This window comes from Roseobacter fucihabitans (assembly GCF_014337925.2).
GTDB classification, from domain to species: domain Bacteria; phylum Pseudomonadota; class Alphaproteobacteria; order Rhodobacterales; family Rhodobacteraceae; genus Roseobacter; species Roseobacter fucihabitans.
The window spans coordinates 3,467,988-3,929,360 of the sequence record NZ_CP143423.1; the positions used below are offsets into that span (position 1 = coordinate 3,467,988).

Annotated in this window: 419 protein-coding genes, 3 tRNA genes, 1 other RNA gene, 18 pseudogenes and 1 riboswitch (2 of these 442 running past the window's edge); of the genes and pseudogenes, 175 read left to right on the forward strand and 266 right to left on the reverse strand. The window is 57.7% G+C overall.

Annotated features, from left to right (window positions below; genetic code table 11):
• The 4 genes from ROLI_RS17075 to ROLI_RS17090 all read left to right on the forward strand — a co-directional run.
• A protein-coding gene (locus ROLI_RS17075; RefSeq protein ID WP_187431112.1) for an ABC transporter permease crosses the window boundary here: on the forward strand, nt 1-447 show its final stretch. 498 nt of this gene lie to the left of the window's left edge; only the last 447 of its 945 coding nucleotides appear in the window; its start codon lies beyond the left edge, outside the window; its stop codon occupies nt 445-447.
• Nucleotides 447-1,721 (forward strand): amidohydrolase family protein, encoded by a 1,275-nt coding sequence (locus ROLI_RS17080; protein WP_187431113.1) that lies wholly within the window; start codon nt 447-449, stop codon nt 1,719-1,721. The genes ROLI_RS17075 and ROLI_RS17080 overlap by 1 nt, the downstream gene beginning before the upstream one ends.
• A gap of 185 nt (nt 1,722-1,906) precedes the next feature.
• Entirely contained in the window at nt 1,907-2,446 is a 540-nt protein-coding gene (locus ROLI_RS17085) for a flavodoxin domain-containing protein (RefSeq protein WP_187431114.1), read from the forward strand.
• A gap of 354 nt (nt 2,447-2,800) precedes the next feature.
• Nucleotides 2,801-5,755 (forward strand): EAL domain-containing protein, encoded by a 2,955-nt coding sequence (locus ROLI_RS17090; protein WP_187431115.1) that lies wholly within the window; start codon nt 2,801-2,803, stop codon nt 5,753-5,755.
• A 52-nt stretch (nt 5,756-5,807) separates the two neighbouring features.
• Here ROLI_RS17090 and ROLI_RS17095 read toward each other — a convergent pair whose 3' ends face one another.
• The 6 genes from ROLI_RS17095 to ROLI_RS17120 are packed head-to-tail and all read right to left on the reverse strand — an operon-like array spanning nt 5,808 to nt 12,107.
• Nucleotides 5,808-6,548, reverse strand: coding sequence for an ABC transporter ATP-binding protein (locus tag ROLI_RS17095; protein ID WP_187431116.1), 741 nt, complete (start codon nt 6,546-6,548; stop codon nt 5,808-5,810).
• Nucleotides 6,545-7,402 carry an ABC transporter ATP-binding protein gene (locus ROLI_RS17100; protein WP_187431146.1) on the reverse strand — a complete coding sequence of 286 codons (858 nt, stop codon included), beginning with the start codon at nt 7,400-7,402 and terminating at the stop codon, nt 6,545-6,547. The genes ROLI_RS17095 and ROLI_RS17100 overlap by 4 nt, the downstream gene beginning before the upstream one ends.
• Nucleotides 7,402-8,310 (reverse strand): ABC transporter permease, encoded by a 909-nt coding sequence (locus ROLI_RS17105; RefSeq protein WP_187431117.1) that lies wholly within the window; start codon nt 8,308-8,310, stop codon nt 7,402-7,404. Before ROLI_RS17105 ends, ROLI_RS17100 begins: the two co-directional genes overlap by 1 nt.
• Nucleotides 8,310-9,368 carry an ABC transporter permease gene (locus ROLI_RS17110; RefSeq protein ID WP_187431118.1) on the reverse strand — a complete coding sequence of 353 codons (1,059 nt, stop codon included), beginning with the start codon at nt 9,366-9,368 and terminating at the stop codon, nt 8,310-8,312. The genes ROLI_RS17105 and ROLI_RS17110 overlap by 1 nt, the downstream gene beginning before the upstream one ends.
• A complete protein-coding gene (locus ROLI_RS17115) occupies nt 9,369-10,964 on the reverse strand; it encodes an ABC transporter substrate-binding protein (RefSeq protein ID WP_187431119.1) in 1,596 nt (531 codons plus the stop codon). It abuts the gene before it with no gap.
• 54 nt (nt 10,965-11,018) lie between these two features.
• On the reverse strand, nt 11,019-12,107 hold the full coding sequence (locus tag ROLI_RS17120; protein WP_187431120.1) for a dipeptidase: 1,089 nt from the start codon (nt 12,105-12,107) through the stop codon (nt 11,019-11,021).
• Between the two features lie 85 nt (nt 12,108-12,192).
• Here ROLI_RS17120 and ROLI_RS17125 point away from each other — a divergent pair, with 85 nt between their 5' ends.
• Together ROLI_RS17125 and ROLI_RS17130 are read left to right on the forward strand one after the other, a co-directional pair.
• Nucleotides 12,193-13,101 carry a LysR family transcriptional regulator gene (locus ROLI_RS17125; RefSeq protein WP_187431121.1) on the forward strand — a complete coding sequence of 303 codons (909 nt, stop codon included), beginning with the start codon at nt 12,193-12,195 and terminating at the stop codon, nt 13,099-13,101.
• Between the two features lie 109 nt (nt 13,102-13,210).
• Nucleotides 13,211-15,424, forward strand: a complete 2,214-nt coding sequence (locus ROLI_RS17130) for an NADP-dependent isocitrate dehydrogenase (protein WP_187431122.1) — start codon at nt 13,211-13,213, stop codon at nt 15,422-15,424.
• A gap of 269 nt (nt 15,425-15,693) precedes the next feature.
• Here ROLI_RS17130 and ROLI_RS17135 read toward each other — a convergent pair whose 3' ends face one another.
• From ROLI_RS17135 to ROLI_RS17150, 4 genes are all read right to left on the reverse strand, one after another.
• Nucleotides 15,694-16,527 (reverse strand): B12-binding domain-containing protein, encoded by an 834-nt coding sequence (locus ROLI_RS17135; RefSeq protein ID WP_187431123.1) that lies wholly within the window; start codon nt 16,525-16,527, stop codon nt 15,694-15,696.
• A gap of 420 nt (nt 16,528-16,947) precedes the next feature.
• The gene (locus ROLI_RS17140) at nt 16,948-18,336 is read right to left on the reverse strand and encodes a PepSY domain-containing protein (protein WP_187431124.1); all 1,389 of its coding nucleotides are present in this window, start codon (nt 18,334-18,336) and stop codon (nt 16,948-16,950) included.
• A 66-nt stretch (nt 18,337-18,402) separates the two neighbouring features.
• Nucleotides 18,403-18,726 carry a hypothetical protein gene (locus ROLI_RS17145; protein ID WP_187431125.1) on the reverse strand — a complete coding sequence of 108 codons (324 nt, stop codon included), beginning with the start codon at nt 18,724-18,726 and terminating at the stop codon, nt 18,403-18,405.
• A 403-nt stretch (nt 18,727-19,129) separates the two neighbouring features.
• Nucleotides 19,130-20,509: an endonuclease/exonuclease/phosphatase family protein gene (locus ROLI_RS17150; protein WP_187431126.1), complete on the reverse strand. Its 1,380-nt coding sequence runs from the start codon at nt 20,507-20,509 to the stop codon at nt 19,130-19,132.
• A 155-nt stretch (nt 20,510-20,664) separates the two neighbouring features.
• Between ROLI_RS17150 and ROLI_RS17155 the strand changes: the two genes are divergently transcribed.
• Nucleotides 20,665-21,081: a heme-binding protein gene (locus ROLI_RS17155; protein ID WP_187431127.1), complete on the forward strand. Its 417-nt coding sequence runs from the start codon at nt 20,665-20,667 to the stop codon at nt 21,079-21,081.
• On the opposite strand, the gene ROLI_RS17160 is transcribed toward ROLI_RS17155, so the two are convergent.
• The 5 genes from ROLI_RS17160 to ROLI_RS17180 all read right to left on the reverse strand — a co-directional run bounded on the left by ROLI_RS17160 (nt 21,082) and on the right by ROLI_RS17180 (nt 26,156).
• Entirely contained in the window at nt 21,082-21,789 is a 708-nt protein-coding gene (locus ROLI_RS17160; protein ID WP_187431128.1) for a cytochrome b561 domain-containing protein, read from the reverse strand. It abuts the gene before it with no gap.
• The gene (locus ROLI_RS17165) at nt 21,789-22,661 is read right to left on the reverse strand and encodes a carbohydrate ABC transporter permease (protein ID WP_187431129.1); all 873 of its coding nucleotides are present in this window, start codon (nt 22,659-22,661) and stop codon (nt 21,789-21,791) included. The genes ROLI_RS17160 and ROLI_RS17165 overlap by 1 nt, the downstream gene beginning before the upstream one ends.
• 1 nt (nt 22,662) lies before the next feature.
• The gene (locus tag ROLI_RS17170) at nt 22,663-23,580 is read right to left on the reverse strand and encodes a carbohydrate ABC transporter permease (RefSeq protein WP_187431130.1); all 918 of its coding nucleotides are present in this window, start codon (nt 23,578-23,580) and stop codon (nt 22,663-22,665) included.
• Nucleotides 23,581-23,714: 134 nt separating this feature from the next.
• On the reverse strand, nt 23,715-25,040 hold the full coding sequence (locus ROLI_RS17175) for an extracellular solute-binding protein (protein WP_187431131.1): 1,326 nt from the start codon (nt 25,038-25,040) through the stop codon (nt 23,715-23,717).
• 33 nt (nt 25,041-25,073) lie between these two features.
• Nucleotides 25,074-26,156 carry an ATP-binding cassette domain-containing protein gene (locus tag ROLI_RS17180; protein WP_316247473.1) on the reverse strand — a complete coding sequence of 361 codons (1,083 nt, stop codon included), beginning with the start codon at nt 26,154-26,156 and terminating at the stop codon, nt 25,074-25,076.
• 195 nt (nt 26,157-26,351) lie between these two features.
• Here ROLI_RS17180 and ROLI_RS17185 point away from each other — a divergent pair, with 195 nt between their 5' ends.
• On the forward strand, nt 26,352-27,422 hold the full coding sequence (locus ROLI_RS17185) for a LacI family DNA-binding transcriptional regulator (RefSeq protein ID WP_187431133.1): 1,071 nt from the start codon (nt 26,352-26,354) through the stop codon (nt 27,420-27,422).
• A 31-nt stretch (nt 27,423-27,453) separates the two neighbouring features.
• On the opposite strand, the gene ROLI_RS17190 is transcribed toward ROLI_RS17185, so the two are convergent.
• Complete coding sequence (locus ROLI_RS17190; RefSeq protein WP_187431134.1) at nt 27,454-27,855, reverse strand: rhodanese-like domain-containing protein; 402 nt, start codon at nt 27,853-27,855, stop codon at nt 27,454-27,456.
• A 125-nt stretch (nt 27,856-27,980) separates the two neighbouring features.
• On the opposite strand from ROLI_RS17190, the gene ROLI_RS17195 reads away from it, so the two are divergent.
• Entirely contained in the window at nt 27,981-28,730 is a 750-nt protein-coding gene (locus tag ROLI_RS17195; RefSeq protein ID WP_187431135.1) for a sulfite exporter TauE/SafE family protein, read from the forward strand.
• 331 nt (nt 28,731-29,061) lie between these two features.
• On the opposite strand, the gene rplP is transcribed toward ROLI_RS17195, so the two are convergent.
• The 29 genes from rplP to ROLI_RS17340 all read right to left on the reverse strand — a co-directional run bounded on the left by rplP (nt 29,062) and on the right by ROLI_RS17340 (nt 59,035).
• Nucleotides 29,062-29,475 carry a 50S ribosomal protein L16 gene (gene rplP, locus ROLI_RS17200; RefSeq protein WP_187431136.1) on the reverse strand — a complete coding sequence of 138 codons (414 nt, stop codon included), beginning with the start codon at nt 29,473-29,475 and terminating at the stop codon, nt 29,062-29,064.
• Nucleotides 29,476-29,488: 13 nt separating this feature from the next.
• Complete coding sequence (gene rpsC / locus ROLI_RS17205; protein WP_187431137.1) at nt 29,489-30,196, reverse strand: 30S ribosomal protein S3; 708 nt, start codon at nt 30,194-30,196, stop codon at nt 29,489-29,491.
• A complete protein-coding gene (gene rplV / locus ROLI_RS17210; RefSeq protein ID WP_187431138.1) occupies nt 30,196-30,576 on the reverse strand; it encodes a 50S ribosomal protein L22 in 381 nt (126 codons plus the stop codon). Before rplV ends, rpsC begins: the two co-directional genes overlap by 1 nt.
• A complete protein-coding gene (gene rpsS, locus ROLI_RS17215) occupies nt 30,573-30,851 on the reverse strand; it encodes a 30S ribosomal protein S19 (RefSeq protein WP_187431139.1) in 279 nt (92 codons plus the stop codon). The genes rplV and rpsS overlap by 4 nt, the downstream gene beginning before the upstream one ends.
• Nucleotides 30,852-30,854: 3 nt before the next feature.
• Nucleotides 30,855-31,697 (reverse strand): 50S ribosomal protein L2, encoded by an 843-nt coding sequence (rplB, locus tag ROLI_RS17220; protein WP_187431140.1) that lies wholly within the window; start codon nt 31,695-31,697, stop codon nt 30,855-30,857.
• A 296-nt stretch (nt 31,698-31,993) separates the two neighbouring features.
• Nucleotides 31,994-32,809, reverse strand: a complete 816-nt coding sequence (locus ROLI_RS17225) for a hypothetical protein (RefSeq protein WP_187431141.1) — start codon at nt 32,807-32,809, stop codon at nt 31,994-31,996.
• 77 nt (nt 32,810-32,886) lie between these two features.
• Nucleotides 32,887-33,183 (reverse strand): 50S ribosomal protein L23, encoded by a 297-nt coding sequence (locus tag ROLI_RS17230; protein ID WP_187431142.1) that lies wholly within the window; start codon nt 33,181-33,183, stop codon nt 32,887-32,889.
• Nucleotides 33,180-33,797 (reverse strand): 50S ribosomal protein L4, encoded by a 618-nt coding sequence (gene rplD / locus ROLI_RS17235; protein WP_187431143.1) that lies wholly within the window; start codon nt 33,795-33,797, stop codon nt 33,180-33,182. The genes ROLI_RS17230 and rplD overlap by 4 nt, the downstream gene beginning before the upstream one ends.
• Nucleotides 33,794-34,654 carry a 50S ribosomal protein L3 gene (gene rplC / locus ROLI_RS17240; RefSeq protein ID WP_187431144.1) on the reverse strand — a complete coding sequence of 287 codons (861 nt, stop codon included), beginning with the start codon at nt 34,652-34,654 and terminating at the stop codon, nt 33,794-33,796. The genes rplD and rplC overlap by 4 nt, the downstream gene beginning before the upstream one ends.
• Nucleotides 34,655-34,672: 18 nt before the next feature.
• Nucleotides 34,673-34,993: a 30S ribosomal protein S10 gene (gene rpsJ / locus ROLI_RS17245; protein WP_169639408.1), complete on the reverse strand. Its 321-nt coding sequence runs from the start codon at nt 34,991-34,993 to the stop codon at nt 34,673-34,675.
• Nucleotides 34,994-35,148: 155 nt separating this feature from the next.
• Entirely contained in the window at nt 35,149-36,324 is a 1,176-nt protein-coding gene (tuf, locus tag ROLI_RS17250; RefSeq protein WP_187429016.1) for an elongation factor Tu, read from the reverse strand.
• 101 nt (nt 36,325-36,425) lie between these two features.
• A complete protein-coding gene (fusA, locus tag ROLI_RS17255) occupies nt 36,426-38,552 on the reverse strand; it encodes an elongation factor G (protein ID WP_187429015.1) in 2,127 nt (708 codons plus the stop codon).
• A gap of 79 nt (nt 38,553-38,631) precedes the next feature.
• A complete protein-coding gene (gene rpsG, locus ROLI_RS17260) occupies nt 38,632-39,102 on the reverse strand; it encodes a 30S ribosomal protein S7 (RefSeq protein ID WP_187429014.1) in 471 nt (156 codons plus the stop codon).
• 12 nt (nt 39,103-39,114) lie between these two features.
• Nucleotides 39,115-39,486: a 30S ribosomal protein S12 gene (rpsL, locus tag ROLI_RS17265; protein ID WP_011570072.1), complete on the reverse strand. Its 372-nt coding sequence runs from the start codon at nt 39,484-39,486 to the stop codon at nt 39,115-39,117.
• 344 nt (nt 39,487-39,830) lie between these two features.
• Nucleotides 39,831-40,727, reverse strand: coding sequence for a DMT family transporter (locus ROLI_RS17270; RefSeq protein WP_316247407.1), 897 nt, complete (start codon nt 40,725-40,727; stop codon nt 39,831-39,833).
• Nucleotides 40,728-40,772: 45 nt separating this feature from the next.
• Entirely contained in the window at nt 40,773-42,005 is a 1,233-nt protein-coding gene (locus tag ROLI_RS17275) for an HlyD family secretion protein (RefSeq protein WP_187429013.1), read from the reverse strand.
• A 3-nt stretch (nt 42,006-42,008) separates the two neighbouring features.
• On the reverse strand, nt 42,009-42,359 hold the full coding sequence (locus ROLI_RS17280) for a hypothetical protein (RefSeq protein WP_187429012.1): 351 nt from the start codon (nt 42,357-42,359) through the stop codon (nt 42,009-42,011).
• Between the two features lie 249 nt (nt 42,360-42,608).
• On the reverse strand, nt 42,609-46,856 hold the full coding sequence (gene rpoC, locus ROLI_RS17285) for a DNA-directed RNA polymerase subunit beta' (RefSeq protein WP_187429011.1): 4,248 nt from the start codon (nt 46,854-46,856) through the stop codon (nt 42,609-42,611).
• Nucleotides 46,857-46,945: 89 nt separating this feature from the next.
• Nucleotides 46,946-51,082 (reverse strand): DNA-directed RNA polymerase subunit beta, encoded by a 4,137-nt coding sequence (gene rpoB / locus ROLI_RS17290; protein WP_187429010.1) that lies wholly within the window; start codon nt 51,080-51,082, stop codon nt 46,946-46,948.
• 274 nt (nt 51,083-51,356) lie between these two features.
• On the reverse strand, nt 51,357-51,728 hold the full coding sequence (gene rplL / locus ROLI_RS17295; protein WP_187429009.1) for a 50S ribosomal protein L7/L12: 372 nt from the start codon (nt 51,726-51,728) through the stop codon (nt 51,357-51,359).
• Between the two features lie 74 nt (nt 51,729-51,802).
• Nucleotides 51,803-52,318 carry a 50S ribosomal protein L10 gene (gene rplJ, locus ROLI_RS17300; protein ID WP_187429008.1) on the reverse strand — a complete coding sequence of 172 codons (516 nt, stop codon included), beginning with the start codon at nt 52,316-52,318 and terminating at the stop codon, nt 51,803-51,805.
• A gap of 277 nt (nt 52,319-52,595) precedes the next feature.
• Nucleotides 52,596-53,294: a 50S ribosomal protein L1 gene (rplA, locus tag ROLI_RS17305; RefSeq protein ID WP_187429007.1), complete on the reverse strand. Its 699-nt coding sequence runs from the start codon at nt 53,292-53,294 to the stop codon at nt 52,596-52,598.
• A 1-nt stretch (nt 53,295) separates the two neighbouring features.
• Nucleotides 53,296-53,721, reverse strand: coding sequence for a 50S ribosomal protein L11 (gene rplK / locus ROLI_RS17310; protein ID WP_187429006.1), 426 nt, complete (start codon nt 53,719-53,721; stop codon nt 53,296-53,298).
• Between the two features lie 133 nt (nt 53,722-53,854).
• On the reverse strand, nt 53,855-54,388 hold the full coding sequence (gene nusG, locus ROLI_RS17315) for a transcription termination/antitermination protein NusG (protein ID WP_187429005.1): 534 nt from the start codon (nt 54,386-54,388) through the stop codon (nt 53,855-53,857).
• A 207-nt stretch (nt 54,389-54,595) separates the two neighbouring features.
• Complete coding sequence (gene secE, locus ROLI_RS17320) at nt 54,596-54,793, reverse strand: preprotein translocase subunit SecE (RefSeq protein ID WP_187429004.1); 198 nt, start codon at nt 54,791-54,793, stop codon at nt 54,596-54,598.
• 201 nt (nt 54,794-54,994) lie between these two features.
• Nucleotides 54,995-55,070, reverse strand: a tRNA-Trp gene (locus tag ROLI_RS17325).
• A 240-nt stretch (nt 55,071-55,310) separates the two neighbouring features.
• The gene (locus ROLI_RS17330; protein ID WP_187429003.1) at nt 55,311-57,239 is read right to left on the reverse strand and encodes a peptidoglycan -binding protein; all 1,929 of its coding nucleotides are present in this window, start codon (nt 57,237-57,239) and stop codon (nt 55,311-55,313) included.
• A gap of 2 nt (nt 57,240-57,241) precedes the next feature.
• The gene (locus tag ROLI_RS17335; RefSeq protein ID WP_187429002.1) at nt 57,242-58,429 is read right to left on the reverse strand and encodes a biopolymer transporter ExbB; all 1,188 of its coding nucleotides are present in this window, start codon (nt 58,427-58,429) and stop codon (nt 57,242-57,244) included.
• Nucleotides 58,430-58,504: 75 nt separating this feature from the next.
• A complete protein-coding gene (locus ROLI_RS17340) occupies nt 58,505-59,035 on the reverse strand; it encodes a gamma-glutamylcyclotransferase (RefSeq protein ID WP_187429001.1) in 531 nt (176 codons plus the stop codon).
• A 65-nt stretch (nt 59,036-59,100) separates the two neighbouring features.
• Here ROLI_RS17340 and ROLI_RS17345 point away from each other — a divergent pair, with 65 nt between their 5' ends.
• Nucleotides 59,101-59,319 (forward strand): hypothetical protein, encoded by a 219-nt coding sequence (locus tag ROLI_RS17345; RefSeq protein WP_187429000.1) that lies wholly within the window; start codon nt 59,101-59,103, stop codon nt 59,317-59,319.
• Nucleotides 59,320-59,326: 7 nt separating this feature from the next.
• On the opposite strand, the gene ROLI_RS17350 is transcribed toward ROLI_RS17345, so the two are convergent.
• From ROLI_RS17350 to ROLI_RS17365, 4 genes are all read right to left on the reverse strand, one after another.
• Nucleotides 59,327-60,127: an extensin family protein gene (locus tag ROLI_RS17350; protein WP_187428999.1), complete on the reverse strand. Its 801-nt coding sequence runs from the start codon at nt 60,125-60,127 to the stop codon at nt 59,327-59,329.
• Nucleotides 60,124-61,044 carry a prephenate/arogenate dehydrogenase family protein gene (locus ROLI_RS17355; RefSeq protein WP_187428998.1) on the reverse strand — a complete coding sequence of 307 codons (921 nt, stop codon included), beginning with the start codon at nt 61,042-61,044 and terminating at the stop codon, nt 60,124-60,126. Before ROLI_RS17355 ends, ROLI_RS17350 begins: the two co-directional genes overlap by 4 nt.
• Nucleotides 61,041-62,126 (reverse strand): histidinol-phosphate transaminase, encoded by a 1,086-nt coding sequence (hisC, locus tag ROLI_RS17360; protein ID WP_187428997.1) that lies wholly within the window; start codon nt 62,124-62,126, stop codon nt 61,041-61,043. The genes ROLI_RS17355 and hisC overlap by 4 nt, the downstream gene beginning before the upstream one ends.
• 454 nt (nt 62,127-62,580) lie before the next feature.
• On the reverse strand, nt 62,581-63,258 hold the full coding sequence (locus ROLI_RS17365) for a VPLPA-CTERM sorting domain-containing protein (protein WP_338469199.1): 678 nt from the start codon (nt 63,256-63,258) through the stop codon (nt 62,581-62,583).
• 980 nt (nt 63,259-64,238) lie between these two features.
• On the opposite strand from ROLI_RS17365, the gene ROLI_RS17370 reads away from it, so the two are divergent.
• On the forward strand, nt 64,239-64,445 hold the full coding sequence (locus tag ROLI_RS17370; RefSeq protein WP_007117950.1) for a cold-shock protein: 207 nt from the start codon (nt 64,239-64,241) through the stop codon (nt 64,443-64,445).
• A 678-nt stretch (nt 64,446-65,123) separates the two neighbouring features.
• Here ROLI_RS17370 and ROLI_RS17375 read toward each other — a convergent pair.
• The 9 genes from ROLI_RS17375 to ROLI_RS17415 form a co-directional block, all read right to left on the reverse strand.
• Nucleotides 65,124-65,438, reverse strand: coding sequence for a hypothetical protein (locus ROLI_RS17375; protein ID WP_262386415.1), 315 nt, complete (start codon nt 65,436-65,438; stop codon nt 65,124-65,126).
• A 71-nt stretch (nt 65,439-65,509) separates the two neighbouring features.
• Nucleotides 65,510-66,499: an ABC transporter substrate-binding protein gene (locus tag ROLI_RS17380; protein ID WP_187429037.1), complete on the reverse strand. Its 990-nt coding sequence runs from the start codon at nt 66,497-66,499 to the stop codon at nt 65,510-65,512.
• A gap of 31 nt (nt 66,500-66,530) precedes the next feature.
• Entirely contained in the window at nt 66,531-67,370 is an 840-nt protein-coding gene (locus tag ROLI_RS17385) for an ABC transporter permease (RefSeq protein WP_187428994.1), read from the reverse strand.
• Nucleotides 67,367-68,230 carry an ABC transporter permease gene (locus ROLI_RS17390; RefSeq protein ID WP_187428993.1) on the reverse strand — a complete coding sequence of 288 codons (864 nt, stop codon included), beginning with the start codon at nt 68,228-68,230 and terminating at the stop codon, nt 67,367-67,369. The genes ROLI_RS17385 and ROLI_RS17390 overlap by 4 nt, the downstream gene beginning before the upstream one ends.
• A gap of 237 nt (nt 68,231-68,467) precedes the next feature.
• Nucleotides 68,468-69,241: an ABC transporter ATP-binding protein gene (locus tag ROLI_RS17395; protein ID WP_187428992.1), complete on the reverse strand. Its 774-nt coding sequence runs from the start codon at nt 69,239-69,241 to the stop codon at nt 68,468-68,470.
• On the reverse strand, nt 69,241-69,885 hold the full coding sequence (locus ROLI_RS17400) for a hypothetical protein (RefSeq protein WP_338469200.1): 645 nt from the start codon (nt 69,883-69,885) through the stop codon (nt 69,241-69,243). The genes ROLI_RS17395 and ROLI_RS17400 overlap by 1 nt, the downstream gene beginning before the upstream one ends.
• Entirely contained in the window at nt 69,885-71,345 is a 1,461-nt protein-coding gene (gene hydA / locus ROLI_RS17405; RefSeq protein ID WP_187428990.1) for a dihydropyrimidinase, read from the reverse strand. The genes ROLI_RS17400 and hydA overlap by 1 nt, the downstream gene beginning before the upstream one ends.
• Before the next feature lie 14 nt (nt 71,346-71,359).
• Nucleotides 71,360-71,581: a hypothetical protein gene (locus ROLI_RS17410; protein WP_222869408.1), complete on the reverse strand. Its 222-nt coding sequence runs from the start codon at nt 71,579-71,581 to the stop codon at nt 71,360-71,362.
• Between the two features lie 142 nt (nt 71,582-71,723).
• Nucleotides 71,724-72,974 (reverse strand): Zn-dependent hydrolase, encoded by a 1,251-nt coding sequence (locus ROLI_RS17415; protein WP_187428988.1) that lies wholly within the window; start codon nt 72,972-72,974, stop codon nt 71,724-71,726.
• Nucleotides 72,975-73,155: 181 nt separating this feature from the next.
• Here ROLI_RS17415 and ROLI_RS17420 point away from each other — a divergent pair, with 181 nt between their 5' ends.
• Together ROLI_RS17420 and ROLI_RS17425 are read left to right on the forward strand one after the other, a co-directional pair.
• On the forward strand, nt 73,156-73,773 hold the full coding sequence (locus ROLI_RS17420) for a TetR family transcriptional regulator C-terminal domain-containing protein (RefSeq protein ID WP_187429036.1): 618 nt from the start codon (nt 73,156-73,158) through the stop codon (nt 73,771-73,773).
• A 125-nt stretch (nt 73,774-73,898) separates the two neighbouring features.
• Nucleotides 73,899-74,372, forward strand: coding sequence for a hypothetical protein (locus ROLI_RS17425; protein WP_187428987.1), 474 nt, complete (start codon nt 73,899-73,901; stop codon nt 74,370-74,372).
• 2 nt (nt 74,373-74,374) lie between these two features.
• On the opposite strand, the gene preA is transcribed toward ROLI_RS17425, so the two are convergent.
• Together preA and ROLI_RS17435 are read right to left on the reverse strand one after the other, a co-directional pair.
• The gene (gene preA, locus ROLI_RS17430; protein ID WP_187428986.1) at nt 74,375-75,676 is read right to left on the reverse strand and encodes an NAD-dependent dihydropyrimidine dehydrogenase subunit PreA; all 1,302 of its coding nucleotides are present in this window, start codon (nt 75,674-75,676) and stop codon (nt 74,375-74,377) included.
• 25 nt (nt 75,677-75,701) lie between these two features.
• On the reverse strand, nt 75,702-77,033 hold the full coding sequence (locus tag ROLI_RS17435; RefSeq protein WP_187428985.1) for an NAD(P)-dependent oxidoreductase: 1,332 nt from the start codon (nt 77,031-77,033) through the stop codon (nt 75,702-75,704).
• A gap of 326 nt (nt 77,034-77,359) precedes the next feature.
• Between ROLI_RS17435 and ROLI_RS17440 the strand changes: the two genes are divergently transcribed.
• A complete protein-coding gene (locus ROLI_RS17440; protein WP_187428984.1) occupies nt 77,360-77,566 on the forward strand; it encodes a cold-shock protein in 207 nt (68 codons plus the stop codon).
• Between the two features lie 166 nt (nt 77,567-77,732).
• Here ROLI_RS17440 and ROLI_RS17445 read toward each other — a convergent pair whose 3' ends face one another.
• The gene (locus ROLI_RS17445; protein WP_187428983.1) at nt 77,733-78,365 is read right to left on the reverse strand and encodes an arylesterase; all 633 of its coding nucleotides are present in this window, start codon (nt 78,363-78,365) and stop codon (nt 77,733-77,735) included.
• A 52-nt stretch (nt 78,366-78,417) separates the two neighbouring features.
• On the opposite strand from ROLI_RS17445, the gene ROLI_RS17450 reads away from it, so the two are divergent.
• Both ROLI_RS17450 and ROLI_RS17455 read left to right on the forward strand, forming a co-directional pair.
• Nucleotides 78,418-79,107 carry an ABC transporter ATP-binding protein gene (locus ROLI_RS17450; RefSeq protein ID WP_187428982.1) on the forward strand — a complete coding sequence of 230 codons (690 nt, stop codon included), beginning with the start codon at nt 78,418-78,420 and terminating at the stop codon, nt 79,105-79,107.
• On the forward strand, nt 79,104-81,632 hold the full coding sequence (locus ROLI_RS17455; RefSeq protein ID WP_187428981.1) for an ABC transporter permease: 2,529 nt from the start codon (nt 79,104-79,106) through the stop codon (nt 81,630-81,632). The genes ROLI_RS17450 and ROLI_RS17455 overlap by 4 nt, the downstream gene beginning before the upstream one ends.
• 237 nt (nt 81,633-81,869) lie before the next feature.
• Here the strand turns inward: ROLI_RS17455 and gcvP are convergent, their stop codons facing one another.
• The 3 genes from gcvP to gcvT are packed head-to-tail and all read right to left on the reverse strand — an operon-like array spanning nt 81,870 to nt 86,268.
• The gene (gene gcvP / locus ROLI_RS17460; RefSeq protein WP_187428980.1) at nt 81,870-84,713 is read right to left on the reverse strand and encodes an aminomethyl-transferring glycine dehydrogenase; all 2,844 of its coding nucleotides are present in this window, start codon (nt 84,711-84,713) and stop codon (nt 81,870-81,872) included.
• A gap of 56 nt (nt 84,714-84,769) precedes the next feature.
• Nucleotides 84,770-85,129: a glycine cleavage system protein GcvH gene (gene gcvH / locus ROLI_RS17465; RefSeq protein WP_187428979.1), complete on the reverse strand. Its 360-nt coding sequence runs from the start codon at nt 85,127-85,129 to the stop codon at nt 84,770-84,772.
• A 17-nt stretch (nt 85,130-85,146) separates the two neighbouring features.
• Nucleotides 85,147-86,268, reverse strand: a complete 1,122-nt coding sequence (gcvT, locus tag ROLI_RS17470) for a glycine cleavage system aminomethyltransferase GcvT (protein ID WP_187428978.1) — start codon at nt 86,266-86,268, stop codon at nt 85,147-85,149.
• 147 nt (nt 86,269-86,415) lie between these two features.
• A riboswitch (glycine riboswitch) is annotated at nt 86,416-86,504 on the reverse strand.
• A gap of 96 nt (nt 86,505-86,600) precedes the next feature.
• Between gcvT and ROLI_RS17475 the strand changes: the two genes are divergently transcribed.
• Both ROLI_RS17475 and aqpZ read left to right on the forward strand, forming a co-directional pair.
• Nucleotides 86,601-87,191 (forward strand): gamma-glutamylcyclotransferase family protein, encoded by a 591-nt coding sequence (locus ROLI_RS17475; RefSeq protein WP_187429035.1) that lies wholly within the window; start codon nt 86,601-86,603, stop codon nt 87,189-87,191.
• Nucleotides 87,192-87,500: 309 nt separating this feature from the next.
• Nucleotides 87,501-88,184: an aquaporin Z gene (gene aqpZ, locus ROLI_RS17480; protein WP_187428977.1), complete on the forward strand. Its 684-nt coding sequence runs from the start codon at nt 87,501-87,503 to the stop codon at nt 88,182-88,184.
• A 240-nt stretch (nt 88,185-88,424) separates the two neighbouring features.
• Here aqpZ and gltX read toward each other — a convergent pair whose 3' ends face one another.
• Both gltX and ROLI_RS17490 read right to left on the reverse strand, forming a co-directional pair.
• Nucleotides 88,425-89,750 (reverse strand): glutamate--tRNA ligase, encoded by a 1,326-nt coding sequence (gene gltX / locus ROLI_RS17485; RefSeq protein WP_187428976.1) that lies wholly within the window; start codon nt 89,748-89,750, stop codon nt 88,425-88,427.
• Nucleotides 89,751-89,810: 60 nt separating this feature from the next.
• Complete coding sequence (locus tag ROLI_RS17490) at nt 89,811-90,221, reverse strand: DUF1801 domain-containing protein (protein WP_187428975.1); 411 nt, start codon at nt 90,219-90,221, stop codon at nt 89,811-89,813.
• Between the two features lie 106 nt (nt 90,222-90,327).
• Between ROLI_RS17490 and ROLI_RS17495 the strand changes: the two genes are divergently transcribed.
• A complete protein-coding gene (locus ROLI_RS17495) occupies nt 90,328-91,257 on the forward strand; it encodes an MBL fold metallo-hydrolase (RefSeq protein WP_187428974.1) in 930 nt (309 codons plus the stop codon).
• Between the two features lie 1,083 nt (nt 91,258-92,340).
• Here the strand turns inward: ROLI_RS17495 and ROLI_RS17500 are convergent.
• From ROLI_RS17500 to ROLI_RS17510, 3 genes are all read right to left on the reverse strand, one after another.
• Complete coding sequence (locus tag ROLI_RS17500; protein ID WP_316247406.1) at nt 92,341-93,147, reverse strand: polyhydroxybutyrate depolymerase; 807 nt, start codon at nt 93,145-93,147, stop codon at nt 92,341-92,343.
• A 142-nt stretch (nt 93,148-93,289) separates the two neighbouring features.
• On the reverse strand, nt 93,290-94,948 hold the full coding sequence (locus tag ROLI_RS17505; RefSeq protein WP_187428973.1) for an NAD+ synthase: 1,659 nt from the start codon (nt 94,946-94,948) through the stop codon (nt 93,290-93,292).
• Nucleotides 94,949-94,988: 40 nt separating this feature from the next.
• Nucleotides 94,989-95,213: a hypothetical protein gene (locus ROLI_RS17510; protein ID WP_187428972.1), complete on the reverse strand. Its 225-nt coding sequence runs from the start codon at nt 95,211-95,213 to the stop codon at nt 94,989-94,991.
• Between the two features lie 56 nt (nt 95,214-95,269).
• Here ROLI_RS17510 and ROLI_RS17515 point away from each other — a divergent pair, with 56 nt between their 5' ends.
• Nucleotides 95,270-96,658: an MORN repeat-containing protein gene (locus ROLI_RS17515; protein WP_187428971.1), complete on the forward strand. Its 1,389-nt coding sequence runs from the start codon at nt 95,270-95,272 to the stop codon at nt 96,656-96,658.
• Nucleotides 96,659-96,833: 175 nt separating this feature from the next.
• On the opposite strand, the gene ROLI_RS17520 is transcribed toward ROLI_RS17515, so the two are convergent.
• From ROLI_RS17520 to ROLI_RS17540, 5 genes are all read right to left on the reverse strand, one after another.
• The gene (locus tag ROLI_RS17520; RefSeq protein ID WP_187428970.1) at nt 96,834-97,544 is read right to left on the reverse strand and encodes a VPLPA-CTERM sorting domain-containing protein; all 711 of its coding nucleotides are present in this window, start codon (nt 97,542-97,544) and stop codon (nt 96,834-96,836) included.
• 196 nt (nt 97,545-97,740) lie between these two features.
• Complete coding sequence (locus ROLI_RS17525) at nt 97,741-100,872, reverse strand: efflux RND transporter permease subunit (protein ID WP_187428969.1); 3,132 nt, start codon at nt 100,870-100,872, stop codon at nt 97,741-97,743.
• A gap of 3 nt (nt 100,873-100,875) precedes the next feature.
• On the reverse strand, nt 100,876-102,021 hold the full coding sequence (locus ROLI_RS17530) for an efflux RND transporter periplasmic adaptor subunit (RefSeq protein ID WP_187428968.1): 1,146 nt from the start codon (nt 102,019-102,021) through the stop codon (nt 100,876-100,878).
• A gap of 260 nt (nt 102,022-102,281) precedes the next feature.
• Complete coding sequence (locus tag ROLI_RS17535; RefSeq protein ID WP_187428967.1) at nt 102,282-103,808, reverse strand: cryptochrome/photolyase family protein; 1,527 nt, start codon at nt 103,806-103,808, stop codon at nt 102,282-102,284.
• On the reverse strand, nt 103,805-104,470 hold the full coding sequence (locus ROLI_RS17540) for an SDR family NAD(P)-dependent oxidoreductase (protein ID WP_187428966.1): 666 nt from the start codon (nt 104,468-104,470) through the stop codon (nt 103,805-103,807). Before ROLI_RS17540 ends, ROLI_RS17535 begins: the two co-directional genes overlap by 4 nt.
• A gap of 258 nt (nt 104,471-104,728) precedes the next feature.
• Between ROLI_RS17540 and ROLI_RS17545 the strand changes: the two genes are divergently transcribed.
• From ROLI_RS17545 to ROLI_RS17580, 8 genes are all read left to right on the forward strand, one after another.
• Complete coding sequence (locus tag ROLI_RS17545; protein WP_187428965.1) at nt 104,729-106,297, forward strand: 2-isopropylmalate synthase; 1,569 nt, start codon at nt 104,729-104,731, stop codon at nt 106,295-106,297.
• Between the two features lie 142 nt (nt 106,298-106,439).
• Complete coding sequence (locus tag ROLI_RS17550; protein WP_187428964.1) at nt 106,440-107,279, forward strand: amino acid ABC transporter substrate-binding protein; 840 nt, start codon at nt 106,440-106,442, stop codon at nt 107,277-107,279.
• A 181-nt stretch (nt 107,280-107,460) separates the two neighbouring features.
• Nucleotides 107,461-108,504: a rod shape-determining protein gene (locus tag ROLI_RS17555; RefSeq protein WP_187428963.1), complete on the forward strand. Its 1,044-nt coding sequence runs from the start codon at nt 107,461-107,463 to the stop codon at nt 108,502-108,504.
• A 72-nt stretch (nt 108,505-108,576) separates the two neighbouring features.
• Complete coding sequence (mreC, locus tag ROLI_RS17560; RefSeq protein ID WP_187428962.1) at nt 108,577-109,476, forward strand: rod shape-determining protein MreC; 900 nt, start codon at nt 108,577-108,579, stop codon at nt 109,474-109,476.
• Nucleotides 109,473-110,012, forward strand: a complete 540-nt coding sequence (locus ROLI_RS17565; RefSeq protein ID WP_187428961.1) for a rod shape-determining protein MreD — start codon at nt 109,473-109,475, stop codon at nt 110,010-110,012. The genes mreC and ROLI_RS17565 overlap by 4 nt, the downstream gene beginning before the upstream one ends.
• A 31-nt stretch (nt 110,013-110,043) precedes the next feature.
• Nucleotides 110,044-111,987, forward strand: a complete 1,944-nt coding sequence (mrdA, locus tag ROLI_RS17570) for a penicillin-binding protein 2 (protein WP_187428960.1) — start codon at nt 110,044-110,046, stop codon at nt 111,985-111,987.
• A complete protein-coding gene (gene rodA, locus ROLI_RS17575; RefSeq protein WP_187428959.1) occupies nt 111,984-113,123 on the forward strand; it encodes a rod shape-determining protein RodA in 1,140 nt (379 codons plus the stop codon). Before mrdA ends, rodA begins: the two co-directional genes overlap by 4 nt.
• Nucleotides 113,124-113,128: 5 nt before the next feature.
• Complete coding sequence (locus ROLI_RS17580; RefSeq protein ID WP_187428958.1) at nt 113,129-114,061, forward strand: glyoxylate/hydroxypyruvate reductase A; 933 nt, start codon at nt 113,129-113,131, stop codon at nt 114,059-114,061.
• Nucleotide 114,062: 1 nt separating this feature from the next.
• Here ROLI_RS17580 and ROLI_RS17585 read toward each other — a convergent pair whose 3' ends face one another.
• From ROLI_RS17585 to ROLI_RS17610, 6 genes are all read right to left on the reverse strand, one after another.
• Entirely contained in the window at nt 114,063-116,078 is a 2,016-nt protein-coding gene (locus ROLI_RS17585) for a M3 family metallopeptidase (RefSeq protein ID WP_187428957.1), read from the reverse strand.
• 86 nt (nt 116,079-116,164) lie between these two features.
• Nucleotides 116,165-117,226 (reverse strand): HesA/MoeB/ThiF family protein, encoded by a 1,062-nt coding sequence (locus ROLI_RS17590; protein WP_187428956.1) that lies wholly within the window; start codon nt 117,224-117,226, stop codon nt 116,165-116,167.
• On the reverse strand, nt 117,226-117,699 hold the full coding sequence (gene dut, locus ROLI_RS17595) for a dUTP diphosphatase (RefSeq protein WP_405048973.1): 474 nt from the start codon (nt 117,697-117,699) through the stop codon (nt 117,226-117,228). Before dut ends, ROLI_RS17590 begins: the two co-directional genes overlap by 1 nt.
• Nucleotides 117,700-117,702: 3 nt before the next feature.
• Nucleotides 117,703-118,896, reverse strand: a complete 1,194-nt coding sequence (gene coaBC, locus ROLI_RS17600; RefSeq protein ID WP_222869407.1) for a bifunctional phosphopantothenoylcysteine decarboxylase/phosphopantothenate--cysteine ligase CoaBC — start codon at nt 118,894-118,896, stop codon at nt 117,703-117,705.
• A gap of 72 nt (nt 118,897-118,968) precedes the next feature.
• The gene (locus ROLI_RS17605) at nt 118,969-119,733 is read right to left on the reverse strand and encodes a ChaN family lipoprotein (protein ID WP_262386414.1); all 765 of its coding nucleotides are present in this window, start codon (nt 119,731-119,733) and stop codon (nt 118,969-118,971) included.
• A 44-nt stretch (nt 119,734-119,777) separates the two neighbouring features.
• Nucleotides 119,778-120,656: an RNA polymerase factor sigma-32 gene (locus tag ROLI_RS17610; RefSeq protein ID WP_187428955.1), complete on the reverse strand. Its 879-nt coding sequence runs from the start codon at nt 120,654-120,656 to the stop codon at nt 119,778-119,780.
• A gap of 96 nt (nt 120,657-120,752) precedes the next feature.
• On the opposite strand from ROLI_RS17610, the gene cobU reads away from it, so the two are divergent.
• The 4 genes from cobU (at nt 120,753) to ROLI_RS17630 (ending at nt 124,189) form a co-directional block, all read left to right on the forward strand.
• On the forward strand, nt 120,753-121,274 hold the full coding sequence (gene cobU, locus ROLI_RS17615) for a bifunctional adenosylcobinamide kinase/adenosylcobinamide-phosphate guanylyltransferase (RefSeq protein WP_187428954.1): 522 nt from the start codon (nt 120,753-120,755) through the stop codon (nt 121,272-121,274).
• Nucleotides 121,271-121,852, forward strand: a complete 582-nt coding sequence (locus ROLI_RS17620) for a histidine phosphatase family protein (RefSeq protein ID WP_187428953.1) — start codon at nt 121,271-121,273, stop codon at nt 121,850-121,852. The genes cobU and ROLI_RS17620 overlap by 4 nt, the downstream gene beginning before the upstream one ends.
• Nucleotides 121,853-121,911: 59 nt before the next feature.
• Entirely contained in the window at nt 121,912-122,592 is a 681-nt protein-coding gene (locus ROLI_RS17625) for a glutathione S-transferase (protein ID WP_187428952.1), read from the forward strand.
• Between the two features lie 85 nt (nt 122,593-122,677).
• Nucleotides 122,678-124,189, forward strand: coding sequence for a YifB family Mg chelatase-like AAA ATPase (locus tag ROLI_RS17630; RefSeq protein ID WP_405049030.1), 1,512 nt, complete (start codon nt 122,678-122,680; stop codon nt 124,187-124,189).
• Here the strand turns inward: ROLI_RS17630 and gshB are convergent.
• The 3 genes from gshB to rsmI form a co-directional block, all read right to left on the reverse strand.
• Entirely contained in the window at nt 124,186-125,121 is a 936-nt protein-coding gene (gene gshB, locus ROLI_RS17635) for a glutathione synthase (RefSeq protein ID WP_187428950.1), read from the reverse strand. The genes ROLI_RS17630 and gshB overlap by 4 nt on opposite strands.
• 173 nt (nt 125,122-125,294) lie before the next feature.
• Nucleotides 125,295-125,675 carry a YraN family protein gene (locus ROLI_RS17640; RefSeq protein WP_187428949.1) on the reverse strand — a complete coding sequence of 127 codons (381 nt, stop codon included), beginning with the start codon at nt 125,673-125,675 and terminating at the stop codon, nt 125,295-125,297.
• A 4-nt stretch (nt 125,676-125,679) separates the two neighbouring features.
• Nucleotides 125,680-126,537, reverse strand: a complete 858-nt coding sequence (gene rsmI, locus ROLI_RS17645; protein ID WP_187428948.1) for a 16S rRNA (cytidine(1402)-2'-O)-methyltransferase — start codon at nt 126,535-126,537, stop codon at nt 125,680-125,682.
• 84 nt (nt 126,538-126,621) lie between these two features.
• Here rsmI and ROLI_RS17650 point away from each other — a divergent pair, with 84 nt between their 5' ends.
• The 3 genes from ROLI_RS17650 to murJ are packed head-to-tail and all read left to right on the forward strand — an operon-like array spanning nt 126,622 to nt 132,130.
• On the forward strand, nt 126,622-127,803 hold the full coding sequence (locus ROLI_RS17650; RefSeq protein ID WP_187428947.1) for a penicillin-binding protein activator: 1,182 nt from the start codon (nt 126,622-126,624) through the stop codon (nt 127,801-127,803).
• A gap of 8 nt (nt 127,804-127,811) precedes the next feature.
• The gene (locus ROLI_RS17655) at nt 127,812-130,589 is read left to right on the forward strand and encodes a [protein-PII] uridylyltransferase (protein ID WP_262386413.1); all 2,778 of its coding nucleotides are present in this window, start codon (nt 127,812-127,814) and stop codon (nt 130,587-130,589) included.
• Nucleotides 130,586-132,130 (forward strand): murein biosynthesis integral membrane protein MurJ, encoded by a 1,545-nt coding sequence (murJ, locus tag ROLI_RS17660; RefSeq protein WP_187428946.1) that lies wholly within the window; start codon nt 130,586-130,588, stop codon nt 132,128-132,130. The genes ROLI_RS17655 and murJ overlap by 4 nt, the downstream gene beginning before the upstream one ends.
• Before the next feature lie 4 nt (nt 132,131-132,134).
• On the opposite strand, the gene ROLI_RS17665 is transcribed toward murJ, so the two are convergent.
• Complete coding sequence (locus ROLI_RS17665) at nt 132,135-132,821, reverse strand: rhomboid family intramembrane serine protease (RefSeq protein WP_187428945.1); 687 nt, start codon at nt 132,819-132,821, stop codon at nt 132,135-132,137.
• A 77-nt stretch (nt 132,822-132,898) separates the two neighbouring features.
• Here ROLI_RS17665 and trpS point away from each other — a divergent pair, with 77 nt between their 5' ends.
• The 4 genes from trpS to ROLI_RS17685 all read left to right on the forward strand — a co-directional run bounded on the left by trpS (nt 132,899) and on the right by ROLI_RS17685 (nt 136,617).
• The gene (gene trpS / locus ROLI_RS17670; RefSeq protein ID WP_187428944.1) at nt 132,899-133,915 is read left to right on the forward strand and encodes a tryptophan--tRNA ligase; all 1,017 of its coding nucleotides are present in this window, start codon (nt 132,899-132,901) and stop codon (nt 133,913-133,915) included.
• A 288-nt stretch (nt 133,916-134,203) separates the two neighbouring features.
• Nucleotides 134,204-135,304 (forward strand): class II histone deacetylase, encoded by a 1,101-nt coding sequence (locus ROLI_RS17675; RefSeq protein WP_187428943.1) that lies wholly within the window; start codon nt 134,204-134,206, stop codon nt 135,302-135,304.
• 18 nt (nt 135,305-135,322) lie between these two features.
• Nucleotides 135,323-135,901, forward strand: a complete 579-nt coding sequence (locus tag ROLI_RS17680) for a nitroreductase (RefSeq protein ID WP_187428942.1) — start codon at nt 135,323-135,325, stop codon at nt 135,899-135,901.
• Nucleotides 135,898-136,617, forward strand: coding sequence for an EI24 domain-containing protein (locus ROLI_RS17685; RefSeq protein ID WP_187428941.1), 720 nt, complete (start codon nt 135,898-135,900; stop codon nt 136,615-136,617). Before ROLI_RS17680 ends, ROLI_RS17685 begins: the two co-directional genes overlap by 4 nt.
• Here the strand turns inward: ROLI_RS17685 and ROLI_RS17690 are convergent.
• Both ROLI_RS17690 and mce read right to left on the reverse strand, forming a co-directional pair.
• Entirely contained in the window at nt 136,571-136,867 is a 297-nt protein-coding gene (locus ROLI_RS17690; protein WP_187428940.1) for a DUF1467 family protein, read from the reverse strand. The two genes, ROLI_RS17685 and ROLI_RS17690, sit on opposite strands and share 47 nt — an antisense overlap.
• Before the next feature lie 14 nt (nt 136,868-136,881).
• The gene (gene mce / locus ROLI_RS17695; RefSeq protein WP_187428939.1) at nt 136,882-137,286 is read right to left on the reverse strand and encodes a methylmalonyl-CoA epimerase; all 405 of its coding nucleotides are present in this window, start codon (nt 137,284-137,286) and stop codon (nt 136,882-136,884) included.
• A 158-nt stretch (nt 137,287-137,444) separates the two neighbouring features.
• Here mce and ROLI_RS17700 point away from each other — a divergent pair, with 158 nt between their 5' ends.
• Complete coding sequence (locus tag ROLI_RS17700) at nt 137,445-138,164, forward strand: response regulator (RefSeq protein ID WP_187428938.1); 720 nt, start codon at nt 137,445-137,447, stop codon at nt 138,162-138,164.
• Here ROLI_RS17700 and ROLI_RS17705 read toward each other — a convergent pair.
• The 7 genes from ROLI_RS17705 to ROLI_RS17735 all read right to left on the reverse strand — a co-directional run bounded on the left by ROLI_RS17705 (nt 138,161) and on the right by ROLI_RS17735 (nt 146,332).
• Nucleotides 138,161-138,871 (reverse strand): GNAT family N-acetyltransferase, encoded by a 711-nt coding sequence (locus ROLI_RS17705; protein WP_187428937.1) that lies wholly within the window; start codon nt 138,869-138,871, stop codon nt 138,161-138,163. The genes ROLI_RS17700 and ROLI_RS17705 overlap by 4 nt on opposite strands.
• 30 nt (nt 138,872-138,901) lie before the next feature.
• Nucleotides 138,902-140,677, reverse strand: coding sequence for an aspartate--tRNA ligase (gene aspS, locus ROLI_RS17710; RefSeq protein WP_187428936.1), 1,776 nt, complete (start codon nt 140,675-140,677; stop codon nt 138,902-138,904).
• A 167-nt stretch (nt 140,678-140,844) separates the two neighbouring features.
• Nucleotides 140,845-141,708, reverse strand: coding sequence for a glycosyltransferase family 2 protein (locus ROLI_RS17715; RefSeq protein ID WP_187428935.1), 864 nt, complete (start codon nt 141,706-141,708; stop codon nt 140,845-140,847).
• A gap of 113 nt (nt 141,709-141,821) precedes the next feature.
• Nucleotides 141,822-142,499, reverse strand: coding sequence for a GntR family transcriptional regulator (locus ROLI_RS17720; protein ID WP_262386411.1), 678 nt, complete (start codon nt 142,497-142,499; stop codon nt 141,822-141,824).
• 125 nt (nt 142,500-142,624) lie between these two features.
• Nucleotides 142,625-144,040 carry a tetratricopeptide repeat protein gene (locus ROLI_RS17725; RefSeq protein WP_222869406.1) on the reverse strand — a complete coding sequence of 472 codons (1,416 nt, stop codon included), beginning with the start codon at nt 144,038-144,040 and terminating at the stop codon, nt 142,625-142,627.
• Nucleotides 144,041-144,160: 120 nt separating this feature from the next.
• On the reverse strand, nt 144,161-145,387 hold the full coding sequence (acdA, locus tag ROLI_RS17730) for a 3-sulfinopropanoyl-CoA desulfinase (RefSeq protein WP_262386410.1): 1,227 nt from the start codon (nt 145,385-145,387) through the stop codon (nt 144,161-144,163).
• Between the two features lie 96 nt (nt 145,388-145,483).
• On the reverse strand, nt 145,484-146,332 hold the full coding sequence (locus ROLI_RS17735; protein ID WP_187428933.1) for a LysR family transcriptional regulator: 849 nt from the start codon (nt 146,330-146,332) through the stop codon (nt 145,484-145,486).
• Nucleotides 146,333-146,508: 176 nt separating this feature from the next.
• Between ROLI_RS17735 and ROLI_RS17740 the strand changes: the two genes are divergently transcribed.
• The 4 genes from ROLI_RS17740 to ROLI_RS17755 all read left to right on the forward strand — a co-directional run bounded on the left by ROLI_RS17740 (nt 146,509) and on the right by ROLI_RS17755 (nt 150,410).
• A complete protein-coding gene (locus ROLI_RS17740; protein ID WP_187428932.1) occupies nt 146,509-147,723 on the forward strand; it encodes a YcaO-like family protein in 1,215 nt (404 codons plus the stop codon).
• A complete protein-coding gene (locus ROLI_RS17745) occupies nt 147,720-148,511 on the forward strand; it encodes a TfuA-like protein (RefSeq protein ID WP_187428931.1) in 792 nt (263 codons plus the stop codon). The genes ROLI_RS17740 and ROLI_RS17745 overlap by 4 nt, the downstream gene beginning before the upstream one ends.
• A gap of 62 nt (nt 148,512-148,573) precedes the next feature.
• Nucleotides 148,574-149,830: a hypothetical protein gene (locus ROLI_RS17750; protein WP_187428930.1), complete on the forward strand. Its 1,257-nt coding sequence runs from the start codon at nt 148,574-148,576 to the stop codon at nt 149,828-149,830.
• Nucleotides 149,831-149,906: 76 nt separating this feature from the next.
• A complete protein-coding gene (locus tag ROLI_RS17755; protein WP_187428929.1) occupies nt 149,907-150,410 on the forward strand; it encodes a hypothetical protein in 504 nt (167 codons plus the stop codon).
• A gap of 101 nt (nt 150,411-150,511) precedes the next feature.
• Here ROLI_RS17755 and ROLI_RS17760 read toward each other — a convergent pair whose 3' ends face one another.
• Complete coding sequence (locus ROLI_RS17760) at nt 150,512-152,248, reverse strand: adenylate/guanylate cyclase domain-containing protein (protein WP_262386409.1); 1,737 nt, start codon at nt 152,246-152,248, stop codon at nt 150,512-150,514.
• A 46-nt stretch (nt 152,249-152,294) separates the two neighbouring features.
• Nucleotides 152,295-152,915 (reverse strand): GNAT family protein, encoded by a 621-nt coding sequence (locus tag ROLI_RS17765; RefSeq protein ID WP_338469201.1) that lies wholly within the window; start codon nt 152,913-152,915, stop codon nt 152,295-152,297.
• Between ROLI_RS17765 and ROLI_RS17770 the strand changes: the two genes are divergently transcribed.
• The 4 genes from ROLI_RS17770 to ROLI_RS17785 all read left to right on the forward strand — a co-directional run bounded on the left by ROLI_RS17770 (nt 152,887) and on the right by ROLI_RS17785 (nt 157,287).
• A complete protein-coding gene (locus ROLI_RS17770; protein WP_187428927.1) occupies nt 152,887-155,865 on the forward strand; it encodes a bifunctional diguanylate cyclase/phosphodiesterase in 2,979 nt (992 codons plus the stop codon). The genes ROLI_RS17765 and ROLI_RS17770 overlap by 29 nt on opposite strands.
• A gap of 32 nt (nt 155,866-155,897) precedes the next feature.
• Nucleotides 155,898-156,116, forward strand: a complete 219-nt coding sequence (locus tag ROLI_RS17775; protein ID WP_187428926.1) for a hypothetical protein — start codon at nt 155,898-155,900, stop codon at nt 156,114-156,116.
• Nucleotides 156,117-156,201: 85 nt separating this feature from the next.
• A complete protein-coding gene (locus tag ROLI_RS17780; RefSeq protein ID WP_187428925.1) occupies nt 156,202-156,594 on the forward strand; it encodes a hypothetical protein in 393 nt (130 codons plus the stop codon).
• A gap of 315 nt (nt 156,595-156,909) precedes the next feature.
• Entirely contained in the window at nt 156,910-157,287 is a 378-nt protein-coding gene (locus ROLI_RS17785) for a hypothetical protein (RefSeq protein ID WP_187428924.1), read from the forward strand.
• Between the two features lie 2 nt (nt 157,288-157,289).
• Here the strand turns inward: ROLI_RS17785 and ROLI_RS17790 are convergent, their stop codons facing one another.
• The 8 genes from ROLI_RS17790 to ROLI_RS17825 all read right to left on the reverse strand — a co-directional run bounded on the left by ROLI_RS17790 (nt 157,290) and on the right by ROLI_RS17825 (nt 162,719).
• Nucleotides 157,290-158,321, reverse strand: a complete 1,032-nt coding sequence (locus ROLI_RS17790; RefSeq protein ID WP_187428280.1) for an IS110 family transposase — start codon at nt 158,319-158,321, stop codon at nt 157,290-157,292.
• A gap of 155 nt (nt 158,322-158,476) precedes the next feature.
• On the reverse strand, nt 158,477-158,857 hold the full coding sequence (gene tnpA / locus ROLI_RS17795) for an IS200/IS605 family transposase (protein WP_405048974.1): 381 nt from the start codon (nt 158,855-158,857) through the stop codon (nt 158,477-158,479).
• Between the two features lie 200 nt (nt 158,858-159,057).
• Entirely contained in the window at nt 159,058-159,624 is a 567-nt protein-coding gene (locus ROLI_RS17800) for a F0F1 ATP synthase subunit B (RefSeq protein WP_262386538.1), read from the reverse strand.
• Nucleotides 159,625-159,629: 5 nt separating this feature from the next.
• Nucleotides 159,630-160,157: a F0F1 ATP synthase subunit B' gene (locus ROLI_RS17805; protein WP_187430522.1), complete on the reverse strand. Its 528-nt coding sequence runs from the start codon at nt 160,155-160,157 to the stop codon at nt 159,630-159,632.
• 83 nt (nt 160,158-160,240) lie between these two features.
• A complete protein-coding gene (locus tag ROLI_RS17810; RefSeq protein WP_011567586.1) occupies nt 160,241-160,465 on the reverse strand; it encodes a F0F1 ATP synthase subunit C in 225 nt (74 codons plus the stop codon).
• A gap of 64 nt (nt 160,466-160,529) precedes the next feature.
• A complete protein-coding gene (locus tag ROLI_RS17815) occupies nt 160,530-161,282 on the reverse strand; it encodes a F0F1 ATP synthase subunit A (RefSeq protein ID WP_187430523.1) in 753 nt (250 codons plus the stop codon).
• Between the two features lie 2 nt (nt 161,283-161,284).
• Nucleotides 161,285-161,647 (reverse strand): AtpZ/AtpI family protein, encoded by a 363-nt coding sequence (locus ROLI_RS17820; protein WP_222869557.1) that lies wholly within the window; start codon nt 161,645-161,647, stop codon nt 161,285-161,287.
• A 175-nt stretch (nt 161,648-161,822) separates the two neighbouring features.
• Nucleotides 161,823-162,719 carry a LysR substrate-binding domain-containing protein gene (locus ROLI_RS17825; RefSeq protein ID WP_187430524.1) on the reverse strand — a complete coding sequence of 299 codons (897 nt, stop codon included), beginning with the start codon at nt 162,717-162,719 and terminating at the stop codon, nt 161,823-161,825.
• A 149-nt stretch (nt 162,720-162,868) separates the two neighbouring features.
• On the opposite strand from ROLI_RS17825, the gene ROLI_RS17830 reads away from it, so the two are divergent.
• Both ROLI_RS17830 and ROLI_RS17835 read left to right on the forward strand, forming a co-directional pair.
• Nucleotides 162,869-163,045 (forward strand): hypothetical protein, encoded by a 177-nt coding sequence (locus ROLI_RS17830; RefSeq protein ID WP_187430525.1) that lies wholly within the window; start codon nt 162,869-162,871, stop codon nt 163,043-163,045.
• A 39-nt stretch (nt 163,046-163,084) separates the two neighbouring features.
• Complete coding sequence (locus tag ROLI_RS17835; RefSeq protein WP_187430526.1) at nt 163,085-163,417, forward strand: helix-turn-helix transcriptional regulator; 333 nt, start codon at nt 163,085-163,087, stop codon at nt 163,415-163,417.
• 112 nt (nt 163,418-163,529) lie between these two features.
• On the opposite strand, the gene ROLI_RS17840 is transcribed toward ROLI_RS17835, so the two are convergent.
• On the reverse strand, nt 163,530-164,417 hold the full coding sequence (locus ROLI_RS17840; protein WP_187430598.1) for a DMT family transporter: 888 nt from the start codon (nt 164,415-164,417) through the stop codon (nt 163,530-163,532).
• A gap of 26 nt (nt 164,418-164,443) precedes the next feature.
• Nucleotides 164,444-165,322, reverse strand: coding sequence for a LysR family transcriptional regulator (locus ROLI_RS17845; RefSeq protein ID WP_187430527.1), 879 nt, complete (start codon nt 165,320-165,322; stop codon nt 164,444-164,446).
• A 127-nt stretch (nt 165,323-165,449) separates the two neighbouring features.
• On the opposite strand from ROLI_RS17845, the gene ROLI_RS17850 reads away from it, so the two are divergent.
• Nucleotides 165,450-165,671, forward strand: a complete 222-nt coding sequence (locus ROLI_RS17850) for a hypothetical protein (RefSeq protein ID WP_187430528.1) — start codon at nt 165,450-165,452, stop codon at nt 165,669-165,671.
• Between the two features lie 58 nt (nt 165,672-165,729).
• Here ROLI_RS17850 and ROLI_RS17855 read toward each other — a convergent pair whose 3' ends face one another.
• The gene (locus tag ROLI_RS17855; protein WP_187430529.1) at nt 165,730-166,278 is read right to left on the reverse strand and encodes a hypothetical protein; all 549 of its coding nucleotides are present in this window, start codon (nt 166,276-166,278) and stop codon (nt 165,730-165,732) included.
• Nucleotides 166,279-166,430: 152 nt separating this feature from the next.
• Here ROLI_RS17855 and ROLI_RS17860 point away from each other — a divergent pair, with 152 nt between their 5' ends.
• The 11 genes from ROLI_RS17860 (at nt 166,431) to trmD (ending at nt 172,725) form a co-directional block, all read left to right on the forward strand.
• Nucleotides 166,431-166,679, forward strand: a complete 249-nt coding sequence (locus tag ROLI_RS17860; protein WP_187430530.1) for a hypothetical protein — start codon at nt 166,431-166,433, stop codon at nt 166,677-166,679.
• A 205-nt stretch (nt 166,680-166,884) separates the two neighbouring features.
• The gene (ffh, locus tag ROLI_RS17865) at nt 166,885-168,387 is read left to right on the forward strand and encodes a signal recognition particle protein (protein ID WP_187430531.1); all 1,503 of its coding nucleotides are present in this window, start codon (nt 166,885-166,887) and stop codon (nt 168,385-168,387) included.
• A gap of 59 nt (nt 168,388-168,446) precedes the next feature.
• The gene (locus ROLI_RS17870; RefSeq protein ID WP_262386539.1) at nt 168,447-168,923 is read left to right on the forward strand and encodes a GNAT family N-acetyltransferase; all 477 of its coding nucleotides are present in this window, start codon (nt 168,447-168,449) and stop codon (nt 168,921-168,923) included.
• Nucleotides 168,920-169,255: an NIPSNAP family protein gene (locus ROLI_RS17875; protein ID WP_187430532.1), complete on the forward strand. Its 336-nt coding sequence runs from the start codon at nt 168,920-168,922 to the stop codon at nt 169,253-169,255. Before ROLI_RS17870 ends, ROLI_RS17875 begins: the two co-directional genes overlap by 4 nt.
• Before the next feature lies 1 nt (nt 169,256).
• Nucleotides 169,257-169,487 carry a hypothetical protein gene (locus ROLI_RS17880; protein WP_187430533.1) on the forward strand — a complete coding sequence of 77 codons (231 nt, stop codon included), beginning with the start codon at nt 169,257-169,259 and terminating at the stop codon, nt 169,485-169,487.
• A gap of 76 nt (nt 169,488-169,563) precedes the next feature.
• On the forward strand, nt 169,564-170,163 hold the full coding sequence (locus ROLI_RS17885) for a GNAT family N-acetyltransferase (protein WP_187430534.1): 600 nt from the start codon (nt 169,564-169,566) through the stop codon (nt 170,161-170,163).
• A gap of 96 nt (nt 170,164-170,259) precedes the next feature.
• Nucleotides 170,260-170,556, forward strand: a complete 297-nt coding sequence (locus ROLI_RS17890) for a chorismate mutase (protein ID WP_187430535.1) — start codon at nt 170,260-170,262, stop codon at nt 170,554-170,556.
• A 49-nt stretch (nt 170,557-170,605) separates the two neighbouring features.
• Nucleotides 170,606-170,974 carry a 30S ribosomal protein S16 gene (gene rpsP, locus ROLI_RS17895; protein WP_187430536.1) on the forward strand — a complete coding sequence of 123 codons (369 nt, stop codon included), beginning with the start codon at nt 170,606-170,608 and terminating at the stop codon, nt 170,972-170,974.
• Nucleotides 170,975-171,075: 101 nt separating this feature from the next.
• Entirely contained in the window at nt 171,076-171,219 is a 144-nt protein-coding gene (locus tag ROLI_RS17900) for a hypothetical protein (RefSeq protein WP_187430537.1), read from the forward strand.
• A complete protein-coding gene (rimM, locus tag ROLI_RS17905; protein WP_187430538.1) occupies nt 171,216-171,722 on the forward strand; it encodes a ribosome maturation factor RimM in 507 nt (168 codons plus the stop codon). The genes ROLI_RS17900 and rimM overlap by 4 nt, the downstream gene beginning before the upstream one ends.
• 211 nt (nt 171,723-171,933) lie before the next feature.
• Entirely contained in the window at nt 171,934-172,725 is a 792-nt protein-coding gene (gene trmD / locus ROLI_RS17910) for a tRNA (guanosine(37)-N1)-methyltransferase TrmD (RefSeq protein ID WP_187430539.1), read from the forward strand.
• A 114-nt stretch (nt 172,726-172,839) separates the two neighbouring features.
• Here trmD and ROLI_RS17915 read toward each other — a convergent pair whose 3' ends face one another.
• Nucleotides 172,840-173,301, reverse strand: coding sequence for a GNAT family N-acetyltransferase (locus ROLI_RS17915; protein WP_187430540.1), 462 nt, complete (start codon nt 173,299-173,301; stop codon nt 172,840-172,842).
• A gap of 566 nt (nt 173,302-173,867) precedes the next feature.
• Here ROLI_RS17915 and rplS point away from each other — a divergent pair.
• Together rplS and rpmE are read left to right on the forward strand one after the other, a co-directional pair.
• Nucleotides 173,868-174,251 (forward strand): 50S ribosomal protein L19, encoded by a 384-nt coding sequence (gene rplS / locus ROLI_RS17920; protein ID WP_187430541.1) that lies wholly within the window; start codon nt 173,868-173,870, stop codon nt 174,249-174,251.
• 11 nt (nt 174,252-174,262) lie between these two features.
• Complete coding sequence (gene rpmE, locus ROLI_RS17925; RefSeq protein WP_187430542.1) at nt 174,263-174,484, forward strand: 50S ribosomal protein L31; 222 nt, start codon at nt 174,263-174,265, stop codon at nt 174,482-174,484.
• Between the two features lie 85 nt (nt 174,485-174,569).
• Here the strand turns inward: rpmE and ROLI_RS17930 are convergent, their stop codons facing one another.
• Nucleotides 174,570-175,646 (reverse strand): helix-turn-helix transcriptional regulator, encoded by a 1,077-nt coding sequence (locus ROLI_RS17930; RefSeq protein WP_187430543.1) that lies wholly within the window; start codon nt 175,644-175,646, stop codon nt 174,570-174,572.
• Nucleotides 175,647-175,792: 146 nt separating this feature from the next.
• On the opposite strand from ROLI_RS17930, the gene ROLI_RS17935 reads away from it, so the two are divergent.
• The 6 genes from ROLI_RS17935 (at nt 175,793) to ROLI_RS17960 (ending at nt 179,550) form a co-directional block, all read left to right on the forward strand.
• Nucleotides 175,793-176,179, forward strand: coding sequence for a hypothetical protein (locus ROLI_RS17935; RefSeq protein WP_187430544.1), 387 nt, complete (start codon nt 175,793-175,795; stop codon nt 176,177-176,179).
• Nucleotides 176,180-176,431: 252 nt separating this feature from the next.
• Entirely contained in the window at nt 176,432-177,241 is an 810-nt protein-coding gene (locus tag ROLI_RS17940; protein ID WP_187430545.1) for a division plane positioning ATPase MipZ, read from the forward strand.
• Between the two features lie 145 nt (nt 177,242-177,386).
• The gene (locus tag ROLI_RS17945; RefSeq protein ID WP_187430546.1) at nt 177,387-178,214 is read left to right on the forward strand and encodes a spondin domain-containing protein; all 828 of its coding nucleotides are present in this window, start codon (nt 177,387-177,389) and stop codon (nt 178,212-178,214) included.
• A 432-nt stretch (nt 178,215-178,646) separates the two neighbouring features.
• Nucleotides 178,647-178,823 (forward strand): hypothetical protein, encoded by a 177-nt coding sequence (locus ROLI_RS17950; protein WP_187430547.1) that lies wholly within the window; start codon nt 178,647-178,649, stop codon nt 178,821-178,823.
• Nucleotides 178,823-179,338 carry a DinB family protein gene (locus tag ROLI_RS17955; RefSeq protein ID WP_338469202.1) on the forward strand — a complete coding sequence of 172 codons (516 nt, stop codon included), beginning with the start codon at nt 178,823-178,825 and terminating at the stop codon, nt 179,336-179,338. Before ROLI_RS17950 ends, ROLI_RS17955 begins: the two co-directional genes overlap by 1 nt.
• Nucleotides 179,335-179,550 carry a hypothetical protein gene (locus ROLI_RS17960; RefSeq protein WP_187430548.1) on the forward strand — a complete coding sequence of 72 codons (216 nt, stop codon included), beginning with the start codon at nt 179,335-179,337 and terminating at the stop codon, nt 179,548-179,550. The genes ROLI_RS17955 and ROLI_RS17960 overlap by 4 nt, the downstream gene beginning before the upstream one ends.
• Here ROLI_RS17960 and ROLI_RS17965 read toward each other — a convergent pair.
• Complete coding sequence (locus ROLI_RS17965; RefSeq protein WP_187430549.1) at nt 179,547-179,939, reverse strand: RidA family protein; 393 nt, start codon at nt 179,937-179,939, stop codon at nt 179,547-179,549. The genes ROLI_RS17960 and ROLI_RS17965 overlap by 4 nt on opposite strands.
• A gap of 447 nt (nt 179,940-180,386) precedes the next feature.
• On the opposite strand from ROLI_RS17965, the gene ROLI_RS17970 reads away from it, so the two are divergent.
• Nucleotides 180,387-182,051 (forward strand): ABC transporter substrate-binding protein, encoded by a 1,665-nt coding sequence (locus ROLI_RS17970; RefSeq protein ID WP_187430550.1) that lies wholly within the window; start codon nt 180,387-180,389, stop codon nt 182,049-182,051.
• 199 nt (nt 182,052-182,250) lie between these two features.
• Here ROLI_RS17970 and ROLI_RS17975 read toward each other — a convergent pair whose 3' ends face one another.
• The 12 genes from ROLI_RS17975 to hemE all read right to left on the reverse strand — a co-directional run bounded on the left by ROLI_RS17975 (nt 182,251) and on the right by hemE (nt 195,313).
• The gene (locus tag ROLI_RS17975) at nt 182,251-183,141 is read right to left on the reverse strand and encodes a helix-turn-helix transcriptional regulator (protein ID WP_187430551.1); all 891 of its coding nucleotides are present in this window, start codon (nt 183,139-183,141) and stop codon (nt 182,251-182,253) included.
• Between the two features lie 111 nt (nt 183,142-183,252).
• Nucleotides 183,253-184,449 carry a benzoyl-CoA 2,3-epoxidase subunit BoxA gene (boxA, locus tag ROLI_RS17980; protein WP_187430552.1) on the reverse strand — a complete coding sequence of 399 codons (1,197 nt, stop codon included), beginning with the start codon at nt 184,447-184,449 and terminating at the stop codon, nt 183,253-183,255.
• Between the two features lie 226 nt (nt 184,450-184,675).
• Nucleotides 184,676-186,127, reverse strand: a complete 1,452-nt coding sequence (gene boxB, locus ROLI_RS17985) for a benzoyl-CoA 2,3-epoxidase subunit BoxB (RefSeq protein WP_187430553.1) — start codon at nt 186,125-186,127, stop codon at nt 184,676-184,678.
• A gap of 96 nt (nt 186,128-186,223) precedes the next feature.
• Complete coding sequence (gene boxC, locus ROLI_RS17990) at nt 186,224-187,882, reverse strand: 2,3-epoxybenzoyl-CoA dihydrolase (RefSeq protein ID WP_316247457.1); 1,659 nt, start codon at nt 187,880-187,882, stop codon at nt 186,224-186,226.
• A 116-nt stretch (nt 187,883-187,998) separates the two neighbouring features.
• Nucleotides 187,999-188,457, reverse strand: coding sequence for a DUF309 domain-containing protein (locus tag ROLI_RS17995; RefSeq protein WP_187430555.1), 459 nt, complete (start codon nt 188,455-188,457; stop codon nt 187,999-188,001).
• Nucleotides 188,444-189,262 carry an alpha/beta fold hydrolase gene (locus ROLI_RS18000; protein WP_187430556.1) on the reverse strand — a complete coding sequence of 273 codons (819 nt, stop codon included), beginning with the start codon at nt 189,260-189,262 and terminating at the stop codon, nt 188,444-188,446. The genes ROLI_RS17995 and ROLI_RS18000 overlap by 14 nt, the downstream gene beginning before the upstream one ends.
• Complete coding sequence (locus ROLI_RS18005) at nt 189,262-190,803, reverse strand: benzoate-CoA ligase family protein (RefSeq protein ID WP_187430557.1); 1,542 nt, start codon at nt 190,801-190,803, stop codon at nt 189,262-189,264. The genes ROLI_RS18000 and ROLI_RS18005 overlap by 1 nt, the downstream gene beginning before the upstream one ends.
• A 121-nt stretch (nt 190,804-190,924) precedes the next feature.
• Nucleotides 190,925-192,244, reverse strand: a complete 1,320-nt coding sequence (locus tag ROLI_RS18010) for a TRAP transporter large permease (RefSeq protein WP_187430558.1) — start codon at nt 192,242-192,244, stop codon at nt 190,925-190,927.
• A gap of 10 nt (nt 192,245-192,254) precedes the next feature.
• A complete protein-coding gene (locus ROLI_RS18015) occupies nt 192,255-192,827 on the reverse strand; it encodes a TRAP transporter small permease (RefSeq protein WP_187430559.1) in 573 nt (190 codons plus the stop codon).
• Nucleotides 192,828-192,902: 75 nt separating this feature from the next.
• Nucleotides 192,903-193,943, reverse strand: coding sequence for a TRAP transporter substrate-binding protein (locus ROLI_RS18020; RefSeq protein ID WP_187430560.1), 1,041 nt, complete (start codon nt 193,941-193,943; stop codon nt 192,903-192,905).
• A gap of 207 nt (nt 193,944-194,150) precedes the next feature.
• Nucleotides 194,151-194,227, reverse strand: a tRNA-Met gene (locus ROLI_RS18025).
• Nucleotides 194,228-194,281: 54 nt separating this feature from the next.
• Nucleotides 194,282-195,313, reverse strand: a complete 1,032-nt coding sequence (gene hemE / locus ROLI_RS18030) for a uroporphyrinogen decarboxylase (protein WP_187430561.1) — start codon at nt 195,311-195,313, stop codon at nt 194,282-194,284.
• 102 nt (nt 195,314-195,415) lie between these two features.
• Here hemE and hemC point away from each other — a divergent pair, with 102 nt between their 5' ends.
• Complete coding sequence (gene hemC / locus ROLI_RS18035; protein ID WP_187430562.1) at nt 195,416-196,366, forward strand: hydroxymethylbilane synthase; 951 nt, start codon at nt 195,416-195,418, stop codon at nt 196,364-196,366.
• 32 nt (nt 196,367-196,398) lie between these two features.
• Here the strand turns inward: hemC and hemF are convergent, their stop codons facing one another.
• The 4 genes from hemF to clpS all read right to left on the reverse strand — a co-directional run bounded on the left by hemF (nt 196,399) and on the right by clpS (nt 199,648).
• The gene (gene hemF / locus ROLI_RS18040) at nt 196,399-197,292 is read right to left on the reverse strand and encodes an oxygen-dependent coproporphyrinogen oxidase (RefSeq protein WP_187430563.1); all 894 of its coding nucleotides are present in this window, start codon (nt 197,290-197,292) and stop codon (nt 196,399-196,401) included.
• 178 nt (nt 197,293-197,470) lie between these two features.
• On the reverse strand, nt 197,471-198,271 hold the full coding sequence (locus ROLI_RS18045) for an SDR family NAD(P)-dependent oxidoreductase (RefSeq protein ID WP_187430564.1): 801 nt from the start codon (nt 198,269-198,271) through the stop codon (nt 197,471-197,473).
• 23 nt (nt 198,272-198,294) lie between these two features.
• Nucleotides 198,295-199,302, reverse strand: coding sequence for a class I SAM-dependent methyltransferase (locus ROLI_RS18050; RefSeq protein WP_187430565.1), 1,008 nt, complete (start codon nt 199,300-199,302; stop codon nt 198,295-198,297).
• A 4-nt stretch (nt 199,303-199,306) separates the two neighbouring features.
• A complete protein-coding gene (gene clpS, locus ROLI_RS18055) occupies nt 199,307-199,648 on the reverse strand; it encodes an ATP-dependent Clp protease adapter ClpS (RefSeq protein ID WP_187430566.1) in 342 nt (113 codons plus the stop codon).
• 88 nt (nt 199,649-199,736) lie between these two features.
• Between clpS and ROLI_RS18060 the strand changes: the two genes are divergently transcribed.
• Both ROLI_RS18060 and ROLI_RS18065 read left to right on the forward strand, forming a co-directional pair.
• On the forward strand, nt 199,737-200,444 hold the full coding sequence (locus ROLI_RS18060) for an HAD family hydrolase (RefSeq protein ID WP_187430567.1): 708 nt from the start codon (nt 199,737-199,739) through the stop codon (nt 200,442-200,444).
• Nucleotides 200,445-200,664: 220 nt separating this feature from the next.
• Nucleotides 200,665-202,125 carry a D-alanyl-D-alanine carboxypeptidase family protein gene (locus tag ROLI_RS18065; protein ID WP_187430568.1) on the forward strand — a complete coding sequence of 487 codons (1,461 nt, stop codon included), beginning with the start codon at nt 200,665-200,667 and terminating at the stop codon, nt 202,123-202,125.
• A gap of 8 nt (nt 202,126-202,133) precedes the next feature.
• Here ROLI_RS18065 and ccoS read toward each other — a convergent pair whose 3' ends face one another.
• From ccoS to ccoN, 8 genes are all read right to left on the reverse strand, one after another.
• The gene (gene ccoS, locus ROLI_RS18070; RefSeq protein WP_187430569.1) at nt 202,134-202,292 is read right to left on the reverse strand and encodes a cbb3-type cytochrome oxidase assembly protein CcoS; all 159 of its coding nucleotides are present in this window, start codon (nt 202,290-202,292) and stop codon (nt 202,134-202,136) included.
• On the reverse strand, nt 202,289-204,478 hold the full coding sequence (locus ROLI_RS18075; protein WP_405048975.1) for a heavy metal translocating P-type ATPase: 2,190 nt from the start codon (nt 204,476-204,478) through the stop codon (nt 202,289-202,291). Before ROLI_RS18075 ends, ccoS begins: the two co-directional genes overlap by 4 nt.
• Nucleotides 204,475-204,954, reverse strand: a complete 480-nt coding sequence (locus ROLI_RS18080) for a FixH family protein (protein WP_187430570.1) — start codon at nt 204,952-204,954, stop codon at nt 204,475-204,477. The genes ROLI_RS18075 and ROLI_RS18080 overlap by 4 nt, the downstream gene beginning before the upstream one ends.
• Nucleotides 204,951-206,378, reverse strand: coding sequence for a cytochrome c oxidase accessory protein CcoG (gene ccoG, locus ROLI_RS18085; RefSeq protein WP_187430571.1), 1,428 nt, complete (start codon nt 206,376-206,378; stop codon nt 204,951-204,953). The genes ROLI_RS18080 and ccoG overlap by 4 nt, the downstream gene beginning before the upstream one ends.
• Before the next feature lie 78 nt (nt 206,379-206,456).
• Nucleotides 206,457-207,320, reverse strand: coding sequence for a cytochrome-c oxidase, cbb3-type subunit III (gene ccoP / locus ROLI_RS18090; protein WP_187430572.1), 864 nt, complete (start codon nt 207,318-207,320; stop codon nt 206,457-206,459).
• Nucleotides 207,317-207,502, reverse strand: coding sequence for a cbb3-type cytochrome c oxidase subunit 3 (locus tag ROLI_RS18095; protein ID WP_187430573.1), 186 nt, complete (start codon nt 207,500-207,502; stop codon nt 207,317-207,319). The genes ccoP and ROLI_RS18095 overlap by 4 nt, the downstream gene beginning before the upstream one ends.
• A 10-nt stretch (nt 207,503-207,512) precedes the next feature.
• Complete coding sequence (ccoO, locus tag ROLI_RS18100; protein ID WP_187430574.1) at nt 207,513-208,238, reverse strand: cytochrome-c oxidase, cbb3-type subunit II; 726 nt, start codon at nt 208,236-208,238, stop codon at nt 207,513-207,515.
• Nucleotides 208,239-208,249: 11 nt separating this feature from the next.
• Nucleotides 208,250-209,863 (reverse strand): cytochrome-c oxidase, cbb3-type subunit I, encoded by a 1,614-nt coding sequence (ccoN, locus tag ROLI_RS18105; RefSeq protein WP_187430575.1) that lies wholly within the window; start codon nt 209,861-209,863, stop codon nt 208,250-208,252.
• Nucleotides 209,864-210,058: 195 nt separating this feature from the next.
• Here ccoN and ROLI_RS18110 point away from each other — a divergent pair, with 195 nt between their 5' ends.
• On the forward strand, nt 210,059-210,895 hold the full coding sequence (locus ROLI_RS18110) for a universal stress protein (RefSeq protein ID WP_187430576.1): 837 nt from the start codon (nt 210,059-210,061) through the stop codon (nt 210,893-210,895).
• 37 nt (nt 210,896-210,932) lie between these two features.
• Here the strand turns inward: ROLI_RS18110 and fnrL are convergent, their stop codons facing one another.
• On the reverse strand, nt 210,933-211,667 hold the full coding sequence (gene fnrL / locus ROLI_RS18115; protein ID WP_187430577.1) for a transcriptional regulator FnrL: 735 nt from the start codon (nt 211,665-211,667) through the stop codon (nt 210,933-210,935).
• A gap of 72 nt (nt 211,668-211,739) precedes the next feature.
• On the opposite strand from fnrL, the gene hemN (ROLI_RS18120) reads away from it, so the two are divergent.
• The gene (gene hemN, locus ROLI_RS18120) at nt 211,740-213,095 is read left to right on the forward strand and encodes an oxygen-independent coproporphyrinogen III oxidase (protein WP_187430602.1); all 1,356 of its coding nucleotides are present in this window, start codon (nt 211,740-211,742) and stop codon (nt 213,093-213,095) included.
• Nucleotides 213,096-213,107: 12 nt separating this feature from the next.
• Here hemN (ROLI_RS18120) and ROLI_RS18125 read toward each other — a convergent pair whose 3' ends face one another.
• The 5 genes from ROLI_RS18125 to ROLI_RS18145 all read right to left on the reverse strand — a co-directional run bounded on the left by ROLI_RS18125 (nt 213,108) and on the right by ROLI_RS18145 (nt 219,521).
• Nucleotides 213,108-214,688: an ABC transporter ATP-binding protein gene (locus ROLI_RS18125; protein WP_187430578.1), complete on the reverse strand. Its 1,581-nt coding sequence runs from the start codon at nt 214,686-214,688 to the stop codon at nt 213,108-213,110.
• A complete protein-coding gene (locus tag ROLI_RS18130; RefSeq protein ID WP_187430579.1) occupies nt 214,685-215,791 on the reverse strand; it encodes an ABC transporter permease in 1,107 nt (368 codons plus the stop codon). The genes ROLI_RS18125 and ROLI_RS18130 overlap by 4 nt, the downstream gene beginning before the upstream one ends.
• The gene (locus tag ROLI_RS18135) at nt 215,791-216,879 is read right to left on the reverse strand and encodes a microcin C ABC transporter permease YejB (RefSeq protein WP_187430580.1); all 1,089 of its coding nucleotides are present in this window, start codon (nt 216,877-216,879) and stop codon (nt 215,791-215,793) included. The genes ROLI_RS18130 and ROLI_RS18135 overlap by 1 nt, the downstream gene beginning before the upstream one ends.
• 4 nt (nt 216,880-216,883) lie before the next feature.
• On the reverse strand, nt 216,884-218,746 hold the full coding sequence (locus ROLI_RS18140; protein ID WP_405049031.1) for an extracellular solute-binding protein: 1,863 nt from the start codon (nt 218,744-218,746) through the stop codon (nt 216,884-216,886).
• 271 nt (nt 218,747-219,017) lie between these two features.
• The gene (locus ROLI_RS18145; protein WP_187430582.1) at nt 219,018-219,521 is read right to left on the reverse strand and encodes a cytochrome c family protein; all 504 of its coding nucleotides are present in this window, start codon (nt 219,519-219,521) and stop codon (nt 219,018-219,020) included.
• 118 nt (nt 219,522-219,639) lie between these two features.
• Between ROLI_RS18145 and ROLI_RS18150 the strand changes: the two genes are divergently transcribed.
• On the forward strand, nt 219,640-220,485 hold the full coding sequence (locus ROLI_RS18150) for a prephenate dehydratase (protein ID WP_187430583.1): 846 nt from the start codon (nt 219,640-219,642) through the stop codon (nt 220,483-220,485).
• A 78-nt stretch (nt 220,486-220,563) separates the two neighbouring features.
• Here the strand turns inward: ROLI_RS18150 and ROLI_RS18155 are convergent, their stop codons facing one another.
• Both ROLI_RS18155 and nudC read right to left on the reverse strand, forming a co-directional pair.
• Nucleotides 220,564-221,034 carry an SRPBCC family protein gene (locus ROLI_RS18155; protein ID WP_187430584.1) on the reverse strand — a complete coding sequence of 157 codons (471 nt, stop codon included), beginning with the start codon at nt 221,032-221,034 and terminating at the stop codon, nt 220,564-220,566.
• Between the two features lie 37 nt (nt 221,035-221,071).
• Nucleotides 221,072-222,040 carry an NAD(+) diphosphatase gene (gene nudC, locus ROLI_RS18160; protein ID WP_187430585.1) on the reverse strand — a complete coding sequence of 323 codons (969 nt, stop codon included), beginning with the start codon at nt 222,038-222,040 and terminating at the stop codon, nt 221,072-221,074.
• Between the two features lie 146 nt (nt 222,041-222,186).
• Between nudC and ROLI_RS18165 the strand changes: the two genes are divergently transcribed.
• From ROLI_RS18165 to recR, 6 genes are all read left to right on the forward strand, one after another.
• Nucleotides 222,187-224,058: a 5'-nucleotidase C-terminal domain-containing protein gene (locus ROLI_RS18165; RefSeq protein ID WP_187430586.1), complete on the forward strand. Its 1,872-nt coding sequence runs from the start codon at nt 222,187-222,189 to the stop codon at nt 224,056-224,058.
• 44 nt (nt 224,059-224,102) lie between these two features.
• Nucleotides 224,103-224,201, forward strand: an RNA gene (gene ffs / locus ROLI_RS18170) — signal recognition particle sRNA small type.
• A 449-nt stretch (nt 224,202-224,650) separates the two neighbouring features.
• Nucleotides 224,651-224,995, forward strand: a complete 345-nt coding sequence (locus ROLI_RS18175) for a YidH family protein (RefSeq protein WP_262386541.1) — start codon at nt 224,651-224,653, stop codon at nt 224,993-224,995.
• Nucleotides 224,996-225,063: 68 nt separating this feature from the next.
• Nucleotides 225,064-226,830, forward strand: a complete 1,767-nt coding sequence (locus tag ROLI_RS18180; RefSeq protein ID WP_187430588.1) for a DNA polymerase III subunit gamma/tau — start codon at nt 225,064-225,066, stop codon at nt 226,828-226,830.
• Between the two features lie 81 nt (nt 226,831-226,911).
• Nucleotides 226,912-227,256 carry a YbaB/EbfC family nucleoid-associated protein gene (locus tag ROLI_RS18185; protein ID WP_187430589.1) on the forward strand — a complete coding sequence of 115 codons (345 nt, stop codon included), beginning with the start codon at nt 226,912-226,914 and terminating at the stop codon, nt 227,254-227,256.
• Between the two features lie 49 nt (nt 227,257-227,305).
• Complete coding sequence (gene recR, locus ROLI_RS18190) at nt 227,306-227,899, forward strand: recombination mediator RecR (protein ID WP_187430590.1); 594 nt, start codon at nt 227,306-227,308, stop codon at nt 227,897-227,899.
• Nucleotides 227,900-227,905: 6 nt separating this feature from the next.
• Here recR and ROLI_RS18195 read toward each other — a convergent pair whose 3' ends face one another.
• From ROLI_RS18195 to ROLI_RS18205, 3 genes and pseudogenes are all read right to left on the reverse strand, one after another.
• Nucleotides 227,906-228,247, reverse strand: coding sequence for a RidA family protein (locus ROLI_RS18195; protein ID WP_187430591.1), 342 nt, complete (start codon nt 228,245-228,247; stop codon nt 227,906-227,908).
• A 145-nt stretch (nt 228,248-228,392) separates the two neighbouring features.
• On the reverse strand, nt 228,393-229,571 hold the full coding sequence (locus tag ROLI_RS18200) for a type III PLP-dependent enzyme (RefSeq protein ID WP_187430592.1): 1,179 nt from the start codon (nt 229,569-229,571) through the stop codon (nt 228,393-228,395).
• A 597-nt stretch (nt 229,572-230,168) separates the two neighbouring features.
• Nucleotides 230,169-230,323 (reverse strand): annotated as a pseudogene (locus ROLI_RS18205) (ATP-binding protein); the annotation flags it as partial.
• Nucleotides 230,324-231,241: 918 nt separating this feature from the next.
• Here ROLI_RS18205 and ROLI_RS18210 point away from each other — a divergent pair.
• Nucleotides 231,242-231,343: a hypothetical protein gene (locus ROLI_RS18210; protein WP_405049032.1), complete on the forward strand. Its 102-nt coding sequence runs from the start codon at nt 231,242-231,244 to the stop codon at nt 231,341-231,343.
• Between the two features lie 33 nt (nt 231,344-231,376).
• On the opposite strand, the gene ROLI_RS18215 is transcribed toward ROLI_RS18210, so the two are convergent.
• The 3 genes from ROLI_RS18215 to tnpA (ROLI_RS18225) all read right to left on the reverse strand — a co-directional run bounded on the left by ROLI_RS18215 (nt 231,377) and on the right by tnpA (ROLI_RS18225) (nt 233,439).
• The gene (locus tag ROLI_RS18215; protein ID WP_187430595.1) at nt 231,377-231,544 is read right to left on the reverse strand and encodes a hypothetical protein; all 168 of its coding nucleotides are present in this window, start codon (nt 231,542-231,544) and stop codon (nt 231,377-231,379) included.
• 327 nt (nt 231,545-231,871) lie between these two features.
• The gene (locus ROLI_RS18220) at nt 231,872-232,903 is read right to left on the reverse strand and encodes an IS110 family transposase (RefSeq protein WP_187428280.1); all 1,032 of its coding nucleotides are present in this window, start codon (nt 232,901-232,903) and stop codon (nt 231,872-231,874) included.
• Nucleotides 232,904-233,058: 155 nt separating this feature from the next.
• Nucleotides 233,059-233,439, reverse strand: coding sequence for an IS200/IS605 family transposase (gene tnpA, locus ROLI_RS18225; protein ID WP_405048974.1), 381 nt, complete (start codon nt 233,437-233,439; stop codon nt 233,059-233,061).
• 254 nt (nt 233,440-233,693) lie between these two features.
• Here tnpA (ROLI_RS18225) and ROLI_RS18230 point away from each other — a divergent pair, with 254 nt between their 5' ends.
• On the forward strand, nt 233,694-234,281 hold the full coding sequence (locus ROLI_RS18230) for a lytic transglycosylase (protein ID WP_187431793.1): 588 nt from the start codon (nt 233,694-233,696) through the stop codon (nt 234,279-234,281).
• Nucleotides 234,282-234,285: 4 nt separating this feature from the next.
• On the opposite strand, the gene ROLI_RS18235 is transcribed toward ROLI_RS18230, so the two are convergent.
• The 4 genes from ROLI_RS18235 to ROLI_RS18250 form a co-directional block, all read right to left on the reverse strand.
• A complete protein-coding gene (locus ROLI_RS18235) occupies nt 234,286-234,891 on the reverse strand; it encodes an outer membrane lipoprotein carrier protein LolA (protein ID WP_187431790.1) in 606 nt (201 codons plus the stop codon).
• Between the two features lie 106 nt (nt 234,892-234,997).
• Nucleotides 234,998-237,820, reverse strand: a complete 2,823-nt coding sequence (locus ROLI_RS18240; RefSeq protein WP_187431789.1) for a DNA translocase FtsK — start codon at nt 237,818-237,820, stop codon at nt 234,998-235,000.
• Between the two features lie 18 nt (nt 237,821-237,838).
• Nucleotides 237,839-239,023: an aminotransferase class I/II-fold pyridoxal phosphate-dependent enzyme gene (locus ROLI_RS18245; protein WP_187431788.1), complete on the reverse strand. Its 1,185-nt coding sequence runs from the start codon at nt 239,021-239,023 to the stop codon at nt 237,839-237,841.
• A gap of 106 nt (nt 239,024-239,129) precedes the next feature.
• Nucleotides 239,130-240,458 carry an amidase gene (locus tag ROLI_RS18250; RefSeq protein WP_187431787.1) on the reverse strand — a complete coding sequence of 443 codons (1,329 nt, stop codon included), beginning with the start codon at nt 240,456-240,458 and terminating at the stop codon, nt 239,130-239,132.
• 46 nt (nt 240,459-240,504) lie between these two features.
• Between ROLI_RS18250 and ROLI_RS18255 the strand changes: the two genes are divergently transcribed.
• A complete protein-coding gene (locus ROLI_RS18255; protein ID WP_187431786.1) occupies nt 240,505-241,767 on the forward strand; it encodes an FAD-dependent monooxygenase in 1,263 nt (420 codons plus the stop codon).
• On the opposite strand, the gene ROLI_RS18260 is transcribed toward ROLI_RS18255, so the two are convergent.
• The 5 genes from ROLI_RS18260 to ROLI_RS18280 all read right to left on the reverse strand — a co-directional run bounded on the left by ROLI_RS18260 (nt 241,764) and on the right by ROLI_RS18280 (nt 245,338).
• Nucleotides 241,764-241,949, reverse strand: a complete 186-nt coding sequence (locus ROLI_RS18260; protein WP_316247494.1) for a Trm112 family protein — start codon at nt 241,947-241,949, stop codon at nt 241,764-241,766. The two genes, ROLI_RS18255 and ROLI_RS18260, sit on opposite strands and share 4 nt — an antisense overlap.
• Nucleotides 241,946-242,590 carry an LON peptidase substrate-binding domain-containing protein gene (locus tag ROLI_RS18265; RefSeq protein ID WP_187431785.1) on the reverse strand — a complete coding sequence of 215 codons (645 nt, stop codon included), beginning with the start codon at nt 242,588-242,590 and terminating at the stop codon, nt 241,946-241,948. The genes ROLI_RS18260 and ROLI_RS18265 overlap by 4 nt, the downstream gene beginning before the upstream one ends.
• Nucleotides 242,591-242,617: 27 nt before the next feature.
• Complete coding sequence (trxA, locus tag ROLI_RS18270; protein ID WP_187431784.1) at nt 242,618-243,535, reverse strand: thioredoxin; 918 nt, start codon at nt 243,533-243,535, stop codon at nt 242,618-242,620.
• Nucleotides 243,536-243,587: 52 nt separating this feature from the next.
• Nucleotides 243,588-244,376: an exodeoxyribonuclease III gene (locus tag ROLI_RS18275; protein ID WP_187431783.1), complete on the reverse strand. Its 789-nt coding sequence runs from the start codon at nt 244,374-244,376 to the stop codon at nt 243,588-243,590.
• Between the two features lie 275 nt (nt 244,377-244,651).
• A complete protein-coding gene (locus ROLI_RS18280; RefSeq protein ID WP_187431782.1) occupies nt 244,652-245,338 on the reverse strand; it encodes a response regulator transcription factor in 687 nt (228 codons plus the stop codon).
• A gap of 161 nt (nt 245,339-245,499) precedes the next feature.
• On the opposite strand from ROLI_RS18280, the gene ribA reads away from it, so the two are divergent.
• Complete coding sequence (gene ribA / locus ROLI_RS18285) at nt 245,500-246,588, forward strand: GTP cyclohydrolase II (RefSeq protein WP_187431781.1); 1,089 nt, start codon at nt 245,500-245,502, stop codon at nt 246,586-246,588.
• The gene (locus ROLI_RS18290) at nt 246,585-247,094 is read left to right on the forward strand and encodes a L,D-transpeptidase (protein ID WP_187431780.1); all 510 of its coding nucleotides are present in this window, start codon (nt 246,585-246,587) and stop codon (nt 247,092-247,094) included. The genes ribA and ROLI_RS18290 overlap by 4 nt, the downstream gene beginning before the upstream one ends.
• Nucleotides 247,095-247,102: 8 nt before the next feature.
• Here ROLI_RS18290 and ROLI_RS18295 read toward each other — a convergent pair whose 3' ends face one another.
• Both ROLI_RS18295 and ROLI_RS18300 read right to left on the reverse strand, forming a co-directional pair.
• Complete coding sequence (locus tag ROLI_RS18295; RefSeq protein WP_187431779.1) at nt 247,103-247,756, reverse strand: YggS family pyridoxal phosphate-dependent enzyme; 654 nt, start codon at nt 247,754-247,756, stop codon at nt 247,103-247,105.
• A gap of 103 nt (nt 247,757-247,859) precedes the next feature.
• The gene (locus ROLI_RS18300) at nt 247,860-248,879 is read right to left on the reverse strand and encodes a porin (protein WP_187431778.1); all 1,020 of its coding nucleotides are present in this window, start codon (nt 248,877-248,879) and stop codon (nt 247,860-247,862) included.
• Nucleotides 248,880-249,163: 284 nt separating this feature from the next.
• Here ROLI_RS18300 and ROLI_RS18305 point away from each other — a divergent pair, with 284 nt between their 5' ends.
• The 4 genes from ROLI_RS18305 (at nt 249,164) to holA (ending at nt 253,818) form a co-directional block, all read left to right on the forward strand.
• Entirely contained in the window at nt 249,164-249,670 is a 507-nt protein-coding gene (locus ROLI_RS18305) for a DUF3576 domain-containing protein (protein WP_187431777.1), read from the forward strand.
• A 92-nt stretch (nt 249,671-249,762) separates the two neighbouring features.
• On the forward strand, nt 249,763-252,354 hold the full coding sequence (leuS, locus tag ROLI_RS18310) for a leucine--tRNA ligase (RefSeq protein WP_187431776.1): 2,592 nt from the start codon (nt 249,763-249,765) through the stop codon (nt 252,352-252,354).
• Nucleotides 252,341-252,820 (forward strand): LPS assembly lipoprotein LptE, encoded by a 480-nt coding sequence (gene lptE / locus ROLI_RS18315; protein ID WP_187431775.1) that lies wholly within the window; start codon nt 252,341-252,343, stop codon nt 252,818-252,820. The genes leuS and lptE overlap by 14 nt, the downstream gene beginning before the upstream one ends.
• Nucleotides 252,817-253,818, forward strand: coding sequence for a DNA polymerase III subunit delta (gene holA / locus ROLI_RS18320; protein ID WP_187431774.1), 1,002 nt, complete (start codon nt 252,817-252,819; stop codon nt 253,816-253,818). The genes lptE and holA overlap by 4 nt, the downstream gene beginning before the upstream one ends.
• Here holA and ROLI_RS18325 read toward each other — a convergent pair.
• Nucleotides 253,815-254,249: a GFA family protein gene (locus tag ROLI_RS18325; RefSeq protein WP_187431773.1), complete on the reverse strand. Its 435-nt coding sequence runs from the start codon at nt 254,247-254,249 to the stop codon at nt 253,815-253,817. The genes holA and ROLI_RS18325 overlap by 4 nt on opposite strands.
• Before the next feature lie 132 nt (nt 254,250-254,381).
• On the opposite strand from ROLI_RS18325, the gene ROLI_RS18330 reads away from it, so the two are divergent.
• Nucleotides 254,382-254,966: a glutathione S-transferase family protein gene (locus tag ROLI_RS18330; protein WP_187431772.1), complete on the forward strand. Its 585-nt coding sequence runs from the start codon at nt 254,382-254,384 to the stop codon at nt 254,964-254,966.
• Here the strand turns inward: ROLI_RS18330 and ROLI_RS18335 are convergent.
• From ROLI_RS18335 to ROLI_RS18355, 5 genes and pseudogenes are all read right to left on the reverse strand, one after another.
• Nucleotides 254,945-256,086, reverse strand: a pseudogene (locus ROLI_RS18335) (TIGR03862 family flavoprotein). The gene ROLI_RS18330 and the pseudogene ROLI_RS18335 sit on opposite strands and share 22 nt — an antisense overlap.
• 38 nt (nt 256,087-256,124) lie before the next feature.
• Complete coding sequence (locus ROLI_RS18340) at nt 256,125-257,459, reverse strand: mechanosensitive ion channel family protein (RefSeq protein ID WP_187431770.1); 1,335 nt, start codon at nt 257,457-257,459, stop codon at nt 256,125-256,127.
• A gap of 472 nt (nt 257,460-257,931) precedes the next feature.
• On the reverse strand, nt 257,932-258,963 hold the full coding sequence (locus ROLI_RS18345) for an IS110 family transposase (protein WP_187428280.1): 1,032 nt from the start codon (nt 258,961-258,963) through the stop codon (nt 257,932-257,934).
• Nucleotides 258,964-259,154: 191 nt separating this feature from the next.
• On the reverse strand, nt 259,155-259,772 hold the full coding sequence (locus ROLI_RS18350; protein ID WP_187431946.1) for an enoyl-CoA hydratase/isomerase family protein: 618 nt from the start codon (nt 259,770-259,772) through the stop codon (nt 259,155-259,157).
• Nucleotides 259,769-260,518 (reverse strand): SDR family oxidoreductase, encoded by a 750-nt coding sequence (locus tag ROLI_RS18355; protein ID WP_187431945.1) that lies wholly within the window; start codon nt 260,516-260,518, stop codon nt 259,769-259,771. The genes ROLI_RS18350 and ROLI_RS18355 overlap by 4 nt, the downstream gene beginning before the upstream one ends.
• Before the next feature lie 132 nt (nt 260,519-260,650).
• Between ROLI_RS18355 and ROLI_RS18360 the strand changes: the two genes are divergently transcribed.
• The 6 genes from ROLI_RS18360 (at nt 260,651) to lpxK (ending at nt 266,931) form a co-directional block, all read left to right on the forward strand.
• Nucleotides 260,651-262,162, forward strand: a complete 1,512-nt coding sequence (locus tag ROLI_RS18360) for a DUF2125 domain-containing protein (protein ID WP_187431944.1) — start codon at nt 260,651-260,653, stop codon at nt 262,160-262,162.
• Between the two features lie 119 nt (nt 262,163-262,281).
• On the forward strand, nt 262,282-263,628 hold the full coding sequence (locus ROLI_RS18365; RefSeq protein ID WP_187431943.1) for a TldD/PmbA family protein: 1,347 nt from the start codon (nt 262,282-262,284) through the stop codon (nt 263,626-263,628).
• Nucleotides 263,615-264,403, forward strand: a complete 789-nt coding sequence (locus tag ROLI_RS18370) for a 3'(2'),5'-bisphosphate nucleotidase CysQ (RefSeq protein ID WP_187431942.1) — start codon at nt 263,615-263,617, stop codon at nt 264,401-264,403. The genes ROLI_RS18365 and ROLI_RS18370 overlap by 14 nt, the downstream gene beginning before the upstream one ends.
• 58 nt (nt 264,404-264,461) lie before the next feature.
• Nucleotides 264,462-264,704, forward strand: coding sequence for a DUF4170 domain-containing protein (locus ROLI_RS18375; RefSeq protein WP_187431941.1), 243 nt, complete (start codon nt 264,462-264,464; stop codon nt 264,702-264,704).
• Nucleotides 264,705-264,710: 6 nt separating this feature from the next.
• Nucleotides 264,711-265,958, forward strand: a complete 1,248-nt coding sequence (locus ROLI_RS18380; RefSeq protein WP_187431940.1) for a 3-deoxy-D-manno-octulosonic acid transferase — start codon at nt 264,711-264,713, stop codon at nt 265,956-265,958.
• Nucleotides 265,945-266,931 carry a tetraacyldisaccharide 4'-kinase gene (gene lpxK / locus ROLI_RS18385; protein ID WP_187431939.1) on the forward strand — a complete coding sequence of 329 codons (987 nt, stop codon included), beginning with the start codon at nt 265,945-265,947 and terminating at the stop codon, nt 266,929-266,931. Before ROLI_RS18380 ends, lpxK begins: the two co-directional genes overlap by 14 nt.
• On the opposite strand, the gene ROLI_RS18390 is transcribed toward lpxK, so the two are convergent.
• The 3 genes from ROLI_RS18390 to ROLI_RS18400 are packed head-to-tail and all read right to left on the reverse strand — an operon-like array spanning nt 266,932 to nt 269,241.
• Complete coding sequence (locus ROLI_RS18390; RefSeq protein ID WP_187431938.1) at nt 266,932-268,047, reverse strand: CaiB/BaiF CoA-transferase family protein; 1,116 nt, start codon at nt 268,045-268,047, stop codon at nt 266,932-266,934.
• Complete coding sequence (locus ROLI_RS18395; protein WP_187431937.1) at nt 268,047-268,718, reverse strand: DsbA family protein; 672 nt, start codon at nt 268,716-268,718, stop codon at nt 268,047-268,049. Before ROLI_RS18395 ends, ROLI_RS18390 begins: the two co-directional genes overlap by 1 nt.
• A 13-nt stretch (nt 268,719-268,731) precedes the next feature.
• Nucleotides 268,732-269,241 (reverse strand): DUF721 domain-containing protein, encoded by a 510-nt coding sequence (locus tag ROLI_RS18400; RefSeq protein WP_187431936.1) that lies wholly within the window; start codon nt 269,239-269,241, stop codon nt 268,732-268,734.
• A gap of 84 nt (nt 269,242-269,325) precedes the next feature.
• Between ROLI_RS18400 and mutY the strand changes: the two genes are divergently transcribed.
• From mutY to ROLI_RS18415, 3 genes are all read left to right on the forward strand, one after another.
• Nucleotides 269,326-270,402 carry an A/G-specific adenine glycosylase gene (gene mutY / locus ROLI_RS18405; RefSeq protein WP_187431935.1) on the forward strand — a complete coding sequence of 359 codons (1,077 nt, stop codon included), beginning with the start codon at nt 269,326-269,328 and terminating at the stop codon, nt 270,400-270,402.
• A gap of 60 nt (nt 270,403-270,462) precedes the next feature.
• A complete protein-coding gene (locus ROLI_RS18410) occupies nt 270,463-271,608 on the forward strand; it encodes an alkane 1-monooxygenase (protein ID WP_187431934.1) in 1,146 nt (381 codons plus the stop codon).
• 70 nt (nt 271,609-271,678) lie between these two features.
• Nucleotides 271,679-272,104, forward strand: coding sequence for a response regulator (locus ROLI_RS18415; protein WP_187431933.1), 426 nt, complete (start codon nt 271,679-271,681; stop codon nt 272,102-272,104).
• 719 nt (nt 272,105-272,823) lie between these two features.
• On the opposite strand, the gene ROLI_RS18420 is transcribed toward ROLI_RS18415, so the two are convergent.
• Nucleotides 272,824-273,921, reverse strand: a complete 1,098-nt coding sequence (locus ROLI_RS18420) for a site-specific DNA-methyltransferase (protein WP_405048976.1) — start codon at nt 273,919-273,921, stop codon at nt 272,824-272,826.
• 87 nt (nt 273,922-274,008) lie between these two features.
• Nucleotides 274,009-274,638, reverse strand: coding sequence for a ribonuclease HII (locus ROLI_RS18425; protein ID WP_187431932.1), 630 nt, complete (start codon nt 274,636-274,638; stop codon nt 274,009-274,011).
• 37 nt (nt 274,639-274,675) lie between these two features.
• Here ROLI_RS18425 and ROLI_RS18430 point away from each other — a divergent pair, with 37 nt between their 5' ends.
• Nucleotides 274,676-274,900: a hypothetical protein gene (locus ROLI_RS18430; protein ID WP_222869695.1), complete on the forward strand. Its 225-nt coding sequence runs from the start codon at nt 274,676-274,678 to the stop codon at nt 274,898-274,900.
• 181 nt (nt 274,901-275,081) lie between these two features.
• Here the strand turns inward: ROLI_RS18430 and ROLI_RS18435 are convergent, their stop codons facing one another.
• The 8 genes and pseudogenes from ROLI_RS18435 to ROLI_RS18470 form a co-directional block, all read right to left on the reverse strand.
• Nucleotides 275,082-275,459, reverse strand: coding sequence for an OB-fold nucleic acid binding domain-containing protein (locus tag ROLI_RS18435; protein ID WP_262386676.1), 378 nt, complete (start codon nt 275,457-275,459; stop codon nt 275,082-275,084).
• A 193-nt stretch (nt 275,460-275,652) separates the two neighbouring features.
• A complete protein-coding gene (locus tag ROLI_RS18440) occupies nt 275,653-275,937 on the reverse strand; it encodes a hypothetical protein (protein WP_262386675.1) in 285 nt (94 codons plus the stop codon).
• A gap of 164 nt (nt 275,938-276,101) precedes the next feature.
• Nucleotides 276,102-276,344 carry a hypothetical protein gene (locus tag ROLI_RS18445; protein WP_187431931.1) on the reverse strand — a complete coding sequence of 81 codons (243 nt, stop codon included), beginning with the start codon at nt 276,342-276,344 and terminating at the stop codon, nt 276,102-276,104.
• Nucleotides 276,345-276,489: 145 nt separating this feature from the next.
• Nucleotides 276,490-276,681: a hypothetical protein gene (locus tag ROLI_RS18450; RefSeq protein ID WP_187431930.1), complete on the reverse strand. Its 192-nt coding sequence runs from the start codon at nt 276,679-276,681 to the stop codon at nt 276,490-276,492.
• Nucleotides 276,674-278,354, reverse strand: a pseudogene (locus ROLI_RS18455) (hydantoinase B/oxoprolinase family protein). The gene ROLI_RS18450 and the pseudogene ROLI_RS18455 overlap by 8 nt, the downstream one beginning before the upstream one ends.
• A 63-nt stretch (nt 278,355-278,417) precedes the next feature.
• Complete coding sequence (locus ROLI_RS18460) at nt 278,418-278,978, reverse strand: hypothetical protein (RefSeq protein ID WP_187431929.1); 561 nt, start codon at nt 278,976-278,978, stop codon at nt 278,418-278,420.
• A 696-nt stretch (nt 278,979-279,674) separates the two neighbouring features.
• Nucleotides 279,675-280,271, reverse strand: coding sequence for a uracil-DNA glycosylase family protein (locus tag ROLI_RS18465; RefSeq protein WP_187431928.1), 597 nt, complete (start codon nt 280,269-280,271; stop codon nt 279,675-279,677).
• A gap of 142 nt (nt 280,272-280,413) precedes the next feature.
• Nucleotides 280,414-280,755: a hypothetical protein gene (locus tag ROLI_RS18470; RefSeq protein ID WP_187431927.1), complete on the reverse strand. Its 342-nt coding sequence runs from the start codon at nt 280,753-280,755 to the stop codon at nt 280,414-280,416.
• Between the two features lie 238 nt (nt 280,756-280,993).
• Between ROLI_RS18470 and ROLI_RS18475 the strand changes: the two genes are divergently transcribed.
• Nucleotides 280,994-281,206, forward strand: coding sequence for a transposase (locus tag ROLI_RS18475; protein WP_187431548.1), 213 nt, complete (start codon nt 280,994-280,996; stop codon nt 281,204-281,206).
• Nucleotides 281,207-281,718: 512 nt separating this feature from the next.
• On the opposite strand, the pseudogene ROLI_RS18480 reads toward ROLI_RS18475, so the two are convergent.
• From ROLI_RS18480 to ROLI_RS18520, 9 genes and pseudogenes are all read right to left on the reverse strand, one after another.
• A pseudogene (locus ROLI_RS18480) lies at nt 281,719-282,412 on the reverse strand (IS3 family transposase); the annotation flags it as partial.
• Between the two features lie 33 nt (nt 282,413-282,445).
• On the reverse strand, nt 282,446-282,745 hold the full coding sequence (locus ROLI_RS18485) for a uracil-DNA glycosylase family protein (RefSeq protein ID WP_187431646.1): 300 nt from the start codon (nt 282,743-282,745) through the stop codon (nt 282,446-282,448).
• 263 nt (nt 282,746-283,008) lie between these two features.
• Entirely contained in the window at nt 283,009-284,661 is a 1,653-nt protein-coding gene (locus ROLI_RS18490) for a Na/Pi cotransporter family protein (protein WP_187431647.1), read from the reverse strand.
• A gap of 28 nt (nt 284,662-284,689) precedes the next feature.
• Nucleotides 284,690-285,481: a phosphodiesterase gene (locus ROLI_RS18495; RefSeq protein WP_187431648.1), complete on the reverse strand. Its 792-nt coding sequence runs from the start codon at nt 285,479-285,481 to the stop codon at nt 284,690-284,692.
• Complete coding sequence (locus ROLI_RS18500) at nt 285,478-286,287, reverse strand: carbohydrate ABC transporter permease (RefSeq protein ID WP_187431649.1); 810 nt, start codon at nt 286,285-286,287, stop codon at nt 285,478-285,480. The genes ROLI_RS18495 and ROLI_RS18500 overlap by 4 nt, the downstream gene beginning before the upstream one ends.
• Entirely contained in the window at nt 286,284-287,177 is an 894-nt protein-coding gene (locus ROLI_RS18505; RefSeq protein ID WP_187431650.1) for a carbohydrate ABC transporter permease, read from the reverse strand. Before ROLI_RS18505 ends, ROLI_RS18500 begins: the two co-directional genes overlap by 4 nt.
• Before the next feature lie 63 nt (nt 287,178-287,240).
• Nucleotides 287,241-288,509, reverse strand: a complete 1,269-nt coding sequence (locus ROLI_RS18510; RefSeq protein ID WP_187431651.1) for an ABC transporter substrate-binding protein — start codon at nt 288,507-288,509, stop codon at nt 287,241-287,243.
• 49 nt (nt 288,510-288,558) lie between these two features.
• The gene (locus ROLI_RS18515; protein ID WP_187431652.1) at nt 288,559-289,584 is read right to left on the reverse strand and encodes an ABC transporter ATP-binding protein; all 1,026 of its coding nucleotides are present in this window, start codon (nt 289,582-289,584) and stop codon (nt 288,559-288,561) included.
• On the reverse strand, nt 289,581-290,360 hold the full coding sequence (locus ROLI_RS18520) for a DeoR/GlpR family DNA-binding transcription regulator (protein WP_187431653.1): 780 nt from the start codon (nt 290,358-290,360) through the stop codon (nt 289,581-289,583). Before ROLI_RS18520 ends, ROLI_RS18515 begins: the two co-directional genes overlap by 4 nt.
• A 244-nt stretch (nt 290,361-290,604) precedes the next feature.
• Between ROLI_RS18520 and ROLI_RS18525 the strand changes: the two genes are divergently transcribed.
• Complete coding sequence (locus ROLI_RS18525) at nt 290,605-291,489, forward strand: HAD-IIA family hydrolase (RefSeq protein WP_187431654.1); 885 nt, start codon at nt 290,605-290,607, stop codon at nt 291,487-291,489.
• 26 nt (nt 291,490-291,515) lie between these two features.
• On the opposite strand, the gene ROLI_RS18530 is transcribed toward ROLI_RS18525, so the two are convergent.
• Nucleotides 291,516-293,825: a DUF6851 domain-containing protein gene (locus ROLI_RS18530; protein ID WP_187431655.1), complete on the reverse strand. Its 2,310-nt coding sequence runs from the start codon at nt 293,823-293,825 to the stop codon at nt 291,516-291,518.
• 364 nt (nt 293,826-294,189) lie between these two features.
• Entirely contained in the window at nt 294,190-294,777 is a 588-nt protein-coding gene (locus ROLI_RS18535) for a YceI family protein (protein WP_187431656.1), read from the reverse strand.
• A gap of 98 nt (nt 294,778-294,875) precedes the next feature.
• Here ROLI_RS18535 and ROLI_RS18540 point away from each other — a divergent pair, with 98 nt between their 5' ends.
• From ROLI_RS18540 to ROLI_RS18575, 8 genes are read left to right on the forward strand one after another with little or no spacing between them, the layout of a single operon-like run.
• Nucleotides 294,876-295,631 (forward strand): endonuclease/exonuclease/phosphatase family protein, encoded by a 756-nt coding sequence (locus ROLI_RS18540; RefSeq protein WP_316247490.1) that lies wholly within the window; start codon nt 294,876-294,878, stop codon nt 295,629-295,631.
• On the forward strand, nt 295,628-296,338 hold the full coding sequence (locus ROLI_RS18545) for a CDP-alcohol phosphatidyltransferase family protein (RefSeq protein WP_187431657.1): 711 nt from the start codon (nt 295,628-295,630) through the stop codon (nt 296,336-296,338). The genes ROLI_RS18540 and ROLI_RS18545 overlap by 4 nt, the downstream gene beginning before the upstream one ends.
• Nucleotides 296,335-297,945 carry a sulfatase-like protein gene (locus ROLI_RS18550; RefSeq protein ID WP_187431658.1) on the forward strand — a complete coding sequence of 537 codons (1,611 nt, stop codon included), beginning with the start codon at nt 296,335-296,337 and terminating at the stop codon, nt 297,943-297,945. The genes ROLI_RS18545 and ROLI_RS18550 overlap by 4 nt, the downstream gene beginning before the upstream one ends.
• Complete coding sequence (locus tag ROLI_RS18555; protein ID WP_262386638.1) at nt 297,946-298,851, forward strand: lysylphosphatidylglycerol synthase transmembrane domain-containing protein; 906 nt, start codon at nt 297,946-297,948, stop codon at nt 298,849-298,851.
• 13 nt (nt 298,852-298,864) lie between these two features.
• Entirely contained in the window at nt 298,865-299,857 is a 993-nt protein-coding gene (locus tag ROLI_RS18560; protein WP_187431659.1) for an ABC transporter substrate-binding protein, read from the forward strand.
• Nucleotides 299,850-300,602, forward strand: a complete 753-nt coding sequence (locus tag ROLI_RS18565) for an ABC transporter ATP-binding protein (RefSeq protein ID WP_262386639.1) — start codon at nt 299,850-299,852, stop codon at nt 300,600-300,602. Before ROLI_RS18560 ends, ROLI_RS18565 begins: the two co-directional genes overlap by 8 nt.
• A complete protein-coding gene (locus tag ROLI_RS18570) occupies nt 300,599-302,137 on the forward strand; it encodes an ABC transporter permease subunit (RefSeq protein ID WP_316247491.1) in 1,539 nt (512 codons plus the stop codon). Before ROLI_RS18565 ends, ROLI_RS18570 begins: the two co-directional genes overlap by 4 nt.
• Nucleotides 302,134-303,171, forward strand: coding sequence for a glycosyltransferase family 4 protein (locus ROLI_RS18575; protein ID WP_187431660.1), 1,038 nt, complete (start codon nt 302,134-302,136; stop codon nt 303,169-303,171). The genes ROLI_RS18570 and ROLI_RS18575 overlap by 4 nt, the downstream gene beginning before the upstream one ends.
• A 164-nt stretch (nt 303,172-303,335) precedes the next feature.
• On the opposite strand, the gene ROLI_RS18580 is transcribed toward ROLI_RS18575, so the two are convergent.
• A complete protein-coding gene (locus ROLI_RS18580) occupies nt 303,336-304,703 on the reverse strand; it encodes a FliI/YscN family ATPase (RefSeq protein WP_187431661.1) in 1,368 nt (455 codons plus the stop codon).
• A gap of 81 nt (nt 304,704-304,784) precedes the next feature.
• Here ROLI_RS18580 and ROLI_RS18585 point away from each other — a divergent pair, with 81 nt between their 5' ends.
• The 9 genes from ROLI_RS18585 to ROLI_RS18625 are packed head-to-tail and all read left to right on the forward strand — an operon-like array spanning nt 304,785 to nt 309,453.
• Nucleotides 304,785-305,183, forward strand: a complete 399-nt coding sequence (locus ROLI_RS18585) for a FlgB family protein (protein ID WP_187431662.1) — start codon at nt 304,785-304,787, stop codon at nt 305,181-305,183.
• A 15-nt stretch (nt 305,184-305,198) separates the two neighbouring features.
• Complete coding sequence (gene flgC, locus ROLI_RS18590; protein WP_187431663.1) at nt 305,199-305,591, forward strand: flagellar basal body rod protein FlgC; 393 nt, start codon at nt 305,199-305,201, stop codon at nt 305,589-305,591.
• A gap of 49 nt (nt 305,592-305,640) precedes the next feature.
• The gene (gene fliE / locus ROLI_RS18595; protein ID WP_187431664.1) at nt 305,641-305,967 is read left to right on the forward strand and encodes a flagellar hook-basal body complex protein FliE; all 327 of its coding nucleotides are present in this window, start codon (nt 305,641-305,643) and stop codon (nt 305,965-305,967) included.
• Nucleotide 305,968: 1 nt separating this feature from the next.
• Nucleotides 305,969-306,238: a flagellar biosynthetic protein FliQ gene (locus ROLI_RS18600; protein WP_187431665.1), complete on the forward strand. Its 270-nt coding sequence runs from the start codon at nt 305,969-305,971 to the stop codon at nt 306,236-306,238.
• 1 nt (nt 306,239) lies between these two features.
• On the forward strand, nt 306,240-306,953 hold the full coding sequence (locus ROLI_RS18605; protein WP_187431666.1) for a flagellar hook-basal body complex protein: 714 nt from the start codon (nt 306,240-306,242) through the stop codon (nt 306,951-306,953).
• Nucleotides 306,954-306,974: 21 nt separating this feature from the next.
• A complete protein-coding gene (gene flgG, locus ROLI_RS18610; protein ID WP_187431667.1) occupies nt 306,975-307,760 on the forward strand; it encodes a flagellar basal-body rod protein FlgG in 786 nt (261 codons plus the stop codon).
• Nucleotides 307,757-308,179: a flagellar basal body P-ring formation chaperone FlgA gene (gene flgA, locus ROLI_RS18615; protein WP_405048977.1), complete on the forward strand. Its 423-nt coding sequence runs from the start codon at nt 307,757-307,759 to the stop codon at nt 308,177-308,179. The genes flgG and flgA overlap by 4 nt, the downstream gene beginning before the upstream one ends.
• A 9-nt stretch (nt 308,180-308,188) precedes the next feature.
• A complete protein-coding gene (gene flgH / locus ROLI_RS18620; protein WP_187431668.1) occupies nt 308,189-308,920 on the forward strand; it encodes a flagellar basal body L-ring protein FlgH in 732 nt (243 codons plus the stop codon).
• A gap of 11 nt (nt 308,921-308,931) precedes the next feature.
• Nucleotides 308,932-309,453, forward strand: coding sequence for a flagellar basal body-associated FliL family protein (locus ROLI_RS18625; protein WP_187431669.1), 522 nt, complete (start codon nt 308,932-308,934; stop codon nt 309,451-309,453).
• Nucleotides 309,454-309,589: 136 nt separating this feature from the next.
• Here the strand turns inward: ROLI_RS18625 and ROLI_RS18630 are convergent, their stop codons facing one another.
• Nucleotides 309,590-309,769, reverse strand: a complete 180-nt coding sequence (locus ROLI_RS18630) for a hypothetical protein (protein ID WP_187431670.1) — start codon at nt 309,767-309,769, stop codon at nt 309,590-309,592.
• A gap of 155 nt (nt 309,770-309,924) precedes the next feature.
• On the opposite strand from ROLI_RS18630, the pseudogene ROLI_RS18635 reads away from it, so the two are divergent.
• Together ROLI_RS18635 and ROLI_RS18640 are read left to right on the forward strand one after the other, a co-directional pair.
• Nucleotides 309,925-311,025: pseudogene (locus ROLI_RS18635) on the forward strand (IS3 family transposase); the annotation flags it as partial.
• Between the two features lie 259 nt (nt 311,026-311,284).
• A tRNA-Met gene (locus ROLI_RS18640) sits at nt 311,285-311,361 on the forward strand.
• On the opposite strand, the gene ROLI_RS18645 is transcribed toward ROLI_RS18640, so the two are convergent.
• The 12 genes from ROLI_RS18645 to trbB form a co-directional block, all read right to left on the reverse strand.
• Nucleotides 311,318-313,027 carry a recombinase family protein gene (locus tag ROLI_RS18645; RefSeq protein WP_222869716.1) on the reverse strand — a complete coding sequence of 570 codons (1,710 nt, stop codon included), beginning with the start codon at nt 313,025-313,027 and terminating at the stop codon, nt 311,318-311,320. The genes ROLI_RS18640 and ROLI_RS18645 overlap by 44 nt on opposite strands.
• A gap of 402 nt (nt 313,028-313,429) precedes the next feature.
• Nucleotides 313,430-313,690, reverse strand: a complete 261-nt coding sequence (locus ROLI_RS18650) for a DUF2274 domain-containing protein (protein ID WP_187432169.1) — start codon at nt 313,688-313,690, stop codon at nt 313,430-313,432.
• Nucleotides 313,690-314,868, reverse strand: a complete 1,179-nt coding sequence (locus ROLI_RS18655) for a TrbI/VirB10 family protein (RefSeq protein WP_187432170.1) — start codon at nt 314,866-314,868, stop codon at nt 313,690-313,692. The genes ROLI_RS18650 and ROLI_RS18655 overlap by 1 nt, the downstream gene beginning before the upstream one ends.
• Nucleotides 314,865-315,821, reverse strand: a complete 957-nt coding sequence (gene trbG / locus ROLI_RS18660) for a P-type conjugative transfer protein TrbG (protein WP_187432171.1) — start codon at nt 315,819-315,821, stop codon at nt 314,865-314,867. The genes ROLI_RS18655 and trbG overlap by 4 nt, the downstream gene beginning before the upstream one ends.
• Nucleotides 315,818-316,501: a conjugal transfer protein TrbF gene (trbF, locus tag ROLI_RS18665; protein WP_187432172.1), complete on the reverse strand. Its 684-nt coding sequence runs from the start codon at nt 316,499-316,501 to the stop codon at nt 315,818-315,820. The genes trbG and trbF overlap by 4 nt, the downstream gene beginning before the upstream one ends.
• The gene (trbL, locus tag ROLI_RS18670) at nt 316,501-317,814 is read right to left on the reverse strand and encodes a P-type conjugative transfer protein TrbL (protein ID WP_187432173.1); all 1,314 of its coding nucleotides are present in this window, start codon (nt 317,812-317,814) and stop codon (nt 316,501-316,503) included. The genes trbF and trbL overlap by 1 nt, the downstream gene beginning before the upstream one ends.
• A gap of 4 nt (nt 317,815-317,818) precedes the next feature.
• Nucleotides 317,819-318,088, reverse strand: coding sequence for a putative entry exclusion protein TrbK-alt (gene trbK-alt / locus ROLI_RS18675; RefSeq protein WP_187432174.1), 270 nt, complete (start codon nt 318,086-318,088; stop codon nt 317,819-317,821).
• Nucleotides 318,089-318,096: 8 nt separating this feature from the next.
• Complete coding sequence (gene trbJ / locus ROLI_RS18680) at nt 318,097-318,864, reverse strand: P-type conjugative transfer protein TrbJ (protein WP_187432175.1); 768 nt, start codon at nt 318,862-318,864, stop codon at nt 318,097-318,099.
• Entirely contained in the window at nt 318,861-321,383 is a 2,523-nt protein-coding gene (gene trbE, locus ROLI_RS18685) for a conjugal transfer protein TrbE (protein ID WP_187432176.1), read from the reverse strand. Before trbE ends, trbJ begins: the two co-directional genes overlap by 4 nt.
• A 3-nt stretch (nt 321,384-321,386) precedes the next feature.
• The gene (locus ROLI_RS18690; RefSeq protein ID WP_187432177.1) at nt 321,387-321,656 is read right to left on the reverse strand and encodes a VirB3 family type IV secretion system protein; all 270 of its coding nucleotides are present in this window, start codon (nt 321,654-321,656) and stop codon (nt 321,387-321,389) included.
• Nucleotides 321,656-321,988, reverse strand: coding sequence for a TrbC/VirB2 family protein (locus ROLI_RS18695; protein ID WP_187432178.1), 333 nt, complete (start codon nt 321,986-321,988; stop codon nt 321,656-321,658). The genes ROLI_RS18690 and ROLI_RS18695 overlap by 1 nt, the downstream gene beginning before the upstream one ends.
• On the reverse strand, nt 321,988-322,968 hold the full coding sequence (gene trbB / locus ROLI_RS18700) for a P-type conjugative transfer ATPase TrbB (RefSeq protein ID WP_187432179.1): 981 nt from the start codon (nt 322,966-322,968) through the stop codon (nt 321,988-321,990). The genes ROLI_RS18695 and trbB overlap by 1 nt, the downstream gene beginning before the upstream one ends.
• A 699-nt stretch (nt 322,969-323,667) precedes the next feature.
• Between trbB and tnpA (ROLI_RS18705) the strand changes: the two genes are divergently transcribed.
• From tnpA (ROLI_RS18705) to tnpC (ROLI_RS18730), 6 genes are all read left to right on the forward strand, one after another.
• A complete protein-coding gene (gene tnpA, locus ROLI_RS18705; RefSeq protein WP_187432183.1) occupies nt 323,668-324,036 on the forward strand; it encodes an IS66-like element accessory protein TnpA in 369 nt (122 codons plus the stop codon).
• A complete protein-coding gene (gene tnpB / locus ROLI_RS18710) occupies nt 324,033-324,380 on the forward strand; it encodes an IS66 family insertion sequence element accessory protein TnpB (protein WP_316247510.1) in 348 nt (115 codons plus the stop codon). Before tnpA (ROLI_RS18705) ends, tnpB (ROLI_RS18710) begins: the two co-directional genes overlap by 4 nt.
• Nucleotides 324,381-324,442: 62 nt before the next feature.
• Entirely contained in the window at nt 324,443-326,041 is a 1,599-nt protein-coding gene (gene tnpC / locus ROLI_RS18715; RefSeq protein WP_187432181.1) for an IS66 family transposase, read from the forward strand.
• A 59-nt stretch (nt 326,042-326,100) separates the two neighbouring features.
• The gene (gene tnpA, locus ROLI_RS18720) at nt 326,101-326,493 is read left to right on the forward strand and encodes an IS66-like element accessory protein TnpA (protein ID WP_187431418.1); all 393 of its coding nucleotides are present in this window, start codon (nt 326,101-326,103) and stop codon (nt 326,491-326,493) included.
• Nucleotides 326,490-326,837, forward strand: a complete 348-nt coding sequence (gene tnpB / locus ROLI_RS18725; protein ID WP_085828814.1) for an IS66 family insertion sequence element accessory protein TnpB — start codon at nt 326,490-326,492, stop codon at nt 326,835-326,837. Before tnpA (ROLI_RS18720) ends, tnpB (ROLI_RS18725) begins: the two co-directional genes overlap by 4 nt.
• Nucleotides 326,838-326,886: 49 nt before the next feature.
• Nucleotides 326,887-328,386 (forward strand): IS66 family transposase, encoded by a 1,500-nt coding sequence (gene tnpC, locus ROLI_RS18730; protein WP_187431419.1) that lies wholly within the window; start codon nt 326,887-326,889, stop codon nt 328,384-328,386.
• Nucleotides 328,387-328,529: 143 nt separating this feature from the next.
• Here tnpC (ROLI_RS18730) and ROLI_RS18735 read toward each other — a convergent pair whose 3' ends face one another.
• The 11 genes and pseudogenes from ROLI_RS18735 to ROLI_RS18785 form a co-directional block, all read right to left on the reverse strand.
• Entirely contained in the window at nt 328,530-329,150 is a 621-nt protein-coding gene (locus ROLI_RS18735) for a hypothetical protein (protein WP_187431486.1), read from the reverse strand.
• A 35-nt stretch (nt 329,151-329,185) separates the two neighbouring features.
• Nucleotides 329,186-330,733, reverse strand: a complete 1,548-nt coding sequence (locus tag ROLI_RS18740) for an ATP-binding protein (protein WP_187431485.1) — start codon at nt 330,731-330,733, stop codon at nt 329,186-329,188.
• Nucleotides 330,734-330,752: 19 nt separating this feature from the next.
• Nucleotides 330,753-332,381 (reverse strand): radical SAM protein, encoded by a 1,629-nt coding sequence (locus ROLI_RS18745; RefSeq protein ID WP_187431484.1) that lies wholly within the window; start codon nt 332,379-332,381, stop codon nt 330,753-330,755.
• Nucleotides 332,382-332,534: 153 nt separating this feature from the next.
• Complete coding sequence (locus tag ROLI_RS18750; RefSeq protein ID WP_187431483.1) at nt 332,535-333,530, reverse strand: ParB N-terminal domain-containing protein; 996 nt, start codon at nt 333,528-333,530, stop codon at nt 332,535-332,537.
• Nucleotides 333,527-335,005, reverse strand: coding sequence for a DEAD/DEAH box helicase (locus ROLI_RS18755; protein ID WP_187431482.1), 1,479 nt, complete (start codon nt 335,003-335,005; stop codon nt 333,527-333,529). The genes ROLI_RS18750 and ROLI_RS18755 overlap by 4 nt, the downstream gene beginning before the upstream one ends.
• A gap of 1 nt (nt 335,006) precedes the next feature.
• Nucleotides 335,007-335,414, reverse strand: a complete 408-nt coding sequence (locus ROLI_RS18760) for a hypothetical protein (RefSeq protein ID WP_187431481.1) — start codon at nt 335,412-335,414, stop codon at nt 335,007-335,009.
• Nucleotides 335,414-336,430, reverse strand: coding sequence for a ParB N-terminal domain-containing protein (locus ROLI_RS18765; protein ID WP_187431480.1), 1,017 nt, complete (start codon nt 336,428-336,430; stop codon nt 335,414-335,416). Before ROLI_RS18765 ends, ROLI_RS18760 begins: the two co-directional genes overlap by 1 nt.
• Before the next feature lie 176 nt (nt 336,431-336,606).
• Nucleotides 336,607-337,176 (reverse strand): PIN domain-containing protein, encoded by a 570-nt coding sequence (locus ROLI_RS18770; RefSeq protein ID WP_187431479.1) that lies wholly within the window; start codon nt 337,174-337,176, stop codon nt 336,607-336,609.
• Nucleotides 337,173-337,637, reverse strand: a complete 465-nt coding sequence (locus ROLI_RS18775; protein ID WP_187431478.1) for a helix-turn-helix domain-containing protein — start codon at nt 337,635-337,637, stop codon at nt 337,173-337,175. The genes ROLI_RS18770 and ROLI_RS18775 overlap by 4 nt, the downstream gene beginning before the upstream one ends.
• A 238-nt stretch (nt 337,638-337,875) precedes the next feature.
• Complete coding sequence (locus ROLI_RS18780; protein WP_338469269.1) at nt 337,876-338,751, reverse strand: zinc ribbon domain-containing protein; 876 nt, start codon at nt 338,749-338,751, stop codon at nt 337,876-337,878.
• Nucleotides 338,752-338,784: 33 nt separating this feature from the next.
• Nucleotides 338,785-339,468 (reverse strand): annotated as a pseudogene (locus tag ROLI_RS18785) (recombinase family protein); the annotation flags it as partial.
• Between the two features lie 333 nt (nt 339,469-339,801).
• On the opposite strand from ROLI_RS18785, the gene tnpA (ROLI_RS18790) reads away from it, so the two are divergent.
• Nucleotides 339,802-340,218, forward strand: a complete 417-nt coding sequence (tnpA, locus tag ROLI_RS18790; protein WP_187431476.1) for an IS200/IS605 family transposase — start codon at nt 339,802-339,804, stop codon at nt 340,216-340,218.
• A 61-nt stretch (nt 340,219-340,279) separates the two neighbouring features.
• On the opposite strand, the gene ROLI_RS18795 is transcribed toward tnpA (ROLI_RS18790), so the two are convergent.
• The 4 genes and pseudogenes from ROLI_RS18795 to ROLI_RS18810 form a co-directional block, all read right to left on the reverse strand.
• The gene (locus tag ROLI_RS18795; protein WP_187431475.1) at nt 340,280-340,576 is read right to left on the reverse strand and encodes a type II toxin-antitoxin system RelE/ParE family toxin; all 297 of its coding nucleotides are present in this window, start codon (nt 340,574-340,576) and stop codon (nt 340,280-340,282) included.
• A complete protein-coding gene (locus ROLI_RS18800) occupies nt 340,573-340,824 on the reverse strand; it encodes a type II toxin-antitoxin system ParD family antitoxin (protein WP_222869645.1) in 252 nt (83 codons plus the stop codon). The genes ROLI_RS18795 and ROLI_RS18800 overlap by 4 nt, the downstream gene beginning before the upstream one ends.
• 168 nt (nt 340,825-340,992) lie before the next feature.
• A complete protein-coding gene (locus ROLI_RS18805) occupies nt 340,993-342,285 on the reverse strand; it encodes a DUF3320 domain-containing protein (RefSeq protein WP_187431474.1) in 1,293 nt (430 codons plus the stop codon).
• 47 nt (nt 342,286-342,332) lie between these two features.
• Nucleotides 342,333-342,443, reverse strand: a pseudogene (locus tag ROLI_RS18810) (type 1 glutamine amidotransferase domain-containing protein); the annotation flags it as partial.
• A gap of 416 nt (nt 342,444-342,859) precedes the next feature.
• Here ROLI_RS18810 and ROLI_RS18815 point away from each other — a divergent pair.
• Nucleotides 342,860-344,191, forward strand: a complete 1,332-nt coding sequence (locus ROLI_RS18815) for a c-type cytochrome (RefSeq protein ID WP_316247488.1) — start codon at nt 342,860-342,862, stop codon at nt 344,189-344,191.
• 10 nt (nt 344,192-344,201) lie between these two features.
• Here the strand turns inward: ROLI_RS18815 and ROLI_RS18820 are convergent, their stop codons facing one another.
• The 7 genes from ROLI_RS18820 to ROLI_RS18850 form a co-directional block, all read right to left on the reverse strand.
• The gene (locus ROLI_RS18820) at nt 344,202-344,972 is read right to left on the reverse strand and encodes a LamB/YcsF family protein (protein WP_187431472.1); all 771 of its coding nucleotides are present in this window, start codon (nt 344,970-344,972) and stop codon (nt 344,202-344,204) included.
• Nucleotides 344,973-344,984: 12 nt separating this feature from the next.
• Nucleotides 344,985-346,007, reverse strand: coding sequence for a biotin-dependent carboxyltransferase family protein (locus tag ROLI_RS18825; protein WP_187431471.1), 1,023 nt, complete (start codon nt 346,005-346,007; stop codon nt 344,985-344,987).
• Nucleotides 346,004-346,735: an allophanate hydrolase subunit 1 gene (locus ROLI_RS18830; RefSeq protein ID WP_187431470.1), complete on the reverse strand. Its 732-nt coding sequence runs from the start codon at nt 346,733-346,735 to the stop codon at nt 346,004-346,006. The genes ROLI_RS18825 and ROLI_RS18830 overlap by 4 nt, the downstream gene beginning before the upstream one ends.
• Nucleotides 346,728-347,663 carry a hypothetical protein gene (locus tag ROLI_RS18835; RefSeq protein ID WP_316247487.1) on the reverse strand — a complete coding sequence of 312 codons (936 nt, stop codon included), beginning with the start codon at nt 347,661-347,663 and terminating at the stop codon, nt 346,728-346,730. The genes ROLI_RS18830 and ROLI_RS18835 overlap by 8 nt, the downstream gene beginning before the upstream one ends.
• A gap of 5 nt (nt 347,664-347,668) precedes the next feature.
• A complete protein-coding gene (locus ROLI_RS18840) occupies nt 347,669-348,979 on the reverse strand; it encodes a TRAP transporter large permease (protein WP_187431468.1) in 1,311 nt (436 codons plus the stop codon).
• A 4-nt stretch (nt 348,980-348,983) separates the two neighbouring features.
• Nucleotides 348,984-349,508, reverse strand: a complete 525-nt coding sequence (locus tag ROLI_RS18845) for a TRAP transporter small permease (protein WP_187431489.1) — start codon at nt 349,506-349,508, stop codon at nt 348,984-348,986.
• 65 nt (nt 349,509-349,573) lie between these two features.
• Nucleotides 349,574-350,563, reverse strand: a complete 990-nt coding sequence (locus ROLI_RS18850; protein ID WP_187431467.1) for a TRAP transporter substrate-binding protein — start codon at nt 350,561-350,563, stop codon at nt 349,574-349,576.
• Between the two features lie 194 nt (nt 350,564-350,757).
• Between ROLI_RS18850 and ROLI_RS18855 the strand changes: the two genes are divergently transcribed.
• Nucleotides 350,758-351,273 carry a winged helix DNA-binding protein gene (locus ROLI_RS18855; protein ID WP_187431466.1) on the forward strand — a complete coding sequence of 172 codons (516 nt, stop codon included), beginning with the start codon at nt 350,758-350,760 and terminating at the stop codon, nt 351,271-351,273.
• Here the strand turns inward: ROLI_RS18855 and ROLI_RS18860 are convergent.
• Nucleotides 351,267-352,484, reverse strand: a complete 1,218-nt coding sequence (locus ROLI_RS18860; RefSeq protein WP_187431465.1) for a winged helix-turn-helix domain-containing protein — start codon at nt 352,482-352,484, stop codon at nt 351,267-351,269. The two genes, ROLI_RS18855 and ROLI_RS18860, sit on opposite strands and share 7 nt — an antisense overlap.
• Nucleotides 352,481-353,584, reverse strand: coding sequence for a LacI family DNA-binding transcriptional regulator (locus tag ROLI_RS18865; RefSeq protein WP_222869642.1), 1,104 nt, complete (start codon nt 353,582-353,584; stop codon nt 352,481-352,483). Before ROLI_RS18865 ends, ROLI_RS18860 begins: the two co-directional genes overlap by 4 nt.
• 243 nt (nt 353,585-353,827) lie before the next feature.
• Between ROLI_RS18865 and ROLI_RS18870 the strand changes: the two are divergent.
• Nucleotides 353,828-354,082: pseudogene (locus ROLI_RS18870) on the forward strand (IS110 family transposase); the annotation flags it as partial.
• Between the two features lie 63 nt (nt 354,083-354,145).
• Nucleotides 354,146-354,319: pseudogene (locus ROLI_RS18875) on the forward strand (integrase core domain-containing protein); the annotation flags it as partial.
• 265 nt (nt 354,320-354,584) lie between these two features.
• Here ROLI_RS18875 and fliP read toward each other — a convergent pair.
• The 4 genes from fliP to fliF are packed head-to-tail and all read right to left on the reverse strand — an operon-like array spanning nt 354,585 to nt 357,836.
• On the reverse strand, nt 354,585-355,319 hold the full coding sequence (gene fliP / locus ROLI_RS18880) for a flagellar type III secretion system pore protein FliP (RefSeq protein ID WP_187431461.1): 735 nt from the start codon (nt 355,317-355,319) through the stop codon (nt 354,585-354,587).
• Nucleotides 355,320-355,325: 6 nt separating this feature from the next.
• Nucleotides 355,326-355,619, reverse strand: a complete 294-nt coding sequence (locus ROLI_RS18885; protein ID WP_187431460.1) for a FliM/FliN family flagellar motor C-terminal domain-containing protein — start codon at nt 355,617-355,619, stop codon at nt 355,326-355,328.
• On the reverse strand, nt 355,612-356,211 hold the full coding sequence (locus ROLI_RS18890; RefSeq protein WP_187431459.1) for an ABC transporter ATP-binding protein: 600 nt from the start codon (nt 356,209-356,211) through the stop codon (nt 355,612-355,614). The genes ROLI_RS18885 and ROLI_RS18890 overlap by 8 nt, the downstream gene beginning before the upstream one ends.
• A complete protein-coding gene (gene fliF, locus ROLI_RS18895; protein ID WP_187431488.1) occupies nt 356,211-357,836 on the reverse strand; it encodes a flagellar basal-body MS-ring/collar protein FliF in 1,626 nt (541 codons plus the stop codon). The genes ROLI_RS18890 and fliF overlap by 1 nt, the downstream gene beginning before the upstream one ends.
• A gap of 122 nt (nt 357,837-357,958) precedes the next feature.
• On the opposite strand from fliF, the gene fliL reads away from it, so the two are divergent.
• From fliL to ROLI_RS18935, 8 genes and pseudogenes are all read left to right on the forward strand, one after another.
• Complete coding sequence (fliL, locus tag ROLI_RS18900; RefSeq protein ID WP_187431458.1) at nt 357,959-358,444, forward strand: flagellar basal body-associated protein FliL; 486 nt, start codon at nt 357,959-357,961, stop codon at nt 358,442-358,444.
• 9 nt (nt 358,445-358,453) lie between these two features.
• Nucleotides 358,454-358,840: a hypothetical protein gene (locus ROLI_RS18905; protein ID WP_187431457.1), complete on the forward strand. Its 387-nt coding sequence runs from the start codon at nt 358,454-358,456 to the stop codon at nt 358,838-358,840.
• Complete coding sequence (locus ROLI_RS18910; RefSeq protein WP_187431456.1) at nt 358,840-359,454, forward strand: MotE family protein; 615 nt, start codon at nt 358,840-358,842, stop codon at nt 359,452-359,454. The genes ROLI_RS18905 and ROLI_RS18910 overlap by 1 nt, the downstream gene beginning before the upstream one ends.
• A gap of 65 nt (nt 359,455-359,519) precedes the next feature.
• Complete coding sequence (gene motA / locus ROLI_RS18915; RefSeq protein WP_187431455.1) at nt 359,520-360,389, forward strand: flagellar motor stator protein MotA; 870 nt, start codon at nt 359,520-359,522, stop codon at nt 360,387-360,389.
• Nucleotides 360,386-362,635, forward strand: a complete 2,250-nt coding sequence (locus ROLI_RS18920; RefSeq protein WP_187431454.1) for a heme biosynthesis protein HemY — start codon at nt 360,386-360,388, stop codon at nt 362,633-362,635. Before motA ends, ROLI_RS18920 begins: the two co-directional genes overlap by 4 nt.
• A 116-nt stretch (nt 362,636-362,751) precedes the next feature.
• A pseudogene (locus ROLI_RS18925) lies at nt 362,752-363,279 on the forward strand (transposase); the annotation flags it as partial.
• 3 nt (nt 363,280-363,282) lie between these two features.
• Nucleotides 363,283-363,970, forward strand: a pseudogene (locus ROLI_RS18930) (Mu transposase domain-containing protein); the annotation flags it as partial.
• Between the two features lie 100 nt (nt 363,971-364,070).
• Nucleotides 364,071-364,981, forward strand: a pseudogene (locus tag ROLI_RS18935) (ATP-binding protein).
• Between the two features lie 80 nt (nt 364,982-365,061).
• Here the strand turns inward: ROLI_RS18935 and ROLI_RS18940 are convergent.
• From ROLI_RS18940 to ROLI_RS18950, 3 genes and pseudogenes are all read right to left on the reverse strand, one after another.
• Nucleotides 365,062-365,169, reverse strand: a pseudogene (locus tag ROLI_RS18940) (IS1595 family transposase); the annotation flags it as partial.
• 208 nt (nt 365,170-365,377) lie between these two features.
• On the reverse strand, nt 365,378-369,400 hold the full coding sequence (locus ROLI_RS18945) for a Calx-beta domain-containing protein (protein ID WP_187428407.1): 4,023 nt from the start codon (nt 369,398-369,400) through the stop codon (nt 365,378-365,380).
• 630 nt (nt 369,401-370,030) lie between these two features.
• Nucleotides 370,031-372,139 carry a PAS domain S-box protein gene (locus ROLI_RS18950; protein WP_187428406.1) on the reverse strand — a complete coding sequence of 703 codons (2,109 nt, stop codon included), beginning with the start codon at nt 372,137-372,139 and terminating at the stop codon, nt 370,031-370,033.
• A gap of 416 nt (nt 372,140-372,555) precedes the next feature.
• Between ROLI_RS18950 and ROLI_RS18955 the strand changes: the two genes are divergently transcribed.
• On the forward strand, nt 372,556-372,807 hold the full coding sequence (locus tag ROLI_RS18955) for an ATP-binding protein (RefSeq protein ID WP_338469270.1): 252 nt from the start codon (nt 372,556-372,558) through the stop codon (nt 372,805-372,807).
• Between the two features lie 23 nt (nt 372,808-372,830).
• Nucleotides 372,831-373,196 carry an ATP-binding protein gene (locus tag ROLI_RS18960; protein WP_338469271.1) on the forward strand — a complete coding sequence of 122 codons (366 nt, stop codon included), beginning with the start codon at nt 372,831-372,833 and terminating at the stop codon, nt 373,194-373,196.
• A gap of 312 nt (nt 373,197-373,508) precedes the next feature.
• Here the strand turns inward: ROLI_RS18960 and ROLI_RS23990 are convergent.
• Nucleotides 373,509-373,808: pseudogene (locus tag ROLI_RS23990) on the reverse strand (transposase); the annotation flags it as partial.
• 863 nt (nt 373,809-374,671) lie between these two features.
• Between ROLI_RS23990 and ROLI_RS18970 the strand changes: the two are divergent.
• Nucleotides 374,672-374,848: a hypothetical protein gene (locus ROLI_RS18970; protein WP_187428404.1), complete on the forward strand. Its 177-nt coding sequence runs from the start codon at nt 374,672-374,674 to the stop codon at nt 374,846-374,848.
• 396 nt (nt 374,849-375,244) lie between these two features.
• Here ROLI_RS18970 and ROLI_RS18975 read toward each other — a convergent pair whose 3' ends face one another.
• The 9 genes from ROLI_RS18975 to pncA all read right to left on the reverse strand — a co-directional run bounded on the left by ROLI_RS18975 (nt 375,245) and on the right by pncA (nt 403,276).
• Nucleotides 375,245-394,537: an Ig-like domain-containing protein gene (locus ROLI_RS18975; RefSeq protein WP_262386371.1), complete on the reverse strand. Its 19,293-nt coding sequence runs from the start codon at nt 394,535-394,537 to the stop codon at nt 375,245-375,247.
• 545 nt (nt 394,538-395,082) lie between these two features.
• The gene (locus ROLI_RS18980) at nt 395,083-395,472 is read right to left on the reverse strand and encodes a Na+/H+ antiporter subunit G (protein WP_187428403.1); all 390 of its coding nucleotides are present in this window, start codon (nt 395,470-395,472) and stop codon (nt 395,083-395,085) included.
• Nucleotides 395,469-395,756 (reverse strand): K+/H+ antiporter subunit F, encoded by a 288-nt coding sequence (locus ROLI_RS18985; protein WP_187428402.1) that lies wholly within the window; start codon nt 395,754-395,756, stop codon nt 395,469-395,471. Before ROLI_RS18985 ends, ROLI_RS18980 begins: the two co-directional genes overlap by 4 nt.
• Nucleotides 395,753-396,253: a Na+/H+ antiporter subunit E gene (locus ROLI_RS18990; protein ID WP_187428401.1), complete on the reverse strand. Its 501-nt coding sequence runs from the start codon at nt 396,251-396,253 to the stop codon at nt 395,753-395,755. The genes ROLI_RS18985 and ROLI_RS18990 overlap by 4 nt, the downstream gene beginning before the upstream one ends.
• A 1-nt stretch (nt 396,254) precedes the next feature.
• Complete coding sequence (locus ROLI_RS18995; RefSeq protein WP_187428400.1) at nt 396,255-397,799, reverse strand: monovalent cation/H+ antiporter subunit D; 1,545 nt, start codon at nt 397,797-397,799, stop codon at nt 396,255-396,257.
• Nucleotides 397,796-398,134 (reverse strand): Na+/H+ antiporter subunit C, encoded by a 339-nt coding sequence (locus ROLI_RS19000; RefSeq protein WP_187428399.1) that lies wholly within the window; start codon nt 398,132-398,134, stop codon nt 397,796-397,798. The genes ROLI_RS18995 and ROLI_RS19000 overlap by 4 nt, the downstream gene beginning before the upstream one ends.
• Before the next feature lies 1 nt (nt 398,135).
• A complete protein-coding gene (locus ROLI_RS19005) occupies nt 398,136-401,015 on the reverse strand; it encodes a monovalent cation/H+ antiporter subunit A (protein WP_187428398.1) in 2,880 nt (959 codons plus the stop codon).
• 367 nt (nt 401,016-401,382) lie between these two features.
• A complete protein-coding gene (gene pncB / locus ROLI_RS19010; RefSeq protein ID WP_187428397.1) occupies nt 401,383-402,675 on the reverse strand; it encodes a nicotinate phosphoribosyltransferase in 1,293 nt (430 codons plus the stop codon).
• Nucleotides 402,668-403,276, reverse strand: coding sequence for a bifunctional nicotinamidase/pyrazinamidase (gene pncA / locus ROLI_RS19015; RefSeq protein ID WP_187428396.1), 609 nt, complete (start codon nt 403,274-403,276; stop codon nt 402,668-402,670). The genes pncB and pncA overlap by 8 nt, the downstream gene beginning before the upstream one ends.
• Nucleotides 403,277-403,400: 124 nt before the next feature.
• On the opposite strand from pncA, the gene ROLI_RS19020 reads away from it, so the two are divergent.
• On the forward strand, nt 403,401-404,291 hold the full coding sequence (locus ROLI_RS19020) for a rhodanese-related sulfurtransferase (RefSeq protein WP_187428395.1): 891 nt from the start codon (nt 403,401-403,403) through the stop codon (nt 404,289-404,291).
• Nucleotides 404,292-404,293: 2 nt separating this feature from the next.
• Here ROLI_RS19020 and ROLI_RS19025 read toward each other — a convergent pair whose 3' ends face one another.
• Nucleotides 404,294-405,514 carry a CynX/NimT family MFS transporter gene (locus tag ROLI_RS19025; RefSeq protein WP_187428394.1) on the reverse strand — a complete coding sequence of 407 codons (1,221 nt, stop codon included), beginning with the start codon at nt 405,512-405,514 and terminating at the stop codon, nt 404,294-404,296.
• A 132-nt stretch (nt 405,515-405,646) separates the two neighbouring features.
• Between ROLI_RS19025 and ROLI_RS19030 the strand changes: the two genes are divergently transcribed.
• From ROLI_RS19030 to ROLI_RS19050, 5 genes are all read left to right on the forward strand, one after another.
• Nucleotides 405,647-406,480 (forward strand): flagellar motor protein MotB, encoded by an 834-nt coding sequence (locus tag ROLI_RS19030; RefSeq protein ID WP_187428546.1) that lies wholly within the window; start codon nt 405,647-405,649, stop codon nt 406,478-406,480.
• Nucleotides 406,481-406,580: 100 nt separating this feature from the next.
• Nucleotides 406,581-407,921, forward strand: a complete 1,341-nt coding sequence (locus ROLI_RS19035; RefSeq protein ID WP_187428393.1) for a flagellar hook protein FlgE — start codon at nt 406,581-406,583, stop codon at nt 407,919-407,921.
• Between the two features lie 41 nt (nt 407,922-407,962).
• The gene (gene flgK / locus ROLI_RS19040; protein ID WP_187428392.1) at nt 407,963-409,408 is read left to right on the forward strand and encodes a flagellar hook-associated protein FlgK; all 1,446 of its coding nucleotides are present in this window, start codon (nt 407,963-407,965) and stop codon (nt 409,406-409,408) included.
• 3 nt (nt 409,409-409,411) lie between these two features.
• Complete coding sequence (locus tag ROLI_RS19045) at nt 409,412-410,416, forward strand: flagellin (protein ID WP_187428391.1); 1,005 nt, start codon at nt 409,412-409,414, stop codon at nt 410,414-410,416.
• Nucleotides 410,413-411,516, forward strand: coding sequence for a flagellar basal body P-ring protein FlgI (locus ROLI_RS19050; RefSeq protein ID WP_187428390.1), 1,104 nt, complete (start codon nt 410,413-410,415; stop codon nt 411,514-411,516). Before ROLI_RS19045 ends, ROLI_RS19050 begins: the two co-directional genes overlap by 4 nt.
• 469 nt (nt 411,517-411,985) lie before the next feature.
• On the opposite strand, the pseudogene ROLI_RS19055 reads toward ROLI_RS19050, so the two are convergent.
• Nucleotides 411,986-413,342 (reverse strand): annotated as a pseudogene (locus ROLI_RS19055) (integrase core domain-containing protein).
• Between the two features lie 68 nt (nt 413,343-413,410).
• Here ROLI_RS19055 and ROLI_RS19060 point away from each other — a divergent pair.
• From ROLI_RS19060 to ROLI_RS19070, 3 genes and pseudogenes are all read left to right on the forward strand, one after another.
• A pseudogene (locus ROLI_RS19060) lies at nt 413,411-413,736 on the forward strand (hypothetical protein); the annotation flags it as partial.
• Nucleotides 413,737-413,956: 220 nt separating this feature from the next.
• Nucleotides 413,957-415,984 (forward strand): NADPH-dependent 2,4-dienoyl-CoA reductase, encoded by a 2,028-nt coding sequence (locus ROLI_RS19065; RefSeq protein ID WP_187428389.1) that lies wholly within the window; start codon nt 413,957-413,959, stop codon nt 415,982-415,984.
• Between the two features lie 467 nt (nt 415,985-416,451).
• Nucleotides 416,452-417,357 carry a LysR family transcriptional regulator gene (locus ROLI_RS19070; RefSeq protein WP_187428387.1) on the forward strand — a complete coding sequence of 302 codons (906 nt, stop codon included), beginning with the start codon at nt 416,452-416,454 and terminating at the stop codon, nt 417,355-417,357.
• A 64-nt stretch (nt 417,358-417,421) separates the two neighbouring features.
• On the opposite strand, the gene ROLI_RS19075 is transcribed toward ROLI_RS19070, so the two are convergent.
• The 6 genes from ROLI_RS19075 to ROLI_RS19100 form a co-directional block, all read right to left on the reverse strand.
• Nucleotides 417,422-418,372, reverse strand: coding sequence for an OmpA family protein (locus tag ROLI_RS19075; RefSeq protein WP_262386370.1), 951 nt, complete (start codon nt 418,370-418,372; stop codon nt 417,422-417,424).
• Entirely contained in the window at nt 418,369-418,941 is a 573-nt protein-coding gene (locus tag ROLI_RS19080) for a peroxidase-related enzyme (protein ID WP_187428386.1), read from the reverse strand. Before ROLI_RS19080 ends, ROLI_RS19075 begins: the two co-directional genes overlap by 4 nt.
• A 3-nt stretch (nt 418,942-418,944) precedes the next feature.
• Entirely contained in the window at nt 418,945-419,667 is a 723-nt protein-coding gene (locus tag ROLI_RS19085; protein WP_187428385.1) for a GNAT family N-acetyltransferase, read from the reverse strand.
• Complete coding sequence (locus ROLI_RS19090; RefSeq protein WP_187428384.1) at nt 419,664-420,389, reverse strand: molybdopterin-binding protein; 726 nt, start codon at nt 420,387-420,389, stop codon at nt 419,664-419,666. Before ROLI_RS19090 ends, ROLI_RS19085 begins: the two co-directional genes overlap by 4 nt.
• A 220-nt stretch (nt 420,390-420,609) precedes the next feature.
• On the reverse strand, nt 420,610-422,079 hold the full coding sequence (locus ROLI_RS19095; protein WP_187428383.1) for a DUF6880 family protein: 1,470 nt from the start codon (nt 422,077-422,079) through the stop codon (nt 420,610-420,612).
• Nucleotides 422,080-422,269: 190 nt separating this feature from the next.
• Nucleotides 422,270-422,560: a hypothetical protein gene (locus ROLI_RS19100; protein ID WP_187428382.1), complete on the reverse strand. Its 291-nt coding sequence runs from the start codon at nt 422,558-422,560 to the stop codon at nt 422,270-422,272.
• Nucleotides 422,561-422,984: 424 nt separating this feature from the next.
• Here ROLI_RS19100 and pcaF point away from each other — a divergent pair, with 424 nt between their 5' ends.
• The 7 genes from pcaF to ROLI_RS19135 are packed head-to-tail and all read left to right on the forward strand — an operon-like array spanning nt 422,985 to nt 428,600.
• The gene (gene pcaF, locus ROLI_RS19105; RefSeq protein ID WP_187428381.1) at nt 422,985-424,187 is read left to right on the forward strand and encodes a 3-oxoadipyl-CoA thiolase; all 1,203 of its coding nucleotides are present in this window, start codon (nt 422,985-422,987) and stop codon (nt 424,185-424,187) included.
• A gap of 17 nt (nt 424,188-424,204) precedes the next feature.
• Nucleotides 424,205-425,182 carry a 1,2-phenylacetyl-CoA epoxidase subunit PaaA gene (gene paaA, locus ROLI_RS19110; RefSeq protein WP_187428380.1) on the forward strand — a complete coding sequence of 326 codons (978 nt, stop codon included), beginning with the start codon at nt 424,205-424,207 and terminating at the stop codon, nt 425,180-425,182.
• Nucleotides 425,179-425,517: a 1,2-phenylacetyl-CoA epoxidase subunit PaaB gene (paaB, locus tag ROLI_RS19115; RefSeq protein WP_187428379.1), complete on the forward strand. Its 339-nt coding sequence runs from the start codon at nt 425,179-425,181 to the stop codon at nt 425,515-425,517. Before paaA ends, paaB begins: the two co-directional genes overlap by 4 nt.
• On the forward strand, nt 425,517-426,284 hold the full coding sequence (gene paaC / locus ROLI_RS19120; protein WP_187428378.1) for a 1,2-phenylacetyl-CoA epoxidase subunit PaaC: 768 nt from the start codon (nt 425,517-425,519) through the stop codon (nt 426,282-426,284). Before paaB ends, paaC begins: the two co-directional genes overlap by 1 nt.
• Before the next feature lies 1 nt (nt 426,285).
• Nucleotides 426,286-426,744, forward strand: coding sequence for a 1,2-phenylacetyl-CoA epoxidase subunit PaaD (gene paaD / locus ROLI_RS19125; protein ID WP_187428377.1), 459 nt, complete (start codon nt 426,286-426,288; stop codon nt 426,742-426,744).
• A 12-nt stretch (nt 426,745-426,756) separates the two neighbouring features.
• Complete coding sequence (locus ROLI_RS19130) at nt 426,757-427,824, forward strand: 2Fe-2S iron-sulfur cluster-binding protein (RefSeq protein ID WP_187428376.1); 1,068 nt, start codon at nt 426,757-426,759, stop codon at nt 427,822-427,824.
• A gap of 11 nt (nt 427,825-427,835) precedes the next feature.
• Nucleotides 427,836-428,600, forward strand: a complete 765-nt coding sequence (locus tag ROLI_RS19135) for a Phenylacetic acid catabolic protein (RefSeq protein ID WP_187428375.1) — start codon at nt 427,836-427,838, stop codon at nt 428,598-428,600.
• A gap of 506 nt (nt 428,601-429,106) precedes the next feature.
• On the opposite strand, the gene paaK is transcribed toward ROLI_RS19135, so the two are convergent.
• Together paaK and paaI are read right to left on the reverse strand one after the other, a co-directional pair.
• Nucleotides 429,107-430,417 (reverse strand): phenylacetate--CoA ligase PaaK, encoded by a 1,311-nt coding sequence (gene paaK, locus ROLI_RS19140; RefSeq protein ID WP_187428374.1) that lies wholly within the window; start codon nt 430,415-430,417, stop codon nt 429,107-429,109.
• Nucleotides 430,418-430,439: 22 nt separating this feature from the next.
• A complete protein-coding gene (paaI, locus tag ROLI_RS19145) occupies nt 430,440-430,865 on the reverse strand; it encodes a hydroxyphenylacetyl-CoA thioesterase PaaI (RefSeq protein WP_187428373.1) in 426 nt (141 codons plus the stop codon).
• 484 nt (nt 430,866-431,349) lie between these two features.
• Here paaI and ROLI_RS23870 point away from each other — a divergent pair, with 484 nt between their 5' ends.
• From ROLI_RS23870 to ROLI_RS19155, 3 genes are read left to right on the forward strand one after another with little or no spacing between them, the layout of a single operon-like run.
• On the forward strand, nt 431,350-431,811 hold the full coding sequence (locus ROLI_RS23870; RefSeq protein ID WP_350340406.1) for a hypothetical protein: 462 nt from the start codon (nt 431,350-431,352) through the stop codon (nt 431,809-431,811).
• The gene (gene paaZ / locus ROLI_RS19150; RefSeq protein WP_187428371.1) at nt 431,696-433,732 is read left to right on the forward strand and encodes a phenylacetic acid degradation bifunctional protein PaaZ; all 2,037 of its coding nucleotides are present in this window, start codon (nt 431,696-431,698) and stop codon (nt 433,730-433,732) included. Before ROLI_RS23870 ends, paaZ begins: the two co-directional genes overlap by 116 nt.
• Nucleotides 433,733-433,769: 37 nt before the next feature.
• Complete coding sequence (locus ROLI_RS19155; RefSeq protein WP_187428370.1) at nt 433,770-434,552, forward strand: PaaX family transcriptional regulator C-terminal domain-containing protein; 783 nt, start codon at nt 433,770-433,772, stop codon at nt 434,550-434,552.
• Between the two features lie 207 nt (nt 434,553-434,759).
• Here the strand turns inward: ROLI_RS19155 and ROLI_RS19160 are convergent, their stop codons facing one another.
• Complete coding sequence (locus ROLI_RS19160) at nt 434,760-436,274, reverse strand: right-handed parallel beta-helix repeat-containing protein (protein WP_187428369.1); 1,515 nt, start codon at nt 436,272-436,274, stop codon at nt 434,760-434,762.
• Between the two features lie 150 nt (nt 436,275-436,424).
• The gene (locus ROLI_RS19165; protein ID WP_187428368.1) at nt 436,425-438,398 is read right to left on the reverse strand and encodes an acyltransferase family protein; all 1,974 of its coding nucleotides are present in this window, start codon (nt 438,396-438,398) and stop codon (nt 436,425-436,427) included.
• A gap of 399 nt (nt 438,399-438,797) precedes the next feature.
• On the opposite strand from ROLI_RS19165, the pseudogene ROLI_RS19170 reads away from it, so the two are divergent.
• The 3 genes and pseudogenes from ROLI_RS19170 to ROLI_RS19180 all read left to right on the forward strand — a co-directional run bounded on the left by ROLI_RS19170 (nt 438,798) and on the right by ROLI_RS19180 (nt 442,895).
• A pseudogene (locus tag ROLI_RS19170) lies at nt 438,798-439,166 on the forward strand (D-lyxose/D-mannose family sugar isomerase).
• A gap of 658 nt (nt 439,167-439,824) precedes the next feature.
• A complete protein-coding gene (locus tag ROLI_RS19175; protein WP_187428367.1) occupies nt 439,825-441,591 on the forward strand; it encodes a type I secretion system permease/ATPase in 1,767 nt (588 codons plus the stop codon).
• Nucleotides 441,588-442,895, forward strand: coding sequence for an HlyD family type I secretion periplasmic adaptor subunit (locus tag ROLI_RS19180; RefSeq protein ID WP_187428366.1), 1,308 nt, complete (start codon nt 441,588-441,590; stop codon nt 442,893-442,895). Before ROLI_RS19175 ends, ROLI_RS19180 begins: the two co-directional genes overlap by 4 nt.
• A gap of 173 nt (nt 442,896-443,068) precedes the next feature.
• On the opposite strand, the gene ROLI_RS19185 is transcribed toward ROLI_RS19180, so the two are convergent.
• Nucleotides 443,069-443,485: a hypothetical protein gene (locus ROLI_RS19185; RefSeq protein ID WP_187428365.1), complete on the reverse strand. Its 417-nt coding sequence runs from the start codon at nt 443,483-443,485 to the stop codon at nt 443,069-443,071.
• Between the two features lie 885 nt (nt 443,486-444,370).
• Nucleotides 444,371-444,919, reverse strand: a complete 549-nt coding sequence (locus ROLI_RS19190; RefSeq protein WP_187429379.1) for a hypothetical protein — start codon at nt 444,917-444,919, stop codon at nt 444,371-444,373.
• A gap of 224 nt (nt 444,920-445,143) precedes the next feature.
• Between ROLI_RS19190 and ROLI_RS19195 the strand changes: the two genes are divergently transcribed.
• From ROLI_RS19195 to ROLI_RS19205, 3 genes and pseudogenes are all read left to right on the forward strand, one after another.
• The gene (locus tag ROLI_RS19195) at nt 445,144-445,530 is read left to right on the forward strand and encodes a hypothetical protein (RefSeq protein WP_187429378.1); all 387 of its coding nucleotides are present in this window, start codon (nt 445,144-445,146) and stop codon (nt 445,528-445,530) included.
• 130 nt (nt 445,531-445,660) lie between these two features.
• Entirely contained in the window at nt 445,661-446,896 is a 1,236-nt protein-coding gene (locus tag ROLI_RS19200; RefSeq protein ID WP_187429377.1) for a putative DNA modification/repair radical SAM protein, read from the forward strand.
• Nucleotides 446,893-447,711, forward strand: a pseudogene (locus tag ROLI_RS19205) (TIGR03915 family putative DNA repair protein); the annotation flags it as partial. The gene ROLI_RS19200 and the pseudogene ROLI_RS19205, both read left to right, overlap by 4 nt.
• Before the next feature lie 105 nt (nt 447,712-447,816).
• Here the strand turns inward: ROLI_RS19205 and ROLI_RS19210 are convergent.
• The 6 genes from ROLI_RS19210 to ROLI_RS19235 form a co-directional block, all read right to left on the reverse strand.
• A complete protein-coding gene (locus tag ROLI_RS19210; RefSeq protein ID WP_187429376.1) occupies nt 447,817-448,149 on the reverse strand; it encodes a cytochrome c in 333 nt (110 codons plus the stop codon).
• Between the two features lie 50 nt (nt 448,150-448,199).
• Entirely contained in the window at nt 448,200-449,438 is a 1,239-nt protein-coding gene (locus tag ROLI_RS19215; RefSeq protein WP_187429375.1) for a sorbosone dehydrogenase family protein, read from the reverse strand.
• Nucleotides 449,439-449,511: 73 nt separating this feature from the next.
• A complete protein-coding gene (locus tag ROLI_RS19220; RefSeq protein WP_187429374.1) occupies nt 449,512-451,083 on the reverse strand; it encodes a GMC family oxidoreductase in 1,572 nt (523 codons plus the stop codon).
• A 15-nt stretch (nt 451,084-451,098) separates the two neighbouring features.
• On the reverse strand, nt 451,099-451,617 hold the full coding sequence (locus ROLI_RS19225; protein WP_187429373.1) for a Twin-arginine translocation pathway signal: 519 nt from the start codon (nt 451,615-451,617) through the stop codon (nt 451,099-451,101).
• A 30-nt stretch (nt 451,618-451,647) separates the two neighbouring features.
• Nucleotides 451,648-452,043: a VOC family protein gene (locus ROLI_RS19230; RefSeq protein WP_187429372.1), complete on the reverse strand. Its 396-nt coding sequence runs from the start codon at nt 452,041-452,043 to the stop codon at nt 451,648-451,650.
• Nucleotides 452,044-452,131: 88 nt separating this feature from the next.
• Nucleotides 452,132-452,422: a ribbon-helix-helix domain-containing protein gene (locus ROLI_RS19235; RefSeq protein ID WP_187429371.1), complete on the reverse strand. Its 291-nt coding sequence runs from the start codon at nt 452,420-452,422 to the stop codon at nt 452,132-452,134.
• A 237-nt stretch (nt 452,423-452,659) separates the two neighbouring features.
• Between ROLI_RS19235 and ROLI_RS19240 the strand changes: the two genes are divergently transcribed.
• Nucleotides 452,660-453,343 (forward strand): fumarylacetoacetate hydrolase family protein, encoded by a 684-nt coding sequence (locus ROLI_RS19240; RefSeq protein WP_187429370.1) that lies wholly within the window; start codon nt 452,660-452,662, stop codon nt 453,341-453,343.
• A gap of 87 nt (nt 453,344-453,430) precedes the next feature.
• Here ROLI_RS19240 and hemN (ROLI_RS19245) read toward each other — a convergent pair whose 3' ends face one another.
• From hemN (ROLI_RS19245) to bchE, 3 genes are read right to left on the reverse strand one after another with little or no spacing between them, the layout of a single operon-like run.
• Nucleotides 453,431-454,780: an oxygen-independent coproporphyrinogen III oxidase gene (gene hemN, locus ROLI_RS19245; RefSeq protein WP_187429369.1), complete on the reverse strand. Its 1,350-nt coding sequence runs from the start codon at nt 454,778-454,780 to the stop codon at nt 453,431-453,433.
• 11 nt (nt 454,781-454,791) lie between these two features.
• The gene (gene bchJ / locus ROLI_RS19250) at nt 454,792-455,400 is read right to left on the reverse strand and encodes a bacteriochlorophyll 4-vinyl reductase (RefSeq protein WP_187429368.1); all 609 of its coding nucleotides are present in this window, start codon (nt 455,398-455,400) and stop codon (nt 454,792-454,794) included.
• Entirely contained in the window at nt 455,400-457,100 is a 1,701-nt protein-coding gene (gene bchE, locus ROLI_RS19255) for a magnesium-protoporphyrin IX monomethyl ester anaerobic oxidative cyclase (protein ID WP_187429367.1), read from the reverse strand. Before bchE ends, bchJ begins: the two co-directional genes overlap by 1 nt.
• Nucleotides 457,101-457,798: 698 nt before the next feature.
• Here bchE and ROLI_RS19260 point away from each other — a divergent pair.
• The 3 genes from ROLI_RS19260 to pta form a co-directional block, all read left to right on the forward strand.
• Nucleotides 457,799-459,295, forward strand: coding sequence for a PLP-dependent aminotransferase family protein (locus tag ROLI_RS19260; protein WP_187429366.1), 1,497 nt, complete (start codon nt 457,799-457,801; stop codon nt 459,293-459,295).
• A 70-nt stretch (nt 459,296-459,365) separates the two neighbouring features.
• Nucleotides 459,366-461,144, forward strand: a complete 1,779-nt coding sequence (gene xsc / locus ROLI_RS19265; RefSeq protein ID WP_187429365.1) for a sulfoacetaldehyde acetyltransferase — start codon at nt 459,366-459,368, stop codon at nt 461,142-461,144.
• 43 nt (nt 461,145-461,187) lie between these two features.
• A protein-coding gene (gene pta, locus ROLI_RS19270) for a phosphate acetyltransferase (protein WP_187429364.1) crosses the window boundary here: on the forward strand, nt 461,188-461,373 show its 5' end (the start). It continues 813 nt past the right edge of the window; the window shows 186 of its 999 coding nt (coding positions 1-186); the start codon lies at nt 461,188-461,190; its stop codon lies beyond the right edge, outside the window.

The window sequence follows — 461,373 nt, forward strand, 5'->3', positions numbered from 1 at the left end:
CTCTATCGTACGCCCCTTGGCCTCGCGGTACGCGCAGCGGGTGAAAACCCCTCTGCCGTCGCCGCTCAAGGCCTCTCCGTCACCGCGATCCGCATCGGCGCGGTCATTGTCGGCAGCGGTTTCATGGCCGTAGGCGGGGCGTTCCTGACCATGTCCGCCTTTGACAGCTTCTTCTTTGAAATGGTCAATGGGCGTGGCTGGATCTGCATCGCTCTGGTGGTTTTCGGGGCCTGGCGACCGGGCAAGGCGCTCCTCGGCGCGGTGCTCTTTGCGGCCTTTGACGCGTTGCAAATCCGCGTGCAACAGACCAGCCTCGGCACTGCTGTCCCCTATCAAATTTTCCTGATGGCCCCCTATGTCCTCTCCATTTTGGCCCTGGTTCTGGTGTCGCGCCGCGCCGAGGTTCCCGCCGCCCTGATGGTGCCGTTCAACAAAGGAGAACGCTGATGTTCGATCTGATCATCAAGGGGGGCACGCTGACCACCGGTGCACGTACCGATATCGGCATCAAGCGTGATAAGATCGCCGCCATCGACAACCTCTCCGAGGCCGAAGCCGGGCAGGTCATCGACGCCACCGACGATCTGGTCAGCCCCCCCTTTGTCGATCCGCATTTCCACATGGATGCGACGCTCTCTTATGGCCTGCCGCGCATCAACGCGTCGGGCACCCTGCTCGAAGGGATCGGCCTTTGGGGCGAGTTGAAACAGGTCATGACCCATGAAGACGTCGTCGCGCGCGCGCTCGAGTATTGCGATTGGGCGGCCAGCATGGGTCTGCTGGCGATCCGCAGCCATGTGGACACCTGCGATGATCGTCTGCTGGGCGTCGAGGCGCTCTTGGAGGTGCGCGAAAAGGTCAAGGGTTACATTGACCTACAACTTGTTGCCTTCCCGCAGGACGGGTTTTACCGCGACCCGACCGCGCGCGACAATACCATCCGCGCGCTGGATAGGGGCGTCGATGTGGTTGGTGGCATCCCGCATTTCGAACGCACCATGGCGGATGGCGCGGCATCGGTGCGCGAGCTTTGCGAAATCGCCGCCACGCGCGGCCTTCAGGTCGATATGCATTGCGACGAAACCGATGATCCCATGTCGCGCCACATCGAAACGCTGGCCTATGAGACGCAACGGCTTGGTTTGCAGGGCCGCGTGACTGGCTCGCACCTGACCTCCATGCATTCGATGGATAATTATTATGTCTCCAAACTGCTGCCGCTGATCGCGGAGGCCGGGATTAACGCCATCCCAAACCCGTTGATCAATATCATGCTTCAGGGGCGTCATGACACCTTTCCCAAGCGCCGCGGTCTGACGCGTGTAAAAGAAATGCAGGCCCTGGGCATCAACGTCGGCTGGGGGCAGGATTGCGTGCTCGATCCCTGGTATTCGCTTGGGACCGGCGACATGCTGGATGTGGCCTTCATGGGATTGCACGTGGCGCAGATGACCAGCCCCGAAGAGATGCGCCGTTGCTTTGACATGGTGACGATCAATAACGCCAAGACAATGGGCTTGCAGGGTTATGGGCTGCATGTGGGCGCGCAGGCGTCACTGGTGGTTCTGGACGCACAGGACCCGATCCAAGCGCTGCGATTGCGGGCAAACCGCCTGTGCGTGATCGCCAAAGGCAAGGTGATCAGCCAGACGCCAAGAGGGGACGCCACCCTTTGTCTGCCCGGACGCCCGGCGCAGATGCGCAGGCGGCTTGCAAGATGATCCCGACCCGGCACGTGTTTGCGCATGACCCAAATGCTCCCTCCCAAACCTGCCCATCTTTGATCTAAGACAAGGCGCGCGCGCTGCCATACCGCTAGTTTTGTGCCCATCAGAGCGACCGGTTGGGCGCGGCATTCGACAGGGTTTTCCCGCCTAAACACGCTCCCGACAAACAGGAGACAGCCATGTCCGTTCTACTAGTCTATGCCACCGTCGAAGGCCAAACCGGGAAAATCGCGCAGGTCATCGAAACGCAACTCCGCGACGCTTCCTGTGATGTCACACTTGCCGACACGGAACAAAGAACCGCGCAGGTCTCTTTTGACGGTATCAAAAAGGTGATCCTGGCGGCCCCCGTGCATGAGCGCAGACACCCGGAGACGTTTGAGGTTTTTCTTGCGGCCCACCGCGCGGAATTGAATGACTGCGATACCTTGCTGCTTTCGGTCAGCTTGAGCGCAGCGTTCAAGGAGTGTCTGGCTGAGGCTGGTGAATACGTCACTGAATTGAAAATGCGCACGAAATTCACGCCAAACGCAGAAATGCTGGTGGCCGGGGCTGTGAGATCGCACCACTATGATTACTATGCGATGCAGGTGCTCAGACATGTCGTGCTGCGCGGCAAGGATTATGACCCATCCGTGGACGAACAGGAGTTTACCGACTGGGCGGCCTTGACGAAAGAGGTGGCGCGTTTTGTCCAGATTGATGTGCCTGTGCAATAAGCCCTGCGCCATCTGCAACCCCACGTGCCAACCGACGGCAGTGCCTCAGGATCACTTGCGCCAAAATCGGTTTATCGGGCCGACAGAATGGCGGAAAATGTGATCCGGGCCTTGATGCATCTGCCATTGTAATGACGCCGGACGATCCCAGAACCCTGATTGGCGATGACAGGTGCCTCTGCGCGTTCGTGCTGCCCCCAGGCAAGCTGCTCCCGACAGATCCCGAACACGGTGTGCCAGGTGTGAGAAAATCGCGGCATTACGACCACCGGTTCACTCTTTGTTCAATCCCAAGCTGTAACTACGACGCACCAATCACACTTAGACTGGGGTGACCAAACCGAAGGCGGACGGATGCAACTCTCTGAAATCTTACAAGATTTCTTAGCGCTAACGCAGGATGCGGTGTGTATCGGCTTTCGGAGACCCGACGAGCCGACAGCTGAGTTGGTGTATGTAAACGACGGATTTTGCGAGCTTTTCGGCTACAGCCGGGAAGACCTGATCGGGAAACCCGTTAATATCATACATGATCCGGATCAATGGGATGAATACGTCGCAAGCATTGCGCCGAAATTCGCATCCGGTGCGAAGCATTTTCGTCAAAATGCACGCTGCCTACACAGCGAAGGACACACATTCTGGACCACCATGTCGTTTTTCGTCGTCGAGGATGAGGACAAGGGAGGGCGGTACAGCTGCGCGGTCTTCCACAACATCAGCGACCTTGTGGACCGCGAACGGGAAGCCGAACGCGCCCTGGCCGAACGCAGCCAATTGCTTGTAGAAAAAGACCGCACTTACAGTGAGTTGCTGGACACACAGACCCGGCTGCTATCAGCGATGAATGCCTATCCGTCACCCTTCGTCATCTACGACAAGGATATGAGACTGGTGGTTTGCAACACCGCCTACCAGCAATCAATGTCAACGCGACCTGATGCCATCAAGCCCGGTATGCATGTGCGCGACGCTATGAATGAGGCTTTCGACAGTGGCCGCATGATTATTCCACCTGAGGGACGCGAAAAATTTCTGGACAAATTGCTAAGCTCTAACCGCGTTGTACTTTTGAACGAACAGCTCGAACTTGCCGGTGACATCCATCACAAAGTGTTGCGCAGCAAGGCAAAAAACGGCGACTGGGTCATCATTCGCCTCGATATCACCGAACTTGTGCGCCAAAAGCGCCACGCCGAGGAGACCCAGGCGCGCCTCTTGTCAGCGATCGGTGCCTACCCCGCACCCTTCTGCATTTATGACGATAAACTGAACCTTGTCGTTTGGAACGCGGAATACGCCGCCGCGCTGACGGAGGATCCCCACGACTTACAGGCCGGGATGTCCCTGACAGATACGATGCGGGTCGGGCTTTCCAACGACCGCTTCCCGGAAGCCCGGGGCCGAGAGGAGGCGTGGCTGGCGCAATTCGTGAAATCGCGCGAGGACACCCTGCTTGTTGAGGATATGGAACTTGACGGCGATCGCCATCATAGGGTCTTGCGTTCCTATTCCTCCAATGGTGACCTCGTTGTGGTGCGTCTTGATACAACCGAATTGGTGCGTCAGCGCCGTGATCTGGAAATGACACAAAGCCGTCTGGTATCGGCGATCAACGCCTTCCCGGACCCCTTTGCCATTTACGACCGCGATTTGAACCTGCTGACCTGGAACCCTGCTTTCGTGTCGACATTGACCGATAATCCAGCCGACGTTTGGGTCGGAATGAACGTTGATGATGTCCTGCGCCTGGCGGTGAACAACGGACATATTCCTGCGGCAAAGGGTCGGGAAAATGACTGGATAAGTGAATATAACACCCCTGAAATGCCATCTAAAAAGATGGAAGAACTCGAATTTGACAACGACATGCATTATCGCATCATCCGATCTCGCTCCGAAAATGGCGAAGTCGTCGTGCTGCGGCTGAACATTACCGAATCCGTGCGCCAGCGACGCGCTCTTGAAAAATATGCAAAGCGTCTCGAAGAGGCAAACCAGCAGATCACACATAAGGCCTTGCATGATCAATTGACCGGACTGGGCAACCGGCGTTTCTTGTCGGAAAAATTCGAGGAGCTCTCGCGCAGGCGTAAAATCGAAGGCGGCGAACTTGCCGCGTTACATATCGATCTGGATCGTTTCAAACAAATCAATGATACCATCGGTCATGCGGCTGGCGACCACGTCTTGATTGATGTGGCGGACCGCATTCGTGCCAATGTCGGGCCACAGGACGTCGTGGCGCGGATCGGTGGCGATGAATTCGTAATCCTGCTATGGTTGCCGGGTGAAAGCGACCGGCCGCAAAAAATGGCGGACGCGCTGCTGGAGGATCTGTTCCAACCCTCCTTTTTTCGCGACCGCAAATGCCGCTTTGGCGCGTCCATCGGGATATCGCAAACCCCCCTTGCCGAGGAATCCGATCTGCTGACGAATTCCGATGTGGCGCTCTATAAGGCAAAGCGCGCCGGACGCGGTCAGGTCGCGGTTTTCAGCCAATCCGATATCGAAGAAATGCGACGCACGAAGGCTTTGGCGGATGATATCATGCGCGCGCTCGAAGATTCTGAATTCCTGCCTTATTACCAACCACAGATCGCGGCGAATACGGGCGAGGTTGTTGGCATCGAAGCCCTGGCCCGTTGGAAACACCCCACGAAGGGCATATTGGCACCGGATCATTTCCTTCCGGTTGCCTCAGATTTGAACGTGGTGGCAGACATTGACCAGGTGATATTTGAAAAGGCCATTGCGGAATGTGAGGGGGCCTTCTCAGATCTAAAACACCTGCCAAGCCTTTCTTTCAACGTCAGCGCAAAGCGCATTCAATTCGAAGAAATTACCAAAATCGGACGTATTGCGGCCTCTTATTCCGGTGAAGTTGCCTTTGAATTGCTGGAAACGATCTTTCTTGAAGAGGAAAGCGATGCCTTCATGATGCAGTTGGATTTGCTGCGCGATATGGGCATTACACTTGAAGTCGATGACTTCGGCAGCGGGCGCGCCTCCATTGTCGCGCTTCAGAAAATCGCACCGGACCGGCTCAAGATCGACCGCCGTCTGATCGTCCCGATCGAGGAGGGCAACAGTGCCGCGCGTCTTGTCAAATCTATCATCGAAATTGGCGTTGCCCTGGGCATCGATATTACGGCCGAAGGTGTGGAAACCAAAGAGCAGGCGCGTATTCTGACTGAACTGGGGGCGGAAAGACTACAGGGGTATTATTTTTCACGCCCCCTCAATTTGCCGGACCTATGTACCTATCTGCAAGAGGGGCTCGATTTGCGTGTGATCGGATGGAAATAGGCAGGCACATATCGGCCGACCCCTCAGCACGATCCGGGCGCATGCCCAAAGGTCAGAGCGATGCCTTCAGGAGCTGCTGGGAATAGGCATGTTTGGCCTCCATTTGCCGCAGTGCTTCCACGTCCATGATCTCGACAATCCTGCCGTCTTTCATGACGGCCAGCCGGTCACACATATGCCCGATCACAGACAGATCATGGGACACCATCAGATACGTCAGCCCCCGATCCGCGCGCAAATCCGCCAGCAGGTTGAGGATCTCGGCCTGCACCGACACATCCAGCGCCGAGGTGGGTTCATCCAGCAAGAGCAGTTCAGGTTCAGGTGCCAGAGCGCGCGCAATCGCGACACGTTGGCGTTGGCCACCGGAGAGCTGATGCGGGTATCGAAAGCGGAACTTCTGCCCCAGACCCACATCCTCCAGGAGTTTCACGACGCGCGCGTCGATGTCGCGAAACCCGTGCAGATAAAGCGTTTCACCCAGAACCTGGTCGACCGAGTGGCGCGGGTGCAGCGAGGCGTAGGGGTCCTGAAACACCATCTGTACGGTTTTGAAAAACGACTTTGGGCGTTTTTTGCCGATGGCCGCCGCCTCAACCACGATGTCGCCCGACCAATCCGGCGCAAGGCCGGTAATGGCGCGCAGGATTGTCGATTTGCCCGACCCACTTTCGCCGACCAACCCAAAACTCTCACCCTGCCCTACCTCAAAGCTGGCGTCTTTTACGGCGTCCACACGATCCCGCTGGGTTCCGAACCAGACGTTCAACCCCTTCACTTCGAGCATCTTCATATACGCCCACTCACGCTTGGGGCCACCGACCATTCGGGATCGCGCTCCAAAACCTCAAGGCGCGCGCGCGGCGCATCAAGGCGGGGCAAGGAATTCAGCAACCCACGGGTATAGGGGTGTTTTGCGTCATGCAGCTTATCCGCATCGCAAACCTCGACGACGCGCCCTGCATACATGATCAGCACCCTATCACAGAAATCAGCCACCAGATTCAAATCATGGCTGATGAAAATCAGACCCATCCCGCGGTCTTTGACCAGCTTGTCCATAATATCCAGAACCTGCCGTTGCACAGACACATCCAGCGCCGATGTGGGTTCATCCGCAATCAGGATTTCGGGGTTCGGGATCAACATCATCGCGATCATGATCCGCTGCCCCATTCCGCCTGACATTTCATGCGGATAGGCGCGCATCACCCGTTCCGGGTCACGGATGGAGACCGCTTCCAGCATGTCCAGCGACTTTTGGTAGGCGTCGGATTTGGACGCAGCATTATGCAAACGGTAAGCCTCAATGATCTGATCCCCGATGGTCATCACCGGGTTCAGCGAGAATTTCGGGTCCTGCATGACCATGCTGATCCGCTGGCCACGCACGGCGCGCATGTCCCTTTCCGATTTTTTCAACAAATTGACACCCTCGAGATTGATGTGATCCGCCTGCACAATTCCCGGTGGACGGATCAGGCGCAGGATCGCGCGCCCGGTCATGGATTTTCCGGAACCGCTTTCGCCGACAATGCCCAAGCGTTCGCGGCCCAGCGTGAATGACACACCGCGCACCGCATCAAAAACGCCCTGACGGGAGGGAAATTTCACCCAGAGGTTTTCAACGTCCAACAAGGGGCTCATCATTCACCTGCCTTTGGATCAAGCACGTCGCGCAGCCCGTCGCCGAGCAGGTTGAACGCCAGAGAAACGGTGAAAATCGCAAGACCCGGCACGGTGGCCACCCACCAGTAGTCGAGGATAAAGCGTCGCCCCTCAGAGATCATCGCGCCCCATTCCGGGCTCGGGGGTTGCGCGCCCAGGCCGAGGAACCCAAGGCCGGCCGCCGCCAGAATGATGCCCGCCATGTCCAGCGTCACACGCACAATCAGCGACGAAATACACAGCGGCCAGATATGTTTGGTGATGATGCGCAGGGCACCCGCGCCCTGTAACTGAATTGCGCTGATGTAATCGGACGAACGAATGGTCAGAGTTTCCGCCCGCGAAATCCGCGCATAAGGCGGCCAGGCGGTCAGGGAGATCGCCAGCACCGCATTTTCGATCCCCGCCCCCAGCGCCGCCACGAAAGCCAGCGCCAGAACCAGACGCGGGAAGGCCAGAAAAATATCGGTGATCCGCATCAATATGGTGTCGGTCCAACCGCCCACATAACCCGACACCGTCCCCACCAACAGCCCCGCGACAGGCGCGATCAAGGCCACCAAAGCGACGATATAGAGCGTGATACGCGCGCCATAGATCAGACGCGACAGGATATCGCGCCCCAGGCTGTCTGTGCCGAAAACATGCCCCTCGCTCCAGAGCGGTGCCAAGCGGTTGCCCAGATCCTGCGCGTAAGGATCATGGGGGGCCAGCACGGGTGCTGCGGCAGCAATCAGCACCAAAGCCAACAGAATACCAAGGCCGATCATCGCCATGGTATTGCCGCGAAAGGACAGCCAGCCTTGATAGAGGGCGGAGAGTTTGGCGTGACGGCGCGAGGTCGGGGTATCGGTCAGAAGCCAGGCGCGTAAGCTTTGGTCGGCCATTATTTCGCCCTCGGATCAAAGACCTTGTAGAGCAGGTCAGAGAAAATATTGAGCAGGATGAAGATCAGCCCCACAACGACGGTGCCCCCAAGCACGGCGTTCATATCGGCGCTCAGCAGGGCGGTGGTGATATAGCTGCCGATACCCGGCCAGGAGAAGATGATCTCGGTCAGCACGGAGCCTTCGAGCAGATTTGCATAGCTCAGCGCGATCACGGTAATCAATTGCACGCGGATGTTTCTAAATGCGTGTTTCCAAACGACATCCCACTCCGACATACCCTTTACGCGGGCCGTGGTGATGTATTCCGCGCTCAACTGTTCAAGCATGAAGGAGCGCGTCATCCGGCTGATGTAGGCCAGCGAATAATATCCCAGCAGGGAGGCGGGCAGGATGATATGGCTGAAAGCGTTCTTGAACACCTCCCAATTTGCATCCAGCAGGCTGTCAATCAGGATCATGCCAGTGACGCTTGGCACGACATCGACATAGAAAATACCGACACGGCCCGGACCACCGACCCAGCCGAGAATACCGTAAAACACCAAAAGACCCATGAGGCCGAGCCAGAAGATCGGCATGGAATATCCGACAAGGGCAATGACGCGGGCGATCTGGTCGATCCAGGATCCCTGTCGCACAGCCGCAACAACACCCAGAGGCACGCCCAAAACAATGCCCATGGTCACGCCCAGCGTCGCCAGTTCCAGCGTGGCGGGAAAGACGCGGGCGATATCATCGGCCACCGGGCGCGCGGTCAGGAGGGAGTTGCCAAAATCACCATGCAGCACATCCCAGACATAGATGGCGAATTGCACGATGATGGGACGATCCAGCCCCAGAGCTTCATAAGCTGCGTCATAGGTCGTTTTGCTGGCCTGTTCGCCGACGATGGCGAGCACAGGATCAATCGGCATGACCCGACCGATGACGAAGGTAATGAACATCAGGCCCAACATCGTTACGGCGATGGAGCCCAGCGTAAGAAGGGTGGTTTTCAGCCACCCGGGGAGGGACGCCGCAAGACGCCCCTCCGAAGTGTTATCGCTCAGCGCCATTTACTTGGTCACAGGCCAGTAGGATACCGCCGTAATCGCGCCGCCAAGGTTCAGGTTTTCCACGTTTTCCGCGCGTCCGGTTTGTTCGACTTTCTGGAACAGGATCGCAAAGGGCGCGACATCGCGGAATTCGGCCTGGATGTCCTGATACATCGTCGCACGCGTATCACGGTCGCTTTCAATAACAGCGGCGGCTGTTTTTTCCGTCAACCCATCCGTGTCCCAGGCATTGCGCCACGCCAGAAGGCCAGTCGCACCGGCCTCTTCGGTGTTATCGGGGTTGAACGCAAAGGTCCCCGCGTTTGTGTGCGGATCCGGGTAATCTGGACCCCAGGCCCCCATATACATGTCCAATTCACGCGCCCGATACCGTGACAGGATCTGTTTGGCTGTCCCCACCGTGATGTTCAGCGTGATGCCCGCCTGTGCAAAGGTATTTTGCAGCGACTGGGTGATCTCGATGCGTTCCTGTGCTTCGCGCACGCCGACTTCAATCTCAAATTCACCGGCACCGGCTTCGGCCAATAGTTCCTTGGCTTTTTCAATGTTCAGCGAGAAGGGGTTTTCGTTGACGGACCCCAGATAGGTGCCCGGCAGGAAATTCTGGTGAATTTTCCACTGGCCGCTCAGAAAGCTGTTTTGCATCCCCTCATAATCGACCAGATATTTGATCGCCTGACGAACCTGCGGCTTGGACAGTTCGGGGTGTTTCTGATTGACCGAAATATACATCAGACGGCCACGCAATTCGTCATCAATGGCGACGCCCTCGGCTTGCCGCGCGCCTGCAATGTCTTCGGGGTTCAGGTTGCGGGCCACATCAATGTCACCGCGTTCCAGCAAGAGACGCTGTGTCGCGCTTTCCTGTACGTGGCGCACGATCACACGCTCCATCGCCGGGGCACCGAGATAGAAGTCAGGATTGGATTCCAACGTCACGCTCTCATTTGGTTTCCAGCCAACCAGCTTATAAGCACCGGACCCGGCGGAGTTGGTTTTGAGCCAGGTGTTGCCCATGTCGCCGTCGACCTCATTGGCCATGACCAGTTCTTTGTCCACGATCCCGCCAATTGTCGCGGTGAGGCAGTTGAGGACAAAAGACGTCGCATATTTCTTGTCGGTGGTGATGGTGAGCGTGTTGCCCTCAGCTTTAATCGTGTCCTCTACGTTTTCCGCGGTGAAGCCGAATTGCGTCAGAATAAACGAGGGTGTCTTGTTCAGGATCACCGCCCGGCGCAGCGAGAATTCGGCGTCCTCGGCGCGCACCGGATTGCCGGAGTGGAATGTCACGCCTTCGCGCATGGTAAAGGTGATGGATTTACCATCCTCGCTCACGACCCAGCTTTCTGCAAGGTCCGGTTGATATCCGGCGTCCAGGTTCAGCGGGTCAAAATTCACCAAACGGCCATAGATGTTGCGGATGACATCCGAGCCCGCAAATTCAAACGATTCACCTGGGTCAATCGTCGTGATATCGTCGATCCGGTTGGCGATCACCAGCATGTTCGCCGGTGTTTCAGCATAGGCCGCAAAGGACGATACGCTCACCGCAAGGCCGATCGCAGCACTCGTCAGTAGTCTGTTAAAAGCATTCATTTTAGAACCTCTCCTGTTCCGTTTCGTTTTTATTTTCTACATGCGTTCGAGGGGTTATTCCCCCCAGGTTTTTTCCAGCACACGCAGCCAATTCCCGTGGCACAACTTCGCCATCAGAGCGTCGTCATAGCCATGTTTCTTCATCGCGGCGCGCAGATGCGGCAAACCTGCGCAGGTCGTTAGATCATCGGGCACCACAGCACCGTCATAATCGGACCCAAACCCCACGCGGTCCTCGCCCAGCTGGTCGATCAGGTGATCGAGATGGCGCAGCATCTGTTCAAGCGGCACATCAGACAGCATACGCCCATCGTTCCGCAGGAAAGCCACCGCGAAATTCAACCCTACCATACCATCGCTCTCGCGTATCGCGGCAAGTTGCTTATCCGTCAGATTGCGGCTGTGCGGGCATATGGCATGTGCGTTGGAATGGGTCGCCACCAGCGGCTTGGTCGAATGACGCGCCACGTCCCAGAACCCGGCCTCATTCAGATGGGACAAATCCACCATGATCCCCAACGCATCGCAACGCTGCACCAATCGCAGGCCGTGATCGGTCAATCCGCTGCCAATGTCGGGCGTGCTGGGGTATCTGAACGGCACACCATGGCCAAAAATCGTCGAGCGGCTCCAGACCGGACCGAGGGAGCGCAGACCGGCCTTGTAAAGGACTTCCAGCGTGTTGAGATCGGCATCAATCGCCTCGGCGCCCTCAATGTGGAAGATCGCCGCCAGCTTGCCGGACCCAAGTGTTTCGCGGAGCTGCGCGACACTGCGGCAGACCGTCAGCGCACCGCGCTTTTCCAGATCAAATAGGATGGCCGCCTGCGACATCACAACAGGAAAGGCGTCTTCCCAGTCAATTGGATCAGGGAGGGGCAGGTCATAAGACGCGTTCGTCATTTCCTTGAACTTGAATTCCAGATCAATGGGAGAGGGCACATAAACCGCAAAGAACCCGCCACCAAACCCGCCCGCAGCGGCCTTGGCCGCATCAATCGCCCCATCGCGCCCGGACACGAATGTCTGCGCCGCCGACACCCCCCCGGCACGGTACAACTTCAGCAAGACATCGTTATGTCCGTCAAAAACGGTCGGTTCGGTTTGATTGCCCACGCGGTGCCTGCCCCCAATATCCTTCATGCACCTTATATCAGGAATTCTCATGGGCTAGCTTTTCTTCTATGATATTTACTCATTCGCCCATGAGGAACTTGCAGGGGATCAAATGGTAGGCAAAACCACACATAGCCTGAACGAATATCAGGCACTCCGCGCCTTGATGGAAAGCGGCACGACGTCGAAAGCCGCCATAAGGCTCGGGTTATCGCAATCCGCCGTGAGCCGTTCCATCGCCAGTCTCGAGGCCCGCACGGGGCGTCTTTTGTTTGAGCGTGACGCGGGGCGGCTCCGCCCGACGCATGAGGCGGCGCAAATGAACCGCCGCCTTGATCCGCTGTTTGAAGCGCTGGACCGCATTGATGGCCCCCCTGACGTGGCCCAGGAGACCCTGCGCATCATCGCACCCCCAACCTATGCGCATCGGTTTCTGGTTCATCACATCGCGACCTTCCTCAAAATCAACCCGCATTTCTTTGTGAGCCTCGAAGTGTCCCCCTCTGAGGACGTCATCCGCGGGATCCTTGAGCGTCGCTTTGACATTGGCCTGACCGGTGTCGAATTATCGCGAGATGGCGTGAAGCTGACACCTTACCGGACGTCGAGCGCGGTCTGCGCCATGGCGGTGGATCATCCCCTTGTGGGGCTGGATGTGGTGCGCCCCGAAGACCTTGATGGGCAACAGCTGATTGCGCTGACCCATCGCCATGCTCGTCGCGCGCAACTGGAAAGGGCGTTGCATGGGTGCCGAAGCACGCCGAAAATCGTGGCCGAAGTCTCGACGGCATTTGCGGCGGTGGATCTGGCCAAGGAAGGGCTCGGTTTGGCCATCGTCAACCCTTTTCCGGTGGTGCATTACCGATCAGACGAGGTGATCTTCAAACCCTTCGCCTCGCATATCGAATATCGCAGCTATTTCGTGACGCCCGATCACGGTGCGGCCTCCGGCATCGCCCGCGCCTTCATGCGGCATTTGCGATTGCACACGGCCACAGATGATTTTTCGCAAAAAGCATAGGGTCCCGTCCTTTTGAGGGATGAAAATCTGCGCCCCTCATGTGGACCTCGCACCACAGGTCGTTTAGGGCTTGCATGAACCGCAAAAGAGCAAGGTAGGCGTGAAAAACATGGACAATCCTGACATCGTATACACCAAGGTCGACGAAGCCCCGGAACTGGCATCGGCCTCGCTCCTGCCCATCATCCAGCGTTTTGCAGCGGCAGCGGGTGTTTCCGTCGGCACGCGCGACATTTCACTGGCCGGGCGCATCATTGCGAGCTTTCCCGAAAACCTGACGAAGGCGCAACGGCAATCCGACGACCTGGCCATTCTGGGCGAATTGGTGAAATCACCCGGCGCGAATGTGATCAAGTTGCCAAATATTTCCGCCTCCGTGCCGCAGCTGGTCGCCGCCATCAGCGAATTGCAATCGCAAGGCTACAACCTGCCCGATTATCCCGAAACGCCGGGCACGGACGCCGAAAAAGCAATCCGCGCGCGGTATGACGCCATCAAGGGCTCTGCGGTGAACCCCGTCCTGCGCGAGGGCAACTCGGATCGCCGCGCGGCGGCTGCGGTCAAGAATTACGCCCAGGCCAACCCGCATTCGATGGGCACATGGTCATCCGACAGCAAAACCCGCGTGGCGACAATGTCGGCGGGGGACTTCCGCTCAAACGAGACCTCCGTGACCCTCACCGCCGCACAATCAGGCACCGCACGCATCGAATTGGTCGGCAGAGACGGCTCGGTCACAATCTTAAAAGAGGTGGTAGATTTTCCCGAGGGCACGGTCGTGGATGCGACCTTTATGTCGGCCAGGGCTCTGAACAGTTTCCTGCTGGAACAGATCGAGGCCACCAAAGCGGATGGCATTCTGTTTTCGATCCACCTCAAGGCGACGATGATGAAGGTGTCCGACCCGATCCTCTTCGGACACGCGGTCAAGGCCTTCCTGAAACCGGTGTTCGACACTTATGCAGATGATCTGGCCGCGGTGGGTGCGAACCCGAACTCAGGCTTGGGTGCCGTGCTCGAAAGCGTTCAGACCTCTCCGAAATCGGCGGAAATCCTGGCGGCGATTGACGCGACCATGGCCGATGCGCCACCGCTCTATATGGTGAATTCCGACAAGGGGATCACTAATCTGCACGTGCCTTCTGACGTGATCATCGACGCCTCCTTGCCGGCCTTGATCCGGGCGGGTGGCAAGGGCTGGGGCCCAGATGGCAAGGAAGCGGACACCGTTTGCGTGATCCCCGACAGCGCCTATGCCTCCGTTTATGACGAGGCGATCAAAGATTGCAAAGCAAACGGCGCGCTTGATCCGGCCACTGCGGGCACGGTGCAGAACATCGGCCTGATGGCGCAAAAAGCCGAAGAATACGGCTCCCACCCCACCACCTTCGAGGTTCCCACCGCCGGGACGGTTCGGATGATCGCGGCAAATGGCGACATCCTGCATGAGCATGATGTCGAGGCCGGGGACATCTGGCGGTCCGCCTCCACCCGTCAGGCCCCGATCGAGGATTGGGTGCAGCTGGCCATTGACCGGCAGGCGATCGAAGGATGCGAGGCGATCTTCTGGCTGGACGAGACCCGCGCGCATGATGCGCAACTGCTGAACTATGTGAAACCGCTGCTGACAAAGGCCGGGGTGTCGGAGAAATTCCAAATCCTTGCCCCGCGCGAGGCCACACGCGTAAGTTTTGACACCATCCGCCGTGGGGAAACCTCCATCGCCGTCACCGGGAACGTCTTGCGGGACTATCTGACCGATCTGTTTCCGATCCTCGAGCTTGGGACCTCCGCCAAGATGCTGTCCATCGTCAAGCTGATGCAGGGCGGTGGCTTGTTTGAAACCGGCGCGGGCGGATCGGCCCCCAAACACGTGCAGCAATTGGTCGAGGAAAACCATCTGCGCTGGGATTCTCTGGGAGAGTTCTGCGCCTTGGGCGAGAGCCTGAAGTTTCTGGCACAGGTCAAGGGCAACGCCAAAGCCAAGGTGCTGGGCGATGCCGTCGATCTGGCAACGCAGGGCATTTTGGATCACAATAAATCGCCCGGACGCAAGGTCGGTCAAGCCGATAACCGCGACAGCCATTATTACTTTGCGCTCTATTGGGCGCAGGCGCTGGCGGCACAGGGTGATGACGCGGAAATTGCAGCGTATTTTGTGCCCATCGCGAAGGCATTGGCAGAGAATGAAGCCGTGATTCAAGCCGAGATTGCCGCAGTTCAGGGTGCCCCGGCGCAGATCGGCGGGTATTTTCATTCTGATGCCGACAAGACCACGGCCGTGATGCGCCCGTCATCCACACTGAACGCAATCATCGACTGAACCCGCCAGCCCCCGCCACACGATCTTTGCGGCGGGGGTTGACCCATGGACCGCGTGGTTTCGTTTGATTTGAATGGAACGGTCAAAGGACGACCCTGCGTTCGAGGCTCTGGCCTCACGTCTCTGATGAAACCGCCGCAACCCTTTCGGGACCGGGTAAACACCCGGACGTTACATCCAAGGCGTCGCCTCCAGTCAAAAACCGGCTATAGGCAGCGACAGCCATGACCAATTGCAAACGCGTCCCATCGGGGCTGTCCGCGCATCCGTTAAGCGTTGACCTCAGAGGTTTCAGCCCAGTAGCGGTTCATGAGGTGCAATGCGGCATCGATGTCTTCAACCACACCGTCCACATCCATCAGCGCAACCAGTTCCGGTGCGTCACGAATAATCTGCCCGCTCAGAAATATGCGCGCGCCCGGATTACTGACACGCAGCGCAATGATCAGCCGGGCAAGCCCTGCTGCCGAATGGCTGCCTCCTGCGGATAGTCCGATGACGCGGCACCCGGAGGCTGAAATCTCCCGCACCAGGTCATGATGGGACAGCCCGACGTGCAGATCGATATCCCACCCTTCTTTGCCCAGAAGATCGGCTGCCATGCGCACACCGACGATATGGGTTTCGTCGGGGACGCAGGCAAAGACGGCGGATTTCTTGAGCACAGGCTTGTTGGGTACAAACAGATAGCTAAGGCTGCGCATGATCGAATAGATTCGGCTTGAGCCGATGGAAACCTCCACGAAAGAGACGTGATCCTCGTCCCACCAGTCCCCCAGCGTGCGTGCGGCTTCCGCCAGATAGGCCAGATATATCGCGTCCAGAGAGGCACCATCCTCGCGCAACCCGTCGATAAACGCCGCCCCCTCGCCCGGTTCAGGCGAGATCAGCGCGTAACAGAGGGTATCCACTACACGTTGTGGTGGATGGTCCAGATTATAACTATTGGTTGAACCTATGACCTTCACCCGGTTCAAGACCTCGTCGATGATTGCACCGACAACATCCTCTGGAAGCTTGGATTTAAGTTCCAGAACATTCGTCTGTGTCTTCAAGTAAATCTCGGGTGAGAATTGCTCAAAGTCTCTCTTCAATGATGGCATGATCCCCCCCGGGTCATCAGACCCCAGATCAAAAAATTTCGAAGAACGCGCGCCGTTTAATAATGATAAATTTTCATCGGCCAATCTGTCAACAATAGTTTACAAACCTTGGGGGAAAAGAAGCCCGGCGCAGCGAGTAAACACTCATCGGGAGCGCATCTTTGGGGTGTGTTCGCGCGGTACAAACGACGGCGGCGCAAATACCGCCCGCAATGCTTGTAGGGTGCCACCCAATTTCGGGCGGAGTTTTCGCACGGCGCGACGCTGCAGCAAAATCGGCGGCTATCCGCCATACCCCCCCCGATTTCGTGGGGGTTTTCCGGGAAAGACTCCCCCTCCTGAAGCGTATCCCCCTTAGGTGATCGCGCGAAACGCCCAGAAGCCCTGCACCACCCGAAACCGGACGATGCAGGTTGGTTTTTATGTCAGGCTGTGGCGCAGTTTCGGCAGGCGCGACAAAATCAATGCATCCAGTGCCAACACACTCAACAAAGCCAGACCCGCCATCGGAAAGGCCATTGAAACCGCGAGGCCCACCAGAACCGCACCTTGCCACAGCGGCAGATCTTTGGGCATGGGAGGTGCCGCGAGACGGCCAGCCTTGAGCGGGCGACGTTTCCACCACAACACAACAGAGCTGATGCATAAGAACAAGACCGACAGGCAGACAAGCGAGTTCGCCAGAACGCTCCACAAGCCCAAAACCCCCATGTGCAACGCGATGCCGACGGCCATGGCTTTGCCTGCAAGCGAATAGTCCTCGTATCTGACATCCGCCAGTATTTTGCCGGTATATTGATCAATGTGGACCGTGCGATCCGACATCGGATCCGGACTATCCGTGTTCATCGAATCGCGGCTAAGCGTCCAAACCCCGGTATCAGATTGGGGCAGATTGAGCTGATACCGCGCGTCAAATCCGATCTGGCGCGCCAGCGCATCCAACGCATCAAGCGTCACGGCACCCTGCACCACGCCCTCGCTACCGACATCGCTTCCCGAAGCCGGCATCGGCGTTTGCTCCAGCGCCCAGGGCACCTCGCGCCGGTCATGGTTCATGCTGGCATGGGTTTCATCCGACAGGGGCACATTGTCCCATTTTTCCGCCGGAAACTGGCTCCAGGCCTGTACGATCTTACCGCCCCAGATGCCTGCCCAGGCGAGCCCGGAGATCAGAAAGAACACCAAAAACAAAAACAACCAGATGCCGACAACACCGTGCAATGATTTCCACAATGCCCGCCCCCGGCCAAAACGCGGGATCAGCGCACCGCGCCATCCGGCCTCTCGCGGCCACCACATGTAAAGCCCGGTCGCAATCAGAACGAGGGTCAAAGAAGCCGCCGTTTCGAGCATAAGGTCCCCCTTCACCCCCAGCATCAAGTCACTGTGAAGCCCATCGGCAAAATCATACCAGCCGCTGCGGCGCGGAAAGGTCTCGACGATCTGAGCCGTATAGGGATCAACGGCAACCATCGTCGCGTCCTCCCCTGCGTCCACGCGAAACAGCGCCGCTACATCGTTGCTGCGGGGTGCCACATATTGCTTCAACACGCCCTGTGGGATCGCGGCGCGCACGGCATCTGCCTGAACCGATAGGGGTTGTATGATCTCTTGGGGGATAACGGGCGTGCGTTCTCCGTCACGCCCGTCGACCCAGGCGATCCACATCATGCACATGCCGGTGACGGCGAGTATGGAAAGGAACGGGATCACGAATAGCCCTGCGTAAAAGTGCCAGCGCCATGCCGCAAAGTATCGTTTATTCGCGCCGCTCTTGGGCTGCGCATTGATGTCAGTAACTGTCATGTTTTGGCTCCAAGCCTGTTGAACCGCCGGACGGGCGGGCAGAAGTTGAACTCATTTGGGGTGAGATCAGACTTGGGGCGGCGCGCGCGTCAGTCGGGAGCGATCAGGCGCGCATGTGCGGTGAAGCTCTTTGGCAACAAAGATCAGCCTGCGCGTCTGATCCGTCACCACAAGCGGCAGCGCAGGGCTGGACGGCGGCACAAGAGCCGCCCCCATCAAGCGGCACGCCTCACAGTTCTGGCGTTGCGCATCATCCTTGCCGTCCAGCCCTGCGCAGATGTCAGAGAGCGATCCGCCCGCCGCGACATAGGCCGCAAGGTCCGGCGAGACAGCTGCACGGACACCGCTATGGGAAAAAGCGGAAAGCGCCATGGCGCAGATCAGCGCCAAGCATATAACAGCTTTGCAATGGAAGACGGGAAGCCGGACCATGTGCTCAACTCTAAATGGTTCTTTCACGATTAACGAGGGGGTCTTTTGTGGTGTACGCGTCAGATCGGGAGGTCAGCGGTCAAACGCGCATTTACCAAGGCATTTTTTCGACCGTTGTTACCGTGGCGGTCGGAAATATTCCGACAAGCGGTTTTTTAATTGGGCAGGCGGCGTTTGATCCGAGCCCGGCAGCGCAGGCTATCTGCAGGACGGCCTCTTTCCTGAGGGCACCAACGGGGGCACAGTTTCTTGTCTTCTCCGGCTGTTTGTTGATGTCGTGAACCGCGGACCCAACCAGATGACCGCGGTGGAAACGACGTCCTTTACGAAACTGCGGGCAGGCGCTTCCCTTAGCAGGTCGTTACCTCGGTTCGCTCAGATCGCAAGCGTCGATATAGGCATCGGAAAAATCGCTGGTCAACTCGACCCACATGGGCAGGTGATCGCTCATCTTATAGGTCCGCCAGGTTTTATAGGACCCCTCGCTGCGTTGGGGTTGATAGATCGACCGTTCTGCCAATGTGTACACATGGTCAAAGAAATCGAACACATTGGCCCCGCGCACCTCAAACCGCGTATAGCCGCGCACCCGCGCCGGTTCCCAGAAGGCGATCTGGTCATAGGCCTTGTCCTTGGCCACATTGGAGCCGGGGATCGAGCGGATTTCCTGTGGCACCTCAAACCCGTTGGCCTCCAAAGCCTGCATCGTCTCATGCTCGGCACTCAGGATATTGAAATCCCCCAGAACGGCGGTCAGCACCGTGTTTTCAGGGTTCTTGCTCATCTCCTTGGCCGCCCGTTTACCCAACGCGGCGGTCAGGCTGGCAATTTCGCGCTGCCGCTGCGCCAACAGTTTTTCATCCTCATTGTCGCCGAAATAGATATGCACCGTCGCAAGGTCGATCTTGAGCCAACCCGCCTGAAAACTCACCAGGTAAGGCGTGCGTGCGAATTGCTTGAAGCTTTGGTCCAGAGCTTGTCCGGGGAACCGCAGCCGAAAATCCTCCCCGCAGATTTTCCCCTCCGGCACCTGCACCGTGACCCGGCCTCTTGTGCCGGGCGGGCGCGTCACTTCAGTGCCTCGGGTGACCGCAAGCGCGCTGCCCTCGGGCAATTTCAAATAGGTATCAGCCGGCAGGGCGATATCAACGTCCTCGGCCAATTTGACGACGCCGCCCTTCTTATCACTGCGCGCGCGGTAAACGCCGGAGAGGTCCACACCGTCGGGCAATTCCAGCGAGATACCATTTTCCAACCGGATCCGCTCGCCAAAGCTGGCGAGGATCTTTTTGCCATCAGGCAGGGTCAATTCGCCCGCAATGTTGCGAAACCGCACCCGGTTGCGGTTGAAGGCAAACACCATACGCTCCCCGTTGCCCGCGCCCCCATCGGTGACATCCGTAGCCAGATAATCCCAGGCCGGTCCCAGGATCGCCAGCAATGCGTGGAATTCGCGCATGTTGTCGCGCACCTCCTGCAAGGCGACAATGTCGAAATTCGAAATGATTTCAGCCATATAATAAAGCGGCTCATAGGTATCGCGCCCGCCGTATTTGGTATTGCCGAATTCGCGGATGTTCCATGTCCCGATGCGCACCGTGCCCATGCGATCCGTGCCCTGCGGGAAATGGGCGCGCAAAGCGGCGCGCAGACGGCGTAACCCGGTGATGGTGCGTTTGCGCAAGACCTCCTTGGGTGATCCGGCGGGATGGCTCTGGCTCAGACTGGCGTAGGTCGGCATCCTCTGTCCTCTCACGTACGGGCGCGGTGCAATTGCCATGCTACGAGCGAAGTCGCAAAACACCAATGCCGTAAACGCGTCATCGGATCGGGTCTCTTCCTATTGCCCGTTATCTGCGTCACACTGTCCGTGACCCTTTCCGGAAAGACCAGCAGATGCCCTATACCCAAGCTTCAAAAACTCTGACCCACGCGGCTGTCATGACCATGTTGAGCGCGGCCATTGCCGAAGCCGAAAGCCAGGGGCAACCACAATGCATCGTGATCGTGGATGCAAGTGGCGAACTTCTGGGCGAAATCCGCATGACCGGTGCGAAGTTTCTGAGCCGCAAAAGCGCGCGTTCCAAGGCGCTGACAGCGGCTTCGATCCGAGCAGCGACTACCGCCATTCCAGAAACTGCGCGCCAGCCCATCGGTATGGCGACAGGAGGCAATATGACAGCATTGCCCGGCGGTTTGCCCATTGTAATGAACGGGGAATGCCTCGGGGGCATCGGTGTCGGGTCGGGCACGGGGGAGCAGGATGTCGCCGTGGCCACGGCCGCGCTGAAAGCGATTAGTGCGGATATCTGATCACCCCTCGCGGCGTGACACCCCAAACCCGATTGGTTTGCGTTTGTTGCCCGGCAACGCCGGATCAGGCCCCCAGATCGCCTGATAGGTATCCACCGCCATACCCCTGTTCTGCATGATAAATGCCGCAATCAGCAGACCCGCCCACCACACCAGCAAGCTCAGCCCCATCCAATTCGGCGCATTGGCCTGCCACAGCCCCGTCGCGATCGCGCTCACCGAAAGCACCAGCGCCAGATAACCCGCCCCCTTATGGATATACTCAAATGCCAACCGCCGCGGGGTCATGTCGAAATGATCGCCGCGCGCCGTACCATCAGGCGCAGGCGCGGTTGGCCCGCCCTTGGTGCCACGCAGGATGCCCCCCACGATCTGCACCACCGCCAAGGACAACACCGCCCAACCGATGTAGAAATGCGGTCCAGGTTTGATCGTCAGTGGCGGCGCGAGCAGGATCAACGCCAGTCCGATCAGCATCAATAGGCAAGCGCTGTATTGACACGCCCGATGCGTATTCCACCAGAGGTGATGATCCAGCTGGCGCGGCCAGTCCTGCCCCGGCATGATCTTGAAAAATCGCGCAATGAGGATGCCCAATGGCACCAGCACACCCCAGGCCAACACCATCAGCCGCGCGTGCCAGCTGAGCAAACCACCCACGTCATGCGCGCTTGCGCCGTCCATCGGGGCCAGCAGCCATTCCCACATCAGCCCTTGACCGCTCCTGCCGTCATGCCGGTGATGATCTGGCGCGACGCAACAAAGGTAAAGATGATCGGCGGGATCGCCAGCAACATGCCCGTGGCCATGATCACGCCCCAATCGATGTCAAATTCCGTGATGGAGTTCACAATTGTCACCGGCACCGTGCGCGAATTGCGATCCGCCAGCGCATTGGCCAGCAGGAATTCATTCCAGGCGACGCGAAAAGTAAATATCGCCGCCGCCGCCAGCCCCGGCTTGATCAGGGGCAGGACCACAAGGAAAAACACCTGAAACGGCCCCGCCCCATCCATGCGCGCGGCCTCTTCGAGCTGGATCGGGACCTGCACGATGAAGCTCTGCAGGATCCAGATCACAAACGGCAGGTTCATCGCTACATAGACCAGAATGATGCCTGCCCGCGTCCCGTCGATCTGAAACTGGAAGGTCCAGATGCCAAAGACCGGCACCAGCAACACCGCAGGCGGCACCATGCGCATCGCTAAAGTGGACAGCGACACCGTATCGCGCCCCATAAAGCGGAACCGTACGAGAGCGTATGCCGCCATGCACCCGATCACCAGCGTCAGAACCGTGGAGACCAGAGCGATAACCAGCGAGTTGATCAGGGCCCGTCCGAAGGTCTTGTCGCAATACTCAATATGGGGCGCTTCATACCACAGGAAATCACACAGCGCGGTTTCGTAATTGCGTAAAGTGGGCATGAACAGAAGCGAGGAGGTGTCGGACATGATGTCCACGTTAAGCTTGAGCGATGTCATCAACATCATCGCAATCGGCCCGACGGACATGACCACCAGGGCCACCAAAAGGGCATAAAACGCAGGGTTCTGACGGTCATAGGTCTTGGCGGACATCTTAGAGATCCTCCTCGGCGGCCTTGCGCAACCGTGCGGCGCGGGCCTCCATCGCCTTGTTGTAAAAGAACATCCCGAAGGTCAGCAGCATCAACAGGATCAATAGGTAATTCGACATCGCCGCCGCCTCCCCCAATTCACGGAATTCCGATGCCGTACGTGAAATGCGCAATGACAGAATTTCGGTGGAAAGCCCCGGCCCGCCATTGGTCAGCACAAGGATGACTTCAAGCACCTTGAACGCATCAATCAGACGCAACAACAGCGTGACAATCAGCACCGGCAACATCAAAGGCAGCTTGATGTAGATGATCTGCTGCCACCCCGTCGCGCCGTCAATGCGCGACGCTTCCATCGCCGATTGCGGCAAGGATTGCAGCGCCGCCAGCGACAGGATGAAAATGAACGGCGTCCATTGCCAGACATCGGCGATCACCACGGAGGCAAAGGCCCAATCGCCCGTCGAAAGCCATGGTATTGGCTCAAACCCCATGGATTTCAGCGTTCTGTTAAATATGCCTACGGTCGGGTGATACATGTAGCGCCACATGAGGCCGACCACGATCGGTGCAATCATCATCGGCAGGATGAACAGCGTGCGCAGCAGCGACATGCCGCGGATATTGCGATCCAGCAGCAACGCCAAACCGACGCCCAGAAACATCTCCAGCGACACGACCACCACGGCGAATTTGATCGTGACCCAAAAGCTTTCGAGAAAACTCGCGTCACTCAGCAGGTTGATGTAATTGCGCAGGCCAACGAATTCCGCCTCACCAATGCGCTGGCTCGGGTTCCAGTCCAGAAAACTGGCGTAAATCATATAGCCAATGGGATAGAGCAACGCGATTGCCATGATGATGGCCGCTGGAGCCAGGAACAGATAGGGCGTGAGCCTGTTGACGTTCGCGCTTTGCATGAGCTCTTTACCAGGGGTTTTGAGGGCTCGGGCAACGGCGTGCCGCCCGAGCAGGTTTCATTTGGGGGGGAAGCGGGGCCACAGTTGGTTTCACCACCCGCTTACCCCCCGCCCGACAAAACCATGTTTCGCCGTTACTGCCAGGTGTAGTATCCGGCCTCGTCCATAATAGCGCGCGCGCGTTCCGCCACACCGTCCAGCGCTTCTTGCGGGTCGAGCCCTTCGGTCAGCACCTGGCTCATGGTCGTGCCGATATCGGCGTTGATCTTGCCCCATGTTGGGATGATCGGGCGCCAGTCGGGATCGGCGTATTTCAACGCTTCGCCAAAAGTCGCCGAATAGGGGTATTTCGCGTTCAGCTCGGCGTTCTCATAGGTCGAGAACCGCGACGGGTTGCCGCCTGCCATCGCCACCATCAGATCGCCCTTCTTGGAGGTCAGCCATTGCATCAGCAGAAACGCCGCTTCTTTGTTTTGGGCGTTCTTGGGGATGGCGATACCAAAACCACCAGTTTGCGAACCACGGCGCACACCTTCGGGGTGCAGCGCATAACCGACGTTACCCACAACCTTGGACTTGCTAGGGTCCTCGAACCCGGCGGCAAAGGCAATACTATCCATGAACATGGCGGCCTGGCCCTGCTGGAAAGCGGCGGCGGCTTCGGCGGGACCAAAGGTCTGGGACCCTTCGGGCCCACAATCCACTATGGTTTTCAACGCATTTGCAGCGGCGACACCGGCCTCATTGTTGATAATCGGCTCCCATGCGTCGTCAAACACACGACCGCCCAAGGGCGCGAGATGCAACAAAAACGCGTGGCTGGCCTGGTGACCGGAGGCTGCGCGTGAGGCCATGCCACCCATGCCGGGCTCCAGTTCGGGGATCTTACAAGCCGCATCCAGAAGCTGGTCGTAGGTCTCGGGCGTTGCGATCCCGTGCTTTTCAAAGATGTCCTTGCGGTAGGCCAAGACGGATGTTTCCGAGCCAAACGGAATACCAAAAAGCGATCCGGTCGGTCCGGGCAAATACCCTTTCTTACCACCCGCGACGCCGATATTGGCGACATAGCCGTCGATCAAATCCTCTGCCTCATAGTTCGGATCAGCCAATTTCGGGTTCATGAAGAATCGCGCGAGGTTTTCCAACTGATCTGCAAAAACATAATCCGCCTTGGAGAAAACCACATAAGAGATCAGGTCATAATCGCCCTCATCCTTGGTCAGTTCCAGCGTCTGGCGCTCGCGCATCTTGAGATATTGCAACTGGTCCACTTCGACCTCGATACCGGTTTCTTCGGTGAAGGCAGGCAGCACCTTCATCATCGCGTTATAATGCGGGTGGGCGGGTACGTTGATCACAAGCGTCGTGCCCGCGTAGGGTTCGTAGGGATTGGCAAAAGCCGTCCCCACCAGTGAAACAGAAACCGCAGTCCCCGTCAGGATCGTTTTCAGTGATAGCATTCGTTAGTCCTCCCTAATGCCATATCCGTTGTGTCAGAGCCGAAGCCCCGACGTCTTGTCAAAAATCATCAACTCATTGGTGAGCACGCCAAATGTCTGCGTGATGCCAGCCTTGACCGGGGCCGCGCTTTGGGTCTCCACCAGCACGTCAACGCCACCACAGCGCGTCACCAGAACCGATTGCGCGCCCAGGTATTCGGACACCACAACGCGCAATTCAATCGGCGCGCCTTGCGTCAGATCGGTGGTGAAACTCGAGGGGCGCACGCCCAAGGTGATGCTTTTGTCCGGCGCGGTTTTGACGCGCGCAGCCATTTGCGAATCCAATGGCAGATGAAACCCATCCCCGCGCACCCAAATGGCACCACTTTCCTCCACCAGATCGCCGTCAACAAAATTCATCGTCGGTGATCCGATAAAACCCGCCACGAATTTATTGGCCGGCGATTTGAACAGCTCTTCAGGCGAGCCCTGTTGCTGGATGAACCCATCGCTCATGACCACAATGCGATCCCCCAGCGTCATGGCCTCGACCTGATCGTGGGTGACATAAACCATATTCTTGTCGATGGTGTCGCGCATCTCGGCCAATTCCGCGCGCATTTTGCCACGCAGTTTAGCGTCCAGATTGGAGAGCGGTTCGTCAAACAGGAACGTCCCGGCATCACGCACCAGGGCGCGCCCCATAGCAACCCGCTGGCGCTGCCCGCCCGACAACTCCGCAGGCTTGCGGTCCAGCAGGTGCGCGATGTTGAGCATACCCGCCACGCGCTGCACTTTTTCCTCAATTTCGGGCTTCGGCACCCGCGCCAGCCTCAAGGCAAAGGACATATTTTTGGCGATGTTCATATGCGGATAAAGCGCGTAATCCTGAAACACCATCGCCAGGTCCCGCTCTTTGGGATCGAGCTTGCTGATCGGACGGTCATCAAAATATATCTCGCCGCCCGACAGCGTTTCCAGCCCCGCCAGCATCCGCAGGGTCGTGGATTTACCGCAGCCCGACGGGCCCACCAGAACCGTGAACTCACCATCATCCAGCGCCAGATCGAAGGGCGGCAGCACTTCGACGGCACCATAACTCTTGGCAACCTGATCAAAGACAATTCGTGGCACGCAAGTCCCCCCAAAGCGTATCCGGCAAAGCATCAGTGATGCGCGCCTTTTGGTGACAAGACTGCATCCAGACGCGAATTTCAGGAAGGACAAAAACCGGAAACTACGTTAACGTTAACGTTCACAGCATGCTACCTCTTGAAAAAATTAAGTAAAACAACACTCCACCTGAACCGAATCAAAGAACGCCCCCATATGTCACGCCAATCGAAACCCAGCAAAATCGAAGATATCGCTCGGATGGCCGATGTCAGCATCATGAGCGTGTCGCGCGCCATCCGAGGCGTCGAGGGCGTGTCGGAAAAGAAGCGCGCCGAAATTCTCAAGATCGCGCGGAAAATGAAATACATGCCCAACAGTGCGGCGCGCTCGCTGGCGGTGGCGAACTCCAACCTGATCGGTATTTCGCTACCAACCTTTGCCGCGGACGTCTTTGCCGAAATCCTCAACGGCATGCGCCAGACCTTCGATACGGCGGGCTATTCCAGCGTGATCGACACCACCGAATATGACAGCGAGGCAGAGCTGAACTGGGTGCGCAGGCTCCTCTCCTGGCAGCCCGCCGCCATCATTCTGACCGGCACCGACCACCACCCCGAAACGCGTGACCTTCTCAAAGCCTCCCCTATTCCCGTGCTGGAAATCTGGGACCACACGGATGATCCTATCGACATCTGCGTCGGCATTGATCATTTTCAGGCCGGGCAGATGATCGGCGAGCACGCCGTATCGCTGGGGTATCAACGCCCCGCCTTCGTCAGTACGCCGCGGGGCCATGACAAGCGCGCCGACGCACGGCTGGAAGGTATCCGGCGCGTCTTCTCCCAACAGCGCGCAGCCCCGGTGATTGCCGCGCGGCCCCCCTTGGGAAATGCTTTCGTGACCGGATTTGAAGGAACGAAAACACTTTTGGCAAATCATGCGCCCGATCTCATCTGTTATCTGAACGATCACATGGCCTTTGGGGGGTTGATGTGTTGCCAGGCCGAGGGCCTTTCGGTACCCGATGACATCGGCGTCATAGGCTTCAATGGTCTCGATCTGGCCACGGTGCTTCCGATCAAACTCACGACGGTGCGCACCCTGCGACGGCTCATGGGCATCACCGGGGCGCGCAATCTGCTAGCCCGGATTAATGGTGTGCCCACCGAGCTTAGCAAGATTTTGCCGCTGGAACTGCAACCCGGCCAAACAACCCGCCCCCAGACCGATAACGATCTGATGAAGAAAGGGTTTTTCCGCTCATCACAATCCTTGGGGCGATAGGCTGCGCCTCAAGCGGCGGGGTCGACGGCGACTATTCTTTGCCTTCAGGGAAGGCAACAGGCCCCCCGTGTTTTTCCCAGGTTGAGAAGCCCTCTTTGAGATGTGCGGCCTCAAAGCCCATATCCTGCAAGGTTGCTGTCGTCAGCGCCGAGCGCCATCCAGAGGCGCAATGGAAGACGAATTTCTTATCCTGCGCAAATATATCCTTGAAATAGGGGCTATCGGGATCAACCCAGAATTCAATCATCCCGCGCGGCGCGTGAAAACTACCCGGAATAAACCCGCCGCGCTGGCGTTCACGCACGTCGCGGATATCCACCACTACCACATTCGGGTCCTCCAGCATCGTGATCAAATCCGCTGTCTCGATCTCCTCAATGCGTGCCCGCGCGGCGGCGACCATCTGTGCAGAGGTTTGTTTCAACGTCGACATAATGATTTCCCATTTTAAGGTACGCCTCAAGGGTGACACAGCGCGCACCACAGGGCAACGGCATGTGATTGACTTACGCCCCGCTTTCAGAGGATCAAAGAGCACATCACCGCAGGACCCAGCCTTTGGATTACACAACCACCCTCATCGTGGCAGGGGCCGCTTTCCTCTTTTCGGGCGCTGTAAAAGGGCTGACTGGAATCGGAATGCCCACGGCGGCAATCGCGCTGATGACGCTCTTTCTCGATCCGCGCACGGCCATTGCGCTGGTGCTCTTCCCGATGATCGGCTCGAACGCCTGGCAGGTCTACCGCGCCGGTCATTTGCGCCGCACCGCGCGGCGATATGCGGTTTTTGCGGTGGTTCTGCTTGGGGGTGTCACCCTCACGGCCTTTGTCACGCGAAACACCGGTGATCGCGTCCTTTTGGCCATTCTGGGGCTGGTCATCCTGTTCTTTGTCGCCGTCAGCTGGAAGGGTCTGCTCCTCCCCCTGCCCGCGCGTCATGATCGCAATGCGCAAATCGGGTTTGCCCTATTTGCAGGTGTCGTGGGCGGCATGACCGCTGGCTGGGGCGCGCCGCTGGCGATGTATCTGGCGACCAGACAGGTGGATAAGGATGAATTCATCCGCGCCACTGGCTTTTTGATCTTTGTGGGCAGCGTGCCTTTATGTCTCGCCTATATCCACTTGGGCTTTATGACCGGAACCTTGGCGGGGGCCTCCGCGCTGATGTTGATCCCCACACTCATGGGGTTTTCCATGGGCGAATTCTTGCGTAACCGCCTATCCGTCGCCGGGTTTCGCAATGCTCTATTGATCGTATTCGTGCTGATGGGCTTGAACCTGATCCGACGCGCGATCTGGTATGTTTGATCTGTCGTGGACAGGCACCCCCTCTCGACGACTTGCCCCGTTGGTTTAATCCATCATATCCAAATTGTTTCCATGACTTTGGACAGTGCCAAGTTTGTAATTAGCTTCTGTCGGTCAGACCTTTTGGCGCGACAACACAGAAAGCGCAGTCGCTCTGTCTTGCCCGCCAGGACGCCCTCACCCTGCCTTCTTGGGACTGGAAACGAATGGCGTAAGAAAAACCCCCGCTGATCTCTCAGCGGGGGTTTTTCAGATTACGCGGCGGTGCGCAGGTTTGCAGGCAAATTCGCTGCCGCCGTCTACGCCGTTCCCGCAGAGCGGGACCGACGGGTCACCAGTCCTCGCGAACCACGACCCGTGTCTTGATCGGCAGTTTCATCGCAGCAAGGCGCAGGGCCTCACGCGCGATTTCATCATTCACACCGTCGATTTCGAACATCACGCGACCCGGTTTGACCTTGGCAGCCCAACGGTCCACGGAGCCTTTACCTTTACCCATCCGAACTTCGATAGGCTTGGCTGTGACTGGCACATCCGGGAAAATCCGGATCCAGACGCGGCCCTGGCGTTTCATGTGACGCGTCATCGCGCGGCGTGCCGCCTCGATTTGACGTGCTGTAACCCGCTCGGGTTCAATGGCTTTCAACCCATAGGTGCCGAAGTTCAGGTCAGACCCGCCCTTTGCCAAACCCTTGATCGAGCCTTTGAACTGTTTGCGGAATTTAGTGCGTTTTGGTTGTAGCATCTGTCATTCCCCTTTAACGACGACCGCCTGCACCGCGAGGTGCTGGGCCATCCTGGAGTTCCTGTGCCTTACGGTCACGTGCAGCCGGATCGTGCTCCATGATCTCACCTTTAAAGATCCAGGTCTTGATCCCGATGATGCCATAAGCCGTCTTCGCTTCCACATGTGCGTAATCGATATCGGCCCGCAGGGTATGCAAAGGCACGCGACCTTCACGGTACCATTCGGTCCGTGCGATTTCAGCACCGCCCAAACGGCCCGCAACGTTCACGCGGATGCCCAGGGCACCCATGCGCATGGCGTTCTGCACCGCACGTTTCATCGCACGACGGAAAGACACCCGGCGTTCCAACTGCTGTGCAATGCTCTCACCCACAAGGGCGGCATCCAGCTCAGGCTTGCGCACTTCAACGATGTTGAGGTGCAGCTCGCTTTTGGTGATCTTGGCGATCTTCTGGCGCAGACCTTCGATGTCCGCCCCTTTCTTGCCAATGATGACACCGGGACGCGCCGTGTGGATCGTGACGCGGCACTTTTTGTGCGGACGCTCGATGATCACACGAGCCACACCGGCCTGATGACACTCTTTCTTGATGAAGGCGCGGATTGCGAGATCTTCGAGCAGAAGATCACCGTAATCTTTGGTGTCGGCATACCAGCGGCTGTCCCAGGTGCGGTTCACCTGCAGGCGCATACCGATCGGATTTACTTTGTTACCCATCAGGCTTGCTCCTCAACTTGGCGTACAACGATCGTGATTTCCGAAAACGGCTTGATGATCTTGCCGAAACGGCCTCGAGCCCGAGGGCGACCGCGTTTCATGGTCATGTTCTTGCCCACATAGGCCTCGGACACGACCAATTCGTCCACGTCCAGGTTGTGATTATTTTCGCCGTTCGCGATTGCGGATTGAAGGCATTTCTTCACATCCAATGCGATCCGCTTCTTGGAGAAGGTCAGGTCCGTGAGGGCCTTATCCACCTTCTTGCCACGGATCATCGCGGCGACGAGGTTGAGTTTCTGCGGGCTTGTGCGCAGCATGCGCAGCTTGGCGCGTGCTTCGTTATCTGCCACGCGGCGGGGATTCTTATCCTTGCTCATTTGCGTTTCGCCTTCTTGTCAGCGGCGTGACCGTAATAGGTCCGCGTGGGCGAGTATTCCCCGAATTTCTGACCAATCATCTCCTCGGAAATATTGACCGGGATGTGCTTGTGACCGTTGTACACGCCAAAAGTCAAACCCACGAATTGCGGCAGGATTGTCGAGCGGCGCGACCAGATCTTGATCACTTCGTTGCGACCGCTCTCGCGGGACGCTTCGGCCTTTTTCAACACATAACTGTCGACAAAAGGGCCTTTCCATACTGAACGAGACATATATTAACGCCCCTTCTTCTTGGCGTGGCGCGAGCGCAGAATGAGCTTGCTTGACGCTTTTTTCTTGTTCCGGGTTTTTGCACCCTTTGTCGGCTTGCCCCAGGGCGTAACCGGATGACGACCACCAGAGGTCCGGCCTTCACCACCACCATGCGGGTGATCGATCGGGTTCATCACGACACCACGCACAGACGGGCGGATGCCCTTGTGACGCATGCGGCCCGCTTTACCGTAGTTCTGGTTGGAGTTGTCGGGGTTGGACACGGCACCAACGGTGGCCATGCATTCCTGACGCACAAGACGCAGCTCGCCGCTGCTCAGACGGATCTGAGCGTAACCGCCATCACGACCCACAAACTGGGCGTATGTGCCGGCGGCACGGGCGATCTGGCCGCCTTTTCCGGGCTTCATCTCGATATTGTGGATAATAGTACCGATAGGCATGCCAGAGAACGGCATCGCGTTACCGGGCTTGATGTCCGCTTTCAGCGACGCGACGACCTTGTCGCCAATCGCAATACGCTGAGGGGCCAGGATATAGGCCTGCTCACCATCATCATATTGGATGAGCGCGATGAAGGCCGTCCGGTTGGGGTCATATTCGATGCGCGCGACTGTGGCCGACACATCCATTTTATTCCGTTTGAAATCTACGATACGGTAAAGGCGCTTGGCCCCACCGCCTTTTCGACGCATCGTGATCCGTCCGGTATTGTTCCGTCCGCCATGTTTGGACAAGCCCTCAGTGAGGGCTTTGACCGGGCGGCCTTTCCAGAGCTCCGAACGGTCGATCAGTACCAGCCCACGCTGGCCCGGCGTCGTCGGTTTATACGACTTGAGTGCCATGTTGTCTGTCTTCCGTTTTGCTGTTCGGCGGCCCCAAGTATCAGGAATTCCGCCTGTGGTATGAAGGCCCCCGTAGGTGCCCGATTTAGATGGTCTTTCAACCAAAAGACAAATCCCGGAGGAATCCGGGGCCTTGCCGATGGGGTCGTTTAGGGGATGTGGCAAAGGGGGTCAAGGGCGCGAATAAGCTTAACCGCCCGCGCGCCCTGATTTCGCAGCTCGAGGAGCGAACCAAGCTTCAAGTCGCGTGAAACAGGGGGACTAAAGTCACAACCCGCTATCGGTCGACAAAGAGCTCAGGGAAAGGGGAGTGGCTCTAGTTTTACGAGGCAATCTGCTGCCTTTTTAAGCGGCATCAACAGAAAATCGTCCGCGATGTCCAGCGGAATATTGCCGTCTCTGAACATAAACAAAAAACGAAACTCATATTCAGATAAAAATTGCTTAGGCTTACGAAACGGAGCATCCCACAAGAGGTCTTCCAGTTTCTTCGTTGGGTCATCCAATAAATTAGTCAGCGTCAATTCACTCTTTTCGTAAACTACTGGGGAAAAACTGAGGTCAATATCTGGAAGTCCTGTAAAGGTTGTTGATTTGTTATCCCCTGAGCGCAGTTCGATTTGTCCATTCGCCGCCATTTCTTGCAGCCCATCTTTTAGCGCTTGTCCGAATTTTGCAATGTCAGTGTGGTGAATCGACCAACGAGAATTGTAGCCGTGGATCACAGGTTCTAAATCCCACTTCCCAATACTCATACAAAATATCAAGCCGTTGGGGGCAACGTACTCCAACTCGCATTGCCCCGTCACACTTAACAATCCCCCCTCCTTTTGCTGTATCGACGAAAACTTGCCAGTCTTTAACAGGTATCGTCCGGGCACCCTTGGGAATGCCTCTTCGTTTCCGAATCGTGCAGCTGTTTGCAGAGAATTGAAAACAGAAGCTGGTAAATCAACGCTCGAGAATATGACCCTGTAATGTTGCACCCCTTCAAGTTCGTCTTTGATCGAAATATTTTCGATTGTCCGATAGCTACTCAACGAACCAAGTCTTATGTAATCTGTCTCACCGGTAACTTTATATTTCTGGTGACAGAATTTATGTAGAAACATGTCGATCGCCCCACTGGATAAAAAAAACCCCAGTCACTCGCGCGACCGGGGTTTTCAATTTCAAACTGTAAAGCGGCTCAGAGACCCGTAGACACATCAATCGTGTTGCCGGCTTCTAGCGTCACATAGGCCTTCTTCACGTCTTTGCGGCGGCCAAACTGGCCCCGGAAACGCTTGGATTTACCTTTAGTAATCGTGGTGTTGACCGCTTTGACCTTCACACCAAAGAGTGCCTCAACGGCCTCCTTGATCTGGGGTTTGTTGCTCTCAATCGCCACTTCAAAAACCACAGCACCGTTCTCGGACGACATTGTTGCTTTCTCGGTGATGATCGGCTTGCGGATCACATCGTAGTGTTCTGCCTTGGCGCTCATTTCAAACGGGCCTCCAGTGCTTCGACACCCGCCTTCGTGATCACCAGAGTGTCGCGCTTGAGGATATCATATACGTTTGCGCCCATTGTCGGCAGGATATCCAGACCTTCAATGTTGCGCGCGGCTTGGGCGAAGTGCTCGTTCACGGAGGCACCATCGATGATCAAAGCGCGTTTCCAACCGAGGTTTTTCACCTGCTTGGCCAAAGCGGCGGTTTTCCCATCAGAGGTCGCATCGTCGATGATGACCAATTCGCCCGCTTTCATCTTGGCAGAAAGCGCGTGGCAAAGACCCAGCTTGCGGAACTTCTTGGTCAGCTCGTGACCGTGGCTACGCGGGGTTGGACCCTTATAAACACCACCACCGCGAAAGATCGGAGCAGAACGTGCGCCGTGACGAGCGCCGCCGGTGCCTTTCTGGCGATAGATCTTCTTGGTGGAATAGCTGACTTCCATCCGTGTCTTGACCTTGTGCGTACCAGCCTGCGCGTTGTTACGCTGCCAGCGCACGACGCGGTGCAGGATGTCGGCGCGTGGCTCGAGGCCAAACAGGGCCTCGTCCAGATCGACCGACCCGGCTTTGCCGCCGTCCAGTTTGATGACATCGAGTTTCATGCGTCACCTTCTTTCTTATCTGCAGCTTCCGCATCAGCGACCGTATCAGGTTTCGCCTCTGCTGCTTCTGCGGCTTCCATTGCGGCTTGCTCTTCTGCAGCTGCGGCGGCGGCGGCGGCTTCTGCTTCGGCGGCAGCGGCTGCGGCGGCTGCTTCAGCGGCTTTTTCGGCTTCTTCCGCGGCAGATTTCAAAGCAGCGGGCAAAATGGCATTTTCAGGGAACGGCTTTTTTACCGCATCCTTGACCGTGACCCACCCGCCTTTGGAACCTGGAACGGCACCTTTGACCATGATCAAACCACGATCCGCATCCGTGCGCACAACCTGAAGATTTTGCGTGGTGACGCGGGCCGCACCCATGTGACCGGCCATTTTCTTGCCTTTGAAAACCTTACCGGGATCCTGACACTGGCCAGTGGAGCCGTGCGAACGGTGCGAAATCGACACACCGTGCGTCGCGCGCAAACCACCGAAGTTGTGACGCTTCATCGCACCAGCAAAACCTTTACCGATCGACGTGCCCGCCACATCAACGAACTGACCTTCAAAGTAATGATTGGCTGTGATTTCCTCACCCACACCGATCAGGTTCTCGGCATCCACGCGGAATTCGGCAACCTTACGCTTTGGTTCAACCTTCGCTGCTGCAAAGTGACCGCGCATGGCTTGGGACGTCCGCTTGGCCTTGGCCGTTCCGGCACCGAGCTGGACAGCGGAATAGCCGTCTTTCTCAGAGGTCCGCTGAGCGACAACCTGCAGCTTGTCGAGTTGAAGAACGGTCACAGGGATCTGCTTACCGTCTTCCATGAACAGCCGGGTCATCCCGACTTTTTTTGCAATAACGCCTGAGCGCAACATGATATTACCCTCCTAGGCTTATGATTGCAGTTTGATCTCGACGTCCACACCAGCGGCGAGGTCGAGCTTCATCAGCGCGTCCACGGTCTGGGGGGTCGGATCAACGATATCCAGCAGACGCTTGTGCGTGCGGATCTCGAACTGGTCACGGGATTTCTTGTCAACGTGGGGACCACGCAGAACGGTGAATTTTTCGATCTTGTTCGGCAATGGAATTGGGCCGCGAACAGATGCGCCGGTCCGCTTGGCGGTGTTGACGATCTCTTGTGTGGACGCGTCCAACACACGATAATCAAACGCCTTCAGGCGGATGCGGATATTTTGGCTTTGTGCTGCCATTTTTTCTTATCCCTTAAAACGGGTCTTGAAACGGAGAGGAAGAGGGGCCTCATCGCACCCCTTCATCGCGCTTGTGCTCATCGGCAAACATTTCCGAATAAGCAGAGGTGCCGAATATGATCCGGCACCTCTATTGTCTAGAGTAAGTTTGTAATTTACTCAGTAATTTTGGACACGACACCCGCACCGACGGTGCGGCCACCTTCGCGGATCGCGAAACGCAGGCCCTGCTCCATCGCGATCGGTGCGATCAGCTCGACGCCAAAGCTCACGTTGTCGCCCGGCATCACCATTTCGGTGCCTTCAGCCAACTGAACCGTGCCCGTCACATCCGTCGTACGGAAGTAAAACTGCGGGCGGTAATTCGCGAAAAACGGCGTGTGACGGCCCCCCTCATCCTTGGTCAGGATATAGGCTTCGGCCTCGAACTTGGTGTGTGGTTTCACGGAACCGGGCTTGCACAGCACCTGGCCACGCTCAACGCCTTCACGGTCGATACCGCGCAGCAATGCGCCGATGTTGTCGCCCGCTTCACCACGATCCAGCAGCTTGCGGAACATTTCAACGCCCGTGCAGGTAGTCTTCTTGGTGTCACGAATGCCAACGATTTCAATCTCATCGCCCACATTGATCACGCCACGCTCAACACGACCGGTCACAACCGTACCGCGACCGGAGATCGAGAACACGTCTTCCACAGGCATCAAAAACGGCTGGTCAATCGCCCGCTCAGGCGTCGGGATGAACTCATCCACGGCCGCCATCAGCTTGCGAATGGATTCTTCGCCAATCTCTGGGTTTTCACCGTTCATCGCCGCCAGCGCGGAGCCGGGGATCACCGGAATATCATCGCCAGGGTATTCGTATTTGCTCAGAAGCTCGCGGATTTCCATCTCGACCAGTTCCAGCAACTCTTCGTCATCCACCTGATCGACCTTGTTCATGTAGACAACCATCGAAGGAATGCCGACCTGACGGCCAAGCAGGATGTGCTCGCGCGTTTGCGGCATCGGGCCATCAGCCGCGTTTACCACCAGGATCGCGCCGTCCATCTGCGCCGCACCGGTGATCATGTTCTTGACGTAATCCGCGTGGCCGGGGCAATCGACATGCGCATAGTGGCGCGCTTCGGTCTCATATTCGACGTGCGCCGTAGAGATCGTGATCCCACGCGCTTTCTCTTCAGGCGCGCCATCAATCTGGTCATAGGCCTGAAAATCGCCAAAATACTTCGTGATCGCAGCCGTCAACGTCGTCTTGCCGTGGTCAACGTGACCAATCGTGCCAATGTTTACGTGCGGTTTAGTACGTTCAAACTTTGCCTTTGCCATGGTGGCCTCCTTAGGTGTTCTTCAGGCGGGACGCCTGCTTGTTTTCTGTGGCGGTGGGCCCGCCGGTGTTTGTAGTCCGCTGCCCCGAAGGGCAACGGGTTTTACGCGAATTTGGCCTGAATCTCATCCGAGATGTTCTGTGGCACCGCCTCATAGTGGTCGAACTGCATGGTGAAGTTCGCACGGCCCGATGACATCGACCGCAACGTGTTGATGTAACCGAACATATTCGCCAGCGGCACGAAGGCGTCGATGGCAATCGCGTTGCCGCGTGTGTCCTGACCCTGCACCTGACCGCGACGCGATGTCAGATCACCGATGATGCCACCGGTGTATTCTTCGGGCGTCACAACTTCGACTTTCATGATCGGTTCGAGCATTTTCGCACCGGCTTTTTTCATGCCTTCGCGCATCCCCATTCGGGCTGCGATTTCAAACGCAAGCACCGAGGAGTCAACATCGTGGAATTTACCCTCGATCAGGGCCACCTTGAAGTCGATCACGGGGAAGCCCGCCAATGGACCGGAGTCCATGACCGATTTGATCCCTTTTTCAACGCCCGGAATGTACTCCTTGGGCACCGACCCACCCACAACGCGGGATTCAAAGGAGAACCCTTCGCCCGGCTCGGTCGGCGTGATGATCATCTTGACCTCAGCGAACTGACCCGACCCACCGGATTGTTTCTTGTGGGTATAAACGATCTCGGCTTCGCGGCTGACGGTTTCGCGGTATGCCACCTGCGGCGCACCAATGTTGGCCTCAACCTTGAATTCACGCTTGAGGCGATCCACCAAGATATCGAGGTGGAGTTCGCCCATACCCTTCATGATCGTCTGACCGGATTCCAGATCAGTTTCCACACGGAAGGACGGATCCTCCGCAGCCAAACGGGCCAGACCGGCGGACATTTTCTCCTGGTCAGCCTTGGTTTTTGGCTCGACGGCGATTTCGATCACCGGATCAGGGAAAGTCATCGTTTCCAGCACCACCGGGTCATTGACCGCACAAAGCGTATCCCCGGTTGTGGTGTCTTTCAGACCCGCCAGCGCGATAATGTCACCTGCAAAGGCTTCGTCAATCTCTTCGCGGTTGATCGAGTGCATCATCATCATCCGACCGACGCGCTCTTTCTTGCCTTTGGTCGAGTTCAGGAGCGTATCACCCTTTTTCAACTGGCCAGAATAGAGGCGTGTGAAGGTCAGCGAACCGACAAACGGGTCGTTCATGATTTTGAACGCCAGGCCGGAAAAGGCCATGTTGTCATCCGCGCGGCGCGGGATATCACGTGTCTCTTCTTCGTCACCGGGTTTGAAGCCCATGTAATCCACAACGTCCAGCGGGCTGGGCAGATAGTCGATTACGGCGTTCAACAAAGGCTGCACGCCTTTGTTCTTGAACGCTGACCCACAGAGAACAGGGATGAATTTAATCGCCAGCGTACCTTTGCGGATCAACGAGCGCAGCGTATCGACGTCCGGCTCAGCGCCATCCATCAGATAGTTTTCCATCGCATCGTCGTCCATCTCAACCGCAGTCTCGATAAGCTTGGCACGCCATTCATCGGCCTGTGCCTTGAGGCTGTCGCGGATCGGCTTCTTAACCCAGGACGCACCCAGATCTTCGCCTTCCCAGACCCATTCTTCCATGGTCACGAGGTCGATCATGCCCTCAAGCTCGGTTTCCGCCCCAATCGGGATCTGGATCGGCGCAGGCGTCGCGCCCGTCCGGTCCTTGATCATGGTAACGCAATTGAAAAAGTCCGCGCCGATCTTGTCCATTTTATTGACGAACACAATCCGCGGTACTTTGTAACGGTCGGCCTGACGCCAAACGGTTTCGGTCTGCGGCTCAACACCGGCGTTGGCATCCAAAACGGCAACCGCCCCGTCGAGAACGGCCAAGGAACGCTCGACTTCGATCGTGAAATCCACGTGACCCGGCGTGTCGATGATGTTCATGCGGTATTTGGTGTCGGATGTCGCCTCGGGTGTGGGCTCTTCCTGACGCTGCCAGAATGTGGTGGTCGCAGCGGATGTGATCGTGATGCCACGCTCCTGCTCCTGCTCCATCCAATCCATCGTGGCCGCACCATCGTGCACCTCGCCGATGTTGTGAGACTTGCCCGTGTAAAACAGGATGCGTTCCGAACAGGTTGTTTTGCCAGCATCAATATGGGCCATGATGCCGAAATTACGGTAACGTTGGAGCGGATAGTCGCGTGCCATGGGGCTGCTTCCTTGAAGTATCTGAAAACGGATAATCGCGCCCGGTGCGGGCGCGACAGGGCGGGAGAACCCGCCCGATTTACCAGCGGTAGTGGCTGAACGCTTTGTTGGCGTCGGCCATTTTATGGGTATCTTCGCGCTTCTTCACGGCGGTACCGCGAGATTGAACAGCGTCCATCAGCTCGCCTGCAAGGCGCTCTTCCATGGTGTTCTCGTTGCGCGAACGGGCAGCTTTGATCAACCAGCGTATCGCCAGCGCCTGACGACGCTCGGGGCGCACTTCAACGGGCACCTGATAGGTCGCACCACCAACACGGCGCGAACGCACCTCGACGGAAGGCTGAATGTTTTCCAGTGCTTCGTGGAAAACCTCAATCGGGGCGCGCTTGATCTTGTCTTCAACGCGGGTCATCGCGCTGTAAACGATACGCTCTGCGACCGACTTCTTGCCGTCGATCATCAGGTTATTCATGAATTTTGTCAGAACCAGATCACCATATTTGGCGTCTGGCAGCACTTCGCGTTTTTCGGCTGCGTGGCGACGGGACATATTATATTCCTCTTACTTCGGACGCTTGGCGCCGTATTTCGAACGACGTTGCTTACGGTCTTTGACGCCCTGGGTATCCAAAACACCACGCAGAATGTGGTAACGGACACCGGGAAGGTCTTTGACACGGCCGCCACGGATCAGAACCACGGAGTGTTCCTGAAGGTTGTGGCTTTCGCCCGGGATGTAGCTGATGACCTCAAAGCCATTGGTCAAGCGGACCTTGGCAACCTTCCGCATCGCGGAGTTCGGCTTTTTCGGTGTCGTTGTATAGACACGCGTACAAACGCCACGCTTCTGAGGACATTCCTGCAGGTGCATGGACTTTGAACGTTTGATTTTTGGCTGCCGCGGTTTGCGGATCAGCTGTTGGATCGTTGGCATTCCGGTTTGTTCCCCGTCTTAGCTCACATATGTGTGCATGAGGACGACCCCCATGCGGTTAATTCTTGATCGCGGGCGCGTCCACCAGCGATATCGATGCGCCCACTGCGCAAACCGAAAAGACCGCCACGTTTCCGTACCGAGGAAACGACGCGGTGGGTTAACAGAGGATCGGGCCGATAGGGGGCCGGATCGTGACCACTTCAGTTCTGATTTCGGCGCGCAAGAGCTTGTCTTGCCGTCGAGATAGCGGGCGTATAGAAGGAGTCGCAGGTGGTGTCAACAGCCCCACCCAAGTTGTCCGCCGATACATGCGCTTTGCGAACGGGCCCCCTTGGCACGGCTCAACCGCGCATCAGGTGCCGTTCCCGGTAAAGCGTAAATAGGCCGGTTGAAACGATCACCCCGGCACCGATCAAGGTCAACACCGAGGGCCACTCGCCGAACAGCACGAACCCCAGCGCAAGCGCCCAGATCAGCCCGGTGTAGCGGAACGGCGCGACGAAGGACACATCGCCCGAACGCATGACCTGCACGCTGAAATAATACCCCCCAACGATAAACACCGAGGCGGCACCGATCAAAAGAGCCAAGTCCGGCGTCACGGCCACCCAGGTCGTCGTGAACGATGCCAGCCCAGCCGTAACCAGCACGGCCACAGACGCGGAAAACGTCACCATCAAGGAGGGGACCGCAGGCGAAAGCCTGCGCGTCAGCAGATCCCGCGCGGTCACACACAATACCGCGATCAAGGCATAAGCGGACCACAGCGTGAACCCTTCCGTCCCCGGACGTACAATCAAAAGCATCCCGCAGAACCCGACCAGAATGGCGCTCATCCGTCGCCATCCGACCGCCTCGCGGAAAATGATCGCCGATCCGAGCGTCACGGTCAGCGGCAGCACTTGCAAAATCGCCGTGATATTTGCCAGCGGCATGTTCAAAAGCGCGGTTATGAAGAAATACGCAGCCCCCACCTCAGCCAGAGATCGCAGAGCAATGACGCCCCAGTCCCGCCGTGCAATGCGCACCCGGAACGCGCCGCGCGACTGCGCAAGCCCCGCGATCATCACGCTCGCCAAGATGCCTCGCAAAACCAGAAGTTGGAACAGCGGGACGGCACCCCCGGTCGCCTTGATCAGCGCATCATTCAACGTAAAGCAGGCCATGGAGGCCATCATCAGCAGGGCCCCAAGATGATTTGGCGACAGGATGCGCCGCGCGCACGGTGCGACCCTCACAAACGTTCCATTGCCGTCATGGCCTGACCGAAGCCTGCCACGTCATCAGTGGCCGCTGAAAACAAGCGTTTGCAGTGGCAGCAACAAAGCCCTGATCCGCAGCCCGGCCGCATGGACGACACCAACGGTATCCACGACATGCAGGAAAATCCATTTGCCCGTTCCCATGTCAGGGTCCGACAACCTTTCATGATTGTCTGTATAAGCGTTGGCCATACAACGGCTACCCGGCGGGATGTCGTCGGCCTGACCTGGGTAAATCGGCTCCAGAAACGCTGTGATCGTGCCCGGAGGGCCACTGCGGTTGAGGTCCACCAGAACATCTGATGGCCTGATCTGGCCGGATGCAATCACGTCCTGCACTTCCACGATGACCATGGGAATAATGGTGAAGGGTTTGGAGGCACAGGTCATCTCGGCAACCCCGCCCTTGCGGATCACCTGAGCCGAAATCTGGGAAAATCCGGCCTGAAACCGGCCTCGACCGGCCTCGATGGGCACCAATATCCCCGCCGGGCGCAGAATCGGGTTGATAATATCCCCTTTTCGTAGGGTGAATTGTTCGACCACGCCTTGCACACCGGCATAAACGGTCATTTTGGCAACTTCGTTTTCCGCCTGCGCGAGGGCGGCTTCGGCACTGGCGCGCTGCGCTGGCAATTGCACATCCAACTGCACATTGATCGCGTTCACATTTGACATCGCGGCGTCAACCTCGCCCTGTCGCACGGCAAGCTCGTTACGCAACACCTCAACGTCACGCTCGCTGACGGCCGTTGACCCGCGCGCCTGCAGGGCCGTTTGGCGTTGAAAATCTTCCTGCGTCTGCAGATAACTCGCCTGTGTTTGGGCGACGACCGCATTTGCCGTTGCGCGCTGTGCTGTGGCCACCGCCAATGCGGCATCCACCTCTATGATCTTGCGACGCGCGGTCTCAACGGCAGCGTCCTGACTGGAGCTGTCCAGCCTGAAAATCGGATCGCCGGCATCAACTTCTTGATTAATGTCGACAAAGACCTCATCCACGCGACCGGCCGTTTCAGAGAGGATCGTTACCGTCCGAAAGCTGGATCCGACATTACCTGTGCTCGGGTGGTAGTAAAACACGATCGTGATCAAGCAGGTCGTCAGCATCGCACAAAGCGTGATGCCAATGCGCAATTCATACCAAAGGGTGAAAAATGTTATTTCTTTGCCCCAGCGTTTGCCCTGTTTGTATCTGCGAAACAAAAAATCGGGAAAAATCGTAATGAGCGAGGATAAAAACAGCTCAATCATACCTTAACCTTCCCTGTTTGCGAGGTTTTGCAGTGATTTCGCAATGGAATTCAGCGGTGTGGAAATATCCGGGGGCCGGAAGGCGGCCAAGACCAGCGCCGCAACCCAAAACAGGTTATTGTGCGTAAAAAGCGCCAGAATACACAGCATGCTGATCAACTGCATCTGGGTGCTGTCACCTTTGTGCCCCAGATGCTCCGGCAGCGCATGGAGCGTAAAATAAGCAATACCAAAGAGCAGAATGCTGCCCACCAGAAGGACAATCATCGCCGTGAAAAGGTAGTCACTGCCATCAGCGGCGGCAAAATAACGGGGCAGATGGTGCGGGGCCAGAGGGTGGATATCTTCTGTCATCAATTCGCTTTCTAGCACGTTTGCTGGGCCATGCTCTGACCAGTTTTGATTTTCCTAGCCAGTCTTTCGCCATTTTGCCATGCAGAATTTCGCATGACCCAAATATTAGATGGACGAATCTGAAAAATCCGTCGCGAATTTCCGGCCCAATATGACGGCACATAACCGGTAGCACTTCACAGACGTCCATAAAAAAGCCCCCGTATCTTTGCAGATACGAGGGCTTTCTTTTTGCGTGCGACGCCACTCTTAGTCGCGGCTGTCTTCACTTGTGTCGATCACCGTGTTGAACACATCACCGCCAACCACATCGTCCTGAGGCACAGGGGCTGCCAATGCGGCAGCGGCCTCGGCCTCTTCGCGACGGGCTTCGATCACGACATTATCACGATCCTGCGCCACACGGCGCATTTTCATCGTCGCACCACCGGTACCAGCCGGAATCAGACGGCCTACGATCACGTTTTCCTTGAGACCGACCAGCTTGTCCTTCTTACCCTGCACGGAGGCTTCGGTCAGAACACGCGTGGTTTCCTGGAAGGACGCCGCCGAGATGAAGCTGCGCGTTTGCAGCGACGCCTTGGTGATGCCCAACAGGATCGGCTCGCCCTTACAAGGACGCCCGCCCTTGGCGAGTGCCTTTTCGTTGGCCTGATCGAACTCCTGCTTGTCGACATGTTCGCCCTTGAGCAGCGTGGTATCGCCTGAATCCTGGATCTCCCACTTCTGCAACATTTGACGCACGATGACTTCGATGTGCTTGTCGTTGATCTTCACACCTTGCAGGCGATACACATCCTGCACCTCGTCGATCATGTAATCCGCCAAGGCTTCGACACCCATAATCGCGAGGATGTCATGCGGGGCCGGGTTACCGTCCATGATGTAGTCGCCCTTGCTGACAAAGTCACCTTCCGCAACCGGGATGTGCTTGCCCTTGGGCACCATGTATTCGACCTTGTGATCAGGATCCTCGGAGGATTCAATCGCGATACGGCGCTTGTTCTTATAGTCCTTGCCGTACCGTACATAGCCATCGATTTCCGCGATGATGGCGTGATCCTTGGGACGACGCGCCTCAAAGAGTTCGGCCACACGTGGCAGACCCCCGGTGATGTCCTTGGTCTTGGCACCCTCACGCGGGATCCGCGCGACAACATCACCCGCCTTGATCTCGGAGGCGTCCTCGATGGACAGAACCGCATCCACGGACATCGGGTAGGTCACCGGATTGCCCGCATCATTGCGGACCGGCTCGCCGTCTTCGCCGACCAGAATGATCTCCGGCTTCAGCTCGTTGCCTTTGGCAGCCGAACGCCAGTCGATCACGATCTTCTGGGTCATGCCGGTCGCGTCATCGGTTTCATCCTTGATCGCGATGCCGCTGACAAGGTCAACGAATTTCGCGGTTCCGGATTTTTCCGCGATGATCGGCAGGGTGTAGGGATCCCATTCAAACAGCTTGTCGCCGCGCGATACGTCCTGCCCGTCCGTGACAAACAGCTTGGTACCATATCCGACCTTATGGCTGGCACGTTCATCGCCGTTCTCATCCTGAATGATGAGCTTCATGTTGCGGCCCATGACCATGATCTCGCCGGAGGCGTTTTCGAGGGTCACAGCGTTGTCAAAAACGACCTTACCGGAATGGCTGGCCTCCAGGAAGGATTGCTGGCCACCCTGCGCAACACCGCCGATGTGGAACGTCCGCATTGTCAGCTGTGTGCCCGGCTCCCCGATGGATTGCGCGGCGATGATGCCGACAGCCTCACCGGAGTTGACCATCGTACCGCGTGCGAGGTCACGACCGTAACACATCGCGCACACACCCTCTTCGGCCTCACAGGTCAACGGGCTGCGGATGCGCGCCGAAGCCACGCCGGCTTCTTCAACCGAATCCGCCATACGCTCGTCAATCAGCGTACCCGTTGCGATCAGGACCTCATCCGTGCCCGGGCGCATGATATCCTCGGCCACAACACGACCCAGGATACGCTCTGACAGGGACGAAACGATCTCCCCATCATTGACCGCTGCCACGGCCGTGATCGACGTCTCGGTCCCACAATCATGCATGCGCACGATGCAGTCCTGTGCCACATCCACCAGACGACGCGTCAAGTAACCGGAGTTCGCCGTTTTCAGAGCCGTATCGGACAGACCTTTACGCGCACCGTGCGTGGAGTTGAAGTACTCCAGAACGGTCAAGCCTTCTTTGAAGTTCGAGATGATCGGTGTCTCGATGATGTCGCCGTTCGGTTTGGCCATCAGACCACGCATACCGCCAAGCTGTTTCATCTGTGTCACCGAGCCACGCGCACCAGAGTGGGCCATCATATAGACCGAATTCGGCTCCATTTCAGCACCGGCTTCATCGCGCTGGCTGGCGGAGATCGAGCCCATCATCGCATCGGTGACCTTGTCGTTACACTTCGACCAGGCATCGACCACTTTGTTATATTTTTCGCCCTGGGTAATCAGACCGTCCATATATTGCTGTTCGAAGTCCTTCACCAGCGTCCGGGTCTCTTCGACAATCGGCCATTTGGAGTCGGGGATCAGCATGTCGTCCTTGCCAAAGGAAATCCCAGCCTTGAAGGCTTCGCGGAAACCCATGGTCATGATCTGGTCACAGAAAATAACGGATTCTTTCTGGCCACAATAGCGATAGACCGTATCAATGATCTGCTGCACTTCTTTCTTGCGCAGCAAACGGTTGACCAGTTCAAACGGTGCCTTGGCATTCAGCGGCAGCAGCGCACCCAGACGCACCCGTCCCGGCGTGGTTTCGAACCGCTGCATGACTTCCATGCCGTTTTCGTCGATCTGCGCAATCCGCGCGGTGATCTTGGAATGCAGGTGCACAAGCCCGGCGTCGAGCGCATGTTGCACCTCGTCCACCGAGCCAAAGATCATGCCCTCACCCTTCATGCCTTCACGCTCCAGGGTCGTATAGTAAAGACCCAGGATCATGTCCTGTGAAGGCACGATGATCGGCGCACCGTTGGCAGGGGACAGAACGTTATTTGTGGACATCATCAGAACACGCGCTTCAAGCTGGGCTTCCAGTGAGAGCGGCACGTGAACGGCCATCTGGTCACCGTCAAAGTCAGCGTTAAAGGCCGAACACACGAGCGGGTGCAGCTGGATCGCCTTGCCTTCGATCAGAACCGGTTCGAACGCCTGAATGCCAAGACGGTGCAAAGTTGGCGCACGGTTCAACATAACAGGGTGTTCGCGGATGACCTCGTCGAGGATGTCCCAAACTTCGGGACGTTCTTTTTCGACCAGTTTCTTTGCCTGTTTGACCGTGCTGGACAAGCCTTTGGCCTCAAGACGGCTGTAGATGAACGGCTTGAACAGCTCGAGCGCCATCTTTTTCGGCAACCCACACTGGTGCAGTTTCAATTCGGGGCCAGTCACAATGACCGAACGACCGGAGAAGTCGACGCGTTTCCCCAAAAGGTTCTGGCGGAAACGACCCTGTTTACCTTTCAGCATGTCGGACAGCGATTTCAACGGACGCTTGTTGGCCCCCGTGATAACGCGACCGCGACGGCCATTGTCAAACAACGCATCCACGGATTCCTGCAACATACGCTTTTCGTTACGCACGATGATGTCCGGCGCGCGCAGCTCGATCAGACGCTTGAGACGGTTGTTCCGGTTGATCACACGACGATAGAGATCGTTGAGATCAGACGTCGCGAAACGACCGCCGTCCAGCGGCACAAGCGGACGCAATTCTGGCGGGATCACGGGGATCACTGTCAGAACCATCCATTCCGGGCGGTTGCCGGATTCGAGGAAGGATTCGACAACCTTAAGGCGTTTGATGATCTTCTTGGGCTTCAATTCACCCGTGGCTTCTTTGAGGTCCGCACGCAGTTGATCCGCTTCGGCTTCCAGATCAATCGCCGCCAACATTTCGCGGATTGCCTCGGCACCGATATTGGCGGTGAAGGCGTCCATGCCATAGATGTCCTGCGCGTCCATGTACTCTTCTTCGGTCATCATCTGACCGTAGGTAAGTTCGGTGAGACCGGGCTCAATGACGACATAGTTCTCGAAATAAAGCACACGTTCCAAATCACGCAATGTCATGTCCAGCATCAAGCCGATGCGCGAGGGCAGCGATTTGAGGAACCAGATATGCGCAACCGGGCTGGCCAATTCGATATGGCCCATCCGCTCACGGCGGACTTTTTGCAGCGTGACTTCAACGCCGCATTTCTCGCAGACAACGCCGCGATATTTCATGCGCTTATATTTGCCGCACAGACATTCGTAGTCTTTGATCGGGCCAAAGATACGCGCGCAAAACAGGCCGTCCCGCTCAGGCTTGAACGTCCGGTAGTTGATGGTTTCGGGCTTTTTAATCTCCCCGAATGACCACGACAAAATCCGCTCGGGCGATGCCAAAGAGACCTTGATTTCATCAAACACCTTTGGGGGTGTGAGCGGGTTAAACGGGTTGTTTGTAAGTTCCTGGTTCATTTTCAAATCCTTGAAAGGGGAGCGTGGGAGGAAGGTGGCCTGAAGCCCACCCTACGGCGCGCGCCGTAAGGTGGGCCTTTGGGCCACCCTTATTCGTCCTCCTCCGCGTCCAGGAGTTCCATATTGAGGCCGAGACCGCGGACTTCTTTGACCAGAACGTTGAAGCTTTCGGGCACGCCCGCTTCAAAATTGTCCTCGCCTTTGACGATGCTTTCATAGACTTTCGTCCGCCCGGCCACGTCATCCGATTTCACGGTCAGCATTTCCTGCAGGGTATATGCAGCGCCATAAGCTTCCAGCGCCCAGACCTCCATTTCCCCGAAACGCTGACCACCAAACTGCGCTTTACCACCCAAAGGCTGCTGGGTGACCAACGAGTATGGCCCGGTCGAACGCGCGTGGATTTTATCATCCACAAGGTGGTGCAGTTTCAGCAAGTATTTGACGCCAACAGTCACGGGACGCGCAAACTGCTCGCCTGTACGACCGTCAAACAGTACCGATTGACCGGATGTGTCAAAGCCCGCACGTTTCAACGAGTCGTTCACATCCGCCTCCTTGGCACCGTCAAAAACCGGCGTTGCGATCGGCACGCCACGTGTGACGTTACCTGCCGCCTCAACGAGGGTTTCCTCATCCATACCGGCGATGCCTTCGTCGTAAACGTCTTGGCCGTATGCATGGCTCATGGCTTCGCGCACAGGCGTCAGATCGCCAGAGCGACGATAGTCCTGCAAGGCCTCATCCACATTGATGCCCAAACCGCGTGCGGCCCAGCCCATGTGCGTCTCGAGAATCTGACCGACGTTCATACGCGACGGCACACCCAGCGGGTTCAGACAGAAATCAACCGGCGTACCGTCCGCAAGGAACGGCATATCTTCCATGGGAACCACCTTGGAAATGACCCCTTTGTTGCCGTGACGTCCGGCCATTTTATCGCCCGGTTGCAGCTTGCGCTTTACCGCGACAAAAACCTTGACCATCTTCATCACGCCTGGGGGCAGATCGTCGCCACGACGGACTTTCTCGACCTTATCCTCAAAACGCGCATCCAAGGTCCGTTTCTGGATCTCGTATTGCTCATTCAGCGCCTCTACGACCTGCGCGTCAGCTTCGTCTTTGAGCGCCAATTGCCACCACTGACCACGGGTCAGCATTTCCAGCAGATCCTCGTTAATCTCCGAATTAGACGCAACGCCTTTCGGACCCTTTACCGCAACCTTACCCATGATCATGGACTTCAGGCGCGCATAGATGTTGCGATCCAAAATAGCCATTTCATCGTCACGGTCACGTGCCAAACGCTCGACTTCTTCACGCTCGATCTGCAAGGCACGTTCGTCTTTTTCCACACCATGGCGGTTAAAGACGCGCACTTCGACGACCGTGCCGAAATCACCCGGCTTCACGCGCAACGAGGTGTCACGCACATCCGACGCTTTTTCACCGAAGATGGCCCGGAGGAGCTTTTCTTCCGGCGTCATCGGGCTCTCACCTTTTGGCGTGATCTTACCGACCAGAATATCGCCCGGTTCCACATCGGCACCGATGTAAACGATGCCCGCTTCGTCGAGGTTGCGCAGGGCTTCCTCACCGACATTCGGGATATCCCGGGTGATCTCTTCTGGCCCCAGCTTCGTGTCACGCGCGGCGACTTCGAATTCCTCGATATGGATCGAGGTGAAGACGTCATCACGGGCAATCCGCTCGGAGATCAGGATGGAATCCTCATAGTTGTATCCATTCCACGGCATAAAGGCGACGACGACGTTCTTGCCGAGCGCCAGTTCTCCCATATCCGTCGATGGACCATCGGCAACCACCTGTCCTTTTTGAACCGTGTCACCCACCTTAACCAACGGACGCTGGTTGATGCAGGTGTTCTGGTTGGAGCGCTGGAATTTACGCATGCGGTAAATGTCCACACCCGCATCGCCCAGTTCCAAATCAGCGGTCGCGCGAATAACGATCCGCTGGGCGTCGACCTGGTCGATGATGCCCGCGCGTTTCGCCATGATCGCCGCACCGGAATCGCGCGCCACGACCTCTTCGATGCCGGTGCCCACAAGCGGGGCCTCGGCCTGAAGCAAAGGAACCGCCTGACGCTGCATGTTCGAGCCCATCAGAGCCCTGTTCGCATCGTCATTTTCCAGGAATGGGATCAACGAGGCCGCGACCGACACCAGCTGTTTCGGGCTGACGTCAATCAGGTCCACATTCTCGGATGGCGACAGCGTATAATCTCCCGATTTCCGCGTGGAAACCAGATCGTTCACGAACTTCATGTCACTGTCGAGGTTCGCGTTGGCCTGCGCCACGGTGTGACGCATTTCCTCGGTCGCGGACATGTATTGCACTTCGTCGGTCACCTTGCGGTTTTCGACCTTGCGGTAGGGTGTCTCGATGAAGCCGTATTTATTCACGCGGGCAAAAGTGGCCAGCGAGTTGATCAGACCGATGTTCGGCCCTTCCGGCGTTTCAATCGGGCACATCCGACCGTAGTGCGTGGGGTGTACGTCGCGCACTTCAAAGCCCGCACGTTCACGTGTCAAACCGCCCGGCCCAAGCGCGGAAAGGCGACGCTTATGCGTGACCTCGGAGAGCGGGTTGGTTTGGTCCATGAACTGGCTGAGCTGCGAAGAACCAAAGAATTCACGTACCGCAGCAGCGGCAGGTTTCGCGTTGATCAGGTCCTGTGGCATCACCGTGTCGATCTCGACAGATGACATACGCTCTTTGATCGCACGCTCCATGCGCAGCAGGCCAACGCGGTATTGGTTTTCCATCAGCTCGCCAACGGAGCGCACGCGGCGGTTCCCGAGGTGGTCGATGTCGTCGATGTCACCGCGTCCGTCGCGCAGATCGACCAGCGCCTTGATGCAGGCCACAATGTCCTCACGGCGCAACGTACGCTGCGTGTCTTCGGCATCCAGAGCCAGACGCATGTTCATTTTCACGCGGCCCACAGCCGAGAGATCATAGCGCTCACTGTCAAAGAACAGCGTGTCAAACAGGTTCGACGCGGCCTCGACGGTGGGCGGCTCGCCCGGACGCATGACGCGGTAGATGTCCATGAGCGCGGTGTCGCGGTTCATGTTCTTATCCTGCGCCATGGTGTTGCGCATGTAGGGGCCGACGTTGACGTTATCGATGTCCAGCAATGGAATCTCGGTGATACCAGCCTCGACCAACTCTTTGGCCGTTCCGCCAATGAGCGTGCCGTCTTTGTCGTATTCCAGCGTCATCTCATCACCGGCTTCGACATAGATCGCACCAGTTTCTTCGTTGATGATGTCCTTGGCGACGAATTTGCCCACGATATGCTCATAGGGCAGCAGCAATTCGGTTACTTTGCCCTCGTCGATCAATTTCTTAACCGCGCGTGGCGTGACTTTCTTGCCCTGCTCAAACAGGATTTCACCGGTTTTCGCATCGACCAGATCGTAGGTCGGACGGGTGCCGCGCACCCGGTCCGGGAAGAACGGGGCGACCCAGCCTTTGTTCTTTTCCAGCTTGTAGGTGACGGTGTTGTAATAGGCGTCCATGATCGCTTCCTGGTCAAGACCAAGCGCGTAGAGGAGCGTCGTGACGGGCAATTTCCGACGACGGTCGATCCGGGCAAAGACGATGTCTTTGGCGTCGAATTCAAAGTCGAGCCAGCTGCCGCGATAGGGGATGATGCGGCAGGCAAACAGGAGTTTACCCGAGGAATGAGTCTTGCCCTTGTCGTGATCAAAGAAAACGCCGGGGGAGCGGTGCATCTGGGATACGATCACGCGCTCGGTGCCGTTCACCACAAATGTCCCGTTCGGGGTCATTAGCGGCATGTCACCCATGAAGACGTCTTGTTCCTTGATGTCCTTGACGGATTTCGCGCCAGTGTCTTCGTCCACATCGAACACGATGAGGCGCAGGGTCACTTTGAGCGGTGCCGAATAGGTCATGTCGCGCTGCTGACATTCCTCAACATCGTATTTGGGCTTTTCCAGCTCGTACTTGACGTATTCCAGCACGGAGGTTTCGTTGAAATCCTTCACCGGGAAAACGGACTGGAAAACCCCCTGGATGCCGTCGCCATCAGTCGGCGTATCCGCATCACCGGAATTCAGGAAAAGATCATATGAGGATTTCTGTACCTCAATTAGGTTTGGCATCTCCAAAACTTCACGGATTTTGCCATAATATTTACGTAGACGTTTCTGGCCAAGGAACGATTGAGCCATAATAGGTGTCACCTTTCAGAGTTCTCACCGGTCGAGGACGCCGTCGGGCCACGGCACCTCGCCCATACGAGACGATACGTTTCGGTCTATTCGTGGTCACCGTCCCACCGGTGTCCTCCCGACCATTGAACCGCATCCTGGAAAAGGTCTTGGGCAAAAGGCCCTTTCCAAGACGGGTTAAGCTGGACCCGAAAATCCTCGGGCCCAGCTTGTTTTTTTGTGCGCGGTACGGAGGTTTAAACGAAGCCCCCAGCCGCACCCTGGAACCAGACCCTTAGGCCAGTTCGACTTCCGCGCCAGCTGCTTCCAGCTTGGCTTTGACTTCTTCGGCTTCGGCTTTGTCGACGCCTTCTTTGATCTTGCCGCCCGCTTCCACGAGGTCTTTGGCTTCTTTCAGACCAAGACCGGTGATGCCGCGAACTTCTTTGATCACGTTGATTTTCGAGGCACCTGCATTTTTCAGGACAACATCGAACTCTGTTTTCTCTTCCTCAGCCGCGCCCGCATCAGCAGGACCCGCCATCATTACGGCGCCACCGGCTGCTGGCTCGATGCCGTACTCGTCTTTGAGGATAGTTTTCAGTTCTTGTGCTTCAAGCAGCGTCAGACCAACGATCTCTTCTGCCAGTTTTTTCAGATCAGCCATGTTTTAGCTCTTTCCGTTTACGATATGTGTGTTCCAACGTCGCGATTTCAACCCGACGCCGATTTGACGATGCTTTAAGCGGCCGCCTTGTCCTCGATCGTGGACAAGATGGATGCGATATTGCTTGCAGGTGCGCCAATAGCACCGGCGATATTCGAAGCAGGTGCGCCCAGCATGCCGGCGATCGTGGAGATAAGCTCCTCGCGCGATGGCATCTTGGACACGGCTTCGACACCGGATGCGTCCAACGCGTTCTCACCCATAGCACCACCGAGAATGACGAATTTATCATTCCCTTTGGCGAATTCCTGAGCAACCTTGGCCGCAGCCACGGGATCCTCAGAAAAGGTCAGAACGGTCATACCCGTCAGAAGGTCAGCAATGCTTGCACATGGCTTGCCCTCAAGGGCGATCTTGGCGAGCCTGTTTTTGGCAACACGCACAGACCCACCCGCATCGCGTGCACGCGCGCGTAGGTCCTGCATTTCAGCAACTGTCAGACCGGCGTAGTGGCTTACCACAACGACGCCAGAGCTTTCAAAGATCTGGCCGAGTTCGTCGACCAATTGTTCTTTTTGTGCTCTATCCACAGTTTCACTCCAAAATTGGGCAGGTTTCCCCGCCCGGCTCAGTTTAGAGATGCGATCTTCTGCACCTCGTTTCGGGTCCAATTCAGGGTCCCGAGACCAAAACCGCCCGAAGGCTGAATTTTCTCGTTTCCCATCTCAGGAAGGAATTATGCGCAAGCTATGCTGCGAACCCTCCGTCTCGGACAGAAAGCAAAGCCGATGGTCTGGCCTTGCCCATCTGACGGGTCGCCCCGTCAAATTTCGGTGTAAGGTGGCCTGAAAGCCCACCCTACGGTATTTATTCAGTGACCGCGTTATCCACGGAGACCGACACGCCCGGGCCCATTGTGGAGCTTAGCGCGATCTTTTTCATGTAGGTCCCTTTGGACCCTGATGGCTTGGCTTTCGACACGGCACCGACGAAGGCGCGGATATTTTCGACCAGCTTGACCTCATCAAACGACACTTTGCCGACGCCCGCGTGTACGACGCCACCTTTTTCCGCTTTGAACTGAACTTCGCCACCCTTTGCCGCTTTCACGGCGGCTTCGACGTCCATCGTCACGGTGCCGACTTTGGGGTTCGGCATCAGGTTGCGGGGACCAAGGACCTTACCCAAACGGCCAACAACCGGCATCATATCGGGCGTCGCGATGCAGCGATCAAATTCGATCTTGCCGCCTTGCACGATTTCCATCAGATCCTCGGCACCTACGATATCCGCGCCAGCCTTCTGGGCTTCTTCGGCTTTCGGACCGCGTGCAAATACCGCAACGCGCACTGTTTTACCGGTGCCGTTTGGCAGGCCTACGACGCCGCGTACCATCTGATCCGCATGACGCGGGTCAACGCCAAGGTTCATCGCAATTTCGATGGTTTCATCAAATTTCACGTTTGAATTCGACTTGATCAACGATACCGCTTCTTCAACGGTCAGGCTATCTTTGCCAGCGAATGCTTCACGCGCCGCGCGCGCTCTTTTTCCAAGCTTTGCCATCTTACTTCACCTCAATGCCCATGGAGCGGGCAGAGCCCAGGATGATCTTCATCGCGGCTTCAATCGAATTCGCGTTCAGATCTTTCATCTTCGCTTCGGCGATTTCGCGCACTTGCTTGGACGTCACATGACCTGCCACTTCGCGGGATGGTGTTTTAGCGCCTGACTTCAGCTTGGCCGCTTTCTTGAGGTAATAAGACGCAGGGGGCGTCTTGATTTCCATCGTGAAGGACTTGTCCTGGTAATAGGTGATCACGGTCGGGCACGGCGCACCGGGCTCCATATCTGCCGTCTTGGCGTTGAACGCCTTACAGAATTCCATGATGTTGATGCCGCGCTGACCGAGCGCCGGACCAACGGGCGGGGAGGGGTTTGCCTGCCCTGCCTTGACTTGCAGCTTCATGCTGCCAACGAGTTTCTTGGCCATGGGCCTTCTCCTTTTCCAACACTGCCCCGGCGCGCCGGTCCAGCTGTTTGCTGTCGTGGTCCGGTCTGGATGCCGCGGCACCCTCGCCTCCCACGTTTGAAATCATGTCTTTCAGCAAGACACGACAAGCACGTCAGATCTGTTTATTGACCTGCGTGAATTCCAATTCGACCGGCGTTTCGCGGCCAAAGATCGACACCGTCACCTTCAGGCGCTGGTTCTCATCATCTACTTCCTCGACCATGCCGTCGAAATCTTCAAATGGACCGTCGGCCACTTTGACCTTCTCGCCCACTTCAAAGTGAATGAGCGTGCGCGGTGCGTCCTCGCCTTCCTGAACCCGGTTCAGAATCGCATTCACCTCGGCATCACGCATCGGCATCGGGCGCCCCTGTGGACCCAAAAATCCGGTGACGCGGTTGATCGAATTGATCAGGTGATACCCGCCATCCGACATCTCCATGTGCACAAGCACATAACCCGGCATGAAGCGACGCTCGGTCGTGACCTTTTTGCCACGACGCACCTCGATCACCTCTTCGGTCGGCACCAGCACTTCGTCAATCTGATCCTCAAGGCCCTGCTCAGCCACGGATGTACGGATTTGTTCTGCGATCTTCTTTTCGAAGTTCGACAGCACACTGACCGAATACCACCGTTTTGCCATCTGATCTTTGGTCCCTGTCTTGCTTGACGCTGCTCGTTACGTCAGAATTTCTACGCTATCCCGGACCCTTAGCCCGCTGCCCTCAACAAAAATCGGCGCGCAACTCGAATCGCCGCGCGCCCTGCTCAAAGCTCAGGTGTGCGAGATACTCCGCACAACCAGATGTTTCAAGGGCTGTAGCAGGTTTTTTAGTCCGGGCCGAGCGCTTCAGCCGAACATGCCCAGGACAGCCTGAAGACCGCCCCGGATTATAATATCAACCGTCGCAAAAAACACGGCCGTCAGGGCCGCTAAAATGAAAACCATCACCGTGGTCAACATCACCTCGCGACGTGTCGGCCAGACAACTTTGGCGACTTCTGCGCGGACCTGCTGGATAAATTGAAGCGGGTTGGTCGTGGCCATTGCGAGACTTTCTGTTTGATCTGAGGTGGCACATAACGGGGCCAGTGAGGAATTTCAAGAGTATCTATGCGCAGTCCGAGCCCTGCCATGGCGCGAAAAGGCCTGCGACAAAACGAATACGCCCCGGCGTGCCCGCCTGTGCCGCCCCGAACCGGATCAACGAAAATCGATAACGCGTTTCTATATTCCAAACAATGTAATTGGCAGGGGCTGAGGGACTCGAACCCACGACCCTCGGTTTTGGAGACCGATGCTCTACCAACTGAGCTAAACCCCTATGCCGGTTTTCGGGGTAGTCGCAATTGCGTTCAGGTTCAAGGGGGATCGGACGGCATTGCGCAAAAAGTCGTTCTGATCAGGCTGCAGGCTCGTCCACTGCGCCCCTTGCGTCTGTTCAGAACAAGATCACATATGACCCAGCCGTTAGACGCAGAACCTGCATATGAAGAGGTCATTTGCGAACGGCAAAACGCCACGCCGATCCTCGCTCGGTGCCCTACTTCGAAGATAATTTAGCCTATTTTTCGGTAAATTTCAGCTCGATACGTCGGTTCATCGCGCGGGCTTGCTCGGTATCGCCTTCCTGAACGGGTTGATATTCCCCGAAGCCATTCGCAGCCAGCCGGTTTGGTGGGATATCCAGAGCATTGACCATGAATTTCACCACGGACAAGGCCCGCCCCTGACTGAGCTCCCAATTATCAGAAAATTTGCCAAAACCCGAAAGCGGGACGTTGTCGGTATGGCCATCCACGCGAATGATCCAGTCAATTTCCGGCGGGATATCATCCGCGACACTCGCGATGATTTGCGCCACCTTGGCAACCTCGCCCTGGCCTTTCACGGAAAGATCGGCACTCCCCGGCGCGAATAGAACTTCCGAAGAGAACACAAAGCGATCCCCCTCAATCCGCACCCCTTCCTGACGACCCAGAACGTCTCGCAGGCGACCAAAAAACTCTGACCGGTATTGTTCCAGATCTTTGGTTTCTGCACTCAGGCGCGCGGTTTCTTCGGCCAACCGCGCGGTTTCTGCTTCAAGCCTGATGCGTTCGGCCTCTTCCAACGCGGCGCGGCGTCGCTCCTCTGCGGCCACCCGGGCCAGCGCCGTGTTCAGATCAGACCCCAGCGATTGCAATCGCACCTGAGAGGCTGCATCTCGCGCAACCGCGTCATCCAGAAGCGATTGCAAGTCACCGAGTTGAGCGCGCAGAGCAGCCACCTGTTGATTGAGCAATTCCGCCTGCCGCTGTGCTTCGGCGGTTATTTCAGTTTCCTGCGCCAGGGACTGGCGGGCCTGTGCCAGAAGTGCCGCACGTCGTTCGGCCTCTGTCGTGCTATCCTCGGCCAGGGTTTCAGCAGCCAATTTCGCAGCGAGGGCTGCGGCCAATTGATCGCGCAGGCGCTCCTGTTCGGCCTGCAACGTCGCTTGCCGGGATTGCAACGATTGGGTCTGTTCTGCGGCGTCACCCTGCGCGGCTTGCAACTCTGCGCGCAACGCCGCCTCGGCATCCCGCAGCGCGGCGGCCTCTTGCTGTGAGCGCGTTACGTTTTCCTCAAGGTCTGCCAAACTTATCAGCGCAGCGGCCAATTGACCGTCCAGATCACCCTGTGACGCGCGCGCCGCCGCCAGCAGCGTCAGCGTATTCTCCGCTTCTTGCCGCTGGGCTTCCAAGGCCAGCGTCATCGCCGTCAACTCCGCATCCGCATCCGCCAGACGCGCCCGCAAAGCCTGCGCCGCAGCGGCCTCGGCAAGCCGCGCGGCCTCTTGCGCGCTCAAGGCTTCCTGTGTGGCACTGAGATCAATTGTTAAATCAGCGACTTGCCCCTCAACGGCGGCATTGCGTGCGCGCAGATCAGCAACCAATGCATCCAATGCCTCTCGGCGCGCAGCGGCAAGTCGGGCAGCCTCGGTCTGGACATCAATTTCACTGCGCGCGGCGGCCAGCGCGAGGTCAAGCGCCTCTTGCTCGCTCAGTAATTCCGCCTGGCTCCGCTCCAATGCGGCGCGCGTTTGCTCCAACGCGGCCACATCGCCCAGCGCCGTATCGCGTTGCGTGATCAACGCAGCAACCTGTGCTTCAAAGCTGGTAATCTGGGTTTGCGCCGCGTTCAATGCGGCGGTCTGTGCGTCCCGCGTCGCACTCAGCGATGCGATCTGTTCACGCGCATCCGTTAGTGAAGTGCGCAACTCTCCAACACGCGCATCCAGCTCGCTGTTGGTTTGTTGTTCCAAACCAAGGGCCTGCGCAAGAACGGCGACCTCGCCTGCGAGTTGATCCAGTTCAGATTCCTGCCCGGTGATCCGTTCGGTCAACACAAATTGCACCACCATGAAAATAGTGAGCACAAACATCAGCACCAGCAACAAACCCGTCATCGCATCCACGAAGCCGGGCCAGATCGCCGCCTGAAACCGTGCTCCGGTGCGTCGTGACAGCGCCATGCTCAGGTCTCTCCGGGCTTCATCTTGATGTTCGCGCGCACACGCCCCGTGCGCAACGCCTCCGTCAGCCCGGACAGATCTCGGCGCAATTCCGCCATGCTTTCCTGACGCCCGGCCGAAATTTCTTCGAGAATCCGCAGCATCTGTACGTCAATCGAGCGTAAGCGCATGCGGCTTTCGGCATCCATCCCGCCATCGGTCTGCGATTGCTTTTCGAGCACGGAAATCAGCCGTTCCTGCCCGTCGGCCACACGTTCCAAGGCAACACTTGCCGGATCCATACCGTCCATCTTCTGGGTCATACGCTCAATGGATCCGGCCAATGTGGCAAGGTTTTCGTTCACCTCTGAGCGGCTGACATCGGATTGCTGAAACATCAGTTGCAGGCTCTCCATCTGCTCGACCATATGCTCAACAACAGCCGCCAATGCCCCCTGATCGCCACTGGCCTCATCCCCGGAGGTAAAGCCCACACGGGTGATCGAACTCAGCCATTCTTCAAGTTCGCGGTAAAACCGGTTCTGGCCGTGACCCGCGAACAACTCCAACAGACCCACAATCAGCGAGCCCGCAAGCCCCAGAAGCGAGGATGCAAAGGCGACGCCCATTCCGCCGAGTTGCGTTTGCAGCCCGCTCATCAGGCGGTTGAATACTTCGACACCGCCCTCGCCCTCTTCGGGTGCGAGGCTGGAAATGGTTTCCACAATGGCCGGCACGGTGGTCGCGAGTCCATAGAACGTTCCCAACAGGCCCAGGAAAATCAACATGCTGACGATATAGCGGGTGATTTCGCGCGCTTCTTCGATGCGGTTCACCACCGAATCCAAAATTGAACGGGTGGAGGAGGCATTCACCTGCATTCGAGCCCCGCGCGCGCGCAACAAGGATGCAAGCGGTGCCAATAATTGCGGCGCTTTGGCGTTGTTATCCAGCGTACCATTGGCGAAACGCTCAATCCAGCGTACCGAGCCAATCAATTGAAAAACCTGATAAAAACAGGCTAAAACACCCAGGATGAACACAAAGATAATGAAACCGTTAAGATAAGAGTTCGCCTCAAACACCGGCAAAACCTGGGGCAGCGCCAAAACGCTACCCGCGCCCGACAACCCCAGAACGATCAGCATCAACATAATCTGGCGCACCGGTTGCGAAAACACCGGCCGGGCCTCTTGATCTGGCGATATCATGCGCTGTTGCTCCCGCGCCTTATTGTTCTGCTCTGGTCGCAGTTTAACCTGAAAACCCGCGCCAGAGCCATGGATTTATGTCGCCAGGTGCCGCACCCGCTGGTTGAGCCATTCAAGATCGGGATCATGCAAGCCAATCTCACTCAGATGCGATGCCGTGTTATAAAGATATTCCGTGTTCGGTCCCATGCCGCCAGTTGCACGCGCGATGACCTGTGCTTGTTCTTCCAGCGCCATCCCGCCGCAATATTGTACGTGATCCGGGTTAATAACATAACAAAGCGCGCCCACCCGCCGCCCGTCCACCAGATCGATGTCCAATTCGCGTTCGATATAGGCCGAGGAAATCAATTCGCGTTCGCGCAAGTAGGTCAGAGTTTCCGCCTCGCGCCCCGCCGCCACGGCCAATGCCACGCCTTCGCAAGCATGGGCGGGGTCCTCATCAAGCGCCAAGACCAGACCAGGGTCCGTTTCGGTTCCGCGGTGGTGGATCGACCACATGCAAAATGATCGCGCATAGCCGGGCAAAGTGGCCACGACCTTTTCGGCCACCTCAAAGCCGGGGTTCCACAACAGGCTGCCGTATCCGAATACCCATAGGGTCATGATGCTGGTTCTCCTTGCCTGCTTCGCGTAAACCTCAAATTGGCGGCAAGGGAAAGGGGTCTGTGATGGTGCCTGTTATCTGGCTCACTATGCTCGGGGTTGTGCTCTGGAGCGGTTTGTGGGGGCTGGCAAGTTTTGGGGCGCAGCGTGGTATCGAGGGTTGGCTGGAGGCGCGCCAGGCCGAGGGGTGGCAGGCAATCCCGAAACGCTCGACCTGGCGCTCAGTCCGCGTGGGGGCACCGTGTTTTTGGGGTTCCTGCCGCTCGGTCCGGCCCCGCGTCTGATCCTGCGCTAGCGGCAATAAGTCCCGTTGCGATAGCGTGCGGTATCAAAGTGGAAATGGTCGCGGTGATAGCGGTCCGCGTTCGGGCCCAAGACCGTACCAAACGGTCCACAGGCCCCTTTGTGCACTTGGCGCATGGCCTTATTCGTGTCACGCGCGTTCCAGCCCTTGAGCACCGAAACCACAGAGCCGTCGCGCATCTTAAATCCTGACACATCAATCGCGCGCCCCTTTCCATGTTCGGAAATACGCGCATCCTTCTTATTGTTGCGCGTCCGGCAAGCATAATGCGCCGCTACGCGCAGGCCCTGCAGGCCACCGCCATGTTTGCGAAAGGCCGGTTTCACCGACCCATCCACCCATATTTTCAACGCCTGCGCGGTGGTGCAATCCATCACCGAGCGTTGGCTCAGCGTTATGCCCGACACCGAACGTACCTTGACCGCCTGATCGATGCCACAACCGGCAATGCGGCCTGGCACACGGCCGACGCGCTCGCCCTGGATCTCGGGATCACCACAAATCGCCCCCTTTGCACGCAGTTTTTGCTGTTTGCGAATGGCGCGTTTCACGGCACGGGTGCGGATCTGGGGGCGCAGCGACGTGCGCGGGCCATCGCCGCGCAGGCTGGCCGCCTGAGCTTCGGGGGAGCGTTGCAGGGCAGCGATGGTGCCACTGCCTTCCAATGTCACCCGCTGCGTGCCACGCGGGCTGTGATCAGGGCGTATCTCGGGGCGCGGCGACGTTTGCGGTGCCTTCGCAGCGGCCATCCCCGCCAAAAGGACAAAAACGAGGACCAAGCCCCTCATTTGGACCGTTTTCCACGCCCGAAATCCGGTGCATCCGTGTCCTGACCCGCCTCGATGATACTGCGACGAATCGCGCGGGTTCGGGTAAAATAATCGTGCAAATGCTCGCCGTCCCCGGTGCGGATGGCGCGTTGCAGCGCAAAAAGCTCCTCGGTAAAACGGCCCAGAATTTCCAACGTGGCATCCTTATTGGTCAGAAAGACATCGCGCCACATGGTCGGATCACTGGCCGCAATGCGCGTGAAATCGCGGAACCCCGCAGCGGAATATTTGATCACTTCGCTGTCGGTCACGCGGCGCAGATCATCCGCGACCCCCACCATCGTATAGGCAATCAGGTGCGGTGCATGGCTGGTCACGGCCAACACCAAATCATGGTGCTCCGCTTCCATTTCTTCGACATTACTGCCGATCTCTTCCCAAAGGTGGCGCAATCTGGCGATGGCATCAGGGTCCGAGCCCTCCACCGGCACAAGCAGCAACCAGCGATTATCGAACAATTCGGCAAACCCGGATTCGGGCCCGGAATGTTCGGTGCCTGCGATGGGATGACCGGGGATGAAATGCACATTCTCCGGCAGGTGCGGCGTCACATTTTCGATCACATCGCGTTTAACCGATCCCACATCGGTCAAGGTCGCGCCCGGTTTCAATGCGCTGGCGATTTCAGCCACGACATCGCCCATCACGCCGACGGGCACACAAAGAACCACCAGATCGGCCCCCTCTACCGCCTCGCGCGCCGTGTCAAACACCCGGTCACACAACCCGATGCGGCGCGCGGTCTCGCGGGTTTCGGCACTGCGCGCGAAGCCGGTGACTTCGCCTGCCAGGCCACGGCGCTTCATCGCCCAGAACATCGAAGAGGCGATCAGACCCAGCCCGATCAGCGCCACGCGGTTGTAAATCACGCTCATGTCGTCTCCCCGAAGCTGCCAAGTGCTGCCAGAACACGGCTCACATCCTCTGGCCGTCCGACCGTGATCCGCAGCGCATCGGGAAAGCCGTAGCCCTTGACCAGCCGCACAAGAATGCCCGCCGCCTTGAGGTGGGCATCCGCCTTGATGGCTTCGTCTTCATCGGTAAAACGCGCCAGCACAAAATTGGCCTGGCTCTCATCGCATCCGATACCCAATTGGCGCAGCCCGCCAATCAGCCGCGCGCGCTGCTCGGCGTTTTCCGTCAGGCACATGTTCACAAAAGCGCGGTCCCGTACCGCCGCCTCGGCACCGGCGAGCGCGACGCTGGACAGATTGAACGGCCCGCGCACCCGGTTCAGCACGTCAATAACCGCCTGCGGCGCATAGCCCCAGCCGACACGCAAACCGCCCAGGCCATAGAGTTTCGAAAAGGTACGCGTCATCACGACGTTGTCACGTGCCGAGACCAGCGCGGCACCCCCATCATAACCGTCAAAGAATTCCGCATAGGCACCGTCCAGCACGAGCAGACACGACGCAGGCACGGCATCGGCAAGCCGGGTCAATTCGGCCATATCCAGCGCCGTCCCCGTCGGATTAGCCGGATTGGCGATATAAATCAGGCGCGTGGCATCGGTGATGCGTTCGATCAGGGCATCCACATCCACCCGCCGGCCCGCTTCAGGGGCAACAACCGGGGTCGCCCCCGCCGCAAGCGCAAAAATACGGTACATCGAAAACCCATGTTCGGGATAAAGAACCTCATCGCCGGGCCCCGCATAGGCCATGGCAAGCAGGCTCAGGATTTCATCCGACCCCACACCGCAGATGAGACGCGCAGGGTCCAGCCCATGGACCTCTGCGATCGCGGCACGCAGGTCCAAATGATCGATGGAGGGGTAACGGTGCACTTCCGCGGTGACCTTTGCAATGGCGGCAATTGCGTTTGGGCTGGTGGCGAACGGGTTCTCATTCGAACTGAGCTTGAGGGGGTTTTCCCGACCCTCGATCTGGGATGCGCCCCCCTGATAGAGGGCGATATCCATTATACCCGGCTGTGGGGTGAGTGCTGTGCTCATGGGGCGGTCTCCTGTCCGCGCGGACCTTATCCGCGTGGTGTGCGCAGGGCTACCATCAACTCGCCAAGTGAGACAAGGTGACCAGTAACAGTCAATGCGCAATTGGGGGGCAGCAGGACAGGTCCGGAGGCTTTGAACTTGCGCAAAGAGGGGTTTGCTCTTTTACCTCGGTCAGGCAGCGCCGATGGATTTCTTCGCGGCTTTGACGTGACTTACCGGACTGTGCGGTCAGATATTGAAGTGTGCGGGGTGTGGCGTCCAGTGCACTCATGAGCCTTAGGTCAGAAGGAGTATCAGACCTCGCGCCAGCCAAACGGGGGTTTTCGCCATCGGTTTTTGACGCAAGTGATGGCGAGCCGGACCGTCGGCTTTTTGCGCAAAACAGATAGAAACCCGTGACTTCAACGCAAAAGCAATGGCACCTACGCTCATTTTGGTCATTCCGGCACAAGCGTCAGGTTGATGAATTTCGTGCCTTGCGTCTCCCCGCCCAGCCAAGCCCACCAACAGCAATGCCCAACAACAGAACCGAAGCAGGCAGCGGAATCGCCGAAACAGCGATCCCGTCAATAGAAAAGCCGTCATTGCGTCTAAAGTTTTTCCCGCCGGATGTGGTGAAATTACCCAAAATGATCTCCGCAGTGGTCACTTCCTGTCCGAAATCAACCAAGACCCTGCGCGCGTTGCCATTGGCAAGTTGGCCGCCGCTGCGCAATTCTTCCGAAGCACCGCCTGCGATAATGCGCAGGAAGGCCCCCGTATCGCTGCCATCGTTGAGCACGAAGGAGAGCTTATTGAAGGCGCTGCCGATATCGACGACCCACTTCATGCCCCAGGTGTCGTTGCTGTCCAGGAACCAGGTCCCACCGGTAGGAACAGTATTCGCCCGCCCGTACACCGATCCATCACGCAGCGCGAGTTCGGTGCCGCTGCCGGTCACCGCGCCACCGTTTCCCGTGCCACCAAGGCTTTCAAACGTGCCAACCGCTGTCGAAAACACCGCCCCCACTTCGCCTTCGCCGAACGTCGCCCCAAAAGCTTCGAAGTCTTCGCCCGTAGTTCCCAAGACCGCGAAGCTGCTGTTATAATCGCCTGCATCGAAAGTAGAGACGGCAATCGTGGCGGCATTCACACTGCTTGCGCATAGAATGGCGGCAGCCGCGAGGGCTGTTCTTACGATACGCATTGCTCGCTCCAGCCCAATTTACAAAAACCTCTTTGCCGCTCATGTTCAATTCGGGAGAGAGAACAACAAAACCATTGCGGATTTGTTAACTCCCTCGATTTAAAACACCGGCGTCAGGTCCACGATTATCCCTCCTTAGGAATAATAGCGTTCATAAATGGATTTTTTCCGGCGAGATTTCGATGAAGACACCCCGATATATCGCCGCTCAGATCATGGGTATTCTGAAGCGAGCGTAAGGCGGTGTGCTCGTTTTTTTGGTTGAACCGCCACCATGATATGGGCACGTTTGCATAAATGCGCCCTACCCTGTTTTGCAACTCGGCCGTCTCGCCGGGTGCCATTCGCTTAAGTGCAAGCCTATGAAACTGCGACCTTTTCTGCGGAACGTCGCCTGGGTTCGACTTGATCACGCTAAAAAATTGCGCGCACATATGCAGCAGTGCAGGTTAGCGCAGCCTCTTTCCAGAACTGTTGGAAAACGAACGATTCTACGTGGGTTCAGAAACGCATCTGCTTTCAGACCAGTGAATAGGATTCTGAAAGGTTTTCGCAGGTTTTTTGCAGCGCCAAAGGCATCTCGATTCCGCAACCTGCCTTAAAAACCTGCGGCACCCTCACAGTATCATCTTATATTTACTATTAGAATCAAATTGATAGGGTTAAAAACCAACCCAAAACTTAAAAACCTGTCATGCACTGTGTCCTGAGATGCACGGGTTGGAGATCAGCGAAAACCAGCCTTTATCTCTACCACAGGTTAAAGCTTTTCCTTGTCAAAACCCCGAGCATCTGTCATATGCCGGATCGCTAACGTTTATCTTTTTCGACCTGCTGTCTCTTATGGACGGTCAGTCTTCGATCCAGACCGACCACGCCAGGCTATCGCAACGACGCGGATAGCATCTACAGAGGAGACCACGGATATGGCCACAGGCACCGTGAAATGGTTCAACACTACAAAAGGCTTCGGCTTCATCGCACCTGACGGCGGCAGCAAAGACGTGTTTGTGCACATCTCTGCCGTTGAACGCGCAGGCCTTACAGGTCTGGCCGACAACCAAAAAGTGACTTTCGACATCGAAGCTGGCCGTGACGGCCGCGAGAGCGCGACAAACATCGCACTGGCATAAGCCATGCGATTGTGAGCAGGCCCGTCGATTTAGCCGGGCGCTTGCAGATAGTCATGAAAAAAGGGGTTGGCCAAGTTTTGGCCAGCCTTTTTTTGTGAGAAAGCCTATGTCGATTGCGACGGGGTTTCGTTTAATCCACTAATCAAGCCGCTCAGCTAGGCTCAGGAACTAAAGGGTTCAGCTATTCCTCTTGGTCTATGCGGTAATTTCAAACATAAATCTTCGCAATGACGCCGCATGACCATCCACCAACGGCAGGGAGAATGCCGGATTATCCGATTTTACGGCTTCGTTTTTTCGAGAATTGCACACCATGGACAAGCGCATTTACGGTCAGATTGCCGGCTTTTCGACGCAGCCAGAACGAAGTACGATAGGGTTGGTTTGGCTGTTACCGCCAGAGGATACGCCAGCATTGCGACGGGTCGATCGATTTGCGGCAAGCTCAAATCCGCGCGCGCCATCCCGTTCACCACTTACGCATACTGCCCGACATAAACGGCCTTGAATCCTCAAGCGTTGCGGCTCCGTTAGCCAAAGCAGTTATCACCGCCGGGTTTTGGTTCCACACAACGCATAAAAATCCACCACCATTCTTTCAGCGATGACCCCACCACCGACCGTAAAAGTTCTGGCACCCTCGCAGCACCAGAGCTTTTGATAGAGGCGCTTAGCCGGTCAAAGCAACACGTGCCAGATCAGCAGGCTTGGCACCAGCATTGCGAAGACAATGCAAAAAAGTTTGGCGGCGTGGCTGACCTTGCCAAACTTCCCATTGCCCAACGCGCTCTCACCATATCCCAGAAAGCTCGCCATGACCGCATAGCCGCGTGCCTCCTGGCGGGTTTCATGCGCCTGGATCGAAGAAAGCGCTTGTTCATTGACCCTGCGTTGGCGCTCTTTTTCGCTAAGTTGATTTTCCAAATTTTCCATATTGCTCATTATTTCACTCACTCCCGGGGCGACTTCAAAACATGGGGCTTCATTCGCCAAAGTCTAGGGCGCCGAGAATAAAAAGGCCGACACTTCCATCGGCCTGTTTATGTATTCTCAACGGCTACTGCTCAGTTAAGCGCCTTATCCGTAATCACATGGGTCCAGGCCCCTTCTGGAGCCTTTGTGATCACCGGGTCTGATCCACCTGCCAAAAGCGACGCAACGGTACGCTCATAATCGGCCGGATCCAAAGCGCCATTGCTGCCGGAGGTCAGCTTTGCAACCTCACCCATCATGCGCTTTTGATGCTCTTCTGTCTGTGCGCCGCTGGCATCATTATCAAGCACAATCTCAGCCGCCTCATCAGGATTGGCTTCGGCGTATTTCCACCCCTTCATGGAGGCCCGCACAAAACGCACCATCTTATCCTCAAATGCCGGGTCTGCGAGATTTTCCTCCAAGACATAAAGCCCGTCTTCGAGTGTTGCCACGCCCTGCTCTTCATATTTGAACACCGTCAGATCATCCGGTGTCAGGCCCGCATCAATCACCTGCCAGTATTCATTATAGGTCATGGTGGACACACAAGCCGCCTGCCCCTGCAACAGAGGGTCCACATTGAATCCCTGCTTCAAGACGGTCACACCCTGGTCGCTGCCATCTGTGGGAATGTCCAGTTTGCTCATCCAGCTGAGGAACGGAAATTCATTACCGAAAAACCACACACCGAGCGTTTTACCCGGAAAATCATCCGTGCTGGTGATGCCCGCATCTTTTCGGCAGGTCAACATCATGCCCGATGATTTGAAAGGCTGTGCGATATTGACCATCGGCAAGCCTTTTTCGCGCGCCGCCAGAGCGGAAGGCATCCAATCCACGGTCACATCCGCGCCGCCCCCGACCAGAACCTGCGTTGGGGCGATGTCCGGACCGCCCGGTTTGATCGTGACATTGAGATCCTCTTCCTCGTAAAATCCCTTGTCCAACGCCACGTAATACCCTGCGAATTGCGCTTGTGTGACCCATTTCAATTGCAGCGTTACGTCATCCGCCGCCTGCGCCACAACGCCCCAAATGCCAAGCGTCGCTCCCGCCGCCAGTGTCGTCAATTTCTTCATCATACTCTCCTTTGTTGTCTTCTTTTTATACTCAATGGCGTTGTGACGGGTGCCAGAATGTCACCGCGCGTTCGATCAGCGCGATCCCACCATAAAAGCCCGACCCCACAACCGCCGCCACGACAATCTCCGCCCAAACCAGATCAAGCGCAAGCTGCCCCACCGACGTGGAGATACGAAACCCCATACCCCGCGTGGGTGAGCCGAAAAATTCAGCAACAATCGCCCCGATCAAAGCCAAAGTGCTCGCAATTTTTAGCCCGTTAAAAACAAAAGGCATCGCTGCAGGCAGGCGCAATTTGAGCAACGTCATCCAATATCCAGCGGCATAGGTCCGCATGAGATCGCGCTGCATCACGGAACTATCTGCGAGCCCTTGCACCGTGTTCACCAGCATCGGAAAGAACACCATGACCACGACGACGGCAGCTTTGGATTGCCAGTCAAACCCGAACCACATGACCAGAATGGGGGCCATGCCGATCACCGGCAGGGCGGCGACAAAATTACCTACCGGCAAAAGGCCGCGGCGCAAGAAATCAAACCGATCCACCAAAATAGCCACCAAAAAGGCCGTCCCGCATCCCAGGACATAGCCGCTAAGCGCCCCTTTGATCACGGTCTGCACAAAATCCTCCCACAGGATCGCCGTGGAGGCGACAAAGCGCATGGCGATCATCGAAGGAGCAGGCAACAGGATCGGGCTGATCTCCAGCCCATGCACAATGCCTTCCCAAACCGCAATCAGCGTCAGGCCAAAGATCACCGGGACAGCCAAGCGCGTCAACCGCGTCCGCGGCAATGCGGCCAGCCAGGCGTTGATCCACCAACCCAAAGCCCAGATGGCAAAGGCAAAAACCAGCCAGATCATGACATGCCCATCCGTTTCAGCGTTACCCGCTGGATCACCCCGATGAGGGCCACGAGGCTGGCCGCCAGTGCAGCCGCCATAATCAATGCGGACCAGATTTGGATCGTCTGACCATAATAGCTCCCCGCCAGCAACCGCGCCCCAAGCCCAGCAATCGCCCCGGTCGGTAATTCACCTACAATCGCGCCGACCAACGAAGCCGCCATCCCAATCTTGAGCGATGTGAATAGATAGGGCATTGAGGATGGCAAACGCAGCCGCCAGAAGGTCTGAGAAGGCGACGCATTCCACGTCCGCATCTGATCGAGTTGCATCGCGTCAGGGCTACGCAAACCCTTGACCATGCCAACAACGATTGGAAAAAAGGAAAGATACATCGAAATCATCGCCTTGGGCAGCAGCCCCGAAATGCCTACGGCATTCAGCACGACAATAATCATCGGCGCAATCGCAAGGATCGGAATGGTTTGGCTCGCGATCACCCAAGGCATCACCGACATGTCCATGGTCCGATTGTAAACGATCCCCACCGCCAATGCGATGCCAAGACCTGTCCCAAGCGCGAACCCCAAGAGCGTCGCACTGAGTGTGATCCAAGAGTGATAGATAAGCGAGCGTTTGGAAGTGATTTTCTTTTCCACAGTGGTTTCCCAAATTTCCACTGCGACCTGATGCGGCGCGGGCAGTTTGGGCTTTTTCTGGCTCCAGGTGTCGAGAATAAGGCTCTGCGCGTTCAACAACTCGCCCGTGCGCGTCGCTTTGTCATAGGCCCAGGGCGCATTGAGCCAGATCGCGGCCACGTACCACAACGCAAAGATCGCACAAACGACTGTCGTTACCGGCAGGACACTCCGGCTCATGAGCGCACGCGCTCTTCATTGTTCCATAAATATGCATATTCAACACTGCACAGCAGGCGAAGTTCTTTGCATATTTTAAGAACAATGAAAGATATATGTGATGAAATCAGTCCACGGTACAGGCAGGCATGCCGATGACCGTGAACGATGAAAGGGGACCTCGCCTCCCCAGACAAACGGCGTATCGGACCCGGACTTTGCCTAAAAGCGGGTACTGTCCGGGCCGATTCAAAACGCTTACTCATGCGAATGCCCCGCGCGGAGCCCTTCTCGGACCCGGTGTGCAACCTCAAGAAAGGCCGGCGTGTCGCGGATGTCCAACGGACGCTCCTTAGGCAAGGGACTGTCGATGATATCCGTAATTCGTCCAGGACGCGGACTCATCACAACGATCTTAGTGCTCAGATAGACCGCTTCGGGGATCGAATGGGTCACAAAGGCAATTGTCTTTTCCGTGCGCGCCCACAGCTTTAGGAGTTGCTCGTTTAAATGATCACGCACGATTTCATCCAACGCGCCAAAGGGTTCGTCCATCAGCAGGATATCCGCATCAAAGGAAAGCGCGCGGGCAATCGAGGCGCGCTGTTGCATGCCGCCTGACAACTGCCATGGGAATTTACGCTCGAACCCGGCCAGTTCGACCAATTCCAAGACGCGCTCCACACGCGCGTCCATGTCGGATTTCGAATAGCCCATGATCTCCAGCGGCAAGCGGATGTTGCCCCCAATCGTACGCCAAGGATAAAGCCCCGCCGCCTGAAACACATAGCCATAGGCGCGCGCTTTTCTGGCCTCTGCGGCGCTTACACCATTAACCGTGATCTGCCCCCCCGTCGGATGCTCAAGATCCGCCATGCAGCGCAGGAATGTCGTCTTGCCGCAGCCGGAGGGGCCAATGAAGCTGACGAACTCGCCCTTTTCTATATTCAAAGACACATCGCGCAATGCATGCACGGGGCCGTCATTGGTCTGGAAGGTCAGGTCGAGGTGTTGGGCGGAAATGACGCTCATCAATACCAATCCGACCGAAACAACTTTGAAAGCCCAGGTTCCGACTCCGAACGGTTGATGACAGGAAACCGCGATAAATGCGGCAACCCAATCAAGAAACCACTATCGTATTCGCTCCGCGAACCCGTAGCTTTACCCCACCCGATCGGAACTCTGATCCCATGCTTTATACCAAGGATCCCACATAACTGCTTGTCGACTTCACGGCTCATGCCGACAATAAGCCTAGGCTTGGCCATGTTCAGAATATTACTCCAGATACTGCGCCCCAACAAAAGTGCCTCTTGCTTGTCTGGAAGAGCCGCCCAAGACGCGGAGCGGAACGGAACCAGATTTCCGGATAAAACGGCTGCTGGTTTGACACGCAGCCTTCGGAATAACGCACAGACTTGTCGTTGCAAAGCACTTTGCCCCGGCGGAGCATTTCCCCAGCTTTCGGTCTCGTAAGCACTCCCCGCCGACGTGGCAAAACGCGAATGACCGGCTTCCTCGACGCGCCCCCCAGGGTTCAACCCGATGAAAGCCACTTCGGCCTCCGAGAGCGTTTCGACAGGGCTGCTCAAAAGACGCCAACCTATGGCGTTCTTACTCCGCACATAAGCGCCACCGATCTTTGCCTCAATTGTCAATAGATCGTCGTTCATCATATCCCCGCCGGAATATTCAGCGGATCGCGCTTGATCATTTTGGGGGCGGTCAGGGCTTTCCACTTGCTCAGCGCCTCAGAGGCGGATGAAAACGCAGGGCGCGGAATGAACCGACCGCGGCCCGGATTGGGTTGGCTATTCTGCCCCCACGCCCAGATGATCTCCCCCCGGTTCAGCGTAAAGCGGCTTTGGGCTTTGACCTCGAAGCCCTCGAACACATTGTAATCTAACACGGAATGATGGTTTGAGGGCGAAATAGTTTTGCTTATCTTGGGATCCCACACAACGATATCGGCATCCGCGCCCTCCACGATCGCACCCTTTCTGGGATAGATATTCAGGATCTTCGCCACATTGGTCGAGGTCGCGGCGACAAATTCGTTTGGCGTCAAACGGCCTGTTTCCACCCCTTCGGTCCACAGCACCGCGAGGCGTTCTTCCAGCCCGTTCGACCCGTTGGGAATGATGCGGAAATCATCGCGGCCTGCGCGTTTTTGTTCGGTATTGAACGCCGCGTGATCGGTCGCAACCACTTGCAAAGATCCCGATTGCAGGCCCGCCCAGAGTGAATCCTGATGGTCTTTGGACCGAAACGGCGGGCTCATCACACGGCGCGCCGCATAATCCCAATCCGTGTCGAAATAGACGCTCTCATCCAGCGTCAGGAACTGGATCAACGGCTCACCGTATACGCGCATGCCCTTTTGACGCGCACGTCGGATCGCCTCATGCGCCTGCTCACAAGACACATGCACAATATAAAGCGGCACGCCTGCGGCATCGGCAATGGTGATCGCGCGATTGGCCGCTTCGCCCTCAAATTCGGGCGGGCGCGAATAGGCGTGACCCTCTGGCCCGGTGATCCCCTGATCGAAATATTTCTGCTGCATCTCGGCGACCAAATCACCGTTTTCCGCATGCACCATCGGCAAGGCACCCAGTTCCGCGCAGCGCTTGAAGGAGGCGAACATTTCGTCGTCCTCAATCATCAAAGCACCCTTATAGGCCATGAAATGCTTGAAGGAATTCACGCCCATATCGACGGCATCCTTCATTTCGTTGAACACATCCTCGTTCCAGCCGGTGATGGCCATGTGATAGCCCACATCGGAACAGATCTGCGGGGCGGATTTACGGTGCCATTCGTTGATCGCGTTCTTGATTGAGCCATCCGCGCCCGGCAGGCAGAAATCCACGATCATCGTCGTGCCACCCGCCGCCGCCGCCCATGTACCGCTCTCGAACGTTTCAGCCGCCGTGGTCCCCATGAAAGGCATTTCCAAATGGGTATGCGGATCAATCCCGCCGGGGATCACATAGGCCCCCTCGGCGTCGATGTATTCATCGCCCGTGAGGTCCGCACCGATCTGCTTGATCACCTCGCCCTCAATCAGCACATCCGCGTCCCAGGTCCGGTCCGCCGTGACGACCGTGCCGCCTTTGATCACCTTTGTCATTTGCTTGGTATCCTTTACGATTTCGTGGCGCGGGTGTGGTTTACCACTCGGGTTGCCAGTTCCGCTTCATCTTCACGTGTATTCTTCAGGAACTCTGCTTGAGCCTCCGGGGTTTTTCCAGAGATAAAAACCGCTGCCGCCTGCCTTGATTCCTCGCGACAGGCTGCGGCCACGGATGCCCCGATTTTGGCCGCTTCAGAGACGCCATCATCCAGCCGAAGCGTTTGCGCACGCATACATGAAACCTGCGTTGCGATTGCCTGATTTATGCGCGCCTCGGGCACCGCCCCCCCCTGGGGCGCGTTCCCTGTTGCGCACCCCGTCAGGATACAGGCGCAAAGGCTCAGAACACTTGTGGGGCGCGCAAAAGGGGGCATATCACCCTATGATCTCTGCTGTTTCCACCACCGCATGCAGCAATACATCGGTGCCCGCCATGGCCCATTCCTTGGAAATCTCCTCAGCTTCATTATGCGAAAGACCATCCACACAGGGGCACATCACCATGGCCGTCGGGGCCACCCGGTTGATCCAGCACGCATCATGCCCGGCACCGGAAATCAAGTCCATATGGCTGTAGCCCAACCGCTCGGCAGCGCCGCGCACCGCCGCGACGCAGCCCGCATCAAACGTCACCGGATCAAAGCCACCGACCTTTTGGAAAGCAATCTCCAGCCCCATATCATCTGCGATCTTCTGTGCCTCAATGCGCAGCCGCGCTTCCATGTCTTCAATCACGCTCAGGTCTGGCGAACGGAAATCGACGGTAAAAACCACCCTGCCGGGGATCACGTTGCGTGAATTGGGATAGACGTCGATATGCCCCGCCGCACCCACCGCATGGGGTTTATGCGACGAGGCGATCTCATCGACTTTTTCGAGCACGCGCGCCATGCCGAGCCCTGCGTTCTTGCGCATCGGCATGGGGGTCGAGCCTGTGTGACTGTCCCGGCCAGTGATCGTGATTTCCGTCCACGACAAGCCCTGACCATGGGTCACGACACCGATCTCCTTGCCTTCGGCTTCCAGAATAGGTCCCTGTTCGATGTGCAGCTCAAAGAACGCATGCATTTTGCGCGCGCCAACCTCTTCCTGCCCGCGCCACCCGATACGGCTGAGCTCATCGCCAAAGGTCTTGCCCTCCGCGTCCACCCGCCCATAAGCCCAATCCTGCGTATGTATCCCCGCGAACACCCCCGAGGACAGCATCGCCGGCGCGTAACGGGTCCCCTCCTCATTGGTGAAATTCGTGACCACAATCGGGTGTTTGGTTTTCACGCCCAGATCGTTCAGCGTGCGGATGATCTCAAGCCCGCCCAACACGCCCAGAACACCGTCATACTTGCCACCCGTGGGCTGCGTATCCAGATGCGATCCGACATAGACCGGCAAGGCGTCCGGGTCGCTGCCCGGACGCGCGGCGAACATATTGCCCATCTGATCGAGCCCCATGGTGCAGCCTGCCGCCTCGCACCATTTCTGAAACAACGCGCGCCCCTCAGCGTCCGCGTTCGTCAGGGTCTGGCGGTTGTTGCCGCCTGCAACGCCGGGTCCGATCTTAGCCATCTCCATCAGGCTCTCCCAGAGCCGGTCCGGATTAATTTTCAGGTTCTGTCCGGGCGCGGGCATGGCTGTGGTCCTTCCTGGCGGTGCGATATTTAGACCATCGGTAATTTTACCATTTGGTAAAGCTACGATTGCCACTCGGCTGGACCAAGTCAAGGCTTCCTTTCGATCTCTTTGCGTGGGAAGCTGTCATCAACCCGGGCATTGCCCGAAATTCAAGCAAGCCGATTGGATGAAACCGCCCATGCCAGACGGCGTCGAAAAGAAAACCAGCAAGATCCAGCAGCGCAACCGCAGCCGCATCCTGGACGCAGCGCTGAATGTATTTTCCCTGCACGGGTATCGCGGTGCCACGCTGGATCAAATCGCGGAGGCCTCCGGGTTGAGCAAGCCCAACATCCTCTATTATTTCGACGGCAAGGACGATATTCACGTGACCCTGCTGAACCAGTTGATGGAAACCTGGCTCGACCCGCTCGTCACGCTTGATTCGCAGGGGGACCCGCTGGCCGAAATTCTCGGGTATGTGCAGCGCAAGCTGGATATGGCGCGGGATTTGCCGCGTGAAAGCAGACTGTTTGCCGGTGAAATCCTGCAAGGCGCGCCGCGTATGGCACCGCATCTGCACTCTGGCCTCCAGCCCCTGTTCGAGGAAAAATGCGCCGTCATTCAGGCCTGGATGGACGCCGGACATCTGAACCCGGTCGACCCGCGCCACCTGATCTTTTCCATCTGGGCCACGACCCAGCATTATGCGGATTTCGCAGCACAGGTGCAGGTTTTACTGCGCGAGGAGACATCCGGGCATGATCAGGCAACGGTCTATCTCGAGACCTTGTTTACCCGTCTTCTGACCCCCTGAAACGCCGGATTGAGGCGTTAACCAATATCCCGATTTCCATCCCCGATTAACGCCTCGTTAATGTTCATATTACTTTAATGATTTCGGGTGGCGGCTTCAGATCGACGAATTGAACGGAGCTTATCATGAGTGCAATTACCTTCAACGCGCCCTATGCGCCCCAACCCGTGGCACCCGCTCTGGGTGATGCGCAGGGGGCTGGTGCACAATCAACGCAACCGATTGCCAGGTCGGCATCCAGCAGTGGGGCGAATCTCTCTTCGGACCATTCCGGTCAGGGGGCAAGCAATGGAACAGGCACGGGCGGCGCGCAAGTGGCTGCTTTGCTCAAACGGGGTCGCGTGGCGATGCTCCCCACGCAGGCCGCACCAAAATCGGTCATTGAAGCGCAAACCAAGGAGGCCCCCACGGCGGAATTCCTTCAGCGACAGGTCCAGCTACGCGCGGAATCCGCCGCCTTGCAGGAAGCCCGTGCCGCAGACAGGGCCTCAGATCGCGCAGCTGCCGCAGCAGAGGCCGCCGCCAAAGCGGCAGAACCGGCGTTCAAGCTTCCAAATCCCCTGCCCACGGCGCCGATCCTGACACGCAGCGAGCCCTGATATCATTCGGCCGCGGTCGCACCGGGATTGTTGGGATGCGTCGTCCAATTTGCATACTCTGGCTCCACCACCTTGCCGGTGCGTGGGTCCACGAGGCCCGGTGCCATCGCTTCCATGGTGATGCAGGCCTCGACCGGGCAGACGTTGACGCAAAGGTTACAGGCCACGCATTCCTCGTCAATCACGGTGAAAGTACGGTCCGGCGACATGGCAATCGCCTGATGTGAGGTATCCTCGCAGGCTGCAAAACACCGCCCGCAGGAAATGCACAGGTCCTGATTGATCACGGCCTTGGCGATGTAATTGAGGTTCAGATATTGCCAATCCGTGACGTTCGGAACAGCGCGGCGCACGATCTGATCGACGGATGTGATCTCCTTGCCGTCCATATAATCGCTAAGGCCCGAAATCATTTCCTGCACGATCTTGAACCCATAGGTCATCGCCGCGGTGCAGACCTGCACATTGCCCGCGCCCAAGGCCATGAACTCCGCCGCATCGCGCCATGTAGTGATACCGCCAATGCCCGAAATCGGCAAATGTGCCATCGCAGGATCGCGCGCAATTTCGGCGACCATATTGAGCGCAATCGGCTTGACCGCAGGTCCGCAATAGCCCCCATGCGCGCCCTTGCCATCAATCGTCGGCTCGGGCGCAAACAAATCCAGATCAACCGACGTAATCGAATTGATCGTATTGATCAACGATACCGCATCCGCCCCACCCTTCATCGCGGCTTCGGCAGGTTTGCGTACATCCGTGATGTTGGGCGTCAGCTTCACGATCACCGGCATGCGCGTGTTGGCCTTGACCCAGCGCGTGACCATTTCGATGTATTCCGGCACCTGCCCGACGGCAGATCCCATGCCGCGCTCTGACATCCCATGCGGGCAGCCAAAGTTCAGCTCGACACCGTCTGCACCCGTGTCCTCCACCAGCGGCAGAATGTATTTCCACGGCTCTTCCTCGCAAGGCACCATCAAGGACACGACCATGGCGCGATCCGGATAATCTCGCTTTACCACTTTGATCTCATCCAGATTGGTCTGCAGCGGACGGTCCGTAATCAATTCGATGTTGTTCAGGCCCAACAACCGCCGGTCCGCCCCGTAAATCGCGCCATACCGCGGCCCGTTCACATTCACCACATGCGGGTCCAACCCCAGCGTTTTCCACACCACACCGCCCCATCCCGCTTCAAAAGCGCGACGCACGTTATATTCCTTATCCGTTGGCGGCGCGGAGGCCAGCCAGAACGGGTTCGGGCTTTTGATGCCCACGAATTCACTTCTCAGATCAGCCATCTTAAATCCTCCGTAGGGTGGGCTTTCAGGCCACCGCCCCGCTAAATACCGCATGAATATCCATCGCCGCGTCGCGGCCCTCAGCCACCGCCGTCACCGTCAGGTCATCCCCACCAGAGGCACAATCCCCCCCGGCCCAAACCCCCTCAACGGACGTGCGCCCGGCTCCGGTGACCGCGATCTTACGACCCTCCAACGCGGGCAAACCATCGCCTTGCAATGTCTGACCGATCGCGCGAAACACCTGATCCGCCGCCAACCGCAACGTCTGACCCGTCGGCACCATATCCGCGCCCACATAATCGAACTCGATCTCGCGCACCGCACCATTTCCGATCACCGCACGCGGCACCGCATGGGTGATAATCCGCACGCCCTTGCTGGCTGCAAGATCCTGCTCAAACACGCTCGCGTTCATCCGATCACGACCCCGGCGATATACCAGCGTGACGTTCAATGCGCCCAGCAGCTTAGCCTGCACCGCCGCGTCAATCGCCGTCATCCCGCCGCCAATCACCACCACATCGCGCCCCACGGGCACCTGCGCCACATCCGCCGCCTGGCGCAACTCCGCAATAAAATCGACCGCGTCGGATACACCCTCTTTGTCGGACCCCTCCGCCTGCAACGCATTCACGCCGCCCAGACCCATGCCGAGGAACACCGCATCAAATACACCACGCAAGCTCTCGAGCGTCTCTTCCCGGCCCAATGCGCGACCGGTCTCGATTGTGATCCCGCCGATCTGCAACAACCAATCCACCTCGGACTGTGCATAGCCATCGACCGTCTTATAGGTCGCGATCCCATATTCATTCAGCCCGCCCGCTTTTGCGCGCGCATCAAAAACAACCACGTCATGGCCCAGCATCGCCAAACGATGCGCACAAGACAGCCCCGCAGGCCCCGCGCCGACCACGGCCACCCTCTTACCCGTTGCAGCGGCGCGCTCAAACGGATGCACCCCTTGTTCCTGCAAATGATCCGTCGCATAGCGTTGCAATTGCCCGATCAAAACCGGCTTGCCTTCCGCCGCCTCACGCACACAAGCCTCTTCACAAAGCTGCTCCGTCGGGCAGACCCGCGCGCACATCCCGCCCATAATATTCTGGCTCAGGATCGTTTTGGCCGCCGCATCCGGGGTCCCCGTCGCGATCTGGCGAATGAACAACGGGATGTCGATCTCTGTCGGACAGGCCGTGATACAGGGCGCATCATGACAAAAATAACACCGATCCGCCGCAACCAGCGCTTCATGCGGATCAAGCCGAGGGTGCAAATCAGAAAACTGTTCTGAATACGCCGCCGGATCCAAACGGCCTGGCATGATACCCGGTGTAAATGTGTCGCTGGACATGGCTCTCCCCACTCTGGCTACTTCAACATCAAAACGCTCTCATGGTTTCATTTTTTTATCAACTGGTAAAATTTAGATTAAGCCGCGCTTGAGGACCTATGCCCAAATTCCGGGCATTACACGGATGGCGGGAAATTGCCGATGCGTTGCCGGACAGGGCTGTCATCAGAATTTAACTTGATTTTGTACCGCCCTCCTTCAATATCAAAGCCGCGACGCGACAAACTATCGACCACGGCTCCTGATACTGGCCATTCAATCGATCTGCTTTCGACCGAGCCAGGCTGCCGCATTCTGCGGGCAGCACAAGACAGGAGACCACGGGAATGGCCACAGGCACCGTGAAATGGTTCAACACAACCAAGGGCTACGGCTTCATCGCCCCCGATGGCGGGGGCCAGGATATTTTTGTACATATTTCTGCCGTCGAGCGCGCAGGCCTCACCGGTCTGGCGGACAATCAGAAAGTCACTTTTGATATCGAAGCGGGCCGCGATGGCCGTGAAAGCGCGGCCAACATCGCTCTGGCATAGCGGGCACCCCCTATCATATGAACGGGCGCAATCGTGCCCGTTTCAGTGATATTGCGGTTGCCCACGGCTTACGGGTTAGTTTCGGCACTTCGCGAAAACCATTTGATACTGCGCAAGCCTGATCGGGTGTAGCCCCGCAGAAGTATCGCCAAAATGACGGCACGGCTCACTCCTGCGCGCGCGCAACCAGAGCCAGAACCTCAGGACCCAGCGCCGCCACGATCTTGGCAACACCTTCAGCGTTGGGATGGATGCCGTCAGCCTGCATAAAGGCGCGCGCTTCAATGGGATCATTCGTGGCGCTGATCCCGGCAAAAAAACTGGGCGCAAGCAGAGTGTCATAACTCTTTGCCAGCTCGGGATAAATGGCATCAAAGCTCGCCTTATATTGTGGCCCAAAATTACCCGGTGCCTGCATCCCGACCAGCAACACCTCCACATCTGCCTCTGCCGCGACCTTCAGTATCCCATCAAGGTTCGCCCGGCTCACGTCTGGATCAAGCCCGCGCAGCAGGTCATTACCGCCAAGCGCCAAGATCATCGCGTCCACATCGGGCGTCAAGGTCCAGGCCGCGCGCGACAATCCACCCGCCGTCGTATCACCGGACACGCCCGCATTGATCAGCCGCACCTGCGCGCCCTGTGTATCCAGCCAGCTCTGCAATTGCGGCACAAAACCCTCTTGTGCAACCAACCCATACCCCTGCGTCAGACTATCGCCCAATGCCGCAATCACCACCTCCTGCGCGCTCAGCATCCCCGGCCATAGAAAAGCAAATCCCATCAAAACCTTGCGCATAGTGATCCAGCCTCCATATGCCACACGTAACCCTCTAAAAGGTTCTGCAAGTATGACCAACCCTGTTTTCTCCCTCAATGATGCGGCTTTATCGCTGGATGGCAATGCCGGACGTGTCGATATTCTGCATGGGATCTCCATGGAGGTTCACAAGGGCGAGAGTCTGGGTCTCATCGGGCCATCCGGGTCCGGGAAATCTTCCTTGCTGATGTTGATGGGCGGGCTGGAGCGTGCCACCGGGGGCACGGTGATGGCTTTGGGTCACGACCTCACCAACATGTCGGAGGACGCATTGGCGCGGTTCCGCCGTGACCACATGGGCGTGGTGTTTCAGTCCTTTCACCTGATCCCGACCATGACCGCGCTGGAAAATGTGGCCACGCCGCTGGAGCTGGCAGGCGACCGGGATGCCTTTGCCAAGGCCGAAGCCGAACTGGCTGAGGTCGGGCTGGCGCACCGCGCGGATCATTACCCCTCGCAGATGTCAGGGGGCGAGCAACAACGTGTGGCCCTGGCGCGTGCCTCCGCGCCGCGCCCCGATATCCTTTTGGCGGATGAGCCGACCGGCAATCTCGACGGGGCCAATGGGGCCGCGATCATTGATCTGTTGTTTGGCCTGCGCGACCGACACGGCGCCACGCTTGTGCTCGTGACCCACTCGCAAAGCTTGGCTGCGCGCTGTGACCGGGTGATCCGGCTCAGTGACGGGCGCATCGCCCCACTCGAACGGGCCGCGGAATGAGCCTGCGCATCGCGGCAACATTCGCGCGGCGGGAATTGCGTGGGGGCCTAAGGGGATTTCGCATTTTCCTGGCTTGTCTTGCATTGGGTGTCGCGGCCATCGCGACCGTGGGCTCGGTGCGCTCCAGCATCGAAGCCGGTCTTGCGCGCGAAGGTGCAGCCCTTCTGGGCGGGGATGCCGAACTTGATTTCACCTATCGCTTCGCCACCGAAGAAGAACGCGCCTGGATGGAAGACACCGCCCTCGCCGTCTCCGAAATCACGGATTTTCGCTCCATGGCCGTGGTGGGCGAAGGCGACACCTCTGAGCGCGCGCTGACCCAGATAAAATCCGTCGATGATGCCTATCCGCTGGTCGGAAATGTGGTTCTGGAGCCCGAAATGCCGCTTGCACAGGCCCTGGGCGATCAGAACGGCCTGCCCGGTGCGGTCATGGAGCGCGTGCTGGTGGATCGCCTCGGTCTGGGCATTGGCGATACATTCCGCTTGGGCACGCAAGCGTTTCATCTCTCCGCCATCCTCGCGCGCGAACCTGACAGCGCCGCAGGTGGGTTTGCCCTCGGCCCGCGCACCATCGTGCGTACCCCCGACCTTGCGAACTCCTCCCTGCTGACGTCAGGATCGATTTTCGAATCCGAATACCGCCTGTTACTGCCTGAAAACACCGACCTCGATGCGCTGGAAATCGAAGCGCGCGAACGGTTCGAGGGCACCGGCGCGCGCTGGCGGGATTCGCGCAATGGCGCGCCCGGCGTGTCACGATTTGTCGAGCGGCTCGGCGCATTTCTGGTGCTGGTCGGGCTGTCCGGTCTGGCCGTGGGCGGGGTGGGTGTCTCCTCCGCAGTGCGCTCCTATATGTCCGGGAAAACTAATGTGATCGCGACCCTGCGCACGCTGGGCGCAGAACGTTCCACCATCTTTCAGACCTATTTTCTCCAGATTGGCATCCTGTCTCTGCTCGGCGTCACCCTTGGCATCCTGCTCGGCGCGATGATCCCCGTACTCTTCGGCCCGCTGATTGAATCCCGCCTGCCCATCCCGGCGGCTTTCGCAATCTACCCCGCACCGCTGATTGAGGCTGCAATCTATGGCCTCCTGACCGCCTTTCTCTTTACGCTCTGGCCACTGGCGCGCGCCGGCGACATCCGTGCCGCGACGCTGTTTCGCGACGCGCTCACCTCCGGGGGTCGCCTGCCCGCGCCGCGCTATCTGTTCATGACCGTCGCCGCGCTGGCGCTTCTGCTCGCCGTCGCGGGCTGGTTTTCCGGCTCCTGGTGGCTGACGCTGTGGACCGCAGGGGGCATCACCGGCGCACTCCTGCTCCTCTCTGGCGCGGCTTATCTCATCCGCATTCTGTCGCGGCGCGGCGGCAGGCTGGCACGCGGATTTCCACGGCTCCGCTGGGCGCTCGCCGCCATCGCCGACCCGCGCGAGGGGGCTTCTTCGGTCGTTCTCTCTCTCGGGCTGGGCCTCTCGGTCCTCGCCGCCGTGGGCCAGATTGACGGCAACCTGCGCATTGCGATCTCCGGCAACCTGCCCGACATCGCGCCCTCTTATTTTTTCGTCGACATTCAAAAGGACCAGATCGACGGCTACACCGACCGCCTCACCCGCGATCTCGCCGTCACCGGCATCCAATCCGCGCCCATGCTGCGTGGGATCGTCACACAGATCAACGGACAACCGGCGCGCGAGGTCGCAGGCGATCACTGGGTCGTGCGCGGCGATCGCGGCGTGACCTATGCCGCCGCCCAACCCGAGGATACCCGCCTGACCCAGGGCGAATGGTGGGCGGAGGATTACACCGGCCCGCCCCTGATCAGCTTCGCCGCCGAGGAGGGCGAGGAAATGGGCCTGTCGCTGGGCGATACCATCACCCTGAACATCCTGGGCCGCGACATCACAGGCACCATCGCGAGTTTCCGCGAGGTGGATTTCTCGACGGCCGGTATCGGCTTCATCCTGACCATGAACCCTGCCGCCCTATCCGGCGCACCGCATAGCTTTATCTCCACCGTCTATGCCGCGCCGGAGGCCGAAGCACGGATCCTGCGCGATCTCAGCACCACCTACCCCAACATCACCGCGATCCGCGTGCGCGATGCCATAGACCGCGTCGCCGATGTGCTCAGCGGTCTGGCCGCCGCCACCTCATATGGCGCGGGCGCGACCTTGCTAACCGGGTTGCTCGTGCTCTTCGGGGCCGCCTCCGCAGGCACTACCGCGCGCAGTTACGAGGCGGCCGTGCTCAAGACCCTCGGCGTCACAAGGCGCAGCATTTTTATCAGCTTCGCCCTGCGCTCCGCCCTTCTGGGTCTGCTCGCCGGATCGGTCGCGCTGGCCGCAGGCATCGCAGGCGGTTGGGCCGTCATCACCTTCATCATGGAGACCGACTTTACCGTCATCTGGCCCTATGCGCTCGCCATCATCGGCGGCGGTATCCTTGCAACGCTGCTCGCGAGCCTTGTCTTCGCCTGGGGACCCGTCAACAGCACACCGGCGCGTGTCCTGCGGGCGCGTGAATGAACTTCTTGCCTCCGGCGGGAGTATTTTTAGCCAAAAGAAACGGGGTGATCCTCAGACCACCCCGCAAAGAAAACAGTTTCCTGCTTCTTCTGGCACGGCCATCGGCGCTCCCGCCTGTACCGCTTCGGTAGAATATCACAGACATGGTTAACAAAACTTTGCTTCTTTTGGCCAAAAATACTCTCTGAAAGCAAGCTACAATTGGCTCCCGTTTTAATACGGCACCACCGCTTAGCCTTACTCGGCGGCCTCCGCATATTCTTCCAACGGTGGGCAGGTGCAGACCAGATGCCGGTCGCCATAGACATTATCGACCCGGTTCACCGGCGGCCAATATTTATCCACCCGGAACGCGCCGGGCGGAAAACACCCCTGCTCGCGGGAATAGGGTCGCTCCCAATTGCCCACCAGATCTTCAACCGTATGCGGCGCGTTCTTCAGCGGGTTGTTGTCACGGTCCACCTTCCCCGCCTCGATCAAAGCAATCTCCGCGCGGATAGCCAGCATCGCATCACAAAACCGGTCTAATTCCGCCTTGGTCTCGCTCTCCGTCGGCTCCACCATCAAGGTTCCCGCAACCGGCCAACTCATCGTGGGTGCGTGAAAACCACAATCAATCAAACGCTTGGCGATATCATCGACAGTAACACCAGCGCTCGCTTCGAACGGGCGCACGTCGAGAATGCACTCATGCGCGACCCGCCCCGTAGGCCCTTTGTAGAGCACCGCAAACGCGCCCTCCAAACGCTTGGCGATGTAATTGGCGTTCAAAATCGCCACCCGCGTCGCCTGTGTCAGCCCCTCTCCACCCATCATCAGACAATAGGACCAGGAGATCGGCAACAACGACGGCGAACCAAAGGGCGCGGCCGAAACCGCCCCCGCCCCGTCCACCGGCGAGCCAGGCAAATGCGCCACCAGATGCGATTTGACACCAATCGGCCCCATGCCCGGACCGCCGCCCCCATGCGGGATACAGAAGGTCTTGTGCAGGTTGAGATGGCTCACATCCCCACCCAGGTCTCCGGGCCGTGACAGCCCCACCATCGCGTTCATATTCGCCCCATCGATATAGACCTGACCGCCGTGATCATGGGTGATTTTCGTTACCTCCGTCACCGTCTCCTCGAACACGCCGTGGGTCGACGGATAGGTGATCATGCAAGCGGCCAGATTGTCGCCCGCCGCCTCCGCCTTGGCGCGGAAATCCACCAGATCAATGTCGCCGTTGGCCGCAGATTTTACCACCACAACCTTCCAGCCGACCATCTGCGCCGAGGCCGGGTTGGTCCCATGCGCGCTCATCGGGATAAGGCAGATGTTGCGGTGATCATCACCGTTTTCGCGGTGATAGCCGGCGATGGTCAAGAGCCCGGCATATTCCCCCTGCGCGCCCGAATTGGGCTGCATGGAAATCGCATCATAGCCGGTGATATCGCATAGTTTCGCGCTCAGATCGTCGATCATATGTTTGTACCCCAGGGCCTGATCCGCAGGCACATAAGGGTGAATCAACGAAAACTCCCGCCAACTCACCGGCATCATCTCTACCGCCGAATTCAGCTTCATCGTACAAGACCCCAACGGGATCATCGCCCGGTCCAGCGCCAGATCGCGATCCGCCAGCCGGCGCATGTACCGCATCATCTCCGTCTCGGCCCGATTCATATGGAAAATCGGGTGCGTCAAATAATCAGACGTGCGCAACATTGCCTCGGGGAACCGATACTCCGCCCTAAAATCACGATCCTCGCGAAGGATCCCGAACGCCCGCCAAACGGCCTCCAGCGTCGCGGGTTTGCACCGTTCATCCAGCGTGATCCCGACCCGCGTCTCGCCCACAGCACGCAGGTTAATCCCCTCATCCACCGCCGATTTCATCACCGCCGCCTGCAACGGTCCCACATCCACGGTGATCGTGTCAAAACAGGCCTCCGGGTCCACTTTGAACCCCGCCGCCTCCAGCCCCTTGGCCAATCGCACCGTCTTGCGATGGATCCGCTGCGCGATCGCCTTCAACCCTTCAGGCCCATGAAACACCGCATACATCGAGGCCATAACAGCCAATAACGCCTGCGCCGTACACACATTCGACGTGGCCTTTTCGCGGCGAATATGTTGCTCCCGCGTCTGCAACGAAAGCCGGTAAGCCCGGTTCCCGTGACTGTCCACCGACACACCGACAATCCGCCCCGGCATCGCGCGTTTATAAGCATCCCGGCACGCCATGTAGGCCGCATGCGGGCCACCATACCCCTCGGGCACCCCAAACCGCTGCGTTGATCCCACGGCAATATCCGCCCCCATCGCGCCGGGCTCCTTGAGCAACGTCAACGCCAAAGGATCCGCCGACACCACCCCAATTGCACCATGCTCATGCAAGGCCGCCATATGATCGGTAAAATCATTCACATGCCCATAGGTGCCGGGATACTGGAAAATTGCGCCAAATACAGCGCTCGCATCCATCTTGGCCGGATTGCCGACAATCACCTCAATCCCCAACGGGGCCGCGCGCGTCTGCATCACCGCGATGTTCTGAGGATGGCAATCGCGATCCACAAAAAACACTTTCGCCTTCGATTTCGCCACCCTCTGCGCCATGGTCATGGCCTCGGCACAAGCCGTCGCCTCATCCAGAAGCGACGCATTGGCAATCTCCAGCCCGGTCAAATCCGACACCATCGTCTGAAAGTTCAACAAGGCCTCCAATCTACCTTGCGAAATCTCCGGCTGATAGGGCGTATAAGCCGTGTACCACGCCGGGTTTTCCAGAATATTGCGCTGGATCGCAGGCGGTGTCACCGTCCCGTGATACCCCTGCCCAATCAGCGAGGTCAGAACTTTATTCTGCGATCCAACCTTGCGCAGATGCTCCAGCACCTCGCGCTCCGACATCGCGCGCCCAAAATCAAGCGGCACCTTCTGGCGGATCGCGGCCGGCAAGGTATCATCAATCAATGCCTCCAGCGTCTGCACCCCCACAACGCCCAACATCTCGGTCATCTCGCTCGGCGACGGCCCGATATGCCGCCTATTGGCAAAATCATACGGCAAATACTCGGTTGGCTTGAACGTCATGGCGCGCTCCCCTTCATTGTTCCAAAAATATGCATCTCACCCGGCCCACAAAGGGCTCAGGCAATGAATTTCTGATAAGCCGCCTCATCCATGAACTCATCCATCTGGCTCGGATCACTGATCTTCAATTTGAAAAACCACGCCTCGCCCTGCGGATCGTCATTCACCATGCCCGGATTATCCGCGAGTGCGGAATTCACCTCAACGATTTCCCCATCTACGGGGGCCAAAATATCGCTCGCCGCCTTGACGCTTTCGATCACAACAACCTCATCATCCTTGCTCACGGTGCCCCCTTCATCAGGCAGCTCCACAAAGACAACATCGCCCAATTGTTCGGCGGCGTGGATGGTAATGCCAACGACCATAACGCCATCTTCCTCGCGCAGCCATTCGTGTTCTTCGGTGAATTTCATATCTCGTCTCCGTTGGGTTATCTTTTGAAATTAGCGGGGGTGAAGGGCAGTTTAACGACTGCGACGGGTAATCTCTTGCCGCGCAGCTCACCAAACAGCTCGGTGCCAGGGGCGGCGAAATGCGCCGCAACATATCCCATCGCAACAGGCCCCTGCACAGTCGGGCCAAAACCGCCAGAGGTCACGGTCCCGATCTGCGCGCCGCCTTCCGGCGCATCAAAGAGCAGAACGCCCTCGCGCATCGGCGCGCGACCCGTGGGTTTCAACCCGACACGGCGCTGCGCCGGGGCCTGCTCAAAAGCGTCCAGCACAGATGTCGCGCCGGGAAAGCCGCCCTCACGTGCGCCGCCTGAACGCCGCGTCTTCTGTATCGCCCACCCCAATCCCGCCGACACCGGGCCAGTGCTCGCATCAATGTCATGGCCATAAAGGCACAGCCCCGCCTCCAGCCGCAGCGAATCCCGCGCACCCAGACCGATAGGGGCCACGCCCTCCTGCGCCAACAAGGCCCGCACCAGGGCCTCGGCCTCATCAGCAGCTACCGAAACCTCATAACCGTCCTCACCGGTATAGCCCGAGCGCGAGGCCCAGACCACTGTTCCATCCAACGTCAAATCGGCCACATCCATAAAGCGCATCTCAGCCGCACGCGGATCAAGGGCGGCCAGCGCCGCCTCCGCCCCCGGCCCCTGCACGGCGATCAACGCGCGCTCATTCAATTCATTCACGATAATCTCTTCAGGCAGACCCGCCCGCATCCGCGCCACATCCGCCGCCTTGCAGGCCGCATTCACCACCACAAACAAATCATCACCCCGGCGCGCGAACATCAGATCATCCTCGATCCCACCTGCCGCGTTAGTGAACAGCCCATAGCGTTGCCGCCCGTCGCCCAAACCCAACACATCCATCGGCACCAGCGTCTCAAACGCCAGCGCCACCGCCTCCCAGGACGGGCCAGACAGGATCACCTGCCCCATGTGGCTGACATCGAATACCCCGGCATGCGCGCGCGTGTGAAGATGCTCCTGCATCACGCCCATCGGGTATTGCACCGGCATGGCGTAGCCCGCAAAGGGTACCATCTTTGCGCCCAGACTCTCATGCAACGCATGCAGCGGTGTCTTCAACAGGTCCATCCGGCCTCTCCCCTTCGCCGGTCCACGTACAAGTGAATCACCGGCATCCGATACGCCAAACCGCGCACCCTGATGCCCCCTCTGTCCTTTCGCCTGAGATCGTTATCCCTTCGGCGGATGCGCGCAGGCATCTCTCTCCAGAGTTTGTCGTCCCACTCGGTCCGGTGGCCTGAGAGTTTCCGGGGCGGTTGCTCCTTCGGCACCGGCACTAAGGCCGGTTCTCCCGGGCGGGATTGGCGCGACGGTATGCCAACGCATGCGGATTGGTCAAGGTCTCTTGTGACCCATTGCGCATAATGTTTCATTGCGTCTGAAACCAGCATGGAGCGATGATGCGCGATCCTTATTTCTTTGGCTATGGCAGCCTCGTGAACACCAAAAGCCACGCCTATCCAGACCCCCGCCCCGCCAGGTTGCACGGGTGGCGTCGGGCCTGGGTGGCCACGCCGCGATTCGGGGTCGTGCTGCTGACGGGTGTGCCCGCGCCGGGACATAGCATCCAAGGGTTGATCGCCGCCGTGCCGGGCGCGGATTGGGCGGCTCTGGATGCGCGCGAAGGCGGTTACGCCCGCATTGCGACCGAAAACACGGTGGATCACAACCACCCCGACCCGCTCGACATCGCGGTCTATGCGGTCGCGCCCGAAAACCAGCGCAGACGTGGGGAGCAGATGATCCTGCTGAGCTATCTGGATGTGGTAGTGCAGGGGTTCCACGAGGTCTTCGGCACTGCGGGCGTTGAGAGCTTCTTTGAGACCACCGACGGCTGGGACACACCCATTCTGGATGACCGCGCCAACCCGATCTATCCCCGCCATCAAGCCCTGAGCACAGAGCAAACCGCCCTCGTGGATGCCCATCTGACGCGCCTTTCCGCTTGGGTCAAACCGCGCGATGAAGCCGCCTTACCACCCGGTTTCTAAACCTTTTTGCCCCCTCTTACGCGGCAAAAGAGGTGAACGGCGGATCGCGCCTGCACAACGGATGCCCCAAGCGCGCCCTCTCGATACCATAGCGACACCTGCAAGCTGCTGAACTGCGTTTCGCTCAGCTATGCGGGGCGTCGCTGCCGTTCATTACAAACGGGAAACAATGCACCGTTCGGAATCAAAAACGTCGAAAGGGTGCAAATGGTGTCGGAATATCTGAGGCAATACTCACGACATTCCCCTTTATGTGTCGACACCGCTGCTTTCTAGTAAAGGTGAATTAACTATAAAATGGACAGGGCTATGAACAGACAAATCGCAGAATTTATTGGCACATTTACACTAGTGCTTTTCGGGTGCGGCTCAGCCGTCATCGCTGGTGCAGACATTGGTCTCACGGGCATCAGCTTTGCCTTTGGTTTGGCACTCATTGGGATGGCTTACGCCATTGGCCCGGTTTCTGGGTGTCACATTAACCCAGCCGTCTCTTTGGGTGCCGTGGCTGCGGGTCGCATGACGTTTGCTGAGGCGATCAAGTACATTATCGCCCAGGTTGCCGGTGCCATCGCCGCGGCTCTGGTGTTGATGCTGATCATGTCAGGCAAAGCGGATTACTCTGTTGCTGAAAACGGTCTGGGCCAGAATGGCTGGGGCGTGGGTTACCTCGGCGAATACAGCATGGTTTCTGCATTTGTGTTTGAGGTCGTGGCAACATTCCTGTTCATGGTTGTGATCCTGGGCGCGACGGGCAAAGGCGCACCGGCGGCAATGGCGGGCCTCGCGATTGGGCTCGCACTGGTGGTCATCCACTTGGTCGGCATTAATGTAACGGGCGTTTCTGTGAACCCGGCACGATCCATTGGTCCCGCGCTCTTTGCGGGTGGGACGGCCCTTGCACAGCTCTGGTTGTTTATCGTGGCACCCATCATTGGCGCAGTTGCCGCAGGGTTGCTGTTCAAAACGGGGACGCTCGACGCTGAGGCTTAATCCTCAAGCATAAAGCGCCTGCCTTTTGGTGGGCGCTTTTGTTGCACCCGATCTGCTCAATTGAGAGCGATCAATTCATACCGTTTTTTGCACTGTGTCGCTACCATCACAAAGGCCTCGCTGTTCGCACAGATACCAACCACGGCCCGAGCATGGATCCCGTCCCCGCGCCCTCCCCGCACAGGTGATCCGTCAGAAACCCGGAAAGCGTAGAACAACGCGCCTGTGCGGCTTGCGGGCTCATCCGCGCGCTTTGATCACCTGCAACAGCGGCAACAGCGCGGACATGTCTGGCCCATGCGCCTGCCCGGTCAGCGCCTTGCGCAGCGGCATGAACAACCCGCGGCCCTTGCGCCCGGTGGCCTCTTTGACCGCCGCAGTCCACGCACCCCAGGTCTGATCATCAAACGGGCCCTCAGGCAGCAACGCCATTGCCTGTGCAACAAACGCCGCATCCTCTGCGTCAATCACCGGCTCGGCCCCATCGCGCATCATCGCCCACCAGGGCGCGATATCGCCAAGGGTTGCGATGTTCTCGCGCGTGACGCCCCAGAACTGCGCCGCCCTTTCCTCGGGCACACCGGCGTCGCGCAGGGTCTCCGCGACCGCGTCAAGCGGCAGGCTCGCGAGATGCCGCGCGGTCAGTGGCTTAAGGTCTTCGACGTCGAATTTGGTCGGTGCGGAGCCAAAGCGCTCGATATCGAAGCCGTCGATCAATTCGGCCATATCGCTGCGCAATTCCACCGGATCAGACGAGCCCAGCCGCGCCATCATGCTCAAAAGCGCCATCGGCTCGATGCCTTGGGCGCGCAGGTCGCGCAGGGCCAGCGTGCCAAGCCGTTTGGACAGCGCCTCGCCCTTTGGCCCCGTGAGCAGGGAGTGATGCGCAAAAGCGGGGACCGTGCCGCCAAGCGCCTGAATGATCTGGATTTGCGTCGCGGTATTGGTCACGTGATCCGAACCGCGCACCACGTTGGTGACGCCCATTTCGGTATCATCCACCACGCTCGCCAGCGTATAAAGCACCTGCCCATCGCCCCGGATCAGCACCGGATCGGAGACCGAGGCCGCATCAATGGAAATATCCCCCAGGATGCCGTCTTTCCACTCGATCCGCTGCTGGTCGAGCTTAAAGCGCCACACACCGTCGCCCCGCTCGGCACGCAGCGCATCTTTTTCGGCCTCCGACAGGGCCAGAGCGGCGCGATCATAAACCGGAGGCTTACCCATGTTCAGCTGTTTCTTACGCTTGAGGTCGAGCTCCGTGGGGCTTTCAAACGCCTCGTAAAACCGACCCATGTCGCGCAGTTGGTCGGCGGCGGCGTGGTAGCGGTCCAACCGCTCGGATTGCCGCTCGACCCGGTCCCAGTGCAAGCCGAGCCATTCAAGATCCTGCTTGATCCCATCGACGTATTCTTCTTTGGAACGGTCCGGGTCCGTGTCATCGATGCGCAAGATGAAGGTGCCGCCCGCCTTGCGCGCGATCAGGTAATTCATCAGCGCGGTGCGCAGGTTGCCGATGTGGATGTATCCGGTCGGTGAGGGGGCGAAACGGGTGGTCGTCATATGCTGTCTCCTGTTGGCCCGCGTGGTGTCACAGGGGCGCGCGTTTGTCCAGCAAAGCCGTCACGTGGGATGGATGGGCCAGCGCCGGCCAAGATCGTCCAGGCCTGCGCGGATCAGGGTTTTCAGCACATCCAGATCGACGTCTTCCAGCTTGTTGATATAGAGGCATGATTTCCCCGCCTTATGTTTGCCAAGCCGCACCAGCAGATCGCCAAAATCACCATAGCCGGGCATGATATAGACCGACAGCCTGGCCTTGCGCGCTGCGAAACCGGTGGCCAGATATGTGCCCGAGCGGCCAGAGGCATAGGTGTAATCATAGCTCCCATAGCCCAGAATGCTCCCCTGCCAGAGCGCAGGTCGCCAGCCCGTCACCTCCTGAAACAATGCATTGAGCACCTGCGCTTGGGCGTGTCGTCGCGCAGGCATCACGTTTTCGAGAAAATCCGCCACCTCTGCCGTTTTGACCATTATCAAAGCTCCTCGCAAAAATATGATGACATTATGTCAGATAAGAATGGGCCTCGCGCCGCAACATGCTAGCTTTCACCTTATCCAACGCAAAAGGAATAAGATCATGTCAGATCAGATGACCCTCTCCCGTCGTGCGGCCCTTGCCGGTGCTGCCGCCCTGCCCCTTGCTGCCGTCAGTGCCGGAATGTCCCGCGCCGGGGCCGAAATCAAGGGTGTGGCGATGAGCCCGTTCAACCGCATCAAGGTCGGCGGCTTTGATGTTACCACCCTGCTTGCGGGGACCCGAGCCGTTGAAGGGCCGCATAACATTTTCGGGCTTAACGTGGATGCGGATACTTTTGCCGAAGTTTCAGCCGCCGCCAACCTGCCCACGGATAAATCACAGTTCTTTTTCACGCCCACAGTGGTGAACACCGGCGCGGAGCTTGTGCTCTTTGACACCGGGTTATCGGCTGAGGGCACCACATCCGCATTAGAGGCCGCCGGGTATAGCGCGGATCAGATCGACGTTGTGGTGATCACGCATATGCACGGCGATCACATCGGGGGGATGACGACCGGGGACGGCGCTTTGACCTATGGCAATGCGCGCCTGGTGACGGGTCGCACAGAATTTGATGCCTGGGCGAAAGCGGACAATGACAATTTCAAAGCCAAGATCGCACCTTTTGCGGAGCAGTTCACCTTTCTTGAGGATGGTGCTGACGTGGCATCCGGGCTGACGGCCATGGCGGCCTTTGGTCACACGCCGGGGCATATGACCTATATGGTTGAAGACGGTGGCACGCAGCTGGTGATCGGCGCAGATTTTGCCAATCATTATGTGTGGTCGCTGGCGCATCCGGATTGGGAAGTGAAGTTTGATATGGATAAGGCCGCGGCGGCCACCACCCGGCGTCGGATGCTGGATATGATGGCGACCGATAAGACGGCCTTTATCGGCTACCACATGCCCTGGCCGGGAGTGGGCTATGTCGAAAAACGCGGGGATGGCTTTGCTTATGCGCCGCATAGCTATCAGCTGATGCTGTGATATTTAGGCGAGCGGTGGCCTGAAAGCCCACCTTACGGCACTTCACGGCAGCGTTAGACCCCTTGTCTTGGCGGGGGTTTGTTTTGGAAATTTGGGATTAGGCGTGCAGGGAAGGTTCGCCATATCGGTATCCGGATCCAATCCGCGATCAGAGCCGCAAAATAGCAATTGCGCGCTTTGATCGGGGTGTTGAGCCCGGAGCCTGATACCCGTTCCATGACGTCTGTGACGGGACATGGAGCGGGGGTTTGCAAGACGCAGGGCCTGCTGGAGCAGCCAAGCAGAACCTTCCTTGAGCGCTGAGCCACGGCATGCCACCGACAGGCGTGGTCTGCTGGAGCAGCCGTATTTAACTCCTTGAAACCAAATATCTGTAAAACGCTATCCTGCAAATCGTTCGATCTTCGGTGCCTTCCCGGTTTTGGCAAGAAAGGATTCCCTGCCTGCCAGGCTTGCATCAGAGGGCGTGGATGCACGGGGGTCAGGGCACCGCCCGTTCAGCGCCTTTTGCGTCGATATCCCGGCAACCAAGGCCATAAGACGTAGTTCGCACCCATTTGTGGCTCGTCGTCGAACCAGCTTTTTTCAGGGTGCGTTTGGCGTAAGAGACCAGGCCCTAAATGAGTTGCGCACACTTTGTATATTTGCTCGGTGCTTTGCTGAACCGCATGTTCCCGAGAGGCACGGGCATCTTGTTTGCGAAAGCGAACAGGGAAGCCTCACAACTCTGATGCTACGGCCCAGATGGTTTGCGGTGGCGTGCAAGACAATGGCTTACGTTGATGCGCACGCTTTTCGGCTGACACCACCGGTTCATCCAGAGCTTTTACGCATAACGAAAAGCAGCCGCTTGGGGTGTTTCCCCCATTGACGGTTTGGTCAAGCAAATGACGCAGGCGATAAAGGATACGCGTAAGAAGGCTTTTCACGATCCGTCCCGCCAACAGGGTTTTATCTCTTTGAGGCCCAGACCAAAGGCTACCATTGCAACACAGCCAATGATAATACAACCGACACAATCCGGTCTTCGCGACCAGACAAAACCCTTGCCGATCAGAGCCATCAGCGAGCGGGTCGAAACGTCTAGAACCGCCCTGCGTCTTTGAAATGTTGCCAGGCGAAGCGCAGGTGTTCCGCTCGAAACGAATGGCCGCCCTCGAACAGGCAAAAATCAAGGATGTCCCCTTCCTGATTGCGCCGCTCCTGACAGATTAGCCCGTTCCGGCTTGTTGTCACTGGCATACCGAAATTTCCGTATGCAGCGTACATATCGAGGGATTGACGGACCTCACCCTGTTTGGTTTGCTGGATACGACGCCCCTTGAGAGGCACAGTGCTGTCGTTATCACCGTGAATGTGGAGGATGTCGGCGACAGGGCCAACACAGCTTTGCGGGGGCTCCAGCCAGAAGGTGCCCGAGATCGGTACGAATACGGCAAAACGATCACTGCGCGCACAGGCGAGGTTCCAGACCATCATGGCACCCGCACTGAAACCGGTGGCCATGATACGCGTCTCATCGATGTTGAAACGGCGCGTGGCATCCGCCAGCACCGCATCGAAATAGGCGAATTCTTCTGCACCGTCGCTGTCCATGTGGCGCGGCGCGTTGGGGATCACCCAATCGTCCCCTTCGGACTTGACCGCGATCAAGGCTGCACCCAAATCAGACACCATGCGCCGCAGCGAACCATTGCGCATGACACCCTGCGCCGAGCCGCGATACCCATGCGCAAAAACGATGGCAGGCACCGGGGTCACGCCGTCATGGCCCGCGGGCATCGCGATCCGGTAATGGCGATCGCCAAGCAGGCAGTTGCTGTCTGGCCCACAGGCGAAAACAGGCGCGCCGGAAAGAGCGAGGATCACGGTGAGAGTTGTCAATAACACGCGGATGATCTGTTCCCTTTTTTGCTAGGACGACAATGATATGCAATATCCCGACACTCAAGTCACAACCGCATAGGGCCGGTGGCCTGAAAGCCCACCTTACGGTGCGCGCCGTAAGGTGGGCTTTCAGGCCACCGCTGGGTCAGGATGGATCACGCCAGCGGTTCACAATCGGGTAGCGCCGATCCAGCCAGAATGCACCCTTTGTCAGGCGCGCGCCGGGGGCGGATTGAAACCGCTTATACTCCGAGATGTAAACCAGATGCTCGACCTTTTTGGCCACATCACGCAGGAACCCGGCGGCCACACAATCCTCGATGGATCCTGCCCGGTCGACCAAAATCTCCAACATCGCGTCCAGATCAGGGTAATCGGGCAAGCTATCGCTGTCCCTTTGATCAGCACGCAACTCGGCAGAGGGCGGCTTGTCGATCACGCGCGCGGGCATCACCGCACCCTCGGGACCTTTCATCCAGCTTCGATGATTGGCATTGCGCCATCTGCAAGTCTCGAACACACGGGTCTTGTAGAGATCCTTGATCGGGTTATACCCACCCGCCATATCGCCGTAGATGGTGGCATAGCCCACGGCCACTTCGGATTTATTGCCCGTGGTCAACAGCATTTCGCCGAATTTGTTGGACATCGCCATCAGCAACAAACCCCGCAGGCGCGATTGGATGTTTTCCTCGGCCAGACCCGGCTCCAGACCCTCAAACAGCGGCGCGAGCGTGTCAGTAATCGCCGCGCGCCCTTGGGTGATCGGCACGTTATCATACCGACACCCCAGCGCCTTGGCCACGGCTTCGGCGTCCTCCAGCGACTCTCGTGAGGTATATTCAGACGGCAGCATCACACAGCGTACATTCTGTGCCCCCAGCGCATCCACCGCAATCGCCGCGACAATCGCGCTATCCACCCCGCCCGACAGACCCAGCAACACCTTGCCGAACCCGGTCTTGGCACAATAATCGCGCAAGCTCTGCACCATGACGTGGTAATCCTGCTCCCAGGCGTCCGGATGTGGCGCCCGCTCACCGGGCACCACGCGCCAGCCCGCATCGGTGCGTTCCAGATCAACATGGGTGATCGCCTCTTCGAGCACCGGCATCTGCACCGCCAACTCGCCCCCGGGGTTCAGCGCAAAAGAGCCACCGTCAAACACCTGATCATCCTGCCCCCCGACCATATTAAGATAGATCAGCGGTAATTCCGTCTCCACCACCCGCGCTACCATATGGTTCAGGCGCGTGTCGAATTTACCGCGATAATAGGGGGATCCGTTGGGCACCAACAAGAATTCCGCGCCCGTCTCGACCAGCATTTCGGCCACATCTTCATGCCATGCATCCTCGCAAATGGGCGAGCCGATACGGGCATTTCCAACCGAATAGGGCCCGCCCAAGGGGCCGGAATCAAAAATGCGCACCTCATCAAATACCGTCTCATTGGGCAAATGATGCTTGAGCATTTGACTGGCAACCTTGCCACCCTTCAAGATCAGATAGCCATTATAAAGCTTCGTCCCCTCCACCCAAGGTGCCCCTACGGCCAACGCCGGGCCGTCCGAACAAGCGACGGCCAGTTCCTCAACGACCCGTGCCGCGTCCAGTTGAAACGCCCGGCGCATCACCAGATCCTGCGCGTTATACCCGGTTATGAACATCTCCGGCAGGGCCACTAAATCCGCACCCGCATCGCGCCCGGCCTCCCAAGCCTTGCGCGCCAATGCGGCGTTGCCCGTGAGGTCCCCAACCGTGGGGTTGAGTTGCCCCAACGTGATCCGAAAACGATCCGACATATGCCCGGCCCCCGTGCTTGCTTGAGCGTGATGTAGCAGATTAGGCGCGGGTGAAAAGGTCCTCCCCACCAGATGCGGCTGAGTACCACACGAAAAACCCTGCGAACTGCCCCAGGCGGTAGCGCGCGCCGATCATCAACGCGCGGGCCTCGCCTTCAGGGGGCGCGCAAAATATGCTCTCCCAAGGGCAATGCGACCCCGCATCGCGCCCCAGCGGCACAAAAGGACGTTGCCCCCGGCCCGCCCATTGCCTAAGTTCTCGCAAGGGTCGTACCCGCGTGCGTCCGCCATTCTGCTGTTCAGCCAAGCCCGGGGTTCATCATGTCCATTCGTCGCCTTATTTTCTGTCTCGCCTTGCTCCCCGCGCCCCTGTTTGCGCAGAATGGCCAGGTATTGACCAAACAATATGACGATGGCGGGGTCTATGAGGGCACTTTCCGCGGCGGTGTCCAGCATGGCACCGGCAGCTATAAACTCCCCAACGGCTACGAATATACCGGCGAATGGGTGGACGGCGAGATCAAAGGCGACGGCATCGCCCGCTTCCCCAACGGATCGGTCTATGAGGGGCAGTTCGCCAAGGGCAAACCCGATGGGTTCGGCCGGATCACCTTTGCTGATGGCGGCACATATGAGGGCGAATGGCAGTCCGGCGCGATCATGGGCAGCGGCATCGCGCTTTATGCCAATGGCGTGCGCTATGAGGGGCAGTTCCGCAATGCCAATCACCACGGCAAAGGCACCATGCAAAGCCCCGGTGGCTATGAATATAATGGCGATTGGGTGGACGGCGTCAAGGAAGGTGCGGGCACCATCACCTATCCCGATGGCGCGGTCTATGAGGGTGCGATCCGGGGCGGCAAGCGCTCGGGTGAAGGCGTTCTGACCATGCCAGACGGCCTCGTTTATGTGGGCCTGTGGCGGGATGGTCAAATTGATGGGACCGGTAAGCTCACACAGTCCAACGGTGACGTCTATGAAGGCCAGCTTGCCAGTGGCCGACGCGAAGGTCTGGGCAAGGTCATCTACGCCAATGGCGACATCTATGAGGGGGCCTTTGTCAACGACCTGCGCGAGGGGCAAGGCACCTTTACCGCACAGGATGGCTATACCTACACCGGCTCCTGGGTTGCGGGCGAGATCGCGGGACAAGGCCGCGTAACATATCCCGACGGCTCCATCTATGTCGGGGCTTTTGCCAACGGCCTGGCGGATGGCGAGGGTCTGATCACCTATCCCGATGGCTCCACCTATGAAGGCGGCTGGAAGGCCGGCGTGATCGACGGCAAGGGCCGCGCGACCTATACCAACGGCGTGGCCTATGAGGGCGGTTTTCGCGATGCGCGCAACCACGGCCAGGGCGTGATGAGCTATGCCGATGGCTACAAATACGACGGCAGCTGGGTAGACGGCCAGCGCCAGGGTCAGGGCAGTGCGACCTATCCCGACGGCACGGTCTATGTAGGGTCTTTCGAAGCGGGCCAGCGTCATGGCACGGGCACGATCACCATGCCCAGCGGCTTTACCTATGAAGGCGAGTGGCAAAACGGCGAGATCGAGGGCGAGGGCACCGCCACCTACGCCAATGGCGACGTCTATGAGGGCACCTTCAAGGCGGGCAAGCGCCAAGGCACCGGAACCATGCGTTATGCGACGGGCGAAGAGGCCACCGGTGCCTGGGAGAACGGCGCGCTGACCGACGGGGGCTGAGCCGCATACCTTGCCTGTGAAATCCCGAACCACGGGATGGCATCATGCTTATCGAGATTGCCCCCCTGTCCGTGACGCCCCGATCCATGCATAGGCGTTATAGACGCGAAAACCCCCACCATCACGCGGGACGGCGGGGGTTTTCATCAATCTCAAACCAATGATGTTGAGGTGTTCAGCCAGCGCGCTGACGCCGCCCCAACGCACCCAATCCCACAAGCCCAATCCCGAGCAGCAAGGCCGATGCAGGCAGTGGCACAGCTATAGGGTTGGCAGAAATAATATCCACACTCACACTTTCGACACTGGCGAAACCGAAGTTCAATCCTGTTACACTGTCGATTGCGTCGACACTAAACGAATAGATCTCAAAGATAGATGGGCTAAGATCCCGTGGAAAACCAGCAGATAGGTCCACACCGGTCCCCTCGCGGTCACCGGCTGTAAATGTAATATTCAAAAAGTTGCTAAAGTTTGCGAAGCCAAAAGCATCACTTGCCAGTCGAGTGTCAATTCTGACGGAGTCAAAAAAGCTAAAGTCGCCGAGCGATAGCACATCTATGCGCTGCGTGGTTGAGGGCGCCAAAACGGAACCGCCCAGCTTTACCGTAACTTCGCCGTTGAACTTGTCAGCGAAGGCTCCTTTCTCAAAAGCCACGCTGTCCAGTGGCATTGAAAAAACCAACTCAAGACTCTTACCGAAGGCTGGCGAGAACACGGAACCGCTTGTCCGTGGGGGTCCAAAGGGGCTTTCCACCACGCTCTGGAATGTCCCCTTAACTGTGATCCGGTACAGATCAACAACCGCTGCGGACGCAGCCGTTGATCCCATCGCCACGCAGACGATCACCGCGGACAAGGCACCACGCACATTAAAAATACCCATATTACTCGCTTTTTTTTAAGGTCATAGAAAAGTTAATATAAGATTCTCTTGGGCGTCAACGCCAAAACCGGCAGGCGTTGAAAACAAACTGTTGCCAAATCGGCAACGCCCAAAACACCCTCGGCAAATTGCCAAAAATACCTATTTTCATATTTTTATGCAGAAAAACTCGACACCAGATGCGGCGAGCGAGCACTCACCCCGCCTGCGCGCGATCCTTGCCAAACCCGCCCTTGACGCGTTCACGCAGCGTTTGGAGCAGCACATAGAGTACCGGCACGATGATCACCCCGATCACCGTTGCGCAGAGCATGCCGCCAAAGACCGCGATGCCGATGGCTTTCTGGCTCGCCGCGCCCGCGCCGGAGGCCGCAATCAACGGCACGACACCCAAGAGGAACGACAGCGCGGTCATCATCACGGCGCGGAACCGTTTGCGCGCGGCTTCCAGCGCGGCCTCGCGGATCGAGGCGCCTGCTGCGCGCTGCTCCATGGCGAATTCCACAATCAGGATAGCGTTTTTCGAGGCCAGCCCGATCAGCATGATCATCCCGATCTGCGTATAGAGGTTCACATCGCCCCCCACCACCAGCACCGCTGCCAGCGCCCCGAAAAGCGCCACCGTCACCGAGAGCAAAATACCCACCGGCATGGTCCAGCTTTCATATTGCGCCACCAAAAACAGGTAGCCGAAAATCACCGCAGCGGCGAGGATGAACACCACTGTATTGCCCGCGCTCAGCTGTTGCTGCGCGGTGCCGGTCCATTCATAGGCATAGCCGGGTGGCAGGGCGCTCACCGCCTCCTCCTGCAACACATTGATCGCGTCTCCGGTGGAAAACCCCGGTGCAGGCACGGCCGTCACGGTCGCCGCGCGGAACAGGTTGAAGCGGTTCAGCAGCACCGGCCCCAGAACCTTTTGTACATCCATCAGCGTGGACAGCGGCACCATTTCACCCGCATCGCTGCGCACGTAAAGCCGCCCGATGTCATCGATGCTGTCGCGGTAATCGCCCTCGGCCTGGATTATCACGCGATACACTTTGCCAAAAAGATTGAGGTCATTGACATAGATCGAGCCCAGATGCGCCTGCAACGTCTGGAACACGTCGCTGACCGGAATGCCCAGCGTCTGCGATTTCTCGCGGTCCAGATCGACGAAAACCTTGGGGACATTGGCGCTGAAGGTGGTATAGGCCTGCGCGATTTCGGGGCGCTGGTTGGCGGCAAATACCAATGATCCGACCGCCGCCGACAGATCCGTGGCCGAACCGCCCCCGGTTTGCTGCACCTTCATCTCGACACCCGCGCTGACGCCCAGACCGGTGATGGGGGGCGGGCTGAAGGCGATGACCTTGGCCGAAACCTCCTGCCCGGCGATGGCGAAAATCTGGCCCAGAATGCCATCCGCGCTCAATTGAGGCGTCTGGCGTTCTTCCCAAGAGTCCAGATTGACGATGATCAGCGCAGAATTGGACCCCTGCCCATTCAGCAAACCAAAGCCGTTGACCTGCACCGTATTGGCCACGCCCGGCAGCGCACGGATTTGCGCGTTCACGCGGTTTGAGACGACCTCCGTGCGCTCCAATGCCGCCGCATCGGGCAGTTGCACGTCCACAAAGAGGTACCCGTTGTCCTCCAGCGGCAAGAACCCCTTGGGCAGAGACCCCATCATCGAGCCGGAGGCCACCCCCAGAACAATCAGGATCACCACCCCCAGGATCGGTAGGCGGATCAACCGCCCGACAATGCCCGCATAGGCGTCGCGCGTCCCGCCGATCCCCTTCTCGAACACCGCCAAAAGCCCTTTGGGCGGGCCTGAACGCGCCTTGAGCACAATAGCACAAAGGGCGGGCGACAGCGTCAGCGCATTGATAGAGGAAATCACAACGGCCACCGAAATTGTCACCGCGAATTGCGAAAACAGCTCGCCCGAAATGCCCGGCATGAAGGTCACCGGCACAAATACCGCCAGCAGCACAAGCGTCGTGGCGATCACCGGCGTGGTAATCTGCGTCATCGCCTTGGCGGTGGCCTCGCGCGGGGCCAGGCCCTCTTCGGCAATCAGCCGCTCGACGTTTTCCACCACCACAATCGCATCATCCACCACGATGCCAATCGCCAGCACCAGCGCAAACAGCGAGATCGTATTGAGCGTCATGCCCAGCAACAGCAAGAACGCAAAGGTCCCGATCAAAGACACCGGAATAGCAATCGCCGGGATCAGCGTGGCGCGGAAATTGCCCAGAAATACAAACACCACCGAGATCACCAGAATGAACGTCAGGATCAGCGTGGTGACCACGTCATTGAGCGATTGTTGCACGAATGTGGTGCTGTCAAAGGGCACCGCATAGGCCACATCCTGTGGAAAGGCAGCCGACAGCCGCTCCAACTCGCTGTAAACCCCTTCGGCCACGGCCAGCGCGTTTTCGCCCGGTGCCTGATAGACCGCCAGAACCGTCGCCGGGGTGCCCTCATAGCGCCCCGAGACACCATAAAAACTCGACCCCAACTCGACCCGCGCCACATCGCGCACGCGCAGCACGCTGCCCGCCTCACCGGTGCGCACGATGATATTCTCGAACTCCGCCACAGTGGCCAGGCGCCCCTGCGCGGTGACGGAATATTGAAACTGCTGGCCCGTGGGCACCGGCGGGCCGCCGATCTGGCCGGCCGAGACGGTCACATTCTGCTGTTGGATCGCGTTGATCACATCCGCAGGCGTCACGCCAAGGCCCGTCATGCGATCCGGATCCATCCACAAGCGCATCGCATAGGCGAAATCGGTCAGAACCTCGGCCTTGCCCACGCCCGGCACCCGCGCCAGCGCGTCCTTGAGGTTGATCGAGGCATAATTGGACAGGAATACCTCGTCATAGGTGCCCTCAGGCGAAAACAGCGTCGCCACCAACAGCATGCTGGTCGATGATTTCTCCGTGACCACGCCCGTCGATGTGACCTCCACCGGCAAGCCCGATGTCGCCTGTGTCACGCGGTTTTGCACGTTCACCGTGGCAATCGTGGGGTCGGTGCCAACCTCGAATGTCACGGACAGGCTGTAATTGCCGGAATCCGAACTGTCCGAGGACATGTAAATCATGTCCTCCACCCCGTTCACCTCCGCCTCGATGGGGGCTGCCACGGTGTTCTCGACGGTTTGCGCATCCGCGCCCGTATAAGAGGCCGTGACATTCACCACCGGCGGCGTGATATTTGGGAATTGCTCCACCGGCAGCACGGAATAGGCGATCAACCCCATCAGGGTCAGCACGGTCGAGATGACAATCGCCATCTTGGGGCGGTTGATGAAAACGGTGGATAGCATGGATCAGTTCCCCTCGCCGGTTCCGGCAAGCACCGCATCCACGGCCACACCGGGGCGCACCTTTTGCAGCCCCTCGACAATCACGCTCTCCCCCGACCGCAACCCCTCCGCGACAATCACCGCCGTTTCGACCTGCGCGCCCAGTTCCACGTAACGCTGTTCCACCAATTGTTGATCATTGATCACCAGCACGAAATCGCCGCGTTGGTCCCGCTGCACCGCGTTTTGCGGGATCAGCACGCTGATGGTGGGCTCCAATGCCTCGATCAACACGGTCACGAAACTACCGTCCAAAATCATCTGGCGGGCGTTTTCAAATTCGGCCCGCACCGAAATCGTGCCCGTCGCGGGGTTGATGCGGTTGTCCAGAAACACGATCTCGCCGGGTTCTTCCAGCGTGGTGCCACTGGGCAGGGTGACAAACACATTCGGCGTGTTTTCATTCACAACCAGCTCATCCATGCCCAGATCGAGCCGTTCCAGCACGCCCAGCAATTGCGGCTCTGACAGCGAGAAGGTCACATACATCGGCGCTTGACGGACCAAGGTTGCCAGTGGGCCCGTCGTCGGGCCTACAACCGTGCCTACAGAAACGTTCGATTTGCCGATGCGCCCGTCAAAAGGCGCGCGAATCTGGCTGCGTTCCAGATCAAGTTCGGCGCTTTGCAACGCGGCGACGGCGGCGGCGAAATCGGCCTCCGCCACGGCGGCATTGGCCTCCGCGATATCCACTTCTGATTCCGCGATGGTGTCACGATTGAACAGCTCTTCCTTACGATCCCGCTCAATATAAGCCAGCTTCAGATTGGCCTCCGCCCGCGTGACCTGCGCCCGCCCTGCGGCCACGGCAGCGGTATAGCTCGCCGGATCAATATGATAGATTACCTGCCCCTCAAACACGCTTGCGCCGTCTTCCACGGTGATTTCCGTCACAGCCCCCGTGACCTGCGCCACCAGATCGGTCTTGGCCGAGGCCTCGCCGCGCCCCACGAAGCGCGTTTCCAGATTGACCTCTTGGCTATAGGCGGCGGCGATCAGCACACGGGGCGCATCCTGTTGCGCGGCAGCGGGGAGGGCCGAGATCAAACCCACCAGACACAACGCAATGCTCAAGGGTAAACAGGTCGGGAATTTCCGTGAAATTGTCATGGATGCGCCTCATTTTATTGCTTGGCGTCACCTTGACCGCTTTACGGGTATTGAACAAGGTCAACTCCCGCGAAAATACGCAAGCCGCATGTCGATCCTGCACAGCAGCGGTCGCCCCATTCACCCACCCCATGCCCGGCATGTTCATCCGGTTCCGAAATATACCGCAGGCATACGGCTTGTGTACCAGATTTCGCCTTTTCAAAAGCGTTAGCTGATTTCGCATGACGCGGACGAATTGGCCTGCCACCCTGCCGGTTTCAGACCGTCTCGCCCGCTTCCAGCCGGTCGAGAAAACCCTGTGCCTCGCTCAAAACCGTTTCGCGTTTATCCCCATCCATCCGGTCCCAGGTGCGGTACATGTTACCCATGCGCGCATTGTCCTTGAAGCGGTCACGGTGCCGGTCCAGAAAATGCCAGTAGAGCAGGTTGAACGGGCAGGCTCCCTCCCCCGTTTTCTGGCTCACCTTATAGGCGCAGCCTTTGCAGTAATCCGACATCCGGTTGATGTAGGCACCCGAGGACACATAGGGTTTGGAGGCGATGATGCCACCATCGGCAAACTGGCTCATCCCCACCGTATTGGGTGCCTCGACCCACTCAAAAGCATCCATGTAAACGGCCAGATACCATTCGTGGACACGGGCGGGATCAATCCCCGCCAGAAGCGCAAAGTTTCCAGTGATCATAAGGCGTTGGATGTGATGGGCATAGGCCTCTTGTTGGGTTTGCTCCACCGCTTTCGAAAGACACCGCATGTCCGTTTTGGCACCCCAGAACAAGGCTGGCAGATCCCGTTTATGGCCCAGCGCATTGCGCCCGGTATACTCAGGGCCTTCCAGGAAATAGATGCCCCGCATGTATTCGCGCCACCCGATGATCTGGCGGATAAACCCTTCGGCGGCATTGATCGGCACATCGCCATTGTCATAGGCCTCCGCGACCCTCTCACAGACCTCCAGCGGGTCAAGAAGCCCGATGTTGATATAGGCCGAGATGATCGCGTGATAGAGGAAGCGATTCTGCGAAAGCATCGCGTCCTGATAATCCCCGAACTTGGCCAAGGCCTTGGAAATAAAGTGATCCAGCGCCTCCAGCGACTGTTCGCGCGTGGTGGCAAACCAGAAGGGTGTCAGGGTCCCGAAATGCTCCCCGAAGCGCGCCGCCACCAGTGACAGCACCTCCTGCACGGTCTCATCCGGCTCAAACCGCAGCGGCCCGTCAAAAGCCACATCATCCGGCGCAGGCTTACGGTTGTCATGGTCGAAATTCCACTTCTCGCCCGCCGGTTTGTCGCCCTCCATCAACAACCCGGTCTTGCGCCGCATCTCGCGATAAAAATACTCCATGCGCAACTGTTTGCGCCCCTCGGCCCAGGTCTCAAACATCTGATGCGATGCGATAAATCTCTCATCAGGCAGGATGTACACCTTGATCGGCGCGTGCTTGAGTTTATTGATCAAGCGCCACTCGCCCGGCTCCGTCACCAGCACATCCGAGGCCCCCGTCTCCTCCGAGCGGCGCAGCAATTCACCGACGATGGAGCCTGCGTTTTGCGTGTCATCCAATTGGCTGTAACGCACGTCCCAACCTGCCTGCGTCAACCGTTTGGCAAACTGCCGCATCGCCGCCAACACCAGCGCGATTTTCTTGGGGTGATGCGTGACATAGGTGGTCTCTTCCATGACCTCGGCGATAACCACAATGTCGCGATCCTTATCCGCCGCGCGCAGGGCGGAAAGCCCCTCGCTCAATTGGTCCCCCAGGACCAAAACAAGGCGGCTCACCACGCCACCTCCTTGCCCTGCCAGTCATAGAAACCGCCCGTCTGATCGGGCGTCAAACCCCCGATAACATTCAATAAGTTTTCAGCGGCCTCCTCCGGGGGTACGGAGGGATGCCGCCCCAGATATTTCCGCGTAAAAGGCGTGGCCACGGTGCCCGGATGCAGCGCAACGCAAGTCGCCTGCTTGTGCGTGCGCGCCAGCTCAATCGCCGTCGTATGCACGATCTGATTCACGGCGGCCTTGGCGCTGCGATAGCTGATCCAACCGCCGATCTTATTGTCCCCAATGGACCCCACACGCGCAGACAGAACCGCCATCACGGCGGGCCTGTCGCGCGCCAACAAATCGCCCGTATGACGCAGTACCAGCGCCGGACCCAACGCGTTCACCGCGAACTGCGCCATCATCGCCTGGGCGCTGACCGACTTGATGGATTTCTCCGGTGCCGCGCCGTTGATTTCCAGCGCACCCGTGGCAACCAGCACCAGATCGAACACAGCCTCAAGCCCGCCTAAATGTGCATCAACACTGGCTTCATCGGTGATCTCGAACCCATCCGCGCTGCGCGACAGGCCAGTGACCGCATCGCCGCGCGCCCGACACGCCGCGGCCACCGCACCGCCGACCCCACCAGAAGCCCCTATTATCAAAACTCTTTTCATGACCAGCGACCTAGCAGCGCAGATCACAGCTTCAAGCCCGTCATAAGAATTGTCGCAAAAACCGTCTTCCCATTTGCGCGCAGGGCGGTATAACGGGCCTCATGGAACCGGCGACACATACTCTTTGTCCGCGCTACACGTTGCGCCCTGCCGCTGCTCTGCTGCTGCTAGCCCGCCTCTGAGCGTGCCTGTCGGCGCGCCCGCTCAGAGGGATGTGCAGCGCGCCAAGAAAACCAGCAGATAACCGAAAGAACAGACATGACAGATAAAGCTAAACAGGACCGCGTCCTGATTTTTGACACCACTTTGCGCGACGGCGAACAATCCCCCGGTGCGACCATGACCCATTCCGAAAAACTCGAGATTGCGGGGCTTCTGGACGAAATGGGCGTGGACATCATCGAGGCCGGTTTCCCCATCGCCTCCGAAGGTGATTTTGCCGCCGTTTCCGAGATTGCAAAGCTTGCCAAAACATCCGTGATCTGCGGGCTGGCGCGCGCGCAACTGGGCGATATCGACCGCTGTTGGGACGCGGTGAAACACGCGAAACGGCCGCGCATTCATACATTTATCGGCACCTCGCCGTTGCACCGTGCGATCCCCAACCTCGATATGGATCAGATGGCGGAGCGGATCGAACAGACCGTCACCCACGCCCGTAACCTCTGTGACAATGTGCAATGGTCGCCGATGGATGCGACCCGCACGGAGGAGGATTACCTGTGCCGTGTCGTCGAAATCGCGATCAAATCGGGTGCGAGCACGATCAATATCCCTGACACCGTAGGCTATACCGCACCGCGCGAATCTGCGGCGCTCATCGCGATGCTGCTGGAGCGGGTACCGGGTGCGGATGAGATCATTTTCGCCACCCATTGCCACAATGATCTTGGCATGGCGACGGCCAACTCCCTGGCCGCCGTTGAGGCCGGTGCGCGCCAGATCGAGTGCACCATTAACGGTTTGGGCGAACGCGCGGGCAATACGGCGCTTGAAGAAGTCGTTATGGCCCTCAAGGTGCGCAACGACATCATGCCCTTCCAGACCGGCGTGGACAGCACCAAGATCATGAATATCTCGCGCCGTGTGGCCACTGTTTCCGGCTTTCCGGTGCAGTTCAATAAGGCGATCGTGGGTAAGAACGCTTTCGCACATGAAAGTGGCATCCATCAGGACGGCATGCTGAAAAACGCCGAAACCTTCGAGATCATGCGCCCCGAGGATGTGGGCCTGTCCGAGACCAATATCGTGATGGGCAAACATTCCGGGCGCGCCGCGCTGCGCTCGAAACTCGAAGACCTCGGGTTTGAATTGGGTGATAACCAGCTCAAGGATGTCTTCGTGCGGTTCAAGGAGTTGGCCGACCGCAAGAAGGAAATCTATGACGATGACCTGATTGCGCTGATGCGCACCTCAACGGACCCGGAAAACGATCGCTTGAAACTGAAATCGCTCAGGGTCGTCTGCGGTACGGATGGTCCACAAAAGGCCGATCTGGTCATGGAGATCGATGGGCAGGAACAGAGCACCACGCAAACCGGCGACGGCCCCGTGGATGCGTCCTTCAATGCCATCAAGGCGCTGGTGCCGCATACCGCGCGTTTGCAGCTTTATCAGGTGCATGCGGTGACGGAAGGAACCGACGCCCAGGCGACCGTTTCCGTGCGCATGGAAGAAGACGGGCGCATCGTGACCGGGCAATCGGCCAATACCGATACCGTCGTGGCCTCGACGCTGGCCTATATCCACGCGCTCAACCGCCTTTTGGTGCGGCGCGAAAAAGCCGGAACGGACAAGCGGGAAATCAGCTATAAGGACGTCGGCTGATCCACTGCCGTGCAGGGTGCCATAGAAGGTGCCCTGCACCGCGCAGATTGTTGCGGCCTATGCAAAATAGGGGCTGCGCCGAAGCGTGGCTCTGCTACACTCATATGTAACGCCCCTTGCTCATACCCATAGGACACCTACAATGCGCGTATTCCTTGCTCTCCTCATCGCCACCCTCATGATGCCGCTCGCGTCACAGGCGCAGACCCTGGAGCGCATTAAATCGTCCGGTGAAATCAAATTCGGTTACCGCACGGATGCAGCCCCCTTGTCTTTCGAGAATGACGCAGGACGTCCTCAGGGATATTCGCCGATTGTCTGTTTTGCACTGGCAGAGCGGCTTGGCGCGCAACTGGGGTTGGAAAACCTCGATGTCGTTTTTGAACGGGTGGATACGGCAAACCGCTTTGACAAGGTCGCCAGTGGCGAGATTGATTTACTCTGCGGGGCTTCCACGATCACGCTAAGCCGACGCGAAATCGTCGATTTTTCCGTGCCCACCTATGTTGATGGCACAACCGTCTTGCTACAACGCGATGGCGTGTCCGGCCTGTCGGAGTTGTCCGGCAAGAAAGTCGGCGTCCGGGGGGATACCACCACAGAGCAGGCTCTTAATAACTCGCTGCAAGCAGATGCTATCGACGCAGAGGTCATCACGTTCTCCGACCATGGTGCCGCCATGACCGCCATGGAAAACCGCGAGATCGACGGATATTTCGCCGATCAGTCGATTCTGATAAACCTGTTCATCAATAATCCAAAGCGCGACCAGTTCAAAATCTTCGAGGGCATCCTGACCGTTGAAAAGCATGGATTCGCAATGGCGCGCGGTGACACCGACTTCCGCCTGGCCGTGGATACCGCGCTTTCGGACCTTTTTCAGGACGGTTCGATGGCGCTGGCTTTTGAAAAGGCTTTGCCGGGTGCTGAGGCTGGTGGCGCGCTGGAGGCCTTGTTTTTACTGTCCCCGACGCTGCCCTAGGCCAGGCGGAGACAAAAGAATCATAGCTTCGGCGCCACTAAACATCTTTTAGGCGTCGCGCAATATGATGCCGACAACATCGTTAACGCCCCTTTCACCATTCCTCGCCTAAGCATATAAGACACGCAAAGCCCGCCTTGAAAAAGTGCGGGCCAAGAAAATTCGGGCAAGGTTATTCGTAATGTTTGACAAAATTCGCGGGATGTTCGTATCCGATATGGCCATCGACCTCGGCACGGCCAACACATTGGTCTATATCAAGGGCAAAGGCGTCGTTCTGTCGGAACCCTCCGTGGTCGCCTATCACATCAAGGATGGTGTGAAAAAGGTTCTGGCCGTGGGCGAGGACGCAAAACTGATGCTGGGGCGCACGCCCGGCAGCATTGAGGCCATCCGCCCCATGCGCGAAGGGGTCATCGCGGATTTCGACACCGCCGAGGAAATGATTAAGCATTTCATACGCAAGGTCCACAAACGGTCGAGCTTTTTCGGCAAACCCAAGATCATCGTTTGCGTCCCGCATGGTGCCACGCCCGTTGAAAAACGCGCAATCCGCCAATCCGTGCTGAGCGCGGGTGCGCGACGTGCCGGGCTGATTGCGGAACCCATTGCGGCGGCGATCGGCGCGGGTATGCCCATTACCGATCCCACGGGGAACATGGTTGTGGACATCGGTGGCGGCACCACTGAGGTCGCCGTGCTGAGCCTTGGCGACATCGTTTATGCGCGCTCTGTGCGGGTCGGGGGTGATCGCATGGATGAGGCGATCATCAGCTATCTGCGCCGCCAACAGAACCTTTTGGTTGGTGAAACCACGGCGGAGCGAATCAAAACCTCCATCGGGACCGCCCGCATGCCCGATGACGGGCGCGGAACCTCAATGCAAATCCGCGGTCGTGATCTGTTGAACGGCGTGCCCAAGGAAATCGAAGTCACCCAGGCCCAGATCGCCGAAGCTCTGGCCGAACCGGTGCAGCAGATATGCGAAGCGGTGATGACCGCGCTGGAAACCACGCCGCCGGATCTGGCAGCAGATATTGTCGACCGCGGTGTGATGCTGACCGGGGGCGGGGCGTTGCTCGGTGATCTGGACCTGGCGCTGCGCGAGCAGACCGGCTTGGCGGTGTCGATTGCCGATGAATCCCTGAATTGCGTGGCACTCGGGACCGGCAAGGCGCTGGAGTTTGAAAAACAACTGCGCCACGCCATTGATTATGACAGCTGAGCGCAAGCCAGCCTAAAGACCCCCTCAGTGGCAGGTTTGCCCTGCCTGACCCGGGCAGGAGAGAAGCGACATATGGCCAAAGAACAATCCAACGGCAGCGAATATACCGGCCCCCTGCGCCGGTTGCTGCTGGCGATTGTCGCGCTCTGTCTGATCGGCACTTTTCTGGTCTGGCGTATCGACAGCCCGCGTGTCGAGCGGTTTCGCGCGCAGGTAACGGATCGTTTTGTGCCGGGGCTCGATTGGGCCATGGCCCCCGTGACCGGCATGGTCAACCTGCTCAAAGATTTCCAGAGTTATCAGCGCCTTGCCGAACAAAACGGTGAGTTGCGCTCGGAACTACGTCGTATGCAAGCCTGGAAAGAAGCCGCGCTGCAACTGGAGCAGGAAAATGCCCGCTTGCTTGACCTCAACAAGGTGCGCCTCGACCCCCGCCTGACCTATATCACCGGCGTCGTTCTGGCCGATAGCGGCTCGCCGTTTCGCCAATCCGTCTTGCTCAATGTCGGCGCGCGCGACGGCATCGTGGATGGGTGGGCGACAATGGATGGGATCGGGGTTGTGGGGCGCATTTCGGGCGTGGGGGAGAACACCGCGCGGGTGATACAGCTAACCGACGCCTCCAGCCGTATTCCCGCGGTGATCCAACCCTCGGGCCAGCGCGTTATTGTTTCGGGCGATAATTCCGCCGCCCCCGCCATCGAGTTCCTTGAAGACAAGGATGCCGTCCGCCCCGGCCACCGGGTGATCAGTTCAGGCGACGGCGGTGTCTTTCCTGCGGGTCTGCTGATTGGGCAGGTCGCTGCCGATCCCAGCGGCAAATTGCGTGTCCGGCTCGCGGCGGATTATCAGCGTCTGGAATTTCTGCGCGTCCTGCGCCATCACGGCACCGACCGTGTGTCCGACACCGCTGATATCATCGGCCCGCAACTGCCGCCCCCCCTCATCGCGCGCGAAGAGGTCAGCCAATGAGCGATATGCCACTCACCCGCATGTGGATGATGCGCGCCGGTTTTGCGGCGCTGGTCTGCGTGATCCTGTTCTTTCACCTACTCCCGCTTCAGACCACGCCGCAACGCTGGGTCGGTCCGGATTTTTTGCTCGCTTTTGCGCTTGCCTGGTCGGCCAGACGTCCCGAATATGTACCGACCCTTGCCCTCGCGGGATTATTTTTATTGGCGGATCTGCTGTTGCAGAGGCCCCCAGGTCTCTGGGCGATGCTGGCTTTGCTGGCCTGTGAACAGATCAAAACCCGCGCAGACGGATCACGCGACACCAATTTTGTCGCAGAATGGCTTGGTGTCTGTGCCTTGATCATCGCAATCAACCTGGGCTACCGCGTTATTTTGATGATCACTTTTGTGGATTTGCCCTCCTTTGGCTTGACCCTCTCCGAAACAATCATGACAATCATTTTCTATCCGCTCGTCGCGCTGTCGACCCAATTCCTGATGGGGGTGCGCAAAGCCACGCCCGGCGATCTGGACACGATAGGAAGCAGGTCATGACCCAAGCGCAACTTTCCGCAGAAGGCTGGACATGAAAAAAACCCGCGCAGAAACGGATTTCAGTCACCGGCGTATTTCGCGACGCGCTGCCCTTCTGGGGGGCGCGCAGCTTTTATTCATTGGCGGTCTGGCCGCACGGATGCGTTTTTTGCAGGTCGACCAGGCCGATCAATTCCGTCTTCTGGCCGAAGAGAACCGCATCAATGTCCGGCTGATCCCCCCGTCGCGCGGCGAAGTCTTTGATCGCAACGGCGTGCGTTTGGCACAAAACGCGCCCTCTTACCGCATCGTCATTGTCCGCGAAGATGCCGGCGACAGCGACGTCGTGTTGGAGCGCCTGTCAAAGATCGTCGCGCTGGATGCAGAGACACTTGAGCGCACCAAGCAGGAATTGAAACGCTCTCCTTCGTTTTTGCCCGTGACCATCGCAGAGGACGTCAGCTGGGATGACATCAGCCGCGTATCGGTCAACGCACCGGCCCTGCCAGGGGTAACACCGGAGGTTGGATTGAGCCGGATCTATCCGCAGGGGTCCGATTTTGCCCATGTTTTAGGATATGTTGGCCCGGTCTCCGATTATGATCTGGAAAAGATCGATGATCCCGAACCCGTACTGCGCATCCCGCGCTTTCAAATCGGCAAGGTCGGGGTGGAAACGAAATTGGAGCCGCTTTTGCGGGGCAAGGCCGGGGCCAAACGCGTCGAGGTCAATGCCGCCGGGCGCGTCATGCGTGAACTCGACCGGGTAGAGGGCACCCCCGGCTCAGATCTGCAACTGACCGTTGATGCCAACCTGCAAGGCTACGTGCAGGCGCGTTTGGCCGAGGAAAGCGCGAGCGCGGTCGTCATTGATTGTGACAACGGCGATGTGGTCGCCTGTTCTTCGGCACCAACTTATGATCCGAACCTTTTTGTGCGTGGTATTTCGGTCAAGGATTACAACATGTTGACGGGCAATAAATATCGCCCGCTTGCCAGCAAGACCGTGCAGGGTCTGTATCCGCCCGGCTCCACTTTCAAGATGATGACGGCCATGGCGGCCCTTGAGGCCGGTTTAATCGGGCCGGATGAAACCGTTTATTGTCCGGGCCACCTGACGGTATCGGGGCGTCGTTTTCACTGCTGGAAACGCGCCGGACATGGTTGGGTTGATCTGCAAACTTCGCTCAAACGCTCTTGTGATGTCTATTATTACGATCTGGCGGTCAAAATCGGGATCGAAAAAATCTCGGCGATGGCGAAACGTTTTGGTCTTGGGGTCAAACATGATGTTCCCATGTCGGCCGTCGCGCAGGGCCTTGCCCCGACGATGGATTGGAAGGCCTCGACCTATGGTCAGAACTGGCGCGTCGGGGATACCGTAAACGTCTCCATCGGGCAGGGTTTCATGCTGAGTTCGCCCATGCAACTTGCCATCATGACCGCGCGTCTGGCCACGGGGCGCGCGGTCGAACCCCGGCTGATCAAATCTGTTGACGGTGTTGAAACGCCTGAACGCGGCGGTGAAAGCATGGGCATGAACGAAAACAACCTGCGCAAAATGCGCCGTGCCATGAATGCTGTGGTCAACGACCGGCGCGGCACCGCTTATGGATCGCGTATCATCGATGATACCATGCGCATGGCCGGCAAGACAGGGACCAGTCAGGTGCGCAACATTACCGCCGCGGAACGGCGCGCTGGCGTTATCCGCAACGAGGATCTGCCCTGGGAGAGGCGCGACCATGCATTGTTTGTCAATTTCGCGCCCGTCGAGAAGCCAAAATACGCCGTTGCTGTGGTGGTCGAGCATGGCGGAGGTGGCTCCAAGGCCGCCGCACCGATTGCGCGCGATATCACACTACAGGCGCTGGCGGGCGGTGCACCTCCCCTGGAGGCCTACCCGGCCAAGGACCGCGAGCGCATAGAGGCTCAGCAGGAAAAACTGCAAGCCATGCAACCGCAGGCGGCTTTTTCGGGGCGAGATCAAGCATGAGCTATCTTGAATACGCCGTCAAATCCGCGCCTTCAGGCCTGCGTAAAATCTTCTACCTCAACTGGCCGGTTGCGCTTTTGCTGGCCTCCGTCGCGGGGGCGGGCTTCTTGATGCTCTACTCCGTGGCGGGGGGGTCCTTCAGCCCCTGGGCAGAGCCGCAGATGAAACGTTTTGCCATGGGCTTCACGCTGATGATCTGCGTGGCCATGGTGCCGATCTGGTTCTGGCGGTCGCTCTCGGGACTTGCCTATCTGGGTACGCTCGCCTTGCTGGTCGCGGTGGAACTCTTCGGCACAGTAGGCATGGGCGCGCAACGCTGGATCGATCTGGGCTTCATGCGGCTGCAACCCTCCGAATTGATGAAAATCACGCTGGTGATGTTTCTGGCAGCTTATTACGACTGGCTCCCGGCGAAACGCACATCGCACCCGTTCTGGGTGATGCTCCCGGTCTTGATCATCCTTGTTCCAACCTTTCTGGTGCTGCGTCAGCCCGATCTCGGGACGTCCATTCTGCTGCTGGCTGCGGGGGGAGGTCTGATGTTTCTCGCAGGGGTGCATTGGACCTATTTCGCAGCAGTTCTCGCGGGTGCCATTGCGTTGATTACCACGGTTTTTCAATCCCGTGGCACGCCCTGGCAATTGATCAAGGACTATCAGTTTCGCCGCATCGATACCTTCCTTGATCCCAGCACGGACCCGCTCGGTGCCGGATATCACATTACCCAGTCAAAGATCGCATTGGGCTCGGGTGGCTGGACCGGGCGCGGCTTCATGCAAGGCACGCAAAGCCGTCTGAACTTTCTGCCCGAAAAACACACCGATTTCATCTTTACCACCCTGGCCGAAGAATTCGGGTTCCTGGGCGGCGTGTGGCTGCTTGGGCTATATGCGTTGATCATCCTGTTTTGTATCTGGTCGGCGTTGATGAACAAGGATCGGTTTTCCTCGCTTCTGACATTGGGTATCGCGCTGAATTTCTTTTTGTTCTTCGCCGTCAATATGTCGATGGTGATGGGCATGGCACCGGTTGTGGGCGTCCCCTTGCCGCTGGTGAGCTATGGCGGATCCGCGATGCTTGTGCTCATGCTCGCCTTCGGCCTCATGCAAAGTGCTCATGTCCATCGACCAAGGTAAATCCAATGTCCCTCAATGTTCTCTTCGCAGCCCATGCCGACCGGTGGGGCGCCTATCGTGCACCGCTTCAAGACGCTTTCTCGGCACTTGATCTGGATGTAAATCTGGCGCTCGACCTGCCCCCGGCAGAGGTTGATTATATCATCTACGCGCCCAATTCCCCGCTACAGGATTTCGCGCCTTATACCCGCGCCAAGGCGGTGCTGAACCTCTGGGCGGGCGTCGAGGGGGTCACGAAAAACACCACGCTCACGATCCCTCTGGCGCGGATGGTGGACCCAGGCATGACCAAATCCATGACCGAATGGGTCGCGGGGCACGTCATGCGATACCATCTGGGGATGGATCGACATATCGTTAATCCGGATCACATCTGGGCACCGCATACGCCGCCTCTGGCCTCTGAGCGGTCGGTCTGCATTCTTGGGATGGGCGAACTCGGCGGCGCCGTGGCACAGGTGCTCGGCATGCTTGATTTCAAGCTCAGCGGGTGGAGCAGGCGCGCAAAATCGGTTGACGGGGTCGTGATGCACCACGGCGACATGGGCTTGAAAGACGCCCTTTCAAATGCGCAAATCGTCGTCCTGCTGTTGCCTGATACAGCACAAACCGAGAATATCCTGAACGCTGAGAGCCTTGGTTGGTTGCCCAAAGGGGCCTTTATCATCAACCCGGGCCGAGGGCCGTTGATTGAGGACCAAGCCCTTCTTGAGGCTTTGGACAGCGGCCAGGTTGCGCAGGCCACGCTGGATGTGTTTCGCGTGGAACCCCTGCCGCAGGATCATCCGTTTTGGACCGATCCACGCGTGACCGTGACGCCGCATATTGCCGCCGAAACACGCGAGCACACCGCATCACAGGTCATTGCGCAAAACGTGTGGCGCGGCGAAGCGGGTGAACCTTTCTTGTATCTGGTAGATCGTGACAGCGGCTATTGAGCTACTCAGCGGCCAAGCCGCGCCCCTTTAGCAAAGCCTCCACTCCGGGCAGGCGCCCGCGAAAAGCCGTGTAAAGCTCGCCCGCATCGCGACTGCCGCCCGTGGATAAGATATGTTCTTCCAAGGCGGCGGCGCGGGCCGGATCAAACGCGCCCCCTGCTTCCTCAAAGGCCTCAAAAGCGTCTGCATCCATGACCTCTGACCACATGTAGCTGTAATAGCCGCTGGAATAGCCGTCCCCGGCAAAGACATGGGCGAACTGCGGCGTGGCGTGACGCATGGTGATGGCAGCGGGCATGCCCAAAGCCTCCAATACTTCGGCCTGACGCGCCATTGGATCCTGAGGTGCGGCCCCGTCATGAAACGCCAGATCGACCAGCGCGGAGGCGACATATTCCACCGTCTGAAACCCCATATCATAGGTCGCCGCAGCCAGGACCTTATCGAGCATGTCCTGCGGCATCGGCGCGCCGGTTTCAGCATGGGTTGCAAATTCGGACAACACCTCGGGCACCTCCAGCCAATGCTCATAGAGCTGGCTGGGCAATTCGACGAAATCGCGCGCCACGGAGGTGCCCGAAACACTCTCATAGGTCACATTCGACAGCATCTGGTGCAGCGCATGGCCGAATTCATGAAACAGGGTGCGCGCATCGTCATATGACAACAGCGCCGGATCACCTTTGGCGAAATTGCACACGTTGATAACCACCGGCGCTTGCACAGAGGGAAATTTCGCCTGTGCGCGCATCGCAGAGCACCACGCCCCGGACCGTTTGGAACCGCGCGCAAAGTAATCCCCGATGAAAACCGCAACATGTGCGCCGTTGCGCGTCACTTCCCAGGCCCGACAATCAGGGTGATAGAGCGGCACATCAAGCGGTTTGAAGGCCAAGCCGAAAAGGCGCGTGGCGCAGGCAAAAGACGCCTCGATCATCCGGTCCAGTTGGAAATAGGGTTTGAGCGCGGCCTCATCCAGATCATGCTCGGCAACGCGTCGTTTTTCCGAATAATACCGCCAATCCCAGGGCGCAAGCGGACCGTTCACACCATCCGTCTGCATCATGTCGGTAAGGATTTTCGCATCCGCATCGGCTTGCGCGCGCGCCGGTTCCCAGACCGCCAGCAACAGATCCCGCACGGCCTGCGGCGTCTTTGCCATCTCGGTTTCCAGCTTGTAATCCGCAAAGCTGGCATACCCCAAAAGATTTGCGCGCTCTTGCCGTAGGGCAAGCGTTTCGGCGGCAATTGAACGGTTGTCCGTCTTGCCGCCATTCGCCCCGCGCGCAACCCAGGCTTTGAAGGCTTTTTCACGCAAATCCCGGCGCGGTGAAAATTGCAGGAAGGGCACGATCAAAGACCGCGACAAGGTAATAACGGGACCGCCTGCGTTTTTTTCCTCACCGGCGTTACGGGCGGAATTGATCACAAATTCGGGCAACCCTTCGAGATCACCCTCCTCCAAGGCCATGAACCAATCGCGCTCATCTGCCAGCAGGTTTTGCGTGAAATCGGTCCCCAGGACCGCCAGACGCGCCTTGATCTCCTTCATCCGCGTCTCTTCATCACCGCTCAACGCGGCACCTGCACGCACGAAACTGCGGTGTGTGAGCATCAAAACCCGTTGCTGTTCGGGTGTCAGATCAAGGGCGTCCTTATTCTCCCAGACCTGCGAGATGCGCGCAAACAACGCCTTATTGCCCGAAATTTCGGAAAAATGCGCGGCCATTTGGGGTGAGAACTGCCGCTGCAAAGCCTCGCGCGCCGGGTTGCTATCCGCGCCTGCCACCGTAAAAAACACGCTGAGGACTTTGTCGAGGCTCTTGCCCGCCGCTTCCAGAGCTTCGAGCGTATTGGCAAAGCTGGCGGGCTGTTTTGCGGTTGCAATCGCGTCGATCTCATCGCGGTGTTGTCTGAGCGCGGTATCCAGGGCAGAGGCGAAATCCTCATCCGCAATATGGTCAAACGGCGCGATCCCGAATGGGGTATTCCAGTCTTGCAACAAGGGGTTGGTCATGGCGGATCTCCTTTGGATAACAAGCTAGGGCCGCGCCCTGTAATGCACAACCGCCGGTCGCATGGCACCTGCGTTTTCTGCGAAATTCAACCCGTGCTTGCCTGCATGCTGGCGCAGGTTGGGCAATCCGCCCGTGGGGCAATCGCGATTGCGCGGCTTTCCCCATAAAGCGCATCATAGATTACCAATTGGCCGCGCAAGACCGTCCCGGCCCCGGTGATGATCTTGATGGCCTCTGCCGCCATCATGGCCCCGATGACCCCCGGCAAAGGGCTCAAAACCCCCGCTTCGGCACAAGAAGGCGCCAGTTCGGGCGCGGGGGCTTGCGGGAAAATGCAACGGTAGCAGGGCGCGCCCGCACCGGGGTCAAACACGCTCAATTGCCCCTCCCACTGGCTCAACGCGCCTGAAATCAGGGGGATTTTCTGCGCCACAGCCGTTTCGTTGATCAGATAGCGGGTTTCAAAATTATCGGTACCATCCAGCACCAGATCATAGTCGGCAAAAAGATCCGTTGCGATCTGAGCATTCAACCGTCGGTGATAGGGCCGCACCACGACGTTGGGATTTTGCGCCAGCATCTCGGATTGCGCAGAAAACACCTTGGGCATTCCGATGGATTGATCCTTGTGGATCACTTGCCGCGCAAGGTTCGCATTCTCGACCACATCATCGTCAATCACCCCGATTGTCCCAACACCAGCGGCGGCAAGATATTGCAAGGCAGGCGCGCCCAACCCCCCGGCGCCGATGACCAGGACCTTGGCCTCCTTGAGTTTTTTCTGTCCCGTGCCGCCGATTTCGCGCAAGACGATGTGGCGGGCATAACGGTTGAGTTCGCTGTCGCTGAACCCCGGTTTTGGTGTGTCGGGGGCGTTCTGCGCATCCTTGCGCACCGCACGGTTACGCAGTGCTGAGAGGCCACGACGATATATGAGGAAGAGCGCCACAAAGCCCCCCAGCAGCAACCAGGGTTCCGCGCTTTCCCCAGTGGCCAGGCGCAAAGGCGTCCCCGCGGGTAGGGTCAGTTGAATAATCAGGACCCCCGTATAGAGCACCGCGATCATCATAGCCCGTGTCGCGCGCGGGGCCCCCATGACGGCCCCCAGCGCCCACATCGCGCCTGCAACAATCAAAACCAGCAGCATCAGCCCCTCCCGGTCGAGCCGAACCCACCGGCCCCGCGTTCGGTTTCGCCCAATGCGGTGACGCTTGCGAAATCGGCCTGCACCACGGGGGCCAGAACGAGCTGCGCGATGCGCATACCGTGGGTTATCTCAACCGTTTTCTGCCCACCGTTCAGCAATATGATGCCGACCGGTCCGCGATAATCACTGTCGATGGTGCCGGGACTGTTCAACAGCATCACCCCATGTTTCAGCGCCAATCCGGATCGCGGGCGTATCTGTATTTCATAACCAGGCGGGATTTCCATGCAAAGACCCGAAGGGATCAGAACCCTTTGACCCGGCGCAATGCTCACGGTGCCATCGGGCAGATTTGCACGCACATCCGCACCCGCCGCCCCCGCGGTCTGATAGCTTGGCAAGCCCAGCGTTTCATCCGCCCCCTGCACCCATGACACCTTAACCTGCACCACTTTTGCGCCCCCCTGGCTCACGTTTCAGGCCAATGCCTGCGAAATGCGGTCCGCAAGGCGCTTGGCGACCTCGGTCTTGCTCATTTTGGGCCAGTTCTCGCAGCCTTTGTCGTCGATCACGATCACGGTGTTCTCAGTGCCGCCCATGACGCCGCTGCCCGTTGAGACATCATTGGCCACAATCCAGTCGCACCCCTTTCGAAGGCGTTTTGCCGTTGCATTCTCGATCACGTCATGCGTTTCCGCCGCAAAGCCGATCACCAGGCGCGGACGGTTTTCTGCGGCCTGCGCCACCTGTCGCAAAATATCCGGGTTCTCTGCAAATTCCAGACGGGGCATAACGTCTTTGGACTTTTTGAGTTTGCGATCACTTGCGTCGGCCACACGCCAATCCGCAACCGCCGCTGCGAAGACACCGGCATCAACCGGCAACGCATCCTCGACCGCGCCCAGCATTTCCTGTGCCGTTTGAACTCTGATGACCTCCACGCCCTCGGGGGGGGCCACATCCGCCGGGCCGGTCACGAAAATCACCTCTGCTCCGAGCGACGCAAGAGCCTGCGCGATGGCGGTGCCTTGCGCGCCAGAAGACCTGTTCGCGATATATCGTACCGGGTCGATGGGTTCATGCGTGGGCCCGGAGGTTACCAGAATACGCTTGCCAACCAGCGGTCCCGTCGTCAGGCGCGCCGCGATGGCCGCGACAATCTCCAGCGGATCGGCCATGCGGCCCGGACCGAATTCACCGCAGGCCATATCGCCACTGTTGGGACCGACAACGTCCACGCCATCATTCCTGAGCGTGGCAAGGTTGCGTTGCGTTGCCGGGTGGTCCCACATGCGCACATTCATCGCGGGCGCGATTAACACCGGCGTATCGGTCGCCAAAAGCAGCGTACTGGCCAGATCATTGGCCAGACCGCCCGCCATTTTCGCCATCAAATCCGCTGTTGCAGGGGCGACGACGACAAGATCCGCGACACGGCTCAGTCGGATATGGCCCATCTCCGCCTCATCCGTGAGGTCAAAGAGGTCGCCGTAGACCTTGGTGCCTGCCAGAGCAGAAACAGAAAGCGGCGTCACGAAAGCCTCGCCCGCCTTGCTCAGAACCGGCGTCACGAGGGCACCGCGCTCGCGCAAGCGGCGGATCAGGTCAAGCGATTTGAACGCCGCGATACCGCCCCCGATGATCAGCAAAATATGTTTTCCGGTCAGCATGATGCGCCTTGTTCGGGAATGAAATCACCGATCAGCATATGCCGAGCCGGGGGGGACCGCCAGCCCCTCAGATCACCGGAATGCGTCACAGGGATCGCCGCGATTAACCTCGGAGCCATCGACGGTGCTATCAAACCCCCCGTCGGGCATGCGGCCACCCTCGCCCTGCCCTATCGAAAACACCGCGGTATCCGGCGATGCCTGCTGCAACAGGAATGGCGCGCCCCAGTCCGCGCGTGCATGGCCATTGCCGGTGATCACAACGACAGGCCCTCCGGTATCTCGCAGCGCCTGCAATGCCGTGCGCGCCAGAACCGCATCCCGCAGGCGTTGGACCGATACCATCATGGGCAGGAGGTCTTTTGGCAGCGCATCACAATGGGCGATGCGTTGGAGCTCCTCGCGTTGGTTCTGATGTTCGGGGGGCAAGGGCGCGTCCAGCCCGAACCGCTGCGCGTCCTGCACCCCCAGGGCTTCCTCCAGGGGTGCCTCCATGAGCGCGCGCACCTGCTCGCGCGGCACGCCAGCGCCATAGATTGCCGCATCCGGGGCTGCTGCGAAAATCGGATAATACATCGCAAAATCCGGCCAGCCGGAGGTTTCCCATGCCAAGGCCGCCGATAGCGCTTCTTGTGTGGCCCGATTTTGCGGCGTGACGGCGGCGGCCTGTTCCGGTGTCAGCATCTCAAAAACCAACGCGGCAGGGGTCAGGGCGTTGGTCCAATCCGCCTGAAGCGCATGATGGCCCGGATTGTCATGCTGCTCCCCCAGAAAGACCACCTGCGCGGTGGCGGTTTCGGTGGGCAACGCCTGCGCAAACGCAGAGGGAGCGGCCAAACTGACCGCTCCAAAGCTCAGACATAAAAGGTATCTATGCCAGATCACATCAGGAAATGATGAACTTCACGGGATTGGTTTTCCAGTGACTTTCGCATCTTTCCGAAGGCTGCCGCTTCAAGTTGGCGCACGCGCTCTTTACTCAAGGACAACTCTTGTCCCAGGCTCTCCAGGGTGCGGGGCTGATCGCGCAGCTTGCGTTCGCGCACGATGAACCTTTCCCGCTCGTTCAAATCGTTCATCGCCTGGAGCAACCATGCACGCAATTGTTCCGTGTCATGGCGGTGTTCAACGGTTTCGGCGGCTTGCTCGCTGTCATCCTCAAGCGCATCAATCCATTCGCGCCCTTCATCCTCGGTCGACTGCGTCGCATTCAGCGAATAATCTGAGCCTGACAAGCGACCTTCCATCATCTCTACGTCGTGCAGAGGCACGCCGATTTCGGTCGAGATCATCTGGCGCAGTTGATGGCGATCAAGCGTCTGGCCTGCGGCAGCGCTTTCGCGCTCCAACCGGGCCTGGACGCGGCGCATATTGAAAAACAACGACTTTTGCGAGGAGGTGGAGCCCGTGCGTACCATGGACCAATTGCGCATCACATGGTCCTGAATGGAGGCTTTGATCCACCAGACCGCATAGGTCGAAAAACGCACCCCCCGATCGGGGTCGAACTTATCCGCCGCCTTCATCAGGCCAAGCCCTGCTTCCTGTATGAGATCATTCATAGGTGCGCCGTAGCGTTTGAACTTGGACGCCATGGAAATGGCCAGACGCATGTAGGCCGTGATCAACCGGTGCAGTGATTTTTCGCACCGTTCGTCGCGCCAAGCATAGGCCAGACGCAGTTCCGTCTCGGCGTCCAGCAGCTCCGCTTTCATCGCCGTGCGCGACAGGTTCATTTCTCTTGCAGTATCCAAAGCCATCGCGACATCTCCCAATCAGATGAAGCACACCTTGCCGTGTACATTGGTAGTGTTACGCACCATACATGCGATTGGTTCACCTTAAAGGTTGAGAAAATGTTGCCAAAACTTACGCTGGTGCTGGGAGGGGCCGCCTCGGGCAAATCTCTCTGGGCCGAAAACCACTTGTTAACCAATTGTTTAGAACCTGTTTACCTTGCGACATCACGGATTTTCGATGACGAAATAAAAATGCGCATAGAGGTGCATAAATCGCGCAGAAATGACCCATGGCGCACCTGTGAGGCAGATTTGGACCTAAGCCCCGTCCTGTTCGGCCTCAAACCCGATCAAGGCGTTCTGATCGATTGCGCCACAATGTGGCTTAGCAATCAGATGTTGGACGGATGTGACCTTACAGATGCCCAAAGCGCCCTGCTTGATGCGGTGGCGACATGCCGCGCGCCCGTGATCATCGTGTCGAACGAGGTTGGTCACGGGATCGTACCGGATAACGCTCTGGCGCGCGCCTTTCGAGAGGCGCAGGGGCGTCTGAATATCGCACTGGCGGCGCAGGCGAATGTGGCCGTCATGGTCACGGCGGGTCTGCCCACGGTCTTGAAAGGGCAGATATCATGACGACATGGCATTGGGTGCGCCACGGCCCCACGCATGAAAAGAACTTTGTCGGCTGGCGTGATGTCCCCGCCGATCTGTCGGACAAGGATCACATCCAACGGCTGCGCGCCATTCTGCCGGATCGCGGGCTTTTGGTGTCATCTGATCTGATCCGGGCGTCGGCGACCGGCGATGCCATCGAAGGCGGCGACCACACCCGATTGCCCAACGCGCCGGACATTCGGGAATTCAATTTCGGGGTCTGGGATGGCATGCATTTCAGCGCCGTTGCGCAGCGTGATCCTGATTTGAGCCGCGCCTATTGGGAAAACCCCGGCGATGTCGCCCCCCCCGAAGGAGAGAGTTGGAACGCAGCCGCGGCGCGCGTGAACCGGTTCGTCGATGAGATCAACACGGCCCACCCGGAGGCGGATGTGATCGCCGTGGCCCATATCGGCGTGATCCTGACGCAGGTGCAGCGCGGTTTGGGGGTCAGTGCCTATGACGCGCTGTCTCATACAATCGACAACCTGTCCGTGACGCGCATCCGCTGGCGGGCGGGGGTCGCATCGGTGGACGTGATCAATCATTCTGCGTGATCTGCGCCGTCACAATTCATTGTTTGATGGCCTGCGGGCATCGGGTCTAGGCTCGTGCGATGACATATGACCTTTATATCGGTGATCGCACCTTCTCCAGCTGGTCCTTGCGCGGCTGGCTGATGTTGGAAAAATTCGGCCTGCCGTGCCGGGTGAATATGGTTGGCCTCTATGCAGGCACCATGACAGAGGATCTCGCGGCTCTGGCCCCCGCGCGCCTGGTTCCCGCGCTCAGGACGCCCGAGGGCGATATCCTTGGTGAATCCCTCGCCATGGCCGAAACGCTGGCGGAACGGCACCCCGATGCCGGGTTGTGGCCGACGGATGCGCGGTTGCGCGCCCGCGCAAGGTGGCTTTGCGCCGAAATGACCGCCGGCTTTTCCGCCTTGCGCGGGGCCTGCCCGATGCAACTGCAACATGTGAACGTGGGGTTTGAGGCACACCAGGACGTTTTGGCGGATCTCGCCCGCCTCGAGACGATCTGGAACAGCGCCCGCGACCTGGCGGGTGCACCCGACGGTTGGCTGTTTGGGGCCTACAGCCTTGCGGATGTGTTTTACGCCCCCGTGGCCGCGCGGATCATCGGGTATGATTTGCCCGTGTCAGAGGCGGCGCGCGCCTATTGCCGCGCCACAATCGCGGATCCCGCCTTCAAGGCGTGGCGCGCGGAGGGCCTCAAAACCACCTATGACCCCTTCCCCTATCCCACAACCGGGTCCACGCGCGATTGGCCCGTTTAAGCGCTTGGCTTACCTTTCGCGGTTAACCTTTCATAAACACCCCTCACGTACCGATTAACCTTAATCGGTCGGAGGGTTTATCTTGATATCACTGGCACATTCCGTTGCGTTTCGCGGTGTCGAGGCCTGTCTGGTCGAAGTGCAATGCTCGCTCTCTCCCGGCCTGCCGGGGTTCAGCATCGTGGGCCTGCCCGATAAGGCCGTGTCCGAAGCCAAAGAGCGCGTGCGCGCGGCGCTATCCTGCATGGCCATCGCCTTTCCCTCCAAGAAGGTCACGATCAACCTCAGCCCCGCAGACCTGCCCAAGGAGGGCAGCCACTTTGACCTGCCGATTGCGCTGTCCCTGCTGGCCGCGCTCGAGATCATTCCGCCCGACTCCAGCCAATCCATCGTCGCCTTGGGCGAATTGTCACTCGATGGCAAAATCGTGCCTGTGACCGGTGCCCTGCCCGCCGCCATGACCGCCGCTTCTGAGGGTCTGATGCTGCTCTGCCCCGAAGCCTGCGGCAAGGAGGCCGCCTGGGTCAGCGACGCCAATGTGATCGCCGCGCGCACTCTGGGCGACGTCGTGCGCCATTTCAGCGGCCAGGTGCCAATTGCGCCCGCGCAGCCGGGCGAAGTGCCAACCTCTCCCCTCTCCAAAGACCTGTCCGAAGTCAAAGGGCAGGAACGCGCCAAACGCGCACTGGAAATAGCCGCGGCTGGCCGCCATCACATCATCTTTGTCGGCACGCCTGGGTCCGGAAAATCCATGCTGGCGCAACGTCTCCCCGGCATTTTGCCGCCTATGACCGCGCTCGAGGCACTTGAAACCTCGATGATCCACTCCATCGCCGGCGAATTGGACGAAGGCGGCATCTCGCGTGACCGCCCGTTTCGCGACCCGCATCATACCTCCTCCATGGCCGCGATCATCGGCGGTGGGCGCATGGCCAAGCCGGGCGAGGTATCCCTGGCCCATAACGGCGTGCTCTTCATGGATGAATTTCCGGAATATCCGCGCAACGTGCTGGAAACGCTGCGCCAACCGCTGGAAACCGCCGAAGTCATGGTCTCACGCGCCAACGCCCATGTCCGCTACCCCTGTCGCTTCATGCTGGTGGCGGCTGCGAACCCCTGCAAATGCGGCTATCTACCGGACCCTGAACGCGCCTGCGCCCGCGTTCCCAAATGTGGTGCGGATTATCTCGGTCGCATTTCCGGCCCGCTGATGGACCGCTTCGATCTGCGCGTGGACGTGCCGCCCGTCGCCTACCGTGATCTGGATCTCCCCGCCAACGGTGAAAAATCCGCAACGATTGCCGCACGTGTCGCAACGGCCCGCGCGGTACAACAGGCGCGGTTTGGCGAGCGGGCAGACATGCGCACGAATGCCGATGCCGAAGGCGAGGCTTTGGAACAGATCGCCACGCCCGACCCGGAAGGGCGGGATTTGCTGCTGCGCGCGGCGGAGAAATTTAACCTCTCCGCGCGCGGCTACCACCGCGTCATGCGCGTGGCGCGCACCATCGCCGATCTGGATGGTTCGGAACCCGTGCGCCGCCCCCATATCGCCGAAGCGATCAGCTTCCGCCTGGTCAGCCCCGTGGATGCCTAAGCGCGCCGCGCTTCAATGGCTTCCCAAATCTTGGCGGCGATATTGACCCCGTCAAAGCGTTCCAATTCCTGAATGCCGGTGGGGGATGTTACATTGATCTCCGTCAGATACTCCCCGATCACGTCGATTCCGACGAAAACCTGACCCTTTTCCTTTAACAACGGCCCAATCCGCGCACAAATCTCAAGATCGCGTTCCGACAGACCGATTTTCTCGGGCCGACCTCCCACATGCATGTTCGAGCGCGTCTCGCCAGCCGCAGGCACGCGGTTGATCGCCCCCACAGGCTCGCCCTCAACCAGAATCACGCGCTTGTCGCCCTTGGCGACATCCGGCAGGAACTTCTGCACGATCAAAGGCTCGCGCGAAAAGCTGACAAATAATTCATGCAAGGATGACAGGTTACGATCATTCGCATCCAACCTAAAAACCCCTGCGCCGCCGTTGCCATAGAGCGGTTTCAGAATGATATCGCCATGCTTTTCCTTGAACGCCTTGATGGTGCTCAGATCACGCGCAATGCTCGTCGGCGGTGTCAGATCCGGGAAATCCAGAACGAGCAGTTTTTCCGGATAATTACGGACCCAAAACGGGTCATTGACGACCAATGTCCCCGGCGCCAGGCGGTCCAGAAGATGCGTTGACGTAATGTAATGCATGTCAAACGGCGGGTCCTGACGCAGCCAGACCACATCGAAATCCGCCAGATCAACCTCGCGCGCATGTCCCAGCTGCGCGTGATCGCCCTGCACGCGCTGAACCCGCAGGTCATGACCGCGCGCCGTGATCCGCCCTTCCTGATAAGCCAGATGATCGGGCGAGTAGAAAAACAACTCATGCCCTCGGGCCTGCGCCTCTTCGGCGAGCCGAAATGAGCTGTCCGCGTTGATATTCACGTCCCCGATGGGGTCCATCTGAAAGGCGATTTTCATGGCCACTCCTGCTTTGATGGCCCATAGATGACCCAAGGCCTGCAAAGGTGCAATGGCTGCCGCACACTGCTCTTTGGCGTTTCCGAAAAACGCAAAGCACTCAACACCGCCTGAAATCAGAACTTTTGATGTGTGAACCGACCGGCGCGATCTAAGGCACGCCGGGAAACGCCCTAGATCTCACCAAATGCATTCTCGATGATCTGAATATCGCCCTGACCATCCACCAGCGCCACATCAAAACGCGCCTCACTCAGTGCACCGAGGGGCTGCGTGCCGAGGAACTCCTCGGCACTGGCGTAAATCCGTTGTATCTGGCGGGGGCCAATGCGAAGCGCTGCACCGGCAAAATGCCGAGCGTGCTTCACTTCCACAAAGACGAAACCGTCGCCATTCTGCAGGATCAGATCAATTTCACCGCCCTGACCGCGCCACCTTTCCTGCAACAGCCCGTAGCCCCGCCGCTCATAATCACGCGCGACGGCCTCCTCAGAAGCCGCGCCTGCGTGATAGGAGGTCTGCCCTTTCAGCGCACGCTGAGCCACTTGCGTCATGCAATCATCCTTTGGCAAGCTCCAACGCCAGTTGATAGACTTGGCGCCGGGGCAGGTTATGGGCTTTGGACACCAAATCCACGGCATCGCGCATTGTGGTGCTGGCCAAAGCCTGCGTCAGGTCCGATTTTAGGCTGTCTTGACTAACAGAGTCTGAACGGCCGCGATCCACAAGGACGACCACCTCGCCCTTAACCGATTGCTGGGCATATTGCTCGGCAAGCTCCGCCAGAGTACCTCGCCGGACCTCTTCGAACTTCTTGGTCAACTCCCGACAAACCACGGCCTTCCGCTCGCTGCCCAAAACCGACGCGGCATCCGCCAGCATCGCGCCCAGACGCTTGGGGGATTCGTAAAACACCAAGGTTCCGGGTACCTCGCGCAAGGCCTCAAGCCCGCTGCGCCGTGCCGTCTTGGCGTTGGGCAGGAAGCCGGAGAAATAAAACGCATCCGTCGGCAAACCGGCCAGTACCAGCGCCGTGAGGATCGCCGATGGACCGGGCGCACAGGTCACCATGCACCCGGCCTCCCCCGCCGCACGGCTCAACTCAAAACCCGGATCGGCGATCAGGGGCATTCCCGCCTCGGAGGCATAGGCCACCGATTTACCCGCCGCCACCGCCTCCAACAGACGTTTTATCACGCCCGTCCCCGAATGATCATGCAGCGCCGCAAGGTTGCGCCCGGCCAGTGGCACGCCGTGAATATCCATCAACCGGCGCAGGCTTCGGGTGTCTTCGGCGGCCAACACATCTGCCGAGGCAAGCACATCGAGCGCGCGCAACGTGATGTCACGGGCCGTCCCGATCGGCACACCGACGAAATACAGACCCGCGCTCAATGGCACCTTTTGGAAATTCAACGCTGGACCCGCCTTTCGTGACGTTTATGATCACCACAACCGCGCGGAAATGCGCTTTGACCTTGATCGCTGGAGTATTCATCCATGTTTGCCGTTTTACCGTCCGCCCGCAAGGTTTTGCGCGCCCTCGCACTCCCCCTTATCGCGCTGACCCTCGTCGCATGTGACACTGTGCCGGGGGGCGGCTTTGGCACAGGACCCAACCTCAATAGCGGGGAGGCTGTGCCGGTCGCGCTGCTGGTACCCGGTGGATCTGGCCTCACGACGGACGAGCTTCTGGCGCAAAGCCTTGAAAACGCGGCGCGACTGGCGATGCGTGATCTGAACGGGGCGCAGATTGATTTGCGTGTCTACCAGACCGGGGGCGATGCGGCCACCGCCGCGGCGCGCGCCAAGCAAGCCGTGGATGAGGGCGCGAAAATTATCCTGGGCCCGGTCTATGCCGCCTCTGCCAATGCCGTCGGCAATGCCGTTGCCAACCAAAATGTCAGCGTCCTGTCCTTCTCCAATAACGCCGCCATTGCGGGCGGCAATGTCTTCGTGCTTGGCCCGACCTTCCAGAATACCTCAGATCGCATGATCGCTTACGCACGGTCTCAGGGCAAACAGAGGTTCGTGATCGTGCACGGGCAAGACGGCGCCGGGACCGCCGGGCGCGACGCGATCAACGCCTCCGTCCAATCCCAAGGCGCGAGCGTGGTCGGCACGGTGGGCTACGCGCTGTCCCAACAGGATGTCATCGCCGCCATCCCGCAAATCAAATCCGCCGTGGACAGCAACGCAGCCGATGCCGTGTTCATGACCACCGACACGGCCAGCGCGCTGCCCTTGCTGTCCCAGCTTTTGCCCGAAGCGGGTGTTACATCCGCAACCTCGCAATTCATGGGCCTGACACGCTGGGATATCCCAGCGCAAACGCTGAGCCTGCCGGGCGTGCAAGGCGGGTGGTTCGCCATTCCCGACCCCGCCGCTTCCGCGACCTTCAGCTCGAAGTATCAAAGCGCCTATGGCAGTATCCCCCACCCGATTGGCGGCCTTGCCTTTGACGGGATCGCGGCCATCGGCGCATTGGTCAGCCAGGGTCAGTCCGATGCGCTGAGCGGTGCGGCCCTCACGCAAGGTGCGGGCTTTCGCGGCGCGAGCGGTATTTTCCGGCTGTTGCCGAACGGTTCCAACCAGCGCGGGTTAGCCGTGGCCACGATCAGCGAATCGCAGGTCTCTATCCTGAGCCCCGCACCGCAATCCTTCAGCGGCGTCGGGTTTTAGGGCACCCGATGTCATCCCCCGAACACCTGATGGAAGCGCCCCATCCGGAGGCGCTGATTTGTGCACCTTCGCTTATCTTTGACGCTGAAGCCTTCGCAAGCGACATGGCCCGCACCACGGCGGACCTCACAGCGCACGGTGACATCCGCACCGCAGTTGTGGCTTTGCTGCGCGAGCGCCAAAAAGAAGGACGTGCGCAGATCGCAACAGCCTTTGCCAAACACCCCTTTAACGCGCGCGCAATGACGCGCGCCTATACCTATCTGACTGATCACCTGGTAATTTCGGCGCTGACTGTGGCACAGGATATTTTGCACCCCAAACCCAATCCAACGGCCAGCGAACATCTCGCCGTGATCGCCGTGGGTGGATATGGGCGGGGCGAAATGGCACCCTTCTCGGATGTCGATCTGCTGTTTCTGACGCCCTATAAAATCACCGCCTGGGCCGAGAGCGTGATTGAATCGATGCTCTATATCCTGTGGGATCTAAAGCTGAAGGTTGGGCACGCCAGCCGTACAGTCAAGGAATGCCTGCGCCTTGGCGGGGAGGATTTCACCATCCGTACGTCCCTGCTGGAGCACCGTTTTCTGGCCGGCGATATCGCCCTGTCCCAGAAACTCTCACAACGCCTGCGCACGCATTTATTCAACGGCTCGGAGCGCGAATTCATCGAGGCCAAGCTCAGCGAGCGCGAAAACCGCCACAAGAAACATGGCCAACGCTATGTTGTGGAACCCAACGTCAAGGAGGGCAAGGGCGGCCTGCGCGATCTGCAATCGCTCTTCTGGATCGCCAAATATGTGCATAATGTGCAAGACGCCGCCGATTTGGTGGGCTTGGGCGTTTTTACCAAAGAAGAATTTCGCGGTTTCGTGGCCGCTGAGGATTTCCTCTGGGCGGTGCGCGGTCATTTGCATCTGATCAACAAACGGGCCTCTGAGCAGCTTACCTTTGACATGCAAGTGATGGTGGCCGAGGCGATGGGCTATGAGGACACCAAGGGGCGGCGTGCCGTGGAGGTCTTCATGCAGGCCTATTTTCTGCATGCCACCGAGGTCGGCGACCTGACCCGGATTTTCCTGACCAAACTCGAAGCGGATCACGTCAAGGCCGAGCCCCTGTTGGAGCGTATTTTCAAGCGTCGACCCAAGATCAAGGGCGACTATGTGATCGTTCACAATCGGATCGGTGTCAGGGATGAAGCCGCGTTTTTGTCCAACAAGCTGAACCTTTTACGCCTGTTTGAGGAGGCCCTGCGGACAGGCATGTTGATCCATCCGGATGCGATGCGTCTGATCAAGGCCAATCTGCATCTGATTGATGACGAGGTACGCACCGCCCCCGAAGCCCGGCGCATTTTCTTTGATCTGCTGCTCAAGCATGGCAACCCCGAGCGCGCGTTGCGGCGCATGAACGAGTTGGGCGTGCTGTCGGCTTTCATCCCGGAATTCGACACAATCGTGGCGATGATGCAGTTCAATATGTATCACAGCTACACCGTGGATGAGCACATCATCCAATGCATCGCCAACCTCAGCCAGATTGAGCGCCATGAGCTTGAAGAAGATTTGCCCGTGGCCTCCTCCATCCTCAAGCGCGGGGTCAATCGCAAGGTGCTTTATACCGCCCTTCTGATCCATGACATCGGCAAGGGGCGCTCTGAGGATCATTCCATCCTGGGCGCTCATATGGCCCGCAAGATCGCGCCGCGCATGGGGCTGAGCCAGGCGGAGACGGATACGGTGGAATGGCTGGTGCGCTACCATCTGTTGATGTCGGATATGGCGCAGAAACGCGATATTGCCGATCCGCGCACCGTGCGGGATTTCGCCAAGGCGGTGCAGACGGTCAAGCGGCTGGATCTGCTCTGTGTGCTGACGGTCTGCGACATTCGCGGGGTCGGGCCGAACACATGGAACAACTGGAAGGCCGTGCTGATCCGTGCGCTTTATCGGCAAACCAAACGCGCGCTGGAAACCGGGCTTGAAGACCTGAACCGTGAAAACCGCGGCACGGAGGCCAAACGCGCCCTGCGCGAGGCGCTCGCCGATTGGCCGCGCAAGGAGCTGCAAGCCGAGACATCCCGCCATTACGCCCCTTACTGGCAGGCGTTACATCTGACGGCGCATGTCGCATTTGCCAAGATGCTGCGCGACGTGAAGGACGAAGACATCCTGATTGATTTGCACCCTGATGAAGACCGCGACGCCACGCGTGCCTGCTTCGTGATGATTGATCATCCGGGGATTTTTGCGCGGCTCGCCGGGGCGCTGGCGCTGGCCGGGGCCAATGTTGTGGATGCGCGCAGCTATACCACCAAGGACGGCATGGTCACGGATGCCTTCTGGATACAGGACAGCGATGGCAACCCTTACGACGCCGCGCGCCTGCCGCGATTGCGCCAGGTTATCGAAAAGACACTGCGTGGTGAGGTGGTGGCAAGTGTGGCGCTAAAATCCCGCGACAAGGTCAAAAAGCGCGAACGCGCCTTCAAGGTGCCCACCCATATCACCTTTGATAACGAAGGGTCGGAAATCTATACCATCATCGAGGTCGATACCCGCGACCGCCCTGGCCTGCTCTATGATCTGGCGCGCACATTGGCGGGGGCCAACGTCTATATCGCCAATGCGGTGATTGCGACTTACGGCGAACAGGTGGTGGATACGTTCTATGTCAAGGATATGTTCGGGTTGAAATATCATTCCGAAGGCAAACAGCGCATGTTGGAACGCAAACTGCGCGAGGCCATCCAAGACGGCGTCGAAAGAGCGCGCGCGTGAAACCCATCCGCCTGATGTCGGGCTTTTTCACCGTTGGCGGCTGGACCCTGATGAGCCGTGTTTTAGGGTTCGTGCGCGATGCGATGATCCTGGCCTATCTCGGCACCGGGCCGCTTTATCAGGCCTATGTCGTCGCGTTCCGCCTGCCCAATATGTTCCGCCGGTTCTTTGCCGAGGGCGCGTTCAACATGGCCTTTGTGCCGATGTTCTCCAAACGCGTCGAGGCGGGCGATGATCCGGATGGGTTCGCCTCGGACGCTTTTGCCGGGCTGGCCTCGATCCTGATCGTGCTGACGCTGGTGGCCATGGCGGTAATGCCATGGCTGATTTACGGGCTGGCCTCGGGGTTTGCCGGACAGGAACAATTCGATCTGTCGGTGGAATTTGGCCGCATTGCGTTTCCTTATATCCTGTTCATTTCTCTGGCCGCACTGCTCTCTGGTATGCTGAACGCGTCGGGTCGCTTTGCCGCTGCCGCTGCCGCCCCCGTACTGCTCAATATTCTGCTGGTGGGCGCAATGGCGGGGGCGGCGTGGCTTGGCGGTGACATCGCGCGCGCGCTGATCTGGGCCATTCCGGTCGCGGGTATCGCACAATTTGCGCTGCTTTGGGTCGCGGCGCGGCGTGCGGGCTTTGTGCTCAAACTCAAACGTCCCCGCCTGACGCCTGATATGCGCCGGCTAATCCGCGTCGCCATCCCTGCCGCCCTTGCCGGGGGCGTGGTGCAGATCAACCTGCTCGTCGGCCAACAGGTCGCAAGCTATTTCGACAAGGCGGTTGGCTGGCTCTTTGCCGCAGACCGACTTTATCAACTCCCCTTAGGCGTGGTTGGGATCGCCGTGGGGATCGTGCTGCTCCCCGACCTGTCGCGCCGCCTGCAAGCGCGCGATGATGATGGTGCGCGCCATGCGCTGAGCCGTGCCGCTGAAATCTCGCTCGCGCTCACCATTCCGGCTGCGGTCGCCCTGGTGATCATCCCTTTCCCACTGGTCTCCGTTCTGTTTGAACGGGGTGCCGCCACGGTCGATGACACCGCCGCCATTGCCGTTGCCGTGGCGATCTACGGGCTGGGCCTGCCCGCCTTTGTACTGCAAAAAATCCTGCAACCGGTGTTTTTTGCGCGCGAAGACACAAGGCGCCCGTTCCATTACGCCGTGATCTCCATGGTGGTGAATGCGGGGCTGGCTATTGGTCTGGCCCCGGTCATCGGCTGGATCGCGCCCGCGATTGCCACGACCATCGCAGCCTGGGTCATGGTGGCCTCGCTAGGGATCGGCATCCGGCGCTACGGCGATGTGGCGCGCTTTGATCAGCGGTTTCATGGCCGCATCTGGCGGATGATCTTTGCCTCCGCCGTCATGGGCGTTGCCCTGTGGTGGGGCACTGTGGCGCTGAGCCCGTTTCTGGGGCTGGACTGGTGGCGCGCTTTGGCGCTGGTGGTCCTGGTCAGCATTGGTGCGCTGAGCTATTTCGGAACCGCCCATCTGATCGGTGCGATCAGGATATCGGAAATCCGTCAGGCTCTGGGGCGCAACCGCTAAGGCGTCAATCGCGTCGCAGGGAGGCGATGACCCGCGCGATACCGCCCGGCACCAGCGCTGCGGACGCCGCGAACCCAAAGGCAAAGCCGATGAAATCCGCAACCCATCCATTGCCGACGTCGAAAAACACGCCCCAGAGCAATTGCAGCCCCATCAGCATGGCGATCAGGTTGAAGGCGCGCAGCTGTTGCTCGCCGCGCGCGCCAAGGCTTTGCCACATCACGAAGGAATAGCCCCCGATCAACCCATAAACGCCGGGAAAACCGCCCACCAGCCAATTGGGATCATTCAACAGCAGCCCGTAGATCAACGCGCCGCAAAACGCGCCGCCGAAAAACAGGACCAGTACCGCGACCTGTCCCAGAACCTCGCCTACCAGCTTGCCAAGGGCCAGCAAGAGCACCGCCGCAAAAAGCGTCGCGGAGAAGCTCGTGTGCACAAACGAATAGGTGAAAAACCGGATCAGATGTTCCGGAACCCACCGACTATTCGCCACCATCCAATCGAAAATATCGCCCGAAAACGCATAGGATTGCACCGCCGCCAGACGCCAACCAACGGCTTCGGGCCCCCCGACAATCCCCCGCGCGCCAAGGCTGAAAATCACTTCGGGCAGGACCATCGCCAGAAACAGCAGGATCACCACCGGCGGCAGCGGATTGAGGGGGGAGGCTTCTTTGTGACCGGACATGGGCTCATTCCTTGACGATGCTCTGGGGCATGGGTAAGCCAGCGCAACCTGCTTTTCCAGCCTGAACGGAGCTCGCCATGACAAACCCGACATTCACGCCGCGTGTCTTTTCCGGCATTCAACCCTCGGGTGGGTTAACATTGGGTAATTATCTGGGGGCCATCAAACGGTTCGTGCAGATGCAGGAAGAGGGGATCGAGACGGTCTATTGCATGGTGGATCTGCATGCGATCACGGTCTGGCAGGACCCTGCCGATCTGCGCCGCAACACGCGCGAATTGGCGGCAGGCTTCATTGCAAGCGGGATCAGCCCGGAAAAATCCATCCTGATCAACCAGAGCCAGGTGCCCGAGCACGCGCAATTGGGCTGGATTTTCTCCTGCGTGGCGCGCATGGGTTGGATGCAACGCATGACGCAGTTTAAGGATAAGGCGGGCAAAAACGCACAAAATGTATCGCTTGGGTTGTTTGGCTATCCGGCGCTGATGGCCGCGGATATACTGGTCTATCACGCGACGCATGTGCCTGTGGGCGAGGATCAGAAGCAACATCTGGAGCTGACGCGCGACATCGCCGCCAAATTCAACCATGATTACGGCGTCGATTTTTTCCCGATCACTGAGCCGGTGATTGAGGGGGCCGCGACGCGGGTGATGTCGCTGCGCGATGGGTCCAAAAAGATGTCGAAATCGGACCCCTCTGATGCGTCCCGGATCAACATGACCGATGATGCGGACACCATCGCCAAGAAAATCCGCAAGGCCAAGACCGATCGCGATGCGCTTCCTTCCGAGGCCGCGGGCCTTGCCGGGCGGCCAGAGGCGCAAAATCTGGTCAATATCTATGCCGCGCTGAGCGATCAATCCGTGGATCAGGTGTTACAAGAGGTGGGTGGCCAGCAATTTGGCGCCTTCAAACCGCTGCTGGCGGAATTGGCCGTGGCCAAACTCTCCCCCATTTCAGCTGAGATGGCGCGGCTGATGGCCGATCCGGGTGAGATTGACCGGATCCTGGCACATGGCGCGGGTCAGGCGCGTGAAATCACCGTGCCCATCCTGGAAAAAACATATGATATCATGGGTATGATCCGCTGAACGCGCACCCTGACCCTGTGCAGCCGCGCCGGTTTTACCACCTACCTTCCGATCAAATCATCAAAAAAGATTAGTAAACTCTCCCATTCCCCTCATGCCAGCCTCAGTCATGTTCCCCTGAAGGACGCCGATCCTGACCGCGCGATAACATTCTACCTCGATGTGCCAGGCTTTGATCTAGATGCCCTGTTGGGCGAGGCCGACTGAGCACACCCACCCATACCCCGCATGGACAATCGGGCCAGACTGCGGCAATTTCCACGCGAACAGGATAGGGCGCAGGCAATCATGGCAACGGGGTTTTTCTGGGACGAAAAGTGTTTTTGGCACGCGGGCGGGAATTACGCCTTTACCCTGCCGATTGGCGGGCACGTCCAACCGCTTGCAGCGGGCGGCCTGCCGGAAAATCCGGAGACCAAACGCCGGTTGAAAAATCTGATGGATGTGACCGGCATCAGCGGCGATCTGGATATGCGCTCGGCGGAGGTGGCCAGCCGGGAGGCGCTGTTGCGGGTGCATCCCGAAAGCTATCTTGATGAATTCAAACGTCTGTCGGATGCGGGTGGGGGCGAATTGGGCCGCCGCACGCCTTTCGCCTCGGGGGGCTATGAAATCGCCGCTCTTTCGGCGGGTTTGGCCGTGGCCGCCGTGGAGGCCGTCCTGACCGCTGATCTGCAAAACGCCTATGCATTGTCGCGCCCGCCGGGACATCATTGCCTGCCCGATTTTCCCAATGGTTTCTGTCTCCTGGCCAATATCGCCATCGCGATTGAGGCGGCGCAATCAAATGGGCTCGCACAGCGCGTCGTCGTGCTTGATTGGGACGTGCATCATGGCAATGGGACGGAAGGCATTTATTATGAACGCGACGATGTTCTGACGATCTCACTGCATCAGGAGGGGAATTACCCGCTCGACACCGGTGCCATCACGGATCGCGGCAAGGGCGCGGGTGCCGGGTATAACATCAACCTGCCGCTGCACGCGGGGGGCGGGCATAGCGCCTATCTGCATGCGATGGACACCATCGTTTTGCCCCGGATCGAGGCGTTCAATCCCGATATCATCATCGTCGCCTGTGGCTTTGATGCGAGCGCTGTGGATCCGCTCTCGCGCATGCTGGCAACCGCCGATACCTTCCGGCAAATGACCCTGCGCGTGAAAAAAGCCGCTGAAACCGTTTGTGACGGGCGTCTGGTGCTGGTGCATGAGGGCGGCTATTCCGAGGTCTACGTCCCATTTTGCGGCCATGCCACGCTGGAAGCGCTTTCCGGCAGCGCCATCACCACCCCCGACCCGCTCGGCCCAGCCCTCGAGATTCGACAGCCAAGCCCCCGATTTGACGCCTTCCTGCGGGCGGAAATCGACTTTCTGGCACAACAACTCTGATGACTGGACCCTGATACAATGCCCACACCAAACCCCGCCGCGCTCGAGTTTCTGCTGACCCGTCGCTCGCGCCCAGCCAAGACGCTCTCGACACCCGTTCCCACGGCGCAGGAGCTGACCCCAATCCTGCAAGCCGCCGCCCGCACGCCCGATCATGGCAAACTGGAGCCCTGGCGCTTCATCGTGATCGAAAAACCAGCCATGCCACGTCTTGGCGATATTGTTCAACAACGTGGCCAAGCGCTTGGATTGGACGCGGAACAGATCACCAAAGGGCGCGGCCAGTTCGATCAGGGCCATCTGGCCGTGGCCGTGATCGAGGTACACAAACCCTCCGAGAAAATCCCCGCGCTGGAGCAAACCTACTCCACCGGCGCCGTTTGCCTTGCGCTGTTGAATGCTGCACTTGCGTCAGGGTGGGGGGCAAATTGGCTCAGCGGGTGGCCCAGCCATGATCGCGGTTTCATGCAGGACGCCCTAGGGTTGCAACCCCATGAGCGGATTGCCGGATTCATCCATATCGGCACCGAAACCGCACCCCCGCCCGAGCGCCCACGTCCCGTGATCGAAGCCCTTACTACCTGGGTAAAAAAATGATATTGAACGCTTTCTTTGCCGCCTTGGGGCAAATGACTGACCCAAGGTTCCGCCGTGTACTGCTGCTTGGCATTGCGCTGACGCTGGCGCTTTTGATCGCCGTGTCGGCGGTGTTCGTCTGGCTCTTGGGCGGTTGGGTTGGCGAGCAGACGACATTGCCCTTCATCGGCGAGGTCACCTGGCTGAACGACCTCGTCGGCTGGGGCTCCGCGCTGTTGCTCGCGGTCTTGTCGACCTTCCTGATGGTGCCCGTCGCCTCGGCCATGACGTCGATGTTTCTGGATACCGTCGCGCAGGCCGTGGAGGACGAACATTATCCAAATCTGCCAGCGGCGCACTCCGTGCCCTTTGGTGATGCGCTGCGCGATACGATCAATTTTCTGGGGGTTCTGATCGGTGCCAATATCCTGGCGCTGATCGTATATCTTATCCTGATCGTGACCGTGGTACTGGCACCCGCAGCCCCCTTTGTGTTCTGGGGTCTGAACGGTTTTCTGCTCGGTCGGGAATATTTTACGCTGGCGGCCATGCGCCGTGTGGGCCGTACCGAGGCCAAACGCCTGCGCTCACGTCACATATTGACGATCTGGATGGCGGGATTCCTGATGGCGATCCCGCTCTCAGTCCCACTTTTGAACCTCGTGATTCCGATCCTGGGGGCCGCGACCTTTACCCATTTGTTTCACTTGCTGACACAGCCGGCGCGCCGCGGTTGAACCAATCCAGATCGCGCACGGTAATCACCTCAAACAGAATGATCGATGCAATCACGATCCACAATACAACGCTGATCCCGGTCGTGATCCAGGCCTTTTTGCGCAGATTATGAACCTCGGGCGCACCGGCATGGGTGCCCGGAACGATCTCACCCAGGTCCCCTTGGGTCTGGACGCGAATGGGCAAAACGATAAGGAATGTCATCGACCAGATCACCGCGAAAAGCACCAATGCGGAAGTAATACCCATATTTCAGCCCCTTTTCAGACCTGTTCCAGCTCGACCAGACAACCGTTGAAGTCCTTGGGATGCAGGAATAAAACCGGCTTTCCATGCGCGCCGATCTTGGGCTCACCCGATCCCAGAACCCGCGCGCCCGTGCTGACCAAATGGTCCCGCGCGGCCAGAATGTCATCGACCTCATAACAAACGTGGTGCATGCCGCCCGACGGGTTCTTGTCCAAAAACCCCTGTATCGGGCTGTTCTCGCCCAGCGGATAGAGCAGTTCGATTTTTGTGTTGGGCAATTCGATGAACACCACGGTGACACCATGATCCGGTTCATCCTGCGGTGCGCCGACATTGGCCCCCAAAGCATTGCGATATTGATCCGCCGCCGCCTCAAGGTCCGGGACCGCAATTGCGACGTGATTCAACCGACCGATCATAATGCCTAACTCCCTGCGAGCATGTTCAATGGTGCTTATGCTGGCGCAAACCGGCGGATGCAAGAGACGCACTGCCGCAGTTTCAGGGCGCAGTTAACGGGCTGTTAGCCATATATGCGCCATGTTGAGTTGAAACCCGAGTCACCCCGGAGTCGATCATGGATAAAACAGACCCCTTCGCCGCAACCATACCTGCCCCAACCGCCACGCGCCCGCTGCTGGGTCTGACGGTTCTGGTGGTCGAGGATAGCCGTTTCGCCTGCGAGGCGATGCGATTGTTGTGTCTGCGCAGTGGGGCCCGCATTCGCCGCGCGGATTGCCTGCGCTCGGCGCGCCGCCACCTCCAAGTCTATCGTCCGTCCGTCGTAATTGTCGACCTGGGCTTGCCGGACGGCAATGGCGTCGATCTGATCTTGGAATTGACCAAGGCCGAACCGCGTGTCGATATCGTTTTGGGCACGTCGGGCGATCCTGACGGCCACGATCTCGCAATGGCGGCAGGCGCAGATGGGTTTCTGGAAAAGCCCATCACCTCGCTCGCGGCCTTTCAGCAGGAAGTGCTGTCAAATCTGCCCGCAGACCGCCAACCGACCGGGTTGCGCCAGCTCTCTGATGAGATCATCCACCCTGATCGTATGGCCTTTCAGGACGACATGGCGCATATCGCCGACGTGTTGCAAGACCCTGCCGATGAAGGTGCCCTTGATTATGTGGCGCAGTTTGTGGGTGGTGTCGCGCGATCCGCCCATGATGATATTCTGGAAAGAGCCGCGACCGATCTTGCCAAAAGCCGCGCAGCCGGCATGCCGAGCAGGGCCGAGGCCGCTAAAGTCGCCGGGCTGATCCAGGAACGTCTGACCCAAAAGCTCGCGATCTAAATCGTTGGATCACTCGCAACCCGTATCGGTTTCATAAAATCCCCCAGGCTTTTGTGCTGGCGACCTTCGGCATCAAAATTATCTGGCGCGAGCCAGGTTTCAAAGGCCAGTTTCAAGGCTTGCCATTCGCCGTCGATCGCCGCGAACCAGGCCGTGTCACGGTTGCGCCCCTTGGATATCGTGGCTTGCCGGAACACACCCTCATAGCTGAAGCCGTAGCGTTGCGCCGCCCTGCGCGAGCCGTGGTTGAGGGCATTGCATTTCCACTCATACCGGCGATACCCCTGTGAAAACGCCCAGCCCATCATCAGATACATGGCCTCGGTTGCCGCGCGGGTCTGCTGCAAGGCAGGGCTGTAATTGATGTGACCGACTTCGATGGAGCCGTTCTGCGGATCGATCCGCAGGTAGCTGGCAACCCCTTCCCAATTCCCTGTCTCCAGATTACGAATGGCATAAAAGAGCGTCGCCGGGTCCTGCACGATCTCTTTCACCCAACGATGGTAAAGAGCAGACGACGTGAACGGGCCATAGGGCATGAAATCCCAAACATGGTCCTCGCCTTCATAACATTGATAAAGAGCGGCGGCGTGCCGATCCGCATCCAGCTTTTCCAAGGCAACATATTGACCCGACATTGCCGCCCCTTGCGGGGCCTCCGGGGGTGTCCAGTCGGGCACAAGCGCGGCAGTGTCACAGAGTTTCATATCAGCACCTTAAAGGACGCGGGGCCGGTTTCATTCCTGCGGGATCACACGCAGCCCAAGATCCATCAACTGATCACTGGTGGGCTCTGAGGGGGCGGCCATCATCAGATCTTCGGCACGCTGGTTCATCGGGAAGAGAATCACCTCACGGATGTTGCTTTCCTCTGCGAGCAGCATGACGATCCGGTCGATCCCCGCAGCACATCCGCCGTGGGGCGGCGCGCCATATTGGAACGCATTGACCATGCCACCAAACCGCTTGCGCACCTCGTCTTCGCCGTAGCCTGCAATCTCGAAGGCCTTGAACATGATCTCCGGCTTGTGGTTCCGGATCGCGCCGGACACCAGCTCATAGCCGTTGCACGCCAGATCATACTGGTATCCCAAGACCTCCAATGGATCGCCCTCCAGCGCCGCCATCCCCCCTTGGGGCATGGAAAAAGGGTTATGTTCAAAGTCGATCCTGCCGGACTCCGCGTCCTTTTCATAGATTGGGAAATCCACGATCCACGCAAAGGCGAAGCGGTTTTCATCCGTCAGGCCCAGCTCCGCACCAATGACGTTGCGCGCCTTGCCTGCGACCGCCTCGAATGTCTTGGGCTTGCCTCCAAGGAAAAATGCGGCATCGCCGACGTCCAGACCAAGTTGGAGGCGAATGGCTTCCGTGCGCTCGGGCCCAATGTTCTTGGCCAATGGGCCTGCGGCTTCCATACCGTTGCCCTGATCGCGCCAGAAAATATACCCCATGCCCGGCAGGCCCTCTTTCTGAGCAAAGGCGTTCATGCGGTCACAGAACTTACGGCTGCCACCTTTCGGCGCGGGGATTGCGCGGATTTCGGTGCCTTCCTGCTCAAGAAGCTTGGCGAAAATCGCAAAGCCAGAGCCTGCGAAATGCTCCGAGACCGCCTGCATCTTGATCGGGTTGCGCAGGTCGGGCTTGTCCGATCCATACCAGAGGGCCGCGTCCTTGTAGGAAATCTGCGGCCAGTCCTGATCGACGGCTTTGCCGCCGCCGAACTCCTCGAAAATGCCGGTCAACACAGGCTGGATCGTGTCAAACACGTCCTGCTGCTCGACAAAACTCATCTCCAGATCGAGCTGGTAAAAATCCGTCGGGGAGCGGTCGGCACGCGGGTCTTCGTCGCGAAAACAGGGCGCGATCTGGAAATATTTATCAAACCCGGAGACCATCAACAGTTGTTTGAATTGCTGCGGGGCTTGCGGCAATGCGTAAAACTTGCCGGGGTGCAGACGCGACGGCACCAGAAAATCGCGCGCACCTTCCGGGCTGGAGGCGGTGATGATCGGCGTTTGGAATTCGCGGAATTTCTTGTCCCACATCCGGCGACGGATCGAGGCCACAACATCAGAACGCAGCGCCATATTCGCCTGCATCTTTTCGCGCCGCAGATCGAGGTAACGGTAGCGCAATCGCGTCTCTTCGGGGTATTCCTGATCGCCAAACACCTGCAACGGCAATTCGGCCGACGCTCCCAGCACTTCGATGTCGCGGATATAAACCTCAATCGCGCCGGTGGGGATCTTGGCATTGACCAGTGAGGCGTCGCGCGCCTTCACCTCGCCGTCAATGCGGATACACCATTCCGCGCGCGCCTTCTCGACCTGCGCAAAAACCGCGCTATCGGGATCACAGAGCAGTTGCGTCATGCCGTAATGGTCGCGCAGGTCGATAAAAAGCACCCCACCGTGATCGCGCACGCGGTGCACCCAGCCGGACAGGCGAACTTTTTCGCCGACGTTTTGCGCGGTCAGATCGGCGCAGGAGTGGCTGCGATAGGCGTGCATGGGCGTATCCCTTCGGGGTCAGATTTCGCGCCAGATACACCTTTTGAGCACAGGGAAGTCAAGGTGTTCACACAGAGATTCGCGCCTGGTTCTGCCTCTAAACACCCGGTTTTCGTTCTGATCGCCGCCAGGATGGGATTTCCGACAGGGTTATGTGGAAAGCCGGTCTATTTTTCAAGCCCGGAACCGGGGGGCATGTAATCGCCCTCTTGATAGCGCGACATCTCGAAACGCCGCGTGCCGTTCAAATAGGCCAGCGCCTGCGCCCTCTTGCGCGCCGACAGCACCGTCAAAGGGGACAACAGTTTGACAAAAGCCCGCGCCCAGGCCCTCAGACCGGGAAAAGACACCCCATGCCTGCGCTCCACATACATCCGCGACTGCGCAATGAAATAAGCCTTCATCGCGGCCCCCTGAATGGCGGTGCCGGAGGATTTTCCGCCCAGATGCGTCACCGTCGCACCATGTTCGATGCGCAGGGTCCAGCCGGCTTGTCGCATGCGAAACACCAGATCGTCATCCTCGTGATAAAGGAAAATATCCTCATCAAAACCGCCTACTTCATCAAAAGCAGATTGTCGGCAAAACAGCGCAGCCCCCGTCAGGATGTTGACCTGCACGCTGTCTTTATTGCCCGGAGCGGCATAGCGCCGGTCGGTGTATTCGGAGCGCGAAATCAACGCGGAGCGACGATCCAGCCGCAAATCCCCCTTGCCGTTCAGAATGGCCGGGTTCATCGCGCCCGCCCTGGGGTGCTTTTGCGCCGCCTCAATCAGCAATGCGCAACACGCCGGGGTCAGGGTCGAATCCGGGTTGCAGAAAAACACAAACTCCTTGTCATTTCCCGCAGCCCCCCGATTACAGGCGGCCCCGAACCCCATGTTGCGCGGCATTTCAATCACCCGTGCGCCATGGTCACGCGCGATCTGTATGGAGGCGTCCTGACTGTTGTTATCCACCACGACCACTTCGATATCGGCGGGGACGGAGGACAGAAACTGCGCGATCACCTCGGCACTGTTGTAGGTCACACAGACTATTCTAAGATGATCGTGCATAAGGGCCTGTGGAGTTTAAGGGAGCCAAGGCGCGCAAATTAGCCGGGATCGCGGACGCCCGCCAGCCCCCCTTGACCGACAAACTCTTACAAAGCATGCAATCGGTGACGTTCGAGCAATTTGACCAGCATTTCGCGCGCCTGTTGACGGTGGGCCCGGTGGGCGGCGCGCGCGATGGCGGCGTCCCCCTGCTCGATTGCCTGATACACCCGACGATGCGCTTCATTGGATTTCAACGGTACGGGCCGCATGAAAAGCGTTGTCGCGCGCGCGCGGCGCACCTGATCCCGCATCATCATGACAATCGCCTCGATGCGCCGGTTTTGACCCAAACGAACAAGTTCGCCGTGAAACCGGTCATCTGCCTCAGACCATTGCTCAAGATTATCGGCCGCCACCGCGATTTCCATATCCTCAATGGCGCGTGCCAAATCCGCCAGATCCCGCGCGCCGTAGCCTTTTTGCGCGGCCTGTTCGGCGGCGAGGCTTTCCAACTCGGTCAGCACGTCATAGATTTCGCGCATGTCATCAGGCGAAACAGGCAGGATGCGCACCCCTTTGCGCGGTCTCAATTCGAGCAGCCCCTGGGCTTCCAGCGTCAGAACCGCTTCGCGCACAGGCGTGCGGGACATCTCCAAAAGCTGCGCCAGTTCCTGTTCAAGATGGTTTGACCCAGCCGCCAATCGTCCTGAAAAGATCATCTCGCGCAGTGCATGCAACGCGCGCTGTGCGTTGGATTGGGATTTAGGCGTAGGATTTGTCAAAAAATCTCCAATGTGAAACCCATCTGCCCGCTCATGCTGGTGGCCCCCCATCAGAAGGCCCGAAACAGCAGCGTAAAGCAAGCCACGTCAGAAAAAGCGCGTTACCACAAGGTTTGCTCGCCTCCCTAAGCCGTCATCAGCGATTGCGCCTTTGCATTGGCGCGATCCGCCTGCCCACGATCCCCCAAGCCTTTGAAAGCACGGGCAACCGCGCGCCAGTTTTGTGCCGAGCTTGGCTTTATCCCAGTGCGTTCGTTGGCCAGCGCCAGCGCCAGATCGAACCGGCGCGCCCGCAGCGCCGCTTCCAGCAGTGTCCAGCCAATGATGTCGCGCTGTGCATAGCTGCCCCCGAGGCGATGCGTCATATAACGTATCGGCAAAAGCCGATCCACACATTGGGCGTAATTTTCGCGCTTGAAGTCCTGCATGGCCAGGCAAAACGGCAGTCCGATTTCTCGGGTCATGGCGACATTGGCATCCGACGCGTTTTCCAAATAGCGCTCGTTGGCCGACAAAAGCGCCTTTTGCGCCTCCACCCGATTATCGGATACGAAGGTTAGCATCGCATGCACATCGTTGAACGCGTAAAGCGTATCCTGCGCGGCAGGTTCCCATTTATTGGCCAGATGTGTCCAGCGATCCCCGCTTTCCTGTCCCACCAAATTCATCCGCCACAGCAAGGCCGCAGCATCCAGTTCCTCGTATCGATGACCGTCTTTGTTGCGCGAATCCAGATGCGTATCAAAGATGTCAAACACCTCATCATATTGTTCCAGATCAAGGTGATAGAGGCCCGTGTGCCACCACAAATGGTTGGCGAAATTGGAGGTGCCCCATGTGGCGGCGTGATCGCGCATGAAGCGGATACCGCCCGCCTGTCGGCCCCGCATTTCCATCACATGGCTCACCGTATGCACGGCATATGGGTTGTCGGGGCGGATCGAGAGAGCCTGGCGGGCCAACTCCTCCGCACGGGAAAAATCGCGGTTTTCTTCAAGCCCGAAGGAATAGAACCCGAGCACGAATTCATAGCCCGGAATGCTCTCGTCCCACAGGTTGAACACCCGCGCGACAACATCGCGTTGTCCCGGCACATCGCCCAGGAGCACCATGGTATAGTGGATCAGTTCCAGCGCGAGCAAATCCATCGGGTATTGCGTCAGCACGGCTTCCCATTTTTGCACCGCCCCAAAGAAATCCCCCCGCACCCAAGCCTGCACCGCCTCAAAGTGGCCGCGCTCGCGGTCATTCGCATCGGGCAGAAGGCGTTCCGCCTGCGCGAGGCTTTCCAGCATCAGATCATAGATCCGCGTTTCCATGGCCTGCGTCAGCCACCCGGCTTTGAACAGCCAACCCATCAGGAAATCAGGATGTTCAGCCAGGATTTGATCGATTTCGGCATTTGCATCGCCGCGAAAGCACAGCGACATGATGACCGCCCGTTCAAGCCCATCAATCGCGTCCCGATCACGATAGGACACCGGGATGCCCCGCACATCCGTAAAGGGCATTTGGGTTTTCGACGCAGTTTGTGGGCGCATTCGGGACGATCCTTGGCAATTCGAGTTGACCTCATAAATAGGGGTCTGGTTCGAAATTGCACTCAAGATCGGCAACTTCACGAAGACTCTATCGTTATTTTAACGCCCGCGCGGTTAAAGTCAGTCGCCCGCCCGCGCGTAACCGCCCCGCGTTTGCGGGGTTTTCATATCCAGAACCTTACCGGCAACCAGGTTCCGCAACATTTGTGCCGTGCCCCCGCCAATGGTGAACATCCGCGCATCCCGTACCATGCGTTCAACCGGCGTGTTGCGCGAATATCCGCTAGCCCCGTGCAGTTGCAGCGCATCATTGGTGACTTTGACGGCCATTTCCGACGCAAAGACCTTGGCCTGCGCCGCCAGCATCGGATCGGGGAAGCCTGATGGTTCATGATCCGCGCTTTTGGCCGCGCGCCAGATCATCATCCGCGCCGCATCGATCTGGATCGACATATCCGCCAGCATCCATTGCAACCCCTGAAACTCCGCGATGGGGCGGCCGAATTGTTCGCGCTTTTTGACATGGGCGCAGGCGGCCTCGAATGCACCCTGCGCGATGCCAAGTGCTACGGTCGCCGCCCCGACGCGCTGCGCGTTATAGGCGTTCATCAAACCGGAAAATCCGCGCTTGATCCCTTCGGGCGGCGTGATCAAACGGTCCAGCGGCAGCACCAGATTGTCGAAATGAACCGCTGTTTCCGGGATGCCGCGCAGGCCCATGGTCGGTTCGCGCGCGCCGATGATCAGACCCGTTTCGCCGAGGTACGCCATGAATCCGCCGATGCCTTTGAACACACCGCCCTCCATGACGCGCGCGAAAATCAGATGCAGGCGTGACACGCCGCCCCCTGTGATCCAGTGTTTGGACCCATTAAGCACCCAACTGTCGCCTTTACGCTCCGCTGTCGTTGTCATTTCCGTGGCGGCACTGCCCGCGCCGGGTTCCGTGATGCAAATCGCCGGTTTATCCCCGGACAGGACGTATCGGGCCGCCGTTTCACGTTGTTCCGGCGTGCCATAGGCGATGATCGCGCCGACCGCGCCCATGTTACCTTCCACGACGATGCGTCCGGACACACCGCAGCACCGCGCGAATTCCTCAACCACCAGCGCGACATCAAAGCAGGTCGCGCCCTGCCCTGCCAGATCTTCGGGGACGGACATCCCCATGAAACCGGCTTCGCTCAGCGATGCCACCACATCCAGCGGGTATTCTTCGGTACGGTCCGTTTGTGCTGCCGACGGTCGCGCAACGTGCTCGGCCAGCGCGCGCGCACGGGTTTTCAACGCACTCTGATCTGGCGTCAGAAAAAGCGATGAAACATCATGGTCATATCTATCAAACAAAACGCGTCTCCCGTCTGGACCTTGCAGATAGGGTACACCATTTAATAATTTGCAGTTAGCGAGTTATTTAATCATATGTCGTAAGTTTTTCAAACGCTACAGCGCGCGCAGAAAGGTTTGAATCAGGGCATCACACGCACCCCCCCTCATCGTAAGCGCGCCCACATCGCGCACATGTGGCGGATCGCCAAAAGGCACCGAGCGCAGCCCCGGCCATGTTCCGGAATGGCCGCGACACACAGGCACAATCGCGACACCCAACCCTTCGCGCACCATGCATTGGATGGCATCCAGCGAATCGATTTCCATCGTGGCCTGGACGGTAATGCCCTGCGCTTTCAACTGCGCCTCGATCGCGGCCCCCGCCCAGGTTTTGCGATTGAACCAGATGAAGGGCTGTTGGCGCAGCAAATCCCGAGCGTCACCGGCTGCGTCCTTGCGGGCGATCACGGCAAGCGGTTCATGGGCGATATGATGCCAGTCCAGACCGGCAATCGGGCGTGGCGGTTTGGTGCAGACCACAACATCCAGTCGCCCCTGCGCGAGGTCTGCGGCGAGTGCGTCGGAACTGCCGCTGCGCACATCAAATGACAGATCAGGGTGGGCGGCCTTCAATTCCGCCAGGGCTGCGGGCAGGAAACTGCTCAAAACCGTCGGGACGGCCCCCACGGTCAAGCGCCCCCGCACCAGCTGGCCGGACACCGCATCGCGCGCGCTGTCGCACAGATTGACGATCCTGCGGGCGTGATCGGCCAGAACATGCGCTTTTGCTGTTGGGACGGGAGGCCGGACGGTGCGATCAAACAGAACGACGTCCAATTCGGTCTCAAGGCCCTTCATCTGCAAGCTGATCGCGGAATGGGAACGCCCGACCTGCGTTCCGGCCGCAGCAAAAGAACCCTTATCGATCACGGCCAGCAGGATGCGCATTTGTTGGAGGTTCATGGAACAGTAAGCCAATGTTTGAAAGCGCCGGATCGGACGCGCGACGCTGCGACATTAAAGGACATAAGGGCCTGCGTCCAATGGATCAGGCGGAACCGGGGGCGGGTAAGAATTAAGACCATTTCAGATCGGGGACAGATGTGATTTGAAGGGTGTCGAGCAAGGGAAAGCACCCGATGGACGTGAACCACGCGCCAAAGAAGTTATTGAACGCCGGGTCCCATCGGGTGTGCAGCGTTGAGGAAACGCTCGCCCGCATCCTGCCGATGCGCCATGAATTCGGCATCACCCGCATCGCCAATGTGACCGGTCTGGACCGTGTCGGTGTGCCCGTCGCGATTGCGATCCGGCCTAATGCACGCTCGGTTGCGGTCTCCCAGGGTAAGGGCGCGACCTATCTGCATGCCAAGGCCTCGGCCCTGATGGAAGCCATCGAAATATGGCACGCCGAACGTTTCAACGGCCCGGTTTACTATGCGAGCTTTGCCGATTTATCACAGCAGCATGCGTTCATCAATCTTGCCCGCCTGCCGCAAACGCCGGGGCCTGAGATGGCCAGGACCACCCGCATGCATTGGGTTGCAGCGCATGATCTGATGAGCGATGCGCAAAAGCTGGTGCCGCTGGAAATGGTGCATGCCGATTATACCCATCCGCTGTCACAGGAGTGCGGGTTCTATCCGACCAGCACCAACGGTCTGGCCTCGGGCAACCATCCTATTGAGGCGATCTGCCACGCAATTTGCGAGGTGATCGAGCGCGACGCACTTGCCGTCTGGCATCACCGCCCCCTCGAGGCGCGCAGGCAAACCCGGCTCGATCCCGCCTCTTTCAGCGATGCCGCCCATATCGCCACCGCCGCGAAATTCGCCGCTGCCGGGCTGGAATGCGCGCTCTGGGATGTGAGCACGGATATCGGGGTGGCGACGGTGGTGTGCGTGGTCCATGAACCGGGCGTGCCGGATGCGCATCTTGGGTTGGGATCGGGCACGCACCCAGACCCCTCAACGGCTTTGCACCGCGCCATGAATGAGGCCGCGCAAACCCGCCTGAATTATATTTCCGGGGCGCGCGAGGACCTGTTCCACGCAGAATTCAGCGTGCAGGGTCGAGAAGAAAAGACTGCTGCTTTTGCGGATTTGCTGACACCAGACGCGCCGATGCGCAGCGTCGCGACCTTATCCGGGCAGATCAATAAAAGCCTGGAGGAGGATCTGGCATGGCTCAAATCCCGGCTGCACCAGGCCGGGGTTGAGGAGATTGCCGTCGTTGATCTCAGCCGTGCCGATTTTGGCATTCCGGTCGTGCGCGTGATCATTCCGGGCCTTGAGGCCCCGCATGACGACGCGGCCTATATCATGGGTCCGCGAGCCAAGCGGGGCATGGCATGATCCTTCTGTTTGCGGGGCCTTCCATCGCCGAACTGGACATTGACGCGCAGGATCAGATCGTGATCCGCCCCCCGGCCCAACAGGGCGATATCTATCTGGCGACACTCGAAAACCCGCGCGCCATTGCGGTGATTGATGGATATTTCGAAGGGGTGCCATCCGTCTGGCACAAGGAAATCCTCTGGGCGATGTCACGCGGCATCCCCGTTTTCGGGGCCGCCAGCATGGGCGCGCTACGGGCTGCGGAGCTGGAGGCTTACGGCATGACCGGCTTGGGTGCGATCTTTGAAAACTATCGCGACGGGGTGTTGGAAGATGACGATGAGGTGGCCGTGCTGCACGGCCCGCCGGAAATCGGCTATCCGACGCTGAGCCTTGCGATGGTCAATGCGCGCGCCACTCTGGAGGCCGCGCAGGATGCAGGTGTCATCACGCAGACACAGGCGCAATACCTTGTCGATAAAGCCAAATCCGAGTTTTACAAAACCCGCAGCTGGGCGAGCGTTCTGAACCAACCCGACCCGGACGTGCTGCCCGCACAACAAACCCAACACCTCGCCGACTGGATCACGACGCATCATGTCGATCAAAAGGCGGTGGATGCGCGCGCCCTGATCGACCACCTGGCGCAGGGTGAGGTCGCCCCCCCCGATGTAATGTTCCATTTCGAGGTCACGGACCTGTGGCTGACGGGTATGGCGCTTTGGCAAACCCGCCAGCGGAGCGTTCCGGAACAGGAAACCGATGGGTATCAGCTGCTCGGCGGTCTGGGCTTCTTGGATGAATAGACGGGGCGCGGTTTATGCGCTAGGTTTCAACAGATCGACCACACCATCGGGGCAATGACGTCATGGCAGGCACGCTGTTCAAACTGTTCCCGCAACCGCAATTCCTTGATGACTTTCGCGAACCCGAGATCATCGAGGTGTCTTCCCCGGCGGGCAGCCTTGATCCGGGGCCTTCCGATGAGCGCATGTATACGATTTTCCCGATCGGCAAAGCCCAGCCCTATGGCATTTCGCCGGATGGCTCGGATGTGCAGGCACCCCCCTGGAGAGGTCGGATCGAACCCAAAGCGATGCCCGACGAGCATGGAAACTTCGACTATCTCGAACCTGGCACGCCGCAATTTGAAACGGCGCATCTCTTTGGCACCGTGCGGTTTGTCATGGACATCTGGGAGGATTATTTCGGGCGCCAAATCCCCTGGCAAAGCGACAAGACCCATGACCGCCTTGAACTGACGATCCTGCCCTCGCTGGAAAACGCCTATTCGGGCTATGGGTTCATCGAAATGGGCGGGGATCGCTCCACCGGCAGCCTCAAACCGTTCAGCCTGAATTTCGACGTGATCGCCCATGAGCTCGGCCATGCCATCATCTATTCCGAAGTCGGCGTGCCGGACCCCAATCAGGTGACGGGGGAATATTTCGGCTTTCACGAAAGTGCGGCGGACCTTGTGGCGCTCATCTCGTCACTGCACTTCAATTCGCTGGTCGATCTGTTGTTGGAGAACACCAGCGGCAATCTTTATATGCTCAACGCGGTCAATCGCGTGGCAGAACTGTCGGACAACAAACAGATCAGGATCGCAGCGAACGACAAACGTCTTGCTGATTTTGCCGAAGGCTGGGTCAAGGAGCACCATTTATCGCAACCGCTGACGGGCGCGTTCTTTGATATTCTGGTCGATCTGTTTCACGAAATGTTGCTGGATTACGGCGCAATTTCCCCGGAAATGGAGGAGTTATCCGATCAATTGCTGGCGACATCGCAATATGCGCCGGTGATGCAGGAGTTGTTTGACGAGGCCTATGCCGCGCATCCTGAGAAATTCAAACTGGCCTTGCTGGATGCGCGCGATATTCTGGGGACCTATCTTGCGGATACCTGGCAAAGGCTGGACCGCCAGGATCTGAACTTCGTAGATATCGCCGACGTCCTCTTGGCGGTCGATCAGGAACATACCGGCGGGCGATTCGAACGGCTGATCCGGGGTAATTTCAAAATGCGCGACATCGGATTTGTCGAGGTTGGGCCACAACTTGAGCCATTAGGCAAAGACAGCCATGCAAATTCGGTGCGCACGATGGTTCCAATGGACTGAAAATCAAGAATACGTTATTAATTGAGAAATAAGCGCTGAACGGGGAGCAATCGATGCTCCCGAAAGGAATTGTAAAATGTCAGAATCACTTTTCGAATCCACATCCATTGTTCTGTTCGGCCGGGAGGTCGATGATCTGGCGATCATTAAGAAGGGCATATCCACGGCGACCACCTTCAGCAAAGAAACGAATCAGTTCGCCCGGATTTACGGCTTCACCTATGACGCGACCTATTTTGAAATTCCGACGCCGGTTTTGTTCATGATGAGCACCAAAGGCGTAAAGGCAAGCACGGTTGACGTGCCCGGCCCCAACCCAAAAGAGAAGAAGTTCTTTGAAAGCCTCCTGGCCTGGACCGTGAAGCAAACCGATAAAACGGTGCGCCTGGACGTGGATCAGGGAAAGTTCGAGGATGTCCTCTTGAGCATGATGCTTGGCGAGGGTGGCGGTCCGGGCGTTTCCGGAGCACGAGTGTCTGGCGCGCGGGTCTCCGGAGCACGGGTGTCCGGCGCAAGAGTGTCCGGTGCGCGCGTTTCAGGGGCACGGATCAGTGGTGCGCGCGGCGACGCCAGCGACTAAGCCTCAAGCGCGGGCTGCTGTTTGGAACTCTCACGGTGCGAACGAAAGTGGCGTGCCGAACCATCTGAGATTAACGTCGACATGGCAAAGAGCGTGCGATGTCAGAGGCCTGCGCGTTTCATGCCGTCTACGAAGTGCTGAACGTCATCTTCATATAGATCCGGCTGGACCGAACCCCAACGATCCACTGAGAAATTGGGGTGGGCCTTGCGCACCAGATCAGCCTGGACGCGGGCTTCCTCAAGCTTACCCAAATGCGCATAGCTGGCGGCCAGAATGCGCCGTCCTTCAGTTGGATTTTGCATCTTCTGGATCGCGCTGATCGCATCCTCATAGCGTTTGAGATTGAAATAAGCGCCGCCCAAATGCCAGATATATTGATCCGGGTAAAACGGGTTCAGCCGCATCGCTTTTTGCAGCAGATCAATCGCCTCTTCCGAGCGTCCCATATGAGCCAGCGCATCCGCCATATCCGACATCAGATCCGCATCATTTGGGTTTAGTTTCAGCGCGCGATCATAGGCGTTAATCGCAGGATCATGTTCCTTGCGATAGAGATGCGCAAAACCAAGCTCGCCAAAACCACGCGCGTCGGCCTCATCCAGATCAATCGCTTCACGCGCAAAAACCAACGCCTCATCAAGTGCTGCATCTGGTTTTTCCGCCCAATCGTAGCGCCAATCGAGGTTAAACGTCCGCGATTTGGCCGCATAAGCACGCGCGTAGCGTGCATCACTGCCAATCGCGTCCTCATAAAGGTCGCGCGCCTGACGCACCTCTGGCTGCGTGTAGCGGTGAACATGCCGGTGCCCTTTGAGCACAAAGCCATAAGCCATCAGGTTTGCCGGCGGAAGCAAGCGCATCCGGTCGCGTTCCGTCGCCTCAATCCGCGCCGCCGTGGCCGTCACGATGATCTGGGTGATCTCATCCTGAAGGTCAAAGATATCCTCGACGTCGCGGTTATATTGCTCGCCCCAGATGGTACGGTCTTGCAACGCATCCAGCAATTGCAGGGTGATGCGAATGCGCGATCCGGCCTTACGCACGGTGCCGTCCACCGCGTAACGCACGCCCAATTCACGTGCCGCCTGTGCGGGCGATTTGGCGCGATCCACATACATGTTGGCCGATCCGCGCGCGATCACGAAGAACTCCTGAAACCGCGACAGGTTGGTCGTGACATCCTCGGTCAACCCATCGGCAAACCACTGGTCATCCGCGTTGCTGCCCTGAAAACCGAAGGGAAGGACAACAATAGACTGGTTGGCAATCGGGCGTTCCTTGAATTCAGCAGAATTTTCGAGGTTGCGCCGCAGCCCCGGCGTCATCGCCGCCGTGGTTGGGTTTTCATGCACCTGAAAAACGTCAATGGTGCGGCCGATGTTCTTGAAATCCTGACCGCCCAGGTATTCATACCCATACCCCAGCTTGTTGCTGACGTGATCATAGGCAGCACCGGAAATACACACCTGCCCGGGGGCCGCGAAGGCCTCGATCCGGGCGGCGATGTTGATGCTCTCACCGGTGATTTCATTACCGCTCACCAGGATTTCGCCAAGGTTGATGCCAAAACGAAACCATATCTGCTCCGCTTCCGGCAGGCCCTCGTTTTCCGCGGCAAGGGTTTTCTGCATCTCCACCGCGAAGGTCACTGCGTCCACGGCGCTTTCAAAAACCATGAAGGCATTATCACCCGCCGATCCCTTGAATTCACCGGAATAGTCACCGATGGCCTTGCGGAATTGCTCCAACCGCCCCGTCACGGAGATGGTCGTTGCGACCTCATCAACGCTCATCATCGTGCTGAAATTTGCCACATCCGCAAACGCAATCGCCATCAGACGCCGCCTCAGCGGTTTGCGTGTTCCAGACATCTTATCAGTGCTACTCACGGCCGTCTTTCCAACAGGTTGGGGCAAACGAAAGGTCACAGGATTGCATCACAGTATCGATGACCTGCTCCCTGTTGGCTAACCACTCCGAGCCCAAAATGCCAGCAATTACGATATCTTTTCTTTCACCTTCGACAAACCAACCCTCGCGCATGCGCCCTTCATCATGAAACCCCAGCTTTCCAAGCGCGCGCTGCGTCGCGGCATTGTCATCACGGTAAAACGTCGTGAGGCGGTGCAATCGCAACCGCTTGAAAGCCAGATCCAGGATGCAGATCGCCATGGCAGACGCCAGCCCATTTTTGCGGAACTGCTTTGCAACGAAAAATGGAATAACGCCATCACCTTGAATATAATTGATGGATTCTAATCCCGCGATCCCCAGCGGACGGCCCTGTTTGGTTTCGGCAATAAACCAAAAACCGCAAGGCGATTTCTGGTATTCAATTGTTTTCCCCCAGCTTTCACGCATCGCATCGACACTGGTCGGGACGGGCAGGGAGCGGTCAAACAGGGCAACATCCTGAAAATCCCAAAACCACTCGGAAATATTATTGATATCATCGAGCGCCAAGGGACGCCATGTGATCACTCCGGTCGCTTCAATCGACATCTCTATCCTATCAAATTCCAATGTAATTGATGCCTACCGGCCAGAGAAATGCCCCGGGGCAGGCCATGCGAGAAACTACGTCCAGAATATTAACAACTCAAAGTATGACCGTGCGTATGAGTATTGCAATGATTTTGCTGATGTCGCCAGGGCACCCTCCCCCAACCCGCGTGCTCAAGTGCGATGTATTTTTTGCCATCGCCAGCTCACGCTCATGATAAACAGCCGGAAACCTCAAATACGGGTCGTGGGCGAGGTCCCAAGCAATACCCCTTGGAAAACCCCATCTCGCATCAAAACGTATCGAACTTTATCTGATAACGAGGCATTAAGCGGCGGCAACTATCTGACAGGCAGGTTGTCGAGAGTTGCAATGCATCTGAACGCGCATACCAGTATAGTTGATTCCATCGACCGGTTGGTCGATGCATTTACGTTGCCCGCATTCGCAATGGGGTGCGATCATTACGTCTTTTCGGCCAATGCCGCTGCCAACACCCTTTTGATCGGCGACGCTGACACCTGTTTGATTGGCCACTCAGCCAGCTCATTGCTTGCGCCTGGCCAGTCTTTTGACGATTTCGAAATTGATCACGGCGCGACGCCCAGGCAGGATGCACAAACAGTCGATCTTTTATGCGGGCAATCCGGGTTGGGTGTCTTTTCAGTCTCCGGTCTAAAAGATGAAAGCGGGGTGCTTTTTGGCTATTTTTGTCAGGCGATGCCCTCTCAGATTACATCCGGTGACCCTCGTAACAGGCCTTCATCCCCGCTTCAAAAGGAAAAAGAAGGCGAATTTGCGCGCCCAGGTGCAACCGGTGGCCGTGTGGAACAAGCCCCCGTGGATGAAGATGATACCCGATGGAAAACTGCCGTTTTAAGCGCAAACCATGCTGTTTGGGACCATGATTTTGAAAAAGACCAGCATTACGTCTCAGAAACCTGGCGAGCATTGCGCGGGCTTGCCCCGGATGATCCAATCCCGACCTCTAGCGAAGCGTGGTTGGAGACAATCCACCCCCAGGACCTGGATCATATCAAAACTCAGCTAGGGCGTTTGGACGCTCGAGAGACAGATATCGTCGACTACAAGTTTCGTCAGAAACACGTAAAGGGTCATTGGGTCTGGTTTTTGAGTTGCGGGCGCGTTGTGCGCCGTGACGCGCAGGGGCTGCCCGCGCGTATCATTGGGACCGATACGGATATCACCGACATCAAAACAGTCGAGTTGGAAAGACATCGCATGGCTGATCGGCTCGATACCGCGATGGAAGCCGCCGGGATGGGGCGATGGGAGTTTGACATCGGTGCAAATTATGCCTTTTGGGACGATCGGATGCTCGAGCTTTTTGAAATCACGGATGGCATAAACATCAGGAGTTCAACGGAGTGGGGGCAATACATCCATCCCGGAGATCGTGACAAAACTCTGACATTGGCAGCAGAATGTCTCAAAAGCGGCGAGGATATTGCGTGTGATTATCGTCACCTGCGCAAGGATGGAACCGTCCGACACATTCGCACACGCGGAAAATACGTTGAGGATGAAATGCACGGCCCCCGATATTACGGTGTTAATTTCGACGTCACGCATGATTATGCCCGCGCTGAAGAGCTGGAAGTAGCGCGGGCGCGTCTGGAATACGAAAGCCGCCATGATGCACTGACTGGCTTGGCCAATAGGCGTTATCTTGACGATGTCTTCACAAAAAACGCGGACCACTCAGAAGGCTCAATGCAAAAGCGCGCAATTTTGCACTTTGATATCGATCACTTCAAGCAGATCAATGACACGCTTGGCCATGACGCGGGCGATGCCACCTTAAGACACGCCGCGGGGGTCTTGAAAGCGAATGTACCCGAAGAGGCCCTGGTCGCTCGTGTTGGCGGCGATGAATTCGTCGCTCTCCTCTTTTGCCCTCCTGACATTTGCCAGTTGGAACAAATCGCAAGGAATATTATCAGGGCAATGTCCCGGCCCTTCTATTATGGTTCCCAACAATGCAACACCGGAACGAGCATCGGCATTGCCGTCGCGCAGGGAAGTGATGCGCTGAACAACGACCTGTTCATTAACGCAGATCTCGCGCTTTATGCCGCCAAGAAAGCAGGGCGCGGCCGTTTTCGATTTTTTACGCAGGAAATGAAGACAGAAGCACGCCGGCGCAAAAATTCATTCGACGCGCTCCTTGCCGGGTTCGATAACGGTGAGATTACCTGCCATTACCAGCCACAATTTGACGCAAACACCCTCGAACTGACCGGCCTTGAGGCCTTGGTGAGGTGGGAAAGCAGGGCTTATGGGCTTTTGATGCCCGATGAATTTCTTTCCACCGCTGAAGACATGGGTTTGGTTGCACATTTTGACGAATTGGTTTTGCGCAAGACACTGAATGATCTGTACAAATGGGAAGCAGAGGGTTTGGAAATACCCAGGGTTTCCGTCAATGTCTCCTCACATCGCCTGAACGATCCCACGTTGATCGAACGGCTGAAACCGCTGAACCTCCCCAGGGGTAAACTATCCTTCGAATTGCTTGAATCGGCATTTCTTGACTCGAAAAACGAGATCATCGAGCAAAACCTCATACAGATTGAGAAAATGGGTATCGATATCGAGATTGACGATTTTGGCAGCGGACATGCCTCTATTGTCAGCTTGCTCCACATTGCACCCAAGCGGTTGAAAATTGATAGATCTCTGATTGAGCCGATCGTCGTATCGCAGCGTCAACGCGATTTGATCAAAACGATCATCGGGATTGGTAAGATGCTCGAGGTAAAGGTTGTGGCGGAAGGCGTGGAAACACTCGATCATGTACGCGTTTTGCAGGAAATCGGTTGCTGCTATTTGCAAGGTTACGGTCTCGCCCGCCCGATGGACGCCAAGGGAATTGGAAATTTTATACGCGAGATGAATACCAATGAGGGACGCCTGGCAACGGGTTAGAATGTCTTGATGCAAGCCCGGCATCACCCCTGATGGAGATGCCTGAAATCCAGCCAGATGCCGAAATTGCCGCTCCAGCAAGCCAAGCACCCCAGAATATTCCATCGCTCTGGGTGTTTTCGAACAATCAGACGTTTTTATCTCCGCAAAAGACAGCATCAGCCGGGCTGAGGTCGGGCAAGCACGAACGGCAATTACCGTATGCGACGTCGGAAAATTTGCCGATCACAGGATTTGTGTCTAAATTCTGATGGGCACCAACCGCTCCGAAACGCCCGCACCGGGATTTAAGCCGCAACTGCAAAACCGAACCTTCGGCACCTTATGACCACTGTCATGATCGCGATGATCGAGATGATCGAGATGATCGCATCAGAGTCGTTGAGATGGCGTGAAATACAACAAAGCCCAGCTACACATGCCATTTCTGTTCAAATCAATAAAATGACAGGCAACAATCTCGCGCTGTATGAGCCGGCGCTTACGTTCAGACCCGTGCTTGCTAAGAACAACGCAATTGCGGTGCTTGCTGCACCTCTGGACGGCACACTCCACAAACATGCGGTGTTTTTACCCCGTAGTGCGATTGTCGATAACGCGGGCAAACTGCCCGCAAATGTCGAATTGCTGAACATCAGTGCATCCGATAGGGTTTGGACGAAACCGGTTGCCTTGGGTCCCACTTTACCTTCAAAGAATGGCTCGCAGAGAAGATTGGCAGTGAAATGAGTGTCGGCTCTTTGGCGCGACAAAAAGCCGACTGTAGGGGCAATCCCGGCCTTATGTATCAAACGCACCAACAATCTAACTTATAAAAAGGGGTGTGAATCCATAATGCCTCCATGCAAAAGGCAATCTTCGGACCGATCGAGAAGCGCTGCGAAATCGCAGGCCAACACAAGGTCGCTGTGAAGGCTGCGGACTCCCTGAAGGCCGATCTGGACCCGATAGACCGCGCGCTGGCGTTATGCATGCGGCTATGAGAACGACCCCAAGGGCATTGCGCCGCGTGGCAAGTACGAGCAGCTATTCGGGCGCAATGAGTTGAAGCTGACAATCATCAACCCGCTACGGGTTGCCCCTGTGGATGATGAAACGATTGCGGCGAAGGGCTGGGGCGATGATACCCATGCCGATGTGCTAAAGCGTGTGCGTCACGCCCTGCAAAGGGCGCAGAAGGACGGGCATATTGTGCAGGACTTCGGGCCGGATGGGTGTTTGTGGCCTTTGAGTGCGGCACTTCAGCAGCCGCTGGCCGGTATGGTGATCTGCGGATCAGGTCCAAATCTGACGTACGAGCTTTGCTGCTCAGCCGGTAGTCTTGGTTTTCCTAATCCAGGTCTATTCGATCAATTTGCCCATTCAGGTCATCGACTTCTCACACCTCCTTCACCGACGTCAGATTGCTGTGCGCAGAGCTAGCGTCATACTGCTGCTGCCGCCTGCGTCGGATCTCTGTAATCTTCATTATGCGTCATCATGGCCCAGATCGCGCGCGCCATTTTGTTTGCCAATGCGATTGCCACCAGCATCCGAGGCTTTCTCTCTAACATTCGCGCCAGCCACGAGCCTGGCCGGATCGACTTGCGTCCAAGCCAGTTGAGCCGCATCATTGCTCCAATGATCAAAAGCCGGCGAATGTCAGCCTGCCCTGCTTTTGAGATCCGCCCAAGCCGGGCCTTGCCGCCTGAGGAATGTTGACGGGGCACCAAACCAAGCCAGGCGGCAAAATCCCGCCCACATTTAAAACTGCTCATCGGCGGAGCAAAAGCTTCAATAGCTAACGCCGTTAGAGGTCCAACGCCTGGCATCGTCTGTAATTGCCGGGTTAAATCCGCATTCTTTGACAGGACCTTGGCTTTCTTCGTTTTGGCTTCAATTCGGGCTGTCTTCTCGGCGATCTGTAAAATGAGATCTCGGCACGCTTCAAGGGCCAGTTCAGGTAGCTCTCCGTTCGATCCCTCAAGGGTGGCCTCGATACGCTTGAGGTTCGCAATGCCTAGCGGAAAAACATGGCCATATTCATACATCACCGCCCGAAGAGCATTCACCAATTCTGTCCGATGGCGAACAAGGCGTTCTCTGGCTCGGAACAATACCGCCCGGGCCTGCTGCTCTTGTGTTTTAGGCTCGACAAAGCGCATCTCAGGGCGCTGTGCTGCAATCACAATGGCTTCTGCGTCCGCCGCATCATTCTTCTGCCGCTTTACGAAGGGCTTTACATACTGAGGAGCAATTAACTTTACCCTATGTCCAAATTTTACCATCTGACGAGCCCAGTAGTGAGCACCACCACAGGATTCCAGAACCACTACACAAGGTGGGTGATCTGCCATAAATTTATGAAACTGCGGTCGCGAGAGCTTCTTTCGAAACTTGACCTCCCCAGTCATAGATGCTCCGTGAACTTGGAGCACATTCTTTGCTAAATCCACCCCGATCATAGTATCTTTCATCCTGCCGCCCTTTCCGTATTGTGAGTTTCAACACCACATATTGGCACATTGCGATGCCGTCTGGGGAGGGCGGCAACCATCCCGTCTGGCGTCGGTAGGATTGGTGATATGCTGTTCCAGATACTGAAGTACGATGTCTTTGGTCCCTCTCGGGATCATGCTGCGCATGACCCTGTCGGGCAATGGATGGCACCGTTGGTGGTTGAAAAGTACCCACGGCCCCAAAAGTGCCTGCCCCAATAGCGTTTTTTGAGATGGGGGAACCCTTGCTGTATTTTGTGGGACGACCTGCCCTTCATCAGCCGTACCAGATCACTGATTGCCAGTTTCGGTGGGACCGACACGAACATATGAACGTGATCGCTCGACAAAACGCCCTTGATGATCTCGACGCCGCTCTGCGCACAAACCTGGCGGAAGATATCACGGACCCGCAAGCGCAACAGGCCGCACAGTACCTTGAACCGGTATTTCGTCGACCAGACCAGGTGATATCTGTGATAGTAAACGCAATGTTTGCCGGTCGAGTATTGCATGTTCTTATCCTCCCCGGAAATGAGCCTTAAGACCTGCGACGGCTCATTTCTGGGGAGGATAAGATCATAAGACGATTCTTCGTGCTAAAGCACTCCCGTCTGGAAGACGGGGGGTTTAGACCAATAAGTGGATACTAAAAACGAAAAACTCCGACCTGAGAACGGAGTTCCGTAGGGTGGGCTTTCAGGCCACCTTTGCCTCAGTGCAATTTGGCGTCAACTTCCATGATCGCATTGTCGATCAAACTATTGCCCTGCGCCGCAGTCATCTGTTGGGCGATAACTTCGCGGGCTACGGCAATGGCGACGCTCACGGATTGATCGCGCACTTCCTTAAGGGCGGCACCCTGTGCCGTAGCGATCTGCTCGACCGCCGCGGCCATACGACGTTCCAGCGATACTTCAAGATCGGCGCGTGCCTGCTCTGCGGCAACACCCGCTTCTTCCTTTGCGGCAGCCACGATGCGATCGGCCTGCTCCTGCACTTCGCGCTGCTTGCGCTCGTAACTGGCCAGCAAGGTCTGCGCCTCATCGCGCAGCGCACGGGCTTCATCCAATTCGGATTTAATCCCCTCGGCGCGTTTATCGAGCATCCCCAGAAGCAAACCGGGTACCTTGAAATAAATCAAAATCCCAATGAATACCGCAAGACCCAGAAAAACCACAAAATCGGTATTGCTCAACGAAATACCCTTACCCGCAGCCCAAGCCGGACTTGCCGCTGTAAGGCTCGCAGCGCTGGTGATCAACATTGTTTGAAAACGCATCTGGCTTATCCTTTCAACCGTGTTTCAACGGCGGATGAAATCGCCTTTGCATCGGCCTTACCACCCATCGCAGAGATGATTTCCTGCGCGGTATCGGTGGCGACTTCTTTCACTGCGTCCAAAGCGCCAGCGCGTATTTCCGCGATGGCCTTCTCGGACTCGGCGGCCTTGGCCGAAATCTCGGCATCTGCTTTGGCGATGGCCACATCCAGATCCGCCTGAATTTCCGCTTTGGCTTCACCAACAATCCGGTGCGCCTCTGCGCGGGCATCCACCAACGCCTTATCATAGGCGGCTTCGGCTTCCTGCGCCTTGACCTTGAGATCTTCGGCAGCGGCCACGTCGTTTGTTATCGTACCCTGGCGTTCCGCCAGAACAGCCGCAATCCGGGGCAGAGCCACGCGCGACAAAATCATATAGATCACGACCAGCGTGATCACCAACCAGAAGATCTGGTTTGCCCAGGTAGAGAAATCGAGCTGTGGCATGCCCCCGGAGGCAGCAGCATCAGCGCTATGTGTTTCGGTAGCCATGTCGTTCTCCTGCGCGTCGGGCCGTTACATCGGGCAGCGCACGAATGCACCGCCCGACCGTAAGGATCATCGTTGTCTAAGTCTTAAACAGCGAACATCAAAAGCAGAGCGACGAGGAATGCGAAGATCCCAAGGGCTTCCGCGAAAGCGATACCGATGAAGAGTGTTGCTGTTTGGCTTGCAGCGGCAGAGGGGTTGCGCAATGCGCCTGCCAGATAGTTTCCTGCAACGTTACCAACACCGATGGCTGCTGCCCCGGAACCGATTGCTGCCAGACCTGCGCCGATATGTGCGAGTTCGCCTTCCATGTGAAATCTCCTTACGATTGGAAGTTTAGATAGGTAGATAGGTGGCCTGAAAGCCCACCCTACGTTAGTGATGCGGATGCAATGCGTCCTTGAGGTATACGCATGTCAAAATGGTGAAAACATAGGCCTGTATGAAGGACACCAGGACCTCCAGACCATACATTGCGGTGATACCCAGCACGGCAACGGGACTGACCAATGTGAGCGCGGCGAAGCCTGCGAAAACCTTGATCACCGCGTGACCGGCCATGACGTTGCCCGCCAGACGAATGGAATGGCTGACCGGACGCACGAAATAGGAGATCAATTCGATAATCGCCAGGATCGGGCGCAGGGCAAGCGGTGCGGAAGACACCCAGAACAAGCCCAAAAACGCCGTACCGTTCTTGACAAACCCAAGCACAGTGACGGTCAGGAAGACGGCCATGGCCATGACGACGGTCACAGCGAAATGCGATGTCGGTGTGAAGGCCGTGGGGATCAGGCCGAGGAAGTTGGCACAGACAATGAACATGAAAAGCGTCATGATGTAGGGAAAATACTTCAACCCTTCCTTGCCGCAGATGTCTTCGACCATCTTGTAGATGAAACCATAGGCCAGTTCGGCAACCGACTGGCTGCGCGAGGGCACGACGCCACGTTTGGAACTGCCCACGACCATCAAAAGGATCACGGCGATGATGGCAAATCCCATCCAGAGCGCTGCATTCGTTGGCGTGTACCATGCAATGGCACCATCCCCGAACAGCGGCTCAATCAGAAACTGATCCATTGGCTTGAAAACCAGACCGCCTTCTTCGCTTGCATCTGTCGCCATTCTCAGGGCTCCCCGTCTTTCGTTTCGGCCTCTTGGGCCACTTTCTTTTCCTGCATCTCCTGTGCGGAGCGGAGCATCGTTTTCACCCCAGCCGCCAGGCCCAGCATCGTGAACAGCACCAGAAAAATTGGGATCGTCCCAAAGAGCCAGTCCAGCCCATATCCGATGCCGAAACCGATCCCAAGACCGGCCACAAGTTCGATCACCATTCGCCAGGCATGTTGCGCCTGAGAGTAGTGCTCATCCGACCGGGGCTTTGGTGCCTGCGCCTGTTTTGCCGCTGCGATCCTCGCCTCAAGCTGCTCCATGCGCTGCTTTGGGTCATCACCGGTCACGTCAAAACACCCCTTTGGATGGTTGAGCATGTGCTATTGCGCGATGAGCCCTGAGTCAACAGGCTCCGGCATGATGAGTTTTCCTGTTCAAATAACTGTTTTAATGAGATTAAATTTCCAGACCTGTGGCGCAACGACAGAGTAGGACCGCACGAAACGAGGCCAAAACGCGCCGGGGTCATATTCAACCATTTGGTTGACCTTTTCAAACCGGCTGTCCACGCAAACCTTTGCTGCGCGCCAGCAGCCACTCCTTGAACAAGCGCACCGGCTTGCGGCGCAACACACCTTCGCCGAGCACCAGATAATACCCCCCCTCCCGGAAGCCCACATCCGAGAGCCGCGCAAGACGCCCCGCCGCGACATCATGCGCCGTCACATCCGCCGAAGTCAGCAAGACGCCATGCCCCGCCAACGCCGCTTCAAATGCCAGCGGCGAGCGCATGCGCCACCCTGCACCGGGCACGCGGGTGGGATCAACGGGGTGGCCCGCGAGATCAAACCAATACCCCCAGGTCCCACTGGTGCGGTCCCGCAGCAACGGATATTCCAAAAGGCCAGTGGGCGATGCCAGCGGCAAATCCACCAATCCGGGTGCCGCATAGGGATAAAGCGGCGCGTCACTGATCAGGATCGCATCCGGATTTGATCCTGCGACCGACAGGAACCGGATCGCCATATCGGCCTCATAACGCTCGATATCCGCCAGACCGCGCGAGGCTTCCAGACGGACATCTATCTGCGGATGCGCGCGCTGGAATTCCACCAGCCGAGGGATCACCCATTTGGTGGCAAAAAGCGGCTCGCTGTTGACATTGATCACCCCTTCGGCGCGTTCAACCAGCCGCCCCGTCGCCTCGCTTATGGCATCCAGCGCCGGGGTTATTTCCGCCAGGTAAGCGGCTCCCTCGCGGCTCAACACCACCCCGCGCGCCTGATCGCGGAACAATTGGCGGTTGAGGCGGTCTTCCAAACCACGAATGTGGCGGCTGATCGAGGAATGGCTGACGCCGAGTTCCTCTGCGGCGCGCGAAAAGCTCTGATGCCGCCCCGCTGCCTCAAAGGCGCGCAGGGCATTGAGGGGAGGCAATGTACGGCTCATGTCCGATTAGTGCCTTTTCTGCACATATGACGTCAAGCAATTGATTTTGAAATCTGAGGGATCCTGCGGCATCGTCCTGACAAAGCTTATCAGGACTAACCCTTATGACCGATATAACGCGTTCGCGCGCAAGATTGGGATGTGCCGTTATGATACATAATTTGACCGTGAAACGCGTTTTGAAATGGTTCCGGCGCGGACCCAAAGGGCTGCATGTCCGTCGCCTCGATGATCATCTGGCGCGTGACATCGGCCTTTCGCCAGCTGAGCGCGCGCGCCATCAATTGACCCTGCCTTCCCAGACCCAACACCATCCGCGCGGATGACGCGCTTCCCCTGACGTACGGGCGGGGCTATGACAGGGCATGACACGTGACCTTGATCAAGCCTTTGCAGCCCTCGCCGATCCAACCCGGCGCGCCATTCTGACAATGTTGTTGGAAGACGATATGGCCGTGACAGATGTGGCCGAGCCGTTCGAGATGTCACTGGCCGCAATCTCGAAACACTTAGGGGTGCTCACCGCCGCCGGTCTGATTTCTCAGGAAAAGCGCGGGCGGGTAAAATGGTGCAAGCTGGAGCCGGACGCGTTGCGCGCAGCCTCCGTCTGGATGCAGGGGTTCGGGCAGTTCGAACCGGTCCATCTGGAGGCTTTCGAGCGGTTTCTCGCGTCCGAACTCCCAGAAGAAAGCGCCTGAAAAGGCACCCTGAAACTCAGGTGGCCAGATTGATCACCGCCATCACAACGACCACCAGACCGACAAGATAAATAATACTACGCATTTTCTTTCCCTCTCTTTGTGTGGGGGGTTAACGCGCGGTCTGGGATTTTGGTTCCGCTGCATGCGTGCCGTCATCGCGCAGCAACAGCAAAAGCGCCAGGATCGTCAGCGCGACACCCCCCAGGATCACCGGCCCCGGCGCGCCCTTGCCCAGAGCCATTTGCCACAGGATCACCCAGCTCGGCGTGAGGTAGGTATAGGCCATGACCTTGGCGCTTGGCAGGCGCAGCGTGGCGAGTTGCAGTAAAACGAAAGTCGTGGAGGACGCAAAGAACGCGATATAAATCAGCGTGATCCAGACGATTGCGGGCAAGGCCCCCCAATCCGTCGCCAGGATGTCGCGCCAGGCATAAAGCACCAGCAAAACCGCCCCCGCGACCAGAACGCCAAAGGTGAAGACCACCGCCGGTTCGCCGCGGTTCAGCTTGCGCGCCAGGGGTGTGTAGAGCGCATGGGCCGCGCAGCCGATGAAATAGATCATCTCCCCGCGCCCAACTTCAAAAGCGCGCAGCGCGGCGAAATCCGCGCGAAAGATCACCCATAGAGCGCCCGCCCCGCCGACCGTTAACGCCAGCCCCATGCGCGGCGTGGTGACCTGCGCCAGCAGCAGCCAGCCAAAACCCGCCGCCATGACCGGGGTCAGCGTGAACACCGCCGCAGCACTCACGGGAGGCGCGGTTTTCAGCCCTTCGAACATGAGCACGAAATAGAACGAGAAAATTCCGCCGAGCACGATATACCGCCACGGCGCGGCAAAAGCTGTGCGCGACAGGCCGGTGGTGGCCAGTGCGACCGCCCCGATGACCGACGCCGCCAGAACGAAGCGCACCGCGTTGAGCACAGCCGGGTCGATCTCATTGGCGACCTGCGCACCCAAAGCAAATGACCCCGCCACCAGCGCCGAAAATGCCAGCATCGCCAGATGGCCCTGCGCACCGGGGGTCAAACCGCCCAATCTTTCGTCTCTTCCTTGAGAAAGGTCAGGAAGGCCTGCACCTTGGTAGTGCGGTGCAGGTCGACATGGGTGACCAACCAGAGCGGGGCGAACCATTCTTCCTGCCGCTCAAAGACCTCGACCAACTCGGGGTTCTTGCGCGCCTCGATGAGGGGCAGAAAGCCAATGCCCGCGCCGGACTTTACGGCCTCCTCCAACGCCTGGGTCTCCGTGGAGCGAAACGTCAGCGAGGCCGCCGGGATATGCGCGCGCAGCCAGCGGTTGAAGGGCGCGCGGCTGTTGTCATTGTCATGTCCGACAAATCGGTGGCCCTTGAAATCCGCCAAAACCTTTGGCGTGCCATTGGCTTTGAGGTAGGTTTTCGTGGCGAATAACCCGACCTGCTGCTGATGAAACCCCTGCACCACATTGTCCGGTTGATCCGGCACCGAACCTGCGCGGATCGCGATATGCGCCTCGCCGTATTCCAGCCGGAACAGCCGGTCCCCGGTGAGATAGCGCACGATCACATCCGGGTAACGCGTCTGGAACTGCGCCAGAAGCGGCACCATCCGGGGCGCGAGGCTGATGAGGGAGGTCACGACCAATTCACCCGACACCTCATCGCCCAGACCCTTGATGCGCCCGGCCAACTGGCTGAACTGATCATCCGTGGCCTGGGCGACGCGCAACAGATCCTGACCCGCTTCGGTCGCCGTATATCCGCGCGCGTGACGCTGGAACAGCTTGACACCCAGCCGTTTTTCCAGCGCGTCGATGTGACGGATCACCGTGGCATGATGGACCCCGAGAACATCCGCTGCACCGCTGACCGTGCCCATGCGCGCGACCTGAAAGGCGGTTCTGATTTCGTCCCAATTATCCATGTGACGTATTGGCCCTTGGTTGATGTGCACTGTTGCACAGTTCTTGATCCATATTACCAATTACGTTCGGTGATGCAAGATCAGCAATGGATCAATCTGAGCGCGCAGACAAGTGTGACGTTCCGCTATGGCACAAACCGACCCGTTGGGTTGCTCTGGGGGAAACGCACGGCGGTCGCAATGGCCAGGCTCGGGTTCCCACACCGATTGCACCTTCGGGCACCTGCGCCCAATCCTTGGCCTCATCAGTCTGTCGGACGTTGAAATCATAGCTGCGGATCAGGTGAAACTCGATCCGGATGCCGCGATGGCCAAGACCGCGGCCGGTATCGCCTTGCTCGCCGCATAAAGGAGCACGGCAGTTCAGGGCGACGGTCCAACCGGTCGCCCCGTCTTGAGTGTTTTGCTCATGATCTGCGCATTAACATCTCTGCGGCCTGCTCGACGCTCACGCCTTTGGTATCCGCATAGGTGTCGCAGGCAACCTCCCAAAGGTGAGGCGCTTGTGCGCGAAAACGCGCCGGGTCCTCAGCACCGGTGACATGATCCAGCGCCTTGAACCTGAGCAGTCTAAGCCGCACCGCGAATGCGTTCTTTTCTTCCGGCATCTGGGCATTGAGGTTGGCACCCAAAAGCACTTCCAGGTTCGCACGTTCATTCTCCAGATCTCTCAGCATCGTATTTCCGATCAAAGCAAGCTTGATAGGATTGCCGAGCAACCAAGCCTCCGCCATGGCGAAATGCACCCGATCACAGCGATAGAACCAATCCGGATAGGGTGATTTACCTTTCAACAGCGCCTGTGCCGCCCAAAGTTGGCCTCGACGGGGCAGATCGGCACCCCGCGCGGCCGCCCCAACAAATAAATCCCGCGCTTCGCCTCTTTTTATATGGATCATATAGAGCAGCGGGGCTGCTTCATTCACATTGATACTGTCCACTTGCGTGTAATTCATAACTGTCTCCTCAGACGATACTCAACACCCAAACGCATTGCGTTATGCAGTGCGTTCTGTGTTGCTGTTGATATGGGGGCGGCCTTTACAAGTGCAATACGTTTTGATATGCAAATCGCAATACGAATAGCGGCTATGCACAGGAGACAACGATGGCCTTACCAAACCTGACGCTGAGAACAGCGACCCAACATCACGATCTGATGCGCCGGGTGAACATGCGCCTGCGCGATGATCCCGGCTTCGTGCAGGTCCTTGGCAATCTGGTGGGGGATAAATCGCGCACCTCCTATATGCCGAGCGAGGAGATTGAGGCGCGCTTTCGCCACCTCGAAGAGCACGTCAAGGCGCTGGAGGAGCGCGTCTTCAAACGGCTTGACTCCGGACAACCCGACGCTTAAACGCGCTCGTAACTCCGGAAGCTATGAACTTCCGGTCCCTTGGGGTTTGTCCGGGGATCGACCTCCGTCAGCGCGTTGCGCCCACGGGGGCAAAACCATTTGGTTTTGCTCTCTGCCACGCCAGAACGACGGGCATTTGCGCATTGACCGCGGGCTCCCTACATCAGGGACATCCCGCAACCGAATTGAAAGGGGCCGAAAGCCCATGTTTGAAAACCTCTCCGAGCGCCTCTCCGGCGTCTTTGACCGGCTGACAAAACAAGGCGCGCTCTCCGAGGAGGACGTGGCCACCGCCCTGCGCGAGGTCCGTGTGGCCCTGTTGGAGGCGGACGTTTCCCTCCCCGTGGCGCGCGATTTCGTCAAGGTGGTGCAGGAAAAAGCCACCGGCCAGGCCGTCACCAAATCCATCACGCCGGGTCAGCAGGTCGTCAAGATCGTGCATGACGCTTTGATTGATGTGCTTAAAGGCGAAGGCGAACCGGGTGCGCTAAAAATCGACAACCCGCCCGCGCCAATCCTGATGGTTGGCCTGCAAGGCTCGGGTAAAACCACCACCACCGCGAAACTGGCCAAACGGCTCAAAGACCGTGATGGCAAACGCGTGCTGATGGCCTCCCTCGACGTCAACCGTCCCGCGGCGATGGAACAGCTCGCGATCCTGGGTGCGCAAATCGGCGTCGACACGCTCCCCATCGTCAAAGGCGAAGACCCCGTCGCCATCGCCAAGCGCGCCAAAACCCAAGCGGGTCTGGGTGGCTATGATGTGTATATGCTCGACACGGCCGGTCGTTTGCACATTGACGCGGAACTGATCGCCCAGGCCGCCGCCGTGCGCGATGTCGCCAACCCGCGCGAAACGTTGCTGGTGGTCGATGGTCTGACCGGGCAGGACGCGGTCAATGTGGCCACCGAATTTGACGATAAAATCGGCGTCTCCGGCGTCGTCCTGACCCGGATGGATGGCGACGGACGTGGCGGTGCGGCCCTTTCGATGCGCGCGGTCACCGGCAAGCCGATCAAATACGTCGGCTTGGGCGAAAAGATGGACGCCATCGAAACCTTCGAGCCGGAACGCATCGCGGGCCGGATCCTCGGCATGGGCGACATCGTGGCCCTGGTCGAAAAGGCCCAGGAAACGCTCGAACTGGAACAATCCGAGCGCATGATGAAGCGCATGGCCAAGGGTCAGTTCAACATGAACGACCTCAAAATGCAGCTTGAACAGATGATCAAAATGGGCGGCATGCAGGGCATGATGGGCATGATGCCCGGCATGGGTAAAATGGCCAAACAGGTCGAAAACGCAGGCTTTGACGACAAGGTGCTCAAACACCAGATCGCCCTGATCCAATCCATGACCAAAAAGGAACGCGCCAATCCGCAAATCCTGCAAGCGAGCCGTAAAAAGCGGATCGCCAAGGGCGCGGGTATGGAAGTTTCCGAGCTCAACAAGCTTCTGAAAATGCAGCGCCAGATGGGCGATATGATGAAGAAGATGGGCAAAATGGGCAAAGGCGGCATGCTCAAACAGGCCATGAAGGGCATGATGGGTGGTAAGGGCGCGGGCATGGACCCCTCCCAGATGGACCCCAAACAACTCGAAGCGGCAGCCAAAGCAATGGGCGGCAAACTCCCCGGTGGCATGGGTGGTATGGGCGGCGGCATGGCCCTGCCTCCCGGCCTGTCAGGGTTCGGCAAAAAGAAATGATGCAAACCGGGGATCATACGCTCGTCCGCATTCCGACCCTTAGGACGGAACGCTTTGTGATGCGCGCGCCCCAGCCCTCGGATTTGGAGGCCTTTACGGCGTTCCGCACCTCTGGGCGTGCCGTTGGTGTTGGCGGTCCCTATACGCGTGAACAGGCCTTTGAAAGCCTTTGCGGCGTGGTTGGTCACTGGCAAATCGAAGGCTATGGCCGCTGGATCATCGCGGATGCGGATGACATCCCCTTGGGCATTGTGGGCCTGTCCAACAGCCCCGACTGGCCCGAACCGGAAATCTCATGGTCCGTCTTTGCGCCCGCCGAAGGCAAGGGTGTGGCATTCGAGGCCGCAATGGCCACCCGCAGCTATGCCTACACCGTTTTGGGATGGCCCACGGTCATTAGCTGCGTGTCGCCCGACAATATCCGCAGCCACGCATTAGCTAAGCGCATGGGGGCCACCCGCGACGGCAGCTTTGTGCATGACGAACTGGGTGAGCTTCTCATCCACCGACATCAGCCGGCAAGGCATGTCGCATGATCACCTGTTTTCTGAAATATGAAATCGATCCGGCAAAGCTGGCGGATTTCGAAATCTACGCCAAGGCATGGATCCATAACATCAACCGCATGGGCGGAACCCATCATGGCTATTGGCTGCCCTCTGAGGGGCCCAATGATCTGGCGTGGTGCGGTTTCAGCTTCTCCTCACTCGCGGCTTATGAAGAGTACCGCACAGCGATGGCCACCGACCCCGCCTGCATCGCGACCTACGCCCATTCCGAGCGCACAGGTTGTATCCGCCGGTATGATCGCTATTTTACGCGCCCTGTGCTGAAAGGCGAAAGCCCCGCTGATCTGGGGCTTATGTAACGTGACCACCACCCCTGTCATCAATACGAACCGTTTGCGTCTGCGCCCCCATGCACAGTCGGTGCTGGATGTCGTTTGGGCGTTCTGTCAAAGTTCACACACCCGCTTCATGGCCCAGCTTGAAAACCTGCGCTCTGTCGCCCTTGCCAACCGCCTCGGCGCAATCCTGGATCACACCGCCAAAAAATACCATCCCAAGAACGTCGTCTACCGTTACGCGGTGGCCACATGACCCGAATTTCATTGTGCCATAAATATGCCCGCCGGAGGCATGCCAAAATCTCGTTCTGCACAGGGGGCTCGTCATCATGACAGACATCCCCACACTCGAAACCAACCGCCTGATCCTGCGTGGTCCGGAGCCCGAGGATTATCCGGATTTCAAGGCGACCTTCACCAGCTACCGCGCGCGCTTCATGGGCGGACCGCTGAATGCTTATGAATCCTGGATGCTCTATGCCGCCGAAATCGGCCATTGGCAGATCCGCGGCTATGGCATGTGGATGATCCACGACCAGGTCACGGATGAGACCTACGGCATGGCCGGAGCGTGGAAGCCCGCAAAATGGCCGGAAGCGGAGATCGCCTGGGTGATCTGGCCTGAAATGAACGGCAAGGGCTATGCGCTGGAGGCGACCCATGCCGTGCGCAAGTATCTATATGAGCAAAAGGGCTGGGAAACCGCCGTCAGCTACATTGACCCCAAGAACCTCGACAGCATCCGGCTGGCCGAACGGCTGGGGGCGCTCAAGGACGCTGAGGCCCAAACCATCGATGGCAATGATTCCGTCTATCGCCACCCCACGCCCGAAGCACTCGCCGGGACCCAGCTGGCCCATGGCATTGACATGGAAATCAGCCATTACGCTGATCCGCTGTTCAAACCGAAAGGATGGGCCCTTGACTGACACAAATTTCAGATTTGGGCGCGCGACGCTGTGCCGCCTTCGTAGGAGATGCACGCGGGCTTTGAGCCCTGTTTCGGCCCGTTCTGGAGACATTCAATGAGCGATAACGTGACCCGCGCCGCCGAAGTGCTCAAGGAGCATCGTGCTTCCATCGACCGGCTCGATGCGATCCTCGTCTATACGCTGGGCGAACGGTTCAAGCACACTCAGGCTGTGGGTAAACTCAAAGCCAACCACGACCTTCCCCCCTCCGATCCCGCGCGTGAAGCGAGCCAGATCGAGCGGCTCGAAGATTTGGCAAGGCGGGCCGAACTGGACCCTGAATTTGCCAAGAAGTTTCTCAACTTCATCATCGCTGAAGTCATTCAGCATCACCATCAACATCAGAAATAAGGTGGCCTGAAAGCCCACCTTACGCATTGAACGCAAAAGGAAATATACCATGGCTATGAAAATTCGTCTCGCCCGCGGCGGCTCCAAGAAACGCCCCTTTTACCGTATTGTCGCAAGTGACAGCCGCATGCCACGCGACGGTCGTTTCATCGAGAAACTGGGCACCTATAATCCGCTGCTGCCCAAGGACAGCGAAGAGCGCGTGAAAATGGACGTCGAGCGCATTCAGCACTGGCTGGGTCAGGGCGCACAGCCCACGGACCGTGTCGCGCGCATGTTGGAAGCCGCTGGTTTGAAAGAGAAAACCGAGCGTAGCAACCCCAACAAGGGCACACCGGGCAAGAAAGCCCAGGAGCGCGCAGAAGAGAAAGCCGCCAAGGCAGCAGCGCCGGCTGAGGAAGAAGCAAGCGCCGAGTAATCGGACTTTTTCATGGGATCGGCCCAGTCGGGCTGGACAAGATTGGCGCTGCGCCCTTTGATGGGCCAGCGCCTTTTTTTGGGACCCTATAGGGGATATTTATGTTCAGACCGATCCGGTCCCTGATCCTCATAGGGGTTGCCTTTGTGGCGGGCGTGTTTTTTGAGCAGGCCACACATCGTCAGGCCTGTATTGATCGGGGCGGTGATATGTCGGAAGGCATCTGTTTGGGAGCGGAAGAATGAATGCAGCAAGGGTTTGTGTCGGTGCCATCGGTGGCTCTTATGGGGTGCGCGGCGAGCTGCGTATCAAGAGCTTTTGCGCCGTCGCCGAAGACATCGAAAGCTATAGCCCGCTGACCTGTGACACCGGCAACCGGGCGTTTCACCTCGCGCTGATCCGCCCTATCAAAAACGGTTTTGTTGCCCGAATTGCGGAAGTCACCGGCAAGGAGGAAGCCGATGCGCTGAAGGGCACGCAGCTTTTTGCGCGGCGCGACCAATTGCCGTCCCTGCCGGATGATGAATATTACCATGCGGACCTGATCGGTTTGCAGGTGCTGGATACCGGCGGCACCCTGTTGGGCTCGGTCAAGAACGTACTCGATCACGGCGCGGGCGACTTGCTCGACATCCAACGCCCCGGATCGTCTGAGACGGTATTGCTGCCCTTCACACGCGTTGCGGTGCCAACCGTCGATCTGGGGATGGGGCGTATTGTCGTGGACCCGCCAGACGGGCTCTTCTGAGGAATGCCAGCGCACATCATCGCGCCTCCCGAAATTCAACTTCGGCTGATCACGGTGGCACCGTCAGATTTGACCAATACAGAGATGATGAAGCAAAAAAGGCCCCGTTCCATGCGAAGCACTGATTTTATCGACGCCCCGGAAGGCTGGTGTGTTGCGCGACCCGCGCCAAACCAGCCAGTTGCGCAACATCGTTTCCGGACGAAACCACATGGGTGACACCCCGAAATCCTTTGGGCGCAAAACCATGCGTGCCACGGCGCAGCCCCGCTCCCTGATGGAGAGCGACGCGGAACTGGCAGGCGTCTGGCAGGCGCGCATCGTGACCCTGTTTCCGGATGCGTTTCCGGGTGTTTTGGGAATGTCGCTGACCGGCAAGGCGCTCCAGGAGGGGCGCTGGCAACTGCATACCCATGATCTTCGCGATCACGGTATCGGCAAGCATCGCAACGTGGATGACACACCCGCCGGGGGCGGCGCGGGCATGGTATTGCGCGCAGATGTTGTCGGCCCTGCACTGGCGGCCGCACAGGTCCATGCGCGCGGGCGCTGGCCCATCCTCTATATGTCCCCGCGCGGGCGACGGTTTGATCAGGCCATGGCGCGCGATCTGGCGCGATGTGACGGCGTAACGATGCTGTGCGGGCGGTTTGAAGGGGTCGATGAAAGGGTGCTGGAGCATTTCGGCATCACCGAGGTTTCGCTGGGCGATTTTGTCATGACGGGCGGTGAATTGGCGGCACAGGCGATGATCGATGCGACGGTGCGCCTGTTGCCGGGGGTCTTGGGAAACGCCGATAGCACGCTTGAGGAAAGCCATGCCGAGGGGCTACTGGAACATCCGCAATACACACGACCGGCCCAATGGGAAGAGCTCGCCATTCCCGATGTTTTGATGTCGGGCAATCACGGCGAGATCGCCAAATGGCGGCGCGCGCAATCAGAGGCATTGACCAAGGCCCGCCGACCCGATTTGTGGCAGGCACATAAGGACAAAGAGTAACGATACGTACCACGCTTGCGGCCTCCTTTTGCGCAGAAACGCGCAGTCTGGAACGCCACGGATAAAAAGCCAACCGGCCCACTGTCGCCAGCGGGCCGGTTGCTTTAGCCTACATCAGCCAAGCGACTTCCAGAAAACGATCTTATCGTCTCCAGCCGCCCAGAAATCCCTGATCCGGGCCTCCTCCACGTAGCCGTTCTTGCGATAAAACGCCCGCGCCTGTGCGAAAACCTCCACGCCAGAGGTATCCGCGATCAGGATACGCTGGCCCCGCGCGGCGAGCATGCCTTCGAGATGACGCGCCATGGCACCGCCACAACCGCCCCCTTGTTTGCTGGGCAGAACGGCGATGGCAAGCATGTTCCACGCCCCGTCGGCAAGCTGCTCCGGCACGGCATAGCAAAAACCCACAGGCCTGCTGCTGGCCTCGCAGGTCAGCCAAATATCACGACTTTCGTCCTGCAAGAGGAAACCGCTTAACATCTCCGGCAACATCTGCGCAGGAAACAGGTCGGTTCCTTCGAGCACCTGCTGCAAGGCCGTAATGTCACCTTCTTCTGTTGGTCGTATTTTCATGACTTCCATGTCTTTCAAATTGTCGCCATCCCGCCGCGAAGGCTTGGCATGGCGCGTTTCGGCTCGCATCCCGGTCGGTTCGTTCGATAAGTGGTAAGGGTTTGCCAGCCGAATGAAGGCGGAGCCTGACGCGATTAGCGCAGGCCATGTCTCTTTTCCCTGTCCCGGCGTTCAGGACTTAGCGGTTTCCCGCAATCGTGGACATAAAAACTCCATCGCCCGGCGTTCTTGCCGAACGTTCTTCACCCTATGCCCACGCCATTGTTTTAGGCAAGCATTACCGGCGCATGAGACCTCAGCCGCCCCGCTCAACAACCGCTCCGCAGCCTCTTGATCCACAGGCTATTCCACCCTATACCGCAACAATCCGGAATCACCTTGGGGGTTCCGGATTGTTTGGCTGTTGCCAGACATCAAAACAAGGAATGACGTTTGAACCCTCCCGGCGGGCGCACCATGCGGACCCGATTACAGACCGGAAGCTCTGAGACGCGAAAAACACCGTGCGGGATATCCTGTGCGAAACCTTCGTGGACATAACCACGAGCATTTTAGGAGAGCATCAGATGAACCTGATTGCACAGATTGAAGCGGAACAAATCGCCGCTCTGGGGAAAGAAATCCCTGATTTCCGCGCGGGCGATACCATCCGCGTCGGTTTCAAAGTGACCGAAGGCACGCGCACCCGCGTGCAGAACTACGAAGGTGTGTGCATCGCGCGCAATAATGGCAAGGGCATTTCCGGGTCCTTTACCGTGCGTAAGATTTCCTTTGGCGAAGGCGTGGAGCGTGTTTTCCCGCTGCATTCGACCAATATCGACAGCATCACCGTTGTGCGCCGTGGCCGTGTCCGTCGCGCCAAGCTGTACTTCCTGCGCAGCCGTCGCGGTAAATCCGCACGTATCACCGAGAATTCCAACTACAAGCCGCTCGCGGCCAAAGACGCGTAAGGAGCTGTCCTGTGAAAGCCGATACACATCCCGAATACCACATGATCAACGTCAAGATGACCGACGGTACGATCTTGGAAATGAAATCGACATGGGGCAAGGAAGGCGATCAGCTGTCGCTTGATATCGACCCTTCCGTGCACCCAGCCTGGACCGGCGGCACATCCCGCCTCATGGATACCGGCGGGCGCGTGTCCAAGTTCAAGAACAAATACGCGGGCCTGGGCTTCTAAACACCCCGCCCTACGCAAGATTCGCTCAAGCCGTACCCTGCCGGGTGCGGCTTTTGCCGTTCTGAGGGACCCTGCCGTTGCGCAATCACGACAGCCGGGAAAAGAGTACGCGCAGATCGGACTGGCGCCGGATTTCCAGCTTTTCGAGGATGTTGCGGATCGTCCAGCGCACCGTGCTCAGGGCGCGGCCCCGCTGGGTGGCGATCTGAAGCGCAGTTGCGCCTGTTGCCAGCGCGCAGGCGATCTCCGCTTCGGTTGGCGTCAGCTCAAAGACCTCTGCGACACACTGCGGATCCAGCACGGGGGATGGCGAAAGACGGCGCAGGAACAGGGTCATATCGGGCCAGTCAAATCCCGTCGGCGACATGCAAGGGGCCACCGCCGGAACCACAGATAAGACGAGCATCTCCCGCCCGCTGCCGATCCGCAGCCGCAAGGGTGGGGATGGTGCCCCCTCCCGCACGCGCTGGTATCGCGCTTCCAGCTGTGCGGTCCGGGACGGCGTCCCCAATCGCACCCGGCCCCGCTGGATATCGATACCACAGGCGGCCCCCAGCAACGCCTCCGCGGGCGGCGTCACATGCACAACACGTCCTGTTTTATCCATGTGGATTGCCGCAGTTTGGGTCTGAAGCGCGGGCGGGTCGGATAATTGCGCCCTGAGATAGGTATGGCGCAGAGCAATAAGCGCCATCAGATGCCGGTGTATGTCCTGCCAGAGCGCGGTTTCCGGCTCGCCGTATCCGCCCAAACGGTCCGGGCGAAACGCCGAAGTGCAAATCACCAATGTCGGGGAAAGGGCCGTCATCATGCCCATGCCCTGTTGCGCGTCGTTTTCCTTGAGCCATTCGTTATAAATCGGTGAGCTCTGCCGCTCGGCGTCGGAAAAAAGCTGTGTCTGATGCCATATTTGATCCCGTGGCAGCGCAAGCCCGCGCGGCACACGCAGATCACCTGCGGCCCAGGTTTCGCGGTAAACTGTGTCGGCCTCAGGCGGTCCGCTGACAATCCCATCCACCGGAAGAACGATCTGGGTATCAAAGGCGAGAACATGCAGGAACGAGGAGTGGACATGCCGTTGCAGCCTGCTCAGCGCCGCCGACAGCGCCTGATCATCCAAGGCGCTCGCATAAAGCCCGCTGATATCCGAATGATAGCTCATGCTGGTTCCTTCCCGAAATGCGCCAAGGGCACCGATGCCCCCCTCAAAACTGATGGGGACAAAACCCATCGGATATCAGACCGTGAGCTGCGCGGTCTTGCGCAGGCAAAATTGGATTGCCACAAACGATAAAGGAAAAACCAATTATGACCAAAAAATTTCTTCCGGCACCCAGTGTAGCGGCGATTGCAGCCCTTCTGGCTCTGTCGCTGACGGGTGCGGCCCATGCCGACAGCTCCAACAAGGTCAAATTTCGCCAAACGGTCAGCATCAAGGTCGGTCAGGCCATGGTGTTCCACGGGCTGCGGGGCGACTGTGGCAAGCTCCCCAACCAGGCCCAGATGAAAAAATCCCTCTCGCGCTACAACGCGGAATTAAAAACTGGCCGGCTGCAATATGGCAAACCCGGCGTGCGCCGAAGTGGGCAGTGCAATGGCAATACCCCCGTGATGGAGACGCTTTTCGTGGCCACGACGCCGGGGCGCGAGAAGGTCAAAATCTATGGCGATACGGTGACTTTTATTGTCAAATGACCCGCTTGCAGGATGAGAAGGACCGTATCGCAAAAGCCTGCGCTGCGGTGCGATCCCCCGGAGGGTGACATCAGCCCAAAAGGCACCCGCAGCCCTACAGCGCAAACCGATCCGCCCCAAAAGGCGAAGGTGGCCTCAGTTTGTATAAAACGGGCTCTGATCGGCTGCTTCTTGCCTTTCCTTGATGACAATCCGCTCATATAGTCCCGCCAAAACGGCCCCCTGAAATGGCCGGGGTAAAGGATCGAGCACATGGCGCATATCATCGTCGTCGGGAATGAAAAAGGCGGCGCTGGGAAGTCAACTGTGTCCATGCATGTGGCAACTGCGCTTGCACGTATGGGCCATAAGGTCAGCGCGCTGGATCTGGACCTGCGGCAACGTACTTTTGGGCGCTACAGCGAAAACAGGACGTCTTTTCTGCTCAAAGAAGGGCTCACCCTGCCAAGCCCCTATACGCATGATCTGCCGGATGTGACCCAGGACGCACAGATGCAGGGCGAAAACGTCCATGACCACCGCCTGTCCGCTGCCGTGGCCTCGCTCGAGCCGGACAATGACTTTATTCTTATTGACTGTCCGGGCTCGCATACGCGGTTGAGCCAGGTCGCACATTCCCTCGCGGACACTTTGATCACACCCCTGAACGATAGTTTTGTGGATTTTGATCTGCTGGCGCATACAGATTCCAGCGGCGATAAAATCCTGGGGCCGTCGGTCTATTCCGAAATGGTGTGGAATGCGCGGCAATTGCGTGCGCAGGCGGGGCTTGCTCCCATCGACTGGATCGTGGTGCGCAATCGCATGGGCGCGCAACGTATGGTCAACAAGGAAAAGATGGAGCGTGCCATCAAGAACCTCTCCAAACGCATCGGATTCCGCATCGCGCCGGGATTTTCGGAACGGGTCGTATTTCGCGAATTATTCCCGCGCGGTCTGACGCTGCTTGATCTCAAGGACATCGGCGTCAAGCAGCTCAACATCTCCAATGTGGCCGCCCGCCAAGAGCTGCGCGACCTGATGAAGGCGTTGGATCTGCCGGGCGTTTCCGTTAACTTCTGAGCGCCCTAACTCACGGAAATTTCAGTTTTTTTCACAACGCGGATAGGTGCGCTCTTCTCACGCAGCTGTGAGACCTGTTGATCTTCCCAGTCTCCTATGGTGGCGCAGCTTTGCAAAAGGCAAAGTCATCATTCAGGAGCAAGAAATGCGATTTGTAACCAGAATTCTTTTGGCGCTGGCGGTTAGCGCCCTTGGGGCGAGCTTTGCGCTATCCGCGCAGGCGACGACGCTCAAGATCACCGTCACCAACAACCAGGCCGCCGGGGGCTTGTCGATCACACCGCTTTATACGGCCATTCATGACGGCAATTTTGACGCTTTCGATCTGGGGGGCACCGCCTCCGCCGGTCTCGAATTGATCGCTGAAACAGGCATGCAATCAGGTATTGCAGGCGAACGCCTTGCCATTGATGCGGATTCGCAAGGTTTGGTGCTGGCCTCGCCCTCCGGCCCGCCCCCGGTTCAGCCGGGTGAGGCCGTGTCGCGCAACATCACCGTGAACGCCGCAGAGGCGCTCTATTTCACATTCCTGTCCATGGTCTTGCCGTCCAACGATCATTTCATCGGGAATGACAATCCCTTTGCCTATCAACTCTTTGATGCAGCGTGCAATTTCACAGGGGCCAGAACGATCAACGTCACAGGTGCGGACATCTATGACGCCGGCACCGAAGCCAATGGGCTGACCGGCGCGGCCTTCATTCAAGGCGTGAACATTGCCGACAGCCCGACAGGCGAGGGCAGCATTCAACAGGGGCTGCCCCTCTCCTCTGATCTATTTGGGCCGGGTGTAGTGCTGGCGACCGGTGATACGCTGAGCGCCAGTCTGATCGATTTTACCTCTAATCCGGGAGCGTTCAACCTGCTGACGATCGAGATTTCAGAGGTGCCGCTGCCCGCAAGCGCGCCGCTGCTTCTCGGCGCTTTGGGCCTCATGGGCTGGGCAAAACGGCACCGCAAAACACTCAGCTGACACGGGATGCGAGAGGACCCCTCAGGGCCCTTTCGCAGCCTCACGATGAACACCCAAGGTCCGAACGCCTCGCAAACACATAGATCATCGCCGCAATGCTTGGGTGATGGCCTCGCTCCGGGACGCTTCGACAAATTGTCGGAAATCATCAGAGAAAATGTTCGACGCCAACCCCGGTAAGAAATAAGCACGTTGTCATGAATACAGCCCTCCTTGATCTTCTGGCCGGACTTGCCGTCATGGTCGCGCTTTTTGTCTTGTTCCGTTGGCTTCAAGCCCGCAAAAACCGCGATCAACCGCCAAGGGATGACTAGGGTCTCCCCTTGAACGGCGGGGTTGGCAACGCGGATGCACTGAATGCTCCGTTCGACAGAGTGTTTTCCCAGGACCTGCACGGAGCAATGCGTCCCCGGCTTTCTTGGGAATTTGGAGATGACGATCCAGACATCCGAGGTGCCGGAACGGCGCGCGAGGATTGGATTGGGGGCTGTCACGGCAATAGGACAGCAATGGTGGCATCTGCATCATGCCTTTGAGCAAACCGCACGTTGGATCAATGATCTTGAAAACCGTGACCGCCGCCACATCTGCAAGGTTCGGGAAGGGTGATGATCAGCATGTTCAAGACAATGGCACTAAACAACGCTTGGGCGAATGCCACGCTTTTTGAGGCAGTGAACCGATTGCCTCAGGGTGCTGCACAGAGCCCGGCACCCGGTTTCTTCCCCACGCTTGGCGCGACGCTGAACCATATCTATGAGGTGGATCTCTACTATGTGGATGCTCTTGAACAAACCGGGGCTGGGCGCGCGGTTTACCTCAGACAAGACGACAAGGACATGAAACGACTTGCGGCAAGGCAGGCGGTTCTGGATGCAGATCTGATCAGGTTTTGCAGCGCGTTGACACAAGACAGGTTGTACGAAACGCGTAAGACCGAGCGAGAAGACACCACAGCGGAGGAGACCGTTTGCGCCCTTTTGCTGCACTTATTTCAACACCAAATCCACCACCGCGGTCAGGCCCACGTCCAGTTGCACAGCCTTGGCATCGCCCCGCCGCAACTGGATGATTTCCACCTGCGCTTTGAACGCGCGCCATCAGCGCAGGCTTATTGGTCATGAGCAAATACGGCCCAAGCAAGAAAGAACTCCGGTTCCGTCTCGCCTTTTCAGTGGCCGGGTTGCTTTTGTTATGCGCAGCCTTGGCGTATCGGGGCATGCCACAGGGTGTCGCGATGTTTGAAACCATCGGCATTGCCGGTGCCTTCTTTGGCGGAACCCTGATCTGGACCCTCAAAAAACTGGTGCGCAAAGAATATTCGGACGCGTCTTAAGGCAGCATTGCGGCCCAGACCTCGACCTCCACCACGAACTCGGGCCGCGTGAACCCCGATACGATCACCAGCGTGGAGGTCGGCAAAACATCGACCTCGCCCAGAAATGTATCCCGCGCCGACATATATCCCGCCATATGGCTTCGATCCGTGACGAAGGCGCTGATGTGAAAGACCTCGCCCGCGCCCATACCGGCTTCATTCAGGATGGCCTTGATGTTGCCAAAGCAAATCTCAGCCTGCGCCGCACTCCCATCAGGCACGCTGCCATCCTGCGCCAATCCCAACTGCCCGCTTGTGCGCAGGATGCGCGCCCCTGGCGGTATCTCGATCCCATGCGAATAGCGCGCAAAGGGTGGCGCAATACCGTCCGGTGAAACTCTCTTCATTCTGCTCTCCTGTGGGTTGGTCGTTGCGTGTTTTCCCATGCGGGCCGGTTCTTTTTTGTCCCTCTGTCCGGCTGATCCAGGCCTCATCGCCCAAGCGTCCGATGAAACATTTGGCGACGCAAGGCACCTGCAAACGCGCATGCCGACCAGCCTTCGGTCTGATATCGAACCCGGAGCAGCCTGGCATCGGCACTGTTTTTTGAGCGATACCACGCATGTTCCAATAAACCAGCGCGCCCAGCACCCGAAAATCCACGCGGATCGGAAATTTGTTGCCTTGGCATAAAATTGTAGCGCCGCGATGGGGTTGACGCCCAAGGCCCCAGCAATGACACTCCTTACTCAGTTCCAGGCGGACATCATAAAAGCAGATTAACTGCATCACCTTGCCGAGGCAATTTTCGGCATATCGCACGGCCAGATCGTGCGACCACAGAGAGGAAGAATATGACATTTTTCACACGCACCGGCAAAGCCCTGCCCAAGGAGGTCGTGGACTCGGCTGCTAAGATCGGGACGGACCCCGTTAACCGCCGCGAGTTTCTGGCCACGGCAAGCGCCTTTGGGGCCACGGCGGCCACGGCCTATGCGATGATCGGCATGGCCCCGCCCGCGCGCGCTGCGGGCCATCAGATGGGCGGCACTGTTCGCATGCAGATGGAAGTGCGCGCTCTCAAGGATCCGCGGACCTATGACTGGAGCCAGATTGCGAATTACACCCGCGGCTGGCTGGAATACCTTGTGATCTGGGAGAATGACGGCAGCTTCACGCCCGCGCTTCTGGAAAGCTGGGAAATCAATGATACGGCCACTGAATACACCCTGAATGTGCGCAAGGGCGTCAAGTGGAACAACGGCGATGATTTCACCGCCGAAGATGTGGCGCGCAACATCACAGGATGGTGTGACAAGAGCCTTGAAGGTAATTCCATGGCCGGTCGCTTCGCCACGCTGATTGACGAGGAGACAGGGCAGGCCATCAAGGGGGCGATCGAAGTTGTCGACACGCATACGGTCAAGCTGACTCTGCCACGCCCTGACATCACCCTGATCCCCGGCATGGCGGATTACCCGGCCGCCATCACTCCGGCCGATTTCAACGCCGACGACATGACCGGCAACCCGGTTGGCACCGGTCCCTATCTGCCGGAATTGCTCGAGGTCGGCGTCAAAGGTGTCTTGGTCAAGAACCCCGATCACACATGGTGGGGCACGGATGTCTATGGCGGCCCCTACATTGATCGGCTGGAATATATCGACTACGGGACGGATCCATCCGCTTTTGTGGCGGCTGCCGAAGCCGAAGAGATCGATACGCTTTATTCGATCGAAGGCGACTTCATCGACATTTTTGCGACGCTGGATGGCTGGGTCGAAGCCTCCATCCCGACAGCGGCGACCATTGTGATCCGTCCGAACCAATTGGCCGAGGTCGATGGCGTAAAGCCCTATGCAGACAAGCGCGTACGCCAGGCGATTTCCATGGCTGTGGACAATGCAATCCTGTTGGAACTTGGCTATAACGGGCGCGGGATCGAAGCGGAAAACCACCATGTCGGTCCAATGCATCCCGATTATGCAGAATTGCCACCGCGCAAAGTTGATCCGGCGGCGGCCAAGGCCTTGATGGACGAAGCCGGATTTGGCGATTTCGAGCATGAGCTGTTTTCTATCGACGACGCCTGGCGCAAGGACACAACCGACGCCGTGGCCGCACAGCTGCGCGATGCAGGTATCAACGTGAAACGTACGATCCTGCCCGGCTCCACCTTCTGGAACGACTGGACGAAATACCCCTTCTCCTCCACCAACTGGAATGCGCGCCCGCTTGGTGTGCAGATCTGGGCTCTGGCCTATCGTTCCGGTGAAGCCTGGAACGAGTTTGGCTGGTCCAACCCGGAGTTCGATGCGAAACTCGAAGTCGCGCTGGCCACTGCGGATGTTGAAGCGCGCCGGGGTATGATGAAGGAAATGGAAGCGATCATCCAGGATGAGGGCGTCACGATCCAGCCCTACTGGCGCTCGCTTTATAACTTCTCCAGAGAAGGTCTGATCGGTGCCGAGCATCACATCGGGTTTGAATACCATCCCGCCCGGATGGCCTGGACCTGATCCATATCACTTTAGGGGGTCGCGTTCTTTGCGGCCCCTTTTTAACTCGAGGGGCTGAAACTCCTCTGATTCCAATACAGGCGTTAATGTCATGTGGCGTGCATGGCGCGTTGCAAAAATGCGCCCTGCATTGAGGCGTTTGGGTTGCACAAAGCAGCAAGTTTCGCGGATAGCCACCCTTGTCCAATCGCCGCGCCCTTTACCCTGACGCGACCTCCAGAAAGCGATTGGAGGCAATGATCCGCAGCAGGTCGTTCAAGGAGGCCGAAACGCTGCGGTTGGAGGTATTGACCTGCGCCAGCGCCTTTTCGTAGAGCGGCGTGCGGGTTTTCAGCAGCAGGTTTAACTGCTCCATTGCCGCCGGATTGCCCTGCATCGGGCGTAAATCGCCCTGCGCCCGCACACGCTGCATATGCTCTGCCGGGGAGGTGCGCAGCCAAACCGTGTGAAACCGTTCCAAGACCTGGGCGTAGGTGGTCTCCTCTGCGACCAACCCACCGGCAACCGCCAAGAGCATCCGGTCATTCTGTGTTACGATCCGCGATATCGCTTCTGCTTCGAGTGCGCGATACCCGTCCTGCCCATAAAACGCCATAACTTCGGAAAGCGGCATTCCGGTATGCTGTTCGATTTCGGTGTTTAGCTCAAAAAACGGCAGGTCCAAAGCTTCGCCCGCAAGCCGGCCCAGGGTGGATTTCCCGGCACCGCGCAGGCCAATAAGGCAAATGCGCCCAGCGCGCAATGCGGCGGGGTTCTGTGGGGCCAACAGGCTGCGCACTTGTTGCTGCACATCATCCGGGGCATGACGATAAAGCGTGGCAACCCGCTGGGCTTCACGATCCACGGGCGCGTTTTGGGACAGCAGATGTTCGATTTTGACATCCAGTGCGGTCGCGATGCGTTGCAGAAGGCTGATCGACACATTGCCCTCTCCGGCTTCAAGCTGCGCCAGATATCGAGGCGATACGCCCGATTTTTCCGACAAAACACGCCGCGGGAGGCCCTGGGCCTTGCGGGTTTCACGCACGCGTCCAGCCAGATGCGCAATCAGCAACGCGGCCGGATCAGGTGGGGTTGAATCGTTGGGCATGAGCACGCCTTTGAGCCGGAACTATCTATATCGAGGTAGCCAGAAGCCTACCTATATCAAGTATTTAATAGTACCGTGTCGCAGCCAGGCCGCGTTTTCCACACCCGCCCGTCAATAGGTTTCAACATGAAATCGGCCGTCCTCACGCATGCGGTCTCGCAGGGTTGACCACTCAAGTCCCGCGCTGTTGGCGATGTCACGGAACGCCTCCTCCACCCCTTGCTCCATCGCTTTGAGGCCGCACAGGTAGATATAGGTACGATCCGAAAGGAGCATGGCAGTGATGGCTGCGCTCTGGCTGCGCAGCTTGTCCTGAACATATTGCTTGGGCGCGCCCTGTTCCCGGCTGAAGGCAAATTCCTTGTGCATAAAGCTATCCGGCACCTTTTTGAGCGGTCCGAAATACGGCAAATCGCGCGGGCTACGCGCGCCAAATACCAGGGTGAGGCTGCCCTTCAGGCTCGGCATTTCGCGTTGCCTGCGCATTGTGAAGCCGCGAAACGGAGCTGACCCCGTCCCGGTACAGATCATCAGCAGGCTGGCATCCGGGTCCGACGGCAACAGGAAGGTAGATCCAAACGGGCCCGTCACCTGCACCTTGTCGCCCTTTGCCAGATCACAGATGTAATTCGAACACAGCCCCTTTGTCTCGCGTTTCACGGTCAGGGAAATGTTGTTGAACCCTGGTCGTTCCCCGTCACGCGGGCTGGACACGGAATAGAGGCGCGGCAAATGCGGTTGACCTGCATGATCCAAGCCCGGCGCGATGATTCCGACACTCTGCCCCTCCAGAACCGGAAACGGCAGGGCACCAAGATCAAGGATGATGTGGCGGACATCACCGTCACTCCCCGCTTCGGTCAGCCGGTAATTCCCCTGAACTGTTGCCGTGGCCGGATTCGCGAGATTGTAAAGATTGATCGTCGCCTTGGAGGCGGAGGCCGGGGCCTTTGCCTTGCCGCCTGCACCTTTATGCGCTTCAGCCAGGAGTGCTGCGACGGCATCATCATGCGCCTCCAGACCATCCTCGCCGGGTTCACCCTCAAGGGTGATATCCTCCTGCTCGGGAAGCTCTTCGAAGTCATATTGCTGCTCAAGCGAATATGGCGTCTCGACCACGCGCCATTCGTCGATGGATCCGGTCGGGCAGACCGGGATGCAGTCCATGCAGAAGGTGCATATATCAGCATCCACCACGACGTTATTGTCGTCATGCTGGATCGCGCCAATCGGGCAGGTCATCTCGCAGGTATAACAGCGGATGCATATTTCTGGATCGATGAGATGTTGTTTGACGGGTTTGTTCATGGGCTGGCGGCGGAGCGTTGCAAGACCACACCAGGCAGAAAGGCAAGCTCATAGAGTTCACGGCAGATACCTTTGCAATCGGTGCATCCGAGGCAATTTTGTTTGGGCGTTACGGGCGTCTTTTGGGTCGAGGTTTGCATGGGTCCGGTCTCCTATATTTTGCAAGGTCACTGGCAGTGACGCGCACCAAACTCACCGGTCCGCGGCAGGGTTGCGTTGATATGGATCAAGCCATGTGCAGTTTCACGTATTCATAATGGCCGGGTTTATTGTCGATCCCGACTTTCGGTGGCGCGATCCAGGAGGCGTATTGTCCGGGCTCGAAACAAGGGACCATCAGGGATTGAATGAAATCGCCATCCGCTTTGGTCGGCAGCCAGTCCGCGCGCCGGTTTTCCCAGTCCTCGGCGATGATGATATTACCGTCCGGGTCCACCGCCACGGTGGAGAACACCCCGATCTGACGGTGAAACCCTTCGTGCGGTAGTTTGAATTGGAAAGCGACGCCTGCCTTGGCGATGGCCTTGTTCCAGCGCCCAACACCGCCCGAGGCATCGCGCACATAATCATCCCGCAGCCGCATGTTGATGGCCGTAAGTGCCGGCACCTCTTCGGTCAGGATCACGCCCTCTTTGATCGAGGTCACCGCATATGTGTCGTTTTGCAGCTTGTGATCATCATCGATGCGCTGCTCCATGTAGCGCCCCTTGATGCCCGAATTGAACGCGTTTGCGGCGTTGGTGGAGACCTCCTGCCCGAACAAATCAAGGCTCAGCGTATAATGCAGGTTCAGTTTTTTCTGGATCGTGGGCAGGTCGATGACACCCAGGTCGCGGATTTTATGGATGTCATAGGGGTCGGTGATCCCATGCGTGTTCATCGCCTCCAGCGTGGCCTGGATCGTGCGCCCCACACCGGTTTCGCCCACGAACATGTGGTGCGCCTCTTCGGTCAGCATGAAACGACAGGTGCGGCTGAGCGGATCAAACCCGGATTGAGCAAGGCTTTCGAGCTGCATCTTGCCATCGCGGTCCGTGAAATAGGTGAACATGAAGAAGGACAACCAATCCGGTGTCTCCTCATTGAACGCCCCGAGCATGCGCGGTGCTTCCTCGGAACCGGAGGAGCGCACAAGGAGGTCATTGGCCTCTTCACGGCCATCCCGGCCAAAGTATTTTTGTAGCAGATAGACCATCGCCCAGAGGTGGCGACCCTCCTCCACGTTTACCTGAAACAGGTTGCGCATATCATAGAGCGACGGGGCGGTCAGGCCGAGAAACCTCTGTTGTTCAACAGAGCCAGGCTCGGTGTCGCCCTGAATGACAATCAAGCGCTTGAGCATATTGCGATATTCGCCCGGCACCTCCTGCCAGGCGGCCTCGCCCATGTGCTCGCCCATCGGGATTTTGCGATCCTCCACGGCAGGTGCAAGCAGAATGCCCCAGCGGTATTCCGGCATTTTGACGTAATCGAACTTGGCCCAACCCTTCGGGTCCACACTCACCGCCGTGCGCAGATAGACCATCGAATCCTGAAAATTCTGTGGGATCAGATCGTTCCACCAGTTAATATAACCGGGGTGCCACTTCTCCAAAGCCTTAAGGACCTTCTTGTCGGTGCTGAGACCAACGTTGTTAGGGATTTGGCTGTCGTAGCTTACGTTGATGAGATCGAGCATTCTGTTCTCCTGTCGGTTGGTGGCCTGAAAGCCCACCCTACGGTTTTACCTACGCCATCGGTCTGCGTCGTAAGGTGGGCTTTCAGGCCACCTTGGCTATACGCGCCCAGGGTCATACACGCCGCGCACGCCGGTTCCATAACGTTGCAAGGCACCTTCCGGACCCACCGCGTTTGGGCGTTGGAATATCCAGTTCTGCCAGGCGGTAAGGCGCCCGAATATCCGTGTCTCCATCGTCTCGGGACCCGCGAAGCGCAGGTTGGCCTCCATCCCGGTCAATGCATCGGGGGAGAAGCTCGCGCGTTCTTCCATAAAAAGCCGCACTTCATCTTCCCAGTCGATGTCGTCATATGCGTATGTCACCAAACCCAGCGCTTCGCAGGTCTCTGCGTCCAGCGGCTCGCCTTTGCGCTCCGCGAGCATATCAATCTGTTCTGGCGCACCCAGGAACCGCGTTTGCAAACGGCTCAGCGCATTCCCCATCGGATATTGTCCAAAATTTGCGTCCGTCAGAAAAACACTTGCAAGGGGTCGGGTGTCATCTTCAAAGGCGTCCAGCATCATGTAACTGCGATCCACAGCCCATAAAAGCTCCGCCAGCACACCCGCAAAACACGACCCATGCTCGACCAGAGCGACAAGGCTGCGCGATGTCATGTCAATCCGCTTGAGAACGCGCTTCCACAGGCAAAGCACCTCATTGGCCAGCCAGTGATCCTGATTGGCCAGTAACAACGCTTCATGCGCCATGACCTTATGTGGATTACCGCTCGTTTGGAATTCAATGATCCCCAAATCGCCCTCATTCGTTCGCAGATGGAGAATGGCATCATCCAGTTCCCGCGCGCATCGCAGCATCCATGCGTCCGCCCCCTGCGCCAGGAAGCTTTCCATATCCGGTTGCGGGTCATTCTCTGGCCCGTTGATCGTGATCACCGCCCGTCGCCCCGCGCGATCAAGGCGCACGGTCACGCAGGAATAGGTCACTGAGGTTAGCCCAAAGCGACGCTCCAACGGTGTCAGGCTTATGCCCTCTGACACATCAGGTTTGGTTGATTGCTGGGCTATGTCACGCGCACGCTGCGCAACACTCTCGTCGAATTTCGAATTCGCAATAACCTCATCCACAAGACCCCATTGCAAGGCGCGCTGGCCCTTCACACCCTCTTCGAGCGAACAGAAAACATCGGCAAGGTCCCGGCGCAGCTTGCGCTTATCCGTGATCCGCGTCAGACCACCGGTTCCCGGTAGAACGGCGAGTAACGCTACCTCGGGCAAGGCCACAGAGGACGTGCTGTCATCCGTCAACATGATGTGATTGCACGCAAGTGCCAATTCATATCCGCCCCCCGCGCAGGCCCCCCGGATCGCGCAGATGTAATTTTGGCCGCTGTCTGCCAACGCGGTCTCATAGGTATTGCGCGTCTCATTTGTGAACTTGCAAAAATTCACCTTATGCGAATGGGCAGCCCCCCCAAGCATACGGATATTGGCCCCAGCACAGAACAGTTTTTCCTTGGCTGAGCGCAAAACGACGACCTTGACCTCGGGATGCTCAAATCGCATGCGCTGTACGATGTCCGAAAGTTCGATATCCACCCCAAGGTCATAGGAGTTCAGCTTCAGATCATAGCCCTCAAACAGCCCACCTTTTTCATCGACATCCATGTAGAGGTTTGCAACCGGGCCATCATAATCGATCCGCCAATGCCTCATGTCATCTGCATCGACCTGAAAATCAATGACCTTATTCACGCGATATCCCCCACGGCCCGTCATAGTCCACGGTTAGGATGCGCTATATTACACCTAAAGGCACCCAAAAACGTATATCTAACATAAAAAATCGCAAATTCACAGCTTATAACGCACTATAATGCAAAAAATCCTTCATCGCGTGTAACATTTAGTCGCATCAGCACGTCGTTGACACCAAGACCCAGGACAGCCCCTCGTCCCTCACATCGGGCCAGATGGCCGCTGACCATGTCACATAAGCGCCGCGCAGCACGTGGTTTTCCCATCCGAAGTTTTAATCTGGCATTCGCCAATTGGATCAGCGCCTGTACCATGTCGCGCTCGCAACTGGGATCAGCCGTTTGCATCCAGACCGCCTCCAGAACCTCGTGGCATTCCCAAAAATACCCGGCGTCCAGATAGGCCAGACCCGTCGTAAAGGCCGATGTATGATGCAGATCAGCGGCAGGCATATCCGCCGTGACGCTCGCCTTAATCCCGTCAAACCGATCCTCAGCATGGCGCGCGGTAACCCCCGGCACATAGGCAAAGGGCGGCCAGATGATATTTGAGGGCGCATCAGGCCAGGGCAATTGTCGCTTGCTCCAACCTGATCAACCTGGCGCAGAACTCTGTGATCGCCTGCGCCGTGGCACCGCGATGCTCCAGATGCGGTGCATGGCCACACCCCTCCAGAACCAGCGTTTCCAGCGGGGAATAAATGCGTGCCTCGATTTCGTCGATCTGCGCCAGCGTGCCATAGGGGTCGCTGCGACCCTGAATGGCCAGGACCGGAATACGAAGGTGATCAATCGCATCCGCCACATTCCAGTTTCCAAACGCGGGCGATGTCCAGACGTCATGCCAGCCGTAAAACACATCATCAACGTGATCATGATACCGCGCCAGTTTCGCGCGCAAATCGCCCGACCGAAAATCATCCCCCGCTTGTCGAATGGCGGCAAGACCCGCCGGTTCCACAAAGAAATGCGGCGCGATCAGGATCAACCCGCGCACCCGCATGTCACTTACAGATCCCGCATAGATACAGGCAATGCTGGCGCCGTCCGAATGGCCCAACAAGATGACATCGCCCAGACCAGCCGCGTTCAATACCTTGCAAAGGACATCTTCGGCCTCGCGGGTCATGTAATCGGTCGCATAGGGTGCGTTACCGGCCTCGGAGGCGCCATATCCGCGGCGCGAATATACAAAGACGCCCAGGCCCGTTGCCTCGGATAACTGCTGCGGCACATCCCGCCAGAGCGCGACGCAGCCCAACCCCTCATGCAGCATCACAAGGGTCGGTGCCTTTCCAGGTGGTGGACCATAGCAGGCGACCTCCAACCCGACCCCATCCACGGTAATTTTCTGACCTGGCTGCGCATGCCACCGCATCACTCAACCCCTTCGCGCAATTTGAATCGCTGAATTTTACCCGTCGCGGTTTTGGGCAAATCCGAAACGGTCTCGATCCAGCGCGGGTATTTCCACTTCCCGATCCGGGCTTTGACATGCGCGATCAATGCCGCCTCCATATCCATCGGAGGGTCCCCTTCCAGCACGATATAGGCTTTGGGCTTTTCCAATCCCTGCGCATCACGCGCAGCCACCACCGCCGCCTCGAGCACGCAGGGGTGGCTGGCCAGCGCTTGTTCCACCTCAAAGGGCGAAACCCAGATGCCGGACACTTTGAACATGTCATCCGTGCGCCCGCAGTAGACATATCGCCCATCCGCCCGGCGTTCGTATTTATCCCCGGTGCGCGTCCAGACGCCTTCAAACGTCGCGCGGGATTTGTCGCGCTGGTTCCAATAACCCGATGCCGCTGATGCGCCGTTCACCAACATCTCGCCGATTTCATTGTCGCCAACCTCCTTGCCCGCCTCATTGACAAGACGCACACCATAGCCCGGCACCGGCGTCCCAGAGGTGCCATACTCAAAGTCATCCGCCCGGTTGCTCAGGAATATATGCAGCATTTCAGTCGAGCCGACACCGTCCAGAATGGGCACGCCGGTATGGGTCTGCCAGCGTTTACCCACATCCTTGGGCAACGCTTCCCCCGCAGAAATACACCCGCGCAATGGGGCAGCGGGCAAACCGCTCCGGTCCATCTCCGCCACCATCGCGGCAAAAAGCGTCGGGACACCGCAAAACACAGTTGGTTTTTCCAGATCGAGCGTTTCGATCATGGCGGCGGGCGTTGGCCGCCCCGCAAAAAGAACTGTGGTGGCCCCAACCGCCAGCGGAAATGTCATCGCATTCCCCAGCCCGTAGGCAAAAAAGAGTTTGGCAGCGGAAAAAACCGTGTCCTCCTCGGTCAGTCTCAACACATGCGCGCCGTAGGTATCAGCCGTGGCCTTCAGGCTGGAATGGACATGCTGGACGCCTTTGGGCTGCCCGGTGGAACCCGATGAATAGAGCCAGAAAGCGATTTGATCCGCGCTTGCGGGATGGGTTATTTGCGGCGGTGCCCCATCGATGAAAGCGTCATAGTTTGGCCAGGCGTTGTCGGGATTTTCCCCGATGATCACAACCTGGCGCAGATAGGGGTTATCATCCAGGGCAGGGGCCACGGCGGCATAGAGCGGCGCGGAGACGAAGAGGATACTGGCGCGGCTGTCCCTCAGGATCGCGTCATAGACCGGGGTCGCCAGCAGCGTGTTGATCGGAACCGGGATGACACCGCATTTCAGCGCACCAAAGAAAATTTGCGGCCACTCGATGGTGTCCAGCACCAGCATGGCGGCGCGTTCTTCCGCGCGCACATCGGCACGCAGGAGAGCACCGGCAATGGTATCCGCACCCGTCTTCAATTGCTGAAAGGTCAGGTGCCGTCCGGTTCCCGCCTCGCGGTAGGCGATCTTTTCGCCGCGCCCTTCGATCAGATGGCGATCAACGAAAAAACTCGCTGCATTTTCGGTAGTGCTGGTCACGACGCCCTCCCACAGAACTCCACAGGAATGTGACGCCAAAGTTGGCGCGCGGCAAGATGCCGCGTCCCGAACCGCTGTATCGTGAATGATTCCTCCCCCCCGTTTCGTGGATGGCGCGTTGCTAGGCTGGCAATAAAAACAAGGTGATGGCCGGGAACATGACCAGAATAATCACGCGAATGATATCCGAGCCGACGAAGAACATGACCGCCTTATAGGTCTCACTCATCGGCGTTTCACGGTCCATTGCGTTGATGATGAAGAGGTTCATGCCCACGGGCGGCGTGATCAATCCGACCTCCACCACAATCAGTACGAGGATGCCGAACCAGATCGCCACATGTTCCGGGGACATGCCGAAATCCATCGCCGAGATGACAGGGAAGAAGATCGGCACCGTCAGCAAGATCATTGAGAGACTGTCCATCAGGCAGCCAAAAATGAGGTAAAATACAAGGATGATCGACAGGACAAACCACGGGCTATAGCCTTGCGCGAGCACCCAATCGGCCATGTATTGCGGCACACCAGAGAGCGCGAGGAAGCTGTTGTAGAACCCTGCCCCGAGCACGATGAAGAAGATCATCGCCGTGGTGCGGGCGGTGCCGAACAGGCTGTCGCGGAACACGCTCCAATTGAGGCTCCCCGATAGGAGCGCCACCAGCCCGGTTCCGGCAGCGCCGATGGCGGAGCCTTCGGTCGGTGTGAACCACCCCAGATAGATGCCGCCAACCACGAGGCCAAAGATCATGAGGACGGGCCAAGTCTTGCCCAAAGCGGCCCAGCGTTCGGACATCGGTTGCGGAGGCCGGGTCCCGGCAGATTTCGGATAGAGGCGCACATAGATCGAGATCGTCAGCATGTAGCCCACCGCGGCGAGGATGCCCGGTATGAAGGCCGCCAGAAACAGTTTGGCGATGTTCTGTTCGGTCAGGATCGCATAGATCACCAGGATCACGGAGGGCGGGATCAGGATGCCCAAGGTGCCGCCCGCAGCCAGCGTCGCGGTGGAAAATCCACCCGAATACCCGTAGCGGCGCAGTTCCGGCAGAGCGACTTTGGACATGGTCGCGGCCGTTGCAAGCGATGATCCGCAAATCGCACCGAACCCCGCGCAGGCCCCCACGGAGGCCATGGCAACGCCACCCCGGCGATGACCGAGGAAGCTTTCCGCCGCCTTGAAAAGTGCGGTGGACATGCCCGAGAGGGTCGCAAATTGCCCCATCAGCAGGAACATCGGAATAATGGAGAGCGAATAGCTTGAGAATTGCGAATAGGTCTCTGATTTCAACTTGTTGAGCAGGACATTGGGATTGCCGCCCATCGCAAAATACCATCCCGCAAAGCCACAGAGCAGCATCGAAAGCCCGATCGGCGCGCGCATGAACACCATGATCAACAGGACCGGGAAGGACCAGAAACCAAGTTCGAGGTTGCTCACATCCAGACCCTCATGCCGTCGGTAACAGGGCGCGCCCCGAGAGGCTTTCACCCACCCGCATCACCGCGCAGTAAAGCGCAACGATGCAGATCACCACAGAGGCTACGAAGCTGGCGGAATAAGACCACCACACCGGGAATTGCAGGAAAAATGTCGTCTCGCCATTGCCGATATAACGCTGCATCCCCTCATAGAGACGCCAGCTGATCAGGATCAACGCAGCGGTCAGCACGACCTCCCAAAAGGCGACGATACCGCGGTTCAGGCGTGCGGGCAGCCTGGAGGTGAAGATATCCACCGTGGCGTGGGCGCCATATAGTTGGCAGATCGGAAAGAACGAGAAGATCGCAAAAGCCACACCCGCTTCGAGCAGCTCATAGCTGCCCTGAACCTCGCCGATCCCCAGATCCAGCAGCCATTGTGACGGGCCCGCGATCCACTGCGCGGCAAGATCCGAATGCAGCAGCTTGTTCAGCGACCGCCCGATGATGGACAGGGTCATGAGCAGAATAAGAGCCACCAGCACCAGACCGCCCATGATCGCCGTGGCCTGGGCCAGAGTTCTTATCGCGCGGTGGATCATGAGCGTTCCGTTTCAGATGTGAAAAAGCCCGAGGCAAGTAGAGGCTTGCAACGGGCTTTTCCGGTTTCGATCAAATTACTCGGTGTATTTTTCGATCAGCATACGGGCCTCATCGATCAGCGCCTGACCATCAATGCCCTTTTCATCCATTTCAGCCACCCATTCCGCATAGATCGGCTCAGCAACGGCTTTCCATTCGGCGGTTTCTTCGGCGTTCAACGTCACGATGTTGTTGCCACGATCCGCCGCGGCCTGCCGCGCAGGACCGTCACTATCGGCTTGCGTACCCCCCGCAAAGACCGAGAATTCAACGCCGGAATTATCGTCGATCACCTTTTTCAGATCATCGGGCAGGCTCTCATAACGGTCCTTGTTCATCGCCAGAACAAAGGTCAGCACATAAAGCGCGTTACCGGTGAATTCGGTGTGGTTCTCGACCAATTCGGGGATTTTCAATGCGGCGGTGACCTCCCATGGGATCGTCGTGCCATCAATCACCCCTTTGGATAGCCCCTCAGGCACCGCCGGAACCGGCATGCCGACGGGCGTCGCCCCCACTTTTTCCAACAAAGCGTTGGCCAGACGCGAGCCGCCACGGATTTTCAGCCCCTCCATGTCGGAGGGTTTGCGGATTTCCTTATTGGCGTGGATCAGACCGGGACCATGCACCCATGTCCCCAGAATATGAACGTCCTTGAATTCGGTGTCTTTCATGTGGGTTTCGAACATTTCCCAATAGGCGCGTGAGACCGCACGGGCATTCGTCATCATGAAGGGCAGTTCGAACACTTCGGTCGACGGATAGCGACCCGGTGTATAGCCGACGACAGTCCAGACGATATCCGCAATGCCATCAATGGCCTGATCCATCAGCTCCGGGGGCTTGCCGCCAAGCTGCATCGAGGGGTAACGCTCGACTTTGATACGCCCGCCGCTGTCCTCCTCAACGCTGTCGGCCCAGACATCCAGCACCAGCTTTGGCACATTCGCCTGCGGTGGCAGGAACTGGTGCAGGCGCAATGTGACCTCTTGGGCCATGGCGGGGGCTGCACCAAATCCGAACGCAAGCGCTGCACCCGCAGCCATGCCCAGAAATGATTTCCGTGAAATACTCATAGTAATTCTCCCATTGATCCCGGTCAGGCCTGTTCGATCTATGGCCGATGACTCGTCTTCCCTGACAAATTGCTATTGCAGATGCAGCGCGATGTCACCCGTGTTTGTCACCATCACGAAAGGTCTTGATCGCATGAGGCCCCTGGATCGGGAAAAGATACGCGCGCCGGGGCCCGCCAGCAATCACGTTAGCAATCAAAGAATGGATGGTGGCGTTACCTGGACTTGAACCAGGGACCTAACGATTATGAGTCGTTCGCTCTAACCAACTGAGCTATAACGCCATCGGAGCGTGGGTTAAGCCAGCCCCGCTGTGCCGTCAAGCCAGAAAGCGCGAATTACCCCCGCACCGCGTCAATCATCCGCTGCACATTGTCGGGATCCGCATCCGGCGTGATGCCATGACCCAGATTGAAAATATGCGGCCCCTTGGAAAAGGCCTTTACGATGGCGCGCGTTTCATCCACCAGCGCCTGCCCGCCCGTAACCATATGGCTGCTGGCCAGGTTGCCTTGCACGCAGCCGTCCACTTGCACATTTGCCGCCGCCCAATCGGCGCTGACCGAATTGTCCAATGCGACACAATCCACGCCCGTGGCCGATGCGAACCCGATGTAATTGTCGCCCGCTTCCCGTGGGAAACCGATGATCGGGATGTGCGGATAACGCACTTTCAACGCAGCCGTGATTTCACGCGCCGGTTCCAGCGCGTATTTCTGGAACGCATCGCCCTTGAGCGACCCTGCCCAGCTGTCGAAAATCTTGATAACCTCGGCGCCCGCATCAATCTGCGCGGCAAGGTATTCAATCGTTCCGGCGGTGATCCGCGCCAGCAACGCCTCAAAGAGCGCATTATTCTCTTCGCGCAGTGCATGGGCCGGGCCCTGATCCGGCGTGCCACGCCCGGCGATCATATAGGTGGCCACGGTCCAGGGCGCACCAGCGAAACCAATCAATGTGGTCTCGGAGGGCAATTCACGGCGCAAAATGCGCACGGTTTCATAAATCGGGTTCAGTGTCTCATGAATGTCCGCGACGGGTCCCAGCTTGTCGAAATCCGCTTGGCTTTGGATCGTCGACAACCGCGGCCCCTCGCCCGTGACAAACCACAGATCCGCCCCAAGCGCCTGCGGGAGCAGCAAGATATCTGCAAACAGAATCGCCGCGTCAAACCCATAGCGCCGGATCGGTTGCAATGTGACCTCGGCCGCAAGTTCAGGATTGTAACACAGTGACAGGAAATCCCCGGCCTGCGCACGGGTCGCTTTATATTCGGGCAAATAGCGCCCCGCCTGGCGCATCATCCAGATCGGTGGGGTATCAAGGGTCTCGCCCGCAAGGGCGCGCAGGATTGTTTTTGTCGGGGCCATGTCTGTCCTCATTTTCACGTTTGCCTTTGGTCGGGCGCGGGGCAGCGGTTGTCAAGACACTGACGGGTTGTCAGCATAAATTGACGCGCATAAAGATAGGCCATGACAGTAAAACTCCCCACCCCCGACTCGCCGCTGAACATCGGCACCCGTGGCTCGCCTTTGGCGCTCGCACAGGCTTATGAAACCCGTACACGGCTCTCGCAGGCCTTTGATATTGCAGAGGATTGTTTCTCGATCGTGATCATCAAGGTCACCGGGGACGCCATTCAGGACCGCCCGCTCAAAGAGATCGGCGGCAAGGGGCTTTTCACCCGCGAGATCGAAGAAGACCTGCTGTCAGGAAAAATTGACATCGCCGTGCATTCCATGAAGGACATGCCGACGCTACAACCGGAGGGGTTGATCCTGGACACCTACCTGCCGCGTGAGGACGTGCGGGATGCCTTTGTGTCTCCACACCTCAAGAGCATCGAGGCTCTGGCACAGGGCGCAGTGGTCGGCACCTCCAGCCTGCGGCGCAAAGCGCAATTGCTGAACCGCCGCCCCGACCTGCAAGTGGTTGAATTTCGTGGCAATGTTCAGACCCGCTTGAAAAAGCTGAGCGCAGGGGTTGCCGAGTGTACATTCCTTGCCGCCGCAGGATTGAACCGGCTGGGCATGGACAACGTCCCTGCGACCCCGATTGACCCCGGCGAAATGCTGCCTGCCGTGGCGCAGGGCGCGATTGGTATTGAGCGTCGGATGGATGATGACAACACCGCCGAAATGCTCATGGCGATCCATCATGTGGAAACCGGCCAGCGGCTGGCGGCGGAGCGCAACTTCCTGCTCACGCTGGATGGGTCCTGTGAAACGCCGATTGCGGGGCTGGCACAGCTTGAAAATGGGACCCTGACGCTGCGCGGCGAAGTTCTGCGTCCGGATGGGTCGCAAGCGATCAGCGGTGTGCGGCAGGGGCCGATCGCGCAGGGGGCCGTGATGGGCAAAGACCTCGCGGAGGAATTACTGTCCCGCGCCGGATCCGGGTTCTTTGACTGGCACAGCGCGTAAAAATCCGCGCGCCGTGTCATAGGATCGCGCGCTTAGACCCATTTCGCCAGCGGTGGCAGGCTCATCAACACGGCGTTGGCGTCATGCCCCGTTTCAAGGCCAAATTTTGTCCCGCGATCATAGACCAGGTTATATTCCGCATAGAGACCGCGGTGCACGAGCTGCGCGTCTTTATCCGCCTCTGACCAGTCCTGTGTGCGCCGTTTGCGTACCAACGGCACATAGGCGGGCAAAAACGCCCGACCAATATCCTGCGTCAGCTTGAAATCCGTATTCCAATCCCCGGTGCAATGATCATCCATGAAAATGCCACCCACACCGCGCGCGCGGTTGCGGTGCGGGATGTAGAAATACTCATCCGCCCACTCCTTGAGACGCGGGTAGAAATCCGCGCCATGCGGGTCGAGATGTTGTTTCTGGGTCGCATGGAAATGCGCCGTGTCTTCGCCGTATTCGATGCAGGGGTTCAAATCCGACCCGCCCCCGAACCACCAGGCATGCGGTGTCCAGAACATGCGGGTGTTCATGTGGACCGCAGGCGCATGCGGGTTTTGCATATGCGCCACAAGGCTGATGCCGGACGCCCAGAAGCGCGGATCATCCTTCATGCCTGGGATGCCCTTGCGCGCGGCCATCGCCATTTGCGCCCGTTCCCCGAGCGTGCCGTAAACGGTGGAAATATTGACACCGACCTTTTCGAAAACGCGCCCCCCCCGCATCACGCTCATCAAGCCGCCGCCGGCATCCGAGCCATCATCGCTGCTGCGCTGGGTCTCGGAGACGTCAAACGTTCCGGGTGCGGCAGCCGACAGCGGGCCACTGGCGTGATCCTGCTCCAGCGCTTCAAAGGCTGCGACGATATCATCGCGCAGAGTACGGAACCACGCAGAAGCCGCGGTTTTTTCGGTATCAAAATCTTCGGTCATGCATCTTCCAGTGTGTCACGTTGTCCTGACACAATGTCTAGACCACAAACCGATGGGACGGAAAGACCGAAAAAATCAATGCGGTTTCGCAAACACCATAATCACCTGAGGCTCTCAGACACCACAGGTTTCAACGGATCAGACACTCGTTTCCGTTTCAGATCATCCGAAAATGGCCCTAATGCGCCGGGGCCGCCACCGCATCCAGCAGGCTGCGACCCCCATCCACCGTGATGATTTCACCGGTCATGAAGCCGGAACTGTCTGCTGCCAGAAACTGAACGGCATCGGCAATTTCGCTGGGTCCGGCGATGCGCCCAAGGGGGGTATGGCTTCGGATGTCTTCGCGCCAGTCGCCATTGTCCGCGACGGAAGACTGCAATGACGCGCTCATCACCGAGCCAAACGCCACGGCGTTGACGCGAATACGTTCCGGGGCGAGCGCAAGGGCCATGGAGCGCGTCATCTGATCCAGCGCAGCCGCCGCAATGGAGTAGCCCATAAGTTCCGGGCGGGTCTGACGCGCCGCAATGGAGCTTAGGTTGATGATCGATCCCAGCGGACCTTCCGGTTGATCAACTCCCTGTTTCATCATCCGCTTGGCCACCTGCTGCGTCAGATGCAGCGACGTCATCAGGTTCTGCTCCAACAACACCGCGACCGACGTATCCTCCACATTCAGCGCATCCGTCGGCATGACCTGACGGGAGGCATTCACCAGAATATCAACCCGCTCGAAGGCGTCGATTGTCGCGGAGACCAGATTGGCGATCGTCAGACGTTGCCTCAGATCACCCGCGAAATAGCGTAGGCTGCTGTCATCTGATTGATCGCCCCATTCCTCGGAGAGCTTCCTTTCGTCCATGTCCGCGCACATGACATTGGCGCCACGATCCGCAAACTGGCGCGCAATCGCAAGGCCGATGCCGTTCGCCGCACCGGTGATGATCGCAGTCTTGCCGCTTATTGAAAAAGACATTGCATTCCCCTTGTCGCCCAAGCCTACCTTAGACCAGCGGACGCCCTTTTGCGAAGCGGTCTGCTCGCATGCAGCAGTTTGAAGCGGCGATCCGTGCCGATCTCCTCAACCCTTGCGAAAAGCGTGGCCAATGTCGCCTCATAAGGCAGATGCCGGTTGGCCACCATCCACAGATGCCCCTGCGCATGCAGCATTTGCGACGCTGCCTGCATGAACGCCTGCCCCAGACCGGGATCAGCGGCGCGGGATGTATGGAAGGGCGGGTTCATGACCACCGCATCCATTTTCTCCGCGGGCCGCCAATTGGTTGCATCTGCCCAATGAAACTGCGCGCGCGGGTCCGTGACATTGCGCCGCGCACATTCCAGCGCCATATGACCCGCTTCGACAAGATGAACCTCTTCGATCTGCGCGCGCGTCAGCACATGGGCCGATAAAAACCCCCAGCCTGCACCCAGATCCGCGACTTTTTTGCCCAGCTTCTCGGGTAATACCTGCGCCAGCAGGTCAGAGGCCGGATCGACCGCATCCGCCGAAAACACGCCAGGTGCCGTCCAGAACCCACCTGGCGTCAGCGCAGGCCCGGCGTCCCAATCCGAAAAATCCACCGGGTCCGCCCGCTCGATCCAGAACAATTTTCCATGCGCCTTGGAAATCGGGCCGACAACCGCACAGCGTTTGCGCATTTCGCGCAGGATACTGTCCACGCCCTCAGTTTTCATACCGTCGATCACGACCGGCCCGTCCACGGATTTCAGCGCATTTGCGATCAAAGCGCGCGCTTCCCCCTTGGCACGGGGCAGCGCAATGATGGCCGCGGCGTATCGCTCCTGCACAGCCACGGCGCAGGCATACCCCCGCGCAACCCAGGCGTCATGATCCGGCTTGAAGCCTTGGATGATCTGCGCACGTTCTTTCGGCACACCGGACAGCGCCGCGTTCACAGCGGGTTGAAAAACAGCGATCCGCCCTGTGTCCGGCCACACCAAACCGCCCCCATCAAGGGCCAACGACAATCGGGAATCGATCACGCGCTTATTCTTCTTTTTCCATGGTGCATTGCAGCGGGTGCTGATGACGGCGCGCAAAATCCATCACCTGCGCCACTTTCGTCTCGGCGATTTCATGGCTGAACACGCCTACGACGGCCACGCCTTTTTTGTGAACGGTCAGCATGATTTCAAAGGCCTGTGCGTGGTTGAGGCCGAAGAACCGTTCCAGCACATGCACCACGAACTCCATCGGCGTGAAGTCGTCATTGAGCAGCAAGACCTTGTAAAGCGGGGGCCGCTTGGTCTTGGGCTTGGTCGCCGTCAAAAGCGAGGAGTCACCCTCGTCATCGGATTGATCTGACATGATGATCGCGTCGCGGTGCATTTCTGCTCCTGATCTGCTTTTCGGTCGTGGTGAGTCGTTCAGCGCTCTATATAACGTGATTGGAAATTTAGAAAAGGGGGAGCCCCCAATGGCCCGCAAGCTGAGCGCGATCGGTTTTGATGCTGATGACACTCTATGGCACAATGAACGGCTCTTCCAGATGACACAGTCCTATTTTGCCGAACTTCTGGCGGATTATACGGATCGGGAAACCTTGATGGAACGTTTGCTGGCGGCTGAGCGGCGCAATCTTGGCCACTACGGCTTCGGGGTCAAGGGCTTCACCCTGTCGATGATCGAAACCGCAATTGAAGTGACGCAAGGCAAGGTCGCCGCATCGGTGATCGAGCGCTTGCTGGAGGCAGGGCGCGACATGTTGCGCCATCCGGTCGAGCTTTTGCCCCATGCACGCGATGCAGTGCAGTTTGCTCGCCAGGAACATGTCATCATCCTGATTACCAAGGGTGATTTACTGGACCAAGAACGCAAATTGGCACAGTCCGGGCTTGGCGATCTGTTTCATGGTATCGAAATCGTGTCGGATAAGACACCGCAGCAGTATTCAGAGATATTCGCGCATCACGCGACGGGTGTCGCACAGGGCCTGATGATCGGGAATTCGCTGCGATCCGATGTATTCCCGATGATCGAGGCGGGTGGCAGAGGTGTATTTGTCCCCCACGGTCATGAGTGGGCTTTGGAGCATGCAGCACCGCCGACAGATCATCCGCGCTACCACGCGCTGGCCGATTTGAGCGGATTTGCAACACTTATCAGAAAAATCGAACACGGTTGAGAGCGTCATAGGCGGCTGTGAGGTGCCATATTCCTGCCGTAATCGCCCATGCGGTTGGCAGGTCACGAAATGCCCCAACATATGGTTTTCGCTTCATGGAACGTTAACGCAAATGCCTTAAATCAAAGGCTTTATCGGAATCGAAAGCTGTGTTAGCCTCTCCACATAAAATAGTCAGCCGAACAATCGGCGACATGAGGCAGAAAAAAGGCAGGTTATCATGAAGGTTCGGCGCAAAATGCCGGTCCGTTACGGGCTATTTATATTTGCAGCTTTTTGGTTGTTGGTGATCGTTCCGTTGAGTGCGTCGGCAGCACCCTACGCGGCTTACGTGATGGATGCGAGGTCCGGCAAGGTTCTGCACTCGCGCAATGCTGACACGCGACTGCATCCTGCTTCCTTGACAAAGATGATGACGCTTTACATCGCTTTCCAGGCGATCGAACGTGGTGAAATCACGCTTGATACTAAGGTAAAGATATCGCGCCATGCCGCGTCCGAACCCCCCTCAAAGCTCGGTCTGAAATCCGGGCAACGCATTGCCTTTCGGTATTTGATCCGGGCATCTGCCGTGAAATCGGCAAATGACGCCGCAACCGCTATAGGCGAAGCGCTGGAGGGTTCAGAGGCCGCCTTTGCCCGGCGTATGACGCGCACGGCCAAAGCGTTGGGAATGTCTCGTACAACGTTCAAGAATGCCCATGGCCTCACAGAGTCGGGGCATTTATCTACCGCACGTGACATGTCGATCCTGGGCCGACATATGCTTTACGACTATCCGCAGTATTACAACCTGTTCTCGCGTCGTTCGACGGATGCTGGCGTGCGGAACGTGGCAAATACGAACCGCCGCCTGCTGGCCGCATATCGAGGCGCTGACGGCATCAAGACCGGATACACACGGGCGGCCGGTTTCAACCTCGTGGCCTCCGCAGAACGGGGAAATGAACGCATCATCGCCACGGTTTTTGGTGGTACCTCGACAAGTGCGCGCAATGCGCGGGTCGCTGAACTGCTCGACATGGGATTCAAGCGCGCACCGTCACGCGTCGCCCTGCAAAAGCCGCGCAAACCCGCCTATACGCCGGGGAGCGGTTCCGGAGAGATCGTCGTCGCAAACAGCCCGCCGCGTAAAAGTCTCCGCCCTCGCCTTCGGCCAGTTGCAGATGCCGGTACTGTGCTCGCCTCTCTGGAAACACAAGCCGCAGTGACGAACTCCGCCGCACTGGCGAGCACCAGCGGTGTCCTGTCGAGCGATATAACAAATGCGCTGATCGTTGCGCAGGAAACACCGGCACAATCCCCAGAGCCACCAGCCGTTGCAGTGCCAGCCAACGCAGCGAGCACCATACGTCCCGTGGTCCGACCGGCTGATCTTGTATCCTCCCCCGCATCCGAGACGCTTCCAGCGACCGAAGTCGTAACCCGGCTTTCGACGTCGGGCGGACATCAGTGGGGGGTGAATATTGGCCGGTTTCCCAGCCGCTACAAAGCCGAGCGTGCGCTTGTTACCACGGCATTGGCTGAAATGTCGACCTTGGATGGGTCCCTGCGAAAAGTTGTGAAAAAAACGTCTGGCTTTGACGCCAATTTCTTGGGGATGACCCGGGATAGTGCAGATCTGGCTTGCCGGCGTCTGGCAGCACGCAACATCGGGTGCCTGATGGTAGGCCCATCCTAAACCAGCGGTTAAGGCTTTGGATGATCGTCCCAGGTATCCGTGAGGATACGACGGCTGTCCCCTTCGGGATCATCATATTGACGCGACCTCAGAGTATACAGAAAACCGGCAAGCCCCAATCCGCCCAGGATCAAGGAAATCGGTATCAGATATGCCAGGACGTTCATCCCCGACCTCCGACGCGCAGCGCATTTAGGGACACGGTAATGGAAGAGGTCGACATTGCCAGCGCCGCGATCAGCGGCGTCGCCAAGCCGGCAACGGCCAATGGGACCGCAAGAACATTGTAAACAGTGGCGATACGGAAATTCTCCCTGATCCTCTTTGTCGCCTGACGCGCCACGATAATCGCTTCTGCAACCGGCGAGAGATCCTGCCCCAATAACACCATGTCAGACGCCGCGCGTGCCGCATCCAGCGCCTGCGCCGGGCTGATCGACACATGGGCCGTCGCCAGAGCAGCCGTATCATTCAACCCATCGCCCACCATCAAAACATGTCGCCCTTGCTTGCGCAAAGCCTCCACAAATTCGGCCTTCGCCTGCGGCAGCATCGCCGCATGCCACTCATCAATACCGATTTTATTGGCAAAATCGTTCACCGCTGGCATCCGATCACCAGAGAGCAGGACCACATCGAGGCCTAAATCCCTGAGCAACAAAACCGTCTGCATCGCGCCGGGGCGTTCATCGTCTTCGAATTTCAAAGCGACACAATGCCCATCACCCGCGTCCAGAACGGCACAGACCTGCGCATCATCCAGCGTTATCCCCAGCCAATCCGGGCGGCCCAGCCGCACCGTTCCTCCATCGAAAAGCGCCTCCATTCCGAATCCGGGTTTCTCGACAGGCGCTTGCAAAACAGCAGGTTGACACCCCTCTGACATAGCACGCTGAACGATTGCGCGCGACAGGGGGTGGGAGGATCCCTGCGCAAGCGCATGCGCGACACGTTGTTGGGATTGTGTCAGCGAGGCCCAGTTGCACAGGCGTGGCTTGCCCGTTGTCAAAGTGCCGGTTTTGTCGAAAACGACCGTGTCCACCTCAGCCAGGCGTTCGAGGGCCGTAGCATCCTTGATCAACAGCCCTTTGCCGAACAAGCGCCCCGAGGCCGCAGTCGTCACCGCCGGCACGGCAAGACCCAAGGCACAGGGGCAGGTGATGATCAAAACCGCCGCCGCAATATTCAGGGATATCCGCAAATCACCAGACCAGATCAACCACCCCAGAAACGCAAGCGCCGACAGGATATGCACACCGGGCGCGTAAAGTTTGGCGGCGCGATCCGCCAGCGCAGTATAGCGCGACCGCCCGCTTTCAGCGATTGCCACAAGGGCGGCCATGCGTTGCAGCGAGGTGTCCTGTCCGACAGCTGTTGCGCGCAGGGTCAGAGGTCCCGTCAAATTCACTTCACCCGCACTCATCACATCGCCGATATCGCGCAGTTCCGGGAGTGTTTCACCGGTCAGCATGGCGCGGTCCACCTCGGAGCGCCCCTTGATGACGACGCCATCCACCGGGGCACGCCCGCCGGGACGCACCAACACCAGATCGTCAACGCGCAATTGCGCAACCGACACTTCCAGCGGGCCCGCAGCATCAATGCGCCAGGCGCGCGGCACTTCAAGCGCTGTGAGTTCTTCGGCAGCCGAGCGCGCGGCAGACCGTGCACGCGCATCCAACCAACGCCCCGCCAGCAGAAAAAACGTCAATGTCAGCGCCGCATCGAAGTAAGCATGATGCCCGGACAGCCACGTTTCCCAAAGGGATGTCGCCAGAGCCAGTAAAATCGCCAGCGTGATCGGTACATCCATGTTCAATCGACCCGCGCGCAGGACGGCGTAGGCATTGCGGAAAAAAGGCTGCGCCGAAAACGCGATCGCGGGAATGGCAATCGCCGCGGAAATCCAGTGGAATAAATCGCGCGTGGCATCCGTTGCGCCAGACCAGACTGCGACCGACAACAGCATCACATTCATTGAGGCAAAACCGGCGACGGCGAGCCGCATCAGCAGGTCACGACCCGCCGTATGTGTCGCGGTATCGTTGATCGCTCCGGGGTCCAGTTCATGCGCCTCGAACCCTTCGGCTTCCAGCAGAGTGACCAATTCGCCCGCGTTGATCTCGGGCACGGCATCAATCAATGCGCGCTTTAGCGTCAGATTGACACGGGCGTTTTTGATACCGGGATAGGTGTTCAGCGTCTTTTCGACCTTGGCGATGCAGGCCTGGCAATGGATCGTCGGCAAGGAGAGCATCACCCGCGCATCTGACACAATCACCGGCGCGCCCTGAGCAGGCGTCGCAAGACACCCCGGACAGGCGACCGGTGAATTTGTGCTGAGCGTGCTCACTTGGCACCCTTGGGGACATGTAGGATGACGCGCTGCTGAAACACGGTGCCGTCCGCGGCCCGCGCCTTCATCCGTAGGTTCCAGTTGCCCGGTGCCAGTTGCGCAGGCGCGACATAGCGCGTCCCATCAAAAACGAACGCAGGCGTTTGATCGTCGCGCACATGGGTGGCGCGCCCCAATGTGGCCTCCAGCGACGCAACTTGCACGGGCTGGCCTTCGGCATCGGTAATGGAAAGATGGACGTCATCACCACGCGCCTGCGCCAGAACGGACCAGCCGAGCGCCGTCTGTTCTTCGCGGTTTTTGTCGAACTGCTGGCTTGCGACATAGGAGTTGCGCACCTCCAGCCCTGGGAAAGTACTGACCGCGCTATAGGCCAGAAAGAGGTTCACACTGATGATGACGGCAAAGGCGGCGCAAAAGATCATGAAGACATGTCTACCCGTCAAAACACGTGCTGTGGTGGTCATTGTCATTCTCCCTTGCCGCTGAAGCTGCTGTCATTATAGGCGCGATCACCGTTTGTGAGATCTTCGACCCAGAAACGCAGATCACTGCGCGCGGCCTCTGCGGGCTCCGATCCGGGCGGCGCGATCAGGTATACCCGTTGCAGAAACGATGTATCCGCCGGCACGTTCACAGACGCATAGGGGGTGCCTTCAAGCTGTATGCGCAATGCCGGATCGCCCTTGACGAACAAACGGAACAGGCGCTCTTCGCCATTTTTGTTACGCAAACGGATGTCATATGTGTTGCGGATCGACCCGTCCGATAGGGTCACAAAGGTCGGATTGCGCACAGCGGCCACCGTCATTTCGATCTCGGCCCGGATGAAAAGTGCAACAAGCAGCGCGACCCCGACCGACCCCCAAAGCGCGGTGTAAAGCATCGTGCGCGGCCTGAACACATGATGCCACGCGGATCGCGCGGCATGACCTTCGCGTTCCCGCGTTTCATCCGACAGCGCAATGTAATCAATCAATCCGCGTGGTTTGCCGATGCGTTCCATCACATCATCGCAGGCGTCGATGCACAGCGCGCAGGTGATGCATTCCATCTGCTGACCATCGCGAATGTCGATCCCGACCGGGCAGACGTTCACGCAGGCCATGCAGTCGATGCAATCCCCCATCGGCTCTGTTTTGGCCGCTTCGCTGTGTTTGCGCGGCTCGCCCCGCCATTCGCGATAGGCGACAGTGACGGTGTCTTCATCCATCATCGCCGCCTGAATACGCGGCCAGGGACAAGCATAGATACAGATTTGTTCCCGCATGAAGCCGCCGAACACAAAGGTCGTGGCCGTCAGAAACGCGATTGTGATATAGGCGACGGCACTGGCCTGTCCGGTAAAGATGTCGACAAACAAGGTCGGCGCATCCGCGAAATAGAACACCCAAGCCCCGCCCGTGGCGACCGCGATCAACAACCAGACCACCCATTTGGTCAGGCGCAGGCGCAATTTGCGCGCGTCCATCTTTTCCTGCCGGTGCAGGCGCAGGCGGGCGTTGCGATCCCCTTCGATCCAGCGTTCCACCAGGATGAACAAATCCGTCCAGACGGTTTGCGGGCAGGCGTAACCACACCAGACACGTCCCAGCGCGGAGGTGAACAGGAACAATCCCAGCCCCGCCATGATCAACAATCCGGCAACGAAATAGAACTCATGGCTCCAGATTTCGATCCAGAAGAAGTAAAAACGCCGGTTGGCCATATCCAGCAGCACCGCCTGATCCGGCAGGCTGGGTCCGCGGTCCCAGCGAATCCACGGCACAAGATAATAAATGCCAAGGGTGACCGCGAGGATCACCCATTTCAGGTTGCGAAACGATCCAGAGACGCGCCGAGGAAAGATCGGTTCACGCGCGGCATAAAGACTGGGAGGCGGGGTTTGGTCGGTCACGGTCGTCCTTACAGGTTGGGTCGGGCGATTTCGCTCTGCTTGCGAAACCACCCTACCACAAAAGGGGTTTGAGCGGGATTATTCCCCCCCGCCCAACTGGTGGACGTATATTGCCACCGCCCGTATTTCAGCCTCACTCAGGCGCTGAGTCCAAGGTGGCATAACGCCATAGCGGCTATAGGTCACAGTCTCCGTCAGGGCCTCGGTGTCACCGCCATAGAGCCAGATCGCATCCGTCAGGTTCGGCGCACCCTGCTCGCGGTCTCCCATGCCATTTTCACCGTGGCAGGCGGAACAGTTATCCGCAAAGATCTCTGCACCGGGGGCGACCAATCCGGCATCCGCCTGCGCACCCGAAAGGTCCATGACGTAATTGACCACCTGTGCGATTTCTTCTGGTTCGAGGATTTCACCGAAGGCGGGCATTTCGGAGTAACGTGCGTCGTCGTCTTCCTCATTGCGGATTCCATGCGCAATCGTCGCGTGAATCGCTTCGATGTCGCCCCCCCACAGCCAGTCATCATCCAGAAGGTTCGGATAGCCGACAAAACCTGCAGCACCCGAGCCGTGGCATTGTACGCACCAGGTCCGGAAAACCGCCGCACCGGCCGACACGGCATAGCCGTTCAACTCGGGATCAGCCGCAATATCGGTCAGTTCGACAGAGGCCAGCTGGGCGTTGATACCCGCGTTGGCCTCTTCGACGGCGGCGATTTCAACCGCTACCTCGCCGCGTGTCGAATACCCCAGCAGACCTGCCGTGGCGGAGGACACCAGCGGCCATGCGGGATAGGCGATAGTATAACCGATCCCCCAGACGATGCAGGCATAAAAGCACCAGAGCCACCAGCGCGGCATCGGGTTGTCGAATTCCTCGATGCCATCCCAGCTATGGCCTGTGGTATTGGGGTCGCCCTCTTGTTTCGGGGGTATCTTGCTCATTTTTTTGCCTCCTGATCTGGGGCGGGTCTATCGTCGTTTCTAAAAGGAATGTTGGCGGTATCCTGATGCAATTTGCGGCTGCCGGGGCGAAAGACCCAAGCCATCATGCCGACAAAGATGCAGAACAACAGCAGCAACATCCAGCTATCCGCGAATTCGCGTAGGAGTGTGTAGAGTTCCATATCTGCCTCCCTAGCGGCTTGCGTCTGGGGTGAAGGTCGAGAAATCAACCAGCGTGCCAAGCATTTGCAGATAAGCGATCAGGGCGTCAGCCTCCGAGATCCCCGGTGCGCCGTCAAAGTTGCGCACCTGTGCGCCCGGATAGCGTTCCAGCATGTCGTCATAATCACTGTCCGGGTCGGCCTGGGCGCGGAAATCGGCCTGTGAGGCTTCGATCATATCGTCCGTATAGGGCACGCCGACCATGGCATGGGTCTGGAGCAGATCCGCGATGTACTCGCCATCAATCAATTTGCGTTCCAGAAAGCCATATTTCGGCATGATCGATTCCGGCACGACCGACTGCGGGTCACGCAGATGATCAATGTGCCAATCATCCGAATACCGCCCACCGACACGTGCCAAATCCGGTCCGGTCCGTTTGGACCCCCATTGGAACGGGTGATCATACATGGATTCGGCCGCCAGTGAATAGTGACCGTAACGTTCGACCTCATCACGCATGGGTCGGATCATCTGGCTGTGACAGACATAGCAGCCCTCACGGATATAGATGTCGCGCCCGGTCAGTTCCAGCGGCGAGTAGGGGCGCATGCCCTCTACTTTCTCGATGGTATTTTCCAGATAGAAAAGCGGCACGATTTGCACGAGCCCGCCGATGGTGACCACCAGAAAGCTGAGGATCAGCAAGAGGCTGGCGTTGGTTTCGATGAACTTGTGTTTTGCGAGGATTGACATGCGTTCCCTCCTTATTCGGCTGGAACAACTGTACCGAGACCCGCCTTGGCAGGCGCAGCACGGACAGTCATCCAAAGGTTATAGCACATGATGACCGCCCCGGAGAGGAACATAACCCCGCCCAGACCGCGCACCACATACATCGGGAATTTCGCGCTCACGGTGTCGGCAAAGGAGTTCACGAGAAACCCATTGGCGTCCACTTCGCGCCACATCAGGCCTTCCATAATGCCCGTGACCCACATCGAGGCCGCATAGAGCACGATGCCGATGGTGGCGAGCCAGAAATGCCAGCTTACGAGGGACAGCGAGTAGAGACGTTCGCGTTTCCACAGGACCGGCACGAGGTAGTAGAGCGCGCCGAAAGTGATCAGCCCGTTCCAACCCAGAGCGCCGGAATGCACGTGACCGATGGTCCAGTCGGTGTAATGGGACAGCGAATTGACCGCGCGGATCGACATCATTGGGCCCTCGAAAGTGGACATGCCGTAGAAGGCGAGCGAGGTCACCATCATCCGCAGAACCGGATCAGTGCGCAGCTTGTCCCAGGCCCCTTGCAGGGTCATCAGGCCGTTGATCATACCGCCCCAGCTGGGCATCCACAGCACGATCGAGAATACCATGCCAAGGGTCGCCGCCCAATCGGGAAGGGCGGTGTAGTGCAAGTGGTGCGGACCCGCCCAGATATAGAGGAAGATCAGCGCCCAGAAGTGAATGATCGAGAGTTTATAGGAGAAGACAGGACGTTCGGCCTGTTTTGGCACGAAGTAATACATCATCCCTAGGAAGCCCGCCGTCAAAAAGAAGCCCACAGCGTTGTGACCATACCACCATTGCACCATGGCATCCTGTACGCCCGAAAAGACCTGCACGGATTTGGAGCCCCAGATCGAAACGGGGATAGAGATGTTATTGACCACATGCAGCATCGCAACCGTGACGATGAACGCCAGATAAAACCAGTTCGCCACATAGATATGCGGCTCCTTGCGCCTGACGATGGTGCCGAGAAAAACCGCCAGATAGGCCAGCCAGACAATGGTCAGCCAGATATCCACATACCATTCCGGTTCGGCGTATTCCTTGGACTGGGTCCCGCCGAGCACATATCCGGTCGCGGCCAGCACGATGAAGAGCTGATAGCCCCAGAACACGAACCACGCCAGATTACCGCCCCACAGCCGTGCCGCGGAGGTGCGTTGCACCACGAAAAAGGAAGTCGCGATCAACGCGTTGCCTCCAAAAGCAAAAATCACCGCAGAGGTGTGGAGGGGACGCAATCTGCCGAAGTTTGCATAGCCTTCCGCCCATCGGAAATTCAAATCTGGAAACGCCAGTTGAAAGGCGATAACCACCCCGACCAGAAACCCGACAACGCCCCAGAACGCCGTGGCGATCACGCCCGCGCGTATGACGCTGTCAAAGTATTCGTTGGTCGCGACTGGCTTGGCACGCTCATCCGTGGCGCGCAGGGTCGTCAGGAACAACCCCGCCGCGACGATCATAAAAATGACCATGTGAACCTGATAGGCAATGTCGCGCGCATAGCTCGCCGCGATCATCGCAAATAGCGTGGCAAGCGCCAAGACCACCAGCTTCAAGTAATTCAGTGTTCCGGTATTCATCGTTCCGGGTTCCCTTCCGCTTTGCCCCGCGCACGAGGCACAAGGATGTTCGTTATGGTCCCCGTGTCGCGCGTATCCGCATCAACAACTTTGATCTGCATCAAGTCTTGGTGGCTTTTTGCCTGATCCCGATCAACGCACGGCTTATTTTTACGGTTATGTTCGGTCAGATAGAATTCTCACAAGGAGATGGTCATGGCCTTCAAAACTATTTTCACGGCACTTTCCGATTTCGAAACAAGCAAATCAGCCCTGGAACAGGCCGCGCGCCTGTCTGAAGCCCATGATGGGCATCTGGAAGTCATGTGTTTGGGCGTGGATCGTTCCCACAGCAATTATTACGAGGTAGGCGCAAATGCCGCGATCCTGCAGGCCGCCATCGCGCAGGCCGATGAACAGGCTAAAAACCTGGAGACACAGGTCAAAGCCTGGTTGCAAAACGCCAACCTGCGCTGGAACGTAAGCACTGCCATTACGACGCTGGCAGATGCCGGGCGGCCCCTGTTTCGCGCCGCGCGTTTTGCGGATTTATGCGTGGCACCCCTCCCCTACCGACACAACAGCAGCCCGGAGGAAAGTCTGGTGCTGGAAACCGTAATGCTGGACGCAGGGTGCCCCACCGTGGTGGCTCCGGATGGTGATCCGGTCGGTGCGCCCGAGCGGATCGTTATTGCCTGGAACGAGAGTGCCGAGGCCTTGCAGGCTGTGCGCGCGGCCATCCCCCTGATGCAGGCCGCCAAGGAAATTCATATCGCGATTATCGACCCTCCTGAACATGCTGCGGATCGCTCCGACCCCGGCGGGCTGCTGGCGGTCATGCTCTCACGCCATGGCATCACCTGCGATATTCAGGTCATGTCACGTAGTGGCGCAAAGGTCAGCGAACGGATACGCCGTCATGTCACCGAAACCAATTCTCAGATGTTGGTGATGGGCGGTTACGGCCATTCGCGGTTCCGCCAAGCCGTTTTGGGTGGTGCGACGCGCGAAATGCTGGAGCATGCAACCGTGCCGGTTTTCATGGCGCATTGAGTTGGGCGCGGGCCGCTGTGCTATGGCCGGTATCTGCTTAGCTCAGCATACCGCCATCGCTGTCATCGCCCGCTTCCAACAGCAGCCTGTCCATATTCGGCACGGTCACATTGCGTTTTCCAGCAAGCGTGATGACGCCGTCACGTTTGAGCGCCGAAATCTGGCGGCTGACGGTTTCCAGCGTCAGGCCGAGATAGTCCGCCATCGCTTCCCGCGTCAGCGGTAAATTAAAGGTAAGCGCCTTTCCCGGTGCCTCATTGCCCAGAACGGCATCGCGTCTTGCGATGATCGACAGAAGGCTTGCAATTTTTTCACGTGCGGTCTTGCGCCCGAGCACCAACATCCATTCGCGCGCAGCATCCAATTCATCCAGCGTCATTTCCAGCAACCTATGCGCGATATGAGGCGTTGTGCTGATCATCTGCTCGAAAGGTTTGCGGCGAAAACAACACATCGTCAGATCAGAGGTAGCCGTTACGGTATAGGCAGCGGCACCCCGACCAGGACGCCCGACGAAATCGGAGGGCAGCAACAACCCGACCATCTGCGTGCGCCCGTCCTCCATCGTTTGCGTCAATGTCGCAACACCCGACACGACCGAGGCGACAAAATCCATATGATCGCCTGCCCACATCACGGTCTGACCGGCGGCGAAACTACGGTAGTATTTGATGTCTTCCAGCAGCGCCAGTTCGTCGCCGTCACATTTGGCGCAGACAGCCCGATGTCTGATCGGACAATCCGAACAACTCTTAAAATCAGGCGATACCATCTGTTGCACGTCTAATTCCCATTATTGATCTGTGTCAAAGAAGGCTGACACATGTCTACCTATATCACTATCATGCACATGACGTCCAAGCTAGCCAAGCTGGGGCTTTTTGACGCGATGGTTCCGCGTTATACAAGCTACCCAACAGCGCCCCAGTTCAACACCGGCAATGTCGGTGGAGACGTTCCGTCATGGGTGCGCTCAATCGCCCCCAACAGCACGATTTCCCTTTATTTACATGTGCCATTCTGTCGAAAACTATGCTGGTTTTGCGCCTGCCGCACGCAGGGAGCCGTGACACTCTCGCCTGTTGCTGAATATTTGGACGCCGTGCACCGCGAAATTGCCCTGCTGGGTGCGCATTTGCCTGAGGGTGTGACGATAAGTCATATGCATTGGGGCGGCGGCACGCCAACCCTGCTCACGGCGGAAATGATCAGTGCTTTGGTCGGTGCAATTGCCGATATCGCACCGCTTGCCCCGAACGCCGAGTTCTCAGTCGAGGTGGACGTCAAAGAAATCGGACCAGCGCGTATCGACGCCCTTGCAAAAGCTGGCATGACACGCGCTGCAATTGGCATCCAAGACTTCGATCCACATATTCAATCCACGATCGGGCGTATTCAGAGCTTTGAAATCACGCGTGATACGACGCAGATGTTGCGCGATGCGCAGATCAAATTTCTGGATGCTGACCTTCTGTTTGGGCTGCCGCATCAGGACGAAACCCATATCTCGGCTTCGGTCCAGAAAGTGCTGACGTTGAACCCCGACCGCGTGGCGCTTTATGGGTATTCACATGTGCCCTGGATGGCGCGGCGGCAAAGCATGATCCCCAGCGACACATTGCCGACGCCGGAAAAACGCTTAAAGCTCTTTGATGCCGCCCGCCGCCTACTGGAATGGGATGGGCTTTCGCAAATCGGAATCGATCATTTTGCCGTGCCCGACGACCGCCTGATGCAGGCCGCAAAAACCGGCCGTCTGAAGCGGAACTTCCAAGGCTATACCGACGATGCCGCACCGGTTTTAATCGGGCTGGGCGCCTCCGCAATTTCGCGTTTTCCGCAAGGCTATGCCCAAAACGCCCCCGCAACCTCTGACTATATCAAGGCCATAACGGCCGGTGGGTTTGCGGCCCAAAAGGGCCATGTGTTTTCGGGTGAAGATCTATTGCGCGCCCGGATCATCGAATCGATTCTATGCGATTTTTCGGTCGATATCGCAAAGGTGACCGCTCGTTTCCCCGGAACCGGCCCGCGCGTGGCAGAACTGCTTCAGGACGTTTCAGCGCGTTTTGGTGATTTGGTGAACTTTGGCCCGGACGGTCTTTATATCAGGCCCGAAGCACGCCCTTTGGCACGCATTATCGCCAAGCAATTTGATGCCTATGACAGATCCCCCGCCGGTCACGCCGCGGCGCTTTAGACGCGAAAAAACTCAGGCCGTCGCATGAAGCAAGGTGCGCGTGTATTCATGAGCGGGCCTGTCAAAGATCGCATCAACATCGCCGGTTTCCACAACATCGCCCCGCTTCATCACCATCACCTGATGTGACATCGCCCGCACGACGTTCAGGTCATGGCTGATGAAAATATAGGCGAGCCCGTATTTCTTCTGCAAATTACGCAAAAGATCCACGATCTGTACCTGCACGGTCATATCCAGCGCAGATGTCGGCTCATCCAGCACCAAAAGTCGCGGACGCAAGACCATCGCGCGCGCAATCGCGATCCGCTGACGCTGTCCCCCCGAAAATTCATGCGGGTAACGGTCCATCGTCGCCGGATCAAGGCCCACCTCGACCATGACTTCACGGACAAGATCACGCTCATCGCGGTCGGCGTCGACCTTATGGATGCTCAACCCTTCGGAAATAATCTGCGCACAGGTCATCCGAGGGCTGAGGCTGCCAAAGGGGTCCTGAAATACGATCTGCATATCCTTGCGCAATCCGCGCAATTGCCGCGTGGACCATTGGCGCACGTCCTGCCCCATGAATTCGATCTGCCCCTCAGACGCGATCAACCGCATAATCGCCAGCGCCAGCGTGGTTTTTCCAGACCCGCTTTCGCCCACAATCCCGATGGTTTCACCCGCCCGCACGGTCAGGCTCGCGTCATTGACGGCTTTGACGTGGCCGACAGTACGGCGCAGCAACCCCGCTTGGATGGGAAACCAAATCTTGAGGTTATCGGTTTTCGCGATGATCTCGGCATCTGCGGCGATGGGGGCGGGCGCGCCGGATGGTTCGGCCCCAAGGAGTTTTTTTGTATAGGGGTGCTGCGGGTTGTCGAAAATTTCGCGTGTCGAGCCAGTTTCGACGATTTCACCCTTTTGCATCACACAGACCCGATCCGCGATGCGCCGCACGATGCCCAGATCATGGGTAATGAACAACAGCCCCATGCCCAAGCGGTCCTTGAGGTCCTTGAGCAGATCGAGAATCTGCGCCTGAATCGTTACATCCAGCGCCGTTGTCGGCTCATCCGCGATCAGAACATCGGGTTCATTGGCAAGCGCCATGGCAATCATCACGCGCTGGCGTTGCCCGCCGGAAAGTTGGTGCGGATAGCTCCCGATCCGGCTTTCGGCGTCCTGAATGCCAACCTGTTCGAGCAGTTCCAGAATGCGCGCGCGTGCCGCCGCACCGGCCAGCCCCTGATGCAGCGCGAGGCTTTCCCCCAGTTGCTTTTCGATTGTATGCAACGGGTTAAGCGAGGTCATCGGCTCTTGGAAAATGAAGCTGATGTCATTGCCGCGTACCTTGCGCAGCCGGGTCTCGTCCGCTCCGATCATCTGCTGGCCGTCATAGGTGACGGAACCGGTGACTTCCGCGCTGTCACCGAGCAGGGACACGGTCGAAAGCGCGGAGACGGATTTGCCCGAGCCAGACTCGCCGACCAATGCCACGGTCTCGCCGCGCTCCACGAAAAAGCTCACGCCTTTGACCGCTTCCGTCAAAGCGCCGTCCTGACGAAAACTGACGCGCAGGTCCTTGACCTCGAGAAGGGCGCTCATGAAAAAGTCTTTCTTGGATCGAAAGCATCGCGGATACCCTCGAAGATGAACACCAAGAGCGACAACATGATCGCAAAGGTGAAAAAGGCCGTGAAGGCGAGCCAGGGCGCTTGCAGGTTCTGCTTGGCTTGCAATGTCAATTCGCCCAGCGACGGTGCCGAAGATGGCAGACCAAAGCCCAGAAAATCCAGAATCGCCAAGGTCGAAATCGTGCCGGTGATGATGAAAGGCAGCATGGTCAACATCGCCACCATAGCATTGGGCAACATATGGCGGAACATGATCGTAACGTTGCCCACCCCCAGCGCGCGTGCGGCCCGCACATATTCAAGGTTACGCGCCCGCAGGAATTCGGCGCGCACCACACCCACCAATGAGGTCCAGCTGAACAGCACCAGCAAGATGACCAGCAACCAGAAGCTTCGTCCCAGAATGGCAAACATGATGATGATCACATAAAGCGACGGCGTTGAGGACCAGATCTCGATCACACGTTGAAAAATGAGGTCGGTTTTACCGCCGAAAAAGCCCTGTACCGCCCCTGCGATGATACCGATCAGGCTGGCGGCACCGGTCACAAGCAGCGTGAACAGAATGGACAGCCGGAAACCGTGAATCACACGCGCCAGAACGTCGCGTTTGGTACCATCCGTGCCCAGCAGGTTTTGGGCATTCGGCGGCAGCGGCGCGGCACCGGGCCGGTCCACCGCAGTATCGAAGGAATAGGGGATGAGCGGCCAGATTGCCCAGCCTTTTTCGATGGTTTCGCCGTCAACAACACCATCCTGTGCGTCCTCGAAATACCCTTCCGGGTCATCAAAACACATGTCCAACCCGCCGGTCTCGATCAGACATTTCACCTCCGGGTCACGGTAAACCGCTTCGGTCTGGAAATCGCCGCCAAATTCGGTTTCGGGATAGAAATTCCAGATCGGCGTGTAATAATTCCCGCGATATTGCACCAGGATCGGTTTATCATAGGCAATGAATTCGGCCATGAGGGACAACCCGAACAGCACTGCAAATATCCAAAGCGACCAATAGGCCCGCCGGTTTCGGGTGAAATTGCGCCAACGGCGTTGGTTGAGGGGTGAGAGCACCATCAGCCCTCCCTCCGCTCAAAATCAATGCGCGGATCGACCAGCACATACATCAGATCGGAAAGGATCCCGACCACCAGGCCGATCAGGCCAAAGATGAAAAGCGTACCAAACACGATCGGGTAATCCCGCGCGACCGCAGCCTCAAAACCAAGGCGGCCCAAACCGTCCAGGCTAAAAATCGTCTCGATGATCAGGGAGCCGCCAAAGAAAACCCCTATGAATACGGCCGGGAAACCCGCGATGACGATCAGCATCGCATTGCGGAAAACATGGCCATAGAGAACGCCGCGTTCGGACAGACCTTTGGCGCGCGCGGTGATCACATATTGTTTCTTGATCTCATCTAGGAAGCTGTTTTTCGTCAGCAAGGTCAGCGTCGCGAAAGCCGAAATCGTTGAGGCCAGCACTGGCAAAGCGATGTGCCAGAAATAATCGCCGACCTTGGCAAGCGGGCTGAGCTGGTCGAAATTATCAGAGGTCAGGCCGCGCAACGGGAAGATCTGGAAATACGACCCCCCTGCAAAAAGTACCAGCAGCAGAATGGCAAAGAGGAAACCGGGAATGGCATAGGCCGCGATGATCAGCCCGGAGGTCCAGGTATCAAAGCTTGTGCCATCGCGCACCGCCTTGCGAATCCCCAGCGGGATCGACACCAGATAGGCGATCAGCGTGGACCACAGCCCCAGTGTGATCGACACCGGTAATTTCTCCTTGATCAGGTCAATTACGGAGATCGAGCGGAAATAGCTCTCGCCGAAATCAAACCGCATGTAGTTCCAGATCATGTTCAGGAATCGTTCAACGGGCGGCTTGTCGAAACCGAATTCCTTTTCCAACTGCGCGATGAATTCCGGCGGCAGGCCACGCGCCCCGATGTATTGGCTGTCATTGCTGGGCAGTTCGGAATTGCCCGCGTCCGTTCCCGCCCCCGCAAATCCGCCGAAAACATCGCCGCCCCCCTGCGCACGCGCAATCGCCTGTTCCACCGGGCCACCGGGGACAAATTGCACCAGCGCAAAGTTGATCAGCATGATCCCCAGCAGGGTCGGGATGATCAGCAAAAGCCGTCTGACAATATAGGCGCCCACGGCGTTACCTCAACGCCCCGGCAGATCGCAAAGCATCCGCCTTGTCTTGATTATACCACCAGAAATCCAATTGCCCCAATGCGTATGTGGGGATGACATCAGGGTGTTCAAATTTATCGTAATACGCCACCCAGAAACTGTCATTGTACCAGGCCGGGATCATGAAAAACTCATAGCGCAGCGCACGGTCCAGCGCCATGAGGGTCACATCGGTCTCTTCCTTGGTCTCCATCCGTTGCGAAGCTTCGATGATTTCATCGACCAAAGGACTGGCCAGGCCAGCAGGATTAAAGACTGAGAACGCGGCCGCCTCGGAGCCATAAAACTGTTGCAGCCCGCCGCCGGTACTCAGGAAGGGAATATATTGATCAAAGACCAAATCGTAATCGCGATCCCGCTCGCGGCTGGTGTATTGCGACGCGTCCACGGCCTCCAGCACGGTGTCGATGCCCATCGCCTGCAGATTCGACAGGAAATTCTCAACAACAGCGCGCAGCGTGGAGGAGCCTGCCGAATTGAGCAGGAAGGTAATTTCAAGCGGTTGGCCATCGGCATTGCGTCGTTTGCCATTTGCGTCCACTGCCCATCCGGCCTCATCCAGCAGCTTCATGGCCTGGCGCAGATTGCGCCGGTCCAGAAGCCTGTTCGCGCTGGAGGTGTGGGGCATACGCGCCTCGGCGGTCAACATCTCATCAGGCACCAGATCGCCCAGAGATTGCAGGAACGCCAGCTCCGCACCCTCCGGTTTCCCGACGGCCATCAGCTCCGTATCCTGGGTGAAAGAGGCGCGGGGCTTGAACAGGCCGAACTGAAGCGATTCATTGGTCCATTCAAAGTTGAACCCCAAAGCAACGGCTTCCCGGACGCGGCGATCCTTGAAGATATCACGGCCCAGATTGAACACGAACCCAGTCGGCGTCGGGGGCGCGCCATCGGGCAATTCCTTTTTGACGATCTGCCCGTTGTTCACTTTTGGGAAGTCATAAGCGGAAGCCCACTGGCGCGAATTTCCTTCCGTTCGAAACGTGTATTCCCCCGCCTTGAAGGCCTCAAAAGCGGCGTTTTCATCCCCGAAATATTCAACCCGGATGATATCGAAGTTATTCCGCCCGACATTGAAAGGCAGATCATTACCCCAATAGTCGGGATTGCGTTTGTAAACGATCCGGCGGTTCACATCGATCGTGTCGATCATATAGGGACCCGAGCCCGGCGATGTTTCAAGCCGGCTTTCATCCAGCCGCGCGCCGGTTTCTTCGTACCAGGCTTTGGACCAGATCGACATACCGCCAACGACTTCGATCAGGCTGCGGCGGGAAATACCGGGCGTGAAGGAATATTTGATCGTGTGATCGTCGATCACCTCGATATCGGTAATGCGCTTGCTGACGGCATCGGCGTAGGATTGCAGCCCTTGCTCCAGGATCAGCTTCTGGCTGAATTCCACGTCATAGGCTGTGAGGGGCGTGCCATCCGAGAAGCGCGCCTCCGGGCGCATGTAGAAAATGACCCAATTCCGGTCCACGTCATACTCAAGCCGTTCGGCCACAAGCCCATAATATTCGGCATATACATCGGCGGGCGCGGTCGTCCCTCCTGTCCCCTCACCCAACAGGCTCTCAAACATGATCGTGCTCAGCGCGCCGCCCCGACCTTTTCGCGTATAGGGGTTCATCGAATCAAATGTTCCCAGCGCCGAAAAAGAGATTTCCCCCCCCTTGGGCGCATCAGGGTTCACGTAATCGAAATGCGGGTAATCGGCGGGATAGGTAAGATCGCCGTAAAAGGAATATCCGTGGCTGACGATTGTTTCCTCTTCACTCCAGACGCTGCCCGCCGCAAAAACGCCGATGAGAAAGCTCATCATCGCCCCCCACAAAACACTGCGGTGTTGGGTTTTACTTGCGCACGTCCATGCCGGGTCAGCCGTCATTAGGTATGTCCTCCAGTCTGGTGCCGTGTACTCCGGCGTCTTTCTCGCTCTGGATGTAAGCTAACGGGACGCCGTGCCAAGTTACAAGTTGCGAAAACGTGATCCCAAAGACGAAAAACGCAAATGGCCACAAAAAAAGCCACTTGCATCGAAGCAAGCAGCTTTTGTGGTTAATATCAGGTTAATTTTTTGGCCGACAGGGTGCCTAGTCGTCGAGACTGGCCAAATAGGCGATCAAGTCTGCACGCTCCTCGACTTTCTTCAGACCCGCAAAGCTCATTGACGTTCCGGGTGCGTAAGAGGATGGTTTTTCCAGGAAACCGTTCAAGTTTTCGGCGGTCCAATCGCCTTCCATGGACGCCAGTGTGTCCGAATAGCTGAAACCGTCTACCGAGCCCTTGTCGCGATCCACGACGCCGTACAGATATGGGCCGACGCCGTTTTCACCCTGTACCAGCTTGTGGCAAGCAGAGCACTTGCGGAAAACCTTTGACCCGTCTTCCGCGCTGGCGGATGCCAGAACGGTTGCAAAGTCCACTTCTTCAACTTCGGCCACTTCTTCACCATCGTCCACTTCGATGACATATGCCGCTTCGCCGTGGGACTCCGTGTGATAAAGCTCTTCTGCCATCCACTTGCCAAGCAGTAAAACAAGCAAGGCACCGCAGATGCCACCGGCCAATTTGGTAAAGGTCATTGTGTCGAGCATGCTATCCGTCCATCTCTTTGCGTTTCAGCGGTATCTATTGCTTCACCTTCACGGTGGCAAGGTGTACTTACCGCGACCAATCGACCCCGCATAGAAGAAAAAACCTTAGGACCACTTAATGAGCCTCCCATATGCTGCCCGTATCGCGTTTCAGGGTGAACTCGGTGCGTATAGTCACGAGGCCTGCCGCGTGGCCCGCCCAGACATGACACCGGTGCCTTGCCGCACTTTTGAGGACGCCATTGATGCCGTGCGCTCGGGCCAGGCCGAACTCGCCATGCTGCCGGTGGAAAATTCAACCTACGGGCGCGTCGCAGACATCCATTCGCTGCTGCCTAAATCCGGCCTCAACATCATCGAAGAGGCTTTCGTAAGGGTCCACATCAACCTTCTGGGGCTGCCCGGCACCACCATCAAAGATATCAAATCCGCCATGAGCCACACGGTTCTGCTGGGACAGTGCAAGAGTTTTCTGGCACAGCATGGTATCGCGCGCATCACCGGCGCGGATACGGCAGGCTCGGCCAAGGACGTCGCAGCGCAGGGCGACCCGAGCATGGCCGCATTGGCCAGCGAATTGGCGGGCGACATCTACGGCCTCGACCTGCTGGCGCGTCATATTGAGGATCAGGGCAATAATACCACGCGCTTCCTGTTGATGTCGCCGCAGGCGGATACATCGCGGCGCGGCGATCATGGCATGATCACCAGCTTTGTTTTTGAGGTCCGCAATATTCCGGCCGCGCTTTATAAGGCGATGGGCGGTTTTGCGACCAACGGGATCAACATGACCAAGCTGGAAAGCTACATGGTTGGCGGGTCTTTCACGGCGACGCAGTTTTATGCCGACATCGAGGGTCACCCCGATGATCCAGATGTCGCGCGCGCGCTGGAAGAATTGGATTATTTCACCAATATGATTGAAATTCTTGGCGTTTATCCTGCTGATCCCGGTCGCAAGTAGCGCGGCACAAAACCAATAGCTCCGAACCTCGGGCAGTGGCAGGCACAGACAATGCAGGGTGACGCGATCGGATACCGATCATGCCTCGCCTTGATCATAGCGCTGCTTCATTTCATCAAGATATTGCGCCACGCGCGCCTCAAATCGTTGATCCAGGCTCGTTTTTCCAAGTTTCAGAGGTTGCAGCAAAACACGCGCGGCGAAGGTAGTCGCCCGCAGATCCACCTCAAAAAGAACACGCGTCTTTTCCGCTGACAACGCGACCAGGCTAAGGCGCGTATCGCCCTGCACGCCCTGCGACACCAGAATGGCACCCATGCGCGCAGGCGGATCAAAGGCGACTATTTCGACATCGACCGCGCGCATGCCCCCTGCCAACTCAACGCGCACGTGCCATTTCAGGCCCGCACCGGGACCCACCGGGTCGTCCATCCGCGCTACATCCGCGCCGCGCCGCCGCAGCGCAGCTTCAAGCGCGTCAAACTCAGATAACATTGCAAAAACAACAGCAATCGGCGCATCGATCTCCTGTTGCGTGGAAAATTTCATATCAACGTCAGCCTTTCATGCCCGACCCAATGTCCGGTTAATCCAGCCTGTCTGCAAGCCAGTTTTCCAACAGGAAATGCGCAATCGCGCCCTTGCGCGCGGGCAGGATTTTGGGGTGATCGCCGGCAAAAACCTGCATCATATCCTCGCGGCTGATCCAGAGCGCGTCTTCGATCTCCACCGGATCAATCGTGATTTCATCACTGAGCGCCACGCCCGCACAGCCAAACATCAAGGACGCCGGAAACGGCCAGGGCTGGCTCGCCAGATAGCTGACCTGCCCGATACGCACACCCGATTCCTCGAACACTTCACGCCTGACCGCCGCCTCCAGGGTCTCCCCCGGCTCCACAAAACCCGCCAAAAGCGAGTACATCCCCTCCGGCCACCCCGGCGACCGCCCCATCAGGACGTTGTTGCCATGGGTAATCAGCATGATCACCACCGGATCTGTGCGCGGGAAATGGGAGGCACCACAGGCCGGGCATTTGCGCTGCCAGCCGCCTTGAGTGATCTGAGACTTTTCGCCGCACCTGGCACAAAACCCATGACTTTCGTGCCAGCCAAAGACCGCCTTGCCCGTCGCCGCCAGCTCCGCTTCGCGCGGCGTCAGCCAGGTCATGACCCGGCGCAATTCGGCAAATACCATCGTTTCGGGCAATTCGGGGTGATGCTGCTCGGACGGGTCCAGAAAGCCGCCAAGGCTCTCGGCATCCAGATCATCCGGCTCCCAGGCAGACAGATCACAGGCGAAACGCGCGGCTCCGTCTTCCTTGCCCAGATAGATGCCTTCCAGGCTGGCTTGGGCCAATACCGGATGATCCATCGGCAACAGCGCAAGGCTGGCCGGGTTTTCATTTTTGATCAAAGGCTTGCCACGCCAGAACAGAATAGCACGGGCCGCCGGGTGGCGCGCGGCTGCCGCAAGCGCATCCGCATCATCACGCAGCGCGCCGTCCCGGTCCAAAGCGGAGCCCCCAAATGTAACCGTTTCCGCGTGTTTCATATCATCCTCCGCTTGGCGGAGAACTGGCACGCACCCTGTGATCTTGCAAGTTCAAAGCATCATCGCGTGATCTCTGCCCTTGCCAACCCCTGCGTGATCTGTTGGAAATCAACTCGTGTATTAGTTGATAAGCAACCTTTGAGGAAATGACCAAGATCGCCTTCGCATCTGATCCCAATACCACAGACGCAACATTGACGTTGCGACTCTTGGCGACGAGCGATCTTCATATGCAGTTGATTGCCTATGACTACGCGAATGATCGCACCACGTCGGGTGACAGCCTTGCACGACTGGCAAGCGTCATACGTCAGGCCAGATCGGAAGCCCAAGTCGCAAATGCAATTTGCCTGCTGGTGGACAATGGCGACACGCTTCAGGGCACACCTTTGGGGGGGTATCTGGTCGATCATCCGGTCGCCGCGCACCCCATGATCGCCGCGATGAACGCGCTTGGATATGACGCCCTTGGTATTGGGAACCATGATTTCGATCATGGGTTGGATCATCTCTCGCACTGCCTCGCACAGTCGAAGGCACCGGTTCTTTGCGCTAATCTGCGATCTGGCAAACTGCCGATGGTGCAGGGGTTCACGGTACTGGAACGGAGTTGCACAACCTCTCTGGGTGTCGCGCACACCCTGCGCATCGGCATCGTATCCGTTTTGCCGCAACAGACCGCAGCGTGGAATCGCCATCAGCTGGAAGGACAGGCGGAGGTGGACCCGCCCCTGCCCGCTCTCAGCGCTGCCGTGGCGGCTGCGAGAGCTGCGGGTGCAGATGTCATCATCGTCCTTGCTCATATGGGTATTGCTCAATTTGATGAGGGCGAGGATGCCCAGAATCAGATCGCCGAAGTTGCAAGGGTCAAGGGCGTCGACGCCGTTGTCGCCGGGCACACACACTTGCGATTTCCCGGCCCCGATCATGGTGATGTCACGGGAATCGACTGCGACACTGGCATGATCGGTGATGTTCCGGTTGTCATGCCCGGTTGCAGCGCATCCGAACTCGGTGTGATTGATCTGAGCCTCAGCCAAACAGGCCCGCAAACCGGTTGGCGCATTTGCGCACGCGCGTCGGTCTTGCGCAAGCCAGACGGCGCATCCGCGACCGATCGCACCATCGAAACTCTGGTGCAGGACGCGCATGACAAGACCCGCGCGCACCTGCGCCAACCGGTGGCGGCGCTGTCGCGCCCCATGCACAGCTATTTTGCCCTGGCGCAACCGAGCCCCATCCCCGCGATGATCGCGGCAGCAAAAAGGCTGGCGATTGAGCGCGCCGTTGCAGGCACCGAAATGGCGCAACTCCCGCTGCTCGCAGCGGTGGCGACCACGGCGACAGGCGGCTTCGACGGGCCGGAGAATTTTGTCTCACTGCCCGCAGGACAGTTGGAAAGACGCCATATCGCGGGCCTCATTCCTTACGCGAATCAGGTTTGGGCGGTCAGGGCCTCTGGGGCCCGCCTGCGGGATTGGCTGGAACGCTCCGCCTTGCTGTTCAATGTATTATGTCGCGATGTTCCCGATCAGATGCTGGTCGACCCAAAGGTACCGGGTTTTCGGTTCGACGCGATCTATGGGCTGACCTATCAGATTGATCTGGCGTCGCCACCCCGCTTTGACGCAGCGGGCCGCGCCATCAGCGGGGCGGCGGGGCGCGTGCGTGATATCCGCTGGCAGGGGGCACCGCTTGATCCCGATCAGGAGTTTTTGGTTGCCGTAACCGATCACCGCGCGGGCGGGGGCGGCGCATTTCGCGCTTTCAATGACGCGGACACGATGGTGCGCGATGAACTCGCTCTGGATCAGGCGCTGATCGACTACCTCAAGGACCCCGACTGCGCCGTCGAGCCGGCATGTGACCCGTGGCATTTCAAATCGGGCACGGGAATGAGCGCGTTTTTGCACACGGCACCGGATGCCCTCAATCATCTAGGCGATATTGCGAGGATGCGCCCGGAGGCTTGCGGCTATTCCGCGGATGGTTTCATCAGACTGCGCCTGCATCTTTAGCCCAGAGGCTTGCGTCCCGGCGCGCCCTTGCCTATATCCAGCCTTGAGAGGTTGGCGCGGGCGAGCGCCTCGCCAACCCGGTCAGAGCCGGAAGGCAGCAGCCGTAACGAGCCCCGCTTGGGTCGTTGTCCAGCCTCTCACCCGCCTCTCATCCATTGGCTTTGTCCTGGATCGCCACGACATCCGCAGCGAGATGACATCACCAAGATGTCGCCCCTTTGCTGGCAAGCACGCGCCATCCGGCAAGCCATGCGGGCACCGCCGGACCTGGGCCCCCTCTCCGCTAACCGCGCAATCGAACCTTGATCGGCTTCCCGCGCCAAAAAAATCCAATGACCGCCCATTTCCCAGGGGCTTTTGATCTTGCGGAACTGTCCCGCAGGCATCGATGTACAGGTGGATCAGATACCAAAAACACCGCCTCTGCTAGGATGACTGGTTGCCAAATACGCTATCCGGCTCCTCCTCAACCAACAGGTCGGGGTCAATGCAACCTGTTCAATGCCACCGCAGCTTCCAGATACCTTGAACCTTACCGCTTGCATCTCATCGCCGACGCGCCATCTAATTCTGCATGTCCAAAAGCAATGAAATGGCCAAAGAGCGCACCCATTGGGCCGAAGACCGCACGGTTCTGGCAAATGAACGTACTTTCGCAGGGTGGATGCGGACCGGCATGGCCTGCGTGGCGATTGCCCTCGGGCTTCGGGCTCTTTTTGCCCCGTTTGAACCGGATTGGGTGCCAAAATTTGTGTCATCCCTGTTCATATGTATTGCCGTCTTCACTTTCTGGGCGGCCCGCCGTCAGGCATGCGCAACCCTAAAAAGGTTGGATCAACATGATGCACAGGCGCAACCGACGCTCTATTTTACCATATTGAGCCTGACGCTGAGCCTCGCATCGCTGGCGACGGGCGGTATTCTTTTGTGGCTCTAGTTTACGTCCTTGGGCGGGGCGCATACCCTGAGGGTTGAACATCGAATCCCCTGCCACAAGGCCATTGCATGAGCGATACGGAAAAAACTCAATATCAGGTGTTGGCGCGCAAGTACCGGCCGGAGACATTTGCCGACCTTGTGGGCCAGGACGCGATGGTGCGCACGCTGAAGAACGCCTTTGAGGCGGATCGGATCGCGCAGGCTTTCGTGATGACGGGTATCCGTGGGACCGGCAAAACGACCACGGCGCGGATCATTGCGAAGGGCATGAATTGCATCGGAACGGATGGTGCCGGCGGGCCGACAACCGATCCCTGTGGGGTCTGTGAGCATTGCACCGCGATCATGGAGGGACGTCATGTCGATGTGATGGAAATGGATGCCGCCTCCAACACCGGCGTGGCCAATATCCGCGAAATCATCGATTCCGTGCATTACCGGGCCGCGTCAGCGCGATACAAAGTCTATATCATCGATGAAGTGCATATGCTGAGCACCGGGGCCTTCAACGCGCTTTTGAAGACGCTCGAAGAGCCGCCCGCCCATGTGAAGTTCATTTTTGCCACCACAGAAATCCGCAAAGTGCCGGTGACGGTTCTGTCGCGGTGCCAGCGGTTTGACCTGCGCCGGATCGAGCCGGAAGTGATGATTGCCCTGATGCGCAAGATCGCGACATCTGAAGGGGCCGAGATTGCCGAAGATGCATTGGCGCTGATCGCGCGGGCGGCGGAAGGGTCGGCGCGCGATGCCACGTCGCTTCTGGATCAGGCCATCAGCCATGGGGCTGGTGAGACCAGCGCGCTTCAGGTGCGTGCCATGCTCGGGTTGGCGGACCGGGGGCGTGTGCTCGACCTGTTCGATATGATCCTGAAGGGCGATGCGGCGGGGGCTTTGAGCGAATTATCCGCACAATACGCCGAAGGGGCGGACCCGATGGCGGTGCTGCGTGATCTGGCCGAGATTACTCATTGGGTGTCGGTTGTAAAAATCACGCCGGAGGCTGCGGAAGACCCCACCGTTTCGCCGGATGAGCGCAACCGGGGGCTGGCCATGGCCGAAGCCTTGCCGATGCGTGTTCTGACGCGGTTGTGGCAGATGCTGCTCAAGGCCCTGGACGAGGTGGCAAGCGCGCCAAATGCCATGATGGCCGCAGAAATGGCGATCATCCGGCTGACGCATGTGGCCGATTTGCCCAGTCCGGAAGAGTTGGTGCGTAAACTGCAAGGCGCAACGCCTCCCTCGACGCCTGCGCCCGGTCGCAGCGGTGGGGAACCTGCACAGGGTGCAGGCGCGCGTGCCGCGGGCGGGGGGGCCTCGGCTATCGCCTCGGCCCGCACCAACGCAAGCGGGGGTGGTGGCGCGGCGACCGCGCAGGCGCTTGATGTGGATGCGTCCCTCGCCAGATATCCAACCTTTGAGCATGTGGTTGAGTTGATCCGCGCGAAAAAGGATGAAGTCTTGCGGCTCCATGTGGTGCAATATGTGCGGCTTGTAAGCTATCAGCCTGGCCGGATTGAATTTGAGCCCACAAGTAATGCACCCAAAGACCTGTCGCAGCGGTTGGGAAGGCAATTGCAGAACTGGACAGGAAACCGATGGGCCATTTCCGTCGTCAGCGAAGGTGGCGGCAAGACAATTGATGAGATCGAAAACGCGCAGAAATATGCGCTCGAAGCGAAGGTCAATGAGCACCCTCTGATGCAGGCGGTCTTGGCGCAATTTCCCAAAGCCACAATCAAGGACATCCGCACGCCCGATCAGATCGCCGCCGCCGCCGTGCAGGAGGCCTTGCCGGAAGTCGAGGATGAATGGGACCCTTTCGAGGATCGATGAGCGCAATTACGCGCGCCTCTTGCCCCAAGCGGGCCTAACCCGCATATAACCGTTAACAGAAATACGAAAAAGGACGACAGGATGCTCAAAGGATTAGGTGGTCTCGGCGATATGGCCGGTATGATGAAGAAGGCCCAGGAGATGCAGGGCAAGATGGCTCAGTTACAAGAAGATATGGCCAGCCTGATGGTCGAAGGGTCGTCGGGCGCCGGTCTGGTAAAAGCCACCTGCACCGCGAAAGGCGAGCTGAAGACGCTGGATATTGATCCGTCGATTTTCAACGGAGATGACAAGGAAGTCGTGGAGGATTTGATCCTTGCCGCGATCAAGGATGCACAGACAAAGGCCTCCGAACGTGCACAGCAAGAGATGGCGAAACTGACCGAAGGGCTGGGATTGCCCGCCGATATGAAGCTGCCGTTTTAAGCCGCGTGTTGAATAGGGCGCGCGGGCAGGCGCGCCGGAGCCCGCGCGTATGAGCAGCACCAAGGACATCGACGCCCTGATTGATCTGATGGCGAAGCTGCCAGGCCTTGGGCCGCGCTCGGCCCGGCGCGCGGTGCTGCACCTCATTCGCAAACGCAGCCTGCTGCTCACGCCGCTGGCGGATGTCATGCAGACCGTCGCCGCCACGGCGCGCGAATGCCTCAATTGCGGCAACGTAGGCACGCTGGATGTCTGTGACATCTGCACCTCAGAAAAGCGCGCCAATGGCGAATTATGTGTGGTGGAGGATGTCGCCGACCTCTGGGCGATGGAGCGGTCGGGCGTGTTCAAAGGGCGGTATCATGTGCTGGGCGGCACTCTTTCCGCGCTTGATGCGATCGGCCCGCAGGAGTTGCGCATCCCGCGCCTGATCGACCGGGTGCCGTCGGAAAATATCACCGAGGTGATCCTCGCGCTCAACGCCACCATCGACGGGCAAACCACCGCGCATTACATCGCCGATCAGCTTGAGGATCAGGTACGCCTGACCTCACTGGCGCAAGGCGTCCCCATCGGGGGAGAGCTGGATTATCTGGACGACGGCACAATTACCGCCGCCATGCGGGCACGAAAACCGCTCTAATCAGGCTCAGGTATAAGCCGCATCCACGATGATCTCGACCTTCAACTCGGGACGCGCCAGTTTGGCTTCGCCGCAAGCGCGTGCGGGCGCGTAACCCTCGGGCACCCAGGCATTCCAGACCTCGTTCAAACCGGCAAAGTCACTCATATCGGCAAGCCAGATGGTGGCACGCAGCATGTGTTCACGTGAAGACCCCGCCTGGATCAACAAAGCGTCCAACCGACGCAGACACTCTTCGGTCTGCGCCTGGATCGTCTCGCCTTCGCCCACCTGACCGGTGATATAGGCCACACCCTGATGTTTTACGATCTTCGAGGATCTGACACCGGTTTCAATACGTTCGATCATGTTGGGTTCCTTGCGCTGGGTCATGTTGCGCTTGAATGACGCGAAACCGCGCAGAGCACAAGGCGGCATCACGACCCCTCAAATGCAAATGGCCGCCTGCCCCTCCCGAAGCAGACGGCCCTTTTCCACCGCGATAGGGTCTCGTTTACAAAACGACCACGTCAAGAGGTGGAAACCCGTTGAAGCCGATCGACGAATAGCTGGAGGTATAGGCCCCACAATTGCGGATCACGATACGGTCGCCATCCCGCAAGGCCAAAGGCAATTGCACAGGGCGTTTTTCGTAGAGGATGTCGGCGCTGTCGCAAGACGGACCGGCAAGCACGCAGGGGCCTGTTTCACCCCCATCATGGCGGGTGATGAATTGATAGCGGATCGCTTCGCCTTCGGTTTCGGCCAGCCCGGAAAAACGCCCCACATCAAGGTAAACCCAGCGATGCAAATCATCCTCGGACTTGCGCGACACCAACATCACTTCGGCCACGATATGCCCGGCTTCGGCCACCATGCCACGACCCGGTTCCGCCATGATCTGCGGCACATCGCCGAAACGGGCGCGGATCGCCCCCATCACAGCCGCCGCATAGGCGCGGGGGGCCTGTATCGTCTGGCCATAAAACGCCGGAAAACCGCCGCCGATATTGAGCAATTGCAAATCGTGGCCCGCAGCGCGCGCGGCGTGCCAAAGCGGTGCGATCTGATCCAGAACCGGGTTCCAGAACGCGGCCTCGCGGGTTTGCGAGCCCACGTGGAAGGATAGCCCGTAGGGTTGCAGGCCAACGGCCACGGCATGATCGAGCAAAGCTGGCAGGGAAGAGGCAGAACATCCGAATTTCCGGCTAAGCGGCCAGTCGGCAAGCGCGTTTTCGACGATCAGACGCACGTAGACCCGCGCGCCGGGCGCGTGTTTGGCGATCTTGTCGAGCTCTGCCTCGGAGTCGGCGGCAAAGAGGGTCACGCCCGCGCTGTGGGCAAAGGCGATGTCGGAGGCACGTTTGATGGTGTTCCCGAAGGAGATCGAGGACGCCTTGGCACCCTGCCCCAGGCAAAGCTCGATTTCCTGACGCGAGGCGGCGTCGAAACCGGAACCCTTCTTGACCAATGTGCGAATGATTTCCGGTGCCGGGTTCGCCTTGACCGCGTAATGGATGTGCGCTTGACCGAGGCCCGCTTGCAGCGTGTCATATTGCGCGGCGACGCGGTCCCGGCTGATGACCAGGGTGGGTTTGTCAAAACCGTTCGCAGCGATGAAGGCGGCGGCGGCATCGGCGAATACGGGAGCGGCGGCGCGTAATGCGCCGGGGATTGTAGCGTTCATGGTCATCTCCAAAGAGCAGGTGGGGCGTAAACCCCAGAAGTCGTTTCAAGAGACGTTACCGTCGCTACATAAACGCGGGTCAGTCGGAAACCGACCGGCCAGAGGCGCGTGCGTTGGCGTCTGTGAATCGGCGTTTATCCTCTTTGAAGATTCGCGCAAGTGTTTTTTTGCTGCATTTTTAGGGATGTGATCAAAGCTGGCAATTTAGGTATGACCCAACCTAATACGAGTCACCTTCGCAGGCTTGCGCAAATGCCTGAAAAGCGGACAGGTTTCCCGTTCGTTTGTCTTGATGATGCCAATCGCCGTTTTGGATGGTTGTTGTTGGAAATGGCAAAAACCAACCTCGGCCAAGCGGCACCCCACTCCCTATGCCCTTGTAGTCGCAGCTTTGCTTTGTGCATGGTTTGGCCACAACATACCGACCCATGTCGTATTTGAGGCCACTGGCTCTAATTCTAGACGTTGAACGCATATTTTCGCGACAGCGCTGCATAACTGCAACGGTTCTGGGGCCGCGATGTGACCCGCTCAGTCGATGTGTTTTTTTCGTCGTGATCTGGTCCGTGCCGATGCCTCCTGCCGGTTTTCGTTTCACTCAGCGCTGTCGTTGCCGATCTCGAGAATGTGACAGCTGTGGTGAGCTGATCGGGCAAGGCAGTGGTCATTTTAGCGTCACAAAAGACAATTGCCCATTCGCGGCAACTGAGGTTGGTGATGATAAGCACGCTGATGCGCGCGTAGAGCTTGCGCAGAAGCTGAACAGCGCGCCCGCTTTGCGGTTGGACCACCGCCGGATCATGCCGCCGGTCATAAAGCTCTCGGGCAGGGCTGTCGCCGAACAACCGAACACGCACAAATCATGCCAGGGGGCTTCACACAGCATCCATGGGGCGGCAGAGGCTTAGGACGCACATTTCCATTGGAAATTCCACGCGCGGGATGGGCGTTTGCAACACATAGGCTCGCACCTGAAAACGCCCTGATATGTGGTAGCTTGAAAGGGGCGAGCCGAAACTCAACGCGCTCACCGTCGATAGGGGAGGTTTCCGTTAAAAAAACCATTGGGTTTTGTGCTTTGAGGTTAAGCACGGCGCATATTTTGTGGAGCAATGAGAGGCGGCAGCCGCCGGACCATTGGGGCCGTGTTGGGAGGCTCGAGCTTCGCGGGATTCGAGCCGGTTTTGGGCGATTGCTGCGAGGTGAAAGCGTCTTGGACCGCTTCGCGCCAATCGAACTGGAATACCCCGTCTTATGCCTTTGAACACGCGCCCCTCGGATATGATAGCAAGACCGTTAAAAGCTATGTTGAGAGGGCTTTACAGGCACCGTGTTAGGGGCGCTTGCGGCCTAGCGGCGCGTTTGACCCCACGCATCACAAAGCGCCCCCCCTTCAGCGCGTGTTGCAACGGTCCCTAGGTATCGCGCGCCGATCTTTGGAGTTTACTGGTGCTGGCCGTGAGCGGATGGCAGCACAGGGAATAGGACAATGAGCGCGGCACTGGGACGATTCGACTTCAGCTTCCAGCCCTCACCGGATCACGAGCGCATTGACACGCTCGCCCAGCTCGACTTCATGACGACACAATGGCCCACTGCGGGCATCCGATCGAGTATTTACAAAATAGAGAGATGTCTTCCGCGACCCCGCCGTCGCAACCGCGCTGCTCAATCGCCTGCTTCATCACGCCGTCGTCGTCCAGATTGACGGAGCCCATTACCGGATGCGGGCCCACTCGGATCTGATCCCGGAACATGCCCCCACAAACGCTCAATAACACCGCCGCCCACCCGAAAAATGGCACTGCAAGTCACATCAACAGCTGACAGCCGAAACCGCCGAACTGGGAAAATTTGAACTCCCGTTCACGGCGGAATACTTGCTCGCCAGCCGAGGCCATGATGCAGATCGGCTCCGCGAAGCCTATCAACAAAGCGCCATCTGACACCGGCACCGAAATACTTTCTTTAGAACTCAAAAATATCTCAAATAATTAATAACAGCAACTCTGGCACTAAACCACGACCGCCTTTTATGGTTACCGCCTATGGTGCAAGTTGTTTTTGACGCTGTAAGCATGTGATTGAGTGCGGTCTTCTATCAGGCCTTTGAGTGCGGCACTTCAGCAGCCGCTGGCCGGTATGGTGATCTGCGGATCAGGTCCAAATCTGACGTACGAGCTTTGCTGCTCAGCCGGTAGTCTTGGTTTTCCTAATCCAGGTCTATTCGATCAATTTGCCCATTCAGGTCATCGACTTCTCACACCTCCTTCACCGACGTCAGATTGCTGTGCGCAGAGCTAGCGTCATACTGCTGCTGCCGCCTGCGTCGGATCTCTGTAATCTTCATTATGCGTCATCATGGCCCAGATCGCGCGCGCCATTTTGTTTGCCAATGCGATTGCCACCAGCATCCGAGGCTTTCTCTCTAACATTCGCGCCAGCCACGAGCCTGGCCGGATCGACTTGCGTCCAAGCCAGTTGAGCCGCATCATTGCTCCAATGATCAAAAGCCGGCGAATGTCAGCCTGCCCTGCTTTTGAGATCCGCCCAAGCCGGGCCTTGCCGCCTGAGGAATGTTGACGGGGCACCAAACCAAGCCAGGCGGCAAAATCCCGCCCACATTTAAAACTGCTCATCGGCGGAGCAAAAGCTTCAATAGCTAACGCCGTTAGAGGTCCAACGCCTGGCATCGTCTGTAATTGCCGGGTTAAATCCGCATTCTTTGACAGGACCTTGGCTTTCTTCGTTTTGGCTTCAATTCGGGCTGTCTTCTCGGCGATCTGTAAAATGAGATCTCGGCACGCTTCAAGGGCCAGTTCAGGTAGCTCTCCGTTCGATCCCTCAAGGGTGGCCTCGATACGCTTGAGGTTCGCAATGCCTAGCGGAAAAACATGGCCATATTCATACATCACCGCCCGAAGAGCATTCACCAATTCTGTCCGATGGCGAACAAGGCGTTCTCTGGCTCGGAACAATACCGCCCGGGCCTGCTGCTCTTGTGTTTTAGGCTCGACAAAGCGCATCTCAGGGCGCTGTGCTGCAATCACAATGGCTTCTGCGTCCGCCGCATCATTCTTCTGCCGCTTTACGAAGGGCTTTACATACTGAGGAGCAATTAACTTTACCCTATGTCCAAATTTTACCATCTGACGAGCCCAGTAGTGAGCACCACCACAGGATTCCAGAACCACTACACAAGGTGGGTGATCTGCCATAAATTTATGAAACTGCGGTCGCGAGAGCTTCTTTCGAAACTTGACCTCCCCAGTCATAGATGCTCCGTGAACTTGGAGCACATTCTTTGCTAAATCCACCCCGATCATAGTATCTTTCATCCTGCCGCCCTTTCCGTATTGTGAGTTTCAACACCACATATTGGCACATTGCGATGCCGTCTGGGGAGGGCGGCAACCATCCCGTCTGGCGTCGGTAGGATTGGTGATATGCTGTTCCAGATACTGAAGTACGATGTCTTTGGTCCCTCTCGGGATCATGCTGCGCATGACCCTGTCGGGCAATGGATGGCACCGTTGGTGGTTGAAAAGTACCCACGGCCCCAAAAGTGCCTGCCCCAATAGCGTTTTTTGAGATGGGGGAACCCTTGCTGTATTTTGTGGGACGACCTGCCCTTCATCAGCCGTACCAGATCACTGATTGCCAGTTTCGGTGGGACCGACACGAACATATGAACGTGATCGCTCGACAAAACGCCCTTGATGATCTCGACGCCGCTCTGCGCACAAACCTGGCGGAAGATATCACGGACCCGCAAGCGCAACAGGCCGCACAGTACCTTGAACCGGTATTTCGTCGACCAGACCAGGTGATATCTGTGATAGTAAACGCAATGTTTGCCGGTCGAGTATTGCATGTTCTTATCCTCCCCGGAAATGAGCCTTAAGACCTGCGACGGCTCATTTCTGGGGAGGATAAGATCATAAGACGATTCTTCGTGCTAAAGCACTCCCGTCTGGAAGACGGGGGGTTTAGACCAATAAGTGGATACTAAATTCTACGCCTAACACCTAAAAAACGCCATTTGAGTCGGATATGCTCATAAATCTTGATTCCCAAAACCAGATTTTTGCGCTAGTGTCAGACAAAATAAAAAAGAGCGAGAGGCAGATGAGCAGAACTCTTCGCGCGATGACACTGGTTTTATTGGTCGCCTCTTGCGGGGGTGGACAGGGAACTGCGCCGCGTCACCTTGACGATGCGTGCAGAATTGCCAGCGAGCGCCCAGAATACCTTAAGGCATTCCGAAAAACGGAACGGAAATGGGGCGTACCCGTTCACGTACAAATGGCGACGATGCATCAGGAAAGTAAGTTCATTTCCAACGCCCGAACGCCTCAAAAATACGCATTGGGTGTGATTCCGATGGGTCGGGTATCAACGGCTTATGGGTATGCTCAGGCGCTGGACGGCACCTGGGATGATTACAAGAAAGCAACCGGCAAACGATTCGCCCGCCGCGACCGCATCCGGGATGCGTCTGATTTCATGGGCTGGTATATGGTTACAAGCCGGTCGAAAAATGGCATTCCGCTGACGGACACACGCAACCAATATCTCGCTTATCACGAAGGCCACACAGGCTACGCCCGTGGCAGTTATAATCGAAAATCATGGTTGCTGAATGTCGCCAACAAGGTAGACCAGCGCGCCGACGTCTACCAAGCGCAGCTTGCGACATGTAACCTCAGACGCTGACCGGCTACCGATCCCGGTGCTGCAGTGCCACGCCGGGATCAAACAACGTGTTACGCAGGCTCATACCCGTTTCAAATGCCCCGAGAACGACCGTCGTCTGGCCACCATTTGCGTCGTTGATGACCCACTGGCGCAATTGTGTCGGCGCATCTGTGAAGCTCATCTGTATCGTCCCATATTCGGAGTTTTTAGGGTCCTGCGCCGTCACAATGGTCGCCGTGCCGTCATAGTCATGACCCGTCACCATCCGCGCCTGCTTCAAGTTGACCTGGCGTGCCAAAATAAGGGACAAAGGCGTTTTGCTCAGCGGATAGGTTTCGGGCGGTTGGTTCGATTTTTTGTCAATAATAACAACGGCGTTTGCGCTGGCGAGCACAAGCGCCTGTTCGGGGGGGTCATATTCAAAACGCATCTTTCCAGGGCGGCTGATGTAAAGCGTCCCACTGCTCGTCGTGCCGTCATCATTGACCTGCGTAAATCTGCTCTGCGCCGTTTTCAAGCCGTTGAAATAGTTTGATATTTCATCCAGAGAGAGTTTATCCGCCAGAGCCGGAAACGCGGAGAACGCCGCGCAGAAAACCGCCCAAACGGCCATACGAAGATGTTGCATCAAACACTCCCAAACAATCCTACCTTCGATATGTAAACACGGCAGGCTCGTTATACGATGCCACTGACGGAATTTTTACCGCTGCCCACCCATGTTCCCGGCAAGATCAGCCCTGTTCCGGCACCAGAATCTCGCGTTTGCCCACGTGGTTGGCGGGGGACACCAGCCCCTGCTCTTCCATCTGCTCGACCAGACGTGCGGCCTTGTTATACCCAATCGCCAGTTTGCGCTGGATATAGCTGGTAGAACACTTGCGATCCTTGATCACAACTTGCACCGCCGTGTCATAAAGCGCGTCTTCACCGTCAGTATTGCCGCCCAGACCCAGCACCAGATCAATGTCGTTTTCCTTATCATCAGACGGGCCTTCAACCACGCCGGAAATATAATCCGGTGCGCCGTAGGCCTTGAGGTGGTTGACGATTTCTTCGACCTCTTCGTCCGACACAAACGGCCCGTGACAGCGCGTAATTTTCGCGCCCCCCGCCATATAAAGCATGTCGCCCATGCCCAAGAGCTGCTCTGCGCCCATCTCACCCAAGATCGTACGGCTGTCGATTTTCGATGTCACCTGGAACGAAATTCGCGTGGGGAAATTCGCCTTGATCGTACCAGTGATTACATCAACGGACGGGCGTTGCGTGGCCATGATCAGGTGGATGCCGGAGGCGCGCGCCATCTGCGCGAGACGCTGGATGCAGGCCTCGATTTCCTTGCCCGCGACCATCATCAAATCGGCCATTTCGTCCACGATCACCACGATATAGGGCAATGCGACGGGCGTGTTTTCCTCCGTCTCAAACACCGGCTCACCGGTCTCCTCGTCAAACCCGGTTTGCACCGTGCGGGTGAACAACTCGCCCTTGGACAGCGCCTCGCGGACGCGGCCGTTGTAGCCTTCGATGTTGCGCACACCCATCTTGGACATCTTGCGATAGCGCTCTTCCATCTCGCCCACGACCCACTTCAGGGCGACAACCGCCTTTTTGGGGTCCGTTACGACGGGGGACAGCAGGTGTGGAATACCGTCATAAACGCTGAGTTCCAGCATCTTTGGGTCGATCATGATCATGCGGCATTCATCAGGGCTGAGCTTGTAAAGCAACGACAGGATCATGGTGTTGATGGCCACCGATTTCCCCGAACCGGTGGTCCCCGCGATCAACAGGTGGGGCATTTTCGCCAGGTTCGCCACCATGGGATCGCCCCCGATATCCTTGCCCAAGGCCAGCGGCAGGCGCATGTTGCTATCGCCAAAATCACGCGCGGCGAGGATTTCGCGCAGAACGACTTTCTCGCGGGTCTCATTGGGCAATTCGATCCCGATCACGGAACGTCCCGGCACCGTCGACACCCGCGCGGACAGCGCCGCCATGGAGCGCGCGATATCATCCGCAAGACCGATCACACGGGAGGCTTTTAGACCGGGCGCGGGTTCCAATTCATACATCGTGACGACGGGACCGGGGCGCACCGCAACGATTTCACCTTTCACGCCATAGTCATCCAGCACGGATTCCAGCATGCGGGCGTTTTCTTCCAAGGCTTCATCGCTCAGATGCAGACGCGGCACTTCAATAGGGTTTTCCAGTAGATTCAGGGGCGGCAATTCGAAACCGGGATGGCTGTCTTCAAAGGACAAGGCGGGTTGCGCCTCTTGCTTTGCACGGGTCGAGGGTTGCACCGGTTTGCGGTTCAGTTGCTGCACAACACGGCGTGGCTCTGGCGTCGGGATCACCGGGGCGACCGGCAGCGGCAGGTCCTCTTCGAGGTCGTCGATCGGATCCATCCCTTCCGGGGCAGGCGGAATTGATGTCATGTGCGATGCGGTCAGGGGCGGCTCGACACGCCCTGTAGCCGGGTCCAACAGCAATGGATCCGGGCCGCGGCCCCGCCCCTTGGTTAAGGGTGCCGTGATCGGCAATTGAATGGATTTACTGCTGCGCGCCCGCGATTTAATCACATCTGCAATGCGGGCCTTGATACGGTCCTCGCCGGGGGCACCTTCGAAATCTTCCGTCAGGTCGTATTCAACCAATTCAGGTTCCGGCAGGGTTTCGGGACGTTTTACCAGCCCCGGCATCCGCGCAAACAAGCCGACTTTGGGCTCAACACGGGTTTGCTGAAACGCCGGTGCGTCCTCCATCGGGGCGACTTCGGAATGAACTGTTTCATCTGCGGCCATCTGCGCCGCCGCTGCGCGTGCTTCACGCGCCTGTTCACGTTTTTCTGCGTGGCGAGCCGAAAGAGTGTGCGCCGTACTCAATGCACCGCTCGCACCGCGCCCGAGCAACGCCATGACACCCGCATAGACCATCACCAGCCCGACCAACAAGAAGCGGCCAATGCGCACCAGTTCCGCACGCGTGAAACCGGTTACAAATGCGCCAATCGCCAGGATACCAACCGCCATAAGCACCGACATAAGCTTGACCGTAAAGGTCGAGCCGATCGGCAACAGCGTCAGCAAAGCCCCCATGACGGTATCACCGAACAAGCCCCCAAGGCCAAAGCTATGGGTGTCCAGCCAATTGCCATCCGGCGTCAGCGTCGCCGCATAAATCGAGCCAAGCGCGATCGCAATCGGTACAAAAATCAACCGCCCCAACGCGCGTTCCGCCCCCTGGTGCAGCGCAAACCGTGCGCCCCATGCTAGCAAAGCGACACCAATGCCCCAGGCTCCCCAGCCGACAATCATGAACAGCGGTGCGGCCAGCGAGGCCCCGGTGCGCCCCAGCCAGTTTTGCACGGGCGCATCCGTCGAGACCATCCAGTTGGGATCATCCGGCGTATAAGAAGCGATCATCGCGCAGGCCATGAGGCCCAGAGCGATCAGGACCAGACCCAACAGTTCCTTGCCCCGTTTTTCGACCGCCGCCGCCATGTTGCTGTCCAGCAGTGGGTCGCGCCCCCGTGTTTGATATGCCATGCTCTGATTCCTCGTTAATTACTGCGGATAAAGGCAGTCGCGGATCAATTCGATCCCACGCGCCGTTTCCGCTTTTGGGGCCACCATCGCAGCCCTGATATATCTCTGACCCGGATTTATGCCGTTCCAGTCCTGCGCCAGATAGCCACCGGGCAAGACCCGCACGCCCGTCTCGCGCCACAGCTTCACCGCTGCGGCCTCGTCATTTTCTACCGGCAGCCACAGAAAAAAGCCGGCCTCCGGGCTGGCGTATCCTGGCACATTGCCCAAAATGCGATCCGCGATATCGTATTTCTCAACATACATCGCGCGGTTTTCGATGGCATGCGCTTCGTCATTCCAGACCGCAGCTGCGGCCGCCTGCAACGGCAGTGGCAAGGGCGCGCCCGCAAAATTGCGCAGCTGTTTGATTTCGCGAATATTATCCGCCCCGCTGGCGACAAAACCGGACCGTAATCCGGGCAGGTTGGAACGTTTGGACAGCGAGTGAAAAATCACCACCCGGTTGAGATCCGCGCCCAGTTCATGGGCGACCTGCAGGGCTCCGACGGGCGGCGTGTCACGGTAAATCTCGGAATAACATTCATCGGCGAAGATTTTGAAATCAAACTTCTCTGCCAGATGGATCAGGTCGCGCCAATATTCCCGGCTCGCCACAGCACCCTGCGGATTGGCCGGGGAGCAAATAAACGCCGCCGTCGTGCGGTTCAGCACGTGATCGGGCAGATTGGCAAAATCCGGCAGATGCCCGTTTTCCAACGTCGCCGGGACCATGATTGGATCGGATGTGACCGACAGCGCCGCAATCATATAGACCTGATAGAACGGGTTCGGCATCAAAATCGCGGGCCGTTCGCCATTTTTGGTTTCAGGACAAAGCGCCATGACGGCGTTATAGAGCCCCTCGCGCGTGCCATTGAGCGCCATGACCTGTGTGTCGGGATCGAGCACAACATCGTAACGGCGTTTCACAAAACCGCTGATGGCCGCGCGCAATTCCGGCGAGCCATCATTCGGGGGATAACTGTTAAAACCGCTGGCATTCTCGGCGATCACATCCATGACCCAGGCCGGAAAGACATGTTTCGGTTCGCCAATGGTCATGTGGATCGTCGGCCCACCGCCCTCGTGTACGTCCAAAAGAGCACGCAAACGTGGCCACGCATGTGCCGGAAGGTTCGAAAACCGCTCAGGATACACCATCAAAACTGCCTCAGATCGGGATCATTCACGTCCCGTTTAACCTAAACTACCCAAGGCGGCGGCCTGCGTCCACAAAAACGCGAAGTATATTCGCGATTTGTGGCTTTTACGCCAGTGCCCGTTCCGCCGCGATGCCCAGACGCAAAAGGGCGGCCTCGCCATTTGGGGGTGCCATCAGCATGATCCCGCAGCTTGGCGTGCCCGTCGGCAGGGTCAGGGCGCAGAGCCCCATCAGATTGCCAATTCGCGTGTTGCGCAGGGCCATCAGGTTTTCCGTTATGTAATAGTCATGATCGGTGTTGAGCCGTTCCAGATTTGGTGGCAGAATCGGCGCTGTCGGGAGGATCACCGCATCATATTGCGCCGTCGCTTGCCCGTAAGCCAGACGCGCGGCCTCCAAGGTTGCCCAGGCCGCGACATAGTCAGGTCCGGATTGATTTTTTCCCAAACGGAAACGTTCCAGAATTTCGCTGTACATCGCCTGCGGGTTGGCCTCGATGACATCACGCCAGAGGCCATAAGCCTCTGATGTATAAAGACAAGTGCTCTGCGCCAGGGCGGTTTCGACTTCTGGAACGTCTATGGTTTCGATCTGCGCACCAGCGGCTTGCAACCTGTCGCTGGCGTCCTGAAAGGCGCGCATCGGCGCATCGCGCACGTCCTGAAGCACCACCGTGTTCAAGACCGCAAAACGTTTATCCGCGAGCGTGGCACCGCGCAGATCGAAGGGGGCACGCCCCTCCAGAGCTGCCGTAATCAGGTTGGCGTCCTCAACCGAACGGCAGAGCGGCCCGACCGTGTCGAATTTCAACGCAAGCGGCACGACACCCTCAAGGCTCAACCGGCCCGAGGTGGTTTTCAGCCCGACCAGATCGTTCCACGCGGACGGAATGCGCACGGACCCGCCGGTATCCGAGCCAATACCCGCCGCCGCCAACCCAAAAGCGACCGAGGCCGCCGCACCCGAGGAGGACCCCCCCGGCACGGCACCCGCGTCATTGACGCAGGGCGGCGTATTAGTGCTGGGGTTATAGCCGAGGCCCGAGAACGCCAGTTCACTCATATGGGTCTTGCCCAGACAGACCAGCCCCGCAGCGGTTGCGTTTTTCAACACGCGTGCATCATGTTCCGGCACGCGGCCCTGCAACAGGTTCGACCCCGCTTCGGTGCCGATGCCCGCCGTGTCGAACAGATCCTTCCAACTGATCGGCACACCATCGAGCAGGGATAGGCGCTGGCCCGAAGCGGCACGCATAGCAGCGCCCACCGCTTCCGCCAAAGCGCGCTCCGGCGTGAGACGCGCGTAAATCCGGTCCCTCAGATCATGCCTTTCAATCGCATCCAGAAAGCTCTGCGCCAAGGCAACCGGGTCGATCTCGCCCGCGCCAATGCCGCGTCCAAGATCCGCCGCCGTCATTTGCAACCATGCCTGCATACCATCATCCCCGGTGTTTTAGCACAGGGTAGCGACGCTAGCGCGCATGGACAATCCCCCGCTGTGCACCCTATTGAAGGGTATGGATTTTGAGAGTGACATCATCATTGTGGGCGGCGGGTTGAACGGTCCCGCCTTGGCCTTGGCGCTGGCCAGCGCGGGCCAATCGGTGACGCTCATCGACGCGCTCCCCCTCAAAACCCGCAAAAACGTGGCGTTTGACGGGCGATCCTATGCGTTGGCCTTGACCTCGGCGCGTTTATTCCGGGCCTTGGGGGTTTGGGACACCATCGAAAATCACGCACAACCCATGCTCGACATCAAGGTCAGTGACGGGCGCGCGGGCGAAGGCCCCTCCCCCTTCTTCATGCACTTTGATCATGCGGAGATCGAAGAAGGTCCGATGGGCTATATGGTCGAAGATCGCCACCTGCGTCCCGCGCTGCTTGACGCGGTGAAACAGGTCAAGGCGATCCGGCAGATCAATGCGAATCCGGTTATCGCGCAAGAGGTCGACACAACCGGCGTTACGGCGCATCTGGCCTCCGGCAAATCCCTGCGCGCCAGGCTTCTGGTGGGATGCGACGGGCGCGGTTCCGGCACAGCGCAGCGGGCGGGTATTGCGCGAACCGGGTGGAACTATGACCAGACGGCGCTGGTGTGCGCGTTGAACCACAGCTTGCCGCATCACGGTATTGCACATCAGTTTTTCATGCCCGCCGGACCGCTCGCGATCTTGCCGCTTACAAGCAACCGTTCCTCTATCGTATGGAGCGAAACCACGCAAAATGCGCGTGATATCAATGCGATGGACGATGCTGATTATCTGAATGTCCTGCGTCCGCGGTTTGGCAGTTTCCTGGGTGACATATCGCTCGCGGGCGCGCGCTTTACCTATCCGCTCTCCCTTTCGCTCGCCAATGATCTGGTGGCGCAACGGGTGGCGTTGGTGGGAGATGCCGCACATGGCGTACACCCGATTGCCGGGCAAGGCCTGAATGCCGGGATCCGCGATATCGCCGCCCTGGCTGATGTCATCGCTGATGCGACGCGGCGGGGCGAAGACATCGGCGCCGCACCGGTTCTGTCGCGTTATCAACAATGGCGCCGCTTTGACAATACGGCACTGGCGCTGGCCACAGATACATTCAACCGTTTGTTTTCAAACGATAATACCATTCTACGCGGGATACGTGATGTTGGTATGGGAGTAATCGCCAGCATGCCGGGCTTGCGCCGCAGTTTCATCCGCGAAGCGGCCGGGTTGACCGGCGACCTGCCGCGTTTGCTCAGGGGCGAGCCACTTTAATCCAGCCTGCGCGCTTCATCGACAAGCAGAATGGGGATACCGTTGCGGATCGGATAGGCGAGGTTCGCGGTCTGCGAGACAAGCTCCTGCCGGTCACTGTCATATCTCAGAGTGGCGTGGCTGCGCGGGCAAATCAGCGCCTCCAGCATCCGCCGATCAAACGTGACCTCGGTCTCGCTCACTGGATCATTTCGCTCTCGTTACCGCCTCTGAGCTGATATTCGATAAGCGTCACAAGTGTTTCGCGGCGCGTCGACAGCGACGGTGCCTCCAACAGCGCCTGTTTATCCTCGGGGTCGAAATCGAGCATCATGGATAGTGAATTTATCAAAAGCTCATCATCAGCTTCTTTCAACGTATCCCAATCCGCGGACAACTGCTGGGCATCGAAATACCGCTCCAAAAGGATGGTGAAACGGTCCCGGTTGAACCCCGCGTCCGTCTCGTCCGGCCCAAGGTCCCGATCAAACCCGTCCCATTTGACTTCGCAGCGCCGATAAGGCGTGAAGCCCTGCACTTCCTGAACCACACGAAACCGCGACATGCCGCCCAGCGTAATCAAATAACGCCCGTCTTCGGTTTCGGAAAACTGCGTAATGCGGCCCGCGCAGCCGATGGATTGCAACCCATGACCGCCGCGTCCCGGCACCTCATTGGGTTGCACCATGCCGATCAGACGCGTGGGCGTCTTGAGCGCGTCTTCGAGCATCTGCAAATAGCGCGGCTCGAAAATATGCAGTGGCAAACGCGACCGGGGCAACAGCAAAGCGCCGGGCAACGGAAATATCGCAATCGTGTCGGGGAGCTCTGCGGCTTTTATCATATCTAGAGACCTAGCCCGCGCCGTGCATCAGGCAAATATCATCGAGCTCAATTTACGTCGTCCGTTCAACATGATCGGATCATTGGCCTTCAGCGCTTCAAAAATGGTGAAAAGCTGCGCCTTCGCCGCGCCGTCATTCCACTCGCGGTCTCGACGGAAAAGCTCTAGCAACTCCCCAACCGCCCCTTCGACGTCACCATTCGCATGCAGGGCCAGCGCCAGATCGAACCGCGCCTGCGGATCGCCGGGATTGGCCGCGACGGCGGCGCGCAATTCATCGACCGGGCCAGCGCCTTCGGCTTGGCGCGCCAATTCCAATTGCGCATGGGCCGCTTCAAGTTCGGGGGCCTTAGAAATCTCGGCGGGCGCACCGTTCAGGATCGCCTCGGCCTGATCAAACTCGCCCATCGCGATATGGGCGCGCACCATGCCACCATAGGCCGCCGCATGATTGGGATCCTCGCCCAGGATCGCGGCAAAGGTCTGCGCCGCATCCGTCGCGGCCCCCTCCGCGAGCATTTCTTCTGCGGCGGTCACGGCTTCGGCCAGGGCCTCCCCAGGGGCTTCACCACCGCCAAGCTTTGCCACACGGTCCACAAATTGCTTGATCTCCGACTGTGGCACGGCCCCTTGGAACCCGTCCACGGGCTGGCCCTTATGAAACGCGTAAACCGTCGGGATCGATTGAATTTGCAGCTGCCCCGCGATCATCTGCGCTTCGTCTATATTGACCTTGACCATCTTGACCGCGCCCTTGGCACCGCGCACGGCCTCTTCCAACTGAGGTCCCAGCGTCTTGCACGGGCCGCACCAGGGCGCCCAGAAATCCACAATAACTGGCGTGCTCTGGGACGCTTCGACCACATCGGCCATAAAGCTCGCTTCGCTCGTGTCTTTGATCAGATCATCCGCCGCCGGGGCAGCACTCAGGTTCAGGTCCATCATCTTGTCGTCCTTACGCTTGCGTCAGGTTTTATATGGGCGTGTATCGGGTTTTTCAAAGGTCAAAGCTGGCAAATACCGGCGCATGATCACTGGGTTTCTCCCATCCGCGCGCAGACCGCAAGACGCGACTTGAATGTGCCGCCTGGGATATATCCCCGCTGGCCCAGATATGATCAAGCCTGCGCCCCTTATCGGCTGCGTCCCAATCGCGCGCCCGGTAAGACCACCAGCTATAGAGCAGACCTTCCGGAATGTCCTGGCGCGTGATGTCCACCCAATTGCCTGCCTCCTGCGTCTCGGCCAGATGGGCGACCTCGATGGGCGTGTGGCTGACCACCTTCAACAGTTTTTTGTGGTCCCAAACATCATCTTCGCGCGGCGCGATGTTCAAATCTCCGACAAGGATGGATTTTTCGGGCCGGTTGCCCCGAAACCAGTCCCGCATATCAGTGAGGTAGTCCAGTTTCTGGCCGAATTTTTCATTAACGGTTCGATCCGCGACATCCCCCCCGGCGGGGACATAGAAATTATGAACGGTAACGCCGCTTTCCAACTTGCCCGCGATGTGGCGCGCATGGCCGAGGGCCGCAAAATCATGCGCGCCAGCTTCTTGCATCGGGATTTTCGACAGGATGGCGACGCCGTTATACCCTTTCTGGCCCCGCGCGACGATGTGCTTGTACCCAATGGCTGCAAAGGCCTCAAACGGCATTTTGTCCACCGGGCTTTTGCATTCCTGCAAGCACAGAACGTCCGGACCTTCTTCGGCCAGTAGTTTGACCACCAATTCTTCGCGCAGGCGGACCGAATTAATATTCCAGGTGGCGAGAGAAAAAGTCATTGGGGGCTCCGTTTCAAATCACAGCGCACCCTAACGCAGGTCGCATGGCTCCGCCACGCGATTCACAAGATACGGGTCTCGGCTTGGATGCATGTGGTGTAATGGGGTACGGAAGGCGTCAGACAAAAAAGGACCGGGCACAAGGCCCGGCCAAGTCCAACAGGGAGGTGCACGTCAAACACCCGGACGTGCGCGGGATTCGATTACCGGATCAGCATGACTGCCATCCGATAAGATTAATATAGAGACAAAATGGTTAACAAAAACCAAACATCTTACGACATGAGACGATAACCGCCCGATTCTGTGACCAAAAGGCGCGCATTGGAGGGGTCAGGCTCGATTTTCTGGCGCAAACGGTAAATATGCGTCTCCAGCGTATGTGTCGTCACCCCTGCATTATAGCCCCAGACCTCATGCAGCAGAACATCGCGTGCGACCACACCGTCCGTGGATCTATACAGGTATTTCAATATGTTGGTCTCTTTTTCTGTCAGGCGCACCTTCTTGTCGTCTTCGGTGATCAGCATTTTCATCGAAGGCTTGAACGTATAGGGGCCCAATTGGAACACTGCGTCCTCGGATTGTTCATGTTGACGCAATTGAGCACGAATACGCGCAAGCAAAACCGGAAATTTGAACGGTTTGCTGACATAATCATTCGCGCCCGCATCCAGACCCAGAATCGTATCGGCATCACTGTCATGACCTGTGAGCATCAGGATCGGGCTTTTGACGCCTTGTTTGCGCATCAACCGGCACAGCTCACGCCCATCCGTGTCGGGCAATCCGACATCCAGTATCACCAGATCATAGAGCGCCTCCTTGGCGCGGACCATGGCATCGGCACCATCGGCCGCCTCGAAGACATCGAAGTCTTCGGTCATGATCAATTGCTCGCTCAAAGCTTCGCGCAGATCATCATCATCGTCGACCAAGAGTATCTTTTTCAATTGTGCCATTCTGTCTCTCCCTTACGTAGCTTAGAAATGTGCGTTCACGGGCCATCTCGCAAGCATGTTGCAGTTTCTTTCACGCGCTCGTGTTACAATGCCCGGTAAATGTTTCAATTCGGACATAATTAACCTAGATCAGGGACATAATATGCGGGCGTTGTAACATCATGAGCATCAAACCAGACATTACCGAATTGATTGCGCGGGCGCGTTCGGACCTGCGCATGGGGGTGCCGGTTGTGCTCAATGGCCCCCATCCGGTGGTAATCGCCGCGCTGGAAACGCTGGATGCAAAACGGTTCCCGTCGCTATTGTCGGTCGGCGACGATACCGTCATCGCGATCACGGCGCGCCGGGCGGAAACCCTGAAAGCCCGTGCCTATGACGGGGATCTCGCGCGCGTTATAGTGCCAAAGGGGGCGACCCTGTCCTGGGTGCATGGCATTGCAGATCCTGCGGGAGATCTGAGGACCCCGATGAAAGGCCCGCTGAACTGCGCCCGCGGGGGTGACGCTGCGGCGCATCGCGTGGCGTTGACGTTGTGTAAGACCGCCCGGCTGCTGCCGGCTTGCCTCGTCACGGCAGTAAGCGATTCGTCAGAGTTTGCGCGACGCAACGGCCTGACCTTGCTGTCCCTCTCTGACGTGTTGCCACATTTATCGACACGCAGCCCGCTGAGCGATGTCATCAGCGCGCGATTGCCGCTGGAGGTGTCCGAAACCGGCCGGTTGCATGTCTTTCGCCCCCAGGACGGTGGCGAGGAACACTACGCCGTCGAAATCGGCAGGCCGAATCGCAGCCAGCCGGTCCTGACCCGCCTGCATTCCGCCTGTTTTACCGGGGATCTGATGGGGTCGTTGAAATGCGACTGCGGTCCCCAACTGCGCGCGGCTCTGGCGCAGATGGGACAGGAAGGGCATGGCATCCTGCTCTACATGAACCAGGAGGGGCGCGGCATCGGTCTGGCCAATAAAATGCGCGCCTATTCGCTTCAAGATCAAGGGTTTGACACTGTGCAGGCCAATCATCGACTGGGATTTGAGGATGACGAAAGAGATTTTCGTCTGGGCGCGGATATTTTGAGCGCCATGGGATTCTCTGCGGTGCGGCTTCTGACAAATAACCCCAAAAAGGTCGAAATGATGCAATCCAGCGGCATTGATGTGGTCGAGCGCGTACCGCTCAAAACGGGCGGGAACCGACATAATCACGCATATCTGGCAACCAAAGCCCTTAAATCGGGGCATTTACTGTGACGCCTGATGATCTCGTGCTCACGCCCATGGGCTTGCGGTTTCAGGGGCGCATTTATCCCTGCACGCTTGGCAAGACCGGGGTGACAGTGCGCAAACGTGAAGGCGATGGCGCAACTCCGATCGGGACACACCGCATTGTGGGCATGCTCTATCGACCCGACCGCATCGCGCGCCCGGTGGGTTGGGCGCTGCCCATTGGTCCGCGGGATTTATGGTCGGACGATCCATCGGATGACGATTACAACATGATGGTGCGCGCACCTTTTGGCCCGAGCCATGAAAAGCTGCGCCGCGCCGACCCGCTCTATGATCTGGTGATCCTGACGGATTGGAACTGGCCCTATGCTATCAAGGGGCGCGGCTCCGCAATATTCATCCACCAACACCGCAGAGCAGGGTTCCCGACCGAGGGCTGCATCGCCCTGTCGCGCGGACATTTGCACAGCATCGCCCCGCGCATACGCTATCGGACACGCTTGGTGATCAAGGCGCAGCGCACCCCGTAAGGTGGGCTTCAGGCCACCACCCGGTCCCCAAAGATTGCCGAGCCGACACGAATATGCGTCGCCCCCAAGGCAATCGCCTTCTCGAAATCCCCACTCATGCCCATGCTCAGCCCCTTGAGCCCATTGCGTGCCGCAATCTTGGCCAGAAGTGCAAAATGCAGCGCGGCTTCTTCATCGGCGGGTGGTATGCTCATCACACCAACAACGGGCAGGTCCATTGCACGGCACGCGTTGATAAATGCATCGCTATCGGCAGGTAAAACCCCCGCCTTTTGCGGCTCTTCACCGGTGTTGACCTGAATGAAAAGCTGCGGACAATGCCCTGTCTCCTGGGCGAGACGTGCAAAGGTTTTCGCCAGTTTTGGTCGATCCAGCGCATGGATGGATTGAAACAACTCGAACGCCTGGCGCGCCTTGTTGGTTTGCAAAGGCCCAATCAAATGTAGGTCAATATCTTCAAATGTGTCGCGAAACCCCGGCCATTTCCCCGCAGCTTCCTGCACGCGGTTCTCACCAAAACATCGGTGCCCCTGTTCCAGGACCGCTTGCACACGCGCATCGGGCTGGATTTTGGACACAGCGATCAATTTGACCGATCCCACGGCACGACCCGCATCTTTTTCTGCCTGCGTTACGCGCTGTTGAATATCCTGCAATCCCATGTCGTACCTCCGCTTGGTTTCGTTGAATAAAGATAACGCCCTGCGCCAACAGAAAAAGGGCAGACCCGAAGGCCTGCCCCAAATTCAGGTCGTGACGTTTGACTTAGAAGTCGAAACGAACACCCAAGTCAGCAATTGTGTTGCCGGATGCGTTCTGACCGGCCATGCCGGACAGGGATACACCGCCACCCAGGGAGTGGGTGAAACCCAGACCGAAGGATGTGTCATTTGTCGCTGCACCACCATCGGAGACGGAAGCAACCACATTTGTTGCAGCACCAACCGGAATGGAGGCGGATGCACCAAATACGGTGTCAGCATCTGCTTCAAAGTCGGAGACCAAGAAGGAAACATCTGCAACACCCAGCGAACCGTTTGCTGTGATGACCCAGAAGTCGTTGTCCGAAGCAGCTACTGCAGGGATTGCAGCAGTGAAGGTTGTGGCATCAGCAGCAACTGCGGCACGCGCGGTCTGCTCGAACTTGCCGTAAGCTGCGCCAACGGTCCAGCCGCTGAACGTGTAGGATGCACCGATTTCATATGAGTCGCTGAAATCACCGCCGGCTGCTGTGCTGCCGTCATTTGTGTCGTGGTCATCTGTCCACGAACCCATAACTGCGAAATCACCGATTTCATACTTGACGTTGATGCCGTTGTTACCCGCGCCTGTGCTTGCGAAAGCTGGCAGGGAAACGCCGCTGTTTGCATACTGACCGGTTTGACCAACGAGACCTGGCTCGAAGCCGAAGTAGTTTACAACTTCTGCGGAGTCTGTAACGCCGGAGATGTTACCAACGCGAACGCGCAGGCCACCGGAGGATGCTTGGAAACGCGCGCCGGAGAATACACCCTGGTTTGCGGAGTTGTCGGCATTTTCGTTCGCTTCAACACGGATACGTGCGGCGAAGCGGATGCCACCGTCTGTTGTTGTCGACGAGTCGATGTTCAACCGGTAGCGGCTTTCCAGGCGGGTCTCTTCCTGCATGACGCCATCAGACGCACGATCTTCTTCGTACAGGATACCAAAACGGCCGTAACCGCTGAAGTTGAAGTTTGCGATGTCAGCGCCTGCTACGCTGGCTGTTCCGACCAGTGCTGTAGTGGCAATGAGAAGTTTTTTCATGAACTTGTCCTCAGGTTTCTATTCGTTGTTCAATGGGGGAATCCCTTTTGAACCTGAGCCGTGTTTGGCCGCTAACCGCCCCCTTTGGCAAGAACTTGAACAAGGCTGAGGTGAGAGGCGCAGGAAATGGTGCAGCTTTGCCACACTCTTTGCACCCCAATGCCCCATTGCCACCCGATTAAGATGATCCAGCACAACCGGGCGATGAAACCCATCACATCGCCCTTGTCCCTGCGCCCTCAGATGGACTAACCTGCACGCCAAATGGATTAGCGGGCACTCACATGAAACGAGCAACACTATCAAGGGTTTTGGGCCTCATCGCCGTCACGGGCGCTTTGACCGCTTGCGGATCGGGGACGGGTACATCAAGCAGCGCACCCGTCGTGGGTTCCCAGGATGCGCGCACATTAGACAATGACACAACACGCATTGTTGAGGGTGCCGGGGCGAGCACGATCTGGGACGCTTTTCGCGGGCAGAACACTGAAACCGTTGTCGCCGTGAACAAGTACCTGTGGTCCGCGTCGCTTGAGGTGTTGAACTTCCTGCCGGTCCAGACGGTCGATCCCTTCACCGGCGTGATCGTAACGGGCTACGGCACACCGCCCGGCAGTGGGCGATCTTATCGCGCGACGGTCCTGATCAAGGACCCGGCTCTGGATGCGCGCTCCCTTAACGTGGCATTGCAGACCCGAAACGGCCCTGCGGATGCGGCAACCGTGCGCGCGGTGGAAAACGCCATCCTGAGCCGGGCACGCCAGTTGCGGATTGCAGACAATAAGCTTTGAGACCGGCCCAGAGACGAGGTCAAAAATAATTTCTGCGCCGGTGCCCGTGTAAACTGCGGCCCCGGCGCTCTGACGTTAAGAAGGTCGCTCATATGACGCGTTACACCCCAGCCGAGATCGAAGCCCGCTGGCAGGAAGTCTGGAACCGGGACGAGGTCTTCAAGGCCGTGCGCTCCGCAGATAAACCCAAATATTACGTGCTGGAAATGTTCCCCTACCCATCGGGGCGCATCCACATGGGGCATGTGCGCAACTATACCATGGGCGATGTGATCGCGCGCTACAAGCTGGCGACGGGGCACAACGTATTGCACCCCTTTGGCTTTGACGCCTTTGGGCTGGCGGCGGAAAACGCGGCGATGGAGCGCAAGATCCACCCCAAGGATTGGACCTACCAGAACATCGACGACATGATTACACAGATGAAACCGCTTGGATTTGGCCTGGACTGGTCACGTCTCTTTGCGACCTGCGACGTGGATTATTACGGCCAGCAACAGGCGCTGTTTCTGGATTTCCTCAAGGCCGGGCTGGTGTATCGCAAAAACGCTGTGGTGAATTGGGACCCTGTGGATATGACCGTTCTGGCCAATGAGCAGGTCGAACAGGGGCGCGGCTGGCGGTCCGGCGCTTTGGTCGAGCGGCGCGAGCTGACGCAGTGGTTCTTCAAGATCAGCGATTATTCCGAAGAGCTGCTGGACGCGCTGGACACGTTGGAGCATTGGCCCGCCAAGGTGCGCCTGATGCAGGAAAACTGGATCGGCAAATCGCGCGGGCTGCAATTTGCGTTTTCCACCATCGATGGCCCCGATGGGCATGACCGGATCGAGGTTTATACCACGCGGCCCGATACGCTGTTGGGCGCATCCTTTGTCGGGATTTCACCAGATCATCCGTTGGCCAAACTGCTGGAGCGCGACAACCCGGAGGTGGCTGCGTTCTGCGCCGAATGTCGTAAGGGTGGCACGACCGAGGAGGCCATTGAGACGGCGGAAAAGCTGGGGATGGATACCGGCATCCGCGTGCGCCATCCCTTTGACACCGCGCATGAATTGCCAGTCTATATCGCGAATTTCATCCTAATGGAGTATGGCACCGGCGCGATCTTTGGCTGCCCAGCGCATGACCAACGCGATTTTGAATTCGCCACCAAATACGACCTGCCGATCATTTCGACCTATCTGCCCGATGAGGATGCGGCGGATAAATTGAGCGAGGCCTATGTGCCCGCAAAGACCGAGCGCGTGTTTTACAACCGTGGCTTTGCCGGGGAAGCGCATCAAACCGGGCTGGAGGCCATCGACGCCGCCATCGCCTTTTGCGAGGCAAATGGCATCGGTCAGGGTGTCACGAAATTCCGCCTGCGTGATTGGGGGCTGTCACGGCAACGCTATTGGGGATGCCCGATCCCGGTTGTCCATTGCGAAGACTGCGGTGTGGTGCCGGAGAAGAAAGAAAACCTGCCGATTGAATTGCCCTATGACGTGACCTTCGACACGCCGGGCAATCCGCTGGACCGTCACCCAACCTGGCGCGACACGCCCTGCCCGGCCTGTGGCAAACCAGCCAAACGCGAAACCGACACGATGGACACTTTCGTTGACAGTTCGTGGTATTTCGCCCGCTTCACCGCGCCGGACGCGAAAACGCCGACGGTGATGGAGGACGCGCAATATTGGATGAACGTCGATCAATATATCGGCGGGGTGGAGCATGCGATTTTGCACCTGCTCTATTCGCGCTTTTTCGCCCGCGCGATGCAGATCACCGGCCATTTGCCGGAGAGTGCGATTGAACCCTTTGATGCATTGTTTACGCAGGGAATGGTGACGCATGAAATTTATCAAATTTCGGAACGTGAATACAACGAAGATGGATCGCCTAAGGCGAAGCGTACAGAATACGCGTTACCTGAAGAGGTAGAGCGTCGCGAGGATGGCAAAACGTATCAAAAGATAACTGGAAAAACCGTAGTAACGCTGCCTTCCGCCAAAATGTCCAAATCCAAGAAAAACGTCGTCGACCCGCTCAACATCATCTCTGCCTATGGTGCCGATACCGCGCGCTGGTTCGTGCTGAGCGACAGCCCGCCCGAACGCGACGTGGAATGGACCGCAAGCGGGGCTGAAGCGGCCTATAAACATCTTGGCCGGGTCTGGAACCTGTCCGAACGCGTCGCAGAGATGGATCAGGATACGCAGGGAAGCGGCGACCAGGATCTGCTGCGCGCCATGCATGTCTGCATCCATGACGTGACCATGGGGATCGAAAGCTTTGGCTTCAACGCGGCCATCGCGAAACTCTATGCCTTCACCGCCACATTACAGAAATCAAAGGCCGGATATGCCGCCCAACGTCAGGCGATCAAGACGCTAGCACAATTGATGTCGCCCATGACGCCGCATCTGGCCGAGGATATCTGGGCGCGTCAGGGCGGCGAGGGGCTCGTGACCACCGCCGATTGGCCCAAAGCGGATGAGAAAATGCTTGTCTCAGACACCATCACTCTGCCCATCCAGGTCAACGGCAAACGGCGCGCCGAAATCACCGTGCCCGCCGATATGCCCAAAGAAGAGGTTGAAAAGCTGGCACTGGCGGACCCCGCTGTGCTACGAACCCTCGACGGTGCCACGCCCAAAAAGATCATCGTCGTTCCCGGACGGATCGTGAATGTTGTCATTTAGCCGAAACCTCCTCCTTGTCCTCCCGCTCGCGCTGGCCGCCTGCGGGTTTACCCCGGTCTATGCGCCGGGCGGGGCGGGATCGCAGGTGCAACACAACATCGCCGTGCAGGCCCCGACCACGCGAGATGGCTTCCTGCTGACGCAGCGGCTCGAAGAGCGTCTGGGGCGCGCGGGTGATGCGGCCTATTCGCTCAGCTATACAATTGCCAGCGGTCTGGAGAGCCTCGCCGTGGACCGCGAAGGCATCACCACACGTTTCAACCTGGTTGGTTCCGCCAATTATGCGCTGACCGAGGCCAGCACGGGCCGGGTCATCACCTCCGGGTCGGTGGACAATTTCGCCGGGCTTTCCGCCGCAGGGACGACGGTGGCCACTTTTGCCGCCGAACGCGACGCGCAAAAACGCCTGATGGTGTTGCTCGCTGATCAGATCGTCACGCGGGTTCTGACCACGGACCTGCCATGAAACTCGCGCCCCGCGATGCGAATGCCTATTTCACCAAACCGGATGCGCGTAAAACCGGCCTTCTGATCTATGGCACCGACGCGATGCGCGTGGCGCTCAAACGACAACAGTTGCTGGCGGCCCTGCTGGGCGCGCAAGCCGAAGAGGAGATGCGCATGACCCGCATGGGTGGTGCGCAGGTCCGCAAGGATCCGGCCCTTTTGGTGGATGCAATCAAATCCATCGGTTTTTTTCCGGGCGCGCGGGCCGTTTTTGTCGAGGAGGTAAATGAAACCTGTGCGCCTGCGGTTCTGGCCGCCCTGAGCGACTGGCAGGAGGGCGATGCGCAGATCATCGTAACCGCCGGTGCTCTGAAACCCACCTCGAAACTGCGCAAGGCCTTTGAGGCACATCCCAACGCCTATGCCGCCGCGATCTATGACAACCCGCCCACGCGCGAGGAGATCGAAACCGCTTTGCGCGCGGCGGGTCTGGCCCAGGTTCCCGGCGATGCGCTGGCCGCACTCAATGATCTGGCGCAGGCGATTGATCCCGGTGATTTCCGCCAGACCGTCGAGAAACTCGCACTCTACAAGATCGGCGATGCCACGCCCCTGTCGCTGCTGGATATTGCCGCCTGTGCGCCAACCTCAACCGAAGCCGATGTCGATGACGTTCTGATGGTCGTGGCGGAGGCGCGCGCGCATGACATTGGTCCGGTGATGCAGAAACTCGTGGCACAAGGGGCCACGCCCGTCGGGCTTTGTATCGGTGCCATGCGCCATTTTCGCGCCCTGCACCGCGCGGCCTGTGACACTTCCGGGCGACCCACGATCTTTGGTCCCAACCGCGACAGGATGCTGGCGCAATCACGGCGCTGGGGTCCGGCGAAACTCGAAAGCGCAATCACGCTTTTGACGGATACCGATCTACAGTTGCGCTCCGCCGGTCAACACGCGCCCGGCATGGCCCTTGTCGAACGCGCTTTTATCCGGCTTGCGATGATGGGCAATCGCTAGGACTGTGCTGACGCCGCAAACATCGCCATGACCTCATCCGTGCTCATCTGCTGTGTCTTTTCTGCAAAGCTGTATCCTTTTGGCTTTTCGTCGATGAATAATTCTCCCGTCAGAGGCACGTCGCCCAGATCATCCAGCGTGCCGGCACCAAAGTAGCAGGTGCCTTGATGCGCACCCGGCGCCGTCACGCGATAAAAGATGCTGCTACCACAGGTTTTGCAGAAGACCCGTTCCGCCCATTCCGATGAGGCATAGGCGGTCAGGTTTTCCGCGCCTTTGATCTCCACACCACCGGCGGGAACTTCGAGCGCGAGAAAAATACCACCACTCCATTTGCGACACATGCCGCAATGGCATGCACCGACCTCCTTTGGTGCCTCGGCCAAGGTATAGGTGAGTGCACCGCACAGGCAGCTTCCGAATTTTGACATAGCGACTCTCCCTTATGATCAAATCTCGCCTGCGATCCTGCCACACCTTACTGGCAATTTCTGTCAGGAGTTGTCATCGCCGGTCGTCCATGACAATTTTCCGCCATGCGCATGCCAGAAAAGGACGTCGCAATGTATAAAGTGATCGGAACGAGCAAATCCCGCGCCTTTCGCGTGTTGTGGGCCTTGCAGGAAATGGGCGAACCTTACGAGCAGATCGCCGCCAACCCGCGCTCAGAGGAAGCCAGGCAGTATAACCCCTCTGGCAAGATCCCCGCATTGCTCGACGGTGATGAGGTGTTGACCGATTCCTTGGCAATCATGACCTATCTGGCGGATAAACACAGCAAGCTGACGGCCCCGGCAGGCACGCCCGCGCGCGCAAGACAGGACGCGATGACCTTCTGGTTGATCGACGAATTTGATGCGATCCTCTGGGCGGCGGCCAAACATAGTTTCGTTCTCCCCGAACACCTGCGGCTGCCCGCCGTCAAAGAGGCTCTGAAGTTTGAATTCGAAGCATCGGCCGCTCAATTGTCCGAACGCCTTGAGGGGCCGTTTTTGATGGGGGACGCGATCACGCTGCCGGATATTCTGGCCTGTCACTGTCTGAACTGGGCGCATGGCGCGAAGTTTCCGCGCACGGATGACAAGCTTTTCAACTATGCCAAATCCCTGCGCGAGCGTCCTGCGTATCAGGCGGTTTCAGGCACGTAAGCCGCCGCTGCCCGGCCCGCCCAACGCCCGGTGGCAAGGCATCCGTTGATAAGGTATCCGCCTGTCGGGGCCTCCCAATCGAGCATTTCACCCGCGCAGAAAACGCCCGGAATATCCTTGAGCATCAGCTCCGGCGTCAGGGCCTCGAAGGCGACGCCGCCCGCAACCGAAATCGCCTGATCCAGAGGATGCAGCCCATCATAACGGATCGCCAGGTGCTTGAGCCTCTGTGCCAGAGCCATCGGTTCAAGCGGCAGGGGGCGCGCGTATTCCAGCGCCAGCGCCAGTTTCGCCGGGTCCAGCTTCAGCGTCTTGCGCAGGTGGTTGGACAGGCTCGTCTTGCCTCTGGGCCGGGCGAACCGGCGCGCCACCTCTTCCCCTGTCAGATCAGGCAAAAGATCAACATAAAGACGGTGGTCCTGACGCAGGGCGCGGCTGACCTCATAAAGCCCCCCGCCCTCCAGCCCGGTTTGGCTGATCACGGCCTCCCCCGCGACGTCATGGGGCCAGCGGAAAACTGCACGCCCTTGAGCGCAGTCCCGGCGCGCGCCAGCATATGGCGCGACCAGGCGATATGCAGGCCGACATTCGCAGGCGCAAATCGCGACAGAGGCACGCCCCGTTTCGCCAGATGATCCACCCAGCCCCCATCCGATCCCAACCGCGCCCAGCTTGCACCACCAAGCGCCAGAACGGTGACATCGGCCCTGATCCCATCGCGCCCGTCGGGGCCCTCGAACAGGGTTTCGCCGTCCTCCCACCCTTGCCACCGCATGTTGGTGCGCAGTTCAACACCGATCTGGTCGAGCCGGTGCAGCCAGGCGCGCAAAAGCGGCGAGGCCTTCATCGCGCGAGGGAACACGCGCCCGGTCGAGCCGGTGAAAATCTCTTGGCCCAACCCGCGCGTCCAATCCTGTACAGCACCCGCATCAAAGCCCGCCAAAATCGGGCGCAACCGGTCGGCGGCTTCATAAAAATGCGGCAGCATTTTCTCAATCGGTTCATCCTTGGTCAGGTTCAGACCGGATTTACCCGCCATCAGAAACTTGCGCCCAACGGATGGTTTGGCCTCGCAAATGGTGACACGCAGGCCGCGCGCGGCGAGCTCTTGTGCGGCCATCAAGCCTGCGGGGCCTGCGCCAATCACCAGGGCATGGCTCACACCTCCACCTGCGGCAGCGCGCCTTTGATTTCCACAACGCGGTGCGGATAGGGGATTTCGATGCCATTGTCCCGGAGCGCGTTCCAGATCAGAAACAGCACATCCGACGTGTATTTGTTGGGCCCGTCATCCAGCCCGTTGACCCAGAATTCCACCGCGAAATCTATCCCGCTGTCGCCAAACCCGCGCAGCTCGCAATCCGGCGGATAGGGCAGATCCAGCACGTCGGGATGCGTCGCAACCGCCGCCTCGATGATCGCGGGGACGCGATTGATGTCGGTGTCATAGCTGACGGAAAAAGGTGCCTCATAGCGATTTGCCGAGCCGGAGTCCGAATAGTTGATGACCCGCGTGGTGATGAAATCCTCGTTCGGTACGACAATCCATCGCCCATCGAAGGTTTCAAGCACAGCAGCCCGCGCGGTCATCTTGACGATCTGGCCGGATTCACCCCCGTCCAATTCGACGAAATCGCCCACCGTCGCCTGCCCCTCGATCAACAAAATCACTCCGGAGATGAAATTCGAGGCGATCTTTTGCAAGCCGAACCCCAAGCCAACCCCGATCGCCCCCCCGATCACCGCCAGCGCGCTGAGGTTGATCCCCATAATGTTGAGCAGCAGTAAAAACGCGATGGCAAAGATCGTGAATTCGATCGCCTTGGACGTCAGTTGCCGCAAAGAGGGGCGCATTTCTTTCTGGTTTTCGATGAATTGCGTGGTTTGTCGGTTCGACCACCCCCCCAGCCAGAACAGCACACCTCCCGCGATGACACCACGGATCAGCGCCATGACGGAGAAGGAGATGTTGCCGAGCGAAATCGTCATCTCGCCCAGCTTGGCCATCAGCGGATCCAGCACCCCGAACATATAAAGTGCTGCCACCGGCACCAGGGCATAACGCCCCAGAAGTTTCAGGAAGGGATCGGCGATGACATCACGCACAAGGATGCGTACGGCCAAAAACAGAAAAACCCGCTTGCCGAAAGCAATCACCGCGCCGCTGTCAAACAGGGACCGCACGACGCTTTCGCCGATCGCCGTGAACAAATAGGCCAGCAATGGGAGCAACAGGGGCAACGTCAGGAGTGATGTGCGCCGCGCGCGCGCCAGAAGGTTTTCCAAGCCCTCGGCGGGGGTCAGGATCCGTGTCAAAAATCCGCGCAGGCGGCGAGACACGAGGATGGCCAACACATAGGCCAACACCAGGAGCGCAAATTGCGACCATGCCGCCGGGCTCAGCGCCCAGGATTTGGCAAGTTCCCAGGCAATAATAGCGTATTCGGCCCCGCGCTGAACGATCTCTGGCTGAGTGGACAGGTCAAATTCCACGGATACCCCCTCTTTTCATCCTGAAAACCACCCCTGGACTCATGCCTGCACGCGCCGCACGGAGCAAGCCCGGATATCTGGCCTTGCGTCCCCCAATGTGATCACACCTGACCGGCGGTGGCCAAACGATGCACACATCATTTGATCCTAAGCGTCTGTCAAATGCGTCAAAAGTGATTAATGCAACCACGACCGCCTTTTATGGTTACCGCCTATGGTGCAAGTTGTTTTTGACGCTGTAAGCATGTGATTGAGTGCGGTCTTCTATCAGGCCTTTGAGTGCGGCACTTCAGCAGCCGCTGGCCGGTATGGTGATCTGCGGATCAGGTCCAAATCTGACGTACGAGCTTTGCTGCTCAGCCGGTAGTCTTGGTTTTCCTAATCCAGGTCTATTCGATCAATTTGCCCATTCAGGTCATCGACTTCTCACACCTCCTTCACCGACGTCAGATTGCTGTGCGCAGAGCTAGCGTCATACTGCTGCTGCCGCCTGCGTCGGATCTCTGTAATCTTCATTATGCGTCATCATGGCCCAGATCGCGCGCGCCATTTTGTTTGCCAATGCGATTGCCACCAGCATCCGAGGCTTTCTCTCTAACATTCGCGCCAGCCACGAGCCTGGCCGGATCGACTTGCGTCCAAGCCAGTTGAGCCGCATCATTGCTCCAATGATCAAAAGCCGGCGAATGTCAGCCTGCCCTGCTTTTGAGATCCGCCCAAGCCGGGCCTTGCCGCCTGAGGAATGTTGACGGGGCACCAAACCAAGCCAGGCGGCAAAATCCCGCCCACATTTAAAACTGCTCATCGGCGGAGCAAAAGCTTCAATAGCTAACGCCGTTAGAGGTCCAACGCCTGGCATCGTCTGTAATTGCCGGGTTAAATCCGCATTCTTTGACAGGACCTTGGCTTTCTTCGTTTTGGCTTCAATTCGGGCTGTCTTCTCGGCGATCTGTAAAATGAGATCTCGGCACGCTTCAAGGGCCAGTTCAGGTAGCTCTCCGTTCGATCCCTCAAGGGTGGCCTCGATACGCTTGAGGTTCGCAATGCCTAGCGGAAAAACATGGCCATATTCATACATCACCGCCCGAAGAGCATTCACCAATTCTGTCCGATGGCGAACAAGGCGTTCTCTGGCTCGGAACAATACCGCCCGGGCCTGCTGCTCTTGTGTTTTAGGCTCGACAAAGCGCATCTCAGGGCGCTGTGCTGCAATCACAATGGCTTCTGCGTCCGCCGCATCATTCTTCTGCCGCTTTACGAAGGGCTTTACATACTGAGGAGCAATTAACTTTACCCTATGTCCAAATTTTACCATCTGACGAGCCCAGTAGTGAGCACCACCACAGGATTCCAGAACCACTACACAAGGTGGGTGATCTGCCATAAATTTATGAAACTGCGGTCGCGAGAGCTTCTTTCGAAACTTGACCTCCCCAGTCATAGATGCTCCGTGAACTTGGAGCACATTCTTTGCTAAATCCACCCCGATCATAGTATCTTTCATCCTGCCGCCCTTTCCGTATTGTGAGTTTCAACACCACATATTGGCACATTGCGATGCCGTCTGGGGAGGGCGGCAACCATCCCGTCTGGCATTGCGCCAAAGCACGCAAATGCCTGCACAAGGCCATTTACCAGGCACAAAAGCGCCCGGCCTGATAGTAAGGACAGGCAAATCAATCATCTCGGGCAACCTCAGCCTGACGTCGCGCACATCTGCTTGATCCGTTGCGCATGCGCGGGTTTGGCGGCGATCACATCAGCAACCAGACCTCTCGCGTGATCCATGATATCCTCAGGCGCTACGATCCGGTCGATCAACCCAAACCGCAAGGCCTCCTCAGCGCCGATTTTCTGCCCCCCCATCAGGATCAGCTTGGTGCGCGCCGGCCCGATCAGCCGGGACATGCGCAGGGGATCGCTCGGTTGTGGCAGGAAGCCCAGCTTCATCACCGGATAGAAAAACGTCGCCTGTGGCGGCGCGATCCGAATATCACAGGCCAGCGCCATACCCATGGCACCCCCCGCCAACGTGCCATTCAGCGCGGCGACCGTCAGCCCCGAACATGCCGCTACAGCAGCCGAAAGCGCCTCCCACAACGATGACGTGGCAAGCCCTGCACGCGCCGCCTCCAGATCCGCACCGGCACTGAACACACGGCCCCGCCCGGTCAAAATGACGGCCGGGGCGTCCTGCGCCGCGCGCATGGCATCGACCAGTTGCGTCAACATCTGCGCGTTCAGCGCATTGGCCTTGTCCGGGCGGTTCAGAGTGACAATAAAAACGCCGTCCTCCCGCTCAACGTCAATCATACCAACCCCACCTTGGCGCGCACATCCTCATCGCGCAGGGATATTTCCTGACCGCACCATGGATTCGCCGCCGGGCTGCACATCCACAACAACGCTCTTGCAGGCCAATCCGCAGGAATATGAACGTCCCAATCCAGCTGGCTGACCGGATTGATCCCGCTGGTTTTAATCTCGCGCTGCATTTGCGTGGCCACGGTGCCGGGGGATAATCCAATCGCGCGGATGCCATGTGCGGCCTCTTCCTTATCCAGACAACGGGTCAACATATTCACCGCCGCCTTGGAGGCGCAATAATGGCTCCAGGCCTCGACAGGTCCATGTGCTGCGCCCGAACTGATGGTCAGAACGGAGCCGCCGCCCTGGGCCTTCATCACCGGAACCACCGCACGCATCCCATAGAAAACACCCTTGAGATTGATGTCGATCACATCCCCCCAGGCGTCCATATCGGCCTCAGACAAATGCGCAATCGGCTCGATCACGCCCGCGTTGTTGATCAACACATCCAACGCCCCAAAGGTCTCGACCGTGGCGTCCACGGCGGCGGCAACCTCGCGGGCGTTGGCGACATTGCAGGGGATGGCCAGCGCCTTGTCGCCGATTTCACCGGCCAGATCCGCGATGTCGCCCTGCCCGCGTGCGACCAGCGCCACATTGGCACCCGCACGCGCAAACACCCGTGCGGCTTCTGCGCCAATACCCCGGCTCGCACCCGTGATCAGAACCGTTTTTCCGCTCATATCCATTTGCACTACTCCCTGAGGCTGTTGCCCTGTGTTAATGTGCCGCGCAAGAGGCGTCCAGCCTGCGGTTCCGCTTGACCATTGCAGGACCGTGCCTGACTATACGCGCCAAACCGGCTTGTTAAGGATTACCATATGTCATTTCTGAGTTTTCGTAGTATCGCGAGTGTCACCCTTGCCCTATCGATGGGCCACGCAGCGCATGCGGATTTGACCGCACAGAACGTCTGGTCGGATTGGCAATCACAGTTTGAGGGGTTCGGCAACGACGTTTCAGCGACAGAAACGCAATCCGGTGACACGCTGATATTGAATGATCTGACGATCAGCACCCCTGGTTCCGAAGAGGCGGCGGCGACACGGCTTCAGATGGGACAAGTGACCTTCACGGAAAACAACGACGGCACGGTGAGCATCGCACTCCCCGACCTGATGCCTTTCCAGATGCAGATCATTGGCGAAGACGGCAAACCTGCAGATATCGAAATGGAAATTCGTCAATCGGGCCTGGTTTCGACAGTTTCCGGTGTGCCGACCCAGATGACCAACAGCTATACCGCGCAGAGCATGGATATCGTTCTGACGGACCTGACCCTTGATGGTGAAAAACTGAGCTCGGAGACGGCCCGCTTCAACCTGGGTCTGACGGATTTGGCGGGCAGCACAACATCGACCGTCGGTGGCAAGCGTGTCATGGATCAAAACATGCAAGCCAGCACCGTCACCTATAGCCTGGCTTTCACGGACCCCGAAGGCGGTGGCGATCTGCAAGCGAATGGCCAGATGGCAGACATCAGCTTTGAGGGCTCAAGCCAATCGCCGCTCTCAAAGGTGGCGTCGGGTGATATCTCTGCCCTGTTGGCCGCGGGTATGGGCGGGGGCGGGACATTTGCCTATGCCGCTGGTGCCTCCAACATGACCGTGACCGAAAATGCCGCCGAAGTTTTCTCCAGCACGACGACCTCTACTGGCGGCACGCTGAACGTCGAATTTTCTCCTGAGGGTCTGGCTTATTCCGGAGATCAAAATAACCTCAAACTCGCCATGACATCACCGGATTTTCCAGTGCCTGTGGATCTTGATATGGTGAAATCCAGCTTCAACCTTGCCGTGCCTGTGCAGAAATCCGAGGCGGCGGAAGACTTCGCCCTTGGGTTTTCGTTGAACGATTTCTCCGTATCAGACACGCTGTGGGGTCTGTTTGATCCGAGCGCGCAACTGCCCCGTAATCCGGCGACGATCGCGCTTGATCTGACGGGCAAGGCCAGGGTTCTGGCTAATATTTTTGATCCGGCTCTAGAAGAGTTCGAGGGGCCACCTGCGGCGCTGGAAACCCTGGATATCAAAAAATTGCAGATTACCATCGCCGGTGCCGAATTGACCGGAGAGGGCGCATTCCGTTTTGACAACAACACGCCCGACGCCATGCCCCAACCGGTCGGCATTGCGGATTTGTCTTTGGTGGGGGGCAACAAGCTGATCGACACGCTGGTTGCCATGGGTCTTCTGCCCGAAGATCAGGCGATGGGGGCGCGTATGATGATGGGGCTTCTCGCGGCACCCGGCGCGCAGCCCGATACGTTGAACTCTCGCATCGAGATCAACGCGCAGGGCCATGTGCTGGCCAATGGTCAGCGGATCCAATAGCGGTTGTTTCCATTTTTCGGACATAACAGGGGCGCGGGCTGCGTCCCATTTTGTCACGCGCCCTTGCGGTAGGGCGAGCGCGCGGCTACCTGAGGTGGAACCGCTTTGGAGCACTGTTTATGACCCTGTCCCCCGAAAAACTGACCGAAAGGTTGTTGCAAGCCGCCTTGGACGCCGGTGCCGATGCCGCTGATGCCATGGCGCTTCAGGGCGCGTCGCTCAGCATCGAAGTCCGCGCAGGCACGCTGGAGCACGCAGAGCGCTCCGAAGGTGTTGATCTGGGGTTGCGGGTATTTATCGGCCACAAAAGCGCGACGGTCTCCGCTTCGGATGTGCGGCCCGAAACCCTGTCTGACATGGCGGTGCGCGCCGTCGCCATGGCGCGCGAAGCCCCTGAGGATGAATTTTCGGGCCTGGCCTCTCGCGATCAACTGGTCCGCGATTTTGACACGGCATCTCTCGAATTGCATGACCCGGCGCCGGAACCTTCCCCTGCACAGCTCCAGGAAGATGCCGCAAGGGCCGAAGCCGCAGCGCTTGAGAACAATGGTGTCAGCCAGGTGCAATCCGCCAGTGCCGGGTATTCCGCGCGCCAAGTGCACCTCGCCGCGACCAACGGTTTCTCGGGCGGTTACACCAGGACGGGCTGTGGTTTATCCTGTGTCGCCATCGCAGGCACAGGCGCGGGCATGGAGCGCGACTACGACGGGGACAGCCGCACGTTTCAAGCCGACCTGCGCGGCCCAGAGGAGATCGGCAAACGCGCCGCCGAGCGGGCCGTGGAGCGGCTGGATGCGCGCAAGCCCCCCACCGGCCGGTTCAACGTGCTGTTCGACGAACGGGTGTCGGCCTCGCTGATCGGGCATTTGCTGATGGCGGTGAACGGATCGTCAGTGGCGCGCGGTGGTTCGTGGTTGCGCGATGCCATGGGCGAGGCGATCTTGCCCGACCACCTGTCCCTGATCGAGGACCCCCATCGCCCCCGCGCTTCAAGTTCGCGCCCCTTTGACGCCGAAGGCCTGCCCACCAAGGCCCGCACCATCGTTGAAAACGGTGTTCTCACCGGCTGGACCCTGGATCTGGCGACAGGGCGCAAACTGGGGATGCCCTCCACCGCAAATGCGGGGCGCGGCACCTCTTCTGCGCCCTCACCCTCCAGCTGGAACGTGGCTTTGACCCAAGGCACCGCCACCCGCGAAGACCTGATCCGCGATATGGGAACCGGGTTGCTGGTCACCTCCATGATCGGTTCAACCATCAACCCCAATACCGGCGATTACTCGCGCGGGGCGGCCGGGTTCTGGGTCGAAAACGGTCAAATCGCCGGGGCGATCAATGAATGCACCATTGCCGGGAACCTGCGCGATATGCTGCGCAGCATCGTGCCTGCAAATGACGCGCGCGCGCACCTGAGCCGGGTCGTGCCCTCGCTGCTGGTGCCGGGGATGACCCTTGCAGGCAACTGATCTCGACTTGCTTAGGGATGCCGCGCGCCTAGCGGGCCGTGTCGCCACAAGTTTCGCGGGCAAAACCGCGCAGTCCTGGGACAAACCGGATGGCGCGGGTCCCGTGACGGAAGCCGATCTGGCCGTAAATGACGCGCTGGAAGCGGTTTTGCGCACCGCGCGCCCCGATTACGGCTGGCTGTCCGAAGAATCGCAAGACACGGGCGCGCGCCTGGCACATGATACGGTCTTCATTATCGATCCGATCGACGGGACGCGCAGCTTTGTTGAGGGCTCCCGCACCTGGGCGCATTCCATCGCGATTGCGCATCAGGGCGTGGTCACGGCGGCGGCGATTTTCCTGCCATTGCGCGACAAACTCTATTCCGCGGCACTGGGGCGGGGGGCGTTTCGTAACGGAGCGCGATTATTGATCAGCCCACGAAACGACCTCAGCGGCGCGAAGGTTCTGGCGACCAAACCGGTGATGAACCCGGAACACTGGCCCACTGGCTTGCCAGCGTTTGACCGCGCGCACCGCCCATCGCTCGCTTATCGGTTGGGACTGGTGGCCGAAGCCCGGTTTGACGCCATGCTGACGTTTCGCCCAAGCTGGGAGTGGGACATCGCCGCAGGGGCCTTGATCGTGACCGAGGCGGGCGGGCTGTGCACCGACAAGACCGGTGTCCCGCTGCGTTTCAACAATCCCGAACCGCTGCTCAATGGCGTCATCGCTGCCGGACCCGCCCTGCACGGCGATGTCCTGGCCGCACTTGCGCCGGCAGGCGCGCCTTGACCCCGCCGCGCGGATCGGCAATTTTCCGTCGATCCTCTCATACTCAAAGGAACAGCCCATGACCCAACGCCTGCATCTCGTTTTCGGAGGGGAACTCGTTGATCCGAGCAAGAACACTTTCAAGGCTGTCGATGATTTGCACATCGTCGGGATTTTTCCAAACTATGAGGCCGCTTTCAACGCATGGAAGTCCGAAGCCCAGCGCACCGTAGACAATGCCCATATGCGGTATTTCATCGCCCACCTGCACCGCCTGCGCGATGAGGAGACCGAAGCCTCCACGACAGAAGAACTGGAATAGAACGTCATGGGCCATTCACTGGGGCTGGCGGCCTATCGGGCGCTAACCCACAGATCGGCCAAGCGGTCCTTCACGCCCAATGGCACACGCCCCAAAGGGGAGCTTGTCTGGATCCATGCCGCGGAGCCTTCCAACCTGCTGGCTCTTCAGGACCTTGCCGAGCGCCTGTGCACCACACGCGATGGTTTGAGCATTCTGATCACCCTGCCGGATCGCGAAACACTGGATCGCGCTGATGCGATCCATCCGCAACATCCGATGATTGTGAAGGAGGAGATTCCTTCCGAACACCCCGCGGCCGTGCAGGCTTTTCTTGCCCATTGGATGCCGGATATGTGTATCTGGACCTGGGGGCAGCTGCGACCGAACCTACTGCTTGCGGCGTATGACGCCAAATGTCCAATGGTGCTGATTGATGCGGATAAGGATGGTTTTGACGGCCAGCGCGACCGATGGCTTCCCGATCTGTCGCGCGACTTGCTGACAAATTTCACCGCCGTGATGAGCAGATCACCGCAAGCGGTGCAGCGTCTCGAAGCGCTCGGCCTTAAGTCCCGCCACATTCAGATGACGCCGCCGCTGCAAGCAGGCGGACAAGCACTCCCCTGCAAGGATTCGATATTCTCTGCGATGACGAGCTCGCTTGCGGGGCGCCCGGTGTGGCTGGCGACGCGTGTTCAGGAACATGAAGCTGGGATTATTCTGGCGGCCCACCGTCAAGCGCTGCGCTATTCACACCGGCTTTTGCTGATCCTACACCCCGCAGAACGTCACCTGGCGCCCCTTTTTACCGACAAGGCCGAGGCCGAAGGGTTTCGCGTCTGCGATTGGGTCAATGATGGCGACCCGACCGAGGCAACACAGGTCATGCTCGCCGAAGATGGCTCAGATCTGGGTCTGTTTTACCGGCTGGCTCCGGTATCCTTTCTGGGCAGCTCTCTGGTATCGGGGTATGGTGGATGCAACCCTTTCGAGGCGGCTGCGCTTGGCTCTGCCGTGCTTTATGGGCCGAATGTGCGGCGTTACTTACCATTTTACACGCGGCTCGCGAACGCAGGTGCCGCACGGATCGTGAATGATACCCACTCGCTGGGCACCGCCGTGACGCGCCTGATTGCGCCGGATCAGGCCGCCACCATGGCGCATGCGGGCTGGGACGTGATCAGCAGCGGTGCCGAGTTGGTCGATAAGGTCATCGATCTGGTGGAAACCACGCTGGATCACCGGTTGGAGCCCTCCAATGCGCACCCCTGAGTTTTGGTTTACAGCCCCCGACAAACCTACGCGGCTGGCACGCCTGCTTGCCCCGCTTGGCTGGCTCTATGCCAAGGCTACGGCGCGCCGACTGGCCAAGACCGCACCGCTTAAACTCGATATCCCGGTAATCTGTGTCGGGAATATCAATGCCGGCGGGACTGGCAAAACACCTACCGTGATCGCCGTCGCCGCGCATCTGATGAACCGCTTTCACCGACCCCATATCGTTACGCGCGGCTATGGCGGGCGTCTCAAAGGCCCCCTGCGCGTTGATCCCGCGCAGCATCGCGCCGCCGATGTCGGGGATGAGCCTCTATTGCTCGCGGCCTTTGCCGAAGTCTGGGTCGCGCAAGACCGGGCGGCGGGCGGACGGGCTGCACAGGATGCCGGGGCCAGTGTGGTCATATTGGATGATGGTTTTCAGAACCCCGCGCTGCATAAGGACATCAACATCGTCGTCGTGGACGCTTTGCGCGGGTTCGGTAACGGGCTCTGCTTGCCTGCCGGGCCACTGCGCGAACCCGTTGATGTCGGTCTGGCGCGGGCTGATCTTTTGCTCTCCATCGGGGAGGCACCGGCGCAGGATCGCTTTGACACAACCGTCACGATACCGCACGTCCGGGCTGCCTTGCGCCCGTTACAGACAGGTATGGATTGGCGTGGCGAACGGGTTGTTGCATTTGCCGGAATTGGCCATCCCGAAAAGTTCTTTACCACATTGCGCGGATTGGGGGCCGATCTGGTGCATGCCGAACCGCTGGAAGATCACCAGCCGCTGACCCCTGCCCTGATGGCGCGACTGGAGGCTGACGCCAAGGGTCATCGCGCACAACTTGTGACAACTGAAAAAGATGCGGTAAGGCTGCCCGCCAGTTTTCGCACCAAGGTCATCACCCTGCCGGTACGGCTGGCCTTTGAGCAAGAAAACAACGCGTTGATTGATCAACTGAACGCGCTTCCAGCTCCGTGATCATTGATCGTTTTCGCCCAGCTTGGGTGCGGGGCGATGCAGCGCCAGTTCTGCGCCCGAAAAGGTAAACGGCGAGCGCACCCCCGGCACACCACCAAGCGCCACCTGCATCCCACGCGCCTGCACCTGCGGGTCGGCCATGACATCATCCATGTGGTTGATCGGCCCGGCGGGTACGCCCTCCCCCTCGCAAGCCGCCAGCAAATCATCGCGTGTGCGCAACCGCGTTGCCGCACTCAGACGCGAAATCATCTCTTCGCGATGCGCCAACCGGTCCACGTTTTTCAGGAAACGCGGTGCTGTGATCATATCATCAAGCCCCAGCAATTTACACAGCCGCTGGTATTGCCCGTCATTCCCGGTGGCGATGATGATATGCCCATCCGCGCAGTCAAACACCTGATAGGGGGCCAGATTGACATGCGCGTTGCCCATGCGTTTGGGCGGCGTGCCGGTGGTCAAATAATTCATCGCCTGATTTGACGTGACCGCCACCGCGACATCCATCAGGGACATGTCGATATGTTGACCGACCCCGGTGCTGTGGCGCTGGTGCACAGCGGCCAGAATGGCGGTGGTCGCATAGATCCCGGTGAGTATATCGGTGATCGCGATGCCGTATTTCTGCGGTTGCCCCTCCGGCTCGCCGGTCAGGGACATCAGCCCGGACATGCCCTGAATGATGAAATCATAGCCCGCACGCGCCGCATAAGGCCCGGTATGCCCGAAGCCGGTGATCGAACAGTAAATCAGGCGCGGGAAATCCACCGCAAGGCTGGCGTAATCGAGCCCGTATTTCGCCAGCCCGCCGGTCTTGAAGTTCTCAACCAGAATGTCCGCATCGCCCAGCAGGTCCCGGACCTTTTGCCGGCCTGCCTCCGTGCGGAAATCCGCCGTAACAGACCGCTTGCCACGGTTTGTCGAGTGGAAATAGGCCGCTGATACGTCGTCATCACGCGTCACGAAGGGTGGACCCCACTGGCGCGTGTCATCGCCTGCGGGGCTTTCCACCTTGATCACATCACAGCCCAGATCCGACAATGTCTGACCGGCCCAGGGACCCGCCAAGACACGGGCCAGTTCAACAACCTTCAGACCGGCAAGCGGGGCGCTCATTACTCGGCTGCGGCGTCTATGATCGCGGCCATATCAGCATAGGGCATGTTGGAGTGCTTTTCGCCGTTGATCACGAAAGTTGGCGTGCTCTCGACACCGTCAGCTTCGGCGTTCTCCTGATACCAGGCGACCAATGTCTGTGCCTTGGCACCGTCCTGCAAGCAGGCCTCCATGGTATCCCCGTCAAGCCCGGCCAAGCGACCAATCTTGCGCAATTCCTCCACGATGGCGGTTGGCTCACCGGCGCGCGCCCATTCAGATTGGCCCGCATAGATCAGATCAGCCATGCCAAAGAACTTATCCGGCGTGCCTGCACAGCGCGCAATCATCGACGCCCAGAGGCCATAGCGGTCAAAATAGACCTCGCGGTAGACAAAATTGATTTTGCCCGTGTCGATGTAATCCGCCTTCAGCTCTTTATAGGCTCCGGCATGAAAGGAGGCGCAATGGGGGCAGGTAAAGGAGGCATATTCGATCACCGTCACCGGTGCATCGGGGTTGCCCTGAGACATTTCAACGATGCTGGATGTATCAATATCCGCGCTGGCCTCTTGCGCATTCGCGGCACCCAGCGGGTTTGCGGGCGTGACAGATGTGCCTGGCGAGGTCACGAAATACGCCCCGACCCCCAGGGCGGCCACAGCGGCAGAAACGATCATTAAACGCGACATCGATATTTCCTCTTCAACGGTTTGTTTTGTTCAGAATGTTTTCGCCAAGCTGCGCGAGGGCATCGCGTAATCCGGCATCCCGCACCGGGCTGGCAGTCTCAACGGCCTGTTGGCGGATTTCCGGCGTGGAAACGGGCTCGGGTGTACCCGGTTTCGCGGGATCAAACAGCGCGCGCCCTTCGGCGAACCCTTGGCCGGCAGTCTGCGTAATGCGCACCCGCGCGATGGCATTATAACCATAGACAGCGTTGACCTTGGCACGCATCTGTTCCTTTTGCATCTCAAGCATCGGCGCATTGGCCCCCGTGGTCAAAAGCGTCAGCGTGGCACCCATCCCGCCCCGGCCATAGCTGACTTCAACGGGACGTGAAATCGAGGAGATGTCCTTCCCCATGATTTCGTTCCATTGCGTCAACAACCGGCTTTGCGCGAATCCTCGGCTTTCTGATGCCGCCCTGATCCGACCGGTCAGAAGACTGGAGGTTCGGGTAAACCCTTTTGTGCTGGCGCGTCGGGGAGGCATCGCTATCTTTCAACAGATCGGTTGCCGTACCATAACCAATTGGCGGGGCCGCAACCAGTCAAAGCCGATGGATGATTATAAACATTGCGTGAAAAAGCCCAAAATCCCGTAACCCTGAGCGATGAATTGCTGGGCTGGTACGACATCCATGCCCGTATCATGCCCTGGCGTGTGCCTCCACAGAATCGCCGCGCAGGACAAACCCCCGACCCCTATCGCGTCTGGCTCTCCGAGGTGATGTTGCAACAAACCACGGTCGTGACGGTCAGAGACTACTTTGAGAGATTCACGGCCCGCTGGCCAACGGTCACGGATCTTGCCCGCGCGCGCGATGCAGACGTCATGGGGGAATGGGCTGGATTGGGGTATTACGCCCGTGCGCGCAATCTGCTGAAATGCGCGCGCGCAGTCGTGGCCGATCATGACGGCGCATTCCCGGCGGATCACAGCGTGCTCCTGAAACTGCCCGGAATTGGTCCCTATACGGCGGCGGCCATCAGCTCGATCGCCTTTGATCTGCCCCATGCGGTGCTGGACGGCAATGTCGAGCGGGTCATGGCACGGCTGCATGATATTCACACGCCCCTGCCCGACGCCAAACCGCTTTTGATGACACAGGCAGAGGCCCTGACCCCACAACAACGGCCCGGCGATTACGCTCAGGCGGTCATGGATCTCGGGGCGACGATCTGCACCCCGAAATCGCCCGCCTGCGGTATTTGTCCCTGGCGCGCGCCCTGCCTTGCGCGTGCGCGCGGCACCGCGGCTGATCTGCCCAGAAAGACCCCAAAAAAGCCAAAACCCACCCGGCGAGGCACGGTCTATCTGGGCCAGCGCGAAGATGGCGCTTGGCTTTTGGAGACCCGCCCGGAAAAAGGCTTGCTGGGCGGGATGCTCGGCTGGCCCGGCTCGGAGTGGGTGGACATCACCCAGCCCCCGCCTCAGACCACACCCCCGGCGGACGCGCAGTGGGTTCAGCTGAACGCCGAGGTCCGCCATACATTTACCCATTTCCACCTGACATTGGCGGTTTTTACAGCACAGATCGATCCCTCCACCGAACCCCATCAAGGCCGTTTCATCCCCCGTTCAGAATTTCGCCCCTCCGACCTGCCCACGGTGATGCGCAAAGCTCTCAATCTGGCAAAAGATGCGCTGTGAAAGCCGCACTTGTGTCTAAACCCTTCCCCAAACCCGCGCGCGCGATTTAGGGTTGATGCGATGACACCTCATACCATTCCTCCTGCTGATATGGTCCGGATCTCGCGGGTTGCGCCGTTCTGGATCACGCTGCTGCTTGTCCCCATCGCATGGCTGGGTGCGATCAAGGGGGGCTGGAGCGTTCTTCTGCTGCCGCTGGTGTCGTGGTATTTCTTTTCTCTGATGGACGCGCTTTTGGGCCGGGATACGGCGAATGCGGACCTTGATACGCCACAAACCGCGCTGTTCTGGTACCGCGCCGTCACCCTGATCTGGGCACCGATCCAGTTTTGCCTGCTGTTCAGCCTGATCTGGTACGTTCCACAGGCCGACCACCTCAGCGCATTGGAAAAAATCGTTCTATTTTTCGGTGTTGGTGTGATCACCGGTACGGTGGGCATCAATTACAGCCACGAATTGATGCATCAGAAAAACAGAGCCGAACGCCGGATGGCGGACCTGCTGCTCGCCATGGTGCTCTATTCGCACTTTCGCTCCGAACATCTGCTCGTCCACCACCGCCATGTCGCCACGCCGCGCGACGCGGTGACAGCGCGTTACAACGAAGGGTTCCACAGGTTTTACCCCCGCGTCTTGAAACAATCCCTGCGCTCTGCTTTTGAGGCTGAAAAAGCGATGCTGCATCGGCGTGGCAAGGCCTGGCATGATCCGTCCAATCCGTTTTTTCGCTATTGGGCCTTGCAGGCGCTGATGCTGTTCTTCGCCTTCTTACTAGCGGGTTGGGTGGGTATCGGGCTGTTTTTGATCCAAGCGGGCACGGCGGTCTGGCAGTTGGAGTTGGTCAATTATATTGAACATTACGGGCTGACCCGAAAACACCTTGGAAATGGCAAATACGAACACGTCAAACCACATCATTCCTGGAATTCAGACCACCGCATGTCGAATTGGTTGTTGATTAACCTGCAACGCCATTCCGACCACCATTATAAACCCGACCGCCGGTTTCCGGTGTTGCAAACCTATTCCAGCGCAGATGCGCCGCAACTGCCCTTTGGCTATCCCGTCATGACGATGTTGGCGATGATGCCCCCGCTCTGGTGCCGGATAATGAACCCAAAGGTTCAGCAATGGCGCAGAGCGCATTATCCCGAGATCACGGAGTGGCACCCCTATGAGCGGGGCGAAAACCCGCTGCCGGGTTGACAATCCACATCATATATTAACGCTTTTATGTGAAACAAACCCCTCGAGAGTTTCAAGGTGAGGGACAAGCATGCCACAACAACATAGCGCGACATATTCGAGCAAGGCGACGCAAACCTGCCTGGTGGTCGAAGATAACCTCTTTGATCAGGAACGCATCAAACGCATCATGGACAAGAGCTTTCAGGGCGTCTTTGTCGCCATAGTCTCAACAATTGAGCAGGCGCGCCTGCACATGGCGCGCTATCAGACCAGCATGATCCTGCTCGACAATAATTTACCTGACGGTACGGGTGCCAATTTCGCCATCGAACTCGCAAAAGTGCCGGAATTTGCGGAGATTCCGATTATCATGGTCAGCGATTGGCCGTCTCCTTTCATGTTTGACAAAGCGGAATCCGCTGGCGTGATCCATGTCGTTAACAAGTCCGATTTTGGCGCGCGTTATATCCATGCAGCGCTCAATCACAAACCCTCCAAAAGGTTGCTGAACTAAGCCGGTCGCGCCATCTTCAGCCTCGGGCACCAGTCCTGTGCGGTCTGTTACTTCTCCAACGTCAGATGCTAACAGACCAATCCATATATTTGGGATTATCCGCACGACACAGGAGTCCGTCTCGTTTTTAGACGCCAAGAGGGGGCAAGTTAACGGGCGATTGCGTCTACTCCATTGGTCGTAGGCACTTTTGGGATAGGGCTGGTTTTACTTGGTTCCGCCTTAGACGCTCCAAAATAAGAGGCAACGCATCAAAACCCAATAATTTCAATATAAATCTAAGCTCCCCAGGAGGGTGGCAAACCTTGCCATATATTGCCTGTCGGGAATCTTATTGGCACCGGCACATACCAGTCACATTCTTACGGCCCCCTACCGAGGAGGGTCACTACGCATCGCGCCCGCCCTTGGGTTGCGCGATGCGCCGACAGGACACTCTGATCCTTCAGAGAAAAGCGCGCGATACCTCGTTGAAGGCAACCCGCGAATTTCGACCCCGTCAGGCGGAAACGGTATTTACATTAAATCCCGCCAGAGCCAGGCAGCTGAAACGATCATGACGTCTCATGCCGTGGCGGCTCTGTGTCACCTTGCTAATAGCAAAGCGCGTTCTTCAAACAAAAAAACCCCGCCACAATGGGCGGGGTCAGGTGAGTGCCTTGACGAGGCAGCCTCTTGCGAGGGCCGCAGGCACCGGCGGTGTTCGAATTAGAATGGGGTCAATTGGCCATTTCGGAACGGATCTGTTGACGCAAAACGTCAATTGGTATCATTTGGCCCTCTTTCTTATAGGTCCAATAGGTCCAGCCATTGCAGCTTGGCGCACCTTCCAGATGCGCACCGACCTGATGGATCGAACCTTTGACGTCACTCCCGATCAGCGTACCATCAGCGCGCACTTTGGCGATCTGACCGCGTGGCGAATAGAGTTGTTCTCCCGGACGCAGCATTCCGCGCTCCACCAATTGCCCAAAGGGGACACGGGGTTCGGATCGCTTTGACGTTGAAACCTCCAAGGCCTCCCGGTCGAATTTGCGCGTGGCTGCGATTCGTTTTTCGGCCACCTTGCGGTACGCCGCCTCACGTTCGATCCCGATGAAGTCGCGACCCAGCATCTTGGCCACCGCTCCCGTCGTTCCCGTTCCAAAAAATGGATCCAAAATCACGTCACCCGGATTGGTCGACCCGACCAGAACCCGGTGCAAGAGGCTTTCGGGTTTCTGCGTCGGATGCGCCTTGTCCCCTTTGTCATCTTTCAAACGCTCATGGCCGGTACAAATCGGCAGCACCCAATCCGATCGCATCTGAATACCCTCATTGAGAGCTTTCAGCGCCTCGTAATTAAACGTATATTTACTTGTCTCATCGCGGCCCGCCCAAATCATCGTCTCATGGGCGTTGGTAAACCGCTTTCCGCGGAAATTCGGCATTGGGTTAGATTTGCGCCAAACAACATCATTCAGAATCCAATATCCCTGATCCTGAAGCGCGCTGCCGACGCGAAAAATATTGTGATAGCTGCCAATGACCCAGATCGCTCCGTTTGGTTTCAGCAATCGCCGCGCCGCCTTGAGCCAGGCCCGCGTGAAATCATCATAGGCTTTGAAGCTGGAGAACTGATCCCATTCATCGTCGACCGCATCCACACGGCTATTGTCTGGCCGGCGCAAGTCACCCTTCAATTGCAAATTATAGGGGGGGTCCGCAAAAATCAGGTCGATTGATGCCTCCGGCAGCGCGTTCATCATCTCGATACAATCGCCGTTCAGAATCGTGTTCAGGGGAAGCGCCGCAGCACTTTTCATTTTGGTCATCATGGTCTGCCTCTGTCCCGGTGCATTTTGCACTCGTTGGTTAAGGACAGCATGAGTCAAAGCTGATTCGCGGTCAATTTCTTTTTTGAATCAATACCTTATGTTTTTACCTTGATACAAGATATTGTGTACCGGCTTGAAGCTACGTCTATGGTGTGGGGTCACCCCCAGATTTTGGAGCGCAGACATGTGGCTTTTTGATCCATAACCCATGTTGGTCTCCCAGCCATACCCCGGATGCTGTTGCGCCAAATCCACCATCAGGCGGTCACGGCAATTTTTGGCGACAATAGAAGCCGCCGAAATCGACAAACACCTTGCGTCACCTTTGATGACCGCCTGTGCGGGAATCGCCAGATCACGCGGGATCATCGACCCGTCCACCAGCACATGATCCGGCGGGCGCTTCAATCCGGCCAACGCACGACACATCGCGATATGGCTTGCCCGCAGAATATTATGCGTATCAATTTCCTCCACACTGGCATGTGCGATGGAAACGTCGGCATGCTCCATCAAGATATCCGCAAGATATGTCCGCTTCGTAATTGACAGCTTTTTGGAATCGTTGAGCCCATCGGGAATAAAACCGGGATCAAGCACCACAGCCGCCGCTGTAACCGGCCCTGCCAGCGGCCCGCGGCCGACCTCATCCACGCCTGCCACGCGCAAGAAACCAGCGGAGATTGCCGCGTCTTCCATTGTAAAATCCGGTGTCATGTCTTGGTAATCTAACGAACCTCTCCAAAGAGCAAGCATGAAGTCTGAAGATTTCACCCATCGCTGCGGGCAAGGGGCAATCACTGAAACGCGGTGGGCGCGGGCCCCTTGCGACGGTTGGCGGCGAACGGCCTTCTTCAAATTGCAAATGCCCCGCGATATGATCACTGAACCCTATTCTGCCTTGCGATTTGATCTCTTTGTCGAGTGTCACGCCAAACTCAGCCCTTCCCTGTTGCAAACCTGTTCCGTCCTCGCCTGAGCGATCCGCATTGCGAATAATGCGGCGGGCATCGCCAACACTTCTAAGCCGGTGAGGCTCTGGGGGACCTTTAAAACCAAAAGCGCAGTGGGATTTTTGACGCCAGCACTCAGCGGATAAATCGCGCGCTGTAACCCCGGTGCGGTTACTTCAAAAGGGGCACTCGTTGCAGACCCCACACTTAATGGAAATCACGGGACTTCGGGATCACGCGCACATCACGCGGGTGCCGGTGAGAGCTGCTTGGCAAGGCGCGCTTGACTTCATCGGTACGCGCCAGAGGCGGGACCATCGTGTCGTTCGATAGGTGTTCCAACGCGTCACTGCGGTCCGTAAGACAATGCACAACCACACGGATCACGTCCTCACTGCGCTGCACGATGCCACGCACATCAATGACGCGGGCCTGCATAATCACTTTGGGCCAGACCACCAGATTGGCGCTTTCCCCTTCGTCTTCGAGGGTTATGAAACAGACACCTTTCGCGCTGCCCGGACGTTGGCGGATCAGAACAATTCCCGCCAGTTTCACCGCCTGCTCATTGCGCATATGCGCCAAGGCCTCTGTTTGATCTATAGCCCTGTTTGGCCATGCTTTTTCGCAAGAAAGACATCGAATGCGCCTTGAGCGACAACCGCATCGTTTGGTTATCTGCAACAACATGCTCGCAGATGGGCATCTGTGGCAGATCAAAGGGCACTTCATCCCCCTCATGCTTTTTCTCCGCAAAAAGCGGTAAATTCGGCGCATCCTAAAGCGCGCGCCTGTCCCTGAGTGCCTGCCTGTGATCCAGCGTCATCGACCGCACCGCATCCGCTACCGCCAGTTTGCGCATTGATCCCGCGTCCAGCTTCGCGCGTCTTTTAAGATCGGCAAGATCGGTGAAGGGCGTGTTGCGGGCGGCAACAATAAGGTGGGCCTTATCCTGTCGCATACCGTCGATCTGCCGCAATCCCAGGCGAACTGCGAAGGTGCCAATGCTCAAAGGCTCCAACGTCGTGTCCCACTCACTATAATTCACATCAACCGCACGCATGATAACATCATGCTCACGTGCATCGCGTACAATCTGCGCGGGGCAAAAAACTCCATGGGCTGGGAATTCACCAGCCTTACGTGCCAAACGCACCAATAATATGGCTGAACAATCGGGCCGCGTGAATCCATAATGCGGCATGGAGCATACGATATTCGGACTGATCAAAAAAACACAGCAAGATAGCAGGCCAGCATAAGGTCGCGGTAGAGGCCGCTGACGGCCTCAAGAGCATAGCGCCGCGTGGCAAGCGCGCTCCTGTCGTAGCAAAACTCAAAAGCGGGATTGGTCGCGGCCATCAAGTCCCATACCCCTCCATCAACCAGATTGATGGACCCAAAAGCATCATCATCATTGTCGAACGGGTAGGCGTCCTTGACCGGCTCGGGCGCAATCAATTGCGTCACCGCCCCTGCCGTCTTTTATATGGCGTGGCCTTCGGCGGGACCATCAGCAAGGTCCTGATGATCCGCTAAATCCATACATCCAGAATTCGGAATTCGGAATTTTTGGATCCGGCTTGGGATCATCCTTGCCCCTTTGAACGATCAGTTATGGTACGAAATCCGCGGCGAACTGCGGGTGTTTCATGCGGTCGAGACGCGCTGGCGCATATAAGAATTGCTGTTCATGTTCGATGCGTGTACGCAGCCCAAGCTCTTTTTCGACAACCAGATGACCGCCGTCGACGTCCTTGTCAGCGGATAGGAACCGAGCCTTCACGCGGGTCCGGGGATCAGTCAATCTCTCCTTTCGTAACAGCATCCTGCACTGCTTTTATGTCTTTTGAAGATATGCCGTATGCGCGGGCTGCAGTCGCCGCTGAGATGTATCCAGGGCCAGGTCACGTAATACGTGTTCTTTTGGCCGCTCGCTGGGATCGCCGTAGCCAGCGCCCCCTGGGAAGGCCATCACAACTCTGCGCCCGAACTGTTTGCCCTTGCCGTTCATCGCACTGCGATCATCCCGGGCGATTGTTGTGCGCGCTCCGGCCATTCCACCGCGCCATCCGCGTACGGGATGATCAACGCGGTCAAACATCGCTTGGATATCGAACTCATACCCCTCCATCGCGCCGACCTCCATATATTGCCCCAAACCGCCGCGTGTCTTGCCAGCACCGCCGCTGTCAAGGCGCAGCTCTTTGCGCCAGATGATGACGGGACAGGCGTGTTCTGTCGCCTCGATTGGCATGGTCATCACACCCGATACACCCGATGGAAAGGCGGTCGCATTCAGCCCGTCGAACTCTGGCCGTGCACCCGAACCGCCGGAGTTGAAGGTCAGCACCTCAAACCGGCGGGCATCTGCGGACACCGGGGCATCGGCGCGCGGGCGCCGCCACACTTGAAAATTGTACAAACACCCCGCCCCTTCGGCTGGCACCAGACCCGGAACGATTTTGTCAAAGGCGGCATAGACCGCATCAGGAACCAAGTGACCCACGATATGGCGCAACGCAACCGGTGCGGGGTGCTGTGCGTTGACGATGGAATTGATGGGCGCTTCGATCTCGAAAAATGCCAGAGACGCCGGTTATTCGGGATCTCAGGCGCAATCGCGACTTTCAGCGCATAACAGACATAGGCCTTGGCATAGACCAGCGGGCAATTGATGCCTTTCTTGTCCAGACCAGATGAACCCGTGAAATCGGAACCGATGCGATCTTCATGGACAGTCACTTTGACCATCAGCGTGATTGGCGCATCAAAACTGTCGACGGTCATTTCGCCCTCTGCGGACATCTGCGGCAAGGCGGCAATCGCTTCAATCGCTTCAATCGTCGCACGACGAGAATGTTCGAGGATAAAATCGGCAATGCCATCCAGATGAGCGAGATCAAATTCTTGCATCATTTCAATCAGGCGGCGGTGGCCAATCTCATTGCATGTCGCCAGCGCATAGATGTCACCAATCAATTGATCAGGTTCGCGCACATTACCCCGGATGATCCGCGTCAATGTCGCATCCACCTCGCCTCTGTGAGCGAATTTCCTGATGGGGATGTAGAGCCCCTCTTCATAAACGCTATGCGCATCCGCACCAAAACCGCGCCCACCGATATCCACGACATGCGCGGTGCAGGCAAAAAATCCGACCAAAACGCCGTTGTGAAAAGACGGCGTTACCATCGTGATGTCATGAAGATGACCCGTGCCTTCCCATGGATCATTGGTGATATAGACGTCGCCCTCAAAAATGTTCTGACGTCCAATGCGGCGGATGAAATGGGCAATCGCATCCGCCATCGCATTGACATGGCCCGGTGTGCCGGTCACGGCCTAGGCCAGCATGTTGCCTTGGGTGTCATAAACGCCCGCGGATAAATCACCTGCTTCGCGCACCGACGTCGAAAAAGCCGTGCGCACCAAGGCCTGCGCCTGTTCTTCCACAACGGAGATCAAACGGTTCCACATGACCTGATATGCAACTATGCAACTATGCAACTTTTGAATGTTCTTGTGCCATATCTGTGCCTCCTATCCCCTTATCACAACGTCGATGCAGCCGTCAGGCTGACGGATCGCGTCGCGGCTTGAGGGAATGATAATTGTCGTCTCATCTTCGACCACCGCTGCCGGGCCGTGCACACGCTGACCCGTTTGCAGCGTCATTCTGTCGATGACATCGGCCTCAAGATATTGGCCCGCCGCCGCATCAAACAAGGACCGCTGCACTTGGCTGTGAGCGCGATCCGCGCCAATCGTGGGTTCGATCCGCGCCACGCTTTCTTTGGGCGTTGTCGCATTCACCGACCAGACGGTGATCTCGATATCCATCCCCGAAACCGTGCGCCCAAAGAGTTTGGCATAGTCTTCTTCAAACCTCGCTTTGAACGTCGCGGCATCGGGGTCCATTGCCTGATCATGGCTCAATTTAATCGGGATTTCCCACCCCTGACCAGAATAGCGCATGTAGACTTTGAACACTGACAGGATGTCCGCAGCCGCGTCACAGCTGCGCACAAAGCCTGTCGCCTCCACCTGAAGATCGGTCAGTAGCTTGCGAATGGCATCCGCATTGAAATCGCCTAACTTCATAAAAACAGAGCGGTTCGCCTCGAAGCTATAAGGTGCGCGCAGGAAGCCGATGGCTGAGCCGACAGCCGAATTGATGACGTCTTCATCTTTGAAGTTCCTTTCAAATCACAAGTCCAAGGACATCAAGATCGTTTCTTGCGGGTCCCTTTGAGAAACCTGTGCCGCCCGTAACAGAACTGAAATTTCTTATTTTCTCTATGCGTGGTTACTGTCCGTTATGTTCTGGGTCCTGCGGTTGTTTGGCTCGCACTCTGTGATGCATGCCTGACAAATCGTGCCATGCGTTTATCTTCAAAGCGAGCAAACACGACCAGCGCCATGGAGCTCGGGAGACCAAACGGTTCAAAACAGCGCCTAATCAGCTTTTTGGGCCACAGGTTTTCCCAGGATTGCACGGCCTGTGTCACGGTTTTCCGGCCCATTTCGGGCAAATGCCAATCGATGGCATAGCGCCCAATGATCAACGTCAATTCCACAGAGTCCAAACTGTACAAAATCTGGTCTCGCCAAGCCGGAGCACATTCACCGCGCGGCGGTAGATCGCCACTTTTCCCGGTGCCTGAAAAAAGCGGTTATGTAACATCCAAATTGTCCATATCTCCCCTAAGAGCATGATATATTTATCAAGTTTTTCGCATTCCAAAAATAGCCGTCTATAGACAGTTTCTCGTCAAAACCCGCTTTACGAAGCCTGTCTCAATTCTCCGAAAGTCCACTTAGGTTTTGCCTTACTCGTTCCCGAATTCTCGGAACGACATCCGTTTCAAACCAGGCGTTTTGCCGAAGCCACCGATTGTTTCTCGGACTGGGATGCGGCAGTACAAATATGCCGTCTCCGCAGGTAGAAGATTGTCGGACCGCTTCTGCGACCGTCTTCCCTCTAAGTTGAGGCAGGTGCCATGCGAGGGCATAAGCGCCCAGCACGAGAGTCAGCTCGACATTTTCGAGAGTTTGCAGAGTTCTTTTGCGCCATGTCGTTGCGCAAATTTTCGGCGGTGGATTGTCGCCCGTGGAGCCAGTTCCGGGAAAACAAAGCCCCATTGGGAAAATGCCGATCCGAGGGTCGTAATAAAACGCAGACTTGTCGATCCCCAGCCAATCTCGCAATCGATCTCCAGAAGGATCATCAAATGGGCAATTTTTCAAATGCGCAATTCGGCCAGGGGCCTGGCCAACAATCAGAATTTTTGCTCGCTCATCCAGTTGAAATATTGGGTTTGGACCAAGCGGCAAATCCTTACACAAGGTGCAGGCCTGCATCTGTAATTTGAGATTATGAAATTCCTGTTGCATCCAAACCTAACCACACAGCTAGCAGAACCTAAAAAAGAGAATTCTGTTCATAGTTCTTTTCACATAGAACTTAACCCTTGTCAGCAATGTGCTTTCGCAATCGTTTGTTGTCTTGAGCCAACCTTTCATGCGTTTCGATTGCTTACTGCAACGCGCGCTCGGCTTGTAGGGCCCTGATGTCTGCATGGCTTAACTGCAGTTCAGAACGTTCTAGATTCTTCTGCAAACTACGACATTCAGTTTTTGACTCTTCTAATAGTCCCGTCTTGTCGGGCTTATGCCGGGTGCCGGAAATAAACTGTTTGAGATCACTATACTTAGCTGTGTGAAGGGTTGAAAGTCCGCGCGATGTCTCCAGGGCGACCGTCGAATTGTTAAGCTTAAGTTTACCTTGTTTAACCTTCAACTTGAGCGCATCGTTTGTCGGATTCCCTGATCTCATCCGCTCAATCGCAGCCAAAAAATCTTGCCTAAAAATTTCCATTAAAAATGCTCCCCGTCAGTGATCTTCAATGTTGCCTTTGTCACCGGTTTTAAACTGAATCGTCAAAAGGCAGCGACACTACGATACCCCGTAGAAGTGACTCAGCTTGCTTTGTTCTGTCTTGAACAATGCGAAGTGACTCGGATTTCGAACCTTGAGCTAGCGCACTCTCAGAGGTTGTCGCAAGATTTCGGACCAGTCGTTAAGGTGGATTAATTTGTGAAAGAAGTGATCCCAAATGACGAAACGAAAGAATTATTCGCCCGATTTCAAAGCTAAGGTTGCGCTTGAAGCAATTCGCGAGGAGATGACGTTGGCGGAGCTGTCCAAGAAATATGGCATTCACCCGACGCAGATTGGGACATGGAAATGCGCGGCGATAGAGAACCTGGCGACGGCCTTTACGCGCCGAGGGTCCGTCGCTGAGCAGGTGCAGCCCCAGAACAGGTGAGCATTGCGGACGTCGACAAGTTGCATTCTGTCAACCGGCAGGTGATTGCCTGCAATCACTGAGAGGGGAAGATCGGCCAGCTGGTGGTGGAGCGGGATTTTTTGGCCCCCTCCCGGCAGCATGCTGCGCATGCGCCTGTCGGGCAGTGGATGCCTCGCATCAGTTGCTCGGGACGCGAGGCAAAAATGGTGAGTAAGGAGCACAAGCTGAGTGTACGCCGTCAATGCAAGCTGCTGACGCTGACCCGATCCCACTTGTACTATGAACCGAAGGGGGAGAGCGCTGAGAACCTACGGTTCATGGAAATCATTCACTGCCCGGCAGGGTTATCCCCCATTCGTAAGACCAGTAATACTTGCAGCCGAGAAAGGGAAAACGCGTGTTGCTTGTAAAAAGAGTCGATTGGATTCAGCAATTTTCTGCCAATTTCTGAAGAGAGCTGCAGCAACCTTGCCCTGATCCCCAAGTCTCATCCGGCTTTGCGCGGAATCCTTTGGGTTAGATCTTTGGCGTTAGGCGGCCATTTTGTCCATCGCCTTTCTGTGCGAGAATTCCATCGGGGTCAGGTTTCCCGAGCCTGAATGTGGTCTTTGCCAGTTGTAATCCTCCTGCCATTCCTCGAGCGTTTTGCGAGCATCGCCTAAAGCACCAAACAGCGTTTCGTTGAGGCATTCATCCACTGCCCGGCAGTGCATGTTTACATGCACGAGAGGGGCGCAGCTTGCCGTTGAAGCTTTCAATGAAACCGTTCTGCCGGGGCCTTCCGGGCGCGATGTAGTGCCAGTCAATGCCGGTATCCTGAACCCATTTGAGAGGATCGCCATGCTGGTGAACTCGGTACCGTTGTCCGATACAATCGTCGTTGGCATGCCGCGTTCAGTAATGATCTGATCCAGTTCACGCGCGACCGTTGACCAGACAGCGACGTGTCGGCCACCAGCACCAAGTTCTCGCGGCTGAAGCCATCGACAACTGCCAAAATGCGAAACCGACGTCCATCTGTCAGCGCGTCAGACACGAAATCCAACGACCAATGCTGGTTCGGTCCGTTGGGCAATACATTGGCTTCCTCGTTCCCAACGCGCGCTTCCTGCCACCCCTGCGACACACCTGAAGCTTCTCTTCACGATAGATGCGCCGCACTTTCTTGTGGTTCACCTCAAAGCCCTCCCGCGCAATCATCACGTGGATGCGGCGGCACCCAAACAAAAAGGTCAGTTGGGGACTGTTGGTACGGCACTAGTGTATAGACAGTTTCGACATGAGATAACAGAACCCCATCGGCACAATGGCAAGCTTTTGTGCATCGTAAAATACGTCACGCCCGACCCCCATCCATGATCGCAACCGGTCACCAGATGGGTCATCAAATGGAATTCCCTTGTTATGTGTCATGCGACCCGGAGCTTGGCCAACGATCAACAGTTTCGCCGCTGAACTGAATTGAAGGATCGGCCGCCGCCCCAAGGGTAAATCGCGGCATATCTGACAGCCCCGAACCGCGTGAAGCAAGTCAGCCGAATTGAGTGTGTCGGTCATAATGCCATCCAGATCGAAGGGATCACCAGCATGCGACGGCCCGGTGCCGTTTTGCAAATCACTTTGGAGTTTGGAGTGTCTTCTTGCTTGTGTGGTCCAACGACCACAAACACCATCAATCCAAGAAATAAATCACAGCAGAATTCTATTCCGGTGAGCCCGCAGCGATGCGCCAAAACACCAGCCTCTTCCCCGCGCTTTAGCCAACAAACAATGGCATTTCGCGCATTCCAATCGCTACGGACTGCTCAAAGGCTGCGGTTCTAGACCAATCGACTTTTCAACAGATCGCCAGATTTCAACAAAATCGGGTAGCCCACCATCGAAAACGCCGTGTTGACCTGTTTCAAGGCGCGCAGCGTTTCTTGGTGGATATTGCTGGTTTCAATGCTCTCGGCCAGCCCCTCGCGCAGACGTCCGATGTGATTGCGTTGCAGCTTTTGCTCAACTTTACGCACCTTTTCCTTGGCAGCGACCAGCTCGCGGGCTTCTGCGGGGTTCTGGTTCATCATGACATTCAAGGCCAGTTGCACGTTGCTTTGAACCTGATCCGAGAAATCGGCGATTTCGGCGCGGCCCTGGGCGGAGAATTGCAGCTTTTGTGTATCCAGCCGTTTGGCCAGTTCCAGCATGATGCGCGCGATGGCGTCGGATCCGGAATCCAGGCTGGAGGAGATCGAGGCGAGGTCCATGGAGCGGCGGCCAAGCTCTTCATCCAGCCCGTTTTGCCCCAGCCGCGCCAGATAGAGTTTCACATCAAGATGCATCTTCTTGATCGCGCTATCCTCCTCCCGGATTGATTTGGCGGCCTGCGCGTTCCATTGATCATAAAGCGGTTCCACCGTCACCAGCATGTGCTCGATCTTCTGCCCCATGCCCAGCAGTTCACGTGCGGCGCAGTCCAGAGCGCGCTGGGGCCGGTCAAGCGCCGATGTATCCAAAGCGGTGACGGTCACCAGCGGCGTTTCATTTGCGACTTTATCTGGCATGAGGTGGGTCAGAACTTTGGTCAGCACCCCGACAAAGGGAAGTGCGATAACGGCCAAGGCCAGGTTGAACACAAGATGCAGATTGATTGCCTGTCGTGCCGGGGTTGCGCCCAAACGGTCCAGCAGTTCGGGGAGTGTCGATATGAGGAAACTCGCCAAAATGGCACCGCCACCGCGCAACGCCAGATTGGCCACAATCATCCGGCGCGCGTCCACCGGTGCCGATAGCGTCAAAATATACGCAATGCAGGCCCCGCCCAGATTGGCCCCAAGGATCATGGCCGCAGCAGCAGGTGTGGGCAAAACCGCCTGTGCGGCCAAGGTTACGAACAACAACACAGCCGCCACGCTGGAATGCACAACCCATGCAAACCCGGCGCCCAAGATGAAAGCCGTCACCAGATCGCGCCCGAGATAGGCCATGACGGTCTGTGTCCCCGGACTGGCCACCAGGGGCCCCGTGGCCGCACGGATCATGTCCAGCGATACGAAAATAAGGGCAAGCCCGATCAGAATGCGACCGACCTGGCGCGTATTGCCGCTGCCCCGCTGAAAAATCACAACACCGATCAACAGCAAAAGCGGGATCAGAATGGGCTGGCGCACCATCAAAAGCTGCGTCACCACGGCGGAACCGACATCCGCGCCAAGAAGGATCGCAAGCCCCACAGCCGTAACGAGCCCGCCCTTAGCCACAAAGTTGGATACTAAAACGGCAACGGCGGTCGAGCTTTGCAGGAAGACCGCCGCCCCCATGCCACTCGCGGCCGCAAGCAAACGATTCTTGCTGGAGTGGCGCAACCAGAAGCGCAGGGGCACCGCAAAACCGCGCTCAACCCCGGTGCGCACCAGCCGGACCGCCCAGATCAGCAGGGCTGCGGCACCGGCGATCTGGATCAGGAATTGAATGGGGTGGGGGTCTTCCACGGGCCGCGCTTTCTATCTCAGGATCGGATCAGAATGGAAATGGGCCGGGACCTGCGTCCGGTCCGATCCTTATGGTTTGAAATCCTGCGTCCCATTTATGCAAAAGGCAACCATCCTCCAACGCCATAAAACCGACCGGTGCATCAGGGCGTTGATCAAAGGCAATTGTGCTGCAAGGGGAGGGCGCGGAAATGGCGATATGGCCGCCGACATCCGCCACCATCATCGTATGGATGTGCCCACAGATAATGCGCATCGGACCTATGTGGTTGGAGACAAGGTCGCAGAAGGCATCACGGTTCGCGAGGCCGATTTCATCCATGAAACCCATACCCGACAGGAAGGGGGGGTGGTGCAAGGCCAGCAGGATCGGGGCATTCGCCGCCTTGACCAATTCCGCCTCCAGAAAGGCCAGCGAGGTGGCATCAAGCGTGCCTGTGCTGGAGCCTTCGACCAGCGTATCCAGGCCGATCACGGTCAAAGCCCCCATGTGTCGCACCCAATTCAACGGACCCTTGGGCGCAAACTGCTCGGGAAAGGCCACGCGCATCGGTTCGCGGGCATCGTGATTGCCCGGTATTACCAGCAGCGGCACATCAAGAGGAGCGATCAGCGCCTTGAACCGCGCATAGCTCTCGGGTTTGCCATCATCGCTCACATCACCACTGACCACCACGGCGTCAAGCGGCCCGATCTGATGCCGGATCGACTGGATCCGGTCGAGCAAACGCATGAGTGCAGCGTCCGTTTCCAAGCGGTTTGAAACAAGCGCGCCTTCGCGCACGATATGGGTATCAGTGATCTGAAGGATGGCGCTCATTTGATCCCCGCGCGTAAAAAGGCCTGCACGAATTGGCGCTGGAAGATCAGGAAAGCCAACAGGAGCGGGGCGACCGACATCAGGGTGGCGGCTGAAATGACGCTGATGTCCACGCCGTTTTCAGGCGCGCCAAAGATCGACAGGCCCACCGTCAGGGGCCGTGTTTCCGGTGAATTGGTCACGATCAGCGGCCAGAGGAAGTTGTTCCAATGGGTGGAGACCGACACCAGCGCATAGGCGAGATAGGTCGGTTTGGCCAAGGGGACATAGACGCGCCAGAGGATGCCGAGCAAGCCGCACCCCTCGATCCGCGCGGCCTCGTGCAGCTCAATCGGCACGCCCTTGAAGGCCTGACGCATCAGGAAAATCCCAAAGGCGGAGGCCATATAGGGCATGCCCACCCCGAGGATCGTGTCAAACAACCCCAGCCGCGAGACCATCGCATAGTTCTCCACGATCAGGACTTCAGGCAGGATGAACAGTTGCATCAACACCAGAATGAACACGAAATCCTTGCCGCGAAAATTCAGTTGCGCAAAGGCGAAACCGGCCAGGGTGGTCAGGAAAAACTGACCGATCAGGATCACCGTGACCAGCATGAAGGTATTGATGAAATACTTCAGCCAGGGCGCGCCGGCCCAGGCCACACGGAAATTATCCAGCGTCCAGGGCGAGAGCAGGTTGAGGTTTACCGCATCCGATGTGGAATGGGTCGCGGCCCAAAAAGCAAACAGCAAGGGCGCGATCCAGATCACGGCCAGAAGGATCGCCCCAAAGCTGTCCATGAATTTGCTGAGGCCCCTCATTGGTAATGCGTCCTTTTATCAAGGTAGCTGAATTTCACAGCCGCCACGATGGCAAGCACCGCGATCACCATAATCGTCATGGCGGCGGCCTGAGGTGCGTCAAAAAAGGCAAAGGCCATTTCCCAGATGTAATAGAGCAGCAGTTTGGAGGCATCCGACGGGCCGCCCTTGGTCAGGATGAACAGATGGTCGATGAGTTTCACCGAATTGATCAGGGCGTTGACGGCAATGAATAATGTGGTCGGCATCAGGAGCGGCAAAACGATGCGGCGGGTGTATGTCCAGCGGCTGGCACCTTCGATGTCGGCGGCTTCCTTGAGGTCTTCGGGGATCGTCTGGAGGGCGGCGAGGTAGAAGATCATGAAGAACCCCGCCTCTTTCCAGATGGTCACGATGATGATCGCCCAGAGCGCGGTTTCCGGCTGGCCCAGCCAGTTCACCGACGGCAGGCCAAAGAGCGAGCCGATCTGATCCAGCACGCCCAAACCCGGCGTGTAAAAGAACAACCACAGGTTGGCGGCCGCGATCATCGGCAGGACGGTCGGCGTGAAATAGGCGGTGCGCACAAAGCCGCGCGCGGAAATCTTGCCATTCGCCCAAAGCGCCATCGCCAGGGCAATACCGATGGAGACGGGGATCGTGACGCCCGCATAAAGGAGGTTGTTTTTGACCACGATCCAGAAGGTCGGATCGGCAAAGAGGTCCGTGTAATTTTCCGTGCCGACGAATTCGACCGGATTGCGCCGTGTGCCCCGCGAAAACAGGCTGGACCACAGGGTCGCCATCGTCGGATAGAACGCAAAGACCGACAACAACACAAGCGCCGGGGACAGTAACAACCAGCCGTAAATGGCCTGCCTGCGGCGTTCAAGATTGGCATGGGCTGACATGGCGTCTCTCCGGGTTGCAAAAGGATTGGGCCGACGCGATTACGCACCGGCCCAAGCAGGCGTTTATTGGTAATCAGACAGCAAGCGCACCGCAGCGGCCTGTGCCTCGGAGAGCGCATCAGCGGGCTCCTTGGCCCCGGTCAGCGCGGATTGGATCGCATTGTTCAGACCATCGCGCACACGTGCGGTCTCAAAGGTCGAAAACTCCGCGACGGCGTTTTCCAACTGGTTGCGCGCGACCAAAGCGGGCGGGAATTCCGCGACATAGGCCTTCAGCGCTTCGGTTTCATAGGCGGCCGGTGAAACTCCCATATAACCCGTGGCGATGGACCATGCGGCGGCCTGTTCCGGTGCCGTCATGAATTGCATCAGCTTGAGCGCTGCGGCGCGTTCTTCATCCGTCGTGTCCTTGAACAGATAGAAATTACCCCCACCCGTTGGCGATCCAAGACGCACATTCGCGGGCAGTTCAGCGACACCAAAGTCAAATTCCGCGCCGTTTTTCACGGCCGTCAGGTTGCCGGTGGAATGCCACATCATCGCGGTCTGACCTTCAAGGAACGCCTGGCGCAGGGTGCCCCATTCAACCGTGCCCGTCGGCATGATGCCATGTTCGCCCGACAGGGATTTCCAGAATTCCAGCGTCTCGATCACGGTTGGATCATCAAAATAGGTCGTCAAACCATCACCGGACATCACCTCCTTGCCGTTCTGGATCGCCAGCGCCTGGAACATCCAATAGGGGTATCCGGTGGAGGGGATCATCAGACCATAGGTGTCGTCCTTGGTCAGCGCTTTGCCCATCTCGATCATCTCGTCCCAGGTCTTTGGCGGGGCTTCAGGATCAAGGCCAGCGGCGCGGAACAAATCCTTGTTGTAATAGGCAACGATGGTGGAGCGCTGAAACGGGATACCCCACGTCTGGCCCTCGATCTTGCCGTTCGCCATCAGCGCGGGGTAAAAACCATCCAGCCATGCCTTGTCGGCGTCTGTGGTCGCAACCTCTTCAAAAGGAACGATCAATTCCTGTTCGATCAAATCATAAGCGTCGATGGAAAACATCACCGCCAATTGCGCGGCTTCACCGGATGCAAGCGCGGAAAGCGCGCGCACGCGCGTGTCATCATAATTGCCCGAATAGATCGCCGTGACGTTGATATCTGGGTTTTCGGCCTCAAAATCCGCGACGATTCCGTCCACGACTTCGGTCAATGACCCCCCGACTGCAATCGGGTAGTACATCGTCAATTCGGTTTCAGCGCTGGCCGTGGTGAAAAGCCCGGCGGCCATCGCGCTCACAAGCCCGAGTGCGGTTGTCGAAAAATGTTTCATGGTGTTTCTCCCTAGGTTTTCAGTAGTGTTTTTCTAACTGTCGCGTATTTCAGATTTGCGACGGCATCCTGTGACCTGCCGCGTCAAAAACATGCAGGCTGTCATCGTGAAAATTGATGTCGACGGCTTGCCCCTCCGGCATCATCGCCATGCCGGGTTTCAGCACGCAAAGCCCGCTCGCGTGTTCATGCCCCAGCCCGATCAAGGTCTCGGAACCCAGAAATTCGCTTTCCGTAACCGTGCAGCTCATGCGGCCCGCGCCCTCAGCGACGATTTCGATGTTCTCGGCCCGGATGCCCAGCCTTTGCGCATCGCCGAAACCCGCCAGACCGGAACCATTAATCAATGCCATCGGCGGCGCGCCGACAAATTCAGCGACAAAGGTATTGTTGGGCTTATTATAGAGATCCTCGGGCGGGCCGACCTGCTGAATATGTCCGTCCTTCATGAGGACAACCGTATCCGCCATGCTCATCGCTTCGGTCTGATCGTGGGTCACATAAACCACGGTGATCCCCAAATCGCGTTGCAGTTTCTTGATGTCCTTACGCACCGAATTACGCAGCTTGGCGTCCAGATTGGACAGCGGTTCATCCATCAGACACAGGCGTTGCCCCGCAACAATCGCGCGCGCCAAGGCCACACGTTGACGTTGCCCGCCCGACAATTCGCCGGGTTTGCGGTCTTCATAGCCTAACAATCCGGTAATTTCCAAAGCGCGGTGCAGCTTTTTCTGGCGCTCGGGTTTGGCCACGCGCCGCACCTTCAAGCCAAACACCACGTTTTCCGCCACCGACAAATGCGGAAAAAGCGCATAGGATTGAAACACCATCGACAGGTTGCGATCCGAGGCCGCACTGGTCGTCACATCCCGCCCGTCGATGAAAATCTGGCCCTCATCGGGCAGCTCCAGCCCGGCCAGCAACCGCAGCGTCGTGGATTTTCCACAGCCCGATGGGCCCAGCAATGCGGTGAAGCTGCCCTCGGGGATTTCGAGCGAAATACCCTCCACCCCAAGCTGGCCATTCCAGCGCTTGGCCACGCCTTTCATTGCGACAAAAGAGGATGACGTCATTTAGCTTCTCCTGTTGCTATCAGCAGCTTGTCTTTGATTTTTTTCATTAATGGCGCGAAAGCTGGGGGCGGATAACGGTCAATAATGACCATATCAATATCGGCAATATTATCGCCAACTGCAGGCGCAGGGCGTCCAAACTTTGACCCATCCGCCACCAGCACGGATGTCTGTGCGTTTTCGCAAATCTTTTGCGTCGCGCGCACCTCAGTGGTGTGAAAGTCCAGCAAACACCCGTCTTCAGCGATGCCCGCCGCGCCAAAAATGGCGAAATCAGCCCGGAAGCGCCCGAAAAAATCAAGAACCTCATTGCCCAGGATATCACGATCCGGCAACCGTAATTCACCGCCAGGCAGGAGAATCCGGTTAGACACCTCTTCACTCAACGCCATGGCGACACTCAGATTATTTGTGATGACGGTCAGCCCTTTGCGGCGACGCAGCGCATGCGCAACACTCAGCGGCGTGGACCCGATTGAGATAAACAACGTGGCACCATCCGGGATCAGGCGTGTCGCGGCCGCACCAATGGCGCGTTTTCCCAGCAGGTTCGTCCCGGCACGCTGATCGAACGGCGTGTTCAGGAACTCTTCGCTCAGCTCAATGCGGCCATGCACACGGTGAAGCATATCGCCATCACAGAGCGCATCCACATCGCGCCGGATCGTCTGCATTGAAACGTCAAAGCGTTCGGCGAGTGATCCCACAGTCACAGAGCCCTGCTCTATGACAAGAGATGAAATTGCCTCTCTCCGCCTGGCTTTCTTGGAAGACATCTCAACCCCACCTCAGTCGATGACATAGATTAGACCTTAAAAAGCAACAAAACAACATTTTAATGCAACATTCTAAATATTATATTTAATGCTTTGGTATGTAATAATAAATCTGCATAAACTGACTATGCATTGGCCTAAAGTTTACCAGAAAGCGGTTTTTTGTTGTTTTGCCTTCCCCTTTCGACAATTTTCCGTAAGGTAAACGCTGGGCGCTTTTGCCAATCATGTTGGTCGGGAAATCATGCAGACAACACAGTCAATCTTTAACCGTTATGAAGAGGTGAAGGGTCGACTGCCCAAAGCTGTGTCACGATCAACGACCGTGGACATTGCGTCATTGCTCGATATCGCAGAACAGATCGATGCCTTCGTTTTCGATGCGTTTGGCGTCTTGAACGTAGGGGAAACGTTGATCCCCGGTGCCGATCGACGCCTTGATCAACTGCGCGAGCGGGGCTGTGCCATTCGGATCCTGACGAATGCTGCGAGCTATGACCGCGACGGGGCCATTGCAAAGTTCAAACGTCTGGGGCTGAGCGTGGACGATGATGAGATCATCACCAGCCGCGAAGCGGCGCTGCTGCACGTCGCGGACGGGCATTGGGGCGTCATCGCAGCAAGATCCGACAATTTGAACGATCTCCCTGCCCCGGCCAGCCGCCTCGAGGAGGCCCCCGAGATATACCAGAGCGTGGATCATTTCCTGTTTCTATCGACCGCAGATTGGACGCCGGCGCGCCAAGACCTTCTGATGGCAGCGATGCAGGCCCGTCCACGACCCCTGTTGATCGGCAATGCCGACCTCGCAGCACCGCGAGACGACGGATTTTCGATAGAACCCGGCCACTATGGGCACCTCATTGCGGACCGCTTTCCGGATCACGTTCGCTTCTTTGGCAAACCCTTTCCCGAAGTCTACGATCTCATCGAAACCTCCCTGCCCGACGTCGCGCCACAACGCATCGCAATGTGTGGTGACACGCTGCACACTGATATTCTGGGGGCCGCGGCGCGTGAATGGCGAACCGTCCTTGTGACGCAGGACGGTCTATTTGCCGGGCATGATACCAACAGGTTCTGCGTTCAATCCAATCTGTTTGCCGACTGGCGCCTGGGTCGTATTTAGACACCCCGACGGTCCGGCCCCTGGCCCTAGATCAAAAACGCATCGTGGAATTCGATGGTCGCCCCAAGGAGCGCAGCCTCTGAGTTGATGTGATTGAATTGGGCGATCTCCTGGTTATCAACGGCCAGGATCACCGTCTTGGCCAATTCGACAAATGACAACGTGGCACCCGCAGCAAAACCCTTGAGAAGGACATGGTCCGTCTGCGCATCGAAATCCAAAATAATGTCCCGCCCAGTGTCGCCAAAGGCAAAAACAAACGTGTCCTCGCCCTCACCGCCTTTTAGCCTGTCAACACCGTCTCCTCCCATCAGCAGGTCATCACCTTCGCCGCCGTAAAGTAGGTCATTTCCATCACCGCCCATCAGCTTGTCATCGCCCAGTCCGGCGAACAGCTTGTCATAGCCATTTCCACCCTCCAGGTGATCATCGCCACGGTCGCCGTTCAGTCGGTCATCGCCTTCACCCCCGCGCAGTGTATCATCGTCCCGGTTGCCAAAGAGCTCATCATCACCGAGCCCGCCTTCGATCAAATCGTCACCCCGCCCGCCGCGCGCCACATCATCCCCGGCACCGCCCAGCAGCGTATCGTCGTCGCGCTCGCCGAACAGCAGATCGTCGCCCGCCCCGCCCTCAAGCCGGTCATCACCGCGGCCCCCGCGCAGCGTGTCATCGCCCTGCCCGCCTTCCAGGGTGTCGTCACCGCGATGACCCTTGATCAGATCATCACCCGATCCCCCCTCAACGATGTCATTGCCGCGCCTGCCATTGACGACATCATCGCCCGCGCCCGCAATAATCAGCCCGCCATCGTCCCCCGCGATGATGGTGTCATCCCCACCGCGGGTAAAAAGTGCCTCCCATCGCACCTCCGCATTGGCGGCGACCTCCTTGCCAACCTGCAATCCATTGAGGTTTCCGTCCTGAATGTGGATGCCCCCAAAGAGACGCGAAATACCGGCCTCCTCTGCGGCCTCCGTCAGGGTATCCCATTGCAACACAACGGGCAGGCCGGATCCGAAGCCCTCAAACGCCAGCTTGTTTGTCTCAAAGCGGCCCAAAAGGTCGATCCCGGCAACCGCATCCAGATCATAGTTGCTCAGCGTGGTGCCGTCGTAATAGGTGTCAGACCCCACAAAGCTGGCGATGGTTTTGGCCGCCGCCATCGAGAAAGTCGAATGTCCCGAGACGTATTCCGGAAACGGCGGCGTCACAAAGGTAACGTTCTGATAGGGTTGCCAGTCCTGTGCCAGAATTTGCTGGGTGCCCTGATTGACACCGCCCCAGGCCTCAATGGTTTCACCGTAAAACAGATCGCGGATCGCGGATTGAGGGCGCACATAGTCAAAGACATATTTCGCTTCCCAGGTGGCAATCCCGGCATCAAAAACGGCGGCATTCAGCGCGAAAAACATCTTTGCGTCCTCATCGATGCCATGGCCTTCGCGCAGCGCAATATCCTGTGCAATCTGGTTCCAGTGACCGGGAGGCGATTCCGTGCGCGGCCCATCAGCCCAAAGCTCAGCCACAACTTTCTGCTCATTCGTCAGATTGGCGGATAATGCGATCACATTTGCGATCTGGTCGCGGTAGGCCTGATCATTGGTCGTGACTTTGCCGGTTCCATCAACATAGGCCGAAAAATCACCCAGTTGGGGCGGTGCATCCGGGCGGAATTGATCATTTGAGGCCAATGCAAAACTATCGACCCCGCCCCAATGGGGCGTCAGTGCGATTTGATCGACATAGCTTGCGGGATCATCATTATCGATAATGGGGATGCCATTTGCGTCCGTGACCGTGCCGGTCGGCACTCGCAGCGGTTGCCACAGGTTTGGGTTGAAGTTCTCGCCCCCCGGCGCCCCGGCTGAACCGGGTTCGGCTGTATTGACGGGCGTATATCCGGTCGTATCGGCAAAGTCATTTTCCGCGTTCGATCCGTCATTTTTACGCGCGGCGAAAACGTTCTGCGCGGCCAGCGTGCCCAAGCCTGCGCCAGTGTTGGCATTGGTTGACGCATCCGCGGGATCGTACCCCAGTTTGGTCATGAATCCGTCGAAAAGGGAGAGCTGATCCGGAAATATCTCTGACAATGCGGCATAGGCAGCAAAGCTCACCGCTTCCGCCTTATTGGCCTGCGTGTTGGTGAGTGTGGTCGTGATTTCTGAGTAATGACCGTAGGCCTTATCCGCAATCGCCGCCCAGGCGTCATAGATTGCCGAGCTGGCAAGATGCAGCTGATATGTCGTCTCTGTGGGCTTCGCACTGCCTTCGCGGATCGCTTCGAGGGTGATTTCATTCCATTGCGCAACAATAGACTGCTGTTGAATAGCCATCGTAAAATCTCCAGTAAAATCAGTTTTTTAAATCAATTCAACGCACATAAAATCTGTACGCATGTATCATAGTAGCCGATGTGCCCTGCATTCCCTACTATTTTTGCGATGTTGAGCCTTGACGCAGCATTCCTGTCCGCGCGAGGCGTCGATCACAATCGGTCTATGACCTCTGTGCGTATGCCCTTTTACATCACAAGGCCCGGAACCTTCGTTTGACGTCAAACACCATCAACGTTGTGAAAGTCACTCCGAGAGGCAAACAACGCCCCCATGCCTCCGATTAGCACAAGGCAAGATCCAGGGCGCGGAATAGACAAATTCAAGACATTCGGACCGTGACGCGACAAGCGTTGCCCCGCTTTCACTCCATCTGGATCGCTTCGGTCTCGATCATGATCGAGACGGCGTCACCAACCAGACCGTTCTCGACCGCATACATCATCCCCCATTGGCTGCGCATAATTTCAGCCGTGATTGACAAACCAAGGGTAAACTTCTTGTGACCAAACGGGTAATCGGCCGCTTTGTTGAGCGTCACATCAAGGGTCACGGGGTGGCTCTGACCCAGCATGGATAAATCGCCCGTGACGGTTCCCGTTGTTTCACCTGCTGGCGCGCCCTCACTGGCGGTAAAGGTGATCTGTGGAAAGCTGCCCGTGTCCAGAAAATCGGCCGCATTTACATGCCCGTCGCGCGCATCATGGAAGGTGTCAACAGAAGCCGCGCCGATGGTTACGGCCACATCGCTCAGCTCTTGCGTCTCCATGTCATACATGAAACTGCCTGATACCTCCGCAAAAACGCCCAGAACACGCGCGTACCCGATGTGATCAACGGTAAAGGCAACCAGCGTATGGTCAGGGTCCAGTGAATACTGCGCTGGCGCTGCGTGCAGGGATGTCGCAGCAAAGCTCAATGCGGCGGTGGTGGCGGCGGTCAAAATTCGCATTTGGGGAACTCCTTGAATTGGAAACTGGATGCATGGGCATTGTTACTCTTTCCAACCGGTTTACCTAAGGCATAAGAGCGCAAGGGCAAGGAACAAGTGTGAAGGACAGGATCGCAGAGGGCGACACGCTCGCGTGTGTGACATGGAACGTGCACCGTGCCCGTGGGGCGGATGGGCGTGTAGACGCGCCCCGTGTCGCCACCGCGATTGAGCAGGTGATTGCACCGCTCGCGCCTGATGTTCTTGCCTTGCAGGAAGCCGACGCCGATTGCCCACCGCACGCGCGCATTCTGGATGCGGACCGGATCAGCCGAGCCGTCGGTTTGGGATATATGCATGACACGCCAGCCTTGCGATGGGGGCCAGAGAGCGATGGTTTTCTGGGAACCGTTTTATGGGTGCACCCGCGTTTTGAGCGGACCCACGCAGATGTCATCGACCTGCCCGGTCATTGCCATCGCGGGGGCGTGACGATCGAGTGTCGCGACGGCGACCGCGCGTTTCGGGTCATGTCGATGCATCTGTCGCTGGCCCAGCCCCTGCGCATGGTGCAGACCCGTATCATCGGGCAATATCTCTCGCGCAGACCGGCGATGCAAACCATCATTCTCGGTGATCTGAACGAATGGCGGCCCTGGGGCGGTGCTGCTTTTGGACGGATGATGCTGGGACAGGATTTCTATGGTCCGGTCAAGGCGTCATTTCCGGCGCGCTGGCCGCTTCTTCCGCTGGACCGCATCATGACCAACCGTCGAGACTGCGTGCTTCGTGCGCAGGTGCTCGATCATCCCGCCACCACGGCGGCCTCGGACCACCGGCCCCTGGCAGCCCATGTCAGGTTGACCGCGTCATGACCGCGCGCACCGCCTCCGCTCTTGTTCCACCCGGCATCGCCTTTGCCGCGCTCTCGCTGGTGTTGGTGTCGCTGGTCTGGGCGCTGTCAGAGCGCATCTACGCCAATGCCACACTTCCTGTTGCCCTGTTCCTCGCCGTCGCGGGGACAGCCGGTGCCGGCCTTATGCGCCACTACAGCCATCCCGCTCTGGGCGCTTGCAACGTCGTCACTCTGCTGCGTGCGGCGATTGTATCGGTGCTTGCCGGGGCAATCATCGCACCCCCGACATCAGATCTGGCCTATTGGTGCATCTGTGCGGCGGCACTTCTGGCACTGTCGCTGGACGGTCTGGACGGCTGGCTCGCACGGCGCAGAGGGCAGAGCAGCGGGTTCGGGGCGCGCTTTGACATGGAGACCGACGCCCTCCTCGGGGGCGTTCTTGCCGTGATCGCGTGGCAATCAGGCGTGGCAATAATCGTGCTGCTTTTGGGCTTCATGCGCTATGTTTTTGTGCTGACGTCATGGATATGGCCGTGGCTGTCCGCACCGCTGCCCGATAATCTGCGGCGCAAGACGGTTTGCGTTGTGCAGATCGCAGCACTCATTGTTTTGATCGCGCCTGATGTATCATGGGTGGCCTCCGCGCTTATTGCCTATGGCGCGACCGCCCTTCTGGCGTGGTCTTTTGCCATCGACATCGCCGCGCTGTGGCGGCGGCGCGCATGAGACGCCTCGCTGTCCCGGCGCTTGCCGCTGCGGTGCTCTTTGCGGCTTTGGCTTTGCCGAACCACCCCCACACCGTCACCCTGCCTGTCTTTATGCGGTTTCCACTGGAACTGCCTGTGCTTTTGGGCTGCATGCTGGCAATCGGCTATCACGATGGTGCCCGACGCATACTCCCGGCGCTCGCCGCCGCAGTCCTGCTCATTGCGCTCTGCGTCAAACTGGCCGACATCGCGATGTTTACGGCCTATAATCGAACCTTTAACCCCCTTTTAGACGTGTTTCTGATTGGTGCTGGCACGACCCTGTTGCGCGACAGCATCGGCACGCCCGGCGTCATTGCGGCATGGACCGGCGCTCTATTGGGGATGATCGGATTGTTTCTGGCGCTCTGGTGGGCGTTGCGCTTATGGGCAAGGGTGAGCGTCAACAATGCAGCCCGGATAATGGCGGTGGCAACAGCCGTGATCTTTGCTGTACTTACTGTCGTTGATACGGGCGATAGGCTCAAATGGTGGGACTTGCCGCAGGACGTACCCGGCACATCTTTTACCACAAGGCTGGTCACAAAACGCGCGTTAGACGTTGCTGCCACCGCCGCAGACCTCACCGAATTTCGCGCGCAGGCGGCGGATGATCCATACGGTGATGCGCGCGGGTTTTTTGATCTCATTGCTGAGCGTGATGTGATGATCATCTATATCGAAAGCTACGGGCGCACGAGCATCGACAACCCGCTCTATGCGCCAACGCACCTGCCGACATTGCGCACCGCGCAAAGCGCCATCGCGGATGCAGGGCTCGCCATAGCCAGCGGATGGCTCGGCTCACCGACGGCTGGCGGGCAAAGCTGGCTGGCGCATGGGGCGATCTCTTCGGGTCTGTGGACCACCGATCAGGGGCGGTATAGCGCGATGCTGACCAGCACCCGACGCACGCTGTTTCACCTCGCTACAGAGGCCGGGTTTCGCACCGCCGCCGTAATGCCCGCCATCACAATTGCCTGGCCCGAAAGCAGCCTGATGGGATTCGAAACGATCCTGGAATCGGATGACATGGCCTATGATGGGACGGCTTTCGGATGGGTGACGATGCCAGATCAATACACGCTTGCAGCCTTCCCCGATCTGATCGGCGCGGATGCACGCCGCGACTTCATACAGGTCGCGCTTATTTCGTCACATGCGCCCTGGACGCCGGTGCCGCAGATGGTCGCATGGGACCTTGCCACTGATGGCGCTATCTATCATCAGATGGCGACCGCAGGACCGACGCCCCGAGAGGTATGGAAAAACCATGACACCGTGCGCGACTTTTATCGCCGTTCGATTGATTATGCGTTGCGCGCCGCGACGGGTTTTGCCGCGCGCCAAGGGCAGGAGGCACCGCTTATCCTGATCCTCGGTGATCATCCGCCCGCAGGTTTCGTCAGCCAGATCGAGGGAACAGACGTGCCCGCGCATCTGATTGGTCCCGCCGATCTGCTGGCCCGGATTGAGGATTGGGGCTGGACACCCGGCATGATCCCACAAGCGGATGTGCCATCCATACGGATGGATGCGTTCCGGGATCATTTCATTGCGGCGTTTTCGTCTCAGGAGGCGCGCTGAATGATGCTGCACCGTCTCATACGGCTGGCGGTCTCGGCGGGGGTGATCGCTGTCCTGCTCGCGGTGACCGATCTTGGCGACCTTGCGGCGCGGCTGCGAGGTGCCGATCTGCGCTGGCTTGCGGCCTGCACGGCTGGCATAGCCACCATCACCTGCCTTTGTGCGCTGCGCTGGCGTTGGGTCGCGCGTGATCTCGACCTGCCCCTGCCCTACACCCGTGCGCTGCGCGAATATTTCTTTGCAACGCTGCTCAATCAGGTTGTTCCGGGCGGCGTTGTGGGCGATGTGGCCCGAACCTTGCGCGTCACGCAACCGGGTGATCTGCGCCGCGCCGCGCAATCGGTGGTGATCGAGCGGGCCTTGGGTCAAATCGCAACGCTGCTGCTCTTGGCGCTTGGGCTGATCGTGTCGCTGTCGATACCGGGCGGGATCATCTGGCCCTTGTGGGTCTTTGCCGCTCTGGCCGGCGGCGTCGTGCTGGCCCTTGCCACGCGCGTGATGAAGAAACGCTCCGGCCCAAACGCGGCATCGTTCTTCGCGCCGCTTTGGATTGTATTGCGCAAACGACACCAGATTGCCTTGGCAATCCTGACGGCCCTCCTATTGAACTTCAGCTTCTACGCCAGCGCCCGCGCTGTGGGAACAATTCTGCCACTGGCGGCGTTCTTCACGGTAATCCCCATGATCCTGAGCGCCATGCTGATCCCGCTCTCTGTAGGTGGGTGGGGCTGGCGCGAAGGTGCTGCGGCGGTGCTTTTTCCGCTGGCCGGTGCCACTGCGGCCCAGGGGGTTGCCGCCGGGATCGCCTATGGGGCCTGTATGTTGCTCGCAGCCCTGCCCGCTCTCGCCTTTCTGGCGCTGAGGCCTAACAGCGCCGCGTCCGAACTCATCTCAAAGCCATCATAACATTGGAGACGATATGACATCCTTTCCCGCATTGACCCGCCGGCGCCTTTTGAGCACCGGTGCCGCCACGATCGGCCTCGGTGCCGCTGGCATCACCCCTGCTTTCGCACAGAGCACCGACGTGGCCCTGCAACTCTCCTGGCTGCATTCGGTACAATTCGCCGGGAGCTACATCGCAAAACAACGCGGCTTTTGGCGTGACGCAGGCCTGAATGTGTCGCTCAACCCCGGCGGGCCGAACGCCCCCGTGGAGCCCCCCGTGGTGGCAGGTCGGGCGCTGATCGGCATATCGGCGGCTGATTACGCCTCCGCCGCTGTCGCCCAAGGTGCGCCCTTCAAAATCATCGGCGTTGCGATGAAAAAGAACCCCTTCGCAATTGCATCCCTGCCCGCCAATCCGGTGCGCACGCCCGGCGATCTGCTGGGCAAGCGGATCGGGATGGCCATTGCAAACACGCCCGTCCTGCAAGCGCTTTGCGCGCTTAATGATATTGATATCAACGGGATCGAAATCGTACCGACCCAATATGACGCAGCACCCTTGGTCAACGGACAGGTGGATTGTTTGCTGTGCTGGGCCACGGATTTGCCCGTTGCCATGGCGATGCAGGGGATCGACAGCGTCACCATGCTGATGGCTGATCACGGCTATGCGGTACACTCCCAAACCTACATCGCAACGCTTGACAGCATCGCAAATCGACGTGCGGATGTTGTGGGCCTGTTGCGCGGGGAGGTGCAGGGATGGGCCGCCTATGAGGCCGATACCGATGCGGCTACCGATGTCACCCTTGCGATGTTCCCGGACGCAGGTCTGGACGTTGAGACCCAGCGCGAGCAAGCCCGACGGCAAGTGCCGCTGATGTTCACAGGGGCCGCCGACAACCCGTTTGGCTGGTTCACCGATGACAGCGTGGCTGCGAATTTGCAAACCTTGGCACTGCTTGGGCGGGAGGTGAGCGCGGATCTGTGGGACCGCTCGCTTCTCGAAGAGGTCTATGGGTAATCAACCGATGTCGGGGCGCGATGTCATCTGCACCGGGTTGACCAAGACATTTGTCGGCCCCCCGGCGATAGATGCATTCGCACCGACGGATTTGACCTTTCGCGCCGGGCAGACAACCGCCCTTGTGGGTCCTTCCGGCTGCGGAAAATCAACCCTGCTCAAACTGATCGCTGGCTTGGAGGTCCCAACGCAAGGCGCGGTCATGATCGGGCAGGAAACACCACGGGACCTCGCACGACGCGGGGGCATTGGCATGGCCTTTCAGGACGCATCGCTATTGCCTTGGCGCAGCGTGCGCAGCAACATTGCCCTCGCGCTGAAACTTTCGCGCCAGCCCCAGGACAGCGCGGCCATCGACCGACTGATCACCCTTGTGGGCTTGGACGGCTTTGCCGATGCCCGACCTGCGGCGCTCTCGGGGGGTATGCGCCAGCGCGCGGCCATTGCCCGCTGCCTTGTGACATCGCCTGAATTGATCCTGCTGGATGAGCCCTTCGGCGCGGTCGATGAACTGACCCGCGCACGCCTTGGCAGCGAATTGCCACCGCTTTGGCGCGACAAGGGTACAACTGCGATCCTGGTGACCCATTCGATCGCCGAAGCCGTTACCCTGTCGGACCGTGTGATCGTCCTGTCACCCCGCCCTGCCCGGATCGTCGCCGATATCACCGTCACCGGCCGCAGCGCTGCGGAGATCGAAAGCGGGATGGATGCTGTCTCGCGCAACTTGAGGGCGGCGGCGTGATCACGCGCACGGCCCTGCCGATACTGGGCGTGGCTGCAACACTGGCCCTGTGGCAGACCCTGTCGGTGCTCAACGCAGATAGTTTCGTCATCGCAGGGCCATCAGAGGTCGCAAGGTGGCTCATGGAAAACGCGCGCCTCATGGGCCACGCCACCGCCACCACCCTGTCAGCCGCGTTCTGGGGGTTCCTCTGGGGCAATCTCGTCGCCGTTTTCATGGCCGCGCTGGTGATCGTGCTCCCGCGCACCGAGCGGTTTGTCTCCTTTGCGGCGCTGGTAATCTTCTGCCTGCCGCTGGTTGCGACGGGTCCGATCCTGCGCATCCTCTATGGCACCGGCGCAGGGCCGCAGATCACCCTGGCCGCCCTGGCCGCCTATTATACCACCTACCTCGCGCTGGTCGTTGGCCTGCGCGCGGTGCCGACGGGGTGGACAGATCTCGTGCGGCTTTACGGACGTGGCCCGCTGACGACCCTGCGCGTGGTGCGGGCGCGCGCCTGCGTTCCCTATCTGCTGGCCGGGTTGCAGATCGCCGCACCGGCGGCGGTCCTGGGCGCGATGGTGGGAGAGTTCACGGGCGCAGAGCGAGGGCTTGGCGTCTTGACCCTGCGCGCGATGCGCAGCCTCGACGTCGTCGCAACATGGGGCGTTGCCGCGGTCGCCGCCACCGTCTCCATCCTCGCCTACCTCGGTATCGGCGCGCTGTCGCGGCTGCGCGGCGAAGGACCACCCGTTCTGATCCTCAGCGCCGGATCATCCAACGCACAGACCTCTCCCATCTGGCGCATATCAGAAGCCATCGGGATCACATTTATATTACTTCTGATCTGGCAAATCACCATGGATGCCTTCGGATTATCACAGTTTTTTGCAAAAAGACCGGGTGATGTCCTGACGTATCTGGGGGATCCCAAGGCGCGCGACACGCTGCTGACCGCCCTGTCGGAAACGCTGCTCTGGACCATACCTGGCTATGTTGCGGGGTTGCTGCTGGGCGCGGGGCTCGCCGCAATTCTCACCCTTGTGCCTGGCGCTGTAGGTCTGATCATGCCGCTGGCCGTGATGCTGCGCTCCGTGCCGATCATCACAACGGCACCCTTGCTTGTTCTGGCGCTGGGGCGGGGGGCGGTCGGAACAATTTCCATCGTGGCGATCATGATCTTCTTTCCGACCTTTGTGGCCTGCCTGCATGGGCTGGCGCAAACCCCCGGACAGGTGCGCGACGTCTTTGCCAGCTACGGTGCAGGTCGCTTGCGCCTGTTGATCTCCGCTCAGATCCCCGCGATGTTACCTGCATTCTTCGCTTCCGCGCGCATGGCCGTCCCCGCCGCTCTGCTGGCCGTCACCACGACAGAATGGCTCGCCACAGGGCGCGGTGTCGGCACGTTGATGGCGCTGACGGCCAGCACTTCTGATTATAACATGTTGTGGAGCGCGGTGGTCGCCGTCGCCCTGATCGCAGCCATCGCCTATCTGCTGGTTGAAGCCGGTGAACGCAGGGTTCTGCGCCGCTATGCCGCCGAGCAGCTGGTATGAAGGCCGTCTTTGCGATCCCCGGTGACATGCACCGCAAGACCGGTGGTTTCATCTATGAGGCTGAGGTCCTGGCCGCCCTGAACCAGATCGGCGTGCAGACGACACATCTCGAACTCCCCGATAGTTTCCCCGATCCGACGCCGGACGATATGGCACGCACGCTTGCAGCGCTTGCCGCCGTACCCGCCGATGTGCCCATCATTCTGGATGGGTTTGTTGCCGGAACCATTGATCCGCAAGGGGCGGCAAATCTGGCATCCCCCCTGATCTCGATTACGCATCATCCGCTGGGCTATGAGACCGGTCTCACGCCCGCCCGCGCCTCCATGCTGATCAATATGGAGCGCGCAGCCCTCGCACAGATGGCGCATGTCGTGGTGCCCAGCCCGCATACAGCGGCCATGCTCTGCGCCAACTTTGGCCTCGCGGAACATAACATCACCGTGGCCCCCCCCGGTTTTCGGTGCGTACCGACCGACCCTGCCCCGCCGCAAAAACCCCCGCTGATCCTCTGTGTCGGTTTGCTCGCCCCCCGCAAGGGTCACGACACGCTTCTCGCCGCACTGGCGGGGATCGTTGATTTGCCCTGGTGTGCGGAAATTGTCGGGAAAGCGCATGATGTTGAGACCCGCGATGCCTTGCTCCAACAACGTGCGGACCTTGGCCTTACCAGTCGCGTCACATTTACCGGCGAGCTGGACCGCCCTGCGTTGAACGCAAGGTTCAGCGCAGCGAGCCTTTTCGCGCTTGCCACGCATTATGAAGGCTACGGCATGGTATTTGGTGAAGCGATGCAATGCGGTTTGCCGATTGTCTCCTGCAACACCGGTGCGGTGCCGCATACGGTCGGCGATGCGGGCATCCTCGTACCGCCCGGCGACCCATTGGCTTTTGGCGCGGCCTTGCGGCAAATGTTGAGCGATCCCAACCTGCGCTCGCATTATGCCAAGTCTTCCGCCGCAAAAGGCAGGGCATTACCGACATGGCACGACACAGCGCGGATCATTGCGAATGTCATAGGTCGGGTCATTTGATCAGATCCCTACATAAAGGTGATCGGTCCCAAATCGCGGGGTCGTCAAATTCTTCTGCAAATAATCCGAAGGCAAATCATTGGAGATATTGGCGGCGCATCATATCTCATTCGTGAGCCTCCCCAGACCTTATAGCCTTCGCTGTTTTGCCTATGTCGCCAGCACTAGGCGGCCGAGGACGGTCTGGCATGAGCCGCTGGCGGGCTCGCTCCCCTTACACGCCTCAGAATTAACTCTAATTGTGTGAAACTATTCTTCACGCTTTGCGTCTCGACTTTCGCCATGAATGCATCAAGTTCTGGCCAAATCTGAACGGCGGAATCAATCTCGCTGTCGCTGCCTGCGGAATAAAGGCCTGCTCTGATCATCATGGCATTGCGATCATAGACGGCCAGCAAGTGACGCGCCCGTGATAGAAGGGCGTTCTCCGCTTCTGTTGCCGCGTCCGGCAAGCTTCTTGATATGGATCGCAGAACATCAATGGCCGGGTACCTGCCGCGTTCGGCAATCGCACGATCAAGGACAATATGGCCGTCAAGAACACCGCGCAATATGTCCGCGATCGGCTCTTCCATATCCGAACCCGCAACGAGAACGCTGAAAACGCCGGTTATATCGCCTTGAATACCCTGACCGGGTCCCGCGCGTTCGCACAGCGACATGATCATATGGGCCGTCGAGGGAGGATACCCGCGCAAGACCGGTGCTTCCCCCGCAGCCACCGCAACCTCACGGTGCGCCTCGGCAAAGCGTGTGACGGAGTCCGCCAAGAGCAAAACAGAGCGCCCCTGGTCCCGAAAATGCTCAGCAACGGACATTGCCGCCCAGGCACAGCGCCGGCGTATCAAAGGTGACTGATCAGAGGTCGCACAAACAACAACCGCGCGTTTGAGCCCTTCACTGCCCAAGACATTTTCGATGAAATGCCTTAGCTCCCTTCCCCTTTCGCCAATCATGGCGATGACCACGATATCCGCTGTCATGTTTTGCGCCAGATGCCCAAGCAAGCTCGATTTTCCGACCCCGGAGCCGGCAAAAAGACCGATTCGCTGACCCTCTACGATCGGTAGCATTGTATTCATTCCGGCCATTCCAGTGTTCAAACGGTCCCCCATGGCACGTCGCATCGCGGGGTCTGGCGGCGCACGTCGCAGGGGTTTAGCGATCGGCCCTCGCAGCAATGGTTTTCCATCAAGCGGTTTTCCGAATGGGTCGATCACCCGGCCAATCCAAGCGTCATTCGGCGCGATCCCGCGTGCTTCCAGCAAAGCCGCCCGATCCTTTAATGCAACGCCATCCGGTGCCTGATCCGGCAATAAAACAAGGATATCTCCTTCAAGCTGCAGCACCTCACCGGAGAGAGGTTCGCCCTTTCGATGGACAACGATGATGTCGCCGATACGAGCTTTTCCCGCCAGACCGGATACGTGAATCACCCCCCCTTCGACGCGCGTTACACGGCCAATAGCGTGAATTGGATTCAGATCCTTAATCTGAGCGATCAATCCTTCGAAGTGCAGTTGCTTGTTCATGGCAATCCTTTGGGTTTCGCAAACCCTTTCTAAAGGAATCAGGGTTAAGCCTTGATGAAATCACATGAGGGAGAAGCCCGGATGTTTGAAAATTTAGAAGTCTTCAAGATTTCACATGCCATGGCGGTGCATGCAGGCCAGAAACAGGCGATTGCAGCACAGAATGTCGCCAATTCTGACACGCCGGAATACAAGGCGCAGGATCTGGCACCCTTTGCGGAAACCTACCAGAATAATATGGCGAACCGTGACATGTCCGGCCAGCGCGCGACACGAGACAAGCATCTCAACGGTGCCCCAAACGGATCTTCAGCAACACCGATAAACGACGAGACTGCGGTTGCCTCTCCCAATGGGAATACCGTTTCGCTTGAGGGCGAAATGTTGAAATCGCTTGGCGCAAAACGCCAACACGACCGCGCATTGGCAATTTACAAATCTTCTCTCAACATCCTGCGCACCACGCTCAGAAGATCTTAATTTTAGGAACGTTTCATGAACGATTTCGCAAAAGCACTTTCGGTTACCTCCAGCGGTCTCAAGGCGCAGGCCACACGGCTCCGCCATCTCGCCGAAAACATATCCAACGCTGATACGCCCGGCTACCGCCGCAAACTGGTGGCGTTCGAAACAGCGTTTAATGGGGGCAGCGGTGTTTCGCAGGTCGAAACCAGTCGCGTCAGATTGGATCGTACAACTCTGGAACGAATCTATGACCCGTCTCACCCGATGGCTGATGGAGCAGGATATTATGATGGCTCAAACGTCAGTTTGATGATCGAGCTTGGCGACGCAAGGGAAGCGCAGCGAAGCTATGAGGCGAATCTCAAAGTGTTCGAACAAACACGGAAAATGTCCGGCAGTTTGATGGACTTACTACGCAAATAACCACCACCGATGCGGCAGAAGATGCCGCCATACTTCAAGGAGATCCAGAATGGATATGAAAGCTGTTTCAGCAATTCAAAAGTTTGCCGACGCGCGTGCGACGTCCGCAATTAATAATTACGTACAGGCACGCCCCGCAACGGAGCCCACGCCAGAAGAGCCCAGCATCGTTCAAAGCGCCGGTAAAGCCGCGCTGGACTTTGCTCAAACACTTGCTCAAACCGAAGAGACTGCCAAGCAGGCCATGATCGGCGATGCAGACCCTCATGCTCTGGTGCAGGCACTGGCGCAGACAGAATTGGCCGTCGAAGCGGCCGTTTCCGTCCGCAATAAAGTCGTTGAAGCGTATCAGGAAATTCTGCGGATGCCCGTTTAAGATGCTCGACGAGGTCATTTTCTTCGACACACTCCGACAGGGGTTATGGATTTCCGTAATCATATCTCTGCCGATCTTGACGGCTGCGCTGATCACCGGTGTGTCGATTGGTTTGGTCCAGGCTCTGACGTCGATCCAGGAAATGACCTTGACGTTTGTTCCGAAACTGGCGGCCATCGTGATCGTATTCTGGATGTCCATGGGGTTCATGACACAAACCCTAGTGTCCTTTTTTCACAATCGCATCGTCCCACTGATTATTGGAGGCTGAGATGGAAAATTCCGGTTATACCACCCTTACCCGGCAGGCTGGCCTGATGCGCGAAATGCGGGTCGTTGCGAATAACATCGCAAACACAGCCACTTCCGGATATCGTCAGGAAGGTCTTGTTTTCTCTGAATACGTTCAGGCGATTGAGGGCGCGTCCAGCTTGTCAATGGGGCAGGGAAATGTACGTCACACCTCCTTCCACCAGGGGGCGTTGACCCAGACGGGCGGTACTTTTGACTTCGCCATTGAGGGAGAGGGCTTCTTTCTCGTCGAAACACCGGCTGGAGAACGGCTGACGCGATCCGGCGCGTTTTCTCCGAATGCCGACGGTGATTTGGTCACCTTTGATGGATACCGTGTTTTGGACGCCGGCGGAGCGCCCGTATTCGTGCCACCCGGTGCAGCCGATGTGGCCGTATCTGCAGATGGAACAATCTCCAGCGAAGGGAACCCGATTGGGCAAATTGGCGTGGTCCGGCCCCTGAATGCACGCGAAATGATCCGTGAAGATGGGGTCATGTTCCGCGCAGATGAGGGGTATGAACCGGCCGAAGACGCGCGGGTTCTTCAACGCTTTGTCGAAAATTCCAACGTCGATTCCATTCTGCAAATCACGCGAATGATCGAAGTACAACGCGCCTATGAGTTGGGTGCCAGCTTTCTGGACGCCGAAGACCAACGTTTGCGTCAAGCCCTAAAGGCACTGTCACAGTAACCATCAAAGAGGAGGTGCCAAATGCGCGCCCTGAAAATTGCAGCCACCGGAATGAGCGCCCAGCAAATGCGGGTCGAAACGATTTCCAACAACCTGTCGAACATGAGCACTACCGGCTATAATGCGCGTCGTGCCGAATTCGCGGATTTGCACTATCAACAATTGACGCGTCCCGGCACAATCAGCGCCACGGATGGCACAGTCATGCCGACGGGCGTTCAATTGGGGCTTGGCGTGCGACCCGCAGCTGTTTCGGTACAGCTTCAACAGGGCGCATTGAGCGCGACAGGTGGCGATCTTGACCTGGCGATTGAAGGTAAGGGTTACCTCGAGGTCACCCTGCCCTCCGGTCAGACGGCCTATACGCGTGACGGTGGTTTGAAACGTACGGGTGAAGGGCTGATTGTTACCTCCGACGGCTTTCCCGTCGAGCCTCAAATTGTCATCCCGGATGATGCGCGTAGCATTTCCATCAATGCGTCAGGCGAAGTCTATGCGTATTTTGCGGACGCCCCTGAAGCGCAATTGCTGGGGCAATTCAACATGTCTGGTTTCGCAAATGCCAAAGGACTTGAGGCCCTTGGAAGCAATCTGTTCGTTGAAACCGAGGCATCCGGCCCATCGCTTGTGTCGACCCCTGGTGAGGATGGTCTTGGGACGGTACGGCAGGGGTATCTCGAGGACAGTTCGGTTGATGCAGTACGCGAAATTACAGAGCTGATCGAAGCACAAAGGGGATACGAGATGAATGCCAAGGTCATATCAGCGGCAGATCAGATGATGGGCGCAACGACGCAGATCAGATGATGCGTATTTGGTTCCTGTTCCTGGCTTTGTGTTTTGGAAACATTGCGCTGGCGGAGTCGGTTGTCCCCACTCGGACAATCCGCGCCAATGCGATTATCTCTGATGTCGATATAACCTTAAAGGCTGGGACCACGAAAAATGGTTTTGACCGCGCGGCGGATGTCATTGGCCAGGAAGCCAAAACGACACTCTACGCGGGTCGCCCGATACGGTTTGACGATGTTGGACCGCCTGCATTGGTCACGCGCAATCAAATCGTGATGCTTCGGTTCCAGACGGCGGGCCTCGTGATCACGACCGAAGGGCGCTCTTTGGAACGGGGTGGGATCGGCGACCGGGTTCGGATCATGAACCTGGATTCTCGCGCGACGCTGTTTGGACAAATTCACGCCGATGGATCGGTACACGTAAAGAATTAGGAGCTATTAATGAAGGTTCGACATTTTCCCATCGCGCTTGGTCTTATCCTAATCGCGGGTTGCGCACGTTTTGATCATATCGGGAAGGCACCCTCGTTCACCTCTCCCTCTGGAACGCGTGAGCACAATGCAATGCTGTCCCCTGGATTGCCATTGCGCGCGGATGCACAGGGCCCGACAGAGCAAGCGTCGCTGTGGTCGGGTGCGCGCCAGTCTCTTCTTGGTGACAGACGGGCGGTCCAGCAGGGTGATATTCTTACGGTCGTGATCGAGATTGACGAAGAGGCGGAGATTTCGAACGCAACCGACAGGTCCCGGTCAGGTTCCGAAAGCCTTAGTCTATCCGGCCTATTCGGCTTGCCCCAACGGCTCGATGAACGTCTACCAGAAGGGGCGTCCGCGGCGAATGCAGTAGGCATCAATTCAAACAGCAGCTCCTCTGGCGATGGCTCGGTGAAGCGCAACGAAAAGCTCACCTTGCGTGTTGCGGCTACGATCGTCGATGTGTTGCCAAATGGCGTGCTTTCAATCGCCGGAAGCCAAGAGCTTCGGGTCAATTTCGAAATGCGCGAATTGCTGGTGTCAGGCTACGTAAGGCCGGAGGATATTTCACGTCAAAACGAGATCACTTACGACAAGATCGCGACGGCGCGTGTCTCATACGGTGGTCGCGGCCAAATATCGGACGTTCAACAACCACGCCTTGGTCAACAGGTTCTGGATGCCGTTTTGCCGTTCTAGGAGAGTTCTAAATGAAAAAATTAATACCCATCATCATGCTTATTATTGGTTCTGGTGCGGGTGTCGGCGCAGGCATTTTTATGCGCCCTCCTCCCGTGGAAGTTCATAGTGAAGCACCCCTCGAAGAGACGGAAATTACCGAACAGGACCAATCAGAGGCCAAAGCACCATCAAATTCGGCAGACCGCATTGGCCCATCGTCGGAGGGGATGGAATATGTGAAATTACCGAACCAATTTGTTGTTCCTCTTGTGGATGAAGATCGCATTTCGGCGATGGTCGTCATGGCTTTGAGCCTCGAGGTTTTAAGCGGTTACGCTACTGACGTGATCGATATAGAGCCCAAGCTGCGTGATGAGTTTTTGCGTGTACTCTTTGACCATGCAAGTATCGGTGGCTTTGCAGGTGCCTTTATAAACAACGAGAACCTCGATGTTATAAGAAGGCGTTTGCGCGAGGTGGCAAAGGCCGTGATGGGACCAGAAGTTGTCAATGACGTGCTAATTTACGAGATTGCCCGCCAAGATTATTGAACCTGCTTTCAGGGGCGACATTTGCGAGTGCCTTTTTTCGTATACCATATAGAGGTAGGGTTTCGTCTCCATCGCCCCGCATTATTTTAACAGCCCTACATTAACTTACGTCAAACCGCCTGAGTTATCGAGTGACCTATTTTTTCGGGCAGGGCAGGTTTTGACCTGCCCTGCGCCCTGAGGTTCTCTCGCGATGCATTAAGATTTCTTCGTCGCTACGGTATTGAACAAATAAACAAATGCCAAAGCGCGCTTTGTTCCAAGCATCGTTTCTCCCTTGCTCGGCAAGAGAGAAAAACAGGGCGATGGTGGTCATCTTGGCAAAAGGCTCTTCAGTTTACGATGTGCTAGGTGATATTATTGCAGATTTTCGACGCACCACAGGGTTGCTTTGTAGCGTTGACGAATCATACGCATTTTGGACCTGTCGCGGTTTCGTGCCGCCCCCGGTGCTCGTTTAAGCCCCCTTCCGTTCGAAAGCGTACCGCTGCCCGGCAGGCGATTGCAAAGCAATCTGCCGGGAGGGGGATCAGCTCAGCAACGTTCTACAAATACAAATCGAAGTATGGCGGCATGGAGCCGTCCGACGCGAAGCGACTGGGTGCGCTTGAGGATGAGAACAGCAAGCTGAAGAAGCTGTTGGCTGAACAAATGTTGGACAACGCCATGTTGCGAGACATCAATTCAAAAAAACGGTGACGCCCGCCCTGAAGCGGCAAGCTGTGGTGCATTTGATGGCGGCCCATCAAGTCAGTCAACGGCGGGCGTGTGATGTTTTACAAGTTGATCGATCCTCGGTGCGATATCTGTCGCGCCGAGGCGATGATGCTGAGCTAAGAGATGCAATCAAACGCGTTTCTCGTGAACGACGTCGGTTTGGGTGCCGCCGCATCCACGTGATGATTGCGCGGGAGGGCTTTGAGGTGAACCACAAGAAAGTGCGGCGCATCTATCGTGAAGAGAGAAGCTTCAGGTGTGTCGCAGGGGTGGCAGGAAGCGCGCGTTGGGAACGAGGAAGCCAATGGCATTGCCCAACGGACCGAACCAGCATTGGTCGTTGGATTTCGTGTCTGACGCGCTGACAGATGGACGTCGGTTTCGCATTTTGGCAGTTGTCGATGGCTTCAGCCGCGAGAACTTGGTGCTGGTGGCCGACACGTCGCTGTCTGGTCAACGGTCGCGCGTGAACTGGATCAGATCATTACTGAACGCGGCATGCCAACGACGATTGTATCGGACAACGGTACCGAGTTCACCAGCATGGCGATCCTCTCAAATGGGTTCAGGATACCGGCATTGACTGGCACTACATCGCGCCCGGAAGGCCCCGGCAGAACGGTTTCATTGAAAGCTTCAACGGCAAGCTGCGCCCCTCTCGTGCATGTAAACATGCACTGCCGGGCAGTGGATGAATGCCTCAACGAAACGCTGTTTGGTGCTTTAGGCGATGCTCGCAAAACGCTCGAAGAATGGCAGGAGGATTACAACTGGCAAAGACCACATTCAGGCTCGGGCAACCTGACCCCGATGGAATTCTCGCACAGAAAGGCGATGGACAAAATGGCCGCCTAACGCCAAAGATCTAACCCAAAGGACTCCGCGCAAAGCCGAATGAGACTTGGGGATCAGGACACAAAGAGGCGGCGACAACCGCGCACCGAAGCGTAAGCACAGAAAGGTTCATGCTTTAGAGCGTACTTGACCATACTTATCGCGCATATATGTGCCGAGTAGTTAGAAAATAGCTGAGTAGGCAAAAAAAGAACGATGTTATGTCCAAAAGCACTTGTGTTCTCTATGGAGTAGCCTTAACCGTCCCTCAGCGAAATGGCGCGGGATGGAGCAGCCCGGTAGCTCGTCAGGCTCATAACCTGAAGGTCGTAGGTTCAAATCCTACTCCCGCAACCAACTCAAATTGCGATTGACCCGCCCTTGTGGTGGGTTTTTTGCGTTTTAGGGAAATGCCAAGGATTCCAGCAAGATCGCCCCTCACATCGATGAGCATTTCATCGTCAGTCGGTGTCAAAATGATCTCGTCCACCAGGGACCGCAGAATTTCAGTGGCCTCCAGCCGTTTGGCCTCAATTTCGTCCTGCAGGGAGGAATGCAGTTTCTCGACCTGCAGGCGGTAGAAACCCGCCATCTCGGGATGTAGAAGCGGGGCCGGCTCATCGGCGTTGGCCAGAACAGCCTCCAGTTCCTTCTTTCGCGTCTCGAGCTCGATCATCGTGTCGTTGATGCGATCGGCTGCACCGCCTTTGAGTATGACATCGACCAATCTGTCCAACTCACGGTCAATTTGTTTGACCTCACTTGCAGCGGCGTCGATTGCTGCCCGTCCCTCCATACGCAGCAGGTTCATTTCACGGGTAAACTCGTCGCAAAACTCTTTGAACAAAGCCGGTTCCATTAGGTGATGACGTAAGGCACCCAAGACACGATCTTCCAGATGATCACGGCGTATGTTTTTGCGATTGTCGCACGTCCCCTTGTTCCGGGCTGTCGCACACCCGACAAGATCAGCCGAGATCATGGTGTAGCCACCACCGCAGCATGCGCATTTGGTTAGCCCAGAGAACAGATATTTGGGGCGGCGGCGGTCGCGGAAATGATTTTCCGATGTCAGTTCGCCACCACGCTTGTGCTTAAGTTGCGATTGCCGTTCTTTTACAGACGCCCACAGGTCATCATCGACAATACGAAGTTCCGGGACTTCATGGATGATCCACTCATCTTCGGGGTTCATCCGCGCTTGCCGACGGCCCGTATCTGGATCCTTAAGGAAACGTTGTCGGTTCCAGATGAGCCGCCCGATGTATATCTCGTTGTTCAAAATGCCGGTGCCACGCTTGGCGTTGCCGTTGATGGTGCTGAACCCCCAATCGCCACCGCTGGGTGCTCTGATACCGTCCTTGTTCAATTCGGTCGCGATGCGCTTGGGTGATTTCCCAGAGACGTAGTCCGTCAGGATCCGGCGGATCACACCTGCTTCGTACTCGTTGATCGTTCGGTCACCCCTTATGGGCTCCCCTTCCGACGAGAATTTCTTCACGACGTCATATCCATAGGCGTTACCGCCTCCTGATTTTCCCATCTCAACGCGTCCACGAAGGCCCCGGCGCGTCTTGTCGGCCAAGTCCTTCAGAAAGAGGGCGTTCATCGTTCCCTTGAGCCCGACATGGAGGTGCGTGATTTCGCCTTCGGACAGCGTGACAATCTTTACGTCCGCATATGCCATTCGCTTGTGAAGGCCCGCGATATCTTCCTGATCGCGGGACAGTCGATCCATTGCCTCCGACAAGACCAAGCTGAAGCGTCCGCGAAGGGCATCTTCGATCAAGGCCTGGATACCTGGCCTCAGAAGAGATGCGCCGGACACGGCGTGGTCAGAGTATTCTTCAACGATAGTCCAGCCCTGCTTCTCAGCATGCAAGCGGCACACCCTGAACTGGTCTGCGATCGACGCATCCCTTTGGTTGTCGCTTGAATATCTGGCGTACAGGGCGATTTTCACAATTCGATCTCCTGAGGCATCAGGAGCGCGGCTGTCGACGTGCTCCCGACTGCTGGTCATACCATTCTCGTGCAGCACGACGCGCTAGAAGGCGAACCAACTTGGCCAAGCGCGGGTCATGGCTTCCGGCGGAACTCGTAAGGCTCAAAAGACGACCGGGACCGTCTTTGCCTTTTCGATGCGCCTTTGGCTTGGTCATTATACCGCTGTCCGATTGAAATGGAAGATAACTCCATTGCCACAATTGCGGACACGAGCAGTTGGAGCAACTTTGCAGAGAGCGAAGTCTGGCGTGCCAATGAGCGCTTGCGGCGATGTTTTGTTACGCTGGCGAAAAACAGCGCAATATGCCGTAGTGCAAATACTTGCTCAATTCGGTGCCTCTTGGCGCTTACCCAACCGCTTCTGGGTCGTTTGCCACCTGACTGAACCATCACAAACCAATTGCCCATATCTTGTCCGTTACTTGGGACGCGCCCCAGACAGCTGTTGGGCAGCCGATTCTTGCGTTTCGCGCCTCAGCTTTGCAAAGCCTCGATCCGTTGCCATGAAGCGTTCGACCATTGGTGCGATCAGTTTTGCCGGATCCTTGATGATTTGGCTGGTTTCACGCTCCAGCACCTTTGCATAGGCGACGAGATCGCGATGAACGGGTGCTGGCAGTTCCACGGTCAGTTTGACCGGTTTGTCGTCCGACAAAGCGCCCAGTTTCAATTTGGTCATCAGTGACCTCCCTGTGGTTGGAGTATGAGATCGCGGGTCACGATCACGCGCACGGGGAACCCCGGCCGGATCGTCAGGGTTGGCGGAATGTCAATTTGACGACGTACGATCTCGCGGCCTGCATCACCTATGGTGTCTTGTGCTCCGTCGCGGATGGCACTGGCGATGGGATCGTCATCGTCGGTCCCCAGTTCGGCACCGATGTTGAGCAGTGTAGAAAGAAGCGCCGCCCTCAATACACCGCCCCAATGGTGATCGACGCCGTCCTCGAGGCCTGCATAACCCGCGCTATCCGCTCCTGGCTGTCTTTCAAGAACAATGGATTGGCCATCGGGCAGGATGATCCGGGTCCAGACCAGCAGGATACGACGTTGGCCGAAGCCGACGCCATTGTCATATTCGCCGATGAGGCGGGATCCTTGCGGCAGCAGGAGATAGCGCCCAGAAGGGCTGTCATAGACGTTCTGGGTCACTTGAGCCACGATCAGACCCGGCAAGTCAGAGCGAATGCCAGTGACGAGGGCGGCGGGAATGATGGACCCGGCCTGAAGGACGTAAGGCGAGGCGGGCGGCGTGACCCTGTCGGGCGCGACGATGCGGCGGTCGACGGGAGCATTGAGGAAAGCGAGTTGGCGGTCCTGGTCGCTTTGTGGCCCGACCTGACTCGGTTGCGGGGCTGGGAAACTACTTGGAGGTGCGGAACTGGGTGAAGCGAAGCCCGATGGAACGTTGGGTGATTGCGTTGCAAAGAACACTTCACTGGTGCGGGCGGCTTCCTCTTCCGCGAGCCGACGCTGCTCGGCTGGGTCAGGACCTGGCATGGGCGAGGCAGGGACGGGTTGACCCGCCTCCTGGGCCCGCAGGATCGGGCGTCCGAGGTCTCCGGGCAGAGCGGGTCCGAGTTGCGGAATGCCGCTGTAATCTGAGGGCAGGCGGCGCAGTTCGTCGGCGGTGGGGCGGTTTTCCGTGGTGAAGAGTTCGCCGGGGCGATCTCGGGCCGGGCGGTCCTGCAAGGCGAAGATCAAGGCTCCGCCGATACCAACCGCTGTGATGACCGCGATACCGCCGAGGACCTTGCGAGAGAGGCGCACGACACGGGGCGGGTCAGGTCGCAGCCGAAAGGGGTCAGTGGGGTTGGCCGACGGCGGCACGGCAGGGTCTGAGGCTGACGTGGTCATGGCCGCGGTCTCCCATCGGTGCGCACGATCCTGACCATCTGCTGATCGTCACCTCCGAGGCGCAATTCAGCGGCGGCAAAGAGCCGGTCCACGATCAGGACGTTGCGGAAGACGCGGGTGTTGACGAGTTCTGCGCTGCCATCGGCCCCAAGCACGAAGAGAGGTGGCATCTCGCCCTGCACGATGCCGCGCGGGAAGACGACATAAACGCGGCGGCCATCGTCGAAGACACTGTCCGGCCGCCAAGGTGGGGTGTTCCCTTCAACTTGCAGCCCATAGCGATAGTTGCGGTGGCTGGCCGGAGGGATTGCGGGCTGCTGGATCGATGGTGGGCGAGGTTGCGCGCGCCCCGGCGGATAGGACCAGGCGACCGACGGCATGTAGGAAGTCTCATTGGCGCGGAGTTCCAGCAGATACGTCCGCCGGTCCGTGTTGATGACAAGATTTGTTGAGATGTCGGGCCGGGTCGGTTTGACGAGGATATGGACGCGGGCGGTGCGCCCATTGCCGCTTTCGGTGTCTCCGATGATCCAGCGCGTGGTGTCTCCGGCTGCAATCGGCCCCGCGCCAGTCAATTGCTCGCCGGGTTCGAGCGCGATGTTGGTGATCTGACCGGGGGCTGCATAGATCTGGTAGAGTGCGCCTTCGCTGTAGGGGAAGACCTGGATCGCATTGTAGTAGCCCTCGCGGCGGGGCTCTACCCGGGCGGCCGCATTGGCATTGATGACGCGAGCCTCTGCGGTGGCCGCATCCGTGTCGCCGCCGCGCGACGGGGTCCAGGGCGGTGGCGTGTGGATGGCTCGCAGCGGTTCTTCTACCACGGGGGGCGGAGGCGTGGGCAATGCGGGGACATTGCTGTCATAGTCGATTTCGGGCGGTGTGTAGGTCGCGCAAGCGTTGAGCAGGAGAGAGGCCGTCAGGGTGATGGGAATAGTGATGTTTACGCGTTTCATTGCTGAAGCTCCCGTGACCAGTTGATGGCGTGGACGTAGATGCCGAGCGGGTTTTGACGGAGCCGTTCGGCGCTGCGCGGTGGCTGGACCGAAATGGTCAGGATCGCTGTCCAGCGCTCGGTCGCGGCAAGGCTGCCGTCCTGATAGCGCCGCTCGGTCCAGGCGATACGGAAACTGTCGGGCGAGGCGCGAATGACGCTGGAGACATCGACCGAGATCTGGACCTCGCCGACCTGCGCGAAGGGATCGTTGGACCGGGCATAGTCATTGAGAGCCATAGCGCCGCGATCGGTGGTGAACTCATAAGCGCGCAGCCAATTCTGACGCACAACGATGGGGTCAGCTGGGATCGCGCGGACCTGTTCGATGAATTGCGCAAGGTGATAGGCGATCTGCGGATCGGTTACCTCGTAGTCGGCACTGGCTGGGGCCACGCTGCGGGCCTCGCCCAGTCGGTCGACCTCGACGACCCAGGGCACGACGGTGCCCTGCGCGGATTGCCAGACGAGGCCGAAGGTCAGTCCTGCTGACAGAAACAGGGACCCGAAGGCCATCAGCCGCCAGTTCTTGGCTTGCACGCGGGCCGATCCGATGCGGTCATCCCAGACCTGTGCTGCCTTCTGATAGGGGGTCTCGGGTTCCGGTGTCTTGCCGTAGGTGAGTGAGGGGCGTTTGAACATCAGGGATCCCTTTCCGAAAGGCTGACAGTGGTGCCACCGCCGGGGCTATCGCCAGAGCGCAGGGCGTGGGTGGCGGCGGTTGCGCCATGATGGAGCGATTGCGCGCGTCCCATGCGGGTAGCCCAAGCTGGCGGGCCGGACGCAGGTGTTGGGGCTCCAGAACTACCGCTGCCGGTGATGGCACCGCCGCTGGCCGCAACCGCCGCCCGTGCCCCGCCTTGGGCACTGTCGCTCAAAGCTGACGCGGCCCGGCGCAGGGGGCTGGCGGCGACACCGACACCAGCACGCGCCATACCACCAACACCGGACGCAATCCCTGCGGCTCCGGTTCGTCCAGCCGACCCAAGACTATACGCGGCGGACGCTCCGCCAACTGTTGCGGCTCCGCCGCGCGCACCGGCAACCACACCGCGCCCGGCAGCGCTTGCCGCCATGCCCGTTCCGGTCATGCCGACGGCGGTGACGCCGCCTGCGACGAGCCCGGTGCCAACGGCTGCGCCCATGCTGAGTTGCGGTCCGCCGGAGATCAGCCCGTTGGCGATGCCGGGACCGAAGATGCCGAGGCCAAGAAGGGAAAGGGCGGCCAGCACGATGGCCATGGCCTCTTCGATATTGGGCTGATCGCCGCCAAACCCGGACGTGAACTCACCGAAAAGGCTCGACCCGATGCCGATGATCACGGCGAGCACCAGCACCTTGACGCCAGAAGAGACGACGTTGCCGAGCACCCGTTCGGCCAGAAACGCCGTCTTGCCGAAAAGGCCGAATGGGATCAGCACGAACCCAGCGAGCGTTGTGAGCTTGAACTCGATCAGGGTGATGAAGAGCTGCACCGCGAGGATGAAGAAGGCGAGCAGCACCATGGCCCAGGCGAACATCAGCACGATGATCTGGATGAAATTCTCGAAGAAGCTGACATAGCCCATCAGGTCCGAGATCGAGGCCAGAATGGGCCGCCCGGCATCGAGCCCAACCTGGGCCACACGCCCCGGGCGCATCAGGTCGGTGGCACTGAACCCGGTGCCACTGGCTTGCAGACCGAGCCCGGCGAAACTCTCAAAAACAATCCGTGCGAGCGCGTTCCAGTTCGAAATGATGTAGGCGAATGCACCCACAAAGAGGGTCTTCTTGATGAGCCGCGCGAGAATATCATCATCCGCGCCCCAGGCCCAGAAGAGGGCGGCGAGTGTAACGTCGATGACGATCAGCGTGGTGGCGAGGAAGGCAACCTCGCTACCCAGAAGGCCGAACCCGCTGTCGATGTAGCTGGTGAAGACCTCGAGGAAGCGGTCGATGACGCCGGTGCCGCCCATTGGTTCACTCCTCCGGGTCTGACGATGTTGCTGGGTTCAAGAAACGGCGGCGGGTCTCGATCCAGATGGCTGCGCAGTATTGGTCGTCCAAAGCGGCGTTTCCAAGGTCCCGGCAGCGCTGCAGCTCTGCCCGGAGCGGATCATTCACCTCGGGCAGTTCGGGGATGGATCGGATATCAATGTCATCCTCACGCGCGATCTCCAGCAATGCACCGAGGACTGCCATGAAGGCGAGAAGACCTATGCCAAGCCGAAGGATGAACGCGCCTTTCATCTCCGACCTCAGTTCTGGAACATCTGGGCATTGCCCGGCTGATAGCCGATGCCGGGGTCCAGAAACCGCCGCCGTTGTTCACGGGCCTGCTCCTGTGCCGCCGCCATTTGCGCTGATTCCAGGTTCTGCGCACGCCCTTGCGCGGCAATGAGTGCTGTCAGGTCCGCGATCTGCTGTGATTGCAAGGCGAGCAGTTGATTGCCGGCTTGCGTCGCCTGCAACGCGCCGGTTGCGCCCTGGCTCTCACCGATCAGCGCGGACATCTGTGCGCGGTTGGTGTCCAGATTGCCGACGACCCCCGCCTGCACCCGCATCGCGTCTTGCAGACCACCGACGGTCGTCTGCCAGCGCTCGCGGGCCCCGTCGACGAGCGCCTGATCTGTGGCCGTGAGCGAGGCCGGGCCGTAATCGGTCTGAAAAGCCTGATCGATTGCCTGCACGTCATAGGCGATCCGCTGTGCCTCGCCCAGAAGCTGCTGCGTGCGCTGTACCGATTGCTGCAGGTCCTGCAGTGCCGAATAGGGCAGGCTCGTGAGGTTACGCGTCTGATTGATCAGCATCTGCGCCTCGTTCTGCAACGAAATGATCTGGTTGTTGATCTGTTCGAGCGCTCGGGCGGCTGAGATGATATTCTCGGCATGGTTCTGCGGATCGTAGACGATGCGCCCGAAGCCGCCGAAAAACGCGTGGGCAGGGGTGACAGTGAGTGTTGCTGTCACGGGAACGGCGAGCAGCAGCGCTGTTGCGAGGCGGAGGGTGAGGTGTTTGGTGGTCATGGGGAAATCTCCTGTTGTGTGAGGGATGTGGGACCTGTCGATAAGTCCGTGGGGTCTTGTTCTTCGATGTCTGGCACGGATGGCGCTAGGGTCAGATTGGTCAGGCTGGGAAGCAGATCGACGGCCCAATCGACCCGGCGTTCGCGTAGCCAGGCTGGCACGAAACCATCGCGCCCGTGTTCGGCGAGAATGCGGGTGATCGCGGTCTGATCGGATTTGGACGAGGTCGCGGTGAAGGCGAGGGCAATCTCGCCTAGACCGAGGTCGAAAAGCCGGTTGCCGCGCCGGGATTGGCAATAATAGTCGCGTTTGGGAGTGGCCCGGGCGAGGATGTCGTTCTGGCGGTCGTTCAAGCCAAAGCGGCGATAAATATCGGCGATCTGCGGCTCGAGGGCGCGTTCGTTCGGCAAGAACAGCCGTGTCGGGCAACTCTCGATGATCGCGGGTGCGATGGCCGAACCGTCGATATCCGCAAGCGATTGGGTGGCGAAGACCACGCTGGCATTCTTTTTGCGCAGGGTTTTCAACCATTCGCGCAACTGCCCGGCGAAACCTGTGTCATCCAGCGCCAGCCAGCCTTCGTCTATAATCAGCAGGGTGGGCGATCCGTCCAGCCGGGCTTCGATCCGGTGGAAGAGATAGGCCAGCACGGCAGAGGCCGCACCGGTGCCGATGAGCCCTTCGGTCTCGAAGGCCTGGACGGTGGCCGTACCGAGCTGCTCGTCTTCGGCATCGAGCAGATGGCCGAAGGGGCCACCGATACAATAGGGCTGCAAGGCGCGCTTGAGGTCTTGGGACTGCAACAGCACCGACAGGCCCGTCAGGGTGCGTTCACCTACCGGCGCGGAGGCCAGAGACGACAGGGCGGACCAAAGGTGGTCCTTCACGTCCGGTGTGACGGTCACGCCTTCGCGCGCAAGGATGCTGGCGATCCAGTCGGCGGCCCAGTTGCGGGTCGCGCCTTCATGAATGTGGGCCAGCGGCTGCAGGGCGACTGGGTCCGACGCATCATCGGACAACGCGGCGCCCAGATCGTGCCAGTCACCACCCATGGCGAGGGCTGCGGCCCGGATCGAGCGGCCGAAGTCGAAGGCGAAGACCAGTGCCCCCGCATAGCGCCGAAATTGCATGGCCATCAGGGCCAGCAGCACGGACTTGCCCGCGCCGGTCGGCCCGACGACCAATGTATGGCCGACATCGCCGACATGCAGGGACAGACGGAACGGGGTTGATCCTTCGGTTTGGCCAAAGAGCAGCGGAGGGGCCGCGAAATGATCATCTTCCTCAGGACCCGCCCAGACCGCTGAGAGCGGGATCATATGGGCAAGATTGAGTGTCGAGACCGGCGGCTGTCGGACATTGGCGTAGACATGCCCGGGCAGGGAGCCGAGCCAGGCTTCGACGGCATTGGTGGTTTCAGCGATGCAGGTGAAATCGCGGCCCTGAATGGCTTTCTCGACCAGCCGCAGTTTTTCGTCGGCAATGCGCGGGTCAGCGTCCCAAACGGTGACGGTCGCCGTGACATAAGCTTCGCCAATTAGATCAGAGCCGAGTTCCTGCAGGGCGGCATCGGCATCCATCGCCTTGTTGTGGGCGTCGGAATCCAAAAGCGCTGACGCCTCGTTGGTCATGATTTCCTTGAGGATGGCCGCGATGGATTTGCGCTTGGCGAACCATTGTCTGCGGATCTTGGTGAGGAGCCGCGTGGCGTCGGTTTTGTCGAGCATGATCGCGCGCGTGGACCAGCGATAGGGGAAGGCGAGCCGGTTCAAATCGTCGAGAATGCCAGGCGTCGTTGCACTCGGGAAACCGGTGATCGTGAGGATACGCAGATGTGCGTCTCCCAGCATTGGCTCCAGCCCGGCGGTCAGTGGCTGGTCAGCGAGCAATGCATCGAGATGCATCGGCACCGCGGGCACACGGACGCGCTGCACTTTGGTCGAGATGGTTGCATGCAGGTATGTCAGGGTCTCGGCATCATCGAGCCAGATACATTCCGGCATGAACCCCTCAAGAAGTTGCAGCACGCGGTCGGTCCGGTCGACAAAGCCCGCTAGTGTCTCGCGGGCATTAGCTCCGCCCTCGCGATCACGCCCTTCGTAGAGGAAACGCTCGGCGCGGGCCGCTTCTTCAGCGGGCGGCAGGAACAGCAACGTCAGGAAATACCGCGACTCGAAATGTGCGCCTTCCTCTTCGAACTGCGCCTTGCGCTCGGCATCGACCAAAGCCGATGCCGCATCGGGGAATTGGCTGTCGGGATAGGAAATGGCGGGTATGCGTTGCGCTTCGACGAAGACTGCCCATCCCGAACAGAGCCGTCGTAACGCGTTGTTGATCCGGCCCGCGACCGCGACAAGTTCCGCAGGCACCGCGCTGTCGAGATCCGGACCACGAAAGCGCGCCGTGCGCTGGAAGGAGCCGTCCTTGTTCAGGATGACGCCCACACCAACAAGCGCCGCCCAGGGCAGAAAGTCGGCCAGATGGGAGGATTTCTGGCGATATTCGGCGAGGTTCATCATCGATCACACTCCGAGATGGCCGGGGATGCGGATATGACGGCGCACCACATCGACGAAGAGCGGATCGCGCTTGGCGGCCCATACGGCAGCAAGATGGCCCGCAATCCAGATCAGCAGACCGACCAGCCAGAGTTGCAACCCAAGCCCGATGGAGGCGGCAAGCGTGCCGTTCAGCATCGCGATGGAGCGCGGCGCACCTGCCAGCAGGATCGGTTCGGTCAGAGCCCGGTGGACCGGGATAACAAAGCCGGGGATAGCGTCAGGATCGACCATCAGATCACCGCTCCGCCGCCAAACGAGAAGAACGACAGAAAAAAGCTCGATGCAGCAAAGGCGATGGAGATGCCGAAGACGATCTGGATCAGCCGCCGCGCGCCACCCGAGCTGTCGCCAAAGGCGAGGGTCAGGCCGGTAATGATGATGATCATCACCGCGATGATCTTGGCAACCGGACCTTCGATGGATTCGAGGATTGCTTGCAGCGGTGCTTCCCAAGGCATCGAAGAACCTGCGGCGCGGGCGGGGGTGGCCAAGGTCAGCGAGACGAAGGCGGAAATGCAAAGGGCGTCGACCACCCGGCGGCTTGTTAGGAAATTGGTGAACATCAATCGGATCCTTTACTGGTGTCGGTTGCGGGTGAGAGACAATAGTCACCGGTCGGATCTAGCCCTTCGACGTGCGCCAGTTCACTTAGGCGGCGCGCGGAACCGCGCCCCGACAGGACGGCGACGATGTCAATCGTTTCGGCGATCAGCGCGCGGGGGACTGTGACGACAGCTTCCTGGATCAGCTGCTCCATACGGCGCAGGGCACCAAGAGCTGTCCCGGCATGGATTGTGCCGATGCCGCCGGGATGACCCGTGCCCCAGGCCTTCAGGAGATCAAGCGCCTCTGGGCCGCGCACTTCACCGATGGGAATGCGGTCAGGCCGCAGGCGCAGGGACGAGCGGACGAGATCGGACAGAGAAGCCACACCATCCTTGGTACGCAGCGCCACGAGGTTTGGTGCAGCACACTGCAGCTCGCGTGTGTCCTCGATAAGAACGACGCGATCCTCGGTTTTGGCGACTTCGGCCAAGAGTGAGTTCGTTAGGGTGGTTTTTCCGGTCGAGGTGCCTCCCGCGACGAGGATGTTGCGACGGTCGGCGACCGCGGCCCGGAGCGTCTCCGCCTGCGTCGCGGTCATGACGTCGGCCGTCACGTAGTCTTTGAGCGTGAAGACAGCCACGGCCGGCTTGCGAATTGCGAAGGTGGGCGCGGTAACGACCGGTGGAAGCAGCCCCTCGAACCGTTCTCCCGTCTCGGGTAGCTCGGCGGACACGCGTGGCGCACCCGTATGAACTTCGACGCTGACATGATGGGCGACCAAGCGAATGATGCGTTCTCCATCCGCATGGGAAACGCAGTGATCGGTCGGGCGAAGACCTTCGGACAAACGATCAATCCAGAGCCGTCCATCAGGATTGAGCATGACCTCGACGACTTGTGCATCATCAAGATATCCTGCGATAGAAGGTCCAAGCGCAGTGCGCAGCATGCGGCTGCCGCGTGAAACTGCCTCTGAGTGTTGATGTGCCACGGTCATGAGCGTCCCTTTTCTGCGGGACGACACATGACGGCCCGGGTTGTGGGGACGATCAAGAAGACTGGAAAGGGATGTTTCGCAACAGCTTCAAGGGTGTAGAAGTGCCTTGGCGTGGAAAGACAGGGAAACGGCGGTGTGGTGTTCGGAAACCGGGGTTACCAATTGATGTAGTCCAACTGCGAGAAACCATATTGCGGGTAAGAACCAAGTGGCTTCGCAATTACATGTGCGCACCTTCGGCGCCGTGGCCTATGCCATCAATGATGGATTGGACGGGTTTGTGTTTAAATTCAACGGTTCGATGGGCATCGTGTGCACTATGTGTGCAACTCAAAATCGCATTCTGTCGCGCTCTGTCGGGTGTTTGATGGTTGGGTTAGTTTGGTCAGATGGAAGGGAGTTGGAACCGCAAGGTCTCGGAAGCCTGACAATCCTGCAACGGGACTTATTCATTCGTCCTGCGCCGCGCGGATCAAAGATTTAGTGAGTTCAAGGTTGGCTTGGGGCACAGCTCCTAGGCTTTCACACCCGCTTCGTATTCCTTGATCATCCCAATGATCTGTTCGTCAGAAAATCTGCGTTTCATAGTCCATCCTCTCTGTAACCACCCGATTGGCACCGCCTGCCTGAATTTGGCGGGATGCGTTAAGACACGTGCATAGCGACGTCGTTAGTGACGTGTCTTATGCGGAGGGTGTCATGCGCGGTGAGGTTTTGGGTGTTGAGCGTCGGCGGCGTTGGAATGACGATGACAAGTTGGCGATTGTTTCATCTGTCGGAATTAACGGTGCAACGGTCACGCATGTTGCGCATAGGCACGATGTGACGCGCCAGCAGATTTACAGATGGCGGCATGAGCTTAAGAAGAAGGGGCTTTGGCCCACCGGCGAGGGCGGAGTTTTTCTGCCAATTGATTTCCATGTTGCAGACGTAGTGACATCACCTACGGAGCCCACACCGCCATCTGCTGTGGAGCTTTCCTTGAGCAATAGACGTTGCTTGCGATTTGATACTGGCATGGAAGCCGCCGCGCTGACGCGATTGATCCGGGCGGTGGAAGCCGCGTGATCGGTCCGGGAACCGGGGTTCGGGTTTATCTGGCCTGTGGGGTGACGGATATGAGGAAAGGCATCGCGGGCCTTTCAACGTTGGCACAGGATGTGTTGCGTCAGAAGCCTGCCAGCGGTGCAGTGTTTGCCTTTCGCGGGCGGCGGGGTGACCGGCTGAAGCTGCTGTATTGGGACGGCCAAGGTTTTTGTCTTTACTACAAGGTTCTGGAGCGGGGGCGGTTTCCATGGCCAAGTGCCCAGGATGGTGCGGCGCGATTAACCTCAGCGCAACTGGCAATGCTGTGGGAGGGCATTGATTGGCGCAGGCCGGACTGGGGCGCGCCACCTGCGCGTGTTGGTTAATTTATCTATCTGATATTACTTATTTATATGGTGTATTCTTATAGGTTTTGGTAGTTTGCGCCATGCCGATTGACACCTCAAACCTGCCCGATGATCCTGCCCTTTTGAAGGCGATGATTGCGACTTTGGAGGTCGAGAATGCCAAGATATCCGCGACGCTGCGGGCGCATGATCAGCTGGTGCAGGCCTTGCGGTTACGGATCGCGAAGCTGCAGAAGCAAGCTTTTGGGGCAAGTTCGGAAAAGATCGAGCGCGAGATTGAACAGCTTGAATTGGCGCTGGAAGATCTACTGGTCGCGGTTGCCGAGGCGGAAGACGCACCGCTTGATGAAGCTGACGCAGCACCATCTTCTGCTGCATCCGAGCCGGTTGAGAACAAACCCCGCCGTCGCCCGCGTGTCTCGGACACAACCCCACGCGAGCGCCGTGAGCTTGATCCGGGCAGTTGCTGCCCTGATTGTGGTGGTGACCTGCGTATAGTTGGTGAGGACGTCAGCGAGTTGCTTGATATGATCACAGCGCAACTCAAAGTGATTGAGATCGCCCGCATCAAGAAATCCTGCCGCCGCTGTGAAAAGATGGTGCAGGTGCCTGCACCCAGCCGCCCGATCCCGGGCAGCATGGCGGGCCCCAATCTACTGGCGCATGTGTTGGTCTCGAAATTTGACGATCATCTTCCGCTCTACCGACAGAACGAAATCTTCGCCCGCATGGGGGCCGACATTCCTGATAGTACGTTGGTGGATTGGTGCGGTCGGTCGATGCAGGTCCTCCAGCCCATTATTGAACGGATCGAGGCGCATATCATGGCGAGCGATCTGCTGCACACGGATGATACCCCTATCCGGGTTTTGGATCGCGCGCGGCGCGACAAGGGGTTGGGTAAAGGCGTGAAACAGGGCCGTATCTGGGCCTATGTCCGTGATCAGCGACCATGGGCGGGCACAGCGCCGCCGGGGGCGGTTTATTACTTTGCACCGGACCGCAAAGGCGAGCATGTCCGCCTGCATCTGCAAAACGGCACCGGTATCCTGCAGGCAGACGCCTATGCCGGGTTCAATGCGCTGTATGAGAAAGGCCCTGACGGTAAAAGCCAGTTCCGCGAAGCCGCTTGCTGGGCGCACCTGCGGCGCGACTTCCATGATGTCTGGGCGTCAGACAAATCACAGATTGCACGTGAGGCCCTCGACAGGATCGGGAAGCTCTACGACATCGAGCGCGAAATCGCAGGTCAAGCTGCTGACACACGCCTTGCGGCACGTCAAAAGCTGAGCAAACCGAAAGTCGAGGCGTTCAAACACTGGGCCGAACAACAGCTGACGCGCATCCCCGGCAAAAGCGATTTGGCGAAAGCCTTTCGCTATGGTTTGAGCCGCTGGCCGTCGTTTTGCCTGTTCTTGACAGATGGCCGCGTGGCCATCGACAACAACGCCGCCGAGCGGGCGATGCGCCCAATTGGGATCGGCCGGAAAAACTGGCTCTTTGCGGGTGCTGACACCGGAGCGGAAACCCTAGCACGCGCCATGACGTTGATCGAAACGGCCAAGCTGAACGGCATTGATCCCCAAGCCTACCTCGCCGACGTCCTCGACCGCATCCACGATCACAAGATCAACCGGATCGATGAACTGTTGCGTAAGCGTGCGGCCACGCTGCTCTGACGCCTCATAGAGTGGGTTGATAGTGTCCACTAACGATAGTGGACATCTTGAGGGCAGATATGGCGGGTAAGAAGGGTCAAAAGAAGCGGTTTTGGTCTGATGAGGAGAAGGTGTCGATCTGTGCGCAAACATGTGCGCCGGGGGTATCGGTAGCGCAGGTCGCGCGGCGGTACGCGATGAACACCAACCTGATCCACAAATGGCTACGTGATCCCAAGTTTGCACCTGATCCGGAGATCATCGAAGACGAGGTTGGTGAAGCGCCATGTTTTCTGCCTGTGGAGATTGTTGACCGGCCAGGTGCTGAAGAACCGGTTCCCGCGCTTGCGGCAAATGCCACATCCGGCCATAGCGCGATTGAGATCGACATCGCGGGCGGTCATCAGCTGAGGATTGTCGGTAGCTACGATCCCGAAGCATTGGCTCGGCTCATCCGAGGTCTTTCTGCATGATCCCTGTCCCGGCGAACACGCGCGTCTGGCTGGCTGCCGGTGTGACCGACATGCGTCGTGGGTTCACGACGTTGGCTGCGCAGGCTGAACAGACATTGAAGCAAGATCCGTTTACCGGGCATCTGTTTGTCTTTCGTGGACGGCGAGGTGATCTGATCAAGATTATCTGGTGGGACGGGCAAGGTGCATGTCTGTTCAGCAAGCGCCTGGAGAAAGGTCGGTTTGTTTGGCCGTCGGCGAAAGAGGGCAAGATCGCTCTGACCGCGGCCCAGTTGGCGATGCTGCTCGAAGGGATCGATTGGCGTTTACCACAACGCAGCTGGACACCGCTCAAGGCAGGATAAATGCGCGTGTGGGATTCCCGCCGGATCGTTGTTTTGCTATAGTCTGGCCATGCTGGACGTCGATAAATCACTGCCGAAAGACCCTGATGAACTCAGGCAGTTCACGGCGATTTTGCTGGCCGAGGTGAGGTCGCAGGCTGTTTTGATCGAGAAGTTGCGGCATCAATTGGCCGGTCAACGCCAATGCCGCTTTGGGTCGTCATCAGAAAGCATTGAACAACTACAACTGGCCTTGGAAACAAGCGAGATCGCGGTTGCCAAGATGACCGTGAAGCTACGCCTTCCCGATGAGGAGCCAAGAGACAAACCAAAACGCCGCCCGATCCCCGATCACATCCCGCGCATGGAAGTTGAGCTGACCACCGGTGATGATGATTGCGCTCAGTGCGGTGGTGGCTTGCGCCGTCTGGGCGAGGATGTGACCGAAGAGCTTGAGTATGTTCCTGGACGCTTCATCGTGAACCGCATTGTGCGTCCACGCTTTGCATGTTCTGGCTGTGAGGCCTTCACACAAGCAGCGTTACCTTCGCGCCCAATCGAACGGGGCCGTCCCGGCCCGGGCCTGCTGGCCCATGTTCTGGTCAACAAATACGCTGACCACCTGCCGCTGTATCGCCAAAGCGGCATCTTCGAGCGCGACGGGATCGACATTGACCGTTCAACGCTGGCCGACTGGGTTGGCAAATCCACAGCTCTGTTGGAACCACTGGCTGATGCCATCGGGCGGCATGTGTTGGCTGGACAGGCTATCTTTGCAGACGACACGCCGGTAAAGATGTTGGCCCCCGGCACTGGCAAAACAGCGACAGCGCGTTTGTGGGCTTACGGTCGAGATGAACGGCCCTGGGGCGGCGATGCCCCTCCCGCCAGTTGGTATCAGTTCTCGCCGGATCGCAAAGGGCAGCACCCCAAGGATCATCTCGCAAAATATCGGGGCTGGATGCACGCGGACGGCTATGCCGGGTTCGAAGATCTCTATCGTTCCGGCGACATCCACGAGGTCGCCTGTATGGCGCATGTCAGACGCAAGTTCGTAGATGTTCATCGCGCCCAAGGCTCTGCCATCGCCAATGAGGCCATCCAGCGCATCGCGCAGCTCTACGCGGTCGAGAAAGAGGCACGCGGGTCACCACCAGATCGACGCGCCGGTCTCCGACAGGCGCATGCAAAACCGATCTTCGATGATCTGGAAGTCTGGCTACACACCCAACTCCCAAGTATCTCTGGCAAATCGCCGCTTGCGGGTGCGATCCGCTACGCTCTGACGCGCATGGCGCGGCTCCGGCCATATCTCGACCACGGCATCCTGGAGTTGGACAACAACACCGCCGAACGGGCCATGCGGTCTGTTGCAATCGGGCGCAAAAACTACCTGTTCGTTGGATCACAAACCGGCGGCCGCGCTGCCGCCATCGCCTACACCTTGATCGAAACGGCCAAACTGAACCGCATCGATCCGCAGGCTTGGCTGGCCGACACCTTGGCACGCATCCCAGACTACAAAATCAACCGCGTCGATGACCTGCTGCCATGGAAAACTGCCTCATAGGGCGGTCAGACCGGACGCTTACGCAATTAACTAGGGGCAGAGTGACGCTTTACCTCCTAAGGAAACGTCCTTCTAAGAGCAAGCTATGACAGCTTCAGTTACCGACCGCGAATCCGGTAGTTGGTCAATTGTCGCTTGGATTATTAAAAGCCCTTGCTTGCCTTGTCGGAAATTAAGCGACAACGAACAATTGCCTGAACAATCATTGCTCCTACGAAAGATAATGCGGCACCAGCGGTTTGTGCTCCTGATATTGCAATTGAAGCCAGTGGGGTGCCGTGGTCTGTGGTTAGGACAACCACACCGGCAGCAAAGAAAGTTGCGTTCATGATCGCACAGGCAAAGTACATAATGAACCCTGCCCCAAATCCATCGTAGCTAGGTCTGCTTCGCTCTCGCGGCAGAACGGATACTCCAAATTCATCGCTCCCAGGTTTTTTGAAGAAATAGTCGCGGATCGAGTTTACGACCCGGGCATAAAGTATCGCGTCTAACCGTAGGCCCTCAATGTAGGACACTACTGCCGCGCCAACTACGCTTAAGAGCAGAGCCGAAACGCCAAAGATGTACTGAACAAGCGCGCGGGTTTCTGGGCCTATGCCTTCATCTGAAATGTTCATCACGGCTATGCCGATAGTCGTGATTGGGATCGCCGTTATAAGCAGGAAGTATCTATAGAAAGTGGCAAGAACCTCGTTGGTTTTGAAATGCGCCTGAGAAATATTCTCATATTCCTTCAGCTGAAATTGGGTAAAATCGTCCATCAAATCGCACCTTGGTAGCTTAGAAATACTCGCGCTTACTTCCGCGAGAGACGATTGAATATCCGGTCAATAAGACTCTTGGCAGCGACCTGATTGACTGAGCAGTCGTAGATTAGATCGACAACTTCCTTGTAGGTCGAACGCTTATGTTTCGGCAGATTCTCAAAAATATCGCCATCGCTCTTAGTCGACTGAGTGTCGACTGCCTTTTCGATCTTGCGCAGCTGTCTGCGAAAGGCACCTCTTTCTTGCTCATCAAAAAGGTCGAACTCAGTTGCTTTGTGCATTTCCGATAGCAGCGTGCCAGTTTCCGCCTTGATCGTCTTCGCATAACGGTCCGACACCGCGCCCTGTTTCAGAACCTCAAGCTTTTCGTAGACCTTATCCGCCGCCAGCTCAAAAGACTTAATCCTGTTTCTTTTCTGCGAGGACACTCGGCACTCACGTGCAACCTCAGCGCCAATGGGGCGAAGGTGGGCGATGATATTGTCCAGATGCGCGTTATTCTCAAATTCATCACGTCGCCCGTTTGGGACAACGCGAGGGTCCAAAACGTGAACCTCTCCCACAGACCATGATGAAAAGCGATCCTCCGGGAAAATTTCAGCGAAGAGACGATCATGGCCAATCTGGATGTTTCCAACGCGCGCGCGGAGTCCTCTGACACCCTGTGCGACTGGTATCGCGCCTTGATAATCATGGTGCGCCAACCAACCAACTGCCGCAGTTTCGCCGTCGATGCCTTCGATTTCGAATGGCCTCAGATTGTGGAATGCAGATCTTTTGGTGTCGGAAAATGCCACCTGGTCGCGATGCGGCCGGTAGACAGGCGTTTCCGAACCATTGATGTGAATGTGATATGCGCGCCCTGCCCTCCCATGGCCTGCCAACAGGCTGGCGACTTCGTCTCGAAACGAGAATTCTGGTGAAAACGGACATGGGCAGACTTGTCCGATGAAGTTTTCGATCTCGATTTCGTTGAGCAGGCGATCATTGGCGATGCGTCGCGGTTTGACGAGCTCGACTTCAAAGAAGTGTTCTGGGTATTCGTCGGGGTCGAGATGTCTCAGAGATACGGCTTCTCGAACGATCGACTGCAAGTCGGTGTCTTGGTCTGTTGCGGCAAGCAGACTTTTGACAGCGCGGCCATCCCATTTTGCTTCGATGACTTTGGCGTCGCCCATCGCGCGTGATCGGAAGACCAGTTGTTGCACATAACCAAGTGCGGACAACCGTCCTACGCCACGAAATCCTCGCGCATCTGTCCCGCGCTTTTTACTGGCCCCAAAGGACAGCATCCGCGACGGGAATTCGGCGTTTGACAGACCGACACCATTGTCGCGGACAACAACCCGGCGGTCGATATGATCTAGATTGACGTCTATCCGCCCATCATTTGTCGAAGGCAATAACCCAATTGCAACAGCATCGTCGATCGCGTCGGTCGCATTCTGGACGTACTCTCGGAAGATTGCGAGAGGATTGACGTACATAGAGCTGCTCAGCAGCTCGAGCACGTCCTTTCCGACAAACACCTCGGCCTCTTCAAGCTGCCGCTCGATAATTTTTTCAGCATTCCCCATGGCCGATTACCCCAATCCCTTACGCAAAAACTTGTTTGATTTTGTCAATTTTGTTAACGGCGTTAGCTCTTGGCTGAATGTCCTCATCAGTAAGTGCCGCGTCTTCTACCCGTTCGTCATCTGGTACCAAATAAGCACCGATGTTTTCGACCCGCCGCTTCTTCTGGGCTTCCCATATCTTTGCCTCATCCGCTTTCGCCATTGGGACAAAGAACTTTGCTGCGTCTCGAAGTTTGCCAGGTGCCAGCTCGTTGAGGTCGTGCACGTAGTCATTTTTGTCCCGGTCGCAAAGATAGCCGATCAACTCGGTGCGCTCATCACAGGCTAAAGAAGACATTACTGACTGAAACTCTTCGAACTCTGCCTTGCCATCGAACTGTTCGTACCAGTAGCGATTGAAAATGAAGTGGTGGGGTCGGAACAGAATATTCTCAAACTCGTCATACGTGTCACCATAAGCAGATCTGAAGAACTCAGGCGCGCCACTGACAACCCCATGGGTTGCCTGCAAGACAACTTGCATTGAACGCAGATAATATGAGTTCCATTTCTTCCCTATGTGACCCCGGTCTGGCCGGTTGACGGGTTGATAACGCATTGGAAAAGAGAAAATTCGAATGTTGAGCTCTTCGTTCAACGAAACATTGAGACGCATCCGCTCAAACAGATCCTTTGGATCATCGTGAAAGTTGTAGAGCATGTAATTGGACAGCTCCGTAATCCCAGCTTCCGCCGCGTAACGAATGGCTTGCGCATAGGGTTTCTTCACCCCAAGGTGGTCGAATGCGATGCGCAACGGCTTGAGCGCGATGCGTGCAAGCTGCTGCAGATACATCGGATCCTTACAGAGGATGCGGGCATCAACCCCTTGGTTGAAATCTACGCGCCGCTGCAGTTCGTAGCGCCCTCGCTTCAACGTCGCCCCGCGCTGAAAGCCCAGATCGATGATTTCAGCGACTGTATCTTTGAAGTTGGCCGACGCGACAACGTTATTGTCCATCAAAATGAGGTCGCGCTTCTCGCCGTAGAGCCTGTTCACGCCTTCGACGACATGCGTCAGAGAGTGCGTATCGCGTTGCATGCCTTCCAAAGCGGGCACGCCACAAAAAGCGCACTTACGCACGCATCCGCGTGACGTGTATGTAAAGTAAGCATCTGAAACGGGATACTGGTATTCTATGTGTTCAAGGATGCTATAATCAGGGACCAAATCCTCAATCGGTTGACCGTGAACATCGTCCGCATAGAGCTCCTCATCAAAAGGGTCCAACCCTAGAGAGATTGCAGGTGCTTTGCCGAGCAGGCCTTTGATGAAGCGGATACCACGCCACTCAGGGTTTGCATTGTAAACGTCATGCATCAAAGACGCGGCAATCCCACCAACAAAAACCCGATGGGCCTGCCCACCGACCAAGTCTAGTGCATGGTTGATGCTTCTGGCCGTACGTTCCCACTCGAACGAAAACAGTGTTGTGATATACACGCGATCCCAGGCGGCCTCATAGGCAGACGGATCCTCGCCTTTTACGAAACGAACGTTGTCACGCTTACCTTCCGGCCCATGATACTGTGCAATCTTCATCAAGCCGAGCGGCGGATACTTGTTGCGGTATCCGGGTTCGATCAGAAGAATGTTCTTGTTGGCCATTAACTGCCTCGTTTCACTTTCTTAAAATTACCTTAGACTAGACCGTCTCGGCGATCTACCTCAAAGTCATGCTGGCGACATATCGGCCAGAGGGTGCCAAAGGCGCGGTTTCTTGGGCCATCTCGGAGCCTTAGTGGTGCCGCGTGACGTCATCTAATGCGCTTTCGACTTCTCGAGTTGATCTCGTATTGTTGATATCCTTGCTTCAATTTTCTTAAGCTCATAGTCGATCTTTTGTCGTACACCCGCATTGTGCTCCGCCATCTCATCCAAAATGTCCGGTTCGCAAATCCAAGACCTGAACCGTTTGACTTTGCTAAGCTCGATGCTGTCGCCACCAGCGTGTCGTGCATCGGTGAAGGCGTCGTCCATTTCGAGGTCGCCCTTGGCAAATCTTTTGAGAATTTTTGGCGCTTGGCAGATCGTTGGCAACTGATCTCGAACATCGACGGCGCGTATCGTTCCAGACTTAATTAGGCCAACAACCTGGGTCTCAAAATCTGCTATCTCATCTCGTGCTTTCTTGATCTTTCTGGACTTTAGGAACTCATCGTAGTGGCTCCAGCGCTCGCGATTATCGTCGCCATTGTCTTTCATGAATTGAAAAACGTCGACGAGATGCCGAATTTGTTGTGCGCTTACTCCGAGCTCCCGGGCCACATCAGGAATATCAACTTTCTGGTCAACATGACGCCGATAGACGAATCCAGCCTTCTCGTATGGCGCCCAATCTTTCTTTCCTTTTACGTGATACTGACCGAGCATCGCGTACACGTCTGCATCTTGAATATCGGCCGGAAGGACGCGGCAACGTATGGTGTTCCACTTCGCCGGATCATCCGATGCCAATGAGCGATAGGCTGCAAGTCGGCTGTTGCCTTCGATGACGACGAAGTCACCGTCACGGACAATTATGGGGTCGATCAAGCCACCATTGTCCAGAATGTCATGTCGAAGCGCTTTGACGTGCTCCAGCTTCAGCATGGAGCGAAAGATAGCATCCTGATCAGGTTCAGAAGTACTTCGGTCTAACAGCGAATAAACGCGCGGATTGTCCGGCCAGAACTTTAGGTTCTCATGTGGGATATCCCTTGCAACAGCCGGTATCCTCTTTTGCCGGATCAGAATATAGTCTTCGTCTTGGGTCATTTCGCTTCAACCGTCGGGTTTAGAATTTCAGTTACAGCACGGCCGAAGTCGTAGTTGGCCGCACTTTCATACTCGTTTTGTGATACGTCTGACTGTACGAGCTGCGCAGCAAGGCGCTTGGCTTGCAGTAAGCTGTCGACCCAAGAGTCGATCGTGTCCTCACATATTAGGTTCCAGATGTAGCATTCTTTTTTCTGAGAAATTCGGTGGATTCGATCCTGTGATTGTAGGTAGTCATCCAAACTGAATGTCCGATCGTAGTAGATGGCGTGGTTAGCGACAGTTAATGTCAGACCTTCTTTGGCGGCACCCGGTGTTGCCACAAGAATTCTGACAGATTCGTCTTGCTTGAAATCGTCGATGGCGCGGTTTCGTGTCTCAATTGGGAGCTCGCCATGCACGCGCACCGCACCATACTCACTTAAGCGCTCACAGAGCCATTCTGCGTTTTGTACGAATGAGGTCCAGACGATAACCTTGCTTCCGTCCTCGGTTGCTTCACGCACCAAGCGAAACAGCTCTGAGAGTTTACCAGGGTCTTCTTTATAGGCATCATCAACCAAGGCTGGGTTTGATGTTACCTGTACCAGACGCAAAAGCCGTTTCAGGATGGCCTCTGCATCATCCTCGGACAGCACGCCATTCTTTAAAACTTCGGCACGAGCTTCTTCGCGATAGGAATCGTAAAGTTTGGCTTGATGCGGTGCCATGTATGTCGAAACGGTGCGAACAATTTTGTCGGGCAATTCGATGCCGGTTGAGTCCTTGGTCTCGCGGACTGAAAATGCTCTTAGTTTGGAAAAGACAGAACCAAGGGCCTCTGCAAAAGCTTTCTGGCGGTCAACATCTTTGTGTAGTTCGTTGTCCAATGACAAGTTCGACTTGAACGCGTCGAAATCTTCACCGAGCGACTCGCCTCCATCAAGGAAGAATATTTGTGACCAGATGTCCTCCGGTCGATTGGCGACAGGCGTTCCTGTCATGATGACGCGGCGCTGAAACCCGTCTCGAAGATCATGGAAGGCCTGCGTCAGGGCCGCCGACGGGTTTTTGATTTTTTGCGCTTCATCAAGGATCACCCCGACTTTCCGCGTTTGTAAGAACATCTCGAGCCGCTGTTGCTCTGATTTGACGACTTCAAAGTGCCCCAAGATGACTCGCGCAGGAGAGTTCATGACGAAGAAATTGTGCTTTCGATCCTGGTTCAAAATCCTTGGTTTTAAATGGGTATGTGCGCCGAACTCCTGCCTCCAATTCTCGACCAGCGCACGCTTGGTGATGACTATTACAGTGTCGAGCGATTTCTCGTTCAGCCAGTGCAGAATGAGGTCTATGGCAATCTTGGTTTTGCCTAACCCTTGTTCGTGAAACAGAGCCGCAAACTCCAACCCCCTTACAGCTTCAACAGCATCCAGCTGATATGGAAAGGCTTCAAATCTCGCAGATAGATTTAGTTTTGGGTCAGGGCGAAGCATGTCAGTATTCAGTTTCTACGGGCAGCACATGCATTGTTACGCACCGATGTCTGTCGCCCAGTTCGCGTATGAAAGTGTTCGCCGCTGGCGTTGCAAGAATTGGGACGGCCAAGTAGAAGAACGCTGCTTGGTGAAGCGCTAGGTAGTCAACAAATGCGCTTATCTGCCGACGTGACCTGGACGTGATCAGATCAAGCCGCGTTTTGGCTTCTCCAATCACCACAAAAGTACGTGGCACGTCTTCGGCATAAAGATCTGGCAAATGGTTGCCAATCCGCTGCGGACGCTCTCGACCGAGCACTTGATCGTCAACGTATAAAGCCAAGTTTCCGATGCCCCCATGCTGCTTTCTTACGAAGTCAGACAGCTGTGAGACCAGAATTGTGTGTTCTTCGGACTCACCAGACATCAGGCATCCCCCGTTATCTGGTCCTGAAGAAAACGAAGCGCATCCATTGCAGCTTCGATATGGCGCAAGGTCGCGCCATCGTCTTCCTTAAACGATCTCAGTTCGGCCATGGACGTTTGATTTGTTTTGCTTTCAAGCGCCGCCGCCAGTTGTCCGAGCGTTGCTTTTTGCAAGTCAACGTTTTCAGTGTCTTGGTCGAGTACTTTCACGGCCATTTTCATGCCGTCTTTCAGAAAGATTGCTCTCGCGTTTTTGTCCTTCAACACAGCTGGAAGCTGCCTGACCTCCCGCAGAGGCCCTATGCGTTCATTTTTTACCCACTCGGCGAAATCGACGCCGGAGAAGCCACTTGTCAAAATGGCTTCTTGCACTCGTGGATTTTGGTACTCCACGAAACCGGAAAACCTCTCGGTATTGAATTCACCGGGCTCGCATAACGGGCGGAAGAACTCTTCCATGTCTGAGTAAGCTTGAATTGACCGGGTCACATCACGTTGATTGCCACCACATAGTGCGACAATGCGTTCAAGAGGCATGAGTTCCTTGTTCTGAAGGTCATGGAGATAGCGCGCTTTTGAGTAGGCGTCCCAAGGCCTTGGGCCAACCAAGTGCGCCTGGAGCCTGATCGCATCAATGCTTTCATTTTCCAGCCCCGAGTGGACCAATGCAGGGATTTTGGACCAGTCTCCTGTGGCACCCTTTTTGTGAAGGTCGCGATATATCCAAAGCCGGGTGTTGCCCTCGATGCAGACCAATGCGCCGTCAGCCCGCTTGTTGACTATGACGGGCTGCCTTATGCCTCTGTTCGCGATAATGGACTCGCGTAATCGTTGTGGCGTGGTTGTATCGGCTAGTGCTGATGGTGCATCGCTTGAAGGTGCGTTCAAGGCGAGCCCTATTTGGCTTTCCCCAATTTTGGTCTGATCGTAGATTTCAAGAAATCTGCGAATTCTTGGATTGCTCGTGTCCAGTTGCACATCATTGATTGGCAGGTTCTCAAAACTTCCCGACGACATTTTATCTCCTTAAACGAGCGACTTATTAAATGCTATTTGCCCGATAACGTTCCGTGGGCGTTTTTGCGGATACTGTATTCCTACGTTTGCGACATAGGCAACGCTCGTGAAACGAAACCGACCGATGCGTCGCTTGCAGTTGCATGGCCCTGCATTGCCGGAAGTTGGGTTTGGGATCAAAGCAGCTCACTGAATTGCTCCAACTCCGCAGCCGTTGCGACCAATCCCTGTTGCGTGAGTATCGCGAGGTAGTCCTCGGCTGTGTATGGCGGGTTCTGGAGGCGCGCGCGCACCTTCCGTAGCGCTGAGCAGAACAATCCTGGCGCGAGTGCTAGGTGGTTGCTCAGGAAGTCATCCGGATGTTGCGCCTCGATTCCGAACGGCTCGACGGCGTCGTTAGGGAAGTCTTTTAAGTTCTGCGTGACGATCACATCACATTGGCCGACAATGGCGGCGGCCAGCACATGTCGGTCATCTGGGTCAGGAAGGTCAAGTGAAGCGATCATGGTTTCGTAACCGGTCACAAGGCAATCTCGTGTCGCCTCGTTCATTAGGTCCCTTGTGCGTTCAAGTGCGGCTCGGTCCCGATGAGGTTGATTGCGCATCAGTGACTCCATCCATTCGCGATGGACATCCTCAGACCATTTGGCTTTGAAGATATCCGTCACTGCGAGTTGCATGACCACGTCACGCATCGGAGCCGGGTAAAGAATATTGGCATCAAGCAGTGCCGTATAGTGGCTCATGGGTTGTTGTAACCCATGTCGTGTTCTTGCGCCTCGGCGGCCAGTTGGTCGAGTACGCTTTCACGTTCAGCATCAATAGAAGCTTTGTAAGCCATCATATCTTCCATACGGATACGGCGATGCTTGCCCACCTTCCGGTGCGGAATTTGTTGTTTGTCCAGAAGCTTGATCAGGAACGGACGAGACACATTCAACACTTCGGCAGCCTGAACGGTCGTTAGCTCCGCATTCTCGGGCATAATCGTGACGCCTTGTCCCGCTGCCATAGCTTCCAAGATGTCCATGAGAAGAGCAACTGCACCCGCCGGTAGTTCGATAGGTTCGGCCTGCTCCCCATCCGTAACGCGCAGCTTGAGCGGTGCTTTGTCTCGTGCATAGCGCGACAGCAGCTGTCCAGATGCGCGCGCGACTGCGGCGTCCTGAGCGCTCGGTGGCAATTGTCGATGTGCCATCATGTTCATGGGTGGTCTCCTATCCTACGAAGTTTAATATAGCCATAAATGCAATAAATGCAACAAATGAATTAAGTGCATTTTGCGTATCTATGCGTAGTTTGGACTATGATTGACCTGTGGCAGGGCGCGTCAACGCCTTTCGCGCTGGTCAGGCTTTTGGCTGCGCCAAGCCTTATGCTGGCTCGAAAGCTGTGGCGAGATCATGACCAGCGTTTCGTTCTGTGCCGTAATTCTGGAAAGGTGATTAGGCGGCTGCCCTGAACAGCAACTTGAGATTTGAGCGAGCCCCCGCAACCATCTCAACTTGCGATGCAAGTTCACGAAGATCGGCCGCCCCCACCGAGTGGCCGTCTTTCGTTTGCAAGTTGAGATTTGAGCGCCCTCCCGCAACCACTGACAACGAACGCCCCGCAGCTTCAACTGCGGGGCGTTGTTCGTTTCCGTCTACCACTTCCATGATCGCACCCAACTCCCCGTGCAATTCCACGTCGAACCCAGTGTTTGTTGGGGTTACCTTGATGTGGTCGATCAGGCTTTGGATGGCTTCGATGGCCTTCAGGCGAATCGCAGGGTCATCCAGACCGTCTGTGAGTTGCCTGATCTTGGCCCGATAGACCTGACCGATGTTGTGCATTGGAATGACAGTGGCCTTTTCCTCGCACTGACTGACCTCGATCTCCAACGATTCCTTTTCGGCTTCCAGCTCAACAAGCTTACTCGTGATGCTCTTGGTGTCGGTTCCGTTGACGATGTGATCCACGATGCGATCAATCTGACGTGTCACGTCGGTCAGACGCTTCTTGCTTGACGCCAGCTCGGATGTGGTCGCCTTGCGAAGGCGGTCTACCTCTTTTTGAAACTCGACAACAAACGTATCAAGGTAGTCAGAGTTCAAAAGACCTGTGCGAAGCCCTTCGAAAACTCGATCCTCGACTTCTTTGCGAGGGATCGTTCGACCATTGTCACAGGTCCGAGATGCGCGGTAACCCGAACAACCGTATCTATTCTTCGCGGTAATCGCCATTGGGCCACCACAGCAGCCACAGATCAGGACACCCGACAAAGCATGAACCTTTCTATGCACACGGTTCATGGCTCGGTTGTCGCCATCACGTGGCATGACAATTGTATTCACCTGTTGGCGATCTTTCACATCCTGCCAAAGCTTGTCGTCAATGATCCGCAGTTCCGATACTTCTGTGATGGTCCACTTCTCTTCTGGTTGAGGACGAGACACCCTAAGCCCAGTCTTTGGGTTCTTCTTGTACTGAGTACGACCGTAAATTAGTCGTCCAACGTAGGCTTCGTTGTTCAGCAGGCCAGTCCCCCGATCACGTTGACCGCGAATGGTCGTGTCTTTCCAAACGTTTCCCTTCGGACCAACAATACCTTCATCATTGAGAAGCTTGGCAATCGCCCTAGGGCTGACGCCATCGGCAAACATGTTGAAGATGCGAAGCACGACCAACGCTTGCTCTGGATCAATGGTGCGTTCGCCTGGTTCACCGACAGTGTAGCCGTAGCCGGCGCCTCCAGCGACTTTACCGTTGAGGACACGACCTTTCTGACCACGTTTGACTTTGTCACGCAGGTCCGATGAAAATTGATCTGAGACTGCCCCAATAACGCCAACAAGCATCTTGTTCATTTCACCATACTGGATCGTGAACAGACGAACGCCTGCAAAGTCGAGTTCATCAAGAAGTTGGGAACTAACAGAAAGGTTGCGAGACAAACGATCAAGGGATTCAGAGAGAACAACGTCAAATTCACCACGATCAGCATCTACTTTGAGACGTTCAAAGTCGGGCCGATTAGGTGAACCACCACTCATCGCGGCGTCAGCATATTGGCTGTATGTTTATAAAAAGAAGAAGAAATAATCAGGTTTTTGGATTATTCTTCGATGGGGCGATGTGAAAAGCCGTCCGAGAAAATAGTCTCGGATCTACTGATGCTTTTTCCGATTGCCGAACTTCGCTTTTACCTAACAAAAGCAAGAACCTGCCGCGCTTCACGCGATAGGTTTTATTGTTCAGGCCTCCCACCACACGGAATGCGTCAGTCTTTCAGACGGGCGTGCTTTAGCACGAAGAATCGTCCTATGATCGTATCCTCCAGAAAATGAATCGCCGCAGGTCTTAAGGTTCATTTTCTGGAGGATACGATCATGCAATATTCCACGGGGAAGCATTGCGTCTATTATCACCGCTACCACCTCGTTTGGTCGACCAAGTATCGCTATAAGGTGCTGCAGGGCGACATCAAACTGCGGGTCCGTGATATCTGTCGCCAGGTCTGTGCGCAGAGTGGTGTCGAGATCATCCGCGGTGTGCTCTCAAGCGACCACGTCCACATGTTCGTGTCGGTCCCGCCGAAATTGGCGATTAGCGACCTGATGCGTCTGATGAAGGGCAGGTCGTCCCACAAAGTGCAACGCGAATTCCCCCATCTCAAAAAGCGATACTGGGGGCGACATTTTTGGGGACGCGGATATTTTTCAACCACCAACGGTGCGATCACCGAAGACATCGTACTTCAGTACCTAGAACAGCATATCAAAAATCCTACCGACGCCAGTCGGTAGTGGTTTAGTTTTTTCCCGCACTGTGTGAATTCGCACCCCGAGCCGTGAACGACGGATTTCGTCATGTCCTGCGGCCGCCGACATCCTGATACTTCACCACAGCCCGTATCGCGACGACCTCTGCCTCAATCACATAATAGATCGCGTGTTTTTCGTAGACGGATCGGCGATAGCCCTCGCGAATGTCATCCACGGCGGGATACATCTTAGGGTACTCGCAAATGCGTTCGAACCGTTCCAGCAGACCGTCATAGTAGCGGTCAGCCTGTGCCTCACCCCAGATCGTGAAACCTTCGGTGTAAAGATCGTCGAGGTCCTGATCCGCGACGTTGGTGATGCGGAGGGTTAGTTTCTTCATAAAGCGTTGTTCAGGCGCTCCTTCGCGGCGGCGCGGATGTCGTCAGGTGTACGATTACTGATGCCACTACCCTCCGAAGCAGCCAGTTTAGCCCGCAATGTATCGATCTCTGCTATACGTAACTGTTTTTCGCGCAGCGCTTCGCGGATCACCTCGCTGTCAGACGCATAATGCCCAGAAGCAATCTGCGCCTGAATAAAGGCGTCCTGACTGTCAGTGACGGTGATGCTCTTTTTGATCATGCTCATATCGGGCCTCATGTTCGTTATCCTACTTTATACTACCACACTTGTGCTTAAGAAATCAAATGTTGCGCGGACAGACCGTCAGGGCTGTCCGCGCTTTTTTATTGGGGGTCAGCTATCGAAAACTTCCTGTGTTTCGCCGTGTCAAAAGCAGATAGTATTAAACGTCGATTATTGATCACACCAATCGATACAAGCTTCCAAATACTCCCGCGCATCACGGCTGAGACGTGCGATTCCGAGCAGTCGGGCAAGATTAAGGATCGGATCTTCTGCGGCTGTAAGGTCGCTCGCATGGGCGTCAATCATACTCGCGATCTCGGCCGGATGGACTTCGCGAATAGAGCGGTCAAAAAGCTCGCGTGATGGAATGCGCCGCGCGTAGGTTCCTGACGTCCAAATGAATTTCGTTCCAAGATCTTCATGCGTTTCAGCTTCGCCGATTGCTTTTTCCACGCGAGATGAGATGCGATGTCCGGTTCTTTGCCAGCCATGAATTTGGGCCACCCGACGGGCGAGACTGGCAATTGGCAACGGTCCTTGATCTCTTACTGTCGCGGCGACGCTTTCTTGCAGCCGGGGAAGGTAGCTTGCTTCGAAGAAGGCCTCCGGGTTAGGACTTAATTTGGTGCCTTGGAGTGCGGGGCTTTGCGTTTCGTGCGCCTCCTCGACGTTCGTGGCGAACCGCTCTGAAAATAAGTCATTTGCGCTCTCGACTGGAGCGATGGAAGTCGCCCCAGTTGTGGAATCCGGTTCGAGGTTCTGAAGCCCTGCTGCATCGATTTCAGAACTCACACCACGCTTTTCTACCGCGTCGCTTTCGTCAGCAGGCGGCGGAAGCGCAAGACGTGGTTCCTCCAACTTTTGTGATTGCGCGTCTTCTTTTGCCGCTTTCGCTGCCGCGCGGATTTCGTGGTCTGCTTGAAGCAACTCTTCGAGGCTGGCATGGGTTCTTTTGATAACATCCGCAGGATTTCGGAACCAATCAGTGGACCATATCCTTAGTATATTCCAGCCAAGGCCCTCCAGAACTGCTTGCCGGACTTTATCACGATCGCGAGCAGTTGCAGAAGAATGATATGTCGCGCCATCGCATTCAACTCCTGAGAGATAAATTCCAGCGTGATCAGGGTGAACGACCGCGAGGTCGATCCTAAAACCAGACACGCCAATCTGTGTTCTCACTTCCCAGCCCTTCGCGGCTAAGGATACAGCGATTGCCTCTTCAAAAGGGTTCTCGGCAGGACCGAGGCTGCCAGTGTCTCGAGCAGGTAATGCTATGGTGCCGCGCTCTGCATAGTCGAGGAATGCCTTGAAATCGGCTACGCCACGCGCCCGTGTGCGGTTTAGGTCGATATCGTGCGCGCCCAGTGACGCAAACACATGCATCTCAGCCCTCGCGCGGGTTACCGCGACGTTCAAGCGCTTTTCGCCGCCATCGGAGTTCAGTGGACCGAAGGACATAGTCAACTTACCAGCTTTGTCGGGCCCATAACATATCATTTTTACTATTATTTCAACAGCATCAGCAACTCTTCCGCCGCCGCAGCGGACGATGCGGGATTTTGACCGGTGACCAGTTTGCCGTCGCGCACCACGAAGCTGGCCCAATCCTCGCCTTTCGGACTTAGAGTCGCCCTTTTGGGTGGCTTTTTTGCTGCCTGCCGAAAGCAATTTCCAACCCAAGTCGGTTTTCGGACGTCCGAAAGCGATATTTGGGCGTCCTAAGTCGGACTCTCCAATGTCCGATGTGAAGTTAACAAATTGATGTATATATGTTTTTATATTATCAAAACGGCCTTTGGATGTCCGACGTCATTGCCCAACCTGCGTCATGCGTGCCTACCGCAATCCATTGATTGGATTCTCGTCCTAAAAATCAACAGGCCTAAGGGCTTGCTGGGAGCCCCGACGGCGGTTTGTAGCGTCTTTCATAATATGAAGATGGACCGTTTGATCCATTATTGCCATAATTGAACGGTGACACGCCGTTTTACCAAGACACCCGCGCGCTCAACATCACTTCGGGAGGAATGCAGTGACACTGCACAGCAGCAGATTCGTAGCTGACCGCTTGATATTTGGACTGGCCGTTTGTTTCGCTCTCTTGGGGACATCTCAAGGGTCCGCACAGGAGTTTTTTACCCTCAAAGGGCACGGCGGTCCAATCAAGGGCATTGCCGCTGACGCAGATGGCACGATCCTTACCGCCAGTTTCGACAATTCCGTGGGTCTTTGGCGCGATGGCACACCGCATTGGCTCGAGGGCCATGACGCAGCCGTAAACGCCGTCGCCTTTGCGGAGGGGGACCGGGTTGTTTCGGCGGGGGATGATTTCACCCTGCGCCTTTGGGATCACGCTGCGGGGGAGTCCCGCATTCTGGGGCAGCACGCCGCGAAGGTCATCCGGCTTGCCGTAGCCCCAGATGGGCAGCATGTCGCCTCTGCGAGTTGGGATCGGACGCTGCGGATCTGGTCTCTGAGCGAGGACGTACCCCCGGTGGAAATGACCGGTCATGATAACATCGTGAATGACGTCAGTTTTTCCCTGGACGGGCAACGGCTCTACAGCGCCTCTGCTGATGGTACATTGCGCGTCTGGGATGCCAGCACCGGCGCGCCTCTGCGCCGTTTGGTCAACCACGGGTTCGGGCTCAATACGCTGGTTGTGAGCCCGGATGACACATGGATCGCCTATGGTGCCGTAGATGGAACAACGCGAATTGCCAGCCTGCCTGATGGCGCCCCACTGCGCGATTTCACCGCCGACCGTCGCCCCATCCTGGCGATGGCGTATGACCCGCAAGGCGCGCGTATCGCCGTCGGGGACGCACAGGGCTACATCATGTTGATCGACACCGAAACCTGGCAAATATCGAACGATTTTCGCGCCACGCTGTCCGGCCCGATCTGGGCTCTGGCCTTTTCACCGGACGGGCAGAACATCCATGCGGGTGGCCTCGAGGACACGCTGTACAGCTGGCCGATCAACAGCCTGGGGTCTGATCCCAAAATGTCCAACACGGAACGCAGTTTCCTCAAGGACCCTGCCGAAATGTCCAATGGAGAGCGGCAATTCCAGCGCAAATGTTCGATCTGCCACACTCTGGGACCGGATGGGCAGCGTCGTGCAGGCCCCAGTCTGCATGGTATTTTTGGCCGCACCGCAGGCACCATGGATGGGTATCCTTATTCCACGACGCTCAGGCACGCGGGTATTGTCTGGTCGGATGAAACCATTGATCTATTGTTCGATCTCGGGCCTGATCACTATATACCGGGCTCGAAAATGCCGATGCAGCGGATTACCAAGCCGCAAGACCGCACCGATCTCATTTCTTTTCTCAAACGTGAAACATCCCCACCATAATGCGGGTGTCTCAGGCTTTGCGGCCCTCGAATTGACGCACCTCTACGCCTGAGGCTTCAAGCGCTGCGCGCACGGATGCTGCGATCTGTACGGCGGTGGGCGTGTCCCCATGCAGGCAAATTGTATCAATGCTGGTTTCAATGCGCTTGCCGCTCTCGGTTATAATAGCCCCCGCTTTGACCATATCCACCATACGTTTTCCCGCCAGATCCGGATCATGGATCACCGCGCCCGGCAGGCTGCGATCGACCAGGGTCGCATCGTCATTATACGCACGATCCGCGAAAATTTCTCCCGCGTAAGCGCAGCCCAATTTACGCACAGCCTCCTCTTGTGCCGTGGCGCAGAGCACCATGACGATCAGGTCGGGATCAACCGACAAGGCGGCCTCGAAAAGGTCAGCGGCCAGGTCCGCGTCCTCCGAGGCCATGTTCGCCAGAGCACCATGCACCTTGAGATGGCGGACCTTTGCCCCCAGCGATTTGGCCATGCCCACGGAGGCGGCAACCTGATAGCGGATCGAATTTTGCAAAGTCGCGCGGGGGATATCCATGCGGCGGCGGCCAAAACCTTGCAGATCGGCAAATCCCGGATGCGACCCGATCCCGACGCCGTTTTCCATCGCAATCCGCATGGTCGCCGCCATCACATCCGGGTCGCCCGCATGCGCGCCACAGGCGATATTGGCGGATGTGACGGTTTTCAACAGCGCCGCATCATCCCCCATGTTCCAGGGTCCAAAGCTTTCGCCCATATCGGCATTCAGGTCTACGGTGGTCATGTCATGTCTCCTTTATCGCGCGAAGGGGTCTGCGCTGGCCGAAACCGCGCCGCTGATCAATTGATAGCTGAGCAAATCCGCAATATCATGCGGATCGCGCACCAGGGGCTGTGCCTGTGACGAGAGCGACTTGATCTCACGGCGTGCGCGTTTTTCGATGTCTATCGCCGCATCGTGTGAAATGAATTCGAACCGGATCGCGCCGCCAACCGGCGCCTGTGCCACCTTTGGCAAATCCGACGGTATCACGGTGCCGATCCTGGGGTATCCCCCCGTCGTCTGGCTTTCGCACATCAAAACATAGGGGGCGCCGTCCCCGGCCACCTGGATATCGCCGGTCGTAATAACTTCGGAAACGATGCTGAGGCCCCCCTCAGCGTAAAAGCCCGGCGCGTCGGTATCCATGCGCACGCCCTGGCGATTGCCACGCGGGTCCCGGCGAAAGGCGGTCCGCGCGAAACGCTCACGTGTTTCCGAGGAGAAATGGTCAGATTGAAAGGACGTAATCACCCGGATCACGCCACCCTGGAGGCGGTTGTCCGGCGACAGGAAATACCCGGCGCGCGCCGATTTTGTCGGATCGAACGCGAGCGCATCCCCGCGTTGCAGTGGCGCACCGATCTGGGCGTTCAAATGGCTTGCCCGCGCGCCCATATGGCGCGGCGTGTCAAACCCGCCCGCGATATGCAGATAGCCATAGTTGCCCGATTGTACCCCGCCGATGACCAGTTTGGCCCCTGCGGGCAGGCTATGACAGGCATGCCAAACCAGTGGCGCACCCTCCAGCGTTGCAACCATGCGCGCGCCGGTCAGGGCGATAACCGTATCGGCCGTCGCCTCAAACGTCCCGCCGATGCCGACCATTTCGATGGCGGCACATGCAGCGCTTTGCCCCAGAAGGGCCGCTCCCTCGTGAAGCGCCAATCTGTCAGCGGCCCCCCCCCGCGTCAGACCGTAGGCCAGGTGACCCTCGCGACCCAGGTCCTGAATGCTCATCGACGGTCCGGCGGACATTACCTTGAGGTGGGCGGTCATGCGATCACCTCTTTTTCTGCGCCACCAAAACGGTCTGTGCGGCTGAGCTTGTCAAAGGCGGCGCGCTCAATCGCCGGGAAGGTCAGCTCATCGCCCGGCGACAAGGCGAAGGGGTTGGAATCACCCAGAACGAAGTTGCGAAACGCCGTCTGGCCGATATGACGCCATCCCGTGGGCGTGGGTGCGGTGAAAATAATCAACTGCCGGATCGCCGTCACCAAGGCCCCGGTAGGAACGCTTTTGGTCAGATCTTGCTGGCGCGGGATGTTCCAGACCTCCTCCAGTTCCCCCAGATAGGGTTGTCCGGGTGCAAAGCCCAAGGTCAAAACCCGCACGCGGGCGGTGGAGAGTTGCCGGATGGCTTCTTGGGGGTCGAGCCCCGCAACCTCTGCGACCTCTTGCAGTTGCGGCGCAAGATCGGTGCCATAGACCGTCGGGATATGCCACAAATGCCGCCCCCCCGGCAGGGCAGCACCGTACCAATCGCGCGTCGCGAGCAAATCCGTCAGTTTTTCGCGCAGCTGTTCGGCGGGCGTATCGACCAGATCCACGGCGACAAAGACCGAGACGAGCGACATCATCGTCTCGCTGACCTCTGGCCAGTCTTCCGCCTCCAGGACTGTGCGGAAGGCGAGGGCGGCGCGGTTGGCGGGTTCGCTCATCCCGGATCCAAAACTGATGAGCAGCCCAGACAGCCCCACAGTGCTGATGACAGGTGTTTCAGTCATATTTTACCCTCGGGATATAAAGGCGACGCAACAGGATTGGCGTCAGGTACATTGGCAATTGCCAGCAGCCGACAAAGACCATCAGAGGGGCCAGCACGTCGGGCGGCAAAGCGACCAGAAACAGCGCAATATTGCGATTGCCCGCGCCAATCGCCAAAGGCCCCGCAACATGTGTCAGGCGTGATCGGCGCAGCACCAGAACAGTGAGCCCCTGCGCGCCGTAGCTGATCGCGAAGGCCAGCAGCCCCCAAAGCAGGACGCTGCCCGGATCGCTGCGCAGGGCGGGGTTCAGCGCGGCCATCAACCCGATGACGATTGCAGAGAACGCCAGAACCGAAAGCCCGTCCAGCGCCTTGATCTGAGACGCGCTGGGTTTTGGAAAAAACACACCGCGCAGGGTGAAACCAACGAGGGTCGAGGCGGTGATTACCGCCAGGAGCATCAGGGCGGCACCAAAGATCGCAGTGAGCGTGCCAAGCTGTGGCATCAGCCAGAGGATGGGCATCACTGTGATCGGAAAGGCGGCCGTTCCCAACACCAGAATCTGCATCATGCGCCCTGCGTCCTGTCCCAGCAGCAGCGCCAGATTGGGCGATCCCGAAATGGCCGGTGCCGCAGTCGCCAGAACCATCGCCATAGCCATCGGCGTTTGTGCGACACCACCGAGCCAGCAGAGCCCGAACAAGGCAACCGGCAGCAGCAGTTGCAGAACCGCGACCGACCCAACCCCCCAACGCAGGTCTGACACCGCCCCGCGCGCCGCGCGCCACCCGATACGCAGCGCGGTGATGACCAACAACCCCGCCACCATCTGTGGCAGCCACGGTTGCATGCTCGCGGCCAACCCTGGCAGGGCCAGCCCCGCCACAAGACCTGCGATCAGGCAGGCACGTGCATTGTCGGAGATCATCCATAGAAGTTGTTGCACCTTTGCTAACTCGGGGTTTGCCGCAGGTTTTCAGGCAACCAGGTTGCAATATCCGGGAACCAGATCAGCACGAAGACCATCAGGACCATGATCAGGAACATCGGCAGGGCGGCCTTGGTGATATAGCCCATTTCGTGGTTCGTCATACCTTGCAACACGAAGAGGTTGAACCCGATGGGGGGCGTGATCTGGGCCATTTCAACCACGACGACCACGAAGATACCAAACCAGATAAGGTCAATACCCGCCTCGCGCACCATCGGTTCCACCACAGCCATGGTAAGCACCACCGATGAAATTCCGTCCAGAAACATGCCCAGCAAGATGTAGAACACCAAAAGCGCCATCAGCAGTTGGAACCGCGTGAGTTCCATCGCCGCGATCCCATCCGCCAAGGCACGCGGCAACCCGGTGAACCCCATGGAGAGTTTGAGGAATGCAGCCCCGGCCAGGATCAGCGCGATCATCGCGGAGGTGCGCATCGCGCCCATCAGGCTATCGCGGAAAGACGTCGGGGTCAGCGATCCTTGGAACAGTGCCAGCAACAGCGCCCCGATCACACCAATGGCGGCGGCCTCGGTTGCGGTCGCATATCCCAGATACATTGAACCGATCACAACCGTGATCAGGGCAAAAACCGGGGCCAGAAATCGCGAATTACGGATCTTTTCGGCAAAGCTCATGCCCGTCTCGACGGTCGGATTCCAGTCCTTTGAGGTGAAGGACACAATCGCCACATAGGCCATGAACATCCCAGCCAGGATCAAGCCGGGAAAGACGCCGGCAAAGAATAGCTTGGTGATGGATTCGTTGACCGTCACGCCGTAAACGATCAACGCCAGCGACGGTGGGATCATCAAGCCCAATGTCGCCGCGCCCGCCAGGGTTCCGATCACCATTTTTTCAGGGTATTTCCGTGCGCGCAATTCCGGGATCGACATCTTGCCCACGGTGGTCAGCGTGGCTGCAGAGGAACCGGAAACAGCGGCAAAAACCGTGCAGGCGACGATATTGGTATGAACCAAGCCGCCCGGCAAGCGCGCGAGCCAGGGTGAGAGGCCCTTGAACATGTCCTCGGAGAGGCGCGTGCGATAGAGGATTTCGCCCATCCAGATGAACAGGGGCAATGCGGTGAGCGTCCAGCTGCTTGAAGACGCCCAGATGGTTGTGATCATCGTGTCGCCCACGGGTCGCGTGGTGAACAGTTCCATGCCGACCCAGGCGACGCCCATCAGGGCCAGACCGACCCAGACGCCGGTGCCGAGCAGCAAAAAGAGGACGACCAGGAACAGGACGATTGCGTAGAGTTCGGTCATGTCATCACACCTCTGATTGTTCGTCGACAGTATCGCGGGTGATCCGATGATCGCCTTTGAACAGCACGTGGAAAAGGTTGTCGGTCAGTGCAATCGCCAGCAATCCACCGCCGATGACCATAACCGATTGCGGAATCCACAGGTGGATTGCATCCTGCCCCTGACTGATTTCATTGAATTTCCAGGACCAATAAACGAACCAATAAGCGTAATAGGTGAAATACCAGGCAATGGCTGCGCCCAGGCTGAAACACCAGATCTCAAGCGCGCGTTTCAGATGCGCAGGGACCGAATTCAGCAGGATCGACACCCGGATGTGCGCGCCTTTGTTAAGCGCATTGGCAAAGGCCAGAAAGCTGGCCGCCGCCATCGCGTAGCCTGCGTAATTCGGCGCGCCGGGAAATATTTCACCGGTCCAGCGCGCGACCATCTGCGCCACGATCAGCACAAGGATGGCGATCAAACAGATCGCCGCAGCGATCCCGGCGAGCAGGTACAGGAAATCAAGCGTCTTGCGGATCGCAGTCACGGCCACACCCATCCTTGAAGGTTTGGAAAAAGGCGGTCCCGAGGATCAGGACCGCCGATCATTGCTTATTGCATCGCCTTGAAGTCATCCACGAGCGCTGCGCCCTCAGCGCCGGCGGCTTCCAGCCATTCGCTTGTCATGGTCGCCCCGATTTCGCGCAATTCGCCCATCAAGGCATCGCCCGCAGGCTGCACGGTCATGCCGCCCGCTGCCAGACCGTCCATGGTGAATTGGGTATAGGCCTTGGAGGCCTCTAAACCGCGCGCGGCGGCTTCATCGGCACAGGCCCGGATCGCTGTCTTATTGGCATCCGACACATCAGCCCAAACGTCCTGATTGACCATGACGTAGTTGCGCGGCAACCACGCATCGACCTCATAGAAATGCGTGAGGCTTTCCCAGACCTTGCGATCATACCCGGTGGCCCCGGAGGATACCATCGATTCAGCCACGCCGGTGGCAAAGGCCTGGCTGATTTCAGCCGCCTCAACGGTAACGGGCAACATGCCGGTCAATTCCGCCAATCGGCTGGTGGTATTGTTATAAGAGCGGAATTTCACGCCGGCCATGTCGGCCACGCTGTTCACTTCCTTTTTGAAATACAACCCTTGCGGCGGCCATGGCACAGCATAGAGCAATTCGAGGTTCTGCTCGTCCAGCAAGGCGTTGATCTTGGGCTTGGCGGCCTTGAAGAGCTTTTCGCTGTCGTCAAAAGACGGGGCCAGGAACGGGATACTGTCAAAACCGAAAACCGCGCTTTCGTTCTGATGACCCGACAAAAGACGCTCGCCGATCTGAACCTGACCGGTTTGAATGGCGCGCTTGATGTCCGCACCGGCAAAGAGCGAGCCGCCCGCATGCACTTCGATGGTGATCTCACCGTTTGTCCCCGCACCCACGCATTCAGCAAAGGCCACGCCATTTTCCGAATGGAAGTTGGATGCGGCATAAGCCATCGGCATGTCCCACTTCTCGGCGGCAAAAACCGGCATCGCGCCGCCCACCGTGATTGCGAGCGTGGCCGCCGTCGCCATGAATTTTTGTGTCAGTTTCATCCGTTTCTCCGTTGGTTGATCTCTACGCGGATCTGTCGCCCGCCTGAATTTTTGATGCTTGGAGGTTCAGCCTCAGGCGCAATCAGGCCCTGCGAATCTTCACTCACATGATTCCCTATCGTCAATACTGCCGAACTTTTGCAACACGTCAACAATTTGTTGACAAATTGTCAGCAACTGGCAATCTCATGAGTATGAATGATCGTTATCTTGGCCCTGTCGTATCCTCCGCCCATCTCGCGAGCGGTTCCTTCGCGGAAATCTCAGAGCTTGAGTATGGGTTAACCCTCGCAAACAACGCGTTCCAAAGATGGATGGTGCGTGCAATTGCCATGGCTGGATATCCCGAATTGAGCGCGTTGGATGTGCTGGTGCTGCATTCGGTCTACCACCGGGAGCGACCCAAGAAACTGGCAGATATCTGCCTCGTTCTGAACGTCGAAGACACACACACAGTCAATTATGCGATTAAAAAATTGATCAAGGCCGGGTTGGTCAAGGATGGCCGCCAAGGCAAGGAAAAGACCGTGGCCGCCACTCAAAAAGGGGCCGAAACCTGCGTGCGGTACCGCGAAATTCGGGAAGGTCTTTTGTTGCGGGCGGTAGGCGAATTGGGGCTGGAACCGGAACAGGTCAGCCATGCTGCGTCACTCTTGCGCCTCATGTCGGGCCAATATGATCAAGCCGCACGCGCCGCGACGACCTACTGAGCGGTGCGCATCCAACCATGCTCAAATGCGATCTGCGTGACGTTGGCCAAGCGCTGGATGCGTGACAACTCCGCCTCAAACGCGGCGATGCGCCCCTTTCCCCACCGAATTTTGGCTTCCGGCCACACAGCGCGCACCTGTAATGTATCCTGATTTCGGAACGCCTTCATATCGACGCGACCGACCAAACGATCCCCTTCCAGAATAGGGAAAACGTAATAACCATAGCGCCGCTTGGCCTCTGGCACGAAAACCTCAATACGGTACGCGAACCCAAAAAGCCGCTCGGCGCGTTTGCGATCCCGCAGCGCCGGATCGAACGGGCTCAGAATGCGCAATCTTGACGTCGGTTCCGCATCCAGCGCCGGATCCGCACCAAGACCCGGTCGCGCAAAACACGCGCGAAACGCACCGTCGACGCACTCGATCTGGACGGGTTGCAGCCGACCCGCAGCGATTTCGCCTGTGCACCAGGCTTTCGCCTCGCTGATTGAAATATGATCCCAGAAGGCGGCAAGTTCCGTGGCCGTTGCGAACCCCAGACGATCCAACGCCCCCGCACAACACCAATCGATCGTCGATGCAGTATGTTCGGGGCCCTGCATGGGCGCGCAAAGGGCTTCATCAATCACCCGCTCCGTCAGATCATATCGCTTGCGAAACCCGTCACGTCCAACCACGCAAAGCGCACCGCTACGCCACAGATATTCCAGCGCCGTTTTTGACGGGTGCCAGTCCCACCAGCCGCCGGATCCGCGCTTTTCGCCTGCCCCGACATCGGAAGAACACACGGGCCCCTGATCGCGGATCTGATCGAGGACGGTTTTCAGTTGCGCTTCAAACCCGTCACGACGCCGGTCACGCCATTGTTTTTTGAGCTTTTGCGCATCACGTTCGCGGCGCAGTTGCCACCACGGGTAATACGTCATTGGGATCACCGCCGCATCATGCGTCCAATGTTCAAACAGCGCACGATCCGTTTCATAGAGCCGCTTCAGGGCCTCTGGCCGATACCTGGGCCGGCGCGAAAACAGGATGAGATCATGCGCCCGTGCAACGGTATTTATGCTGTCAAGCTGCACAAAGCCAAGACGTTCGATCAGGTTCAGCAGGTCATCGCCCCGTGCCCGGCCTTGTGGTGTTTGACTGAGCGCGTGGCGGTCCAGAAACACACGGCGCGCGGCCTTGTTGTCCAGTGTGAGCGTGTTCATCCGCGCTGATTGCGGCGCAGAGTATCTCCATAAGAAATCGTTGGCGTCAGCGTGACATGCGCGGGTGGGCCGGGGTCGGCGTCTTCGGGCAATGCGCTGCGGTCCAGAATGATCTTGGCGGCGGCGGCTCCGATTTCCGAACGACACGCGTCCATGGTAGCAAGCTTTCGCGGCAGGCCTTGCAGCAATTCTACGCCGTTGAACCCGGCAAGCCCAATCTGGTCGGGAATGTCGATGCCCTGCTCCAGCAGATAGAGCAATCCACCGGCTCCGATCATATCATTGGAATAATAAAGAAAATCCAAATCTGGCGCGCGTTCCAACATGGATTGCGTCATTTCCCGCCCTTTGGCGAGCGCCGAGCCCCCAGAATAGAAATCCCGCGCTTCAATCTCGATGCCCGCCTTGGTCAAACCCTCGGTTAACCCCTCAAAGCGTTTGCGTGCCCGGTGATCCAACGGCATTTTTGTGCCCATAAAGCCAATGCGCGTATATCCTTCCTTAAGGATCGCCGCCGCCATCATACGCCCCGCACGCCGATGCGAAATTCCGACCATCGCGTCCACCGGATTGCCGTCTGTATCCATGATTTCGACCACGGGAATGCCCGAATTATCCAGCATCGCGCGGGTCGCATCAGAATGTTCCAGACCCGCGATGATCACACCAGAAGGGCGCCAGGACAGCATCTCATAGAGCACCTGCTCCTCTTTTTCAGGCAGGTAATCCGTGACGCCGACAACCGGCTGCAAGGGTGTGTCCTCAAAGGCCTGATTGATCCCGGTCAGCACATCCGGGAAAACCATATTGGACAGCGACGGTATGATCACCGCCACCAGGTTGACCCGCTGTGACGCCAGAGATCCAGCGATTTGGTTTGGGACATAGCCCAGGGTTTTCGCAGCCTCCAAAACCCGTTTGCGCGTCGTGGCCGACACATCTCCACGATTGCGCAACACTCGGCTCACTGTCATCTCAGACACCCCGCAGGCTTCAGATACATCGCGTAGCGTCAACGGTCGTTGCTTGGGTCGTGTCACAATCAATTTCCTGTTCTTTTTACCTTCGTAGCCCAGGTAAGCCCTCTCTATCAAGCGCATGTCGGCGACGTTACCATAGATCACATAACCTACTGATGCCTCACCTAGACCGCAGCAAACCAATTTATCTCGGGATCAGCCGTCTATGCTCTTCATAACATTTGTACCCGGCATGCCTCACGTGAGCTTTTCGGTGGTTCCGATCAACAGGCCCTGAAACAGTAAGCGATGGGGTGGACGCCCCCGGCGGCATCGAATGTGCCAAGGTAGTGGGTGTTGAAACCTTCTACGAGGAGAGCGTCCATGAGCGAGGTTAGCATTATCGGCCTGGATCTGGCCAAGAACATACTTCAGGCGCATGGTGCCGGAGCCGATGGACTGGTTGTGTTCTGGCGCAAGTTGTCACGTGCTGAGCTGTTAAAATTTCTGAGCGAGCTACCGCCATGCTTGGTGGCAATGAAGGCCTGTGCGAGTGCCCATCACTGGGGGCGGGCGATCGGCGATCTCGGTCACACAGCCAAGTTGATCCCGCCTGCCCACGTCAAACCTTTTGTGAAGCTGACCTGCGCCCCTTAAACTCTTCCAAATTTATGTAGAGTCGTGCATGTAAACATGCACTGCCGGGCAGTGGATGAATGCCTCAACGAAACGCTGTTTGGTGCTTTAGGCGATGCTCGCAAAACGCTCGAAGAATGGCAGGAGGATTACAACTGGCAAAGACCACATTCAGGCTTGGGCAACCTGACCCCGATGGAATTCTCGCACAGAAAGGCGATGGACAAAATGGCCGCCTAACGCCAAAGATCTAACCCAAAGGACTCCGCGCAAAGTCGGATGAGACTTGGGGCTCAGGGCACAAAGAGTGCGGTCGTTTACTTGAAACAAACACAGTCAACACAGAGAAACAGGAACGGACTCTACACCTGAACACATCGGATAACGGGAAATTATCCGCCTTTAAGATGCCTAGGTTTTTAACGTAAAAGCAAAAATCTGACGTCCGTGGCACTTTTCGGCTGCAACAGGATTCATCCTTCGCAATTTCCGAAATCTATTTTGTCTAAAAATAGCTGCGCACCAGACTTCCAGCGATGAGGCTCCACCCGTCGGCAATTACGAAGAACGCAAGCTTAAACGGCAAGGAAACAATAACCGGCGGCACCATCATCATCCCCATCGACATCAGCACCGCAGCAACCACCAAGTCTATGATAAGAAATGGTAAAAATATTAGGAACCCAATCTGGAAGGCTCTGGAAATTTCAGAAAGCAAAAAACTTGGAACCAGGACCGAAAGCGGTGCCTCAGGCGTTGGGGTGGCATCGACCGTATCCGGCCTCAATTCCGCCATTGCAAAAAATGTTTCGGGATCGACTCTGCCAGTCATGAATATGCGAAACGGTTCTAGAATCCGTACGAAAGCGGTCTCTATGTCGATCAACTCGTCATTCAAAGGCACAATTCCGTTGGTCCATGCGTCGATGAAGACAGGTTCCATCACGAAGAAAGTAAGAAAAAGAGCCAGGCTGACAATGAGCATGTTCGGGGGTGACTGCTGAAGGCCAATAGCTTGCCGCAAAATCGACAGCACGGTAACCAAGAAAGGGAAGCACGTCACCATGATCGCCAAGCCAGGGGCGAGGCTAAGCACCGTTATGAGAGCAAAGAGTTGGATCGTGCGGGCACTAATCGACTCGCCATCACCCAACGAAAAGGAAACATCCTGCGCGCTTGCCTCAATGGGAATGCCCGTCAGGAGGACAACCAGAAGTATGATCAAAATTCGTAAAAGCATGAAAATTTAGAGACTTGCCTGCAGATCGACAATTTCTGTCAGGCGTACAACCAATTGGCTGGATTTTTCATCTTCACTTTCTTCGAGCATTCCACGCGCTATCAAACGATCGCCAACATAGAGATCCACGGGATCATCTACAGACCTGTCCAAAGGCAAAACATCGTTTTCTCCCAGAGATATTAGATCCCTGATCAAGGGTCTGGCTTTACCGACACATACAGTCAGTTCAATCGGTACAGATGTGAACGGGTTTTTTGGCTCAGCTGTCAGTTTTTGCTCCGCCGGTACTTCAGTCATCGCTCTTCTCCTGTTCAGTTTCATGAAAAAATGCCGTCATGGCTTCGGAAACTCCAAGGATGACGCAATCAATATCAATACTACGTTCCTGTGAGCCCACTCGAACGAAAGCCTGTCCTTGGCCAAGAGAGGGTTCTTCGAAAATCTGAAACGTATCGGTAAGGTTCTTGCCAGCCAGTTCCTTAATCGTTTCCACATTTTCGGGCGAAATGACGATTTCGATAGGCTGACCCGCGTGCAATTTCACCAAATCCCGCAGTTCGCCAATGATATGGCTGCCCAGCGTTTGACGTGCGAATGCCGGTAGTAGTTTTTCGACGATTTGGTGCATCACCGGCTCTATAGAGAGCGTTAATTTCGAGAGAGCCTCCTGATACGTGAAGGACATGTCTTGCAGGTTTTGTCCAAGCTCGGTGCTTACCTTCATAGTGGCATCTGTTTGTGCCTTAATCGCATCATCCCAGCCAGCCTGATAACCTTCTTCGAAGGACTGAAGCTTTTGATCCTCGATTCCTTCTGAACTCAATAGGTCGTTGTCCTCGACTTCAACAGACGACTGGCCAAAATTTCGATACCTGTGCGACAAAGACATCAAACCTTCTCCTCTTTGTCTTCAAGCCAGCCACGCAATATCTCCACAGTCTCTTCTTGTCTTTCTCCTATCAGATTCCGCAACCTGTCCACTGGATCGTCCGTCATTCCGCCCGCCATATTGAGATCGGGCAAACCATCCATGCCATCATTTCCAAACCCGGAAATGATCGGCAAGTCAGGCATATCAAATTCGTCAGTTGCAACCTCGCCGTTCAGCCCTTCCTCCTCAGACTGCGCATCATCAGCACCCAGCAAAGCCGGTCCAGCTGCTTCGGGAAGCTGTGCAGGTTTCATCAGCAGGGGCCGCACAACAAACAATCCCAAAATAAGTGTTACGATGGCAAGAACGGCCATCTGAATAGCCGACATTAGGTCTATACTCAGGACGTCAAAAAAGGAGGTGCTTGCCACCGTTCCTTGCGGCGCAACGCTTTGTAGAGCCATTGACTTGATGGTGATAATATCGCCTCGCGTTTCATCAAACCCTACGGCAGAGGAAACCAGGTCTCTCAAGGCTTCCAGCTCCGCTTCCTCGCGTGGTGCGAACGTCTGCTCTCCTGCCTCGGACACTACAGAAGTTTCATTTACGAGCACCGCGACCGTCAGTCTTCTGACAGCTCCCGGACTGCGCAGAATCTCTCGTTCCGTCTCAGAAACTTCGTAATTTATGCGTTCGCGGCTCTCACTGTTCTGAGACGACGAGTTCTCGCCTTCACCGCCCTCTTCATCTGGTAGATTGGATGCAACCGTTACGTCTCCACCGCCCGCTTCGTTGGAAGAGTTAGTCCGTTCCTCGGTATCGGTACTTATTGCGACACGACTTTGCGGGTCAAAGGAACGTTCCCTGATCGCTTCACTTTCGTTAACCGTATCAACGCTCACTTCAACAATCGCATTGCCAAAACCAACCCTGGCTTCCAGCAAACGTTCAACTTTATCCTTCAATATCTGAGCTTTGTCATCGCCACCATTTGTTGGCGCGGCTTCATCCGTGGAGCCAACAAGTGATCCATTCGCGTCAATCACTGCGACATCATCTGATGCCAAGCCAGCCACTGCTGAAGAAACAAGAAAACGAATTGCCTTCGCCTGTTGCCCGGTAATGGCCCCACCGGATGGGGTGACTGCGACAGACGCCTTTGGCGTTACGCCGCGCTGAAAAGGATTTGATCCAGTGCTGGCAATATGCACCCTGGCCATTGAGATATGGGGGCTGGAAACAATTGTTCGCGCAAGTTCGCCTTCCTTAGCTCTCCAATAGGCGGCATCAAACATTTGGGATGTGGTGCCGAAACCAGAGAGCGAATCAAGCAGCTCATACCCGCGGTTCGAGTTTTCTGGCAGCCCTTCGCTCGCCAAAGTCATCCGCAGTTGATCGCGCTCTTTGGAAGAGACAAAAATTGCACCCCCGCGCACCTCAAAAACTGCACCACGCTGCTCAAGAGACCGAACGACATCACCAGCCGCACCATTTTCCAACCCGGAATAGAGCAGCGTCATAGAAGGCGTAGATGCCATCCTTGTCATTGCTAGTATTCCAAAAAACATTGCCCCTGTTGCCACGAGAACGATTATCTGACGACGAAGCTCGAGCCCGGTCCAAGCGTTTAAAAGTTGCTGCACAATAACCTCCGGCAGACCGAACTTTCTGTCCGGCGATATACACATCAATGAACGATCTGGCTTAACAATCGGTTAGTGCAATCGCGTCTATAACCAAATTCACAATAGCGAATGGAAATAACATGGCCGACACCACGACGGATGATCTGGAATTGGAACCGAAATCGTCGAAAATGCCTATAATTATCGGGTTAGTGCTACTGCTTGCAGGGGGTGGTGTTGGGTTTTTCGTGACGTGGTCCGGTATAATTTTCGGCCACGAATCAGTTGAAGAGCCTATGGGAGATGAGATGAAAGACGCCGCGCCAAAGGTTGTTTTTATCCCGCTTGAACCGATTACCGTGTCGCTATCCCCAAATAGTCAACAAAAACATCTGCGCTTTCGCGCGCAGTTAGAGGTTTTCGAAAAGAATGCCAAAGAGGTCGAACAGAACATACCCCGCGTGGTGGATGTTCTGAACGGTTATCTACGCGCAGTTGAAGTGCGCGATATCGAGGATCCCGCGGCGTTAACGCGCCTGCGTGCGCAGATGTTACGTCGCGTACAGATCGCCACAGGCCGCGACCGCATCAACGATCTTCTCATCATGGAATTTGTATTAAACTAGGAGGGTCAAATGGACCTAATTGCAGATATTTTACTCATCGCTGGTGCCTTAGGCGCCGGCGTATATTGTTTCGTATTGGGACGCCGTCTTAACCGCTTCAATGACCTGGAAAGAGGTGTGGGCGGAGCAGTTGCAGTCCTTTCAGCACAGGTTGACGACCTGACAAAAACTCTCGCGTCTGCTCAAGACACTGCGGCTGGGTCGGCGAAGACCCTGACCAACCTCACCGAACGGGCAGAGGATATGTCTCGCAAACTGGAACTGCAAATGGCATCTTTACACGACATACCCACTCAACCTCGCCCCGAGGTCGTTAGTGAACGCGTGTCGGCTACTACTCATCAGGCCGCAAGCGAACCCATGTTTGTCCGCCATCGTGCGACGGAGACTCACTAATGCTTTTGAAAAAGAAGTTTTTTGGAAAGAACGGACGCGGATCTATTCTTCTAATAGTGAGCTTGCTTGTTGGATCAGCAGTGGTTCGAGTTGGTACGGGCGCCGGACAGGCTGTTGCGACTGAAAATCCACTTGCACCCTCAGAAAAACAGGAAGCAATAACTGCTGAAGCACCTCAGGACAGCATCTTATCCGATGACGACAAAGTTGAAATGGCGGTCCTGTTACGATCATTTCAGGAACGCGAAGCGCGAATTTCGGAAAAAGAAGAAAAAATCGCTATCAGGATGAAAACCTTGAAGGTGGCGGACGAGGAAATCGAAAGAAGGCTGACCATGTTGGAAGAGGCAGAAACTTCGCTCCGCGGTCTGTTGGCATTAGCAAACACTGCTGCAGAAGACGATTTAGTTCGGTTGACTACTGTCTATGAAAATATGAAGCCAAAAGATGCCGCACCATTATTCGAACAGATGGAACCGGATTTCGCGGCCGGTTTTTTAGGGCGCATGAGAGCCGATGCCGCGGCGGGAATCATGTCAGGTCTATCGCCTCAAGCAGCTTACTCGATCAGTGTCATTCTAGCCGGCCGAAATGCCGATGTTCCAAAAGGATAGAAAGCGCAGATGGTTTTTTAACCTCTTTTTGAGATGATAACTTTGTTAATTAGCCGGGGAAGAGCATGATCGGATTCGTTGGAATAATCGTTGTCTTTGTCATGGTGTTTGGTGGCTATCTTGCAGCTGGCGGCAAAATGGGCATCATCATCAAGGCTCTGCCCTTTGAAATGACGATGATCGGTGGTGCCGCAGTTGGGGCCTTTTTGATCAGCAATAGCATGTCCGCCGTAAAACAAACGGCCGGTGACTTGGGGCGTGTCTTCAAAGGCCCTAAATGGGCACATGACGACTATAGAGATTTGCTATGCTTACTCTTCGAACTCATCCGACTTGCTAGACAAAATCCTGTTGCAATCGAAGAACATATCGAAGCTCCCGAAGAGTCGACAATTTTTACCAAATACTCAAAGATCCTAAGTGATGCAGAAGTCATCGCACTGATCTGTGATACGATGCGTTCCGCCTCCATGAACTACGACGATCCGCATCAGGTTGAGGAAGTCCTTGAAAAACGTATGGAAGCAAATATGCACCATGCGCTCCATTCAAGCCATGCGCTTCAGACAGTGGCAGATGGTTTACCAGCTCTGGGGATTGTGGCTGCTGTTTTGGGTATTATCAAGACTATGGGGTCAATCGATCAGCCTCCAGAAGTACTTGGCAAACTGATAGGTGGCGCTTTGGTCGGCACTTTCCTTGGCGTTTTTCTAGCTTATGGTTTCGTTGGGCCCTTTGCGGCAAAAGTAAAAACGGTCACAGAGGAAGACGGTCACTTCTATCAATTGGTCCGGGAAGTACTGGTGGCAAATCTTCATGCCCATGCAACCAATATTTGTATCGAAGTGGGACGCCAAAATACTCCTTCGCATTGTCGACCGAGTTTTTCAGAATTGGAAGATGCACTAAAAGCCGTCAAACAAGGTGCTGCATGAATAAGTTCATTTTGACCTGTTTTGTATATGCATTTTACTTGTCAAGTCTTGCCATGGCTGATCCCATTTTTCTACGATCAGGCGACCATGATGGATTTACGAGACTAGTCCTGCAATTACCTCCTAACGTTCAATGGGAAGTCTCAAGCATTCCAGGAAAACAATCGATTTCTTTTCGTGGGCACGATGATGGCTTTGATATTAGGGGAGTTTTCGAGATCATACAACGAGATCGACTCATCAACATTCAGACTTTCCCATCAAGGTTAGAACTAGAACTTAATTGCAATTGCAAAGTCGAATACTTTGTTGAATTCAATAAATATTTGGTGATCGACATAATGGATAGTCCGCTATTTTTGCCGAATGAAATCGGCAAGAGCACTAATCTGAAACAACTAGAGATCCACTCTAATTTTGGTTTCGGTGAATTGATGTGGATCGCTCCTGAGCCAAAACCAGTTTCAAGGTATAGTGAAGAGGATTTAAGTGAAGGCGCAGATCAGAAAGCCTCAGATGAAGCTTCCTTGGCTGCAGCAAGCGTCGCCGAACAAACTCGAAAAAGGCTATTAGAGGGTGTCGCAAATGCTGCATCTAGAGGTTTGATCCAGCCCCAACTACCGGAAGAAAATATCCAACCAACTACTCAACAAGCGCCACAAACGGTCGACATATATGATTCATCGGGCCAAGAAGTTTTCGATTTAAATACTCAGTTAGGTAACCTTCGCGTCACAAGTAGTCGTGACTCGCCCCAAAACAGTGGAAATATCGGATTAACCGCCTCCGGGACTGTTTGTCCCGATCCAGGGGTAATTCAAGTAACAAACTGGGGCGATGAGGGTCCCTTCCATGAACAAACGTCAAAACTACGAGAAAAGCTATATACTGAATTGGATCGGCTAGATGAACAGACTGTACTCGAATTAGCACGACTATATATCTATTTTGGGTTTGGACTAGAGGCAAAGCAGACACTTCGGTTATCTAAAAATTTGGAAACTCTCCATCCAGAGATTCTTGATCTAGCGGATATTGTGGATTTTGGTTTTGCAAGAAACCCTCGTATTATTCATAGATATTTGGGCTGTAACTCAGACGGATCTTTTTGGGCAGTATTAGCCGCAAGGACAATATCCCCAAACAAAATGATAAATGAAAAAGCGGCATTACGAGGGTTATCAAAGCTACCTCCACACTTAAGAGACTATCTAGCACCAAAGTTAAGCGAGCGGTTTACAGGCCTAGAAAAGTTTGTTTCGGCTTCTATCGCGTTGCGTCAGATCGACCCAAACGGAGAAACTGGAGATACTGATTCTGAGATAGCTAAAGCCATAATTGATAATAGCGCAGGCAGAACGAGCTCCGCCGATCTCGTCTTTTCGGAGATTTCGCTTGCAGATAGCAGCGACGCGCCAAAAGCTCTGATTTCATACATTGAAAACAGGCTTATAAATTTGGACGCTGTTGGAGAAGATGTATCACTACTAATTGACGCTTATGCTTTCGAATTTCGAAATAGCGCTCTTAGCTCGCAACTTGAGCGCGCTCAAATACTCTCTTCTGCGCTTTCAGGACAATTTGACAAAGCCATAAAATTAACTAATCTATTAAAATCGAATCATGAAGAAGAGCCAATCTCAGAAATTCTCCCCCACGTCCTTTCTGTACTAGCTAATAGCGCGAGCGACATAGACTTCTTAGATATCGTATTTCGCGAACTCCCTGCCGATCGAAAAGAAATTTCACCAGAGGTTATTTTTGTTGTTGCAGAAAGACTGCTCGCGTTGGGGTTCCCAGAGTTCGCACAAGAATGGTTAGATGGGGCTCCTAAAGAAAATTGGGACTCGAGATTTTTGGAGCTCCGAGCAAATATTTTTCTTGAACTAAATCAACCACAGGCTGCTTTAAAATTTATTGAATCTGCTTTCGGCGGTCGTGTCAATGAGATAAAGGCACGCGCCCATTTAGCGTTAGGTCAAAACGATGTGGCTACCGATCTATTCGAAGCTGCAGGTCTAGTTGAGCAGGCGCAGCGATCAGCATGGTTATCAGATCAAGGAGTTAGTCTTAGACAAGCGCAAACTGCTCCATTAAATAAGGTTCAAGAACTTACAAATAGGACCATTTCCAACGTTCCAAAAAATAATTCTATGCTATCCGAAACAGTTAGCGCGCTCGAGGAAAGTGCCAATGCTAGAAACGCATTGGGCATTGCTTTAAAAGAACTGGAGATATCCGACTAGAGTGAAGACAATAGTTGGAGAAGATCCAGACCCTGCCAAGTTACTGGGACTGCCCTGCCCCCGAAACTTCCCTCAGTTTGATGTAGGGTTTGCTCAGCCTTTGAAGGAGCAGACAAATGCGACAGAGTTGTTTTACCGAGGCCCGGATTATCGGGATGATCAAAGAACAGGAAGCTGGGATGCCGACGGCAGAGGTGTGTCGCAGACATGGTCTGAGCCAATGCATCGTTCTGCAAATTCAAAGCAAAATACGGCGGCATGCGTTGCACGGCAGGGTATCGCGCAGCGATGTCCCGAGGGTGAACGTTTCTGACACCCACCGCCTCAAATCGCTGGAGGACAAGAGCGCCAAGCTGAAGCGTCTTCTGGCGGACACGATGCTCAACAACGTCATGTTGAAAGATTTGCTGGGAAAGAACTGACGGTGAGCCATTGATGCGCCATTGGTTCGAGCACGATGGCGAACGCATGTGCGACGGGCTGCGGCACGCAAGGCGATGGGAGATCATGATATCTCGCAACGTCGGGCGTGCAGGTTGGTTGGTGTCGATCCAAAAACTGTTCGACGTGATCATTCGCCGGACAAACCTGAAGTTCGCGAAGAGATGAAGGCGATTGCCAGCAAACGTCGGCGGTTTGGTTATCCGCTGATCACTTTCGAGCGCAACCGTTACAGCGTGCCTGCCAGCTTTGCGAACCGACCTGTCAGTCTTCGTGTTTACCCAGAACGATTGGTCATTGTGGCTCAAGGCCAAACCGTCTGCACACATGAGCGCATCATTGACCGATCCCATCGCAAGCCAGGCAAAGTCATCTATGATTGGCGCCATTACCTCGCGGTCATCCAACGCAAACCGGGGGCCCTTCACCCCTCTCGGCAGCATGCCTTGCATGCGCCTGCCGGGCAATGAATGGCGCGCCGTTTACAGAGATGCCCCCCTTTCGGCATCTTTTCCTGTGGAAAAGAGCCTGCCGGGCACCGGATACCTTCCGCCGACTGCAAAACCACATGCTTCGTAAGGAGGGTGGTGACAGGGAAATGGTCGACATCCTGTCCTTGGTTTTACACCACGACGAAAGCGCCGTCCTGCGTGCAGTTGAGCTGGCGCTGGAAGCTGGGGTGCCGACGAAGACACATATCCTGAACCCGTTGCATAGACTGATCGATCCCAAGCAGACAGATCACCCAGAGATCGATCCGCCCCCCTCTCGGCAGATTGCTTTGCAATCGCCTGTCGGGCAATGGATGCTCTTGCATTGGAAACCGCCCCAAAGGCAAATGTGGATCGCTATGACGACCTCAGACAGGCAGGAGGCAAGCGCAATGCGTCATGATCCTGCAGGAGCTTCCATTATCATCATGCTGCGCAGTCTCAAGCTGCGTCTCGCCAAAGGCGAGCATCTATAATTGCGCACCTTTGGTGCGACATGGCGCATGCCCCCTTTCGTGCATTGCTGCGCAATACCCTGTCGGGCAGTGGTTGACGGTCTGGTTACACAAGGTGTTCCAGCATTTGAGGCGGCCACCCCGATGTTGTCTCAACTGCTCAAGGCGGAAATGGCGGAACGCGAAGTGCGATCCATTGCCTATCACACCAAGGTGGCGCGCTTCCCATCCTATAAGGACCTCACGGGTTTTGACTGCGCGTCGAGCGACATCAATGAGGCCACAGTTCGTCAACTCCATCGTAGTGAGTTCATACATTGCCCGGCAGGGTATTGCGAAGCAATCTGCCGAGAGGGGAGAATGCGGAAAACGTGGTTCTGATTGGCGGACCTGGAACCGGCAAAAGCCATGTTGCCACCGCTATCGGTGAGCACCACAGACGCAAAGTGCGCTTCTATTCCACCGTCGAACTGGTCAATGCATTGGAACAGGAAAAGGCCCTCGGAAAGGCCGGGAAACCTCTCGGGACATCGCGTCGCGATACCCTGCCGGTCAGTGAATGGCTGAGATGCTCACAAAAATCGACTTGGTCATCCTCCCCTCTCATGCATGTAAACATGCATTGCCGGGCAATGGACGAGCTTGGCTACCTGCCGTTCAGCCCGTCAGGCGGCGCACTGCTGTTCCACCTTATGAGCAAGCTCTATGAGCGCACCAGTGTCATCATCACAACCAACCTCAGCTTCAGTGAATGGGCCCAGGTCTTTGGCCCCTCTCATCGTTTTGCTGCACAAAACGACTGCCGGGCAATGGATGCAAAGATGACAACAGCGTTGCTCGACCGGCTTACCCACCGCTGCAACATCCTCGAAACAGGCAACGACAGCTACCGCTTCAAGACCAGCTCAGAGGCCGCAAAGAAAACCACAAAGGAGGCCACCACATTGACCAAAGCATAGCTACCGATACATAACTAACAGCGGGTCAAATCTCGGTGAAAATACCGGCTCAGCTCTCAATGACATTCAACACGCCAAAGACCACATACCGCTTCGCCAGCCCAACGGCGGTTCTCGAAAAAGAGACGGGCCGCTTCCTCATTTGGGAATTTCTGGAAGAACTCAAATGTGCTAAGTGTGTCAGTCATGGGCCTGATCTCTCTTGTTGAGATTAAACCAGCCAAAACGGATATGGCGTCAAATCTATTTTGGCTAGTTAAGTTTATTGACCCTATTTTACCCTCCGGCATCAGACCCCTTGAACGGATAGCACCAGGGCATAAAAGGCCACTGCCTCAATTTGCCTGATCATCCTGCTACGTCCTTATCAATACAACAGAGCCGGAATGAATGACCTCACAGGATGAAGTCGCCTGCGGTGTAGTTGGCTGCCAGGGTGCCCGGTCCGTCGTTGATGCGTACCTCAAGATCGATGAAGCCGTCGTTGTTGATGTTACCATAAAGCCGCGTCTGGCCGTCGAACTCCTGCGTCCAGAGAGCCCCCGCGCCGAAGCCGAGGCCAACCGCATTGGTGACAGCGCCGAGGAAGGTGAAGGCCTGGTTGCCTCCCAGTGTGGCATTAGCATCAATGGTTGACAGGTCGATCGTATCACCGCCGAAGGTCCCGGTACCCTCGAAGCCAATGATCGTATCCGCCGCCCCGAAGGCCGATTCGACCACCGCGTTGAAGTCAAAGGTGTCAAACCCGGCACCACCATTCAGCGTATCCACGCCCAGGCCGCCGACCAGCGTATCGCCCTGGTTGCCGCCGTTCAGCACGTCGTCGCCGGAGCCGCCATCCAGGAAGTCGAACCCGTCACCGCCGAACAGCGTGTCATTGCCCGTTTGACCAAAGAGGTCGTCGTCCTGGGTCTGGCCATCCATGGTGTCGTTGCCGGACCCGCCCACCATCGTGTCGTCGTTCGCACCGCCGAACATCATGTCGTTGCCTTCCTGGCCGTCCATGACATCGCCGCCGCCGCCGCCGCCCATGAAATCGTCGCCGGCGCCACCCAGCAGCGTGTCGATCCCGGTTTCGCCGAAAATCGTATCATTGCCGTCTCCACCGTCGATCAGGTCATTGCCGCCGCTGCCAAAGAGCGTGTCGTTGCCCTCACCGCCGCGGATGGCGTCGTTGCCCTCGCCGCCGAATGCGGTGTCGTCACCGTCGCCCGCGTCGATGTTATCGACCCCGTCGCCGCCACCGATCGTATCATCACCGAGACCGCCGAAGATGGTGTCATTGCCCGATTCACCTAAGAGCTGGTCGTTGCCGTCACCCCCGTCGATACGGTCATTCCCGCCCTGGCCGTAGACAGTATCTGCGCCGTCGCCGCCCGAGATCGAGTCGTTCCCCTCGCCCCCGTTGAGCACATCCACGCCGTCGCCGCCAAAGATGATGTCGTCGCCCCTTGCGCCGAGAATCCGGTCGTCGCCTCCAAAGCCAAAAATATGCTCGTCAACACTGGTGCCGGTGATGGTCTCCCCGGCTTCACTCCCCAAGATGATGGTCGGGTTCGGTGGCGGTGGCGTTGGCGCGATCGTTCCGATAGCGAAGGCCTCACGCGCGTTCCCCGGCAAGACGCCATTCTCCAGATCAGACAGGCGCAGGACCAATGTCTCAGGTCCTTCAATCTGGCCGTCATTGCTTATCGGTACGGAAATCGATGTGGTGATCGCACCCACCGCAAAGCTGAACTGTCCACTTGCGCCGGTGTAGTCTGCCCCGGCGTCGGCGGTGCCGTTCAAAAGGCTGAAAGACCCGGTCGTTGCCTCAGCGGTCGAGCCGATCCGCGTCAGCGTAAATGTCATCACCCCGCCTTCAGGCGCGCTCGCATCGGCCACAGTCACCCGCGGTGTACCCAAGACAGGCGCGGGAGTGTCATCATCAAGGATAGTGCCTGTGGCGCTTAGGGTGGCACCACCGCCCGCAAAGACCGCCCCTGTTGGGTTTGACAGCTCCAGAACAACGGTTTCATCTTCTTCAGGCGTATTATCCGCCACGGTGCGCACAAAAATCTGTCCGGTTGTCGTGCCCGCCGGGATGGTAAACGTGCTGGCATTCACGTCAAAGTCATCGGACACAACCGCCGTACCTGACAACGCCGCATAGCTGAAGGATACCGGGCTTGTAGACGCCTCTGACAGAGCGACCGTAAACACAAGGAATGTGTCATTATTGCTGGAGCCCTCAACGATATCTCCAGCCGTAAGGGAGATTTCCGGTGCGAACCCCAGCGCCGTATCGTCATCAAGCAGCGTGGCTGTCGCAGCAACCCCCGTTTGTCCGCCCTCGATTTCAGGCGACGCGGTTGTCAACACAAGCTGAAAGCTTTCCATCCGTTCGGAGCTCGTATCACCAAACACATCCACCACGACGGAGGCCACTGTCTGACCGGCTGCAAAAGTCACCTGACCGCTGAGGCCCCTAAAATCGGCATTGCTCGTCGCAGTTCCTTCGACAGTAGTGAAGTCAAAAACAATTTCCTCACCAGATGGATTAGAGAGGCGAATTTCAAAGACGGCCTGTTTGGTACCGCTGTCACCTTCCACGATCACGGTATCCTGCACCAAAACAGCGCGTTTGAGCCCCGAACCGTCATCATCCAGCAACACCGATTGCACGATTATGCGCTCTTCGCCATTGGCGAATTCAGCCCCTTGCACATTGAAGATATCGACCTGAACGCTTTCATCGGCTTCCTGGGTATTCTCCGCCACTGTGCGCACAAAGAACTGCGCCGTGGTCTGCCCCGCAGCGATTGTAACGGTGTTCGTCCCGCCATTGTCAAAGTCAGCGTTCACATCCGCCGTGCCCGAAATGGCACGATAGGTGAAGGAAACAGCAGATAATGCGGGCTCTGACAAAGTCGCCGTATAGGTGATAAATGTGTCATTGTTGCTGGAGCCCTCAACGGTTTCTCCACCCGTCACCGTCAGCGAGGGTGCGCTGCCCGATGCATCGTCATCTAGGATCGTTGCCACGCCGCCGGCGAAATCCACTGCAAGCTGATCCGCATCTGCCGCTATAGGGGCCACGATAAGCGAGAATTTCTCGCTGCCTTCAATAGTTGTATCGCCCGAAACATCGACGGCCACTGATGCGATCGTCTGACCTGCCGCAAAGGTCACAGTGCCCGTAGTGGCCGTGTAGTCCGAGCCTGCCATAGCTGTACCATCCCGGGTCTGAAAACTCAGCGTGATCGCCTCACCAGCAGGCTCTGACAAGCGAACCTCGAAGACCGCCTGTTTCGAACCGCCATCGCCTTCCAACAGCCGCACATCATTTACGAAAGCGACCCGCTTTTGCCCGGTGCCATCATCGTCGAGGATTACGCCCATGACGGTGGTGATCGGCTCCCCATTGGCCAGAACAGCGCCCTGAATGTTAAATATCTCGACCTTAACGCTCTCGTCCACCTCACTGTTGTTCTCGGCTACCGTCCGCACAAAGAACTGCGCCGTGGTCTGCCCCGCAGCGATTGTAACGGTGTTCGTCCCGCCATTGTCAAAGTCAGCGTTCACATCAGCCGTGCCTGAAATGGCACGGTAGGTAAAAGAAACAGCAGACAGCGATGGTTCCGACAGGGTCACGGTATAGGCGATGAAGTTGTCGTTGTTGCTGGAACCCTCAAGCACATCTGCGCCTGTGACCGACAGCGAGGGTTCGGTCCCCGAAGCGTCATCATCAAGGATCGTTGCCACGCCACCTGCGAAATCCACTGCCAGTAGGTCGGCGTCCGCGGCGGTGGGCGCGACAACGAGCGAGAATTGTTCGCTGCCTTCAACGGCCGTGTCACCAATCACGTCCACGCTGACCGTCGTTACCGTCTGTCCGGCGGCAAAGGTCACTGATCCAGTCGCTGCGGTATAGTCGGAGCCAGCGCGCGCTGTGCCATCACGGGTTTCATAGTCAATCGTGATCGCCTCGGTCGATGCTTGTGACAAACGAACTTCAAAAACCGCCTGTTTCGTTCCAGTATCGTTTTCGCTTATTAGGGCATCGCTGACCAGCAACGACCGCTTTTGTCCTGTACCATCATCATCAAGGATTACGCCCTGAACGGTTGTGCGCAATTCGCCGTTGGCCAGCTGGGTGCCTTGCACGTTGAAGACGTCCACCTTAACGCTTTCATCAGCTTCTGAGGTATTATCCGCCACAGTGCGCACAAAAAATTGGACCGATGTTTGTCCCGCGGGGATTGTCAGGATCGTACCGCTACTATCGAAGTCCGCTTCTTCATCCGCCGTGCCCGAGCGGGCTGCATATGTGAAAGAGACCGGATCCAGGAGCGGACCAGATAGAGTAGCAGTAAAGACGATAAAGCCGTCATTATTGCTGGAGCCTTCAATAATTTCTCCGCCAGTAATCGTCAGCATTTTAATCTCCTTGAATTGTTCAAATTTTTTTAAATACAGTTTGCACTATTAAAGTCGTTTGTGACGAAGCTTGTAAAGGCTTAACCGACTAAGCCACTCGGACTGCACAATTTATTTGCAAAATACGAATGGTGGCGACAGAGGCACCACAAGCCGTGACCTGAACGGCCCAGGATCACGCCTTTCTCAACGCCAATTTGGGATAGCGCGCCTTGGCCCTGTTGCAGTGGTTTCTGTGAGCGTTAGAAATGCTCTCTGACCGGTATATAATTCGCCTTGTTTGAAGCGGAGGGTGAGGCGGCCATGCATAATTGTCAGGCGGTCAAACGTCCGTCGAGAACGGCTGCTTTGGCAACCGCGACGTTGTGAGCGCCTTTAGGCGGAGTGAAGTTCCTCTTCCATGTGACACTCCGGCGGCACGATCTGGTGGCGGAGATATTCATCCTCAGGGAACCCGTGAAGGTAGCGATGGTGCTGAGCAAAAAGGAGATCAACCGTCATATCGCGAGGGTTCACCCGCTTTTCCGACCTGGAAGACCGCTTCAGCACGGCACAAAAGAACGAAGGGGAACTTGTGGGTAGTTGAAAAGATAAACCAACGGCGACTGTTTGTTGCGCAACGTCCCTCGTTCAGCGTTCATTGCCTGATTGCTCAAGTTTCTGGACTGCAATTTGTCCATCCTTGATCAACTCGTTGATTTGCGTTGACGCGTCACCCACCTGCGTTGCCAGACTCCGAATCTCGGTTGCGACGACGCCAAAACCCCGCCCGGCTTCACCAGCTCGAGCAGCTTCAATCGTCGCGTTTACCGAGAGCAAATTCGTCTGCCTGGCCACCTGGCTGATCGATCCGACCAATCCGGTAATCCGCTTCAACATGCCATTCATAGCTTCTGATCCACGCGCCGTAGTTTCCCGTCGAAGCGTAGCATCGCTTGCGCACATGATAACTCTGTCCACTTTCATACTGAGATCACGGGTCGCAGAAAAGATGCAATCTAACCAAAACGACGTATCGTCGGATGTGGGCCAGGAGAGTTCTTTGCGTACAGTTGAGCCATCCAATACGGATCTGATTTCGCTCTCGCTGAGCAGGTCACGCAAAGGCGGTGCCTTTTCACTGCGTTTCGTGAGAAAAGCATTGCGTTCCAGAACTGCACCGTCGGTCGACCATTCTGCAATTGCTGTGGCATCACTGATTGAGAATAGCTTTGCATCGAAGCTCATTGATTTTTGGCGGGTCTCCGTCACATTGGCCTGGACAGAAACAAAATACTCTATCTCGCCTTTCGAATCCCTCACAGGATTGATGGCCAGGCTTATCCAATATGGCTCGCCGGCCTTGGAGTAATTCAGAATCTCTTCGTAGAATGCCTGACCATTGCGCAGCTTCTCTCCGATGCGGGCAACAGTTTGCTTATCGGTCAGTGGACCTTGCAGTAGTTTTCCTGGTTTCTGGCCCTTGGCGGATACGGCAGAAATGCCCGTCAACCGTTCAAAGCCAGGGTTGACGTAAACAATCTTACCAACTGCATCTGAAATGATGACGGAGTTATCCGTTTCGTTTGCAACCAACGAAAGGAGCCGGAACTGTGCACGTTGGGCAACCTCCTTTGTCACATCCTTTACAAAGGCCGTGTACTGGCTGGATCCGTCGGTCAGTTTCACTCGGGATAAGGACAAGCTGCCGTGACAAACAGTTCCGTCTTTCCTGTGCACCGGAACTTCGCGGCTGGTCCCGACGATTTTGTCTGCGCCCCCGTTTCTATGGCTATCAACCCAGCTATCATGATGTACGCGCATCTCTGGCGGGACCAGCATTTTTACATTTTGACCTATGACCTCGTTTCGATCATAGCCCCAAAGGTTTTCTGCCGCGGTATTAAAAAACGTCACGCAGTTATCTTGGTCCAGCATCACAACAGCGTCGATGGTTTGTTCCAAGGTTGCGGTCATCATTTCCCGCGCGGCTTTTTCTTCGGTGATGTCCTTTACAAACGCGGTGTATTGGCTCGATCCATCAGCCAATTTGACGCATGACAATGACAAGCTGCCGTAACAAACAGTTCTATCTTTTCGATGTACTGGGACCTCGCGGCTGGTTCCGACAATCTTGTCTGCGCCCCCGTTTCTATGGCTATCAACCCAACTATCATGATGTACGCGCATCTCTGGCGGGACCAGCATTTTTACATTTTCTTTGATGACCTCATCACGAGTGTAACCCCACAATCTCTCGGCCGCCGCATTGAAAAACGTAACACAATTATCTTGGTCCAACATGACGACAGCGTCGATGGTTTGTTCCAAGGTTGCGGTCATCATCTCCCGCGCCGCCTTCATTTCGGTCACATCTTTCATGAAGGCTGTGTAAGTTGCAGAGCAGCCCTCAGATTCGACCTTTGACAGCGACAAACTAGCCCATTTGCGGCCCCCGTCTTTTTGATGGATCTCGACTTCTCTACTGGTCCCGACGATCTTATCAGGACCCCCGTCGCGATTGGTATCCACCCACATATCATGGTGGTGCTGCATCTCTTTGGGTACGAGCATTTTAACGTTGTGACCGATAACTTCCTCGCGCCGGTATCCCCATAACCGCTCAGCAGCGTCATTGAAAAAAGTCACATTATTAAACTCATCAATCATAACAACGGCATCTATCGCCTGTTCTAAAACCTGGATAATCTTATCCGCGCCGCCAACGGCATTAAATGAACTTGGTGATAGGTCGTTCATACATAATTCTCCTTTTTCGCAGGCTAGATTGGCACAAAGAAACGAAGGTTGAATTAACGGGATCAATTCCGGTTGAGTGTGATTGGCCCGTAGAACAAACTGGATGTACAACGAAAGAGCCTGCCTGACGTCAACGCCTAGAACAGGATGAAATCACCGCAATTGAAGTCATCGACAACTTGTTGTCTGAGGAATACAGCACCCGCGAGACGCGGCGGATCCATGTGGCCTTGCGCACGTCAAAACTCATGCCCCCCTCTCGCGACATCACTGCGTGATGCCCTGACGGGCAATGATCAAGACCTTGGAAAGCTTCGACTTCAGCTTCCCGTTGACCGGCAGGCGATGCATGCATCGCCGATAGGAGGCCATCGCTTGATCGCGAACGTATCGCAGCACTTGCCCAGTTAGACTTCATCCGGCGCGCTGAAGTTGTGCACTTCCTCGGGCCACCGGTTACCGGCAAAAGCCACCTTGCCACCGCGCTGGGTGGGGCGGCCGTCAAAGCGGGCATGCAGGTTTATCGTGCGACCCTCGCGGAGTTAGCTGAGGTTCTGGCGAAAGCGAAACGTCAGGGACAACTGGCTGAGAAGATCAGGTTCTACGCCAGATCATCACTGCTGATCGCCCCCTCTCGGCAGATTGCTTCGCAATCGCCTGCCGGCTAATAGACGAAATTGACTATCTGCACATCACCCAAGGCGGGGCGAACCTGTTCTTCCAACGCGTCAACGCCCGCTACGAAAAGGGCGCGATGATCCTCACGTCTAACCGGGGATTTTCTGAATGGGGTGACGTCTTCGGTGATCCAGTCTTGGGCACTGCACTTCTGGATCGATTGCTACACCACGCAGTCGTGGTGCAAATCGAAGGCGCAAGTTGTCGGCTACGCGGTCACTCCGATCTCATCCCGGAACACGCCCGCACCAACGCACCCATCACACCGCCGCCCACCGAAGAATGGAGCCCCAAGTTACTGAAAACAAATGACAACCGACCCCCGATAAACTGGGGAATTTTACTTTGCCCTAAGTGGGGAAATTTGAGCTGCCATTGACACACAATCCGGCGATAACCAAACCGCCGACGTTTGCTGGCAATCGCCTATCTCTTCGCGAACTTCAGGTTTGTCCCCCTCTCGTGCATTTTCAATGCACTGCCGGGCAGTGGGCGGTTTGTCGCGCCGGATGGTCTTGGGGCCGACACCCGTTGGCGGGCAACACATGCTTGCATGTGTGAGAGGGACAAGCCTGCACGCACGACGTTGCGAGATGTTATGATCTCCCATCGCCTTGCGTGCCGCAGCCCGTCGCACATGCGTTCGCCATCGTGCTCGAACCAATGGCGCATCAATGGCTCACCGTCAGTTCTTTCCCAGCAAATCTTTCAACATGACGTTGTTGAGCATCGTGTCCGCCAGAAGACGCTTCAGCTTGGCGCTCTTGTCCTCCAGCGATTTGAGGCGGTGGGTGTCAGAAATGTTCACCCTCGGGACATCGCTGCGCGATACCCTGCCGTGCAACGCATGCCGCCGTATTTTGCTTTGAATTTGCAGAACGATGCATTGGCTCAGACCATGTCTGCGACACACCTCTGCCGTCGGCATCCCAGCTTCCTGTTCTTTGATCATCCCGATAATCCGGGCCTCGGTAAAACAACTCTGTCGCATTTGTCTGCTCCTTCAAAGGCTGAGCAAACCCTACATCAAACTGAGGGAAGTTTCGGGGGGGGGCAGGGCAAATACTATGACCCCGACGGCACAATCCGTGGGGAAGGCAATATTACAAAGTGGAAAGTCGAAAACGACATGGGATGCATGGTCTATACGTGCGATGACTTTACGTGCTGGACAATGAAATCCATCGATGGCCCTGCACATCTCTGGCACAAAGATGGGGAATCGGATGCGGCAGCCACGGTGATTCCGGGCAATCCAAACAAGTACTAATTCGACCATTTTCGTGACTGGAATTATCGCTGTGGCCGCTGTCTGAAAAGAGAGCGGCCACAGCATTTTCTAAAAAAACTAAGATGACGGCATGTCCTGCGTGAACAAATCTATGAATTCTCGTATCGGTACACCATGTGGTGGAGAAGACTCTGTATCACACAGCCAAACTCATGATCCGCAGTCGATCGAGTTCAGACTATGTCGGGCTAGAATTGAGCTATCGTGCTCCAAACGAAAGCTTTTATCTTCTAGCGAAAGTGGATCCTCCTTTTTTGTAACCGCATAAGGGAATAATCTGATAGAAGTAGTTGGATATTATGACGAAGCATATTCTCAAATTCTGTGTCAGTTCACTTGCCCTAACTGTGGGGACTTCGGCATGGGCCCAGCCGGACGAAACAGTTGACCTCGGCGGGATCATTATAACCAGTCAGGTTGAAATCCTGCGGTGCCCTCAGAGCACGCTTTTGGGCCGTGGTTCATTGGGTAGCGCGGTTATCATCGAGACCAATAAGCCAAACTCCAAGCTTAAAAGTGCAGGACGGCTGACGTTTGGATCAAATTAAACACGGAGCCTATAATTGATGAGAAGTGGTGCGAGTATCCTCGAGACACAGGCCTTTCGGCTGACGCTAGATGATCAGATTACGGGCAGATTTAACGACAAACAGACTCTTGGCCAGAATGAAGACGCACAGGAAGCGCTGAGCGGGCGGCTGAAGTTTCTTTACCTTGGCGACAACGGGACGGAACTTTGAATTTACGGCCTTCAAATCCACACGTTAGGTCGGTTCTGTCTTTGTCGATAGAGTCTCTATCCGGCACAGCGCGCGACGTTATCCGACGTCGCTGATGAGAACGTCAACGACAGTTACGGCATTTCGCTGCGTGGCTGAAAGAAGATGCCTGCCGCACCCTCGACAGCGACCAGTCGTCAGCGCCGTCGCAAGTGGTATGTTCGAGGATGATATCGAAACCCTCTCGCAAGAATTTTGCCTGCGCTATGACGCAGGTCAATTCAGTGGTTTTGCCGGTCTATGTGCGGAACAGTTTTAAGGGTCTTGTCACATTAACGTCCAGGTTGGGTTCTTGGAACCCATCGGGGGCGCACAGGCCCATGCCGTGATCACGTGAGCGCGGCGCGGGCCATGACTTTACCAGAAGACAAACTCATCCGGGGTGATCTCCAATGTCACTGTCGCACTGTCGGTGCCACCGTTTCCATCGTCCACTGAATAGGTAAAGCCGGTTGTATCGCCCACCTCGACCAGATCGCCCTGATTACGGAAATCAACCACACCGCCCTCATAGACCCTGAATTGTCCGCCATTATCACCGTCAAAGAAAATCCCTGGCCGGATGGGGAGATCGTTGATGAATATGATCTCATCCACGTCCAGATCATTGGCAAGCAACTCTCTATCCTCATCCTTGGCCGCGATGCGGAACAGAAATTTACCGGCCGCGTCCAATTGGCTCTCGGAAACTTGATAGGCATCATCGCGCGCGATGTCTGGCCCGATTGTAAATGTCACGCGGGCTGTATCGGTGCCACCGTTTCCGTCACTGGCAGTATAGGTGAAACCGGTTATGTCATCCGGTCCAATCACACTGCCCTGGTTGCGGAAATCAATGACCCCGCCTTCATAGACTCGGAATTGCCCGCCGTTGTCGCCGTCAAAGAAGATGCCATAAGCAAAGGCAGCCCCATTGACCGAGATAACCTGGGTTGCGCCCGTGTCATTGGCCAGCAAGTCGGTATTGTCGTTTTTCGCACCGAGGCGGAAGAGGAATTTCCCTGCATCATCCAAGGCCTGCGCTGTGACCGTGTAATCGTTATCTTCGGCGATGACCTCCCCGACCGGCGGGTTGATTGCGACCGTGACCGTGGCCGTATCCGTGCCGCCGTTGCCGTCGCTGATGGTGTACTCAAAACTGTCGGTCGCCACGGCACCTGAGGCAAGGCCACTAAAGGCACCGTTCTGATCATAGTCGAACGTCCCATCACCGTTCAGCGTCACAATTGCGCCTGAGGCCAGCGTCGTTGCCACCCCAAGGGCCGCAGAGGAGCCATTCAGCGCACTCACCAAAAGTGTGTCGCCTGCGTCAATATCGCTATCCGTGCCATTGCCGTTATCCGCCAGAACATTGCCCAAAAGCGCCGCGCCGAGGCCAATGCCAAAGCTGTCATCCACCGCATCCGGCGCGTCATTCACGCCGTTCACGTCGATGTTCACGGTGGCCGTATCCGTGCCGCCATTGCCGTCGCTGATCGTATAGGTGAAGCTATCGGCACCGGTCTGACCGACCGAAAGCGCCTCGAATTGCCCGTTCGGATCATAGTCAAACGTTCCATCCGCGTTTAGCATCAAGAGCGCGCCAGAGGCCAGCGTCACCTGCGCCCCCACATTCGCCGCAACGCCGTTCACCGCAGAAACCGTCAGCACGTCGCTGGTATCGACATCGCTGTCAGCACCGTTGCCGTTGTCATCAAACACGCTGGCACCGGACAAGGTCGTGTCTTCATCCGTGGCGAGGGTATCATCCTGCGCCACCGGACCGTCGTTCACGCCCGTAATCGTCACATCGACCGTTGCCGTGTCCGAACCACCATTCCCGTCGCTGACGGTGTAGGTGAAGCTGTCCGTAGCGGTTTCACCCAGGGCAAGGCTCTCGAATTGGCCGTTGCTGTCGTAGGTGGCCGTGTCAGCGTCCGGTTCGATCGTCACCAATCCGACAGTGCCGGTGGTATCAACGGAACCGATCTCCACATCATCGCCGTCAATATCCGTATCGTTACTGGTGAGCACAACCGATCCCCCGGCATCCTCGCTGACACCAAGCACATCATCGACAGCAATCGGCGCGTCATTCACCCCGTTGATGGTGATATTTACCGTGGCGGTATCGCTACCACCGTTCCCGTCGCTGACAGTATAGGTGAAGCTATCGACCGCTGTTTGCCCGACACCAAGGCTCTCGAACTGACCGTTGGGATTGTAGTCAAAGGTCCCATCGCCATTATCGATCACCGTGCCGAGCGTAGCGGTCGTATCGATGCTGCTTACGCTCAACAGATCGGAGTTCGGGTCGGTATCATTGGTAAGCACAGAGCCCGTGGTGAAGCCTGTGTCCTCATCCGTGATGAACCCATCATCAATCGCCACCGGTGGCAGGTTCGACCCGCCAATCGTCACCGTCACCGTGGCCGTATCGGTGCCGCCGTTGCCATCGCTGATGGTGTAGGCGAAGCTGTCAGAGGCCGTGGCACCTGAGGCCAGACCGCTGAAGGCGCCGTTCTGATCATACTCGAACGTACCATCCGCGTTCAGCGTCACAATCGCGCCCGAGGCCAGCGTCGTTGCCACCCCGAGAGCCGCAGAGGAGCCGTTAAGCGCGCTCACCTGAGGCGTATCACTTGCGTCCACATCGCGATCTGCGCCATTGCCATTGTCCGCCAGAACATTGCCCGAAAGTGCTGCATCCACACCCACACCCAACGTGTCATCCACCGCATCCGGTGCGTCATTCACGCCGTTCACGTCGATGCTGACCGTGGCGGTATCCGTGCCGCCATTGCCGTCGCTGATCGTATAGGTGAAGCTATCGGTCACATCCACGCCCACACCCAGCGCCTCAAACGCGCCGTTGGGATCATAGCTGGCCGTGCCATCCGCATTAACCGTGATCACCGCGCCCGAGGCCAACGTGATCTGGGTGCCGACATTTGCCGCCTGCCCCTGCACCGCACTTACCACGATCATGTCGAGCTGGTCGATATCGCTATCCACGCCACCGCCATTATTGGCAAAAAGATCGAGGCCAACCAGCGCGGTTTCCTCATCCGTGGACAGGAAGTCATTCTGAGCCACCGGCGCGTCGTTCACACCGTTCACATCGATGTTCACCGTGGCCGTGTCAGCCCCGCCATTGCCGTCCGAAACGGTATAAGTGAAGCTATCCGCGCCGGTCTGACCGACCGAAAGCGCCTCAAATTGCCCGTTCGGATCATAATCAAACGTCCCATCCGCGTTTAGCGTCAACAGCGCGCCCGAAGCCAGCGCAACCTGAACCCCAACATCCGCCGCAACACCGTTCAAAGCAGAAACCGTCAGCACATCGCCATCGGCATCCGTGTCATTGCCCAATACGGCCCCACTCACCGGGGTATCCTCATCTGTGCTGGCGCTGTCATCCCCAGCCACCGGCAGATCCGCATTGCCGTTGATCGTGACGGTCGCAGTAGCGGTATCCGTGCCGCCATTACCGTCGCTGATCGTATAGATAAAGCTGTCGGTCGCCGTGTCCCCGGTGTTCAGCGTCTCGAACTGACCGTTGGTGTCATAACTGAAGGTGCCCGACCCGTTGACCGTCAGCAAGGCGCCGGAGGCCAACGTGATCTGCTGGCCGATGTCCGCGGCCACACCGTTCACTTGCGTTACGAACGGGGTGTCTGGCGCATCTGGATCACTGTCGGCACCGTTGCCATTGTCATCGAGCAGGTTTCCAGCCAGCAGGTTATCTTCGCCGACCGCCAGAATGTCGTCATTTGCCGTGGGCGCATCGTTCAGACCGTTCACCGTGATCACCAGTGTTGCGGTATCGCTGCCACCATTACCATCCGCCACGGTGTAGCTTATTGAATCCGTAGCCGATTGCCCGACACCCAGCCCGTTGAACGCCGTGCCCGGATCATAGGTAAAGAGCCCATCGGACCCCAGCGTGATCGACCCGCCACCGCTTGTGGATGTCGCCACGCCGACCGCCAGGGTCGAGCCGCCAACTTCGGTGATAACCAGCGTGTCATTGCTATCCACATCCGTGTCATTGGCAAGCACGTCGCCGGTGGCGGTGGAATCCTCATCGGTGCTGGCGGTATCCGTGGCCCCCAGGGGCGCGTCATTTACCCCTACAATTGTCAGGGTCACCGTGGCCGTGTCGCTGCCGCCGTTGCCGTCCTCAATGGTGTACTCAAAGGTTTCAGTCGCCGTTTCACCCAGGCCCAGAGCTTCATAACCATTGGCCGGATCGAAACTAAACTGACCATTGGATTGCAGCGTCACCTGTCCACCGCCCGCAAGCGCCACCGCAGAACCGACATTTGCCGCGCTGCCATTGACCTGCGTCACGGTGATCGTGTCACCGTTGAGATCATTATCCACGCCATTGCCGTTATCGGCCAGCACATCGCCGTTTACGGCCGTATCCTCATTCGCGGCAATCGCATCATCCTGCGCGGTCGGCGCGACATTAGTGCCATTGACGGTGATGTTGACCGTTGCCGTATCGCTGCCACCGCGCCCGTCAGAGATCGAATAGTCAAAGCTATCCGATCCACCACCGTCAAGCGCACCGTTGGGATCATAATCAAACGTCCCATCCGCGTTGAGCGTCAGCAAGGCACCCGAGGCAAGCGTAACCAGGCTACCGACATCGCCCGCTTGGCCGTTGACTGCCGAGACCGTCAGCGTGTTGGGGGTGTCCACATCGCTGTCGGCCCCATTGCCATTGTCATCCAGCACATTGCCGGAAATCGGGTTATCATCATTGGCGATGAAACCATCATCCACCGCATCGGGATCATCGTTTTCACCACTGACCCGGATGGTGATCGTGGCGGTATCCGTACCACCTTCACCGTCGGATATTTCATAATCGACCTGCTCATCCGCGCTCTGGAAATCCGCCAGATTCTCGAATTGGCCATTGGCGTCGTAATCAAAACTGCCATCCGCATTCAGCGTAAACAGGGCACCCGAAGCCAATGTGATCTGCTGCCCGACATCCGCTGCCTGACCGTTCACCGCACTGACGGAGAGCGCATCATTGCCCGGGTCAGTGTCGTTGGTGAGCGCATTGCCCGACGCCACGGGGCCGTCTTCATTGGCAAAGATGAAATCATTCGCAGCGTTCGGGTTGGCGTTGACCACCGTGACCTCAAAACTGTCGCTCTCGACGGAATTGGCCTCGCCCGCATTGTCATCCACCGTGACGGTCACGGTAAAGGTGCCTTCGCCTGCGAACACATGGTTGAGCGCCGGGGTCAGGGAGACACTGTCGAAGGTCTCGACAGGCGATCCATCGCCGTAATCCACGGTGAAACTGCGCGTATCCGTGTCAGGATCAGAGAGTGTCAGGGAACGGTTGAGATTGGCCCCTTCGTCCACGCTCGTATCCGCACCGGCCTCAAGACCCGGCGCATCATTCACCGGATCAACGGTGATATTCGCGGCCACGGGTGGATCAGACGAGAAGGCAATGCCATCAGAACCAGTCCACAGGAAGCTGTCAGCCCCATTGAAATCCTGGTTCCCAGTATAGATCAAGTTCCCGCCAAGCAAATCAGCGCGCGATATGACCTGGCCCGCGATCACGGGTACACCGCTCAGCGCCAGCGCGCCGTTCACGGGGAAGGTTTCAATGCGGATTTCTTCCAGCGTATTGCCATCCGGATCGGTGAATCCGGCCTCAAAGATCGCCGCATCCAGCACGATGGCGGTATCCTCATCACCGCTCGCCGACACGGGGGAAATCGACGGCGCGTCATTGCCGTAGATCTGGATCATCACCGAGCCGTTCCAGGTAATGACAAATCCACCACCGGGCAGCCCCGCAATATCGGGCTGGTTCTGCGAACCTGTCGTGGTGGTATTGACCTGGAACTGGCTGTCCACCCGCGCGCCATTGGCGTCATACTGCTGGGCGAAAACCCCCTGCCCGCTGCCATCGGTTCCGGCGGAATCGACCCAAGCGATGACGAAATCACCATTGTCGAGCGCCGCAACAACCGGATCATTCTGCGTGCTGAAACGCTGATCATTGACGCGGAACTCATCCACAACCGGCGTGCCATCCGGCGCGATGATTGTGGCGAAAATGCCTTGTCCGCTCAGATCGGCGACGCTGTCGGACCAGGTCACGACGATATTGCCGTCGCTCAAAACCGTGACCTCTGCGTCGGATTGATCGCTGCGTGTTGCGGTATTGACCTGGAATTCCACACCAACAGGTGCTGCATTGGCATCATAGCGCTGCGCGAAAACGCCAAAGCGGTCCCCATCTGCGGAGCCAGCGGAGGCAAAGGACTCCCAGGTGATCAGGAACCCACCATCGTTCAATTGGGTGATGGCCGGATTCTGCTGCGTGCTGAGCGTTTCCGTGTTCACCACGAATTGTCCGGCGATCGGCGTTCCGTCCGCATTGAAGTGGCGCGCAAGGACACCATTACCATTGCCGTCGCTTGCGCCGGCCGAGTTGATCGAAGTCCATGTGACCACAAAGCTGTCATCATCCAGCACCGCAACATCGGCGTCCCATTGGTTGGAAGACGTCAGGTTATTAACCAGAATCTCGCCGCCGTTCAGCGTTCCATCCGCATTGAATATCTGCGCTACAACGCCCTGCCCGCTGCCATCCTGACCGCTACTGTCAGTCCAGCTGATAACCCAGCTGCCATCCGAAAAGGCCGCGATCTTGGGGTCGTTCTGATTGTTGAGCGTTGTAGTATTGACCTGGAACTCGTCATTGCTCCCCGACGCGAGGCCAGCACCGTCACGGGCCAGTTTATTACCGTTGACGTCAAAACGCTGTGCAAAGATGCCCTCGCCGCTGCCGTCCGTCCCGGTGCTTTCCCAAACCACCAGGAAATCGCCCCCCGTGCCCGGCAGGGTCACGATGGCCGGATTGTCCTCCGTGCCGGTGTCGGTCGTGTTGACCACCTGCTCGCCGCCCACGGGCTGCGCGGAATCTGGCGAGGGTGTGATCGTGATCGTGACGATTTGCGGGATGGATGCGCCGCCATCACCATCCGTCACCTGAATGCGCAGATCGCGCGTCGGCAAGGGATCGTCCGAGATATTACGATAGGTCAGGTTCTCGACCAGAAGTTCCACAACCTCCGCCGTGGCGTTCTGATTGAGGCGCAACTCGAAGGGCGTGCCGTCCTGACCGTTTTGAATGATCTGCGCGACAATGATGCCATCGACGGAAACCGCCGTCCCGGCGATTCCGATCTGTGTGGTCTGACGCAGGCCAAGTTGATCCTGCGTCAGATCATCAGGCGCGTTGATCTGATTGATCAGCGGCGCCGAAGAAATCAGGTTCGACACCAGGATCGAGCCGCCGTCGAAATCCGCAGAATCCGGGTCCGACACCGCTGCGGCACCATTGGCATCAATCAATTGGGGTACACCGTTCAGGGTGTTTTCGAGATAGGTCACCTCGCGGTTAATGCCCTCCACGATCGGATCGCCGCCGGTGGCGAAATCAGCCGGGTCACCGATGATGCGGTGGAATATGCCGGTATTGTCACCATCTCCCGCTGTCGCGCTTGTCTGGGAGGTATAGGACACCACGATGTTGCCGCCGGGCAGGCTCGCAATCGCAGGTTGGTTCTGGGTCGAACTGACCTCCTGATTGACCTGAAGCGCGCCATCCACGCGGTTCCCATCGGCATCATATTGTTGCAGAAAAACGCCTACGCCACTGCCATCGGTGCTGTTATTATCACTATAGGTGATGGCAAAACCACCGCCCGTGATTGCAATAACATCCGGGCTGGACTGCGCGTTATCCACGACCTCATTAACAAGGAATTCCTCGCCGACCCGGTTGCCCGCCCCGTCATAGCGCTGCGCAAAAATGCCCGCCGATGTCGTGTACCCGAAATCATCCGCTATGTCGGACTCAAAGACAACGACGTAACCGCCGTCCTCTGTTGCCGCGACTTTTGTTGCGAACTGCGAGAAACGTTCGTTGGTATTGACCTGGATCGGGCCGCCGATCTGGCTGTCATCCGCCGCAAAGCGTTGCAGGAAAACGCCGGCGTCATTGTCACCGGGGTTGTCGACATTGAAATCCGTGAAGACCACAACATAGGTGCCATCCGATTGCACGGCGATGTCCGGCTCCCGCGCGCCACTCGAGCCCAGAGGCGCAATCACGCTCTCCGAACCGATGGTGCCCCCCTGATCATTGAAACGCTGAACATATACTTCATCAACAAAGGGCGAGGTATTATCACGGCCGTGGCGCGCCAGGACAAAATCACCATTGTCAAAGGCGGCCAAACTGGGCGCATCCGGATCGAAATGTGACCCGCTTGCCACTGCGATTTCGGTGCCGACCCGCTGGCCATTCGCGTCAAAGACCTGAAGCGCGATTTCCTCATCGATATCGGTGCCGATGAGCCCGGAATTATCCTCCCAAGCCACCACAAATCCGCCCGTGGAGAGCCCGACCACCTGCGCGTTGAACTGCGCAGCGGCAGCATTTGTATTGACCTGAACTTCGCCACCCACCGGCGCACCGGAAGCATCATAGCGTTGCGCAAAAACACCGAAATCATTGTCCCCGGTGGCATCCTGATTGCGCGATGACCATACGATTACGTATCCACCATCCGCCAGCGTCGCCACATGGCTGTCGGATTGCTCGTTTGTGGTAAAGGAATTGGTCTGGACCTCGTCGCCTACCGCTACCCCACCGTCGATTTCGGGCAGGATGTCGATCTGGACAACTTCGCGCACATGGCCGCCGTCACCGTCATTCACCTGAATGGAAATGAGGCGCGACGTTTCGGGGTCATCCGAGGAATTGCCATAGGTCAGGCCACGGACCGCGTCTTCGACACGCTCCTGTGTCGCGGCACCGTTCAATTGAACGATTAACTCAGCCCCATTGGCACCATCCGAGGTGATCGTCCCGATGGCCGTGCCGCCAACGGACAAGGTCGTCCCAGAGATCGACAGAATCCCGCTCGTGTCAAATCCCAACTGGTCCTGAGAGGCGTCATCAGGTGCTGCAAATTGGCTTTGGATCGTGTCATTGACGACCATCGAGACCGTCAGGACGCCGCCATTGAAATCAGACGAATCCGCATCGCCCAGACCGGCGGCAGTGGCGAACAATTGCCCGCCCGCGTTCACATCTGCCTCTTGCAGGGTGACGCTTGTGTCCAGCGCGACCAGAACCGGGTTTTGCGAGATCTGCACGTCCCCGGCGTTGGCAAAGACCTGCTGGAAAACGCCATTGCCGCTGCCGTCGCCTGCTGTCGCGGAGGTCGTCGACGTCCAGACCGCAGTGAAGCCACCATTGGGCAGAGCGACAAGACGGGCTTCGCCCTGCGTCGATGAAAATTCGGTATTAAGTTGGAATTCGCCATCCACACGACTGCCGTCCGCCGCATATATCTGGCCAAAGACGCCTTGCCCGCTGCCGTCACCGCCGCTGCTGTCGCTCCAGGCCACAACCCATCCGCCGGTATCCAGCGCGATCACATAGGGATCGAATTGCGAGCTGAGGGTGCTTTCGTTGACCAGAACCTCGCCGCCGATCGCCGTCCCATTTGCGTCGAACCGTTGCATCTGGATGCCGGTCGAACTGCCGTCAATGCCGCTATCGTCATCCCAGACGATGACAAACGAGCCATCCGCCAAACCGGCAACCCGCGCGGCATCCTGATTGCTCAACGTGCTCGTATTCACTTGGAATTCGCCACCAACCGGTGTGCCGTTCGCCTGGAACACACGCGCGAAAACACCATTGCCGTTGCCATCGCCCGCCGTTGCTGAGGCGGTGGACGTCCAGGTCACAACAATGCGACCCCCACTCAGGACCGCGACCGTCGCATCGTTCTGCGACGAGGAAATCTCTTCATTGACCTGAACCGACGCGCCAAGGGGGGCACCGCTGCTATCAAACTGGCGCAGGAAAACGCCGACGCCGCTGCCATCCGCACCACCGGAATCGCTGTAAACGGCAACAATCGTGCCATCCGCCTTGGCGGCAAGATCAAGCTGGCTTTGCGTGCTGCTGGTCAGATCGTTGACCAGGAACTCATCCCCGACCCGCACACCGTTTTCGTCAAACACCTGGGCGAACGTGCCATTGCTGACCTCACCTGCTGGCACACCTGCGGGATGCGCAAAGCTGTTATCGCTCCATCCGATCACAAAACCACCCGTCGGCAGGCCAGTTACCGTCGCATCGCTCTGCACGAATTCCGTATGCAGGTTCACCTGGAATTCCCCGCCAACCGGGTCGCCGTTGAGGTCATAGCGCTGGCCGAAAACACCTGCGCTTGCGTCCTGGGTGCGGTCCTGATCCTGGCTGGTCCAGACCACAACATAACCGATCTGCACACCGGCGGCATCGTAAATCTCGGAGGTCGCCGCATCACTCTGGTTACCGGTCTCGAAGGTGTTGACCTGTTCTTCCTCGCCCTGCGGCAGCACGGTCCGGTCGACGTCACTGTTCACTACGATATCAACGACCTGCGACCCGGTTGAGCCACCATCACCATCGGTGACCTGAATGGCGACCTGACGCAGCGCCAGCGGATTGTCCGACAGGTTCTGATAAGACAGCTGGGACAGGATCGCCTCGACAGCTTCGGGCGCTGCAGCGGCACTGCTGAGCGCGATCTGCAACGGATTGCCGCCGCTGCCATCCTGAAGGATCGTGCCAATGACCGAGCCATTGACAGAAATCTGAGTGCCGGAAACGCTGACGCCATTGCCCGCCAGAACACCCAGCACATCCTGTGCTGTGCCTTCACCGGGTCCGCGCAACTGCTCTTCGGAAAGGCTGCTGCCAACGATGCGCTGCACAAGGATGCTGCCACCATCCATATCCGGCGAATCCGCATCCGTCAGGGACAACGCGCCATCCTGATTGAGAAGCTGCGGGCCAGCGTTGACGGCGTTTTCATCAAAGGTGACGGTCTCCTCGACACCCTCCAGAACGGGAGATGTTGCACCAACCGCAGGAATGGGCTGATCAAACAGCGCCTGAAACACGCCGACGCCGGAGCCATCCCCGGCGGTAGCAGAAGTCTGCGAGGCCCAGACAGCCGCCAGCGTGCCATTTGCCAGCACGGCAAGGTCCGGCTGGTTCTGGGTCGAGGACACCTCTTCATTCACCACAAAGGCGATACCATTGGGCGAGCCATCCGCATTGAACCGCTGAGCCGTGACGCCTGTGCCGGACCCGTCAACGCCGCTTGCATCCGCATAGGCGACCACAAAACCACCATCTGGCGTCCCCACAACGATGGGATCGGATTGCGTGGAGAGAGTGGAAGTATTGATCTGGAATTCGCCACCCTGGGCAACCCCCGCGCTGTTATAAATCTGCGCGAATATCCCGTCACCGCTCACATCCGGGCTCTCCCAGACGACCACAAATCCGCCGTTTGGCAGGGTCGCGCTGGTCCCGAGGGCGGCTACATCCGGGCGGTCCTGACTTCCCGCCACCGTCGTGTTGATTTGCCGTTCATCCGCGCCCGCAAGGGTGCCGTCAAAGGAGACCAGATTGCCATCCGTATCCAGACGCTGTGCAAAAATGCCGATGCCGGAGCTATCGCCGCCACCCTGCTCTTCCCAGACGACGATCACATCGCCACTGTCCAGCGCCGCGACCTGCGCGCGCTGCTGATTGCCGGAGGTCGTGGCATTGATCTGGAATTCACCAGCTTCCGGCGCGCCGGAAGCATCAAATGTGCGGCCGAAAACGCCGTTGCCACTGCCGTCTCCGGCCGTGGCCGAGGTCTGCGATGTCCAGACCACCATGAAGCGGCCCGCCCCCAGTTCAACAATTTCGGGTTGGTTCTGAGTGGAGGAAACTTCCTCATTCACCTGAAAGGCAGAACCCACCTCGGTGCCATCGTTCTGATACATCTGGCCGAACACGCCCTGCCCGCTGCCATCCCGGCCAGTATTCTCGTTCCAGAGCAAAACGAAATTGCCGTTGGAGAGACCTTCGGCGCGCGGCTGTATCTGGTCACCGAGCGCATTGTCATTGACCTGAAATTCGACACCAACCTGCTGGCCTTGATCATTGAAGCGTTGCGCGAAGGCCCCACGGTTCCCGGTGCCCGGATTGTCCTGTTGCGTGGAATTCCAGATCACCACATAGCCACCATCGCTCAATTCCGCGATGCGCGGGGCCTGCTGGGTGCTGTTGGTGAAGGTGTTGACCTGGGACTCCTGGCCCACACCTGTATCAACCGTGGTCTCGACCAGATCACGGATCAGGTCCTGCTGCATCCGGTTGAACGCCGTCTGATTGCCCGCCTGATTCCCAATCGTGATGTCAAACCCGATGGCATTAGCGCTGGTAAGCGACCCGCTGATGCCAAAGGTCAAGGCTTCGACAAGCGCTTCAATACCCTGCGCTGCCGCATCCGCGTTCAGATCGATCCGAAGTGCTGCGCTGTTGACGCCGTTCGATGTGGCGTTCACGGTCCCGATGACCGTCCCCTCAAAGGACACATTTGTCCCGTCAAAACCGATCTGGCCCGTGCCGGAGCCCTGATCCTGCACCGACAGTTGCTTGTTTGAGCCGGAGTTGAAGACCTCCGATATTTGCACGAAGCCACCATCAAAGCTGGTCCCCGCCAGATCGTCGAAATCCACATTGGCATCAATCAGTTGCGGCGCATTGAACAGCGCGGCCTCACTGCGGGCCGGGAAATCATCAAGCTGCGCAGTTTCGTTTTCGGGATCACCAAAGTCATCCAGCGTCAGGCCGGTGGCCGTTGTAGACCCCGACGTGATGCGCACAAAGACGGAATCCGGCTCTGTCTGGCCCCCGTCCCCATCCGTGATCACGAACCCGATCCCGCGGTTGGTAAATTGCAGATTGGCCGCGCTATCCGTAGAGCCATAGGCCAGATGTTCGGCGATTGCCTTGACGGCTGCGACATCTGCGTCGGCATTGAAGGTGATCAGCAAGGAGGCCCCGTTAACGCCATCCTGCGTGCCGTCAATTGTCGCCACGGCCGTGCCGCCAACGCTGATTGTGCTCCCCGCAATCGCCACATTACCACCTGCGGCGATGCTCAACTGGTCCGTCGCCGTCACACCTGCCGTGTAATAGACCTCAAACGTTCCACCGTCGAAATTCGCGCTATCGGGATCGGCGAACCCAATCCCGTCATCCAAAATCTGCGCCCCGCCCACAATATCATCCGCAAACAGCTGAACATCGCGTTCGAAATCTTCCAGCACAGGTGAATTATTCGCCGCAGGCGCGGATTCAAAGGTGCGCAACGAGACGCCAAAGCTGGAACCGTCGCCGGAATCGCCGCTGTTGAATGACGACCAGACCGCCGCGAAACCGTCCTTATAGGCGGCCAGGGCGGATTGGTTTTGCGTGGAGGCGGTCTCCAGATTGACCTGGATTTCACCGTCTATGCGGCTGCCATCCGCGGCAAAACGCTGGGCAAAAATGCCGTCGCCGCTGCCGTCCTGACTGCCGTTCGCGGTCCAGCTGACCACAAACCCGCCATCGCTCAATGCGATGACATCCGCATCGTTTTCGCTGTTGATCCGGTCGGTGTTTACCCGGAATTCATCGCCCACCGTCGCGCCACTCACATCATAGCGCTGCGCAAAAACACCGCCTGCGGAACCATCCTGCACGTCATCGGTCCACACGATCACAAAGCCGCCGCCCGCAAGGCCGATCACGGCAGGTTCAGATTGATCATCTGCCGTGGCGGTATTGACCTGGAACTCAGCGCCGACCGCCGCACCCGCCGCGTCATACCGCTGAGCAAAGACACCGTTGCGGTCGCCATCCCCCTCAAGCCCGCTCGCAAAGGAGGTAAAGACAATCACATGGCCCGCATTATTGCCCGATCCATCAAGCAGCATGGCGATATCCGGCTGGGATTGGTTGCCTGCCACGGTCAGCGTATTAACGGTGATCTCGCCACCAACCGCCACACCCGCTGCGTCAAATCGCTGGCTCAGGATCGCGTCGTTGCTACCATCGCCCTCATCCGACACATAGGTGACAACAAAGCCGCCGTCTTCAAAAGCGGCGACATTGGGAGACACCTGCGTCAAGGCGACCGATGTGTTGACGACGAATTCAGGTCCCTGCGCCGCGCCCGTCGCATCATAGCGTTGCGCGATGATACCAAAATCATTGTCACCCGGATTGTCCTGATTTCTGGCGTTCCAGACCACGACAAACCCACCATTCGCCGTGGCTGTGACAGCGGGCTGGGACTGTTCATTCACCACTTCATTATTGACCAGGAATTCCGGCCCTATGGGGATTCCGTTGGCATCATACAGTTGCCCGAACACGCCGGTATTGAAATCACCGATGTTGTCCTGATTGGTCGATTGCCAGATCACGACAATGCCGCCACCCGTCAGTGTCGCAATCTGCGGATCGGTCTGGTTGCCCTCGGTATGCGCGTTCACACCGCGCTCAACGCTACCGACAAGGGCCGAATCCACCTGTGGGGTCACGGTGACCTCAATCAACTGGGTCGGCGAACTTTGCCCATCCCCATCGGTGAAATCCACGCTGACACGGCGCAGGCTGACCGGGGCATCCGAGCCATTGCCATAGGCGATATTGCCGAGCAGCGCCTCCACCGCTTCAGCGGTCGAATTTGCGTTCAGGGTAATATCAAACCGGTTGCCACTATTGGTGATCGTCCCGACGACCACACCATTCACGCTGACCGTGTCTCCCGTCCCCAGCCCCGAGAATTGCACATTCCCGTTGCCGACATTGCCGGCGACCAGACCGAGCTGATCCTGTGTATCATCATCGCCCGGATTGAGTTGCTCGATATCATCGAAAATCTGCGAAACGGCGAGCGAGAGCACACCGCCATTGAAGTCGGTGGAATCCGTGTCGCCAAAGGCCACGGTTGCATCCGCGTCCAGACGTTGCAGGCCCGCGTTGACGTCCGCTTCCCCGAAAACCGCCGTTTTGGAAAGCCCCTGGATCACCGGTGCCGCACCCGGCGTGAAATCCGAGGGCGTGCCGAACACCTGCTGGAACACGCCATTGCCGCTGCCGTCCCCGGACGTGCCGGATGTCACAGAGCCAAAGGTTGCGACAAAGTTGCCGCCGGGCAAGGCCGCCAACTTTGGCGAGAATTGCGAACTGACGAAGGTGTCCTGATTGAGCAGGAATTCCCCGTCCAGCCGCTCGCCCGTGGCTGCATACCGCTGCGCCAAAACGCCGTCACCGCTGGCATCCACATTGCCCGAAAAACCGCGCCAGGCGATGACGAAACTGCCGTCATCCAGGCCGATGACATTCGGTTCGGCCTGCGTGCTGACAAAGCTGTCATTAACCACAAAAGTCCCACCCGCAGGCGCACCGGTGGCGTCAAACCGTTGCGCTACGATCCCCTGACCGGAGCCGTCCAGACCACTGTTGTCCGTCCAGGCGAGCACAAAGCCACCATCGCTGGTCGCAGCAATGGCCGCGTCCAAAGCAGAGGTCGCAATCTGTGCTTCTGCGACGGCCTCCGTGCCATCGGGATTAAACACACGCACGAACAGCGTGTTGGATGAGAAATAGCTCACCGCAATGCTACCGTCATCCAGGACGGCCACATCGGCGACACTCTGATTGCCCGGCGTCGTGGTATTCACGACGGATTCCGCACCAACCGGGGTCCCGTCGGTTGCAAATCGCTGCATCAGGATCGTATCGGACGATCCATCCCCGGAATCAGATGTGTAAACGACAACATAGCCGCCACTGGCAAAACCCAGCGTGCCCGCTGCTATCGTCGCAACCGCCGGATCGAATTGCGTGGACGCGGTGATCGTATTGACAACGGTTTCACCCCCCGCAGGCGTACCGTCCGCAGCGTAGCGTTGCGCGATAATCCCAAAATCGCTGCTGGCCGGATCATCGAGGAATGGCGCTTCCCAGACAACAATCCAACCGCCATCCGCAAGACCTGTTACCACCGGATCGATCTGATTGCCGCTGGTCGATGTATTGACCTGGAACTCCCCGCCAAGGCGCACGCCCTCAGAATTATAGCGCTGGCCGAAAATACCGTCGCCGTTTTCATCCTGGCCATCGGATTCCCACACCACAACCCAACCACCGTCGTTGAGGGCCGCGACTTCTTGCTGCTCCTGTGCGTTCGTGGTGAAGCTGTTGACCTGTGTTTCTGGCGGAACGGGAACCGGTGCACCCGGCTCGGCTTCCTGATTGATGCGAATCTCCAGCGAGCGCGGCTGTGTCAGCCCCCCGTCACCGTCCTCAATAAACAGCGAATAGGTGCGCGAATCGCGTGGGTTGTCGCTATCTGTCTGATACGTCAGCGCATTCAAAAGCGTTTCGACCCGATCCGGCGTTGCCCCGGCCAGCAGATCCAGCACTAAATCCGAACCGTTCAACCCGTCCGACGTCACCGTGGCAACCGCCACACCCTCCACACGCAGGGTCGTCCCAACCTGGGAAATCGCACCACCGATTGCCACAAAAACCGAATCCTGCGTCAAATCATCCGGCGCGCTGAAACGATCCGCAAGCGGTTCCGTAACGACCCGGCTGAGACGAATGGCACCGCCCTCAAGGTCGGTCGAATCCGCATCCGTCAGGGACAAACCACCCGTCAAGACGATTTGCGCCCCAATATTAGCCGCGTTTTCATCCAACGCCACAATCAGAGGCAATCCCTGCAGGATCGGGGCCGCAGATTGCGCGATCTCGGCGGGATCCCCGATGATCTGCTGGAAAATCCCACGCCCATTGCCGTCCCCCGCCGTCCCGGATGTTTCCGAGGACCATTGCACGACGAAATTGCCATTCGGCAGAGCCGCCAAGGCGATCTCGTTCTGCGTCGAGGCGACTTCGGTATTGATGCGCGTCTCGCTGTCCAACCGCGTGCCATCCGCCTCAAAAACCTGTACGAACACATCTGAACCACTGCCCGGTGCCGCTGTCGATGTATCGGTCCAGCCGATTACAAAACCGCCAGTGTCCAGCGCGATGATATCGGGCGTGGTTTGATCGCCCGGAGTGGTATCATTCACCCGGATCTCGCCGCCAACCGCTGCACCGGCATCGTTGAAACGCTGATAATAGATGCCACCGGAACTCGAATCCTGACCCTCCGAGCGCCAGACGACCACGAAATCGCCATTCTCCAGGGTCGCCACGCGCGGCACGTTCTGAGAACTGTTCGCAAAGGTGTTGACCTGGAACTCACCACCCTCCGGGCTGCCGGAGGCGTCAAAGATGCGCGCCGACACAGACGTCGATGACCCATCCCCGTTGGCGACGTCATTTTCTTCCCAAACAACGACAAACCGCCCGTTGCTGAGGGCGGCAACCGTGCCGGTATCCTGCGCTCCAGTGGTTTGCGTGTTGATCGCGATCTCACCGCCAACTCGCGCGCCCGCTGCGTTGAACAGCTGGCCGAATACACCGTTAGAATTTCCATCCCCGGCGCTGCCGGAATTCTGCGCGGTCCATGTGACCACATAGCCGCCATTGCTCAGACCGGTGACCTGCGGCTGGAACTGTGAGGCGGAGGTTTCGGTCTCAACCTGTATTTCACTCGCCACCAATGCGCCGCCCGCGTCATAGCGGTTCAGGCGCACACCGGTGATCGTGTCATCATCCCAAACGACCACCCAACCGCCGTCGGTCAGACCCGCAACATCGGCATCAAACTGCGAGGATGTCACCGTCGCATTTACCTGAAATTCTGCGCCCACGGCACCGCCTGCGGCGTCATAGCGCTGCGCGAAAACGCCCCTGTCGTTATCGCCGGAATTATCCTGATTGGTGGAGGTCCAGACCGAAATATACCCGCCATCCGCCAGACCGCTAATCGCTGAATCGGTCTGCGTGTTGACGGTCACCGTGTTGACCTGTCGTTCGGCGCCGATGAAGCCATCAACATCGGTTTCAGGCGTCACCTCAACAGAGATCACGACCGGATCGGACGTCGCGCCGTCCCCGTCTTCCACCAGAAGTTCAAGCGTTGTCTGGGCGCGCGGATCATCCGAGGAGATCGCAAACGTCAGATTTTCCAGCAGGATTTCCACCACAGAAGCATTCGATGCGCCATTGAGGTCAATGACCAAGGGCGTCCCATTTGCCCCGCTTCCGCTGATCGTGCCGACAACGGTTCCATTAACGGAAACAGTCGCGCCGCTCACCGAAACCGGGCCCGCAGATGCAACGCCCAATTGCAGTTGCGCATCTGTATCCTGATCGGCAAACCCGTCTTCGACCAAGGATTGCCCTATGGAAGAAAGGACAATGCGCCCGCCGTCAAAATCAGCGGAATCTGCATCAGAAAACGCGACCGCCCCGTCAAAATCCAGACGTTGTGGTGCCGCGTTTACCTCGGCTTCGGAAAACACCCTTACGGTTGAAAAGGCTTCTACTTCGGGGCGCGCAGAGGGGGCATTGAACGTCGCCTCATCGCCGAAGATGCGCTGGAATACACCTTGGCTCGACCCATCTCCCGCATTGCCGGAGGTATCTGAGGTCCAGACCGAGACGAAATCACCATTTGCCAATGCTGCAACATCAGAGCGTATCTGCTCACCGGAGGTCTCTTCGTTGAGCAAAATTTCCCCGGATTGCGCTACGCCGTCAGCATCAAAGCGGCGCGCGAAAACGCCACTGCCGCTACCATCACCGGCGGTGCCACTGTTTGCGGATGTCCAGCTGATGACGAAGCCACCATCCGTGGTCGCGGTGACTTCGGGATCGGATTGAGTCGACGAAGTTTCTACATTTACCTGAAACTCCGTGCCGACCGCACTGCCGTCACCCTCGAAAACCTGAGCAAAGATCCCAAAACCACTGCCATCAGCGGCGTTATTATCGTCCCAGGTCACGACGAAACGACCACCGTCCAAGCCCGCGACCGCAGGGTCCCCTTGGGAGCCGGGCGTGGTGGTATTCACCTGGAATTCGCCCCCGATAGATGTCCCGTCCAGCGCCAGAATTTGGGCAAAGACGCCAGCGCCGGAACCATCGCCAGCCGTCGCGGAGGCCGGGCTGTTCCACACGACGACGACACCACCAGCCGCAAGGCTATTTGCGCCGCCGCTGGGTTGAATGGCTGCAAGCGCAGGCTCGCTTTGATTGGAGGAGGTTTCGGTATTGACCTGAACATCTGCGCCGGCTGGCACACCGGCCGCATCGTAAAAACGCACGCGGATGCCATCGCTGCTAATATCGCCAAAATCATCCGTGAAGGTCACGGCAAAGCCGCCGCCGGGCAAGCCCGCCACTTCAGGATCAAACTGCGTCGCACTGGTATTTACCGCATTAACCTGAAATTCTCCGCCCGCCTTGGACCCATCCGCCGCGAAACGCTGGCCATAGACACCAAAATCAAAACTCCCCGGCACATCCTGATTTCGCGATTCCCAAACGATGACAAAACCGCCGTCTTGAGTTGCGGCAATGGAGGGATCCCGCTGAATTTCGATGGCTGTGTCGTTGACCTGCGTTTGTGCACCGATGCGTTCGCCCTGTGCAGAATAGCGTTGCGCGAAAATCCCGGCCTGATTGCCGTCCTGTGCCTCAGACACCCAAACCACGACGTAGCTGCCATCTGCGAGCGCTTGCACGCGGGCTTCGTTCTGGTTTCCAACAATGAAGCTGTTAATGAGTTGTTCAGACGTCAAAGGAGAATTCATAAATCCCTCACAAATAAAATTGCCCGCAAAATCACGGATCATAAAAAAACGTTCAGGTTGGCAAAAAAAATCCCAAATCCCCGATGGTAGTGTTCAATGCCCTTAACTTTCTGTCAACCAATTCACTCGAAATAAATGGTCCAAAGGCCCCACCCTTTGGTTAGCCTTTGATTTGGTGTTACTTTTGGGTCGGCGTTGAAAAGGCTCTCTGATACAGAAAACGCATAGATTTCAATCAATGCGTGAACATCGATGCCCATTGGGCTTCCTGGAGGAGCCAATTCGGCTCCATCGTGCCGGTTTGCAGACGCGCAGCCGCGGCAGGATCACATAGGGGCGTGTATCCGAATTCCACCTGGCTTCTGCCTGAGGTTTGGTGCCAAATCGTGTTTCTTTTCAGCGTGATGCGACATTGGGCCTTTGCCACTCGACGATGTGGCAAAGGGCGGTATACACCCGCCCTACTCCAATACTCTATTCACTGACCTGCGGCCTGCACCAGATGTTCCCATGTGGCGCGGGATTAGAACGATGAGATGCGCGGATTATCCGGCCTTGGAGGTGTCGATATCCCGATCCGCTTCCGGCACATTCAAGGTCGACCAGGTCTCGTCACGGGGCGGTGCGGGCGGTGTGTCGCAGGCGCGCTTGTGGATGTTCACCTTGGCGATGAAATTGGCCGAGATCGGAGCGGTCACAAAGAGGAACGCCATGATCAACACCTCATGCATGGACCCGTCGCCAAAGGTATAGGCGTGGATCATGGAAGCCAGCAGCAAAGAGCCGATGCCAACGGTGCCGACCTTGGTGGGCGCATGCAGCCGGATCATGGAGTCGTTGAACCTGAGCAATCCGATGGCCCCGACAAGGGCAAAGATCGACCCGATCAACAGGGCCACGGCGACGGCATATGTTCCAATGATTTCAGCGCTCATTCGATGATATCTCCCCTCAAGACGAACCGCGCATAGGCGACGGTCGATACAAACCCGAGCATTGCGATGATCATCGAGACCTCGAAGTACACGCGCACGCCCTGCGCAATACCCAGCAGGACAATCAACCCGATGGCGTTCACCACCATCGTATCCAGCGCCAGGATGCGGTCCCCCGTGCTCGGCCCCAGGATCAGGCGCAGCATCGACATCGCCTGCGCAATGGCGACGGTCACAAATGCGATGACCAGCGCCGCATTCATCACTTCGGTTGCAAAACTCATTCGAAAATCTCCTTCAGGCGACGTTCGTAGCGCTGTTTGATCTCGTCGCGCACCGCGTCGGGATCATCGGTGTCCAGCACATGCACCAGCAGGCTGTGACCCTCATTGGACAGGTCTGCAGAAACGGTGCCGGGCGTCAGCGTAATGGTGCCCGCCAGAACCGTGATCGCTTCGGGCTGGCGCAAATCGAGCGGGATCACGATCCAGGCCGGGCGCAGTTTCGAGTTTGGGCGTGTCAGGACGATCCAGGCGACCTGCACATTGGCTACCATAATGTCCCACATCACCATCAGGCTGTAGGTGATCATGCGTCCCATGTGAAACCCCTGCGGTGTATCAGGCCACCAGATCGAGGTGCCCCAGGGGATGATGACGCCCAGGATCAAACCGAATACAATCATACCCGCGGAGATGTCGTTTTGCAGGATGGTCCAGACCACGGCCAACAACAGGGTGACCAGCGGATGTGGCAGGAGCCAGCGGTAGGCCTTCATCATGTCAATGTCCCTCCGTCGGTGTGCTGAGCTTGCCCGGTGTGCCAAGTACGGTCGAGATATAGGGTTCCGGGTTGAAGAGTTGCTGCGAAATGCTTGCCATATAGGCGGTGGCCGGTCCCGCGAAGACGGTATGCGCAGCCAAGAGCAACAGCAGGCCACCAACGGCGCAATAAGACAGGATCGAGGGGCGTTGCATCCTATCGCCTGTATCCGGTCCCGGTGGCACGGATTTGGCTTTCCAGAACAGGATACTGCCGGCGCGCGAGAACCCCACCACGGCGATCAGGCTGGAGATCAGAACGACCGCCCAGACCCAGACCACAAGCGGTGTGGGAAAGGCCGCGCTCAGGATTAGCAGCTTGCCGATGAACCCCGAAAGCGGTGGCAGGCCCGCCATGGCAATGGCCGCCACCATGAACAGCGCGGAGGTCAGCGCCGCCCCCGGTATCATAGGTTGTGCCGTCAATCTCAGGTCCCCGCGTCCCGTGCGCACCAGATCGACGATCAGGAACAGGGCCGCAGCCGCCAGCGTGGAATGCACGATGTAATAGAGTGCTGCTGTCATGCTGGTCTGGGTGAACAGCGAGATCGCGACCATCACCATGCCCATCGAGCCGATCACCGCAAAGGCGACCAGCCGGTCGAGGTGTTTGGCCGCCAGCAGGCCGATCATGCCAATGGCCACGGACACAAGTGCGGCGGGCAGCAGCCAGCTGGTATGCAGCCCCGCCGTCACGTCAAGATCCGGCGGGAAGACCATCGTATAGACGCGGATGATCGCATAGGCACCGACCTTGGTCATGATCGCAAAGAGCGCGGCCACCGGTGCGGGGGCTTCGGCGTAGCTTGAGGGGAGCCAGAAATGCAGCGGCACCACAGCGGCCTTGATCGCAAAGACCAACAGCAGCAGCACAGCCGCGAGGCGGATGCCGACCGTCTCCGCGCCATCGGCCAGCGCGATACGCTGGGCCACATCGGCCATATTCAGCGTGCCGGTTTCCGCATAAAGCGCCCCGAGCGCGAAGAGGAACAGCGTTGAGCCCAGCAGGTTGAAGAGCACATATTGCACCCCCGCGCGCAGCCGCGCATTGCCCCCCGCGTGGATCATCAGCCCGTAAGAGGCAATCAGCAGCACCTCGAAAAAGACAAAAAGGTTAAAGAGATCCCCCGTCAGGAAGGCCCCGATGATCCCCATCAGCTGAAATTGAAACAGCGCGTGGAAGTGGCGTCCGCGATCATCCCATCCCGACCCGATGGCATAAAGCAGCACAAAAAGCGCCAGCACCGTCGTCAGCAGCACCATGAGTGTCGAAAGCCGATCCCCGACCAGCACGATCCCGAAAGGCGCGGCCCAATCACCAAGCTGATAGAGAATGATCGTGCCGTCCGATGCGGTCCAGGCCAGGCCCGCCGCGATACCGATCATGGCAATCACGCCCGCCAGCGAGAACGTGCGCTGAATCCCGATGTGATAGCGCGCGGCCAGGACAATGAAGGGGGCGAGAATGGCCGGAAGGATAACCGGGAGGATAATCCAATGTGTCATGTGGCGTCCTCCCCGCGTGGATCATCGATGTGATCATCATCCGAGCCAAGATAGGAGCCGAGCGCGATCATCACCGCGACCGCCGTCATGCCAAAGGAGATCACGATGGCCGTCAGCACCAGGGCCTGCGGGAGGGGGTCCGCATAGCGCTCCATCCCATCGCTCAAGACAGGGGCTGCACCAATCGTCAGACGACCGGAGGCAAAGAGGAACACGTTCACCGCATATGTGAGCAGCGATATGCCGAGGATCACCGGAAAGGTGCGCAGGCGCAGGGTCAGATAGATGCCGCCTGCCGTAAGAATGCCGATTGCAGATGCCACGAGAAGTTCCATGTTACGCACCCTCCTTTGCCGTCGGTTCGGAAGGTTCGGGCGGATCATCGCGGGATGGATCGATGTCCATTGGGTGTTCGGTTTCCGGCACATGGGCACGCCGGGCCAGTCGCGAGAAGCTTTCCAGCGACAACATCACCGCACCGACCACGGCGAGGAAGACGCCGACATCAAACAGCGCGGCAGTGGCCAGTTCGAATTTCTCAAACGGCGGGATGCGCACATAGGTGAAATCGGAGGTCAGGAAGGGTTTGCCGACAAACCACGAGCCGATGCCCGTAAGACCAGCCGCCAGAACACCCGCCCCAATCACGCCGTGATAGGGGTATCTCAGCCGCGCAGAGGCCCAGCTGAACCCGCTGGCCATATATTGCATGACAACGCCGATGGAGACCACAAGCCCCGCGATAAATCCCCCGCCCGGCTCATTATGACCGCGCAGGAAGATGTAGAAACCGACCATCATGACCACGGGCATCATCACGCGGGTCAGCACCACCATCATCATCGGATGCATGTCGCCCGCGCGCGGTTGATCCGGTTTGCGGTTCAACAGCCGCGCACGGACTGGCCCGGACAGAAGCGTTTCGGTCAGCGCATAGATCAGCAGCGCGGCGATGCCCAGAACGATGATTTCGCCAAAGGTGTCAAAGCCCCGGAAATCCACGAGGATCACGTTGACCACATTCGTACCACCACCACCCTTATAGGAATTGGCCAGGTGGAATTCGGAGATCGGCGTGGTGATCGCCTCGCGCATCAGGAAGTGATAGGCCATCGCCATCGTGGCCAGCCCGCCCGCGACGGCGACCGCGCTGTCCCGCGCCCGGCGCATCACCGTGCTCTCGATGGGCGTGTGATTGGGCAGGAAGTTCAGCGCCAGCAACAGCAGGATGATTGTGACAACCTCCACGGTGATCTGCGTCATCGCCAGATCCGGCGCGCTGAAGAACACGAAGCCGACGGAGACCATAAGGCCCGCGATCCCGATCAGGATCAGGCACAACAAACGGTTGCGGTGCAGGAACACCATACCCACCACGGTCGCCGTCAACATCAACCATCCGGCAAAAACCACGGGCGTCACCGGTTGCATGACCCTTGTGGCCGCCCCGACGGTTCCCGTGGTCCAGGCGTAATATCCAGCGACAATGACCGTCAGGATCATGATCGCGCCATAGCGCGAGAAAGCACCATTGTGCAGGTTATGTGTGAAACCCTTGGCGGCAGTGGCGATTGATTCCACCAGCCCTTCGAAAATGACCTTGGCCTCCGGACGGGGCGTACTCTCCCAGAGCCGCAGCGATGGTTTGTAGATCGCCAGCAAGATCAGGCCACCGATCGTCGCAATGATCGACATATAAAGCGCAGGCACCAGCCCGTGCCAGATCTTGAAATAGGCCGTTGGCACCTCAGCCACATCGCCGAGAACGGAGGCCGTGACCATTTTCACAAAGGGCTCAGCCAGAAACGGGGCCAGGCCGATCACAACCACCAGAACGACCAATATCGCGGGCGGCAACCACAGACCGGCACCGGGATCATGCGGTTTGGCCGGGTAGTCGTCGCGCACCTTGCCCAAGAAGGTATGGCCGATCAGACGGAAACAATAAGCGGCCGAAAAGAGCGATCCGAACACGGCAAGCGCGGGCACGAACCAATGGGATTGGAACAGCACGGTGTGATAGGTCTCCTCCAGCATCATTTCTTTGGACAAAAAGCCATTGAGCGGTGGGATACCGGCCATGGAGAGCGCCGCCAGAGAGGCAATCGTGAAGGTGATCGGCATCAGGTGACGCAGCCCCCCAAGGCGGCGGATGTCGCGCGTATGGGTTTCATGGTCGATGATACCGGCGGACATGAACAAGGCGGCCTTGAAGGTGGCGTGGTTGAGGATGTGGAACATCGCGGCCATGGCCCCGAAGGCCGTGCCCGTGCCCAAAAGCATGGTGATCAGACCCAGATGGCTGACCGTGGAAAAGGCGAGCACGGCTTTGAGGTCATGTTTGAACAGCGCGATCACCGCGCCCAGCACCATGGTGATGAGGCCTGCGGTCGTCACGATCACGAACCATTCCGGCGTACCCGACAAAACCGGCCACATGCGCGCCATCAGGAAAATACCCGCTTTGACCATGGTCGCGGAGTGCAGATAAGCCGAGACGGGCGTGGGGGCCGCCATGGCGTGGGGCAGCCAGAAGTGGAACGGGAATTGCGCGGATTTCGTGAAACAGCCCAATAGGATCAGGATCAGAGCGGGCAGATAGAGCGGCGAGGCCTGAATGAGTTCGCGATTTTGCAGAATGACACTGAGGTCATAGCTTCCGGCGATCTGGCCGAGAATAAGCATACCACCGATCATCGCCAGCCCACCCATGCCCGTGACGGTCAACGCCATGCGCGCGCCTTGCCGCCCTTCGGGCAGGTGCTTCCAATAGCCAATCAGCAGGAAGGAGGAGAGCGAGGTCAATTCCCAGAAGACCAGCAAAAGCAGGATGTTATCGCTGAGGACAATGCCGACCATCGCGCCCTGAAACAACAGCAGATAGGTGAAAAATTCGCCCATATTGTCTTCGCGCGCCAGATAGGAGCGCGCATAGGCGATGATCAATAAGCCAATCCCGAGGATCAACAGCGCAAAAAAGAACCCCAGCCCATCCAGCATCAGCGTGAAATTGAGCCCCAGCGCCGGAATCCAATCGACCCGCGCGGTCACCAATTCGCCCGCCATAACGGCAGGCAGATTTGTCAAAAGCCCGATGAATGCCGCCAGTGAGACGGTAAATGTCACCCCCGCGCAGGCCTGCCTGCCGGCGGAATTCATGAGACCAGGGAGCAGAGCGCCAAAGAACGGCAAAGCAACGATGAGGAAGAGGGACACGCGAACTCCTGATCTTAAAGTCTGAAAAGTTCTGCACTTTCTGGGTCAGTTTGCACCCATTCTCAAGCGAAACCGTGCAAAAGCGTCATAAACTTGCGTTAAAATCGAAAATAGTCCGGGGTCGTGGCAAATTGGGGATCGCTGAGGCGGCAGGTATCGGCACTTTTTGAATGGAAATTCTCTTGATCCTGGCCAAAGGTGTCGATTTTCACGGATCGGCAAAACAGGCGCGTCTTCCGCCGCACCGACCCGCGTACCATCCTATCAAGCGTTTTGCGCCCGTTTCGTGGCAACGTCGGGACAAAGGGCGGGGATCAAGGTTGCGCACCCTGAGCAATCACAGCCGTAAAACAGCCTCTGAGGCAATTTAGACGATGACGTCCTGTGCGGTTTGCGCGCCCACTTCGAAAACACGCTTGTAACGCGCGATCTCATCGGCCGGTCCCATCGCCTTGTTGGGGTTGTCCGACAGCTTGACCGTGGGCCTGCCATTGGCCTCAACCGCCTTGCACACCAGCGAAAACGGCGAGAGCCGATCATCCGGTACAAGGTTGCGAAAGTCATTCGTCAACAACGTACCCCAGCCGAAGGAGACGTTGACACGCCCCGCAAACGTCTCGTGCAGCGCGCGGATATTGTCCACATCCAGCCCATCGCTGAAGATGATCCGTTTGGTGCTTGGGTCCTCGCCGCGGTCTTTCCACCAGTTGATCGCGGTTTGTGCGGCGCGCGCAGGATCACCGCTGTCCACGCGAATCCCCGTCCAGCCTGCCAGCCAATCCGGGGCCTTTTCCAGAAAACCTGTTGTCCCGAAAGTATCGGGCAGGATAATGCGCAGGTTGCCATCGTGTTCTTCGTGCCAATCGGACAGAACATCATAGGGGGCCTGCGCCAGTTGCGCGTCATTTTCCGCCAGCGCGGCATAGACCATCGGCAATTCATGCGCGTTGGTGCCAATCGCTTCCACTTCGCGAGTCATGGCGATCTTGCAGTTCGAGGTGCCGGTAAAAGCCCTGCCGAGCCCTTCCTGCATCGCCTGCACGCACCAATCCTGCCAGAGGTAACTGTGACGGCGCCGCGTGCCGAAATCCGCAATCGACAGGTCGGGGATATCGCGCAGGGCTTCGATCTTTTCCCAGACGCGGGTCATGGCGCGGGCATAAAGCACCTTGAGTTCAAACTTGCCCATCCGGTTCAATACCGCACGGCCACGCAATTCCATCAGCACCGCAAGCGCAGGTATCTCCCAGAGCATTACCTCGGGCCAGTCGCCCTCAAAGGTCAGCTCATATTGATCTCCCTTGCGCTCCAGATGATAGGGCGGCAGCGACAGGTTCTCGAACCATTCCATGAAATCAGGGCGGAACATCTGGCGCTTGCCGTAAAATGTATTGCCGCGCAGCCAGGTGCTTTCCCCGCGCGACAAAGACAGGGAACGAATGTGATCGAGCTGCTCGCGCAATTCCCCCTCATCGATCAATTCGGCCAGCGGGATATCCTTGGAACGGTTGATCAGGCTGAAGGTGACGCGCGTATTGGGCTTGTTGCGAAAAATTGACTGGCACATCAGTAGCTTGTAAAAATCCGTATCGATCAGCGAGCGCACAATCGGGTCGATTTTCCATTTGTGGTTCCAGGCCCGCGTGGCGATATCAACCATTGCCTGTCTCCAAGCTCACCCCGGCGGCTTTCATGCCCACGATGGCCGCATCCAGCGATCCGTTGAGATCAATCGCACGACAAAGATCCTGGCGCACGGTTACTTTGAACCCCAGGGTTGCGGCATCGATGGCGGAGAAATTGACGCAAAAATCCAGCGCCAGCCCGACCAGCACGACCTCCTCAACGCCGCGCGTGCGCAGATACCCCGTCAGGCCCGTGGGCGTCACATGATCATTCTCGAAAAACGCCGAATAGCTGTCGATTTGCGGGTTGCTGCCCTTGCGGATGACCAGATCGGCGTGATCGACCTGCAAGCCTGCGTGAAACCGCGCTCCTTTGCGCCCCTTCACACAATGATCGGGCCACAGGACCTGCGGACCATAGGGCATTTCGATCATATCATAGGGCGATTTTCCCGCATGCGAGGAGGCAAAGGAAGAATGCCCCGCTGGGTGCCAATCCTGCGTCAGCACCACCACCCCTGCTTCCGCCATCAGCGCGTTGATGGGGGCCACGATTGTGTCGCCTTCGGGCACGGCAAGCGTCCCGCCGGGGCAAAAGTCCTTTTGCACATCAATCACGATCAACGCCTGGGACATATCGGCCTCTCCTTTGGTTATCCTTTGGGTAAGGGTCCGTGCGGGGTGCGTCAATGCCATCTGCGCGCGGGGCGGGGCATCTGCCCTCTTGCCTGCGCCACTGCACCGGCATATTTGAGCGCTTATGTATATTATCGCCGCTCTCTATCATTTCACCCGCTTTGGGAATCCGGCGGAGCTCAAACCCGATCTACTCGCGCTCTGCACCGCCGAGGGTGTGCGCGGGACGCTGTTGCTCGCGCCCGAAGGGATCAACGGCACCATCGCCGGGCCGCGCGCCGGGATCGATGCGGTGATCGCGCATCTGCGCGCCCTGCCCGGTTGTGGAGATCTGGAATGGAAAGAGGCCATCAGCGCGGACGCGCCTTTCGGCAAGATGAAAGTCCGGCTCAAGCGCGAAATCGTTACCATGGGCCAGCCTGACGTCGATCCACGCGCGCGCGTGGGACACTATATTGATCCTGCCGATTGGAATGCGCTGATCGCGGCACCCGATGTCGCGGTGATTGACACGCGCAACGATTACGAGGTCGCCATCGGCACGTTTGAGGGTGCCGTGGACCCGAAAACAGAGAGCTTCGGTGACTTTCCGGCCTGGTGGGAAGCCAATAAGGCGCGGTTTCACAACAAGAAGATCGCGATGTTCTGCACCGGTGGGATTCGGTGTGAGAAATCGACGAATTACCTCTTGGGTCAGGGCGTGGAGGATGTGTACCACCTCAAGGGTGGTATTCTGAAGTATCTGCAAGAGGTCCCAGAGGCGCAGACCAAATGGGAAGGGTCCTGTTTCGTCTTTGACAACCGCGTCAGTGTCGAGCACGGGCTGCGCGAGGGTCCGCATATGCTCTGCCATGGATGCAGGCGGCCCATTCTGCCCGAGGATACTCATCGAACGGAATATGAGGCGGGGGTCAGTTGTCACAACTGTGTGGGCGAAACGAGCGAGATGGATAAGGACAGGTTCCGCGAGCGACAAAAACAAATGATGCTGGCCAAATCTCGCAATGAGCTCTGACGTCAGGTTGGTAGAGCCGTGAATTTGCGCGGTTTGCTACGCGACAGCAACCACAGCATCAGCGCGATATTTAGCCCGTTCCAGACGATCCCGTTGATGAAGGCCAGCTGATACGATCCGCTGACGTCATAGATCCAGCCCGACATCCAACCGCCCAGCGCCATGCCCAGAATTGTCGCCATCATTACGAAACCGACGCGCGCGCCTGCTTCGCGTGCGGGCATGTATTCGCGCACGATCAAGGCGTAGCTGGGGACGATACCGCCCTGGCTCAGGCCAAAGATAAGGCTGACCACATAAAGGGACACGAGGCCCCCCGCGGGCAGATAGAGAAACAGCGCCAGGCATTGCAGTGTCGAGCCGATCAGCAGGGTTTTCACACCGCCCAGCCGGTCCGCGAGCAGCCCCGAGACAATGCGCGAGCCGACCCCACCGAGCAGCATCAGCGCCAGCATTTCCGCCCCCACGGCAGGCCCATACCCCAGGTCGACGCAGTAGGAAACGATATGGACCTGCGGCATCGACATGGCCACGCAACAGCCAATTCCGGCCAGGCCAAGCAAGTATTGTAACGCGCGAGGAGACAAGCCCGACGCGCTTGCATTCAGCAACGAGCGTGTTTGTGCAGCCGCATGTTCTTCTTGCGGCAAGCGCCTGCGCAATGCGAGGGACAGGGGGATGACACCCGCCAATGTGACGACGGCCATGAAAAGATAGACGCTGCGCCAGCCGCTTGCTTCCAGCATACCGGCCAAAACCATCGGCCAGATGGCACCAGAAAGGTAATTGCCGCTGGCAACCAGGGCTACGGCGATGCCACGGCGGCGCACAAACCAATGGGATATATCCGCGATCAGCGGGCCAAATCCGACCGCAGAGGCAAAGCCCACCAGTAGCTGCGCCAGCGACAGGAAAAAGATCGATTGGCTGAGCGTGGCAACGGCGAAGCCAAAAGCGATCCCGATTGCCGCCGCAATCAGAGACATCGTCACCCCGAAGCGGTCCACGGCCTTGCCAATGGCGAAATTCCCCAGAGCGAAACCGATCATGGTCAGGGTATAGGGCATGGAGGCCTCGGCGCGCCCTGCCCCAAACTCTGCCTCCACGGCCGGCATGATCACAATAATCGCCCACATGCCGACATTCGCGATCATCGCAATCGCGAGGGTCAGACCGAGCCTGCACCATGAATATGTGCTGTCTGTGATGGGCATTGCGGACATGGCACCCCTTTCACGGACATCTGTCTGCAACTTTCATGCCGTTGCAAGCAAACAATCCGCCCCACCGTTAAGAGTGTGGAAAGACCTTATGCGGTATCCATTGTGTTGGGTGAATATAAGAGTGGTGGAGATATGGGCGCGCAGAGCAATCTGGCACCGATCATCATCAAGAGAAAGAAGATTATCGCTGGTGGGCACCATGGGGGTGCCTGGAAGGTCGCTTATGCGGACTTCGTGACGGCGATGATGGCCTTTTTCATGATGATGTGGCTGCTGAACGCAACGACAGAACAACAACGTGCAGGCTTGGCAGATTACTTCTCGCCAACCATTCCGATCAATCGCGTTTCAGGCGGTGGTGATGGTGCGTTTGGGGGTGATAGTATCTTTTCCGAAGAAACCCTGCCGCAAAACGGCCTGGGCGCTTCGGCCGAACATGCCACCCAAAAAGACAAGGCTTCTGGGGAATCTGGCGTCAGTGAAGACGGCGGCGAAGGTGAAATAACCCAGGCGGAACTCGAAGCCATTGCCGAGGAGTTGACGGCGCGTGGCGGCGAAAGCACCGTCATGGAGAACGCACTGCAACATATCGTCACCCGGATCACGGACGAAGGGTTGGTGATAGAGTTGTTTGCGCTGGACGGTATGCCATTGTTTATTGAAGGCACCGACCAACCCACGCCATTGATGGAGGTTCTGGTCGAACTGGTCGCAAGCGTCAGCCGGATGGTTACGAATGACGTTGCAATCGGGGGCCATGTCAGGAGCGGACCCATTGTTCTCGCCGACAATCCGGTGTGGGATAACTCGTCGGAACGTGCGACGCGAACGCGCCTGATGCTTGAAGGTGAGGGGCTTGACGCAGAAAGAATGCAGCGCGTTACCGGCCATGCAGACAGGGAACCGGTCCATGTAAACCCTATGGCCACAAGGAATGATCGGGTCGAAATCGTATTGCTTCGCTGAATCATGTCATAAATAGGGCGCATTTTATCTGTTAGCGCGGTGTTAAGTCGGGACGTCTATCTGATGGGTCAACAAATGATCACATCAGAAAGGCGTGCCCATGACTATTTCATCTTCGCTCAATGCCGGCGTTGCAGGTTTACAGACAAATGCCCAACGACTGGCTGGCATTTCCGATAACATCGCGAACTCCTCAACCTATGGCTACAAGCGAGTGGAAACCAGTTTTGAGTCCATGGTTTTATCCGCCGGCGGCGGATCATATGCAGCCGGTGGTGTTAGGGCGGGCACGCAACGCTTGATTGATCAGCGCGGAACATTGATCGGCACATCAAATTCAACCGACATCGCAGTACGCGGAAAAGGCATGATCCCTGTCGCACAGGCGGCCCAGGTTCAAACCAGCGGCACCGATGCGCCGATGTTTCTTGCGACAACCGGGTCTTTCCGCACGGATGCCGAAGGCTACCTGAAATCGCAGTCAGATTTGGTTTTGATGGGTTTTCCCGCCAATCCCGATGGCACGATTCCGCAATTTCCTCGCGACACAGCGGACGGTCTTGAGCCAATCCGCATCAATACAAGCGCCTTGCTTGGCAATCCAACGACGGCGATCAACCTTGGGGTCAATCTGCCAGCAACCGAAACCGCCTTTGGCGCGGATGCGCTCACTGAGCAAATGGCGGTTGAGTATTTCGACAATTTGGGAACCTCGCAAAGCTTGCGGATCACTTTTGCACCGGTCGCACCCGCGACGGCAACAGACCCGATGACAAACGAATGGACGATGAGTATTTACGATTCGGCGGGTGATCCCTTGGTCCCCATCGCGGAGCTTGCTCTGGAATTCAACGACAGCCGCACCGCAGGCGGCACGCTTGACAACGTTTTGGTGAACCCAGCTGTCTTTCCGACGCCACCCGGCGCAGCTCCTACATATGACTCGACGACAGGGCTGCTCGTGATTGAGGCCGTATCCGGACCAATTGAAATCGATATGGGCGCATATGGCGACAACGAGGGGCTGTCTCAGTTGTCTTACAGTTTTGCCCCCGTTGCGGTGACAAAGGACGGCTCACCGATCGGTAACTTCATTGGCGTCGACATCGACGCAAACGGATTTGTTCGTGCGTCTTTTGATACGGGCGAAATCAGAACGATTTACCAAGTGCCACTTGCAAATGTAGCAAACTTCAACGGATTGCAGGCTCTGGATAGCCAAACATACCTTCCTTCGCGCGATAGCGGAGCATTCTTTTTGTGGGATGCCGGCAGCGGCCCAACAGGAGATATCGCATCTTTCGCGCGTGAAGAGTCAACGACGGACGTCGCGGGTGAATTGACCAATATGATCAAGACCCAACGCGCATATTCCTCCAACGCCAAGGTCATCCAAACCGTGGATGAGATGTTGCAGGAAACCACGAACATCAAACGGTGATCAAGGTTTTAACCAATAAAATGTAGAAAAGAGGGCCAGATATGACGATTTCTTCGGCGCTATCAAATGCGATGACCGGTCTGCGTGCAGCAGGAACCAACTCCGAAACGATTTCCGCCAATATCGCAAATGCGATGACACCGGGATACGGCGTTCGAACAGTTTCGCTGTCTTCCTCACAGATCGGCGGCGTCAGCGTTGACGGCATCGTCAGGAACGTCAATCCGGCCCTTTTAGCGGATCGTAGCCTTGCGCAATCCGCACTCAGCAATGCAACGGATCGAACGACTTTTCTTCGGGGTTATGAAGATGCTTTGGGAACACCGGATAATCCGAATTCACTTTCATCTCGTATTGCCGAGTTCGAGAGCAGTCTGATCACCGCAAGCAGCCGGCCTGACGCACCTGAACGGCTGGAGGTCGTCGTAGACGCCGCGCGCGACCTGACGCAACTGATCTCATCTGCCTCCCGGAAAATTCAAGAGTCCCGAAGCGAGGCGGATCGCAACATCAACCTGCAAGTGAACCAACTCAATACGGCATTGGCTGGGGTCAAGGAGTTGAACCAGCAAATCACGCGAACCCAGACCCTGGGTGGCGACACGTCGGCGCTCCAGGACAGTCGGCAAGCGCTCGTAGAAGAGATCAGCGAGATAGTATCGGTTCGCCAAATCCCACGAGATCGTGGTCAAATTGCTTTATACTCGACCGGCGGCGCAATTCTTCTTGATGGTGGCGCGGCGGAGGTCGAATTTTCCGCGATGAACCAGGTGACGCCGTTTATGACGCTTTCTGGCGGCCAGCTTTCCGGTCTGACCCTAAACGGCTATGAGATACGCACGGATAGCATGCGTGGTGCACTCGGCGGTGGTTCTTTGGGCGCGCAATTTGAGATTCGGGATGAGTTTGGGGTTGATGCACAAACACAATTGGATGCATTCACCCGTGATCTCATCGAACGTTTTCAAGACCCGGCCGTCGACGCCACGCTTGCGGTGGGCGACGCTGGTCTGTTCACAGATGCGGGCATCGCGTTTGATCCTTTGAATGAAGTTGGTTTGTCCGAACGCGTGGCGGTCAATGCGGCGGTCGATGAAAAACAGGGCGGCGAAGCTTGGCGCGTACGCGACGGAATAAATGCCATCGTTCAGGGTGATGTGGGCGACTCGCGCCTTTTGCAAACCCTTTCGAGCACCATGACGGCAAAACGCGCGCCGTTGAGTGGCAGTTTCGGCAGCGGCGCTTTTTCCAGCAGCAATCTTCTCGCTACGCTGACATCCAAACTTGGAGCCGATCGAGCACAAGCCGAACAGGGTCAAACCTTCGCATCCACCCAGTTCAACGAACTTACTCAATTGGTCTTGGCCGATGGTGTGGACACTGATCAAGAATTACAAAGGCTTCTTCTTGTTGAACAAGCCTATGCTGCAAACGCACGCATGATCTCGGCTGCTGATGAAATGATGCAAACAATATTGAGGATTTAAAAAATGAGTTCTATATCGCTCGGTGATCTCGCGCAATCCTTCATGCTTCAACGACGCAGCGTTTCTCTGCGCGAGAACATGAGCCGTCTTACTGACGAACTTTCGAGCGGTCAGGTGGCTGATGTGCGCGAAGTTCTTTCAGGCAATCACAACTATCTAACAGGTCTGGAAAGATCCCTAGAAGTGCTGGATAGCTATTCCGTCGCAAATGCGGAAGTCACCTATTTCACTGGGGCCATGCAAACGGCATTAGACAGTGTTCAGACCTTTGGCAGCGACTTGGGGCTAGATTTGATTATGGCGGGAGGCGGACCAATCGGTGTCGTTTCCGGTAATCCTTCCGATAACGCGCGCATCCAGCTCCAGGGTATCATCAAGTCTCTTAACGGTGACATTGCGGGACGGAGTTTGTTTTCAGGGACCGCGACGGACCAGGCACCGCTCCCAAGCGCGGAAGACCTAATCGCGCAGGTAATGACCGTCGTTGCGGGCCAGACGACACCCGAGGATATTGTGGCGGCAGCGGAAGCCTGGTTTGCCGACCCCGCCGGATTTGACGCAATGTCCTATGCAGGCTCCACCACAGCGCTGGCGCCTTTTGTATTGTCCGAAACGGAGCGCGTCACTTTGGACATTCGCGCAAATGATGATGCGCTCAAAGAGCTCTTGTTGCACACAACTGTTGCCGCGCTTGGAAGTGATCCGGCACTTGGTCTCGATATACCGGACCAGTCGAAGCTATTCGGCATTACTGGAATCGGCTTGCAATCCAACCAAGACCAGCTCACGAGCCTGCGTGCAAAAATTGGCTTCACTGAGGAGCGAATAGCACTCATATCCGCACGCAATCAAGCCGAAGGCACCAGCACTGAATTTGCGCGCAATACGCTGCTTGAAGCCGACCCTTTCGAAACAGCTACGGAATTGGAGAGTGTGCAGTTTCATTTGCAAAGCCTGTACGCAGTTACGGTTCGCAGCTCGCAATTATCCCTCGTGAATTTCCTATGAAACATTTTGTGACATTTGCTCTTCTCTTGATCCTAAACGTACATCAAGCGTTCGCCGGCCCCGTAAGAATCAAGGACCTGGTCGAATTTGATGGCGTGCGCGGTAACGACTTGGTTGGCTATGGCCTTGTCGTTGGCCTGAATGGGAGCGGTGACGGGTTACGGAATGCGCCATTCACAGAAGAGATAATGTCGAATATACTTGAACGCTTGGGCGTCAATGTTGCGGGGGAACAGTTCAGGCCAAAGAACGTGGCCGCCGTATTTGTTACTGCCGCTCTACCACCATTTGCACGCGGCGGCAGCCAGATTGACGTAACGGTTTCCGCAATCGGTGACGCCAGCAGTCTGTTGGGGGGAACCCTCATCATGACACCGCTGAATGCCGCTGACGGCCAGATCTATGCCGTCGCACAGGGAACAATCATTGCCGGCGGGGTTGTTGCGGAAGGCAATGGTGCCAACGTTACACAAGGTGTCCCGACAGCGGGAACCATTCCATCAGGTGCACGTGTTGAGCGTGAAATCGAGTTTGATTTATCGAATTTGAACAATTTAAGATTAGCGCTGCGAGATGCCGATTTCACCACCGCTGGACGTATTGAGCAAGCCATCAATGCAGACTTTGGCCGACCGGTCGCATTTATGCTCGATTCGGGCACCGTTCAATTGAATATCCCTGAAACGAGAATGGCTTCTGTTGCTCACGCCTTGGGCCGCATTGAAAATATTTCTGTTTTACCCGAACGTAAAGCTAGGGTGGTCGTCGATCAACGTTCAGGGACGATTGTTATGGGTGAGGATGTTCGGATCTCACGGGTGGCCGTCTCGCAGGGAAATCTAACTCTGCGTATTGAGGAAGCTCCAATTGCCGTACAACCAAATCCATTTGCAGAAGGCGAAACGGTAATAGTACCCAGAACAAATGCGGAAATCGAAGAAGAACCAGGAATCGGACTAGCAGAAGTCCCCGACGGAACATCGCTGTCTGAAGTCATTGCCGGCCTGAACGCGCTCGGCGTCGCACCAAGAGACATGATAGACATCTTAAAAAGCATCAAGGCAGCCGGTGCTTTGCACGCGGAATTCATCGTTCGATAATCTGAAATTGCTTGTATAAGCACTTTCCAATAACGAAGCCGATTGGCCTCACCAATGATGTTTTTTGAGGCGGTCTACGCATGTTTGGCGATGGGTACCGTAAGCCCGGTCCACTACCTGGCTATTAGGAAATAAAAGCAAGACCTCGGAGGCTTGGTCGCTTTCATTTGCGGTCTTAGATAAAAAGTGCTTTCATTAGAACCGCAATATAAGCTTATTGGAACGCGGCGGTTCAGCATCCATGCTTTGAATTTAGCCGCCGATTTTTGGGACAAGACCATTTCAGTGCAATGAGCCCGCCTGTTATGGTGTCCTTCCAAATGAGCCCCACAAAAGGATGGAAAGATTGTTTTTGGAGCATCTGATGCTCTGCAATGTGGTCAATCTGAAAGCAACAGTACTGATCAAAAAAATACGCGGGCGTGTCGCCAACAGACATGACCTGACCTTTCCCCCGAGGCTCCCTCATTCATAACGAGAGTTTGCGGTCGTACTCGTCGTCGTCGGTTTGGGCAAGCGCGTCGTGCGCGGAGCCCTCAAATTGCTCAAGCGCCCGGCGCGCTTCTGCCGGCGTTTGGTTCTCCAGCGATGAATGCGGTCTGACGTTATTATAATCGTATCGCCAGAGGGCCAGCTTTCGACGGGCATCATCCAAGGTGTCGAAGATCTCCTCATTCAGCAGTTCGTCTCGCAGGCTCCCATTGAAGCTTTCGATGAAGGCATTCTGCGTCGGCTTGCCCGGGTCGATGTAATGCCAATCCACGTCGTTATCACCGGCCCGTTTCAGGATCGCACGACTGGTAAATTCCGTGCCGTTATCACTGACGATACAGGCGGGCTTTCCATAGACGCGCACAAGCGCATCAAGCTCGCGTGCCACCCTCGCACCAGTGATACTGGTATCAGCCATCCGTTGCCCGGCAGGCGATTTGGCAAAGCCAAACCTGCCGGGAGGAGGCACAGGTTCTCGCGGCAGCAGTCGTTGTTCATGGCTAACATACGGAACTTGCGCCCCTCTCATGCATGTAAACATGCATTGCCGGGCAATGGACGCACCAAACGTGTCAGACACAAAGTCCAGCGATCAGCGTTCACCAGGACGTAACGCAACAGGCATCGGTATTCCTGATCCTCGCGCTCGTTTGCGGCCTCGGCGCCGCCTGACGCCCAGCTTTTCCTCGGTGTAGAGACGATACAGCTTCTTGTGCCCTCTCATGCATGTAAACATGCACTGCCGGGTGACAGTATCATAATCATGCCTTTGCGTTCCAACAGCACGCCGATCCGGCCCCTCTCATCGATACTGCGTATCGACTGCCGGGCAGTGGGCGGTTTGTCGCGCCGGATGGTCTTGGGGCCGACACCCGTTGGCGGGCAACACATGCTTGCATGTGTGAGAGGGACAAGCCTGCACGCCCGACGTTGCGAGATATCATGATCTCCCATCGCCTTGCGTGCCGCAGCCCGTCGCACATGCGTTCGCCATCGTGCTCGAACCAATGGCGCATCAATGGCTCACCGTCAGTTCTTTCCCAGCAAATCTTTCAACATGACGTTGTTGAGCATCGTGTCCGCCAGAAGACGCTTCAGCTTGGCGCTCTTGTCCTCCAGCGATTTGAGGCGGTGGGTGTCAGAAACGTTCACCCTCGGGACATCGCTGCGCGATACCCTGCCGTGCAACGCATGCCGCCGTATTTTGCTTTGAATTTGCAGAACGACGCAGGGCTCAGACCATGTCTGCGACACACCTCTGCTGTCGGCATCCCAGCTTCCTGTTCTTTGATCATCCCGATAATCCGGGCCTCGGTAAAACAACTCTGTCGCATTTGTCTGCTCCTTCAAAGGCTGAACAAACTCTACATCAAACTGAGGGAAGTTTCGGGGGGCAGGGCAGAAACCGTTGCGTGAGTTGGAAGATTAGAATTTTCGGTTGAAGAAGATCGTTGCGGACTTGGTATTGGGTAAGGAAATTGCTCCAGGATGTTCTGAAGCGAAAACTCTAAGGTCCCGTTGCCCGGCAGGGCATTGCGCAGCAATGTCCCGGGAGCATGATCGCAAACGCACGCTAGTCGAGGAGATCAGAACGGATTGGCGGGTGTCGATCCGAAGAGCTTGTGCGCTTACCAGGTTCGATCCCCAAACATATCGCTACAAGGTCCATCTCTCACTGATCCAAGCATCGCCTGCCAGGCAACGGTTCGGCGCGATCAGGCTGCAATATAACAGCGGATCAAGGAAACTTGTCGAACCCGAGTGCGGTTTGAGCATCCATTGCCCGGCAGTCGATACAAAGTATCGATCAGAGGGGTCACGTGCATGTCCTGCGGCGGTGGGAGGGTCAAGATACCAACGCGCAGAAAAAGTGACGCTGCGTTCGACGTGACAGCAGATGTGTGAAAATGTGATCTCCAGGCAACCATAACCGGGGAGGTTTTTTTTCATGGCCAGCTATCCACATCTTCTGGCACCGCTTGATCTTGGCTTCACGACGCTCAAAAATCGCGTGCTGATGGGGTCCATGCATACCGGTCTCGAAGAAACCAAAGACTGGAACCGCGTCGCGGAGTTTTATGCGGACCGTGCGCGCGGCAAAGTCGGTCTGATGGTGACGGGCGGCATTGGTCCTAACCTTGAAGGGTCCGTTTTGCCGGGTGCTGCGATGATGGTCAGCCAGCAAGATGTGGACAATCACGCCGTCATCACGCAGCGCGTGCATGACGCGGGTGGTAAGATCGCAATGCAAATCCTGCATGCCGGCCGTTACGCTTATGGGCCTAAATGCGTTGCCCCCTCCGCTGTGAAATCTCCCATTTCCCCCTTCGCGCCGACGGCACTTGATGAAGAGGGTATCGAGAAACAAATCAGCGACATCGTGTCATGTGCAAAGCGCGCACAGCAGGCCGGATATGATGGCGTCGAGATCATGGGGTCAGAGGGGTATTTTCTGAACCAGTTCCTTGTGACACATACCAATAAACGCGAGGATGATTGGGGCGGGTCTTATGAAAACCGGATGCGCCTGCCCGTGGCTGTCGTGGCGCGGGTGCGTGAAGCGGTGGGTACAAATTTCATCATCATCTATCGGCTCTCGATGATTGATCTGGTACCAAACGGCTCGACGCACGCCGAGGTGGTGCAGCTCGCACAGAGGATCGAAGCCGCCGGAGCGACGATTATCAACACCGGTATCGGCTGGCATGAGGCACGCATTCCGACCATCGCGACCTCCGTGCCGCGTGCGGCCTTTGCCTGGGTGACCAAGAAACTGATGGGCAAGGTCGCCATTCCGATCATCACGTCCAATCGCATCAACACGCCGGAGGTCGCCGAAGAGGTGCTGACAACCGGTTGTGCAGATATGGTGTCGATGGCGCGCCCCATGCTGGCAGATGCGGATTTCGTGTCAAAGGCCATGGCGGGACGCTCAGCGCAAATCGCCCCCTGCATTGCCTGCAATCAGGCCTGCCTTGATCACACCTTCAGCGGCAAGATCTCCAGTTGTCTGGTCAATCCGCGCGCCTGTCATGAAACCGAATTGCAAATCACGCCTGCGCCCATTCAGAAATCTATCGCCGTCGTGGGAGCTGGCCCGGCCGGTCTTTCGGCGGCGATCACGGCGGCTGAGCGCGGCCATAACGTAACGATTTTTGATCGTGCTGATGAAATCGGAGGCCAGTTGAACATGGCCAAGCAAGTGCCGGGCAAAGAGGAATTCTGGGGGCTGGTCGATTGGTATCGCACCATGCTCAGCGATCTGGGGATTGTACAGGAGCTGGGTCGGGAAATCACCGCGCCAGATCTGAGGGGGTTTGACGAGGTCATCATTGCAACCGGTGTCCTGCCGCGCGATCCGGGAATTGCAGGGCAGGATGCGCCCAATGTTGTGAATTACATTGACGTTTTGCGGGGCAAAGCAGAGGTCGGCAAGCGCGTGGCGATCGTCGGGGCTGGTGGCATCGGTTTCGATGTGGCCGAGTTTCTGGTGCACGAGGGTATCAGCCCGACCACAAACCTTCCCGCATGGATGCACGAGTGGGGCGTTGCTGATCCGGCAGAGCACCGAGCGGGGTTGGCCCCGGAAGGACCACGCCCGCATGCACCCGCCCGCGACATTACCCTTTTGCAGCGCAAGTCGGAAAGACCGGGAAAACGCCTTGGTAAAACGACGGGCTGGATTCACCGCGCGGCCCTGAACATGAAGAACGTCAAGATGATCGGTGGCGTTAATTATGAGCAAATTCAGCCGGGCGGCATTCTGGTCTCTTACGGCGAGGGGCGCGAAACCCCTGATTTGATTGAGGTGGATACAATCGTGCTCTGCGCAGGTCAGGTATCGGAACGAAGTTTGGCAGATACGCTGCAAGCACAAGGGACCACTTGCCATGTGATCGGCGGTGCCGATGTGGCAACGGAACTGGACGCAAAGCGAGCGATTGATCAAGGAACAAGGCTGGCAGCGGTGCTCTGACCCGTTGTTGAAACCGCTGACCTGATCTGCGCAGGTAAGCTGCGAGAGGACACGACATCGGTCTGGTCGACAGGAAAACGCGCGTACAAGCCGTCCGTGCGGGATGACCCAGGGCATACCCGGCCCCGTGGCGTTTTTACATGTCGTTGACCGGGCACCGGGGCTGGGCTGAGGCAGTCGCTCAGTCAACTTGTTTGCGGGCTCTTGAAAAAACCGAAGGGTTTGAGCCGGGAACGCATTTGGACTGTTGGGCGCGCGGCGGTCACGGGTTCGTCTTGATCGGCGATATGAGCCCAGTACCCTTGCCAGACGCCACCGGAATTTTGCAGCCCGCTTAAACACGTAGGGGCTGGTTTCCATGGCCTGAACGATCAGGCTTAAATCTCGATACTGTCGCACCCATGCCCCTTTTCTGCCCCAATTGCGTGACAGAAATCCCCTGTTCGCTAGATCAGCAAGGGATGCAAATGGACCGCCTGACAGAAATGGAAGCCTTCGCAATGGTCGTGGATCAGGGTGGTTTTACCGACGCGGCCCGCAAGATGGGGATTTCCAAATCGGCCGTGTCGAAACATGTATCTTCGCTTGAGGCGCGGCTCGGTGCCCGGTTGCTCAATCGCACTACGCGCCGCGTCAATCCAACGGAAATCGGCTTGGCTTACTATGACCGCGCGCGCCGCGTTTTGAACGATGCCGGAGAAGCAGACGCCCTTGTGACGTCCATGCAAAGCGAGCCCTCCGGCCTGTTGCGCATCTCCGTTGCAACGGATTTTGGGGTGAATCACCTCTCACCCGTGTTGAATGAATTTTTGTCAGACTTCCCCGACATCACGGTGAATATGGAATTGAACAACCGGTATGTGGAGTTGATTTCCGAAGGCTTTGACATGGCCGTGCGCATTGGGGAGCTTGAGGATAGCAGTTTGCGGGCCCGTAAACTGACCGAAACCACCAAACGCATGATTGCCAGCCCGGCGTATTTCAAGAAATATGGCCGACCGGAAAAAATCGACGACCTCAACGCCCATAAATTGCTGCATTATTCCAACCAATCCTCGGGCAATGTCTGGAAATTGACCGCGCCTTCGGGTGAAAAGCGCCAGGTCAGAACGGCTGGCTGGCTCAGCGTTAACGACGGGCAATCCCTTTTGAACGCTGCGATTTCCGGTCTGGGGATCGCCTATCTGCCCAGCTATCTCTATGGGGATGCCATGGAAAAGGGGCTGATCGAAGATGCAATTCCCGCTTTGCCCTTTGAAACGCACGGGATCTACGCGGTCTATCCGCCGGGACGATTTATACAGCCCAAGGTGCGTGCCTTTCTGGATTTCCTAGCGCGTTCCTTTGCCGAAAAAGGACCCTCAAAATGGTAATATCGGCGCTCTTTTAGGGTGAGCTTGCAGCGCCTCACATCCTATGATGATCGCTAAAAATTGCCTATTCCACATTGAGGCTGATCGCCTCAACACGGCGGTTCTGACTGCGGCCCTGCGCGGTGGCGTTGGTGGCAACCGGGGCCAGATACCCCATACCTTCAGCATCCAGACGGGCGGGTTCAATGCCATAGTCTTCGATCAGACGCGCCCTGACCGAGCGGGCGCGGGCGCGGGATACGTTGATATTCACGTCCAGATCCCCCACCATATCCGTATGCCCGACCAATGCAACGCGCAGCTCGGCGTCATCGGACATGATCTTTGCCAATCGCTCCAGCGAAGCAAAGGGGCCGGGCCCCAAATCGGTTGAACCCAACGCAAAATCCAGATCGCTCAGAATGACAAAACCACGCGCCATAAGGTCACCGGTCTGCACGCTGGCGGCGGTCGAGGCCAGGCCTTCCACCTCCGCGCCTTCGTCGGGCGGCGTTTGCACATCGCCAATTGCGGAATCCGAAACGGCGGTGATGATCTGCACATAGGCCGCCGCCGCCGTTACGCTGACAAGCACGCTGACAGTTTCATCCGGTTGCTCAGGCGGACCCTTGAACGCCGTCAAATAGCGATAACGGGCAATATTGACGTACATGTTTGGCCCTGGCAGCACCTCGATGGCAAACCGAAAATCAAACCCACCGCAGGCTTTGCTGACGCATTCAAATGCGACGTCAAACCCCAGCGTTTCGAGTTGCGCGCGCAGAGGTGCCATGACCTGAAGCGACGTCAATCCGCTGGTATCGATCCGCCAAGCGGCACGTTCAATGAAGCCCTCCACCGTTTGGGATGGCACGCCTCCGTCTGAAAACACCGCTATCGGTGCTGCAAAACTATCGCGTGCGCTGTCCCGCTGGGCCGTAAGACGGGCCACATCCGGCAGGACAAGATCGGCTAACGCGGCGCTGGCCATCCCACAAGCGGCCATGACAGCATAGGAAACCAGCCGCAGGCTCATCTGGCCTGCGCATGATATTCATCATTGGGCCGCATTAAAGTCGCGCTCGCCACGCGGTTGGTCATGTTGAAAAATCCGGCCACATTGGCAATGTCCCAGATGTCGTGATCCGTAAACCCGACTTGCCGAAGCGCATCACGGTCGCTTTCGCTGATCGTCGCGCTTTGACTGGTCATAAGGGCGGCAAAATCCAGCATGGCGCGCTGACGCGCATCCAGATCGGCCACCCGGTAATTCATCACGAGGGCTTCGCCCAGCCGCGCATCCCCCGACATCGCCCGCACGGCGGCCCCATGCGCAACGAGGCAGTAAAAGCACTTGTTGATCGAGGAGACCACCACCGCGATCATTTCGCGCTCCAGTTTGCTCAACCCGGACGGTGCCAGCATCAGGTTATTATACATGCCGGTAAACGCATCCAGCTTGTCTGTATCAAAAGCATAGGCTCGCAGCACATTGGGGATCATGCCCAGCTTTTCCTGGCACAGATCGAAGTACTTCTGCGTTTCGCTCGGAAGCGGATCGACCATAGGCAGGTTCAGGGCGGTCGAGTTTGCGGTTTCAGCCATGTCTCAATTTCCTTGCGCAGGTTTATGCCGGTAATGGTACTGCCCCGCCAGTTCAAAGCCCAGAGAGGAATAAAGCGCATTCGCCGGCTTGTTTGCTTTGGTACATAAAACCGAAATGCGCTCGGCCCCGTGCTGTTGCCCCCAAAACGCCGCCGCGCGCATGGTCCAGGCGGCAACGCCCTGCCGTCGTTGGGCGGGCAGGATTTCAACGGCGTGAACCATGCAGATGCCATTGCTGATCGCGGCAAAAGCAGTCCCGGCAGGCTTTTCGTTCCAACGCGCCAGAATCCCCGTTTTGATATCCGCACGGTCCATCACGTCGAGCCGTTCCCTGGTGATGCCCCCCTGCGCCCAGATTTCCGTCATAATCGCCAGAGGTTCCCAGATGCAAAACGCCGTCACACGCGGCATGGGTATATCCGTCAGACGCGTGATCGCCGAATCATAGACGTTCGTCGGATCAACGATGCCATAACCCTCCAATTCCAATCGCTGGTCTAGCTCCGCATCCTGTGGGCGGATCATAAAAAGCGGGTCTTGGTGCCACCCGGTCATCTGCGAAACGGCTTGATCTATATCGCTGGCCCGCACAGGCCCGATTGCCGTAGCTGCCGACACCCGCTTGCCCCCGCCCCCGCCACGTCGCAGCGTCCAGGTCGGCAAAATCCGAATTTCCGCAGCAGGCCAAGTCCCATCGATGGCCGCAAAGATATGCGTCGCCGTCATTGTGGAAATGATGCGGCGAGCCGCTCGATTACGCCCTGCACCAGATCGCCATCAGCCCCGCGCACAACGATGTTGGAGCCATATTTGCCGTTTTGCAGCTGAAACGGATAAGAACCCATGCTGAGCATCGGAAATTCAGCCGCCAATGCGCCCAGAGGTCCCGCAATATCGCCCTCGCCGCGTTCAATTCGCAAGGTCTGTGAAACCAGCGGTGCCCCACCTGTGAGGCCGGGCAGCAGGCTTTCAACCATGGCCTGAAACACCGACGGCACGCCGGCCATGACATGCACATTTCCCAGCGTGAACCCCGGTGCCGCAGACACCGGGTTTTCGATCAGCGCGGCACCCACCGGAATCCGGGCCATGCGCAGGCGAGCTTCATTCAGAACGGTCCCGGTTTTGGCATAATGCGCCTCCAGAATGTGGCGGGCGTCGTCCCTGACGTCGATAGGTTTGTTAAACGCGGCAGCGATACAATCTGCGGTGATATCATCATGGGTCGGACCGATCCCACCGCTCGTGAAAACATGATCGTTTTGAGCAGCAAGCGCCTGTACCGCGCTGATGATTGCGGCGCGATCATCGCTTATGACGCGCACCTCGCGCAGATCAAAACCGGCCAGCGAGAGTTTTCCCGACAGGTGGTACATATTGGCATCGCGGGTGCGCCCGGACAGGATTTCGTCGCCGATCACAAGCATGGCGGCGGTCGGATTTGGCATGATTGGACACTCCCTCGGTCTCATCTCTTTAATGGTATAGGCCTGCATCCGGGGGCTTTCAAACCGAACTTGTCTTTAACCAAAGGCTGTCTTTGATAAACCCTTTTGGCAGGTCTGCGAGGAATACCACAGGCCGTTGGTCTTTTGGGCGGCTTGCGGAAGGGTGTCGCAGGTTCCTGCTCTGGCGCGCTTTTTCGACCAGTTCGTTGATAGGGTGGGATTACTTCCGGGTTTCGAGATGACCCGGATCAAGCCAAACCACAGCGGTTACCTTTGCCCAAAAAGAGGATTTACGTTCATGTTGGCTCTGAAGCGCCTTGATGTATTTTTCATGCGTCGCGAAGGCACCATAATCCGTGATCTGTGCATCCAGCGCAGCGCAATCCGCAAGGTGATCGGCGGCGTGGCCATATCGTGAGGATCGACCCTGCCCAAGCGCAAAATCGATCATCGCGCGCCATAGCAATACAGCGGCGCGCGGGTGCCGTGATCGCAACGCCTCAGCGGCCGGCGTCAGTAAAAGATAGTGATCGCCGTTTACTTCATCGGCGCGGGTTTCTATCAATCGAGCCGCTGTCAGCAGATCAGGCCAGTCGATACAGAACGCCAAAGCGGTTGAGAACTCCGGAAACGCGAGGACATGGGCCTTGGCCACCTCTTCGGCTTCGACATCCTCGAAATCCGGTAGCGTTTTCAGAAAATCACGCAGATGTCGCGCGCTCAGAGCGCCGGAAAAACAGGCCCAGCGGTGGGTCTGGGCCTCTTGGTTCCGCCCAAGCGCCACAAGGCTTGCGATATAGGCATCATCCCATGCCTCTTGTCCCAGGCTGCGGTCGTCTTGCTCAGACCCAAGCAGCAGCGCAAGAGCATCCTCTGCCCGCGCATCGGCAAGCAAAATCCCCGCGACCTCAGCTGAGACGTCTTTGCGCTGCAGATCTTCCTCCGTGTATTGCGCAATATAGGCCCTCGTGTCGCCAGCCGTCGCCGCGATTTCCTGAAGGCACCATTTCACGAAACGCGATTTGCGGTCCACAGCATAGGTGTCACCGCCGCGCAATTGGCGTAAAAACTGGATCGCCTCATGATCTTCGGGGGCCTCTTCAAGCGGGGCCGCGGCATAGGCCTCCACATTTCCCCTTAATCGCTCCAGACCCGATGACCCGAGAGTGGGCCCCAGAAGAGGGATGATGCCGTCCCATTCTCCATATCCATTGTCCTGCACAACGCCCCATATGCGGTCCGCAAGCCTTACGGGATCAATCAGCGCGCGCGGCGCGATCTCGCCGAAATGCGCGATTGCGGAGCGAAACACATCGCCGACATCGCCCCGGCTATCATCCACACGTTCGTAGATGGAAGGGGCGATCTCAAGGAATTGCCACAACAGATCAAAAGCGGTGGTCGCATCTTCCGGTGCGATCTTTTCAACGATCATGGCAAGCTGTGTCCTGAGGTCCTTGATCAGCGCCTTGCGCTTGCGCCAGCTTACAAAACTGTTCGATCTTCGCAGGGACAAGAGCCGTTTACGCACCTCTCGGGCCAATTCTGACGCCCCGAGGCTGTGGCTCAATTCCAGACGCAATCGGCGTTTGATCTCGGCACTGCCGGTGCTGACCTCAATCAAAAGTGCGGCCAGCCTCTCCCCACCCAGAGCCTCAAGGTTGGTTTTATTCAGGGTCTTTTTTGACATCAGCCGATTTTGGCACCTGATGCGTCGGAAGGGAAGGGGATCCCTTCATGATGCGGGGCGCGCGATCATGCCTGCACCACTTTCAATTGCGCATGACGTCAAAAGCCAGCGCAGCGAAATCCGTACCACGGTTTCGAAACGACAGTCAAAAACAGGGACGGGACGGTTCCGATTGGGCAAAACTCCTTCTCTAATCGAGGCCCGTTTCAGCCGCTTCCAATTTGCGTTTCTGAACGAAATGGCGACCCTCTTCGCGCGCCGCTTCAAGAATTGCGGCACCGATGAGGGTATGTGGCAGCAATGCGTCCTGCTGGCTGGCACCACCTTGCTCTTCGGAGGGTCCACTGGCACCTGCGGAGGACGCGGTTGTGCGATTGCCGATAAATTGCGGCGGTCCTGCTGTTGTCTGCGCGGTCGCGCTCACAGTCGTCGCCAGAAAAGCAATCAACAAACCGAGGGAAAAGTATCTTGTGGCAGACATGACATCAGCTTTCGCAAATTGCACCCTATGGGTACCAAATTTCGGCGGCATTTGCCCGAGCTAAGTTTGATCGTGATTAACGGGGTATGCAATCTTTCTCAACGCCCTCGAAATACGATTTTATCTTGTTGATGTCGGCTTCCGGGACACTGCCCTTGAAGCGTTGATGTCTGGGGCAATGGCAAGCAGGAGTGCGATCAGGCGAATGACGCGCTTGGACAAGCCTTTGAATGAACAGGGTGATGCTCAACATCGACACGCCCCTTCTCTTCCCTTTTGCGCAAGATGTTATCCGGGAAGGCCCGTGCAGCAGACACGTTACGAAAAACAAAGTGATACAAATTTCCGTAACTTTTTTCTTGATGGACTCCGGCCATCAACATATAACCTCGATCATATTGAATACTTTGCGGGAGGAGTCGCAGTGGACGCATTGATTTGTGATGGGGTGCGTACGCCGATTGGCCGATATGCGGGTGCATTGTCCTCTGTGCGTGCCGATGATCTGGCGGCCTTGCCCATCGCTGCGCTGATGCGCCGTAACACCGGCGTTGACTGGAGCGCGGTGGACGATGTGATCTATGGTGCCGCCAACCAGGCCGGCGAGGATAACCGCAATGTTGCGCGTATGGCGGCATTATTGGCGGGGCTGCCGCAGGAGGTGCCCGGCACGACCGTCAACCGGCTCTGTGCCAGCGGGATGGATGCGGTGGGGTTTGCCGCACGCGGGATCAGGGCGGGTGACTATGACCTGACCATCGCGGGCGGTGTTGAAAGCATGAGCCGCGCGCCCTTCGTAATGCCAAAAGCAACAAGCGCGTTTACCCGTTCCAATACCCTACACGACACGACAATCGGCTGGCGTTTCGTCAATCCGGAGATGAAGGCGCTCTACGGTATCGATTCCATGCCCCAGACCGCCGATAATGTCGCCGCGGATTTCGACATCAGCCGCTCGGATCAGGACGCCTTTGCCGCGCGGTCCCAGGCGCGGTGGGCGGCCGCGCAGGCGGCGGGTGTTTTTGCAGATGAAATCATCCCCGTCGCCGTGCCACAGCGCAAGGGCGATCCGATCATTTTCGACACCGACGAACACCCCCGCCCCGGCACAGATGCGGCAAAACTGGCCAGCCTCAGGGGCATCAACGGTGCCGATCTCTCCGTCACCGCCGGCAATACAAGCGGCGTGAATGACGGCGCGGCCGCTTTGCTGATCGCCTCGCAGGCGGCTGCCAAGGCGCATGGCCTGACCCCCATCGCCCGCATTATTGGCATGTCCGCCGCCGGGGTGGCCCCGCGGATCATGGGCATTGGTCCGACCCCTGCGAGCCAAAAACTGCTGGAGCGCACGGGTCTGAGCATTGAACAGATGGATGTGATCGAATTGAATGAGGCCTTCGCGAGCCAAGGTCTCGCCACATTGCGCCAGCTTGGCCTGGACGATGACGACGCGCGCGTGAACCCCAATGGCGGGGCCATCGCGATGGGTCATCCGCTTGGCATGACCGGCGCGCGCCTTGTCCTGACGGCGGCACATCACCTCAAACGCACCGGTGGGCGCTATGGCCTGTGCATGATGTGTGTTGGCGTAGGCCAGGGCACTGCTATGCTTATCGAACGCGTCTGAACCGGGAGGAGCACGACATGTATGCACAAATGGTCAAATCCGAAGCGACACAGGAAGACCCCGAACGACTTGCTGCTTTTCAGGCCCGCATTGATGCGGGCGAAAAGATCGAGCCCAAGGACTGGATGCCCGCGGGCTATCGCAAGACGCTGATCCGCCAGATCGGACAGCACGCCCATTCCGAGATCGTCGGCCAGCTGCCCGAGGGTAATTGGATCACCCGCGCCCCGACGCTGGAGCGCAAGGCGATCCTGCTGGCCAAGGTGCAGGATGAGGCGGGCCATGGCCTTTACCTTTACTGCGCGGCGGAAACGCTTGGGGTGAGCCGTGACGAGATGACGGAAATGCTGCTGGATGGGCGAATGAAATACTCCTCCATCTTCAACTACCCAACCCTGACATGGGCCGATATGGGGGCGGTCGGCTGGCTCGTTGATGGGGCCGCGATCATGAATCAGGTGCCGCTGCAACGCACCTCCTTTGGCCCCTATGCGCGCGCCATGATCCGCGTGTGCAAAGAAGAATCGTTCCACCAGCGCCAGGGCTATGACATCATGATGAAGGTGGCCCAGGGTACGCCTGCGCAAAAGGCGATGGCACAAAACGCGCTCAACCGGCTCTGGTATCCCTCGCTTATGATGTTCGGCCCTTCGGACAAGGACTCCGTACATTCCGCACAATCCATGGCCTGGAAAATCAAGATGAACACCAATGACGAGCTGCGTCAGAAGTTCGTCGACCAGACCGTGCCACAGGCGGAATACCTGGGGCTAAGCGTTCCGGATGAAACCCTCAAGTGGGACGACCAGAAGGGCGGCTATGACTTTGCAGAGCCGGACTGGGAAGAATTTCACCAGGTCATTCAGGGCAATGGCCCCTGCAACACAGAACGTCTGGCGGCGCGCAACAAGGCCTGGGACGATGGTAAATGGGTGCGTGACGGTCTTTTGGCCCACGCCGAAAAGCGCAAGTTGAGAAAGGTCGCGGCAGAATGAGCGCGCCCAATTCCGCATATCCCGACACGCCCGAAACACCGAGCAAACCCAAGCGCAATGAGTGGCCCTTATGGGAAGTGTTCATCCGAGGCCAGCACGGCATGAGCCACCGCCATGTCGGCAGCCTGCATGCGCCGGATGAGGAAATGGCGATCAAAAACGCGCGCGATGTGTACACTCGACGCAACGAAGGCGTCAGCATCTGGGTCGTCGAGGCGCGCCATATCGCGGCTTCCAGCCCGTCGCAAAAAGGTCCGCTTTACGAACCGTCTGAAAGCAAAGTCTATCGCCATCCGACGTTCTTTGACATTCCAGACGACGTGGGGGCGATGTGATGTCCGACGCTTCACAGGACCAAGTTTTCGAATTTCTGTGCCGCATGGGGGATAATACGTTGGTCTTGGGCCACCGCGTCAGCGAATGGTGTGGCCACGCGCCAGTGTTGGAAGAAGACATCGCGCTGGCCAATACCGCACTGGACCTGATCGGGCAGACGCAGATGTGGCTGGGCCTTGCCGGTGAGATCGAAGACAAAGGGCGCAGCGCGGATGATCTGGCGATGTTGCGCGACGTTTGGGATTTCCGCAATCTGCTGCTGGTGGAACAGCCCAACGGCGATTTCGGCCAGACCATGATGCGCCAGTTCCTGTTTGATGCCTGGCATCTGGCGATGCTCAGGGCGCTGGCGGGCGCGTCACATGAACAGATCGCGGCGATCGCGGCCAAATCCGTCAAGGAAGTGCAATATCACGTCGAACGCTCCGGTGACACGGTCATCGGGCTGGGCGATGGCACTTCTGAGAGCCACATGCGGATGCAAAATGCGCTGAACCTGCTGTGGCCCTATGTGGGCGAAATGTTTGTGCCCGACGCGGTGGATGACGCCCTCGCGCAAGCGGGCATTGCCCCTGATCTGGTGCATTTGCGCACAGAATTTGACACCCATGTCGGCGCGGTTCTGGCCGATGCAACCCTGATCGTCCCAGAGGGCGATTTTGCGCATAAGGGCGGGAAAACCGGCTTTCAGCACTCCGAACATCTGGGCCATGTGCTGACACAGATGCAATGGCTGCAACGGGCCTATCCCGGCGCGACCTGGTAGGATGAAACCTGCGGTGGCAGAAATCTGGGACTGGCTTGACGGCGTGCCCGACCCCGAAATCCCGGTGATCTCGGTTGTCGATCTGGGCATTGTGCGGGGTGTATCCTGGGACGGCGATACGTTGGAAGTTTCCGTCACCCCGACCTATTCGGGTTGTCCTGCCACACGCGTCATCGCGATGGATATCCAAACCGCGCTGCTTGACAGGGGTATCGAAAACATACGCATCAAGACCCAGATCAGCCCGCCCTGGACCACCGATTGGCTGTCCGAACAGGGCCGTACCAAGCTCATGGACTACGGTATCGCGCCGCCCCGCGCCGCCGGAGGACCCGATTGCTGCCCGCGCTGCAAATCGACCAATGTCACCCGGATCAGCCAGTTCGGCTCGACCCCCTGCAAGGCGCAATGGCGCTGCGCCGATTGTCTGGAACCTTTCGACTATTTCAAATGTATCTGAGGAGCAGATCAGATGGCGCGTTTTCATCCCCTATCCGTCACGGATGTCACCAAGACCATTCGAGATGCCGTTATTGTGACGCTCAAACCGGTGAACGGCGGGGATTTCGATTTCATCCAGGGCCAATATCTGACCTTCCGACAGAGTTTTGACGGCACCGAAGTACGGCGTTCCTATTCCATCTGCGCGGGCAAGGATGATGGCTTCCTGCAAGTGGGCATCAAGAAGGTTCACGGCGGCGCGTTTTCAACCTGGGCCAACGAAACCCTTGCGCCCGGCATGACACTTGAAGCGATGGAACCGATGGGCAGTTTCCACACGCCGATCACACCGGAGCAGCCAAAAAATTACCTCGGCTTTGCCGGGGGATCAGGGATCACGCCGGTCTTGTCGATCATGAAAACCATCCTGACCCGCGAGCCGGGGAGCGCCTTCACGCTGATCTATGCCAACCGGGGCGTCAATACGATCATGTTCCGAGAGGAACTGGAGGACCTCAAAAATCTCCACATGGGCCGCCTGACCGTGATCCATATTCTGGAAAGCGACGCCCAGGACATCGACCTGTTCACGGGCCGCGTGGATGCGGACAAATGCGAGGCCCTTTTTGAGCATTGGATCGATATCAACAGCGTGGACACCGCGTTTATCTGCGGGCCTGAGCCGATGATGCTGGGGATTGCGCAAGCGCTGCGCGCGCACGGGTTGAGCGATGATCAGATCAAGTTTGAACTTTTCGCCAGCGCCCAGCCCGGACGCCTGAAACGCAAGCCCAGCGATAGCGTCAGTGATGCGGCGGCGAAATCGACCAATGCGACCCTCACCCTGGACGGGTCCGCGCGCAGCTTTACGATGGACAAAGATCAATCGATCCTTGAGGCCGCGCTCGAAAACGCGCTGGATGCGCCCTATGCCTGCAAGGCCGGGGTCTGCTCCACGTGCAGGTGCAAACTCGTGGAAGGCGAAGTCGAGATGATCGCAAACCACGCGCTTGAGGATTACGAGGTGGCGCAGGGCTATGTGCTATCCTGCCAATCCTTCCCCGTCACCGACCGTGTGGTTGTGGATTACGATCAATAAGGACGCTGACCATGACCGATACGATGGATATTTCCGAATACCTCGCAAAGGGCGGTCGCCTCACGAACCCGGCCAATGTCCCCACGCGCTACCGCGCCGAGCTGATGAAAATCATGGCCACTTTTGTGGACAGCGAATTGGCCGGGGCCGCGGGGTTTGCCGATGTGATCAATGCCGGTCCGGGCATTAAGGAACGGATTGCCGCCGCGCGGATCGTTCTGGAAAAGACCGACCATGCCGATAAGGTCCTCAGGCTGATGGGTGAATTTGGCGCAAATACCGATCGCTATGCCAATCACCACCCCTGGTCGGACCGCTTGCCGCGCGACACGCCCCCCGGCACGCTGCGCCATGCCCACGACATGCGGTTATCGGTTCTCAACTACCCGCTGGATGGCTGGTGCGATGCAGTAGTGATGAACATGCTGATGGGGGGCGCGGTCGGGGTGCAATTGTCGGAATTCCTCTCTTCATCATACCAGCCCTTCGCAGAAGCGATCCGCGAAATCGCGCCGCGCGAACAGCGCCATACCGAGCTTGCGGTGGAAGGTCTGAAAAAGCTGATCCAGCAGGGGGAAATCGATGCTGTGAGCCAAAGCGTCGCCTATTGGTGGCCGCGCGTCAGCGATAGCTTTGGCTCAGGTGCGACCGCACGCAACGATGCGCTCAAGGCGATGGGCCTGCGCAGCAGGACCAACGCGCAATTGCATGACAGATGGGTCAATATCACCGCGGCGACCCTTGAAGATCTGGGGGTAAGCCGTCCTGCGGATTGACGGATGGGCCGCACTCAGATGCGCGTTTCCCGAGCGATTCAGGTCGTTTGATCGGTCTGGCAGGTTCGTCAGGGGGGCGGCTATCGGCGGTACTGTTCTATCTGTGACACCCATTGGGCGGTGCGAAAATCAACAGGACGGTCGCATGCAACTCACGCGCATTGCCACCAAACACCTCCGGCATTGTTCCAGCGCCCAAACCGCCAATCTGCACCGCCCGATCACGCCTGAGCGCTTCAGGGATTTCAATGCGACGCGAGTGAGCCGCTCGAAAAGGTCAAACCACGCCGTTTTCAGACCGATGATGCGATCCGGCTGCTTGCAAAGATAGATGTCGAGGGTGTCGCACATCCACACGCCGTTGCAGGCGCAATGGTGATCGATCACCGGCCCCAGGCACCATAGGCCTTGGCCAGCGGTCACATCGACACGCACTCAAAGCCCGGTTCGGCACATATGCGGGCGCGTTTTCACCTTGGTCTCTATCGCGGCGGAACGCGCCCGCCTTAACCCTTGTCGCGGTTGTCCAACACGCGAACCGCCTTGCCCTGGCTGCGCGCGACCGAACCGGGTTCGCCCACGACGACTTCGCTGGAAACACCGACCATATCCTTGATATGTTTCGTCAACATGCGCGCCGCCGCGGTCTTGGAAAGTTCGTCACGCGCGCCCGGAGTCGCCTCGACATAGACCCGCATCGCATCCATACGACCCGCCTTGTAGAGTTCAATCTGAAAATAAGGCGCGAGACCCCCTGTTGCCATCACCTGTTCCTCGATCTGCGTCGGGAACAGGTTGACACCGCGCAGGATGATCATGTCATCCGAGCGCCCGGTGATCTTTTCCATCCGCCGCATATTGCGTGCCGTGCCGGGCAACAACCGCGTCAGATCGCGCGTGCGATACCGGATCATCGGCATGCCTTCTTTGGTCAGCGTGGTAAAAACCAGCTCGCCTTCATGCCCGTCCTCCAGAACCGCGCCCGTAACCGGGTCGATGATTTCAGGGTAATAGTGGTCCTCCCAGACATGCAGCCCATCCTTGGTTTCGACACATTCATTGGCCACACCGGGACCCATGATCTCGCTCAATCCGTAGATGTCGACAGCGTGCATGTCGAAGGCCTCTTGGACTTCCTTGCGCATCGCGTTGGTCCAGGGTTCGGCCCCAAAGACACCCACTTGCAGCGACGATTGGCGCGGGTCGATGCCTGCCTTGTGGAAACCTTCAAGAATATTGAGCATGTAAGACGGCGTGACCATGATGCCCGTCGGTTGGAAATCATGGATCAGGCCAACCTGTTTTTCCGTCTGACCGCCGCCCATCGGCACAACGGTCCCGCCCAGCTTTTCAATGCCGTAATGCGCGCCCAGCCCGCCGGTGAACAACCCATACCCGTAGGCGTTGTGGATCATATCCCCCGCCCGCAAGCCCGAGGCGCGCAGGCTGCGTGCCAGCGTATCGGCCCAGATTTCGATGTCGTTTTTGGTGTAGACGACAACCGTGGGTTTGCCCGTGGTGCCAGAGGAGGCATGGATGCGGGCAAGGTTTTCCCTTGGCACCGCAGAAAGGCCAAAAGGGTAATTGTTCCGCAGGTCGTCTTTATGGGTGAAGGGAAATTTCGCGAGGTCCTTGAGGTCCCTGAGGTCATCGGGGTGCACGCCCGCCTCATCAAATCGTTTGCGATACATCGCCACATTGTCATAGGCGTGACGCAACGACCATTTCATCCGCCCCAGTTGCAGGGCTGCTATTTCGTCGGTGCTGGCAATTTCAATGGGGTCCAGATCGGCTTTCGCCGGGCTCAGGTCTTTCATGTTACCTCCTCCATCGCTGGGATCATTCCTGGAACAATTGGCCTTTGATCGACCGGGACAGGCCCCGCATTTCCGCAATTGTCTTATCGTCCTGATTGCTGACACGCACGTCATAAATGCCGCTGCGACCGGTCAAGGAGACCTCGCGTGCGGTCGCAATCAGCCTGTCCCCCAGCCGGGCAGGTGCGGTGTAGGTGATCGTATTGTTTTGCGCGACGGTCGCCTGATTGCGGCTGTTACAGGCGAAGGCAAAGGTGCTGTCCGCCAGCGAAAAAGTGATGCCGCCATGGCACATCCCGTGTCCGTTGCAGTGATGTTTGGCGACGGTCAGCGACATAACCGCGGTGCCTTCATCCACCGACACCAGCGTCATTCCCATCCACTGCGACGCAGCATCATCCGACCACATCGCCGCTGCGGCGTGGTCTGCGCGTTCTTTTGGTGTCATGATCATTTTCCTTTGATTATCGCGAGCCGTTTCGATCAACAGAACCGCCTGTGCGCCAATATCGCGCGCCTCTCCCAGCGCATAGGGTGCATATCGACGCTCAAACCGTTCAGCGGAACAGTTTTTGGTTGGTATTCAGAGGTTTGATCAAGAACCAAATCAGCCATCGGATGTCACTTTCAGCGGTGCATAAATCCATATCCTCATACACTGACCAGTTGGTCAATTGATTATTGCCGGAGGGAATCCGGTGAAGCAGACGTCACGAACCCGGATACGTTCAGCAACGCAAACAGCCTTGGGCGGCGATCAATTATTTGGCCAAATTTCAAAGCACCAATCAAGGGGGCGCAGAGAACAGCGATACCTCTGGTCGTCCGCGGGTGTTTTCCAATCTCGTCTATGCCGCAATTCCGCCTGATCCCCTTACGGCTGTGTGATCGCGTGGAAGGTGTCGCCGAGCAGGACGATCCGGCTTGTCTATATGACGTCAGGATGCGTAATTGAACGCATGTCCAAGCCGCTCTTGACTGATCCGATCTTCCTGCCCTTGGTAATTTCGCTGGGGTCTGATCCGATCCGGCTTGGCGTTTTCGGGGGTGTGGCACTCAAAACCATGCGCGTGACTCCACATGCCGAATGGAACCGCTTTACCTGCAAAAACGTAGCCAGAGATATTGCAACACCTGCGGTCTTCCCGCGTATTATCCCCGATTGGGTCACAGATTTGGAACGCTTGGCGCTGGTCATGGTCCTGCAAGTTTACATTCTCTGTATGCAGAACCAAAACCGCGTTTCGGGCAACAGAACTCCTCGCAAAAGGAAAAACCATGAGCCTTCTGAAGATCAACAGCTTTGCAGCCGGTCAATGGGTCGCCCCGGACGCCAATGCGCGCGGCATCGACAACGCGGTCACCGGAGCGCCCTTTGGACTGGCGGGCAATGATGCGCTGGATGTGCAAGCGATGCTTGATCACGCGCGCCAGATTGGCAGCCCTGCCCTGCGGGCGCTGACATTTCATGATCGCGCCCGCATGCTCAAGGCGCTGGCGTCCCATCTGGGCAATCACAAACAGGCGCTTTACGATCTGTCCTTTGCCACCGGGGCCACGCAGGCCGATCACCTGATCGATGTGGACGGCGGCATCGGGACGATGTTCGTCTTTGCCTCCAAGGGTCGACGCGAAATGCCGGATGGGCATGTCTATCTCGACGGTCCGGTGGAACAGCTTTCCCGCTCCGGCAGTTTCCTTGGCCAGCACATCGCCACCCCCTTGCAGGGCGTCGCGGTGCACATCAACGCTTTCAACTTCCCCGTCTGGGGGATGCTCGAAAAGCTGGCGCCGACATTGCTTGCCGGTGTGCCCGCCATCGTCAAACCCGCAACCGCAACCTGTTATGTGACCGAACACGCCGTGCGGATCATGCTCGACAGCGGGATCCTTCCCACAGGGGCCTTGCAGCTTGTTTCGGGGGGGCTTGGCGATATGCTGGATCATCTGACCTGTCAGGATGTCGTGAGCTTTACAGGTTCTGCGCAGACTGCATTCAAACTGCGCTCTGCCCCGCATATCCTGCGCAATTCGATCCGCTTTGTCGCCGAACAGGATAGCCTGAACGCCTCGATCCTGGGTCCGGATGCTCTCCCCGGAACGCCGGAATTTGACCTGTTCGTCAAAGAGGTAGAGCGTGAAATAACCACCAAAGCCGGTCAGAAATGTACCGCCATCCGCCGCATCCTGGCGCCACAGGCGCAGGTTGACGCGGTGATTGCCGCGCTGAGCGCGCGCTTGGCCAAGACCGTGATCGGCGATCCGCAAGCGCAAGGCACCCGCATGGGGGCGCTGGTCTCCAACAGCCAAAAACGCGACGTTCTGGAAAAGGCCAGGATCATCGCAACCGAGGCCGAGCGCGTTTTCGGCGACCCGGAAAACTTCGACGTACAGGGCGCGGATATCGAAAATGGCGCTTTCCTGCCGCCGATGTTGTTTCACTGCGCCGACCCCGATGCCGCGCGACGGGTCCATGATACCGAAGCCTTTGGCCCCGTTTCTACGATCATGGGTTACCGGGATCTGGATCATGCGATCACATTGGTGAACCGTGGCGAAGGTTCTTTGGTGGCCTCCGTGATCACCCATGACCCGGAGGTCGCGCGCGAGGTGGCCATGGGGGCGGGTGCCTTTCACGGGCGGCTTTATTTCAACAACCGTGACAGCATGAGTGAAGCCACCGGCCACGGCTCACCCCTGCCCCACATGGTCCATGGTGGACCCGGCCGTGCGGGAGGTGGTGAAGAATTGGGCGGGGTGCGCGGCGTGATGCATTACATGCAGCGGACTGCCATTCAGGGTAGCCCGGATATTCTCACCGCAATCACCCGAAAATGGGTGCCCGGTGCAACCGAAATACCAGCGCCAGCGCACCCCTTTACCCGGACATTCCACGCGTTGGGCATTGGGGAAACCATCCAAACCGGCCCGCGCGAAATCACACTGGCTGATATCGAGCAGTTTGCGCAATTCACGGGCGATACGTTCTATGCCCACATGGATGAGGAGGCCGCCAAACGGAATCCGTTTTTTCCCGGACGTGTCGCCCATGGCTATTTGCTGCTCAGCTTTGCCGCTGGACTTTTTGTTGAGCCAAACGAAGGGCCTGTGCTGGCCAATACCGGGTTGGATGCGCTGCGCTTCATGAAGCCGGTTCAGGCGGGCGACAGCATCAAGGTCCGCCTGACCGTCAAAAACAAGACCCCGCGCAATGAGGCATATGGCGAGGTGCGCTGGCACGTCACATTGAGCAATCAGGACGATGAACTGGTGGCGGAATATGAGCTTTTGACGATGAATGCATACGCATCTTAGGCTTGGAAAACGGGCCTAAGCGGAATAGGAACCGCATATGCCCACCACATCCTTTCAAGATATTTCGAGATATTTGACACAAGACCAAACCCCGCGCGTCTGGTCTTTCCTGATTTCGGTGTTCGGAGAATTGGCACAAGACACCGGCGCGAAAATCAGCGGCGCATTGCTGAGCCGTATCACCGAGGAAATCGGGATCAAGCCTGAAGCGATGCGTGTTGCCATTCACCGGCTGCGCAAGGACGGTTGGATTGATAGCCTGCGTGCGGGTCGCAGCAGTTCCTATTTTCTGACCCCGCGGGGGCGTGCCCAAAGCGCCCAGGCATCACCACGCATTTATGCATCCGGACCCGCAGCCGACCGGGCATGGCTTATCATGCACAATCCCGGACAATCGGCACAGCCAAGCGACATGCCTGCAGCCTGGATCACGTCAAGCATTTGCATCACATCCGTGGTGCCGGCCTCGGCGCAGATTTTGGCGGTCCCGCTGGATGCAGATACCGCGCTTCCGCAATGGATGACGAGCCGGGTTTGCGATGACGAGACTGTCGAGATGTCAAAAGAGTTCGCCACGAAACTGGAGGGTGTAAACACCTTTCTGAAGACCGCGCCCCACCTGAGCCCGCTTGAAATCACGGCCCTGCGCGTTCTACTGGTCCATAGTTGGCGCAGGATCATCCTCAAAGCACCAATTTTGCCGGATCACGTTTTCCCGACCAGCTGGCGCGGATCCATTTGCAGACAGGCGGTTGCTGAGCTGCTCACCCAATACCCCAAGCGGGCATTGGATGAATTGGAAACCACGACGGACAGTTGAAAACCTGCGGGGAAATTTCATCTCATCATTCGGTTTATCCCTAAACAGAATGGCCAAAAGGAGTGACACCTGATTGAATTGGGTCGAACTGCGCGACAGGGCGGCGGCACTGCTGGCAGGGACCCCGACATCGCGCGCCAGGTCAGGGTCACAAATCACGTATGGCACGTCCTCAGCGGTGGCCTGACCAGACCGCAACGTCGCGTCTTAAAATGCGCCGATCGTTCCGGCATCCGTGCGATTATGTCCGGACAGGGTGGTCTCAAAGGGACCGTCGCTGAATTTCGCATCCAGAACCCCGATAGCCGGAGAGTCAGCGCGCAAGGACAAGTTGGGCGGTCTTGCATCGGGATCGGCAAAAAGCGGGTCCACATCCACAAGGTTATCCAGCACCGAGAACCCGTCATGACCCCCATATTCATTCAGGAAATTTGTCCTGCCATCACTGCGCCATAGGATATTGCCAATGAATTCAAAATCCCTGACGACCCCTGCGGCGCGCCAATCCCGGTCCGCCCATTCCGACAGGCGGGCCTCGCGACCAGAGCCCCGGCGCGCCGCGTTCAATACGGTGTTAAACCTGATCCTGACGCCCCCGATCACGCCAAAAGGCCCATCGCCCGGATGTCCCTGGCAATAAATCCCGACGATATTCAGGTCCCACATCGCGTTGTTGTAAATGTTGATATTCCGCAGCCGCTGGGTGAAATCTTCCACCGGCTCATCCTTGTGGAAATCAGCCTCGCGCGCCAGCACGATCCCGGCATCGCAATTCCAAATCTGATTGTTGTAAACATCGATATCGTCGACGAAACGTCGCCCGGCATCGAGGTAAATGCCATAACGTTCCATGTTCCAGATGCGATTGCCATAAATCGCACCACCGCGCACGCCCGCCTTGTAATCCACACCATATTGGCGCGAATCGTGAATATCATTGAACCGGGTTATGACGTCCCCCGCCGCAGAGGCCACGCTGATCGCCTCATCCACCCCGCCCGGCTCGCGTCTGTGGTTATTGAAATCCGTGACGACATTGGTTTCGGATATGTCGTTGTTCTCGATCACCACATCAATTGTGCGCAGCACCTCGGTTTCTTCCGGGGTCAGGCGATGATCTGGGCGAAAACCACAGATGAAAATCGCCGCGCTGCCGGTCCGGCGCAGGACGTTATCCGCAAAAATGTGATGCCCATGCACCTCGCCGGGCGTGCCGACCACATAGATCCCCGAGCGCCAGGCGTCCTCGATCATCAGGTTGCGGATGTGAATGTGGTCTTTGCTGTCGATGCGGATGGCATCGCGTGTGCGCGGATGCGGCTTTATGCCGGGTCCGCCATTCACCACATGCCGGCGCAAATCGCCTCGGATGATGGCGCGGTGTTCCTCGCCGGGCAGTGTCGTATAGGTAATCGGCGCGCCCGATGTTCCCGAACCCGACACCTCAAAGGGCGCATAGGAGCCGGGGCGCAAATAGACCCGATCCCCCGGACGCGCGGCCCAGCTTGCCCGCTGGGGGTGGCGAAACGGCGCATCATAGCTGCCCGTCCCGGCCATATCATCCCCGTTAGGTGAAACATATAGATCTTGCCCTGTAACCTCGGCCCGCGCGACGCCAAGCGGCAGGGCTTTGAGTACAGAAAACAAAGCCGCCCCCCCAGCCAGAAAGGCGCGCCGTCCCAGCCGGTATGTTCCATGTGATCCGAGGTTTGTTCGTTTCACCGCGCGTGCCCCCTGTTGTCGTCTTGACGTTACCCCGCACCAAAGTCGCAGGTTTCCAATCGACCTGCAATGATATCGCCGCAAGGGCGGCGTTCATTATCCTTTTCTGGCGGGCATCAGCAAGAATGTGCACAGACGCGTTCAATGGGTTCACAATCGCGCCGCCGCGCGCAGCCTGTCCGACCATCCGGCCTCTGCGGCCCTACGCCCAAAGAAAAGCGCGCCTTCCAACGTCCAATGGCTTTGATCATACATCGTTTTCTCATTCTGCGATGTGCTGAGCGTGCAGGACTTGCTGCCCGCCGGGCAAACCAGAGTACGCCGGGATAAATAGGTCAGCGCATTGCGATCTGCGATCTGCTGAACGGTCCTGTCGATCTGGGAAACCCTGCTGACCGCAGACCCATAGGCCAGCACATTCACCGTCTTCAGGTCGGTTTTTTTGCCTTGTCTGCGAATGTACCAATCATAGAACGGCAGCGTTCCGGGAGAGGCGAATTCGGGTGTACTGCCGACGATGGCCACGGGTTTGCCCTGCGCCTTAATATCGCGGATCATGCTGGATAATAACCGCTCAACGCTTTGCGCCCGGTAGCGGGTGGAGATCATGATGACATCGGCGTTCTGGAAATTAGGCGCGGTAAAGAGCTGTTCACGCTGCTCTTGTGGAAATTGCGTGGCCATGCCGAAACGCGCGACCTGCAATGCGTCGCTGTTTTCATAAGCCAGATACAGCGCGTTAAACATGTCCTTGGAGTGGGAATTGCCGATGATCAGAACCTTGGTCGCCTCTGGTTTATCAAACCAAAGCCGGGTGCGTTCGTTTTCGGAAGGCTCATGCGCGTTCCATGCGCCAATGCTTTCACCCTCACCCGCCAAACGGTCCAGAATACCCCAGGATTGATTCCGCAGGGCTTCGTTGTCATAAAATTCCCCGCCGTAAAGAACGGCCAGATCGCCTATGCGCCCCTTGTCCAGCAGATCGGTGGTGCTTTCAATCACAACAAAAGCGACGATGACCGCGAGGCTGCCCGTCAGAGCGAGACCAAAAGCGCGCGCGCTTGCGGCAAAGCGGAACCGCTGTTCGACCAGGTAATAACCGGCAATGGAGAAGGCCACGGTTAATGACACCCAGGCCAGCATATCCAGCGCACCGGGCTTTTCCACACTGCTCAAACGACCAAAGGCAAAGATCGCGAAATGCCACAGGTATATCGAATAAGACAGGCACCCGATAAAGACGAAGGGACGCGTCGACAGCAGTTGCGTCACGGTTTCCTGTGGCCGCGCGCACCAGATGATCGCGCAGGTGGCCAGCACTACGGGCAGCGTGATAACGCCGGGGTGGTGCCATTGCGCAAGATCGATGGTGAACATGCAGACCGCCAGCACAAAAAGGGCGATCTTGGGCAGCAGCCAGACCATGCGGGGTCCGGGTTGTGCGACTTTGGGAAAAAACGTCAGTGCGAAGGCCATGATCGACCCGGCCAGCAATTCCCAAGCCCGGCTGACAGGTGAGAAAAAGGAGAGCTGCTGGTTGAACGACGTGGTGATTTCCGCCGCCGCGAGGCTGCCCAGGGTCAGCGCGATGACAATGATGAATGCGAGGGCCGGGCGCCGGGTCGGTTTAATCAAGAGCAGCAGGAGCGGGAAGATCAGGTAAAATTGTTCCTCAATGGCAAGGCTCCAGGTGTGCAGAAACGGTTGCAAAAGGCCAGATTGCGCGCCGTATTCACCCAGCGAGAAGAACCAAAAGACGTTGCTCACAAATCCGATGGCGGCAAGTGCCGAAAGGCTGAAGCGGGGCAATTCCGTAGGGGAGAGCAGAAAAAAGGCGGCACTCATAGACGCCAGGATCATCAGGATCAGCGCAGGAAATATGCGCCTGGCGCGCCGGGTATAGAAATTCTTGATGCTGAAACTGCCAGTATCTTGCAATTCATTCAGAATAACCTGCGTGATCAAAAACCCCGATATCACCAGAAAAACATCGACCCCAAGGAACCCACCGGGCAGAAGATATCCACCGGCGAAAGGAATTTTCAGGTGGTAAATTACGACCGGAACGATCGCGAGCGTTCTGATGCCATCAATTTCCGGCCGATAACGCATAGATTTTGACATGATCGGCTTATATGTCAGAACCTTTGCTTTTAATACAAAAGAGAGCGGTAATAGGTTTAGAGGCAATCGACTATTTGGTTTGCCCCCGACTTGCCGCCCCTGCGCCAATCCCAGCCAATGGAATTCAATGCAGATCCGTTCATTTCCCATACCAGTGACGCTTTTGGGTTTTGACAAAAAAGCGGTTTGAGACAGGCTCGCCGGCCGCTCAAGGAGGTCGGTGCACCTGCTATAATGCCGCCTTAAGTTTTGAAAGGATTGCTAAATTTTATTCCCCTGAACTTTTGACAAATCGCGTCTTCTTACCGTTAGAATTGGATACAAGTCGAATGGCGCAATGATATAGCATCGAAAAATGAAAGGGTTGGGACTAAGAAACGCTCGCGCATCAACGAGATTATGGCGCAATCCGATGAGCTGAAACGCGCGCATGGCTTCGCTTTGTCGCCCTTCGCCTATTGGACCCCGCAGAAATTTCAGAGCCAGAAAGACAGCGCACGCAACGTGATCAATGCATGCTGTGGCTGGGACATCACCGATTACGGCGCGGGGGATTATGATCATATGGGCTTGTTCCTGTTCACCCTGCGCAACGGGCGATTGGCATGCCTTCTGGGGCGAAGGCGGCAGCGTTTTGATCGGAGAGGTATCAACGGTCAGCGACGATGAGACCGACAATTTTTTTGCGCGCCAATCGGTCGTTTTGCGACCGTTGATAAGGACCCCAGACGTCTTCTGGTCAGTGATTATCAACATTGGCTGGCCTGAAACCCGGTCCTGTTTTTGGGCGGCGCAGATGTGATGGGTCGGGATTTGCCCCTACCTTGAGGCATCGTTTGATCTCCGACACCGGTGGCACAAGACAACCCCGAGGGTAAGGTTTGTAGCAGCTTTCATCATCCGCATATCTGCGCGGGCAGAGAACGCTTGGTGGTTTCGCTGCGCGCGTCAAACAGGTCTTGATGTATGTGTGTTTGATGGTTGCGCCGTAAAACCAAAACCTTAGGCGTTGAAACCGCGCCCGCCCCAATCATATCAAGCTCGCGTGAACCTGTCCCAGCGCTCGGTTGCACTGCGATCAAGGCACGGTCACTGCGCCATCCCACTGCCTTGCCATGGCTGCTTCGTCGCAACCAAGAACGGGATTCATCAGGCGTATTCCCTCTCAAAAGGTATCGATGAGACAAAACGGGTTGCAGAACGACGCAGAAAATCGTCTGTGCGCCGTGGAAGTGGGAGCCTGACGGACAGGAAATATCGCTGTTACCGGCGCAATAACCTGCGAATGCAGCTTGCCAAAAGCCGGGTTTCAGTGCTCTGTACATGGATATTTTTGAATAGTTTTTTTCGGTTTTGGAATTTAAAATCGTTGGATTGATAAATTTAAGGGGGGTGGGGTTCAGTGGCCCAAAAGTCAGAACTCGGAATGCCAGAACTGCGCGAAGCGCGATCCTCAGGGACTTGGCTGCTATGGTCGGTTTTCCTTTTCAGCGTATTTGTGAACCTGCTGATGCTCACCGGGCCGCTGTTCATGCTGCAGGTCTACGACCGTGTCCTTGGATCACGATCTGAGGAAACACTGGCCGCACTTTTCATACTCGTAGCAGTGCTTTACGGGCTTATGGGGATATTGGATTACGCCCGTGGTCGGGTGCTTGCGCGGTTCGGCGCACGGTTCCAATCTCTCTTGGATGATCGGGTTTTTGACGCGGTTTTGCGTCGCGCAATTTTGCCACAGGAACGGGGCGCGCCCTCTACGGGCCTGCGCGATCTGGAAACCGTCCAGACCGTTTTCACCTCTCCCGTGATGCTGGCGCTGTTTGATGTGCCCTGGACGCCGCTTTTTATCGGCGCGATTTTCATTTTCCATCCTTGGCTCGGGTGGATGGCGGTTTTCGGCCTGGTCACGCTTGTGGCCGTGACCCTGCTCAACAACTTCCTCACACGCCGCAAGACGCTGGAGGCGCAGAATTCTTCCGGTCAGGCAAGTGGTTTTGCCGAACAGGTGCGCCGTTCCGCCGAAGTGGTGCGCGCGCAGGGCATGGGATCCGCAGTGTCCGTCCGCTGGCATAGCCTGCGCGATGAGGCCTTGGACCAGACGATCAAATCGAGCGACTGGACTGGCTTATTCACCGCGTCAACCAAGGCGTTTCGCCTGTTTCTGCAATCGGCGATGCTGGCTGTCGGTGCTTATCTCGTCCTGCAAGGCGAGATGACGGCCGGTGCCATGATCGCAGGCTCCATTCTTCTTGGTCGGGCGCTGGCACCGATCGAGCAGTCGTTGGGTCAATGGCCGATGGTGCAGCGCGCGCGCGCAGCCTGGAGTGATCTGGCGCGGTTGCTCGCGGCAACGCCCCCCGAGCAGGACACGCTCGCCTTGCCGCAACCCGAGGCCAATGTAACCTTCAAAGGCGTCAGCGTCGTGCCCCATGGCGGCAAAACGCCGACGCTATCGGGTGTCACCTTCGCGCTGGCGGCTGGTGAGGTCTTGGGCGTCATCGGCAAGAGCGGTTCGGGCAAATCAACACTGGCCAAAACCATCCTCGGGCTGACACATACGGTGGCGGGCGAAGTGCGGTTTGGCGGTGCCACGCTGGATCAATACGGGCCGGACGCCTTGGGCGCATACATTGGATATCTACCGCAGAACGTGGTGTTGTTTTCCGGGACAATCGCGGAAAATATCGCCCGCATGACGGCGATGCCGGATGAAGCAAAGATCGTCGAAGCCGCCAAGCGCGCCAATGCGCATGAAATGATTCTGTCGCTGGCGGATGGGTATAAGACGCGCATTCAAAGCGAGGACAGCCAGCTTTCTGGCGGTCAAAAGCAGCGTATCGCTCTGGCCCGCGCCTTTTACGGTGATCCCGTTCTGCTGGTACTGGATGAACCAAACTCTGCGCTGGATAATGACGGATCGGTCGCGCTCAATCTTGCAGTCCGCGAGTTCAAGGCCTCCAACCGGTCGGTTGTCATCCTGACCCATCGACCAACGGCCATTTCGGAATGTGACCGATTGATCGTGGTGGATAATGGGCGGATTGCTGCGGATGGCCCGCGCGATCAGGTCTTGCAATCCATGGTGTCCAATGCGGGCAACATTCAGCGGTCCATGACGAAGATGCCCAAGTCCGGCGATGCCAAACAAGCTGATACGGTCAAAAAATCAGACAACAAGGTGGTGACATCATGACCCAAGCAGAACCGCGTAAGTGGAAAGCCTCGGGACCCTTGCTGGTGGGTGGCATCGCGCTCCTGGTTCTGGTGGGGGTGCTCGGCGTGTGGAGCGTTCAGGCGCGTATCGCTGGGGCGGTCATTGCGTCCGGTATGATCCAGGTCGAATCAAACAGGCAGGTGCTGCAACATCCACAGGGCGGTGTTGTCGGTGAACTGCCGGTCAAGGACGGCGATACGGTAAAGGCCGGTGATGTGGTGTTGCGCTTTGATGATGCGCTGATGCGCTCGGAACTGGCCATCATTGAGGGTCAGCTTTTTGAACTGCTCGCGCGCAAAGCCAGGCTGCAAGCGGAACGGGATGGTCTGGAAGAGCTACCCGATCTCGATCCTGTACTGGCGGATATGGCGGGCGAAGATGCCGTGTTGGAACTGCTCGAAGGACAGCAACGCCTGTTTGAGGCACGCGCAGCAACATTGCAACAAAGCGCGGAACAGATTGCCGAGCAAATCGCGCAGGCCGAAAACCAGATCGACGGATCAAACGCGCAACTGGCCGCGCTAGAAACACAAAAAGAGCTTATCGAAACTGAATTGGACGATAACCAGGGCCTGTTCGAAAAGGGTCTGGTGCCCGCGTCGCGCGTTTCGGCATTGCAGCGTGAACAGGCCCGGCTTTTGGGTGAAATCGGCAGCCTCACAGCGGGCGTTGCGCAATTGCGCGGCCAGATTGCGGCGCTGAACATCGAGCGTATCGCGCTGACGACGCGGTTGCGTGAAGAGGCGATCACCACCCTGCGCGATTTGCAGTTTCAGGAAGTCGAGTTGTATCAACGACGTTTGAGCACCATGGAGACCCTGTCGCGGATGATCCTGCGCGCGCCTGTGTCGGGTGTGATTTACGATTCGCGCGTGTTTGCACTGCAATCTGTCGTCTCACCCGCCGAGCCGATCATGTTCATTATCCCACAAGATCAACCGATGGTCGTTTCAGCGCGTGTTGATCCCATTCATGTGGATCAGGTTCATGTGGGTCAATCCGCCTCATTGCGCTTTGCAGCCTTCGATCAACGCATGACGCCTGAGATTTTTGGCCATGTGACGAAACTGTCGGCGGATGTTTTCACCGATCAGGCCACGGGTATGTCGTATTATCAGGTAGAATTGATTCCCTCGGAAGGGGAAATGGAGAAGCTTGGCGGGCAAACGCTGCTGCCTGGCATGCCGGTCGAGGCCTTTATCAAGACCGCAGAACGGTCTCCGCTCAACTACCTTGCAAAGCCGCTGACCGACTACTTCACGCGCGCGTTTCGCGAAGGCTAGGACCCACCGCGCCTAACCTTATGCCTGTGCTGTTTGCCCAAGACCCATGAAGCTCTTTCGACGCCTCTGTAGTGTTACCAATTAATCTGGAGTGATACCTTTTAATCTGGAGGACCCTCGGTGACCACGGGCTATTCAGGATGGGATTTGGGGGGGCTGGATTGCTTTTGCCATCACTGGTGAATGGCGTTCTTGCCGACGCGGCGTTTGGGCGGGAACTTCTTTGCGACCGCCTTTTCCAGCGCCGGGAAAGTCGTCGTTTCGATACGCGCGTTGATGAACGCATGCAGCTCCGGATCGCTGTCGATCTTGGAGGGCCGGCCGGGGCGGTGTTCGCGCAGGTGGCGCGCGGCGCGCGCAGCGCTTTTGCAACGGCGCGGATAAGCATAGCCCAGCATGTCGCGGTTGCGGACAACCGCCACACCCTCGGCGGAGCTGCGCAGTGGAACCCTGATTTCCAACCGTTCGCCATGGCCCAGCTGGGCGATCTGATCAGAATAGAACCGCTCGCCCAAGCACTGAAAAGCACCTTGTGACACCATTGCACTGGTCTGTTTGCAGAACACGAAATCAAAGGTCTGATCATCCATGCGGCTGGCTTGCCATCCATTCTCGACCGCGCGCGCCAAGGCCTGTCTGGGCGAAAGACCCTGCAAACGGCCGCGACCTCTTCAAGCTGGGTAAGCAGGTCGCCATAGGTGCCACTGTAGGGTGCTGGCGGCTTGCCGACAGATTGCGTTTTCTTGTTGGTTCTGTCGCCGCCGATGTATCCGGGTAAGTGCTTGATAAACTGGCGTTCAATTGACCCAAACGCCCCTTCGATCAGACCCTTCGCAGGCCCATTGTAGGGCTTTGCCTTGATCACACCGCGCTCTGGCACAATCATGCTTAGGTCCGGGAAGCTTTGGAATGATCCAAAGAGCGATCCATACTCGCCGCCGTTGTCCAAATACAAGGTGCCGGGCAGTCCGAACTGCGGATCACACGACAGATCATAGAAGCTGTCGATAATATCGCTCTGACGCACGCCACGGCCTTTCAGGAACAAAACCGGCGTCACATGCATCATATGTGTGCAGTCGTCATGCCATGCGATCAGGCGCACCCGGACTTGCTCGCGCGTTCCTTCTTTGAGGACCCAAATATCGACCGGGTGCACGTCGCCAAATACAACCTGACCCGGCAGGGCAGAGCCGTGGCGTGCGATACGAGGTTGATCCTTGTCAAAATGTAACTTGGCGTCGCGATCCTTGCGCGCAACCCGCTTGAATGCCGTGAAACGGCTGGTCCATTTGGCGTTGAGCTTGCAGAGCTGTGACAGAACCGGTGCCGCAATGTCAGAGCCTTCGCTTTGGCAGAGTTCTACCAGCTTGCGGGATCCGATATGCGCCAGCTTGCGCAGACTGCCATCGCTGCGGATAAAGGCCTTGGCATAGCTTTCCATCGCCTCGGACACACGCTCTTTCGCGTCGTCATCAAGGTCGATGTTCCCATCCCAGTTTCGGGATATCAGAACACGCCGCTTGCCGCGATCTGCGCGCGCCTCTGAGGCGAGCGCGCCAAAGCCACCTTCGCCGTAGCGCTGCATCCAGTCGTAGATGGTGGTTTTTAGCAATGGATACGTCTACACCCCGAAAATGGTGCCTCTGCTGGGCAATGCGCGCGATTTCAGCCGTCTTATCCGGTCCACTGGGCATGCCGTAGACATCGGAAATGACCGACCAACGCCAGCACGCCAGCGCCGGTGCAACACCTGTCTTGCCCTCTTCAAACAGGGTTTGAAGGGGTGTTTCAATGGCCTTCGAAGGTGGTTCAAACTTAGCCCGAAGTTCCGGCGGCAGAGCGTCAACCACTAAGCAGCGCACCTTGCCTGATACGCCGCCCGTCTCGCCTTCCAGCTCAACCATTGGCAGGCTGATGTTTCGCCACGTTTTCCCCAATGCACACTGCCGAAATACTTCGCGCGCCGTTCGATCAGCTATGCCCATAACTGTCGCGAACTCACTGGCCCGAACCGTCTTCATGAGATCTCTTTTACCTGCTTTATGAAGCGGCCTACCAAGTCCCGACTTTTTAGGCCCGGATCTCGTTGCCTGTTGCCTGTTGCCTGTTGCACGTTACCGACACGACAACGCGCCGCTATGTCAACGGCACCAACCTTCCAAGAACCGGGCGGCGCTTTGGCGGTCACAGATAAATGCGAAGCGCTGGGGATAGCGCGAGGCTCAAGCTCAGGGAACATCACGCGATGACGGATAGCGAAATCAGAGGCCTCATCGCAGAACTTGAGCGCGAGCAGGGCAAGCTTGCTCCTATCGTGGCAAAGCTCAAAGAGGGGATCGACGGCTTGAAGGCCCTGTTAAAACCATCTTCGAAAGGTGTTAAAACGCCCTTGAAAGCCCCTTCGCATGCCGCCCGCCACTTGCGCGAACACCGCCCCGGACGCCCCTCCAAGATCGACAGCGACCCGGAGCTGCGTGCCTTCATCACCGCGCGTATCGAAACGATGACTTTCCCGGCGCTGGAAAAGGCGGTCGCAAAGGAGTTCCCGCCCAACCGCCGCGTCGGCAAGAACGCCATTCACCAGTGGTGGCAAAAGCAATCCAGCCACCCCCCCAAATCCCATCCGCGATAGCCCGTGGTCTTCGAGTGTCTTCCGGTATCAAACCAAGTGATTACCCCTGTCAAACCATGTGAACACTACTAGCTACAGAGGCGGGTGCCAGACTATTGCGATGTTCACGATTGGAACGTATAGTGAACAAATGGCCAAAACGACTCTCTCCACCAAGCTTCGAATTCTGAGCGATGCGGCGAAATACGACGCATCTTGCGCCTCGTCGGGCTCAAGCAAACGCGACAGCAGGGATGGCAAGAGCCTTGGATCGAACGAGGGCAGCGGGATTTGCCATGCCTACGCGCCGGACGGGCGCTGCATCAGCCTGTTGAAAATCCTGATGACGAATTTCTGCATCTATGATTGCAGCTATTGCGTGAACCGTGTGTCTTCCAATGTCCCGCGCGCCAGGTTCAGCGTGGATGAGGTCGTCGATCTGACCATCAATTTTTACCGCCGCAATTACATCGAAGGCTTGTTTCTATCCTCCGGGATCATCCGCTCGCCGGATGCAACCATGTCCGACATGGTACAGATTGCGCGCAAACTGCGCGAGGAACAGTCCTTCCGGGGCTATATCCACCTCAAAACCATCCCCGATGCCGCGCCAGAGCTGATCGAACAGGCCGGGCTGTTGGCCGATCGGTTGTCGATCAACGTCGAACTGCCCACGGATCATGCGGTAAAAACCTACGCGCCCGAGAAAAACCCCGATCAAATTCGCGCCATCATGGGCGACGTCAAGAACCTTAAACAGGCCGCCGGCGAACGCTCCCACACCGGTCGACGCCCCCCGAAGTTCGCCCCCGCCGGGCAATCAACGCAGATGATCATCGGCGCGGATCAGGCGACGGATAATGTCATCCTCGAACGCTCCACGCGGCTTTATGCGGATTACGGGCTCAAACGGGTCTATTATTCCGCCTTCTCACCAATCCCGGACAGCTCGGCGAAACTGCCGCTGATCAGCCCGCCGTTGCAGCGGGAACATCGTTTGTATCAGGCGGATTGGCTGCTGCGGTTTTACGGTTTCGAAATATCCGAGATCACAGGGGCCAACAAGAACGGCGATCTCGATCTGAGCATTGACCCCAAACTCGCGTGGGCGCTGCAAAACCGCGCGCTTTTCCCGCTCGATGTAAATACCGCGCCGCGTGAGATGCTGTTGCGCGTCCCCGGTTTCGGGATGAAAACCGTCACGCGCATCCTGAGCACAAGGCGACACGGCCATCTGCGATATGAACATCTGATGCGGATGGGCGCGTCGATGAAGAAAGCGCGCGCCTTCATCGTGGCAGGCGGTTGGACACCGGGTGCGTTGACCGACAGCGCGGCATTGCGCGCGCAATTTGCACCACCCCCCGAACAATTGACGCTGATATGACGTACCGTATCGAGATTCCCATGATCGGTGCCGCGCTTGCCTGGCTTCAGGCGGCGCGCGGGTTACTGGCCGCAGGCGTGCCGCCGGGTCATATAAGCTGGCAGGCACCAGACAGCGCCCCCGACCTGTTTGGCGGCCAAACGCGCGCCCCAGAGGGAAAGCCGATCACCGTCTCGCGCCGCTTTGTGCGGATGGCGAACACGGTGGTCTGGCACCGCGACCCTGAGAGGTTTGCGCGGCTTTATCGCTTGCTATGGCGGTTGCAAAAGGAACCATACCTTATCGGGGATCACGGCGATCCGGAGTTTGCCCACCTCAGACGCATGGAAAAGAACGTGCATCGGTGCCAGCATAAGATGAAGGCCTTTGTGCGGTTCCGCGAAATCGGCAATCCGCAAGCGGCGCGTCGGTCCTTTGCGGCCTGGTTCGAGCCGACCCATTTCACACTTGAACCCACAGCAGATTTTTTTATGCGCCGTTTTGGGGATATGGATTGGCGGATCATGACGCCAGATGCCACGGCGTATTTCATAGATGGTCATTTGACGCTCAGCGAAGGCCGGCAACGGCCCGATTTGCCGGATGACGCCCAGGAGGCGCTGTGGATCACCTACTTTCAGAGCATCTTTAACCCCGCGCGCCTCAAGGTGGCAGCGATGCAATCCGAAATGCCCCGAAAATATTGGCACAATCTGCCAGAGGCTGCCGCGATCTCACAAATGGTGCAAACGGCACAAGAACGCGCGCAGGAAATGGCGCGTGCAGCCCCCACCTTGCCCCCCTTACGTGCGGAAAAAATACTGGCGCGGAGTGCGCGCCAGAGGACGGATGCAGAGGATGATACCACCGTTTTGGAATAGGCTTGAGCTGGCGTTGTAACGCTGATTTTGCGCATAAATAACCCACGCCATAGCGGGTCCCTATTGGATCTCAGGCAGTTCCACAGTTATTTTGATCGCCTCAAACCAGGCGGCCAAGTCAGAGATTTCGTCATCCGTCAAAGGTTGCGCAATCAGCGTCATACGCCGATCCTGACGCGCGCCGGAACGATAATCCTTGAGGCTTTTTTCAATGTAGAACGCATGTTGGCCCGCAATGATCGGCACCTCGGGGTCATTTGAAACACCCTCTTTGCCGTGGCAGACGGAGCATTGCCGTGCCAACTCCCGACCTGTTTGGATGTCTGCTGCGACTGTCCCAGAGGCCGAAGCGACAAGGAAGCAAAATGCGGCGGAAATATGGAAGTGGTTCATCTCGTCCCCCGTGAAAGCTGCCCGGCCCCAAAAGGGACCGGGCGCATCGTTTATTCGGAATAAGAAATCCGGTAGATCGCATTCGCGAAGTCATCCGACACCAAAATGGAGCCATCCCGCATCATGGCGACATCCACCGGGCGACCATCATATTCGCCGTTCTCGTCAATCCACCCTTCGGCGAAAGGTTCGATGGTCGCGTTCCCTTCCTCGTCAATGAAGGTCACCATGACCCGCGCCCCAATCGGTGTGGTGCGGTTCCAAGAGCCATGTTGTGCCGAGAAGATCGCGTTTTTGTACTTCGCCGGGAACATGTTACCGGTATAAAATGTCATGCCCAGATCCGCAGCATGCGCGACGGTTTCAACGGCGGGCATGACCACATCAACGGGGACTTCTTGTCCGGCGTATTCATTGGTGCGCGTCGATCCGCCACCATACCATGGATGCCCGAAATGCTGGCCCATTTCGGTCTGTCGGTTAATCTCACCGGGGGGAATATCATCGCCCATGCCATCGACCTGATTATCGGTCCACCACAATTCACCGGTGACCGGGTGGAAATCATGGCCCACCGAATTGCGCACACCGTAGGTATAGACCTCGCGGTCTGACCCATCCCGGTTCATGCGGATAATACCGCCGATTCCCACCTCATTATACAGGTCCAGTTTTTCAGGTGGTGCCACGTTGAACGGTTGGCCCAGCGAGACATAGAGTTTGTCATCCGGTCCGATTTTCACGACGCGCGCGGTGTGATTGAAACTCTCCTCCTCCACCGGGATCAGCGTGCCTTGTGGCACAATCGGTACGGCCACGACATCCGGGCTTTCATGGAAAAACTCCGCCGCCGGATACATCATCATGCGGTTGCGTTCGGCGATGAACAGGAACCCGTCCTTGGAGAAGGCCACACCGTTTGGTACGTCGAATTCCAGCGATGGGGCGAAATCCTTGACCTCATCGGCGACCCGGTCACGGTCACGATCCATGACCGACCAGACCTTGTCTTTTTTGGTGCCGACAAACAGCACCGTACCCTGCGGGGCCATCGCCATGTGGCGCGCATCCGGCACCAAAGCGTAGAGTTCGATCTTGAACCCTTCGGGCAGGGTGATGCCTTCGAGGACGCGGCGGATTGAATCCGCCGCAGGGGCGTTTTGATCAATGAAAGTGTGTTCTTTGGTGCCGGTAACTTTGAATTGCCCGAGCTTTTCCAGGTTGGTTTGTGCACCAGCAGACCCTGCCAGCAAAGCCGTCGCCGCGACGGCGCTTAGTAGATGTTTCATATCTTCCTCCCAGTTGCATTATTGTGGCGAGGAGCGCTTGCCCCCCGATGTTCAATCTGCCCTTTTTTTCGCCTCACAGGTTACCTTTGCCCATCTCTGCGGCGATATGATCCGCCTGCCGGATCGCCAGCGCCACAATGGTGAGCGTCGGATTTTCTGCCGCCCCCGTGGTGAACTGGCTGCCATCGGAGATGAAAAGATTTGCAATATCATGGGTTTGCCCGTGACCGTTCACCACCCCGTCCCGCGAATTTTGCGACATGCGGTTGGTCCCCAGATTATGCGTGGAGGGATAGGGCGGCGTCGGGAAAACTCGTGTCGCGCCCACCGCCTCATAGACGGCCATTCCCTGTTTATAGGCGTGGTTGCGCATCGCGATATCATTGGGGTGATCGTCAAAGTGCACGTTGGGCGCGGGCATGCCGTATTGATCCTTGACGTCATGATTAAGCGTAATACGATTGGTTTCCTGCGGCATGTCCTCGCCCACGATCCACATCCCGGCCATATTTTCATAAGAATCCAGCGCGGTCGTGAATTCACGCCCCCAACCGCCGGGATCAAGGAAGGCGGCCATGAACGGCAGTCCAAGTGCGAGGGTTTCAAGCTCATACCCACCTACAAAACCACGCGATGGGTCATGACGGCTTTCGTCCTGAATGATGCCCGCCATAGTGGTGCCACGCCACATTTTCACCGGTTTGTCGAAGACGCCATAGACGGAGCCGGTCATGTGGCGCATGTAGTTGCGCCCGACCTGCCCGGAACTGTTGGCCAACCCGTCAGGAAACATCGCGGAGGCGGAGTTAAGCAACATGCGCGGGCTTTCGATGGAATTGCCCGCGACACAGACGATGCGCGCTTTTTGCATCTGCTGATTGCCATCCGCGTCCGCATAGACGACGCCGGTGACCTTGCCGCTGTCGTCATGCTCAATGCGCAACACATGGGCCTTTGAGCGGACTTCGAGATTGCCCGTGGCCTCCCCCGCAGGAATGTCGCGGTAAGCGGCGGACCATTTGGCCCCCCATTTGCAGCCCTGAAAGCAGAAACCCGTCTGTTGGCAGGCCTGCTCGTCCCCGCGCGGCGCGGAATTGATCGCCATCCGCCCCGTATGGACCTCCTTGTAGCCCAGCTTTTTCGCGCCGGCCTCAAAGACCTTGTAGTTGTTACATCCCGGCAACCCTGCGCGGTCCCCGGTGCGGGTCACACCCAGCTTATCCTCGGCCTTGGTATAATAGTCGTCCATTTCGCGCGGGTTAATCGGCCAGTCGAGCAGGTTCGCACCCTGTACGTCACCGTAGTTGGTTTTCGCCTTCCACTCGTGATCCTGAAAGCGCAAGGACGCGCCCGCCCAGTGGGTGGTTGTGCCACCAACCGCCTTGACGATCCACGCAGGCAGGCCGGAAAAGTCATTCGCCACGCGCCAATCCCCGGAGGTCGTGCGCGCGTCAAGCCATGCCAGTTGGCCAAAGCTTTCCCATTCGTCATTGATGTAATCATCGGGCAAATACCGCCCGCCCGCCTCCAGCGCGACAACGCTGATGCCCTTCTGGGCCAATTCATTCGCCAGAACCCCGCCGCCAGCGCCGGTTCCAATAATAACGACAACGCTGTCGTCGGTGAGCTCAAATGGTGCCGTCATGGTGCCATCCCCCCCTTAAATCCAAGCAATGTCGTCAAAGCCGCGATCAATATAGCCACCCTGGCTATAGCTCTCGCCCTCATAGCCAAAAAGCGGCCAGACCTCCTTCTGGTTATAAAGCCCCGTCACCAGACCTCCGCGTATGGTTTGGAAAAAAGGGCTGCTTTCCATGGCCCGCAGGATGTCCACGCGGTCACGTTCCCAGCCGGTTTCGGCATAGCTGGCGAACCCCTTGCCTTGGGCGGCGGCATCAAGACCGGTAATCCCGGTCTCGATCATGTCCTTCATCTCGGCGGTGTCATAGCCTTTGACCGCAGCGGCATAAAAATGATCCGCCACATGGTCATGCGGATAAATATCGCGCGCCATCTGGATCAGGGTCGCCATCGTGCTTGGCTGTAAATGCTCGACCTGCATGGCCCAGGCTGCGTTCGGGCTGGCGACAAAGCCCGCACCGATCATAAACGCGGTGCCTGCCGCGGTACTGCGCGCCAGCAATTCGCGGCGCGTCATCTTTAATGTCTGTTGTGTCATTGAATGATCTCCTCCCAAAGTTCAATTCAGTTAGTGATAGCGGCCCATCCTCTGCATCACTTCGATCTCATAGCCATCCGGGTCCTTTACGAAGAAGAACCGCGCCAGCAAATCGCCGCCCGGCGCGAAATCCACCAGCTTGCGCGGGGTAAAACCGGCCTCGCTCAGACGGGCATGTTCGGCGTCCACATCCTCCACGCAAAACGCCAGATGCCCGTAGCCATCCCCCAGATCATAGGCTTCGGTGCGCCCCTTATTGATGGTCAGTTCCAGCTCGAAACTGTTTTCGGCATTGCTCAGATAGACCAGCGTGAAACTCTCAAAATCAAGCCGCTCCGCCGAAGTCAGGCCGAACGCGGTCTCATAAAACCGCACAGAGCGCTCTTCATCCAGAACGCGGATCATCGAATGGATCGCCTTGGCCATCTGTCCCCCCAAACATTGATGCAACCGAGACTTTAAGAGTACCGGTGGTTTTTGCGGCCGGGTAGTAGCGCGTTACTACGTCCGATTTTTATTCGGCGGCAATTTTATCGCCCGCCGCCAGGATCTGTTCCTGACGGATCAGACAGGCGCAGCGCAGCAACGACGTGAAATTTGCAGCCTCCCCCCGCAGCTCCAGAACCTCGGCGTGCAGCTTGGAAACAAATGCAGGTGTAGTCATGCCTTCATGCTGCGCAATGCCATCCACGATGTTCCAGAAGTTCCGTTCCAGCCGGATGCTGGTGCTTTGGCCATTCAATCGCAAGCGCCGCGTGATGGGCGTGTAACCTTCGGGGTCCTGTCCCGCAAATACCTGACACATTAGAACACCTCCAAAAGAAATGATTGATCTATCTTTGCGCTTTGACGGGCGGTTGGCAATCCCGCAGGACCGCGACCTTAGTTCGTGTTTGTCGGCCTGTTTCAACGATCATGCTTTGCGGCGTCGGCTGATCCTGTGCAATCTCGGAGCCTGCGATCAGATAAGACGCGCTGGATTGATTAATCTCAGGGTCGCGGATACCACCTGTCTCTAGTGACCAAGAAGTGGAGCGCCCCGATGTCAGATTTTGTAATCCCCCCCCCGCCCAGCACGCGACTTGATGTCGTGGGCGGTGGCGTCTTTCCCGTGCGCCGCGTCTATTGCATCGGTCGCAACTACGCCGCCCATGCCATCGAAATGGGTCATGATCCGGACCGTGAGGCCCCGTTTTTCTTTCAAAAGAACCCCGATAACCTCGACCCCTCGGGCGTGTTTCCCTATCCCCCCCACTCCTCAGACGTGCACCACGAGGCGGAATTGAGCGTGTTTCTCAAATCGGGTGGTATGAATATCTCTCTCGAAACGGCTTTGGATCACGTCTATGGCTATGCGCTGTCATTGGACATGACGCGGCGCGATCTTCAAGGGCAGATGAAAAAAGCCGGTCGCCCCTGGGAGATCGGCAAGGCCTTTGAACGCTCCGCGCCCATCGGGCCGGTGCATAAGGTCGCGGACGTCGGTCACCTGCAAAGCGGTGCAATCACGCTCAAGGTCAATGACGTGTTGCGCCAGAAGGGGGACCTAAACCAACTGATCTGGAAGATCCCGGAGGTGATATCCTACCTGTCGGAATATTTCGAATTGGCGGCGGGGGACGTGATCATGACCGGCACGCCGGCGGGTGTCGCTCCGGTGGTGCGCGGTGATGTGATGGAGATCGCGATTGAAGGCCTGGGCAGTATGAAAGTAACGGTCGCCTGAAATCAGGCAACCCGGTGTCACGAAACGGCAGATGCGCACAGGCACGGCGGACCGTCATGGCAGCCCTGTGCAAGAGCGGAACGAACCTCAAACAGCGACAGAATGGCGTGCTGTGCTATCCTTGAGATAGGCATCAAAAGCCGACGCCGCGATGCGCACGAGCGGGAAACCCCGCTGCGTCATCCGCACTTTCCCCTGCGACTGGGTCAAAAGGCCGTCGGCTTCCATTTCGTCAAGAATACCCAAGGCATCTGCCCACCAACTCTCCGGCGCACCATGGGTTCGCCCAATCGCCCCGGCATCGACATGACCGTCACACATCAGCCGCTCGATGACATCGGAGCGCAGCCGGTCATCAAAGACAAAGGGCAGCCCCTTGGAGACAGGCAACTCACCCGCTTTCACCGCCCGCGACCAGGCCCCGGTTTCGGTAATGTTCTGGACATAGCCTGACGGCGTGCGCCCGATGGATGTGGCCCCCATCCCGATCATCGTTTCGGCCTGATCGGTGGTATAGCCCTGAAAATTCCGGCGCAACTGGCCTTTGCGTGCCGCAATGGCAAGCGCATCATCCGGCAGGGCGAAGTGATCCAGACCGATTGCGATATAGCCCTGGGCCAGCAACGCCTCCGCCGCGGCACCGGCCTGTGCGGCGCGCTCTTCGGCTCCAGGCAAAGACCCGTCCGGGATCATACGTTGATTTTTGGCCATCCAGGGCACATGCGCATAGCCGAAAAGCGCGACGCGGTCCGGGCGCATCGCAGCGCTGAGTTTCACGGTTTCAATAAGGCTTTCCACGGTCTGATACGGCAGACCGTAAATCAGATCGAAGTTGATACCCGACACGCCCGCCGCGCGCAATTGTTCAACGGATGCGCGCACCATAGCGGGCGGTTGCACCCGGTTGATGGCCTTTTGCACGCGCATGTCGAATTCCTGCACGCCAAAGCTTGCGCGCGTGAAGCCGAGGTATCCGATGCGTTGCGCCATTTCCGGCGTCAACGTGCGCGGGTCGCTTTCAATGGCGATCTCCGCATCCGGCGCGAAATCCCAACGCGCACGCACGTCGCCCATGAGGGTCTCCAGATCATCCGGGCTCAGGGCTGTGGGCGTGCCACCGCCCCAATGCAGGTGGGATATGCTCATGCGCGCCGGCAGCGCGTCCGCCGTCAGGCTGATCTCATCGCGCAGCGTTTGGGCATATTTCGCAACCGGCTCATAGCGCGACGCCAGCTTCATATTACACCCGCAATACCAACACATCTGACGACAAAACGGCACGTGCAAATAAAGCGACACAGGGGCCGCCACATCCAGGCTGGACAGCCAGGCGCGGTATCTGTCCGGCGCGAAATCCTTCTGGAAATGTGGCGCGGTGGGATAGCTGGTGTAGCGCGGCGTGGCGCGGCTTGCATAGCGGTCAAGCACAGGGTCCATTGTGTCATCTTTCAGGATAGGGAAATTTCAAATCGGCAAGCCGGGGCCCCCTGCGCGCAGCACGCAGGGTGGGTGACCTTTGCGTTTTGCGCCACAAGGCTGCGGAATAAGTGTTCGAAAACCGCGACATGCCAATGGCACTGCGGTTGCGCCAGGGGGTTATCGATGATCTCGAGTCTGCACGGGTTGCCGGGCGTCACATGCACCCGACCGCTGCCCGCATAGGTCCAGGCGTTGGCGGCCATCGCCCGGAGCAACAGACGCCCCGCCCATCGCGCGGGGAGCGTTTTCATAACCCATTGGGCCGGACGCGGAATGCGGTTGGCCAAAAGATAGTCGGCCGTTCTGTGACCCGCATCGCGCGCGATGCCGCGGGCGGTGCCCGGCGGCAGGGCAATGCGAAGCCCGTCATGCAAGCGCGCAGCGATGTCTTGCGCGACCATCTTTTCGGGGGGCGTGATCAGGATATCGCCCAAACCCGAGCTCTTGAACACCTGAACGGCAAGTGTTTCCCCGCCGAGCGCGCGCAAGGCGGCGGCGACCTGGGTCACCGCGTTGGGGCCAACCTTTGCCTCCGGGTTGGCCGCCAGCGTATCAAGAGAGGGTGCTGCCGCTGCCATCAAACCGGCTCTTTGGTATCGCGCGCGCCCACTGCCCCGTTTGGCATGCAGAAGGGCTTGTTTTTCGGCATCTGTTCATCGCCAGCGCCGCAGGCCATAACCTTGGCCGCTGTGCGATCTTCGGCCCGCGCCTTGCCCTGAGCGCGCAGAGCTTCGCGACGTTCCTTCGCCCTTGCCGCGCGATCTGCGGATGCCTCCCAATCGGTCATCTGTGCGGGGGCAATCTTGCGGCTTTCGTCGAAATGAAAATCCAGCTTGTTCTTGGATTGCGGGCCAGTGTAGCCAACCTTGCCCAGATCATAGAAGGTGCGCGCAAACCCGGCCTTGGCAAAGGCCTTAAGACATCCCAGCAAGTATTTACGTCGGAACCCGGTGCCACGCCATGGATAATGAAACAGCGCCTTGATCATATAGAACCGCCGGTAATTGTTCATCACCCGGTCGAGCAATTCACCACGGTCCATCGCTTCGGGCCGCATGATGGGCGTGACGAAATTGTATTTCTCAAAATCGAAGACTTCGACCTTGTCGCCAAGCTCCTGATAAAGCGGCGTAAAAGGCCAGGGTGTATACATCGACCAATTGGCCAGATCCGGATTCCATTCCCGCGCATAACGGTAGGTTTCTTCGAGCGTTTCAGGTGTTTCATTGTCCAGCCCGACAATAAACTGCGCCTCGGTGAAGATATCCGCATCCCGCAGCAGTTGGATGGCGCGGCGGTTGTCCTCAACCTTGGTTTCCTTGTTGAACAGATCGAGTTTCAATTGCGCGGCGGCCTCGGTCCCCAGGGACACGTGGACCAATCCGGCACGGCGGAACAGGGGCAGCAAGTCTTCGTCGCGCAGAATGTCCGTAACGCGGGTATTGATACCCCATTTGATCTTGTCGGGCAGGCCGCGCGCGATCAGCTCTTCGCAGAATTGGATGAATTTCTTGCGGTTGATGCTGGGCTCTTCATCGGCAAGGATAAAGAAACCGACGTCGTGATCATTCACCAGTGTTTCGATTTCATCCACGACCTTGATGGGGTCGCGCACGCGGTAATCGCGCCAGAATTTCCATTGCGAGCAGAACGAACAGGTAAACGGACAACCGCGCGCCAGGCTGGGGATCGCGACACGCACGCCCAAGGGGACATAAATATAGCTGCCCCACTCAAGAAGTGACCAATCTGCGACGATGGCATCAAGGTCCTTGACCGTGGAGGCGGCCTGCGTGGCGATAATTTCCGTACCGTCAATATAGGCGATACCTTTGATGGATTTGCGCTCGGTGGGCCAGCGGCCTTCAGCATAAGCGCGCATCAGATCGACGATAATCTCTTCACCTTCGCCGCGCACGATGACGTCGATCCACGGGGCTTCTGAGAGGACTTGCTTATACATGAATGTCGCATGGACACCGCCGAGAACGCCCAGAGCATTCGGGCAGACCTCCTTGCCGATCTCAAGCACCCGCTCGGCTTTGTAAATCGAGGGGGTGATCGCGGTCACGCCGATCACATCGGGTTGAAGGTCGCGCAGCTTTTTGGCCAAAGCGTCGTCTTCGATATTATGCGTCATCGCGTCGATAAAGGAGACATCCGTAAAACCCGCAGATTTCAGCGCGCCACCGATGTAAGCCACCCAGGCGGCCGGCCAACTGCCAGCGATCTCTGCCCCGCCCGAATGATAGTTTGGATGAATTAAGACGATTTTCATGAGCTTCTTCCTGTCCGCAGATCAGGATAGTTTACACCTCAAGTGTCACTCTGCCTTGACGCAGATCAAGACGGCCAGGCCCAGATCCGGGCCAGAAGACCTCGTTCATCCCCAAGCGTTGCCTGTGGTACCCCAAGGGTCGATGGGATCCAGAACCTATGTCCGCTCGCCATTGATATCGACTCTCAAGATGGTGTCGTTTGATGTCATGGCTCCAAAGACAACGACACTCTGGCATTTTCATCGTCCGGCATGCTGAACCAGTACGGCAACATCGAAATAGAGCAGGAAAACGCATCTTACCCCCCCAAAGCCACAATTAAAGGCCTCTGTCCATGCGCCCGGTTTCCGAGATGCGGCCCAATCCTGCGCTTCCTTTGCCTGTGCGAATAGTGTTCGCCCGACCATTCACCGAGAAAGCTGCAGTTTTTCCCCTGCGGTCCGGTCGCGGACATGTCTCGGTTTCGGCTGCTATCCGATTTGAGGCACCAATCCGGACCGGATCGCGTTAAAGAGGTACCTTTGCACCGGTAGAGAATAGAATTTCTTGCCGCTGAAGTTTATTAATGATACCAAAAGTTTCATTAATACGTCTTTTAGTCATCCAGGACTGCGTGCAGCAGGTGCTGAACCGCATATTTTCGAGTACGATTAGTACCAGATTGAAAGCAGTATATATCCAGTGTAGGCTCTTTTGAATGGCACTGCCCGTCGAGACCTTTTTCCTGCACCCTGATGCTCAGGGGACTCTGCAATCGCAGATCCAGGAGATAATTGCCCAAGGGATATTATCAGGCCGGTTTCAGCGCGGCGAAAAACTCCCCTCCACGCGCAAACTGGCAATCCATCTGGGCATCAGCCGCATCACCGTGACCATCGCGTATACAGAACTTCTCGCGAATGATTATCTGACCTCGCGCGGTCGGTCGGGGTATTATGTCTCTGAAAACGCGCCCGCGCCCCCCGCCTTTGCGCCCTCCAAGGCAGGCCCTGATGCGGTGGATTGGAGCCGCGCGATCGGGCAGCGGTTTTCCGGCGGGGACATGCCGCGCAAACCTGCGGATTGGGCCGGGTATCGTTATCCGTTCATCTATGGTCAGGCCGATCCGGAATTGTTTGATCATGCCAACTGGCGGCTCTGTGCACTCAAGGCGCTGGGGCAAAAAGATTTCACCGCGCTGACCACCGATTATTATGATCAGGACGACCCGCAGCTGATCGAGTTCATCGCCAGGCATACCCTGCCGCGACGGGGGATCAGCGCACGGCCCGAACAAATCCTGATCACGCTGGGCGCCCAGAATGCGCTTTGGCTGACGACGCAGGTATTGTTGACGCAACGGCGGCGTGCGGCGCTGGAAGACCCCTGTTATCATGCGCTTAGGGATATTCTGTCACAATCGCGTTGCCATGTGACGCCGGTGCGTGTGGACGCCGATGGGATGCCACCGGATGCCATTCCACCCGATACGGACGTGATTTTCACCACGCCCAGCCATCAATGTCCGACCACCAACACCATGCCCATGCAACGCCGTCATGATCTGCTTAAACGTGCTTCCGAGATGGATGCGTTGATCGTGGAGGATGATTACGAATTCGAGATGTCCTTTCTCAAAAGCCCCTCTCCCGCGCTTAAATCGCTCGATACCGATGGGCGCGTGATCTATGTCGGCAGCTTTTCCAAATCGCTGTTTCCCGGGTTGCGGTTGGGATATCTGATCGGTTCCGAGCCCTTTATCCGCGAGGCCAGGGCCTTGCGTGCCTCTGTGCTGCGCCACCCGCCGGGCCATGTGCAACGGACGGCGGCATATTTCCTGTCGCTGGGGCATCATGATGCGTTGATCCGCCGGATGGGCACTGCGCTGCATGAACGGCGCGAGGTGATGACCACTGCAATAAACGAACACGGCCTCAAAATTGCCGGGCAAGGTGCCTACGGCGGATCGTCCTTTTGGATGCGCGCACAGCCGCATGTGGACACCTTTGACCTTGCCCGTCGCCTTCAGACGCGCGGCGTGCTAATCGAACCGGGACATTCCTTTTTCTGTGGCCCCTCGAAACCCAAAGACTACTATCGACTCGCTTATTCGTCCATTTCTGCTGGCCGTATCGCCAAGGGTGTCGCTATTGTCGCCGACGAGATGCGCCACCTTGACCAACTGGGGCTAAGCGAAGCGAGTAACTGGCCCTAACGGTCCCTGTCGGGACGCTTTACTTAACCCTCAATCAAGAATCACAACCATTCAACCAAGGACCCTCTCCATGAAAATGACAACTGAAGAAGCCTTTGTAAAAACACTGCAAATGCACGGGATTGATAATGCATTTGGGATCATCGGATCCGCGATGATGCCAATCTCTGACATTTTCCCGGATGCGGGTATCAAATTCTGGGACTGCGCCCATGAAACAACTGGCGGCATGATGGCGGATGGGTACACCCGCGCCACCGGCAAGATGAGCATGATGATCGCGCAGAACGGACCCGGCATCACCAACTTCGTGACCGCCGTAAAGACGGCTTATTGGAACCACACACCGGTTCTGCTGGTCACACCGCAAGCCGCCAACAAGACAATCGGTCAGGGCGGCTTTCAGGAAATGGAACAGATGAACCTGTTCGCCGACTGCGTTGCCTATCAGGAAGAAGTACGTGACCCCACCCGGATCGCCGAAACGCTGAACCGTGTGATCATGCAGGCCAAGCGCGCCTCCGGTCCTGCGCAAATCAACATCCCGCGCGATTTCTGGACGCAAGTCATTGACGTCGACCTGCCGGCGATTGTTGAGTTCGAACTGCCACAAGGTGGCGAATCTGCTGTTCAAAAGGCAGCGGATCTTCTGTCTTCCGCGAAATTCCCGGTCATCCTCAACGGCGCTGGCACCGTTTTGTCAAAGGGTGGGATCGAAGCCTCCCGCATCCTGGCCGAACAGCTCGATGCTCCGGTATGTGTGGGCTATCAGCACAATGACGCGTTCCCCGGCAACCACCCCTTGTTCGCCGGTCCCCTGGGCTACAACGGTTCCAAAGCGGGCATGCAACTGATCGCCAAAGCGGATGTTGTACTCTGCCTCGGGACGCGCTTGAACCCGTTCTCCACCCTGCCCGGTTACGGCATTGATTACTGGCCCAAGGACGCCAAGATCATTCAGGTGGACATCAACGCGGACCGCATCGGCCTGACCAAAAAAGTGACTGTCGGTATCATTGGTGATGCGGCCAAGGTTGCCACGTCCATCTCCGCAAAGCTGGCGGATGGTGCCGGTGACGCGGGCCGTGCGGAGCGCAAAAACCTGATCGCTACGACCAAATCAGCATGGGCGCAGGAACTCACCTCCATGACGGATGAGCAGGACGATCCGGGCACCGACTGGAACGTGCGTGCACGTGCGGCCAAGCCGGATTGGATGTCCCCGCGCATGGCGTGGCGCGCCATTCAGGCGGCGCTGCCGGTCGAGGCGATCATTTCATCGGACATCGGCAACAACTGCGCGATCGGGAACGCCTATCCGTCTTTCAACGAAACCCGCAAATATCTTGCGCCGGGTCTGTTTGGTCCTTGTGGATATGGTCTGCCGTCCATTGTGGGCGCGAAAATCGGCCAGCCTGATGTGCCTGTTGTGGGTTTTGCGGGCGACGGGGCCTTCGGTATTTCGGTCAACGAATTGACCGCGATTGGCCGCGGCGACTGGCCCGCGATCACGCAGATCGTCTTCCGTAACTACCAGTGGGGTGCTGAAAAGCGCAACTCGACCCTTTGGTTTGAAGACAACTTCGTCGGCACCGAGCTGGACGAGGAAGTCTCCTATGCGGGGATCGCCAACGCCTGTGGTCTCAAGGGCGTCGTGGCACGCACGCAGGACGAGCTGACGGCGGCACTTGATCAGGCGATCAAGGACCAGATGGAAAACGGTGTGACCACTTTGATCGAAGCCATGATCAATCAGGAACTCGGCGACCCCTTCCGCCGTGACGCCATGAAGAAGCCGGTTGCCGTTGCTGGGATCAGCAAAGACGACATGCAGCAACAAACCGTATAAGACCGGGTGCATTCCAGCATCCGCATAAACAAAGGAGCAGGCCATGAATGTGCTGCGTGATCTTTCCAAACGCGCAGCCGTCCGGCCTGCCCATATCGTCCTGAGCGAGGGGACTGACCCTCGCATCGTGGCCGGTGCTCTTGCCGCGGTGCAGGCGGGGACGGCCCGCATTACGCTCGTCGGGGCGTATGACGATGTCACAGCCCAGCTTGTTGCGGCAGGTGCAACC

Coding starts and splice junctions, on each gene's coding strand:
- tnpA (WP_187431476.1), top strand. CDS start 339,802: ATGCAATATTCCACGGGGAAGCATTGCGTCTATTATCACCGCTACCAC.
- ROLI_RS17425 (WP_187428987.1), top strand. CDS start 73,899: ATGAGTGCAATTACCTTCAACGCGCCCTATGCGCCCCAACCCGTGGCA.
- ROLI_RS18200 (WP_187430592.1), bottom strand. CDS start 229,571: ATGACCATGAACGCTACAATCCCCGGCGCATTACGCGCCGCCGCTCCC.
- ROLI_RS18560 (WP_187431659.1), top strand. CDS start 298,865: ATGACATCCTTTCCCGCATTGACCCGCCGGCGCCTTTTGAGCACCGGT.
- tnpA (WP_187432183.1), top strand. CDS start 323,668: ATGCGCGGTGAGGTTTTGGGTGTTGAGCGTCGGCGGCGTTGGAATGAC.
- tnpC (WP_187432181.1), top strand. CDS start 324,443: ATGCCGATTGACACCTCAAACCTGCCCGATGATCCTGCCCTTTTGAAG.
- ROLI_RS18060 (WP_187430567.1), top strand. CDS start 199,737: ATGGCCCGCAAGCTGAGCGCGATCGGTTTTGATGCTGATGACACTCTA.
- mce (WP_187428939.1), bottom strand. CDS start 137,286: ATGATCGGTCGGTTGAATCACGTCGCAATTGCGGTCCCGGACCTTGAG.
- ROLI_RS19155 (WP_187428370.1), top strand. CDS start 433,770: ATGCCCACCACATCCTTTCAAGATATTTCGAGATATTTGACACAAGAC.
- motA (WP_187431455.1), top strand. CDS start 359,520: ATGATCGGATTCGTTGGAATAATCGTTGTCTTTGTCATGGTGTTTGGT.
- ROLI_RS23870 (WP_350340406.1), top strand. CDS start 431,350: ATGACGTCAGGATGCGTAATTGAACGCATGTCCAAGCCGCTCTTGACT.
- ROLI_RS18600 (WP_187431665.1), top strand. CDS start 305,969: ATGCTCGACGAGGTCATTTTCTTCGACACACTCCGACAGGGGTTATGG.
- ROLI_RS17330 (WP_187429003.1), bottom strand. CDS start 57,239: ATGGCGCTGTCACGACGCACCGGAGCACGGTTTCAGGCGGCGATCTGG.
- ROLI_RS17965 (WP_187430549.1), bottom strand. CDS start 179,939: ATGAAGAGAGTTTCACCGGACGGTATTGCGCCACCCTTTGCGCGCTAT.
- ROLI_RS17775 (WP_187428926.1), top strand. CDS start 155,898: ATGGAGATGCCTGAAATCCAGCCAGATGCCGAAATTGCCGCTCCAGCA.
- bchJ (WP_187429368.1), bottom strand. CDS start 455,400: ATGGCAGCGGCAGCACCCTCTCTTGATACGCTGGCGGCCAACCCGGAG.
- trxA (WP_187431784.1), bottom strand. CDS start 243,535: ATGATGGACCTGAACCTGAGTGCTGCCCCGGCGGCGGATGATCTGATC.
- ROLI_RS18195 (WP_187430591.1), bottom strand. CDS start 228,247: ATGATCGAACGTATTGAAACCGGTGTCAGATCCTCGAAGATCGTAAAA.
- ROLI_RS18175 (WP_262386541.1), top strand. CDS start 224,651: ATGGCCAAAGAGCGCACCCATTGGGCCGAAGACCGCACGGTTCTGGCA.
- ROLI_RS17780 (WP_187428925.1), top strand. CDS start 156,202: ATGATCGCGATGATCGAGATGATCGAGATGATCGCATCAGAGTCGTTG.
- ROLI_RS17190 (WP_187431134.1), bottom strand. CDS start 27,855: ATGTCGACGTTGAAACAAACCTCTGCACAGATGGTCGCCGCCGCGCGG.
- ROLI_RS17755 (WP_187428929.1), top strand. CDS start 149,907: ATGTCAGAATCACTTTTCGAATCCACATCCATTGTTCTGTTCGGCCGG.
- ROLI_RS17845 (WP_187430527.1), bottom strand. CDS start 165,322: ATGGATAATTGGGACGAAATCAGAACCGCCTTTCAGGTCGCGCGCATG.
- ROLI_RS17445 (WP_187428983.1), bottom strand. CDS start 78,365: ATGCGCAAGGTTTTGATGGGATTTGCTTTTCTATGGCCGGGGATGCTG.
- ROLI_RS18865 (WP_222869642.1), bottom strand. CDS start 353,584: ATGCGCTTGATAGAGAGGGCTTACCTGGGCTACGAAGGTAAAAAGAAC.
- ROLI_RS18885 (WP_187431460.1), bottom strand. CDS start 355,619: ATGACTGAAGTACCGGCGGAGCAAAAACTGACAGCTGAGCCAAAAAAC.
- flgC (WP_187431663.1), top strand. CDS start 305,199: ATGAACGATTTCGCAAAAGCACTTTCGGTTACCTCCAGCGGTCTCAAG.
- ROLI_RS18535 (WP_187431656.1), bottom strand. CDS start 294,777: ATGCGAATTTTGACCGCCGCCACCACCGCCGCATTGAGCTTTGCTGCG.
- ROLI_RS19050 (WP_187428390.1), top strand. CDS start 410,413: ATGAAACATTTTGTGACATTTGCTCTTCTCTTGATCCTAAACGTACAT.
- ROLI_RS18550 (WP_187431658.1), top strand. CDS start 296,335: ATGAGACGCCTCGCTGTCCCGGCGCTTGCCGCTGCGGTGCTCTTTGCG.
- rpsG (WP_187429014.1), bottom strand. CDS start 39,102: ATGTCCCGTCGCCACGCAGCCGAAAAACGCGAAGTGCTGCCAGACGCC.
- ROLI_RS18155 (WP_187430584.1), bottom strand. CDS start 221,034: ATGAAATTTTCCACGCAACAGGAGATCGATGCGCCGATTGCTGTTGTT.
- boxA (WP_187430552.1), bottom strand. CDS start 184,449: ATGAACAAACCCGTCAAACAACATCTCATCGATCCAGAAATATGCATC.
- ROLI_RS17175 (WP_187431131.1), bottom strand. CDS start 25,040: ATGCTATCACTGAAAACGATCCTGACGGGGACTGCGGTTTCTGTTTCA.
- ROLI_RS17140 (WP_187431124.1), bottom strand. CDS start 18,336: ATGACAGTTACTGACATCAATGCGCAGCCCAAGAGCGGCGCGAATAAA.
- fnrL (WP_187430577.1), bottom strand. CDS start 211,667: ATGGTATCGCCTGATTTTAAGAGTTGTTCGGATTGTCCGATCAGACAT.
- ROLI_RS17520 (WP_187428970.1), bottom strand. CDS start 97,544: ATGGGTATTTTTAATGTGCGTGGTGCCTTGTCCGCGGTGATCGTCTGC.
- ROLI_RS18530 (WP_187431655.1), bottom strand. CDS start 293,825: ATGGCTATTCAACAGCAGTCTATTGTTGCGCAATGGAATGAAATCACC.
- fliP (WP_187431461.1), bottom strand. CDS start 355,319: ATGCTTTTACGAATTTTGATCATACTTCTGGTTGTCCTCCTGACGGGC.
- ROLI_RS17700 (WP_187428938.1), top strand. CDS start 137,445: ATGGATAAAACAGACCCCTTCGCCGCAACCATACCTGCCCCAACCGCC.
- ROLI_RS18755 (WP_187431482.1), bottom strand. CDS start 335,005: ATGCTTCGCCCTGACCCAAAACTAAATCTATCTGCGAGATTTGAAGCC.
- paaK (WP_187428374.1), bottom strand. CDS start 430,417: ATGAAAGACCTGAGCCCGGCGAAAGCCGATCTGGACCCCATTGAAATT.
- ROLI_RS18065 (WP_187430568.1), top strand. CDS start 200,665: ATGAAGGTTCGGCGCAAAATGCCGGTCCGTTACGGGCTATTTATATTT.
- ROLI_RS17555 (WP_187428963.1), top strand. CDS start 107,461: ATGTTTGACAAAATTCGCGGGATGTTCGTATCCGATATGGCCATCGAC.
- ROLI_RS18520 (WP_187431653.1), bottom strand. CDS start 290,360: ATGTCTTCCAAGAAAGCCAGGCGGAGAGAGGCAATTTCATCTCTTGTC.
- ROLI_RS17585 (WP_187428957.1), bottom strand. CDS start 116,078: ATGACCAACCCCTTGTTGCAAGACTGGAATACCCCATTCGGGATCGCG.
- ROLI_RS18245 (WP_187431788.1), bottom strand. CDS start 239,023: ATGGTGTATCCTGAGCGGTTTTCGAACCTTCCGGCACATGCGTGGCCA.
- coaBC (WP_222869407.1), bottom strand. CDS start 118,896: ATGCTGACCGGAAAACATATTTTGCTGATCATCGGGGGCGGTATCGCG.
- ccoO (WP_187430574.1), bottom strand. CDS start 208,238: ATGTCAATCCTCGCAAAACACAAGTTCATCGAAACCAACGCCAGCCTC.
- ROLI_RS17690 (WP_187428940.1), bottom strand. CDS start 136,867: ATGGGTATTACTTCCGCATTGGTGCTTTTCGCGGTGATCTGGTCGATG.
- ROLI_RS17155 (WP_187431127.1), top strand. CDS start 20,665: ATGCCCTATACCCAAGCTTCAAAAACTCTGACCCACGCGGCTGTCATG.
- ROLI_RS17565 (WP_187428961.1), top strand. CDS start 109,473: ATGAGCGATATGCCACTCACCCGCATGTGGATGATGCGCGCCGGTTTT.
- ROLI_RS17740 (WP_187428932.1), top strand. CDS start 146,509: ATGGACGTGAACCACGCGCCAAAGAAGTTATTGAACGCCGGGTCCCAT.
- ROLI_RS17400 (WP_338469200.1), bottom strand. CDS start 69,885: ATGAACGACGATCTATTGACAATTGAGGCAAAGATCGGTGGCGCTTAT.
- holA (WP_187431774.1), top strand. CDS start 252,817: ATGAAACTCGCGCCCCGCGATGCGAATGCCTATTTCACCAAACCGGAT.
- ROLI_RS17580 (WP_187428958.1), top strand. CDS start 113,129: ATGTCCCTCAATGTTCTCTTCGCAGCCCATGCCGACCGGTGGGGCGCC.
- ROLI_RS17825 (WP_187430524.1), bottom strand. CDS start 162,719: ATGAGCCGTACATTGCCTCCCCTCAATGCCCTGCGCGCCTTTGAGGCA.
- ROLI_RS18355 (WP_187431945.1), bottom strand. CDS start 260,518: ATGGATATGAGCGGAAAAACGGTTCTGATCACGGGTGCGAGCCGGGGT.
- ROLI_RS19165 (WP_187428368.1), bottom strand. CDS start 438,398: ATGTCAAAATCTATGCGTTATCGGCCGGAAATTGATGGCATCAGAACG.
- ROLI_RS17150 (WP_187431126.1), bottom strand. CDS start 20,509: ATGCCGACCTACGCCAGTCTGAGCCAGAGCCATCCCGCCGGATCACCC.
- ROLI_RS19135 (WP_187428375.1), top strand. CDS start 427,836: ATGACCGATACGATGGATATTTCCGAATACCTCGCAAAGGGCGGTCGC.
- ROLI_RS18045 (WP_187430564.1), bottom strand. CDS start 198,271: ATGTCTTTTTCAATAAGCGGCAAGACTGCGATCATCACCGGTGCGGCG.
- mrdA (WP_187428960.1), top strand. CDS start 110,044: ATGAAAAAAACCCGCGCAGAAACGGATTTCAGTCACCGGCGTATTTCG.
- xsc (WP_187429365.1), top strand. CDS start 459,366: ATGAAAATGACAACTGAAGAAGCCTTTGTAAAAACACTGCAAATGCAC.
- ROLI_RS17105 (WP_187431117.1), bottom strand. CDS start 8,310: ATGGCCGACCAAAGCTTACGCGCCTGGCTTCTGACCGATACCCCGACC.
- ROLI_RS18800 (WP_222869645.1), bottom strand. CDS start 340,824: ATGAGCATGATCAAAAAGAGCATCACCGTCACTGACAGTCAGGACGCC.
- ROLI_RS17530 (WP_187428968.1), bottom strand. CDS start 102,021: ATGACAATTTCACGGAAATTCCCGACCTGTTTACCCTTGAGCATTGCG.
- ROLI_RS17675 (WP_187428943.1), top strand. CDS start 134,204: ATGGCAACGGGGTTTTTCTGGGACGAAAAGTGTTTTTGGCACGCGGGC.
- ROLI_RS18765 (WP_187431480.1), bottom strand. CDS start 336,430: ATGTCGTCGGGAAGTTTTGAGAACCTGCCAATCAATGATGTGCAACTG.
- ROLI_RS18425 (WP_187431932.1), bottom strand. CDS start 274,638: ATGACACCGGATTTTACAATGGAAGACGCGGCAATCTCCGCTGGTTTC.
- ROLI_RS19025 (WP_187428394.1), bottom strand. CDS start 405,514: ATGTCCGCAATGCCCATCACAGACAGCACATATTCATGGTGCAGGCTC.
- ROLI_RS17940 (WP_187430545.1), top strand. CDS start 176,432: ATGGCGCATATCATCGTCGTCGGGAATGAAAAAGGCGGCGCTGGGAAG.
- ROLI_RS18420 (WP_405048976.1), bottom strand. CDS start 273,921: ATGATGACCAAAATGAAAAGTGCTGCGGCGCTTCCCCTGAACACGATT.
- ROLI_RS19085 (WP_187428385.1), bottom strand. CDS start 419,667: ATGACGGCGACGCATATCTTTGCGGCCATCGATGGGACTTGGCCTGCT.
- ROLI_RS17415 (WP_187428988.1), bottom strand. CDS start 72,974: ATGCCCGCGCCCGGACAGAACCTGAAAATTAATCCGGACCGGCTCTGG.
- lptE (WP_187431775.1), top strand. CDS start 252,341: ATGTTGTCATTTAGCCGAAACCTCCTCCTTGTCCTCCCGCTCGCGCTG.
- ROLI_RS19235 (WP_187429371.1), bottom strand. CDS start 452,422: ATGTGTCAGGTATTTGCGGGACAGGACCCCGAAGGTTACACGCCCATC.
- ROLI_RS17890 (WP_187430535.1), top strand. CDS start 170,260: ATGAGCGATAACGTGACCCGCGCCGCCGAAGTGCTCAAGGAGCATCGT.
- ROLI_RS18775 (WP_187431478.1), bottom strand. CDS start 337,637: ATGAACATGATGGCACATCGACAATTGCCACCGAGCGCTCAGGACGCC.
- ROLI_RS18240 (WP_187431789.1), bottom strand. CDS start 237,820: ATGGCATATCAAACACGGGGGCGCGACCCACTGCTGGACAGCAACATG.
- ROLI_RS17855 (WP_187430529.1), bottom strand. CDS start 166,278: ATGAATTACACGCAAGTGGACAGTATCAATGTGAATGAAGCAGCCCCG.
- rplB (WP_187431140.1), bottom strand. CDS start 31,697: ATGGCACTCAAGTCGTATAAACCGACGACGCCGGGCCAGCGTGGGCTG.
- ROLI_RS17620 (WP_187428953.1), top strand. CDS start 121,271: ATGACGACATGGCATTGGGTGCGCCACGGCCCCACGCATGAAAAGAAC.
- ROLI_RS17345 (WP_187429000.1), top strand. CDS start 59,101: ATGGTGCCTGTTATCTGGCTCACTATGCTCGGGGTTGTGCTCTGGAGC.
- ROLI_RS17540 (WP_187428966.1), bottom strand. CDS start 104,470: ATGAAAAGAGTTTTGATAATAGGGGCTTCTGGTGGGGTCGGCGGTGCG.
- ROLI_RS17125 (WP_187431121.1), top strand. CDS start 12,193: ATGGTAGGCAAAACCACACATAGCCTGAACGAATATCAGGCACTCCGC.
- ROLI_RS18415 (WP_187431933.1), top strand. CDS start 271,679: ATGCCACAACAACATAGCGCGACATATTCGAGCAAGGCGACGCAAACC.
- ROLI_RS18180 (WP_187430588.1), top strand. CDS start 225,064: ATGAGCGATACGGAAAAAACTCAATATCAGGTGTTGGCGCGCAAGTAC.
- ROLI_RS17515 (WP_187428971.1), top strand. CDS start 95,270: ATGTCCATTCGTCGCCTTATTTTCTGTCTCGCCTTGCTCCCCGCGCCC.
- ROLI_RS17085 (WP_187431114.1), top strand. CDS start 1,907: ATGTCCGTTCTACTAGTCTATGCCACCGTCGAAGGCCAAACCGGGAAA.
- ROLI_RS18945 (WP_187428407.1), bottom strand. CDS start 369,400: ATGCTGACGATTACTGGCGGAGAAATTATTGAAGGCTCCAGCAATAAT.
- ROLI_RS17945 (WP_187430546.1), top strand. CDS start 177,387: ATGCGATTTGTAACCAGAATTCTTTTGGCGCTGGCGGTTAGCGCCCTT.
- ROLI_RS17805 (WP_187430522.1), bottom strand. CDS start 160,157: ATGGCTACCGAAACACATAGCGCTGATGCTGCTGCCTCCGGGGGCATG.
- ROLI_RS17420 (WP_187429036.1), top strand. CDS start 73,156: ATGCCAGACGGCGTCGAAAAGAAAACCAGCAAGATCCAGCAGCGCAAC.
- clpS (WP_187430566.1), bottom strand. CDS start 199,648: ATGCACCGCGACGCGATCATCATGTCAGATCAATCCGATGACGAGGGT.
- ROLI_RS17760 (WP_262386409.1), bottom strand. CDS start 152,248: ATGGCGATTGCGTTTGCGGATGTGGCAAATTTCAGCACGATGATGAGC.
- ROLI_RS18655 (WP_187432170.1), bottom strand. CDS start 314,868: ATGACCACGTCAGCCTCAGACCCTGCCGTGCCGCCGTCGGCCAACCCC.
- rplV (WP_187431138.1), bottom strand. CDS start 30,576: ATGAGCAAGGATAAGAATCCCCGCCGCGTGGCAGATAACGAAGCACGC.
- rplA (WP_187429007.1), bottom strand. CDS start 53,294: ATGGCAAAGCTTGGAAAAAGAGCGCGCGCGGCGCGTGAAGCATTCGCT.
- ROLI_RS18305 (WP_187431777.1), top strand. CDS start 249,164: ATGAAACGAGCAACACTATCAAGGGTTTTGGGCCTCATCGCCGTCACG.
- ROLI_RS17835 (WP_187430526.1), top strand. CDS start 163,085: ATGACACGTGACCTTGATCAAGCCTTTGCAGCCCTCGCCGATCCAACC.
- ROLI_RS18645 (WP_222869716.1), bottom strand. CDS start 313,027: ATGACCAGCAGTCGGGAGCACGTCGACAGCCGCGCTCCTGATGCCTCA.
- preA (WP_187428986.1), bottom strand. CDS start 75,676: ATGGCTGATCTGAGAAGTGAATTCGTGGGCATCAAAAGCCCGAACCCG.
- ROLI_RS18840 (WP_187431468.1), bottom strand. CDS start 348,979: ATGACCGAACTCTACGCAATCGTCCTGTTCCTGGTCGTCCTCTTTTTG.
- ROLI_RS19210 (WP_187429376.1), bottom strand. CDS start 448,149: ATGAACCACTTCCATATTTCCGCCGCATTTTGCTTCCTTGTCGCTTCG.
- ROLI_RS19095 (WP_187428383.1), bottom strand. CDS start 422,079: ATGTCAAAAAAGACCCTGAATAAAACCAACCTTGAGGCTCTGGGTGGG.
- ROLI_RS19200 (WP_187429377.1), top strand. CDS start 445,661: ATGGCCAAAACGACTCTCTCCACCAAGCTTCGAATTCTGAGCGATGCG.
- ROLI_RS17840 (WP_187430598.1), bottom strand. CDS start 164,417: ATGCTGGCATTTTCGGCGCTGGTGGCGGGGTCATTTGCTTTGGGTGCG.
- ROLI_RS17625 (WP_187428952.1), top strand. CDS start 121,912: ATGACATATGACCTTTATATCGGTGATCGCACCTTCTCCAGCTGGTCC.
- ROLI_RS19215 (WP_187429375.1), bottom strand. CDS start 449,438: ATGAAACATCTACTAAGCGCCGTCGCGGCGACGGCTTTGCTGGCAGGG.
- rpsC (WP_187431137.1), bottom strand. CDS start 30,196: ATGGGTAACAAAGTAAATCCGATCGGTATGCGCCTGCAGGTGAACCGC.
- ROLI_RS17935 (WP_187430544.1), top strand. CDS start 175,793: ATGACCAAAAAATTTCTTCCGGCACCCAGTGTAGCGGCGATTGCAGCC.
- ROLI_RS19080 (WP_187428386.1), bottom strand. CDS start 418,941: ATGGCTGAAACCGCAAACTCGACCGCCCTGAACCTGCCTATGGTCGAT.
- ROLI_RS18080 (WP_187430570.1), bottom strand. CDS start 204,954: ATGACAATGACCACCACAGCACGTGTTTTGACGGGTAGACATGTCTTC.
- ROLI_RS17790 (WP_187428280.1), bottom strand. CDS start 158,321: ATGAAAGATACTATGATCGGGGTGGATTTAGCAAAGAATGTGCTCCAA.
- ROLI_RS17970 (WP_187430550.1), top strand. CDS start 180,387: ATGACATTTTTCACACGCACCGGCAAAGCCCTGCCCAAGGAGGTCGTG.
- ROLI_RS18185 (WP_187430589.1), top strand. CDS start 226,912: ATGCTCAAAGGATTAGGTGGTCTCGGCGATATGGCCGGTATGATGAAG.
- trpS (WP_187428944.1), top strand. CDS start 132,899: ATGACAAACCCGACATTCACGCCGCGTGTCTTTTCCGGCATTCAACCC.
- tuf (WP_187429016.1), bottom strand. CDS start 36,324: ATGGCAAAGGCAAAGTTTGAACGTACTAAACCGCACGTAAACATTGGC.
- ROLI_RS18695 (WP_187432178.1), bottom strand. CDS start 321,988: ATGTTCACCAATTTCCTAACAAGCCGCCGGGTGGTCGACGCCCTTTGC.
- ROLI_RS18735 (WP_187431486.1), bottom strand. CDS start 329,150: ATGGACGATTTTACCCAATTTCAGCTGAAGGAATATGAGAATATTTCT.
- ROLI_RS18585 (WP_187431662.1), top strand. CDS start 304,785: ATGTTTGAAAATTTAGAAGTCTTCAAGATTTCACATGCCATGGCGGTG.
- ROLI_RS19070 (WP_187428387.1), top strand. CDS start 416,452: ATGGACCGCCTGACAGAAATGGAAGCCTTCGCAATGGTCGTGGATCAG.
- ROLI_RS18265 (WP_187431785.1), bottom strand. CDS start 242,590: ATGATAAAAGCCGCAGAGCTCCCCGACACGATTGCGATATTTCCGTTG.
- ROLI_RS18255 (WP_187431786.1), top strand. CDS start 240,505: ATGGACAATCCCCCGCTGTGCACCCTATTGAAGGGTATGGATTTTGAG.
- ROLI_RS18580 (WP_187431661.1), bottom strand. CDS start 304,703: ATGAACAAGCAACTGCACTTCGAAGGATTGATCGCTCAGATTAAGGAT.
- tnpB (WP_085828814.1), top strand. CDS start 326,490: ATGATCCCTGTCCCGGCGAACACGCGCGTCTGGCTGGCTGCCGGTGTG.
- ROLI_RS18330 (WP_187431772.1), top strand. CDS start 254,382: ATGTATAAAGTGATCGGAACGAGCAAATCCCGCGCCTTTCGCGTGTTG.
- ROLI_RS18280 (WP_187431782.1), bottom strand. CDS start 245,338: ATGGCACAATTGAAAAAGATACTCTTGGTCGACGATGATGATGATCTG.
- rpsJ (WP_169639408.1), bottom strand. CDS start 34,993: ATGGCAGCACAAAGCCAAAATATCCGCATCCGCCTGAAGGCGTTTGAT.
- ROLI_RS18350 (WP_187431946.1), bottom strand. CDS start 259,772: ATGATTGACGTTGAGCGGGAGGACGGCGTTTTTATTGTCACTCTGAAC.
- ROLI_RS18820 (WP_187431472.1), bottom strand. CDS start 344,972: ATGACCACCGTAGACCTGAATGCCGATATGGGCGAAAGCTTTGGACCC.
- ROLI_RS18750 (WP_187431483.1), bottom strand. CDS start 333,530: ATGACCCAAGACGAAGACTATATTCTGATCCGGCAAAAGAGGATACCG.
- ROLI_RS17745 (WP_187428931.1), top strand. CDS start 147,720: ATGATCCTTCTGTTTGCGGGGCCTTCCATCGCCGAACTGGACATTGAC.
- ROLI_RS17495 (WP_187428974.1), top strand. CDS start 90,328: ATGTCAGATCAGATGACCCTCTCCCGTCGTGCGGCCCTTGCCGGTGCT.
- ROLI_RS19065 (WP_187428389.1), top strand. CDS start 413,957: ATGGCCAGCTATCCACATCTTCTGGCACCGCTTGATCTTGGCTTCACG.
- ROLI_RS18505 (WP_187431650.1), bottom strand. CDS start 287,177: ATGTCAGCCCATGCCAATCTTGAACGCCGCAGGCAGGCCATTTACGGC.
- ROLI_RS18995 (WP_187428400.1), bottom strand. CDS start 397,799: ATGACACATTGGATTATCCTCCCGGTTATCCTTCCGGCCATTCTCGCC.
- ROLI_RS17525 (WP_187428969.1), bottom strand. CDS start 100,872: ATGCTATCCACCGTTTTCATCAACCGCCCCAAGATGGCGATTGTCATC.
- ROLI_RS18990 (WP_187428401.1), bottom strand. CDS start 396,253: ATGATGAAGGCCTACCGCTGGCTCCTGCCACATCCGCTGGTCACCCTG.
- ROLI_RS18250 (WP_187431787.1), bottom strand. CDS start 240,458: ATGCAGGCATGGTTGCAAATGACGGCGGCGGATCTTGGACGCGGCATT.
- fusA (WP_187429015.1), bottom strand. CDS start 38,552: ATGGCACGCGACTATCCGCTCCAACGTTACCGTAATTTCGGCATCATG.
- hemN (WP_187429369.1), bottom strand. CDS start 454,780: ATGGACCCTGTGCTTGACCGCTATGCAAGCCGCGCCACGCCGCGCTAC.
- ROLI_RS17820 (WP_222869557.1), bottom strand. CDS start 161,647: ATGCTCAACCATCCAAAGGGGTGTTTTGACGTGACCGGTGATGACCCA.
- ROLI_RS17110 (WP_187431118.1), bottom strand. CDS start 9,368: ATGGCGCTGAGCGATAACACTTCGGAGGGGCGTCTTGCGGCGTCCCTC.
- ROLI_RS18920 (WP_187431454.1), top strand. CDS start 360,386: ATGAATAAGTTCATTTTGACCTGTTTTGTATATGCATTTTACTTGTCA.
- ROLI_RS18910 (WP_187431456.1), top strand. CDS start 358,840: ATGCTTTTGAAAAAGAAGTTTTTTGGAAAGAACGGACGCGGATCTATT.
- ROLI_RS19260 (WP_187429366.1), top strand. CDS start 457,799: ATGGCACTGCCCGTCGAGACCTTTTTCCTGCACCCTGATGCTCAGGGG.
- ROLI_RS18395 (WP_187431937.1), bottom strand. CDS start 268,718: ATGTCGCGTTTAATGATCGTTTCTGCCGCTGTGGCCGCCCTGGGGGTC.
- ROLI_RS18125 (WP_187430578.1), bottom strand. CDS start 214,688: ATGAGCGCCCTTCTCGAGGTCAAGGACCTGCGCGTCAGTTTTCGTCAG.
- ROLI_RS18485 (WP_187431646.1), bottom strand. CDS start 282,745: ATGACCGACACACTCAATTCGGCTGACTTGCTTCACGCGGTTCGGGGC.
- rodA (WP_187428959.1), top strand. CDS start 111,984: ATGAGCTATCTTGAATACGCCGTCAAATCCGCGCCTTCAGGCCTGCGT.
- ROLI_RS17870 (WP_262386539.1), top strand. CDS start 168,447: ATGCGCGCGCCCCAGCCCTCGGATTTGGAGGCCTTTACGGCGTTCCGC.
- ROLI_RS17765 (WP_338469201.1), bottom strand. CDS start 152,915: ATGTCGATTGAAGCGACCGGAGTGATCACATGGCGTCCCTTGGCGCTC.
- rpoB (WP_187429010.1), bottom strand. CDS start 51,082: ATGGCTCAATCGTTCCTTGGCCAGAAACGTCTACGTAAATATTATGGC.
- ROLI_RS18855 (WP_187431466.1), top strand. CDS start 350,758: ATGAATGATCGTTATCTTGGCCCTGTCGTATCCTCCGCCCATCTCGCG.
- ROLI_RS17120 (WP_187431120.1), bottom strand. CDS start 12,107: ATGAAGGATATTGGGGGCAGGCACCGCGTGGGCAATCAAACCGAACCG.
- ROLI_RS17080 (WP_187431113.1), top strand. CDS start 447: ATGTTCGATCTGATCATCAAGGGGGGCACGCTGACCACCGGTGCACGT.
- gltX (WP_187428976.1), bottom strand. CDS start 89,750: ATGACGACCACCCGTTTCGCCCCCTCACCGACCGGATACATCCACATC.
- ROLI_RS17655 (WP_262386413.1), top strand. CDS start 127,812: ATGTCATCCCCCGAACACCTGATGGAAGCGCCCCATCCGGAGGCGCTG.
- ROLI_RS18825 (WP_187431471.1), bottom strand. CDS start 346,007: ATGACCGCCCACCTCAAGGTAATGTCCGCCGGACCGTCGATGAGCATT.
- hydA (WP_187428990.1), bottom strand. CDS start 71,345: ATGACAAAGGTGATCAAAGGCGGCACGGTCGTCACGGCGGACCGGACC.
- ccoS (WP_187430569.1), bottom strand. CDS start 202,292: ATGAACGTCCTGGCATATCTGATACCGATTTCCTTGATCCTGGGCGGA.
- ROLI_RS18690 (WP_187432177.1), bottom strand. CDS start 321,656: ATGGTCGATCCTGACGCTATCCCCGGCTTTGTTATCCCGGTCCACCGG.
- ROLI_RS19090 (WP_187428384.1), bottom strand. CDS start 420,389: ATGCCAAATCCGACCGCCGCCATGCTTGTGATCGGCGACGAAATCCTG.
- ROLI_RS17900 (WP_187430537.1), top strand. CDS start 171,076: ATGTTCAGACCGATCCGGTCCCTGATCCTCATAGGGGTTGCCTTTGTG.
- ROLI_RS17275 (WP_187429013.1), bottom strand. CDS start 42,005: ATGATTGAGCTGTTTTTATCCTCGCTCATTACGATTTTTCCCGATTTT.
- ROLI_RS17545 (WP_187428965.1), top strand. CDS start 104,729: ATGACAGATAAAGCTAAACAGGACCGCGTCCTGATTTTTGACACCACT.
- ROLI_RS17950 (WP_187430547.1), top strand. CDS start 178,647: ATGACGATCCAGACATCCGAGGTGCCGGAACGGCGCGCGAGGATTGGA.
- ROLI_RS17590 (WP_187428956.1), bottom strand. CDS start 117,226: ATGCTGCTGGTTTTGATTGTTGCAGGCGCGATGTGGGCGCTGGGGGCC.
- ROLI_RS19045 (WP_187428391.1), top strand. CDS start 409,412: ATGAGTTCTATATCGCTCGGTGATCTCGCGCAATCCTTCATGCTTCAA.
- ROLI_RS18830 (WP_187431470.1), bottom strand. CDS start 346,735: ATGACTGAAACACCTGTCATCAGCACTGTGGGGCTGTCTGGGCTGCTC.
- ROLI_RS17130 (WP_187431122.1), top strand. CDS start 13,211: ATGGACAATCCTGACATCGTATACACCAAGGTCGACGAAGCCCCGGAA.
- trbL (WP_187432173.1), bottom strand. CDS start 317,814: ATGGGCGGCACCGGCGTCATCGACCGCTTCCTCGAGGTCTTCACCAGC.
- ROLI_RS17550 (WP_187428964.1), top strand. CDS start 106,440: ATGCGCGTATTCCTTGCTCTCCTCATCGCCACCCTCATGATGCCGCTC.
- mreC (WP_187428962.1), top strand. CDS start 108,577: ATGGCCAAAGAACAATCCAACGGCAGCGAATATACCGGCCCCCTGCGC.
- paaD (WP_187428377.1), top strand. CDS start 426,286: ATGAAACCTGCGGTGGCAGAAATCTGGGACTGGCTTGACGGCGTGCCC.
- ROLI_RS17735 (WP_187428933.1), bottom strand. CDS start 146,332: ATGAACCTCCAACAAATGCGCATCCTGCTGGCCGTGATCGATAAGGGT.
- ROLI_RS18380 (WP_187431940.1), top strand. CDS start 264,711: ATGGGCCATTCACTGGGGCTGGCGGCCTATCGGGCGCTAACCCACAGA.
- ROLI_RS18475 (WP_187431548.1), top strand. CDS start 280,994: ATGACGAAACGAAAGAATTATTCGCCCGATTTCAAAGCTAAGGTTGCG.
- ROLI_RS18625 (WP_187431669.1), top strand. CDS start 308,932: ATGAAAAAATTAATACCCATCATCATGCTTATTATTGGTTCTGGTGCG.
- ROLI_RS18510 (WP_187431651.1), bottom strand. CDS start 288,509: ATGAAACATTTTTCGACAACCGCACTCGGGCTTGTGAGCGCGATGGCC.
- ROLI_RS17135 (WP_187431123.1), bottom strand. CDS start 16,527: ATGCCATCATTGAAGAGAGACTTTGAGCAATTCTCACCCGAGATTTAC.
- ROLI_RS19180 (WP_187428366.1), top strand. CDS start 441,588: ATGACCCAAGCAGAACCGCGTAAGTGGAAAGCCTCGGGACCCTTGCTG.
- ROLI_RS18110 (WP_187430576.1), top strand. CDS start 210,059: ATGGCCTTCAAAACTATTTTCACGGCACTTTCCGATTTCGAAACAAGC.
- tnpA (WP_187431418.1), top strand. CDS start 326,101: ATGGCGGGTAAGAAGGGTCAAAAGAAGCGGTTTTGGTCTGATGAGGAG.
- ROLI_RS18760 (WP_187431481.1), bottom strand. CDS start 335,414: ATGTCTGGTGAGTCCGAAGAACACACAATTCTGGTCTCACAGCTGTCT.
- flgK (WP_187428392.1), top strand. CDS start 407,963: ATGACGATTTCTTCGGCGCTATCAAATGCGATGACCGGTCTGCGTGCA.
- hisC (WP_187428997.1), bottom strand. CDS start 62,126: ATGAGCACAGCACTCACCCCACAGCCGGGTATAATGGATATCGCCCTC.
- ROLI_RS17685 (WP_187428941.1), top strand. CDS start 135,898: ATGATATTGAACGCTTTCTTTGCCGCCTTGGGGCAAATGACTGACCCA.
- ROLI_RS17960 (WP_187430548.1), top strand. CDS start 179,335: ATGAGCAAATACGGCCCAAGCAAGAAAGAACTCCGGTTCCGTCTCGCC.
- hemF (WP_187430563.1), bottom strand. CDS start 197,292: ATGACCGAAGATTTTGATACCGAAAAAACCGCGGCTTCTGCGTGGTTC.
- paaI (WP_187428373.1), bottom strand. CDS start 430,865: ATGACACCAAAAGAACGCGCAGACCACGCCGCAGCGGCGATGTGGTCG.
- ROLI_RS18545 (WP_187431657.1), top strand. CDS start 295,628: ATGACCGCGCGCACCGCCTCCGCTCTTGTTCCACCCGGCATCGCCTTT.
- ROLI_RS17810 (WP_011567586.1), bottom strand. CDS start 160,465: ATGGAAGGCGAACTCGCACATATCGGCGCAGGTCTGGCAGCAATCGGT.
- fliL (WP_187431458.1), top strand. CDS start 357,959: ATGGCCGACACCACGACGGATGATCTGGAATTGGAACCGAAATCGTCG.
- ROLI_RS18565 (WP_262386639.1), top strand. CDS start 299,850: ATGGGTAATCAACCGATGTCGGGGCGCGATGTCATCTGCACCGGGTTG.
- rpsP (WP_187430536.1), top strand. CDS start 170,606: ATGGCTATGAAAATTCGTCTCGCCCGCGGCGGCTCCAAGAAACGCCCC.
- ROLI_RS18745 (WP_187431484.1), bottom strand. CDS start 332,381: ATGGCCAACAAGAACATTCTTCTGATCGAACCCGGATACCGCAACAAG.
- ROLI_RS18140 (WP_405049031.1), bottom strand. CDS start 218,746: ATGATGAGCTTTCTCATCGGCGTTTTTGCGGCGGGCAGCGTCTGGAGT.
- ribA (WP_187431781.1), top strand. CDS start 245,500: ATGAGCATCAAACCAGACATTACCGAATTGATTGCGCGGGCGCGTTCG.
- ROLI_RS17850 (WP_187430528.1), top strand. CDS start 165,450: ATGGCACAAACCGACCCGTTGGGTTGCTCTGGGGGAAACGCACGGCGG.
- recR (WP_187430590.1), top strand. CDS start 227,306: ATGAGCAGCACCAAGGACATCGACGCCCTGATTGATCTGATGGCGAAG.
- ROLI_RS17410 (WP_222869408.1), bottom strand. CDS start 71,581: ATGCGTGCGCAAACGCTTCGGCTGGATGATGGCGTCTCTGAAGCGGCC.
- rplS (WP_187430541.1), top strand. CDS start 173,868: ATGAACCTGATTGCACAGATTGAAGCGGAACAAATCGCCGCTCTGGGG.
- ROLI_RS17225 (WP_187431141.1), bottom strand. CDS start 32,809: ATGTTTCTACATAAATTCTGTCACCAGAAATATAAAGTTACCGGTGAG.
- ROLI_RS19240 (WP_187429370.1), top strand. CDS start 452,660: ATGTCAGATTTTGTAATCCCCCCCCCGCCCAGCACGCGACTTGATGTC.
- ROLI_RS17830 (WP_187430525.1), top strand. CDS start 162,869: ATGATACATAATTTGACCGTGAAACGCGTTTTGAAATGGTTCCGGCGC.
- ROLI_RS18275 (WP_187431783.1), bottom strand. CDS start 244,376: ATGACTTTTTCTCTCGCCACCTGGAATATTAATTCGGTCCGCCTGCGC.
- paaA (WP_187428380.1), top strand. CDS start 424,205: ATGTATGCACAAATGGTCAAATCCGAAGCGACACAGGAAGACCCCGAA.
- ROLI_RS18375 (WP_187431941.1), top strand. CDS start 264,462: ATGACCCAACGCCTGCATCTCGTTTTCGGAGGGGAACTCGTTGATCCG.
- aspS (WP_187428936.1), bottom strand. CDS start 140,677: ATGCACGCCTATCGCAGCCACTCCTGCGCCGATCTGACCGCGCAAAAC.
- ROLI_RS18795 (WP_187431475.1), bottom strand. CDS start 340,576: ATGAAGAAACTAACCCTCCGCATCACCAACGTCGCGGATCAGGACCTC.
- ROLI_RS17335 (WP_187429002.1), bottom strand. CDS start 58,429: ATGATATCGCCAGATCAAGAGGCCCGGCCGGTGTTTTCGCAACCGGTG.
- trbJ (WP_187432175.1), bottom strand. CDS start 318,864: ATGACCACCAAACACCTCACCCTCCGCCTCGCAACAGCGCTGCTGCTC.
- ROLI_RS17170 (WP_187431130.1), bottom strand. CDS start 23,580: ATGCAAAGCGCGAACGTCAACAGGCTCACGCCCTATCTGTTCCTGGCT.
- ROLI_RS18020 (WP_187430560.1), bottom strand. CDS start 193,943: ATGAGTATTTCACGGAAATCATTTCTGGGCATGGCTGCGGGTGCAGCG.
- ROLI_RS19030 (WP_187428546.1), top strand. CDS start 405,647: ATGGGCGCGCAGAGCAATCTGGCACCGATCATCATCAAGAGAAAGAAG.
- ROLI_RS18015 (WP_187430559.1), bottom strand. CDS start 192,827: ATGATCCACCGCGCGATAAGAACTCTGGCCCAGGCCACGGCGATCATG.
- gcvT (WP_187428978.1), bottom strand. CDS start 86,268: ATGGACCTGTTGAAGACACCGCTGCATGCGTTGCATGAGAGTCTGGGC.
- ROLI_RS17885 (WP_187430534.1), top strand. CDS start 169,564: ATGACAGACATCCCCACACTCGAAACCAACCGCCTGATCCTGCGTGGT.
- ROLI_RS18950 (WP_187428406.1), bottom strand. CDS start 372,139: ATGAACGACCTATCACCAAGTTCATTTAATGCCGTTGGCGGCGCGGAT.
- ROLI_RS17160 (WP_187431128.1), bottom strand. CDS start 21,789: ATGTGGGAATGGCTGCTGGCCCCGATGGACGGCGCAAGCGCGCATGAC.
- secE (WP_187429004.1), bottom strand. CDS start 54,793: ATGGCCACGACCAACCCGCTTCAATTTATCCAGCAGGTCCGCGCAGAA.
- ROLI_RS18525 (WP_187431654.1), top strand. CDS start 290,605: ATGCAGACAACACAGTCAATCTTTAACCGTTATGAAGAGGTGAAGGGT.
- ROLI_RS18165 (WP_187430586.1), top strand. CDS start 222,187: ATGACCAAGATCGCCTTCGCATCTGATCCCAATACCACAGACGCAACA.
- ROLI_RS18905 (WP_187431457.1), top strand. CDS start 358,454: ATGGACCTAATTGCAGATATTTTACTCATCGCTGGTGCCTTAGGCGCC.
- ROLI_RS17705 (WP_187428937.1), bottom strand. CDS start 138,871: ATGAAACTCTGTGACACTGCCGCGCTTGTGCCCGACTGGACACCCCCG.
- ROLI_RS17610 (WP_187428955.1), bottom strand. CDS start 120,656: ATGGCTTTGGATACTGCAAGAGAAATGAACCTGTCGCGCACGGCGATG.
- ROLI_RS19035 (WP_187428393.1), top strand. CDS start 406,581: ATGACTATTTCATCTTCGCTCAATGCCGGCGTTGCAGGTTTACAGACA.
- ROLI_RS17505 (WP_187428973.1), bottom strand. CDS start 94,948: ATGTCGGATCGTTTTCGGATCACGTTGGGGCAACTCAACCCCACGGTT.
- ccoN (WP_187430575.1), bottom strand. CDS start 209,863: ATGAATACCGGAACACTGAATTACTTGAAGCTGGTGGTCTTGGCGCTT.
- ROLI_RS18740 (WP_187431485.1), bottom strand. CDS start 330,733: ATGGGGAATGCTGAAAAAATTATCGAGCGGCAGCTTGAAGAGGCCGAG.
- ROLI_RS17395 (WP_187428992.1), bottom strand. CDS start 69,241: ATGAGCGTCATTTCCGCCCAACACCTCGACCTGACCTTCCAGACCAAT.
- aqpZ (WP_187428977.1), top strand. CDS start 87,501: ATGAACAGACAAATCGCAGAATTTATTGGCACATTTACACTAGTGCTT.
- ROLI_RS18220 (WP_187428280.1), bottom strand. CDS start 232,903: ATGAAAGATACTATGATCGGGGTGGATTTAGCAAAGAATGTGCTCCAA.
- ROLI_RS17490 (WP_187428975.1), bottom strand. CDS start 90,221: ATGGTCAAAACGGCAGAGGTGGCGGATTTTCTCGAAAACGTGATGCCT.
- ROLI_RS18440 (WP_262386675.1), bottom strand. CDS start 275,937: ATGCGTGCGGTTGATGTGAATTATAGTGAGTGGGACACGACGTTGGAG.
- ROLI_RS17875 (WP_187430532.1), top strand. CDS start 168,920: ATGATCACCTGTTTTCTGAAATATGAAATCGATCCGGCAAAGCTGGCG.
- trbG (WP_187432171.1), bottom strand. CDS start 315,821: ATGAAACGCGTAAACATCACTATTCCCATCACCCTGACGGCCTCTCTC.
- ROLI_RS18360 (WP_187431944.1), top strand. CDS start 260,651: ATGTCATTTCTGAGTTTTCGTAGTATCGCGAGTGTCACCCTTGCCCTA.
- ROLI_RS18000 (WP_187430556.1), bottom strand. CDS start 189,262: ATGCGGTGGCATGCGCAGCCAGGTCAGAAAATTACCGTGGATGGGGTC.
- ROLI_RS17340 (WP_187429001.1), bottom strand. CDS start 59,035: ATGACCCTATGGGTATTCGGATACGGCAGCCTGTTGTGGAACCCCGGC.
- nusG (WP_187429005.1), bottom strand. CDS start 54,388: ATGGCAAAACGGTGGTATTCGGTCAGTGTGCTGTCGAACTTCGAAAAG.
- ROLI_RS18390 (WP_187431938.1), bottom strand. CDS start 268,047: ATGAGCGCCCCGCTTGCCGGTCTGAAGGTTGTTGAACTGGCCCGTGTC.
- ROLI_RS18345 (WP_187428280.1), bottom strand. CDS start 258,963: ATGAAAGATACTATGATCGGGGTGGATTTAGCAAAGAATGTGCTCCAA.
- ROLI_RS17450 (WP_187428982.1), top strand. CDS start 78,418: ATGACCAACCCTGTTTTCTCCCTCAATGATGCGGCTTTATCGCTGGAT.
- ROLI_RS18860 (WP_187431465.1), bottom strand. CDS start 352,484: ATGAACACGCTCACACTGGACAACAAGGCCGCGCGCCGTGTGTTTCTG.
- gcvP (WP_187428980.1), bottom strand. CDS start 84,713: ATGACGTTCAAGCCAACCGAGTATTTGCCGTATGATTTTGCCAATAGG.
- ROLI_RS18770 (WP_187431479.1), bottom strand. CDS start 337,176: ATGAGCCACTATACGGCACTGCTTGATGCCAATATTCTTTACCCGGCT.
- ROLI_RS17090 (WP_187431115.1), top strand. CDS start 2,801: ATGCAACTCTCTGAAATCTTACAAGATTTCTTAGCGCTAACGCAGGAT.
- ROLI_RS18130 (WP_187430579.1), bottom strand. CDS start 215,791: ATGGTGCTCTCACCCCTCAACCAACGCCGTTGGCGCAATTTCACCCGA.
- gshB (WP_187428950.1), bottom strand. CDS start 125,121: ATGAAAATCGCCTTTCAGATGGACCCCATCGGGGACGTGAATATCAAC.
- gcvH (WP_187428979.1), bottom strand. CDS start 85,129: ATGAAATTCACCGAAGAACACGAATGGCTGCGCGAGGAAGATGGCGTT.
- ROLI_RS18230 (WP_187431793.1), top strand. CDS start 233,694: ATGAGCAGAACTCTTCGCGCGATGACACTGGTTTTATTGGTCGCCTCT.
- ROLI_RS18985 (WP_187428402.1), bottom strand. CDS start 395,756: ATGAGTTTTGCAACCGAAGTGATGAATGCGGCGCTGGTCATCGCATTT.
- ROLI_RS18430 (WP_222869695.1), top strand. CDS start 274,676: ATGAAGTCTGAAGATTTCACCCATCGCTGCGGGCAAGGGGCAATCACT.
- flgA (WP_405048977.1), top strand. CDS start 307,757: ATGATGCGTATTTGGTTCCTGTTCCTGGCTTTGTGTTTTGGAAACATT.
- ROLI_RS19220 (WP_187429374.1), bottom strand. CDS start 451,083: ATGACGGCACCATTTGAGCTCACCGACGACAGCGTTGTCGTTATTATT.
- ROLI_RS17750 (WP_187428930.1), top strand. CDS start 148,574: ATGGCAGGCACGCTGTTCAAACTGTTCCCGCAACCGCAATTCCTTGAT.
- cobU (WP_187428954.1), top strand. CDS start 120,753: ATGTTGCCAAAACTTACGCTGGTGCTGGGAGGGGCCGCCTCGGGCAAA.
- boxB (WP_187430553.1), bottom strand. CDS start 186,127: ATGCTCGATCTCATCAACGTAAGCTACGACAGCCAAATCCCTAACAAC.
- ROLI_RS17280 (WP_187429012.1), bottom strand. CDS start 42,359: ATGACAGAAGATATCCACCCTCTGGCCCCGCACCATCTGCCCCGTTAT.
- rpsS (WP_187431139.1), bottom strand. CDS start 30,851: ATGTCTCGTTCAGTATGGAAAGGCCCTTTTGTCGACAGTTATGTGTTG.
- tnpC (WP_187431419.1), top strand. CDS start 326,887: ATGCTGGACGTCGATAAATCACTGCCGAAAGACCCTGATGAACTCAGG.
- ROLI_RS17975 (WP_187430551.1), bottom strand. CDS start 183,141: ATGCCCAACGATTCAACCCCACCTGATCCGGCCGCGTTGCTGATTGCG.
- ROLI_RS19130 (WP_187428376.1), top strand. CDS start 426,757: ATGGCGCGTTTTCATCCCCTATCCGTCACGGATGTCACCAAGACCATT.
- tnpA (WP_405048974.1), bottom strand. CDS start 233,439: ATGCAATACTCGACCGGCAAACATTGCGTTTACTATCACAGATATCAC.
- rplK (WP_187429006.1), bottom strand. CDS start 53,721: ATGGCCAAGAAACTCGTTGGCAGCATGAAGCTGCAAGTCAAGGCAGGG.
- tnpA (WP_405048974.1), bottom strand. CDS start 158,857: ATGCAATACTCGACCGGCAAACATTGCGTTTACTATCACAGATATCAC.
- ROLI_RS17350 (WP_187428999.1), bottom strand. CDS start 60,127: ATGAGGGGCTTGGTCCTCGTTTTTGTCCTTTTGGCGGGGATGGCCGCT.
- ROLI_RS17355 (WP_187428998.1), bottom strand. CDS start 61,044: ATGAGCGTGATTTACAACCGCGTGGCGCTGATCGGGCTGGGTCTGATC.
- ROLI_RS17725 (WP_222869406.1), bottom strand. CDS start 144,040: ATGCGCCCACAAACTGCGTCGAAAACCCAAATGCCCTTTACGGATGTG.
- rimM (WP_187430538.1), top strand. CDS start 171,216: ATGAATGCAGCAAGGGTTTGTGTCGGTGCCATCGGTGGCTCTTATGGG.
- ffh (WP_187430531.1), top strand. CDS start 166,885: ATGTTTGAAAACCTCTCCGAGCGCCTCTCCGGCGTCTTTGACCGGCTG.
- rplC (WP_187431144.1), bottom strand. CDS start 34,654: ATGTTGCGCTCAGGCGTTATTGCAAAAAAAGTCGGGATGACCCGGCTG.
- ROLI_RS17100 (WP_187431146.1), bottom strand. CDS start 7,402: ATGAGCCCCTTGTTGGACGTTGAAAACCTCTGGGTGAAATTTCCCTCC.
- ROLI_RS18500 (WP_187431649.1), bottom strand. CDS start 286,287: ATGAGGGGCCTCAGCAAATTCATGGACAGCTTTGGGGCGATCCTTCTG.
- ROLI_RS18975 (WP_262386371.1), bottom strand. CDS start 394,537: ATGAATTCTCCTTTGACGTCTGAACAACTCATTAACAGCTTCATTGTT.
- ROLI_RS17475 (WP_187429035.1), top strand. CDS start 86,601: ATGCGCGATCCTTATTTCTTTGGCTATGGCAGCCTCGTGAACACCAAA.
- ROLI_RS17800 (WP_262386538.1), bottom strand. CDS start 159,624: ATGCGTTTTCAAACAATGTTGATCACCAGCGCTGCGAGCCTTACAGCG.
- ROLI_RS18365 (WP_187431943.1), top strand. CDS start 262,282: ATGACCCTGTCCCCCGAAAAACTGACCGAAAGGTTGTTGCAAGCCGCC.
- ROLI_RS17860 (WP_187430530.1), top strand. CDS start 166,431: ATGGCCTTACCAAACCTGACGCTGAGAACAGCGACCCAACATCACGAT.
- ROLI_RS18555 (WP_262386638.1), top strand. CDS start 297,946: ATGATGCTGCACCGTCTCATACGGCTGGCGGTCTCGGCGGGGGTGATC.
- ROLI_RS17380 (WP_187429037.1), bottom strand. CDS start 66,499: ATGAAGAAATTGACGACACTGGCGGCGGGAGCGACGCTTGGCATTTGG.
- ROLI_RS17930 (WP_187430543.1), bottom strand. CDS start 175,646: ATGAGCTATCATTCGGATATCAGCGGGCTTTATGCGAGCGCCTTGGAT.
- ROLI_RS17370 (WP_007117950.1), top strand. CDS start 64,239: ATGGCCACAGGCACCGTGAAATGGTTCAACACTACAAAAGGCTTCGGC.
- hemE (WP_187430561.1), bottom strand. CDS start 195,313: ATGGCCCCGACAAAAACAATCCTGCGCGCCCTTGCGGGCGAGACCCTT.
- ROLI_RS18805 (WP_187431474.1), bottom strand. CDS start 342,285: ATGTCCTTCGGTCCACTGAACTCCGATGGCGGCGAAAAGCGCTTGAAC.
- ROLI_RS18890 (WP_187431459.1), bottom strand. CDS start 356,211: ATGTCTTTGTCGCACAGGTATCGAAATTTTGGCCAGTCGTCTGTTGAA.
- rplL (WP_187429009.1), bottom strand. CDS start 51,728: ATGGCTGATCTGAAAAAACTGGCAGAAGAGATCGTTGGTCTGACGCTG.
- ROLI_RS19190 (WP_187429379.1), bottom strand. CDS start 444,919: ATGAAGACGGTTCGGGCCAGTGAGTTCGCGACAGTTATGGGCATAGCT.
- ROLI_RS18300 (WP_187431778.1), bottom strand. CDS start 248,879: ATGAAAAAACTTCTCATTGCCACTACAGCACTGGTCGGAACAGCCAGC.
- ROLI_RS18295 (WP_187431779.1), bottom strand. CDS start 247,756: ATGGGATTGCAGGATATTCAACAGCGCGTAACGCAGGCAGAAAAAGAT.
- bchE (WP_187429367.1), bottom strand. CDS start 457,100: ATGAAAATCGTCTTAATTCATCCAAACTATCATTCGGGCGGGGCAGAG.
- pncA (WP_187428396.1), bottom strand. CDS start 403,276: ATGTCCCAGGCGTTGATCGTGATTGATGTGCAAAAGGACTTTTGCCCC.
- ROLI_RS19185 (WP_187428365.1), bottom strand. CDS start 443,485: ATGGATGATCAGACCTTTGATTTCGTGTTCTGCAAACAGACCAGTGCA.
- ROLI_RS18325 (WP_187431773.1), bottom strand. CDS start 254,249: ATGTCAAAATTCGGAAGCTGCCTGTGCGGTGCACTCACCTATACCTTG.
- ROLI_RS17455 (WP_187428981.1), top strand. CDS start 79,104: ATGAGCCTGCGCATCGCGGCAACATTCGCGCGGCGGGAATTGCGTGGG.
- ROLI_RS17095 (WP_187431116.1), bottom strand. CDS start 6,548: ATGAAGATGCTCGAAGTGAAGGGGTTGAACGTCTGGTTCGGAACCCAG.
- ccoP (WP_187430572.1), bottom strand. CDS start 207,320: ATGAGCAAGATACCCCCGAAACAAGAGGGCGACCCCAATACCACAGGC.
- ROLI_RS17390 (WP_187428993.1), bottom strand. CDS start 68,230: ATGAGCCGGAGTGTCCTGCCGGTAACGACAGTCGTTTGTGCGATCTTT.
- leuS (WP_187431776.1), top strand. CDS start 249,763: ATGACGCGTTACACCCCAGCCGAGATCGAAGCCCGCTGGCAGGAAGTC.
- trbK-alt (WP_187432174.1), bottom strand. CDS start 318,088: ATGAAAGGCGCGTTCATCCTTCGGCTTGGCATAGGTCTTCTCGCCTTC.
- paaB (WP_187428379.1), top strand. CDS start 425,179: ATGAGCGCGCCCAATTCCGCATATCCCGACACGCCCGAAACACCGAGC.
- trbB (WP_187432179.1), bottom strand. CDS start 322,968: ATGACCGTGGCACATCAACACTCAGAGGCAGTTTCACGCGGCAGCCGC.
- ROLI_RS17385 (WP_187428994.1), bottom strand. CDS start 67,370: ATGATCTGGCTGGTTTTTGCCTTTGCCATCTGGGCTTTGGGTTGGTGG.
- ROLI_RS19000 (WP_187428399.1), bottom strand. CDS start 398,134: ATGGAACTTCTCGTGGCATCTGCAATCGGCATTCTTACGGCAGGCGGC.
- pncB (WP_187428397.1), bottom strand. CDS start 402,675: ATGGTTGATATCGCCACGCGGGCCTGGAACCACAAATGGAAAATCGAC.
- ROLI_RS18605 (WP_187431666.1), top strand. CDS start 306,240: ATGGAAAATTCCGGTTATACCACCCTTACCCGGCAGGCTGGCCTGATG.
- nudC (WP_187430585.1), bottom strand. CDS start 222,040: ATGAAACACGCGGAAACGGTTACATTTGGGGGCTCCGCTTTGGACCGG.
- ROLI_RS19075 (WP_262386370.1), bottom strand. CDS start 418,372: ATGAGCCTGCGGCTGGTTTCCTATGCTGTCATGGCCGCTTGTGGGATG.
- ROLI_RS19100 (WP_187428382.1), bottom strand. CDS start 422,560: ATGTCTGCCACAAGATACTTTTCCCTCGGTTTGTTGATTGCTTTTCTG.
- ROLI_RS18095 (WP_187430573.1), bottom strand. CDS start 207,502: ATGGAACTCTACACACTCCTACGCGAATTCGCGGATAGCTGGATGTTG.
- ROLI_RS18145 (WP_187430582.1), bottom strand. CDS start 219,521: ATGCTCGACACAATGACCTTTACCAAATTGGCCGGTGGCATCTGCGGT.
- ROLI_RS17185 (WP_187431133.1), top strand. CDS start 26,352: ATGTCACGCCAATCGAAACCCAGCAAAATCGAAGATATCGCTCGGATG.
- ROLI_RS18465 (WP_187431928.1), bottom strand. CDS start 280,271: ATGCAACAGGAATTTCATAATCTCAAATTACAGATGCAGGCCTGCACC.
- ROLI_RS17640 (WP_187428949.1), bottom strand. CDS start 125,675: ATGACGCAAGTGGCTCAGCGTGCGCTGAAAGGGCAGACCTCCTATCAC.
- ROLI_RS18495 (WP_187431648.1), bottom strand. CDS start 285,481: ATGAGCGCCATCCTTCAGATCACTGATACCCATATCGTGCGCGAAGGC.
- ROLI_RS18400 (WP_187431936.1), bottom strand. CDS start 269,241: ATGCCTCCCCGACGCGCCAGCACAAAAGGGTTTACCCGAACCTCCAGT.
- ROLI_RS19230 (WP_187429372.1), bottom strand. CDS start 452,043: ATGGCCAAGGCGATCCATTCGATGATCCGCGTTCTGGATGAAGAGCGC.
- ROLI_RS17165 (WP_187431129.1), bottom strand. CDS start 22,661: ATGTCCGCCAAGACCTATGACCGTCAGAACCCTGCGTTTTATGCCCTT.
- rplD (WP_187431143.1), bottom strand. CDS start 33,797: ATGAAACTCGATGTCATCAAACTGGACGGCGGCAAAGCCGGGTCGGTC.
- ROLI_RS19195 (WP_187429378.1), top strand. CDS start 445,144: ATGACGGATAGCGAAATCAGAGGCCTCATCGCAGAACTTGAGCGCGAG.
- ROLI_RS19225 (WP_187429373.1), bottom strand. CDS start 451,617: ATGACACAACAGACATTAAAGATGACGCGCCGCGAATTGCTGGCGCGC.
- hemC (WP_187430562.1), top strand. CDS start 195,416: ATGACAGTAAAACTCCCCACCCCCGACTCGCCGCTGAACATCGGCACC.
- ROLI_RS17650 (WP_187428947.1), top strand. CDS start 126,622: ATGTTTGCCGTTTTACCGTCCGCCCGCAAGGTTTTGCGCGCCCTCGCA.
- paaZ (WP_187428371.1), top strand. CDS start 431,696: ATGAGCCTTCTGAAGATCAACAGCTTTGCAGCCGGTCAATGGGTCGCC.
- rplP (WP_187431136.1), bottom strand. CDS start 29,475: ATGCTACAACCAAAACGCACTAAATTCCGCAAACAGTTCAAAGGCTCG.
- ROLI_RS18515 (WP_187431652.1), bottom strand. CDS start 289,584: ATGACGTCATCCTCTTTTGTCGCAATGAAAGGCGTGGCCAAGCGCTGG.
- ROLI_RS17680 (WP_187428942.1), top strand. CDS start 135,323: ATGCCCACACCAAACCCCGCCGCGCTCGAGTTTCTGCTGACCCGTCGC.
- ROLI_RS17115 (WP_187431119.1), bottom strand. CDS start 10,964: ATGAATGCTTTTAACAGACTACTGACGAGTGCTGCGATCGGCCTTGCG.
- ROLI_RS17815 (WP_187430523.1), bottom strand. CDS start 161,282: ATGGCGACAGATGCAAGCGAAGAAGGCGGTCTGGTTTTCAAGCCAATG.
- ROLI_RS18850 (WP_187431467.1), bottom strand. CDS start 350,563: ATGAAACTGACACAAAAATTCATGGCGACGGCGGCCACGCTCGCAATC.
- rpsL (WP_011570072.1), bottom strand. CDS start 39,486: ATGCCAACGATCCAACAGCTGATCCGCAAACCGCGGCAGCCAAAAATC.
- ROLI_RS17915 (WP_187430540.1), bottom strand. CDS start 173,301: ATGAAAATACGACCAACAGAAGAAGGTGACATTACGGCCTTGCAGCAG.
- hemN (WP_187430602.1), top strand. CDS start 211,740: ATGCACATGACGTCCAAGCTAGCCAAGCTGGGGCTTTTTGACGCGATG.
- ROLI_RS17230 (WP_187431142.1), bottom strand. CDS start 33,183: ATGAGCGCCAAGGCAGAACACTACGATGTGATCCGCAAGCCGATCATC.
- ROLI_RS17440 (WP_187428984.1), top strand. CDS start 77,360: ATGGCCACAGGCACCGTGAAATGGTTCAACACAACCAAGGGCTACGGC.
- ROLI_RS18235 (WP_187431790.1), bottom strand. CDS start 234,891: ATGCAACATCTTCGTATGGCCGTTTGGGCGGTTTTCTGCGCGGCGTTC.
- trmD (WP_187430539.1), top strand. CDS start 171,934: ATGGGTGACACCCCGAAATCCTTTGGGCGCAAAACCATGCGTGCCACG.
- trbE (WP_187432176.1), bottom strand. CDS start 321,383: ATGATGAACCTCGCCGAATATCGCCAGAAATCCTCCCATCTGGCCGAC.
- ROLI_RS19020 (WP_187428395.1), top strand. CDS start 403,401: ATGTATATTATCGCCGCTCTCTATCATTTCACCCGCTTTGGGAATCCG.
- rpoC (WP_187429011.1), bottom strand. CDS start 46,856: ATGAACCAGGAACTTACAAACAACCCGTTTAACCCGCTCACACCCCCA.
- ROLI_RS18410 (WP_187431934.1), top strand. CDS start 270,463: ATGACACCTCATACCATTCCTCCTGCTGATATGGTCCGGATCTCGCGG.
- ROLI_RS18630 (WP_187431670.1), bottom strand. CDS start 309,769: ATGACCACCATCGCCCTGTTTTTCTCTCTTGCCGAGCAAGGGAGAAAC.
- fliE (WP_187431664.1), top strand. CDS start 305,641: ATGGATATGAAAGCTGTTTCAGCAATTCAAAAGTTTGCCGACGCGCGT.
- ROLI_RS18650 (WP_187432169.1), bottom strand. CDS start 313,690: ATGACCAAATTGAAACTGGGCGCTTTGTCGGACGACAAACCGGTCAAA.
- ROLI_RS18460 (WP_187431929.1), bottom strand. CDS start 278,978: ATGAAGTTAGGCGATTTCAATGCGGATGCCATTCGCAAGCTACTGACC.
- paaC (WP_187428378.1), top strand. CDS start 425,517: ATGTCCGACGCTTCACAGGACCAAGTTTTCGAATTTCTGTGCCGCATG.
- lpxK (WP_187431939.1), top strand. CDS start 265,945: ATGCGCACCCCTGAGTTTTGGTTTACAGCCCCCGACAAACCTACGCGG.
- ROLI_RS18780 (WP_338469269.1), bottom strand. CDS start 338,751: ATGCCACGTGATGGCGACAACCGAGCCATGAACCGTGTGCATAGAAAG.
- ROLI_RS19175 (WP_187428367.1), top strand. CDS start 439,825: ATGCCAGAACTGCGCGAAGCGCGATCCTCAGGGACTTGGCTGCTATGG.
- ROLI_RS17955 (WP_338469202.1), top strand. CDS start 178,823: ATGATCAGCATGTTCAAGACAATGGCACTAAACAACGCTTGGGCGAAT.
- ROLI_RS18575 (WP_187431660.1), top strand. CDS start 302,134: ATGAAGGCCGTCTTTGCGATCCCCGGTGACATGCACCGCAAGACCGGT.
- flgH (WP_187431668.1), top strand. CDS start 308,189: ATGAAGGTTCGACATTTTCCCATCGCGCTTGGTCTTATCCTAATCGCG.
- flgG (WP_187431667.1), top strand. CDS start 306,975: ATGCGCGCCCTGAAAATTGCAGCCACCGGAATGAGCGCCCAGCAAATG.
- ROLI_RS18470 (WP_187431927.1), bottom strand. CDS start 280,755: ATGGAAATTTTTAGGCAAGATTTTTTGGCTGCGATTGAGCGGATGAGA.
- ROLI_RS18980 (WP_187428403.1), bottom strand. CDS start 395,472: ATGAGCGCTGAAATCATTGGAACATATGCCGTCGCCGTGGCCCTGTTG.
- ROLI_RS17435 (WP_187428985.1), bottom strand. CDS start 77,033: ATGTCCAGCGACACATTTACACCGGGTATCATGCCAGGCCGTTTGGAT.
- trbF (WP_187432172.1), bottom strand. CDS start 316,501: ATGTTCAAACGCCCCTCACTCACCTACGGCAAGACACCGGAACCCGAG.
- ROLI_RS17665 (WP_187428945.1), bottom strand. CDS start 132,821: ATGTCCGGTCACAAAGAAGCCTCCCCCCTCAATCCGCTGCCGCCGGTG.
- ROLI_RS18150 (WP_187430583.1), top strand. CDS start 219,640: ATGAGCCTCCCATATGCTGCCCGTATCGCGTTTCAGGGTGAACTCGGT.